Source organism: Solitalea koreensis (assembly GCF_900182575.1).
Taxonomy (GTDB): Bacteria; Bacteroidota; Bacteroidia; order Sphingobacteriales; family Sphingobacteriaceae; genus Solitalea; species Solitalea koreensis.
Window position 1 is genome coordinate 1 of sequence record NZ_FXSZ01000002.1, and the last position, 461,373, is coordinate 461,373.

General features: G+C 36.9%; 386 protein-coding genes, 5 tRNA genes, 1 other RNA gene and 1 riboswitch (1 of these 393 only partly in view). Of the genes, 184 read left to right on the forward strand and 208 right to left on the reverse strand.

Features of this window, described 5'->3' with window-relative positions:
• The first annotated feature begins 294 nt into the window (after positions 1-294).
• Positions 295-813 (forward strand): RNA polymerase sigma factor, encoded by a 519-nt coding sequence (locus tag FN756_RS03090; protein ID WP_142602163.1) that lies wholly within the window; start codon positions 295-297, stop codon positions 811-813.
• Between the two features lie 11 nt (positions 814-824).
• Entirely contained in the window at positions 825-1,943 is a 1,119-nt protein-coding gene (locus FN756_RS03095; protein ID WP_142601390.1) for a S1C family serine protease, read from the forward strand.
• A 62-nt stretch (positions 1,944-2,005) separates the two neighbouring features.
• On the opposite strand, the gene FN756_RS03100 is transcribed toward FN756_RS03095, so the two are convergent.
• From FN756_RS03100 to pdxH, 4 genes are all read right to left on the reverse strand, one after another.
• Positions 2,006-3,367 carry an NAD-dependent succinate-semialdehyde dehydrogenase gene (locus FN756_RS03100; RefSeq protein ID WP_142601392.1) on the reverse strand — a complete coding sequence of 454 codons (1,362 nt, stop codon included), beginning with the start codon at positions 3,365-3,367 and terminating at the stop codon, positions 2,006-2,008.
• Positions 3,368-3,409: 42 nt separating this feature from the next.
• Positions 3,410-4,534, reverse strand: coding sequence for an NADH-quinone oxidoreductase subunit D (locus FN756_RS03105; RefSeq protein ID WP_246085430.1), 1,125 nt, complete (start codon positions 4,532-4,534; stop codon positions 3,410-3,412).
• Positions 4,535-4,610: 76 nt separating this feature from the next.
• On the reverse strand, positions 4,611-5,111 hold the full coding sequence (locus FN756_RS03110) for an NADH-quinone oxidoreductase subunit C (protein ID WP_142601396.1): 501 nt from the start codon (positions 5,109-5,111) through the stop codon (positions 4,611-4,613).
• 102 nt (positions 5,112-5,213) lie between these two features.
• Positions 5,214-5,870 carry a pyridoxamine 5'-phosphate oxidase gene (gene pdxH / locus FN756_RS03115; RefSeq protein ID WP_221929005.1) on the reverse strand — a complete coding sequence of 219 codons (657 nt, stop codon included), beginning with the start codon at positions 5,868-5,870 and terminating at the stop codon, positions 5,214-5,216.
• A gap of 177 nt (positions 5,871-6,047) precedes the next feature.
• Here pdxH and FN756_RS03120 point away from each other — a divergent pair, with 177 nt between their 5' ends.
• The 6 genes from FN756_RS03120 to FN756_RS03145 all read left to right on the forward strand — a co-directional run bounded on the left by FN756_RS03120 (position 6,048) and on the right by FN756_RS03145 (position 11,013).
• Positions 6,048-6,608, forward strand: a complete 561-nt coding sequence (locus tag FN756_RS03120) for a YqgE/AlgH family protein (protein ID WP_142601398.1) — start codon at positions 6,048-6,050, stop codon at positions 6,606-6,608.
• Positions 6,609-6,654: 46 nt separating this feature from the next.
• Entirely contained in the window at positions 6,655-7,797 is a 1,143-nt protein-coding gene (locus tag FN756_RS03125; protein WP_246085412.1) for a 5-(carboxyamino)imidazole ribonucleotide synthase, read from the forward strand.
• Positions 7,794-8,330: a 5-(carboxyamino)imidazole ribonucleotide mutase gene (purE, locus tag FN756_RS03130; RefSeq protein WP_142601401.1), complete on the forward strand. Its 537-nt coding sequence runs from the start codon at positions 7,794-7,796 to the stop codon at positions 8,328-8,330. The genes FN756_RS03125 and purE overlap by 4 nt, the downstream gene beginning before the upstream one ends.
• A 197-nt stretch (positions 8,331-8,527) precedes the next feature.
• Complete coding sequence (locus FN756_RS03135) at positions 8,528-10,033, forward strand: sulfatase family protein (protein WP_142601403.1); 1,506 nt, start codon at positions 8,528-8,530, stop codon at positions 10,031-10,033.
• 276 nt (positions 10,034-10,309) lie between these two features.
• On the forward strand, positions 10,310-10,864 hold the full coding sequence (locus FN756_RS03140; RefSeq protein ID WP_142601405.1) for a hypothetical protein: 555 nt from the start codon (positions 10,310-10,312) through the stop codon (positions 10,862-10,864).
• Positions 10,865-10,940: 76 nt separating this feature from the next.
• A tRNA-Thr gene (locus FN756_RS03145) sits at positions 10,941-11,013 on the forward strand.
• Between the two features lie 14 nt (positions 11,014-11,027).
• On the opposite strand, the gene FN756_RS03150 is transcribed toward FN756_RS03145, so the two are convergent.
• From FN756_RS03150 to ndhC, 3 genes are read right to left on the reverse strand one after another with little or no spacing between them, the layout of a single operon-like run.
• Positions 11,028-11,210, reverse strand: a complete 183-nt coding sequence (locus tag FN756_RS03150) for a hypothetical protein (RefSeq protein WP_142601406.1) — start codon at positions 11,208-11,210, stop codon at positions 11,028-11,030.
• Between the two features lie 3 nt (positions 11,211-11,213).
• On the reverse strand, positions 11,214-11,702 hold the full coding sequence (locus tag FN756_RS03155) for an NADH-quinone oxidoreductase subunit B (protein WP_142601408.1): 489 nt from the start codon (positions 11,700-11,702) through the stop codon (positions 11,214-11,216).
• A 30-nt stretch (positions 11,703-11,732) separates the two neighbouring features.
• Positions 11,733-12,875: an NADH-quinone oxidoreductase subunit A gene (gene ndhC, locus FN756_RS03160; protein ID WP_142601410.1), complete on the reverse strand. Its 1,143-nt coding sequence runs from the start codon at positions 12,873-12,875 to the stop codon at positions 11,733-11,735.
• A gap of 124 nt (positions 12,876-12,999) precedes the next feature.
• Here ndhC and FN756_RS03165 point away from each other — a divergent pair, with 124 nt between their 5' ends.
• On the forward strand, positions 13,000-14,193 hold the full coding sequence (locus FN756_RS03165; protein ID WP_142601412.1) for a BaiN/RdsA family NAD(P)/FAD-dependent oxidoreductase: 1,194 nt from the start codon (positions 13,000-13,002) through the stop codon (positions 14,191-14,193).
• 56 nt (positions 14,194-14,249) lie between these two features.
• On the opposite strand, the gene FN756_RS03170 is transcribed toward FN756_RS03165, so the two are convergent.
• Positions 14,250-14,876 (reverse strand): hypothetical protein, encoded by a 627-nt coding sequence (locus tag FN756_RS03170; RefSeq protein ID WP_142601414.1) that lies wholly within the window; start codon positions 14,874-14,876, stop codon positions 14,250-14,252.
• 101 nt (positions 14,877-14,977) lie between these two features.
• Positions 14,978-15,481 carry an RNA polymerase sigma factor gene (locus tag FN756_RS03175; RefSeq protein WP_142601415.1) on the reverse strand — a complete coding sequence of 168 codons (504 nt, stop codon included), beginning with the start codon at positions 15,479-15,481 and terminating at the stop codon, positions 14,978-14,980.
• A 140-nt stretch (positions 15,482-15,621) separates the two neighbouring features.
• Between FN756_RS03175 and FN756_RS03180 the strand changes: the two genes are divergently transcribed.
• Complete coding sequence (locus FN756_RS03180) at positions 15,622-16,308, forward strand: TatD family hydrolase (protein ID WP_142601417.1); 687 nt, start codon at positions 15,622-15,624, stop codon at positions 16,306-16,308.
• 52 nt (positions 16,309-16,360) lie between these two features.
• Complete coding sequence (locus tag FN756_RS03185; RefSeq protein WP_142601418.1) at positions 16,361-17,086, forward strand: tRNA threonylcarbamoyladenosine dehydratase; 726 nt, start codon at positions 16,361-16,363, stop codon at positions 17,084-17,086.
• A gap of 166 nt (positions 17,087-17,252) precedes the next feature.
• On the opposite strand, the gene FN756_RS03190 is transcribed toward FN756_RS03185, so the two are convergent.
• From FN756_RS03190 to FN756_RS03205, 4 genes are read right to left on the reverse strand one after another with little or no spacing between them, the layout of a single operon-like run.
• Positions 17,253-17,807, reverse strand: a complete 555-nt coding sequence (locus tag FN756_RS03190) for a YceI family protein (protein WP_142601420.1) — start codon at positions 17,805-17,807, stop codon at positions 17,253-17,255.
• Positions 17,808-17,823: 16 nt separating this feature from the next.
• Entirely contained in the window at positions 17,824-18,711 is an 888-nt protein-coding gene (locus FN756_RS03195) for a DUF5777 family beta-barrel protein (RefSeq protein ID WP_142601421.1), read from the reverse strand.
• A gap of 7 nt (positions 18,712-18,718) precedes the next feature.
• The gene (locus FN756_RS03200; protein ID WP_142601423.1) at positions 18,719-19,108 is read right to left on the reverse strand and encodes a hypothetical protein; all 390 of its coding nucleotides are present in this window, start codon (positions 19,106-19,108) and stop codon (positions 18,719-18,721) included.
• Positions 19,109-19,126: 18 nt separating this feature from the next.
• A complete protein-coding gene (locus FN756_RS03205; RefSeq protein WP_142601425.1) occupies positions 19,127-19,522 on the reverse strand; it encodes a hypothetical protein in 396 nt (131 codons plus the stop codon).
• A 230-nt stretch (positions 19,523-19,752) separates the two neighbouring features.
• Between FN756_RS03205 and FN756_RS03210 the strand changes: the two genes are divergently transcribed.
• A complete protein-coding gene (locus FN756_RS03210) occupies positions 19,753-21,783 on the forward strand; it encodes a S9 family peptidase (RefSeq protein WP_142601427.1) in 2,031 nt (676 codons plus the stop codon).
• A gap of 76 nt (positions 21,784-21,859) precedes the next feature.
• On the opposite strand, the gene FN756_RS03215 is transcribed toward FN756_RS03210, so the two are convergent.
• Positions 21,860-22,210 carry a hypothetical protein gene (locus FN756_RS03215; protein WP_142601428.1) on the reverse strand — a complete coding sequence of 117 codons (351 nt, stop codon included), beginning with the start codon at positions 22,208-22,210 and terminating at the stop codon, positions 21,860-21,862.
• An 85-nt stretch (positions 22,211-22,295) separates the two neighbouring features.
• Here FN756_RS03215 and FN756_RS03220 point away from each other — a divergent pair, with 85 nt between their 5' ends.
• The 7 genes from FN756_RS03220 to FN756_RS03250 all read left to right on the forward strand — a co-directional run bounded on the left by FN756_RS03220 (position 22,296) and on the right by FN756_RS03250 (position 26,536).
• Positions 22,296-22,940, forward strand: coding sequence for a PliI family lysozyme inhibitor of I-type lysozyme (locus FN756_RS03220; RefSeq protein ID WP_142601430.1), 645 nt, complete (start codon positions 22,296-22,298; stop codon positions 22,938-22,940).
• A gap of 59 nt (positions 22,941-22,999) precedes the next feature.
• Positions 23,000-24,202, forward strand: a complete 1,203-nt coding sequence (locus tag FN756_RS03225) for a BaiN/RdsA family NAD(P)/FAD-dependent oxidoreductase (protein WP_142601431.1) — start codon at positions 23,000-23,002, stop codon at positions 24,200-24,202.
• Positions 24,203-24,327: 125 nt separating this feature from the next.
• Entirely contained in the window at positions 24,328-24,894 is a 567-nt protein-coding gene (locus tag FN756_RS03230) for an NADPH-dependent FMN reductase (RefSeq protein ID WP_142601433.1), read from the forward strand.
• A 34-nt stretch (positions 24,895-24,928) separates the two neighbouring features.
• Entirely contained in the window at positions 24,929-25,135 is a 207-nt protein-coding gene (locus FN756_RS03235) for an RNA-binding S4 domain-containing protein (protein ID WP_142601435.1), read from the forward strand.
• 277 nt (positions 25,136-25,412) lie between these two features.
• Positions 25,413-25,607 carry a cold-shock protein gene (locus tag FN756_RS03240; protein WP_142601437.1) on the forward strand — a complete coding sequence of 65 codons (195 nt, stop codon included), beginning with the start codon at positions 25,413-25,415 and terminating at the stop codon, positions 25,605-25,607.
• A gap of 90 nt (positions 25,608-25,697) precedes the next feature.
• Positions 25,698-25,889 carry a cold-shock protein gene (locus FN756_RS03245; RefSeq protein ID WP_142601438.1) on the forward strand — a complete coding sequence of 64 codons (192 nt, stop codon included), beginning with the start codon at positions 25,698-25,700 and terminating at the stop codon, positions 25,887-25,889.
• A gap of 80 nt (positions 25,890-25,969) precedes the next feature.
• The gene (locus FN756_RS03250) at positions 25,970-26,536 is read left to right on the forward strand and encodes a pentapeptide repeat-containing protein (RefSeq protein ID WP_142601440.1); all 567 of its coding nucleotides are present in this window, start codon (positions 25,970-25,972) and stop codon (positions 26,534-26,536) included.
• A 25-nt stretch (positions 26,537-26,561) separates the two neighbouring features.
• Here FN756_RS03250 and FN756_RS03255 read toward each other — a convergent pair whose 3' ends face one another.
• Together FN756_RS03255 and FN756_RS03260 are read right to left on the reverse strand one after the other, a co-directional pair.
• On the reverse strand, positions 26,562-27,314 hold the full coding sequence (locus FN756_RS03255) for a DUF3307 domain-containing protein (RefSeq protein WP_142601442.1): 753 nt from the start codon (positions 27,312-27,314) through the stop codon (positions 26,562-26,564).
• Entirely contained in the window at positions 27,307-27,942 is a 636-nt protein-coding gene (locus FN756_RS03260; protein ID WP_142601444.1) for a hypothetical protein, read from the reverse strand. The genes FN756_RS03255 and FN756_RS03260 overlap by 8 nt, the downstream gene beginning before the upstream one ends.
• Before the next feature lie 184 nt (positions 27,943-28,126).
• On the opposite strand from FN756_RS03260, the gene FN756_RS03265 reads away from it, so the two are divergent.
• Positions 28,127-30,160 (forward strand): M13 family metallopeptidase, encoded by a 2,034-nt coding sequence (locus FN756_RS03265; protein WP_142601446.1) that lies wholly within the window; start codon positions 28,127-28,129, stop codon positions 30,158-30,160.
• Between the two features lie 119 nt (positions 30,161-30,279).
• Here FN756_RS03265 and FN756_RS03270 read toward each other — a convergent pair whose 3' ends face one another.
• From FN756_RS03270 to FN756_RS03295, 6 genes are all read right to left on the reverse strand, one after another.
• Positions 30,280-31,332 (reverse strand): nucleoid-associated protein, encoded by a 1,053-nt coding sequence (locus FN756_RS03270; RefSeq protein ID WP_142601448.1) that lies wholly within the window; start codon positions 31,330-31,332, stop codon positions 30,280-30,282.
• 127 nt (positions 31,333-31,459) lie between these two features.
• The gene (locus FN756_RS03275; RefSeq protein WP_142601450.1) at positions 31,460-31,993 is read right to left on the reverse strand and encodes a DUF3347 domain-containing protein; all 534 of its coding nucleotides are present in this window, start codon (positions 31,991-31,993) and stop codon (positions 31,460-31,462) included.
• Between the two features lie 38 nt (positions 31,994-32,031).
• Positions 32,032-33,075, reverse strand: a complete 1,044-nt coding sequence (locus FN756_RS03280; RefSeq protein WP_142601451.1) for a methionyl-tRNA formyltransferase — start codon at positions 33,073-33,075, stop codon at positions 32,032-32,034.
• 495 nt (positions 33,076-33,570) lie between these two features.
• Complete coding sequence (locus FN756_RS03285; RefSeq protein ID WP_142601453.1) at positions 33,571-34,206, reverse strand: uridine kinase family protein; 636 nt, start codon at positions 34,204-34,206, stop codon at positions 33,571-33,573.
• 5 nt (positions 34,207-34,211) lie between these two features.
• Positions 34,212-35,078 carry a septal ring lytic transglycosylase RlpA family protein gene (locus FN756_RS03290; RefSeq protein WP_142601455.1) on the reverse strand — a complete coding sequence of 289 codons (867 nt, stop codon included), beginning with the start codon at positions 35,076-35,078 and terminating at the stop codon, positions 34,212-34,214.
• Between the two features lie 26 nt (positions 35,079-35,104).
• Positions 35,105-35,887, reverse strand: coding sequence for a DUF4905 domain-containing protein (locus FN756_RS03295; protein ID WP_142601457.1), 783 nt, complete (start codon positions 35,885-35,887; stop codon positions 35,105-35,107).
• 105 nt (positions 35,888-35,992) lie between these two features.
• On the opposite strand from FN756_RS03295, the gene FN756_RS03300 reads away from it, so the two are divergent.
• Positions 35,993-37,096, forward strand: a complete 1,104-nt coding sequence (locus FN756_RS03300; RefSeq protein ID WP_142601458.1) for a fatty acid desaturase family protein — start codon at positions 35,993-35,995, stop codon at positions 37,094-37,096.
• Between the two features lie 64 nt (positions 37,097-37,160).
• Here FN756_RS03300 and FN756_RS03305 read toward each other — a convergent pair whose 3' ends face one another.
• The 4 genes from FN756_RS03305 to FN756_RS03320 form a co-directional block, all read right to left on the reverse strand.
• Entirely contained in the window at positions 37,161-37,685 is a 525-nt protein-coding gene (locus FN756_RS03305) for an SRPBCC family protein (RefSeq protein WP_142601460.1), read from the reverse strand.
• A 67-nt stretch (positions 37,686-37,752) separates the two neighbouring features.
• Positions 37,753-39,660 (reverse strand): menaquinone biosynthesis decarboxylase, encoded by a 1,908-nt coding sequence (locus FN756_RS03310; protein WP_142601461.1) that lies wholly within the window; start codon positions 39,658-39,660, stop codon positions 37,753-37,755.
• 152 nt (positions 39,661-39,812) lie between these two features.
• Positions 39,813-41,318 carry an OmpP1/FadL family transporter gene (locus FN756_RS03315; RefSeq protein WP_142601463.1) on the reverse strand — a complete coding sequence of 502 codons (1,506 nt, stop codon included), beginning with the start codon at positions 41,316-41,318 and terminating at the stop codon, positions 39,813-39,815.
• 57 nt (positions 41,319-41,375) lie between these two features.
• Positions 41,376-42,263, reverse strand: a complete 888-nt coding sequence (locus FN756_RS03320) for a hypothetical protein (RefSeq protein WP_142601465.1) — start codon at positions 42,261-42,263, stop codon at positions 41,376-41,378.
• A 150-nt stretch (positions 42,264-42,413) separates the two neighbouring features.
• Here FN756_RS03320 and proS point away from each other — a divergent pair, with 150 nt between their 5' ends.
• Positions 42,414-43,889 carry a proline--tRNA ligase gene (gene proS / locus FN756_RS03325; protein ID WP_142601466.1) on the forward strand — a complete coding sequence of 492 codons (1,476 nt, stop codon included), beginning with the start codon at positions 42,414-42,416 and terminating at the stop codon, positions 43,887-43,889.
• Positions 43,890-43,957: 68 nt separating this feature from the next.
• Here the strand turns inward: proS and FN756_RS03330 are convergent, their stop codons facing one another.
• From FN756_RS03330 to FN756_RS03350, 5 genes are all read right to left on the reverse strand, one after another.
• Entirely contained in the window at positions 43,958-46,183 is a 2,226-nt protein-coding gene (locus FN756_RS03330; protein ID WP_142601468.1) for a bifunctional SulP family inorganic anion transporter/carbonic anhydrase, read from the reverse strand.
• 216 nt (positions 46,184-46,399) lie between these two features.
• A complete protein-coding gene (locus FN756_RS03335; protein WP_142601470.1) occupies positions 46,400-46,702 on the reverse strand; it encodes a hypothetical protein in 303 nt (100 codons plus the stop codon).
• Between the two features lie 72 nt (positions 46,703-46,774).
• The gene (locus tag FN756_RS03340; RefSeq protein WP_142601472.1) at positions 46,775-48,595 is read right to left on the reverse strand and encodes an ABC transporter ATP-binding protein; all 1,821 of its coding nucleotides are present in this window, start codon (positions 48,593-48,595) and stop codon (positions 46,775-46,777) included.
• Positions 48,596-48,744: 149 nt separating this feature from the next.
• On the reverse strand, positions 48,745-49,038 hold the full coding sequence (locus FN756_RS03345) for a putative quinol monooxygenase (protein WP_142601474.1): 294 nt from the start codon (positions 49,036-49,038) through the stop codon (positions 48,745-48,747).
• Positions 49,039-49,137: 99 nt separating this feature from the next.
• Positions 49,138-49,920 (reverse strand): SAM hydrolase/SAM-dependent halogenase family protein, encoded by a 783-nt coding sequence (locus tag FN756_RS03350; protein ID WP_142601475.1) that lies wholly within the window; start codon positions 49,918-49,920, stop codon positions 49,138-49,140.
• Between the two features lie 159 nt (positions 49,921-50,079).
• Here FN756_RS03350 and FN756_RS03355 point away from each other — a divergent pair, with 159 nt between their 5' ends.
• The 4 genes from FN756_RS03355 (at position 50,080) to FN756_RS03370 (ending at position 53,441) form a co-directional block, all read left to right on the forward strand.
• A complete protein-coding gene (locus tag FN756_RS03355; RefSeq protein WP_142601477.1) occupies positions 50,080-51,036 on the forward strand; it encodes a PhoH family protein in 957 nt (318 codons plus the stop codon).
• A gap of 64 nt (positions 51,037-51,100) precedes the next feature.
• Positions 51,101-52,051, forward strand: coding sequence for a phosphoribosylaminoimidazolesuccinocarboxamide synthase (locus FN756_RS03360; RefSeq protein ID WP_142601478.1), 951 nt, complete (start codon positions 51,101-51,103; stop codon positions 52,049-52,051).
• A gap of 61 nt (positions 52,052-52,112) precedes the next feature.
• On the forward strand, positions 52,113-52,508 hold the full coding sequence (locus tag FN756_RS03365; RefSeq protein ID WP_142601480.1) for an STAS domain-containing protein: 396 nt from the start codon (positions 52,113-52,115) through the stop codon (positions 52,506-52,508).
• Positions 52,509-52,520: 12 nt separating this feature from the next.
• Positions 52,521-53,441: a ribonuclease Z gene (locus FN756_RS03370; RefSeq protein ID WP_142601482.1), complete on the forward strand. Its 921-nt coding sequence runs from the start codon at positions 52,521-52,523 to the stop codon at positions 53,439-53,441.
• Between the two features lie 76 nt (positions 53,442-53,517).
• On the opposite strand, the gene FN756_RS03375 is transcribed toward FN756_RS03370, so the two are convergent.
• Positions 53,518-54,465, reverse strand: coding sequence for an MlaD family protein (locus FN756_RS03375; RefSeq protein WP_142601483.1), 948 nt, complete (start codon positions 54,463-54,465; stop codon positions 53,518-53,520).
• Positions 54,466-54,581: 116 nt separating this feature from the next.
• On the reverse strand, positions 54,582-55,382 hold the full coding sequence (locus tag FN756_RS03380) for an N-acetylmuramoyl-L-alanine amidase family protein (protein WP_246085413.1): 801 nt from the start codon (positions 55,380-55,382) through the stop codon (positions 54,582-54,584).
• 73 nt (positions 55,383-55,455) lie between these two features.
• On the opposite strand from FN756_RS03380, the gene FN756_RS03385 reads away from it, so the two are divergent.
• From FN756_RS03385 to FN756_RS03475, 19 genes are all read left to right on the forward strand, one after another.
• Positions 55,456-58,089 (forward strand): putative LPS assembly protein LptD, encoded by a 2,634-nt coding sequence (locus FN756_RS03385; protein WP_142601486.1) that lies wholly within the window; start codon positions 55,456-55,458, stop codon positions 58,087-58,089.
• Between the two features lie 338 nt (positions 58,090-58,427).
• A complete protein-coding gene (ilvA, locus tag FN756_RS03390) occupies positions 58,428-59,678 on the forward strand; it encodes a threonine ammonia-lyase IlvA (protein ID WP_142601488.1) in 1,251 nt (416 codons plus the stop codon).
• A gap of 45 nt (positions 59,679-59,723) precedes the next feature.
• Complete coding sequence (ilvE, locus tag FN756_RS03395; protein WP_142601489.1) at positions 59,724-60,611, forward strand: branched-chain-amino-acid transaminase; 888 nt, start codon at positions 59,724-59,726, stop codon at positions 60,609-60,611.
• Positions 60,612-60,689: 78 nt separating this feature from the next.
• Positions 60,690-62,369, forward strand: coding sequence for a dihydroxy-acid dehydratase (gene ilvD, locus FN756_RS03400; RefSeq protein WP_142601491.1), 1,680 nt, complete (start codon positions 60,690-60,692; stop codon positions 62,367-62,369).
• Positions 62,370-62,390: 21 nt separating this feature from the next.
• Positions 62,391-64,133 carry a biosynthetic-type acetolactate synthase large subunit gene (gene ilvB / locus FN756_RS03405; RefSeq protein ID WP_142601493.1) on the forward strand — a complete coding sequence of 581 codons (1,743 nt, stop codon included), beginning with the start codon at positions 62,391-62,393 and terminating at the stop codon, positions 64,131-64,133.
• A 102-nt stretch (positions 64,134-64,235) separates the two neighbouring features.
• A complete protein-coding gene (gene ilvN / locus FN756_RS03410; protein ID WP_142601495.1) occupies positions 64,236-64,778 on the forward strand; it encodes an acetolactate synthase small subunit in 543 nt (180 codons plus the stop codon).
• Positions 64,779-64,819: 41 nt separating this feature from the next.
• Positions 64,820-66,355 (forward strand): ketol-acid reductoisomerase, encoded by a 1,536-nt coding sequence (ilvC, locus tag FN756_RS03415; RefSeq protein WP_221929006.1) that lies wholly within the window; start codon positions 64,820-64,822, stop codon positions 66,353-66,355.
• 177 nt (positions 66,356-66,532) lie between these two features.
• Positions 66,533-67,774: a competence/damage-inducible protein A gene (locus FN756_RS03420; RefSeq protein ID WP_142601497.1), complete on the forward strand. Its 1,242-nt coding sequence runs from the start codon at positions 66,533-66,535 to the stop codon at positions 67,772-67,774.
• Positions 67,775-67,961: 187 nt separating this feature from the next.
• Positions 67,962-69,398: a C1 family peptidase gene (locus FN756_RS03425; RefSeq protein WP_142601498.1), complete on the forward strand. Its 1,437-nt coding sequence runs from the start codon at positions 67,962-67,964 to the stop codon at positions 69,396-69,398.
• Positions 69,399-69,596: 198 nt separating this feature from the next.
• The gene (locus FN756_RS03430; RefSeq protein ID WP_142601500.1) at positions 69,597-71,693 is read left to right on the forward strand and encodes a caspase family protein; all 2,097 of its coding nucleotides are present in this window, start codon (positions 69,597-69,599) and stop codon (positions 71,691-71,693) included.
• Positions 71,690-72,871, forward strand: coding sequence for a CHASE2 domain-containing protein (locus tag FN756_RS03435; RefSeq protein WP_142601502.1), 1,182 nt, complete (start codon positions 71,690-71,692; stop codon positions 72,869-72,871). Before FN756_RS03430 ends, FN756_RS03435 begins: the two co-directional genes overlap by 4 nt.
• A complete protein-coding gene (locus FN756_RS03440) occupies positions 72,872-73,684 on the forward strand; it encodes a hypothetical protein (RefSeq protein WP_142601503.1) in 813 nt (270 codons plus the stop codon). It begins immediately after the preceding gene.
• A gap of 197 nt (positions 73,685-73,881) precedes the next feature.
• Positions 73,882-75,219, forward strand: a complete 1,338-nt coding sequence (locus FN756_RS03445) for a dihydrolipoamide acetyltransferase family protein (RefSeq protein ID WP_142601505.1) — start codon at positions 73,882-73,884, stop codon at positions 75,217-75,219.
• Between the two features lie 72 nt (positions 75,220-75,291).
• The gene (can, locus tag FN756_RS03450; RefSeq protein WP_142601507.1) at positions 75,292-75,921 is read left to right on the forward strand and encodes a carbonate dehydratase; all 630 of its coding nucleotides are present in this window, start codon (positions 75,292-75,294) and stop codon (positions 75,919-75,921) included.
• Positions 75,922-76,028: 107 nt separating this feature from the next.
• Positions 76,029-76,835 (forward strand): CHAD domain-containing protein, encoded by an 807-nt coding sequence (locus FN756_RS03455; protein ID WP_142601509.1) that lies wholly within the window; start codon positions 76,029-76,031, stop codon positions 76,833-76,835.
• A 133-nt stretch (positions 76,836-76,968) separates the two neighbouring features.
• Positions 76,969-78,177 carry an aminofutalosine synthase MqnE gene (gene mqnE, locus FN756_RS03460; protein WP_142601510.1) on the forward strand — a complete coding sequence of 403 codons (1,209 nt, stop codon included), beginning with the start codon at positions 76,969-76,971 and terminating at the stop codon, positions 78,175-78,177.
• Between the two features lie 52 nt (positions 78,178-78,229).
• Complete coding sequence (locus FN756_RS03465; RefSeq protein WP_142601512.1) at positions 78,230-78,910, forward strand: histidine phosphatase family protein; 681 nt, start codon at positions 78,230-78,232, stop codon at positions 78,908-78,910.
• A 13-nt stretch (positions 78,911-78,923) separates the two neighbouring features.
• Entirely contained in the window at positions 78,924-79,682 is a 759-nt protein-coding gene (locus tag FN756_RS03470; protein ID WP_142601513.1) for a menaquinone biosynthetic enzyme MqnA/MqnD family protein, read from the forward strand.
• Between the two features lie 28 nt (positions 79,683-79,710).
• The gene (locus FN756_RS03475) at positions 79,711-80,478 is read left to right on the forward strand and encodes a DUF3050 domain-containing protein (RefSeq protein ID WP_142601515.1); all 768 of its coding nucleotides are present in this window, start codon (positions 79,711-79,713) and stop codon (positions 80,476-80,478) included.
• Positions 80,479-80,608: 130 nt separating this feature from the next.
• On the opposite strand, the gene FN756_RS03480 is transcribed toward FN756_RS03475, so the two are convergent.
• The gene (locus tag FN756_RS03480; protein ID WP_142601516.1) at positions 80,609-81,610 is read right to left on the reverse strand and encodes a zinc-binding dehydrogenase; all 1,002 of its coding nucleotides are present in this window, start codon (positions 81,608-81,610) and stop codon (positions 80,609-80,611) included.
• 349 nt (positions 81,611-81,959) lie between these two features.
• On the opposite strand from FN756_RS03480, the gene FN756_RS03485 reads away from it, so the two are divergent.
• On the forward strand, positions 81,960-82,730 hold the full coding sequence (locus tag FN756_RS03485; protein ID WP_142601518.1) for a pirin family protein: 771 nt from the start codon (positions 81,960-81,962) through the stop codon (positions 82,728-82,730).
• On the opposite strand, the gene FN756_RS03490 is transcribed toward FN756_RS03485, so the two are convergent.
• Together FN756_RS03490 and ribD are read right to left on the reverse strand one after the other, a co-directional pair.
• Positions 82,727-83,341, reverse strand: a complete 615-nt coding sequence (locus FN756_RS03490; RefSeq protein ID WP_142601519.1) for an IMPACT family protein — start codon at positions 83,339-83,341, stop codon at positions 82,727-82,729. The genes FN756_RS03485 and FN756_RS03490 overlap by 4 nt on opposite strands.
• A gap of 21 nt (positions 83,342-83,362) precedes the next feature.
• On the reverse strand, positions 83,363-84,412 hold the full coding sequence (gene ribD, locus FN756_RS03495; protein ID WP_142601521.1) for a bifunctional diaminohydroxyphosphoribosylaminopyrimidine deaminase/5-amino-6-(5-phosphoribosylamino)uracil reductase RibD: 1,050 nt from the start codon (positions 84,410-84,412) through the stop codon (positions 83,363-83,365).
• 61 nt (positions 84,413-84,473) lie between these two features.
• Here ribD and prmC point away from each other — a divergent pair, with 61 nt between their 5' ends.
• Entirely contained in the window at positions 84,474-85,379 is a 906-nt protein-coding gene (prmC, locus tag FN756_RS03500; RefSeq protein WP_142601523.1) for a peptide chain release factor N(5)-glutamine methyltransferase, read from the forward strand.
• 58 nt (positions 85,380-85,437) lie between these two features.
• A complete protein-coding gene (locus FN756_RS03505) occupies positions 85,438-86,151 on the forward strand; it encodes a TlpA family protein disulfide reductase (RefSeq protein ID WP_246085414.1) in 714 nt (237 codons plus the stop codon).
• A gap of 35 nt (positions 86,152-86,186) precedes the next feature.
• Here the strand turns inward: FN756_RS03505 and xerD are convergent, their stop codons facing one another.
• Positions 86,187-87,086: a site-specific tyrosine recombinase XerD gene (gene xerD / locus FN756_RS03510; protein ID WP_142601524.1), complete on the reverse strand. Its 900-nt coding sequence runs from the start codon at positions 87,084-87,086 to the stop codon at positions 86,187-86,189.
• A 141-nt stretch (positions 87,087-87,227) separates the two neighbouring features.
• Between xerD and aroQ the strand changes: the two genes are divergently transcribed.
• Positions 87,228-87,644: a type II 3-dehydroquinate dehydratase gene (aroQ, locus tag FN756_RS03515; RefSeq protein ID WP_142601526.1), complete on the forward strand. Its 417-nt coding sequence runs from the start codon at positions 87,228-87,230 to the stop codon at positions 87,642-87,644.
• Positions 87,645-87,651: 7 nt separating this feature from the next.
• On the opposite strand, the gene FN756_RS03520 is transcribed toward aroQ, so the two are convergent.
• The 3 genes from FN756_RS03520 to FN756_RS03530 all read right to left on the reverse strand — a co-directional run bounded on the left by FN756_RS03520 (position 87,652) and on the right by FN756_RS03530 (position 90,544).
• Positions 87,652-88,659: a glycosyltransferase family 2 protein gene (locus FN756_RS03520; RefSeq protein ID WP_142601528.1), complete on the reverse strand. Its 1,008-nt coding sequence runs from the start codon at positions 88,657-88,659 to the stop codon at positions 87,652-87,654.
• 103 nt (positions 88,660-88,762) lie between these two features.
• Positions 88,763-89,677, reverse strand: coding sequence for a lysophospholipid acyltransferase family protein (locus tag FN756_RS03525; RefSeq protein WP_142601530.1), 915 nt, complete (start codon positions 89,675-89,677; stop codon positions 88,763-88,765).
• A gap of 9 nt (positions 89,678-89,686) precedes the next feature.
• Positions 89,687-90,544 carry a lysophospholipid acyltransferase family protein gene (locus tag FN756_RS03530; RefSeq protein ID WP_185955167.1) on the reverse strand — a complete coding sequence of 286 codons (858 nt, stop codon included), beginning with the start codon at positions 90,542-90,544 and terminating at the stop codon, positions 89,687-89,689.
• A 131-nt stretch (positions 90,545-90,675) separates the two neighbouring features.
• Between FN756_RS03530 and FN756_RS03535 the strand changes: the two genes are divergently transcribed.
• The 5 genes from FN756_RS03535 (at position 90,676) to FN756_RS03555 (ending at position 97,267) form a co-directional block, all read left to right on the forward strand.
• Entirely contained in the window at positions 90,676-91,314 is a 639-nt protein-coding gene (locus FN756_RS03535) for a WbqC family protein (RefSeq protein ID WP_142601533.1), read from the forward strand.
• A gap of 108 nt (positions 91,315-91,422) precedes the next feature.
• Positions 91,423-92,415: a biotin synthase BioB gene (gene bioB, locus FN756_RS03540; protein ID WP_142601534.1), complete on the forward strand. Its 993-nt coding sequence runs from the start codon at positions 91,423-91,425 to the stop codon at positions 92,413-92,415.
• Between the two features lie 198 nt (positions 92,416-92,613).
• Positions 92,614-93,768 (forward strand): hypothetical protein, encoded by a 1,155-nt coding sequence (locus FN756_RS03545; RefSeq protein ID WP_142601536.1) that lies wholly within the window; start codon positions 92,614-92,616, stop codon positions 93,766-93,768.
• Between the two features lie 208 nt (positions 93,769-93,976).
• A complete protein-coding gene (locus tag FN756_RS03550; protein ID WP_142601538.1) occupies positions 93,977-96,358 on the forward strand; it encodes a TonB-dependent receptor in 2,382 nt (793 codons plus the stop codon).
• 78 nt (positions 96,359-96,436) lie between these two features.
• On the forward strand, positions 96,437-97,267 hold the full coding sequence (locus FN756_RS03555) for a DUF4249 domain-containing protein (RefSeq protein ID WP_142601540.1): 831 nt from the start codon (positions 96,437-96,439) through the stop codon (positions 97,265-97,267).
• A 26-nt stretch (positions 97,268-97,293) separates the two neighbouring features.
• Here FN756_RS03555 and FN756_RS03560 read toward each other — a convergent pair whose 3' ends face one another.
• The 3 genes from FN756_RS03560 to FN756_RS03570 all read right to left on the reverse strand — a co-directional run bounded on the left by FN756_RS03560 (position 97,294) and on the right by FN756_RS03570 (position 99,923).
• Positions 97,294-98,073 (reverse strand): amidohydrolase, encoded by a 780-nt coding sequence (locus FN756_RS03560; protein WP_142601541.1) that lies wholly within the window; start codon positions 98,071-98,073, stop codon positions 97,294-97,296.
• Positions 98,074-98,078: 5 nt separating this feature from the next.
• On the reverse strand, positions 98,079-99,227 hold the full coding sequence (locus tag FN756_RS03565) for a methionine aminotransferase (protein WP_142601543.1): 1,149 nt from the start codon (positions 99,225-99,227) through the stop codon (positions 98,079-98,081).
• A 246-nt stretch (positions 99,228-99,473) separates the two neighbouring features.
• On the reverse strand, positions 99,474-99,923 hold the full coding sequence (locus FN756_RS03570; RefSeq protein ID WP_142601545.1) for an SRPBCC family protein: 450 nt from the start codon (positions 99,921-99,923) through the stop codon (positions 99,474-99,476).
• Between the two features lie 325 nt (positions 99,924-100,248).
• Here FN756_RS03570 and FN756_RS03575 point away from each other — a divergent pair, with 325 nt between their 5' ends.
• From FN756_RS03575 to FN756_RS03600, 6 genes are all read left to right on the forward strand, one after another.
• Entirely contained in the window at positions 100,249-101,205 is a 957-nt protein-coding gene (locus FN756_RS03575; protein ID WP_142601547.1) for an ABC transporter substrate-binding protein, read from the forward strand.
• A gap of 40 nt (positions 101,206-101,245) precedes the next feature.
• Positions 101,246-102,112, forward strand: coding sequence for an ABC transporter permease (locus FN756_RS03580; protein ID WP_142601549.1), 867 nt, complete (start codon positions 101,246-101,248; stop codon positions 102,110-102,112).
• Positions 102,112-102,861 (forward strand): ABC transporter ATP-binding protein, encoded by a 750-nt coding sequence (locus tag FN756_RS03585; RefSeq protein WP_142601550.1) that lies wholly within the window; start codon positions 102,112-102,114, stop codon positions 102,859-102,861. Before FN756_RS03580 ends, FN756_RS03585 begins: the two co-directional genes overlap by 1 nt.
• Positions 102,862-102,945: 84 nt before the next feature.
• Positions 102,946-103,164, forward strand: a riboswitch (cobalamin riboswitch).
• 107 nt (positions 103,165-103,271) lie between these two features.
• A complete protein-coding gene (locus FN756_RS03590; protein WP_142601552.1) occupies positions 103,272-105,206 on the forward strand; it encodes a TonB-dependent receptor plug domain-containing protein in 1,935 nt (644 codons plus the stop codon).
• 2 nt (positions 105,207-105,208) lie between these two features.
• The gene (locus tag FN756_RS03595) at positions 105,209-105,919 is read left to right on the forward strand and encodes a Dph6-related ATP pyrophosphatase (RefSeq protein WP_142601553.1); all 711 of its coding nucleotides are present in this window, start codon (positions 105,209-105,211) and stop codon (positions 105,917-105,919) included.
• A 92-nt stretch (positions 105,920-106,011) separates the two neighbouring features.
• Positions 106,012-106,704, forward strand: coding sequence for an SIR2 family NAD-dependent protein deacylase (locus FN756_RS03600; RefSeq protein WP_142601555.1), 693 nt, complete (start codon positions 106,012-106,014; stop codon positions 106,702-106,704).
• 61 nt (positions 106,705-106,765) lie between these two features.
• Here FN756_RS03600 and FN756_RS03605 read toward each other — a convergent pair whose 3' ends face one another.
• From FN756_RS03605 to FN756_RS03615, 3 genes are all read right to left on the reverse strand, one after another.
• Entirely contained in the window at positions 106,766-107,287 is a 522-nt protein-coding gene (locus tag FN756_RS03605; protein ID WP_142601557.1) for a DUF6580 family putative transport protein, read from the reverse strand.
• Between the two features lie 55 nt (positions 107,288-107,342).
• The gene (locus FN756_RS03610) at positions 107,343-107,531 is read right to left on the reverse strand and encodes a hypothetical protein (RefSeq protein ID WP_246085415.1); all 189 of its coding nucleotides are present in this window, start codon (positions 107,529-107,531) and stop codon (positions 107,343-107,345) included.
• Between the two features lie 65 nt (positions 107,532-107,596).
• Positions 107,597-108,499 carry a nucleotidyltransferase family protein gene (locus FN756_RS03615; protein ID WP_142601560.1) on the reverse strand — a complete coding sequence of 301 codons (903 nt, stop codon included), beginning with the start codon at positions 108,497-108,499 and terminating at the stop codon, positions 107,597-107,599.
• A 276-nt stretch (positions 108,500-108,775) separates the two neighbouring features.
• Here FN756_RS03615 and FN756_RS03620 point away from each other — a divergent pair, with 276 nt between their 5' ends.
• Together FN756_RS03620 and FN756_RS03625 are read left to right on the forward strand one after the other, a co-directional pair.
• Positions 108,776-110,104 carry a sugar MFS transporter gene (locus FN756_RS03620; protein WP_142601562.1) on the forward strand — a complete coding sequence of 443 codons (1,329 nt, stop codon included), beginning with the start codon at positions 108,776-108,778 and terminating at the stop codon, positions 110,102-110,104.
• 229 nt (positions 110,105-110,333) lie between these two features.
• A complete protein-coding gene (locus FN756_RS03625) occupies positions 110,334-111,800 on the forward strand; it encodes an MFS transporter (RefSeq protein ID WP_142601564.1) in 1,467 nt (488 codons plus the stop codon).
• 77 nt (positions 111,801-111,877) lie between these two features.
• On the opposite strand, the gene FN756_RS03630 is transcribed toward FN756_RS03625, so the two are convergent.
• Together FN756_RS03630 and FN756_RS03635 are read right to left on the reverse strand one after the other, a co-directional pair.
• Positions 111,878-112,102 (reverse strand): DUF2905 domain-containing protein, encoded by a 225-nt coding sequence (locus FN756_RS03630; protein ID WP_142601566.1) that lies wholly within the window; start codon positions 112,100-112,102, stop codon positions 111,878-111,880.
• Positions 112,103-112,209: 107 nt separating this feature from the next.
• A complete protein-coding gene (locus FN756_RS03635; RefSeq protein WP_142601568.1) occupies positions 112,210-114,381 on the reverse strand; it encodes a S46 family peptidase in 2,172 nt (723 codons plus the stop codon).
• A gap of 277 nt (positions 114,382-114,658) precedes the next feature.
• On the opposite strand from FN756_RS03635, the gene FN756_RS03640 reads away from it, so the two are divergent.
• Both FN756_RS03640 and FN756_RS03645 read left to right on the forward strand, forming a co-directional pair.
• A complete protein-coding gene (locus FN756_RS03640; protein ID WP_142601570.1) occupies positions 114,659-115,135 on the forward strand; it encodes a GAF domain-containing protein in 477 nt (158 codons plus the stop codon).
• A 13-nt stretch (positions 115,136-115,148) separates the two neighbouring features.
• Positions 115,149-115,748: a DNA-3-methyladenine glycosylase gene (locus FN756_RS03645; RefSeq protein WP_142601571.1), complete on the forward strand. Its 600-nt coding sequence runs from the start codon at positions 115,149-115,151 to the stop codon at positions 115,746-115,748.
• Between the two features lie 67 nt (positions 115,749-115,815).
• Here FN756_RS03645 and FN756_RS03650 read toward each other — a convergent pair whose 3' ends face one another.
• Positions 115,816-116,892: a 3-oxoacyl-ACP synthase III family protein gene (locus tag FN756_RS03650; RefSeq protein WP_142601573.1), complete on the reverse strand. Its 1,077-nt coding sequence runs from the start codon at positions 116,890-116,892 to the stop codon at positions 115,816-115,818.
• Positions 116,893-117,171: 279 nt separating this feature from the next.
• On the opposite strand from FN756_RS03650, the gene FN756_RS03655 reads away from it, so the two are divergent.
• The 7 genes from FN756_RS03655 to FN756_RS03685 all read left to right on the forward strand — a co-directional run bounded on the left by FN756_RS03655 (position 117,172) and on the right by FN756_RS03685 (position 124,365).
• A complete protein-coding gene (locus FN756_RS03655; protein ID WP_142601575.1) occupies positions 117,172-117,960 on the forward strand; it encodes an SDR family oxidoreductase in 789 nt (262 codons plus the stop codon).
• 100 nt (positions 117,961-118,060) lie between these two features.
• Complete coding sequence (locus tag FN756_RS03660) at positions 118,061-119,503, forward strand: aldehyde dehydrogenase (protein ID WP_142601576.1); 1,443 nt, start codon at positions 118,061-118,063, stop codon at positions 119,501-119,503.
• A gap of 44 nt (positions 119,504-119,547) precedes the next feature.
• Entirely contained in the window at positions 119,548-119,973 is a 426-nt protein-coding gene (locus FN756_RS03665) for a RidA family protein (protein ID WP_142601578.1), read from the forward strand.
• 41 nt (positions 119,974-120,014) lie between these two features.
• Positions 120,015-120,548: a 3-hydroxyanthranilate 3,4-dioxygenase gene (locus FN756_RS03670; RefSeq protein ID WP_142601579.1), complete on the forward strand. Its 534-nt coding sequence runs from the start codon at positions 120,015-120,017 to the stop codon at positions 120,546-120,548.
• A gap of 48 nt (positions 120,549-120,596) precedes the next feature.
• Positions 120,597-121,640, forward strand: a complete 1,044-nt coding sequence (locus FN756_RS03675; protein WP_221929007.1) for an amidohydrolase family protein — start codon at positions 120,597-120,599, stop codon at positions 121,638-121,640.
• 59 nt (positions 121,641-121,699) lie between these two features.
• Positions 121,700-122,986 (forward strand): kynureninase, encoded by a 1,287-nt coding sequence (gene kynU / locus FN756_RS03680; RefSeq protein WP_185955168.1) that lies wholly within the window; start codon positions 121,700-121,702, stop codon positions 122,984-122,986.
• Positions 122,983-124,365: an FAD-dependent oxidoreductase gene (locus FN756_RS03685; protein WP_142601581.1), complete on the forward strand. Its 1,383-nt coding sequence runs from the start codon at positions 122,983-122,985 to the stop codon at positions 124,363-124,365. Before kynU ends, FN756_RS03685 begins: the two co-directional genes overlap by 4 nt.
• A 69-nt stretch (positions 124,366-124,434) precedes the next feature.
• On the opposite strand, the gene FN756_RS03690 is transcribed toward FN756_RS03685, so the two are convergent.
• Positions 124,435-124,884: a 6-pyruvoyl trahydropterin synthase family protein gene (locus tag FN756_RS03690; RefSeq protein WP_142601582.1), complete on the reverse strand. Its 450-nt coding sequence runs from the start codon at positions 124,882-124,884 to the stop codon at positions 124,435-124,437.
• Between the two features lie 299 nt (positions 124,885-125,183).
• Here FN756_RS03690 and FN756_RS03695 point away from each other — a divergent pair, with 299 nt between their 5' ends.
• Positions 125,184-125,486, forward strand: coding sequence for a phosphoribosylpyrophosphate synthetase (locus tag FN756_RS03695; protein ID WP_142601584.1), 303 nt, complete (start codon positions 125,184-125,186; stop codon positions 125,484-125,486).
• A gap of 45 nt (positions 125,487-125,531) precedes the next feature.
• Complete coding sequence (locus FN756_RS03700) at positions 125,532-126,434, forward strand: histone deacetylase family protein (protein WP_142601585.1); 903 nt, start codon at positions 125,532-125,534, stop codon at positions 126,432-126,434.
• Between the two features lie 61 nt (positions 126,435-126,495).
• On the opposite strand, the gene FN756_RS03705 is transcribed toward FN756_RS03700, so the two are convergent.
• The 4 genes from FN756_RS03705 to FN756_RS03720 form a co-directional block, all read right to left on the reverse strand.
• The gene (locus FN756_RS03705) at positions 126,496-127,296 is read right to left on the reverse strand and encodes a DUF4382 domain-containing protein (protein WP_142601587.1); all 801 of its coding nucleotides are present in this window, start codon (positions 127,294-127,296) and stop codon (positions 126,496-126,498) included.
• A 200-nt stretch (positions 127,297-127,496) separates the two neighbouring features.
• Positions 127,497-128,843, reverse strand: coding sequence for an MATE family efflux transporter (locus tag FN756_RS03710; RefSeq protein ID WP_142601589.1), 1,347 nt, complete (start codon positions 128,841-128,843; stop codon positions 127,497-127,499).
• Between the two features lie 64 nt (positions 128,844-128,907).
• Positions 128,908-129,531, reverse strand: coding sequence for an RNA-binding domain-containing protein (locus FN756_RS03715; RefSeq protein ID WP_142601590.1), 624 nt, complete (start codon positions 129,529-129,531; stop codon positions 128,908-128,910).
• A 17-nt stretch (positions 129,532-129,548) separates the two neighbouring features.
• A complete protein-coding gene (locus FN756_RS03720; RefSeq protein WP_142601592.1) occupies positions 129,549-130,037 on the reverse strand; it encodes a DUF4442 domain-containing protein in 489 nt (162 codons plus the stop codon).
• Positions 130,038-130,211: 174 nt separating this feature from the next.
• Between FN756_RS03720 and FN756_RS03725 the strand changes: the two genes are divergently transcribed.
• From FN756_RS03725 to FN756_RS03740, 4 genes are all read left to right on the forward strand, one after another.
• Positions 130,212-131,483 carry an MFS transporter gene (locus FN756_RS03725; RefSeq protein WP_142601594.1) on the forward strand — a complete coding sequence of 424 codons (1,272 nt, stop codon included), beginning with the start codon at positions 130,212-130,214 and terminating at the stop codon, positions 131,481-131,483.
• A 53-nt stretch (positions 131,484-131,536) separates the two neighbouring features.
• Positions 131,537-132,439, forward strand: a complete 903-nt coding sequence (hemF, locus tag FN756_RS03730; RefSeq protein ID WP_142601596.1) for an oxygen-dependent coproporphyrinogen oxidase — start codon at positions 131,537-131,539, stop codon at positions 132,437-132,439.
• A gap of 214 nt (positions 132,440-132,653) precedes the next feature.
• Positions 132,654-135,224, forward strand: a complete 2,571-nt coding sequence (gene gyrA, locus FN756_RS03735; RefSeq protein WP_142601598.1) for a DNA gyrase subunit A — start codon at positions 132,654-132,656, stop codon at positions 135,222-135,224.
• A 29-nt stretch (positions 135,225-135,253) separates the two neighbouring features.
• Entirely contained in the window at positions 135,254-136,390 is a 1,137-nt protein-coding gene (locus tag FN756_RS03740) for a tetratricopeptide repeat protein (RefSeq protein ID WP_142601600.1), read from the forward strand.
• A 137-nt stretch (positions 136,391-136,527) separates the two neighbouring features.
• Here the strand turns inward: FN756_RS03740 and FN756_RS03745 are convergent, their stop codons facing one another.
• Entirely contained in the window at positions 136,528-138,429 is a 1,902-nt protein-coding gene (locus FN756_RS03745) for an AAA domain-containing protein (RefSeq protein ID WP_246085416.1), read from the reverse strand.
• A gap of 188 nt (positions 138,430-138,617) precedes the next feature.
• Here FN756_RS03745 and galB point away from each other — a divergent pair, with 188 nt between their 5' ends.
• From galB to FN756_RS03765, 4 genes are all read left to right on the forward strand, one after another.
• Entirely contained in the window at positions 138,618-141,167 is a 2,550-nt protein-coding gene (galB, locus tag FN756_RS03750; protein WP_142601603.1) for a beta-galactosidase GalB, read from the forward strand.
• Between the two features lie 210 nt (positions 141,168-141,377).
• Positions 141,378-142,166, forward strand: coding sequence for an MlaE family ABC transporter permease (locus FN756_RS03755; RefSeq protein ID WP_142601604.1), 789 nt, complete (start codon positions 141,378-141,380; stop codon positions 142,164-142,166).
• A 20-nt stretch (positions 142,167-142,186) separates the two neighbouring features.
• On the forward strand, positions 142,187-142,990 hold the full coding sequence (locus FN756_RS03760; RefSeq protein ID WP_142601606.1) for an ABC transporter ATP-binding protein: 804 nt from the start codon (positions 142,187-142,189) through the stop codon (positions 142,988-142,990).
• Positions 142,987-143,943 carry an MlaD family protein gene (locus tag FN756_RS03765; protein ID WP_142601608.1) on the forward strand — a complete coding sequence of 319 codons (957 nt, stop codon included), beginning with the start codon at positions 142,987-142,989 and terminating at the stop codon, positions 143,941-143,943. Before FN756_RS03760 ends, FN756_RS03765 begins: the two co-directional genes overlap by 4 nt.
• A gap of 65 nt (positions 143,944-144,008) precedes the next feature.
• Here FN756_RS03765 and FN756_RS03770 read toward each other — a convergent pair whose 3' ends face one another.
• From FN756_RS03770 to FN756_RS03780, 3 genes are read right to left on the reverse strand one after another with little or no spacing between them, the layout of a single operon-like run.
• Positions 144,009-147,038, reverse strand: coding sequence for an efflux RND transporter permease subunit (locus FN756_RS03770; protein WP_142601609.1), 3,030 nt, complete (start codon positions 147,036-147,038; stop codon positions 144,009-144,011).
• 8 nt (positions 147,039-147,046) lie between these two features.
• Positions 147,047-147,964 (reverse strand): efflux RND transporter periplasmic adaptor subunit, encoded by a 918-nt coding sequence (locus FN756_RS03775; protein ID WP_142601611.1) that lies wholly within the window; start codon positions 147,962-147,964, stop codon positions 147,047-147,049.
• Position 147,965: 1 nt separating this feature from the next.
• Complete coding sequence (locus tag FN756_RS03780; protein ID WP_142601613.1) at positions 147,966-149,201, reverse strand: TolC family protein; 1,236 nt, start codon at positions 149,199-149,201, stop codon at positions 147,966-147,968.
• Between the two features lie 234 nt (positions 149,202-149,435).
• Between FN756_RS03780 and FN756_RS14745 the strand changes: the two genes are divergently transcribed.
• The 8 genes from FN756_RS14745 (at position 149,436) to FN756_RS03825 (ending at position 158,234) form a co-directional block, all read left to right on the forward strand.
• Positions 149,436-149,624, forward strand: a complete 189-nt coding sequence (locus tag FN756_RS14745) for an esterase-like activity of phytase family protein (RefSeq protein WP_142602174.1) — start codon at positions 149,436-149,438, stop codon at positions 149,622-149,624.
• A gap of 57 nt (positions 149,625-149,681) precedes the next feature.
• Positions 149,682-152,078: a heavy metal translocating P-type ATPase gene (locus FN756_RS03790; protein WP_142601615.1), complete on the forward strand. Its 2,397-nt coding sequence runs from the start codon at positions 149,682-149,684 to the stop codon at positions 152,076-152,078.
• A 40-nt stretch (positions 152,079-152,118) separates the two neighbouring features.
• Positions 152,119-152,316, forward strand: coding sequence for a cbb3-type cytochrome oxidase assembly protein (locus FN756_RS03795; RefSeq protein ID WP_142601617.1), 198 nt, complete (start codon positions 152,119-152,121; stop codon positions 152,314-152,316).
• Positions 152,317-152,327: 11 nt separating this feature from the next.
• Positions 152,328-154,478 (forward strand): cytochrome-c oxidase, cbb3-type subunit I, encoded by a 2,151-nt coding sequence (gene ccoN / locus FN756_RS03800; protein ID WP_142601618.1) that lies wholly within the window; start codon positions 152,328-152,330, stop codon positions 154,476-154,478.
• Positions 154,479-154,665: 187 nt separating this feature from the next.
• Positions 154,666-155,649 (forward strand): cbb3-type cytochrome c oxidase N-terminal domain-containing protein, encoded by a 984-nt coding sequence (locus FN756_RS03810; RefSeq protein WP_142601622.1) that lies wholly within the window; start codon positions 154,666-154,668, stop codon positions 155,647-155,649.
• Between the two features lie 12 nt (positions 155,650-155,661).
• The gene (gene ccoG / locus FN756_RS03815; RefSeq protein WP_142601623.1) at positions 155,662-157,065 is read left to right on the forward strand and encodes a cytochrome c oxidase accessory protein CcoG; all 1,404 of its coding nucleotides are present in this window, start codon (positions 155,662-155,664) and stop codon (positions 157,063-157,065) included.
• A gap of 16 nt (positions 157,066-157,081) precedes the next feature.
• Positions 157,082-157,525: a FixH family protein gene (locus FN756_RS03820; RefSeq protein WP_142601625.1), complete on the forward strand. Its 444-nt coding sequence runs from the start codon at positions 157,082-157,084 to the stop codon at positions 157,523-157,525.
• Between the two features lie 10 nt (positions 157,526-157,535).
• On the forward strand, positions 157,536-158,234 hold the full coding sequence (locus FN756_RS03825) for a sulfite exporter TauE/SafE family protein (protein WP_142601627.1): 699 nt from the start codon (positions 157,536-157,538) through the stop codon (positions 158,232-158,234).
• 81 nt (positions 158,235-158,315) lie between these two features.
• Here FN756_RS03825 and msrA read toward each other — a convergent pair whose 3' ends face one another.
• Positions 158,316-158,867 carry a peptide-methionine (S)-S-oxide reductase MsrA gene (gene msrA / locus FN756_RS03830; protein WP_246085417.1) on the reverse strand — a complete coding sequence of 184 codons (552 nt, stop codon included), beginning with the start codon at positions 158,865-158,867 and terminating at the stop codon, positions 158,316-158,318.
• Between the two features lie 464 nt (positions 158,868-159,331).
• Between msrA and FN756_RS03835 the strand changes: the two genes are divergently transcribed.
• The 4 genes from FN756_RS03835 (at position 159,332) to FN756_RS03850 (ending at position 167,291) form a co-directional block, all read left to right on the forward strand.
• The gene (locus FN756_RS03835; protein WP_142601630.1) at positions 159,332-161,668 is read left to right on the forward strand and encodes a penicillin-binding protein 1A; all 2,337 of its coding nucleotides are present in this window, start codon (positions 159,332-159,334) and stop codon (positions 161,666-161,668) included.
• A gap of 108 nt (positions 161,669-161,776) precedes the next feature.
• A complete protein-coding gene (locus FN756_RS03840) occupies positions 161,777-164,854 on the forward strand; it encodes a PD40 domain-containing protein (protein ID WP_142601632.1) in 3,078 nt (1,025 codons plus the stop codon).
• A gap of 80 nt (positions 164,855-164,934) precedes the next feature.
• The gene (gene pafA, locus FN756_RS03845; protein WP_142601634.1) at positions 164,935-166,557 is read left to right on the forward strand and encodes an alkaline phosphatase PafA; all 1,623 of its coding nucleotides are present in this window, start codon (positions 164,935-164,937) and stop codon (positions 166,555-166,557) included.
• Positions 166,558-166,733: 176 nt separating this feature from the next.
• Positions 166,734-167,291 carry a fasciclin domain-containing protein gene (locus tag FN756_RS03850; protein ID WP_142601636.1) on the forward strand — a complete coding sequence of 186 codons (558 nt, stop codon included), beginning with the start codon at positions 166,734-166,736 and terminating at the stop codon, positions 167,289-167,291.
• A 63-nt stretch (positions 167,292-167,354) separates the two neighbouring features.
• Here the strand turns inward: FN756_RS03850 and FN756_RS03855 are convergent, their stop codons facing one another.
• Positions 167,355-167,741 carry a GIY-YIG nuclease family protein gene (locus FN756_RS03855; RefSeq protein ID WP_142601638.1) on the reverse strand — a complete coding sequence of 129 codons (387 nt, stop codon included), beginning with the start codon at positions 167,739-167,741 and terminating at the stop codon, positions 167,355-167,357.
• A 107-nt stretch (positions 167,742-167,848) separates the two neighbouring features.
• On the opposite strand from FN756_RS03855, the gene FN756_RS03860 reads away from it, so the two are divergent.
• The 7 genes from FN756_RS03860 to FN756_RS03890 all read left to right on the forward strand — a co-directional run bounded on the left by FN756_RS03860 (position 167,849) and on the right by FN756_RS03890 (position 175,007).
• Entirely contained in the window at positions 167,849-168,649 is an 801-nt protein-coding gene (locus tag FN756_RS03860; protein ID WP_142601640.1) for an XRE family transcriptional regulator, read from the forward strand.
• Between the two features lie 73 nt (positions 168,650-168,722).
• Entirely contained in the window at positions 168,723-169,118 is a 396-nt protein-coding gene (locus FN756_RS03865) for a DUF4890 domain-containing protein (protein WP_142601641.1), read from the forward strand.
• Positions 169,119-169,201: 83 nt separating this feature from the next.
• Positions 169,202-170,332 carry an aminotransferase class I/II-fold pyridoxal phosphate-dependent enzyme gene (locus tag FN756_RS03870; protein WP_142601643.1) on the forward strand — a complete coding sequence of 377 codons (1,131 nt, stop codon included), beginning with the start codon at positions 169,202-169,204 and terminating at the stop codon, positions 170,330-170,332.
• Between the two features lie 69 nt (positions 170,333-170,401).
• Positions 170,402-171,529: an N-acetylglucosamine-6-phosphate deacetylase gene (gene nagA, locus FN756_RS03875; RefSeq protein ID WP_142601645.1), complete on the forward strand. Its 1,128-nt coding sequence runs from the start codon at positions 170,402-170,404 to the stop codon at positions 171,527-171,529.
• Positions 171,530-171,623: 94 nt separating this feature from the next.
• Positions 171,624-172,238 carry a dethiobiotin synthase gene (bioD, locus tag FN756_RS03880; protein ID WP_142601647.1) on the forward strand — a complete coding sequence of 205 codons (615 nt, stop codon included), beginning with the start codon at positions 171,624-171,626 and terminating at the stop codon, positions 172,236-172,238.
• Positions 172,239-172,352: 114 nt separating this feature from the next.
• Positions 172,353-174,524 (forward strand): S9 family peptidase, encoded by a 2,172-nt coding sequence (locus FN756_RS03885; protein WP_142601649.1) that lies wholly within the window; start codon positions 172,353-172,355, stop codon positions 174,522-174,524.
• Positions 174,525-174,626: 102 nt separating this feature from the next.
• A complete protein-coding gene (locus FN756_RS03890) occupies positions 174,627-175,007 on the forward strand; it encodes an integrase core domain-containing protein (RefSeq protein WP_246085418.1) in 381 nt (126 codons plus the stop codon).
• 52 nt (positions 175,008-175,059) lie between these two features.
• Here FN756_RS03890 and FN756_RS03895 read toward each other — a convergent pair whose 3' ends face one another.
• Entirely contained in the window at positions 175,060-175,578 is a 519-nt protein-coding gene (locus FN756_RS03895) for a ferritin (protein WP_142601651.1), read from the reverse strand.
• Positions 175,579-175,680: 102 nt separating this feature from the next.
• On the opposite strand from FN756_RS03895, the gene FN756_RS03900 reads away from it, so the two are divergent.
• From FN756_RS03900 to FN756_RS03910, 3 genes are all read left to right on the forward strand, one after another.
• The gene (locus FN756_RS03900) at positions 175,681-176,580 is read left to right on the forward strand and encodes a 3-hydroxybutyryl-CoA dehydrogenase (RefSeq protein WP_221929008.1); all 900 of its coding nucleotides are present in this window, start codon (positions 175,681-175,683) and stop codon (positions 176,578-176,580) included.
• A 266-nt stretch (positions 176,581-176,846) separates the two neighbouring features.
• Positions 176,847-181,427: a glutamate synthase large subunit gene (gltB, locus tag FN756_RS03905; protein WP_142601653.1), complete on the forward strand. Its 4,581-nt coding sequence runs from the start codon at positions 176,847-176,849 to the stop codon at positions 181,425-181,427.
• Positions 181,428-181,494: 67 nt separating this feature from the next.
• Positions 181,495-182,928 (forward strand): glutamate synthase subunit beta, encoded by a 1,434-nt coding sequence (locus FN756_RS03910; RefSeq protein WP_142601655.1) that lies wholly within the window; start codon positions 181,495-181,497, stop codon positions 182,926-182,928.
• 140 nt (positions 182,929-183,068) lie between these two features.
• On the opposite strand, the gene FN756_RS03915 is transcribed toward FN756_RS03910, so the two are convergent.
• From FN756_RS03915 to FN756_RS03935, 5 genes are all read right to left on the reverse strand, one after another.
• Positions 183,069-184,403 (reverse strand): sensor histidine kinase, encoded by a 1,335-nt coding sequence (locus FN756_RS03915; protein ID WP_142601656.1) that lies wholly within the window; start codon positions 184,401-184,403, stop codon positions 183,069-183,071.
• Complete coding sequence (locus FN756_RS03920) at positions 184,400-185,080, reverse strand: response regulator transcription factor (protein ID WP_142601658.1); 681 nt, start codon at positions 185,078-185,080, stop codon at positions 184,400-184,402. Before FN756_RS03920 ends, FN756_RS03915 begins: the two co-directional genes overlap by 4 nt.
• A gap of 42 nt (positions 185,081-185,122) precedes the next feature.
• On the reverse strand, positions 185,123-185,959 hold the full coding sequence (locus tag FN756_RS03925) for a hypothetical protein (RefSeq protein WP_246085419.1): 837 nt from the start codon (positions 185,957-185,959) through the stop codon (positions 185,123-185,125).
• 8 nt (positions 185,960-185,967) lie between these two features.
• A complete protein-coding gene (locus FN756_RS03930; protein ID WP_142601660.1) occupies positions 185,968-186,201 on the reverse strand; it encodes a hypothetical protein in 234 nt (77 codons plus the stop codon).
• A gap of 131 nt (positions 186,202-186,332) precedes the next feature.
• Positions 186,333-186,908 carry a hypothetical protein gene (locus FN756_RS03935; RefSeq protein ID WP_142601661.1) on the reverse strand — a complete coding sequence of 192 codons (576 nt, stop codon included), beginning with the start codon at positions 186,906-186,908 and terminating at the stop codon, positions 186,333-186,335.
• Positions 186,909-187,083: 175 nt separating this feature from the next.
• Here FN756_RS03935 and FN756_RS03940 point away from each other — a divergent pair, with 175 nt between their 5' ends.
• Positions 187,084-187,359 (forward strand): hypothetical protein, encoded by a 276-nt coding sequence (locus FN756_RS03940; protein ID WP_142601663.1) that lies wholly within the window; start codon positions 187,084-187,086, stop codon positions 187,357-187,359.
• Here FN756_RS03940 and FN756_RS03945 read toward each other — a convergent pair.
• From FN756_RS03945 to FN756_RS03960, 4 genes are all read right to left on the reverse strand, one after another.
• Positions 187,356-188,015, reverse strand: a complete 660-nt coding sequence (locus FN756_RS03945; protein ID WP_142601665.1) for a CoA transferase subunit B — start codon at positions 188,013-188,015, stop codon at positions 187,356-187,358. The genes FN756_RS03940 and FN756_RS03945 overlap by 4 nt on opposite strands.
• A gap of 34 nt (positions 188,016-188,049) precedes the next feature.
• Entirely contained in the window at positions 188,050-188,748 is a 699-nt protein-coding gene (locus FN756_RS03950; RefSeq protein ID WP_142601667.1) for a CoA transferase subunit A, read from the reverse strand.
• A gap of 404 nt (positions 188,749-189,152) precedes the next feature.
• Complete coding sequence (locus FN756_RS03955) at positions 189,153-191,513, reverse strand: endonuclease MutS2 (protein WP_142601669.1); 2,361 nt, start codon at positions 191,511-191,513, stop codon at positions 189,153-189,155.
• A gap of 13 nt (positions 191,514-191,526) precedes the next feature.
• A complete protein-coding gene (locus FN756_RS03960; protein ID WP_142601670.1) occupies positions 191,527-192,045 on the reverse strand; it encodes a DUF4296 domain-containing protein in 519 nt (172 codons plus the stop codon).
• 85 nt (positions 192,046-192,130) lie between these two features.
• On the opposite strand from FN756_RS03960, the gene FN756_RS03965 reads away from it, so the two are divergent.
• The 3 genes from FN756_RS03965 to FN756_RS03975 are packed head-to-tail and all read left to right on the forward strand — an operon-like array spanning position 192,131 to position 194,622.
• Positions 192,131-192,817 (forward strand): YggS family pyridoxal phosphate-dependent enzyme, encoded by a 687-nt coding sequence (locus FN756_RS03965; RefSeq protein WP_142601672.1) that lies wholly within the window; start codon positions 192,131-192,133, stop codon positions 192,815-192,817.
• 50 nt (positions 192,818-192,867) lie between these two features.
• The gene (locus FN756_RS03970; RefSeq protein ID WP_142601674.1) at positions 192,868-193,320 is read left to right on the forward strand and encodes a GNAT family N-acetyltransferase; all 453 of its coding nucleotides are present in this window, start codon (positions 192,868-192,870) and stop codon (positions 193,318-193,320) included.
• A gap of 39 nt (positions 193,321-193,359) precedes the next feature.
• Positions 193,360-194,622, forward strand: coding sequence for an aspartate kinase (locus FN756_RS03975; protein ID WP_142601675.1), 1,263 nt, complete (start codon positions 193,360-193,362; stop codon positions 194,620-194,622).
• Between the two features lie 45 nt (positions 194,623-194,667).
• Here FN756_RS03975 and FN756_RS03980 read toward each other — a convergent pair whose 3' ends face one another.
• From FN756_RS03980 to FN756_RS04035, 12 genes are all read right to left on the reverse strand, one after another.
• Positions 194,668-195,333 (reverse strand): DUF6048 family protein, encoded by a 666-nt coding sequence (locus tag FN756_RS03980; protein ID WP_142601677.1) that lies wholly within the window; start codon positions 195,331-195,333, stop codon positions 194,668-194,670.
• A 7-nt stretch (positions 195,334-195,340) separates the two neighbouring features.
• Entirely contained in the window at positions 195,341-195,847 is a 507-nt protein-coding gene (locus FN756_RS14405) for a DUF6452 family protein (protein WP_185955169.1), read from the reverse strand.
• Positions 195,848-196,026: 179 nt separating this feature from the next.
• Positions 196,027-196,371 carry a 50S ribosomal protein L20 gene (gene rplT / locus FN756_RS03990; protein WP_142601679.1) on the reverse strand — a complete coding sequence of 115 codons (345 nt, stop codon included), beginning with the start codon at positions 196,369-196,371 and terminating at the stop codon, positions 196,027-196,029.
• A 115-nt stretch (positions 196,372-196,486) separates the two neighbouring features.
• Positions 196,487-196,687, reverse strand: a complete 201-nt coding sequence (gene rpmI, locus FN756_RS03995; protein ID WP_142601680.1) for a 50S ribosomal protein L35 — start codon at positions 196,685-196,687, stop codon at positions 196,487-196,489.
• Between the two features lie 26 nt (positions 196,688-196,713).
• Positions 196,714-197,289, reverse strand: a complete 576-nt coding sequence (infC, locus tag FN756_RS04000) for a translation initiation factor IF-3 (RefSeq protein WP_142601682.1) — start codon at positions 197,287-197,289, stop codon at positions 196,714-196,716.
• Positions 197,290-197,301: 12 nt separating this feature from the next.
• Positions 197,302-199,227 carry a threonine--tRNA ligase gene (thrS, locus tag FN756_RS04005; RefSeq protein ID WP_142601684.1) on the reverse strand — a complete coding sequence of 642 codons (1,926 nt, stop codon included), beginning with the start codon at positions 199,225-199,227 and terminating at the stop codon, positions 197,302-197,304.
• A gap of 141 nt (positions 199,228-199,368) precedes the next feature.
• Positions 199,369-200,568, reverse strand: coding sequence for an MFS transporter (locus tag FN756_RS04010; RefSeq protein ID WP_142601686.1), 1,200 nt, complete (start codon positions 200,566-200,568; stop codon positions 199,369-199,371).
• 132 nt (positions 200,569-200,700) lie between these two features.
• Positions 200,701-201,105, reverse strand: a complete 405-nt coding sequence (locus FN756_RS04015; protein ID WP_142601687.1) for a DoxX family protein — start codon at positions 201,103-201,105, stop codon at positions 200,701-200,703.
• Between the two features lie 55 nt (positions 201,106-201,160).
• Positions 201,161-201,880 carry a (Fe-S)-binding protein gene (locus tag FN756_RS04020; protein WP_142601689.1) on the reverse strand — a complete coding sequence of 240 codons (720 nt, stop codon included), beginning with the start codon at positions 201,878-201,880 and terminating at the stop codon, positions 201,161-201,163.
• Positions 201,881-201,942: 62 nt separating this feature from the next.
• On the reverse strand, positions 201,943-202,149 hold the full coding sequence (locus FN756_RS14710) for an MFS transporter (protein WP_185955170.1): 207 nt from the start codon (positions 202,147-202,149) through the stop codon (positions 201,943-201,945).
• Between the two features lie 129 nt (positions 202,150-202,278).
• Positions 202,279-202,992: a head GIN domain-containing protein gene (locus tag FN756_RS04030; protein ID WP_142601691.1), complete on the reverse strand. Its 714-nt coding sequence runs from the start codon at positions 202,990-202,992 to the stop codon at positions 202,279-202,281.
• Between the two features lie 585 nt (positions 202,993-203,577).
• Positions 203,578-205,485, reverse strand: a complete 1,908-nt coding sequence (locus FN756_RS04035) for a RecQ family ATP-dependent DNA helicase (protein ID WP_142601692.1) — start codon at positions 205,483-205,485, stop codon at positions 203,578-203,580.
• A 192-nt stretch (positions 205,486-205,677) separates the two neighbouring features.
• Here FN756_RS04035 and FN756_RS04040 point away from each other — a divergent pair, with 192 nt between their 5' ends.
• Positions 205,678-207,894, forward strand: a complete 2,217-nt coding sequence (locus FN756_RS04040; protein ID WP_142601694.1) for a S41 family peptidase — start codon at positions 205,678-205,680, stop codon at positions 207,892-207,894.
• Between the two features lie 136 nt (positions 207,895-208,030).
• Positions 208,031-210,205, forward strand: coding sequence for a bifunctional alpha,alpha-trehalose-phosphate synthase (UDP-forming)/trehalose-phosphatase (locus FN756_RS04045; protein WP_142601696.1), 2,175 nt, complete (start codon positions 208,031-208,033; stop codon positions 210,203-210,205).
• Between the two features lie 33 nt (positions 210,206-210,238).
• On the opposite strand, the gene FN756_RS04050 is transcribed toward FN756_RS04045, so the two are convergent.
• The 3 genes from FN756_RS04050 to argS form a co-directional block, all read right to left on the reverse strand.
• Complete coding sequence (locus FN756_RS04050) at positions 210,239-212,017, reverse strand: glycoside hydrolase family 15 protein (RefSeq protein ID WP_142601698.1); 1,779 nt, start codon at positions 212,015-212,017, stop codon at positions 210,239-210,241.
• A 337-nt stretch (positions 212,018-212,354) separates the two neighbouring features.
• Positions 212,355-213,026 (reverse strand): FAD-binding oxidoreductase, encoded by a 672-nt coding sequence (locus FN756_RS04055; protein WP_142601700.1) that lies wholly within the window; start codon positions 213,024-213,026, stop codon positions 212,355-212,357.
• Positions 213,027-213,205: 179 nt separating this feature from the next.
• Positions 213,206-214,975, reverse strand: a complete 1,770-nt coding sequence (gene argS, locus FN756_RS04060) for an arginine--tRNA ligase (RefSeq protein ID WP_142601702.1) — start codon at positions 214,973-214,975, stop codon at positions 213,206-213,208.
• A 242-nt stretch (positions 214,976-215,217) separates the two neighbouring features.
• On the opposite strand from argS, the gene FN756_RS04065 reads away from it, so the two are divergent.
• The 3 genes from FN756_RS04065 (at position 215,218) to FN756_RS04075 (ending at position 219,086) form a co-directional block, all read left to right on the forward strand.
• Positions 215,218-216,675 (forward strand): arginine deiminase family protein, encoded by a 1,458-nt coding sequence (locus FN756_RS04065; RefSeq protein ID WP_142601704.1) that lies wholly within the window; start codon positions 215,218-215,220, stop codon positions 216,673-216,675.
• A 39-nt stretch (positions 216,676-216,714) separates the two neighbouring features.
• Entirely contained in the window at positions 216,715-217,611 is an 897-nt protein-coding gene (gene ctlX, locus FN756_RS04070) for a citrulline utilization hydrolase CtlX (RefSeq protein ID WP_246085420.1), read from the forward strand.
• A gap of 89 nt (positions 217,612-217,700) precedes the next feature.
• Positions 217,701-219,086 carry a type III PLP-dependent enzyme domain-containing protein gene (locus FN756_RS04075; RefSeq protein ID WP_142601707.1) on the forward strand — a complete coding sequence of 462 codons (1,386 nt, stop codon included), beginning with the start codon at positions 217,701-217,703 and terminating at the stop codon, positions 219,084-219,086.
• Positions 219,087-219,176: 90 nt separating this feature from the next.
• Here FN756_RS04075 and FN756_RS04080 read toward each other — a convergent pair whose 3' ends face one another.
• The 6 genes from FN756_RS04080 to gatB form a co-directional block, all read right to left on the reverse strand.
• A complete protein-coding gene (locus tag FN756_RS04080; RefSeq protein ID WP_142601709.1) occupies positions 219,177-219,896 on the reverse strand; it encodes an RluA family pseudouridine synthase in 720 nt (239 codons plus the stop codon).
• Positions 219,897-219,968: 72 nt separating this feature from the next.
• Entirely contained in the window at positions 219,969-220,898 is a 930-nt protein-coding gene (locus FN756_RS04085) for a glutaminyl-peptide cyclotransferase (RefSeq protein ID WP_185955171.1), read from the reverse strand.
• 298 nt (positions 220,899-221,196) lie between these two features.
• Complete coding sequence (locus FN756_RS04090; RefSeq protein WP_142601712.1) at positions 221,197-222,234, reverse strand: sensor histidine kinase; 1,038 nt, start codon at positions 222,232-222,234, stop codon at positions 221,197-221,199.
• Entirely contained in the window at positions 222,231-222,917 is a 687-nt protein-coding gene (locus FN756_RS04095; protein WP_142602182.1) for a response regulator transcription factor, read from the reverse strand. The genes FN756_RS04090 and FN756_RS04095 overlap by 4 nt, the downstream gene beginning before the upstream one ends.
• A gap of 98 nt (positions 222,918-223,015) precedes the next feature.
• Positions 223,016-223,483 (reverse strand): TlpA family protein disulfide reductase, encoded by a 468-nt coding sequence (locus FN756_RS04100; protein WP_221929009.1) that lies wholly within the window; start codon positions 223,481-223,483, stop codon positions 223,016-223,018.
• 99 nt (positions 223,484-223,582) lie between these two features.
• On the reverse strand, positions 223,583-225,046 hold the full coding sequence (gene gatB / locus FN756_RS04105) for an Asp-tRNA(Asn)/Glu-tRNA(Gln) amidotransferase subunit GatB (protein ID WP_142601715.1): 1,464 nt from the start codon (positions 225,044-225,046) through the stop codon (positions 223,583-223,585).
• 180 nt (positions 225,047-225,226) lie between these two features.
• Between gatB and FN756_RS04110 the strand changes: the two genes are divergently transcribed.
• The 4 genes from FN756_RS04110 to FN756_RS04125 all read left to right on the forward strand — a co-directional run bounded on the left by FN756_RS04110 (position 225,227) and on the right by FN756_RS04125 (position 229,483).
• The gene (locus tag FN756_RS04110) at positions 225,227-226,609 is read left to right on the forward strand and encodes a sensor histidine kinase (RefSeq protein ID WP_142601717.1); all 1,383 of its coding nucleotides are present in this window, start codon (positions 225,227-225,229) and stop codon (positions 226,607-226,609) included.
• Between the two features lie 232 nt (positions 226,610-226,841).
• A complete protein-coding gene (locus FN756_RS04115; protein ID WP_142601719.1) occupies positions 226,842-227,654 on the forward strand; it encodes a serine O-acetyltransferase in 813 nt (270 codons plus the stop codon).
• Positions 227,655-227,710: 56 nt separating this feature from the next.
• On the forward strand, positions 227,711-228,595 hold the full coding sequence (gene cysM / locus FN756_RS04120) for a cysteine synthase CysM (RefSeq protein ID WP_142602184.1): 885 nt from the start codon (positions 227,711-227,713) through the stop codon (positions 228,593-228,595).
• Positions 228,596-228,700: 105 nt separating this feature from the next.
• The gene (locus tag FN756_RS04125) at positions 228,701-229,483 is read left to right on the forward strand and encodes a cyclase family protein (RefSeq protein WP_142601720.1); all 783 of its coding nucleotides are present in this window, start codon (positions 228,701-228,703) and stop codon (positions 229,481-229,483) included.
• 62 nt (positions 229,484-229,545) lie between these two features.
• On the opposite strand, the gene alaS is transcribed toward FN756_RS04125, so the two are convergent.
• Positions 229,546-232,167 carry an alanine--tRNA ligase gene (alaS, locus tag FN756_RS04130; protein ID WP_142601722.1) on the reverse strand — a complete coding sequence of 874 codons (2,622 nt, stop codon included), beginning with the start codon at positions 232,165-232,167 and terminating at the stop codon, positions 229,546-229,548.
• A 293-nt stretch (positions 232,168-232,460) separates the two neighbouring features.
• On the opposite strand from alaS, the gene FN756_RS04135 reads away from it, so the two are divergent.
• The 6 genes from FN756_RS04135 (at position 232,461) to FN756_RS04160 (ending at position 239,965) form a co-directional block, all read left to right on the forward strand.
• Entirely contained in the window at positions 232,461-233,432 is a 972-nt protein-coding gene (locus tag FN756_RS04135) for a peptidoglycan DD-metalloendopeptidase family protein (protein ID WP_142601723.1), read from the forward strand.
• A gap of 4 nt (positions 233,433-233,436) precedes the next feature.
• A complete protein-coding gene (locus tag FN756_RS04140; RefSeq protein WP_142601725.1) occupies positions 233,437-233,772 on the forward strand; it encodes a MerR family transcriptional regulator in 336 nt (111 codons plus the stop codon).
• A 531-nt stretch (positions 233,773-234,303) separates the two neighbouring features.
• Complete coding sequence (locus tag FN756_RS04145; RefSeq protein WP_142601727.1) at positions 234,304-235,038, forward strand: PorV/PorQ family protein; 735 nt, start codon at positions 234,304-234,306, stop codon at positions 235,036-235,038.
• Entirely contained in the window at positions 235,028-237,070 is a 2,043-nt protein-coding gene (locus FN756_RS04150) for a helix-hairpin-helix domain-containing protein (RefSeq protein WP_142601729.1), read from the forward strand. The genes FN756_RS04145 and FN756_RS04150 overlap by 11 nt, the downstream gene beginning before the upstream one ends.
• Positions 237,071-237,109: 39 nt before the next feature.
• Positions 237,110-239,188 carry a ComEC/Rec2 family competence protein gene (locus FN756_RS04155; RefSeq protein WP_142601731.1) on the forward strand — a complete coding sequence of 693 codons (2,079 nt, stop codon included), beginning with the start codon at positions 237,110-237,112 and terminating at the stop codon, positions 239,186-239,188.
• Positions 239,189-239,965 carry an enoyl-CoA hydratase/isomerase family protein gene (locus tag FN756_RS04160; RefSeq protein WP_142601733.1) on the forward strand — a complete coding sequence of 259 codons (777 nt, stop codon included), beginning with the start codon at positions 239,189-239,191 and terminating at the stop codon, positions 239,963-239,965.
• A gap of 477 nt (positions 239,966-240,442) precedes the next feature.
• Here the strand turns inward: FN756_RS04160 and FN756_RS04165 are convergent, their stop codons facing one another.
• Both FN756_RS04165 and FN756_RS04170 read right to left on the reverse strand, forming a co-directional pair.
• A complete protein-coding gene (locus tag FN756_RS04165) occupies positions 240,443-242,632 on the reverse strand; it encodes an amylo-alpha-1,6-glucosidase (RefSeq protein ID WP_142601735.1) in 2,190 nt (729 codons plus the stop codon).
• 60 nt (positions 242,633-242,692) lie between these two features.
• Positions 242,693-243,799, reverse strand: a complete 1,107-nt coding sequence (locus FN756_RS04170; RefSeq protein ID WP_142601736.1) for a glycosyltransferase family 4 protein — start codon at positions 243,797-243,799, stop codon at positions 242,693-242,695.
• A 380-nt stretch (positions 243,800-244,179) separates the two neighbouring features.
• On the opposite strand from FN756_RS04170, the gene FN756_RS04175 reads away from it, so the two are divergent.
• Together FN756_RS04175 and FN756_RS04180 are read left to right on the forward strand one after the other, a co-directional pair.
• Complete coding sequence (locus FN756_RS04175) at positions 244,180-245,070, forward strand: MBL fold metallo-hydrolase (RefSeq protein ID WP_246085421.1); 891 nt, start codon at positions 244,180-244,182, stop codon at positions 245,068-245,070.
• Positions 245,071-245,208: 138 nt separating this feature from the next.
• Complete coding sequence (locus FN756_RS04180) at positions 245,209-245,409, forward strand: hypothetical protein (RefSeq protein ID WP_142601740.1); 201 nt, start codon at positions 245,209-245,211, stop codon at positions 245,407-245,409.
• A gap of 108 nt (positions 245,410-245,517) precedes the next feature.
• Here FN756_RS04180 and FN756_RS04185 read toward each other — a convergent pair whose 3' ends face one another.
• From FN756_RS04185 to FN756_RS04280, 20 genes are all read right to left on the reverse strand, one after another.
• Positions 245,518-247,032 carry a sulfatase family protein gene (locus FN756_RS04185; protein ID WP_142601742.1) on the reverse strand — a complete coding sequence of 505 codons (1,515 nt, stop codon included), beginning with the start codon at positions 247,030-247,032 and terminating at the stop codon, positions 245,518-245,520.
• A 193-nt stretch (positions 247,033-247,225) separates the two neighbouring features.
• Positions 247,226-249,727 carry a mechanosensitive ion channel domain-containing protein gene (locus tag FN756_RS04190; protein ID WP_142601744.1) on the reverse strand — a complete coding sequence of 834 codons (2,502 nt, stop codon included), beginning with the start codon at positions 249,725-249,727 and terminating at the stop codon, positions 247,226-247,228.
• Positions 249,728-250,079: 352 nt separating this feature from the next.
• Positions 250,080-250,655, reverse strand: a complete 576-nt coding sequence (locus tag FN756_RS04195; RefSeq protein ID WP_142601746.1) for a LutC/YkgG family protein — start codon at positions 250,653-250,655, stop codon at positions 250,080-250,082.
• Positions 250,655-252,016 carry a LutB/LldF family L-lactate oxidation iron-sulfur protein gene (locus FN756_RS04200; RefSeq protein ID WP_142601748.1) on the reverse strand — a complete coding sequence of 454 codons (1,362 nt, stop codon included), beginning with the start codon at positions 252,014-252,016 and terminating at the stop codon, positions 250,655-250,657. Before FN756_RS04200 ends, FN756_RS04195 begins: the two co-directional genes overlap by 1 nt.
• Positions 252,013-252,753 (reverse strand): (Fe-S)-binding protein, encoded by a 741-nt coding sequence (locus tag FN756_RS04205; RefSeq protein ID WP_142601749.1) that lies wholly within the window; start codon positions 252,751-252,753, stop codon positions 252,013-252,015. Before FN756_RS04205 ends, FN756_RS04200 begins: the two co-directional genes overlap by 4 nt.
• 104 nt (positions 252,754-252,857) lie before the next feature.
• The gene (locus FN756_RS04210; RefSeq protein WP_142601751.1) at positions 252,858-254,189 is read right to left on the reverse strand and encodes an alpha-L-fucosidase; all 1,332 of its coding nucleotides are present in this window, start codon (positions 254,187-254,189) and stop codon (positions 252,858-252,860) included.
• A gap of 148 nt (positions 254,190-254,337) precedes the next feature.
• A complete protein-coding gene (locus FN756_RS04215; RefSeq protein ID WP_142601752.1) occupies positions 254,338-255,120 on the reverse strand; it encodes an L-fucose dehydrogenase in 783 nt (260 codons plus the stop codon).
• Positions 255,121-255,144: 24 nt separating this feature from the next.
• Entirely contained in the window at positions 255,145-257,076 is a 1,932-nt protein-coding gene (locus FN756_RS04220; RefSeq protein WP_142601754.1) for a peptide-N-glycosidase F-related protein, read from the reverse strand.
• Between the two features lie 10 nt (positions 257,077-257,086).
• Entirely contained in the window at positions 257,087-258,565 is a 1,479-nt protein-coding gene (locus tag FN756_RS04225; RefSeq protein ID WP_142601756.1) for an alpha-L-fucosidase, read from the reverse strand.
• A 6-nt stretch (positions 258,566-258,571) separates the two neighbouring features.
• Positions 258,572-259,987: an alpha-L-fucosidase gene (locus FN756_RS04230; protein ID WP_142601758.1), complete on the reverse strand. Its 1,416-nt coding sequence runs from the start codon at positions 259,985-259,987 to the stop codon at positions 258,572-258,574.
• Positions 259,988-259,996: 9 nt separating this feature from the next.
• A complete protein-coding gene (locus FN756_RS04235; protein ID WP_142601760.1) occupies positions 259,997-260,863 on the reverse strand; it encodes an amidohydrolase family protein in 867 nt (288 codons plus the stop codon).
• Positions 260,864-260,868: 5 nt separating this feature from the next.
• On the reverse strand, positions 260,869-262,203 hold the full coding sequence (locus FN756_RS04240) for an alpha-L-fucosidase (protein ID WP_142601762.1): 1,335 nt from the start codon (positions 262,201-262,203) through the stop codon (positions 260,869-260,871).
• 19 nt (positions 262,204-262,222) lie between these two features.
• Positions 262,223-263,077 carry a fumarylacetoacetate hydrolase family protein gene (locus FN756_RS04245; RefSeq protein WP_142601764.1) on the reverse strand — a complete coding sequence of 285 codons (855 nt, stop codon included), beginning with the start codon at positions 263,075-263,077 and terminating at the stop codon, positions 262,223-262,225.
• 43 nt (positions 263,078-263,120) lie between these two features.
• Positions 263,121-265,457, reverse strand: coding sequence for a glycoside hydrolase family 20 protein (locus tag FN756_RS04250; protein WP_142601766.1), 2,337 nt, complete (start codon positions 265,455-265,457; stop codon positions 263,121-263,123).
• A gap of 38 nt (positions 265,458-265,495) precedes the next feature.
• Complete coding sequence (locus FN756_RS04255) at positions 265,496-266,260, reverse strand: SDR family NAD(P)-dependent oxidoreductase (RefSeq protein ID WP_142601768.1); 765 nt, start codon at positions 266,258-266,260, stop codon at positions 265,496-265,498.
• A 49-nt stretch (positions 266,261-266,309) separates the two neighbouring features.
• Positions 266,310-268,511 (reverse strand): alpha-galactosidase, encoded by a 2,202-nt coding sequence (locus FN756_RS04260; protein WP_221929010.1) that lies wholly within the window; start codon positions 268,509-268,511, stop codon positions 266,310-266,312.
• Between the two features lie 115 nt (positions 268,512-268,626).
• The gene (locus FN756_RS04265; RefSeq protein ID WP_142601769.1) at positions 268,627-270,279 is read right to left on the reverse strand and encodes a UxaA family hydrolase; all 1,653 of its coding nucleotides are present in this window, start codon (positions 270,277-270,279) and stop codon (positions 268,627-268,629) included.
• Positions 270,280-270,308: 29 nt separating this feature from the next.
• Complete coding sequence (gene fucP, locus FN756_RS04270) at positions 270,309-271,592, reverse strand: L-fucose:H+ symporter permease (protein ID WP_142601771.1); 1,284 nt, start codon at positions 271,590-271,592, stop codon at positions 270,309-270,311.
• Positions 271,593-271,605: 13 nt separating this feature from the next.
• Complete coding sequence (locus FN756_RS04275; protein ID WP_142601773.1) at positions 271,606-271,938, reverse strand: L-rhamnose mutarotase; 333 nt, start codon at positions 271,936-271,938, stop codon at positions 271,606-271,608.
• A 248-nt stretch (positions 271,939-272,186) separates the two neighbouring features.
• Positions 272,187-274,862 (reverse strand): glycoside hydrolase family 3 C-terminal domain-containing protein, encoded by a 2,676-nt coding sequence (locus FN756_RS04280; protein ID WP_142601775.1) that lies wholly within the window; start codon positions 274,860-274,862, stop codon positions 272,187-272,189.
• A gap of 176 nt (positions 274,863-275,038) precedes the next feature.
• On the opposite strand from FN756_RS04280, the gene FN756_RS04285 reads away from it, so the two are divergent.
• Entirely contained in the window at positions 275,039-275,911 is an 873-nt protein-coding gene (locus FN756_RS04285; protein ID WP_142601776.1) for an AraC family transcriptional regulator, read from the forward strand.
• Positions 275,912-276,483: 572 nt separating this feature from the next.
• Here the strand turns inward: FN756_RS04285 and FN756_RS04290 are convergent.
• The 7 genes from FN756_RS04290 to FN756_RS04320 form a co-directional block, all read right to left on the reverse strand.
• Positions 276,484-277,296 carry a hypothetical protein gene (locus FN756_RS04290; RefSeq protein ID WP_142601778.1) on the reverse strand — a complete coding sequence of 271 codons (813 nt, stop codon included), beginning with the start codon at positions 277,294-277,296 and terminating at the stop codon, positions 276,484-276,486.
• 146 nt (positions 277,297-277,442) lie between these two features.
• A complete protein-coding gene (locus FN756_RS04295) occupies positions 277,443-279,008 on the reverse strand; it encodes a hypothetical protein (RefSeq protein ID WP_142601780.1) in 1,566 nt (521 codons plus the stop codon).
• Positions 279,009-279,130: 122 nt separating this feature from the next.
• Positions 279,131-279,210: transfer RNA gene (locus FN756_RS04300), tRNA-Leu, on the reverse strand.
• 39 nt (positions 279,211-279,249) lie between these two features.
• Complete coding sequence (gene hscB / locus FN756_RS04305) at positions 279,250-279,780, reverse strand: Fe-S protein assembly co-chaperone HscB (RefSeq protein WP_142601782.1); 531 nt, start codon at positions 279,778-279,780, stop codon at positions 279,250-279,252.
• Positions 279,781-279,976: 196 nt separating this feature from the next.
• A complete protein-coding gene (rseP, locus tag FN756_RS04310; protein ID WP_142601784.1) occupies positions 279,977-281,296 on the reverse strand; it encodes an RIP metalloprotease RseP in 1,320 nt (439 codons plus the stop codon).
• A 104-nt stretch (positions 281,297-281,400) separates the two neighbouring features.
• Positions 281,401-282,552: a 1-deoxy-D-xylulose-5-phosphate reductoisomerase gene (locus tag FN756_RS04315; protein ID WP_142601786.1), complete on the reverse strand. Its 1,152-nt coding sequence runs from the start codon at positions 282,550-282,552 to the stop codon at positions 281,401-281,403.
• A 23-nt stretch (positions 282,553-282,575) separates the two neighbouring features.
• Positions 282,576-284,090 (reverse strand): GH3 auxin-responsive promoter family protein, encoded by a 1,515-nt coding sequence (locus FN756_RS04320; protein ID WP_142601787.1) that lies wholly within the window; start codon positions 284,088-284,090, stop codon positions 282,576-282,578.
• Between the two features lie 251 nt (positions 284,091-284,341).
• On the opposite strand from FN756_RS04320, the gene FN756_RS04325 reads away from it, so the two are divergent.
• Genes FN756_RS04325 through FN756_RS04335 form a run of 3 tightly spaced genes read left to right on the forward strand, consistent with a single transcriptional unit; the run spans position 284,342 to position 288,404 of the window.
• Entirely contained in the window at positions 284,342-285,586 is a 1,245-nt protein-coding gene (locus FN756_RS04325) for an efflux RND transporter periplasmic adaptor subunit (protein WP_142601789.1), read from the forward strand.
• Between the two features lie 15 nt (positions 285,587-285,601).
• Positions 285,602-286,945 (forward strand): ABC transporter permease, encoded by a 1,344-nt coding sequence (locus FN756_RS04330; RefSeq protein ID WP_142601791.1) that lies wholly within the window; start codon positions 285,602-285,604, stop codon positions 286,943-286,945.
• Positions 286,938-288,404, forward strand: a complete 1,467-nt coding sequence (locus FN756_RS04335; protein WP_142601793.1) for a TolC family protein — start codon at positions 286,938-286,940, stop codon at positions 288,402-288,404. Before FN756_RS04330 ends, FN756_RS04335 begins: the two co-directional genes overlap by 8 nt.
• A 76-nt stretch (positions 288,405-288,480) precedes the next feature.
• Here the strand turns inward: FN756_RS04335 and FN756_RS04340 are convergent, their stop codons facing one another.
• From FN756_RS04340 to FN756_RS04370, 7 genes are all read right to left on the reverse strand, one after another.
• Positions 288,481-289,626: a glycosyltransferase gene (locus tag FN756_RS04340; protein ID WP_142601794.1), complete on the reverse strand. Its 1,146-nt coding sequence runs from the start codon at positions 289,624-289,626 to the stop codon at positions 288,481-288,483.
• An 83-nt stretch (positions 289,627-289,709) separates the two neighbouring features.
• Positions 289,710-290,660: a glycosyltransferase family 2 protein gene (locus FN756_RS04345; protein WP_142601796.1), complete on the reverse strand. Its 951-nt coding sequence runs from the start codon at positions 290,658-290,660 to the stop codon at positions 289,710-289,712.
• A gap of 122 nt (positions 290,661-290,782) precedes the next feature.
• A complete protein-coding gene (locus tag FN756_RS04350) occupies positions 290,783-291,265 on the reverse strand; it encodes a DUF4199 domain-containing protein (protein ID WP_142601798.1) in 483 nt (160 codons plus the stop codon).
• 39 nt (positions 291,266-291,304) lie between these two features.
• Positions 291,305-291,841: a DUF4199 domain-containing protein gene (locus FN756_RS04355; protein ID WP_142601800.1), complete on the reverse strand. Its 537-nt coding sequence runs from the start codon at positions 291,839-291,841 to the stop codon at positions 291,305-291,307.
• A 29-nt stretch (positions 291,842-291,870) separates the two neighbouring features.
• On the reverse strand, positions 291,871-292,599 hold the full coding sequence (locus FN756_RS04360; RefSeq protein WP_142601801.1) for a hypothetical protein: 729 nt from the start codon (positions 292,597-292,599) through the stop codon (positions 291,871-291,873).
• 86 nt (positions 292,600-292,685) lie between these two features.
• Complete coding sequence (locus FN756_RS04365; RefSeq protein WP_142601803.1) at positions 292,686-293,957, reverse strand: dihydroorotase; 1,272 nt, start codon at positions 293,955-293,957, stop codon at positions 292,686-292,688.
• 44 nt (positions 293,958-294,001) lie between these two features.
• A complete protein-coding gene (locus tag FN756_RS04370) occupies positions 294,002-296,080 on the reverse strand; it encodes a BatA domain-containing protein (RefSeq protein ID WP_142601805.1) in 2,079 nt (692 codons plus the stop codon).
• A gap of 317 nt (positions 296,081-296,397) precedes the next feature.
• Here FN756_RS04370 and hisG point away from each other — a divergent pair, with 317 nt between their 5' ends.
• From hisG to FN756_RS04415, 9 genes are all read left to right on the forward strand, one after another.
• The gene (hisG, locus tag FN756_RS04375) at positions 296,398-297,252 is read left to right on the forward strand and encodes an ATP phosphoribosyltransferase (RefSeq protein WP_142601806.1); all 855 of its coding nucleotides are present in this window, start codon (positions 296,398-296,400) and stop codon (positions 297,250-297,252) included.
• 93 nt (positions 297,253-297,345) lie between these two features.
• Positions 297,346-298,635 (forward strand): histidinol dehydrogenase, encoded by a 1,290-nt coding sequence (gene hisD, locus FN756_RS04380; protein WP_142601808.1) that lies wholly within the window; start codon positions 297,346-297,348, stop codon positions 298,633-298,635.
• Positions 298,636-298,659: 24 nt separating this feature from the next.
• Positions 298,660-299,706 carry a histidinol-phosphate transaminase gene (gene hisC, locus FN756_RS04385; protein ID WP_142601809.1) on the forward strand — a complete coding sequence of 349 codons (1,047 nt, stop codon included), beginning with the start codon at positions 298,660-298,662 and terminating at the stop codon, positions 299,704-299,706.
• Positions 299,703-300,839 carry a bifunctional histidinol-phosphatase/imidazoleglycerol-phosphate dehydratase HisB gene (gene hisB / locus FN756_RS04390; protein ID WP_142601811.1) on the forward strand — a complete coding sequence of 379 codons (1,137 nt, stop codon included), beginning with the start codon at positions 299,703-299,705 and terminating at the stop codon, positions 300,837-300,839. Before hisC ends, hisB begins: the two co-directional genes overlap by 4 nt.
• Positions 300,840-301,427, forward strand: coding sequence for an imidazole glycerol phosphate synthase subunit HisH (gene hisH / locus FN756_RS04395; protein ID WP_142601813.1), 588 nt, complete (start codon positions 300,840-300,842; stop codon positions 301,425-301,427).
• A 25-nt stretch (positions 301,428-301,452) separates the two neighbouring features.
• Positions 301,453-302,202, forward strand: a complete 750-nt coding sequence (locus FN756_RS04400; protein WP_142601815.1) for a 1-(5-phosphoribosyl)-5-[(5-phosphoribosylamino)methylideneamino]imidazole-4-carboxamide isomerase — start codon at positions 301,453-301,455, stop codon at positions 302,200-302,202.
• Between the two features lie 11 nt (positions 302,203-302,213).
• Positions 302,214-302,969, forward strand: a complete 756-nt coding sequence (hisF, locus tag FN756_RS04405; RefSeq protein ID WP_142601817.1) for an imidazole glycerol phosphate synthase subunit HisF — start codon at positions 302,214-302,216, stop codon at positions 302,967-302,969.
• A gap of 2 nt (positions 302,970-302,971) precedes the next feature.
• Complete coding sequence (hisIE, locus tag FN756_RS04410) at positions 302,972-303,562, forward strand: bifunctional phosphoribosyl-AMP cyclohydrolase/phosphoribosyl-ATP diphosphatase HisIE (RefSeq protein WP_142601819.1); 591 nt, start codon at positions 302,972-302,974, stop codon at positions 303,560-303,562.
• Positions 303,563-303,582: 20 nt separating this feature from the next.
• Positions 303,583-304,488: a WD40 repeat domain-containing protein gene (locus FN756_RS04415; protein ID WP_142601821.1), complete on the forward strand. Its 906-nt coding sequence runs from the start codon at positions 303,583-303,585 to the stop codon at positions 304,486-304,488.
• Here the strand turns inward: FN756_RS04415 and FN756_RS04420 are convergent.
• Positions 304,485-305,312, reverse strand: a complete 828-nt coding sequence (locus FN756_RS04420) for a C40 family peptidase (RefSeq protein WP_142601823.1) — start codon at positions 305,310-305,312, stop codon at positions 304,485-304,487. The two genes, FN756_RS04415 and FN756_RS04420, sit on opposite strands and share 4 nt — an antisense overlap.
• A gap of 116 nt (positions 305,313-305,428) precedes the next feature.
• Between FN756_RS04420 and FN756_RS04425 the strand changes: the two genes are divergently transcribed.
• Positions 305,429-305,737: a hypothetical protein gene (locus FN756_RS04425; RefSeq protein ID WP_142601824.1), complete on the forward strand. Its 309-nt coding sequence runs from the start codon at positions 305,429-305,431 to the stop codon at positions 305,735-305,737.
• A gap of 57 nt (positions 305,738-305,794) precedes the next feature.
• On the opposite strand, the gene FN756_RS04430 is transcribed toward FN756_RS04425, so the two are convergent.
• From FN756_RS04430 to FN756_RS04440, 3 genes are all read right to left on the reverse strand, one after another.
• Entirely contained in the window at positions 305,795-306,709 is a 915-nt protein-coding gene (locus FN756_RS04430) for a Ppx/GppA phosphatase family protein (protein WP_142601826.1), read from the reverse strand.
• Between the two features lie 22 nt (positions 306,710-306,731).
• Positions 306,732-308,789 (reverse strand): polyphosphate kinase 1, encoded by a 2,058-nt coding sequence (gene ppk1 / locus FN756_RS04435; protein ID WP_142601828.1) that lies wholly within the window; start codon positions 308,787-308,789, stop codon positions 306,732-306,734.
• Between the two features lie 160 nt (positions 308,790-308,949).
• The gene (locus tag FN756_RS04440) at positions 308,950-309,438 is read right to left on the reverse strand and encodes a hypothetical protein (RefSeq protein ID WP_185955172.1); all 489 of its coding nucleotides are present in this window, start codon (positions 309,436-309,438) and stop codon (positions 308,950-308,952) included.
• 84 nt (positions 309,439-309,522) lie between these two features.
• Between FN756_RS04440 and FN756_RS04445 the strand changes: the two genes are divergently transcribed.
• Positions 309,523-310,014: a YajQ family cyclic di-GMP-binding protein gene (locus FN756_RS04445; protein WP_142601831.1), complete on the forward strand. Its 492-nt coding sequence runs from the start codon at positions 309,523-309,525 to the stop codon at positions 310,012-310,014.
• Between the two features lie 5 nt (positions 310,015-310,019).
• On the opposite strand, the gene FN756_RS04450 is transcribed toward FN756_RS04445, so the two are convergent.
• From FN756_RS04450 to folB, 4 genes are all read right to left on the reverse strand, one after another.
• Positions 310,020-310,556, reverse strand: coding sequence for a hypothetical protein (locus FN756_RS04450; protein WP_142601833.1), 537 nt, complete (start codon positions 310,554-310,556; stop codon positions 310,020-310,022).
• 76 nt (positions 310,557-310,632) lie between these two features.
• The gene (locus FN756_RS04455) at positions 310,633-311,079 is read right to left on the reverse strand and encodes an Hsp20/alpha crystallin family protein (protein WP_142601835.1); all 447 of its coding nucleotides are present in this window, start codon (positions 311,077-311,079) and stop codon (positions 310,633-310,635) included.
• Positions 311,080-311,253: 174 nt separating this feature from the next.
• On the reverse strand, positions 311,254-312,660 hold the full coding sequence (locus FN756_RS04460; protein ID WP_142601837.1) for an FAD-binding oxidoreductase: 1,407 nt from the start codon (positions 312,658-312,660) through the stop codon (positions 311,254-311,256).
• Positions 312,650-313,036: a dihydroneopterin aldolase gene (gene folB / locus FN756_RS04465; protein WP_142601839.1), complete on the reverse strand. Its 387-nt coding sequence runs from the start codon at positions 313,034-313,036 to the stop codon at positions 312,650-312,652. Before folB ends, FN756_RS04460 begins: the two co-directional genes overlap by 11 nt.
• Positions 313,037-313,306: 270 nt before the next feature.
• On the opposite strand from folB, the gene FN756_RS04470 reads away from it, so the two are divergent.
• Complete coding sequence (locus FN756_RS04470) at positions 313,307-314,563, forward strand: YaiO family outer membrane beta-barrel protein (RefSeq protein ID WP_142601841.1); 1,257 nt, start codon at positions 313,307-313,309, stop codon at positions 314,561-314,563.
• Here the strand turns inward: FN756_RS04470 and FN756_RS14555 are convergent.
• Genes FN756_RS14555 through FN756_RS04490 form a run of 4 tightly spaced genes read right to left on the reverse strand, consistent with a single transcriptional unit; the run spans position 314,560 to position 322,565 of the window.
• The gene (locus FN756_RS14555) at positions 314,560-317,988 is read right to left on the reverse strand and encodes a sulfatase-like hydrolase/transferase (protein ID WP_221929012.1); all 3,429 of its coding nucleotides are present in this window, start codon (positions 317,986-317,988) and stop codon (positions 314,560-314,562) included. The two genes, FN756_RS04470 and FN756_RS14555, sit on opposite strands and share 4 nt — an antisense overlap.
• Positions 317,985-319,127, reverse strand: a complete 1,143-nt coding sequence (locus tag FN756_RS04480) for a HEAT repeat domain-containing protein (protein WP_142601843.1) — start codon at positions 319,125-319,127, stop codon at positions 317,985-317,987. The genes FN756_RS14555 and FN756_RS04480 overlap by 4 nt, the downstream gene beginning before the upstream one ends.
• 46 nt (positions 319,128-319,173) lie before the next feature.
• The gene (locus tag FN756_RS04485) at positions 319,174-319,545 is read right to left on the reverse strand and encodes a response regulator transcription factor (RefSeq protein ID WP_142601844.1); all 372 of its coding nucleotides are present in this window, start codon (positions 319,543-319,545) and stop codon (positions 319,174-319,176) included.
• 38 nt (positions 319,546-319,583) lie between these two features.
• On the reverse strand, positions 319,584-322,565 hold the full coding sequence (locus FN756_RS04490; RefSeq protein ID WP_142601846.1) for a PAS domain S-box protein: 2,982 nt from the start codon (positions 322,563-322,565) through the stop codon (positions 319,584-319,586).
• Between the two features lie 248 nt (positions 322,566-322,813).
• Here FN756_RS04490 and FN756_RS04495 point away from each other — a divergent pair, with 248 nt between their 5' ends.
• A complete protein-coding gene (locus FN756_RS04495) occupies positions 322,814-324,031 on the forward strand; it encodes an acyl-CoA dehydrogenase family protein (RefSeq protein ID WP_142601848.1) in 1,218 nt (405 codons plus the stop codon).
• Between the two features lie 116 nt (positions 324,032-324,147).
• The gene (locus FN756_RS04500) at positions 324,148-324,615 is read left to right on the forward strand and encodes a GyrI-like domain-containing protein (protein ID WP_142601850.1); all 468 of its coding nucleotides are present in this window, start codon (positions 324,148-324,150) and stop codon (positions 324,613-324,615) included.
• A 38-nt stretch (positions 324,616-324,653) separates the two neighbouring features.
• Here the strand turns inward: FN756_RS04500 and FN756_RS04505 are convergent, their stop codons facing one another.
• Positions 324,654-325,118, reverse strand: a complete 465-nt coding sequence (locus tag FN756_RS04505; RefSeq protein WP_142601852.1) for an RDD family protein — start codon at positions 325,116-325,118, stop codon at positions 324,654-324,656.
• A 124-nt stretch (positions 325,119-325,242) separates the two neighbouring features.
• Between FN756_RS04505 and FN756_RS04510 the strand changes: the two genes are divergently transcribed.
• The 3 genes from FN756_RS04510 (at position 325,243) to FN756_RS04520 (ending at position 327,856) form a co-directional block, all read left to right on the forward strand.
• Positions 325,243-326,865, forward strand: a complete 1,623-nt coding sequence (locus tag FN756_RS04510) for an ABC-F family ATP-binding cassette domain-containing protein (RefSeq protein ID WP_142601853.1) — start codon at positions 325,243-325,245, stop codon at positions 326,863-326,865.
• Between the two features lie 115 nt (positions 326,866-326,980).
• Complete coding sequence (locus tag FN756_RS04515) at positions 326,981-327,361, forward strand: SRPBCC domain-containing protein (RefSeq protein WP_142601855.1); 381 nt, start codon at positions 326,981-326,983, stop codon at positions 327,359-327,361.
• Between the two features lie 45 nt (positions 327,362-327,406).
• Positions 327,407-327,856 carry a DUF1569 domain-containing protein gene (locus tag FN756_RS04520; protein ID WP_142601856.1) on the forward strand — a complete coding sequence of 150 codons (450 nt, stop codon included), beginning with the start codon at positions 327,407-327,409 and terminating at the stop codon, positions 327,854-327,856.
• Between the two features lie 44 nt (positions 327,857-327,900).
• Here FN756_RS04520 and lysA read toward each other — a convergent pair whose 3' ends face one another.
• On the reverse strand, positions 327,901-329,052 hold the full coding sequence (gene lysA / locus FN756_RS04525; protein ID WP_142602190.1) for a diaminopimelate decarboxylase: 1,152 nt from the start codon (positions 329,050-329,052) through the stop codon (positions 327,901-327,903).
• 55 nt (positions 329,053-329,107) lie between these two features.
• Positions 329,108-330,421, reverse strand: a complete 1,314-nt coding sequence (locus tag FN756_RS04530) for an aspartate kinase (RefSeq protein WP_142601858.1) — start codon at positions 330,419-330,421, stop codon at positions 329,108-329,110.
• 143 nt (positions 330,422-330,564) lie between these two features.
• Here FN756_RS04530 and FN756_RS04535 point away from each other — a divergent pair, with 143 nt between their 5' ends.
• From FN756_RS04535 to FN756_RS04600, 14 genes are all read left to right on the forward strand, one after another.
• Positions 330,565-331,977, forward strand: a complete 1,413-nt coding sequence (locus FN756_RS04535; RefSeq protein ID WP_142601860.1) for a phosphohexomutase domain-containing protein — start codon at positions 330,565-330,567, stop codon at positions 331,975-331,977.
• Positions 331,978-332,254: 277 nt separating this feature from the next.
• Positions 332,255-332,707 carry a hypothetical protein gene (locus FN756_RS04540; protein ID WP_142601861.1) on the forward strand — a complete coding sequence of 151 codons (453 nt, stop codon included), beginning with the start codon at positions 332,255-332,257 and terminating at the stop codon, positions 332,705-332,707.
• The gene (locus tag FN756_RS04545) at positions 332,688-333,344 is read left to right on the forward strand and encodes an SCO family protein (protein ID WP_221929013.1); all 657 of its coding nucleotides are present in this window, start codon (positions 332,688-332,690) and stop codon (positions 333,342-333,344) included. The genes FN756_RS04540 and FN756_RS04545 overlap by 20 nt, the downstream gene beginning before the upstream one ends.
• A gap of 2 nt (positions 333,345-333,346) precedes the next feature.
• Positions 333,347-333,775, forward strand: a complete 429-nt coding sequence (locus FN756_RS04550; protein ID WP_142601863.1) for a c-type cytochrome — start codon at positions 333,347-333,349, stop codon at positions 333,773-333,775.
• Positions 333,776-333,788: 13 nt separating this feature from the next.
• Positions 333,789-334,168: RNase P RNA component class A (rnpB, locus tag FN756_RS04555), an RNA gene on the forward strand.
• Between the two features lie 54 nt (positions 334,169-334,222).
• Entirely contained in the window at positions 334,223-335,593 is a 1,371-nt protein-coding gene (locus tag FN756_RS04560) for a sigma-54-dependent transcriptional regulator (protein WP_142601864.1), read from the forward strand.
• A gap of 420 nt (positions 335,594-336,013) precedes the next feature.
• Complete coding sequence (glmS, locus tag FN756_RS04565; RefSeq protein WP_142601866.1) at positions 336,014-337,849, forward strand: glutamine--fructose-6-phosphate transaminase (isomerizing); 1,836 nt, start codon at positions 336,014-336,016, stop codon at positions 337,847-337,849.
• A gap of 6 nt (positions 337,850-337,855) precedes the next feature.
• Positions 337,856-340,060 carry a DUF4954 family protein gene (locus FN756_RS04570; protein WP_142601868.1) on the forward strand — a complete coding sequence of 735 codons (2,205 nt, stop codon included), beginning with the start codon at positions 337,856-337,858 and terminating at the stop codon, positions 340,058-340,060.
• Positions 340,061-340,176: 116 nt separating this feature from the next.
• Positions 340,177-341,961 carry a translation elongation factor 4 gene (gene lepA / locus FN756_RS04575; protein ID WP_142601870.1) on the forward strand — a complete coding sequence of 595 codons (1,785 nt, stop codon included), beginning with the start codon at positions 340,177-340,179 and terminating at the stop codon, positions 341,959-341,961.
• A 79-nt stretch (positions 341,962-342,040) separates the two neighbouring features.
• Entirely contained in the window at positions 342,041-342,922 is an 882-nt protein-coding gene (locus FN756_RS04580) for a bifunctional 5,10-methylenetetrahydrofolate dehydrogenase/5,10-methenyltetrahydrofolate cyclohydrolase (protein WP_142601872.1), read from the forward strand.
• A gap of 79 nt (positions 342,923-343,001) precedes the next feature.
• Positions 343,002-343,634, forward strand: a complete 633-nt coding sequence (locus FN756_RS04585) for a 7-carboxy-7-deazaguanine synthase QueE (RefSeq protein WP_142601874.1) — start codon at positions 343,002-343,004, stop codon at positions 343,632-343,634.
• A 50-nt stretch (positions 343,635-343,684) separates the two neighbouring features.
• A complete protein-coding gene (locus FN756_RS04590; RefSeq protein WP_142601875.1) occupies positions 343,685-345,592 on the forward strand; it encodes an OmpA family protein in 1,908 nt (635 codons plus the stop codon).
• Between the two features lie 35 nt (positions 345,593-345,627).
• A complete protein-coding gene (locus FN756_RS04595) occupies positions 345,628-346,062 on the forward strand; it encodes a DUF6526 family protein (RefSeq protein WP_142601877.1) in 435 nt (144 codons plus the stop codon).
• Between the two features lie 4 nt (positions 346,063-346,066).
• The gene (locus FN756_RS04600; protein WP_142601879.1) at positions 346,067-346,474 is read left to right on the forward strand and encodes a thiol-disulfide oxidoreductase DCC family protein; all 408 of its coding nucleotides are present in this window, start codon (positions 346,067-346,069) and stop codon (positions 346,472-346,474) included.
• Here the strand turns inward: FN756_RS04600 and kdsA are convergent.
• Positions 346,471-347,283, reverse strand: coding sequence for a 3-deoxy-8-phosphooctulonate synthase (gene kdsA / locus FN756_RS04605; RefSeq protein WP_142601881.1), 813 nt, complete (start codon positions 347,281-347,283; stop codon positions 346,471-346,473). The genes FN756_RS04600 and kdsA overlap by 4 nt on opposite strands.
• Before the next feature lie 61 nt (positions 347,284-347,344).
• A complete protein-coding gene (gene recQ / locus FN756_RS04610) occupies positions 347,345-349,534 on the reverse strand; it encodes a DNA helicase RecQ (protein ID WP_142601882.1) in 2,190 nt (729 codons plus the stop codon).
• Between the two features lie 114 nt (positions 349,535-349,648).
• Between recQ and FN756_RS04615 the strand changes: the two genes are divergently transcribed.
• Positions 349,649-350,602 carry a KpsF/GutQ family sugar-phosphate isomerase gene (locus FN756_RS04615; RefSeq protein WP_221929014.1) on the forward strand — a complete coding sequence of 318 codons (954 nt, stop codon included), beginning with the start codon at positions 349,649-349,651 and terminating at the stop codon, positions 350,600-350,602.
• Positions 350,603-350,615: 13 nt separating this feature from the next.
• Positions 350,616-351,704 carry a mannose-1-phosphate guanylyltransferase gene (locus tag FN756_RS04620; RefSeq protein ID WP_142601886.1) on the forward strand — a complete coding sequence of 363 codons (1,089 nt, stop codon included), beginning with the start codon at positions 350,616-350,618 and terminating at the stop codon, positions 351,702-351,704.
• A gap of 71 nt (positions 351,705-351,775) precedes the next feature.
• Here the strand turns inward: FN756_RS04620 and rlmB are convergent, their stop codons facing one another.
• The 3 genes from rlmB to FN756_RS04635 all read right to left on the reverse strand — a co-directional run bounded on the left by rlmB (position 351,776) and on the right by FN756_RS04635 (position 353,941).
• The gene (rlmB, locus tag FN756_RS04625) at positions 351,776-352,534 is read right to left on the reverse strand and encodes a 23S rRNA (guanosine(2251)-2'-O)-methyltransferase RlmB (RefSeq protein ID WP_142601888.1); all 759 of its coding nucleotides are present in this window, start codon (positions 352,532-352,534) and stop codon (positions 351,776-351,778) included.
• Positions 352,535-352,704: 170 nt separating this feature from the next.
• Positions 352,705-353,025: a hypothetical protein gene (locus FN756_RS04630; protein ID WP_142601890.1), complete on the reverse strand. Its 321-nt coding sequence runs from the start codon at positions 353,023-353,025 to the stop codon at positions 352,705-352,707.
• Between the two features lie 85 nt (positions 353,026-353,110).
• Positions 353,111-353,941, reverse strand: coding sequence for a DNA adenine methylase (locus FN756_RS04635; RefSeq protein WP_142601891.1), 831 nt, complete (start codon positions 353,939-353,941; stop codon positions 353,111-353,113).
• 181 nt (positions 353,942-354,122) lie between these two features.
• Here FN756_RS04635 and FN756_RS04640 point away from each other — a divergent pair, with 181 nt between their 5' ends.
• Entirely contained in the window at positions 354,123-354,515 is a 393-nt protein-coding gene (locus FN756_RS04640) for a hypothetical protein (protein WP_142601893.1), read from the forward strand.
• Between the two features lie 34 nt (positions 354,516-354,549).
• On the opposite strand, the gene FN756_RS04645 is transcribed toward FN756_RS04640, so the two are convergent.
• The 12 genes from FN756_RS04645 to FN756_RS04695 all read right to left on the reverse strand — a co-directional run bounded on the left by FN756_RS04645 (position 354,550) and on the right by FN756_RS04695 (position 368,345).
• The gene (locus FN756_RS04645) at positions 354,550-359,496 is read right to left on the reverse strand and encodes a phage tail protein (RefSeq protein ID WP_142601895.1); all 4,947 of its coding nucleotides are present in this window, start codon (positions 359,494-359,496) and stop codon (positions 354,550-354,552) included.
• A complete protein-coding gene (locus tag FN756_RS04650; protein ID WP_142601897.1) occupies positions 359,493-359,918 on the reverse strand; it encodes a hypothetical protein in 426 nt (141 codons plus the stop codon). The genes FN756_RS04645 and FN756_RS04650 overlap by 4 nt, the downstream gene beginning before the upstream one ends.
• Positions 359,919-359,922: 4 nt before the next feature.
• On the reverse strand, positions 359,923-363,126 hold the full coding sequence (locus FN756_RS04655) for a coiled-coil domain-containing protein (RefSeq protein ID WP_142601899.1): 3,204 nt from the start codon (positions 363,124-363,126) through the stop codon (positions 359,923-359,925).
• Positions 363,123-363,287 (reverse strand): hypothetical protein, encoded by a 165-nt coding sequence (locus FN756_RS14420; protein ID WP_185955174.1) that lies wholly within the window; start codon positions 363,285-363,287, stop codon positions 363,123-363,125. Before FN756_RS14420 ends, FN756_RS04655 begins: the two co-directional genes overlap by 4 nt.
• A 35-nt stretch (positions 363,288-363,322) precedes the next feature.
• Positions 363,323-363,679 carry a hypothetical protein gene (locus FN756_RS04660; RefSeq protein WP_142601900.1) on the reverse strand — a complete coding sequence of 119 codons (357 nt, stop codon included), beginning with the start codon at positions 363,677-363,679 and terminating at the stop codon, positions 363,323-363,325.
• A 131-nt stretch (positions 363,680-363,810) separates the two neighbouring features.
• Positions 363,811-364,314, reverse strand: a complete 504-nt coding sequence (locus FN756_RS04665; RefSeq protein WP_142601902.1) for a hypothetical protein — start codon at positions 364,312-364,314, stop codon at positions 363,811-363,813.
• Between the two features lie 35 nt (positions 364,315-364,349).
• Positions 364,350-364,811, reverse strand: a complete 462-nt coding sequence (locus FN756_RS04670; protein ID WP_142601904.1) for a hypothetical protein — start codon at positions 364,809-364,811, stop codon at positions 364,350-364,352.
• Positions 364,808-365,311 carry a hypothetical protein gene (locus FN756_RS04675; protein WP_142601906.1) on the reverse strand — a complete coding sequence of 168 codons (504 nt, stop codon included), beginning with the start codon at positions 365,309-365,311 and terminating at the stop codon, positions 364,808-364,810. The genes FN756_RS04670 and FN756_RS04675 overlap by 4 nt, the downstream gene beginning before the upstream one ends.
• Entirely contained in the window at positions 365,308-365,823 is a 516-nt protein-coding gene (locus tag FN756_RS04680) for a CHAP domain-containing protein (RefSeq protein ID WP_142601908.1), read from the reverse strand. The genes FN756_RS04675 and FN756_RS04680 overlap by 4 nt, the downstream gene beginning before the upstream one ends.
• A 6-nt stretch (positions 365,824-365,829) precedes the next feature.
• Complete coding sequence (locus FN756_RS04685) at positions 365,830-366,078, reverse strand: hypothetical protein (RefSeq protein ID WP_142601910.1); 249 nt, start codon at positions 366,076-366,078, stop codon at positions 365,830-365,832.
• Positions 366,079-366,138: 60 nt separating this feature from the next.
• Entirely contained in the window at positions 366,139-367,227 is a 1,089-nt protein-coding gene (locus tag FN756_RS04690) for a hypothetical protein (protein WP_142601911.1), read from the reverse strand.
• Positions 367,228-367,292: 65 nt separating this feature from the next.
• Positions 367,293-368,345, reverse strand: a complete 1,053-nt coding sequence (locus FN756_RS04695; RefSeq protein WP_142601913.1) for a phage protease — start codon at positions 368,343-368,345, stop codon at positions 367,293-367,295.
• A gap of 164 nt (positions 368,346-368,509) precedes the next feature.
• Between FN756_RS04695 and FN756_RS04700 the strand changes: the two genes are divergently transcribed.
• The 6 genes from FN756_RS04700 to FN756_RS04725 all read left to right on the forward strand — a co-directional run bounded on the left by FN756_RS04700 (position 368,510) and on the right by FN756_RS04725 (position 374,658).
• Entirely contained in the window at positions 368,510-368,977 is a 468-nt protein-coding gene (locus FN756_RS04700) for a DDE transposase family protein (RefSeq protein ID WP_142601915.1), read from the forward strand.
• Positions 368,961-370,463 carry a hypothetical protein gene (locus tag FN756_RS04705; protein ID WP_142601917.1) on the forward strand — a complete coding sequence of 501 codons (1,503 nt, stop codon included), beginning with the start codon at positions 368,961-368,963 and terminating at the stop codon, positions 370,461-370,463. The genes FN756_RS04700 and FN756_RS04705 overlap by 17 nt, the downstream gene beginning before the upstream one ends.
• A gap of 2 nt (positions 370,464-370,465) precedes the next feature.
• Entirely contained in the window at positions 370,466-370,879 is a 414-nt protein-coding gene (locus FN756_RS04710) for a phage protein Gp36 family protein (RefSeq protein ID WP_142601919.1), read from the forward strand.
• Positions 370,880-370,897: 18 nt separating this feature from the next.
• On the forward strand, positions 370,898-373,585 hold the full coding sequence (locus FN756_RS04715) for a phage portal protein family protein (RefSeq protein ID WP_142601920.1): 2,688 nt from the start codon (positions 370,898-370,900) through the stop codon (positions 373,583-373,585).
• Between the two features lie 105 nt (positions 373,586-373,690).
• Positions 373,691-374,221, forward strand: coding sequence for a phage virion morphogenesis protein (locus FN756_RS04720; RefSeq protein ID WP_142601922.1), 531 nt, complete (start codon positions 373,691-373,693; stop codon positions 374,219-374,221).
• The gene (locus FN756_RS04725; RefSeq protein ID WP_142601924.1) at positions 374,218-374,658 is read left to right on the forward strand and encodes a hypothetical protein; all 441 of its coding nucleotides are present in this window, start codon (positions 374,218-374,220) and stop codon (positions 374,656-374,658) included. Before FN756_RS04720 ends, FN756_RS04725 begins: the two co-directional genes overlap by 4 nt.
• 2 nt (positions 374,659-374,660) lie before the next feature.
• Here the strand turns inward: FN756_RS04725 and FN756_RS04730 are convergent, their stop codons facing one another.
• The 15 genes from FN756_RS04730 to FN756_RS04795 form a co-directional block, all read right to left on the reverse strand.
• A complete protein-coding gene (locus tag FN756_RS04730; protein WP_142601926.1) occupies positions 374,661-374,969 on the reverse strand; it encodes a hypothetical protein in 309 nt (102 codons plus the stop codon).
• Positions 374,970-375,092: 123 nt separating this feature from the next.
• Positions 375,093-375,914 (reverse strand): BRO family protein, encoded by an 822-nt coding sequence (locus FN756_RS04735; RefSeq protein WP_142601927.1) that lies wholly within the window; start codon positions 375,912-375,914, stop codon positions 375,093-375,095.
• A gap of 130 nt (positions 375,915-376,044) precedes the next feature.
• Complete coding sequence (locus FN756_RS04740) at positions 376,045-376,230, reverse strand: hypothetical protein (RefSeq protein WP_142601929.1); 186 nt, start codon at positions 376,228-376,230, stop codon at positions 376,045-376,047.
• 14 nt (positions 376,231-376,244) lie between these two features.
• Positions 376,245-376,877 (reverse strand): hypothetical protein, encoded by a 633-nt coding sequence (locus tag FN756_RS04745; RefSeq protein WP_142601931.1) that lies wholly within the window; start codon positions 376,875-376,877, stop codon positions 376,245-376,247.
• 213 nt (positions 376,878-377,090) lie between these two features.
• The gene (locus tag FN756_RS04750; RefSeq protein ID WP_142601932.1) at positions 377,091-377,441 is read right to left on the reverse strand and encodes a DUF4406 domain-containing protein; all 351 of its coding nucleotides are present in this window, start codon (positions 377,439-377,441) and stop codon (positions 377,091-377,093) included.
• 1 nt (position 377,442) lies between these two features.
• Positions 377,443-377,871: a hypothetical protein gene (locus FN756_RS04755; protein ID WP_142601934.1), complete on the reverse strand. Its 429-nt coding sequence runs from the start codon at positions 377,869-377,871 to the stop codon at positions 377,443-377,445.
• A gap of 135 nt (positions 377,872-378,006) precedes the next feature.
• Positions 378,007-378,159 carry a hypothetical protein gene (locus tag FN756_RS14425; RefSeq protein WP_185955175.1) on the reverse strand — a complete coding sequence of 51 codons (153 nt, stop codon included), beginning with the start codon at positions 378,157-378,159 and terminating at the stop codon, positions 378,007-378,009.
• Between the two features lie 58 nt (positions 378,160-378,217).
• On the reverse strand, positions 378,218-378,931 hold the full coding sequence (locus tag FN756_RS04760) for a DUF3164 family protein (RefSeq protein WP_142601935.1): 714 nt from the start codon (positions 378,929-378,931) through the stop codon (positions 378,218-378,220).
• Between the two features lie 2 nt (positions 378,932-378,933).
• Positions 378,934-379,278 (reverse strand): hypothetical protein, encoded by a 345-nt coding sequence (locus FN756_RS04765; protein ID WP_142601936.1) that lies wholly within the window; start codon positions 379,276-379,278, stop codon positions 378,934-378,936.
• Positions 379,268-379,609, reverse strand: coding sequence for a helix-turn-helix domain-containing protein (locus FN756_RS04770; protein ID WP_185955176.1), 342 nt, complete (start codon positions 379,607-379,609; stop codon positions 379,268-379,270). The genes FN756_RS04765 and FN756_RS04770 overlap by 11 nt, the downstream gene beginning before the upstream one ends.
• Positions 379,610-379,613: 4 nt before the next feature.
• Positions 379,614-380,021, reverse strand: coding sequence for a hypothetical protein (locus FN756_RS04775; RefSeq protein ID WP_142601940.1), 408 nt, complete (start codon positions 380,019-380,021; stop codon positions 379,614-379,616).
• 24 nt (positions 380,022-380,045) lie between these two features.
• Positions 380,046-380,774 (reverse strand): DNA repair protein RadA, encoded by a 729-nt coding sequence (locus FN756_RS04780; RefSeq protein WP_246085422.1) that lies wholly within the window; start codon positions 380,772-380,774, stop codon positions 380,046-380,048.
• A gap of 1 nt (position 380,775) precedes the next feature.
• Complete coding sequence (locus FN756_RS04785; RefSeq protein WP_142601941.1) at positions 380,776-381,648, reverse strand: ATP-binding protein; 873 nt, start codon at positions 381,646-381,648, stop codon at positions 380,776-380,778.
• Positions 381,649-381,670: 22 nt separating this feature from the next.
• Positions 381,671-383,710 (reverse strand): hypothetical protein, encoded by a 2,040-nt coding sequence (locus FN756_RS04790; RefSeq protein WP_142601943.1) that lies wholly within the window; start codon positions 383,708-383,710, stop codon positions 381,671-381,673.
• A 14-nt stretch (positions 383,711-383,724) separates the two neighbouring features.
• Complete coding sequence (locus FN756_RS04795; protein WP_142601944.1) at positions 383,725-384,027, reverse strand: hypothetical protein; 303 nt, start codon at positions 384,025-384,027, stop codon at positions 383,725-383,727.
• A 119-nt stretch (positions 384,028-384,146) separates the two neighbouring features.
• On the opposite strand from FN756_RS04795, the gene FN756_RS04800 reads away from it, so the two are divergent.
• Both FN756_RS04800 and dnaB read left to right on the forward strand, forming a co-directional pair.
• Positions 384,147-384,821, forward strand: coding sequence for a S24 family peptidase (locus FN756_RS04800; protein WP_142601946.1), 675 nt, complete (start codon positions 384,147-384,149; stop codon positions 384,819-384,821).
• Between the two features lie 835 nt (positions 384,822-385,656).
• Positions 385,657-387,222: a replicative DNA helicase gene (dnaB, locus tag FN756_RS04805; protein ID WP_142601948.1), complete on the forward strand. Its 1,566-nt coding sequence runs from the start codon at positions 385,657-385,659 to the stop codon at positions 387,220-387,222.
• Positions 387,223-387,259: 37 nt separating this feature from the next.
• Here the strand turns inward: dnaB and chrA are convergent, their stop codons facing one another.
• Together chrA and FN756_RS04815 are read right to left on the reverse strand one after the other, a co-directional pair.
• Entirely contained in the window at positions 387,260-388,453 is a 1,194-nt protein-coding gene (gene chrA, locus FN756_RS04810) for a chromate efflux transporter (protein ID WP_142601950.1), read from the reverse strand.
• Positions 388,454-388,500: 47 nt separating this feature from the next.
• A complete protein-coding gene (locus tag FN756_RS04815; RefSeq protein WP_142601952.1) occupies positions 388,501-388,836 on the reverse strand; it encodes a tetratricopeptide repeat protein in 336 nt (111 codons plus the stop codon).
• Between the two features lie 196 nt (positions 388,837-389,032).
• Here FN756_RS04815 and FN756_RS04820 point away from each other — a divergent pair, with 196 nt between their 5' ends.
• From FN756_RS04820 to FN756_RS04830, 3 genes are all read left to right on the forward strand, one after another.
• Complete coding sequence (locus FN756_RS04820) at positions 389,033-389,770, forward strand: electron transfer flavoprotein subunit beta/FixA family protein (RefSeq protein WP_142601954.1); 738 nt, start codon at positions 389,033-389,035, stop codon at positions 389,768-389,770.
• Positions 389,771-389,830: 60 nt separating this feature from the next.
• Positions 389,831-390,808 (forward strand): electron transfer flavoprotein subunit alpha/FixB family protein, encoded by a 978-nt coding sequence (locus tag FN756_RS04825; RefSeq protein WP_142601956.1) that lies wholly within the window; start codon positions 389,831-389,833, stop codon positions 390,806-390,808.
• Between the two features lie 83 nt (positions 390,809-390,891).
• The gene (locus FN756_RS04830) at positions 390,892-391,485 is read left to right on the forward strand and encodes a bifunctional nuclease family protein (protein ID WP_142601958.1); all 594 of its coding nucleotides are present in this window, start codon (positions 390,892-390,894) and stop codon (positions 391,483-391,485) included.
• 285 nt (positions 391,486-391,770) lie between these two features.
• Here the strand turns inward: FN756_RS04830 and FN756_RS04840 are convergent, their stop codons facing one another.
• The 3 genes from FN756_RS04840 to FN756_RS04850 form a co-directional block, all read right to left on the reverse strand.
• Positions 391,771-393,057, reverse strand: a complete 1,287-nt coding sequence (locus FN756_RS04840; RefSeq protein WP_142601960.1) for a citrate synthase — start codon at positions 393,055-393,057, stop codon at positions 391,771-391,773.
• 94 nt (positions 393,058-393,151) lie between these two features.
• Positions 393,152-394,018, reverse strand: coding sequence for an aldose 1-epimerase family protein (locus FN756_RS04845; protein ID WP_185955177.1), 867 nt, complete (start codon positions 394,016-394,018; stop codon positions 393,152-393,154).
• Between the two features lie 108 nt (positions 394,019-394,126).
• Positions 394,127-394,912 (reverse strand): TIGR00266 family protein, encoded by a 786-nt coding sequence (locus FN756_RS04850; protein WP_142601963.1) that lies wholly within the window; start codon positions 394,910-394,912, stop codon positions 394,127-394,129.
• A gap of 158 nt (positions 394,913-395,070) precedes the next feature.
• Between FN756_RS04850 and FN756_RS04855 the strand changes: the two genes are divergently transcribed.
• The 3 genes from FN756_RS04855 (at position 395,071) to FN756_RS04865 (ending at position 399,107) form a co-directional block, all read left to right on the forward strand.
• A complete protein-coding gene (locus FN756_RS04855; RefSeq protein ID WP_142601965.1) occupies positions 395,071-395,415 on the forward strand; it encodes a Rieske (2Fe-2S) protein in 345 nt (114 codons plus the stop codon).
• 207 nt (positions 395,416-395,622) lie between these two features.
• Positions 395,623-398,871, forward strand: coding sequence for a polysaccharide deacetylase family protein (locus FN756_RS04860; protein ID WP_246085423.1), 3,249 nt, complete (start codon positions 395,623-395,625; stop codon positions 398,869-398,871).
• A 151-nt stretch (positions 398,872-399,022) separates the two neighbouring features.
• Positions 399,023-399,107, forward strand: a tRNA-Ser gene (locus tag FN756_RS04865).
• Positions 399,108-399,273: 166 nt separating this feature from the next.
• Here FN756_RS04865 and FN756_RS04870 read toward each other — a convergent pair.
• The 7 genes from FN756_RS04870 to FN756_RS04900 all read right to left on the reverse strand — a co-directional run bounded on the left by FN756_RS04870 (position 399,274) and on the right by FN756_RS04900 (position 415,891).
• Entirely contained in the window at positions 399,274-402,168 is a 2,895-nt protein-coding gene (locus tag FN756_RS04870) for a glycoside hydrolase family 2 TIM barrel-domain containing protein (RefSeq protein WP_185955178.1), read from the reverse strand.
• A gap of 82 nt (positions 402,169-402,250) precedes the next feature.
• The gene (locus tag FN756_RS04875; RefSeq protein WP_221929015.1) at positions 402,251-404,791 is read right to left on the reverse strand and encodes a glycoside hydrolase family 3 N-terminal domain-containing protein; all 2,541 of its coding nucleotides are present in this window, start codon (positions 404,789-404,791) and stop codon (positions 402,251-402,253) included.
• Between the two features lie 56 nt (positions 404,792-404,847).
• A complete protein-coding gene (locus FN756_RS04880) occupies positions 404,848-406,686 on the reverse strand; it encodes an alpha-1,3-galactosidase-related protein (RefSeq protein ID WP_246085424.1) in 1,839 nt (612 codons plus the stop codon).
• A 61-nt stretch (positions 406,687-406,747) separates the two neighbouring features.
• Positions 406,748-410,686: a beta-galactosidase gene (locus FN756_RS04885; RefSeq protein WP_142601970.1), complete on the reverse strand. Its 3,939-nt coding sequence runs from the start codon at positions 410,684-410,686 to the stop codon at positions 406,748-406,750.
• Positions 410,683-411,393, reverse strand: coding sequence for a hypothetical protein (locus tag FN756_RS04890; protein WP_142601972.1), 711 nt, complete (start codon positions 411,391-411,393; stop codon positions 410,683-410,685). The genes FN756_RS04885 and FN756_RS04890 overlap by 4 nt, the downstream gene beginning before the upstream one ends.
• Positions 411,394-411,403: 10 nt before the next feature.
• The gene (locus FN756_RS04895; protein ID WP_142601973.1) at positions 411,404-414,472 is read right to left on the reverse strand and encodes a glycoside hydrolase family 31 protein; all 3,069 of its coding nucleotides are present in this window, start codon (positions 414,470-414,472) and stop codon (positions 411,404-411,406) included.
• Positions 414,473-414,862: 390 nt separating this feature from the next.
• A complete protein-coding gene (locus FN756_RS04900) occupies positions 414,863-415,891 on the reverse strand; it encodes a LacI family DNA-binding transcriptional regulator (RefSeq protein WP_142601975.1) in 1,029 nt (342 codons plus the stop codon).
• 777 nt (positions 415,892-416,668) lie between these two features.
• Between FN756_RS04900 and FN756_RS04905 the strand changes: the two genes are divergently transcribed.
• The 4 genes from FN756_RS04905 (at position 416,669) to FN756_RS04920 (ending at position 419,798) form a co-directional block, all read left to right on the forward strand.
• Positions 416,669-416,905 carry a hypothetical protein gene (locus tag FN756_RS04905; protein WP_142601977.1) on the forward strand — a complete coding sequence of 79 codons (237 nt, stop codon included), beginning with the start codon at positions 416,669-416,671 and terminating at the stop codon, positions 416,903-416,905.
• Between the two features lie 71 nt (positions 416,906-416,976).
• Positions 416,977-417,819 (forward strand): 5-dehydro-4-deoxy-D-glucuronate isomerase, encoded by an 843-nt coding sequence (kduI, locus tag FN756_RS04910; protein WP_142601978.1) that lies wholly within the window; start codon positions 416,977-416,979, stop codon positions 417,817-417,819.
• A gap of 31 nt (positions 417,820-417,850) precedes the next feature.
• Positions 417,851-419,029 (forward strand): DUF4861 family protein, encoded by a 1,179-nt coding sequence (locus tag FN756_RS04915; RefSeq protein WP_142601980.1) that lies wholly within the window; start codon positions 417,851-417,853, stop codon positions 419,027-419,029.
• 7 nt (positions 419,030-419,036) lie between these two features.
• Positions 419,037-419,798, forward strand: coding sequence for an SDR family NAD(P)-dependent oxidoreductase (locus FN756_RS04920; protein ID WP_185955191.1), 762 nt, complete (start codon positions 419,037-419,039; stop codon positions 419,796-419,798).
• Positions 419,799-420,137: 339 nt separating this feature from the next.
• Here FN756_RS04920 and FN756_RS04925 read toward each other — a convergent pair whose 3' ends face one another.
• From FN756_RS04925 to FN756_RS05005, 17 genes are all read right to left on the reverse strand, one after another.
• The gene (locus tag FN756_RS04925) at positions 420,138-421,568 is read right to left on the reverse strand and encodes a hypothetical protein (protein ID WP_142601983.1); all 1,431 of its coding nucleotides are present in this window, start codon (positions 421,566-421,568) and stop codon (positions 420,138-420,140) included.
• An 84-nt stretch (positions 421,569-421,652) separates the two neighbouring features.
• Positions 421,653-424,013, reverse strand: coding sequence for a beta-galactosidase (locus FN756_RS04930; protein ID WP_142601984.1), 2,361 nt, complete (start codon positions 424,011-424,013; stop codon positions 421,653-421,655).
• 390 nt (positions 424,014-424,403) lie between these two features.
• The gene (locus FN756_RS04935) at positions 424,404-429,506 is read right to left on the reverse strand and encodes a M60 family metallopeptidase (protein ID WP_185955179.1); all 5,103 of its coding nucleotides are present in this window, start codon (positions 429,504-429,506) and stop codon (positions 424,404-424,406) included.
• Positions 429,507-429,688: 182 nt separating this feature from the next.
• A complete protein-coding gene (locus FN756_RS04940; RefSeq protein ID WP_246085425.1) occupies positions 429,689-430,822 on the reverse strand; it encodes a DUF4861 family protein in 1,134 nt (377 codons plus the stop codon).
• 145 nt (positions 430,823-430,967) lie between these two features.
• On the reverse strand, positions 430,968-433,292 hold the full coding sequence (locus FN756_RS04945) for a glycosyl hydrolase family 95 catalytic domain-containing protein (RefSeq protein WP_142601987.1): 2,325 nt from the start codon (positions 433,290-433,292) through the stop codon (positions 430,968-430,970).
• A 142-nt stretch (positions 433,293-433,434) separates the two neighbouring features.
• Positions 433,435-434,742, reverse strand: coding sequence for a DUF2264 domain-containing protein (locus tag FN756_RS04950; RefSeq protein WP_142601989.1), 1,308 nt, complete (start codon positions 434,740-434,742; stop codon positions 433,435-433,437).
• A gap of 71 nt (positions 434,743-434,813) precedes the next feature.
• Positions 434,814-435,995, reverse strand: a complete 1,182-nt coding sequence (locus FN756_RS04955) for a glycoside hydrolase family 88 protein (RefSeq protein WP_142601990.1) — start codon at positions 435,993-435,995, stop codon at positions 434,814-434,816.
• Between the two features lie 26 nt (positions 435,996-436,021).
• Positions 436,022-437,290, reverse strand: coding sequence for a DUF2264 domain-containing protein (locus FN756_RS04960; protein ID WP_221929016.1), 1,269 nt, complete (start codon positions 437,288-437,290; stop codon positions 436,022-436,024).
• A 26-nt stretch (positions 437,291-437,316) separates the two neighbouring features.
• Positions 437,317-438,690 carry a glycoside hydrolase family 88/105 protein gene (locus FN756_RS04965; RefSeq protein WP_185955180.1) on the reverse strand — a complete coding sequence of 458 codons (1,374 nt, stop codon included), beginning with the start codon at positions 438,688-438,690 and terminating at the stop codon, positions 437,317-437,319.
• 162 nt (positions 438,691-438,852) lie between these two features.
• Positions 438,853-440,070 (reverse strand): glycosyl hydrolase family 28-related protein, encoded by a 1,218-nt coding sequence (locus FN756_RS04970; RefSeq protein ID WP_142601994.1) that lies wholly within the window; start codon positions 440,068-440,070, stop codon positions 438,853-438,855.
• A 173-nt stretch (positions 440,071-440,243) separates the two neighbouring features.
• The gene (locus FN756_RS04975) at positions 440,244-441,986 is read right to left on the reverse strand and encodes a RagB/SusD family nutrient uptake outer membrane protein (protein ID WP_142601996.1); all 1,743 of its coding nucleotides are present in this window, start codon (positions 441,984-441,986) and stop codon (positions 440,244-440,246) included.
• Between the two features lie 19 nt (positions 441,987-442,005).
• Positions 442,006-445,017: a SusC/RagA family TonB-linked outer membrane protein gene (locus FN756_RS04980; protein ID WP_185955181.1), complete on the reverse strand. Its 3,012-nt coding sequence runs from the start codon at positions 445,015-445,017 to the stop codon at positions 442,006-442,008.
• Between the two features lie 32 nt (positions 445,018-445,049).
• Positions 445,050-446,693, reverse strand: a complete 1,644-nt coding sequence (locus tag FN756_RS04985) for a RagB/SusD family nutrient uptake outer membrane protein (RefSeq protein WP_142601999.1) — start codon at positions 446,691-446,693, stop codon at positions 445,050-445,052.
• 22 nt (positions 446,694-446,715) lie between these two features.
• On the reverse strand, positions 446,716-449,748 hold the full coding sequence (locus tag FN756_RS04990; RefSeq protein WP_142602001.1) for a SusC/RagA family TonB-linked outer membrane protein: 3,033 nt from the start codon (positions 449,746-449,748) through the stop codon (positions 446,716-446,718).
• A 305-nt stretch (positions 449,749-450,053) separates the two neighbouring features.
• Complete coding sequence (locus FN756_RS04995) at positions 450,054-451,079, reverse strand: LacI family DNA-binding transcriptional regulator (RefSeq protein ID WP_185955182.1); 1,026 nt, start codon at positions 451,077-451,079, stop codon at positions 450,054-450,056.
• Between the two features lie 1,260 nt (positions 451,080-452,339).
• Positions 452,340-452,415: transfer RNA gene (locus tag FN756_RS05000), tRNA-His, on the reverse strand.
• An 80-nt stretch (positions 452,416-452,495) separates the two neighbouring features.
• Positions 452,496-452,571 (reverse strand) — tRNA-His (locus FN756_RS05005).
• A gap of 123 nt (positions 452,572-452,694) precedes the next feature.
• On the opposite strand from FN756_RS05005, the gene rnhA reads away from it, so the two are divergent.
• The 4 genes from rnhA to lgt all read left to right on the forward strand — a co-directional run bounded on the left by rnhA (position 452,695) and on the right by lgt (position 457,747).
• A complete protein-coding gene (gene rnhA / locus FN756_RS05010) occupies positions 452,695-453,153 on the forward strand; it encodes a ribonuclease HI (RefSeq protein ID WP_142602005.1) in 459 nt (152 codons plus the stop codon).
• Positions 453,154-453,155: 2 nt separating this feature from the next.
• Positions 453,156-454,493 (forward strand): MATE family efflux transporter, encoded by a 1,338-nt coding sequence (locus FN756_RS05015; RefSeq protein WP_246085426.1) that lies wholly within the window; start codon positions 453,156-453,158, stop codon positions 454,491-454,493.
• Positions 454,494-454,612: 119 nt separating this feature from the next.
• Positions 454,613-456,838 (forward strand): TonB-dependent receptor, encoded by a 2,226-nt coding sequence (locus FN756_RS05020; RefSeq protein WP_142602008.1) that lies wholly within the window; start codon positions 454,613-454,615, stop codon positions 456,836-456,838.
• 72 nt (positions 456,839-456,910) lie between these two features.
• Positions 456,911-457,747, forward strand: coding sequence for a prolipoprotein diacylglyceryl transferase (lgt, locus tag FN756_RS05025; protein WP_142602010.1), 837 nt, complete (start codon positions 456,911-456,913; stop codon positions 457,745-457,747).
• An 83-nt stretch (positions 457,748-457,830) separates the two neighbouring features.
• Here lgt and fbp read toward each other — a convergent pair whose 3' ends face one another.
• From fbp to purL, 4 genes are all read right to left on the reverse strand, one after another.
• Positions 457,831-458,871: a class 1 fructose-bisphosphatase gene (gene fbp, locus FN756_RS05030; RefSeq protein WP_142602012.1), complete on the reverse strand. Its 1,041-nt coding sequence runs from the start codon at positions 458,869-458,871 to the stop codon at positions 457,831-457,833.
• Between the two features lie 228 nt (positions 458,872-459,099).
• Positions 459,100-459,594 carry a metallophosphoesterase family protein gene (locus tag FN756_RS05035; RefSeq protein ID WP_142602013.1) on the reverse strand — a complete coding sequence of 165 codons (495 nt, stop codon included), beginning with the start codon at positions 459,592-459,594 and terminating at the stop codon, positions 459,100-459,102.
• 98 nt (positions 459,595-459,692) lie between these two features.
• Positions 459,693-460,400 (reverse strand): tRNA1(Val) (adenine(37)-N6)-methyltransferase, encoded by a 708-nt coding sequence (locus FN756_RS05040; RefSeq protein WP_142602015.1) that lies wholly within the window; start codon positions 460,398-460,400, stop codon positions 459,693-459,695.
• 134 nt (positions 460,401-460,534) lie between these two features.
• A protein-coding gene (gene purL, locus FN756_RS05045) for a phosphoribosylformylglycinamidine synthase subunit PurL (RefSeq protein WP_142602017.1) crosses the window boundary here: on the reverse strand, positions 460,535-461,373 show its 3' end. Its footprint extends 1,384 nt past the window's final position; the window shows 839 of its 2,223 coding nt (coding positions 1,385-2,223); its start codon lies beyond the right edge, outside the window; it ends in the stop codon at positions 460,535-460,537.

Consider the following 461,373-nt stretch of genomic DNA (forward strand, 5'->3'; position numbering starts at 1 on the left):
TTAGATTTGTTCATACTTGAAAGTGTCGTAACTTAAAAGTAGAAACAAACGGGGTGACTTTGGTTGCCTCGTTTATTTTTTATCGGACACTACTGTTTAAAAATTATATTTTATTGACAATTAGATCTTGATAACGTGCTTATAAAATGGCTGTTTACCTCTTATTAATGCGTTTTTTTAATAATCAGCATTTTTTTTTTCTATTATTGGGTTACAATTTCATCTTATTTGTATTAAGAACGTAACAGAGTGACAACTAAATCATATACAACTGATAGTGAATTTATAGAGGGGATGTTAAATGGTTCTGATGAAGCCCTCAGGAGTCTTTATAAAATGTATTTTCCGATGGTTCTGCAGTTGGTGATGACAAATAGTGGTTCTGAAGATGATGCTAAAGATGTTTATCAAGAGTCGATTATTATACTTTATGATAAAGTTCGAAATGGCAACTTTCAGTTGAACAGTAAACTGAAAACGTTTATTTACTCTGTTTGCAGGCGTTTATGGCTTAAGAGGCTCAAGATTCAAAGTAAAAATGCTGGGAAAGTTACCGATTATCAGGATATTATTGCAGTAGATGAAGACTTGGCAGCGCATGAAGAAAAGGATTTGATGATTAATCAAATGCTAAGTTCACTTGTTAAATTAGGTGAACCATGTAAAACAATCATTGAAGATTATTACATGCACAATAGCTCCATGCAGGAGATTTGCGAGAAATTCGGTTATACCAATGCCGATAACGCCAAAACACAGAAGTACAAATGTATGATGCGTTTAAAGAAATTATTTTTTTCTGAACGCTGTTAGAGAAATTGATCATGAACGAAGAGCAAAAAATAATGAATGAAATTGAGCGTTACCTAAACGATGAAATGTCGGAAGTTGAACGTCGTGCGTTTGATTCGTTACGCAGAACTGATTCGGAATTAGATGGTAAAGTTGTTTTTCAACAACAATTTATATCAACTATTAAAGCGGTGGCTGAACGCAAATCTCTTTCAAATAAATTGGAAGCGTTTCATAGTGAGCTGGATATTGAAGCCATTAAAACTGAAATCTTACCTCAAACTCCAAAAGTGATTCAATTATGGAGAAGCTATAAAAACCAGATTGCTATCGCTGCAACCGTAGCGTTTTTTACAATTATGGGTACGCTAGTAGCATCAAATTTACTTCATAATGAGAAAAACGCTTCCTATAGGGCTTTACGTCGTGATATGGAATCAATTAAGCGCTCACAAAATGCTTTAATCAGAAATATTAATTCTAATCCTCAATCGAATACTAAATTACCTGTCAACCCAGGTAAATTTGGAGGTACAAGTTTTGTATTATCAAGTTCAGGTTATTTAATCACCAATTATCACGTTGTTAATGGCGCTGATTCTATTTATTTAGAAAATGATAAAGGTGAAGTATATAAAGCGAAGCCTGTTTATATGGATCAAACTTATGATTTAGCAGTTCTGCAAATTGATGATCCCAATTTTAAATCGTTTGGCCCATTACCTTATACCTTTAAAAAGAATAAATCAGATTTAGGCGAAGAGGTGTTTACCTTAGGTTTCCCTCGTGATGAAATGGTGTATGGTAAAGGTTATTTAAGTTCAGCAACCGGTTTCGGTGGCGATACAGTAGCATACCAGGTTTCAATTCCAGCAAATCCTGGCAACAGCGGCGGTCCGTTGATTGACAGCAAAGGAAATATAGTAGGAGTGGTGAGTGGTAAACAGAATGAAACAGAAGGCGCCACGTTTGCAATTCGTTCACAAAGTGTGCTTAAATTTCTGAATTCAATACCGCATGATTCCTTAGATAATAAGATCGCTTTTAATAAAATCACTTTTGCTAAGAAGAATTCAATAGCTGGATTGAGCAGAACCGAACAAATTAAAAAGATGAAGGATTATGTGTTCATGGTGAAAGTTTATAATTAAAGATCAGATCTCTTTTAAAATATCAATAAAAAACCGGCCTCAGCCGGTTTTTTATTGATATTTTAAAAGATGAATACCGTTTTAATATTCACGAACTCTTTGATGCCGTACAAACCCAATTCACGACCATAACCAGATTCTTTTATCCCACCGAAGGGTAATCGTGGATCAGATTTAACCAATGAGTTAACAAAGCATGCACCGGCTTCCAGGAGCTCTGACGCTATCTGTTCAGCTCTGATTTTATCTTCAGTAAATACAGCAGCCCCTAATCCGAAAGAATTATCGTTTGCTATGAAGATAGCTTCTTGTTCATCTTTAGCAGTAATGATAGATGCTACAGGTCCAAAGAATTCTTCTTCATAAGCAGGATTTCCTTTTTTAATATTGATGAGAATAGTTGGAGGGTAGTATGCTCCCGGTTGGTCGGGAATCTCTCCTCCTAAAAGACATTTCGCTCCTGCGGCTACACTGCGTTTAACCTGATCATGAAGTTCATCACGTAAGTCAACACGTGCCAATGGGCCAATATCAGTAAATGTCTCAAAGGGATTTCCTATCTTTTTAGCAGCCATCAAGGCTTTAAACTGCTCAATGAATTTGTCGGCTATACTTTGAACCACTATAAACCGTTTCGCTGAAATACAGCTTTGACCGCTGTTAATTAGTCGGCTAGCAACGCATATTTCAACTGCTTTCTGTAGATCGGCATCTTCAAGAATAATATAGGCGTCACTTCCTCCTAATTCTAATACTGTTTTCTTTATAAGAGAACCGGCCTTTGCCGCGACCTTTTTACCGGCTTGTGTACTACCCGTTAAGGTTACTGCCTTTATATGCTGATGTTCAATAACCGCATCAACCTCTTTTGAACCGATCAGTAATGTTTGGAATACGTTTTCTGGAAAACCTGATTCGCGAATTAGCGCGTCGATAGCCATGGCACAACCCGGAACATTAGAAGCGTGTTTTAATACTCCTGTATTACCGGCCATTAAAGCCGGAGCTAAAAAGCGAAATACTTGCCAGAAGGGGAAATTCCATGGCATTACGGCCAATACAACACCGATCGGATTAAATGTTACATAACTTTTAGAAGCCTCGGTTTTAACCTCTTCAGACTGAAGAAAAACGGCAGCATTTTCGGCATAATATTCGCAAACAGAAGCACATTTTTCTATTTCTGCAATTCCTTGCTTTAATGGCTTGCCCATTTCAAGGGCCATTAATTCGGCTAGCTCTTGTTTACGTTGAAGTAATACTTTGGCCGTTTTTTTTAATAGTTTAGAGCGTTCTTTAAATGAAACATCTTTCCAATTTAGAAATGCTTCATGAGTTGCATTGATCTTTTCATCAACTTCCTTAGAAGTATGCTCTATATAGTTTTTTACTATTTCGTTGGTAGCAGGATTGATTGCGTTCATTTCTTTTAGATAAAGATGTAAGATTTAAGTAGCAAGATTTTCTTACCGATCTACTTCTCCTAAAACGATATCAATTGAGCCCAAAATCGCAACGATGTCGGCAATCATTACTCCCCGTGATATCTCAGGAAGAACAGATAGATTATTAAAACTAGGACCGCGTGATTTTACCCTAAACGGAATTTCGGTTCTTCCATCGGCAATGAAATAGAAACCCAATTCACCTTTTGGATTTTCAGCTCTAACATAAAAATCTTGTGCTTTTGGAGTACATTTTCTAGGAAGCTTAGCTCTCGGATCAAAATCAGGACCTCGTTTTAGCTCTTTTTTCAACCGCTCCAAACATTGTTCTATGATACGGAGTGATTGCTCCACTTCATCAACGCGTACTTTATAACGATCCCAGCAGTCACCCACTTTACCCATTTGTCCGGTGCCACAAGGAATTTCAAAATCAATTTCCGGGTAAACTGAATAATTATCAACTCTACGTAAATCATACTTAATACCTGATCCTCGTAAAACCGGTCCCGAACATCCGTAGTTAATGGCTACGTCCAGTGGCAAAACACCTACGTTTGCAGTACGGTCAATAAAGATTCGGTTATTGGTAAGAAGTTCATTCAACTCTACCATTTTTGGTCTGAAGTACTCAACAAATTCTGTACAACGTTCTTCAAAGCCAACAGGCAGGTCATAAAATAAACCTCCAACCCAAATATAGTTGTAAAGCATTCTTGCTCCTGAAGCCCATTCAAGCATGTTCATAATATACTCCCGATCACGGAAACACCATAAAAATGGGGTAAAAGCGCCAATGTCAATTCCGTAGGTACCAATAGCAATTAAATGAGAGGCAATGCGGTTTAACTCACAAACCAGAACCCTTATGTATTCCACTCTTTTGGGAATATCATTATCAATTCCGAGCATATGTTCAACTCCCATTACAAAGGCATGGTTATTATTCATAGAGGCCATGTAATCCATACGATCGGTGTAAGGGATTATTTGCGGGTAACTGAGCGATTCACAATGTTTTTCAAAACAACGATGCAGGTAACCTATATGAGGGATTACATCTACAACTATTTCACCATCGGTAATCAATTCAAGGCGTAGTACTCCATGCGTTGATGGGTGCTGTGGACCCATATTGAGCACCATTTCTTCAGTTTTGAGGTTGCTAATGCGTTCTTTATAGCGTTCGTTTGCTCGGTTCAATTTATCTTCGGTTAGACAATTAGTAATCTATTTTAATGCCTTTATAGGTTTCTGCTGTTTTATAGTCCTTTCTTAAAGGATATCCTTCCCAATCATCAGGTAATAAGATTCTCCTTAAATCAGGATGTCCTTTAAAATCAATACCCAATAAATCATAGGCTTCGCGTTCGTGCCAATCGGCGGTGCGCCAAACGTCGGAAACTGTAGGAAAAGAGGGGAGTATTGCTGAGTTGCGATCAAACTCTTTTTCTACCTTTAAAGTTAGTTGAGTATTATATGGGATAGAGGAAAGGTGGTAAACAACTCCGATTTTATTTTTATCAATACCATAATCTATCCCGGATAAATTGGAAAGAAAGTCGAAGTACGTATTACTATTATCACGGAGTTCAAAACAAACTTTGTTTATGAATTCAGGATTAATAACAAGAGCAGGTTGTAAACCTTCATTTTGCTCAGCAATAAGCACTTCAGTTCCAAACTTCTCTATTAAAAGGTTTTTTATCTCTTGAAAGGTCATATTACCAAAAGTAAAAAAATAGTTGTCAGTTATTGGTTATCAGTTTTAGGATGAGAAGAATAAATCTCCCTGATCCCAATCCTCTTTTCTCAGAACCCTTTGCTAAGGCGCTACGCGTTGAATTTTCCATTCATTATTTGTTCCCTTAGTATATTGCAAACGGTCGTGCAGTCTGCTCGGGCGACCTTGCCAAAATTCAAAAAAGTTTGGGTTAACGAGAAAACCACCCCAATGATCAGGTTTTGGGAGAACATCGCTGTGCTCGTATTGTTTTTCTAATTCCGCCCATTTTTGTTCTAATACGCTTCGATTTGTGATGGCCTGACTTTGAGCTGACGCCCACGCTCCAATTTGACTACCTTTTGGCCTTGACTGAAAATAGCGGGTTGATTCTTCTTTATCTACTTTTTGAACCGTTCCTTCAATGATGATTTGACGTTGTAGTTCGATCCAAAAAAATGAGAGGCATACATTAGGGTTTTGCTCAATTTCAGCCCCTTTCCGACTTTGATAATTAGTGAAAAATGTAAATCCGTTTTCATCAAAACCTTTTAAAAGGACAACCCTAGCAGAAGGTTTTCCTGCAACAGTTGATGTGGAAATAGTCATTGCATTAGGTTCAATAATCCCTGATTGTAAGGCCTCGTTAAACCAAGTGTCAAATTGTATAAATGGATTTTTGTTTATATCGGTTTCTAAAAGCGATTGGGCACTATATTCTTGTCTTAAATTTTCGAGTGCTGTTTTTTCAATATTCATGATGTTGTTATTGTTATTAGGCAGTCTGTAAAATTACTCAGATTTTACAGTAAATATTGTTTAGTCAAAAAATAGTACTTTTTATTACACCTATTATTTATAAGTATATGACTTCTAATAAGTTATGATTATCTTAACAGTAAAATCTACTCCATCAATCTGCTAAATCAAGGAGCTATGTTAAACAACAAGCAACCGGCAGGAGGAAAGCTGTTAATCTCTGAGCCATTTATGTTCGATCCAAATTTTAAACGATCAGTAGTGTACTTAACTGAGCATAACGAAGAGGGATCTGTAGGGTTCGTTTTAAATCAAAAAACTGAACTTTTAATTTGTGATATTATTGAAGATCTGGAAGACTGCCAATTTCCGGTTTATATCGGAGGTCCGGTGGGGAATGATAGTCTGCATTATCTTCATTCAATAGGCGATAGCATAGAAGGCAGTGTACATATTAGAGACGGAATTTATTGGGGTGGAAATTTCGAAGTGATAAAAATTTTACTCGAAAATAATAAGCTTAGAGATGACGAAGTGAAGTTTTTTATCGGTTATTCAGGTTGGGGAGAAGGGCAATTAATTGGTGAGCTGAACGAGAATGCCTGGTTGGTAGCCGATGCTAATGCCGACTTGGTTTTTGGTGAATTTGACAAAAAATTATGGAGCGAAGCCATTAAATCCTTAGGATCAAAATATGCTCCGCTAGTTAATTTTCCTGAAAATCCACGATTAAATTGATGTTAGCTACAAAATGCATATTTTTGAGCTTATCAATTATTTGTGTGTGAAAACATTTAACTCTTCAAATTTTAAATTAGGCATACTTGGTGGTGGGCAATTAGGTAAAATGTTACTTCAGCCTGCGATGAACTATAGTGTCGATGTACACATTCTGGATCCTGATCCGACTTCTCCATGTAGCTATTTTTGTAAAAACTTTCATTTAGGAAGTTTTAATGATTTTAACACCGTTTACAATTTCGGTCGTAATCTTGATTTAATTACGATTGAAATTGAGAATGTGAATGTTGAAGCATTAAAAAAGTTGGAGTCAGAAGGCGTAACCGTTTTTCCTCAACCTCATATCATTGAGTTGATACAGGATAAAGGGCTTCAAAAAGATTTCTATATTCAGAACAATATCCCGACCTCTCCTTATCAAAAAATCGTTAACCGGGAAGAATTGGTGCACTACGCCGACAAGTTTCCTGCTATGCAAAAGCTGCGTAAGGCAGGTTATGATGGCCGTGGAGTTTGTAAAATAAACTCATTAAAAGACTTAGACAAAGCTTTTAATGAACCAAGTATTTTGGAGGAGTTAGTAGATTTTGATAAAGAAATTGCCGTATTGGTTGCTCGAAATGCTTCAGGACAGATTAAAACATTTGACGCAGTAGAAATGGAGTTTAATCCAGATATGAACCTGGTTGATTTTCTGTTTAGTCCTGCCAATATCAGTGATGAGCTCACTGAAATTGCTAAACAACTGGCAATGAATGTGGTGGAGAAACTTAATTTCGTTGGTTTACTTGCAGTTGAAATGTTTGTTACCAAAGACGGAAAGATTCTGGTAAATGAATTAGCTCCTCGTCCGCATAATAGTGGTCACCATACAATCGAAGCCTGTGTAACTTCTCAATACGAGCAGCATTTACGAGCCATTCTTAATCTTCCATTAGGTTGCACGGATCAACGCCAACCTGCTGTTATGGTTAATTTATTAGGCGAGGAAAACTTTATAGGAGAAGCTCGTTACGTTGGTGTAAATGAAATTTCATCACTTGGGGGCGTTTACTTGCATTTATATGGAAAGAAAATCACCAAACCATTTCGTAAAATGGGACACGTTACGATTATCGACAGCGATCTGAAAAAAGCATTTGAAAAGGCAAAATTTGTAAAAGATACATTTAAAATACAGGCATGAGTAATCCTTTAGTAGGTATAATTATGGGCAGCGATTCTGACTTAAAAGTAATGTCGGCTGCTGCAGAAATATTGGAAAAGTTTGAAATACCGTTCGAGGTAACTATAGTTTCGGCACATCGTACTCCTCATCGTATGGTTGAATATGCCGGACAAGCAGTTGGTCGTGGTATCAAAGTAATTATTGCCGGAGCCGGCGGAGCCGCCCATTTGCCTGGTATGGTAGCATCGTTAACCACCTTACCCGTTATCGGCGTTCCTGTAAAATCAAGCAACTCAATTGATGGTTGGGATTCGGTACTGTCTATTCTTCAAATGCCAAGTGGAATACCCGTAGCAACTGTTGCTTTAAATGGAGCTGCAAATGCAGGTATTCTTGCTGCCAATATCATTGGAGCATATGACGAGCATGTTTCGAATAAACTTTCAGAATATAAACAAGAGTTAAGCGATAAGGTACTTACCGCCGTTGATAAAATTGAACGGTTAGGCTATAAAAAAGTGTTAGAGCACAATATGAGTGTTCATAAATAATTATTTATTATTATAAACAGGTAAAGGCAGGAATTAATTTTTCTGCCTTTTGTCAATAAAATATATTTTTTGGCATTCGAATAAGATTATTTGCTGTAAAAACTAAAAGTTGACAAATATCTCCGCAATAACTTTAGATAGTTAGTGTTATACAACATGACAAAACGCTTATTATTTTTAAATTATACCTTCAATTTATGAGAAAGATTGGTTCGTATTTAAGACCGTTTATATTTTTAATTGCAATAATTGTATTGAGTAGTGCCGGAAGGAAAGAGCAAATAACTGTTCAGCCTCCCGTTAAAACACCCAATGTGATTCTTATTTTAATGGATGATATGGGTTATGGTGATCTTGAATGCTATGGAGGTTTTCCCTATCATACACCAAATATTAACAAGCTTGCTGCCGAAGGGATGCGTTTTACCAATTTTTATGTAGCTCAGGCAACTTGTAGTGCATCACGTTCTGCTATTTTAACAGGGTGTTATCCCAACCGAATTGGAATTGACGGAGCATTGAGTCCAATTTCTGAAATAGCTTTGAACCCGGATGAGCAAACAATTGCTTCTTTGTTAAAAGATAAGGGTTATAAAACGGGAATGTTAGGGAAATGGCACCTGGGCCAGAGACCTCCATTTCTTCCCCTGCATTATGGCTTTGACGAGTTTACGGGCTTACCTTATTCACATGATTATTGGCCGGTAAATTATGATGGTAACCCAAGCACTGATATGAAAGGAAAAGCGCGTTGGCCTGTGCTTCGTTTACTGGAGGGTGATACTCCCGGAAAGGAAATTAAAACCTTAGACGATGCTGCTACGTTAACTTCTCTCTATACGAATAAGGCGGTTGATTTCATTAATCGCAATAAAAAGAATCCATTTTTTCTTTACCTGGCACACGCTATGCCCCATGTACCATTAGCAGCATCTGCTAAATTTAAAGGGAAAAGTAATGAAGGGTTGTTTGGTGATGTGATGCAGGAAATCGATTGGTCAATAGGAGAAATTATGAAAGCTCTGGATGCAAATGGGCTTTCAAACAATACTATTGTAATTTTTACTAGTGATAATGGCCCTTGGCTTACCTTTGGCAATCATGCCGGTAGTACTGGTGGTTTTAGAGAGGGTAAAGGAACGGCTTGGGAAGGCGGTGTACGCGTACCTTTTATTATTCGTTGGCCATCTCAAATAAACTCGGGTACAATTTGTAACAATATGGTAGCAAGTATGGATTTGTTGCCAACTATCATTAATAGTTGTGGGGCCAAACAGCCTGTTAAAAAGATCGATGGAGTTGATATAACGCCACTGCTAAAACAAGTACCGGCTGCTAATCCCAGAGATGAATTTGTTTATTATTACGATCGCTGCAGTTTAAAAGGTATTCGTAAAGGACAATGGGTATTAACTTTCCCTTGTATGTCACAAACCTATAAAAAAGTAACAGCTATCGGCCATGACGGCTGGCCTGGAAAATATGCAAGTGATAGTGTGAGATTGGGTTTGTATGATTTACGGACTGACCCGGGAGAAACCCTTGATGTGAAAGATAAGTACCCGGAAATAGTAAAACAACTTTCAGTAATAGCAGATCGTTATCGAAATGAAATAGGAGATGATCTAACCAAAATAAAAGGAACAGAAATTAGACCTGCTGCTAAAGTAACTGAATTTCAAAAGTCTCCAAATAAGGAATAATTATCGTTGAATGCGTACAAAAAGATTCAGTTCTGTTAATTAGCATCTGGATATCACTAAAAAGGGGTTAGAGTTTTAAACTTTAACCCCTTTTTAGTGATATCTCTTTAGCATCAAATTCTTCAAAAAAAGATCTTTTCTGCAAGCTTCTGAGTAAATTTATATATGGTGAGGTATTTTTATCTGATCCTGGTGTTTGTTATGTTGTGTGAATCACAATGCAACGGACAATCTATCTCTGAAAAACAAATTCCTGGAATTTACTTTTTGGAGAGTATGCCGGAAATATCTGCCGGTTTCAAATTTAATGCTGACCATACTTTTGAATATACATTTACCTATGGTGTAGTCGATAAATGGGGGAAAGGCACCTGGAAACTGTATCGTAACCAGCTGGTATTAAAAAGCGAAAAGAGCCAACCCGACAAAGATTTTGTATTAGTTTATTCGGACAGTTCTCATCATGATGGTTTGATAGTAAAAATTATAGATTCTTTACAATTACCTATTCCAAATATTGATTGTCGTTTAGGAGGAGTAACAGGTGTGGTTGTTAGAACCAATGACAATGGAGAGGCCTTGTTTCCGGATCAAAATTCAGGTCTACTCGAAATGATGCACCCAATTTATGGTACGCGTATTTCTGCGTTCGATCTTGATTCAACATGTAATTTTTTTCTTTTTAGCCCTTCTTGTGATATTTCCGAAGTTTATTTTAAGAACTTTAAAATAGTAGTTTCTTCCGATATCCTGTTGGTGGTGATGTTACCCGGTATCCCCACAAACGATATGGTAAACATTAGAAGCTATAAGTTTAAAAAAATAAAATAAGTATGAATAGTACTTTTTTCTTTATAGGTATACTCTTGTTTTGTTATTTAAATTCTCTATTTTAGAAGAACATTATGCCTCTTTAGCTCAGTCGGTAGAGCAACTCATTCGTAATGAGTAGGTCGCAGGTTCGATTCCCGTAGGAGGCTCTATATTAAAGGATTTATAGCTTACCGGATGCTTTGGCAGTAATGTACAAACCAACTGCAACTAATAACATAGAAGTCACACCAAGCAAGCTGCTCACGATGCTTTCTCCTTTGTTCAAATGAATTACCACCATTACAGCTTGAATAACAAAGAATAGGCTTGCCGCAATTATTAATATTTTTCGGGTTTTATCCATAATCTACATCTGGGTTAATATACTTTCGGTTTTAATTTTATTTTGAAGCTCAATTATACCACCAATTAATGCTTCCGGGCGAGGTGGACAACCTTGTACGTAAATATCTACCGGAATAATTCGATCCACTCCTTTAACCACATGATAACCATGTTCCCAGTATGGGCCTCCACAATTTGAACAAGAACCCATTGAAATAACATATTTAGGTTCAGGCATTTGCTCATATAAGCGTTTAATTCGTTCAGCCATTTTAAAGGTTACCGTACCTGCAACGATCATTACATCAGATTGACGCGGTGACGGACGAGGAAATACCCCTAAACGATCCAAATCATAGTTAGCAGCCATGGAACCCATCATTTCAATTGCACAGCAAGCAAGGCCAAAACTTACCGGCCAAAGCGATGAAAGACGCGCCCAGTTTAACAGGTCATCAACCTTGGTAATTACAACTCCATTGCTTTCCACTTTTTTTATGAGTTCTTCCATTTATAGTATTAAATCTTAAAGAATTAAAGCCTAGTCTTCATTTTTAACATCCGATGCATCTTCCGTGTTTGATGCTTGTTCCGGCTTTTTTAATAGCTGCGGTCTAAACTTTGGTTTATAAGGAGTTGAGGTTTTCTTTTCGTCCTGAACTTCTTCCTTCGTTTCATTAGTCATTGGCGTTGATTCTTCATCCTTGGCCTCATCAGTTTTTTTTAACATCTGTGGTCTAAACTTAGGCTTGTAAGGTGCTGTTGCTGGTTTTGTTTCTTCCTTAATTTCTTCTTTTACCTCATTTACACTATGCGTTTTCTCCTTTGCCTCATCTGGTTTCTTCAGGATTTGAGGTTTGAACTTTGGTTTATAAGGAGCAACTGTTTTGTTTTCTGATGTTTTTTCTTCAGGTTTTAGTTCCGTACCCTCATTTACAGTCTGATTATTTTCAATTGTTGACTTATTTAGCTGTGGTTTAAACTTAGGCTTATATGGAGCCGATGCAGGTTTATCTGCCCCTGGTTTTTCACTCACAGGTTCGTTAGCTGGAGAACTCTCAGTAATTGTTTTTTCAACTTCATTAGTGCCTAATTTACCGGCCATAGCACTTTTGAATAAGGCTTTTCTAGGGGAAACAGTAATAGGTTCGACCGTTTCAATTTTAACTGCAGCTTCTTTTAATGTTTGCGGATCGAATGCTCGTAATTGATGTTTATGTGTATTCAATTCAGCATATAAATTCATCGGAACTTTTACGTCCACTACAGGAATAAGTGGTTGTGGTTTAATCCAATCGATATCGCCCTTTTTCCAAACATATAATAAGCCTATCAACAGAATAGCAATGAAGATACTCATCTCAATAAAACTCAACCATCCCCAAGCGGGTTCAGCTGCTATAAGTGCTTTTTGTCCGAATACGGTTGCCCATGGGAAAAGAAATACTAACTCAACATCAAACAGCAAAAATACCAATGCCACCACATAAAAACGCATATTAAACTGCATCCATGAATTTCCGGTTGGCTCTTCTCCACATTCATAAGAAGTTAGTTTCTCAGGATTGGGTTTGTGAGGACTGATCAAGGATGACATGAACAGCGTTATTAAAACAAAGCCTGTTCCCAGAACCAGGAATAGTAATATCGATCCAAATGCTGATATTTGTGTCGTTTCTTGCATTTGACAAATATAATCTTTCAATATTAGATATGAGAAAGACCTGTTGAGATATGCAATGCATGAATTAGGAAGGAATTTAAATTTTTTGGCCATTTCTATGGGTAGTGATAACAGTAAATCTCGAATGTCAGATTTAGATGCAATAATAATTGGTGCAGGAGCTTGTGGGTTAATGTGTGCGGTTCAAGCGGCTTATTTGGGTAAGAAGGTGGTGATTTTGGAAGGAAATGATAAACCCGGAGCTAAGATTTTAATATCAGGTGGAGGACGTTGTAATTACACCAATATGTATTCAACTCACCAGAATTTCATTTCTGATAATGAGCATTTCAGTAAATCCGCTTTTTCACAATGGACTGTTGATGATACCATTAGTTTTTTTGAAACCTATGGTATTGAGGGACAAGAGAAAACATTAGGTCAATTGTTTCCAACTACCAATAATGCTAAAGACATTGTGAGAGTGTTTACCCAAATTTGTAATGATTTCGGACAGGAGATTATTTGCAGTTCCATGGTAGATGCAGTTGAAAAGAACGATGATGGCTTTACTGTAAAATTTAAGCTGAATGGCCGGCAAGAACTATTAACCGCGCCCAAAGTTGTTATCGCTACCGGCGGTTTACCTATTCCAAAAATGGGAGCAACTGATTTTGCATTTAAAGTAGCCAAACAGTTTGGTATGAAAATTACCAAAACCGCTCCGGCTCTTGTTCCGTTAACCATCGGTGGTGAAGACCGCGAATGGTACGAAAAACTATCGGGAACCAGTATTTTTAGCCGCGTAAGCAATGATCGGATTAGTTTCGAAGAGAATATTTTGTTTACTCACTGGGGATTAAGTGGTCCGGCGATCTTGCAGATTTCATCTTACTGGAAACATGGTGAAGAATTTGAGATTGATCTTTATCCTGACGGAAATATATTAGATTTAATTGAGGAAGAACGACAAACCAATGGAAAGAAAATGCTTGCTACTTTTCTGGATAAACTGTTTTCACGGAAATTTGTAGAAGCATTAGAAGAATTCCTTCCTCTGAGCACTAATCTGGCTTCTCTCACTAAAAATGATTTGCAGGATATTGAAAATTTGATTCATCATTTCTATGTGAAACCAGCCGGTGATAAGGGGTATGAAAAAGCCGAGGTGATGCGCGGAGGCATTGATACCAATGAACTTTCATCGAAAACCTTAGAAGCTAAAAAAGTTTCAGGTTTGTTTTTCGGTGGTGAATGCGTGGATGTTACCGGTTGGTTAGGTGGTTACAATTTCCAATGGGCCTGGGCAAGTGGGTATGTGATAGCCCAAAATATTTAGGTTTGAGGTTTAAGGTTCTCTTTGTGATCCGACCATAAACCTAGCCTTAAACCTATTTAATCAATCATCTCCAATTCTTCTAAACTGGCTTTTAGTTTCTGCAGGTGCTGGCCATATATCTTTTGTGAATAGGATTTTATGAACCAATAAGTGCTGCCAACCATCGCTAGAACAATTAATATCATCCCGATCATAGCCCATGGATTGTCATTAATATATTGATTAATGTCTTCAGCTACGTATTTAGGTATTAAAATGAACACTACCGTAACAAATACAATAGGAGTGAGCAGTAAATTACTGAGGTAATATACATTGATGAATTTTTCCAGTTTTAACACTAAAGCGGTTAAGTTTTTCCGTACGGAGGCATCTTGTTTAAAGCTTTTTAAGTACTGCATCATATTACGATAGTATAGCAGGAAAAAGATGCACATAACATAAAATACCGCCATGAAAATTTTTCCACCCAAATTATTCAATAAACGATACATGGGGAGATAAAATAGCACCATGCAAATTGCATATACAATCATCTCCATGCGAATGTTCTTCATGATTTTATTGATAACATCGTTTGAATGGTTGTTCAGCATTTCAGCTATCTCCAAATCACTTTTCTGCTCATTGGTTTGCAATCCTTGAAGATCTTTCCAGGCATTTTTCAGGTTTTCTAATTCCATTCTAAAAGAGTTTTTTAGGCCGTAGTCCACGGTCTATAGTCCATAGAAATACTTTTATAATTATATTATTTATCCATGGGCTGTCGACTATCGACCATGGACTAAATGCTACATCTTGTTTTTACTATCTGTTTCAATTTTTCCCTTATCCGGTTCATTCTTACCCGCAAATTGTTTTGGGTGATACCCATTGTTTCTGCGATTTCTTCGTAAGATCGATCATCTAAATACATCAACGTAATTGCTTTTTCGATTTCTGAGAGATGAGCAATGGCATCGTTGAGCATTTGTAACTGTTCCGATTTTTCTTCGTAACTGCTATCATTCGGATAAGCAAGCACGTTCTCTGTTATACTTTCTTGTACAGGTTGGCGATAGCTTTTACGTAGGCCTGATAAAGCCACATTCAATGCCACCCGATAAATAAAAGTACTGATCTTAGCTTCGGCCCTAAACGAAGCAACTGAACGCCAAAGCTGCAATACAATCTCTTGAAACAGGTCTTTTTTATTATCCTTATCATTGCAATACATGCCACAAACTTTGTGGATGATGCCTTGATGAGTGTTCACCAGTTCAATAAATTGCTTTTCACTTAACTGCATTCAGGTGGATCGTATGATTAATTAGTAGCACAATTTGCATAGAATTACAGTTAGAGAAAAATAAATTTGTAATAGTTGAGTTCATAGTTAGTATCTACTTCATAACTTCGTAACCTTCTTCTTAGGTAACTTCATTATTCATGAAACCATCGTCCAACTATTACATCAATATTCATTCGCATCGCAAACCCATTTTGGATAATGAGTTTACAATTCGTAATGCATTTCATTTTTTGGAGAGGAAGGATCTTGATCAGTTAAATTATGCGGTTTCGGTTGGCATTCATCCCTGGCATGTAGCAAAGTCTGATCTCGAGAAATCAATGAAGCGATTGGAGCGCTGTTTGCAATCATCAAAGGTATTAGCAATAGGAGAGTGCGGACTTGATCGGTCAATTGCAATATCAATCGATTTACAGCGTAGTTATTTTGCAACACAGTTTGAACTGGCTCAGCGTTACCGCAAACCTATTATTATACATTCCGTGCGCAGTTATTATGATTTTGTTCCTTATTTGAAGGCATCAAATGTGCCGTTTATCTTTCATCGTTTTCAAGGAAATGCACAGGAATTAGCCCAGTTAATGAAGCATAAAGCGTATTTCTCATTTGGTAAATCATTGATTCAAAATCATGCTGTACAAATAGAGCTTTTCAAAAAGATTCCCTTGAATCGTTTATTTCTGGAAACTGATAACACAAACGTGAGCATTGACCAAGTGTATGAAAAAGCAGCTGATTTAAGAAATATTGAATCGGGTGAGGTTAAATTGTTGGTTTTTAATAATTTTGCGACCGTTTTTGAGGAAAGGGCCAATGAATACTGAATACCAATAGCTTAAACCCCAAATTCTTAACCTATAACCTGTTTTTAATAGAATGGAAGTGCCTTACTGGATGAGTCGTACCAACCTGTTGTTGGGCGAAGAAAAGATTGAAAAATTAGTTAATGCTCATGTGTTGGTTGTTGGATTAGGCGGAGTTGGTGGAATTTGTGCTGAAATGATTGCTCGCGCCGGCGTAGGTACCATGACCATTGTTGATGCCGATACTGTTGATCCAAGTAATAGAAACCGTCAGATACCAGCTACTAAAAGTTCTGAAGGAAAATTAAAAGCTGAAGTTTTAGCGGAACGTATCCGTGATATCAATCCTGAAATTAAGCTGAACGTCATGTGTGAATACTTGCGTGATGAGCGTACCTTCGAGGTGTTGGATCAGGGATCTTTCGATTACGCTGTTGATTGCATAGATACCCTATCTCCTAAGTTATTCTTTATTAAAGGTTGTAAAGACCGTGGAATTCCGATTGTAAGTTCAATGGGTGCAGGTGGAAAAGTAGACCCTACTCGTGTTCGTGTAGTTGATCTTTTCGAAACCTATAACTGCACGCTTTCTCGCCATGTACGTAAACGCTTGCGCCAAATGGGAGTGAAGGAGAATTTAACAGTGGTTTGGTCTCCGGAAGATATTGAAACCGACCGCGTATACACCGTTGAAGGCATGAATAATAAAAAATCAGTAATTGGAACCATTTCTTATATGCCAGCAGTTTTCGGTTGTACGGTGGCATCAGTAGTGATCCGTGATCTGTATTCAAATTAGACTGTCAAGTTGAGCGAGTCGAATATTATTGTAACAGAATGCCCTTTTTATAGGGAAAACGTGATTTTTTAGATATCAACCTCCGGACTGATTAATGCAAGAATAAATGAAATCAAACAAAATCGGTGCTTCATAGGTGAAGCACCGATTTTGTTTTTGAATGTTTTTAACTGCCTTTCTTTTGATAAGGGCTGAGTGCTCCCGACACATTTACATCAATCAATTCGGCAATCTTGGTAAAAACCAGTTTAGGAATTTCAATATTATGATCTTGGGGTTTTATTTTAAACGATGAGCTAAGGGTAATCTTACCATTTTTTACTTCCATTGTTCCATTAAAAGTACGGAGCTGCTCTACACCATGTAGATTTAATTTCCCGGTAACATTTACAGTATAAGTTCCGTCTTTTGAAAAATCGATTTTTTCATTGAGTTTTCCACGAAATGATGATATAGGATATTTTGAACTTTCCATGTAATTTTCATTGAAATGTTCTTGCATAAGAGCACGTTCAAAAGTAAAAGATGTGTTCTTTATCCTAACATACAACGAATCGGTTGTTGCATTCAATAATATTGAAGCGGTTGTATTTACTGCTGAAATATCTTCAACCGACGTTTTTGAAAAAAAAGAAACCTTTGATGAATTAGAAACATATACCTGAGCTTTAGCGCTAATTGCAATTGTACTTAACGCTATTATAATCAATAATTTTTTCATTCTTATTAATTTGAATCTAAAGTGTAAATACTCTTGAAATATTAAAACCTAAACGAATTCCGGCATTTGACCATTTAGTATTGGTATATGGAATAAACTGATTTTCCGTTATTCCTAATGAGTTTGTAAAAACTACCTGAAACACATGACCTCCGGTCTCAATCTCCCAGCCTAGTCCAAAACTGTTATAATATTGCTGTAATGAATAGTTGTTTATCCTTAAGCCGTATTCGGTAGTTAAAGCCATGCGTCGGGTTAGCTTATATCTACCTGCTAGGCCTAAAGCCATGATGTCGTTTTTATCGGTTATCTTATCAACTAAATTATAGTGGATAAGCATAGGACTTAGTTGCAACGATAAATTTTCATTGAACTTACGTGCAACAATGGCCTGTGCTACATATGAAAAACGACTGCTCGTATATTCATAACGATCAATACCAGGAACCACCTGATTATCATGTACGGTGGTATAATAAGCCCCTCCAAATAAAGTTAAACTAACCGGCATTTTACCTATCGACTGTCGGAGGACTCTGGATTTTACATAAGTATCGTACTGCTTATCAATTGAACTGCGGCCAATGCCAAATTCGAACTTTCCATTAAAACTGTAACTTAAACCTAGTCGAATAGTAGCTCCTTGGTCCAATCCAAAAAGATTATATCCTCCACTGTTAAACGGCCCAAACCGATGTTGAATTTGAAATTCCAATGTACGAGGTCCTACGGTTTCTACAGAATTAAAATTGATAACATGTGTCCCTTTGAAGGTTGCTGAAACTACTTCATTCTTTACAGAATCTCTCTGTTCAAGCAATTTCATAGGATCATCCTGGGCCATAGCAGAAAAAGGAAGTATTAAGGCACCGAATAGAAAATAGGTATAGAAAGAAAATTTCATTTGTTTGTTAATTATTAAGGTGCCCGTCTGTAACCCATTTTTTTATCTTAGCAATACTGCAGTCATTTAGCTGAGATGAACTTCCCTGAGGCATACGACTGGTTTTTCCATCCCAAGTAATGGAACTTACAAGTTTACCACTTGTCGCAACAGCGTTTACGCCGCTATAGGTTGATAAATTCACACCGCTGGTATTATTACCACCATGACAAGAATTTCCCGTGCCACAATAACTACTTAAAATGGGTGCCACATCTTTTGAGTATAACATTGTGCCCGTTGCATCACAAGTTGTTTCTCCTAACGATTGCTCAGGATGCAACTCACCCGATTTATCATAATAGCATGATGCCAGGCCTACCATCAATAGCAAGCTGATTAAAAAATTTTTTTTCATTATTTGCTTAATTTAATATCAGTTATTCTTTGCACCTTGTAAAATCCATAAATAAATGGTGGAAACTTCCTGATCATTTAAATGACGATTAGGAGGAGGGGGCATTTGCGTTTCAATATTGCCATAAGCCGTTATTACTTTATTTAATTGACTACCAGTAGCACTACCCGGTTTTATATGTCTTAACACATCATTATATGAAAGGAGTTTAAATCCTTCATTATAAACATTACCATGACAACCTGATTGTGTACAATTAGCTATAAGAATAGGCTGAACATCATTGGAATAGCTGATAGTAGGTGTATTACTTAAATCGGGGTCGTGTTTACATGAGGTAGCTCCTATCACTCCAGCTATTATGTGCAAAATACTACCTAAAACTAAACTGTACTTATTTTTTAATCTCATCATTAAAATTGTGTTAGACCAAACCTAATTACAGGAACATGAAGAAATGATGAATATTGATAAATCAGAATAGATCTAAATAAAAAACTCAGCACTCTAGGCAATGAATGCGCTTAATTCATTGGTATTGCGGATATGATTCATTGTGATGAATAGAAAACTAAGTTCAGCATTCAGCTTCTACTTTAGCTTGCATCATTTTCCTATCTTCGTTTAAACAATTTCAAAATCTTATGAGGAAAATATTTATTGCAGTAGCTTTTATTATAATGGCGTTGCAGACAATGGCTCAGGATCATCTTACACCTGAATTGTTGATGAAATTAGGCCGCGTGTCGGAACCTCGTGTTTCACCTGATGGCAAAAAAGTGTTATACAATGTACGCTATATGGATATTGCCGCTAATAAGGGTAATTCTGATTTGTACATGATGGATATTAACGGCCAAAATGTTAAGCCTGTTGCTGTTGGTCCCGAAAGTCCCTTTTCTGGTAAATGGCGTCCTGACGGTCGAAAAATTGGCTACATAGAAGGCGGGCAAGTGTGGGAGATGAATCCTGATGGCTCAGATAAAGTAAAGATTACAGATGTGAAAGAGGGGATTTCCGGATTTGGCTATTCTCCAAAAATGGGTTATCTATGGTATTTGTCTGATGTAAAACTGGATAAAAATCCTGCAGAAATTTATACAGATCTTCCCAAGGTTGACGGGGCACGTATCATTGATGGTTTGTTTTACCGACATTGGACCGAGTGGCATGATTATGCTTATAGTCATATTTTCCTTGCTAAATATAATAATGGTAAGGTTGATGCAGCAATCGATTTGATGGAAGGTGAACGATTTGATTGTTCATTGCAACCTGATGGTGGCGAAGAACAAATTGCCTTTAGTTATGACGATTCAAAGATTGCTTACACTAGCCGTAAGCTTAATGGTACAGATGAAGCCCTGAGTACCAACTCTGATATTTACGTGTACACTATTGCCAGTAAAAAAACTGAAGATGTTAGTCAGGGAATGAATGGTTATGATACCAATCCGCGTTTTTCTCCTGATGGTAAAAAAATGCTTTGGTTGAGCATGGAAACTCCTGGTTATGAGGCCGACAAAAACCGAATCCTCACCTATGATGTGGCCACTAAAGCAAAAACTGATATTACTAAAAACTTCGATTATTCATCATCGAAAGCTGAATGGGACGCAAACAGCCAGCGCATTTATTTCATTGCCGGTATGGAAGCAACAGAACAAATTTGCATGTTTGATCCACGCTTGCACTCGGTTTCTCGAATAATGCCAATTACCAAAGTTGTAGCAGATATTACCGACTTCGATTTTGTGATGCAAGGCAAGGAACCAGTGATGATCGCTTCAATGATGAGCATTTCATTGCCAACAGAGGTTTTTAAAGTTGATTTAGCTAAAGGTGATTTGAAACAACTTTCGCAGGTAAATACTGAAATGCTTTCGAAACTGAAAATGGGTAAAGTTGAGAAGCGTATGGTTAAAACTACCGACGGAAAAGAAATGTTGGTATGGATGATTTTACCTCCTGATTTCGATGCAACCAAAAAATACCCCACTTTATTATACTGCCAAGGTGGCCCTCAAAGTACGGTGAGTCAATTTTTCTCTTATCGTTGGAACTTCCAATTAATTGCCGCAAATGGTTATATCGTCGTTGCACCTAACCGTCGTGGCTTACCTTCATTCGGTCAACAATGGAATGCTGAAATTTCAGGTGATTGGGGAGGTCAGGCTATGCGTGATTATCTGAGTGCAATTGATGATGCTGCAAAAGAACCTTATGTGAATAAAGATCGTATGGGAGCTGTTGGTGCAAGTTATGGTGGTTATTCTGTGTATTGGCTGGCCGGTCATCATGAGAAACGCTTTAAAACCTTTATTGCCCATGATGGTGTGTTCGATTTAAAATCAATGTATGGTACAACAGAAGAACTATGGTTTGTGAATCATGATTTGGGTGGTCCGTATTGGAAAAATCTAAAATCGTACGAGCAGTTTTCGCCTGATAAATTTGTACAAAACTGGGATACCCCGATTTTGATTATTCATAATGAAAAGGATTTCAGAGTACCACTGGGCCAGGGTATGGAAGCATTTACCGCTGCTCAATTGCAGAAAATACCAAGTCGCTTTTTGTACTTCCCTGATGAAGGTCACTGGGTTTTAAAACCACAAAACAGTATTCTTTGGAACCGTATATTCTTTGATTGGTTGGCTCGAACCTTGAAGTAAGTAAGATTCAAGATATAGATCCAAGATATTAAAATACAACAGGCTGCTCAATTTGGGCAGCCTGTTGTATTTATGATTAAAAAAGCTTGTTCTCTGATTCGGTAACCTTGAAGAACTCTTTGGTAAATACAAGTGCTTTTGCTTCGTCAAACTCCTTACATGTATAAATAATAAGTGAGAAAAATTTCTTGTTCGACCATATTGCCAAATAAATTCCTGAATCGATTAAAGGAATAAAAGCATCGTATCCCTGATTTTCCTTTTTTCCTAATCCATCTGTTGTATGAACTATAGGATCTCCATACGTTTTAAGTTCAAGGCTATCGGTTAGATACTTAAAATAGTTAATTGGCGTCTGCTCGTTAACTTCAATTGTGAAGTAACCTTCTATCAAAAAACGTTTGCGGAAAATGTCGGGAGCAATCATGGTATTATATGGAATCTGTCTGCTTTTTATTAACTTGATGTATTTTAGTTAATTATCTTATTAATTTACCTAAAATTAATTAACAATGCTCAAACAAACCTTGAGTTATATTTTCCTGTTTGGTATTACTGCTTTACTTTCCTGCACCCATTCAGCTCCGAAACAACATATGATTGCTGATAGGGCTAATTCTGTTGCTGCTGACTCAATTGCTCAACAGTCTATTGATTCCGGCTTTTCGAAGACTCTGAGTATGGGTGCCATATCCTTTAAAGTTTCTTGTGCAAACACAAGTTCCTTAAATAGGCTCGTAATTTCCCCTTCCGGAATTGTACAAAAAAGTGTCATTTCAGAAGATATAGAAGGCACAATTACTGATGCTGTTGTCGCAGACCTAAACAGTGATGCTTTTCCTGAGTTATACTGTTTTGCCAATTCAGCTGGTAGCGGATCCTATGGAAAGGTTTATGCTTATTCTTCAAATAAAAACAAAAGTTTGACCTCTATTTATCTTCCAGAACTATCAGATAATAAAAAATTTTCAACAGGTTATATGGGGCATGATGTTTTCAAAATTAACCAAAATCGATTAATTCGATCTTTTCCGATTTATTTGAAAGATGATCCTAATGTTTCTCCCAGTGGAGGAACAAGAACAGTTACTTATAAATTGAAAGCAGGAGAAGCAGGATGGGTATTGGAGGTGGATAATGTTAAGGACTCAAAATGAGTATATACAGATCATTTTTTGAAAAGCCCCCCAATAATTGTTGTATATATTTGCAATGAATGAAAAAAATAATTGCAATAATTGGAGGAGGACCGGCAGCATTAATGCTAGCAGCCCAGCTCAATACAAATAAGTTTGATGTTACTATTTATGAACGTAATGCTGCAGTTGGTAGAAAGTTTTTAGTAGCAGGACAGGGTGGTTTTAATTTAACACATGGAGAATCCGTCGATCAACTGGTAACTCGATACAATCCTTCTTCATTCTTAAAAAATAAGATCTTCTCATTTTCCAACACCGATTTACGTGAATGGTTGTCAGCGATTGGCATTGAAACATTTGTAGGCTCCAGTAATAGAGTGTTCCCTGTTAAAGGGACTAAACCTATTGAAGTACTTAATGCTATTTTAAATAGCTTGTCATTAAAGAACGTTAAAGTCTTAACCCGGCACCTCTGGCAAGGATGGAACGAGAAAAAAGACCTTGTTTTTTCTACCGAAAAGGAAGATTCAAAAATTATAAAAGCTGATTACATAGTATTTGCTTTGGGAGGCGGAAGTTGGCAGAAAACCGGATCGGATGGAAGCTGGACTACTCTTTTTGCAGCTAAAGGGGTTAAATGTAATCCTTTTGAAGCGTCTAATTGTGCTTTTCAAATTAACTGGCCTCAAGAATTCATAAAGCAAACAGAAGGCAAGCCCATCAAAAACATAGCTGTAAAATGTTTGGATAAAGAGAAAAGAGGCGAAATTGTTGTTACTTCATTTGGTTTGGAAGGAGGGGCTGTGTATGCATTGAGTCCGGAGATTCGTCAGCAATTAGCTGCTAACAATAGCGCGATTATCTATATTGACCTAAAACCAGATTTGCCCATTGAAGAAATTAAGAGAAGACTTAATTACGAAAGGGGCAAAAAATCATGGTCGAAGCATCTGGAAGATCAGTTGAAATTTAGCAAAGTTCAACTAACTCTCCTTAAAAGTGAATTGACTAAAGAAGATTTCCTAAATATTGATACTCTTTCATCTAAAATAAAAAAAATACCCATACAAATTATAGCTACAGCTCCTGTTGATGAGGCGATTTCGACAGTAGGAGGTGTTTCTTTAGATGAGATTGATACTGACTTTCAGTTGAAGAAATTGCCTGGGCATTACGCCATTGGTGAAATGTTAGATTGGGATGCTCCTACAGGAGGTTATCTGCTTCAAGCCTGTTTTAGTATGGGCCACAGTTTAGCTATTCGGTTGAATGAACTGTAATTCCATCCGATAGCTTAGTTTTTATCTGTAACTTTAAAAAAGCTTCTTCTAGATCAGATTTCTTTATCATCTGTATCCATTCATTAAAATCGAGTTGTTAGAGGGTTTTATCTAAATATACAGTTATGCATATCGCTATTATCTCAGCAAGTGTTCGTGTAGGCCGTAACAGCCATCGGGTTGCATTGTTTTTCAAAAGATTTATTGAAGAAAATAACCTTGCATCTGTTGAATTACTTGATCTAAATGCATATCAATTCCCTCTTTTTGATGAACGTTTACGATTTCAAGCCAAGCCTTCTGAAAAGGTGCTAGCCTTTGCTGATAAAATCAAAAATGCCGATGGGGTAATCATGGTAACACCAGAGTATAATGGCGGTTATCCGGCAAGTATAAAAAACGTGATTGATTTACTTTATGATGAATGGTATAAAAAACCGATCGGCCTGGTAACTGTTTCGGATGGTCCTTTTGGCGGCACTCAGGTAATGACTTCTCTGCAGTTTTCTTTATGGAAGATAAAGGCATGGGTGGTTCCGGCAATGTTTGCTGTTCCTAAGGTAAGAGAAGCCTATGACGAAAACGGAAACGCAATAAATAAAGAGCTAAGTAATAAGCTGGCCGGTATATTTATGAAAGAGATGTTATGGTGCATGGAGGCAAAGAAACGTATGGAAGAAAATCCATATTGAAATGCGTATTTTCGCATCCTTAAATGATGATAAAATGACAACGTTTAAAATAAATGGAGAATACATCGAGCTGATTAAATTGCTAAAAGCTACACAAATGGCCGAAAGTGGGGCACAAGCGCAGATGCTCGTAGTTGATAAACAAATAAAAGTGAATGGTCAACTCGAGATGCGTAAACGTGCTAAGCTAAAAGCCGGTGACAAAGTTGAAACTCCATTTGGCAAGATTGAACTTACGTAGATTTGTTGTATTGCATTGATTGTAAGTAGATTAGTTTTTAAAATTATTTTAGAAATAAATAGGTTATTAAAAAAATAAACCTCACCTTTACAGCGTCGACGAAGAATAGTCGAGAAGAAAAACTACTTATTATCAAAAATATCTAATTTCCCTTCTACAGTATTCTCCCAAACAATTTTGAAATAATAATTAAAATCTATAAACATTTGATATAGGATATTAATTTTATTTTCAACTAATTAATTGAAACATTTTTTAAATATAATACAATAACAAAATGCAAACTGGAGTAGTAAAATTCTTTAATTACACAAAAGGCTTTGGCTTTATTCAACACAGTGATTCAAATACTGAAACATTTGTACACGTAAGCGGTCTTATTGACGAAATTAAAGAAAACGACCAAGTTGAGTTCGACTTGGAAAAAGGCAAAAAAGGAATGAACGCGGTTAACGTAAAAGTTATCCAATAATGATATTAATGTTTATCGATTAAAATTGATCCATAAACATTACTACAATTTTTTAAATACAACAACAACAACAACAACAACAACAACAAAATGCAAACTGGAACAGTAAAATTCTTTAATTACACAAAAGGTTTTGGCTTTATTCAACACAGTGATTCAAATACTGAAACATTTGTGCATGTAAGCGGTCTTATCGACGAAATTAAAGAAAACGACCAAGTTGAGTTCGACTTGGAAAGAGGTAAAAAAGGTATGAATGCAGTTAACGTAAAAGTTATCTAATTTTATAAAATATTTATTTCAAAGCCCACGATTTACTATTGTGGGCTTTTTTGTGTTTAAGATTTTTCAATACCATTATCATGATTCACGAATTCAAAACATTTAACCGCACTGATTTTTCTCAATTAGAAATTCTTAATGGTCAATTTGATAGTTGTAAATTCATTGGATATGATCTTTCGAATTTTAAATTGTCAGGTAATGAGTATTTGGATTGTCAGTTTGATGATTGTAATTTATCATTGATTAATCTGACCGGTACCGGATTGAAAAACGTTTTGTTTAAAAATTGTAAAATAACCGGGGTTGATTTTAGTAATTGTAAAGATTTGCTTTTTGGAGTGAATTTTGAAAATTGTAAACTTGACTTTTCCATCTTCTACAAAAAGAAAAATAAAGGAGCTTTATTTTTTAATTGTTCATTAATAGAAACTGATTTTGCGGAGTGTGATTTAACGGATGCTGTTTTCAATAATTGTAATTTAGAAAACTCCATCTTTGATCAAACCATTTTGAAAAATGCCGATTTGCGTACCTCGTACAATTTCATTATTGATCCAGAAAAAAATAATTTAAAAAAGGCCAGGTTTTCATCCGGTAGTCTTGGGGGGTTATTAGCTAAATATGATATCCGAATTGAGCTCTGATATTGAGCCGATTCGGTTCATTTTCTTATTTGATCAATTTATTAATACCCACGCCCAATAAAATACTCAGCGAGAAACTTATTAAAGTTCCAATAAGTACGTATTCAGTTTGTTTTCGTGCTTTGTTTTTGTCCTCATCCTGATCGCTATAACGAAGTATTGATTTTGCAGCTATCAAAAATCCGATTCCTTCATACTGCTGCATCAAAACAAAAGTTAATACCATTATACGTTCAAAAATACCTATCCATTTGCCTGCATTTTCTAAACTTGCCTGATCGTCGTTAATCTTCTCACGCCAGCTTTTCGTAGCCATATTTATTATCATACCCATTGGCCATATCACCACGATATAAGCAGATGTAATCAATAAAGTATTGAAGTCACTTAGGAGGGTCACTATGTTTTTGGTAAATACCTCCCAACCATTAATGAGCCGAAGCCAGACGATCAAAATTACAATCAGATGAAATAATTGATCGAACAGGAATACAGGTAAATTATTTTTCTTCTGATTAACTTTCCAATAATCAATGGCTGTGTGCGTTATGGCTATGGTTGTCCCGGCTGCTAATGCTCTTCCTCCAAGGTTAACCAAAAATAAGGTGGCCAAAACACCAGAAAGTACACCATGTAAATATAGAAGGCTTGTTTTTCCTTTAAGCTGCTGTTTGCTTACTACCCAACTTTTGGGCTGAAGTACAAAATCAATTAATAAATGAGCAATCAGTAATCGTATAAGTATGGATCCTTGTTCGTAGGTAAACAAATCAGGCATGAGTTTCAATTTTTGATTTAATAACGGAGGAATAATGGTTTAGTACAATTTGTAATGCATCGAAATGGGCTAATTTCAATCGGTTATTTACTGAAGCTTGAGAAATTCCTATTTTTTGAGCAATCGCCATTTGATTTAAACCTTGTAATCTTTCCCAAATTACTTCGGCCTGAGCTTTTGTCCAATTGTTAATGATTAAGTCGAGCATTGTGCAATGTACTTGCATTTCTCTATTTAGTTCATTCCACGGACTTTTAAAAAGAAGATATTGTGTTGATTTTTGGTCAAGCAATTGACCTGAGTTATGAAATGCTTCACCGTCTGATTCTTCAATGGTTGCAGCCTTCAAACTAATAGTTCCCAGACCTATAGCTATTCTTGCATCAAATTTTACTTTAGAAGAGGAGGTTGTTGTTTTTAAAAGGTAAGCTCTGATTTTTACACATTGCTCTAAAGCTAACCAAGGTTTTTCATTTACTCCTTGAAATGTATCGCCGCGATAGATCTTAAAATTTGTCTCGTTCATTTCAACGAACAGTGCATTCAATTTTTGAAGCAATAATAATCTATCCTCAGTATTCAAAAGAGTTGAATTTACAATATCGGCTGTTAGTACGGCGTATATCATTCAATAAATATAGACTTATCAATTTATAAATACAAATTATATAATAATTGATTGATAATATTTAAATATATATTAATTAATCTATATTTACTCGATTGGGTATAAAAGCAGGAATGTCAATTCATTTAATATTCATAAATATTTCTTTAATTTGACTAATACTAGTATGAAGAAATATAATCTTATGAAATTAATTAAACCATTTTTGCTGGGAGTTGCAGGTATAAGTGTTACAACATTAGCATTTAAACAACTTCCAACACGTAAATTTATTGATGCTTCCAATATGGATACATCAGTGAGTCCAGGCGATAATTTTTACTTGTATGCTAATGGAGGTTGGTTGAAAAAAAATCCAATTCCAGCGTCTGAAACTCGTTGGGGGAGTTTCAATGAACTCATCAAACATAATAACGATGAATTGCAAAATCTGCTACAACAAGCATCGAAATCAAAGGCCGCAATGGGTACCGATGAACAAAAAGTAGGTGATTTTTATACAAGTGGAATGGATTCATTATCGATTGAAAAAGCAGGTATGAAGCCTATCAGTGCGGATCTTGCGCGAATTGCTGCTATTAAAGATAGCAAAGGGATTTTGAATGAAGTGGCTTTTGAGCATAGTCAAGGAAATAGTCCTTTGTTTAATTTCTTTGTTTATCAAGATGATAAGAACAGTTCGGAAGTAATTTCTCAATTATCACAGGGAGGATTAGGGTTGCCGGATCGTGATTATTATTTTAAAGATGATGATCGTACCAAAAATATTCGTGCAGAGTACGTAAAGTACCTTTCAGCCATGTTTAGTTTAATTGGTGATGATGCAGCTAAAGCACAAGCTAACGCAAATGCAGTAATGAAGCTGGAAACAGCGCTTGCTTCAGCTTCAATGACTCGTGTTGAGCTGCGTGATCCAAATAAGGTTTACCATAAAATGACCATAGCAGAGTTAAACGCTATTACTCCTGCAATTAACTGGAATGATCTTCTTCCTCGTATGATGGTTAACGGTGTTAATAATGTATTGGTTCGTCAACCGAATTTTTATAAAGAGGTCAACAAACAACTTTCAGCTACCAGTTTGGCTGATTGGAAGGCTTACTTGCGATGGAATACAGCTAAAAATGCAGCTCCTTTTTTGAGTAGTTCATTTGTTAGCGAGAATTTTAACTTCTATGGTAAAGTACTTACCGGTCAGAAAATGATGAAACCGCGTAAAGAACGTGTAGCCACCGTTATAGATGGCTCAATGGGTGAAGTATTAGGTAAACTTTACGTTGATAAAAACTTTAAGCCAGAGGCTAAAGCGCGTATGATGCAGCTGATTGAAAACCTTTCTCAGACTTATGAGCAAAGAATTAAACGGTTGGATTGGATGAGCGAAACTACAAAAGATAAGGCGATCGCTAAACTGCATGCATTCATCCGTAAAATCGGCTATCCTGATAAGTGGAAGGATTATTCATCTGTTCAAACCAGCCGTTCTTCCTACTATAAAAATGTGCAGGAATGCAATCGTTTTGATTATAACTACATGATTCATAAACTGGGTAAACCTGTTGATAAAACCGAATGGGGAATGACTCCTCCTACTGTAAATGCTTATTACAACCCAGTAGTTAATGAAATTGTATTCCCAGCTGGTATTTTACAATTCCCGTTCTTTGATTTTGAGGCTGATGATGCTATTAATTACGGTGGTATTGGTGGAGTGATTGGTCACGAAATGACACATGGTTTTGATGATGAAGGTCGACAGTATGATGCACAAGGTAATTTGAAAGATTGGTGGACTGCTGAAGATGCAACTAATTTTAATGCTCGTGCTAAAATGGTAGTTGATCAATTTAATGGATACTCGGTCCTAAATGGAACAACACATGTAAATGGACAACTCACCTTAGGTGAAAATTTGGCGGATTTGGGTGGTATTAATATCGCGTATGAGGCCTTTAAGAAAACCAAGCAGGGACAAAGCAATGAGAAAATCGATGGATTTACTCCAGATCAGCGTTTCTTCCTATCATGGGCCCAAGTTTGGAGAGCTAACATTCGTGATGAAGCGCAGGCTCAACGTATTGTTACCGACCCGCATTCACCAGGAATGTATCGTTGCAACGGCCCGCTTTCAAACATGCCTGAATTCTATGCGGCTTTTGGAGTTAAAGAGGGTGATAAGATGTGGAAACCTGAAGCACAACGGGCTAAAGTTTGGTAGATTTTAGGCCATAGGTTTAAGCTTAGACCAAAGTGTAATATCAAATATGAGTAAAAATGCCTTGCTAGATATAGTAAGGCATTTTTATTATCCATAAACCTTTCTCCTTAAAACCTAAACTAAGCTTCTTCTTTAAAGAATAATTTATAGTAATTCATACCTGAAACTTCATCCGTTCCCTTTTCAATTAAATCGGTGTTGCCATGAATGTAAACATGGAAGTTCTTATCTAACTTTAAGATACTTTTGAATACTTTTGCTTGTTTTTTTACGGCAGGAGTGGAAATATCGAAAGAATCGGGTAGGGTAACTTCACGATTGTTTTCAAATTGTTGTTTAAATTCTTTAAATGACTCGATTACGGCCGGTTGAAGAATAATATCTTCAGTAAATTCATCCAAATCGAATTGCTCTTTCTCTTTAAAATAGCTGGCTGATTTATTTAATAAGTCAATTTGATCGGCACGGCTCACTTCAAAATTCTCAGAAAGTTTAGTGTTGATAAATGTACGGCAGAGATCCAGATAATTTTCAGTTTGATGGTAGTTATCTTCTCGGCGTTTTACCTGCAAGAAATCATCTTTCCAATACACTGCTTCGTTTTGTTTGCTTTGTGCATCAATGATACTAACCCGGTAACCTTCTTCCTTTTCAATGTTAAAAATAAGACAGCCTTTGTCAAGCTTATTGATATTGATACCGTCTTCATAATTCAATTCGTAGGTTTCGTTTTGCAGGTACACTTTCAAATAAGTTTCTTTATTTTCTGATTTGAAAATACCTATGGCCTCTGCCTCTTCTCCATCAACCAAACATTTGTCAAAATAGGCTATATAAAGCTCACCTCCTTTTATTTTAGGATGTGTTGAGTGATTGAAAAGATGCTTGGCGATATTTATTGATTGTTCCTGAAATTTTATTTTATCATCAAAAATTTGGGAAGCAAAGGAAAAGATCTCATTCAGATTGATATCTGCAGAATGATAAAGGTGATAATACTCTGCATTGTTGCTAAAAGGCTGAATGAAGTAATTGAGCAGCAGTGAGCCAATGGATTCATCAGTTAGATCCAAGGGGGTTTGTGATAATGCTAATGGTTCATCTTTACTTTGATTGCCAACTTTATGGATGGTAAGCAGTTGCAGGTCATTAACATCAGAAACGTGTATCATTGATCGAAATTTATTCCGCAATGATAGTAATTTTAAGTTGTAGCCAATTCTATTCTCTTGAGAAAAGAATGAAATCAGTGAATGGAAGTTTATTTTCCACCCTCTCTCTTTTTGATTTAAGTAATAACTACTTTATTGTTTCCTTAACAGATCCACAATGAAGCATTTGATTCCCATAATAAGGATTATTTATTTCTTTTTCGTTTGCTAACCAATATGCACCTTTTGACTTATTGGCCATTGGACAAAATTCAACATAAATTTCACCATTACTAAACTCTGAGTTTTTTGCAAGTTGGATTAACTCATTACTTAATTCAGAAAATAAATTACGCTGACTCTCTAAATCTTTCGTTTCAGAAAGAGCCGATGCGGATTTCATCATTTTTTCAGCATTTTTAATTTTAGTCAAGGATAATTGTAGGGCAGAGGCTGCTTTCTGTGCAGCGGAAGCATTGGATTCAACTAATGCATTTTTAACCAGAATATACTGCTGATAAGCTGAATTTAGATTAACATCTTTAAATAAAACGGAATTTATATTTACCTCGGTTGCTTTATTTGATTTGACTTCATCATTTTTTACGTTTTTATTAGTTTGATTGTCGTGTGATGTCAATACTGTTCCTAATAAAACTGGTAATATTAATTTGATATTCATATTTTGTATTAAAGTAATTTTTTCGTTCAACTATATCCTCAAAGAAACAATGATTTTATTACTAGCGAAAAAGATTTTTTTAATTCCATGATTATAGCACCGTCTTTACAGTATAATAAGTACTGTTTTCCATTATTTTTAATTGTTCCGGGCTTATTTTGACTCAACTCTTTTATAAAGGAAACCACCTTCCAATAGCTTCCACTTCCTGCATTTTTAGGTAAAGGGACTGATTTTACATAAGTCAATGTTCCTCTAAGAAAATGAAATACTCGCTCTGTAGACCATGTTTGCCAATCAATAAAAGATTGATGCTCTTCTTTTTTTATCCTTCGTGCTCTGGTTATCTCTGAAGTTTCGATTTGCTTTTTCAGCTGCATAGAATCTGTTTCAATATCCTTCAATGCTTTAAGTACTAGCTCAGCCCCTAATTCACAGTATTGGGCTTTATATTCATTATAGGAAGTTCCCAATTCAAGGGGAAAACTTTGGGCATAAATAATTTCTCCGGTATCTTCACCATCATTAATTAGATGCACTGTGCCGCCTGGATTAAGGTCCATATTGTAATATACCCAAAAATCAGGACTTGATCCCGGATAGTTAGGCAACAAAGAAGGATGATAATTAATTGCTCCATACTTAGGAATACTAAATACATCCTTTTTTAGTAATTGATACATACTATGTACCACAATAATATCAGGCTTTAATGATGAAACCCAATTGGCAAGTGTTTTTTGTTCCTCTGAAAAGACAAGATAAGGCACTTTCTGCTTTTTTGCTTGACTTGACAATTGTAAAACTGACTTCCCTTTAATAGATTGTAAAAGGTCATAAGCATTAAATAATAAAGATTTAAGTACTGAAGCTTTTTTATTTAATGTCGATTCAGCAATCCCTTTAATTTCATGAGATGAGTGTATAAGCGCCTCAAGTATGGGATGGTTGCGGGTGCCAATATATATAATTTTCATTGCTTGATTGGCATTAGAGTTAGCGTATGTTATCATTTTTTCTAGGTCATATTTGTTTATTTTTCGAAGCTTATACTTCAATTTTATTCCAAAAACACTATTCATTAGATAAGTTCTCAATACAACTATGTGCTTATTTTTTTCAATTTCTCAATAATCTTAGCTTCTCCCAATTTCACTTTCGCGGTTCAAGTTTTCGGCATCACTATTTTTGGAACCCCATTATTTTCAATTCGAATGTTTAATAAATTAATCTTTGAATTGTTTTCAATATGACGATTGTTATAAATTATTAAGTTTATCCAGGAAAAGATTTAAGTTCAACCTCTAATTTGAGCATGCATTTAGCGGTGCAACATTCATTTTCAAAAGCTTCAATTTTCGCTCCAATCTTTCAATAGTTGTAAAAAAGTCGAGATTGATAGGAATTGAAACTTTATTGATTAAAGGTGGTTTGTCAGCACAATAGTTTTATAAGCTTTGAGGGCTGTTTCAAAAAATTAATGCGTAAGATAAGACAAAATGTATGTGGAGAACAGGAAAGTTGGTACTAACTTCTTCCTTTTAGTTGGTTATAGTCGACTCATTTAAATATTCGATTTAAATGTCTGAATGATTGGAAATACGTTGCTCTACCATTGCCTTAAAACTTATAAAATCGATCTCTTTAACTTGATTGTTTTCAATTACGAAATCAACATGAGGTTTATAAGGAAGTAAAAACTCTTTGTAAGCCGGCAATACGTGTTTATGCCATTTGTATAAAATATCGTCTTCTGAATAACCTCTTTCTGCTTTATCGCGGTGTATCCTGCGTTTTAAAGCCAATTCTTCATGTGCTTCGATGAAGATGCGCAAATCAATTAGTTTATTAATTTCAGGAAAATGAAAAATGAATAAGCCTTCAATTACAATGATGGGCGCCGGCTTACACTCCAGCAGTCTTGGAATAGCCTGAGTATTATTAAATGTATACTCTTGCTTATAAACAATCTTTCCATTTGCCAAGTTCAATAAATCCTCATAGAATTTATCAGCATCAATTGTACCTGGCAAATCGAAATTGTATAGTTTATTTTCCTCAGCGCTTAATTCACCAACAGGTATGTAATAGTCATCTTGTGAAACAATACAAATCTGTTTGTGATTAAAATGTTTTAATAATGACTGTAGAAAATAAGTTTTACCAGAACCGCTTCCTCCTGCAACACCTATTATGAAGGGTTTATGATTCATTTTTATTAAAGCGGATATGAAAGTTCAATTCTAAACTTTTGATCACGAACGCCTAACAGGTTAGCTGCTGATTTGGAGATTACTATGAGCACATTTTTAGTGTCACTATTTTCAGGGAAATTACCAACCACTTTGACAAAAACACTTTTATTGCTCATAGGATTAGTAATTTTAATTATGGTGCCGGTTGGAGCGGAATGGTGCAATGCAACACTTTTCGCCTGATTTAGATCATTATCACTAATCCAGGTACCCATCCCCAATTCCTTAATTTCGCGACCAGTTCGAATCGGTATTGAACTTTCAACGGGTTCGTTTGCATCGGTTGTGTCTGAGTTTTTAGTAATCGGTGTTTCAACTGGACGTTCAGATGAAGTTACAACCTTTGCTGTTTGTTTTTGGGGTGCTTCAACAGCTTTCACTACCACAGGATGTTCATCAGGTTTAGCAGTTGCAGCACTTATTTTTAATTTCTCTCCAATCTTTATCCCACTTTCAGAAAGGTTGTTTTGTTGTTTAATACTTTCAACAGAAACGCCATATTTACGAGCTATAGAGAATAGTGTTTCACCTGAAGCAACCGAATGCTCGATGGTTTTTGCTCCCGGCGTTAACTTTTTAGCTGTAAGATTCTTCTTATTAACTTTTAATGTATCACCAATTCTAACAGGATTATTGTCATTGAACTCTATTAACTCAGTAGGACTAACGCCGTATTTACGGGCTATAGAATAGTAAGTTTCCTTTGACTCAACTTTATGTAAAATAACAGGCTTTCCTTTATATTCTCCTATTCCTAGGGAATCAATATTAGCTTTTGCAAGTGATGTAAACGAGATTATACTTACAATTACGAGGCAAATTCTCTTCATATATCTTAAACTTAATAGGGGCAAAATTATAATAAATATGATACAAATTCCGACCTGTTTTTAATGTAGATCAAAAAGTTCTTCCATACAAAAAACGATGAAGGTAATTTATTTTGTATACCAGCAATTATTTTATCCTGATATTCTACAATGTTATCGACACCATAAATAACTAGGTTACATTCAAGCATACTGCCAGTTTTTTGATACCAAGCTATAATTCGATTCCCATTTTTTTCAAGGTATTCAACTTCAATACCTTCTTCCAGATATACAGGCAATTGCAAATCATCGGTTTTAATCCTTTTGGGAAAAACTAATTCCTGATTGGAATTGACAAAATCAGCATTTTCCCCAATTAGTAAATCCAAGTGTGGCTTTTGTTCCCCAGTAGTGTGGTCGAGTAAAATATATCTCCTTGGTTCAATTTTCGGGTTATAGGCAATTATCCCTTCATATGAGTTTTGGTAATATGAAAGTTGATAATTCTCCCAAATCTTTGTTCCATTAGTATTAAGGGCTACTATCCCTTTATGTTCAGGTAAGGATTCATTGGTATATCCATGCAGACATAATATATCTTTATAAAAGGTTTCTATACCAAAATACCAAGGCTCTTCTGTTTGAATGTTTTCTGCTAAAACCATATTGGTGGCTAGGTCGATAATGGAAAAGCTTACTTGTCTTTGAGTAGGGTCACGCAATTCAATCGCCACCTTTAAACCTTTAAAATCAGGTACAATCTTCCAAATTAGTCCAGAAAAGATTTTTGAAAAAGGTTGATTTGAAGTATATTTAATATTAATCATTTACAATCATTTGTTTTTCTTAACACTTTAAACCATGCTCAATTAAACATTTTCAACATAAAATTGTTCAATTTTATCAAATCTTAAATATAACTCATATTGTCTATGACTACTCAATCTGTAAAGTTTAAGAAAGAAAGTGCCGATGATTTTTATCCAACTATAAAAAAACGTGTCAATGAATACTTTGAACAAAATAACCTGAGCAAATTAGCCCCTGCAAGTTATTTTATCAAAATTTCAAGTTTTATCCTGTTATATTTCTTTGTTTACTTCAATTTGATTTTTAATGTAACCTCGTTGAGAGGGTTATTCTTTTCCTTTATATTGCTTGGCTTCTTGGTATTTTTTATCTTTTTAAATGTGGTTCATGATGCGGCCCATGGGTCAATTTTTAAGAAGAAGCAGAGCAATCATGTTCTGTTATATTTTCTAGAAATGTTTGGTACTAGTAATTACATCTGGAGAATACGCCACCTTGAATCTCATCATATTTATCCTAACATATTTGGATTAGACACGGATATTAAACAATCTGATTTAGTGAGAATATCAAATCAGCATCCTTTTAAGATACATCATCAGTTCCAACACCTTTATATGCCGATATTGTATTTTATATACACATTAAACTGGACAATAGTTCGGGATTTTAGAGACATTACTTCCGACAATATCGGCCCCAAAGTTAATATTAAGCACCCATGGGAACAGGTAGTGTTACTACTGTTTTCAAAACTATTTTATTTTTTCTATACTTTAATATTACCGGTTTTACTGTTAAACTTTTCTTTTTGGGCCATATTTGGTGCATTCTTAGTGATGCATTTTACCACGAGCTTTTGTGCTGTCTTTATACTTGTTTCCTCTCATGTTGGAGAAGATGCAGTTTTTCCAAAAGCTGATGAAAACAGATATATCGATCATACATGGGCTGAACATCAACTAATCGTTACTGCCGACTTTGCTGCTGACAACCGATTAATTACAACATTAGTCGGAGGTTTTAATTTACACGTTGTTCATCATCTATTTCCTCATGTCTCTCATGCACATTACCCTGTGTTAACAAAAATACTTAAAGAAACTGCCGCTGAATTTGGGCTTTCTTATAACTCTTATACTTTAAAGGAGGCATTAATTTCGCATTGGAAACTATTGAAGAAAAATAGCTTTAAAGAACACTCGGCAATACTCAATGAGGCCTAATTTAAAAAGAGCATTCTAAGTTCGAAATTCTCTTTTAATTAGTATTGATGATTAAAATCTTCTCTTATTTCTCACAAATGCCTTTAACATTTAGAAAAGACTTCTCCATGTTTTTACCCATCATAGAGTCCATGAATAGGCCCATAATTTTATACATTGGATTATTACCCATATTACCTTCATCAGTCCAGGTAACTTTGGTGCCTTCCGGGACTTCATCAAATTGAACCTCTCCCAATAATGGATCGTTAAAACCTTCAAACAGGAGGGTAAGTTTTACCAATTTATTTGGAATACTTTCTGTTATGGTCATTGAACCATTCATTTTTTTACTTAACCAGCTTTGTGTTGCTCCTGCTCCGCTACTTGGGTTAGATGTTGTATACTTAATATCTTTAAAGTCATCATCAAATGCGTTCCACTTTAACCAGCTATTTAAATCATTAAACTGGGCGAATACCTGATCAACTGGTGCTTTAATAATTGTTGATCGCTGTACTTTGTATGCTGATGGTAAAAAGAATGAAATGATTACTAACAGAAAAAGTAATGCTATAAAAGCTAAAAGAGTCTTCTTTAATATTTTCATAATTGATAAGATATTTTTTATCGCATGAAGATAAAAAAATGCTTTTTCATGCCCAAGTAAAATAGTATTACTCTTCAACTACTGCGCCACCCTTATACAGTTGTTTAATGTATTTAATGGATGGAGAAGGGATAAATTCTCCTAAGCCTAGTTTACTCCAAATAGCATCAATACGTTCAATGGTTTCAGGTTTTGATGCTAAGATATTTGGCCAATCTCTTGAAAATCCATCAAACTCCTTTGTTTTACGGGTGCCATCCAAACCAATATGCGAAATTGACTGATCATCATTCGCTTTAATAACCAAACCATCACGTCGCGGATCAACATTGTTTGAAAAACGCCAAACTGCATCAGCTATATCACTAATATCGATTGTATGTTCAAGGTACAGTACAACTTTGATGTTCTTAAACTCCGGATGAGCAAATAACCTTTTGTTTAAATCTTCAATATGCTCCTTGCGATTTTTTTCTACTGCAACTAGCACCAGTGAAATTCCAAGATTTAGCAAGGAGTCGTTAATGTCTTTGATTTCAGGAAAAAGTTGCTCAATCTCATTTTTGTTTATAGCTGAAGACCTAATGCCAACAGCCGAACTGTCGTCTCTAAGTTCCTCAGCCAATTTTTTTGTACCATCAATTCCCATTTTGCCGCCAAAAGCCATTTTTGAACAGGAATGATCCAAAACATCCATCGGACCTTGGGTGAAAATAATATCATTTTCAAGATCAACATTTTCAGATATGTACTTGGCAACTTCGGCATTATCGTGAATATTTACATCCCCATCTACCACAATAATCATTTTGGTAAACATCATTTGACCGGCACCCCACATTGAATTCATTACTTTTAATGCCTGACCCGGATAGTCTTTTTTAATTTTCACAATAACAAGATTATGAAACACGCCTTCCATTGGTAAAACCATATCAACTACCTCCGGAATCATAGTCATTTTGATAGGAGCAAGGAAAATGCGCTCTGTAGCCTTTCCAATCCATGCATCCTCTTGAGGTGGAATACCCACGATCGTTGCCGGGAAAACCGCATTTTTACGATGTGTGATACAGGTAATATGAAAACGAGGATACCAATCGGCTAACGAATAATACCCGGTATGATCACCAAAAGGACCTTCCCAAATGAAATCTTCTTGCGGATCAACATAGCCTTCAATTACAATATCAGCATCAGCAGGAACCTGTATGTCTTGAGTTAAACATTGAACCAATTCCACTTTCTTTTTGCGTAAAAAACCAGCTAACATGTATTCATCAATACCGTCGGGAAGCGGTGCTGTAGCTGCATAGGTATATACTGGATCGCCACCAAGAGCAACGGCTACCGGCATTTTTTGACCCAGTTTTTTATATTCATTGAAGTGACGTGCGGAAACCTTATGTTTATGCCAATGCATGGCAGTGAGATCAGGGCCAAATACCTGCATGCGATACATACCCACATTGCGAACCCCATTATTGGGATCTTTTGTATGAATTACCGGTAAAGTAATAAAGGGGCCGCCATCTTCAGGCCAGCATGTTAAAACCGGAAATTTGGTAATATCTGGAGTACTCATTACCACTTCCTGGCATTCACCACGGCCGGAAACAACTTTTGGCATCCATGAAGCAATCTGGCCAAGTTTTGGAAGCAGTTTTAGCTTATCCATTATGCTTTCCTTTGGACCCGTCACCATTTTAAAAAGATCTTCAATCTCTTTGGTGATCTCATCCATATGTTTTACACCAAGGGCCATACACATACGTTCATAGTTACCCATCGAGTTTATCAACAAGGGAAACTCATAACCGGTATTTTCGAAAAGCAATGCAGGACCGTACTTTTTAGATACTCGATCAGTAATTTCTGTAATCTCCAATTTCGGATCAACGTATTCTTTGATACGAATCAATTGGTTGTTTTTTTCAAGAGTCTCGATGAAGTGCTGAAGGTTTTTGTAGGCCATTTTATATGGATATATTATTTGCAAGCAAAATTCACTTGCAAATTAATACAAGAAATGTGTGCTTAATGTTCTTTAATACTTGGCTCAAAATTAAAAAGGTTGCAGGGATAAGTTGCAACCTTTTTAATATTTATATTTTTTTTATTTTTCCATTAGAACCGAGTTCCGACAGTAAGCATTATATTAAAATGCTTGTTATTAATGTTTGCAGTTGGTGAAATATCAGCTCCCGAAGAAGTTATAGCAGTATAAGGTGAAACTGTTTGGTTCAAGGTTTTATAAACACCAGTCAAATCGACATAAAAATTATCCTGACGGTAACCAACTCCACCCGTAAAAAACTGATTATTTGACTTGTAATCCTGATAAGGAGTTCCATAATTAGCATAACCTGCTCGTAGGCTTATTTGATCCAATTTATATTCAGCACCGATTCTCATATTTACTGCCGATTTATAACGATCACTTATGGAAGTATTAATAACCTGATCAAAAGTAGCATCGTTTGAGCTATATTTTATAGTGCTATAATCTAAATAATCAATATCTGCAGAAATAAAACCATTTTTGCTAAAAAAAACAGCTGCGCCTCCGTTTAAACGTATTGGAGTTCTAAGATTATACTCATAACCTATTCCATTGATATTTGAAGAGTATAAAAGATTATTTTGATCATTAGAAGTGATGGCGCTATTGTATTCTTCGCGTATATTATACCAAATAGGAGAGTGGAAGCTAAAGCCAAAGCGAAGCATTTCATTGGCTCGCAAAATAGCTCCCAATTTCACATCGATTCCATTTCCATCGTTTAGCAAATAATCGTTATAATTCCAATTATTGACATTAACAGGGTTTCCATTTGCATCAATTGGATTAAACCCTGGATCGTTGATATCCGATTCATTATACAAGAAATCACGTTTGTAATGCAATGTATGAACCCCTAATGATGCTCCTAAAAACAAGCGATTGCCATAGTTCCCTGCAAAACTTATGTCGATTTGATTAGTTGCACCTGAAGTACGCTGATTTTTAAACTGCTTAACATTACCATTTTCACTCAATCCGGCATATGAAGGCCCTTGAGGTGTTGATATTGCATCAATTAAAAAAGTGTCGTAGGCCATATCTGCCAGAGTGGCCGTTGTCCCTTGATCACTTAATCCATTTCTGTAAGCCATGTCAGCAAAAGAAGTTGTCATTGAGCTTGTAGGATTCTGGCCTGAAAAGGTATAATTAGAATTAAAATCATTACTTCTATTCAACGCCACACCAAATGTGTATCCCAGCCAATTATTGGTAAAACCAGTATCGCCGGTTTTTGCGTGGGCAAAAGCAACTCCTACGCCGGGAAGTGAAAAAGTAGTTTTATTATTAGAATTATTGCTGCCAAAATACAAAGAAGATGTATTATCAAAACCTAATTGGGCTGATGCGGCAAAGTCATTTTTGCGATAAAAACCCAATCCGGCTGGGTTTATTCCAAATGCACCAATGTCTCCACCCAATGCCGTTTGAGCACCTCCTATGGCTTGAATTCTTGCTGTTCCCATAATATTATACTGGGAGTAACGCAACGCATCATCTACATAGCTTTGAGCTTTTACTTTAGAAATAATAACGGTAGTAAATACTAAAAAGGTAAGTGTTTTTTTCATATAAAAAATTACATATAAAACCACAAAGCCCATTCATTATGGGCTTTGATGCAATATCTATTGATTTCCTGGTCTCGGTCTCGAGCTACTTCCATTGCCTGTCGACTCACGACGCGGAGGTGGAGTTGGATAAGTATCGTTAGTACGCGGGCGACTCTCTGGAAGTGAGTAAGATCCATCATTTGATGGTCTTGGTCTGCTGGTTTCTGATCCTTGTGAAGGTGTATACCTTCCATCAGTAGAATTAGGACGTTGCCTGCTATTTTGACCCGAAGTTCCTGGGTAATAATAACCTGTTTCACCATTAGGGCGAGGTCGGTTTATAGTTCCGCTACCATTAGGACGAGGATGGTTGTAGGTGGCGGTGGATCCATTAGGGTAATAATAGCCTGGATAATAATTTGAATACCAAGGATTACCGTAGTAATAATTATACACCCCGTAAGGATATCCATAATATGAATAGGGAGCGTAAGGATAGTAGGAGTAAGGGTAATATGAGTAATAAGGGCTACCCCAGCCAAATGAAATTCCAAAAGAAGAGCCATAGTAAGGAGAATTCCATGCATTACCCCAACTGTAATTCATCCCGAGCCAACTTGAACCTGGATATCCGTAGAATGAATTACCATAGTTATTGGGTGAATAAAAGTAATTACTTCCATAACTCGGATAGTAGAACCTGTTTATTCTATTAGCATAGTAGTAATCAGGATCATACGGGTCATAATAATGGGTCAATGGGCCATCGAAAGCAGTGTTATTATTTTGATAGTAACTATCACTTGTAGAAGCCTGGTAAACCGAAGCTGGTTTAACATCTGTTTTAGTGAAATAGATATCATTATCAACAACTTCGGTGTTGGTATTTTGAGCCATTTTACTTGAAGAACATGCTCCTAACAACACAGTTGAAAGTAAAACAAGGTTATATAGTTTTTTCATGGCTATTTTAATGTAAATTAAAATTAATCATTCTATAGTAAGAACGCAAATTTCCTATTTTTGTTGGGATTCTGAGTAACAAAATTGTTCCTCCAGAAATTATTAATATCAATATTATTTACCCGTCTGGTACAGAACCTTTTATAAAACATGGCTAAAGATTTAACAAGCAGAGAACAAGATTATTCACAATGGTATAATGAAATAGTAACCAAGGCCGACCTTGCCGAACACTCATCAGTTAGAGGTTGTATGGTTATTAAACCCTATGGTTATTCAATTTGGGAAAAAATGCAAGCGGTTCTTGATAAAAAATTTAAGGATACCGGTCATTCCAATGCCTATTTCCCTTTATTCATTCCGAAATCATTTCTGTCTAAAGAAGCAGCCCATGTAGAAGGTTTTGCAAAAGAATGCGCTGTTGTAACCCATTATCGCCTTAAAGTTGATCCTGAAACCGGAGGTGTTATCGTTGATCCTGAAGCAAAGCTGGAAGAAGAACTAATCGTTCGTCCAACCTCTGAAACCATTATTTGGAATACTTACAAAGGTTGGATTCAATCGTACAGAGATCTTCCAATATTAGTAAATCAATGGGCCAATGTGGTTCGTTGGGAAATGCGTACACGTTTATTTTTAAGAACGGCGGAGTTTTTATGGCAAGAAGGTCACACGGCTCATGCTACAGCTGAAGAAGCAATTGCTGAAACCGAACAAATGCTGGAAGTGTATGCTGATTTTGCAGAAAACTGGATGGCTTTGCCTGTGGTGAAAGGACGTAAAACGCCAAACGAACGTTTCGCAGGAGCTCTAGATACCTATTGCATTGAAGCTTTGATGCAAGATGGAAAAGCGTTACAAGCTGGCACTTCACATTTCTTAGGCCAGAATTTTGCCAAAGCTTTTGATGTGAAATTTACAAGTAAAGAAGGTAAACTGGATCATGTTTGGGCTACATCATGGGGGGTTTCTACCCGTTTAATGGGAGCTCTTGTTATGGCTCATTCTGATGATGACGGATTAGTTCTTCCTCCAAAACTTGCGCCTATACAAGTGGTAATTGTTCCTATTTATAAAGGCGACGAAGAGTTTGATAAAATCAGTGAAACGGCGAATTCAATTAAAAAGAATTTAGAATCTAAAGGTATTTCTGTCAAATATGATAATAGAGATACGCAGCGCCCTGGCTTTAAGTTTGCTGAATGGGAATTGAAAGGTGTTCCGGTTCGTATTGCGATTGGTGCCCGTGATCTTGCTAATCAAACGGTTGAGGTTGCTCGTCGTGATACAAAAGAGAAAGCCGTGTATGAAATGTCAAACCTTGAATTAAAAGTTGAACAACTATTAGAAGATATTCAAAACAACATTTACAGTAAGGCTAAAGCGTTCCGTGATGAAAATATTACTAAAGTAGATTCATACGATGATTTTAAACGTGTTTTGGATGAGAAGCCTGGATTTGTTGCTGCTCATTGGGATGGAACAGCTGAAACTGAACAGGTGATAAAAGATGAAACTAAAGCAACAATTCGTTGTATTCCATTAAATAATTCATTAGAAGAAGGTCGGTGTATTTTAACCGGAAAACCTTCTACTCAGCGTGTTTTGTTTGCAAGAGCATACTAAGTTAAGAGTGTTGAATTATAAAAAAAGGCGAAGATTATCTTCGCCTTTTTTTATAATATCTATTAAACTTATGCTGTAAATTTTTCTTCAACTTTGGGCAGGAGAGCTTCTTCATAAAAAGTAACTTCTCCTGAATCAATATTGTAAATGCCTCCTACTAAGCCAATTTGTTTCTTTTCTAACATTTCGGCAAGAATAGGACTGGCCTCTTTGACTTTGTTCATTGCAGTAAAAACATTAAGGCGGGTTACATTATTTACAAAAACATAATTGGATGAATCTCGATTTTCCATTGTTGTAATCTCTGCATCTAATGCAGGCTTAAACTTCTCGAGTAATGTTGTAAGATTTCCCATTTTCACATGATCACATGCACCTTTTACGGCTCCACAGCCGGTATGCCCAAGTATTACGATCAATTTTGAGCCTGCTACTTTACAAGCAAATTCCATACTTCCTAAAATGTCGTCATTGACTACATTACCTGCAATACGTACACTAAAGATATCACCCAATCCTTGATCAAAAATAACTTCAGCTGAAGTCCGTGAATCAATGCAACTCAAAATAACAGCATGAGGATATTGCGCTTTTGCTGTTTCGTGCACTAGGTGAGAATTACTGCGATAAAGACTATTGCTCTTGACAAAGCGGCGGTTACCATCTTTTAAAATCTGTAGTACTTCCGTCGGAGTTAATTTCGACTGTGTTTGCTCAGTAGGCGCGCTTAAGAAACTAACATGGTTTTGTTGTACATAACGGTCTTTAAAGCCTAACAAGTTTAGTTCAATATTCCTACTTGGTGCCTTATTATTTTTAAACTCATTAATAATTTCCAAAATATCATGGTCGATATAAAAAGAGTACGTGGCATCAATAATAACCTTTGAGTTTTCAGGAATCTTTTCCAACGTTACTATTAAAGCCGCCTTGTTTAAAAAAGAGACTTCTTCTGATAGTTCAATACGAATTACTTCACCAATATGATATCGTTCCTTGGCAAAGAAATAAGAATTTTTAAGGTTGTTTTTAAGAATATAGAATACACTCATTGTCAACCCAATTCCGATACCCATTAACAGATCTGTAAATACGATTGCAATAACGGTTATAATAAAAGGAATAAATTGATTCCATCCTGCAGCGAAAACGTCTTTAAAAATTTTAACCTTAGCTAATTTATACCCCGTCATAATTAAAATTGCAGCTAAGGCTGCTAGAGGAATTAAATTCAACAAACGAGGTATGAACAAGGCTGAAAGCAAAAGCAAAGTACCATGAATGATGGCCGATAATTTAGTTTTTGCGCCCGATTGCACATTCGCCGAGCTTCGTACAATTACCGAAGTAATTGGTAAACCACCTATTAACCCGGAAACAATATTACCAATACCTTGAGCGGTTAATTCGCGACTAGTAGGTGAATGTCGTTTTTCGGGATCGATTTTATCAACAGCTTCCAAGCTCAACAATGATTCGAGTGATGCTACAATTGCCAATGTAATAGCAATCATATAAACTTGTTTATTTGCTATTCCTGAAAAATCAGGAAATGAAAATTGTCCTATGAAATCGTTGAGGCCGTTGTTAACCGGGATACTTACAAGATGAGAATCATTCAAAACCAAAGGTCCTCCATTGATCTTAAAGATATAATTTAGAAAAATACCCATAAGTACGACCGCTAGAGGTGCCGGGAAAAGTTTAAACTTTTTAAACATGGGCTTTTCCCAAAGAAGTAAAATACCAATTGAAACAGCCGCAATGATAGTTGCTCCCAAATGCAGTTGACCCATGGTTGCAAGTATCTCAGTAAACGTATTTTTTTGATCTGCCTGAAGAAATGCAAGGTCTCCTTCAGCATTCTTATCGTATCCTAAAGCATGAGGAACTTGTTTTAATATCAAGATGATACCAATAGCAGCCAACATTCCTTTAATTACATTTGAAGGAATATAATTAGCAACAGCACCGGCTTTTAACAACCCTAAAATCAGTTGAATAGCTCCAGCTATTGTTATAGCCAATAAAAACAATTGATATGATCCAAGAGAGGTGATCGCACTTAAAACAATAGCAGTTAAACCTGCTGCCGGTCCACTTACACTCAATTGTGATCCACTAAGCGTACCAACCACAATACCTCCAACCATTCCTGCTATTAATCCGGAAAATAAAGGAGCACCGGAGGCTAATGCAACACCCAAACACAAGGGTAGGGCTACCAAAAAAACGACAATACTTGCCGGAAAATCATTTTTTATATTAGATAATAGATTATCAGTTGTTTTCATTTGTTATAAGTTGTGATAATAGTTATGAACTAATTATCATAAAACAATAGTTAACAAGAAAGGAATTGCAATGCAGTTATAAAAACTTACTCATAAACAATGCATTAAGTAAATTTTATAATAATTTAAAGACCTTTCTCTTGAATTCGTAATAAATTTTCAGAAATAAATTCCAGTCGGAAATATCCAAGTGGAAGAATTTTAATAATGATTGAATTAGGAAAGGTCAGGGGGAGGGACGATTTTCTCAATTACAGGTTGAGTATACCATGAAGATTGATTTACATTTAGAGCAAGCGTTATTGAGGTAATTTTTCTGATTCTTGCATGAAGATGATCACTAAAGAACTTTTCTTCAAAAGCTTTTTTCTTTACGAGTTTATTGTCATGCTCATCTTGTAAATCTTCAACAAGCACTATACTTGCATTCAATACACCATGCACAATAGTAGTCACCTCATTACCAATAATGGTAAAAAGAGTGAATAGCATAATATATTGAACCCAGTTTCTTAACATTTAAGCGCGCAAAGTAATATATGTTTTTCATAAAAAAAAAGTCCTATGATAAATCACAGGACTTTTTTTGTTTTATGCTTCAAATTGTAGTTCGCTTAAGTAGCGATACAAGCCGTTATCCTTAAGCATCAAATCATTATGATTGCCTACTTCAATAACTTTACCTTTTTCTATGACAACAATTTTATCAGCTTCACGAATTGTTGAAAGTCGGTGAGCAATGATAATTGAAGTTCGGTTTTTCATTAATTCCTCTAAGGCTTCTTGAACCAAACGCTCTGATTCAGAATCTAATGAACTGGTTGCTTCGTCCAGAATTAAAATTACTGGATTCTTCAACAATGCACGGGCGATAGCAATACGCTGACGTTGACCTCCTGAAAGTTTTACACCGCGTTCACCAACTAATGTATCATATCCTTCAGGGAAAGTCATGATAAAGTTATGAGCATTTGCACCTTTAGCGGCTTCAATTATTTCTTCATCTGAAGCGCCTATCTTACCGTAAGCAATGTTCTCTTTAATACTTCCTCCGAATAATAAAACATCTTGCGGAACAATGGCTATCTGATTACGAATATCAGTTAAGGAATAATTGTTCGATGGTTTTCCATCATATAAAAGCTGACCTTTTTGAGGTTCGTAGAAGCGTAAAACCATTTGTGCGATGGTAGATTTACCGGCACCACTTGGGCCAACTATAGCAATACGTTCACCAGCATTGGCGGTAAATGAAACATCATTCAATACACCAATTTCAGGGCGCGAAGGGTAATTGAAATGAATATTATTGAAAGATATATCGCCTTTTAAGTGTTGTTTTACACTGTTTTCAGCCGAAACAATGCTAATTGGTTCATTGTGTTCCTTAAGCAATTCAACCACACGTTCTGTAGCACCTAAGGTTTTCTGTAATTGTGCATATAACTCTGCAAAGCCACCCATTGCGCCGCCAACAAACCCAGAATACAGAATAAACTGAGTAAGCTGACCAACTGTAATTTCACCGGATTGAACCATTCGTGAACCATACCAAATTACGGCTACAATTGATCCAAAAAGACCCATTGTAATAAATACCACAAATCCGCCACGGTATTTAGCGCCTCTCATGGCATATTTAACTACTTTATCGATGCTATTACTATAACGAACAGCTTCATACGCTTCGTTAACGAAAGCTTTAACGCTTGATATTCCTTGTAAGGTTTCTTCAACAATAATATTTGACTCTGCAAGCTTATCTTGTGCCTTACGTGATATTTTACGAATAAATCGACCGAAGAAAATAGCAGCCGCAATCAAAAACGGAAAGATGCTCAGCATCATCAAGGTAAGCTTTAACGAAACCAAACAAAGTGCGGTCACACCACCTGCTAATACAATGATTTGTCTTAAAAACTCTGAAAATGTAGTTGTGATGCTATCTTGAATTTGAGAAAGATCAGCTGAAATACGGCTATTTAATTCACCCACTCGGCGACGGGAAAAGAAATCCATCGAAAGTGTGATCAATTTAAAGTAAGTGTCTTTACGAATGCTTGCAAGTGTTTTCTCGGCTACTTCAACAAACCAAAGAATACGGAAAAAAGAAAAGAATGCTTGAACACATAAAATACCAACCAACAACAAAGCAATCTCATTGATATTGTTAAGGGTTTCACGTTTTATACTATTAGTAGCTGAATCAATCAGGCTACCCATTTCTTTAGGAATAAAAAGAAATGCAATTGTGGAAAGCAGCAGAAATAACAGCCCAAAACCGAATTTTAAACGGTAGGGCTTCATGTACTTTAAAAGAATTGCTGCATTTTTTAATGAATCCTTAGTAATCTTTGCTTTGGGTAATTCCTGTTCAGTAGGATTCCCACTATTTAACCGCGCACGCGCCATCTATCTGAAAATTTAGTATGCTGCAAAAATAATAAAATTGAGTAAGGGTGCCTTTTAAGACAAAAAAATGACAGGAAAATGATGAAGAAGCAGCAGAAAGTATAAAGTTGTCTCGGATTTTACTTTTATCTATAAGCTTTCTGCTTTCGCTATGCACTACTAGCCACTACTGTGCTCCAAGCTTCAGGTTTATCATTGAAAAGAATCTTAGTTGCGGCCCAGGTTGTTAAAAAAAGTTCTGAATGTCGATAAATTTCAAGATGATCTTCACTTTCCCATTTACTGAATGTAAAAAAACGGTTCGGTGATGTTGTATCGTTTAAAAGTTCAAGATGATAGCAACCTTCAAAATTTCTGATTTTACCTTTTGATGCTTCAAATATTTCCAAAAATGTTTCTACGTGTTCCGGTTGGAAACTCATTTTTACAATTCTATTGATCATGCTTATTAAGTTAAAAGATAAAGGCTTGAGGTTTTAGCATACAAGTTTGAATTTAAAACCTCAAGCCTCAAGCCCAAAGCCTGAAACCTACAACTTACTTTATTTATCGTAAAATTCAATCCTTATGATATCTCCGACGTGTAGTCCAAGTAAACCTGCGGCATTGCCTTTGTTGATGGCAATTTCCAGAAAATTAGAGATGCTAAAAATGCAAAGTTTTTCACCTTCGGGAACTTCATTGTAATGGATATTTATCTTATTAATGGATTCATTTCTTCGGAAATAAACCTCAAATCTACGCTTCATTCGAGCTGATTCAAACAGTTCTTTTGTAATATTGGTAATCACATTTTGAAATGAATCAATATAGATTACAGAACCTCTGATTATATTTTGTTCAACTACGGGCTGAATCAACGAGCGATGATTATAATCGGTGGTTTCTGCACCCAAACCCGTTAAAACACCTCCGTTCGCCAGATGACAGGCTGCTTTTACAAAAATATCCAGTAAAGGAAAATGTAAGAACTTCGCTTCAGCTTTAATATTAATTGCTACAATTTTGGTGGGTGGATGTTCAAATAGTAATGAAAAAATACCATTGTCAGGACCTACAAAATAATGACCATCACTCGCCATTGCTAAGTAGCGCGGATTGGATCCGTAGTTGGCATCAATACCTATAAGATGGACGGTTCCCTTCGGGAAAAATTTGTAACTATTTTTGAGAATGAAAGCTGCCTGCGGTATATTGTAAGATGATATTTGATGGGAAACATCTATAATGTTTGCATTAGGCAGTTGCGATAGAATGGCGCCTTTTAAAGCACTTTGATAAAAGTCTTTGTGCCCAAGGTCGGTTGTTAAAGTAATAATTGCCATTCGCTAATATTTGGTTATTTTTACGCTAAATTAATCGGTAGAAGTAGAATAAATGCTTATATTAATAACATTGAATTATTCAATCGACCATAAATATAAGGCTCTCCGGCTGAAAATCAGAACCACAAATATTAAAATTTTATCTAAAAAGTAACGATTTTGAGTGAAGCTATTTTAAACCTTGAAACCATTGACCCCAAAATTTTCTGGGGAACAACCAACGAACACTTTGAAATTCTGAAACGTAATTTCCCCAAACTGAAGCTTGTAGCCAGGGGAACTGAACTAAAAGCTTTAGGCGATGAAATGGAATTAATAAGTTTTACTGAAAAGTTTGACCGACTTGCTTCTCATTTCGAAAAATTCCACTCAATTACTTCGCGTGATTTCGAGCATATTCTTGGCATAACCAATGGTAACTCATCTGCCCAGGCTACGGTTCCTATTGAACCCAATAACAAGGATGTTCTTGTTTTCGGTCCTAACGGAATAATGGTTCGAGCTCGAAGTGAAAATCAGCGTAAAATGGTGGATAGAGCAGTAAATAATGATATTATTTTTGCTATTGGCCCAGCAGGAACGGGGAAAACCTATACAGCCGTTGCACTTGCCGTAAGAGCTTTAAAAAACAAGGAAGTAAAACGTATTATTTTAACGCGTCCAGCTGTTGAAGCAGGGGAGAACCTTGGTTTTTTACCTGGGGACCTGAAAGAAAAAGTAGATCCATATTTACGTCCTTTATATGATGCATTGGATGATATGATTCCCGCTGAAAAACTTAAAACATATCTTGAAAATCGCACCATTGAAATAGCGCCATTAGCATTCATGCGCGGACGTACACTTGATAATGCATTTGTAATATTGGATGAGGCTCAAAATGCTACGGATATGCAGCTTAAAATGTTTTTGACTCGTATGGGGCCTTCAGCTAAATTCATTGTAACAGGAGATATTACTCAAATCGATTTGCCGAAAAAGCAAATGTCAGGATTGTTCAAGGCACTTGAAATTTTACCTAACATACCCGGAATTGATATCATTTATTTAAATGGATCAGATGTAGTTCGACATAAACTTGTTCGTAAGATTTTAGAGGCCTACGGCGACATATAAACAAACGGAAAATAGGTGACGTTCGATCACCATAAGCACTAAATTATTAATATTTTAAAAAACAATGAACGCTTTACAGAATACCAATTATAATTTCCCAGGGCAGAAAAACTTTTATAAAGGCAAAGTACGTGATGTATATACTATAAATGATGACTATTTAGTGATGGTAGTATCTGATCGTATTTCTGCATTCGATGTAGTTTTGCCACGTGCTATTCCTTATAAAGGACAAGTTTTAAACCAAATTGCAGCACGCTTTTTAGCAGCTACAAGCGATATTGTTCCAAATTGGGTTATTGATGTTCCGGATGCAAACGTTACAATTGGTTTACAATGCGAAACATATCCGGTTGAAATGGTAGTTAGAGGCTATTTAGCTGGTCATGCTGCCCGTGAATATAAGGATGGAAAACGCATGCTATGTGGAGTTGCCTTACCAGAAGGTTTAAAAGAAAACGATAAACTACCTCAACCAATCATTACTCCAACTACCAAAGCGAAGGAAGGGCATGATATGGATATCTCCAGAGAAGAAATCATTGCGCAGGGAATCGTTTCAGAAGAGGAGTACACTCAGTTAGAGAATTACACCCTTGCCTTATATGCTAGAGGCACCGAAATGGCTGCCGACCGTGGATTAATTTTGGTGGATACAAAGTATGAATTCGGTAAAAAAGACGGTAAGATTTATTTAATAGATGAGATTCACACTCCTGATTCTTCCCGCTACTTTTATAAAGATACCTATCAAGAATTGCAAGAATCAAATCAACCACAGCGTCAACTTTCAAAAGAATTTGTTCGTCAATGGTTGATTGAAAATGGATTTCAAGGAAAAGATGGTCAGAGTGTACCAGAAATGACTGACAGCATAGTGAGTTCTATTTCAGATCGTTACATTGAATTGTATGAGAAGATTATTGGTGAAAATTTTGTAAAAAACAACACCGATAATATTGTAACAAGGGTTGAACGAAACGTTACAGAGTTTTTAAAAAATAAAAATCAATAGTAATTTTTTAAAAAAAATAACCTTAATTTGGTTTTAACAAAATTAAAATACGTTTTCTCTTATGAAATTTTCAGTTGATAAACACGAAAAGTATGTGGTATTTAAGCTTAATGAAGATAAGCTGAATTCCATTATTACGCCCATGTTGAAGTCGGAATTGATTTTATTGAATGCAGAGGGCTTTCGGAATATCATCCTCGATTTATCTGAAGTAAAATACTCAGACTCTTCGGGTTTGAGTGCTATATTATTAGGTCACCGCATTTGTAAAGGTAGCAGCGATAATGAAGGTACATTTGTATTAGCTACGCTCAATCCACCAGTACAAAAACTTATCAATATCTCTCAATTGGAAAATGTATTGAACATTGTCCCAACGGTTGATGAAGCAATTGATTACGTGTTTATGGAAGAGATTGAACGGGATTTGAATAATGAAGCTGAAAATTTAGGTTAATCATCTCCACAATTGACAAAATTTGAAGTAACGATACTGGGGAGTAGTTCCGCTACTCCCGCTTATCACCGTTTTCCATCATCGCAAATAGTTAATTACAATCAAAAATATTTCATGATCGACTGTGGTGAAGGCACACAGTTTCAATTGTTAAAATATGGATTCGGCTATAATAAAGTGGATCATATTTTTATAAGCCATCTTCATGGTGATCATTATTTAGGCTTGGTTGGATTGATTTCCAGCATGCACTTAAATGGACGCGGAAAAGAGCTTGTTTTAGTTGGCCCTCCAGCACTAAAAGAAATTATAGACATACAGCTATTTCATTCTCAGACAACCCTTCGTTTTCCAATTAAGTTTATTCCTACACAAACTGATCAGCCGGAAATAGTTTATCGGAATACTGAAATTGAAATAGAAACAATCATTCTGGATCATAGAATTCCTTGTACAGGATTCTTTTTCAAAGAAATAAAACGTCCGCGCAAAATTGTTAAGGAAATGTTAGAAATTTATAACATTACTCCCGATGAAATTCCGGCGTTAAAAGAAGGTCATGATTATGTAATAGAAGATGGAACAGTTGTTCCTAATTATGTTCTTACTACCGATTCTCCAGTGCCACGTAGTTATGCATATTGTTCTGATACCCTAATGATTACCAGTTTTATTGAGCAAATTAAAGGAGTGGATTTATTGTATCATGAAACCACTTTTTTAGAGGATATGCTTGAACGAGCAAGGGACACTCATCATACTACAGCAAAACAGGCTGGGGAAATAGCTACTATGGCAGAAGCAAAAAAACTAATTATTGGGCATTTTTCGGCACGTTACCGTGATTTATTATCACATCTGGAAGAATGTAAAACCACTTTCAAAAATGTTGAATTGGCTAAAGAAGGTATTACGTTTTCCATCGAAAACTAAATAACATCAAAAAAATATTGCATAAAAAAAGCATTCTGAAATACAGAATGCTTTTTTTATGCAGATAAATCTAAATTTATTCTGAAGGTTTTTTGTCTTTACCACCACCAAAAACAGAGAATCTTACATAACGTTTAGGATTTTCTTTTAAGTCAATCATTAGTTTATCAAGATCAGCTGCTGATTTATTCAGATTATCATATAGGCCTTTATCATTTAATAACAGGCCTAAGGTACCTTCACCATTTTGAATTTTAGCTAAAATTGAATTCACATTAGCTAAAGATTTACTAGCATTCAGTAAGGTTTCCTGTAAATTAGCCTTAGCAACTTGATCAGTAACCTTATCAAGGTTGGCCATTATATTATTAATGCGCTGGTTGTTATTCTTAAAGTTAGCAGTAATAGCCTCAATATTTTTCATAATAATCCCTAGTCGATCCATTTGTGAATTCAAATTTCCAGAGACCGCTTCCACATTTTTCAAAGAGTGAGCAATACTATTCATGCTTTTGTTAATATTTCTTTGAAATTCAGGATTCAGAATATTATTTATTGAGCTTAGCATGGAATCTACCTTAATCATTACGACTGCAGCTTTATCTTTTATCGGACTTAATGTTTCAGTTATAGATTGCTCCACATCAGGCACAAACTGATCACCTTCATGGGCCATTTCTTTTGAATCACCCAAAACAAAAACAACTGCTTTTCCGCCTAATAAATCAGTACTGGTAATACGGGCAATTGTATTTTTAGGAATTTGTAAATTACTGGTGATATCAAATATCGCTTTAACTTTATGATCAGGGGTTAACTCCATTTTCTTAACGCGACCTATTTGAAAACCATTAACCAAAACAGGTTTTGAGGCGGTAAGTCCTTCCACTCGATCGTAAATCGTATAAAAATCTCTTGAATTGCTAAACACGTCATTACCACGTAAAAAGTTATATCCAAGTATTAAACAAGTTATTGCAAAGGCGGTAAGAATACCGATTTTTGTTTCGTTAGCTATCTTCACTTATGTTTATTTGATGTTTTTTATTTTGTTGAATTGTTTAGAAACTATTTTTTCAAAATCGGTTTCTTTATTTTAACCAACTTTTTAATTGATTTAGTTGGAGGTTTAGGAGTAAGTCAGTTGGCTATTTCCAGCTCTGATTTATATTTTTTAAAAGCTCGATAGATAGACCCAGCCACCTCATCTTGTCCGCTATCAGTTGCTAAATATCTACCTTCTTCACGATTCGATACAAAGCCTGTTTCTATTAAAATGGCCGGCATATTGGTGTACCTTAATACCAGGAACCTTTCTTGTTTAACACCACGGCTGTAACGACTATCACTGTCCTCAAATTCTGATTCGATTTTTGAGGCAAGATTTAGGCTTTTAGCCAGATTTTTGTTTTGGTATAAGGAAAAAATAATATAAGCTTCGGCTGAGTTAGGGTCGAAACCATCGTATTTTTTTGCATAATTGTCTTCTAATAATATCACAGAGTTCTCACGTTTTGCAACTTCCATTTTTTCATTAGAAGTGCGGGAATCCACTCCAAACGCATAAGTTTCTGTTCCATAAGGGGCCCCGCTGTCATTTGAATTACAGTGAATAGAAATAAATAAATCAGCTTTATTACGATTAGCTATTTCTGCGCGTTCACTCAGATCAACAAATGTATCAGTTTTACGGGTGAAGATCACTTTTACATCCGGAAAGTTCTCTTCAATGTACTTGCCTAATTTTAAAGCAATTGCTAAGGTAATATTCTTCTCGATAGCCCATCCTCGATTAGCACCATTATCTTTACCACCATGACCAGCATCAATTACTATGGTTTTAAATTTATATCGAACTGTCTTATTATCAGTGCGAATAGTGAATGATGTAACTAAAATAAATAAAAATGCGAAAGCCAAAGTATTAAAAAATGTTTTCACTGCTCGATTTTTATTTAACTTTGGAGAGTTGTTGGTTTCCATATTCGCAAAAATAATATTCAATTAAATCATTTTGAAATTATTAAAAACGCTTTTTTTTCTTTTAATAACTCCTTTAGTAACTGCAATCTTATTTTTATCTGTTAATCAGGTAAATGGAGCTGCAAGTAATCATTATTTAACTCATTTTTCCTTTGATAAAAAAGATACCATTAAGAAAGATACTCTGAAAGTTTCCAGAAGCAAAGATACAGTAACATCTGTAACTGATACTATTCATAAGGTAACCTTAAAAAAGAAAGAAGGATCACTTTCTTCTAAGGTCAATTATACTGCTCAAGATTCTATTTTAGCTGATCTTGATGGTAAATACCTTTATTTATACAAGGACGCTTCGGTAACTTATGAAAATCTGACTTTAAAAGCTGATTTCATCCGCATTGATCAAAAAACAATGACTGTTTATGCAAAAGGATTGAAAGATAGCACAGGTGTTTATGCAGGCCGTCCATTTTTTACAGGAACAGGAAATGATGTTATTGCCGATAGTTTAGCCTATAATTTCAAATCAAAGAAAGCGAAAGTTTGGGCTGGAGTCAGTTCGGAAGGGGAAGGTTTTATTCGTGGCGGACAAATGAAACTGAACGAAGAAAAAGAGGGCTTTCTTAAAAATGGTATTTATACTACCTGTAATGATCCAAGTCATGTGCATTATGGAATTGAAATCAGCAAAGCAAAAGTTGCCCAAAACCGAATTATCACCGGACCTGCCCATTTATTTATAGAGGACATTCCAATTCCTATTATATTGCCCTTTGGTTTTTTTCCTAAAACCAGCAAACGATCAAATGGGATATTGTTTCCTAGCGTGGGTGAAGATGCTGAAAAGGGCTTTTTTATGCGTGGATTAGGCTATTACGTAGGTTTAGGCGATTATATGGATCTTGCATTTCAAAGTAGTCTTTTTACAAATGGAAGTTATGATTTAGATTTGTCATCACGATATAATGTTCGGTATGATTATAGTGGTAATTTTGCTTTACATTATTCAAATCAGAAATTTGGTGAACCAGGAACTGTAAGTTATTCTAATACAAGAGACTTTCATGTAAACTGGAGTCATACGCAATCCTCCACGGCAACTGGTTCTACTTTTTCAGCTTCTGTTAATGCTGGTACTAGTAAATACTATCAGAATACCGGAAATTACATACCGCTTAATCAACGATTTAACAACACCTTACAATCTTCAGTAAGTTATTCAAAGGCTTGGCTTGGTACTCCGTTTAATTTATCGACAGCATTTACACATAGTCAGGAAATAAACACCGGTGTAATTAATCTTGGATTTCCTTCTTTGGCTTTTACTGTTTCACGTATAAATCCATTTGATTCAAAACGTAGGGTAGGTCCCCAGAAATGGTATAATAAAATTGGATTAAGTTATAATTTGCAGTTTGACAATCAGCTTTCAACTTTTGATTCTTTACTATTTAAAAAGAATACGCTCGATACAGTTCGCTCCGGTATAAAACATACAATTCCTATATCAACATCTTTTACTATAGCGAAAAATTTTTTCTTAACCCCAAGTATCAATTATAATGAATATTGGTATTTTAAAACACTTACAAAGGCTTGGAATCCTCAAGCTAACCGGGTAGATAATATAAACAACTATGGATTTAGCACGGCACGTGATTATGGCTTCAGTACAGGGTTAAGTACCAAGTTATTTGGTATAAAAGAATTTAAGAAAACAAGTGGCATTAGAGCGATCCGGCATGTTTTAACCCCAACACTGGCTTATTTTTACCGACCAGACTTTGGAAGTGATAAATACGGGTATTATAAAACCGTTCAAAGTGATAGCTTGGGGCGTACTACAACTTATTCTATTTTTGAAAATTCTTTATATGGAGGTCCTGCCAGAGGTACTAATAATTCGTTAAGTTTTAGTCTTGATAATATTTTGGAGATGAAGGTGCGATCGAAAAAAGATACAATCAATGGAGAGCAAAAGATTAGTATTTTGGAAGGATTGTCTTTTAGTACAAATTACAATTTTGCAGCAGATTCATTTAAACTAGCCCCAATTAACTTTTCAGGCCGAACCACATTATTTAAAAAAGTGTACATCAACTTTGGAGGTATACTTGATCCGTATTACTATACAAGTACAGGAAGAAGAGTTAATGAATATTCAATAAACAGGAATGGAAAATTGGTTTCACTTACAAGTGGATTCTTTTCTTTAAGTTCTAGTTTTAATTCAAAAAGTAAGCGTACTGCCCCAATCTCTCCTCAACAATACAGAGATTTAACATTGATTGAACCCAATCCAAATAATTTTATTGATTTTGATATTCCTTGGAATTTTAGTGTCAATTATTTTTTAAACTATACCAAAACTTACTCGATCTCAAGCGCAAAATCCTTATCTCAAGCGATAAACTTTAATGGTCAGTTTAGTTTAACACCAAAGTGGGTAATAGGATTTACATCCGGTGTGGATATAACAAATGCTAAACTTAGTCCAACCAGTTTAAGTATTAACCGTGATTTACATTGTTGGGATCTTGCCATGTCTTGGACACCTTTTGGTTTTTATAAAAGTTATAGCATTGATTTACGGGTAAAATCATCAATACTTCAGGATTTAAAACTTAGCAAACGTAGTCCATATTATGCTGGAGATAATTTCTAGTTATATATAAATAGTAAAAAAGCTCAATTCGTTTTGGGCTTTTTTTTATTGCCAAGTCATTAAAAGTTTATTTTAATTATAAATTTGGTAGTAATTTGTTTGTTTGGATGAAATAATATAAATAATTATTGTATTTATTTGTAATTTAAAAAAATAAGTCATACTTTAGATTTATTGTAAAAAAAGGATGAAAACAATCAATACCATTATTACTGTCATTATTTTAATTATTGTGATTATTCACAATTGACAGGGAGTGGTATACTATAGAAACGCACACTAGTATAAATAAAAAAGCCGCTCCCAAAAAAGGAGCGGCTTTTTTTACGTCAGAAAATATGGAAACCTTAACCAATTACTCAGAACAAATTGACCAGGCTGCAAAAAAATTAAAAGATGTAGCTTTACATACACCATTACAGTTCATTCAGCGGCTCTCTGAGAAATACCAATGTAAGGTATATTTTAAACGGGAAGATATGCAGCCTGTTCGTTCTTATAAAATTCGTGGTGCTTACAATAACATTGTTAGTCTTACCCCGGAGCAACGTAATAGAGGAGTCGTTTGTGCTAGTGCGGGTAATCATGCTCAGGGTGTAGCGCTGAGTAGTAAGATGCTTAAAATCAAATCTCACATTTTTATGCCGCAGGTAACGCCAAGGCAAAAAATCGAAAAAGTTAAAAGCTTTGGAGGTGAATGGGTTAGTATCATTCTTATTGGTACTACTTATGATGAGGCGTATGCAGCATCCTGCAAGTTTGCTGAAGAAAACAATTTGGCAATCGTTCATCCATTTGATCAGTTGAACACAATTCTTGGCCAGGCAACTGTTACACGTGAGATTTTAAATGATTTGCCTGGTACCGAAATTCTTATATGCCCGGTTGGCGGAGGTGGATTACTTTCCGGAGCATGTTTGTACCTGTCTGAAAATAATTCAGATGTAAAAATCATTGGTGTGGATCCGGGAGGAGCTCCTAAAATGGAAAAAGCTTTAGAAGCTGGAAAACCCGTTCGATTGGAAAGCATAGATACCTTCATTGACGGAGCTGCGGTAAAACAAATTGGTTCTCTGGCTTATGAAATTTCATCGGCAGGAATAGGTGGATTTCACACAGTTTCTGAAGGCAAGGTTTGTACTACCATGATTGAACTTTATCAAAGCGAAGGAATCATAGCTGAACCTGCAGGAGCAATGTCCGTTGCTGTACTAGATCAATTAGCCGACGAGATCAAGGGCAAGAAAGTAGTTTGTGTAATAAGTGGAGGAAATAATGATATTGCCCGTTATCCTGAAGTAATTGAACGAAGCTTAATTTTTGAAGGTTTAAAGCATTATTTCATTGTTGAATTCGCACAAAAACCCGGTGAACTTCGTAATTTCTTAAATGACGCATTAGGCGTCAACGACGACATTGTGCATTTTCAGTATCTGAAGAAAACGAATAAAGAATTCGGACCTGCATTGGTCGGTATTGAACTCGCTAGTAAAGATGACCTCGAACCTTTACTCTTCCGATTTAGGCAAAATAATATCGTTTACATTAATGTTAATGAACACGAAATGTTGCGAAAATATTTAGTTTAAAAAATAATTAGCCGATTTATTTACAAACAATAAAAATATTTAGCTATGTATTACAATGAAAACTCTATTGTTTTTTACGACGGAAAATTTCTTCCGGCTAAAGACGTTTGTTTAAGCCCATATGGCCAATCATTTCATTACGGAAATGCTGTTTTTGAAGGTATTCGCGCCTACGAAACGGATGAAGGTACACGCATTTTCAAGCCGATTGAACATTTCAAAAGAATGTTGTACTCGTGTAATAAACTGCACATCAAACCAAGCTATTCTGTTAAAGACCTAACAGAGATTTCATACGAATTAATCAAGAAAAATTACCTTAAAAACGCTTATATACGGCCGTTGGTTTTCGTAGGAGAAAATATGTCTTTGGAACCTAGTCATAGTCACCATTTGTTCATAGGAGCCTGGAGCTGGGCAGTGTATTATGGTGATAAATTAACCCGTTTGATGACCTCTTCATACAAACGTTTTAGTCCTGAAGCATTTCATGTTGATACTAAAGTAACCGGTCAATACATAAATGCCATTCTTGCCACCAAAGAGGCAAAAGAAAAAGGATTTGATGAAGCCCTACTACTTGACCAAAACGGCTATATAGCCCAATGCGCCGCCTCAAATTTCTTTTATGAAAAAGATAACAAACTCTATACTCCGGAAGTTGGCAATATTTTCCCTGGCATAACGCGTTCTACAGTTATTGAACTTGCTAATGATTTAGGGTTTGAAATTGTTGAAACAAAAATTAAACCTGAAGATCTTCTTGATATTGACGGTGCTTTTTCAACCGGAACAGCCGCTGAAGTTGCCGGAATTGAAAGTATTGATGGAAGAGGGTTTCGTAAAAATTGGGAGGATACCATGGGTTTTGAAATCAGTGTAAAATACAGGAAAAGAGTTACTTTGAAAGAATACACTGGTTATATTATTTGATTTGAATATCGTAATACAAAAGCCAAATAGTTTATCAAATTTATAACAATAACCTATATTAGATTACAAATATCATAAATGAAAAAATTAAACAGATACAGCGCAACTCTTACTCAAGATACAACACAACCTGCTGCACAAGCAATGCTGTTCGGAATTGGACTTACGGAAGAGGATATGAACAAGGCCCAAATTGGCATTGCTAGTGCGGGTTATGAAGGTAATACCTGCAACATGCATCTTAATGATCTTGCTCGTACAATAAAACATAGTGTGAAAGAAAACGATATGGTTGGTCTCATTTTTAATACCATTGGTGTTAGTGATGGTATTTCAATGGGAACTGATGGAATGCGCTTTTCATTACAATCGCGTGAAATTATTGCCGACAGTATAGAAACAGTTGTATCTGCTCAGTGGTATGATGGCTTGATCACTGTAATGGGCTGTGACAAAAATATGCCGGGCGCTTTAATCGCCATGGGCAGATTGAATCGTCCTTCTGTAATGGTTTACGGCGGAACAATCCATGCCGGCCATCATGATGGTAAGGAACTTGACGTAGTTTCTGCTTTTGAAGCACTTGGTCAGAAAATGGCCGGAACGATTACCCCTGAAGAGTTCAAGGAAGTTATCAAAAAAGCGTGTCCTGGATCCGGAGCATGCGGCGGTATGTATACTGCCAATACCATGTCTTCGGCTATAGAAGCGTTAGGAATGAGCCTGCCTTACAGTTCATCAAATCCTGCCACCAGCAAGGAAAAACAAGAGGAATGTAAGAATGCCGGAAAAGCAGTTCGTCTTCTTCTTGAAAAAAATATTCTCCCTAGAGATATCATGACCTTTAAGGCATTTGAAAATGCCATGACCTTGGTAATGGCATTGGGAGGCTCAACAAATGCTGTTTTACATCTTATTGCCATGGCTAAAGCTGTGGATGTAAAGATTACGATCGACGATTTCCAACGCATTTCTGATAAAACTCCATTCATTGCCGACTTGAAACCAAGTGGCAAATACTTAATGGAAGATGTTCATAAAATCGGAGGAACACCAGCCGTAATGAAATATCTTTTAAAAGAAGGATTTTTACATGGCGACTGCTTAACCGTAACCGGTAAAACCGTTGCTGAAAACTTAGCTGAAATTCCTGATTTACCAATCGGCCAACAAGTTATTGTACCGATTGACACACCAATAAAAGCTACAGGCCACCTGCAAATTTTATATGGAAACCTGGCTCAACAAGGTTCTGTTGCAAAAATTACAGGAAAAGAAGGTTTGACTTTTACAGGTCCTGCGAAAGTATTTGATACTGAATTTTTATTTAATGATGCCGTGCTTGATGGCAAAATTGAAAAAGGTGACGTTATTGTAATCCGTTATCAAGGACCAAAAGGAGCACCAGGTATGCCGGAGATGTTAAAACCTACCTCATTAATCATGGGTGCCGGTTTGGGTAAAAACGTAGCCTTAATAACTGATGGACGTTTTTCAGGTGGAACTCATGGATTCGTTGTTGGACACGTAACTCCTGAAGCTCAGGCTGGTGGTTTAATTGGATTGTTGAAAGATGGAGATATGATCACTATTGATGCTGAAAAACGAGTTTTAAATGCTGAATTATCCGATGAAGAAATCGAAAAGCGTAAATCAGAATGGACTCAACCTGCTTGGAGAGCAACGAAAGGCACGTTAGCAAAATATATAAAAAATGTATCATCGGCATCTGAAGGATGTGTTACCGATGAATTATAAGACTATTTACCTATTAAAAATATGAGTTTAGCTAAAAATGATACAGTTTTGCAAGAATCTACGGTTGAGTACGATACTCAACTGTCAGGTTCAAGTGCTGTATTGGAAGCATTTCTTGCTGAAGGAGTAGATACTATTTTTGGTTACCCGGGTGGTGCTATTATGCCCATCTATGACGCTTTATATGATTATCAGGATAAATTGCAACATATCCTGGTTAGACATGAGCAAGGCGGAATACATGCAGCTCAGGGCTATGCAAGAACTTCCGGTAAAGTAGGGGTTGTATTTGCAACCAGCGGACCTGGGGCTACTAATTTGGTTACTGGCCTGGCTGATGCAATGATTGACAGTACTCCTTTGGTATGTATTACCGGTCAGGTTTTTTCACATTTACTAGGAACTGATGCATTTCAGGAAACTGATGTAATCAATATTACTACTCCGGTTACTAAATGGAACTATCAGGTTACTGATGCCAATGAAATTCCTGAAGTATTGGCCAAAGCATTTTACATTGCTGAGAGTGGCAGGCCGGGTCCTGTGTTAATTGATATCACAAAGAATGCTCAGCTTCAAAAATTTGATTACAAAAGGTACACCAAATGTAAGCACATTCGCAGCTATCGCCCAAAACCAATCGTTCGTAAGGAATATGTTGAGGCTGCTGCTCAGCTAATCAATGAGGCAAAAAAACCATTTGTTTTATTTGGGCAAGGGATTATTCTTGGTAAAGCCGAAAATGAGTTTAAGACCTTCATTGAAAAAGGAGGTTTGCCTGCTGCCTGCACACTTTTAGGGTTAAGCGCATTGCCAACTGAGCATCCTTTGCACGTTGGTATGTTGGGCATGCACGGAAATTACGGACCGAATGTATTAACCAATGAGTGTGATGTATTAATTGCAATAGGGATGCGTTTTGATGACCGGGTTACCGGACTTCTCTCCAAATACGCCAAACAAGCCAAAATCGTTCACCTTGATATTGATCCTTCTGAAATTAATAAGAATGTCAAAGCAGATGTTGGCGTTTGGGGCGACTGTAAAGACACATTGCCTTTGCTTACCAGTTTGATTAACGAAAATGTGCATACAGCTTGGATTCAAAAGTTTTATGATTATCGCCAGCAAGAAATTGATGCCGTAATTACCAACGAATTGCATCCTAAAGGAGATAAAATGACGATGGGAGAGGTGATTCATCAGTTGAATGAGCTTACCCATGGTAATGCAATTGTTGTTACCGATGTTGGTCAGCATCAAATGGTTACTTGTCGCTATGCAAAATTCAATGACACCAAGAGTAATATCACTTCGGGCGGTTTGGGAACGATGGGCTTTGCTTTACCTGCAGCTATTGGAGCAAAATTTGGCGCACTGCACAGAACTGTTGTTGCCGTAATAGGCGATGGTGGCTTTCAAATGACTTTGCAGGAATTGGGTACCATCATGCAAAACGATATTGACGTAAAAATATTAATTCTTAATAATCAGTTTTTGGGAATGGTGCGTCAGTGGCAGGAGCTATTTCATGAACGTAGGTATTCATTTACAGATATTAAGAGTCCTGATTATATCATGTTGGCAAAATCATATGGAATAGCCGCTCAAAAAGTGGAAGCTCGTGAAAATCTTGTAGCAGCTTTAGCTACTATGCTTCAACATAAAGGATCATTCTTATTGGAGGTAATGGTAGGCAGAGAAAACAATGTCTTCCCGATGGTTCCGCAAGGATGTAGTGTAAGTGAAATTAGATTGAGGTAAAAATCTGTTATTGGTTAATGGTTATTTTGTTATTAATTAACGTGTCAACCATCATGACCAGTAAATGGACCTAATAACTAGTCGAATCACTAATAACAAAACATGAAAGCAGAATATACAATAACCGTTTATACCGAAAATCATATTGGCTTACTTAACCGTATTGCAATTATGTTTTCGCGTAGAAAAATAAATATTGAAAGCCTTAATACTTCTCCTTCAGAAGTTAATGGTATTCACCGATTTACAATCGTGGTAAATGAAACGGAGGAAGTGGTACGCAAAATTGTAAGTCAGATCGAAAAACAAGTTGAAGTACTTAAAGCATTTTACAATACTGATAACGAAATTGTTTGGCAGGAACTAGCTTTGTACAAAGTTCCTACAGATGAGATTGCTGAAAAAGTAAAAGTAGAAAGACTTCTGAGGGAATATGGAGCAAGAGCGGTAGTAATTCGTAAAGACTATACTATTTTTGAAGCTACGGGCCACCGTGAAGAAACTGAAAAACTACTGGAAGTACTGGCTCCTTACGGATTAATTGAATTTGTACGGAGTGCCCGAGTAGCCATTCTAAAAGCGAGCAGCGGTTTTCACGATAAACTTATGGAGCTTGAAATGGAAGCAAATATTGAATCAATTTAAAAATCAACCAATTAAAAATATATAATTCTAAAATTAACAAAATGGCACAAAATAATTACGCTGAATTAATGGATGCAGCAATTGAACTGAAATCAACCAATTATTTCAATACGCTTTCATTAAGAGAGAAATTAAATCAGTTAGGTGTATGCGAGTTTTTAGACGGAAGCCATTTCTCGGATGGTGTTAATGCTTTAAAAGGCAAAAAAATAGTTATTGTGGGCTGCGGTGCCCAAGGTTTAAATCAAGGATTAAACTTAAGAGATTCGGGCCTTGATGTTTCGTATGCACTACGTGAAGAAGCCATTGCAGCTAAACGTCAATCATGGAAAAGTGCAACTGATCATGGTTTTGCAGTAGGTACCTATGAAGAATTAATTCCAACAGCTGATTTAGTAATCAACTTAACTCCTGATAAACAACACACAGCAGTAGTGTCAGCTGTAATGCCATTGATGAAACAAGGTGCTACCTTATCTTATTCACACGGTTTCAACATCGTTGAAGAAGGAATGCAGATCCGTAAAGATATTACTGTTATCATGGTGGCGCCTAAATGCCCTGGTACTGAAGTTCGCGAAGAGTTTAAAAGAGGTTTCGGTGTACCAACCTTAATCGCGGTACATCCTGAAAATGATCCTCAAGGAAAAGGATGGGCACAAGCAAAAGCATATGCTGTTGGTACAGGCGGACATAAAGCTGGTGTATTGAAATCATCTTTTGTGGCTGAAGTAAAATCAGATTTGATGGGTGAACAAACTATTCTTTGTGGTTTGTTGCAAACCGGTTCAATTTTATGTTTCGACAAAATGGTGGAAAAAGGAATTGACAAAGGTTATGCAGCTAAGTTGATTCAATACGGCTGGGAAGTTGTAACTGAAGCTTTAAAACAAGGTGGTATCACTGCAATGATGGATCGTCTTTCTAATCCTGCTAAAATCAAAGCCTTTGAAGTATCAGAAGAATTAAAAACCATTATGCGTCCATTGTTCCAAAAACATCAGGATGATATCATGAGCGGAGTTTTCTCTTCAACGATGATGACAGATTGGGCAAATGACGATAAAAATTTATTGACCTGGAGAGCTGCAACTGGCGAAACTGCTTTTGAAAAAACTGCAGCCGGTGATGTTAAAATTTCTGAACAAGAATTCTTTGACAATGGTTTGTTAATGGTTGCAATGGTAAGAGCCGGTGTTGAATTAGCTTTTGAAACCATGGTTGAGTCGGGAATTATTGCTGAATCAGCTTATTACGAGTCATTGCACGAAACTCCTTTGATCGCAAATACCATTGCACGTAAAAAATTGTTCGAAATGAACCGTGTAATTTCTGATACCGCAGAATACGGTTGTTATCTATTTGATCATGCTTGCAAACCGTTATTAGCTGACTTCATGAAAACAGTGGACACTGATATTATCGGAAAAAACTATAATGAAGGAAAAGATGCAGGGGTTGACAACAAGACTTTAATTGCTGTAAACAGCGCTATCCGTTCGCATCAGATTGAAGCGGTAGGTAATGTGTTAAGACAGGCAATGACTGCTATGAAATCAATCAGCACTGTTGCTTAACCCAACATTTTTTCTAATTAATCCTTAATAATAAATGCTGTCGTTGCAGAGTCCTCCTGATTTTCTCAGGGGGATTTTCTGTTTTTTAGAAAAACAGAATCCTTCTTTCAAAATAAAAATTCATTTCAAGTATTGAAAAATAAATACTCAATTTAGCTGAATAAAAATCCTGGAAACATGTTTGTAGAGATCATAACCATTGGTGATGAAATATTAATTGGACAAGTTGTTGACACCAATTCTGCCTGGATGGCCAAGAAGCTGAATGACATTGGTTTTGCTGTTAAACAAATCACTTCGATAAGCGATAATAAAGAAGAAATCTTAAAAACATTAAAGGAAGCTGCTTCAAGAGCCGATCTTATCCTGATAACGGGCGGATTGGGGCCTACCAAAGACGATATTACCAAGCACACGCTTTGTGAATATTTCGGGTCAAAGCTGGTTATGAACGAAGCTGCGCTCGAAAATGTAAAGCGAATCTTTGCCCGTTTCAATCGTCCGATGATTGATTTAAATGTTCGTCAGGCCGAAGTACCTGAGAATTGTACCGTGATCCAAAATGAAAATGGTACTGCTCCCGGGATGTGGTTTGAACATGAAAGTAAAATATATGTTTCCTTGCCTGGAGTTCCATTTGAGATGATGGCAATGATGCAAAATTACGTATTGCCTAAAGTTCAGGATAAATTCGGGCAGGGTGTAATTGTGCATAAAACCTTGATCACTGCCGGCTTGGGTGAGTCCTTCCTTGCTCAATCCATAGAAATGATTGAAGATAGTCTTCCGACGCATATCAAATTAGCCTATTTACCCAAATTGGGTTTAGTCCGTTTACGATTAAGCGCCTATGGAATTAACAAAAATGATTTACAGCAGGAGGTCGACACTTTTGCTACACAGATCATCGAAAAACTAAAAGACCATATAATTGCCGAGGACGATATTACCATTGAGCAAGCTATACTACAAAAACTAATGGCCGAAGGCAAAACATTAACTACTGCCGAAAGCTGCACAGGAGGGTATATCGCTCATTTGCTTACCATGAATCCCGGATCGTCAAAGGCATATATAGGAGGAGCGGTTACGTACTCCAATGAGCTTAAAATGCAACTATTAGGTGTTAAAGCCGATACAATAGCACAACATGGCGCCGTTAGTGAAGAAACGGTTAAAGAAATGGCCTTAGGTGCACAAAAAAACTACAATGCTGATTATGCTATTGCCTGCACAGGAATTGCCGGTCCTGATGGGGGAACGCCTGAAAAACCTGTGGGCACCGTTTGGATAGCAATAGCCGGACCCGAAAAAGTAATAGCAAAGAAGTTTCAATTCCAAAACAAACGCACACAAAACATTGAACGGACAGCCGTTAGTGCTTTTTATATGCTGTGGAATTTGATGAAGGATATTTAATAATTTCTTTTAAATATTGGATTTTAAAACATTTATTATCAGATATTTTAATTTCAATTATATAATCTTTTTTATTATTCAATAACAATTATTCTTTCAAAGATGATAGTTTACCCATGAGGAAAAAATACCTGATTAGGAGTATTTTTTTTCTCCATTTTTGTATGTATTTTCCTTAAAAAAAATTATGTCAAAATTTATACTACGGTTTTCCTACATAATTATCATCTGCTTATTTTCCAATGTCATACATGCACAAAACAATTTTCCAAAAGGTTTAGATTTTGATGATGAAAACTATTCACAAGTTCCCAAAAAAGCGAAACTTACACGAGGCTTGGAATCTGTTCCGTCTAAAGCCTCATTAAAATTATATGCCCCTACTCCTAAAAGCCAGGGAGATCATGGTACCTGTACTGCTTGGGCAACCGCATATTGTGCTAGAACCATTGTTGAGTCTATAAAAAATAATTTAACAGATAAAGAACAAATTACTGCAAATGCATATTCTCCCGCTTTTTTATTTCGATTATTAAAACCTAATGATGCTGTTTGTGAAGGGGGGGCAAGTATAAATATTGCTTTACTAAGACTAAAAGAAACTGGCATTCTTCCTTTTAAGGATGCATCAGATCAATGCATTCCAAGTATAACAGAAGATCAATTGTCTTTGGCCTCTAAAACTAAGATTAAAGACTTTATGAAGATTTTTGACACAAATTCTGCTATGGAAATTAAAATTCAGGCTACCAAAAAATCATTGTCTGAGCAAAAACCGGTTCTCATTGGTGCACTGTGTCCGCCTTCATTTAATTATGCAAAGAAACTTTGGACCCCTAATGAAGTTGCTGATCCAGTAAAATACGGTGGCCATGCTATGTGTGTAGTTGGTTATGATGATGAAATGTATGGTGGAGCTTTTGAAATTCAAAACAGTTGGGGTACTACCTGGGGTGATGGCGGGTATACATGGGTTACATATGCAGATTTTGCAAATTTCGTGCGATACGCATTTGAAATGGTTGATTTACCGGAACCTAAACCTGAAGTACCTGACCTTTCAGGTAGTTTAAAATTTGTGTTGGCCTCAGGGCAAGAAATGCCTGCTAATTTATTAATCTCAACCAGAGGCTTAAAAGTTGTACCTGTAAAAACAGCGCCCGGTCCATTAACCCTTTATCAAACAGCAGAACCGTATACTTCAGGAACACGTTTTCGGATGTATATTTCCAACAACGAGCCTGCATTTGTGTACGCCATTAGTACCGACCTGAGCAATGAAATAACGAAAATATTTCCTTATGAAGACGGTATTAGCGCTGCACTTACTGATAAAAAAAATGATGTGGCTATCCCTGATGAAGATCATTATATTGAATTTGATGAAAAACCTGGCAAAGACTTCCTGTGTGTGCTGTACAGCAAAGATGAATTGAAGATTAATGATTTGATTGAGAAAATCGGCAAACAGGAAGGTTCATTTAGTGAGCGAATATTTAAAGTTATAGGCGATAAAATGGTTGACCCCAAAAATATTCAATTTTCAAAAGATAAATTATCATTTCAGGGGTATAGCAGGGGAAAACAAGTGGTTGCCATGATGGTGGAGTTGGAGCATAAATAACCAATCAAAAACAGTGTCAAAGGGCAATTTCCTCAGTTTGGCTAAATAAAAGAAGCAGGTGAAGAGGGATATGATTTCAATTATTCAAAAATAATAGTCAAATGAACAAAATTAAATTATCCATTATACTATTGCTTTATATTAGCCAGACATGTAGGCAGTGATTATATTTTTATGAAGAAGTAAACTGCAAAAATTATGAGAAAAATACTACTTACTCTATTATTTTTAATTTTCGTTTCGATTGTCTATTCACAATCGATTCTCTCACCTTACGCAACTAATCAGGATTATAAATCCTATAATCAAGCTCAAAAACTCTGGAAAAATGGAGATTATGTTGAAGCTGAAAAGTTTTACAGAAAAGCTTATACCAATAGTGGAAATGTTTCATATTTATGGACATTAGCAAAAAATAAATTTGAAATAGGTGATGTAAAGGGTGCCAATTTGGTTTATGATATCATCATTAAAGATCAAACTGAATATGTACAGGGGAAACCTCAAGTTTTTCGAACGAATCATTTAAATCCGTTTTATTTTGAAAAGATAGATAACAACTTTAAAAAAGGTGATCCAGAGGTCGGACTGGCTTCATCCCTGGAGTTTGTTGAAACGATGGGGGATAAGATTGGATTTACAGAAAGTAATCTCTTTATAGCCGTGTATACCTCGGCAACTGAGACCGCCTTTGCACTGGACAATAAAGCTGCCCTCATTAAGCTGCATGAGAAGGCAGCAAGTGTAAAAAATGGCGAATACGGTGAGTTTTTAAGTTTCGTATATCTCAATATATTGAATAAAGATTACGAAAAGGCGCTCACAAGAATTGAAGAAGTGCAAAAGAATGGCGGAGGTTTCATGAACTCTAAATTAGTTGCCAATAGCTTATTGCCAACTCTTTATGCCCATATGGGAGAAAATGAAAAGGCTCTGGCTGCTATAGACAAGGCGAAAGGGAGTATTCTCCTAGGAGAGGATTACTTTCATTATGTTTATGGATTAATCGCGCTTAATAAAAAAGATTATAAGGAAGCGGTTGATCGTTTCACCAAGGCCATAAAGGGTTATAAGTTTATAGTTCGCATAGAGCCAGCAGCAAAATACAAGCATTATACCAAAAGAGCCGAAGCATATCTGGGCCTCGGCGATTTAATTCAGGCAAGAAAAGATTATGAATCGGCTCTGGTTTACAATCCTTCATTCGAACCTGCATTAAATGGAATTGCAAAACTGGAAGGAAGGATGATCAATAACCTGAAAACTGATAAAACTCCTCCGGTAATTGTGATCACAGAGCCAGCCGTAAGTAGAGGGTTAAAAGTCACTGCAAATGGAAACGATATTATGGTTAGGGGGAAAGCTACAGATGCCGCCGGTATTAAATCAGTTACTTTAAACGGTCAGCAAATTTATTCAAAGAATGATGGAGATTTTTGGGGCAATGTATCTCTAGCAGCGGGTGCTAACAAAATTGTGGTTAAAGCCACTGATTTAGCAGATAATTCTATTGAGGAAACCTTTGAAATAGAAAAACCAGTTAATCCTGTAAATTCTTCAACTGAAATTGTTCCTGTAACAGTTAAAGAAGGAAGAAACTTCGCAGTATTGATAGCAAGTCAAAATTATGAAGACTCATCCATTCCATCTTTAGAAAACCCCATTTCGGATGCAGTTAAATTAAAGATGGTTCTTAAAAATAGTTACAATTTTACTGAGGATAATGTTTTAACATTGTTTAATCCAGAGCGATCTGATTTTAAAAAGAAATTCTTACAAATTTCAGAGTTACTACAACCTGAGGACAACTTAATTATCTTCTATGCCGGCCATGGTATTTGGGTGGATAAAGAAAAGAAAGGATATTGGTTGCTAACAGATGCTAAACGCAACGATGTAAATACCTGGTTGCCCAACAAAGAAGTTTTAAATATGATTGCTGAGTTACCTGCGCGTCATACATTGTTAATCACCGATGCCTGCTTCTCTGGTTCGGTATTTAAAACCCGTGGTCTCGGAGCTAATGCACCTACTGTCATCAAGGAAATGGACAATAAAATCAGTCGTGTAGCGATCACTTCCGGTAATGATACAGAAGTTCCGGACGAATCGGTATTTATGAAATACTTAGTGAAAGCACTTTCTGAAAACAAGGAGAAATACCTGACCGCACAAAAAATGTTCATTACGCAAATTATTGAGGCGGTAATGAATGAAACGAAAACCGAACCTCGTTATGGAACTTTGGAACTGGCAGGACATGTGGGTGGTGATTTTATTTTTAGTAAAAAATGAGAAATTGGTTGAAATGGCTCATTAGTTTTGGACATGCCATTTTATTATTGGTGCTTACTGCTTTTTGGATAAATACCGATTTTAGTTATGGCGATGAGCAATTGCTGGTAAAATGGTCTTCTATTTTTAAAAGAGTTATACTTAATATCGATCAAGATCCTCCGAAATCAGACTTCTTGTTCATCAATCTTGCATTTGAAAAAGCCCTTATTCCACAAGAAGAAGGGTTGGGTAATGAAGTGATTACGGATCGGGCCAAACTTGCTCAATTCTTTGAAATGCTAAAACGAAATCAAAAATCAGTAAAATTTACGATTTGTGATGTTTTTCTGAAAGGACGATCAGAAAACGACAGCTTACTTCAAAGTAGTATTTCAGGGATAAAGAATATTGTTTTCCCAACGCACCATGATGAGAATGGAAAAATTGAAGAGCTTGATATTAACGTTCCTTGCGCTATTGCCGACTACCGCATGGCAAGCGGAGGTTTTCTGAAATTCAAACTTTTTCAAGATGAAAAGCTTAAAACACTACCAGTTTACCTCTTCGAAAAAACAGAAGGAAGAAAAATTTCAGGCAATCACGGAATATATCTTGATAAAGGAAAATTAAGCCTAAATTCCGTAATTATTGATTATCAGATAAGGAGTCATGAACTTTTTCAACAGGGAGAATATCCTGTGGTAAATCTTTCAGAACTTCTTATTCTACCCGAGGAAATAATTGTAAACGATTTTTTAAAGAATCGTATTGTATTAATGGGCGACTTCAATAATGATGTTCATGAAACTATTTTTGGTTCAACTCCGGGTACGTTAATACTGCTGAATGTTTACCTTACTCTAAAAGCTGGATATCATATTATTACATACTGGTGGCTTATTTTTATAGTGCTGGGCTATACTGTTTTTTCAAGGTTGATGCTTTTTCCTGATAATGATAATGAGAAGCTCAAGAAAATAAATTGGATTGGGCCCTTATTTGGAAGTGTTACTTATCTTTCAGTTCTATCTATGATATCATACTTGTTATTCAATATACACATTCAGGTTCTAATATTAACTTTATACGTTAGTTTGCTCAGATACTCAATTCGATTAAAAAAGATAGAATGGAATGCACAACAAGTGAAGGAATGGGCATTAGGTTTACGTGAAACATATTTTAATTTTAAATAGATGATAGGAAAATTACTTACAGTTTTTTTATTGATTTCTACCGTCATGATTACCCCGGGAGAAAAATATTATGTGACTTTTATTAAAGGCAATGTACTGTTAGAACGTACAAAAAAACAGGTAAAAATTGGTGATAGACTGAACCAGGAAGATAAACTTGTTTTTGGGGATAAAACAGCAAAGGTGTCTTGTATTAGTCCAGGAAAGGGAAGGTTCGACATTTCCGCCCAAACACTAAAGCCGGATGCTCAAGGAGAGTTATTGGCCGTGTTGCGTTCTACACTGGTTCCTGCAGCCGGAACATATCATTTAAGTACACGATCTTTATCAGACCAAAATGATGATCCTGAAAATTATTTTAAAATCGGTGACAATGATCATTTTTTAATTCTAGAAAATGAAATGATACCTATAGATCCAAAATATTTAATTGGAGGAGTTAATTTTTTCTTTGTGCAATATACTGTTAATGGTAAAACCATCCTAAAGAAGGTGTCTAGCCAAGGTAATTCAATCACTTTCAATAAAAATTTGTTTATTGATGAAAAGGGAAAGGCATTAGATCCAGATAAATATGTAAACACATTGCTTTGCTTTCAGGAAAGTGTTAATGGAAGTTCAAAATCTAAAATTATTGCCAAGTTTACTCCTGTTGTAGTAAGTAAAGAAGAATTACTTGCTGAAATTTCTGTTCTGAAAACTAATCTTATTAATCTTAAAAATGTACCAGCAGTTAAAAACGAAATATATGCGCATCTTACTGCTAATTACGGTACTGTAAATATTAGCCTTTTTGAAAGCTTAGTGAATTAATGAAGAAAAATATAAGTGTCATTAAGAAACTGCCAAAGGAGTTATTCTAGGGGTAGTATAATTAAATCTATATTGACCATAGGCTATCAATGGATTCTAATTTCCATTAACTATTTCCTTCATTCTTGTTCAATAAAATTTCTACCTTTACCCCACCAAATAATAACCTTAATTAAGTCGAAAAACACGAATAATCTATGGCACGTTACGAACTTATAATGCCTAAAATGGGTGAAAGTGTAGCAGAAGCTACTATCATCAAATGGGTAAAGAACATCGGGGATAAAATAGAAGCTGATGAAAGCGTATTGGAGATCGCAACCGATAAAGTTGACTCTGAAGTGCCATCACCTGTATCTGGAACGCTCGTTGAAATGCTCTTTCATGAAAATGATGTGGTACAGGTTGGAGCTACCATAGCTATATTGGAAACAGAAGTTGGAGCTTCGGGAACTCCTGGTAACGAACCGGCTCCGGTAAAGTTTGAAGAAGCAGCGGTGGAAGAATTACCTAATGAGAATTTGGTTAATGCAACGCTCGGACGTACAGAAGTCGCTCCTCGCACCAATGGAATTCGTTTTTACTCGCCACTTGTTCGTACCATTGCTGAAAGCGAAGGAGTAACCGCTTCTGAACTTGATTCAATAAATGGCACGGGTGCTGAAGGTCGTGTAACGAAACAAGATATTTTAGCATTCGTGCAAAGTCGCAAACAAGGAACTGCTGCTCCTGTTCCCGAAAAGCCAAAAGCAGAACCTGCTCCAATTCAAGCAGCTCCCAAGGTATCTGCAACCGAAATAAAAGCTCCGGTTGTATCAATAAGCGGCAATGACGAAGTGATTGAGATGGATCGTATGCGCAAATTAATTGCTGATCACATGGTGATGAGTAAGCATGTTGCACCTCATGTAACTTCATTTGTTGAGGCCGATGTTACCAATTTGGTACATTGGAGGGAGAAAATGAAGAAAACATTTGAAAAACGTGAAGGCGAAAAAATTACATTTACTCCAATATTCATTGAAGCAATTGCAAAAGCAATTAAAGACTTACCAATGGTGAATATTTCAGTTAATGGTACTCAAATCATCGTTCGTAAAAATATAAACATTGGGATGGCTACAGCCTTGCCATCAGGAAATCTGATTGTTCCGGTAATTAAAAACGCCGATCAAATGAATCTTGTAGGTTTAACTAAATCTGTCAATGATCTGGCTAACCGCGCCAGAAACAATAAGTTACAACCTGATGAAATCCAAGGAGGAACATTCACTTTAACGAATGTAGGTTCATTTGGTAATGTAATGGGTACACCGATCATTAACCAGCCACAGGTTGCCATTTTAGCCGTAGGTGCAATCAAGAAAAAGCCTGCGGTAATTGAAACTGAATTTGGTGATGTTATTGCCATTCGTCACATGATGTTCCTTTCATTATCGTACGATCACCGTGTGGTTGATGGTTCATTAGGAGGAATGTTTGTTCGAAAAGTGGCTGATTATTTAGAGTCCTTTGACCCGAATCGGGATATTTAATTATTTTTGTAAACCGATCGATTTTCGATCGGTTTTTTTATAAAATCTCAAATACTTCTGTCAAACAAAAAAATGAAAGATATTACTCAGCTTTTCGAAAACAACAAAAAATTTGTAGAACGCAGACTTGGCGCTGATGAAAATTACTTTAAAAACTTGGCCAAATTGCAAGCTCCTAAATATTTATGGATAGGTTGCGCTGATAGTCGGGTACCGGCAAATGAAATTACAGGATTGGAGCCGGGTGAAGTTTTTGTACACCGTAACATTGCAAACATGGTGGTACATACAGATATTAATTGCCTCTCCGTGATTCAGTATGCTGTTAAGGTGTTAAAAGTAGAGCATATTTTGGTAGTAGGACATTACGGTTGCGGAGGAGTAAAAGCGGCTATGGGAAATGCCAATATCGGATTGATTGATAATTGGTTGCGAAACATAAAAGATGTTTATCGTATGCATGAAACCGAATTGGATGCCGTTACTGATGAAGAAGCGCGTTTTAGATTACTTTGCGAATTAAATGTAAAGGAGCAGGTACTAAATGTTTGTAACACAAGTATTGTTCAAAAAGCATGGCAAGGCGGTCAGGACCTTACTGTACACGGTTGGATTTTTGATGTTGCAGATGGAATCCTTCAGGATTTGAATGTGTCAATTTCTGAAAAAAGTCAAATCAATAAGATCTATCATTTTCATTAATAAAAAGTTAATAGTTATTGGTTATTAGTTTAATTTTAGTTGATATAAATAATTGTATCCCAATTATTTACCATTAGCCTAGTTAATCTAATAACCAATATACATAGATGCTGGATCCGTATAAACTTTGTGAACCGTTAAATTACAATACACTACTCGCTTCATTTAGTAAGTTGGAATACTCGCGTGATCCAGAAGTTATACATGATCTACGCTTGCAGCTGAAAGGAATACGCACTGTCATTATTTTTTGTCATACCGCCAGGCCTTCCAAATTTCCCAATCAAAAACACATTCCTGAAATTAAATTGATCTTTAATCATTTAGGTGTTATTCGCGACTATTTCCAATCCGAAAAACTTGCACCTGAATTTTTCAATGAAGAGTCTTTTATATTAAAGGCTTTTCAAGGTGAGTTAAGAGCATCGCGGGCAAAGGCCGAATCAGAGCTTGTACTTCTACTCAATTTAACACCCATTGAATATTTGAAAAAACTGAATATCAGTTTAGAACATCAAATAAAAAAGTGGCATGACAATAGAAAACTGAATAGAATTTCGAAAAAGTTCGTGCATTTAACCCAAAAAAGAATTATAAAGTTAAAAAAGCGAAAACTTACCAACGATCACTTACATGAAATCCGAAAAGAACTAAAACGTATTTATTTAATTCAGGCAGCAATTCATTCTGAAGAATCACAAAAACCGGTAAAAGAACTGGCGAGACAACTTGGAGATTTGTGTGATTTGCTAATCCTTAAACGCTTCCTGAAAATATTCATAAAGGCTAACAAACATAATTTTAGTAAAGTTTCGAATGTTGCCTTGAATCAGGTGATTAAATGTATAAATCAAGAAATCAAAGCGGTTCGATTTGCGAGTATAGATAGTTTAAATCTGCCATTTGAATTCTGATATTTTAAATAGTTGATAAACAATAAGATATGAAACTTCTTTAAATAAATCAAAAACCAAAGTTCCCTTTTAGCGTTTTTCTCATTAAAGACAGATTTACTGTCTGAATTAGTATTTTTGTCAAAAAAACTTCATGAGATCCGCTGAGCAACTACATACCTTATTAGCCGATAAAAATCTTTCCAAAGACCTGCATGACATTGCCCAAAAAATAAAAAACGAAGAACGAATTACCTTTGATGAAGGCGTTTTACTCTATGAGAAGGCTGATGTAGGATATTTAGGGGTCTTAGCCAATTATATTCGCGAAAAAAAACATGGTGATACTACCTATTTCAATAGAAACTTCCATATAGAACCAACCAATCTATGCGTTTACGATTGTAAATTCTGCTCATATTCCAGGTTAATTAAAGAACGAGCTGAAGGATGGGAATACACCATGGACCAAATGTTTGAAATGGTGACCAAATACGATGGACAACCCGTTACTGAAGTCCATATTGTGGGAGGTGTACTTCCTCAATACGATATGAAGTTCTATTCTGAATTCTTCAGTCGTATCAAAGCCCACCGTCCGGAACTGCATGTTAAAGCACTAACACCGGTTGAATATCATTATATCTTCAAAAAGGCAAAAGTTAATTATGCTGATGGGATGCAAGCCATGAAAGAAGCCGGTTTGGATTCCATGCCAGGTGGTGGAGCTGAAATATTCCATCCTGAAATTCGTGAGCAAATTGCCGCTGATAAATGCACTGGAGATCAATGGTTGCAAATACATGAAGAATGGCATAAACTAGGAATGCGTTCTAATGCAACAATGCTGTATGGCCATATTGAGCAGTACTGGCATCGGGTACACCATATGGAGGAATTAAGAAAGCTTCAGGATAAAACCGGAGGCTTCCAAGCGTTTATTCCATTAAAATTCCGCAATAAAGACAATCAAATGTCGAATGTGTCAGAAGCATCAGTAATAGAAGATTTACGGAATTATGCCATCAGTCGGATTTACCTCGATAATTTTGATCACATTAAATCTTATTGGGCAATGATTGGCCGTTCAACTAGTCAGCTTTCACTAAATTTTGGTGTGGATGATATTGACGGTACAATTGATGATACTACTAAAATTTACTCAATGGCCGGTGCCGAAGAGCAGCATCCGGGTATGAGCACTAGAGAGTTAGTGGAACTTATTAAACATGTAGGCCGTTACCCTGTGGAACGTGATACGCTTTACAACATTGTTACCGATTTTAAGGATGTGGTTTTTGAAGAGGAAAGGCCAAATTATTTTGCCTTACCTGTCATTAATCCAACGGCAACAAAAAACTAATTTTTATACAGCGGTTGCATTAAACAAAATGCGATCGTTCTAATTTTTGATTATGAAGGAAATTCTAGGAGATCACCCGGCGTTTATGGATACGGAACACTCATCCCCCCGGAACTATAAAAAAGTACTCTATATTTTACGACATGGAGAAACGGATTATAATCAAAAAGGAATTGTGCAGGGAAGAGGAGTTAACACGGATTTGAATGACACCGGCCGGCAGCAGGCCCAAAAATTCTTTGAAGCTCATAAGCATATTCATTTCGATAAAATATATACTTCAACGTTAAAACGTACGCATCAAACTGTTGCTTATTTTTTAGATAAAGGCATTGCCTGGGAACAACATTCCGGTTTGGATGAGCTGGATTGGGGTGAAAATGAGGGTCGTCCGAATTCGCCAGATGTTCAAAATAGTTTTCATAGTATCACCGGAATGTGGACGGAAGGTAATTATGAAGTAAGATTTCCGGGTGGAGAAAGCCCTCTTGATGTAAGCGAACGTCAGCGGGAGGCCTTGCAGCATATTTTATCGAAAGAAGATGAACAACATGTGTTAGTATGTATGCACGGTAGAGCTATGCGAATTCTCCTTTGTCAACTCACAAACCTTGAATTACGTAATATGGATTCATTTATTCATCAAAATACCTCTTTGTATAAACTGGGTTTTGATGGTGAACGTTTTGAACTACTCGCTTTTAATTCAATTGATCATTTAGAAGATTTATAGTAAGAATTTATTAATGAGCCATTTAAATAAGATAAAAATATCAGCAGTATCCTATACTAATACCAAACCTTTTCTTTTTGGAATTGAACATTCAGGTATTCTAACTAAAAATATCATTGATCTTTCTTTGGATATTCCGGCTGATTGTGCTGAAAAAGTAATTGACGGGCGTGCCGATGTCGGATTAATTCCTGTCGCTGCATTAGTAAAACTCCCTTATTATGAAATCATTTCGGATTACTGCATAGGAGCAAACGGGGCAGTAAATTCAGTATTTCTATTCAGCTTAAAGCCAATTAATGAGGTAAAAACAGTTCGATTGGATACTGAATCAAGAACTTCAAATAATCTGGCTAAAATCCTAATATCCAACTACTGGAATATTGAAACAGAATATAATTCGGATACAAATTCGGATGCATTTATACTCATTGGCGACCGTACTTTCGGTAAAAAACACAATTATCCTTATGTTTATGATTTAGCAGAAGAATGGAAAAACTTCACAGGACTGCCTTTTGCCTTTGCTGTATGGGCTTCTAATAAACCAATACCAGAAGGTATAAAAAATGAATTCAATGAAGCATTGAAATTGGGTATTGATAATCGTGAAGAACTGTTAAAAAAAATAGACAAACGTTCTGATTTCGATCTTGATGATTATCTTCTGCATAAAATAGATTACGTATTTGATGATAAAAAAAAACAAGCCCTTCAGTTATATCTTTCTTACCTGAAACTGCTTAACGAAGAATCTATACTAGTTAAGTAAAATCATCGCACATAAGCAATTATTACATATGTCAGTTCGTATTGAACAATTAAAGAAAAACATTGAACCTATTCGCCAGCAGCTAATTGTCCATCCTGTTTATTCAAAAATAAAGAGCATTGAGCATCTGCGCATTTTTATGAAGCATCATGTTTATGCAGTATGGGATTTTATGTCGCTTTTAAAAAATCTGCAACATGGGTTAACCTGCACCACAGCTCCCTGGAAACCTATTGGCTCGGCTACAACAAGGTACTTGATAAATGAAATTGTAACCGGAGAAGAAAGTGACGTTACTCCAAACGGGGAACGGATGAGCCACTTCGAACTCTACCAAATGGCAATGAAACAAAGCGGTGCCGATAAAGCACAGCTTAAATTTTTCCTTGATTGTGTTACCGGTATTTATTCGGTGGAGAATGCTTTACGTGTTGCAGAAGTGCCTAATTCGGTGGCGCAGTTTGTTAACTTCACGTTCGATACAATTGCTAAAGGAAAACTGCATGCGCAGGCTGCTGTATTTACTTTTGGTAGAGAGGACCTGATTCCCGACATGTTTATTTCTTTACTGAAAGATATGGATAGGGAGTTTCCAGGAGAGATAAGCTTGTTTAAATACTACATTGAACGACACATTGAAGTTGATGGAGGTCATCACGGAGGGCTCGCTGTACAAATGACTGAAGAACTTTGTGGAAACGATGAGTTGAAATGGCAAGAAGCCGAAAATGCTGTTATAGAAGCATTAAAAACAAGAATAAAACTCTGGGACGGAATTGTAGCCAAACTTAATTAAGTTATAAGTAGTAAATGTAAAAAGCCGATATTTTAAACGGCTTTTTACTTTGAGAATGATTTCTTAAAACTACTTAGATTTCTAACTTTTATTTAAAAGTTTTCAGTTTTCAGTTTTCAGTTTTCAACTTTTATGATTCCTGACTCAGAATAATTTTTCCAAATTGTTCTGATTTACTTATGCGTTCCAATGCATCGTTTGCCTCGTTAAAACCAAAAACTTTGTCAACAACTGGTAATAATTGATGTTTTTGAACAAAGTCAATCATGCTTTCAAAATCAGCTTTTGTACCCATGGTTGACCCTAATATTGAAAGCTGTTTCCAGTAGATACGGCGAGGGTCCAACTCCGGAACATTTCCATTGGTTGCACCATAGAGAGCTATACGCCCTCCCGGATTGGCTAATTCAATTAATTGTTTAAACCCCGGACCGCCGGCGCTATCAATAATTACATCGAAACCACCTGCCTGTCCTTTCAAATCATCCACCCAATTGCTATTGCGATAATTTGCTCCTCCATATGCACCCAAGAATTTTGCCTTTTCAATCTTTTCCGGATTTCCTGAAGTTACGTATACTTCTGCACCTTCAGCTACCGCAAATTGCATGGCAAATAAGGCTACACCGCCACCCACACCTGATATTAATACCTTTTCACCTTTCATTGCGCCCGCGCGTTTAAAAAGCGCCCTAAAGGCAGTTACTCCTGCCAATGGTAATGATGCGGCTTCTGCATAACTTAAATGGCCCGGCAAAGGGTACAAGTTATCAACAGGTACCTTAACATATTCAGCAAAAGTTCCATTATCGGGCAATCCTAATATTCTGAAATCTTTACTTTGTGCCCGGTAATCATCACCCCAATGGCTGGAAGGGTTAATGATCACTTTCATGCCGTTCCATTTATTATCAACATCTTGACCAAGTTCTTCCACCAAACCAGCTCCATCAGAGCCTAAAATGATTGGATATTTAATACCAGCATACAAACCCTTTTGAATCCATAAATCACGACGGTTAAATGAGGATGCATTAATCTTGACCAATACTTCGCCACTGTTCAAAACGGGTTTTTCAACTTCTCTTTCTATTAAAGGTTTGTTTAAACCTTCTAAAACCAAAGCTTTCATATACTTGCTTTAAGTAATTATTTTTTAATTATTTATAACACTAATATTAAAGTTTTTCTTAAACTATTTTTATGACTTTGACGAGTCAAGCAAAATAGCTCATTGAAAATAAGCAGCCATAATTTCGAATAAGGTTGGGTACATCCTTCGTATAAATAAGAATAGGCAAAATACTGTTACTAAATTTACAACAATATCAGCTTTTTACAGTGTTTATACATGACACGAAGCAAAATTAAATTAGTTATGATGTCAATTGAAAAACTAACTACTCACGAATAATTATTATTAGAAAAACAATTCCTTAAAATAAAGGTTAAAATGTAGTGCAATGGCAATGGAGTAAAAGATGAAACTGGCGATTTATACACGTGATAAGCAGGTTGACGGCTCATTTAATGACGGAACTATTTTAGAAAAAAAACCAATTGGATTTCCACAGGAAGGTGGAAAACTAATGCCTTATTCAAATTTGTTTTATTGGGCACATGCTTGGGCCCGTAAAACCAGTACTATACCTGAACATCCTCATAAAGCCTTTGAAATACTATCTTTTGTGCTTGAGGGCGAAATTGATCATTACGACAATAAACTAAAGAGTTGGGTAAAATTGCATGCCGGTGATATTCAGATTATTCGTGCCGGAAAAGGTATTAGTCATGCCGAAAAATTATACCAAGGCACATCTATTTTTCAAATATGGTTTGATCCCAACTTTTTTAAGACCATTCAAACAGACCCAAGTTATAATGATTATCATTCGGATATCTTTCCAATTATCGATAAAAATGGATTTGTAAGAAAAATTCTGAAAGGACGAGGCTCTCCATTGCAAATGGAAAGCGAGGGTGTTGAGATTGAAGAAATTAAATTTAAAGCATCGGATGTAATGATGGATTTAAGTCCTGAATCTATCCATTCATTCTTTGTGCTTTCAGGATCATTATCCATTAGCGGAAAAAAGCTTTTAACTGAAGATTTCTTTATCGTTTCTAACACTTCACAGGTTGTAATACGAAATGCAATCGGGGCTACCTTGTTTTTAATTAGCACACCACTTCACTTAAGTTACCAAACCTATGCTGAACGTTATTTGTCAAATGAACAATCTTCTGCTTAAACAGTCCGAAGATAGGTCACTTTTACCTCTTTCAATGCCTCAAGTTTACTCACAATCTTGTTCACTGATGATTTTTTTAATTCAAACTCGATTGAACAGGCATTATCAAAAAACTGATTCATGATATTCACATCCTCATCTTTTAATACTTTCATTACATCATTCATTTGCAAGTATTCAAAATCTATTCGATAAATATCGTTCACCGTTCGGTTAACAATTTCTGCAGTCTGTAGTGTTTCAATGGTAGCTTGTTTGTATGCATTGATCAAACCGGGTACGCCTAACAAAGTTCCTCCAAAGTAGCGAACCACCACTACAAAAATATTTGTGACTTCTTTAGAAAATAAAACATTCAAAATCGGGCGGCCTGCAGAACCAGCAGGTTCCCCATCATCGTTCACTCTAAATACCGTTTTATCAAGTCCGAACCGATAGGCATAACAATAATGACGAGCGGTTGGATGATCTTTCTTAACCTTCATTAAGCATTCCTTGACCTGATCTTCCGTTTTTACCGGAAATGCATAGCCAATAAATTTGCTTCCACGGTCACGAAAAATTCCCTCAGCAGGCGATAAAATAGTTTGATATGTATCTTCAAAAAGCATTAGTAATTAGATCTGCATATTTTAACTGAGAGAGTTGTGAAAAACTTTCAATTCATCATCTTCAATCATTTCTTTTGAAACGATTTTTCCGGAGAGTAAAGGAGCGGGGATACCCGTTTTTAAAAATTTATTGCCGGTAAATATCCGTGCTTCATCCCATAGACCATAGCTAATGAATTGGTTTAGCAAGTGTGCCCCACCTTCAATAATAACCGATTGAATATCCTGTAAATACAATTGGTACATGATAAACTGCGGCAGGTATTCATTAAACTCTAATTGATTAAAATGGATATTGTTCTCGATATCCGTTTTAATCTCATTATAAACGATGGTTTTGGCTGAATGATCAAATATTTTTAAGTTTGAAGGAAGTTCTAATTTTCTATCAATAACCACACGAACCGGATTGCGGCCTTGCCATTCGCGAACGGTTAATGCTGGATCATCAGCTAAAGCCGTATTCTTTCCGATTAATATCGCATCTTCTTCAGTGCGCCATTTATGAACCAGCTCTTTTGAACGGTCTCCTGTAATCCAAAACTGTTTACCATTGGTTGGAGCAAAAAAGCCATCTTGTGTTTCAGCCCATTTTAAAATGATGTAAGGACGATGTTTCGTTTGCATGGTTATGAAACGTTTGTTCAATTCCAAACATTCCTTTTCCAAAATACCTGCGGTCACCTCTATTCCTGCTGCCTGAAGCTTTGCTATTCCTTTTCCACTCACTTTTTCAAATGGGTCAACACAGCCGATAACTACTTTAGATAGTTGATGGTGAATAATCAGATCGGAGCAGGGTGGAGTTTTACCAAAATGTGAACAGGGTTCAAGGCTTACATAAATAGTTGATCTGCGAAGCAGTGCTGCTGCATTCGGGTATTTTTCCAAAACAGCGTTGATGGCATTTACTTCTGCATGGTGCTGACCATATTTTTTGTGATACCCCTCACCAATAATTTTTCCATCACATACTACAACAGCCCCAACCATCGGATTCGGACTAACAGCGCCTTGGCCGTTTAGGGCAAGTTCAATACAACGTTTTATGAAGAGTTGATCGTTATTCATGAGATGTTCCAAAAGTAAGAAGTTCTGGGTTTAAGTTATAACTAATAACTATTTTTGCGCTATGCCTACCATACAAACCATCGAGCAGGAATTAGTAGAACAACTTAAAACCATTTATGATATCAATGAAGCTCGCAGTATTACATCCATTGTGCTTCAACATATCCTTCAACTTTCCAGAACCCAGTTATCAATTAGCAAAGAAAAAGAGTTGACTGATCAACAAGTGCGTTCTTTCGAAATGCTAACCGAAGAGTTGATGCTTGGAAAGCCGATTCAATACGTATTAGGAGAGACTGAGTTTTACAGTTGCAGAATTAAAGTGAATGAGAATGTATTGATTCCAAGACCAGAAACCGAGGAATTGGTGGATTGGATAATTAAGTCAGTCATCGGTCATCAGTCGACAGTAAAAGAGACTCAAGACTCTGGATTTAAGACTCTGGACTTAAAAATTCTGGATATTTGTACGGGAAGTGGTTGTGTTCCAATTGCCTTAAAAAAGAATATACCGGAAGCCGAAGTTTCCGCTTGTGATATTTCGCATGAAGCATTGGAGATGGCGATGAAAAATGCGGTGCTTAATAAAACGGAAATTCGATTTTTTAATAGTGATGTTTTAAGTTCCTCATTCTCCCATTCTATTACTTCAACGTTCAATGTTATTGTTAGCAATCCCCCTTATGTAAGAAACTTAGAAAAACAGTTGATGCATAAAAATGTGCTGGAGTTTGAACCGCATTTGGCTTTATTTGTAGAAGACCATGATGCCTTAATTTTCTATCGTAAGATCACCGAATTTGCTAAATCCAAACTACAACCTGGAGGCATGCTTTTCTTCGAAATAAATGAAGCCTACGGAAACGAAATAGCTGAATTACTTGGCCAAAATAATTTCACAGAAATTGAAATCAGGAAAGATATGTTTGGTAAAGATCGTATGGCAAAAGGAGTTTTAAAGTTATAAGTAATAAGTTTTAAGTCGATATTAGTCTTTATTCTTGAATTTTTGTTCTTTCCTCAATATGAGAAAACTGTTGTTATTCGTTTGTTTAATTCCGCTGTTGAGTTGTGCTCAGCCGAACAAAAAAACTGAAATGACTTATAAGAATGCTAATGGCAAATCGATTAGCTATGATGAAATGAGTTACTTGCTGCTAACAGGTGATTACAAAATGCAGCAATTGAAAAACGCTGAAGGCGATTATAATGAGATTCGTTTGTTAAAAACAACTCCCTCAGAAAAAGAAACCGCATTATTTGCCCTAGCTACTCCAAATTTATTCTTTGAAAAAGGAAAAGAAGTTCCAAATGAAGAGTTCACCACGCTGGATGGAAAAACACTTCGTTTTGAACAATTAAAAGGGAAGGTGGTCGTAGTGAATTTCTGGTTTACGACCTGTGCTCCCTGTTTAAAAGAAATACCCGAACTAAATGAATTGGTTGAAAAATATAAAGCCAATGATCAGGTAGTTTTTCTTGCTTTCTCAACAGATAAAAAGGACGTTTTAGAGAGATTTCTGAATACAAAGAAATTCAATTATCAACAAATTCCGGATGTCGGTAAAATGTTAGATAACTATGAAATCAGTTATTTTCCTTCCAACCTGATTATTACATCTGAAGGGAAATCATACTTTTTCACCAGCGGATATATTCCCACCATTAAATCGATTCTGGATTACATGATTGAAACCAATCTTAAATCATCAGTCGGTAAACCTCAGTCAATTCATTAATAATTTTTATTCTTTCACTTAAACTTTTAAGCTTATTACGCTCTGGGATGAAATTGGATGATCGTATCTCGCAGATAATCGCGATCGAGATGCGTGTAAATCTCAGTGGTGGTTATTGATTCATGGCCCAGCATTTCCTGTACCGCTCTCAAATCGGCACCACCTTCAATAAGATGAGTAGCAAAAGAATGCCTGAACGTATGTGGACTAATGCTTTTGTTTAAACCGATCTTCTCTGCTAAAGCTTTAATAATCATAAAAACCATCACTCGCGAAAGCTTTGTGCCGCGTCGGTTCAGAAAAAGATAATTTTCATTTCCAGGTTGTATTGAAATCAAGGATCGGATTTGCTCACGATAAATCGTTATTAGCTTTATAGCTTCTGTACTCATTGGCACCAAGCGCTCCTTATTTCCCTTTCCAACAATCTTCAAAAATTCTATATCGAAATAAAGATCCGATATCTTCAAATTAACCAACTCTGAAACCCGCAAACCGCTTCCGTAAAGGGTTTCAAGCATTGCTTTGTTTCGCTGCCCGTCGGGTTTTGATAAATCAATAGCTTCGATAAGATTATTGATATCATAGATGCTTAACGTGTCCGGAAGTTTTCGCGCTAATCTGGGACCTTCAATCAAAAAAGTAGGATCGGAGCTGATCAGATCTTCCATTAATAAATATTTATAAAAAGCTTTCAAACCTGATAGAACGCGGGCTTGTGTGGTAGCCATCATGCCTAATTCATTAATCCAAACGATAAAATCTTTTAGATGTTCAGTCGTGACCTTTGTTGGAGAAATACTTAAAGTTCTATATTCAAAAAACTGCATAAGTTTCTCAACATCATGAATATATGCATTCACCGAATTGCCTGACAACGACCGTTCAAGTCGGAGGTATGATTTAAATCCTTTTAATGTTGATTGCCACTCCATATTTAGTATTGAGCTATAAATTCTCACAAAGTAAAAGCAAATTTCGAGATGATAAACGGTTTGATTGTTTAATTTGTTGAATTAAACTTATTATTGTATAATTTGAATTTAGAACTAATAAGCATATACGCATATCTAAACATGAAAATACTCATACTTAACGGACCTAACCTTAATTTGCTTGGAAAACGTGAACCCGAAGTTTACGGAACGCAAACTTTTGAACACTATTTTGAAGAATTGAAAGCCAAATATTCAATTATTGATATGGAATATTTTCAAAGTAACTCAGAAGGTGCTCTGCTTGATAAATTACATGAGGTAGGTTTTACGTTTGACGGAATTATATTTAATGGAGGAGCTTATACGCATACTTCCATAGCCTTGGCTGATGCAATAGCCGCTATCAAAACTCCCGTTATTGAAGTACATATCTCTAATGTGCACGCCAGAGAGGAATTCCGCCATCATTCTCATTTTTCAAGAGTATGTAAAGGAGTAATAGTGGGTTTAGGCTTAGATGGATACCGTTTAGCGTTAGAGAGTTTTTTAGGATAAAGCTGAATTAGAATAGTTCAACAAACTTCTTTTTTCCTCTCACAAAATAATCCCAAACAATGCTTTTTGAATAGTTTCCATGGCTATTAGCGTGTGCTGGACTTTTTGATCGTTTCCATTTTTTTAAACCAAGCAGAAAGTGAGTATGCGCTTTATTAATGGAAAAAGCGTTTTTGAACTTTCCTGCAGCCATGAATTTAAACCATGCTAAGAGATCAAGCCAGAAACGAATAAAAAGTGTTGAAAATAACTTATTAGATGGCAGGTTTTTATACAGAATCACTAGATTGTTTCTAAAGTTCAAGTAGGACTTAAAAGGACTTTCTGCATTTAACGTTCCTCCGCCAACATGATAAACTTCTGAGTTTGGGCAATAAACAACCTTTAATCCTTGGTTTTTCAATCGCCAGCAAAGATCAATCTCTTCCATGTGAGCGAAGAGATCGGCGTCTAAGCCTTCAGCCAAATCAAAATACTTCTTCTTAACAAACAATGCTGCGCCTGATGCCCAGAATATTTCAGAAGCTGTATTGTATTGTCCTTCGTCTTTTTCTACCGTATTAAAAATTCTTCCCCTACAAAAAGGATAACCGAAGCGATCCATAAAGCCACCAGCAGCACCTGCATATTCGAAATATTCTTTACGGTTGTAATCTTTAAGTTTGGGTTGAGCAACTGCAATCAAATCATCGCTTTTCATTAATTCGATTACGGGTTCAATCCAACCAGAGGCGACTTCCACGTCTGAATTAAGCAAAACAAAATAATCAGCATTTACTCGTTCTAAAATTTTGTTATAGCCACCGGCATATCCGTAATTCTGATCGTTTTCAAGTACTGTTACTGTAGGATAGGTGTTCTGAACAAATTCCACAGAATCATCTGAGGATGCATTATCTCCAACAATAATTTCTAAATTTTGATAGGTTGAAGCTGTAACGGAAGGAAGAAATTTCTCCAGGTATTTTTTTCCGTTCCAATTAAGTATAACTACAGCTACTTTTGGGTGATGCATAAAAAGTATTGAGTGAGATATGTGTACTGAGCAAAGATTAGAAAAATGATAAGAGGTATTTTGACTTAATAACCGTTAACCTGTCACTAATACCTAAATCAAATTATTTCCATCTGCGATGGGACCAAAGCCAGGTATCTGGAGTTTCAAGAATCGCTTTTTCCAGGCAACGTACATGCAGCTCCGTAATTTCTCCATCCGAAGTGTTTTTAGCATCCTCGACAAGTGGAGTATATGTAATAGTGTAACAACCTCGTTTAACCCGGCGTAAATCAAAAAAGACTACAGCGTTATCAAATTTTTTGGATGTATTTTCTGCCCCTTTAAAAACGTAGGTTTCTTGATTCAAAAAAGTAGTTTTATAAATACCATCACCCTTACCCGGATATTGATCACCTGCCAGCACCAAAGTATAAGGCTTGCCATGATATTTCACTAGCGTACGAAGTGTACTTTTCATGGGAACCATCACCGTTCCAAAGCGACTACGCATATTCAACACCAATTTATCAAAATATTCGTTTGCTAATGTTTTATAGATAACGATCATATCTTTTGAAGAGGCCTTTGTACCTGCAAAAATAGCCAGTTCCCAATTAATCATGTGCCCTACAATACCAATTACGCCCTTATTTTTAGCGTAATAGTGCTCCAGTATTTCCGGGTTGGTAATTACAAAATGTTTATCAAGCTCATCAGTACTTATTGTTAGCATTTTTATGCATTCCAATAACATATCAGTGAAATTGTGATAGAATTTATTGGCAATAATTTTTATTTCAGTATCGCTTTTTTCAGGAAAACTAGCACGTAAATTTGATAGAATAACCTTTTTCCGATAACCTACAAGATCAAATAGAATGATTTTAACAAAATCAGATAAGAGATATAATAGGGGAAAAGGTAAAATTGCTACGAGATATAGCCAGGGAACTGATAAGTAGTAAGCCAGTTTTTTCAATTCATTTTTTTTCGCAAAGATAATAACATCATGCATGTAAAGAATGTGTATTAACATTCTTTATTTTTACTTCCAACGACGATGAGACCAAAGCCAGGTATCCGGTGATTCACGGATGATTTTTTCGAGATAACGAACATGAAGTTCGGTAATTTCACCGGGTGCTGTATTTTGGGGTTTATCAATTAAGGAAACATAAGTAACCTCATAAAAGCCACGACTTTTACGACGAATATCGCCAAAAACAACTGCACTATCTGTCATTTTAGCGGTTTTTTCCGTTCCAAGATGGACATAGGTCGTTTGATTTAAGAATGATGTTTTATACACACCTTCTCCTTTTCCTGGATATTGATCTCCGGCAAGTAATAAAATATAGGGTTTTCCTTTGTATTCAGTAAGCTTTCTTAAGGTACTTTTCATAGGAACTAAAACTGCTCCAAATTGTGTACGCATATTATACACCAACTGATTATAATACTTGTTTTTTAAGGGTTTATAAATAACTATTGAATCTTTTGATGAGGAAATACTCTGAACTAAACAACCCCATTCCCAATTAATTAAATGACCAACAATAGCTACAATACTTCTGCCTTGATCATGATAATTATTAATTAATTCTGGATTTTTTAAAGTAAACCGTTTTTCTATTTCAGATTTAGATATGCAAAGCATTTTTATGCTTTCTACAATCATATCAGTAAAATTTCGATAAAAATTCCGGGTTATTTTTTCAATCTCATCGACTGTTTTTTCAGGAAAGCTATTTTTTAAGTTAAGAAGAATAACCTGCTTTCGATAACCGACCACTCTGAATAAAATAAACGCAAGGAAGTCTGAAAATAAATATAACAATGGAAAGGGTAGCCAGGCTATTAAATACAATAATGGTAACGAAAGGTAATAAGCTATTTTTTTCAATTTCAATAGAGAAGAGGGTTTAAAACAAAAATATTACAATGAACCAATAATGGAAATAAAATATTCGTTCAAAACACCATAAACCCATAATTCATTGGTATTGAACCTTAAAAAATCATATTTTTGGCGCAATGGAATCAGGAATAATTTTACCCACCTGTTATTTACCTCCAATAAGTTGGTTTATTGCCATTGTAGGTAACAAACAAGGCGAAACATTAATTGAAAAGTTTGAGCATCTGCCAAAACAAACTTATCGCAACCGTACTTATATCTACTCGCCTAATGGAATACTAACCATGAGTATCCCTGTGATAAAAGGATCAAAAAATCATACCCAGGTCAAAGATGTACGCATTAGTTATGAATACAACTGGCAAAAAATTCATTGGAAGTCTTTAGAGAGCTGCTATCGCAGTTCAGCCTTTTTTGAATTTTACGAAGATGACTTCCGACCATTCTACGAGCAAAAATTCGAATACCTTATTGATCTTAATGAATCAATGAATGCAATAATTTTCAAAAGTTTAAAGTTGGAGAAGAATTATGGGTTTACTTCGGAGTATTTTTCTGAATATTCGAATGAAATTATTGACTATAGAGATACAATCCATCCTAAAAAAGAGAGTCCTTTTTTAACGGAATCTTATTACCAGGTTTTTGAAAACAAACATGGATTTATTCCCAATTTAAGCATTGTAGATTTACTTTTTAATCAAGGAAATAGAACAGCTGAGATCTTAAGGCGATCAGTTCAGCTGACTAAATAAATTATTTTTAGTAATATTGACGTCTGAAAAAGTCTGTCATTCCAAACCGGATGCGAAGAATCTCCATCCTTCTACGGATGACACTCAAAACTATTTATAATAATTAATATGGCAGAGATCCGACACGACTGGAGCAAAGAAGAAATTTCAGAAATATACCATACACCGTTGATGGATTTGATCTATCGCGCGGCAACAATTCATAGAGAAAATGAGGATTATGGCGAAGTTCAGATTAGTAGCTTAATCTCGATTAAAACCGGTGGTTGTCCTGAAGATTGTGGTTATTGCCCTCAAGCGGCACGCTACCATACCGATGTTCAAGTTCATGCAATGATGCAGGTAAATGAAGTGGTTTCGGCTGCTCAAAAGGCTAAAGAAGGTGGTGCTTCACGTTTATGCATGGGAGCTGCATGGAGAGAAGTGCGTGATAATCGCGACTTTGACCGCGTACTTGATATGGTTAAGGCTGTTAACGAGTTAGATATGGAAGTTTGCTGTACCCTTGGCATGCTAACCGAAACTCAGGCTCAGAAATTGGCCGATGCTGGTTTATATGCATACAATCATAACCTTGATACTTCTGAAGACGATTACAAACGTATTATCTCCACCCGTACCTATGATGACCGTTTAAATACGCTTCATAATGTACGTAAAGCAAAACTTTCGGTTTGTTCAGGTGGTATTGTTGGTTTGGGTGAAACCACTGCTGATCGTATTTCAATGCTGCAGACTTTGGTAAACCTACCTAAACACCCTGAATCAATTCCTATTAATGCATTGGTTCCGGTAAAAGGTACTCCATTGGAAGATCAGCCACGTGTTCCGATTCAGGATATGGTTCGTATGATTGCGACTGCTCGTATCATCATGCCTAAATCAGTAGTTCGTTTATCGGCCGGACGTACAGAAATGAGTCTTTCTGATCAGGCTTTATGCTTTATGGCAGGAGCTAACTCCATTTTTGCAGGAGATAAGTTACTTACTACTCCAAACCCGGGTTTTAATGAGGATATGGAAATGTTCGATATTTTAGGTTTAAAACCTCGTGAATCATTTAAAGAACGTAAAAAGGCAAAAACTACAGAAAGTGTTTAGTCAATAGTATAATATAAAAAAAACAGCCCGGAAAATTTTCCGGGCTGTTTTTTTTTAAATTATTATAGCTTTTAGCTATGAATAATTTAAATGTATGAATAATAACGTATCTATCTTTTTTGTTTAACTTTTTTACTAATTGTTTATTTTACACCTGCTTCAGCACAATCTAACTTAATACCTGGTTACATTGTTACGTTGAAAGGTGATACAATTCAAGGGCTGATTGATGATCGTGATTGGAGCAAAAATCCTAAATTAATAAAGTTTCATCTCAATGGAGAAATTAATGAGTATTCACCAATACAAATTCTTGCATTTGGAACCGATAAGGAATCATACAAATCGTTCATAACACGTATTGATTTTTCACCTTACAAGGTAAATGAAATGATTGAAAATGATCCTATTAAATATAGTATTGATACAGTTTTTGCCCGGTTAATTATAAAAAGTAAAAGTGATCTTTATTATGTAAAAGATCTAAATGCAAAAGAGCATTTCTTTATAAATACCCAATCTGAAATTGAAGAATTGGAACTTCAAAAAGGACTAATCAATAAAAATGGAAGATCGGGCCTAATAGTTAATGAATACTATAAGGTCCAACTAAAAAATTTTATGGCTGATCAACCTAAAATTGCGTCGACAATAGAGCAAACCAATTACAATATTCCATCGATGCTAATTCTTTTTAACAAGTACAATCAAATCTATGGAGGCGAAAGAAAAGAATTATCAAATAAAGATAAAACGAAAGTAGAGCTTGAAGCTATTGTTGGTATATCCATGAATTACGCCAGTTTTCAAGGAATTCACTACGAAGATGCATTTGCTGCCGCAAAACAAAAAAAATCAATTAAGCCTTTAATTGGAGCTGCTTTAATTGTTTATCTTCCAAGAAATAGAAAACAATGGTCTATTGATAATCAGATAAATTATACATCGTATAATGCTATTAAATCGGGTCGATATAAGTTAGATAATTATCATGATTTCTCTGATTTCAACTTTGGAGCGAGTTACATGAAATTGGTAAATATTTTAAAGTATCAATACCCTAAAGGAATGCTTCGTTCATATATAGGTATAGGTATATCGAATGGAATTGCGTTGGCTATTAAAAATGGATACTACAGTCATAATAATATTGATCCGCAGAACTCAGATGAACAAAAAGTATTAAACGAAATTCGGAAATACGAACAAGGATTGGTATTCAATGCTGGTGTATCATTTAATAAGTGGAAAATAGAATTACGTCACGATCGCACTAATGGAATGTCCCCTTATCCTGATGTAAATAATACAATTAAAGGAACTCAATTACTACTACATTATCGTTTGAAATAAAACTATTTTTGGATTCGTATTTATAAAGCATGCTGTATGTACAATGCAGTATGCTTTTTTTATGAATCTTACCTGCATTAAGGTTCTCATTCCTAACAATAATGTGACGTTAAAATGATATTATTCGAGTAAAACTATGCCTTCAGTATAATAGTTTTACGCTCGTTATTTTCACGTTTACAATTAACCCCAAACCCGTAAATATTGTATGAAACGAGTTTTACCAAAATTACTTCTTAACCTTACCTTAGCTATATTCATCCTTTCTTCAAGTGCTGCGCAGCATCAGAAAGGACAGGTCACAATTAGCGGTACCGTTAAGGATGCATCCAACGGAGAAAACTTAATTGGTGTTTCGGTATGCATTAAAGAAACCGGAAAAGGGGGCCAAACTAACGCTTATGGCTTTTATTCGTTAAGCCTACCCCCAGGCAAGTACACAATGGTGATAAAGTACCTTAGTTACCATAACTTTGAGCAGTCCATTTCACTTTCAGCGAATCAACAATTAAACATCGAACTACAACCTGAAGGTGTACAAATGACCGAAGTTGTTGTTTCAGCGGCAGGGGCAAAACAAAATGTACGTAGCATGGAAATGGGTGTTAATAAGCTGGAAATAAAATCGCTGAAAAATATCCCTGCATTAATGGGCGAAGTTGATATTGTGCGCAGTCTGCAGCTTTTACCCGGCGTTAGTACAGTAGGCGAAGGAGCTTCGGGGTTTAACGTTCGCGGCGGAGGGGTTGATCAAAATTTAATCCTTCTTGATGAATCACCGGTTTATAACAGTTCTCACTTATTCGGGTTCTTCTCTGTATTTGATCCAGATGCTGTAAAAGATGTAAAACTTATCAAAGGCGGTATCCCAGCCATGTATGGCGGACGATTATCGTCGATTTTGGATGTTCGAATGAAAGAAGGAAACGATAAAACGTTCAGTTCTTCAGGAGGAATAGGAACGGTTTCAACACGATTTATGGTTGAAGCTCCTATCGTAAAAGATAAAGGTTCCTTCGTAATTGCAGGACGACGCTCATATGCCGATTTATTTTTGAAGCTTTCTCCGGATAAAGATTTAAGAAATAATCAAGCTTACTTCTATGATTTAAGCGGAAAAATGAATTATACACTCAATGAAAACAATCGGATTTATTTATCAGGTTATTTCGGCAGGGATGTATTTAATTTCAATAAACAGTTCCAGATGAATTGGGGCAATGGAACCGGAACGCTGCGTTGGAATCACGTTTTTAACTCCCGTTTGTTTGCAAATATCACCGGAATTTATAGCCTTTATGATTATTCATTAGGAGTACCGGAGGGAGCAAATGCTTTTGACTGGCGTTCAAAAATTATTAATAACACGCTGAAAACTGATTTTTCTTACTATATCAATTCAAACAATAAACTTTCGTTCGGCAGCAATATCATTTTCCATTTGTTTAAACCCGGAGAAGCCGCACCATCAAATGATAGTTCACCACTAAATCCTATCAAAATTGATTATCAGCATGCAAGAGAGTCATCGGCATATTTAGATAATGAGCAAACCATTACAAGTAACTTTTCAGCGCAATACGGCTTAAGAGTTTCCATGTTCGATTATGTAAGTGGAAAAGATGGTTTTACAACCTATCAATATGAAGGCGTTACAGGTGAGAAAAAGAATGCTGTTAATCCTCAAACGTATAACAAAGGCGACCTTATAAAACGATATGTAAATCTGGAGCCACGATTATCGTTAAAATATGAGTTAAATAATGATGCTTCCATCAAAGCAAGCTATAACAGAACCACTCAATATCTGCATTTGATTTCAAATACTTCGGCAGCTTCTCCTCTGGATGTTTGGCAACCAACCACCAATAATATACAGCCTGAACTCGCCGATCAGGTAGCCTTAGGTTTTTTCAAGAACTTCAATAATGATGTTTTTGAAGCTTCTGTTGAGGGTTTCTATAAGAAAATGCAAAACCAGATTGATTACATCAACGGCGCTCAGCTGTTTCTGAATCAAAACCTGGAGGCTGAACTATTATACGGAGATGGCAGAGCTTTTGGTTTGGAATTCTTCCTGAAGAAAAACCAAGGAAAAATGACGGGGTGGATGAGTTATACACTTTCAAAATCAGAGCGTAAGGTCGACGGAATAAATAACAATCTCTATTACAATACCAAATATGATAAAACACATAACTTATCGTTAGTGGGTATGTATGATTTGAATAAACGCTGGAATTTATCGGCCACCTTTACTTACTCAACAGGAGTAAGTACCACCTTCCCGAATAGCCGTTATGAAATTGGTGATATTATAGTTCCGCACAACACTACCGATTCTCGAAACAATTATCGTGTTCCGGCATATAATCGTTTGGATGTATCAGCTACCTTATACTCACGCGTTAAATCAGGAAGAAAGTTCAATAGCAATTGGGTGTTTTCGGTGTATAATTTATACGGACGAAAAAATGCTTATACAGTTTACTTCCGTCAAAATAAAGACATTCCAACCCAAACTGAAGCTGTACGATTGGCTATTCTGGGTGGAGCAGTACCCTCTGTATCGTATAACTTCAATTTTTGATCAGAACTAAAGGAGTATATTGATTAACCATAGATTACACACAACACTCAATCTCAATACGCCAAACTATAATTTAAAATGAAAAAGATCATCAACATATATTTACCGGTTTTAATTGCCTTTGTATTTGCTGCTTGCGAAGATGTGGTGAATGTTAAATTAGAGCAGGGCCCTAAACAACTGGTAGTTGACGGTTGGATTACCGACCGCATCATACCTGATACCATTACGTTAAGCACAACAGCAGCCTATTTCGAAAATCAGTCTACTCCAAAAGTGAGTGGTGCTAAAGTGGTTTTGAGCAACAACGAGGGTGTAACTGAAAAATTAACCGAAGTAAAACCTGGTAAATACCTTGTTCAAACTATAAAAAGTAAAGTAGGAGGTAAGTACACTTTAACTATTGAATTTGAAGGTGAAAATTACGAGGCAAAAACGGAAGCGATGAGAAGTGGTTTGCGTTTAGATTCATTAACTTATGAATTCAAAAAGAAATCAGCTTTTATCGAAGAAGAAGGGTATGTGGTTAAAATGAGCGGACAAGAGTTGGAAGGAAAAGGGGATTCCTATCGCTTTAAAATCATGAAAAATGGTGTTTATTTAAAACAAGATCTGCGGTATTGGAATGATGATTATGTTGACGGTAAATACCTTAAAGATGTTGAATTTCGTGACCAAAAACCTTTCGCACTTGGAGATAAGGTTAGTGTTGAAACCTATTCAATAACCAAGGATGCTTATCATTTTTTTGATGAGATGGATAAGCAAATTCATAATGGGGGGTTATTCGCCAATCCGCCAGCCAATGTTCGAACTAATATCAAAAATGTAAATCCTAACTCAAGCAAGAAAGCTGTAGGATATTTTGGAGCATCGCTCGTGACTACGATAGAAGGTGTTGTGAAATAAATAGTCTATTGACCATTGATTATGGACTAAACTGTAAAGTCATCCTGATCCTTTAGAAAAGGGAATCCTCTTCTGATAAATTCAAGGTTTTCTTTTGATAATTCGATTGTAAAAATGTCCTCCACATGCGTTTTTGAATAAAGCAGCGTCCCGTCGGGGGCTAAAAGCATACTGTCGCCGGTATGCGGTATATCATTACCATCGTTGCCTACCCGATTTACTCCAACTACGAAACATTGATTTTCTACCGCCCGGGCAGGTAAAAGCGCTTTCCAATGTCCCGATCGACGTTCAGGCCAGTTGGCGACAAGGATAAACAGATCGTAAGGATTAGTATTTCGATTACGAATCCACACTGGGAAACGCAGGTCATAACAGATCATCGGACAGATTTTCCATCCTTTCAATTCAACCATCAACTTCTTGTGTCCAGCGGTGTAGGTTTTATCTTCTTTACCCAAACCAAAAAGATGGCGTTTGTCATAAGTTTCATAGCTGCCATCAGGTCGCATCCATACCAAGCGGTTATAAAATTTGCCATTTTCTGTAATGATCAAACTCCCGGTAAGTACAGCATTTAAACGTTTGGCCTGATTTGCCATCCAGGTCAACGTTTTACCCGACATGTTTTCAGCAAAAGCTACAGCATTCATGGTAAATCCTGTACTGAACATTTCCGGTAAAATTACCAAATCAGTCGGTTCAGAAATTGAAGCAAGCTTATCTGAAAACATTGCCAGATTAGCTTCTATGTTTTCCCAGTGAAGGTCACTTTGTACAAGCGTAATTTTCAGATCTTCTTTCATAGCTTCTAAATTGCAACTAATCGTTCTACGGCCTTTTGCAACGTTTCATCTTTCTTGGCGAAGCAAAAACGAATTACTTTATGATCCGTTCCGTGGCTATAAAACGCTGAAGTAGGAATGGTTGCAACGCCGAATTCTTTCGTAATGCGGACTGCGAAATCATAATCACCCTCATCAGAAATATCAGCAAAGCTTGCCGTTTGGAAATATGAACCAGAAACGGGTAATAATTTAAAACGGGTTTCGGTCATCAACTTTCTAAAATAATCACGCTTTTGCTGATAAAATGCAGAAAGTTCCATGATTTTATCGGGGTAATTTTCCATGTAAACAGCAACCGCATACTGCATTGGGGTGTTATTGGTATAAACAGAAAAGAGTTGCACTTTCATAAACTCTTTCATCAGTTCGGTAGGTCCGAGCGTATAACCCAATCTCCAGCCTGTTGTATGAAAGGTTTTACCGAAAGATGAAACAATTAAACTACGCTCAGCTAGTTCAGGGTATTTAGCCATACTTTGATGCTCAACGCCATCAAACAAAATATGTTCATATACCTCATCACTTAAAATAATAATATCAGTACCTCGTGTAATTTTGATCAATTCCTCTATATCACTTTTACTAATAGTGGTTCCAGTCGGATTATGAGGCGTGTTAATCATAATCATACGGGTTTTATTTGAGATGCACTTTTTCACCTCATCCCAAACAATACGATAATCAGGCGGAGTTAATTCAACCGCACGCGGAATTCCTCCATTTAGTTTAATTATAGGAGAATAGCAATCGTAGGCAGGTTCAAAAATAATTACCTCATCGCCTTCTCTGATAAAAGTCGTGATTGCTGTTCCTAATGCCTGAGTTCCTCCGGCAGCAACCACTACTTCTGTTTCCGGATTATATCTGCGCCCGGTACGATTAAATGTCAATTCCGAAATTTGCTCTCGTAAAGCCAATACACCAGCCGGAGGAGAATACTGATTGAATCCTTTTTTCATGTACTCATCAACCAAATGAATTAATTGAGGATCAGTCCCAAAATCAGGAAAACCCTGAGCTAGATTTACAGCGTTATATTGATTGGCTAACCCTGTCATTACAGGGAAAATAGAATTGCCCACATTGGGCATTTTTGATTTAATTGATAGCATGCTTAAGAAAGGATTATTTAACATAACCTGCAAAAACTGTATAACATTCAACTATTAAAGACGAGGTCTCTAAATGTTAAAAAAATCAAAGAGAATGATTTTTACTGCTACAAGTATAGCCAATATGTTTTTTATTCACATGAACTTAAAAAGAATCACTTAAAACGAGAGATAATACTTACTGAGATATATAATGTTCAGCATTCTTTAAACCTTTGCGAAGTAAAGAAGAGTTTTGCGATCCCATTAGGCATCGGGAATTTCTGGTTCGACTAGCTTAGCCAACTTTTCTAAAGATTCTTGCCAACCTAAGTAACACATTTCTGTGGGTATTACAGAAGGAATATTTTCCTGAAGAATTTTTATTTCAGTTCCAACCAAAACTTTCTTCAGCCAAACCGAAGTGATCATTTCACCTGGAAGGTTAGGGTCATCGAATTTATCTGTATACTTTAAAAACTCATTAGGTTTAAGCTCGATGTATTTACCTCCAAATGAATGGCCGTTGCCAGTTGAAAAATTATGAAATGACATTCTAAAAGTTCCTTCTACTTGCACATTCATTTCATGTACGGTACAAAGGAACCCATAGGGAGGTAGCCAGGCTGAAATGGCGTTGGCTTCAGTAAAAGCGCGATAGACCTTTTCAGGTGTAGTTTTAAGAACTCTGTGTAGAGAAACATTATTGTTTGACATAAATGGTTGTAATTGGTTATTATAAATTTAAATAAAATTCCACTATGAGCTTCAATAGAGACTCTTTTCCAATAGATGTATCTTCATTCTTTGGATTTGTTTTTTCTGCTTTTAATACTAGTTTTAGAGATGACGTCATCTTTATTTAGATATTAAAAACTAAAATAATTGAAATGCTTGGTAAAACAACGGGGTAAACATTTAGATGTTTTATTACTTAGATTACGTTATTTTTACCTAATAAATTATAAAACTACCTATTCAAGTTCATGCCAATACAGTAAATGCGAAAATCGGCGCGTATTCTTAAAACTATAAACTTCTGATGAAAAAAGTTATTTTTTTATTCTTCTGCATATTATCAACTTATGGCTGTAGCAGTCCAACTAAAAATTCTTCCGCTCATAAAATTGCTTTTGTTGATGCTTTTGAAGATGCTACCTTGGCCCAAGCTAAACAAGGATTCTTTGATGCTCTGAAAAAACATGGCTTCGAGGATAAAAAGAATCTGGAAATAATCTATAGTAATGCCCAGAACAGCATTCCGACTTTAATACAAGGAATTAATTATGCAATAAGCCAAAAGGTTGAATTAATAGCAACCAATGCAACTTTGCCTACAATTACTGCAGCCCAACGCGAAAAAACAATTCCCATATTTATGATGGTTTCATCGAGTCCGAAAATGGCAGGTTTGGAAGATGCTCAAGGAAATGCTCCTTCAAACCTTTACGGCATTTATGAAAACTTGAATTACATCGACACATCGGTTGCAATGATTAAAACGCTTAGACCAGCAGTAAAACGATTAGGAGCCATCTATAACCAATCCGAGCCACAATCAGTTGATGCTTATAATCGGATAGTAGCGCAGGCAAAGTCTTCTGGAATGGAACTTATTGCTCTACCTGTTAATAGTTCGGCCGACACTAAATTGGTTGTTGAATCATTACTAGCTAAAAAGATCGATGCATTTTTTGCGTTGCCTGATAATACCGTTTTTGCTTCATTTGAAACCATTGTTAAAAGTTGTGATAAAGCCGAAGTTCCTGTTTTTACCAGCGAAGCAGGATTAGTTAAACGTGGCGCAGTAGCAGCATTCGGTGCCGATTTATATCAATGGGGATTTCAAGCGGGCGAACAAGCAGCAGCTTTTCTAAAAGATCCCAATGATAAATCTTTAAAGCCGGAAGTGGTAGAAGTGCGTAAACGAGTATTCAACCCTCAAGTAGCTGCTAAATTTGGGATTAAACCACCAGCTGATTTTGAGATTGTAAAATAATCTTCGAGCGGAGTTAAGGCCTTTTCCAAAAAAAACTAAGATGAACTTCTACCTAACAGCCTTTCTTTTAGGTCTCAGTCTTTCGGTCATAGCGATGGGAATCTTTATTTCTATGAAGATTTTCAATATCCCTGACATCACAACCGATGGGAGTTATACCTTAGGAGCTGTTATCACCGCTATTTGTTTAAGTCATGGTTATCCACTTTGGTTAACCTATTTATTAGCTGTATTTGGTGGTGCATTGGCCGGCTCAATTACCGGATTTATACACACTAAATTAAAGATAAATGCATTATTAGCCGGTATTCTGGTAATGACTGCTTTATACTCCGTTAATTTAAGTTTGTTGGGAAGATCCAATTTGCCATTACTGAACGTCCGAAATATTTTCCAATCACTAAGTTTCATTTCTGATATCGACAGAAATACATTTTTTATTCTTTTAGTAATTACCACTTTACTTTGGGTTGGTCTATCCTTGATGTTAAAAACGGATTTCGGTTTAGCAATGCGAGCTACCGGAAATTCTGAAAGTATGATCAAAGCTCTGGGCGTTGATACAGACCGGATGAAAATCATTGGACTGGCCATTTCAAATGGATTAGTTGCCACCAGCGGTTTTTTGGTTGCTCAATATCAAGGCTTTGCTGACATCAATATGGGGATTGGAATTGTGATAGTTGGATTAGGGTCCGTTATGATAGGAGAGGCCATTAGTCATTGGTTCAACATAAGCAGTATTTGGATCAATATTTTATTGGTAATTGCAGGTTCAATTGCTTTTCAAGTGGTTTTAGCTTTCACGCTTTCCTTAGGTATTGATGCTAATTTACTCAAACTCATTACGGCACTCTTTGTATTGTTCATTGTAAGTTTACCTAACCTCAGCTTCCGCAAAAATTAATGATCGAACTAAAAAACGTTTCGAAAACTTTTAACAAAGGCAAGGCGAACGAAGTCAATGCGCTAAAAAATACGTCAATTAAGATTGAAAAAGGAGAATTTGTAGTTGTAATAGGAGAGAATGGTTCTGGAAAATCTACCTTTTTAAATCTGGTGGCGGGAAATATTTACCCGAGTGAAGGTAACATTTATTTACAAGGAGAAGACGTTACCAAACTACCAGAATTTGGCAGAAGTCGTTGGATAGCCCGGGTTTTCCAAAATCCATTAAGTGGAACCGCATCCGAGCTAAGTATCTTAACCAACTTTCGCTTAGCGTCATTGCGAACTCAACGCAAAAAAATGGTAATCGGAACGAATCGCAAATTTGTTGAAAAGGTAAAAGAACAAGTATCCAGCTTAAACATGGGCTTAGAAAATAAATTGGAGCAATCAATGGGAAGTTTATCAGGTGGGCAGCGACAAGCATTAACGCTCTTGATGAGTGTTATGGACGAAGCCAAGATATTACTATTGGATGAACCAACAGCAGCGCTTGATCCACGTTCTGCTCAACTTATTTTGAAAACGGCTGATCAACTCATAACTCAATATGGTTTAACCGCAGTTTTAGTTACACATAATTTAAAAGATGCTTACACCCATGGAAATCGTATTCTGCAATTTTCAGAAGGGGAAATTATACGAGACATTTCCTCTTCTGAAAAAGAAAAAATACAACAAACCGATTTGTACGCCTGGTTTGAATAACTGGAAATATATAAGACTAATTGTTCAAGAATTAAGTTTTTAAATCCACGCGAAATCTGTATTTGATAATTAGGATGCAAGTACTAATTTTGCACTGCTTTTGGTTCGCTCGTTATCAGTCTGAAACGCACGATTAAAAGGGAACTGGGTGTAAATCCCAGACAGGCCCGCTGCTGTAAGCTCTGGTGTTAAGAAAATCATTAACCCCAATCCGACAATTAGCCACTGTGAAATTAGACCATTCACGGGAAGGCGTCGGAAGAAAGAGTAAGTCAGAAGACCTGCCAATAGCACAATAATTAATTCATAGCTTTCGGGGACCAAAGCTGGAATGAAAATACTGCTAGCGTATTTCCATTTTAATTCCTTGTGGGCTTATGAGCATTTTTTAATCTCATAAACTTCAAAAATTGAAAAAGACATTTACTCTTCTTTCTTTAGTATCGCTGAGCCTGATTACTTATGCTCAAGACTCAAAATTAAGCCTCGACGAGGTAACGGTTACTGCAACCAAATTTGCCAAAAAATCTTCTGAAACCGGAAAAGTTGTTTCCGTTATCTCTAAAGAAGAAATTGAACGCAACCGAGGAAAAAGCCTTTCAGATTTATTGAATATTCAATCCGGATTATCGCTAAATGGTGCTAACAGTAATGCAGGTACAAACATATCCACTTATATGCGCGGAGCGGCTACCGGTTATACTTTAATTTTAATTGACGGCATTCCGGTAAATGATCCTTCACAAATTACCAATGATTATGATATCAATCTGATTAGCATATCTATGATTGATCATGTCGAAATTCTTAAAGGTGGAAATTCAACATTATACGGCTCTGATGCCGTAGCTGGTGTGATCAATATCATTAGCAAAAAAGGAGGAGATAAAAGGCTCGGTATAAACGCTTTGCTAACTGCAGGAAGTTATCAAAGCTATAAGCAAAACCTTGGGTTAAACGGAAAAACAGGAAATTTTGATTTCAACTTTTCTGCAACCAATGAAAATACTAACGGTTTTTCAAGTGCTAAAAATGGTTCTGATACAGGAGAGTTCGATAATGATGCTTTCCATTTAAAAGCTGCAAATTTAGGCTTAGGATGGCAATCCACTAATACTTTAATGATTAGACCTTTTATTCGTTATAGCCAGACTACCAACATGCTTGATTACGGAGCATTTACAGATGACAAGGATTATAATGGACGCTCATCCGATTTAAATACCGGTTTTACAAGCAGTCTTCAATTACCAAAATCGCTGTTCAACTTTTCATATGCTTACAATGATGTTAAGCGATACTTCAAAAACGATTCACTCACTGGTCCGCAAGAGTTTTCATTATCGGATACAAAAGGTCAAGTTCACAACGCTGAATTGTTTGGAAAATTTAATCTTTCATCCCATATAGAATTGCTTACCGGAGCTAATTATCGTTTTAATAATACTGATCAATTTAGTCAATACATTAGCCCATTCTATACGCCTCCTGTTTCAAAGATTAACCCTGATTCAGCTAAAAATAGTATCAGCAGTATCTATGCTTCTGTTTTTCTGAAAAACCTTAGCGGTTTTAATTTTGAACTCGGTGGACGATATAATCATCATTCTATTTACGGAAACAATTTCACTTACACCATCAATCCTTCCTTTTTGATTGAAGAAAATGTTAAAGTATTTGTGAATGTATCTTCAGCATTTAAAACGCCAAGTCTGTATCAGCTATTTTCAGTATATGGAAATACCGATTTGATACCTGAAAAATCAAGTAGTTATGAAGCCGGTTTCCAGGTAGTGGGTGATGCTACTAAAGCAAAATTTACATTCAATGCCTTTAAAAGAAACATTAAGGATGTAATAACATTTCAAACCGATCCAAACACGTTTAAATCGAAATATGTTAATTTAAATGAACAAAATGATCAAGGCTTTGAATCAGAAGCTGAATATCAACTTTTTAGCAAATTAAATATTAAAGCTTTTTATACTTTGGTTTATGGTAAGGTTACAAATAATTCAATCTCAATAAATAATTTGTACCGCCGCCCTAGAAATTCATTTGGAATAAATGCCGGATGGAATGCTGCCGAAAATCTTTTTGTTTCTGCTAATTTAAAATTAGTAGGCAAAAGAACTGATCCGTTTTTTGATCCGGTTACTTTTAAAAGTCAGATTTTAGTTCTGGATAACTATTCGTTGTTGAATTTTTATGCAGAGTATAGATTTGTGAAACGTTTCAAGGTATTTGTGGAATTGAACAACTTACTTGATGAACAATACACGGAGATTACAGGCTTCAATACACGCGGATTTAACATCAATACCGGTTTAAGTTTTAACCTTTAAGAATGGAAAAAGCTGCCATTTTTTGGAGTGGAGGTAAGGATTCTGCCTTTGCATTGTATAAAACGTTAAAAGGAGAGCCTTCGGGTTTTCCTTTTGAAGTCTGTTACCTGGTAACTACCATTAATGAGGAGTTTAAACGGATTTCTATGCATGGAGTTCGCGAAGAACTGTTGGATGCGCAATCCAACAGTATTGGCATTCCGCTGAAAAAGATGTTCGTACCGGATCATTGTACCAATGAAGACTATGAACAGCAGCTTTTATTGACTTTTGAAAAACTTAAAACGGAAGGTATTCGCACCATTATTTATGGAGATATTTTTCTGGAAGATTTAAAAATTTATCGTGAGAACTTACTTTCTAAAGCAGGTTTAAAAGGTTATTTTCCGCTTTGGAAAGGAGATACATCTCAACTAATTCATAGTTTTTTAGCTGAAGGATTTCAAACCATTATCTGCTGCGTAAAGTCTGATTTACTTGATAAAGAACAATCGGGATCTATCATTGACAAACAGTTTATTGAATCATTACCTGCTACTATTGATCCATGTGGCGAAAATGGGGAATTTCATACCTTTTGTTTCGATGGACCGATTTTCAAAAATAGGATCGCCTTTGAAATTGGTGAAACCGTTTTTAAACCCTATAGTTTTAAAACATCTGCAGATTTACTTCGAGATGGCTTTTGGTTTACCGACTTATTTATTGAATGAGCGGATGGTGGAGTAGGTTGATGTTTTTATTTTATTTTTAATTTTAAAGTATTTTTATCCTAAGGAAGACTCAACTCGCTATACTCAAAACAATGAAAAAGATTGTTATACTCACGGGAGCCGGAATAAGCGCTGAAAGTGGTTTAAAAACATTTCGGGACAGTGATGGATTATGGGAGGGCTACGACATTAACGAAGTAGCGACTCCTGACGGTTGGAGAAGAAACCCTGATTTGGTGCAGCAATTTTATAACCTGCGTCGAAAAGCTGTATTAGATGCACAACCAAATGCCGCTCATCGGGCATTAGCAAAACTTGATCAGTATTTCGAAACAGTAATTGTAACTCAAAATATAGATAACCTGCACGAACAAGCAGGCTCAAAAAACATTGTTCATCTACACGGCATCATCACTAAATCACAAAGCAGTTTAGATCCCAATCTTGTTTATGACATTAAAGGCTACGAAATAAAAATGGGGGAGAAGTGCGAGAAAGGTTCGCAGCTGAGACCGCATGTGGTTTGGTTTGGAGAACCCGTTCCGATGATTGAAGTAGCGATGCTACATTGTACAGAAGCCGATATTTTCATGATCATCGGAACCTCATTAGCCGTCTATCCGGCAGCCGGTCTAATTGATTTTGCTCCAATGGATATTCCAAAGTTTCTGGTAGATCCAAATGCACCCAGTGTTTCCTCGGTACGGAATCTCATTACTGTACGAGAAAAAGCTAGCATCGGTGTTCCATTGTTAGTTGACGAGCTTATTCAGCAAAAAGCTTAAACTAAAAATAGCCTTTCTGAATCTCAGAAAGGCTATTTTTTATTCTATTGAGTTACAAATATTACTTTACTGCCAGAACGGGGAATCTTTTTTCAAGTAAATAAAAACCTCCAAAAAATAAAGCACTGAAAAATGCAGTTCCTGCTAGCATATTCCAGAAGAAAGGAATGGCAGCAACATAACAAACCATTAAACCTGCATTAGTTTTGGGATACAACGTTCCGCTGTACCACATGAAAAAATTACTTACTACAAAAAATAATACAGCTGATGTTACGGTTGCTACAGCTACATTAGCAATGCCGACTTTATTGCGCATTAAAAAGCCGATTAATACTATGCATGCAAAACTAAAATATACCGAGGGCAGAAAACCAGAAGGAATAAACAGGTCAGAAATTGCCATGGCTAATAAAGGCATAATAATAGCCAAACGCTTATCACTGTACATTGCTCCACCAAATAAAGCCAATGAACCAATGGCTGTAAAATTTGGAGGATGTGGTATAAAACGGGTAATTGAGGCGGCAATTATAATTAAGGTAACTACTGCAAAACGTGGATTAATTAGTTTATTTTCCATAGTTCAAAAATAATATTTTTTGATAAAGTTAAGCTTAGATATTTTCTGTTTAAGTCTAAATGGATGAAAGTTCTTCGCTGAAATCCTGGTCCATTTGTTTGAAACGTTCCAAAACTTTGACTATAAAAGTCTCATTCACCATCTTTTTGACATCTTCCAAACCAAAAAACAAATCCATTTCTGAAACTTTATAGGTTTGTTCATAATTACCTTTTTCTATTTTGACAATGAACTTTTGATTCATTGTCAAAATGCTTATTCGGCACTGTGAATTAGGTATTTCAGCAATAACTCTCATCTTTTAACTCCTTATTTCCACAAGTTCTCAGGGTAAACTCCTTTAGCAATTAATGAAGTTAACTGACTGCTAACAAATTCTTTATCTTCAGTATAAGTTACTCCGAACCATGTACCATCATTACTAAATACTTTTACATGAGCGGTTTTGTCTTCGATCATCTGCTGAACAGGCAATGGAATAAAATACTCGGATTTAGGGTCATGACCATTTTCCTTTATGAAGTCCACGAATCGTTCTTTTAAACGGTCAAAAACGTCAGGAGTAAATCCCCAAAAATTCATGGATACTACTGTATCCTCTGACAGAATCCCTTTTCCACTTTTGTCATCATACTCGATATTGCCCTCAGCATTACGTTCAATCTTGGTTCGTTCAATAACCTCCACTAAATTGCCATCAGGTCCGACTTTGCAACATCCGCGTGAAACAGAACCAAAATCAGAAAGGGTATTTTTTAAAACATAGCCAACCATTGAATAGTCACCTGGATTTAAATCTTTAGAGAGGTATGCCGCTAAAACTTTATAAGCTTCAGGACCATAATAATCATCGGCATTAATAACAGCAAAAGGGGTTGAAATTTTATCCGCAGCAGCAATTATTGCATGTCCGGTACCCCAAGGTTTTGCACGTTCAACACCTGCCGGAATAATATCACTTGGTTCTTCTAACCGTTGAATGGCATATTCAACTTCTACTCTACCTTTCAATTTATGATCGAATAATTCGCGAACGTCTTTTTCAATTTCTTCACGAATTATAAATACAATTTTACCAAAGCCAGCATTAATCGCATCATATAAAGAATAGTCCATTAAGCACTCACCATTCGGACCAAATTTGTCGATCTGTTTAACTCCGCCATAACGACTGCCCATTCCAGCAGCTAAAACAAGTAATGTAGGTTTCATTCAAAAAATATTTAGATGTATGTGCCGTAAATATCAGTATTTAGAATTAAAAGTGTAGGGTTATATTCAGTTTTTATGCAAGTTATTATTGATCAAATACCTTAGGTTGAATAATAGTTCTAGTTAATTTTTTAACAATGAAGGACATCAAAGCATAAAATTGATAGAGATATATTAATTTATTTTTTCAATAATGTAACAATGGTATTTTATTTATGAAAAATGTTAATTACGTTAGCCGGCTATAAGAAAACTTTAACACACACTAAAAGATTTATGGCAATTTTAAACACAGCAACATTAGAATCCCCACCAGTACAGCAGAAGCAAAACTATACTTTTGCAATCTCCATTATTGGTGTATTATTTTTCATTTTTGGTTTTGTTACCTGGACAAATGGGTCATTGATTCCATTCTTGCAATTGGCTTGTGAATTAACGGTCTCTCAGGCTCTATTGGTAACGTTTGCTTTTTACATGGCTTACTTTTTTCTTGCGTTGCCATCATCATTTATCCTCGAAAAAACCGGTTTTAAAAATGGTATGTCATTAGGATTATTTGTCATGGCCATTGGTTCATTGATATTTATTCCAGCTGCAATGAATCGTACTTATTCTTTGTTCTTAATCGGTTTATTTGTACAAGGAACAGGATTAGCATTACTTCAAACAGCTTCAAACCCTTATATTTCGGTATTAGGTCCTATAGAAAGTGCAGCAAAACGTATCAGTATTATGGGAATTGCCAATAAAGCTGCCGGAGCAATTGCTCCGCTAATTGTTGGTGCATTAGTATTATCAGGAGCTCAAGCATTAAAAGATAAAATTGCTGCGGCCGATGCTACTGTAAAAGAGCAACTATTGAATGATCTTGCCAGCAAGGTTATTGTTCCATATGCATTATTAGCTGCCGTGCTAATTGTATTGGCTGTAATCTTACGCTATTTACACTTACCAGAAATTGAAGCAGCAGAAGATGACTCTGTTGCTACAGAGAAAGAAAAAACCAGCATTTTCCAATATCCTCATTTATGGTTAGGAGTAATATGTCTTTTCGTTTATGTAGGCGTTGAGGTGATGGCCGGTGATGTAATTGGTACGTATGGTAAAATGCTAGGCTTCTCATTAGATGATACAAAACATTTCACTTCTTATACCTTGATTTCAATGGTAGTAGGGTATGTAGTTGGAATTGTTTGCATTCCAAAATATATGAAGCAGGAAACAGCTCTAATTATATCATCAATTATTGGTGTTATTTTTACCGTTGGTGCTTATTTTACTACCGGATCTACTTCAGTAACTTTTATTGCCTTACTAGGTTTAGCAAACTCATTAATGTGGCCAGCTATTTTCCCGATGGCAATTAATAAGTTAGGTAAATACACTAAAATTGGTTCAGCTTTATTGATCATGGGTATTGCCGGTGGTGCTATTTTGCCTCAGATTTATGCTGGTATGTTTGATACTAAGAGCATGTTTAGTTTCTTATACTCTAGTTCAATAAACTTCCAATTAGCATTTATTATTTGCATGTTACCTTGTTATGCATATATTTTATATTATGCAATAGCGGGTCATAAAGTTGGATTAGCTAAAAAATAAATTAGATTAAATGAAATAATGAAAGGCCGTATTTAACTATACTGGCCTTTTTTATGAGTAAGCATGATTAAAAATCACTAGGAACCAATAGGGTAATTATTGCGTCTATAAATATTTTTTAATTTATTGAAATAGTAGTTAGCTTAGTCAATTAATATTTTAGCAATCACTCTTAACATAAATTTAAATACACTATTCAATTCAAAAACAATATAAGTTTGTTTACATTATGGCAAATTCGACCTTAAACTCAACTTTACCTACTTCCAAACAGTCTACTAATTGGGGGCAGTTTATTCCCTTAGTGATTGTTTTCTTCTTTTGGGGATTTGTAGCCGCAAGTAATGACATCTTAATACCCGTTTTCAAAAATGCATTTAATCTAACACAAGGAGAAAGTCAATTAGTTGCTTTTGCTTTCTATATCGCTTATACCATTGGTTCTCTTATTTATATGGGAATTTCAGTTTTAATAAAAGAAGATTTAGTAAACAAAATAGGATACAAAAATGGATTATCAATTGGATTATTTATTTCTGCCTTAGGAACACTTTTATTTTATCCGGCTGCCAATACAGGATCATTCGCTTTAATGTTGGCAGGACTTTTTATAGTAGGTCTCGGGTTTTCACTTCAGCAAACTGTAGCAAATCCATTGGCAATTGCCTTAGGCCCAATCAATACAGGCTCACAACGTTTAACACTGGCCGGTGGTATCAATAATTTCGGAACCACAATCGGTCCATTAATTGTAAGTTTTGCCATTTTTGGTACTAATGCCAATGAGAATACCACTGCAAGCATTGAAAGCGTAAAACACCCTTACCTGATTTTGGGATTAGCATTTTTGGTGGTTGGGATTTTATTAAGATTTTCATCATTACCAGAGAGACCGGAGCTAATCGAAGAAGATGATTCTCACGACAAAATAACCGTTAAAAAATCGGCCTTGCAATACCGTCAATTGGTTATGGGGATGGTTGCGATATTCTTATATGTTGGTGTTGAAGTATCTACAGCGAGTAATTTACCAGCCTATATGGAAAGTAAATTAGGTTTTTTAACTAAAGATGTAGCACCGTACATATCGCTGTATTGGGCAAGTTTAATGATTGGTCGTTGGACAGGTGCGGTGGAAGCATTTACCGATAATATGAGTTTGCAAAAGATATTACGATTTATTGCTCCTTACTTGGCTTTTGGTGTATTTTTGATCGTAAATTCTATTGCCAATCATGATTTAACTCCTTTTTACATCTATGGATTTGTAATTTTAGTTTTGATTGCTGCCGATATGGCTAGTAAAGGAAATCCAGCCAGGATGCTTCTGATTTTTTCTTTAATTGGTATTGTGGCCATCGCCATTGGTATGACAACTACCGGAATGATTAGTGTTTATGCACTAACCAGCGTTGGTCTGTTTTGCAGTACTCTTTGGCCGTGTATTTTTACTTTGGCTGTAAGTGGGTTAGGAAAACACACCAGTCAAGGAAGTAGTTTTTTAATTATGATGATTATGGGAGGTGGTTTTGTCAGCGTATTCCAAGGGAAAGTTTCCGAATTCATCGGAATACAAGGCAGCTATATTGTTGGTGTCATATGTTTTGCTTATCTGGCATTTTATGCATGGAGAGTAAAACAAATTTTGCAAGCACACGGTATCGATTTTGACAAAAAAATGTCCGGTGGGCATTAAATAGTCTAACTAATAAGAACAAAAAAGGATCTCATTGAGATCCTTTTTTGTTCTTATTAGTTAGAGAAATTCAGGTTTTAAAATAACCTTTTAATGATATTCACAATAAGCGTTAACACTAAGCTCAATAATATCATGGTGGTAAACGGAAAGTAAAAGCGAAAGTGTTTACGTTCTATTCGGATATCTCCTGGTAAATGTCCGATCCAATTCAATTTATCATGGAAGAAATAAATTAATACTCCTCCTAATAAAATCAATATACCTACCCCAATAAGAAGTTTTCCTGTTTCGCTGCTCATTTGTAGTGCATTGATATGAGATATGCGTAATGAGAATTGAAAAAAATGTATTTTAAATCTCAAAGCGCAAATCTCAATACTCAAATCTCAATACTCAAATCTCAAATCTAATTTACTTTAACCCCTAATTCTTTTAAAATAAAGTCAGCTTTATCAACTTTTTGAGCTACCCATAATACGTACCGAATATCAACACCAATTGACCGACTATACGATTCATTCCATGCGAAATCATTAATGGTGGCACTGAATGCTCGGTCATAATTAACTCCGATTAATTCACCATAGGCATTCATAATCGGACTACCCGAGTTTCCTCCTGTTGTATCCATATTATAAAGCAAGGCCACAGGTACATCGTTCATTTGAGCTTGTTTAAACTGTCCAAAGTCCTTCTTATTAAACAAATCCCTGATTATGGATGGATAAGAAAAATCAGGATCGCCGGAAGCACCTTTTTCAATAATACCTTTTATACCTGTAAACGGTTTATAATACGTGGCATCGACAGGAGAGTAGCCTCGAATGTAACCATAAGTCAAACGCAACGTGCTATTGGCATCAGGAATAAAATCCTTTTTCTTGTAAAGCTCCTTGACTGCAACGTAATCACCCATCAATTTATTAAGTGTACCTTCACGTTTCTGTTTAATCGGATCGAGTTGAGCAATTTGCTCATTCAACTGAACAACAAAAACGGTAATCGGCTCTTCATAAGCTAAAAGTTGTTGAGAAGAACTGTTAAGCAGCTGTGCAGTGAATTTCGGATCGATCAATTTGGTGGTTAAAATTCTGGCAGCAGCTTGATCACCACATATTTCTATATCAGCATCAGGAATGATTAATTTGGATACAGCATTAACTTGTTGATTTTTGGGTAATTTAAAACCATCAAGCATCATTCGCTTAAAGATCCTTTTATCAGTATCAAATACAAATGTTTCATAAGCTGATTTTACGGCTTGCTGAAAACGTTCTTTATTGCTTTGGTAGTAGCTTTCTTTATCGGGTGCAGCATTTACTTGCTTCTTGAATGTAGCTATAATATTGGCTACCGAAAGTAAGTTTGTACTATTATAAATCTGGGAGAGCCATAAATCACGCTGAGCATCTGAAAAAATGTCTGAATAGAGATGATCTATATCGCCCATTAAGGAGCCATATTTAGCTTTTAGATTAGCATTACCATTAATGAATTTATGAAGCTCTTCATCCTCCTTACGTTTTTCATCTACCAAACCAATTGAACGCATACCTTTTAATTTGCCGGAATAATTTTTCAAGGTATTGGCATTACGTTTTATCCGGGTAGCTTGTTTCAACTCTAATTCGGTGCTTTTAGCGCCGGTCTCGGTCATCGCCTGATTTTCATAAGTATAAAGATCAGCAGTATAAGGCAATAAAAATTTCTCTTGATATTCTAAATATTGAGCCGGGCGATGACGAAATGTACGGCCTGGATATCCAAGAATAAAAGCAAAATCATTTTCATTTACGCCGGCTGGATTTACCTTTAAAAAACGTTTAGGCTTGTAGGGAACATTATCCTTAGAATAAGATGCCGGGCTGCCATCTTTAGCAACATAAGCGCGGACAAAAGAAAAATCACCAGTATGGCGAGGCCAAACCCAGTTATCTGTTTCCCCGCCAAACTCACCAATGCCACGATGAGGGATGTAAACCAATCGGATATCCTTTATGGTTTTATATTTAAAAAGTACATAGCTTTTACCAATAAACATTTCTGAAACCTGAGCCTTAATGCTATTATCTTTTGTTTCAGCCTCTCGTTCTAACTCGGCACTCTTTGCCTTAATGATTCGAATCCGTTCAGCTGGATCTGTTGCTCCGGAAGTTGCATTAAGAATTTTATCTGAAACGTCCTCATATGAATCCGTAATCCTTACGGTTAGTCCTTTTGCTTCTATTTCTTGTCCACGTGTACGGGCAACAAAACCATTCTCCAAATAATTTTTCTCCGGTGTACTCGCTAATTGTACTGCGCTAAAAGCACAATGATGATTGGTAATGATAAGGCCATCATTTGACACAAAAGAACCGGTACATCCACTAATTTGCACTAAAGCATCAATTAAACTTATTCCATTCGGATTATAAATTTCAGACTGGTCGATTTTTAAGCCGGCTTTTTTTAAGTCTAATTTTTTGATTTCACTCAATGGATACATTCCTTCATCGGGAGGGGCAACTTTAATTGTAAATGCCGAAGAGACAATAAGAATAAAACCTATTGAAAGGCAACTGAGGTATTTTTTCATAATGAATATTGAGATAAATATCTGACTAAGGTAAGTAGAACTGTCATAAAATGAAAAAGTCCCACCGGGCGGCGGGTACTTTTCCAACAATTAAACCAAACCAAAAACCAAAATCTTTATATATTGCCCATAAATTATTTCAGAGCCATACTTTTCTGTTTACCTATCTGTAAAAACTATGCCAAGGCTGGAAAGCATGAAATAATTATTTATAACTTAGCCCAGTGTACATATTAGTGTACGGGAATGCAGTTCAAGAAAACATAACATAATCCTTATGGCAGAGAACCTTCAAATTATCCAAAAAAACAGTAAATCAGAGCAATACGAATCACTAATTCCACAAATTAAGTCACTGTTAGTAAGCGAAAGTGACACCATCGCTAACATGGCAAACGTTTCCGCTGCATTAAAGGAAGCATTTGATTTTCTATGGGTTGGATTCTATATGGTCAAAGAAAATCAGCTGGTTCTCGGACCATTTCAAGGCCCTATAGCCTGTACAAGAATAAATTTTGGTAAAGGAGTATGCGGAACTGCGTGGAAGCAAAAAGAGATCATTTTGGTAGACAATGTTGATGAGTTTCCAGGACACATAGCCTGCAGTTCACTATCGCAATCAGAGATTGTAGTTCCAATTTTAAAAGATGGAGTAGTAATAGGAGTATTGGATGTAGATAGTGAAAAGCTTAATGATTTTGACGAAAATGATGCAAAGTACCTTGAAGACATCGTTAGGCTGATTAAATTTTAACTTTTTTTCAGGTATGAAACTGAGTAAAGATTTTTACTTGCGGGAGGATGTGGTTCAAATTAGTAAAGATTTACTTGGTAAATTTCTGCTAACCAATATTGATGGAGTGATCAGCGGTGGAATGATCGTGGAAACGGAAGCCTACTGCGCACCTGATGATCGAGCCAGTCATGCATTTAATAACAAGAAAACCGACCGAACAAAAACCATGTTTATGGAAGGAGGGATTTCTTACGTGTATTTATGTTATGGTATACATCACCTTTTTAATGTAGTAACCAATATTGAAGAAATACCACATGCCATTCTGATTCGTGCCATTGAGCCCACCGATGGAATTGAAACATTATTAAGAAGAAGAAATATGGATAAACTCGAAAAACGAATCGCTGCCGGACCAGGAGCAATGTCAAAGGCATTAGGGATTGGGAAGCTGCATAACGCTTTGAGTTTAGAATCAGATCAAGTTTGGATAGAAGACAGGGGACTTCTTATCAATCGGAATCAAATTATGGCCAGTACCAGAGTAGGGGTGGATTATGCAGGAGAAGATGCCAAACTGCCCTGGAGATTCCGAATTAAAAACAACCCCTTTGTGAGTAAGGCAAAATAGTTTTTGGATGTCTACAGTAGGAGAAAGGTTTTCTGCATACTTCAGATAACAATCTTCTTCCTTTATATCAAATTCTGTAACAAACCGCATTAATGTTCATCCCGGCACCAACCGATGCGAAAAGAATCACATCACCAGCATGTAATTCTTGATCAGGTAATTCTCCTTTACGTACTAAATCAAATAGTGTAGGAATAGTTGCTACAGAACTATTACCTAATTTATGGATGCTCATCGGCATAATGTGAGGAGGAATAGTTTTATGACCATAAAGCTTAAATAACTCTCTGGTAAAACCTTCGTCCATTTTTTCATTGGCCTGATGCAAAAAGATTTTTTTTACCTCAGATATATCAATGCCGCATTTATCTAAACACGCTTTCATAGCGGAAGGCACGTGCTTCATTGCATATTCAAACACTTTCCTACCCTGCATTTTAAGATATCTAACACGAGTATCACTCCCCGGGAAATTACTTTTTCCCATGTACAGAAAGTAAGCTTCTTCGTTACTGTGGTTTAATACACTGCTTGCTAAAACGCCTTGATTACTCCCGTTCTTGGGTAGAGCTTCTACCACACAGGCACCTGCACCATCTGAAAAGATCATACTGTCCCGATCATAAGCGTCAATTACCCGGCTTAATGTTTCAGTTCCAATAACAAGGCATTTTTTTGCAACTCCTGCCTTTATAAAAGCATCGGCCTGAATTAAGCCTTGTAGCCAACCCGGGCAGCCAAATAATATATCATAAGGCACACAAGCCGAATTACGAATATCCAATCCATGTTTCACTCTGCTGGCTATAGATGGAACTAAATCAGTTTGAATGGTATGCTTTACAACATTACCAAAATTGTGCGCAACAATAATTTGATCGATTGTTTCAGGATCAACACCGGAATCACGAATAGCTTCCCGAGCTGCATTTAGAGCCAGATCGGATGAGTTTAATTCACAGGAAGCGTAACGACGCTCTTCTATACCTGTAATTTGCTGAAACTTTTGGGCTACTAATGCAGGTGGTTGATTAATATGATTCTGTTGCTCATCATAAAAATCATGCGCGGCGAAATCACGATTGGTTTTTACGAGTGAAGGGATAAACGACCCTGTACCCGTGATAACAGTATTATATTGCATGATTCTTAAATTAAAACGATTATTCAACCTGAAAAGCTAATTGCCAGCGTTAGTATTTTCTAAAAATTATAGGTGTTTAAAAAAAATAAAATTGATCAGCCTTTTGGTTGCAACCGTCAATATAGATTAATTATTGACATTTTCATATTCATATAGTTAAAAGAGTTATCTGACCATAAATGTTTTATTTTATCAGAAAAGCTTATTATTACGGAAATTTACTTTTTTGCAGATCATTATTTTGCATTTTTTTTACTCTCCAAACAATTTGTAAACTTTATGGATTTAAGTCTTATCGGGAAAAATGCCCTTGTCGGCGGTAGTAGTCAAGGAATTGGAAAAGCTGCAGCAATTGAACTTGCACTACTCGGCGCCAATGTAATTCTGTTAGCTCGAAACGAGCAAAAACTACAAGAGACATTAAAAGATCTGGATACTAGCAAAGGGCAATCACATTCTTATATTCAAGCTGATTTCTCTAATCCGGTTGAGTTAAAATCAACCATAGAGCGTTATTTTAAAAATCATTATCCTATCCATATTCTGGTGAATAATACAGGAGGGCCGGCAGCGGGACCCGTATCTTCAGCTAATATTGATGAGTTTTTAAGTGCATTTAATAATCACCTTGTTTGCAATCATATTTTGGCTCAAACTGTTATACCAAGTATGAAAGCTGAAAAATACGGTCGTATCATTAATGTGATTTCCACCTCAGTAAAGCAGCCTATTCCCGGCTTAGGCGTTTCCAATACAATTCGTGGAGCTGTAGCCAACTGGTCAAAAACGCTTGCCGGTGAATTAGCTTCGTTTGGTATCACTGTTAATAATGTTTTGCCTGGAAGTACAAACACCGTTCGTTTACAAGCCATATTTGAGAATAAAGCTCAGAAAACCGGTAAAAGTGTTGAAGAGATAAAAAATGAAATGATTGCTGAAGTTCCTGCAGGACGTATAGCTGAAGCGAACGAAATTGCCAATGCAATTGCTTTCTTAGCTTCACCCGCCGCTTCATACATTAACGGAATTAATGTCCCTGTAGATGGCGGACGAACAGCGTGCTTATAAATTCAGGAATTTAGAAAGATTTAAGATAAGGATTGAATGAGTATATGATAGAATATAAATCCATAGCAATTCTTTACTAATAATCGGTGTAATCTCAAATATGAAAGTCATTTCTAATTATATTAATGGTCAGCTAATTGCTCCGCAATCTGGGCAATACATTGATGTTTATGATCCATCTGTAGGAGAAGTCTATGCAAAACTTTCTGATTCTGATAATCGGGATGTTGGGCAGGCTGTTCAGGCTGCAAAAAAAGCATTTCCTGTTTGGTCGGGAATGACAACAGAAAAGCGCTCTGCCATTCTTTTAAAAATTGCTCAGGGGATCGAAGCAAATTTTGAAAAACTGGCCTTGGCTGAATCCATTGACAATGGCAAGCCATTAAAACTAGCCCAGGAAGTTGATATTCCCCGTGCTGCAAGCAATTTCCATTTTTTCGCAACCGGATTAATACATTTTGCCAGCGAATCACATTCAATGGAAGAAGGCGCAATCAATTACACTTTACGCACACCGATTGGTGTTGTAGGCTGTATCTCTCCCTGGAATTTACCTTTGTATTTATTCACTTGGAAGATAGCTCCCGCATTGGCAGCAGGTAATTGTGTGGTTGCCAAACCATCTGAAATTACTCCGATGACGGCTTTCTTATTATCAGAAATCTGTATAGAAGCTGGTTTACCTGCGGGCGTTTTAAACATTGTTCACGGTTACGGCAATAAAGTAGGACAAGCTATAGCTGAGCATCCTCAAATTACTGCCATATCATTTACGGGAGGAACGGTTACCGGAGCTCATATTGCAAAAATTGCTGCTCCTATGTTCAAAAAACTTTCGCTGGAACTGGGCGGAAAAAACCCGGCCATCATTTTTGCCGATTGCAATTATGAAAAAATGCTGGATACCGTAATGCGTTCGTCATTTGCCAACCAAGGACAAATTTGTCTTTGCGGTTCCCGAATTTTTGTAGAAAGACCTTTGTACGAAAAATTTAAACTTGATTTTGTTCAGAGAACAGCCCAACTAAAAGTTGGCGATCCTTTACTTGAAAATTCTAACCTGGGGGCAATCGTTTCTGAACCTCATATGAACAAAGTTCTCTCGTATATTGACCTGGCAAAACAGGAAGGAGGCACAATATTAACCGGAGGAAAACGAGTTAAATTAGAAGAACGTTGTAAAAACGGTTGGTTTTTGGAACCTACTGTAATTGAAGGATTAAGCTACGATTGTAGAACTAATCAGGAAGAAATATTTGGCCCTGTTGTAACCATCATGCCTTTTGATACGGAGGAAGAAGTATTGATGTATGCCAACAGTACGCAATACGGCCTGGCATCCAGCGTTTGGACTGAAAATCTCAGCCGCGCGCATCGTATTGCTGCTGAGCTAAAAACAGGCATCATTTGGACCAACTGTTGGTTGCTTCGTGATCTTCGTACGCCTTTCGGTGGAATGAAAAATTCAGGTGTTGGCAGGGAAGGAGGCTGGGAAGCCATGCGATTCTTTACCGAAGCTAAAAACGTTTGTATTAAATATTGAAAAAAGAATGATTGAGGTTTTTAAAAGCTATAACCTATAAAGAAATGTCTGAAAATAAAGAAATCATTAATTCATCAAAAGCTCCTGAACCGGTAGGCGCTTATCCTCATGCCCGTAAAGTGGGTAATTTATTATTCCTTTCCGGAGTTGGACCGCGTGAGCGTGGAACTAAAAAGATCCCAGGTGTTGAATTGGATGAAAACGGAAATATTACCTCCTACGATATCGAAACGCAATGTCATTCAGTCTTTAACAATATCAGGTATATTCTGGAAGATGCAGGATCAAGCTGGGACAAAATTGTAGATGTAACTGTATTTCTTACAAATATGAAAGAAGATTTTAAAACCTACAATCGGTTGTATGCATTGTATTTTAAAGAAAACCAACCTTGCAGAACAACCATTGAAATAAATTGCCTGCCCACTCCAATTGCTATTGAACTAAAAGTGATCGCGACAATTGATTGAGATTGAATTAATATACCAACATCAAGTAATAACCTAAAAACATGGAAACATTATCTGTCTTTAACTTTAAACAATGGATCGACGAAAACCGTCATCTCCTTAAACCTCCTGTGGGCAATAAAGTGGTTTGGAAGAATACGGAGTTTATCGTGATGGTGGTTGGTGGACCAAATGCTCGTAAAGATTATCATTTTAACGAGAGTGAAGAGTTTTTTTATCAGCTTGAGGGCGATATTACAGTAAAAGTTCAACAAGACGGGAAAGCTATTGACGTAAATATAAAAGAAGGTGACATTTTTCTACTTCCGCCGCGTGTTCCACATTCACCAATACGAGGTGCCAACACAATTGGGTTGGTAATGGAACGTAAACGCAGGGAGGGAGAGAAAGACGGGTTATTGTGGTTCTGCGAAAACTGTAATGAAAAACTGTACGAAGAATATTTCAAACTGGAAGATATTACCACGCAGTTTCAGGAAGTTTTCAAACGCTTTTATGACAATGTAGATCAACGTACTTGTAAAAAATGTGGAACGGTAATGCAACCACCGGTTGCTAAAACAGCAGAAAGCTGATTTTTTATATTAAGCCTTTGCTTCAAGCTTTATGCTAATTAATAAATTATGACCTTGAAAATCGATATACATACACATATTATCCCTGAACATTTACCGGATTTTAAAACGAAGTTTGGTTACGGTGGATTTATCAATCTTGATCATCATAAACCTTGTTGTGCAAGGATGATGGTGGATGACAAGTTTTTTAGAGAGATACAGGATAATTGCTGGTCGCCTGAAACAAGAATAAAAGAATGTGATCATCATCAAATCGATGTTCAGGTTTTATCGACAATTCCTGTAATGTTCAGTTATTGGGCAAAAGGAGAAGACGCTTTAGAACTTTCCAAATTCTTAAATGATCATATCGCTGGCATCGTACAACGTTATCCAACTCGTTTTGTAGGGTTGGGTACTGTTCCATTGCAATCACCCGATCTTGCTATTAAGGAACTGGAACGCTGTGTTAAAGAATTAGGTCTGGCAGGTATTCAAATTGGCTCTCATGTAAATGATTGGAATTTGGATAATGAAAACCTTTTTCCTGTTTTTCAGGCAGCTGAAGAATTAGGAGCTGCCGTGTTCGTGCATCCCTGGGATATGATGGCCAAAGAGAAAATGCAAAAATACTGGCTACCGTGGTTAGTGGGTATGCCGGCTGAAAGTTCATTGGCAATTTGTTCGATGATTTTCGGTGGAGTATTTGAACGTTTGCCAAAATTACGCGTAGCTTTTGCGCACGGTGGAGGATCTTTCCCTGCTACAATCGGCAGAATAGAGCATGGTTTTAATGTCCGACCTGATTTAGTAGCCATTGACAATAAGGTCAATCCAAGAGAATATCTGGGCAAATTCTACCTTGACTCATTGGTTCATGACCCTCTGATGCTTGATATGTTGGTGAAATTAGTGGGAGCAGATAAGGTTGCCTTAGGAACCGATTATCCATTTCCTTTGGGAGAATTAGAACCTGGAAAACTGATTGAATCAATGCCGTATGACGACAAGATTAAAGAACGCTTACTGAGCGGCACTGCACTGGAATGGTTAAACCTTGATAAAAGCATGTTTTTAACCGCTAAAGTTCAGCCACATTTGTCATGCTGAGGAACGAAGCATCGTACACCAGATGGCACTCAATAATTATTCAATAAATAAACATTTCAATGCAAACAATTACAAGCGATATAATTTTCAGAAACGACGAAGCTTTTCCAACAGAAATGGACGCTATTGATCCATTGGCAAAATTTGCTTACCGATTTCATAAACCCAAAAACGCAAAAGGAGAGGATCTCATATATTTCTGCGGAAATTCATTGGGGCTACAACCTAAAACTGTTCGTTCCTATATCGAACAGGAACTAAAAGATTGGGAAGATTTAGGAGTTGAAGGTCATTTTCATGCTAAAAATCCATGGATGCCTTACCATGAGTTTCTCACTCAACAAATGGCAAAGGTAGTAGGAGGAAAAGCGTTAGAAGTAGTGGTAATGAATACATTGACAGTGAACCTTCATTTAATGATGGTTTCATTCTATCGTCCAACTCAACAGCGTTACAAAATTGTTATTGAATACAGTGCGTTTCCTTCTGATCAATATGCGGTAAAATCACAAATCAAATTTCATGGCTTCAATCCAGATGATGCCTTGATCGAATTATATCCTCGTGAAGGAGAAAACACAATTCGTACTGAAGATATTGAAGCTTTGATTGAACAAGAGGGTGATTCGATCGCCCTCATCATGATTGGCGGAGTGAATTATTACACAGGTCAGGCTTTTGACATGAAACGTATTACCCAGGCCGGACACAAGAAAAATATCGTTGTTGGTTTTGATTTAGCGCATGCCGCCGGTAACCTAAAACTTCAACTACACGATTGGAATGTAGATTTTGCCGTTTGGTGTTCCTATAAATATTTAAATAGCGGCCCTGGAGGAATTGCTGGATGTTTCGTTCATGAACGTCATGCTAATAATTCAGATTTACCGCGATTCACCGGATGGTGGGGACATGATAAAGCAACCCGTTTTTTAATGGGACCTGATTTTGATCCAATTCCAGGTGCTGAAGGGTGGCAAATTAGTAATGCACCGGTTTTACCAATGGCAAGTCTTCGCGCATCACTGGCTATATTTGATGAAGCAGGAATGGATGCCATTACCACAAAAAGCCGTACCATAACCGCCTATCTTGAATATCTGCTGGAAAATATAGGAAACGAAAACATTTCGATCATCACACCAAAAGATCAATCACAACGTGGTGCCCAGCTTTCCATCCGAATTAAAAACAGTAACAAGGCTTTTTTCAATAAATTAATTGATAACGGGATAATTTGCGATTGGCGCGAACCGGATGTAATTCGGGTTGCACCTGCACCACTTTATAATTCATATTCAAATGTGTTTCAATTCGCTCAAATTTTAAAACAAATCTTAGCATGAGCCAGAAAGTCATTATTGTAGGAGCGGGCCTTACCGGTTCATTGTTAACCATTTATTTAGCTCGGCGTGGATTCAACGTGGAAGTTTACGAACGCAGAGCCGATATGCGTATTGTTAACATAAGTGCAGGTAAATCTATCAATCTTGCTTTATCCACCCGAGGAATCCATGCGTTGGATCAAGTTGGTTTAGCCGAGGAAGTATTGAAAACTGCAGTGGCAATGAAAGGCCGCATGATACATTCAAATAAAGGTGAACTTACCTTTCAACCTTATGGGAAGAATGAGAATGAGTACATTAATTCAATTTCTCGTAAAGACCTGAATGTGATATTAATGAACGAAGCTGAAAAATTTCCGAATGTACAAATATATTTTAATCAGCGTTGTACGGGAATGAGCCTGGAAACTGGCGAGGCTTATTTCGTCAATGAAACACATGGCGGAAGTAGTGTAGTTTCAGGTGATACCGTTATTGGAACAGATGGTTCTGCATCAGCAATTCGGATGGAATTTCTCCGATCAAAGCATTTCAATTTTTCGCAAAGCTATGAAAACTATGGCTATAAGGAATTAACCATACCTACAGCGGAAGGAGGTGGTTTTAGAATTGAAAAAAATGCGTTACATATATGGCCTAGGGGTTCGTACATGATGATTGCTCTTCCAAATGTTGAGGGCGATTTTACTTGTACTTTATTTATGAACTATGAAAATGGGGAATATAATCTTAACAAATTGGTTGCTCGCACGGATGTAACTCAATTCTTCCAAAAAGTAATGCCTGATGCACTTGAGCTTATGCCTGAGCTTGTAGATGATTTCTTTAACAATCCTACCGGAAGTTTACTTACCATAAAATGTTATCCTTGGAATATCAACGGTAAAGCTTTATTAATGGGAGATGCAGCTCATGCTATTCTTCCATTCTTTGGTCAGGGAATGAATTGCGGATTTGAAGATTGCTATTATTTTGATAAACTGATCGAAAAGCACGGAACTGATTGGCAAAAAATATTTGAAGAATTCGGAAAGCTGCGTAAAGAAAATGCTGATGCTATAGCTGAATTGGCGCTGGAGAACTTTGTAGAGATGCGCGACCTAGTAGCTCACAAAGATTTTCTTCTGAAAAAGAAAGCGGATGTATTATTGGAAGAACGCTACCCGGAAAGATTTATTTCTAAATACGCTATGGTAACCTTCCATAGAATTCCGTACGCAATTGCAATGAAACGCGGACAAATTCAAGACCGAATATTAATGGAAATGTGCAGTAAGATTGATTCAATTGATGAATTAAATCTGGAAGAAGCTTTTGATAGAATTAAAACTGAATTTGCAAAAGCTGGAATAGAGGAGAAGCTGAAACTTGAGGTTTAAAGTTTCAAGGATTTAGGTTTTAAAATCAATGATAGTGTTTTTTAAATCCTAAATCCTTCAACCTAAATCCTAATTATCTTCAGCAAACCATTCCGCAAAAGAAGTTGGAGTTTCATGCAGTTTCAAACTATGCAATTTAATTCCATCAGGTAATCTTCTTTGGATTTTTTGAGCGAAATCAGCTAACATATTTTCACACGTTGGCTGATAATCAGTTAAAAGTACCCGTTCCATATGCTCACGTAACTGCGCTGCTAACTTTATATGCGGACTGTTTTGGTTTAAAATGGTTGCATGGTCAAAAATATCAACAATCTCAGATTTTACAATTTCTTTTAAATCTCCAAAATCCATAACCATTCCATTTTTCACGTGATTAGGATCATTAATAATAGGTCCAACAATAGTTACATATAATTCGTAACTGTGTCCATGTACATTTCGGCATTTTCCATCGTAGCCAAACAAAGCGTGCGCAGCTTCAAAATTAAAATATTTAGTTAATCGGATATTTGCCATGAATATTTTTAAAAGGGCAAAGATACTATTTATTATTCTTACAGGTCTTTTTGAAGAATTTTACAAAACTATGCCTTTGTACTTCGGGCAGGAAGTATCAATTCGCTTTGCACATTATTCATTAGAGTATAGCATTTTTTTACAATAATCTTATTTACAGCTAATTAAAATATATTATTCGTTGTTTTTTGTCATAAAACTTAGTTTAACAAAATTGTTGGATTGTTCCTTTTTTGTGTAAATTAAAATTGCAATTAATTAAATCAGGATTAACAAATTATTAAAAGAACTAAACTTCAATGAAAATTTACGATACCCTCTACGAAGCTCTAAAAGATTTAAATAAACGTGGTTATACGTTAAATTTTAATATCAAAAATGACCATTTAGCATGTCAGGAAAAGGACATTTATTGGCATCCTGAAGAATATGAAATCACAGAAGTGTATCGGTTTGAAGGAATGACTGATCCGGATGAGCAATCAATTGTATACGCTATTGAATCAAAAGATGGTGATCGTGGTGTATTAATTAGTGCTTATGGTATTTATGCTGATCCTTTAAATGATGATCTCGTAAAGAAATTACACATTCATCGTTAGCCCGCAATTTACTACTTTCGTGTTTTGTAATTTGCTGCGAAAGAAATGTTAAAAATAGCCTTCGATTCGATTTATGCGCATCCTTTGCCTGAAGGCCACCGTTTTCCAATGATTAAATACGAGTTGATTCCTGAACAGCTTTTGCATGAAGGAAGTATAAACACATTAAACCTGTTCAATCCCACAGCGCTTGATGAATCAACTATTTTACTTACCCATGACCAAGAATACTGGAAGAAATTAAAAACGCTTTCGCTTACTCCGGCTGAGGTTCGAAGAACAGGTTTTCCGCTTTCTGAAGAATTGGTTAGGAGAGAAGTTGTCATTGCAAAAGGAACTATCGATTGTGCTTTATTCGCCATGAAATATGGCGTGGCAATGAATGTTGCCGGAGGAACTCACCATGCTTTCACCAATAAGGGAGAAGGTTTTTGCTTACTTAATGATATCGCTATTGCCGCTAATTATCTTTTAACAAAATATCTGGCTAAAAAAATTCTTGTAATTGATTTAGATGTACATCAAGGAAATGGTACTGCTGAAATCTTTCAAAACAATTCATCTGTTTTCACATTTTCAATGCATGGTAAAAGTAATTTCCCCTATAAAAAGGAACGTTCTGACCTTGATATTGAACTTCCCGACAAAACCAATGACACTCTTTATTTAGGGTTACTTAAAGAAACTTTACCTCGATTGATCCAACACCAAGAACCGGATTTTATTTTCTATTTATCAGGCGTAGATATTTTGGAAACCGACAAACTTGGAAAGTTAGCTGTAAGTAAATCAGGTTGTAAAGAACGTGACCGTTTTGTTTTTGAATACTGTAAAAAGAACAATATACCAGTTGCAGTAAGTATGGGTGGAGGATATTCTCCCAAAATTACTGACATTATTGATGCCCATTGCAATACCTTTAGATTGGCGAATGAGTTATATTTCTAAGACTAAAAATAAAAAAGGTTCTGCCGTTTTCCGACAGAACCTGCTATTGGGTTTATGAATCTTATTTTTTCCTTAATGCCATAGTATCTAGCTTAGTTGTTATACCAGCTTTAATATTAACGTTTGATAATATAGTATCTCTATAAGTAGTGTCTTGAGTGTCAAATGATACTTTGTATAAACCAGCTTTCAATCCTCCAATTGAGAATTTACCTGTGGTGATATCAGAAACAGTTCCGACTGTATCCTTATTTTCATTTATTGCATAAACTTTTGCTTGTACAGTAATTGGTTTAATCACTCCTGTTAGTATACCTGAGGTGGCCTGAACAATTCCTCTGACTATTGGTTTCAATAAATACTTATCACTTCCTGATCCAGTATGAACTATTGATTTAGCTGCATCAAAATCAAGTAATAACGAATAAGCAATGCCGTCAGTAAGTTGTATCGCTTCATTTAATTTAACTTTCCAACCTGAGCTATATCCACTTGGAATTTTTAAATCATACGTTTGACCGTCAACTTTAATGCTGTTTCCTGTTTCATTTAAAAGAAGACGAACTTCCTTAATAGATCCTGTCGGAACTTCTTCACTAGCGACCAAAATATCAGGGGTTGCAGATCCGGCTTTGAAATCTAAAATGTTAAAAGTTTTGCCCGATTCCATTCGATAAGTTGTATCTCCCACAGTAACTACGATTTCTTTAACACTTAAATTAATTTGTTCATAATTACCAGGGGCATCCGTCATACGGACATTTAACCTGGTGGTTCCGGTTGAAGTTTCTTTTTGGCAAGCAGTAAAGAATACCATCCCGGCAGCTAATGCAAAGGCAGATAATAATAGGTTTTTTTTCATGTGTATTGCTAACTATTGGTTAATTGTTATACTACAGTTGCTATTATTATACCAATACTTGAAAAATTATTAACTGACTGATAAGTAATAGAATATGAAGGAAATAATTGAGGGATTATTGAAAAAAAAAATAAAAGTACGAGTAAAAAATTGCTCATCCTGTGGAATTAACCATTTGAAAACAACAGCTAATAAAGTATTTAATTCTGCATTTTTCTCGTTAAATAATTGAATCTTAAAAACAACAAAAAAGCAGCTACCAATAGACCAAGTAAAAGTGACCACCAGACACCATACACGCCATAACCAAATGTAAAACCTAGTATATAACCCAAAGGTAACCCAATTACCCAATATGCAATTAGGGTAATTGCTGTAGGTATTTTCACATCACCCATTCCTCTGAGGATTCCTAAACCGACAACTTGCAAACCATCGAATAACTGAAAAAATCCAGCTATAATTAACAATCCGGAGGCTATATAGATTACTTGAGGATCACGGACGTAAAGCGTGGGCAGGAATTTATTCGCAATCATAAATAATAGAGCACAAACAGACATGAACACAATAACCATGTGATAGCTTGCTATTGAAGAAAGACGGAGTTCATTAAAGTTTTTTTGTCCGAAATTATTACCGGCTCGAATTGCAGCTGCTGACGAAATTCCACTAGCCATCATGTAGGTTAAAGCTGCTAAACTCAAAGCAATTTGATGTGCAGCCAGTTGTTTAGCGCCCATCCAGCCAATCATAATTGCGGCTCCACTAAAGGCCCCAACTTCAAAAATATATTGCATGGCAACCGGCACTCCAATTCCAAGAATAGATCCGCCTCTTTCAAAGTTTAAATTCTTTACCCGAAAGCCCGTTAGGTATTTTCTAAACCTTTTTGATCTAAAAACATAAAAACTCATGGTAATAGCCATGATTAGTCGGTCGACTAATGTAGCAATACCTACCCCCACTATCCCCATTGGCTTTATTCCCAATAAACCAAATACTAAAATTATTCCTAAAAAAATGTTGATGATATTACCCCAGATGCTGATTTTCATGGCCTGTTTGGTAAAACCCAAACCTTCAGCAAATTGCTTAAAGGTTAAAAAGATCATAAGGGGAATGGCCGACAACCCCAATAACCCTAAAAATGGTTTAGCCTGTTTAACAACTTCCACAGGTTGTCCCAGATGTTCAAGGGCAAACAAACCTCCGAAAATGAGTAAGAAAAGCAGGAAACCTGTAATCAAATTGATCAATAAGCTGTGTGAAAGCAATCGTCCGCATTCAGGATAATTTTTTCGTCCGTTTTCTTGTGCAATAAGTGGAGTTAATCCGTATGAAATACCAATACCTGTCACCAAAAACAGGGTAAAAATACTATTCCCTAGTGATACACCAGCCAAAGGAATTGTTCCTGTTTGTCCAATTATGATGCTGTCAGATAAGGCTACTAAAGTATGCCCCAACTGTGAAATAACCACCGGATAAGCTAAATAAAAATTGCTATTATAATGTTGTTTGTATTTTGAATAGATTTTTTTCAAGGATAATTTATTGAGATAGTGAACGTAGCTTAGTACTCGCTAAAGATAAAGAAAATGCAATTTCTCAGGACGCTGTATAGAATTCCGTCTTTTCAGTTGTATGAACCCTGATTACGCCCATAAGAACAAGGTTAACCAAAATACGGGAGGCAGCGCGTTTAGAAATGTTGAGTAAATGAGTGAATTCTGGAAGTGTAATTCGATCGTTAGTATTTAAATACTCCAATAATGCTTTTTCTTTCGATGAATATTCAAGGAAAATATTGTCGCCTTTGGTTTCTTTGCGAAGCACGTCAACAACGACTTTACTCGCTAATACGCTATGATCTTTAACACGAATATAAACCCACCATTTTTTATCTTCTCCTAATGCATAATGTGGTTTCGAATCACTTTCCTTTATTTCAACCACCACAACAATTTTATCATCCACCGTAATTTCATCAAAATAAGGCTCAAGTTGCGGCCTGCAATAGAAATGTGCCGCCTGCAGAATCATGTATTTTTCTTCATCTTCCGATTTTACTCCCTTTATTATCCCATCGTCGGCCACCCCAATCAATAAACGACCACCACGATTATTGGCAAAAGAAACCATTGTTTTAGCGATTTTCTCACAACTTGTAATAGTTTTCTTGAAATCGAGGGTAACGCTTTCCCCTGCAAGAATGAGTTTTCGGAGGTTCATTTTATGATTGAAACCAATTAAAAATTTGTACCTGCTTGTTTTTGATCTTTACTCAATTTGCGCATATACACTTCGGTTGATACAACTACACAAACCTCGCCGTTTTTGTTTATGGCTTCTACCGGATAAGCCTTAACAAATTTACCAATGGTATTTAAAGCATGCTCAGCCTCGGCAACATCTTCCTCCGTTAACGAAAATTTTAATGTTAATGAAGTTTTACTCGGTTTTTTATATTGAATATGAGCACTTTTTAACCAGCCAATGATCTTTATATCTTTTTTGGCAAAAATCTGCCAAAACATGATTGAATAAAATGGATCCGCAGCGCTAAAAATAGTCCCACCGAATATGGTACCATTATAATTACGATTCAAAAAACTCTTGGAAATCTTTACTTCTGCAGTTAAAAAATCTTTTCCAAAGTTTTTTACCCAAATGCGATTAAAAAATAAAGGGGGATAGAAACGCATTAACCATTTAACAGCATTTTCTGATAACTTCATACTATAAGGTAGATATGCTACTGTCTTAAAATAAACTATTAATTTAAAATCAATTTTGCTATTCAACTATTCAAAATGATGGGCTTTTGATTGAGCTAATTAAGTCAAAATATATTTCTTCATTCAAATTCATACATAATCATTTATATATTCGCAGTTCAACTTACCAAATTCATGAAAGAATTAGCGAAGAATAAAAATATTGTTTTTCTCATCATTGTCGCAGCCTTAGGTTATTTTGTTGATATCTATGATTTGATACTATTCTCGGTTATACGAGTAAAAAGCTTGAAAGGCTTGGGTATCACAAATCCAGACCAATTATTGAATAAAGGTGTTTTTTTGATCAACTGCCAAATGGTTGGTATGTTAATCGGAGGAATATTGTGGGGTATCCTTGGTGATAAAAAAGGCCGTTTGTGGGTGCTTTTTGGTTCTATACTTACTTATTCAATTGCCAATATAGCAAACGGTTTTGTGGTTAATGTAGAACAATATGCGATTCTACGTTTTATTGCCGGAGTTGGTTTAGCGGGAGAACTAGGAGCGGGAATTACTCTGATAACTGAAAGTATGAGCAAAGAAAACAGAGGCTATGGCACCATGCTCATTGCAGGAATCGGTTTATTAGGAGCAGTAGTTGCCGCCCAGGTAGGTGGCCATTTCGATTGGCAAACCGCTTATTTAGTTGGCGGTATTATGGGGCTTGTTTTACTTGTTATGCGTATCGGTGTTTTTGAATCGGGTATGTTCCATAAAGTTAAAACTGCCAATGTTGAAAAAGGCAACTTTCTTATGTTACTTTCCTCCGGAAACCGCTTTAAACGCTTTATCAATTCCATTCTCATCGCAGTTCCTGTGTGGTTTGTAATTGGTATTCTGGTAACCTTCGCCGATAACTTTGGAAAAGCAATGGGTGCTACTGAAGAGCTAAATCCGGGGAAAGGAATTATGTATGCGTACATTGGTATTGCCCTTGGTGATTTCCTTAGCGGAACCTTAAGTCAGGTATTCAAAACTCGTAAAAAAATAGTTTATGCCTTTTTAACAGCAACATTATTTTCTGTATTATACTTTTTGAATTCACGCGGATTTAATGCTCAGTTTTTCCATATTATGTGTTTTATAATGGGATTAGCTACCGGCTATTGGGTGGTGTTTGTAACCATGGGAGCTGAACAATTCGGAACAAATTTACGTGCTACCGTCGCTACAAGTGTTCCCAATTTTGTGCGTGGTTCGGTGGTGTTGGTAACATTGGCTTTTAAAGCATTGATATCTTCAGTTGGAGTTATTAATAGCGGATTAATTGTGGGGTGCACTACTATTTTCATCGCCTACATAGCGCTTTGGAATTTGGAGGAAACCTACGGTAAAGACCTTGACTATGTGGAGAGTGATTCACACTCAACAATAAAAAAACATAGTGCTGTAACAGATAATTAAGCATTAATTCAGACTTAAGACTAAGAAATAAACACCTTAGACTATATTTGCGCATGATTACTAAAGAAGAAATCACTGATTGGCTGCGTGCTTTACAAGATGATATTTGTACCACTCTTGAAAAAACAGACGGTAAAGGAATGTTTGAAGAAGAGGTTTGGGAAAGAGAAGGAGGCGGAGGGGGACGGACCCGGATTTTACAAAATGGAAATATTTTGGAAAAAGGCGGAGTGAATTTCTCTGCAGTCCATGGTGAATTACCGGAAGCGATACAACGTTCCTTTAAAGTGGATAAAACAGATTTCTTTGCTACCGGGGTATCTATTGTGATACATCCTAATCATCCTTTGGTACCCATTATTCATATGAATGTTCGATATTTCGAAATGGGGACAGGGCAGAAATGGTTTGGAGGAGGAATTGACCTTACTCCGCATTACGTGAATGAGGATGATGCCAGGTTCTTTCATCAAACTTTAAAAAACACCTGTGATCAACATCATGCCGATTATTATTCATCCTTTAAAAAATGGGCAGATGATTACTTCTTTATTAAACATAGAGAAGAAACCAGGGGTGTAGGTGGTATTTTCTTCGACCGATTAGGGGAAACTGAACAGTTTACACTTGCTGATCGCTGGGAGTTTGTAAAATCAGTGGGAGAGGCTTTTGCCAAGATTTACGTTCCGCTCATAGAAAAAAACAGAACCAAAGCGTTTACTCAGGAGCAAAAAAACTGGCAATATCTGCGTAGAAGCAGGTATGTGGAGTTTAATCTGGTGTATGACTCCGGTACAAAATTCGGGCTGGAAACTAACGGAAGGATAGAATCCATTCTTATGAGTCTTCCTCCGCAAGCTAACTGGGCCTATAATTATAAACCTAGAGCAGGAAGCCAAGAAGAAAAAACACTAAGTCTGCTGAAAAAGAACATCAACTGGGTTTTAGCACCGTAATCTCAAAAAGATTAAGCGGTTGGGAGCGAAGATTTAAAGAAACTGTGTTCGGCATGAACAAACTGATTTGAGAGACGCATTTTGGCTAAAAGGTCATAACACGTAGGCACCTCAACCTATAATTTATTTTTTTAACATCTTTATATAACCTTAACATTTCGGGCAAATTTGTTAAATTCGCGTGCGATTATAAGTTTTACACAGAACCATAAAAATGGCAGAAGAAGAAAACAACGAGAATAACAACAGTAAGATCATTCCAATTAATATAGAAGAGGAAATGAAATCGGCGTACATCGACTATTCGATGTCCGTAATCGTTTCCAGAGCTTTACCAGACGTACGTGATGGACTTAAACCGGTTCACCGTCGTGTTTTGTATGGTATGCTAGATTTGGGTCTTGCCAGCAATAAACCCCATAAAAAATCCGCACGTATTGTAGGAGAAGTATTGGGTAAATATCACCCGCACGGGGATAGCTCGGTTTATGATTCAATGGTACGTATGGCTCAGGATTGGTCGTTACGTTATCCTTTTGTCGATGGACAAGGAAATTTTGGATCGATTGATGGTGATAGCCCTGCGGCAATGCGTTATACGGAAGCACGTCTTCGTAAAATTGCAGAAGAAATGCTGGCAGATATCAATAAAGACACCATTGATTTCCAACTCAACTTTGACGATTCATTAGAGGAACCTACTGTTCTTCCTTCAAAAATCCCTAACCTTCTGGTTAACGGAGCATCAGGTATTGCCGTAGGGATGGCTACCAACATGGCTCCACACAATTTGAGCGAAGTTATTGATGCCACTGTTGCATACATAGATAATCGTGAGATTACGATTTCAGAAATGATGCAGCATATTAAGGGCCCCGATTTTCCAACAGGCGCTACTATTTACGGATTCGATGGTATTAAAGATGCGTTTGAAACTGGTCGCGGCCGAATAGTGATGCGTGCAAACGCTGAGATCGAAACGCTGGATAATGGTCGTGAGCGTATTATTGTTTCGGCAATCCCTTATCAAATTAATAAAGCATTAATGATTGAGCGTACGGCTGAGCTCATTAATGAAAAGAAATTAGAAGGCATTTCTGATTTAAGAGACGAATCGGATAGAGATGGTATGCGTATCGTTTATGAAGTTAAACGTGAGGCCAATGCCAGCATCGTACTTAATAACCTATTTAAATACACTGCTTTACAAACTTCATTTAGTATCAACAACATTGCATTGGTTAAAGGCCGTCCAATGATGCTGAACTTAAAAGACCTTATTCACCACTTTGTTGAACATCGTCATGAGGTCATTGTTCGCCGTACTAAGTTTGAATTATCAGAAGCAGAAAAAAGAGCGCATATTCTCGAAGGTTTATTAATAGCGCTTGATCATCTTGATGAAGTAATAAACCTGATTCGTAGTTCAGCAACTCCTGAGGATGCCCGAGAGGGCTTAATGAGTCAATTTGGTTTATCCGACATTCAGGCTCGTGCTATTCTTGATATGACACTCCGCCGTTTAACAGGTCTGGAACGTGATAAGATTAAAGAGGAATATGCTGAATTGATGAAAACCATTGAACGGTTAAGATCAATTTTGGCGGATGAAGGTTTGCGTATGCAAATCATTAAAGATGAGCTTGCTGAAATGAAAGAAAAGTACGGTGATGAGCGCAAAACCATGATCGTACATGCAGAAGGTGATATCAATATTGAAGATATGATTGAAAATGAGGACGTTGTTATTACAATTTCTCATTTAGGTTATATCAAAAGGACCAAACTTACTGAATACAGAAAACAAGGTAGAGGCGGCCGTGGTTCTATGGGTGGAAGCACTCGTGAGGAAGACTTTATTGAACACTTGTTTATTGCACAAATGCATAATTACATGTTGTTCTTTACTGAACAAGGTCGTTGTTTCTGGCTCAAAGTTTATAATATTCCGGAAGGAAGCCGAACCTCTAAAGGCAGGGCAATGCAAAATCTAATTCAAATTGAAGGTGGAGATAAGGTTAAAGCCTTTGTAACCATTAAAACCTTGAATGATCCTGCATATCTGGAAAATAACTTTATCATTATGTGTACCCAAAAAGGTACCATTAAGAAAACCTCATTAGAGGCCTATTCTCGAGTACGTGTAAGTGGTATTAATGCGATTACAATTAATGAGGGTGACCAGTTGTTAGAGGCGCGTTTAACTACCGGAACTTCAGAAATACTAATGGCGCTTAAATCAGGAAGAGCAATACGCTTTAATGAAAGTACTGTACGCCCAATGGGTCGCACTGCTGCCGGTGTTCGCGGAATTACGTTAAATGGTGTTTCGGATGAAGTAATTGGCATGATTGCTGTCGACGATCAAGAAACCAATGTATTAGTAGTTTCAGAAAAAGGGTATGGTAAACGTTCTGATATTGATGAATACAGAGTTACCAACCGTGGTGGAAAAGGTGTAAAAACGATCAACATCACTGAGAAAACGGGTAATCTGATCGCTATTAAAGATGTAAAAGAAGGCGATGATCTGATGATTATCAACAAATCGGGAATTACAATCCGCATTGGTGTTGATGAGCTTCGCGTAATGGGAAGAGCAACACAAGGTGTTCGACTTATCAAATTAAACGAAGAAGATGAAATTGCGTCAGTTGCTAAAATTGATGATGCCGGTGAAGATGAATTAGAAAATTTGGAAGGAGTTGAAGGTACAGAGGGAACAACTAATTCACCTGGTGAAGATGCAGCATCAACAGATGCACCCGAAACAACCGAAAATTAATATTCAGACACTAACCAAAGAATTATATAATGAAAAAAATCTTGTTATCAGGATTGTTGCTAGCAGCAGTAACAGTTGCTAAGGCACAAAATGCAGAAGTAGAAAATGCTGAGAAAATGGTAATGCTCAAACAACTCGATAAAGCAAAAGAATCTATCGACAAAGCTGTAGTGCATCCTAAAACGACTACTTTGCCACATACATACATGGTAAAGGTTCAAGTATATACAGCTATTGCAAATGATACTTCGCGCCACAATTTGGATTACGATCCAATTCAAATTGCCTCCGAATCCTTAAAAAAGGCAAAAGAACTGGATGTTAAAAAATCAATCTCTGAGGAAGACCTTAAAAATGCTTCTTTTAACCTCTATGCAGCTGGTTACAATAAAGGATTAGGTGCTTACAATAAGGAAGACTTTAAAACTGCATTGAAGTATTTCAAGTTTGCTTCTGAAATGAATCCTTCTGATACTTCATTGTATTTAAATACCGGAATTGTAGCGGAGAAAATAAATGACAAAGAATCAGAAGAGGCAGCCTTTACAAAACTTGCTGATATGAATTACGATAAGGAGCCTTATATCTATAAAGCTTTGTATGATATCAAAAAGAATAAAGGGGACAAAGAAGGAGCAAAGGCCATTCTTGAAAAAGGCCGCTCTATTTTCCCTACTGATAATTATTTGATGATTGAAGAATTGAATATGTACCTGGCAGAAGGTAAATCGGATGTTATTGTTGACAAATTAAATAAAGCCATTGCTGCTGATCCAAGTAATAAGACGCTTCAATTTACATTAGGAGTTACGTATGAAAACCTTAAAAAACCTGATGAAGCAGCTGCAGCATACAAAAAAGCATTAGAAATTGATCCAAACTATTTTGATGCAAATTACAATTTAGGTGCATTATACTTTAACCAGGCTGCTGACATTATTAAAAAAGCTAACATGTTACCTACTAATAAAGTTAAAGAATACGATGTTGAAAAACAGAAATTCTTAAAAAAAGCAGGTGAAGCAACTCCGTATTTGGAAAAAGCATACGCTATCAATCCTAAAGATCGTAACGTATTAATTTCTCTTAAAGAAATTTATTCACGCACAGGAGCTAAAGATAAATACGCTAAAATTGACGCCGAACTGAAAGCACTAGGCGAATAAGAATAAAGAACAAACACAAAACCTGTCTTTAGTTAATAAACAAAAAAAGAGTTCTGTTAAAAATTAACAGAACTCTTTTTTATGGGTGCAATCGTACTTCAACTATCAACCTGTTCTTTGATCTTGTATCTTTCTACTCAATTGTATTCTAATTCCCACGCACTTTGATAGGCATTATTGGAATGAACATGATCTAAAAAGCTGGCATAAAATGGATGAGAACCTAGTGTTGCACTGTCGCCAAATAATAGCAATTTCTTTTTAGCTCTTGTCATGGCCACATTCATTCTTCGTGTATCAGCTAAAAAGCCAATTTCATTTTTATCGTTGCTTCTTACCAAACTGATTGCAATTAAATCGCATTCTTGCCCTTGAAAACCATCTACAGTTTTAAGGCTTATCATGGAACGATACTTATTAAGTACCGGATAATTAGTAATTTCTTCTAACAAATAATTTACCTGTGCTTTATATGGTGAAATTATCCCTATTTGTTTCATTTTATCAAGCGGTAGATTAACATCCTGCTCCAATTCCAGTAAAAACCAATCCAAATAAGTTAATAGAAGAGAGCCTTCTTCCTTATTTATCAAGCTTCGACTTCCTTCAGTAATTTCATTAAAACCACATCCTGCTGTATCAATAAAAAGCATTGGTTTTTCATCAGCATCCGTTATTTTTCTTGATTTAACACTTTCATCGGCTAACAATTTGCCCTCATAAAATTGTTGATTCGAAAATTCCATGATTTGTTCATGCATACGGTATTGAGTAGCTAACAATGTATCAACTTGTTGCCGTTGGATCGTTTTTTCAAATAAGGTAAGGTGTAAGCCTTGCTTGCCAGCTTCAATTGATTTTACAGTAGGGGGGAGTTGGCAATGATCACCAGCCATAACTACTCTTTCTGCTTTCATAATGGGAATCCAACAGGCAGGTTCAAGTGCCTGTGCAGCTTCATCGATAAAAATGGTTTTGAACGTTTTATCCCGCAATAACGAATTATTAGCGCCAACCAAGGTACATGCTATCACTTGTGCTTGCGACAGAATATCACTAACAATATAATCTTCTAATTTAAGAGCTTCTGACTTTAAATTTCGGGCTTCATCAAGCAGTAATTTTCGTTGTTGGCTTTCCGTTTTGCCGAAACTACGCTTGTATTTAAAAGCAAGGCTCCTGAACTCTTCTGATTTCTTGCGAAGATTTTTAATATCTCCAAAATATTCATGCTGACTGATTTTATTATCGATTACCAATTCAGTTAATTCTTCATTAACCCGGGCAGGATGGCCGATGCGGATTACATTTAAACCTTCTTGATGCAACCGATCGCACAATAAATCAACAGCTGTATTACTGGGTGCAGTTATTAAAACCTGCTTTTCTTTTTCAACCACCAGTTTAATTGCTTGAATAAATGTGGTAGTTTTTCCCGTTCCCGGAGGACCGTGAACAATGGCAACATCTTTTGATGCTAAAATTGCTTCTACAGCTTGATTTTGAAAAGAATTTAAATGGGATATTTCAACTTTATGATCTGCTCTTTCTGCAGAAAATGAAGGTTGATGTCCTAATAGAATTTCACGGAGTTCGGCCAAACGATTTTTTTCTGCAAGAGAAACGAGCCGGAGCGTTTCGTCCATTTCGCGATAGGAAGTTTCATCAAACAACATATCAATACCGATTTTACCATCACGAATCCATTCAGGTAATTCATCCGTATTTAAATAAATGCGTAATCGATCTTTGGTTGATGTACCAATAACCCCTTCAACACGCATTTTATCGGCTTTATTATTTGCGTTACAAAATAAAGCCGCACGTCGGCCAGTTTGTAATTGGTGCTCAATATTTTTATTTGTAGTACGTTCAAGTTCGACAAAAACTTGCTCGCCGCGTCCAATTCCAGTTTGAGTTAGCATAACCGGATACCAGGAACTTCCGTTTTTCACTCGTTCCTTTACATCCGATTCTATAACAAAACGTTTGTATTGCTGCAGATCTTCTTCCTTTTCTATCTTAAGTAATTTTCGCAAGTGTTTTAATTCATCTGCAGCCGTCATATATCATTGAAATTTCAGGCAAAGATGAGCTTTTGATTTGAATTAGAGATAAATTGATTGATTAGATAGTTAAAAAAGCGTATCACTTACTTGTTGTTTTTTATAATATTGCGTGAGTTAACAATAAAGTAGTTAAATCTGTATCCACCGAACATACAAACATGATAAGAAAAACAAGAATTGTAACAGGAGTAATTGCAGCCATTGCATTACGAATCATTGTTCCACTTTCAGCTGCGGCCCAAGTAAATAAATCAATGGTACGAATGGGTTCTTCCGATGTACAGTCTTTTGATAAAGAATGGCTGTTCATGCGCTATGGTTTACAACCTGACGGATCACGTGTAGAAGAACCTAAAGACCTGGAAAGCATAACATATTCTGATGCTAATTGGCAGCGGCTTGATCTACCGCATGATTGGGCCATTACCGGACCGTTTCGGATAGATCTTGCCGGAGAGACGGGTAAATTACCATGGAAAGGCATTGGCTGGTACCGCAAACACTTTGTTGTACCGTCAGAGGATGCAGGGAAAAAAATATTTATTGATTTTGACGGGGCTATGGCGAATGCAGAAATATGGCTCAACGGAAAATACGTAGGCACTTGGCCATACGGTTACAGTTCTTTCCGTATGGATTTATCTCCTTTTGTTTTGATTGGAAAAGAAAATGTAATTGCTGTTAAATTAAATACTGAAAAATGGGATTCTCGCTGGTATCCCGGCGCCGGTATTTATCGCCATACCTGGTTGGTAAAAACAGACCCCGTGCATGTAGCGCATTGGGGCACAACGATTACAACACCTGAAGTAACTGATCATTCGGCAATTGTAAAAGTAAAAGTAAAGGTCGACAACCAACAAAACAACACGGTAAAAGCAGATGTGCAAACTGTCATCTATGAATTTGCTGAGAATAAAACGCTAGGATCAAAAGTGGCTGCTCTTAAACCTCTATCCATTACTTTAGAGGCAGGGGCCAGCGCTGAGCTAGAGGCACAGGTTAACCTTAATAATCCTAAGCGTTGGGACCTTGAAAAACCCAACCTTTATGTAGCACAAACTATAATCAGTGTTAACGGAAAATTAACCGATACTTATTCAACTTCTTTTGGAGTACGTACAATACAATTTACGGCAAGAGATGGCTTTTTATTAAACGGCAAAAGAGTTCAAATACAAGGCACTTGTAATCATCATGATTTAGGCGCTTTGGGTGCTGCTATTAATACGAGCGCTTTACGTCGTCAATTAGTGATACTTAAAAATATGGGCTGTAATTCGTTACGCACTTCGCACAACCCACCAGCTCCTGAATTATTGGAATTGGCCGATGAAATGGGATTTTTAGTTTGGGATGAAGCCTTTGATTGTTGGAAAAGAGGGAAAAAGAAAAATGATTATAACAAACTGTTTGATCAGTGGCACGAAAAAGATTTAAACGCATTGGTACAACGTGATCGTAATCATCCCAGCGTGTTTATTTGGAGTATTGGCAATGAAGTGATGGATCAACGAGACGTTGCTTTAACCAAGCATCTGGTTGATATTGTGCACCGTGAAGATCCAACTCGTCCTGTTTCAAATGGTTACAATGACCCTGACGGTGGGAGAGAGTCGGGGGCAGTAGTGGCCTTAGATATAATGGGAGTGAATTACTTTTTTAACCAGCAACCGAAGTGGGATGCCGATCTGCGTTATGCTAAAAAACCAACTATTGGCAGCGAAACTTCAAGTTGTGTAAGTTCCCGTGGTGAATACTTTTTTGGAAAAGAGTACAAAAACTGGCAAATAACATCGTATGATTCTGCCAAACCTGGTTGGGGATGCTCGCCTGATGAACAATTTCGTACCAATGCAAAATATCCTCATTTATTGGGTGAATACGTGTGGACAGGTTTTGATTATTTAGGAGAACCCACACCGTATGGATCAGATGAAACCAATTTGCTCAACTTTAGAAATGATCCTTCTAAAAAAGAAGAATTGAAAAAGAAGCTAGAGGAAATGCAAAAGAGTAATCCTCCATCACGCAGTAGCTATTTTGGTATTGTAGACCTTGCCGGTTTTCCTAAGGATCGTTATTACTTGTACCAATCTCATTGGCGCCCTGATTATCCAATGGCTCATATTCTTCCGCATTGGAATTGGAACGAAAGAATAGATTCAATCACGCCTGTACATGTTTATACTTCAGGTGATGAAGCCGAATTATTTTTGAATGGCAAAAGCCTTGGTCGTAAATCTAAAAAGGAAAACCAAGATTTTCGTTTGGTTTGGAATGATGTAAAATACAATCCAGGTGAATTAAAAGTAGTTACGTATAAAAATGGTAAAAAATGGGCGACGGACGTAGTAAAAACGACTGGTGAACCCGCAAAACTTGCTCTTAGCTCCAATCGTAAACAAATTGCTAACGATGGACAGGATTTGGCTTTCATAACCCTGCAGGTTCAGGATAAGAATGGATTAACAGTTCCGCGAACTCAACCGGAAATTCATTTCGAAATTGAAGGCCCTGGTGAAATTGTAGGAACGGATAATGGAGATGCAACCAGTTTTGAATCATTTCAAAGCCCAAATAAGCATGCGTTTAATGGAATGGCTCTGGTTATAGTTAAAGCTAAACCAGGACTTAAAGGAAATATTGTAGTAAAAGCCAGCAGTAACAATCTTACGAGTTCTCGTGCAAACGTAGTAGTTCAGTAATTCTCAATAAAAAAGTAGTATAGCAGGGCGCATAAAAGCGCCCTTTGTTTTTTTATAAGGGGAGCTAAGATCGCAGTATTATATAATTTACTTAACATAATATTAATTATAGGAAAAACCATTAGCGACTTATTGACTCACCCTTAACCAGTGTTGCCGTAAATTGTTTAGGTCATAAGTTATGGGTATAGATTTTGTACCCGATTATTAATGGAACCAAATTCGAAACAAAAATTTATCATTTCAAAAAAGATTGATGAGTTTTTCATTGATATTTATAAGGTTTTTAGTTTTATTTCGCGTTTCTTTAAAGAAGCTTTTTCTCCACCTTTCGAATTCCAGGAAATAATAAAACAATGCTACGAAGTTGGGTATAAATCTCTTGTTTTAATCTCTTTAACAGGCTTTATAACCGGCTTGGTATTTACAAAACAATCGCGACCCTCATTGTCTTCATTTGGAGCAAGTTCTTGGCTACCTTCACTTGTTTCTATTGCTATTGTAAGGGCCATGGCACCTTTAATTACTGCTTTAATTACCGCAGGAAAAGTTGGTTCTCATATGGGGGCTGAATTGGGTTCAATGAAAGTAACTGAACAAATTGATGCCATGGAAGTTTCAGCAACTAACCCATTTAAGTTTTTAGTAGTAACACGTGTTTTGGCCATAACTTTAATGCTGCCAATCCTTGTCATGTACTTTGGATTCATTGGTATGATGGGATCCTTTATGAATGTACATGCTAATGAATTAACCAGTTATACAGCTTTTTTTAAAGAGGCATTTAGTTCCATTTCTTTCTTAGATATATTTTCATCAGTCCTTAAATCCATTGTTTTTGGATTCACTGTTGGTATTGCAGGATGTTATCAAGGCTATAATGCTCAATATGGAACAGTTGGTGTAGGAAAAGCAGCTAATACTGCCGTTGTGGTTGCTATGTTTCTCATTTTTATTGAAGAGATGATTATTGTACAATTTGTTAATGCCATAAGGTAAATTCAATCGAAAACTATTAAATGAAGAACGGTGTAAAGATTGATCGGAATAATAGGGTGATTTTTGTTAAAGATCTTGAAAAATCTTTTGGCGAACTGAATGTACTCAGCGGTTTAAATATGGATCTTTTTAAAGGCGAAAATTTAGTTGTGATGGGGCGATCAGGAAGTGGAAAATCTGTATTAATCAAAGTTATTTCTGGATTGCTTAAACCCGATAAAGGGGTTGTTAATGTATTAGGACAAGAAGTTGACAAAATTAGTACAGAAGAATTGCAGGCTTTGCGATTAAAAATTGGCTTTTCTTTTCAAAGCAGTGCCTTGTATGATAGCATGACAGTTAGAGAAAATCTTGAATTTCCATTAGTAAGAAATTTGAAAAATATAAAAAGTAAGGAAGTAGATAAGGCTATTGAAGAAGTACTTGAGAATGTAGATTTACCTCAAACAATTAATCAATTGCCTTCAGAACTTTCCGGTGGTCAAAAAAAACGTATTGGCATCGCACGAACCTTAATTCTTAAGCCGGAGATAATGCTGTATGATGAGCCTACTGCTGGTCTGGATCCCATAACTAGTGTTGAAATAAATAATCTCATTAATGAAGTGCAGCAAAAATATAATACAAGTTCTTTAATTATAACACACGATCTGACCTGCGCAAAACTAACCGGCGACAGGGTTGCAATGATAGTGGATGGTAATTTTTTAACGCAAGGAAGTTTTGATGATGTATTTAATACAAATGATGAGCGTATTCGAGGATTTTATAATTATAATTTTATAAATGATAATACCAATAAGAAGTTAAATAACTTTAAATGAAAGTAGTACAAAACAAACGGGCAGTTATAGTAGGATTTTTCATATCGCTTGGAATACTCATTCTTATTGCTGCTGTTTATACATTAGGAGGACAGAAAAAAGCTTTTGTAAAATCCTTTACCATTAATGCTCTCTTTGATGATGTAAACGGATTACAAATAGGAAATAATGTATGGTTCTCTGGTGTAAAAATAGGTACGATTAAGTACATGGGTTTTGTTACAAATTCCAAAGTGCTTATTACAATGAAACTTGAACAAGATGCTCAAGCATACATTCATAAAGATGCAAAGGCTAAAATAAGTTCCGATGGTTTGATTGGAAACAAAATTGTGGTTATTTATGGAGGCTCACCTACTGCTCCACAGGTAGAAACTGACGACTATTTACTTGTAGAAAAAGCAATCTCCACAGATGATATGTTGGCAACATTACAATCGAATAATCAAAACTTACTCGATATATTGAACAATCTCAAAATAATAACAAAGAAAATAAATGATGGTAATGGAACGATAGGAACCTTATTAAATGATACATTATTAGCAGTTAACATACGAACTACCCTGTCAAATTTTAAAATGGCTTCTGTAAAGAGTGAAAAAGTAATCACAGATCTTACAAATTTTACCTCCCGGTTAAACCAAAAAGGGACACTTGCAAATGACTTAGTTTCGGACACAATTATTTTCAACAACTTAAAAAACATTGCTATTCAACTTCGACTAGCGGCTAATACAGCAAATAAGTTTACTGATAACATAAAAAGGGCAAGCGATAAATTAAACACCAATAAAAGCCCTATTGGCCTATTTTTTAATGATGATTCAATCGCAATATCGCTACGAAACACGATTAAAAATATGGAAAGCAGTAGCAAAAAATTAGATGAAGATCTGGAAGCGCTGCAACATAATTTTTTATTTAAAGGTTATTTTAAAAAGAAAGAATAAAATGAGCAATAGCAACCCAAAGTTTAAAAAAAATCAATCATACAACAACCCATTCATCAAATACATTAAATTGAACGTTTGTAAATAACCCTTAAAAAACTTGGATAAACAATAAGTAATAAAGGCAATGCAACAATAAATCCGCCAATTACTGCAATGGCTAAAGGTTGATGAAGTTGAGAACCAGTGCCAATGCCTAAGGCTAATGGCAATAAAGCGATAATTGCTCCTAAGGCAGTCATTAATTTTGGCCTTAATCGGGTTGAAATTGAATAGATAATGGCTTCATCTACACTTAGTGTGTGCAGGGTTTCTTTAAATTGCATAAAAGTAAATACGGCATTTTCACCTATAATACCCACAATCATGATCAAACCGGTATAACTTCCCACATTTAAAGGTGTATCTGTAATAAATAATCCCAAATAGCTGCCTGCAATACCCAAAACCGAAATGAGTAAAATGATCAATGCTATTTTAAAGTCTTTAAATAAAAACAAGATGACACCAAATACCAATAAGCTTGAACTGATTAAAATAATAAGTAGTTCTCTGAATGATTGCTGTTGACCCGCATAAGCACCACCATATTGAATGTGATAACCTTGTGGGAGATGAACTTGGGCTGCTACATTCCTCTTGACTTCTTGCATTACGGTTCCTAAATCTTTGCCCTCCAAACGAGACGTTACCACCCCCATTGCCTGCAAATTTTCTCGTTGAATTTCGGCTTCACCTGAGCTTAAACGGATGTTTGCCAGATCAGTAATTGGCTTTAATTTACCATTTGGAAGAAATACATTGAGGTTCTGAATTGATATTAAACTTTTTGAACGATTGTCGGGGTAAATCATTCGAATATTATTAATCTGTTCCTTTTCACGTATATCCCCTACTACATTTCCTTCTAATGAGGTTTGTAATTGATATTGAAGATTAGCTGGCGTAATTCCAAACTGTGCTAATGCTTTAAAATGTGGTTCAATATTAATGGATGGCCCAGCGATAACGATCCCATCAAACACATCAGCTGTTCCATTCAATTTATTCAAAACAGCAGCAACCTGTTTCGATAATTGTTGCAGCTTTTTCTGATCATTACCGAATATTTTTACTTCAATTGGCTGAATTGAGGTCATCAAATCGCCTAGCATATCGCCAATGACTTGTCCGAAATCAATTCGTAAGGCAGGTTGAGAGGCCTCAACCTTTGTTCTGATTTCACTGATCACTTCATCTGTACTACGCTTTCGATTCTTCTTTAGTTGAATCAAATAGTCACCCGTATTAGGCTCCGTAATAAAAAAGCCCATTTGAGTGCCTGTCCTTCTTGAGTATGCTGCTACTTCCGGCTCCTTAACGATGATCTTTTCTACTTCGCGCAACATTCGATCGGTTTCGTAAAGCGAGGTTCCGGGAGGAGAACTATAATCGAGCACAATACTTCCTTCATCCATTTCCGGCAAAAAACCAGTTTTTAATTGTGGAAGAATAAAAAATATAGTAGCTGCTAATAAAAGAACAATAGCAAAACTAATGTACGGCCGATGAATAAAAAACGTGATCCACTTTCGGGTTCTTAGGTTATGATTAGTGATTGTCTTTGAAGGAGTATTATTTTTTTTGCCTTTTGTTAGTAATAGATAAAGTACCGGCAAGATAATCCAAGTCACTAAAAATGAGCATATCAGTGTAATGATCATGGTATTGGTCATTACTTTAAAATAAGCTCCAGCAACATCGGTCATCAGTAAAAAAGGAATAAAAATAACGATGGTACTGATTGAGGAGCCTAACATGGCCGGAAATAAATATTGAACCGCCTTATGAACCAACGTATTACTAGATTCTTCAGGATGCTCCTCGTGAGTACGATGAATTTGCTCAACCACCACTATTGCATCATCAATAATAAGTCCGATAGCTGCAGCAATAGCACCAAGAGTCATTATATTAAAAGTTTGACCAATTGCATACAGTACAATTATCGTTAGGCTAATTGTTACAGGAATGGTGATTAGAATGGTTAAACTTGCTTTAGCTGACCGAAGAAAAACTATAGCGACAATAATCGCCAAAAACAATCCTATCCATAAACTGTCATTAACACTTTTTACACTTGCATTTACAAAATCAGACTGTTCATAATAGGGTTTAATGGTTACATCGGCAGGAAGAATGCTTTGCAACTCTGTTAGCTTTGCATTCATTTTGTCTGATATATCTATTAAATTGGCATCAGGCTGTTTGATGACAGCCAACAGCAATCCATCTTTCCCATTTGCATTAATCTTAACGTATTCTTTCGCCTCTTGAATTTGTACTTCAGCCAAATCTTGAAGCTGGACCACACGCTTACCATTGTTGCTGATAACAATACTTTCCAATTCTGCTTTTGTATGAACAGAAGCATCAGTTACCGTAAGATACAGCATGCGATAATCGGTCAAATAACCATTCGATTTAATGAAATTGGTTTGGCTGAGTGCAGTGCTGATAATATCAGGTGTGATTCCCAGCGTGCTCATCTTTTGGGTATTGAGCACAATCCAGTATTCTTTAGACTTTCCTCCGATAACCCTCACTTCTGAAACTCCTTCAACCTGAGATAAATAGGGTTTGATGGTGTAAGTCGCCAATAATTTTAATTCAATGGGCGATCTTGTTTTGCTTTCCAGGGTATAGCCAATTACAGGGAGAATAGAAGGATTCATCTTTTCAACTGTAATTTGAACGTCAACTGGCAACGAGTTTTTAATTTCGTTAATTTTTGATTCTATACGTTGTTGACTCAGATCAATATCAGCATCCCAGTCCATAAAAGCTGATATTTCACAATTTCCGCGACTGGTTGTACTTCTTATTCTTTTTAATTTAGGAACCTGCTTTATCGTATTTTCTAATGGCCGGGTAACAGATGTCATCATTTTGTTAACCGGTTGCGGACCTGCATCAGCGATTATTTTAATCTTGGGAAATGTAATTTCCGGAAACAATGAAGTTTGCATTTTTTCATACGCAAACACTCCCCCCATTAAAATGATGGCAATGACAATAGTTAGAGGGTTTTTATGGGAGATGAAAAAGTTACGCATGTGAACTATTATTGTGTAACAATTACTTTGGCGGTATCAGGCAAGCTGTAATTGCCGGATACTATAATTTTATCAGTCGGCGATAAAGCTGGTGATAGTATTTCTACGTTATTATCTGTTTCAATCCCCTTTTTAACAATCACCTTTACCGCAGTTTCCTTATCGATCATTTTCATAATCCAAAAAACGGTCTGAGTTTCATTGGTCAATATTGCATCTTTTGGTAAATAAATACCATTACTTTTGGCATTTTTCACTATCCTAACCTTTGCAATTAAATTTTCCGGGATCGAATGAGTTGGGTTAACCTTTAAAACAATGCTTTGAGTTTGAGAAGTGGCGTCAACGGTAGGCAAAGTATATGCAATGGTAGCATTAAGTCTTTCTCCATCGGGTAAAATAAGTTCAACCGTTTTTTTATTCAATACAAATGATCTCAATTCGTAAGGAAGATCCAGTACAAAAGCAAAACTATTCATATCGCTAATCGCAGCAAGTTGTTCACCATCTTGTACATAATCACCTGTTTGATGATTTAATTGAGTAAGATAACCTTGATCATTAGATTTAATATTGATTATACCCGAGAATTTGAAGGTTGAATCAAGTTTGGCAATGGTGTTTCCTATACTCTGAGCTTCTTTGGTTTTAAGTTTGAATAAAACTTGTCCCTTGTTTACATATTTACCCACTTCAGCACTTACTGAAACGATGTAACCATTCGTATTCGCTTTTACATAATGTTTTTGCATAAACGAAGACGTTGCATTCAATTCAATGAAATCACTCATTGATCCGTTCTTGATCGTTGTAATAGTCACCGGAGTTTTGACATTAACAGTTTCATCCTCTTGCTTTTTCTCGTTGTGATTTGTACAGGAGTAAATGCAAATGGTTAATCCTATAAGCGTAATAATCTTTCGCATGTTATCTGTTCCAGTAATTAATCTGGTTAATAATTTGTAAGCGGTTAATGGTATTTTGAGTTAGTAAATTTTTTGCGTTTAAATAATTGTTGATTGCAATTACAAAGTCGGCAACTCTTAAATCTCCGGTTTGTAACAGTTTTCTTTCAGCAATTATTAAGCTTTCAGAATATTTTATTTGTTTGTTGATTTCCAGAATAAGGCCCTCAGTAGACAATAATTGTTGTGTTAATTGAGCTATTTGCTGGTTGTATTGATTGATGAAGAAGTTTTTATAATCGGTAGTCGTTTTTTCTGCAAAAGTTAACTTATCGTATTGCATTTTGCGCTGCTTACCGTCATAAATCGGAACACTCACACTGATGCCGAAACTCGTTCCAAAATTTTTGTATGGTTGGTATGTTAATGTTGAATTATATCCAGCATCAATATACACACTGGCTTTAGGTCGGTAGATTAAATCAACAAGCGCTTTACTATTGGCTAATTTCAAACTTTGGATATCAAACTGTTTTAAAAATATAGAATTTGAAATTTGCGGCAATGGTTGTAATTCAATTGCAGGGGTCGGTAGGTTTACCTTCGACGTATCATTAATACCACACAAATAATTTAACGTGGCGTAATCATTTTGATACTGAATATTAACCTGTTTTAAAAGTAATTCTTGTTGTTGTAAGATCACTAAAAAAGTAAGATAATCAGTTTGACGATAGACATTTTTTTCAGTGAATGCTTTTAAAAGCTGCTCTTCTTCTTTTAAGAGTGTTAAAACTTCCTTATTAAAGTTGAGTTGTTGTATATCTCCAAACGTAATAATATACTGTGCAGTAATGGATTTTTTCAGGTCTTGTTCAGAAATAGTCGACGTGTTTTTAATTCCTTCGTTTTGCAATTGAATAGTTGCTAATTGAGCGGCAACCTTTTTACTGTCGGTAATACTTTTACTTACAGTTACCAAAGCATTATACCCTCCACCATTGGTAATTACCTGATCATACCCTATTCCATTTATAGTGGGTGCGTAAAAATTGGTGGAACTTGCATTGACCTGTGGCTTATACGTAGCTTTTAACAATAAACTATCTATCGAATTTGAAGCCATCTGATTTTGATAGTCTTTTAGCAAAGGGCTGTTCTTCAATGCATGACTAATATAAAAGTCAAGGTTGTTGCGTTGTGCTAAACAAGAAAGAGCACTTAGCAGAAAAATGAAGAACAGTAGTGTTTTTCTCATAATGATGCAAAATAAGCAAAGTAGCCGCAAGATTTCTTATGGCTTCAATATTTTGAAGAAGATTTTTATTCTTTTACTTCTTTTATAAATTTTCCTTCAAGAGTTAAAATGAATGGAGTGGAGTGTTTCAAAAGATAAATTATACATAATGAAACGTTCGTTTGCATTGGACAGATTCCCTCCTATTTCAGTGTTAAAATTTATGAGGTCGATTTAAAAACAAGTTAAACGTAAATTGATCGAGAGCATTACAAAAAACGCTATAAACCAGTTAGCAAAAAACTGCTTATTAACTTAAAGGATTTTTCCGTATTGATTGATAAACTTGAAGGCATCATTTTCGGTTCCAAATTAGCCATCGGACACCAAAGCTTAATTCTGGTTTCTGATAACAACTTTGTTTCTTTAAAAGAAATTTATTGAAAATTTTTAATTAAAAAATTAGTAAAATATATTATTGATTTTTAATTAAATTGCTAAATGGAAATAACAGAGCTAAAAACAAGTTGTTACCATTGCGGCCTAAACTGCGAAGAAGAAATCATTCATTTTGACAACAAGGTTTTTTGTTGCAATGGATGTAAAGTTGTTTATAGTATAGTTGCAGAAAATAATCTTTGCGAATATTATACAATCAGCAATAATCCCGGAGTAAGTCAACGGGTTCATCAAACATCCACCAAATTTTCAGTCTTAAATTCTCCCGAAGTCAAACAAAAGCTCATTTGCTTTACAGATAGAGAACAAACACATGTGGTATTTTCTTTGCCTCAAATACATTGTAGTTCATGCATTTGGTTACTCGAAAATCTACATAAAATCAACGATGGCATTATTAGTTCACGTGTTGACTTCACAGCAAAAAAAATCTATATAATTTATAAAGAAAAGGAATTAACTCTTGAGCAGCTTGCTTTTTTATGTAACAATATTGGATATGAACCTCATATTAACCTTAATGATATAACTGATACAAAAATCCAAAAGATTGATAAGGGGCTGATACTTAAGCTTGGTATTGCTGGTTTTTGTTTCGCCAACAGTATGATGCTGAGCTTTCCCGAATATTTTTCAAATGGTTCAATTGAGCTCCCTCTTCTGAAAAATGTTTTTAACGCTTTAAATTTCACATTAGGAACGTTAGCCTTTATTTATCCTGCCAGTGAATTTCATCTTTCTGCCTGTAAAAGTTTAAAAAAGAAAATTATAAATATTGATGCCCCCATTGTATTGGCATTGATCATTACTTACACCCGTAGTTTGTATGAAATTCTAAGCGGTTCTGGGGTTGGTTATATGGATGCATTAACCGGTATTATTTTTTTCATGCTGACAGGGCGGTACCTGCAAATGTATACGCATAAACGTTTATCGTTTGAACGAGATTACAAATCTTATTTTCCAATAGCTGTTACTGTAAAACGAGCCACAGCTGAGGAAAATATTCCGGTTTTGAACTTAAAACCGGGCGACAGAATGATCATCCGTAACAATGAACTGATTCCTGCAGATGCTATACTCTTTTATGGCGATGCCAATATTGACTACAGTTTTGTGACCGGCGAAGCGGCATTAGTAAAGAAAAGCATTGGTGAATTGGTATATGCTGGCGGAAAACAATATGGAGCAGCAATAGAGCTTGAAGTAATAAAAGAGGTATCAAACAGCGATCTTACCCAATTATGGAATAAAGAAGTCTTTAAGAATAACCAAGACAAAAAACTTTCATTTATTCATGGATTAAGTAAGTATTTCTCAATTGTATTATTGACTTTGGTTGGTACTGTTGCCATTTATTGGGCTTTTAATGATTCAACTCGGATATTAAACTCAATAACCGCTATGTTGATTATAGCTTGTCCATGTTCACTTTTGCTATCGGCAACTTTTACTAATGGTAGTATATTAAGAATACTCCGTAGGAATCATTTTTACCTTAAAAATGCAACTGTCCTTGAATCATTAGCAGAGGTGGATACGATCGTGTTTGACAAAACCGGAACCATAACTCACAATGGCGAAATGAAAATTTCGTTCGAGGATCACACCTTGGATGAAATCCAAATTCAATTAGTCAAATCGGTTGCATCGCAATCCACTCATCCTGTCAGTAAAGCTATTTTTAATCATTATAAAGGTATAAAATCATTAAGAGTTGAGCATTTTAATGAAATTATAGGCGCTGGTATTAGTGGTAAAGTAGCTGGAAACCACATTAAAATTGGTTCAGAAACATTCGTCGGTGCAACCCAACCCCAAAATTATGAATCGACAAGTGTTTTTGTTAGTATAAACAATCAAATAATAGGATACTATCATCTTTCCAATCAATACCGAAAAGGACTCAACTATTTGATTACCAATTTAAAAAATAAGAACTACCATCTTGCCTTAATTTCTGGTGATAATGATGCTGAGCAATTGCGTTTAGAAAACATTTTCGGCAAAAACGTACGCTTATTTTTTAATCAAACACCCGAAAACAAACTTGATTTCATCAAATCCTTGCAAGACGAAGGAAAAAAAGTTTTAATGCTGGGCGATGGTTTAAATGATGCGGGGGCATTAAAGCAAAGCAATGTGGGGATTGCTATTTCTGATGATATTAATAATTTTTCTCCTGCTTGCGATGTTATTTTGGATGGTAAGTATCTAGTTAAGCTGGGTGATTATATTCGTTTTGCGAAAATTGGCAAAAACATTATTTGGGGCAGTTTTATCATCTCCCTGATTTATAATCTAGTTGGCTTATTCTTTGCTGTTCAAGGGTTATTAGCACCTGTTATTGCAGCCATCCTTATGCCGAGCATGTCAATTTCCATCATCCTGTTTACGACCGGATTTAGCTTTCTTTTTGCCAAAATTTTCAGACTTTAAGATATAATCACTTTCATTCATACTATAAATTTAATAAAAAATGAGTGCCCTCATCCTTTTACTCGGAGTTAGTTTTATTGTTTCAGTCGGCTTTTTGATTGTATGTATCTCCGCAATTAAAAACGGACAATATGAAGATGATTACACCCCCTCTGTAAGAATATTATTCGAGGATAAACCTATGCCTAAGCAGCCACTTCAACAACAATCAGATAATTCAACTAATGAACACAAATAAGTTTGGAATTTATGCAACTAGAAAAATTTCAATACGATAACAAAATTGTAAGGCAGTTTGCCAATGCCACCGTTTTTTGGGGTATAATAGGAATGAGCGTAGGTCTTCTGGCAGCCTTACAATTAGTAATTCCTAATTTAAACTTTGGAATTGCCTACACCACCTTTGGTCGAATCAGGCCAATCCATACCAATGCAGTCATTTTTGCATTTGTAGGCAATGCTATTTTTATGGGGGTTTATTATTCCTTACAGCGGCTTTGCAAAGCCCGCATGTTTAGCGATACTCTAAGTAAACTACATTTCTGGGGCTGGCAAATAATTATTCTTGCTGCAGCCATAACGCTTTCCATGGGTTATACCACTGGTAAAGAATATGCTGAACTGGAATGGCCAATAGATATTGCCATCACACTGATTTGGGTAATATTTGGTATAAATTTTTTCGGCACAATTATTAAACGCCGTGAACGACATATTTATGTAGCTATATGGTTTTACATTTCTACACTAGTGACGATTGCTGTACTTCATATTGTAAATTCTTTTGAAATTCCGGTAGGGATCCTAAAAAGCTATTCATGGTATGCAGGGGTACAAGATGCTTTGGTTCAATGGTGGTACGGCCATAATGCAGTAGCATTCTTCCTTACAACGCCTTATTTAGGCTTAATGTATTACTTCCTGCCTAAGGCAGCTAATCGACCGATATATTCTTACCGGTTATCAATTGTTCACTTCTGGTCATTAATCTTTCTTTATATCTGGGCAGGACCTCATCATCTATTGTATACCGCCCTTCCTGATTGGGCTCAGTCTTTGGGAGTTGTATTTTCCGTTATGCTCATCGCACCATCTTGGGGAGGAATGCTTAATGGGTTACTGACCCTCCGAGGGGCCTGGGATAAAGTGCGGGAAGAACCTGTTTTGAAATTTATGGTAGTGGCCCTTACCGCTTACGGAATGGCTACATTTGAGGGTCCGTTACTCTCATTGAAAAATGTAAATACAATCAGCCATTATACCGATTGGACTGTTGCACATGTGCATGTAGGTGCATTAGGCTGGAATGGATTCTTATCTTTTGGAGTACTTTATTGGTTATGGCCACGCTTATTCCAAACACAACTTTACTCAAAACGGTTAGCTAATATCCATTTCTGGATAGGAACTTTTGGTATTCTATTCTACGTTGTACCGCTTTATTTTGCCGGTTTTACCCAAAGCTTAATGTGGAAAGAGTTTACAGAAGAAGGTACATTGAGGTACCCTAATTTTATTGAAACTGTCCAGCAAATCATTCCAATGTATGCCCTGCGTTCATTCGGTGGGATCTTATACTTATCTGGAGTAGTTTTAATGACCTATAACCTTGCTATAACTGCTAAATCAGGAGTATTTCTTGAAAATGAAGATGCTGAAGCTGCGGCTTTAACACCGATACTGCATGAAACCGGAGAAACTTGGCATCGAATGCTTGAACGAAAACCAGTTAAAATGATGATCATTAGTTTAATTGTTATACTTATTGGTGGTATTATTGAAATGGTTCCCACTTTTCTCATTAAATCAAATATCCCTTCCATTTCAAATGTTAAACCGTATTCGCCACTTGAATTACAAGGGCGGGACATTTACCTGCGTGAAGGTTGCTATAACTGCCATTCTCAAATGGTTCGTCCGTTTCGCGATGAAGTAGTGCGCTATGGAGATTATTCCAAAGCTGGTGAATATGTATATGATCATCCTTTCCAATGGGGCTCAAAACGTACCGGCCCTGACTTACAACGTGTAGGAGGAAAATATCCAGATTCATGGCATTATAATCACATGCTTGAACCGGTTTCAATGTCTCCCGGATCTATTATGCCAACATACTCATGGCTGTTTGATAATCAACTTGATACCAGTACCACCGAGGCTAAAATCCGGGCGATGCAAATCTTGGGAGTTCCCTATCCTGAGGGTTATGATAAAATAGCTAATAACGATTTAAGAAAACAAGCAGAGCAAATAACCACTAGCTTAAAAAAAGATGGTATCAAAGACGCAATAAGCGATACGGAGATTATTGCCCTTATTGCCTATCTGCAGCGCTTAGGTACAGATATTAAAGTTGAAAACAAACAAGTGACAATAACTAAACAAAACACTACGAAATGAACTTTATAAATTATTTGGAATCAATTACCGGAATAGGAATATACCCTTTACTATCATTTTTGATTTTCTTTATTTTTTTCATCCTATTAATTGTATATGTATTTAAATCAAATAAAAAACTATTGAATGAAATGAGTAATATTCCACTAAATGACAATGATTTATCAAGTAATTAATACATCATAATATGTTTACATCCAATAAAGCATACCCTGTTATAAGAGAAAAATTAAAATTTATTATTCTCTTCTGCTTTAGCATGCTGTTTGGAGCAAGCTCAATTGCTCAAGTAGCATCAAATGCTAATGAATCATCATCAACAGACATGATGCAAGTATACACTTACATATTAATGGGGTTTCTGATGGTTGAGTTTTTGATAATTATTGTAATGGTGTTAATGATTCAAAGGTTAATTAAAATCGCTTTTAAACCCGAACTAAAAACAATCGCTGAACAAGCAACGGCTGTTGAGCTTACAATAAAGAATAAATTTAAATTATTTTCATTTGAACGTATTAACCAAACTGTTCCTATTGAAAGTGAAAATGATTTGTTAATGGATCATGACTATGATGGTATTAAAGAATTGGATAATAAAATGCCTCCTTGGTTTCTTTGGTTGTTTAGAGTTACTATTGTTTTTGCTGTTGTGTATTTGGGTTATTATCATGTAATGGGTAGTGGAAAGCTACAAATTGCAGAATATAAAGAGGAAGTCGCCAAGGCCCAAAAACAAATTGAAGAATATCGAAAAAAAGCTGCCAATTTAGTCGATGAAACCAATGTTACGCAAATAACGGATGTTAATCAATTAAAAGAGGCCCAGGTGATTTTTAAAAGTACCTGTGCCGCTTGTCATGGACAATTGGGAGAAGGTAGCGTAGGCCCTAATCTTACTGATGATTATTGGTTACATGGTGGAAGCCTAAAGGATATTTTCAAAACTATTAAATACGGAGTTCCTGAAAAAGGAATGAAATCGTGGCAACAGGATTTTTCTCCGTCACAAATTCAGTTGTTGGCTAGTTACATCAAAACACTCCATAACTCTAACCCTCCGAATGCCAAAGAAAAACAAGGTGATTTATATACAGAGAAAAAAGAAACTCCTGGAGTTGATTCAACAAAAACAACTGTTCAGGATTCGACAAATAAAGCAATGAAATAAATTGAAGGTGTAATGACAGAACATAATCATGACAGGTCTGAAGAATTCAGAGATCATATAGCCACAGTTGATGAAAAAGGAAAACGTAATTGGATTTATGCGCAACAACCGGTTGGGAAGTACTATAACATTCGAACTATTTTGAGTGTTTTTTACCTCTTGATATTCTTTCTATTGCCCTTTATTAGGATCAATGGTAAAGCCTTATTTCTATTCAATATCCTTGAACGAAGATTCACGCTGTTCGGTGTAACTTTCTGGCCACAAGATTTTTTTATTCTAGGAGTGGCTATGCTGACGTTCATTGTATTTATAGTCTTTTTTACACTTGTTTTCGGAAGAGTTTTCTGCGGATGGGCCTGTCCGCAAACTATTTTCATGGAGATGGTTTTTCGTCGTATTGAATATTGGATTGAAGGCAACCAACATCAGCAAAGAGCATTAAACAATGGCCCTTTGACAAATACAAAAATAATAAAGAAAAGCTCTAAACACCTCATCTTTTTTACAATTTCTTTCCTGATTGCTAACACTTTTCTAGCCTACATAATTGGAATTGAAAATCTTTTTAAGATCATCAAAGAGCCCATTGGAAATCACTTGAGCGGGTTTATTTCCTTAATCATTTTCAGCTTTATTTTTTATGGAGTTTTTGCTTTTATGCGTGAACAAATTTGTGTTTCTATATGTCCTTACGGACGCTTACAAGGCGTTTTACTGGATAAAGACTCAATTGTGGTGGCTTATGATCGTATTAGAGGAGAAAAACGAGGGAAATTCAAGAAGAATGAAATACGAACCTTAGGCGATTGCATTGATTGTGATCAGTGTGTGAAGGTTTGTCCTACCGGAATTGATATTCGTAATGGAACTCAACTCGAATGCGTAAACTGCACAGCCTGTATTGACGCTTGCGATTTTATGATGACAAGTGTGGGCCTTCCCACAGGTTTAATACGATTAGCATCAGAAAACACTATCGCGAAAAGTGAAAAATACAAATTCACAGGTAAACTCATAGGTTATTCAGCAATACTGACGATTTTGTTATGCTTCATGAGTTTTCTCTTTATATCTCGTAAAGATGTACAGTCAACAATAACAAGAGTTGGAGGAATGCTATATCAGGAACAGGCAGATAATAGGGTATCTAATCTGTATAACATCAAGGTTTACAATAAAACTTCAAGTGAAGTTCCCATAGAAATCAGATTAGAAAATAAGAATGCAGAGGTTAAGCTAATTGGTAAAGCACTAAATGCAAAAAAGGAGGGTATTACGGAAGGAACATTTTTCATTTACTTGCCTAAAGAAATCATTAAAAATCGTTCAACTAAATTGAACGTTACACTTTGGTCGGAGGGTAAAAAACTAGAAACGATTAAAACATCATTTTTAGGTCCTGTATCAAGATAATTTAAAAGTTACAAATATGAAATTTAATTGGGGAGTCAAAATTACCATTTTGTACATCAGTTTTGTGTTGTTTATGGCTGGATTGGTTTATCTGGCTATGCAACAAAAAATTGAACTGATAGCCCCTGATTATTATGTTCAGGAGTTAAAATTTCAGCAAAGAATTGATGCTAACCGAAATGCAAATGCATTAAAACAAGCAATTGATATCACAACTGAAAGAAGATCAATTGTTCTTTCCTTCCCGAAAGAATTTAATCAGGAAAATACAAAAGGAATAGCATATTTATTTCGTGCTTCTGATGCAAGTAAAGATCTAAAATTGCCCATTCAAATAAATACAGAAGGTAAACAGGTAATTGCTTCTCCCAAATTAGTTAAGGGCATGTACAACCTTCAATTAAGCTGGCGTTCAGCAGGTAAAGAATATTTCATTACCAAGGATGTCTTTTTAAATTAAATAAAATAAAATGAGTATTGCTATCCAAGCCATAGTTTTTGGATTTGTTGGTAGTTTCCACTGCATTGGAATGTGCGGCCCGATTGCACTTGCCCTACCCTTTTCAAATCATGAAGGTTTGGCCAAAGTTGTGGCAATTTTCACGTATAATATTGGTCGTATTATTACCTATGCTATCATTGGAGCCTTATTCGGTTTGTTGGGTTTAGGTATCAGATTAGCGGGCTATCAACAGTTGCTTTCTATCAGTTTAGGCATATTCATCATTTTTAGTGTGTTGGCTCCGTATCTATATCAATCCAACGCTGGTTTATTGAAAAAGCCGATCTCTTTTATCTCAAATAAAATTGGAAATCTATTGAAGCAAAGTAATTATGCTTCTTTATTCTGTATTGGACTGTTAAATGGTTTATTGCCTTGCGGTTTTGTTTATTTGGGTATTGTTTGGACAACCTCTTTAGCAAATATTGGTCAGGGAATATTATTTATGGTGTTTTTCGGACTAGGAACTTTACCCGCCATGCTTGGGGTTTCATTTGCAACAAGTATGATCTCTATACAATGGCGTAACCGGATAAAAAGATTGGTACCCTCCTTTATTATTATTTTAGGAATGATTTTAATTATACGAGGATTGAATTTAGGGATTCCGTATTTAAGTCCTGAAATCAATCATCAGCAAAATACACCTTCGGCAATATGTCACTAAATACATGATTAAAAATTATGTTTTAGAAAAACTAAAAGAGTGGCAATTGCATTTAACGGGGCAATGCATCGCTATCCTTGATTATTGAGCCTTTAATTTATCGTGAAATACTTTTTTGAACTTTTCTAATTTAGGGGCAATTACAAATTGACAATAAGGAGCATCACCATTCGAATTAAAATAATTTTGATGATAATCTTCCGCTTTATAAAACTTGGCAAAAGGAGCTATTTCTGTAATAACCGGGTTCTTAAATGCACCGGATGCATTGAGTTCTTTTTTGTACTTTTCTGATAATTCTTTCTGTTCGGAGTTATGATAAAAAATAACTGAACGATACTGCGTTCCTATATCTGCTCCCTGACGATTCATAGTTGTAGGATCATGACTGCTCCAAAATGCTTCCAATAATTCAGGGAAACTAATCACCTTGGGATCATATACGATTTGAGCTACTTCCGCATGCCCGGTAGTTCCGGTACAAATCTCCTTATAAGTTGGATTTTGAATCGAGCCACCTGAGTAACCCGAAGTAACTGAAATTACTCCTTTTAATTGTTGGAAAATAGCCTCAACACACCAAAAACAACCAGCTCCAAAGGTTACTGTATCTGTGATTTTTTCTTTAATCATTATTTCTTTATTACTTTTCAAATTTGGAATTGACATTGGAGGTATCTTACTATTCTCATGCTGCGCACAAGCAGATAATATCCCAATAATCATACATATCAATGACAGTTGAATTGATTTAAGAACTCTTTTATTTAAAATCGAAATTACCATACTATTTATGTTTTAGGTATCTATTAACCTAACGAAATTAATTGTTCACTGGTTTAGTTTTAATTAAAGAATCGATAGTTAACGAACTTTCTTATTGACGTTCAATGGTAAAAATCGCCAATTATCTGTAAATTAACTTCTATTCCAAAATCGTAATATTCTGAAGGAATAGTCTTTTTAATATGCAATAATTCGATTTAATTTGAGTTGAATATTTAAAGCGTTTTAAACAAAAGGAACTAAAAATGATTTTAGTTAATAAAAATAAACGTTTACTTTGTACCAAACCATGATTAAACACAAATTTACTGATGTTCAATACTATAACTAATAACATTAGGCTTTTTTTAAAAAAAATTAATAGCTTTTTACCTCATAACAAATTCCTTAAGGGGCTAATTTATTTACTACTTTTCATAATTGTATTTTTAGGCGCACTTGACCTTAATTTTTTATGGTTATTTGGTTATTCACCAAGTATAAAAGAGCTTAAAAATCCTCCACTTGCTACTGCTTCTGAATTATATACGGCCGATAGTGTTTTAATTGGAAGATATTATAAAGAGGACCGTACTCCGGTTGAATTTAAAGAATTGCCTTCCAATTTAAAAAATGCGCTGATTGATACCGAAGATGCTCGCTTTTATAATCATGGCGGAATTGATATTCGATCGCTCTTTTCTAGTTTCTTTTCAACCCTGAGTGGCGACCGACGTGGAGCTAGTACAATTACTCAGCAGTTAGCAAAAAATTTATTTAAAACCCGACGCAAAAAATCATACGGCCTTTTAACTCATATTCCGGTACTAAATACAATTATTTATAAGGCAAAAGAGTGGATAACTGCTGTAAAACTTGAATATATTTATTCCAAAGATGAAATTTTAACTTTATACCTCAATACTGTGAGTTTTGGAAATAACGCATTTGGTGTAAAGGTAGCCTCAAACCGTTACTTCAACAAACAGGTTAATGATTTAACTACTGAAGAAGCTGCAGTGCTGGTAGGAATGCTTAAAGCGACTTCCACTTACAATCCTATTTCAAATCCTGATAAATCAAAAGATAGAAGAAATGTGGTTCTCTCTCAAATGCTTAAACACAAGCATTTGAATAAAAACGAATATAACCGTTTAATTAATCTTCCTATTAAACTAGACCTTAGTTACAGAGAAGATAATAAGGAACAAAAAGATTCCTACATACGCGCAGCGGCAGGAAACCTATTGAAAGACTGGGCGAAAGAAAATGATTATGATATTTATGCAGATGGTTTAAAAATCTATACCACCATCGACTCCCGTATGCAGCAATACGCAGAGGAAGCAGTTAATGATCGCATGGCTTCCTTGCAACGTCGTTTTTATAGCTACTGGCAAAAGAAAAATCCATGGACAAATGAAGATGGTGATGAAATCCCTAATTATTTAGAAAACCAGGTTCAAAAACTGCCAATTTACAAACAACTTGTTTTAAAGTTTAAAGGAAATGCTGATTCAGTCAGTGCTAATTTAAGTAGAAAAAAACACATGAAAGTATTCACTTGGAAAGGCGAACGAGATACAACCTTTTCAACAATGGATTCTTTAGGTTATTATGAAAAAATACTTCAAACCGGCATGATGACTTACGATCCATTTACCTCAGGTATTAAAGCATGGGTCGGAGGTATTAATTATGACTATTTCCAATTTGATCACGTGATCCAATCAAAACGACAGGCCGGGTCAACATTTAAACCTTTTGTTTACCTCACTGCTATTGATAACGGTTGGTCGCCTTGTGATAAAATTAAAGATCAACCAGTCACTATCAATTATGTAGAAAATGGTGAAAAGAAAACATGGTCTCCTAAGAATTCCGACTGGAATTTCACAGGTTATGATATGTCATTACGTTGGGCAATGGGTAAATCCTGCAATTCAGTAACCGCCCAATTAACTGAAAAAGTTGGATGGGACAATGTAGTTAAATATGCACACAAATTAGGAATTGAAAGTCCTTTAAAATCAGTCCCATCCGTTGGACTAGGTTCCAATGATGTATCCTTATTTGAAATGGTAGCAGCTTACGGAGTTTTCTTAAATAAAGGTATTAAAACTAAACCTTTATTAGTTACACGCGTCTATGACAAGGATGGAAATCTGATTAAAGAATTCAAACCAGAAGGTGTTCGGGTAATTAGCGAAGAAACGGCATGGTTGATGTTGTATATGTTCCAAGGAGGAATACAGGAACCAGGAGGAACATCTCAAGCCCTGTGGGAATATGATCTTTTTAAAAAAGGAAATGAAATTGGTGGGAAAACCGGTACAACTTCTAATTATTCTGACGGATGGTACATGGGTATTACCAAAGATTTAATTACTGGAATTTGGGTGGGTTGCGATGATCGAAATGTACACTTTATGAATAGCCAAACCGGAGAAGGCTCTAAAACGGCTCTTCCTATTTATGGTAAATTTATGGAAAAAGTATATTCCGATCCTAAAACAGGCATTACAATGGGGAAATTCCCAAAACCTGATGTTAAAATTACTCGTAATTATTATTGCCCAACATCATTACCGAAAAGAGAAACAGTTGCTGATAGTGTAATTTTTGATGAGCCGATAGACGATTCAACCGGGAACAACGTTTCTAATTAAGGAAAATAATATGTATATTAAGTTAAAACTTAACTTAGTATACATATTAAATATTTCCTTTCCGACCTAGATCGTAACATAATATTAATAATTATAACTTATACTAGCATGCATCTCTCGCCATATAGAAAACTCTTTCTTATTGTTATTACCGTAGTAATTTCAACACAAACTTCATATGCTCAGTACTTTGGAAGAAACAAAGTCCAGTATGAAAAATTTAAATTTACAATATTAAAAACCCCACATTTCGATATCTACAATTATCAAACAAATGATACTGTGATGCGTAAATTCGCTGATTTGGCAGAACGTTGGTATGGAAGGCACAAAAGTGTTTTATTGCATTCATTGGAGTCTAAAAATCCAATTATGATATACAATAATCATAGTGACTTTTCACAAACTTCCCTTTCAGAAGAAAATATTGGTGTAGGAACTGGTGGTGTAACTGAGGGGTATAGAAATCGAATTTTTATGCCATTTTTTGAATCTTATGCCCAAACAGACCATGTTCTTGGACACGAAATGGTGCATGCCTTTCAATACGATATTTTAAAATCAGATGATTCACTCAGCCTTAATAATATAAGAAATCTTCCACTCTGGATGGTTGAAGGGATGGCTGAATACATGTCATTAGGCCGTAAAGATTCCCATACCGCAATGTGGATGAGAGATGCGGTTGTAAATAAAGATATCCCGACCCTTAAAGATCTATCAACCACTAATAAATATTTTCCTTATCGTTACGGACAAGCATTTTGGGCATTTGTAGCAGGTGTTTGGGGAGACAATATCATTAAGCCACTCTATTTAAATACTGCAAAATTTGGGTATCAAATGGCAGTTGACAGCACACTTGGTTATGAAGAAAAGGTACTCTCTAACATGTGGAAAACACGCACAATGGAGAACTATGCCCCTTTTATGAAAGATACTATTGCATTGGTTGGCAATAGGATTATTAGAAAAGAGGATGCTGGTGATATGAATATTTCACCGGTGTTAAGTCCGGATGGTAAATACATTACATTCTTAAGCGAGCGTAACTTATTTTCAATTGATCTGTTTTTAGCTGAAGTTAGTACCGGACGTATTATACGTAAACTGTCGTCAGCCACTGAAAAATTACACGTTGATGATTATAACTACATTGAGGATGCTGGAACATGGTCTCCTGATGGCAAGTCATATGCATATATTGTAAGTGAAAAAGGAAAAAGCAATTTGGTTATTGTTGATATTAATACTGGTGCTAATAAACAACAAATAATCATTAAAGGACTACCCTATTTCTCCAACCCTACCTGGTCGCCGGATGGCAATACTATTTTAGTTACAGGTTTAAAAGATGGTCATTCAGATTTGTTTCTTTATAATCTTCAAACCAAAAAAGTTCGTCAACTAACCAATGATTATTATTCAGAAATACAGGGTGCATGGTCAAAAGATGGAAAAAAAATAGTTTTTGTATCTGATCGTGGAAATGATACCGATCTTCCTAAGTTAAAATTTGGTTCCTTCAAAATCTGTATACTGGATCTTGCATCAGGAAGAATAGATGTAAAAGATTTTTTCCCTGGCGCAAATAATCTAAATCCTCAATTTTCGGCGGATAGTAAAAGAATCTTTTTCCTGTCGAATGCAGATGGTATGCGAAATCTCTATGAATTTACTATTGAAACAGGAGAAATTAACAAGCTTACCAAATACTTTACAGGCATAAGTGGTATCACTGAATATGCACCAGCATTAAGCGTTAACGGACCTAATGATGAAATAGCTTATTGCTTATTCAAAAAGGGAGATTATAATTTATATAAAGCCCAAGCCAAAGATTTTCCACGTTTCAATGTTGATCCTGAAAAGGTTGACTTTACAGCTTCTCTTCTTCCACCGTTTGATCTTCCTCAGGAAAGCTTATTGACAAAAAACTTATCTAATTTTAGCCAATTCAATAAAGATACATCATATATTAAAACCCCTTACCGTCCTAAGTTTAGCTTGGTAAACGTAAGCAGCACTGGAGGAGTTGGCGTTGGCTATTCACAATATGGTACCGGTTTAGCAGGAGGTGTAGGTTTTCAATTTGGAGATATTCTTGATCGGAATCAATTATTTGCTGTTGCTCAGATAAACGGAGAAATTTATGATTTTGGAGGTCAAGTTCAATACATTAACCGAGCAGGTAGAGTAAATTATGGATTCGGTGTGAGCCACATACCTTACTTTAGCGCGAATCAGTTTGTAAGTGTGGATACTATACATCAAGGAAGCAATGTTATAGAAACAGATAGTTATAATTATGATAAAATTCGAACATTTGTAAACCAGTTTGCATTTTATACCTATTACCCGGTTTCGCAAACACTACGTTATGAAGCTAACCTTACTCTTTCACGATACAGTTATCGTGTTGACCGTATTTCAGATAATTATGTTTATGTAAACGGACAAGCCTATGACTATTATCAATCAAAAGGGAAAGTTGATGCAGAACAAACCTATGGAGTAAGGCCATTTAGTTTAGCGACAATGGAATTGGCGTATGTAGGTGATAATTCTCAATTTGGTGTTACTTCTCCAATGAAAGGACAGCGTTTTAGATTGGAAGGCGGTAGAACATTTGGCGATTACAATGTTTACTCTTTGTATGGGGATTATCGAAAATATTTCTATCATAAGCCATGGAGTATCGCATTAAGAGGTATTTATTACGGCCGCTATGGTGATAAACAAGATCTAAATCGTTTATATCCTCTATTTATTGGATATGATCAATTTGTAAGGGGATATAATCAAAATTCACTTTATGATAATCCGGGTACTAGTCCAGATGATCTTACTGTTGATCAGCTTATTGGTGATCACATGGCAGTTGCTAATGTTGAATTCAGATTGCCACTTACAGGGCCAGAAAAGTTGGCTCAAGTTAAATCAGGATTCCTCTTTTCCGATCTTGGAGTATTCTTCGATAGTGGAATGGCATGGAAGCAAGGTGCTCCTGTAGAATTATCGTGGAAGACTAAACAAGGTGTTTACTCTCCTATTTTCAGTACCGGTATTACACTAAGAGTAAATTTATTTGGTTTTGCTATTCTTGAACCCTATTATGCATTTCCTTTCCAACGTGGAAATGCTAAGCCGACCTTCGGATTGTTCTTGTCCGGTGGTGGTTGGTAAAAGATATTGTATAAATTATATAAAAAAGATCGCTTACATGAGCGATCTTTTTTATTTTTGGTTATACCATATTAACAACAATGAAAATATTTAAGCTAAGTCTATTATTCATTCTCCTCAATTCTACCCTTGCACTTGCTCAAAAAGCAAAAATAATTCCTGAAAAGCCTAAACTAATTGTAGGTATTGTCATTGATCAAATGCGCTACGATTTTCTTTATCGATATTTTGACAAATATTCAAATAACGGTTTTAAAAGATTAATGAGAGAAGGTTACAACTGTAAGAATAATCATTACCATTATGTACCAACTTATACCGGTCCTGGACATGCAGCCATTTATACAGGTAGTGCGCCTGTTATTAATGGAATAGCTGGAAATAATTGGTATGATCGCTCCGCTAAAAAAAGTGTTTATTGTACCGAAGATACAAGTGTAAGAACAGTAGGAAACAATTCGAAGGCAGGACTAATGTCGCCCCGGAATTTACTTACCACTACAATTACTGATCAATTGCGCTTATCGAATTTTTTTGAATCAAAAGTAATTGGTATTGCCATAAAAGACCGTGGATCTATTTTACCGGCAGGACATACTGCAAATGCAGCTTATTGGAATGATTCATCAACAGGCACTTGGATAACAAGTTCCTACTATATGAACGAATTACCAAAATGGGTTCAGGATTATAATGCTAAGAAGCCATCAGACTCTTACCTTGCTCAAACCTGGAATACCTTATTTCCAATTTCAGAATATACAGAAAGTACGATTGATGATCAGCCATATGAAGGTCAATTATCTGGTGAAGCAAAACCTGTTTTTCCACATAAGACCCCTAAATATGACTTACTCCTTACTAGTCCTTGGGGAAATACACTCACTAAAAATTTTGCAATTGCTGCTATACAAAATGAAAAACTAGGAAAAGGAAAAGTAACTGATTTTCTTGCAGTTAGTTTTTCTTCTACAGATTATGTTGGTCATTCATTTGGTCCTTATTCAATTGAAACAGAGGATACTTACCTACGATTAGATAAAGATTTAGCTGAATTACTTTCATTTTTAGATAACTGGATTGGCAAAGAAAATGTACTCGTTTTTCTAACTGCAGATCATGGCGTTGCCAATGTGGCTGCTTTTAACAATGATTTTAAAATTCCTGCCGGAACTTTTGATGGCGGCAAAACTATAAAAGCGTTGAATGCATACCTTATCGAACAATTGGGTGCAGGTAAATGGATTGAATCTGAAATTAATGATCAAATTTATATTAATCGTGAACAGTTAAAACAATCAGGTATTGTCTATGATAAAGTTTTTTCAACTATTCGCGAGTTCTTACTAAAACAAGAGGCAATTGCTGATGTAATCGATCTTCATAACCTTTCTTCTGCCTATGTTCCAGATTATTTTTCGACTATGATAAAAAATGGAATGAATGTAAAACGATCAGGCGACATATTAATTCAACTTCAGCCCAACTGGATGGGAGGCTCAAATAAAGGTACAACACATGGAAGTTCATATCGATACGACACTCATGTACCTCTATTATGGTATGGATGGAAAGTTCAAGCGAAATCGAGCTCTGAAAGAACTGAAATAAAAGACATCGCCCCTACCATAGCAGATTTCTTAAACATTCTGGAACCCAATGGTTCAATAGGAAATCCGATTCAAGGTATTATTAGCAATTGAACAAGAAGCCTTTGAATATGCAGTGCCCTCAAAAAGTTAGCCACTTATTGGGGGCTTTTTTTATATAAAGACATCTATTACTTATAGTTATTACTAAAAAATATTCTTAATAAAAATGTGATTTGTGAAAATCCGAACAGTCTTTGGTTTCGTTTATCTGAATAAAAAATGAAACCATGAAAAAAAATATTTTAACCTTAGTGATCGCAATAGCTTTTGCAGTATCAGCTTTTGCCCAAAAAATGTCTAACCCAGTAGTAGGTGGCGCAGAAATGTATCCAACAAAAGACATTGTTGACAATGCTGTGAATTCAAAGGATCATACTACTCTTATAACGGCTGTTCAAGCTGCAAACTTAGTTGATGTACTAAAGGGTAAAGGTCCTTTTACTGTTTTTGCTCCAACTAATGATGCTTTTAACAAACTTCCAGATGGTACATTTATGTCGTTATTAAGACCTGAAAACAAAACCATTTTAATTAAAATTTTAACCTACCATGTTGTCGCAAGTAAAATAGATGCGAAATCATTAATAAAAACAATAAAAAACGGCGGTGGATATGCCACATTAAAAACTGTAAGTGGCAGAATATTAACCGCAATAATGAGCGCCGATATGAAAAGTATCGAACTTGTGGATGAAAAAGGTGGAAAATCAATGATTACTCAATCTGACGTAATGCAGAAAAATGGCATAATTCACGTTATTAATTCCGTGATGCTTCCCAATTAATTATACCAAGCATTTACTTAAGAAGCTTCTTCATAAGAGAAGCTTTTTTATACCCATTACATATCATCTTAATGGCTCAATTAATTTTCCAGATTGAATATTCAAAATGCTAAGATCAATGATTTCATTGGAGGTGATTTTTATTGAAAGATCGTTCCAGTTTGGATTTACCGTACGAATTATTCGCTCCCTTTGAGCCTTAGTTAAGCGTTGTAATTCATCACAACGCTTTTTTAATAATACCTCATTATCATATTGTTCAAAATAAACTAATCTCATTGATTTCTTATTTTCATCAACAAATAACTCAGCAGTATTCCTGTATATGTTTACAGTCTTATAAAGGTTATCAGTATAACCAACTGTAATAATTGAACGGTTTCTATCAGTCATAAAATAAATGAAACCTTTTATTGAAAATGATACCGAAGAATTAAGATTTCTGAACATATATATGGCTTATTTAAATATCCTGTTGTTTTTGCAGAAATAATCACTAACTTTATTAGCAAATATATACTATTATTTTTAGTATAATAATTTTTTGCAAAATATTTATGGGAATTATTTCACAGAACCTCAAGTACCTGAGAAAAAGAATTAGCCTCACACAACAACAATTGGCTGATCAATTAGAAGTTAAACGTGCTGTTATAGGAGCGTATGAAGAAGACAGAGCGGAACCTAAAACAGAGCTCTTAATCAAAATAGCTAATTTATTTAGTATATCGGTTGATGAATTTATTTCGGAGCGTATCAGCGATAAATGGTTTCTGAAAAAAGAGAAACTAGCAGAAGAACAAAAAAGCGCCATTGGCAATGGGATGCGTGTATTAAGTATTACCGTTGATCAAAATAATAACGAGAATGTGGAATTGGTTCCTGCTAAAGCGAGTGCTGGTTATTTAAATGGATATGCCGATCCTCAATATGTAGCTGAGCTACCAAAGTTCCATCTTCCCTTTCTTCGTGGCGGTACTTTCAGAGCCTTTGAACTTAAAGGTGATTCCATGCTTCCATTGGAATCAGGAACAATAGTAGTTGGTGAATATATTCCAAATTTCAACGACGTTAAAACGGGAGAAACCTATGTTATCCTTAGTAAGGATGAAGGAATCGTTTACAAAAGAGTTATCAATAAGATAAAGGAGAACAAAACACTGCGTTTGCAATCAGATAACAAATCATACGAAACTTATTCGATAAATGCTGAGGATGTACTGGAAATATGGAAGGCTAAAGCTTATATCAGTACTGCATTTCCATCTCCTGTTGGGGAACCATCACTTGAGAAACTAACCGAAATGGTAGAACAATTGCAAAAATCAGTGACAAAACTTAAATCGAATGATGAATAAAAAATAATTCGTAAATTGATTAAACCTTTTATGTTTTATTTAATCAAAAAGGTTCAATAAAAAAATCAAGAATATGAAAAAATTAATCGCGCTAATTTTGCCGGTTGTATTTGCAACCGCTGTATTCGCTCAAGAGCGCACGCAAAGAACTCCTGAGGAACGTGCTACCATGCAAACTGAGCACATGACGAAAGAGCTTTCATTAAATGCCGATCAACAAAAAAAAGTACAGGATATCAACCTGGACGCCGCCAAAAAGATGGATGCTCTTCGTGCTTCCAGCAAAGGTGATCGTGACGCAATGATGACCGGAATGAAGCAAATTTCAGACGAAAAAGATGTAGCGTTAAAAGCTGTGCTTGATGAAAAACAATACAGCAGTTATTCAGCAATGAAACAAGAAAGAATGAACAAAATGAAAGAAAACCGGAAAGATTCAAAACCGGCTGAAAAACCTACGCAAAATTAATTAAAACTAATATTGTTATTTAAAACTAAAGGCACCTCCAAAAGGTGCCTTTAGTTTTTTAAATTGCAGGCAAATTGAACCAAATGTCTGCAGCTATTGAACATTTTCTTGAACAAAAATTAGAAACTCTTAAAGCTAACAGTGCTTTTAGGATATTAAAAAACAAAAAAGGTCTGATTGATTTTTCTTCTAACGACTACCTTGGACTTGCTCAAAACTCAGAGATCAAAAGAAACATTGAAACTGAACTGGAAAAATATCCTGATTATCGATTAGGAGCTACAGGTTCTCGTCTTATTTCAGGAAATTCACCTTATGCTGAAGAACTTGAACAATGGCTGGCTGATTTTCACAATGCGGAGTCCGGACTGTTATTTAATTCTGGATATGATGCCAATCTGGGTATATTCTCTTCGCTACCACAAAAAGGTGACACTATTATCCTTGATGAGAAAATTCATGCCTGTATAATTGACGGTTCCAGATTAAGTTATGCTCAACGTTATAAATTTAAACATAATGATCTCGAAAGTCTTGAAAGCAAATTAAAAATTGCTACAGGAAATATTTTCATTGGGATAGAAAGTATTTATTCAATGGATGGAGATATTTCTGATTTATTGAAAATAATAGAGCTGGCTGAAAGTTACAATGCGGCTATCATTATTGATGAAGCACATTCAAGTGGTATTTTAGGTCAAAATGGAAAAGGTTTAGTATCTAAATTGGGTATGGAAGATCGGATATTTGCCCGCATCCATACATTTGGAAAAGCAATAGGTTCACATGGTGCAGTGGTTTTAGGTTCAAAAAAATTACGTGAATACCTTATAAACAATGCCAGAAGCTTTATTTTTACCACTGCAGCGCCTTTTCATGAACTCGTATCCATCAAATCATCCTACAATTACCTTTCTAACCATCCCGAACTTCAGTTGCAGTTAAAAGAAAAGATCGACCTCTTCAGAAAAAGAATGAAAGATGTGACAAGATGGATTCCAAGCAGTACTTCGATTCAGTCCATTATCATACCTGGAAATGAAAATGTAATAGCTGCTGCAACCCAACTTAATGAACTTGGTTTTGATGTTGGTATGGTACGTTATCCAACGGTTGCAAGAGGAACAGAACGCTTAAGAATCTGCCTACATATTTATAATTCGGATGAACAAATAATTAGTTTGACTAACAGTATCAATATTTATAAAAAATAACTAATGGTAGTTGGTAATCAGAATACTATTTATTCTATTTAGGCGACGAATAATCAAACCAAAATTTATATGTATGCATTAAAGAATTCTACCATTTACACCGGCTGTAGCATTGAAACAAAAAAGGTCATTTTAATTGAGGAGGAAACCATTATTGACCTCATTGACGAGAAAGATCTTCCATCAGATATTAGAGCCATTGATCTAAAAGGGAATAATGTTGCTCCTGGATTTATTGATATCCAAGTTTATGGAGGTGGTGATAGTTTATTTTTTGCTGAGCCTACTAAAAAATCGTTAGAGAAAATTCATGCTGATTTTTTAAAGTCAGGCACTACACATTTTTTAATCACTATTCCGACAATTTCAGATGAGATGGTTAAAAAATGTATCAAAGCAGCTCAAGAGTACATTGATGAAGGTGGAAAAGGTCTTATTGGACTTCATCTTGAAGGACCGTTTATTAACTCATCTAAAAAAGGAGCACATATTGAAAAGTTCATCCAATCACCTTCTATTCAGCATTTGGAAGAACTTATAAAAGAAGGTGGAGATGTGATAAGGATGATAACCCTTGCTCCTGAACATTGCACGGATGAGTGTATTCAGTTGTTGCAAGACCACAACATTATTATTTCCGCAGGCCATAGTAATGCTACTTTCAATCAGGCTAAAGAAGCATTTTCAAAGGGTATTACCACTTGTACTCATCTTTTCAATGCCATGTCTACTTTTTCTCATCGTGAACCTGGACTTGTAGGTGCCATCTATGATTCACCCGATGTTTATGCCAGCATAATACCCGACGGTTATCATACTGATTTTGCAAGCGTTAGAATCAGTAAAAAGATCATGCAAAACCGATTGTTCATAATTACAGATGCTGTAGTCGAAAATCTTTCAGGTGATTATATCTATAAATTGGATTCAGAGCATTTCGTAACTGAAAATGGCACATTAGCAGGCTCATCACTTACTATGATGCGCGCTGTAAAAAACTGTATTGAAAAGGCTGATCTTGAAGTTGAAGAAGCTTTACGAATGGCCTCATTATATCCGTCCAAAGTGGTAAATATGGATCATTATTTAGGTAAAATTAAAGCGGGTTACGCTGCTGATTTTGTAATATTTGATGATGATTATAATGTTAAATACACCATTTATGAAGGAAAAATCACAGAATTTGATAATAATTAAGCAAGGCCTATCGATACATAAATACTTAAAAAAAAAATATTTAGTACATAGTTGAAATTTAGTAGTAATCTTTGGGGCAGATTATTAATTTATCATGACCCCAATTTTTATTACTGGAATCGGAACTGGTGTTGGTAAAACACTGATTTCGGCCATTGTTGTTGAAAAACTACAAGCTGATTATTGGAAACCTATTCAATCTGGTGATCTGAATAATTCCGACACAATGACTGTGCAGAAATTAGTGTGCAATGCTAAAACCTATTTTCATCCTGAATCCTATCGTTTAACCCAGCCATTTTCTCCTCATAAGTCTGCAGAAATTGATGGAATTACTATTGAATTGACAAAATGTAAACTTCCGAATACTTCAAATCAACTCGTAATTGAAGGAGCAGGAGGATTAATGGTTCCATTAAATTCTACAGAACTCATTATTGATTTGATCAAACATCTTAAATGTGAGGTGATTTTGGTTTCACAAAACTATTTGGGAAGCATTAATCATACTTTGCTTTCCATCGAAATGCTAAAACAAAATAGCATTCCAGTTAGAGGTCTAATTTTTAACGGAGAACCAAATTCTAACTCTGAAACTTTCATCCTAAATTATTCAGGTTTGCCGTGTTTGGGAAGAATACCACAGTTTGATGCCCTCCCTTCTAAAGCAGATATAATTTCGTTTGGTGAGCTGATAAATTTAGATTAAGCATCAATTATCTTATAATCTCTCTCTATCGTTGTTATAACCTGGAGACTTAAAAGTTATTTCTATTTTTCATTCTTAATAATATTTTTGAGGACACATTAAACCAACCTAGTAATGAATATTAAATCTAGAATTATTGCCATCGCCTTTTTGATCATTGGAGGCACATCAATTGTTTATGCCCAGAATAGGGTAATAAACTTAGATGATGCGATCCTTCGTCGTTATTCTGTCTTCGGCGAAGAACGCCTAAAGGGCCTACAATGGATCGGAAAAACGAATTCCTATGCCTACACGGATGGTCAAAATCTACTAATTGCATCAGTTGCTGATCAAAAACCAGTACCCGTTTTGAGCTTTGATGAACTAAATCAAGCAGTAGGTGGAGCATTAAAAGCCATGCCTGCAGTAAAATGGATTGACCCGGGTCACTTTACCGTTATTGTGGGAGGTAATCGTTATAAGTTCGATCTCGCCACCAAAAAAGCTGAAATCATTAATATTTTTATTGTAGAAGGCGAAAATATTGATATCGATCCGGTAACTGGAAATACAGCCTGCACCATTGGCGATAATTTATTTATCAGTAATGATGGCAAAACCACTCAGGTAACGAATGATACCGAATGGGGAATTAAAAGCGGAAAGAGCACGCACCGTGAAGAATTTGGTATCGACAAAGGAACTTTCTGGTCGCCACAAGGTAATCTACTTGCCTTTTATCGTGAAGATGCACGTCAAGTAACAGACTATCCTTTAGTAGATATTAACTCTATTCCAGCTAAAGAAGTAAAGATCAAATATCCAATGGCTGGAATGAAAAGTCATAAGGTGACAGTTGGTGTTTATAATATTAAGACTGGAAAAACTATTTACTTACAAACAGGAGAACCTTCAGATAAATACTTTACCAATATAAGCTGGAGCAGTGATGAAAAGTCAATTTTCATTGCAGAAATCAACCGCGATCAAAATGAATTGAGATATAATCAGTACGACGCTGCAAGTGGAGCTTTTTTAAGATCCTTATTCTCTGAATACAATGCAAAATACGTTCGTCCGGAGAAGGCTGCCATTAACTTAAAAGATAGCTTTTTATGGTTAAGTGCGGTAAATGGGTACAATCATTTCCTACAATATGATTATTCAGGCAAATTGATTAACCATATTAATACGGGTAAAATCATTGTAAGAAAATTCTTAGGAACTGACGAATCAGAAAACAAAGTGTTCTTTGTGGGTAATAATGCGGATAACATTGATCTGCAGGTTTACATGGTAGATTTAAAACAAAAACATAAAACTTCTGAATTTGAAGTTGTTCGTTTGACAAATGAAGAAGGTTACCATGATGGGGCGTTACTTTCAGCAGACGGAAAATACCTGTTAGATCAATTTAGCAGTTCAACCGTTCCTCATAAGGTGAACCTTTTATCGACTAATGGTAAAATTTCAGTAACCTTACTGAATTCTAAAAATCCTTTAGCCGGTTATCAATTCGGAAAAACCGAAATCGTACGTTTAAAAGCAGATGATGGTAAATTGTTATACGGACGTATTATTAAGCCTTATAACTTTGATCCTACAAAAAAATATCCGGTTGTATTATATGTTTACAATGGCCCTAATGTGCAACTTATTAATGATAGTTGGACAAATGGCGCATCATTCTGGATGTATTATTTAGCCAACAAGGGTTATGTGATTTTAACTGTTGATGGTCGTGGCAGTGCTAACCGTGGAATGGATTTCGAACAAGTAACTTTTAGAAAATTAGGTCAGGAAGAAATGAAAGACCAAATGGTTGGTATTAATTATATCAAATCATTACCATACATCAATGGTGATAAAATTGCGGTGCATGGATGGAGCTATGGTGGTTTTATGACTACAAGCTTAATGTTAAACTATCCTGAAGTATTTAAGGTAGGTGTTGCTGGCGGGCCGGTAATTGATTGGAGATATTATGAAGTAATGTACACCGAGCGTTATATGGACACTCCTCAAGCCAACCCTAAAGGTTATGCACAAACGTCTTTATTGGATAAAGCACAAAACCTTAAAGGTAGTTTAATGTTGATTCATGGGGCGGTGGATCCAGTGGTGGTTTGGCAGCATAGCCTTAAATTCATTAAAAGCTGCGTGGATAACAATATTCCAATTGATTATTTTGTTTACCCGGGTCATGAACATAATGTGATTGGTAAAGATCGTGTTCACTTATACAATAAAGTGATTGAATACATAGATGAAAAAATGAATAAAGAGCCTAATTCAAATTTTTAATCATAAGTCATAAAAAGAAAGCCCGAATTTTATTGTTCGGGCTTTCTTTTTATGACTTATTGTAGCGTCCTGAAATAAGTTGACACAAGAAGTGTTAACTATATGAAAGATCAGGAACTGACCTATAAACAGGCCTTTCAAATGGCCATTAAGAATCGTAAAACAAAAAACACCGAATTGATCCATCATTCTGACAGAGGATTACAATATTGCAGTGCAGAGTATGTAAGTATCGCTGACGCCCACGCCATTAGAATGAGCATGACCGAACAGTCAGATCCCTATGAAAATGCGCTGGCCGAACGGATGAATAGAACTTTAAAAGAAGAATTTGGCTTGGGGAGTGTGCTTAAATCAAAGCTACATGCAAAATTATTGGCAGAAGAAGCGGTAAACTTATACAACAATTACCGTCCTCATTTATCTTTGCAAATGAAAACACCAGAAAGTGTTTACCAACAAAAATCCCGGTCACTTGCATAACCGGGATTAGTATAAAATCTGTCAACCTATTTCAGGACGATTCATAAATTAATCAATTATTACTACCTGCACTTTTTTCTTTATACGTGCGTTGTCCTAATTCGGCATTCAATAAATACATTGCTGAACTGTTATCACCTATCATTTCGAGTTTTTTTAAGAGGTTAGAAATGGAGGCTTCTTCTTCTACTTGTTCAGCAATAAACCACTGCAAAAAATTATGAGTGGCGAAATCGCTTTCTGATAACGCTTGATTTACTAAATTATTGATGCTGGAGGTTACTGTTTTTTCGTGCTCCAAGGTGAGCTGAAACACATGTATAATTGATTTGAATTTCGTTTCAGGTGCGTCTACAGCCATCATCGTGACCTTTCCTCCTACGTCATGCATGTAATCAAACTGCTTACTCGCATGAAATAATTCTTCTTTAGATTGAATACGATAAAAATTGGCAAATCCATCTAATTCCAAATCCTTAAAATAGGAACACATTGATAAATATAAGTTTGCAGAATATAGCTCTTTGTTTATTTGCTCGTTGAGCAATTTCTCCATCGTTTTACTAATCATGGTGCTAAGTTTTTTAATCAAATTTAATCCTAGAAACTAACTATTCCTATCTTAGCAAAGAATTTATATTCTTCCAACTCAATATCACCAACCTTATATAATATGAGTATAATTAAAAATGTAGCAGTGATCGGATCCGGCACTATGGGCAACGGCATCGCGCATACTTTTGCTCAGTTCGGATTTCTTGTTTCTCTCATTGATGTATCAAAAGAAGCATTAGATCGTGGATTGGGTACAATCACTAAAAATTTGGATCGTCAAGTTGCAAAAGGAAGTATTTCTGAAGCAGATAAAACCACTACACTTTCCAATATTCAAATTTTCACCGATTTAAAGCAAGGGGTTCAGTTTGCTGATCTAGTTGTAGAGGCTGCTACAGAAAATGAAGATTTAAAACTTAAAATCTTTAAAGATCTGGATACATTCGCCAAACCAGAAGCTATTCTAGCTTCCAATACATCTTCTATTTCTATTACAAAAATTGGTTCAGTAACTAATCGTGCCGACAAAGTAATTGGTATGCATTTTATGAATCCGGTTCCAATTATGAAGTTGGTAGAGGTAATTCGAGGTTATGCTACCAGCGATGAGGTTGCAGCCATAACAATGGAATTATCGAAGAAATTAAACAAAATCCCAACAGAAGTGAACGATTATCCGGGCTTTGTTGCTAATCGTATTTTAATGCCGATGATCAATGAAGCTATTTATACATTATATGAAGGCGTTGCGGGTGTTGAAGAAATCGATACGGTAATGAAATTAGGTATGGCTCACCCAATGGGGCCACTTCAACTAGCCGATTTTATTGGATTGGATGTTTGTCTTTCAATTTTGAATGTACTACAAGATGGTTTTGGCAATCCTAAATATGCTCCATGTCCATTATTGGTAAATATGGTTACTGCAGGAAAAAAAGGTATTAAATCTGGGGAAGGATTTTATATTTATTCACAAGGAACGAAAGATTTAGTAGTTTCAACTAAGTTTAAAAAGTAAATAAAGTTCTTGGAAACGCAGTCATTAAAGGCTATTTCAATTATGAGATAGCCTTTTATTTTTTCTGAACCTAATTGAATTTTTCTTAAAAAAACATAGTAATAATCTTGTCTCATTTTCAAATTAATAGTTAAAAATAGGGCTCAGTTAAAATATTAATATAATTTTCAATTGTGTTTTGATAATATTGTAAACAATTGTATCTTTAAAAACCAATTTAATAAAACTTGTGTGGTTCGAACGTATAATAACTGAGGAGAACGCACATGATAACTAATGGACTGCCCCCGAAACAGGGCTTATATAATCCTGCTCATGAGAAAGACGCCTGTGGCGTAGGGAGCATCGTACACAAGAATGGAGAACGCTCACATGAAGTAGTCATAAATGGTTTGCAAATTTTAAAAAATCTGCAACATCGTGGTGCTACTGGTGAAGATCCATATGCTGGTGATGGAGCCGGAATCCTAACTCAAATTCCTCACTTATTTTTTAAGAAGGCTACGGTTAATTCTTTTTCTCTTCCAGATGAAGAAGAATACGCTGTTGGGATGACCTTTCTTCCAAGAAATGAATCTGAAGCGGCAATTTGCCGCAAATTAGTAGAAGAAGTAATTCTAGCGGAAAAGGAAATATTTTTGGGATGGAGAAAAGTTCCTTGTGTAAATACCTGTCTATCACGTAATCTTTTACACCTCGAACCATTAATCTATCAATTCTTTATACAGCGTACGGAAGCCGATACGGATGCCTTTGAAAGGAAGTTGTATCTTATTCGTCGTCAAATAGAGAAAAAAATTAAAGCTTCTTCCATCGAGCAAAAGAACTTCTTTTACATAACCAGTCTTTCTTCACGTGTTATTGTTTACAAGGGCATGTTCAATGCCTGGCAGCTGGAAGACTATTTTACTGATTTTCAGGATCCTGATTTCACGAGCTCACTTGCTTTAGTTCATCAGCGTTATTCAACCAATACCTTCCCTACCTGGAGCCTTGCCCAGCCGTTCCGATACATAGCGCACAATGGTGAAATTAATACTTTGGAAGGTAACCAAAACTGGGCAAAATCACGTGAAAAACAACTCGAGTCAAACCTTTTTGCAAATGATTTAGAACGATTATTCCCAACCATTCAGGAAGGCAACTCTGATTCTGCATCTTTCGACAATTATTTTGAATTGCTGATTCAAAGTGGCAGAAATATGGAACATGCCATGATGCTAATGATGCCACAAGCTTGGGAAAATGACGATCGATTATCACCGGAATTAAGAGGTTTTTACGAATATGGCAGCTCATTAATGGAACCTTGGGATGGCCCGGCAGCAATGATGTTTACTAATGGTTTACAAATTGGAGCTTGTCTTGACCGAAATGGATTACGTCCTGTTCGTTTTACAGAAACCTACGACGGGTATTTTATCATGGCATCTGAATCTGGAGTTTTACCAATTCCAGAAGAAAACATCAAACGCAAAGGAAATTTAGGATCGGGGAAAATGATCCTGATTGACACCACAACCGGTGATATATTTGACGACCAAGCAATCAAAAAAAGAGTAAGTGAACAAGCTCCATTTTCACAATGGGTAGACGAACACCGCATTCGTTTAAAAGATATTCCGGCTCCTGCTCAGGCTCATCAACCTACTCATGACAATCTTCGATTGAGTCAGCGTGTATTTGGTTACACTTACGAGGAGTTACACATGCTTATGAAACCAATGGCTGAAGACAGTCAGGAGGCAACGTACGCTATGGGAACCGACACGCCTCTTGCGGTATTATCTACCCGCCCAAAACTGCTTTACAATTATTTCAAACAACGTTTTGCGCAAGTAACTAATCCAGCAATTGATTCTATTCGTGAAGATTTAGTAATGTCGCTAAGAATCACAATCGGCGGAGCTTACAATATTCTTGAAGATAATCCGATTAACTGTAAAACGCTTGAAATTGCCCAACCTATCTTCAGTAACGATGAATTGGAGCAATTAAAGCAACTGAAAATGTCGGGTTTCCGCTCAAAAGTAGTCGATGTATGCTATCCATTATATGAACAATCACTTGAAGATGCTGTTGCAACACTTTGCAAACAAGTTGAAGAGTGTGTTGATCAAGGTTTCAGGTTAATTATCTTATCTGATCGAAATTATTCGCGTAAACGTGCCCCAATCCCTACCCTTTTGGCAGTTTCAGCAGTACATCATTATTTAATACGTGCCAACAAACGTGGCAAAACAGGTATTGTGGTGGAGAGTGGTGAAGTTCGTGAAGTGCATCATGCGGCTTTATTGCTTGCATACGGAGCCGGCGGTATCAACCCATACCTTGCCTTTGAATCATTAACTGACATGGAAATGACCGGTCAGTTGGAGAAGGGCATTAATGAAAGTAAAGCACACAAAAATTATATAAGCGCTCTAAAAAAAGGATTATTAAAGATTATGGCCAAAATGGGTATCTCTACCTTGGTAAGTTACCAGGGCGCTCAGATCTTTGAAGCAATTGGCTTAAATACAGATGTAATCGGTAAATTTTTTGAGGGCACCAGCTCGGTAATCGAGGGTATAGGGATGTCCGAATTAGAACAAGAACTTAAAACCCGTCACGAGAATGCATACAAAGTTGAAAAACACTACTTCGACAAGCTCTCTACCGGTGGTGAATATCACTGGCGCCAGCAAGGCGAATATCATGCTTACAACCCTGAAACTGTTCACTTACTGCAACAGGCTGCATGGAAGAACGACCCAGCTATCTATGAAAAATTTGCCAAGCTGGTAAATGAGCGCGATGAAGAACTTTGTTTCTTAAGAGGACTATTTGATTTTGATCTGGAAGAAAGAACGTCAATTCCTTTGAACGAAGTGGAACCTGCCAAAGAAATCGTTAAACGATTCGTAACGGGGGCTATGTCAATCGGTTCTATATCGCGTGAAGCGCATGAAACCATGGCCATTGCAATGAACCGTTTAGGTGGAAAAAGCAATACGGGCGAAGGTGGTGAAGATGAAATTCGTTTTAAACCCGATGCAAACGGGGACCTTCGCCGATCGGCAATCAAACAAGTTGCTTCCGGACGCTTTGGGGTAACATCCAACTATTTAATCAATGCAGACGAATTACAGATTAAAGTAGCTCAAGGTGCAAAACCTGGAGAAGGTGGACAATTACCAGGTTTTAAAGTAGACGAATACATTTCAAAGTTGCGTCATACCATTCCTGGAGTTTCATTGATTTCTCCTCCTCCTCACCATGACATCTATTCAATTGAAGACCTTTCACAATTGATCTTCGATTTAAAAAATGCGAACCGTTGGGCCGATATCAGTGTTAAACTGGTTTCATCAACAGGTGTCGGTACCGTAGCTGCCGGAGTAGCAAAAGCACTCGCTGATTCAATAACCATTTCTGGTTATGATGGCGGAACCGGTGCCTCCCCTGCTACTTCTATTAAACACGCTGGCATGCCATGGGAGCTCGGTTTAGCCGAAGCTCAGCAAACGCTGGTACTTAACAAACTGCGTGGTCAAATCCGTCTGCAAGTTGACGGACAATTAAAAACTGGTCGAGACGTAGTTATCGGGGCTTTATTAGGAGCTGAAGAATTTGGTTTCGCGACCTCCGTACTTATCGCCACAGGTTGTATTATGATGCGTAAATGCCATTTAAACACTTGTCCGGTAGGCATTGCAACGCAAGATAAGTATCTACGTAGTAAATACCATGGTAAACCTGAATACGTTCAAAACTACCTTCTTTTTGTTGCTGAAGAAGTTCGTCAGTATATGGCTCAATTAGGTTATCGCACATTCGAAGATATGATTGGCCAGGTTCAGCGTTTAAAAACGAATAAAGCCATAAGCCATTACAAAGCTCAAGGATTGGATTTCACTCCCTTATTCTACAAAGCAGAACCAACTGATGCGATTTATCGCAATGTAAAAAAACAAGTTCATGCTACAGGAGAAGCTATTGATCATGAACTTATCGATGAAGTTAAAGAAGCATTAGATGGTAAAATATCAGCTTCCATCGATAAAAAGATTTATAACGTGTACCGCACATTTGGTACTATGCTGGGCAGTGAGATTTCATTACGCCATGGAGCCAAAGGATTACCTGAAGATCATATCACCCTAAATCTAACCGGTACTGCCGGACAAAGCTTCGGAGCGTTTATCCCTAGCGGATTAACAATGAATTTAAGAGGTGATGCTAACGATTACGTTGGTAAAGGATTATCGGGAGGAAAAATTATTATTGCTCCACCTCAACGATCAAAACTTGAACCGCATAAAAACGTAATTGTAGGCAATACTTGCCTATATGGAGCAACTTCAGGAAAGGCTTTCTTTTCAGGAATAGCTGGCCAACGCTTTGCTGTTAGAAACTCAGGTGCTCAAGTGGTAGTTGAGGGAGTTGGTGATCATGCTTGTGAATACATGACTGGCGGGATTGTAGTTGTGTTGGGCCACACAGGTAAAAATTTTGCGGCAGGTATGAGTGGCGGTATTTCCTATGTTTTTGATCAGGATAAAAAGTTCAAAAAGAACTGCAATCTAAGTATGGTTGCTGTAGAGAAAGTAATTGATGAACAACGTCAGAATGAATTATTTGAGCTTATAAAACAGCATTACGAGTATACTGGTAGCCCAAAAGCCAAGGTGATTCTTAACAACTGGTCACGTAGAATTGAAGATTTCGTTATGGTAATACCGTTTGAATATCGTAAGATTCTGGTTCAGCTGGATAGGGATAAAAATAACGCAGGTCAATCACCAATAGAGCAACTGTATCAGTCAACGGTCACAACTCAACAAGTCGAAATTGAGCGATTGTAAAATAGTTATACATGGCTGAAAAAAATTAGGAAAAGAATTAGGTACAGAATATTAACAATCCAAGAAGATGGGAAAACCGACCGGATTTATAGAATACCCAAGAGAGGAAATGGAGAAAGCTCCGGTAGTTGAGCGTATTCAAAATTTTAATGAATTTGAAAAACCCCAGGCTGAAGCTCGTGTAAAAACTCAGGCAGCAAGATGCATGGGCTGCGGCATTCCCTTTTGTAACTGGGGATGTCCTGTTTCTAATCTTATTCCAGAATTCAATGATTTTGTATATAAAGGCCAGTGGAAGAGCGCATACGGGACATTGATGAGTACAAATAATTTTCCTGAATTTACTGGCCGGGTTTGTCCTGCTCCTTGCGAACCTGCATGTACAGCATCTTTAGTGGAAAAACCAATCAGCATTAAGCAAATTGAGCTTTCAATTATTGAAAAAGCGTTCCGCGAAGGTTGGGTAAAACCTAATAAAGTTCCTTACAGAACAGGGATGAAAATAGCGGTGGTTGGTTCTGGTCCGGCGGGTTTATCAGCTGCTCAACAGCTCAACCTGGTTGGTCATTCGGTAACAGTATTTGAAAAATCAGATCGTTTAGGAGGTTTACTTCGTTACGGAATTCCAGATTTTAAATTAGAAAAATGGGTAATTGATCGTAGGATCAGTTTAATGGAAGCAGAAGGCATTACTTTTAAAACCAATGCACATATTGGTGAAAATATTTCTATTGATGAGTTAAAGCAATCCTTCGATTTTATTTGCCTTTGTTGTGGTTCAGAAAAACCGCGTGGAATTAGCCACTTAGAGGGTAATGACAAAAAAGGTATTCACTTCGCAATGGAGTTTCTTACCCAACAAAACCAGGAAAACCACGGAGATCAAGTTCATCCGAAAGTCAAGATTAATGCAAAAGACAAACACGTTGTAGTTCTTGGTGGTGGAGATACCGGCTCTGACTGCATTGGAACTTCGATTCGACAAGGAGCAAAAAGTGTTACGCAGATACAGATTCATAAGGAATTACCAACTGAGCGATATGATAGTAACCCGTGGCCATTATGGCCAAAAGTTCAAACCACTTCATCATCACAGGCTGAAGGTTGCGAACGTATTTTCTCTGTATTAACTACAGGAATCAAAGGTACAGATAAAATTGAGGCATTGGAATTACAGAAAATTCAATGGCCCGATGGAGAAATTAAATCAGGTCAACGGAATTACGAAGTTATTAAAGATGGTAACTATGACATTCCATGTGATCTTCTCTTGATTTCCTTAGGATTTGAACATGCTATTCATGAAGGCTTGGTTGATCAATTGGGCTTAGAAAAAGATGCACGTGGTAATATCAAGGTAAATAACTTCCGTACTTCCGATCCTCAAATTTGGGCGGCAGGAGATATGGTGGAAGGTGCAAATTTGATTGTAACCGCCATAAACAGCGGCCGACAAATGGCCAGCACCATTAAAAAGTTTATCATTTCTCAACAGGGCTAATAACTAGTTGATGTTTTGCAGGTACTGGGAATATATGCAAGCATCAACCTTTTCTTCATAATAAATAGAACACCGGTCTGAACTGCCGGTGTTTTTTTCTTCCTATTAGCTTCTTAGCTTAAAAGAAGTACCAGTAAATTTTATCCTTTCAATTTTACCATGTCAATTGGAAAATGTATAGAAAACGTTGTTCCTTGGTTGACTTTTGATTCGACACTTATGGTAAGGTTATGATAATGAGCTATACTTTTTACAATTGACAAACCTAATCCATAACCTTCACTTTCTGATCGATTTGATTTTTTGAATCGGTTAAAAATGAGATCAAGATCAGCATCCGGAATACCAAATCCTGTATCTTTAACCATTATAATATATAATTCATTGGGAATATAAAGCTCGTCAACAGAAATACTTCCTTGAGGTTTATTATATCTTATGGAATTGTTTATGAGGTTATAAAATAACTGAAATAGCAGGTCGTGATTCAAATTTATTAAAGTAACATTCGAAGAGATGTTGCTTTTAAAGTGAAGATCCTTTTCTGCAAGACGATGCTCTAACTCTTCCATCACTTCATTTATTAATACATTCGGATGGATTACATCAGCTTTTGCAAATTGTTCATTTTCTATTCGGGAGATGAGAAGAAGAGAATGAACAATTTTTTTGAGCCGGTTTAGTGTTTTCATCATCTCGATCAACCGATGTTGCATATCGTCGGTTACTCCCTGATCCAACATTAAGTTTTCAATCTTATTTTGAAGAATGCTAATCGGCGTCATTAATTCGTGTGATGCATTAGCGGTAAACTCTCGCTCCTTCTCAAAGGCATCATTAATCTGATCCATCAATTGAATAAGGGACGTATCCAGATACTTAAAATCTTTCGTAGAAGTTTTTATTGGTGGAATATGTTCATTGAAGGGGAACTTTCGGTTATGTAATTTACTTTTAATAATGAGTCCGAGCGGTCTTAATAAATAGCGAGTAAAACTCAAATCAATAAGTAGTGTAACAATAACAAGACTAATCAATACATACAATGCCACACGTTGCAAAGCATTATTATATTGATTGATAGTAGCCGTTGTTTTGCCAATTTCCAGTAAATAGTTTTGATTGTGATACTTAAAAGTATAACTTAATATACGATAGGTTAAGGTATCCTGTTCAACAATACGTTTTGCCGTTCCAATTGTATCCAGTTTTTTAGTAGCGCTAGCTGGTTCTAGCGCTATGTATTCTTCCTTAAGCATGGTATAACTACCATAACTTTGCTCACCTCCTAAATAAAATTCAACTCCATTTCGTGCAACAACTTTAAGTACCTTTTTCTTTTGTTCCTGCAAATAATAATTAGTGTACTGAAATGCTATGCGTTCTACCAATGAAGGCAATAAGGTAACAAATAAGACAACGATTGCCAGTTTTGAGAGGGTAATAAAAAGGGTAAGCTTAGATAGTAACTTCACGATGCACACTTAATTTTATAACCTACTCCACGAATGGTTTCTAACCAATCAACCGAACCATAGGTACCTAATTTTTTGCGAATATTTTTAATTGTAGCATCAATATAGTTCGAATCATAATCATCATCGGCAAAATTTCCCCAAATGTGTTCGCTTAATTGCATACGATTAAGCGGCCGGTTTTTATGAAGAAGGAGATAACTGAACAGATCGAATTCTTTTCTGGATAACTCAATTCCAAAATCATTATGAAAAACCATTCGTTGCTGAAGATCTACATTAAATTCGCCTATTGAAATAAGTTGAGCATTAATCCCAAATTTTCTCCTGGAAATGGCTTGCATTCGAGATTGAAGTTCTAATAATGAAAAAGGCTTTGGCAGGTAATCATCCGCACCTAAATCAAGGCCTTTAATACGATCTTCTAAATTACCACGAGCGGTTAAAATAATAAAAGCAGCATTGGCATTGTATTTTTTACCTTCTTTCAATAATACTAAACCATCATTATCCGGTAAACCTAAATCTAGTAAAATAAAATCGTACTGATTAATTGCAATTTTCTCCACTCCATCTTTCGCCGTTCGGGCCAAGTCACATATATAAAATGCCTTTTTAAGAAATGTTTCTATTTCTTCGGCTAGTGTTCGTTCGTCCTCAACAATCAATACTTTCATTCTTTTAGGATTTTTAAGTGATCAGATAGGTAATTGTCACTATTAAAACTGGTAATAGAAGCTCATATTGAAGAATGAACTTGAGTGCTCAAAAGAAGGCTTTGCATTTTCAGCTAAAACAGATTGTTGAAAAGCTGCCTCAATCACATAGTTACTTCTATTATAGGCCAATGGAAGCTTTAAGTTATATGACATCAAATTGAAATCAGTATAGCTTCTTGTTGTGGTTTTATCACCACCAGAAGGTATAATAGGCGGAATAATTTTACCAAATAAGCCCTTTTCTTTTTTCGTCATATAAGTTTCGTAAAACTGCTGTGTACCACCAATTACATCAATTGCTGGACTCAACGTAATTTGGTCACTTTGAGTAATACTTCCTAAACCAATTTGTTTTGAAGTACTAAAGGTTACGAAAACGTCTTTGCTATTACTATCACCTCCAAAAATATAATCGGCATTTAAAGCAGTAGTAAGCCACCATGCATAATTTAAAGAAGCGCTTAGACTATTATTATTACCTGCTTTCAGCATTGGTGAATTCGTAGGAAAAAAAGCATGACTAAAACTAATAGTTGAAGTAACACTTTTGCTCATCGTAATATCCAATCCTGTACCCAGCTCACCCGCCGAAACTACAGATCCTCCCGTTGTGTTTAATAATCTATAAGCGCTACCTGAAAAATATAGCCCAAATGGTAAACGAAGTGTGGCATTTGTTAGCAAGTAAGGTAATTTTTCTTCGCTAACCTGACCATAATAATTAGCGTTGGTACTATAAATAGCCGCTAGCGTTAAGGTGGTCTTTGAGCTGTCTGCTTGTCCAAAACATTTTATTGAAGCTATGCAGAGCAAAATACTTAGGTATAAATATTTCATTTAATCTGTTAGTTTAAAACTTTAATTTTAGGCTTAATTATTTTAACCGGAACGTTAATTATTGGTTCAACAACAGCTGGTTTTAATTTTGGACGCGCTTTGGGCACTTCCTTGATCACAGGTTTATTTTCGTCGGGCTTTTCTATTGTTTTTTTTGTTTGTGGAATTGAGTCAGCCCTCGTTTCGATTACTATCCTATTAATCATAACTTCATCAGGGATATTTATTATTGTTTTTGCCATGCCAAATGTGGGCATAACTAGAATAAATAATCCGGTAAAGAGCGTTTTATGATTATGATAAAGAGTATTCGACATGTTGCAATATTAATAAAAGTTTGCCCCATTTGAGGCAAACTTTCTCATCATAAAATCTAATTAATACCTGCACCCAAGTGTGCTTTAGTCTTAATGGTTGGGGGTGTTACTTTAACTTTTGTAGCACTTTTAACTTGGGCATTAGTTTTAATGGCAGCTTTTAAAGTTTCATTATTTGCAGTTGTCTTAACTACTTTTAATTCTTCCTTAGAGGTTAGAGCAGATGCTTTTGCGGTAGATTTAACATCAGCTTTAAGTTCTTTTTCCGCTTCTATTCCAGCTTTAGCTTCAGTTTTAATATCAGCTTTTATCGTTGCTACATTTTCTTTTCTAGCTTCTGCTTCATCTTTCATTTCAGCTTTATGAGCAGCAATAGCCTCTTTATTCGCTGCTTTACGTTCTTGGCGTGTAGAACCTTGTTCAGATCGATTAATATCACCTTGAGCTTTTGATGAAGCAACAGCACTTACCGTTACACCTTTATTAGCGTCTGTGCTGGCAGTTGTTGAAGTTTTAGCAGCGGCACTCACCTCAACACCGTGAGTACTTTTAGTTTCTGCAGATGGTACATTTTGTGCAAAAGCAATAGAGGTAAAAAAAAGACTGGTAGTAATAAATCCTAAAGTTTTCATAATGTGTTAAATTAATAGTTAATATTTCTTGTTTTGTTTTACAAATTTCAATACCGAAGATGAAATGAACATGAAAAATTAAACCTTTATTAATTTTTTATTTTTAGTAGATCTAAACTCCAGCATTTGGGATAAATATGATGTATAAATATCCAACAGAGGGTGGGAAATAAAAGTGTCAAAACCAGAATTTGATTTTTTAGAAAACCGCTATGGCGGCAAAGAAGTTTGTGGAATGTATTTCTCCGAAAACGAAAGAGCGAACTTCTGTCTTGGTGTATTGACCGAACCGAGAGTGTTGTTGGGAAAGAATGAAGCTAGATTTGAACTAAAATTCCAGGAGAGGTTTGGGCTAGGTCAAACCTCTCCTGGGATGAATTCTGATACCGTTTTTACAGAACCGAAGTTTGAATATTTAATTACTGTTCATAAACTAGCGTATAACTATTAAGAGAGAACCATTTCAGGAATATCTCCTTCAATAATTAATTTGCCTAATGTTGCTTTTTTAATCTCTTCAACTGATACCCCTGGAGCTCGTTCTAATAATTTAAAACCACCTTCTGGCAATACCTCCATTACACATAATTCAGTGACAATCTTTTTCACACAGCCTACGCCGGTAAGAGGTAAAGTACACTTAGGTAATAATTTCGACTCTCCAGCTTTATTTACATGCTGCATCGCTACGATAATGTTTTTTGCTGAAGCAACTAAATCCATAGCGCCTCCCATTCCTTTTACCATTTTACCGGGTATTTTCCAGTTGGCAATATCTCCATTTTCTGAAACTTCCATGGCACCCAAAATTGTTAAATCAACCTTACCGGCACGAATCATTCCAAAGCTTAAAGCAGAATCAAATACCGCTGATCCGGGTAATGTAGTAATGGTTTGCTTACCGGCATTAATCAAATCAGGGTCTTCTTCTCCTTCATAAGGGAAAGGGCCCATTCCTAATAGTCCATTTTCAGATTGAAGAGTAACATTTATGCCTTCGGGTATATAATTAGCAACAAGGGTTGGTATACCAATACCTAAATTTACATAGTAACCATCTTTTAACTCTCGTGCAATGCATTTTGCTATTCCGTTCTTATCTAACATCTTTTTTAATGAAGATTAATAGTCAATAATAAATTTAAACTCTCGGTCTTACTGTACGCTGCTCAATTCTTTTCTCATAGTTTGATCCTTGGAAAATGCGATGAACATAAATTCCAGGAGTGTGAATCTGATCAGGATCAAGTTCACCAACCGGAACTAAATGTTCAACTTCAGCAATGGTGATTTTTCCACCCATTGCCATCAAAGGGTTAAAGTTTCGAGAAGTAGAGCGGAAAATTAGATTACCATGAGCATCTCCTTTCCAAGCTTTTACAAAGGCAAAATCTGCCTCAAAAGCATACTCTAATAAATAATCTTTTCCATTAAAATTACGTACTTCCTTTCCAATAGCTACTTCTGTTCCTACACCGGCAGGCGTAAAAATAGCAGGCATACCATAACCCGCAGCCATGCAGCGGGTAGCCAGTGTTCCTTGCGGAATCAGATCAACCTCTAATTCCCCGCTAAGTAGTTGGCGTTCAAATTCGGCATTTTCACCAACGTAAGAAGAAATCATCTTCTTAATTTGTTTGTGTTGAAGCAATAATCCTAATCCAAAATCATCCACACCCGCATTATTTGAAATACAGGTTAAACCTTTTACTCCTTTTTTAACAAGAGCTGAAATTGAATTTTCAGGAATACCACATAGACCGAACCCTCCTACCATCAGGGTTTGATTGTCTTGTACGTCTCTAACAGCCTCATCGGCATTAGCTATTATTTTATTCATAAAATTGATATTGATTTAGCTAAGATAACTGATTGACAGCAGTATGAATTATTTTTTTAAACTATTTTATTTGTAATTAATCTAATTAATGATTTATCTTTGTCCCGTAGATTTAAAGAAATGGAAGAGATCGTATTAATTAGCACAGAGAATTTTAAAACTACCCAAATTCCTACTGACCCAGAATTCTTTAAAGGCATTAACCCTTTTCAAGGAGGTTGTTGCGGATTTAAAAAATGCTGTAAGAAATATAAAAAAGGTAAAGCTTGTAGGAGCTGTCCTAAAAAATAGCATTACAATTTGCATATGGTGTATGAGCAGAATTTCAAGTTGTGAATTATTGATTACGAAAATTTAACTTCAAGTTCTCTCAATACATATATTACAATCCTCAAATCTGTTACTTATCTCAACGAAACTATTGTAATACCGTCACCTCCGCGATCTGGGTGTTCATCTTCTAATTGATCCACAGCATCGTATTTTTTCAGGTAATCACGGATTAGTTTTCGTAAAATACCATCTCCTTTTCCGTGAATGATGCGTAGTGAATTTAATCCCATCATTAAGGCTCTATCCAGAAATTTTTCAATATCGTATAAAGCTTCTTCGCCTCGTTTTCCACGAATATCGATCTCAGGATTAAAGGAGGTTCGTTCTTTAATCTGATAATCTGCATATTGAGAGCGGGCTACTTTTTCAATCTCTTTACGAGTGGTTTTGTGCAACCGGTTTAGCTTAACTACTGAAAGTAATTCGCCTATGGCTAAAACTGCATTGTTTTTATTTATCTCAACAACCTTTCCGGTAGTTTCACTATCATTTAGCTTTACCCAATCACCAACTTGTATGGGTTCTGCTTCATTTTTTGGTACAGGAGCGTGTTTGACCTGCATTTTTTGTTGTTGTTCATCTAATTTTTGACGAACTGCTTTCGTTTTCTCTTTATCAGCCTTTGATTCCTTAATTTGGGCGATGGTATTTTCAACAAGTTTGTTCGCATTTTTTAGAATCATTTGAGCTTCTTGTTTAGCATCATTGATCAATTTTTTGCGATTTTCTTCGTAGTATTCCTTTAGCTTATTGTTCTCGTTCAATAATTCAGTTAAGCGCTTCTCTCGTCTTTCAAACTCAACTTTCATATCATAGATCTGTTTTTTTTCACGCTCTAAATCAACCAGTAAAGTATCAACTTTTTTCTGTTGATTACCAATTTTAACTTTTGCCAGTTTTAGCACCTGCTCGGGTAACCCAATTTTTTGAGCGATTTCAAATGCATAAGAACTTCCGGGTTTGCCCATCTGCAACATGTATAAAGGCCTCATGTTTGTATTATCAAACAGCATCGAAGCATTGATTATACCTTCAGTATTATTGGCAAACATTTTAAGGTTTGAGTAGTGCGTGGTTAATACGCCTTTTACTTTTTTCTGATTCAATACCTGCATTACGGCTTCAGCAATCGGGCCGCCAAACTGCGGATCGGTACCGGTTCCGAACTCATCAATAAGCACCAGCGTATGAAAATTAGCCTGCTCAACAAAGTTTTTCATTTTGGTGAGATGCGCACTGTAAGTACTCAAATCACTCTCAATTGATTGATCATCACCAATGTCGACCAACATTTTTCTGAATACACCCAGTTCTGAAAAACTATCGGCTGGTATCAACATACCAGATTGCAGCATCAATTGCAGTAATCCAACAGTCTTCATACAAACCGATTTTCCGCCGGCATTAGGTCCTGAAACCAGCACGATGCGATTGGTATCTTCTATGTTGATGTTTAGCGGCACAACCTGTTCACCTGTGGTTTTATGATTAAGAAGAAGTAAGGGATGTCGGGCATTGAATAACTTTATTGAGGGTTCTTTTTTTAAAATGGGCAATGAGCCTTCGATTTTTATTCCGAACGCCGCTTTGGCTCGAATAAAATCAAGCTTCGTTAATAAACTATGATAAGCAAGTAATAACGGTGAATAAGGACGAACCTCATTGGTAAGCGAAGTAAGTATTTTAATGATCTCACGGCGCTTTGCAAATTCCAGGTCCCGAATTTTATTGTTCAGCTCAAAAACTTCAGAAGGCTCCATAAATACGGTTTGCCCGGTTGAAGATTCATCATGTATAAATCCCTTTACTTTGCGCTTATGTTCTGCCAAAATTGGAATTACTAAACGACCGTCTCGAATCGTTAAACTTCCGTCGGCGCTCCAGCCTTCACGTTGTGCATTTTTGAAAATATGATCAAGCCTGCGACGAGATTCGTTTTCGGCAGTGGAAATATCACGCATTAGACCTTGCAAGGCCACAGATGCGTTAGGTCTGATTTTTCCTTTCGGATCAATTACCTGTTCAATTTCTTTCAGGATTTTTTGTTCAATGACCAGGCCTTCAAACAGTCCACACAGATTTGGATAGCGTTCTTCCTTATCTTTAAAATAATTAATCGTTTGAAAAACTGTTTTTAGCGCAAGGGTGAGTGAAAAAAAATCTTCTTCTGTTAAAAAAGAACCCTCTACCTTCACTTTATTAATTAAATAGTGAATATCAATATAATTGGAAGAAGGGAACGGTGAATCGTTTAACAGTATTTCTTTGAATTCGGAAGTTTGTAGCAATAACTTGTTAAGCAGATCGAAATTAGTAATGAATTGCATACGGTCAACTAATTGACGACCCATGCTACTCAAGCATTCCTGTTTTAACAGTTCACGAATCTCACTAAAGCCTAATTTATCGGCAACATTTTCTGGGTAAAGCACTTCGTATTTAATTTTATAAAACCAACTTTTTAAAGTTGTCTTTCTTCTTTAAGCTGTCTTTTTTCTTCAAGCTATCCTTCTTCATTAATCTATTCTGAACTCTATTTTCCGTGAAGGATTTTCTTGCTAAAGAATCAACATGCTTCTTCATCAACGTATCAAGCTTTTTTTCGAGTTCTTTTTTTCTTAACAAATCAAGTTTGGTAAGTACCGTTTGTTTTTTAACGACACTATCAATCATTGCTTCGTATATATTGTCAAGAATTTCAGGATTTTCAGCATAGTAATCAAAGCTATGCTTAAACTGAACTGAATCAGTTTTATATTTCTTGAAGATAAATTTATAAAGAGCATTCGTTCTTGCCAGAGTACTGTCACTTTCAATTTCTCTATTAAAGTATGCATCAGCGTAATGCATATCAATCATCATTAATATCATTTTTTCTTTAGGAATAATATCGGCTGGTATTTTATTGTTTTTACAAGCCCAAAGAAAAAACATAGAAAAAAGTAAATATTTAAAATGCTTCATATTGTAAATTTGCAAATCTCGTAGCGAAAAATCCTGTTAGGCTTTTGCCATTTTTACGAGTAGAACCCTGTAAAATTATATATAAATGAGCATCTCTGCTAATATTACTGAATTTAAAAAGCAAATTGGACCTGTTGATGTTGAATTGATTGCAGTTTCCAAAACTCAATCAATTGAAAAAATACAAGAAGCCTATGACGCCGGACATCGGATTTTCGGTGAAAATCAGGTTCAAGAAATGGTTGACAAATACGAGCATCTTCCAAAAGATATTGAATGGCACCTGATTGGGCATCTTCAAAGTAACAAAGTTAAATACATTGCTCCATTTGTAAAGCTTATCCATTCTGTTGATAGTTTAAAGTTGCTTCATGAAATTAATAAGCAAGCCTTAAAAAATAACCGAGTAATTGATTGTTTACTTCAAATTTACATCGCCGATGAAGAAACCAAATATGGGTTAGATTATGAAGAAGCAATTGAATTATTACGTTCAGATGAATTTGCTGAATTAAAAAATGTGCGAATTGTTGGAATAATGGGAATTGCTACCAATACCAATAATCAGAAGCAAATTAAAGAAGAGTTTTATGAATTGGCTACTTTGTTCAAAGGATTAAAACTGGCCTACTTCCGAAAAGATGAAGCATTTAAAGAGATTTCAATGGGAATGTCGGCGGATTACAAAATAGCTATTGAGCAAGGAAGTACTATGATTCGCATTGGAAGTGCAATATTTGGTGAACGCACTTATTTTAAGATCAAAGACTAATCGATATTTAAAAACTATTACCATGGTCTAGGGACTATGGACAATGAACTATGAACATAACTATTCGTGAAGCCCGAAAAGAAGATTGTCTTCGCTTACTCGAACTTATCAAAGAACTTGCTGAATACGAGAAGGCCCCTAATGAAGTAACTGTTAGCCTTGAACATTTTCAAGAAACTGGTTTTAGTCTTCATCCGGTGTGGAAAGCGTTTGTGGCCGAACAAGATGGCATAATTCAAGGCTTTGCATTATATTATGTACGTTATTCTACCTGGAAAGGCGCTAGAATGTATTTGGAAGATATCATTGTTACTGAAGCGATGCGTGGTAAAGGTTTAGGAAAGCAACTCTTTGATCGTTTGATAGAAGAGGCCAAAGAAAAGAAATTCAATGGAATGACCTGGCAGGTACTTGAATGGAATACGCCTGCCATTAATTTCTATAAAAAATATAATGCTAATTTCGATTCCGAATGGATGAATTGCAGCATCGAGATTAAATAATAAATCCTTAAACAATAATAATCCAGTAACTTATAATTAATGCAAGTATTTAAATTTGGTGGCGCATCTGTAAAAGATGCCGATGGTGTAAAGAATCTGACTTCAGTTGTTGAACTTTATAAGGATAAACAACTATTAATTGTTATTTCGGCCATGGGTAAAACAACAAACGCCCTGGAAGATTTAGTTAAATCGTATTTCTACCATAAGGATGACACTCATCAAATCCTGGATTCCATTAAAGAGTACCATTTCAATATTATAAGTAACTTATTCAAAGAAAAACAGCAGCCTGTCATCGATGATATTTCAAATAGTTTTGTTGAAATTGATTGGATATTAGAAGATGAGCCGCATGATGATTTCGATTTCGTATATGACCAGATTGTGTCAATGGGCGAAGTTTTTTCCACTAAAATTGTAAGTGCCTATTTGAATTTAATTGGATTGAAGAATAAATGGATCGATGCGAGGAGTTATATTCAGACCGATAATACCTACAGAGAGGGAAAAGTGGATTGGGAACTTTCTGCCGGTTTAATTGCCAAGGACCTACCAAAAGTACTTCAAGACCAAATGATCGTTACCCAAGGCTTTATTGGAGGAACATCTGAGAATTTTACTACAACTCTAGGCCGTGAAGGTTCGGATTACACTGCTGCAATTTTTGCATACAGTTTAGATGCTGAAAATGTAACCATCTGGAAGGATGTTCCGGGAGTGTTAAATGCTGACCCTAAATGGTTCGACGAAACTCAAAAACTAGAACAGCTTTCTTATTTAGATGCGATTGAATTAGCCTATTATGGAGCTACGGTAATCCATCCAAAAACAATTAAACCCTTACAGAATAAAAACATTCCTTTATTGGTGCGTTCGTTCATTTCGCCACAAGAACAAGGTACCACAATAAGTGATACGAAGGCATTACTTGATATTCCGTCATTCATCTTTAAAATAAATCAGGTTTTAATTTCCATTTCACCGCTTGACTTTTCATTTATTGTAGAGGAAAATCTAAGTGATATTTTTGCATTATTTCACGATTTAGGTATAAAAATTAATACCATGCATAATTCGGCAATTAGTTTTTCTGTGAGCGTAGATTATGATGAGCGTAAAATTCCGATTTTAATTGAGGCGCTTAAATCTAATTTCAAAGTACGCTATAATGATAATCTTGAACTAATCACGATCCGTCATTATAATCAGGAAACTGTTGATCGTGTGCTGGAAAATAAAGAAATTCTACTGGAAGTAAAAAGCAGGCATACCATACAAATGGTAGTGAAAAAGGTTTGAAGGTTTAAGGATATAGGTTAAAAACGAACCTATATCCTTAAACCTTTATTTTTTACCACTGGAGGGAATAGTAAATAACAGTGTATAGTTAAATCCAAAAATCGGGTCATGTTGAAATCCCAATCCCGGAATAAATAAGTTATCGAAACTTTCCGGTTTATTATTTGAAATGGGAATTCCAATGAATGCAGTCCAACCCATAAAGAAATGCTTGAAAATTTCCACCTTCACTCCCATTAGACCTTCCAAACTATGTACAGAACCTGATTCTGAGGGTATACTTTCAGTTAGTGTTGGCCAATAAGAAGACCTTATTGTATAACTATTCACTGTTGTACTTGTTGAGCTATAACAGTATCGAGCTCCTATGTAGAAGATATTATTTGGACGCTTATTGGAACAACTTAAGATTCTGTCTGCTCCAACCTTAATATAAGGACCTTGTGTTGTATAATTAAGAACAGAGTCAATTTGTGTACCTGTTGCATAACCTCCTTCAGCAGCAATAAACCATTTATTAGGTTTCAACCTATAATCGGCAACAACTTCAAAACCTTTAATTTCATTAGTGAAAAGGTAGCGGACAGGGTAACTAATGTCAGCACCGATTCTTAATCGAGGCGAACTATTAAATATGGTTTTTTTACCTAATGAATCAATAATGACTTTTGTTGAGTCATACTGAGCATAAACGCCAGATGATAGCAGCAAAAAAAAACTAAAAAAAGATACGAATGTGCGTAGTTTTATCATCTAAAATTTCGTTCTGTAAAACTTGAATACTTTGGAATCTGTGTTGAGTACTGTGATAATCTACCGTAGGAAAAACATATTTAAAACCACATGCCTGTGATACAAATTCACGTTGCAGACTGTAATTCATTGTTAAAGTATCTTTAGTTAGGATACTTGGAATTCCTTTATTTTTTATATCAAATACGTACTGGGTTGAAGAAGAACTAAAGTTCAACGGCAATTTCGCAATTTGGATACTGGTATTTTTTTGAGTTAAACTATCCTTTGCACCCACACCATATATAGTTAGTGTATCCCGGAGTGTAAATTTTATAGTATCCATTTTGTTTGTATGTACATTTAATGAATCATAATAAAACTCGAATACAAAATCTGGAGTAAGTAGGGTTGAATCACAAGTGTCCTCCTTTTTACAAGCAAAAAATGATACGGTAAAACCGGAAATTAATAATAAGATTAATGCTCTCATTGATGTATGTCGATAGCCCAAACTTATGAAAATTTTTAAAGCTAAATAAAATCTGCATGTTTTAAATTAACGAAGCGGTTTGTACGTTAATTACCAATTCTTGATGGCAATAAAAATAAACAGTCCGAAAAAAAAAGGACCCGTTTATGGCGGGTCCTTTCCTACTAATTTTAAACTTTTTATTTTACAGCATCAATTACCGCTTTAAAAGCTTCAGGATTATTCATCGCTAAGTCAGCTAAAACCTTACGGTTTAACTCGATACCTTTTGCGTGAACTTTACCCATGAAAGCTGAGTACGATAATCCATGTTGACGAGTACCTGCATTGATACGTTGAATCCATAATGCTCTGAATTCACGTTTTTTAACTTTTCTGTCGCGGTAAGCATATTGCATACCTTTTTCAACAGTATTTTTAGCAATGGTAAACACCTTGCTTCTTGATCCCCAGTAGCCTCTAGCTAATTTCAGGACCTTTTTTCTTCTGCGGCGAGCCGCAACAACGTTAACCGATCTTGGCATTTCTTTACGTTTTTTAGTATTCAGCGTTCTTGCGAAACTTTGATCTGATCACTCGATCAGGCTGAATCCCTGGTTAAAAATTTACTTTAATTAATTTGTTTGATAAGATCTAGAATTACTTACCTAAACAAAGCATACGTTTAACATTACCCATATCAGCTTCAGAAACTAAGCTGGTAGTGGTTAAGTTACGTTTTTGTTTAGTAGTTTTCTTGGTCAAAATGTGACTTTTGAAAGCATTTTTTCTTTTGATCTTGCCGGTTCCAGTTAAGCTAAAGCGTTTTTTAGCGCTGGAATTGGTTTTCATCTTAGGCATTACTCTATTATTTATTTAGTTTAAAATTATTTCTTAGCTTTTGAGCCTAGAATGAGGAACATTCGTTTCCCTTCCAATTTAGGAAGTTGCTCAACTTTACCTACTTCTTCAAGTGCCTGTGCAAAGCGAAGCAATAAAATTTCTCCATGCTCTTTATATACAATTGCACGACCTTTAAAGTGTACGTATGCTCTTACTTTATCGCCAGCTTCAAGAAACTTTTTAGCATGTTTGAGTTTGAACTCAAAGTCATGATCATCAGTATTAGGCCCAAAACGAATTTCTTTAATTACCGTTTTTTGAGCATTAGCCTTGATTTCTTTCTGCTTTTTCTTTTGCTCGTAGATGAATTTGTTATAATCAACTACTCTACAAACAGGCGGTACAGCATTAGGGGAAATTTCAACCAAATCCAATCCCAACTCATCAGCAAGTTCCATCGCTTTAGCGAGCGGGAATACTCCTTGCTCAACATTTTCACCGACTAACCTTACTTCTGTAGCCCGAATAAATTCGTTGATTTTGTGCTCTGCCTGTTTTTTGTTAGGCAAAGGCCTAGGTCCCCGAGGACCTCTGCCAAAATTTGGACTCTGTAGTGCTATGATTACCTCCTATTAGATTGCTGTTTCTTTTTTAATTAGATCAATAAAATTATTGATAGTTATTGAGCCTAAATCACCAGCTCCATGTCGACGAACAGAAACTGAATTTTCTTCCTGCTCCTTCTCACCTACTATCAACATAAACGGGATTTTACTTACCTCGGCGTCACGTATTTTTCGGCCGATTTTTTCATCCCTATTATCAATCAAGCCGCGAATATCGGAATTTTTTAACTCTTCTGAAAGTTTTTTCGCATAATCAGTATATTTTTCGCTGATAGGCAAAATAATATATTGATCAGGTGTTAACCATAATGGGAAATTTCCTGCGCAATGTTCAATCAGCACAGCAACAAATCGTTCTAGGGAGCCAAAAGGTGCACGGTGTATCATTACCGGGCGATGTTTTTGATTATCACTTCCTGTATATTCCAGATCAAAACGCTCCGGCAAATTATAATCAACCTGTATAGTACCGAGCTGCCATTTACGTCCAAGTGCATCTTTTACCATAAAATCAAGCTTAGGGCCATAAAATGCCGCTTCTCCTAATTCTACAACGGTACGTAAACCTCTTTCTGCTGCAGCTTCTATGATTGCAGTTTCTGCACGTTCCCAGTTTTCATCAGATCCAATATACTTTTCTTTATTCTCCGGATCACGTAATGAAATCTGTGCAGTATAGTCTGAAAAACCTAAAGCGTTGAACACATATAAAACGAGATCAATAACCTTAATAAATTCTTCTTTCACCTGATCAGGACGACAGAATAAGTGCGCGTCATCCTGAGTAAATCCACGAACACGTGTTAACCCATGCAACTCTCCACTTTGCTCATACCGATAAACTGTACCAAATTCAGCATATCGAACCGGAAGGTCTTTATACGAACGTGGTTTTGATTTATAAATTTCGCAGTGATGCGGACAGTTCATTGGTTTAAGAAAGAACTCTTCATTCTCGGCAGGAGTTTTAATCGGCTGAAAAGAATCCTTACCATACTTTTCATAATGACCTGAGGTTACATATAGTTCTTTGCTGGCAATATGCGGGGTAATTACTTGTTCGTAGCCGGCCTTTACTTGAGCTTTTTGTAAGAAAGCTACTAAACGTTCGCGTAAAGCAGCACCTTTCGGTAACCATAATGGCAAACCGGCTCCTACTTTTTCAGAGAACATGAAAAGCTCTAATTCTTTGCCTAATTTTCTGTGATCGCGTTTCTTTGCTTCTTCAATTAAAGTTAAATACTCAGAAAGTTCACTTGCTTTTGGAAATGTTACCGCATAAATACGGGTAAGCTGTTTGTTTTTTTCATCTCCTCTCCAATAAGCACCGGCAACACTCATTAACTTAACCGCTTTTATAAAGCCTGTATTTGGAAGATGCGGGCCGCGACAAAGATCAGTGAAGTTTCCTTGCTGATAGAAAGTAATGCTTCCGTCATCCAGGCCTTCAATCAGTTCTAATTTATATTGATCTCCTTTTTCAGTAAAGTATTTAATAGCTTCAGGCTTAGCAATTTCCGTACGAACATATTCGGCTTTAGTTTTAGCTAATTCACCCATTTTCTTCTCCACTTTGTCAAAATCATCTGAAGAAAAAGCATGGTCACCAAAATCAATGTCGTAATAGAATCCGGTTTCAATAGACGGACCGATACCTAATTTTATACCCGGATATAAGGCCTCCAAGGCCTCAGCCATTAAGTGAGCTGAAGAATGCCAGAATGTAGATTTCCCCCCTTGGTCATTCCATGTAAGCAATTTAAGGTTAACATCTGCAGTTAAAGGACGTGTAGCATCCCATATTTCGCCATCAACCTCTGCAGCCAATACATTTCTAGCCAAGCCTTCGCTAATTGAAAGTGCTACCTGGTATGCTGTTGTACCTTTTTCGTACTCACGTACAGAACCATCCGGAAGTGTAATTTTAATCATTTATGAAGCTTATTTATCTCTTAAACGCATTTGAAAGAGTGGCAAATTTAACTTTTCCTTAATAGTTATAAAAGATAATATGTAAAAGATTCTGTTTAAAAGGAGAATATTTTTGCAAAGGTTTCTCAGTGTTTATAAGAGTTAAACGATTTGTTTAACTACTTTTAGTTTTGGAGCAATGAAAAGCGTTATACAACTAACGCCAACTGCTAAAAAACCAACGTAATTATATCCCAGTAGCGGTCCTGTAGTGGTGGATGTTACCATAAACCCACTCAGTAACGATGCCATGGCTGTTCCCAATTGCTGTACCGAGGCGCGGATGCTCATAAAACTACCTCTTTTTTGTGGAGGTACAACTGCTGTAGTAATCGTTTGAGCGGGTACCATTCTGCCGCTTCCAAAGATGAAAAATGCAGTAGTAACCATTAAGGCTGTAACAATACTCACTTTGGGTAAATTGGTAATTAATACAAACGGAATAATCGAAATAAGTAGAACAGTTATGAAGATTTTCATGGCACCCAAACGGTCGGTTAATTTACCAATTAATGGCATTGTAAAAATCGTAAATAAACCTCCCACCAGGTAAACCATTGGAATCTGTTCCTGATTTAAACCGACATTGCGAATTAGATATTGAGAAATAAAAGGAATTAATAGAAATTGCCCAACAACAATCGTGAAGTTGAGTGATAAAGCCAGACGTTGGTTACGATCGGTTACAATATCACGCATTAATAAAATCGGGTTGTCGAATTTTTTATCACTTTGAACAACATGTTCATTCATTGAGGGCATTACTTTCCATAAAACTAAACCTAAAATAATGCCCATTGAGCCAATTAAGATGAAAGGAAAATGCCAATCCATTTTTAAGGCTAAATATAATCCTGCCGGAACTCCTATTACGGCAGCCACTGAAAATCCTGCGGTAAGTACACCCATTGCAAAACCACGACGTTCGTAAGGAAACACATCACTAATAATTGCAATTATCATTGCGCCAATAACTCCTCCAAAAATACCGGTTATGGAACGGGCAATTAATAATACTTCAAAACTTTTTGCAAAAGCACAAGATAGCGTTCCGAGGCAAAAACCTGCATAATTAAGCAGTAAGGCAGTTTTTCTATCAAATTTATCAACATAAAAAGCTGAAAAGAATCCTGCAACTCCTGCAGATATTGTGTAAGAAGAAACTAAAAAACTAAACTGTTGAGGAGTAATCTTAAAAATTCGCATGAACAGATCGCCCAATGGCATCATAATCATGAAATCAAGCAAGTGTGTAAAGTTAATAAATGCAAATATGATAAGTAAAGTGTTCTCTTTCTTCATTAGATTTTATAGGTGCCAGAAAAAAATGGAAGGGCAAAGATAGAAGTTTGATACAAACATAAAAAAGAAGCTTTCTTTCCGATCTATAAATGAAATCTTAAAAAAGCTTCTTAAATCTTTATCAAAAGACCCTTACCTCATGTTTGCATCCACTGAAAACTTACCAGGCCCGGTAAAAAATAATGTTGTGAAAGCAATTAGATATAAAACGGCCAGCTCTTTGGTTGCCCAAGCACCGTTTTTGTTAATCATGAAAACGATAACCGCAAAATTGATAACGAGTGGTAGTAATGCAAAACGATTAGCCAAACCCAAAGTAAGCAGCATTGCGCAAAATACTTCAGCAAAAATTACGAGCAAAAGTGAAAACTTTGAACCAATTCCTAATGGATCAGGGAAGCTATTAGCCTTTTCAGCGAATTGCATAATTTTGGGTAGCCCATGCAGAAGTAATAAACTTAAGCCAAAACCAACTCTAAGTAGCAGAAGTCCAAAGTCAAGCGCAATATGTTTTGAGGAAAATAATAGTTTTTTCATGTAAGAGGTTTAATCGTGTGTTACGAAAATATAAAAAATATTACTTTCTCCTAGCCTACCAACCACTCGCCAAAACATCGGCTATGTGCATAATTTTGATAGGTAACTCATTACGAGAAATATAACCTTGTAAATGCATTAAACACGACATATCGGTAGAAATAATATAGTTTGCCCCTGCAGCTAGTGCGTTATTAACCTTCTGTTCAGCCATTGCAGTTGAAATAGCCTCGAATTTTATGGCAAATGTCCCCCCGAAACCACAGCATACTTCTTGATCTTGCATTTCAATCAATTCTAAACCTTCAACATTTGCCAGTAATCGGCGAGGTTCAGCTTTAATGCGGCATTCACGTAAAGCTCCACAAGAATCATGATATACTGCTTTTCCTTCTAATTTGGCTTCTATGTTTTCCACTTTTAAAACGTTAACTAAGAACTCTGAAAACTCATGAATACTGTTTTGTATAGAGCGGCATTTATTATGTGAAATTGCATTCGTAAATAAATCAGAATAATAGTTTTTTACCATGCCTGTACAAGAACCTGAAGGACTTACGATATAATCATGTCCGTTAAAATCATCCAGAAATTTTTGACCAACCGCTTTTGCTTCATCCCAAAAACCTGAATTAAATGCTGGTTGTCCACAACAAGTTTGATTAGGGTTATATTTTACTTTACAACCTAATTTTTCTAATACTTTTATTGTATTAAATGCGGTATCAGGGTAAACCTGGTCAATAAAACAAGGAATGAATAATTCTACTTTCATTTATCGGTAAACTGTAATGAGGTTATTTTTTAAAAGTCGCATGAGTAGTACTAATCCGATTGCTAGAATAGCTGTAAAAAATAATACGGAACCACGCATACGCCTGTAATTACTTCAATGTATCCATATAAGAATGTACCATTTGTAGAGGTAATATTTGCATAATAAACCGGAAAAATTGCAGATGTAATAGTTAAGGCATAAACAGAGTTTGCCCAATCATACATTGCCCATGCATTTATTACTTTTTTATTAGAGATTTGAAGCATATTGAAAGGCCTAAAATAATACATTTAGACTAAAAGGTGGTGAAAGTGACGATTTAATAAATAGGAGTAAATATCGTAATGAATAAAAAAATCCTGCTTTGGTCAGGATTTCTCAGTTACGGGCTTTCGTTAATCAGCAGACTTTATCGATGATGCACCGGAAGCTTTTTGGATAATTTGTGAAGGTTTGCCCTTGTAAAGAACTTTACTTGCGCCACTTGCTGAAACCTCCAGTTGGTTTAAAACATTTAATTCCGCCTCCCCTGCTCCACTTGAAGTTACATTACATTTACCAGCAATCATATCAAAGGCCGCTATTTTACCAGCTCCGGATATTTTAATATCTAAAACGCCGGTTTGACCTTTTAACATCAATTTGCCAGCACCTGAAATTGTTGTTGTTATACGTCGAGCTTCCATTTCCATTATTGACTCAGTAATTCCTGAAGAAGAAAATTTGAAATTATCCAGATGAAACTTATTCGTAGTAATAACATTATTTGCGCCATAAATATCAATTGCACTGATCTTTTTAGCATGAACCCAGATACTAATAGGTACTGTGGTACAAAAACTACGTTTGGATGAAATTTTAAGTTTTGTACCGCTGGTTACAGTTTTTACCTGCTCTAACAGATTGTCGTCACCTTTTATTTCCAACGACTCAACTGAATCTTGGGTAAGTTCAATATTATAAGCCCCACTTACTTCTAATTCTGAAAAGGAAGCTATTTGACGACTTTGAGTAATAACGTTTCCTGATCCTCGTATACAATTGAATTTACACGATTGACAGGTTAGCCCAACTGCTACTAATAAAATAAGAACTTTTCCTAATCTCATAATTTTGATTTAGTGTTTGTGACACTCGATGTTTCACTAAAATACAATTTTACAATAGATATAGGTTGAAAAGATTTTCCATTAAAAAGTCTGTCAAAATTAATTTGAAAGGCTTTTATTTAAACTATTAAACAACTAAAACTATGAAAGCTGAGTTTTTAACAAGTTTTATCGTTGCCAAATGGGGGTATTTTATGAGCGTCTTTCAATGTTATTAAAAGGGTTACACGTTTACTTACCTTGTCGGTGGAATATGTTTAACTCCGACCCTTCAACGAATGACCGTATCTCTCTTGATGATTCCGAATCGGTTGGGTTTTGTTATAAACTCAAATTTTGTTTTTAATCTTCTTTAGAAGCCTATAATTTTCGCTGTTGAAATAAAAAAACCTTGCCCAATATTTCGTGCCGTCAGAATGTTAATAGAGGGCCTTACCTTTGTTTTTTTTCAATAGAAACGCCCCTATGTTTGAAAAAGCGTTAATTGTCCTTTTTTACGATTATTTAATTCACTCCAATCTTCATCTGGTTTTTTCAGGAATTTGAACACCGCTCTTTTAAGATAACAACGGTTGACAATTTATTTTACAAACCATTAACCATTAACCTTTTCTCGTCGTTCATCATTAATGTTCCATCGTCGATCATTTCGCGAATAATCGGCAACAATTCTTCTTTACGGTAGTTGATTTTCTCCGGAACATCATTAAGAAAAGGTTGATCGTTTCGTGCTAATTCCATAATCAGCTTGCGAAGTTCAATATGACTAGCACTTTCTTCTTTTTTCCTTCTGTTAATACAAACATCGCAACTGCCGCATTCATTTATAACAGTTTCTCCAAAGTACTCGCGTAGCATCCGACTCCGACATGTATCTGGCGATGAAGCGTAACGGATTACAGCCTCTAATTTTTCTTCTAATAATTCCTTACGATCGCGCAAGTAAACAGCATTGATAAACATACTTTTAGCCTCGGCTCTTGGAGCTAAAAAAGTAATACGCGGTAAATCACTTTGAACTAAATAACTAATAATACCTAATTCTTCCAGCTGTTTTAAAAGCAATTGATATTGATCAATAGGCATGTTGCTGCGTTTTGCCAATAATCTTTCATCAATTACTACATAGCTGTCGAATAAATTTCCATACGACCTCAGAAGAATTTTAATGGGGATATCAAAACGAGCATTTGCAATCTGGAATTTATATAAGTCTTCATGATTTACAATTAATTTAATTCGCGATGGCATTAATACCCCATCACTCAATGCCAGATAATTGTCTTTTTCCAAAAACTTTAATGAATTAATTACCTTGATAGCCTGCAAGTTATAACGACTGCAAAGTGCATTGATATCGAAATCATAGGTAATCCCTAATCCGCCACCTACAGCCAATTGTAAATAGTTCCCTAAAGCTTGATAAGAATTCCTTATATCATTTACATCAGGTAAATTAAGTTCCAATTTTCGTTTTAATTCGTATTTATCAGTTTCACAATAAATTAATACGGCATATGACTTTTTACCATCGCGACCTGCCCGACCAGCTTCCTGATAGTATGCTTCTAGATGATCGGGTGGCTCCAAATGAATAACAACACGTACATCGGGTTTGTCAATACCCATACCAAAGGCATTGGTAGCCACCATCACTCTTATTTTGTTTTTGATCCAGGCATCCTGTTTTGTTGAACGAACCGGAGTGGTTAGTCCTGCATGATAAAAATCTGCTGAAATTTTATTTATCAACAGGAATTTAGCGACATCCTGAGTTTCTTTCCTGCTGCGTACATAAACTATTGCTGAACCATTAACTTTTCGTAACACATCTAACATTTTCTGATGCTTGTTTTCCTCATACCTAACTACATAAGCTAAATTTTTACGTTCAAAGCTTTGCTGAAAAATAAGAGGTTGCTTAAAAAGCAGCTTTTCACATATGTCGGATTTTACCGCGGGAGTAGCTGTAGCAGTTACAGCAAGAAAAGTAGTTTTGGGAAGATATTCGCGTAATTCTGCAATTTTTAAATAAGAAGGACGAAAATCATAACCCCACTGGGAGATACAATGGGCTTCATCAATAGCAACAAAGCTCACTTTCATTTTACTTAATCGAGCAAGAAAAAGAGCTGTACCTAAACGCTCAGGAGATACGTACAAAAATTTAATACCTCCATAAATACAAGTATCAAGTGCAATATCTATCTCCCGATAACTCATACCTGATATAATGGCAACCGCTTTAATTCCTTTGCGTTGCAAATTCTCCACCTGATCTTTCATAAGAGCAATAAGTGGAGAAATGACAATACATATTCCATCCATAACTAAAGCAGGAACTTGAAAACAAATGGATTTTCCTCCTCCGGTTGGCAATAATGCAAGCGTATCATTCCCGTTCAGAATAGATTTGATGATCTCTTCTTGCAAAGGTCGAAATGCATCGAAACCCCAGTATTGCTTTAACGTTTGATGAATGGCAGCTGTCATAATTATCAAGTCAAATGTAAATGAAAAAGCCAAAAGCAGAAAGACAAAAGGATCATAGAGAACATTTCTAAACAGTCAAAAAACTTTACCTTCTACTTTAAACTTTAAGCTCTCTACTTTTTTATTAAATTGCTTTTCATTTTTTAGCTTAACGAGTACATATAATCCCATTCATTTAAATCATACTCTCCAATGAAAAAATTGCTCTTTGCTGCATTTTTGATTCTTCAGTTTACCAGCCAACTTTCAGCTCAACATCTTCCCAATCTGAACTTTGAAAAATTGGATACTTTAAAAACCGGTGCACTTGGATGGGTTGCAACACTTGCAGGTGATATGAATCATGTGAGCATTGATTCCAGCACCGTTCAAAGTGGTATTAATAGTATAAAACTTGAAGGCAATCTTAAAGATGCAGTTGCCCTGTACTTATATAAACTTCCTGCTAATTTTTTAGGTGATTCAATAAAACTTACCGGATATATAAAAACTGAAAATTTAACTCAAGGTTGGGCTGGATTATACTTACAAATCAACGGACCCAATGGAACATTGGCGAAAGAAAATATGAGTACTATGGCGGTTTCAGGAACGAATGACTGGCAAGAATATAGTATTACGCTTCCACTGGATTTAAAAAGCACTGAAATTGTAATTGGTGGATTATTAAACGGAAAAGGTATAGCTTGGATCGATAATTTTAAACTATTCATTGATGGGATACCATTGGCTAAAATTACTAAAGTTCCTGTTTACAAGAAGTTTAAGCCTGTTCAACCTTTCAAGTCATTTTTAACTTTAAAAAATTTAAACACTCAGGAAGTATCCAATCTTGCTCTACTGGCTAAAGTATGGGGATTCTTAAAATATCATCACCCTGCTGTTGCTTCAGGCGAAAAGGATTGGGATAAGTCATTGTTTGTTCAGATAGACGCTATAAAATCAGCTAAAAATATACAAGAACGAAGTAATCTATTATTGGCTTGGATAAAATCATTGGGAGAAGTTAAGCCTTGCGATAGCTGCAAAGATGGAAATGCCTTTGTGAAAATGAATCCTGATTTTGCCTGGATGAATGATAAACGATCGGTTTCACCTGAACTTATTGATCAATTAAACCTTATTCAACGTAATCGTTATCGTGGAACCAATCATTATGTAACAATGGCTAGTGCCGGTAACCCTGACTTTAGCAATGAAAAAATATATACCAATGCTGATTTAAGCGACGATGGAGTGCGGATGCTTGGCTTATTTAGATATTGGAATATTATCCAGTATTATTATCCTTATCGATATGCTATTGGACAGGATTGGAATAAGGTTTTAACGGAGTTTATACCAAAAGTTTCCGGTTCAGTAGATTCGGTTTCATATCAGCTAACTATGCTTCAGCTCATTTCACGGATCAATGATAGCCAAGCAAACTTAATATCAGATAAAGTAATAAATAAGCAATTTGGAGAGCGAAATGTGTCTTTTGCTTCTCGGCTTATTGGTAATAAATTGGTTGTTTCAAAATTTTATATTGATTCACTTGCTCGAATTTGTCCATTACATATTGGGGATGTTATTACAAGGATTGATAGTTCAGAAGTAGATGATAAAATAAAAGTTTTAGCTCAATATTCATGTGCATCTACCAGATCTGCAGTTAATAGAAATATAGTAGCGGAAATTTTAACAGGGAATACAGCTAATGTTGACATTACTTATGAACGTGAAGGCATTACGGCTACCGCAACAATTCAAAGATATCCCTTAAAAACGATTGATTATGGTGTTAAGGAATTAAGTGATTCAAGAAACATCATGTTTGAATTAATGGGTCCAGAAGTTGGTTATATAAACCTCGAACAGATTGATAAGAATAAAGTACCAGAGATATTTGAAAAATTTAGAAATACCAAAGGCATAATAATTGACATAAGGAATCAACCCAAAGAATCCGTGGCCTTAACTCTAAGTAAGCATATAAAGCCCTATTCTACTCCATTTATTCGTTTTACAACTTTTTCGCTTCAAAAACCTGGAATGTTTGAAGAAGCGGCAACTATTAGCAGTGGTGAAAAAAATCCGGATTACTATAAGGGGAAGGTGGTAATTCTTGTAAATGAATTAACACAAGGCCAGGCAGAATATATTACCATGGCGTTGCAATCGGGTCCAAATACAACAGTAATTGGTAGTCAAACAGCAGGAGCGGATGGAAATGTATCTACTATTATTTTGCCTGGAAATTTAAAAACTTCCTTTTCTGGAATAGGGGTATATTATCCTGATGGTCGTGAAACACAACGTGTGGGAATCATTCCTGATATTGAGGCCAAACCAACAACGGAAGGATTACGTGCCCATAGAGACGAGGTACTTGAGAGAGCTATTCAGTTTATAAAAACCAATCAATAGGTATACATATTGAGTATATCTATTTGATTTATATGGTATTGAAAATAATTTTTATTAAAAAATAGAGTTTAATTGTGTGTGAGTTAAGATGAATTAGCTAACTTATATCTGTATTTTTTGATAGAAAAGAAGGAATATGGATACATCAAAAACCGTAATTGTCTCAAACCGATTACCTGTAAAAGTTAGTTTTATTGGCGAAAAGATAGTATACCATAATAGCGAAGGTGGATTAGCAACTGGTTTAGGAAGCATTTTCAAAGGCCACAAAGGCCTCTGGATTGGCTGGCCGGGCGCAATAATAGATGAAGGAATAAAAGATAAGATTATCGAGGATTTATGCTTACAAAGGTTAGTTCCGGTTTTTCTTACCGATGACGAGATTAACAAATTTTACGAAGGTTTCTCAAATGAAACATTGTGGCCTCTCTTCCATTATTTTTCTACTTATGCTAAATACAACAAAGAGTATTGGGAAAGTTATAAGAGCGTAAATCAGAAATATGCAGATGAAATTTTAAAAGTGCTCAATCCGGGTGACCGACTTTGGGTACATGATTACCAGTTGATGCTCGTTCCTCAATTAATTCAGGAGAAATTGCCTGATGTATCCATCGGTTTTTTTCTCCACATCCCCTTTCCTTCATATGAAATATTCAGACTTATTCCTTGGCGTGATGAAATACTAAATGGCCTTGTAGGCGCCGATTTAATTGGTTTTCATACGTATGATTATTCAAAACACTTTCTTAATTCATGCCAGCGAATTTTAGGATTTCAATCATTCTCCAATCAATTAATCGTTAATGACAGACCTGTTTTAGTAGATGCTTTTCCGATCAGTATTGACTATCAGAAATTTCATAACCTGGCCGCTAACAGGGTATTACGTCAACATGAAAAAACACTAATCGAACGCAAGGGTAAATCCAAATTGATGATTTCAGTTGACCGTTTGGATTATAGCAAAGGTATTTTGAATCGCTTGATGGCATTTGAACAATTACTAGAACAGCATCCAGAATACATAGAAAAAGTGATTTTTTTACAATTGGTAGTACCCTCTCGTGATACAGTAGAACATTATAAAGATCTGAAAGAGCAAATTGATCAAAAGGTTAGTAATATAAACGCTCGCTATTCTACCATGACCTGGCAACCTATTTATTATTTCTACAGATCATTCTCACAAGAAATGTTGTCGGCGATTTACAAAACAGCCGATATAGCATTAGTGACACCCATGCGAGATGGTATGAACTTGGTGAGTAAAGAATATGTAGCTAGTCGAATAAAACATAAAGGAGTTTTGGTTCTAAGTGAAATGGCCGGTGCATCTAAAGAGCTTTCGGACGCAATAATTATTAACCCTAACGATATTGACTGTTTTACAAAGGCTATCGTTACAGCTTTAAAAATGCCGGTTGATGAACAGATCCGCCGAATGACATCCATGCAGCAAATCGTCTCAAAGTTTAATGTGTATCATTGGGTTAGGATATTTATGAAGCGGTTGGAAGAAGTAAAAACATTACAGCGTCAACTTTCAACTCGTGAGGTAACTAATCAAATTATGGAAATGGTCGCTGATCGTTATAATCGCACCGAAAAACGTTTATTGTTTTTGGATTATGATGGAACCTTAGTTGAATTTAATTATAATCCTCTACTGGCAAAACCTGATTCCTCATTACTTCAATTAATAAGTGAGTTAGCCAAGGATAAAAAAAATACCGTTATTTTAATCAGTGGTAGAAAATATGAAACACTTGATGAATGGTTTGGCTTAATGCCTATTCATATTGTAGCTGAACATGGTGCATGGATCAAACAATTTGGCAAAGATTGGAAACACATTGAAGTAGATACTTCTTGGAAAAATGAATTGGCTAATATCATGCTATCTCTTGATGAGCGAACACCCGGCTCATTTATTGAAGAAAAAACGTATTCATTAGCTTGGCATTATCGTAAAGTAGAAGAAGGTTTGGGGGAATTAAGATCAAAGGAACTGGTTGAAAACTTAAAATACTTTGTTGCAGATAAAGGTTTGCAGGTTTTACAAGGAAATAAAGTAATTGAGGTAAAAAGCGTTGAAGTCAATAAAGGCAAAGCTGCCAAAAAATGGCTCGATCATGCTGATTATGATTTCATATTAGCAGTGGGTGATGATTATACTGATGAGGATACATTTAAAGCGATGCCTAAAAATGCAGTAAATATCAAGGTCGGCTCGAGTAGTTCAGCCGCAGACTTTTTCTTACATTCACCTTATCAGGTGCGCGTATTATTGAAACGCTTAATTGAATAAAAGTAGAATTGAAAAATGGCATGAACACTCAGCCTATATAAAATCGGGCCGGTCAATTTTTTTAGCAATGCGGTATGCCGCATTCATTAATCCAACATGACTATATGCCTGTGGAAAATTTCCCCACTGGCTACCATTTCCTGAATGTACATCTTCACTCAACAACCCAAGATGATTAGTATATTTCAGTAATTGTTCAAACTGCAACACTGCTTCGTCAACTCTACCTACGCAAGCCAAAGCTTCAACATGCCAAAATGCGGTTATTAGGAACGTAGTTTCCGGTTTTCCAAAATCATCAGTATGTAAATAGCGATAAAATAACCCTCCTGGAGCTTTCAGTTCGGCCTCAACTGCTTCCAAGTGAAGGCGAGCTTTCTCACTCCGTGGATCCAGGTAATTCATTACAATCAATTGCAAAGTACTTGCATCCAAATGAGAACTACCTACAGCCTGAGTGTACACTTTTCTTTCAGAATCATAACACGCTTCAATATGTTTTGAAGCTCGCTCACTAAGCGTTCTTGCCATTTCTTCAAGATGAAAATTTTTGATGTGTTTCGCAATTTTTATGGCGGCCTGACATCCTGCCCATTGAAATAGATTAGTGTAGCAATGTAGTTGTGTTAAATTTCTGAACTCCCATATTCCAGCATCGGGTTCATCAATTGTTTGTTCTATCCTTTTAAGAACGCGCTCCAACCAACCAGACGAATCCTGTCGTTCTGTATAAGTAAAACGTTTATCGGTATATAGGCGTAAAATTGATAACAATACCTGGCCGTACACATCGTTTTGCACATGTTCAGAAGCTTGATTTCCAATGCGAACCGGCCTGTTATTTAGATATCCCTTCAAGTCAATGATTTTTTCAGTTAGATCTGCATCGCCAGTGATACTGTATAAAGGCTGAAGACGCTCCTTTGCACTGGCCGCAATATTAGCGATGAAATGAAAATAATGTTCCATTTCTTCAAAGTGACCGATATTGTTAAAGGCCTGAAGTATATAATAAGCATCACGAAGCCAACAAAAACGATAATCCCAATTACGGCCACTTTGATCAAACTCAGGTAAACTGGTGGTGCTGGCGGCTATGATAGCACCTGTGTCTTCAAACTGGTGTATTTTCAAAGCTAGCGAGGAGCGAATTACCTGCTCTTGATACATATTCCCTATAGTGGTATTTTTTATCCATTGTTGCCAGTAATTAACCGTCTTATGCTGAAATTCTTCGCAAGTACTAACCAAAGGTGCTTCAAATGGGTTACCATAAGTTAGTACCAAATATTTAGTTTCATTCAATACCGTGTATTTACCTTCAATAATATGGCTCAAAGAAAAATTGGTGGTTAAACGAATAGGGTTTTCGAGTCCATAGTACTGCAAGTGGTTACTACCGCTGTAAAGATTTAGTTCGGCTTCACCGTAATCTTGGGTTGGGCGACAGGTTATTTTTACACGCGGATTACCAGACATTACTAACACCTTCCGTACCAGCATCAATGGTCTAAAATAACGGTCGTACTGATAAAAGCGAGGGGCAAAATCAATGATTCGATAAATGCCTTCCATACACTCCACTTCTGTGCAAAGAATATTGGTATTTTCTATATAAAATTGACGGGATGAGAACTCTCCTTCAGGCAATATGGTGAACTCTCCTCCTTTGTTTTCATCCAATAAACTACCAAATACAAAGCTGCTGTCGAAGCGAGGCCAGCAAAGCCAAGAAATATCTGTGTTTTTGTTTACATGGGCTATAAACGCACAATTACCAATTATACCTGATTCATAGATATGAGTTTGCATAGGCCAATTTGTTAAGAGTTATTGGTTAATAGAAAATAACTAATAATGGCAATCAAAAGCTCTTAAATCTAAAAAAACAGAAGCTTACTTAGATTGACAACTTATTGATAATAAGATATATAAATATACAGGAAAGTAAGTTTACATTATCATCTCAAATGGCTACTAAGCAATCATAGATTTTTTATTTCAACTTATTGATAAATAAATATGAATAACAACGTTTATTATAACTATAAATTGCCAACAATAATTTAAATCGAAGCCTGGTGTTGAATAATGAATTGTTCTTCAACAGGAAATTTCTGCAATGTCGGAAGCGGCAAAATTTTGAAACCTATTCTTTTTCAAAGGTAATGGTTTCCAGATTTGCTCCCAAACTTATCAAGGCCTCTGAAACATCATGCACAAAACTTGGAGGACCGCAGACATAAAAGTCCTGTCCGAAGTTTCTAATATTTTCGATTAAAAATCTCCTGTCAATTTTGTTTTCCATAAATCCAACTACATTTTCTCTTGTCAGCACATTATGATAGTTATCTCCTAGGAGTCTGGTTAATTCTTCATAAAGAAAAATATCATCAGCTGTTTTATTTGAAAAATAAAGTTGATTTCCTGATAGAGCCTGTTCTTTATAAAGTTCTCGGAAAATGGCGATAAACGGGGTAATTCCTGCACCTCCGGCCAAAAACACGCCTGGTTTTTTGTACTGAATAGTACCCCAGGGGTCTCTTATTATTAATTCATTACCTGAATTAAGTTTACCTAATTCTTTAGTAATACCGTCATGATCATTATAAATTTTTATAATAAATTGGAGAAAGGGCCATTCGTTTATACTGGTAAATGTAAAAGGTGCTTCTCTATCGCGCCAACCATCTAAATTAATAGAAACCATCGTGGCCTGTCCAGGAATAAATGAATAATTTTTAGGTTTCTCAACGATAAATCTTTTTACGTTATAATTGATGTAATCGGCTTCTAGGATTTTAACGATATGTTCTTCCATTTCAGCTTAATTTAAGATGTTCATGCTTTCTAAATTTAATTAATTGCAACATCAAATTACAGAATTTCAATAGTCATTTAAATATATAGTATATAAGCTGAAATTTTCTACCTGCCGTTTAAGCAAAAAGACCCTCACACAGTTAAGTATAAGGGTCTTTTTTGATTATTTAAACCGAATTACATTCGTTCAGGTACTTCAATGCCCATCAATCCCATGCCTCGTTTTATAACATCACCGGTAAGTTTTGATAACTGCAAACGGAAGTTACGATCGTGTTGAGAAATTTCAGGTTTGAGAATCGGGTTGTCATGATAAAATTTATTGTAAGCCTTTGCTAGCTCATAAAGGTAATTACCGATCACTGCCGGACTATAATTATCAGCGGCGTCAATTATTACTGACGGAAACTTATCTAATTGTTGAATCAATTCACGCTCATCTTTATTAAGAGGGAATACTTCACCATAAGTAAAATCACTAGAACCACTTTTACGCAGAACGGATTGAATACGCGCGTATGAATATTGAATAAATGGACCGGTATGCCCTTGAAAATCGATCGATTCACTTGGATCAAACATCATACGTTTTTTCGGGTCCACCTTTAAGATATGATATTTTAAAGCCCCCAATCCAATCTTTCTGAAAAGCTCAACCTTTTCCTGATCATTAAAGTCATCAACTTTGCCCAAGGCTTCAGTGTATTCACGCGAAGTATCAATCATTTCCTGAATCAAGTCATCAGCATCAACAACCGTTCCTTCACGTGATTTCATTTTACCGCTTGGCAAATCAACCATTCCGTACGAAAGATGATATGAACCTTTGGCAAACTCTTTACCTAATTTATTAAGAATCAAGAATAATACTTTAAAGTGATAATCTTGTTCGTTACCAACCACGTACACCGATTTATCCATTTTAAAATCACCGTACTTAAGCTGAGCAGTCCCCATATCCTGAGTCATGTAAACCGAAGTTCCATCAGAACGTAAAACCAGTTTTTGATCTAAGCCATCTTCAGTAAGATCGATCCACACAGAACTGTCAGGTTTTCTAAAGAAAACACCTTTTTGTAGGCCTTCTTCAATGATCTCTTTACCTAATAAATAGGTATTCGATTCATAGTAGTATTTATCAAAGTTAACACCTAGTTTTTTGTACGTTTCATCAAAACCCTCATAAACCCAGCCGTTCATCATTTTCCAAAGGTCGATTACCTCCTTGTCTCCTTCTTCCCATTTTTTCAGCATTAGCTGAGCTTCAATCATGAGCGGAGCTTGCTTTTTGGCATCATCTTCGGCTACGCCTGTTGCCTTTAATGCATCGATTTCCTTTTTATATTCTTTATCAAAAATCACATAATATTTACCTACAAGATGATCTCCCTTTAAACCACTCGAGGCAGGAGTTTCTCCGTTACCAAATTTTTTCCAAGCCAACATCGACTTGCAAATATGAATACCGCGGTCGTTAACCAAATTCACTTTGGCAACATCGTATCCTGCTCCTTTTAAAATTTCGGCAACAGAATACCCTAATAAATTATTACGTACATGGCCTAAATGCAAAGGCTTATTGGTATTGGGAGATGAATACTCCACCATAACTTTCTGGCCGTTTGGTTGAGCAAATCCAAAGTTTGGCGTATTGCATGCAATTTTAAAACGATTTACCCAATATGAATCGGCAATAACAAGATTTAAGAATCCCTTTATTACATTAAAATCAGCAACTTCAGTAACATGATTTATTAAATAGGCACCAATGGCTGTTGCAGTAGCATCAGGTGATGTTTTTGAAAAACGAGTAAAAGGAAAAACAACTATTGTGATATCACCTTCAAATTCTTTTCTAGTTTCCTGTAGCGTTACGGCAGATGCTTCGATATTTTGATCAAAGAGAACCTTTACAGCCTCAATGGTTTTTTGAACAATAAATTCCATGCCTCAAAATTATTAAATCTGCTGTAAAATCATCCATTTTAAATTACAACTCCCTGACTTTGTAAGAAAATAAAATGCTTTTTTAAAATTCCATAATTTTCAAAAACCTAGTTTAAATCATTTAAACACATCAAATAGCCCAATTACCGGTTCTACGGGCTTTTTTTTGAGGGAGGGTGTAAAAAGTTAATGATTTATTATATCGATATTTGATATAGATTTGTGCTCCAATTAGTGTTTTTATGAGTTCAATAAATGTAGAAAATAAAATAAATGTAACATCTGAAGTCGGCACCCTACGTCGTTTATTAGTACACAGTCCGGATAGCGGATTGGGGAAAGTAGTTCCTTCAAAAGCTCAAGATTGGCTATTTGAGGATATTGTTCATTTAGATACCATCCGAAAAAAGGAGTACGATTACTACGTTAAAATTTTGCTTTATTTTCTTGATCCTGAGAAAGTCAAAGGGAAGCTTAATCAAATAGATTCAGAGGAGTCAAAACGTGTTTTTTTTAAACCCGATAACGCAAATTTTCATCATTCAAGTAAAGTTGTCGAGCTTCAAGTACTATTATCTGATATTCTAAAAGAAAAGAACATCAAATTAAAAATGGTGGCTTCAGTTTGTGCTTTAGAAAATTGCACTTATGAGCTCCAATCAGAATTGATGGCTATGCCGCCGGTTGCGCTTGCAAAAACACTTATTTCAGGATCAATCGATGAGGAGCGCATGATCTTTGCTCCGATTCCGAATTTCATTTTCACACGCGACATCGGTATTACCATCAATAATTTTATTTTATTGAATAAACCGGCTAAACAAGCACGCTCACGCGAGTCTTTGTTGGCTAAATATATTTTCTTTAATCATGAAATCTTTGCTGATTACAAAGAAAACATCATAGAAATTCCGGAACATGTTCATCATTTCCTTCTCCCCAATGAAGAAAATCAAGATCGCCGGATTACGTTAGAAGGCGGTGATGTGATGGTAGTAAGCAAAGATCACGTACTCATTGGATGTAGTGAACGTACCTCACTTTATGCTTGTAACCAGGTTGTAAAAACACTATTCAAAAAAAATGTGGTGAAGAAAGTTACGGTCGTTAAGATTCCTAAAAAACGTGATTTTATGCATATTGACACCATCTTCACCCAGGTTAAACGCAATATGTGGGTTTTATTAGGATCATTAGGACGTAAATCAGATGCCATAAACGTTCGTGTTACTGAAATCATGGAAGAGTTGAAAGATGTGAAGAAAGATGATAAGATTCAGATTATGCAATTCAATATTGCTAATCCGCTTCAACCAACTTACTTCGAATATTTAGAAGATCTATTAGATGATATCAGCAGAAATGATCTTGGAAGTACAGAAGAAACCAGGTTTATTTATTCAGGAAACAACAAATTTCCGTATGATGCCCGTGAACAATGGACCGACTCTTGTAATCTTTTAGCTTTAAGGGAAGGTGTTGTTGTAGGTTACGATCGAAATGATAAAACTGAGGAGGCATTTAAAGAAAATGGCTTTTCATCTATTCATGCGCACGAGTTGCTTAAAAAATTAGAAAATGGTGAGCTAAATCCTGAAACGATGACTGACACTATTATTCTTATGCCATCTGCTGAATTATCTCGAGCAAGAGGAGGTTTTCATTGTATGAGTATGCCGCTGTTAAGAGATGAGGTCTAACTTTAAAGATTAAAAATGCAAACAACCAATCACATATTAATGATAAGGCCGGTAAGTTTTGGCTTTAATGAAGAAACTGCTCAAAGCAATGCTTTCCAAGTGCGTAACGATGAGCAAAATGAAACGGTACAACAAAAAGCACAAATAGAGTTTGATGGTTTTGTTGAAGTGTTGAGAGCAAATGGTGTGGATGTAACGGTGGTGAATGATACTCAAAATCCACATACGCCTGATTCTATTTTTCCCAATAATTGGGTTTCATTTCACAACGACGGAACGGTTATTCTGTATCCTATGCAGGCTGTAAATCGTCGTTTGGAACGTCGTACGGATATTTTGGATCAATTAAACACTCATTTTGATCTTAAAAAAACGATAGATTTCAGCCATTTTGAAACTGAAAGTCGTTTTTTGGAAGGAACCGGAAGCATGGTTTTAGATCGTGATAATAAAATCGCTTATGCATGTCTTTCACCTAGAACCGATGATAAAATACTGAATGAATTTTGTAAGGCCGCTGGTTATAAAAAAGTAGCATTCATTTCAGTTGATGATCAAGGAAAACAAATTTATCATACTAATGTAATGATGTGTATAGGCGATAAATTTGCGGTGGTTTGCTTTGATTCAATTCCGGATCCTGAAGAAAAAGAAAACGTTCTTGCCTCTCTTGTAAATTCAGGTAAAGAAGTGATTGAAATTAGCTTTGAACAGATGAACAAATTTGCCGGAAATATGTTACAAGTCCTGGGTAAAAATGGGGAAAGTTTACTAATTATGTCGGAACAAGCCTACAAGTCATTAATGCAAGAACAAATAGCAAAACTAGAGCAATTTAGTAAGCTGGTTTATGCACCAATTTATACGATTGAAACCAACGGAGGAGGCAGTGCACGCTGTATGATGGCCGAAATTCATCTGCCTTTTAAAAATTAATTGTAAATTACTATCTATTAGCTCTTTTAGTTTTTCTTTCTAAACTAATAATTTATTACTAAAACTTATATTTGCGCAAATTTTAAAGAATGCAGAGTTACCAGGAATTCCTTGACCTAAGCGTTGGCTTCCCTCAGGATGGTTTTGATATCATCGATGATGAATTATATTTTAATGATCTAAACCTTATGGAACTAATTGAAACGTATGGTACTCCCCTACGTTTTACTTATGTGCCATTGATTTCTAAAAAGATTCAACAGGCCAAATTGTTATTTCAAAAAGGTATAGTGAATAATAATTATCGTGGTAGATACATTTATACTTACTGTACAAAGAGTTCGCATTTCCGTCATGTCGTTGAGGAAGCGTTAAAAAATGACATTCACTTGGAAACCTCGTCAGCATTTGATATGCCGATGATTGATGCACTCGAGAAAAAAGGCGTTGTAAGTAAAGATGTTTATGTAATCTGTAACGGATTTAAAACCAGTCAGTACAAGCAATATATTGTCGATATGATCCATGATGGATTTACCAACATTATGCCTGTATTAGATAATAAGGAAGAGTTTTATTTCTATGATGATGAGCTCGATCAGGAGTGTAACCTTGGGATACGTATTGCATCAGAAGAGCAGCCCGATTCACAGTTCTATACCAGCCGTTTAGGCATTCGTGCGGAAGATATCATTGACTTCTATCATAATCGAATTGAAAAGAATCCGAATTTCAAGATTAAGATGCTGCATTTCTTTATCAATTCAGGTATTCAGGATTCTCCTTATTACTGGAATGAGTTGGAAAAATACGTAACTCTTTTCTGTAAGTTCAAAAAAATCAATCCAGACCTTACCATGCTCGACATTGGTGGAGGTTTTCCGTTTAAAGATTCGTTGGTTTTCGATTTTGATTACGAATACATGACCAATGAGATCATTAAACGTATCAAAGAAATCTGCTCGGAGCATGATGTTGAAGAACCGGATATCGTTACTGAGTTTGGTAAATATACCGTTGCTGAGGCTTCTGGAATTTTATATAAAGTATTAGGTCGCAAACAACAAAACGATCGTGAAAGATGGTTAATGTTAGATGGTAGTTTTATTACCAACTTACCTGATGTTTGGGCCTTAAATCAAAAATATATTCTTCTTCCAATAAATAATTGGGATGCAGAATACGAACGTGTAAATCTTGGAGGTATCACCTGCGATGGTCAGGATTACTATAACCAGGAAGCACATATGAACTCTGTGTATATGCCTAAAACACGTAAGGTTCAGTATTTAGGATTTTTTCACACCGGGGCTTATCAGGATGTATTGAGCGGCTATGGAGGCATTCATCATTGTTTAATGCCAACACCTAAACACATTCTTATTCGCCGTAACCGTGATGAAACATTTAACTATGAAGTATTTGGCGAAGAGCAGAATTCTAAGCAGGTAATGAAACTTCTCGGTTACGCTTAATCATAAGTTATCCGGAAAATAGTATAAGTTTTATAAAAAATGGCCTCGAAATATTCGAGGCCATTTTTTATAATGAGTTTTTTTAAATCTCTAACTATCGAATTTATCTAATAGTTTTATGAAGGTAGCAAAGTCTTTAGGGTACTCAGCTTCAATCGTAATATTTTCGTCATTCGGAAGAGCAAAAGTTACTTGCTTAGCATGTAGTGCAAAACGCTTAATAAGCGGTTGTTCCTCTTCATCTTTTGAAAACTTATATCCTTTTTTTATAGCTGACAATTTAGGATTGTGGCCACCATACATTTCATCAGCAACAATAGAAGCCCGCTGAGTAGCCAAGTGAATACGAATTTGGTGCATTCTACCCGTTAATGGTAAGCATTCAACCAGAGTAAAATGCTTATAATATTTTAAAGAGTTAAAATAGGTTTCAGCTCGCTTACCTTCATAACGATCAATGGTTACGTTTCCTTTTCCTAGGTTTGCGATAGGCAGATCCACTAATTTATTATCGAAAACATGAGTGCCTTCAATAACTGCATGGTATACTTTTTTAACTTGTCGGTGCTCAAACTGCATAGAGATGCAACGATAAGCTTCAGGATTTTTAGCAAAAATCAAAGCCCCTGAAGTTTCTTTGTCTAGACGATGACAAATTTGTGCTTCATCCCAATATCTTTTAGCCATTCGAAGCAAATTCAATTCACCACCATTGCGCTCATCAATCGATGCAAGAAATGGGGGTTTATTTACAACGATTACATCATCATTTTCAAAAATTATAAGATCTTTAAACTGCGGAAACTTCATGTCGCGAATTTAGGAAAATAATAGTAGATGATTACATAGATTATTCTTGTATAAATTCATCTATTCGAACAATCAATTCTGAGCAATTACTTTGTTTGAATTAGGAGAGTTAACTTCTATTTCAAACATTTTTGGCCAGTTTTTACCCGTTACAAAAAAATGTTTACTTGTTGGATCATAAGCTATTCCATTCAATACATCTATTTTCGGATGTTTGTCGGCCTCTGTTAGTAAAGAAGAGAGATCTAAAAAACCTAATACTTTGCCAGACTCTGCATCAATAGAAATGATGTAATTGGTTTGATAAACGTTCGCGTAGATTATTCCATTAACATACTCCAATTCATTAATATCTTTTATTGAAGTGCTATTCGAATACACCTGAATGTTTTTTACATCTTTCAATGTAATCGGATCCATGAATGTTATACATTCAGAACCATCTGTTTTGAGCAAGTATTTATCTGTGTGAGTCATCCCCCAACCTTCGCTAGTTTTTGGGTAATTAAAGGTTTTTTCGATGGCAAAGGTTGATAGATTGCGAACGTAACCCACGCCTTCACGGTAAGTAAGCTGATAAATTTTATTATTGAAAATGGTAATTCCTTCTCCAAATTTATCTTTATCCAAGGCACTGCATTTCTTAACCTTTCCATTTTTCAAATTCACCAATCGAATGTCTGAAATGCCATATTCTCCTGTACTTTCATATAATTTTCCATTATGAAATTCTAAACCTTCTGTATAGGCTTTAATATCATGAGGATAAGTTTGAACAACTTTATAGTTTAATTGAGCCGGAGCTTCATTCGAATAAATAGTAAAATTTGAAGTAATAACCTGTTTGTTTTGCTTTACAAAAATTTCAGCGGTTAACTGGTGTACTCCTAGTCCAACTATATTTGCATCTAGTCTAAAAGAAGAAGAGTCTGTTGTATTTTTTAATCTGTTACCATCTACTTTATAAACAATCGAGTCAGGAGCTGAGGTAGCAGTTTGCAACTGTATTATTAAAGGTGTTCCGGAAACTAATAGACTTCCATCATTTGGACTAACAAAGTGGTCAGCAGGATTTTCTGGATTCGAATTTTGAGAAGGAGTTTGTTTACACCCACTGATAAACAAACAAAAAGCAAGAACAAAAGATATTCTTGCAACATTTTTTTGAAAACCTAACATATGGAGGCAAAGAAAGTAAAAAAGGTTAAAGGTTAAAAGATTTAAGGTTATTAACTTATACGATTGCGAATCAATTACATTAGCATCTTGCCTTTAATCTTAGGATCTAAACCTTAATTAACTATGCTTTTTTTAATGTAAAACCAAAAGTGGTTCCAATGCCTGGACTACTGCGAACATTGATGGTTTGATTATGAGCCTCAATAATGTGTTTCACAATTGCTAATCCCAAACCAGTTCCTCCTCCACTTCGCGATCTACTTCTGTCGACTCTGAAGAATCGTTCAAATAATCGAGGAATGTGCTCTGCTTCAATTCCAATACCATTATCAGAAACTTCAATCAAAATATTTTCATCCATATCATACAAACCAAGCAGTGTGCGACCGCCAGTATTTCCATATTTAATGGAATTAGAAATTAGGTTTACCAAAACCTGACGAATACGTGATTTATCGGCCTCTACAATGAACGGGGCATCGGCCCCTGCTTTAAAGCCAAACTCGATTTGCTTTTCTCTGGCCATAAACTCCAATGAGTCGAAAATATCTTTGGTAAGGTCATGAATATCAAACGTTTCCATTTCCATGGTCAGGTATCCTGACTCCAATTGAGAAATTGATTCAAGATCTTCAACCAACGCAGCTATACGGTCGGTACTTTTGGCAGCTTTTGTAAGAAAATGTATGTTAATATCAGGATCATCCATTGCCCCTTCTAGCAAAGTATGTATATAGCCTTGAATATTAAAAATAGGTGTTTTAAGTTCATGCGAAACATTTCCCAAAAACTCTTTCCGAAATTCTTCGTTCTTTTTTAGTTGCTCAATTTCTACTGTTTGATCTTCGGCCCATTTCAAAACGTCTTTAGTGACTTCTGAAATAGGGTCTTCAATTATCCCAAAAAGAGGAGGCAACAATGGATCACTCTTTTTAGTTTTTAATTGATGTATACTTTTGTAGATGAGTTTTATCTTTCGGTAGATAAAAAATTCTAATGCATAGAGTGTAAGCAGGTACGAAATTGCAAATGTTAACGCACTGGAAATACTTACTTCAAGCCATTTTGATTGAAAAATAAGAGAAATAACGCTGACCACACAAGTTAAAATAGTAGCCGTAAGAAAAGCAATAATGCGTGGTGTAGGATTCTTTATCATAGTTCAAATTTATAGCCGACTCCCTTTACAGTAGTTACATAGCTATCGCCTAATTTTTCTCTCAATTTACGGATATGAACATCAATGGTACGGTTTGTAACTACTACAGAATCCTCCCAAATGTTCTTTAGAATTGTTTCTCTTGTATATACTTTGCCGGGTTTTGAAGCCAACAAATACAGTAATTCAAATTCTTTTTTAGCTAATACTATTTTGGTTCCACCTTGATACACCACAAACGCTTCACGATCAATTACCAAATCACCAATTTCTACTTTATTTTCAAAAGAATCTTCAGTAAAGGTATTTCTTCGAAGAATAGCATTAATACGGCTGATTAAAGCACGCGGTTTTATCGGTTTAGCAATATAATCATCAGCCCCAACATTAAAACCTGCAATTTCGGAGTATTCTTCGCTGCGGGCGGTTAAGAATACCATAAACGTATTTTTAAACTCAGGCATGCTACGCATTAATCGACAGGCTTCAATACCATCCATTTTGGGCATCATTATGTCCAAAATGATTAAATCAGGTATTACTTTCCTGGCTACGGTTACAGCTTCCTGACCATTACCAGCCAAAAAAACCTGATAGCCTTCCTTTTTGAGATTATACTCAATTAGTTCAAGAATATCTGGTTCATCATCGACAATCAGAATTTTCTGTTTCGGATTATTCATATCTAAATTTTCCATAAAGGTAAATTGCTAATTGAAGAAATGTGTTAACCAAATATTAAGATATTGTTAAGAGGTAAGGTCAATTTAATATACAATCTTTATTTATTAAACAATTTTTTCATGAATTGTTTTAATTCATCTCCATGAAGGTTTTTAGCTATAATCATCCCCTTGGGATCAATAATACAAGTGGCTGGAATGGCATCAATTCCATAATCTCTTACTGCCTGAGATTGCCAGCTTTTCAGTTCACTTACTTGAAGCCAGGTGATGTGATCATCCATTATGGCTTTTACCCAATTTTCCTTTTTTGTATCTAAAGAAACTCCAAAGATCTCAAAATTTTGATCTTTATAGTCGGCATACAATTTAACAACGCTTGGCATTTCATTGCGACATGGAGCACACCATGACGCCCAAAAGTCAATCAAAACATATTTACCTCGCAATGATGAAAGTGAGAGCATTTTCCCATTTACATCCTGGAGACTGATTTCCGGAGCCCGATAACCCTCCTCGTGACCAATAGGAAGTTTAACAGTATCAACGGTTGAAACAACTTTCATTGTATCTGTTTCCGCTTTAACGCTTTTGGCTTGTTTAGATTGCGAGCATGCGATACATAATAACAGTGCGATAACTAGCGCGGTGCTTTTCAACATTTCTTACTTTAATTTTTGAAGTTGATCAGTTAGTAATTTGTTTGCTGATTTAGGATCAATTTTACCTTTGCTTAATTTCATAACTTCACCCATAAACAAACCTGTAAGATTTTTCTTACCTAAGTGATATTCCTTTACTTTATCAGGATATTTGGTTAATACCTGATCAATAAAACCAATTAGTTCTGTATCATCTGAATTTATAAAAAGGCCAAGCTCTTGGGCGATTTGTTCAGGTGATTTTGAAGGATTAGCAATTAATGCAGGAAACAAGGTTTGATTTGCAACCGAATTATTAATTTTTCCAGAATCAATTAAATCAATTAAATCAGCAATTGCTTTTGATTTAATCGGAAATTCTGCTATCTCAATTGAATGTTCGTTTAAATACGATTTTACTGCACCCATCATCCAGTTAGCAGCGGCCTTATAGTTTTGAGTAAACTGAGTAATGCATTCGAAATAAGCTGCTATCTCTTTATTTTCGATTAAGTTGCCGGCATCATATTCTGTCAACCCGAGCACTTCTATGAATTTAGTAAATAACTGTTCAGGTAACATTGGCAGCTCAGCCTGAATTTTGGCTATATATTCATTCGTTAAGCTGATTGGAGTAAGATCTGGCTCCGGAAAATACCGATAATCATTAGCCATCTCTTTACTGCGGAGAACGGATGTTGTTCCGGTTGATGCATCAAAATTTAAAGTATTCTGATCGATAACTTCCCCTGCTTCAATCAATTCAACCTGACGCTTAAACTCATGTTCGATAGCTCGTTGAACATTGCGAATGGAATTCATATTTTTCACTTCACAACGATTACCGTATTTATCGGCACCTTTTAACCGAACCGAAATATTGGCATCACAGCGCATACTTCCTTCTTCCATATTTCCATCGCAAATTTCAAGATAACGTAGAAGCTTGCGAATTTCTGTAAGGTACAATGCAGCTTCTTCCGCACTACGAATATCGGGTTCCGATACAATTTCAACTAAAGGAACCCCTGCCCTATTTAAATCAATAAATGAATCATAGGGATCTTGGTCATGCATACTTTTACCAGCATCCTCTTCCATATGGATACGACCGATACGAATGGTTCTTTTTGTACCATCTTTTAGTTTCACAACTATGTGTCCGTCATAACATATTGGAGCCGTATCCTGAGAAATCTGATATCCTTTTGGCAAATCAGCATAAAAGTAATTCTTCCGAGCAAACCAGTTTTGCTGGCGAATAGTGCAGTTGGTTGCTAATCCCATTTTAACCGCATACTCTACCACTTTTTCATTTAATTTAGGAAGAGTACCAGGATGACCTAGGGATATAACATTGATATTTGTATTAGGAGCAATGCCAAATTGGGCAGAATCACTAGAAAATATCTTACTCTTTGTGGCTAATTGGGCATGAACTTCCAAACCAACAACCACTTCATATTTATCGTAGACGGTTGACAACATAACTTTCTACAAAAATAGTAGAATATGTGAATCTATAATGATCTGAAAAATGATATTTTAAAACACCATATATTGTTTATTATTCTTAATATTTTAAACACTCTTTTTTTTGATTAAAAATATGGATATTGAATAGGTGATCATATTCAAGAGTACTAGCATAAATACTGAAGTAATAAGATGAAGTTATTCAGAAATATCTTTAAAGAAATTAGTGGTAACTATAATAATTACACCCTTGAAAACAGAATATTTAATTTAGCATGCATTATCAGTATTGTTTTCATTTTAGGAACAATCGTAATTAATATAGTAACCAATCTATTTCCGTTAACCATTCTGATGGCAATAATTGGTGAAATTTTTCTTGTTTTTTTGTATTATCAATCAAGAGTTAAGCATCGATTTAAGCTTTCCACTATCTTATTTATTATTTTTGGTTATCTCCTGAGTATAATCACATGGTTTAACTCTGGAGGTAGTGAAGGGCCAATGATTATTGTAGTATTATATCACTCCATTGTAGCCCTTATTATTACTGATGAGAAGTATCATTTCGTAATTGGATTTGTTAGTATTTCAATCTGTATTGCGTTATATTCGGTTGAATATTTTTTCCCTTCTACTATTGATCCATATCCTTCAAGGCACATTCGTTATCTGGATTATTCCAGCACGTTTACACTGATTTACATTTGCATAGTATTCATTCTTTCCGCCGTTAAAAAAAATTACAAGTACGAACGCTACCGGGTTGAGAAACAACGGGAAGAGATTTCTTTGCAAAATAAATTAATAAGCAAACAGTATAAAAATCTTGAAAATCAAGATCTTATAAAAATCAAGATTTTTTCGATCATCGCTCATGACCTTCGCGGCCCTTTAACCTCATTACAAGGCTTACTTAATTTATTAAATGAGAAGCTTATTTCTCCCGAAGATTTTAATGCATTGTCTATTGAACTTACTGAACGTGTTGACCAGAATATGCAGTTGCTGGATAATTTACTGTATTGGTCTAATACTCAAATGCTTGGTCAGCGTATCAGTCCATTAAACATCAATATTTACCCGATGGTGGAAAGTTTTTTTCAATTGCTTAAACCTGAAGCTGATAATAAAAAAATATCCTTAATTAATAATGTTGCAAGTGATGCTTCAGCTTATGCTGATCCGAATATGATTAAAGTGGTAATTCGGAATCTGCTTTCTAATGCGATTAAGTTTACCCATAAAACAGGTCGAATTGTAGTAAATACACGACGAACCCCAGATAAATTAATTATTATTATTGAAGACAATGGCATTGGAATGAGTAAAGAACATCAGCAAAAATTGTTTAGCATGGATCATTTCTCAACCGTCGGAACTGCAAACGAAGTGGGTACCGGGTTGGGGCTTATTCTTGCCAAAGATTTTGTCGAAAGAAATGGTGGAAGAATATGGGTTGATAGTGTACTTGGTCAGGGTAGTCGTTTTAGTATATCAGTTCCTATAAACATGCAGTATAGCTTAAATTTAACTGAAAACATGAATAGTACAACTGAAAAAACGGATTCATAATCTGTTTTTGTCTATTAATTTCTTATTTCTATCCTATTTTTGGCATAACCATTCTTGATTTTATAGCTCAAAAAAAATTTCAGATCAGAAAAAACATGGACTAATGTTTGTGCTTAAAAATTGTATACACCACCTTTCGAATTACCAAATTCCTATTAATCAATTAAATATTTAAAAAAATAAAAAGTTAATTCACAACAATGTTTCCTAGATATTTGTAGTAATTATGAGCATGGATAAACAATTTTTGTATAAGATATTTGATAAGGGTCAAAACACTTACACCTTTCCTTCTAATAAGAAGGTTTGTAAACAAGCGGAGCAATTATTCAAATTGCTATTTCCTGAAAAGACAAATCAACGTATACAGTCATTTGAAGAATTACAAGAAAAGTTTACGGAGTGTGAATTGAAATGGACAGCTTTACTTTCAACCATGCAAAATCATCTTTCAGAAAATGCAGCAGATTTGTCGGCAGCATTAATGAATAGTTTGCCTGAAATATATGAAACCTTACTTACTGATATTGAGGCTATTCATACTGGTGATCCGGCTGCCAAAAGTGAGTTCGAAGTAATTCGGACCTACCCTGGAGTTTTTGCAATTTCTTATTACCGTTTGGCCCATAGCATGCATAAATTAGGTATTCCATTTTTACCACGCATTTTAACTGAATACGCGCATTCAAAGACAGGAATTGACATTCATCCAGGTGCTAGAATTGATAAGTATTTTTTCATAGATCATGGTACCGGAATTACAATTGGCGAAACCTGTATTATTGGCAAACATGTAAAGTTGTACCAAGGAATTACATTAGGAGCGTTAAGTGTAAGTAAAAATCTTGCTAGTACCAAACGTCATCCCACAATTGAAGATAATGTGGTTATTTATTCAGGAGCTACCATTTTGGGCGGTGAAACAATTGTTGGTCATGATTCAATTATTGGTGGTAATGTTTGGCTAACAAATAGCGTTGCTCCTTTCTCAAAAGTTTATCATCAAAGTAATAACAAGCATTTCACTCAAGACATAACCGAATAACCATTTGTTAGTAACAGCTAAATATTATGATGCAGACCGACACAGCTTCTCATAGCATGACCAAACTTATAGACCTAATAGGCAATACACCTCTTATTGAAATCACCCGCCTTCATGATAACCCGAAAGTGAAGATTTATTGTAAGTTAGAAGGAAATAATCCTGGCGGAAGCGTTAAAGACAGAGCTGCATACGGAATGATTAAAGGCGCGTTGGATAGAGGGGAAATTGGACCGGGTATGAAATTGATTGAGGCTACCAGTGGCAATACGGGCATTGCATTGGCAATGATAGCACGTTTATTTAATTTAGACATTGAACTGGTGATGCCAGAAAACTCAACACGTGAACGGGTTTTAACAATGGAAGCTTTTGGCGCCAAAGTTACCCTCACATCAGCTGAAGGTTCTATGGAAGAAGCTATTGATTATGCAACTGCTCAGGTTGAAAAAGGCACCCATGTAATGTTGAATCAGTTTGGAAATCCGGATAACTATGGCGCACACTATCAAGGTACTGGCCCCGAAATTTGGAGAGATACTGAAGGTACTATTACTCATTTTGTTTCATCAATGGGGACTACAGGTACAATAATGGGTGTGTCGAGATTTTTAAAGGAGAAAAATCCAACTATACAAATTATAGGCTGCCAACCAACTGACGGCTCCAGAATTCCGGGGATTCGTAGATGGCCAAAAGAATATTTACCAACAATTTTTGAGCCTGAACGTGTTGATAGAACAATGGATATTTCTGAAGAGGAAGCTACAGCCATGACGCGTAAAATGGCGAAAGTAGAAGGTCTCTTTGCAGGAATGAGTTCAGGGGGCGCAGTGGCCGCTTCTTTGCGGTTAGCCAACGAATTGGAAGAAGGCGTGATTGTTTGTATTATTTGTGATCGTGGTGATAGATACCTTTCATCTGATCTATTCGGTGTATAAATTTTTCGATCAGGATAAATTATGATCCTCACAGTGCTTATAACTTGTGGGGATTTTTTTCTAAACAGGAATACAGTCTTTTTATTTATAAAATCAAATATGACGATGAAAAAGCTGTTTTATTACTCAACTGCTATATTTTCCATTTTCATATCGACCAGTTATGCTCAATTGGAAAATAAGAAAATCATTGATCTCTCCTATCCATTTGATTCCCTTACAATTTTCTGGCCTACAGAAACGGGATTTCAGTTAAATACTGAGTTTAAAGGCACTACCGATAAAGGTTACCATTATGAGGCCAATACATTTTGTTCTCCTGAACATGGCGGCACACATATGGATGCTCCTGCACACTTTTATGCAAACAGACCAACAGTTGATAAAGTTCCTCTTGAATCATTAATAGGCAATGCTATTGTAATTGATGTTTCAAATAAATGTATGGACAATAGAGACTACTTGGTAAGCATTCAAGATTTTATGGATTGGGAGACTAAAAATGGGCAGATTAAAACAGGTACAATAATTTTGTTAAAAACAGGTTTAGGCAAGTATTGGCCAGACAGAATTAAATACATGGGTACAAATGAAAGAGGTAAAGAAGCTGTTAAAAAACTTCATTTCCCTGGTCTTGATCCCAAAGCGGCAACCTGGCTTGTAGACACTAGAAAAATTAAAGCCGTTGGAATTGATACGCCGAGCATTGATTTCGGACAGTCAACTCTTTTTGAAACTCATGTTATATTAACAGAACATATGGTGCCCATTTTTGAGAATGTTGCAAATATGAATCTTCTACCAACAAAAAGCTTCTCAATCATTGCTTTGCCAATGAAAATTGCCGGCGGTAGTGGAGCTCCGTTACGCATTATTGCCTTGCTGTAAACAAAAAAGCGGAGATACAACTTTGATATATCTCCGCCAAACTGAATATAAATCCGAAAATATTATTTAGAAACCAGTTCTTTTGCTTTATCCAATGCTTTTCTCAAACCACTTAGATTTTTACCTCCAGCGGTTGCATAGAAAGGCTGTCCTCCTCCTCCCCCTTGGATTTCTTTGCCTAACTCACGCACAATTTGAGAAGCATTAAGGCCTTTGTCGGCAACCAGGTTATCAGAAAGCATAACTGTTAAATTCGGTTTGCCGTCAATATCGGCTGCAATAACCAAAAAGAGATTATCGATTTTGGCTTTCATCTCAAATGCTAAATTTTTAATGGCTTCTGCTGAAGGAATATCCAATTGTTTAGCAATGAAATTAACTCCATTAATATTTTCAACTTGTTGAGCTAGTTCGTCTTTAATGTGTGATGCTTTCTGAAGAATCATTTGCTCAATATCCCTTTTCAACTTGGTATTTTCATCAAGAATGGCTTGTAAGCCTTTTAGCACGTCCTGATTCTTAACCAGGCTACGTACTTCATTTACAATTTCAAGCTGTTCATTCATAAAAGCTTCAGCTTTACTTGCTGTAATGGCCTCAATACGACGCACTCCGGCAGCAACAGCACTTTCAGAAACAATTTTAAATTGACCGATTTGTCCGGTTGCTGGTACGTGTATACCTCCGCACAATTCTTTAGAGTAACTTGGATCAAATGTAATCACACGAACAAAATCGCCATATTTTTCACCGAATAAAGCCGTAACACCTGCGTCAACTGCTTGCTGAAATGGAACGTTACGTTTTTCATTCAGAGCAATATTTTCACGGATCTTTTTGTTAACAATTTCTTCAATCTGCTTGATTTCCTCATCAGTAACTTTAGCAAAATGGGAGAAGTCGAAACGTAATTGCTCGGCATTTACCAATGAACCTTTTTGATTCACATGTGAACCTAGCACTTGTTTCAATGCTGCATGCAATAAGTGAGTTGCAGAATGATTATTAGCTGTTTCTTTTCGTTTATCTGAATCGACTTTAGCGATGAATGACTTTGTTAAATCTTCTGGCAATGCATCAGTAAAGTGGATAATCAGGTTATTTTCTTTCTTGGTATCGGTAATGAAAATGATCTCATTAGCATTTTCCAATACTCCTGTGTCTCCTACCTGACCACCGCCTTCAGCGTAAAAAGGCGTTTTCGTTAAAACAATCTGGAACTGTTCTTTACCTTTCGCTTTTACTTTACGATATTTAATGATAGTAACTTCAGCTTCAAGTTCGTCATACCCTATGAATTCCGTTTCTTTTTCAGCGCCAACCATTATCCAGTCACCGGTATCAATAGCGGTTGCAGCGCGTGAGCGGCTTTTTTGTTCTTGAAGATATTTGTTAAAGCCTTCCATGTCAACTGTCCAGCCCATTTCTCTTGCTAATAATTGGGTAAGGTCAATAGGAAATCCGAACGTGTCATAAAGTTTAAAAGAAAACTCGCCCGACACTTCTTTTTTAACAGATTTAACGGATTTAATATATTGTTCAAATTCTATAATCCCTTTTTCAAGAGTACGCAAGAATGAAGTCTCTTCTTCTTTTACAACCTTCTTAACAAAGTCTTTTTGCTCTTTTAGTTCATTGAATACCCCGTCGAATTGTTCGGCTAAAAGATCAACCAGTTTATATAAAAACGGCTCTTTTAAATTAAGGAATGTATAACCATAACGTACCGCTCGACGTAAAATGCGACGAATCACATAACCGGCTCCGGTATTTGAAGGCAGCTGCCCATCAGTAATTGTAAACGAAATGGCACGAATATGATCGGCCATTACGCGCATGGCAATATCCGTTTTTTCATCTTTTCCATAAGCAATACCACATTGACCAGCAATAAACTGAATCATCGGTTGGAAAACATCGGTATCGTAGTTTGAAGTTTTACCTTGTAAAGCCATGCACAAACGTTCAAAGCCCATTCCGGTATCAACGTGTTGAGCAGGAAGTTTTTCCAATGAACCATCCGCTTTACGATTAAACTCCATAAAAACGTTGTTCCATACTTCAACAACTTGTGGATGATCATTATTTACCAATACTTTTCCATCAAGTTTTGCGCGTTCTGCATCAGAACGTAAATCAATATGAATTTCGGAACAAGGACCGCAAGGACCCTGATCGCCCATCTCCCAAAAATTATCTTTTTTATTACCGTAAAGAATTCTGTCTTCGGCAATGTATTTCTTCCAAATATCTAATGCTTCATGATCAGGGGCAAGATTTTCTTTCGCATCACCTTCAAAAACGGTTACATATAAGCGATCTTTTGGCAAATTGTAAACTTCAGTAAGAAGTTCCCAAGCCCATTCAATAGCTTCTTTTTTGAAATAATCACCAAAACTCCAGTTGCCAAGCATCTCAAACATAGTATGGTGGTAGGTATCGATGCCTACTTCTTCCAAATCATTATGTTTACCAGAAACCCGCAAGCATTTTTGAGTGTCAGCTACGCGTGGAAATTTCACAGGAGAAACACCAAGAAAAATGTCTTTAAAAGGAGCCATACCCGAATTGATAAACATCAGAGTAGGATCATTTTTTACAACCAAAGGTGCTGAAGGAACAATTTTATGTTGTTTGCTTTCAAAATAATCGAGGAATGCCTTGCGTATGCTTCTAGAATCCATTTTTGTAATTTTGACCAAAAATAATGCTTTAGTTGAATAGTTTGTTAGTGAATTAGCGTTTTTAGAAGGATTTTGTAATCGCATCGAATTAACCATACAATTCTTAGCTTCATTATTCATTTTAATGTTTTTTATGCAACAATACTAACTCCTTTTCGTTCAAATAACCGTTGATGAATGTCTGAAGAAAATGTGTTTACCTGGTTTAGTTTAGTAGGAATCAGACATAAAATTTAGAACCTGAATGTTTTTCAGGAATTAGTTTTCTTATTTAGAGAAGTTTATCAGTTCGAATGGCCAAAAAAGTAAAGTATTTTTATAATTCAAATACTCTCAGTTACGAAAAAGTTGATTTAAATTGGAAGAAAAAAACAGGACGTGTCTTAGGTTATCTTGCTACTGCCAGTATTTTTTCAGCTATTTTATTGAGCATTGCCTATAATGTACTCGATTCACCCAACGAAAAAGAGTTAAAAAAACAAATTGAAGAGTTAACGGTTCAGTATGATATTTTGCAAAAACGTGCTAAACAAATGGACGTTGTACTGAATGATTTACAGGAACGAGATAATGATATTTACCGTATAATATTTGAAGCTGAGCCCATTTCAGCAAAAGAACGCTCTATTGGATTTAACGGCGTTGAACGATATAAAGCCTTGGAAAAATCGAATTACTCATCGTTAATGATTCAAAGCACTCGTAAACTTGATATGCTTGCTAAAAAGCTTTACATACAATCGAAATCTTATGATTTTTTAACTCGGGAAGTCAAAAACAAGGACAGACTTTTAGCATCAATTCCTGCAATTCAACCCATTTCCAATAAAGATTTAACCCGTATGGCTTCGGGTTTTGGATACCGTATTCATCCTATTTATAAAACTCGTAAGTTGCATGCCGGCATGGATTTTACTTCACCTGTGGGAACTGAAATTTATGCAACCGGCGATGGAATAGTATCAGAATCAGGAACAGAACGTGGTTATGGGAATAGGGTGGAAATCAACCATGGTTATGGTTATACAACATTGTATGGGCATATGAGTAAAATAAAGGTATGGACAGGGCAACGTATTAAGCGAGGAGAAGTAATAGGTTTTGTGGGCAGTACCGGAGCTTCTACTGGCCCGCATTGTCATTATGAAGTTCACAAAAACGGAAAGCCTATTAATCCGATTAACTTCTACTTTAATGACCTGAGTCCGGCAGAATATGCCAAAATGCTGGAGCTTTCATCAAGAATTAATCAATCATTTGACTAAAATTATGCCTTATAAAGAACGGGACATTAATAAATTGTATTATACCATTGGTGAAGTAGCTGAAATGTTCAATGTGAATACTTCATTAATTAGGTTTTGGGAGAAAGAATTTGATGTACTTCAGCCTAAGAAAAATAAGAAAGGTAATCGGCTTTTTACTCCAGAAGATGTGGAGAATTTAAAAATCATTTATTTCCTCGTAAAAGATAAAGGGTTTACCCTCCAAGGTGCAAAGGAACATATGAAAAACAACAAAAATATTGAAACTGATAGACAAAAAGTGATTGATTCATTGGTAAAAATTAAATCATTTCTAAATCAGCTTAAGAACGAATTATAATTCATAATATGAATTTACCTGAGCTCTAGGATTGATCTATTTGAATAAATAAATCTTTTTTGTATATTCAATATTAGATCATCTACCATTTCTATGATTCGAAAAATCATCTGGGTGTTTTGCCTATATGTCTCATTTGCGCAAAGACATGTAGGCAAAACTTTTTATAAACTGATGCACAATAATTTAACAATTAAATATTCCTTTTAACCTTTTCGACCGTTTTTTTTAAAGTACTGCTAGCTCTTCGAATCAAAAGCTTTTCTCCGACGTTGGTCTTATATAATAAATCAAAGCCATTGATGAGGTTTATTTCGTTTTCCGGCCATCCCACAATTCCCTCTTGCAATCAATTTAATAAAATTAACTTTTAATAATATTTTATTTCTTTTGAATACATTTTTTTTGTAAATTAATTCTACATCTTCTTAAAAACAACTACTGAAGCCCATTTTTATGATTCGAATAATCATACTTGGTATTTTGCTTATATGTCTTATTAGCACAAAGGCACATGGACAAATATTTTTTATGGGTGCACGGTTCAGTGCAATGGCTAATGCAGGATCAGCAATGTCAGATATATGGAATGTATCTTATAATCCAGCTGGTTTTACTGCAATAAAAAGCCCCACAGTTTCTTTCGGCTATGATAATCGATTTGTAACGAAAGAACTCAGTGTAAAATCTGTGGTTGCCGCTTTTCCTGTACAAACTAATTATTTCGGTTGTAGTTTCAGCTCTACCGGTTTTGAATCTTACAATGTAATGCTATCATCATTAAGTTATGGCAAAAAACTCAGTGAACGATTTAGCGCCGGACTTAAATTTAATTATCATTCCTTAAACATTGAATCTTATGGTTTAACGTATACATTTTCAGTTGATTTAGGCATTCAAGCTAAATTAACAGATCAATTAGTTTTAGCCACACAAATCGTTAATCCTACCCGAGCAAAATTTGGGAACGATTTAATTAATCCGATTGAAACCATCTTCTGTTTAGGTGCATTATATACCTTTTCCCCCAAAGCATTTATTACTACTGAAGTTGAAAAATCATTAGGCTTTCCTGTTAACACAAAAGTTGGCATGGAATATAAACCACTAGAAATGGTTGCCGTACGAGGTGGTATTTCAAGCTTTCCATTACGTCAATATTTTGGGATGGGAATCTTGTTGAAAAAAATTAAACTCGATGTTGCTGCTTCTACTCATGTCTCATTAGGATATTCACCTCAATTTAGTTTAGGATATGAGTTTTAAGTATTCATCAACACTATTTTTATTAGTTTATTTACTCTTTACCAAGTCGGCTATTGCCCAAAATGACATCGACCCTATTATTGAAAATATTGTCGAATCTATAGCGGATAAGGTAGCAACTGAAGATATTGACATCAATGATCTAACTGATAAGCTGTATTACTATAAAAAACATCCTCTTGACTTAAATTTTGCCAGTTCAGCAGAACTAAAATCACTTTATATTTTAAACGAACTCCAAATAAATGCATTACAAGATCACAAAAAAAAATATGGGGCGCTCATAAATTTAACAGAGTTACAAAGTATATCATCTTTTGATATTGAAACCATTCGCAGATTGGCATCCTTTACCAAAGTAGGATCTTCCTTCTCAGTGAGCAATAGAAAACCTGAAAGAGAATTTATATTCCGAACCCTCATGCCGCTGGAAATAAAGAAAGGTTTTCAAACTACAGCAGGAACAAGTGTATATAAAGGCAGCGCAATTGGATTATATACACGATACTCTTATAATCTACCTGATCGATTAAGCTTGACTGTTATCGGTGAAAAAGATCCAGGAGAAGTTTTCTTTAATGGAGGGCAAACAAAAGGTTTTGATTTTTATGCAGGTAATGTTACTCTTTTAAATAGAGGCGTTCTTAAACGCATAATACTAGGAGATTACCTCCTGCAATTTGGCCAAGGTTTGGCAATGTGGGGAGGCTATAGTTTTAATAAAAGTCCATTGGTATTATCAATGGCAAAAGTTGGGATTGGAAGCAAACCCTATCGATCGTCGGGTGAATATGGTTTTTTCAGAGGGGTGTCCGCAACTATTGCAATTAGTAAATCAAATACTATGACTCCGTTCGTTTCCTACCGTAAGCTAGATGGAAATATTGAGCTTGATTCTACCGAAAATAAACATGTAACATCTATTCTTGAAACGGGTTATCATCGCACATTGAACGAAATTTCAGATAAAAATACAGTTGATCAATTAGTGTACGGTTTTAATATTAATTCACATCCGGTCAAAAATCTAGGAATAGAGTTCACCGCTTTTCATCTTAGCTATACTATACCTTTACAGTCCACTATTAAATTTTATAATCAGTTTTTATTCAGAGGTAAAGAGCAAACTACTTTATCTGTTGCTTACAATTATTCAAACGCTAATTTTTATTTTTTTGGAGAAACCACAAAGCAAAACACCAGCGCAGTTGCAACTCTAAATGGTGTTTTAGTCAGTTTGTCAAAAAGCATTACGTTACTTTTGCAGCAAAGATGTTTCCCGAAAAACTTCGGTAACATTTTTGCTGATCCCATCTCAGAAAGTAGTACTCCAACAAATGAACAAGGATTTTATTCAGGCTTAACGATTCATTTTTCAAAAAAACTGGAATACTCTGCTTATGCTGATTTATTTCGCTTCCCGTGGTTAAAATATCGAATTGATGCCCCCTCCTATGGGCACGAATTATTCTCGCAGTTAGTTTATTCTCCATCTTCTTTGCTAAGCTTCAGTGCTCGCTACCGCAAACAGGAAAAGCAAGGCAATTTATCAAATGATGAATCGACCATTACTCCTGTAGAAACTATTAAACAAGAAAACATTCGCATACAAATTGAATACCGGATATCGGAGCGCTTATCAATAAAAAACAGAATGGATGTCTGTAAGTACCAAATTGGAGTGCATCCTTCAGAAAATGGCTTTGCTATTGGCCTTGAAGCCAACTATAGTTTATTTTCAGCTAAATGGCAATTAAATACTCGATACGTACTTTTTGATACAGAAACGTATAATTCACGTATTTATGCCAATGAGAAAGATGTTTTATACGGTTACTCCATGGCTAATTATTATGATACAGGATCCAGATTTTTTATTAATTCTTCATTTAAAATCAATAAAAAAATAACCTATTGGTTAAGATATGGGATTTATAGTTATAAAAACAAGAATACAATAGGATCAGGCTATGATGAAATTGATGGGAACCAACGATCGGATATTAAGATGCAGATTAGAGTTAATTTTTAATTGGAAGTGTAGTTTGGGTAAAAATTTAATCAGTATACAATGAGTAGCCTCCGCCTTGAAACTCGTCAAATAGTATTTATACGAATTTTAATACCATTCATTATAGGAATTGTAGTTGAATCATATATTCAACTAAGTAACACCATAGCTTTGATTATAATAGGTTTATCAGTTATTTATTTAACTACCGTTACCTTTCTAAATCGAAAAATTAATACATCTAAATTTCGTAGTTATAAAGGCTTTACACTGACAATTGCCTTCTTTTTATCAGGAATGGCCATAATGCATTTTCATAATGAATTAAGTAGAGCGGATCATTTTAGTAGTTCGAAAGCAAAGTATTTACTTATTGAAGTAAATGACGATCCGATTATTAAAAATGGTCACATAAGGTTTAAGGCTAAAGTTATAGCGATGGTGGATAGTACTAATTTTGAAAATTGTTCAGGCAATCTTTTAGTAACCTTCAGGGATTCAAAAAAGATCATTTCTTATGGAGACCAGTTTTTAGTTTCAGCAGATTACAAAGAAATAAATGCCCCAAGAAATCCTGCAGAGTTCAATTATAAACGTTATTTAGCACATCAAAATATTCATTATCGTTTATTTGCTAATGAACATTTATGTATTGCGGATAATAACGGGAATATACTAATTAAGTGGTCGATACTTATCAGGAAAGTATGTGTTCAAACGTTCAATACTTATATACCCGGCAAAGAACATGCAGCGATGTTAAGTGCTTTTTTATTGGGTTATCGAGCTGATTTAGGTCCTGATATTGTGCAAGCATTTACAAATACAGGAACTGTCCATATTCTTTCGGTATCTGGTTTACATGTGGCATTAATTTACCTGGTTATTAATTTTTTTTTAAAATGGATGGAGCGTTACCGAAATGGTAAAATAATAAAGGCAGTATTGGTATTAGCTTTAATCTGGTTTTATGCTATGATTACCGGTTTGTCGCCAGCTGTGTGTCGATCTGCATTTATGATTAGTATGGTCGTGATAGCCGATGGCTTTAATCGATACACAAATATTTACAATACGATTGCTGTTTCCATTTTTTTCCTTACACTTTTCAATCCGTATTTATTGTTTGATGTAGGATTTGAACTCTCCTATGTAGCTGTTCTTGGAATAGTATACCTGCAGCCTCAACTCTATGGATTAATTGTCATTAAAAATAAAATACTTGATTATTTCTGGATAATGACTTCGGTTTCCATAGCGGCACAGGTAGCAACCTTTCCCCTCTCTATCTATTATTTTCATCAGTTCCCTAATTATTTTTTAATTGCCAACCTTATTATCGTTCCACTTGCAACTATAATATTATATGCCGGAATATTTTTACTCGTCATTTCTCCTTTCCAATCGTTAGCTTCTTTTGCGGGCAAAATCATTGCTTGGCTAATTAATGGTATGGACCATATTTTATTAAAAATAAGTCATTTGCCGTTTTCAATATTTGATGGTATCTGGATAAACTTTGGGGAATTTGTTATTACAAGTTTATTATTGTTATTTATCATTTTAGTATTTACATATAAGCAAAAAATATTAATAATAGTTAGCTTAGCTTTGATACCAGTTCTGATTATATCGTATGGAATCAAAGAATTCAATTCATTGCAACAGCGAAAAATCATAATTTATGCTGGCGGAAAAAACACTTCCATTGGTTTTGTTGATGGACAAAGTGTTATGTTGTTTTCAAATGCTACACAATCAATCTTTAACTATTCAATAAAACCGGGTTTGGATAGTAGCCGGGTTAAGCATATTATTCGCTTGCCAAACAACTACCAAGGGTCACATTTTAATAAACAGAAAAATTATATAGCGTTTTATACTCAACGGATTGTTGTTATTGATTCAACGTTTACATGCTTTAAACCGTCAAAAAAACTTACTGCCGATTATATATTTATCGACGGAAAACCAAAAGTAAAGTTTGCTCAATTACAAGAAATGTTCAATTTTAAGCAATTGATAATTGGCGAATCCGTACCGAATTATTTAGCTCAATCGATGATTGACGGAAGTAATAACACTGGAGTTAAGTATCATTCAATGCATAATTCAAACGCTTTAGTAATTTCATTATAGATGGAAAAATTAATTAAGTATACCGTAGAAAACCGTATTGCCAGGATAACTATCAATCGTCCTGAAAAGCGTAACGCCTTGAGTCCTGTATTAATTGCCGAATTAATGAACGCTTTTTCCCAGGCTAATGGTGATAATTCGGTAAAGGTTATTGTCTTGGCAGCCGAAGGGGAGGTTTTTAGTGCCGGCGCTGATCTTAACTATTTACAACAACTACAAACCAACTCTTACCAAGAAAACCTGGAAGATACAACCAAACTAAAGGATTTATTTGTTTGTGTGTATAATTCATCAAAGATTGTAATTGCTGAAGTTCAAGGCCATGCAATTGCAGGTGGTTGCGGTTTAGTATCAGTCTGTGATTTTGTTTTTGCTGTACCTGATGCTCAATTTGGATATACTGAAGTAAAAATCGGATTTGTGCCTGCAATCGTTTCATTATTTGCAATTAAACGATTAGGAGAACGTATAGCACGTGATCTACTACTTACAGGCCGCTTAATTAAGTCAGAAGAGGCTAAAGAGTTTGGTTTAGTAAACTTTATAATAGAACATACAAAACTTTCGAATAAGGTAAATGAGTTCGCAACTCAATTGATTGTAGAGACATCTTCAACATCCATAGCTTTTACCAAAGAGTTAATAAGAACTATTCAGGAAATGCCTTTTGATGATGCATTGAATTGGGCTACTGAAATGAATGCAAAAATTAGAGAAACTGAAGATTTTAAAAAAGGAATAACTTCATTTCTTACCAAAACCAAAATTGGTTGGTAGACCTCCATTATCAAGCTGATATCTGAATTCGATTTGGTGATATTGTTCATCAAAAATGGGTAAATATTGCATCATTATTCCACATAATTTTATTCTCATTAACTTTAAAATCAGTTTATTAGCTTGCAAAGCGTTTAATTTCAATCCTCCATGAAACTGGCATGGAAATCTCATGATATATATTCTCTTAGGATATTACCCAACACTGACATACCAACCTTATCCAACAACATATCGGTAGTGGTAAGTAAGAGAAAAGATAAACCCCTTTTAAAAGGGGTTTATCTAATTAAAATAAGGATTGAGTAAACCAGTTTCCTGCCCTGCGGACTTCAGGAATTGAGCAAGCTGAGCTACCAGCATCAACTTCTCTTGGTTATTCTCAACTCGAAATATCTAAATATTACTACTTCTTGGAAAATCGTTAAAAAATAAAGCTCCAAATTAAAAGGAGCTTTATTTTTAGTCAATTATAACTTATTTAATGGTGAAAATTTTCCAATTAACCGGTTTATCTTTTACATTGATAACGGTATGACCTTTATAACGATGTATTTCAAAAGAAGTATGTTCGTTATCACCCAATATTAAATCGTCAATAACAATGCTATCTAAATAATTGGGGAGTATAGGACTCTTAAATGTCATCATTTTGTGCACGGCATCAATCTCCATATGCAGACAAGCTTCAAGCAGCAAGAATACCGCGCCTACCGACCAAGCTTGGGGAGAACACGCCACCGGATAGGCCGTCGGACCCTCACCTTTTCTTTTTTCGAAACCACAAAATAGTTCAGGTAAACGTTGTAAATCGATGAATAATGAGGCGTCGAATAATGCGCCTGTTAGTTGCATGGCTTCTTCTCGAAAACCATATTTTGAAAAACCACTTGCAATTATAGCTACATCATGTGGCCAAACAGAACCATTATGATATGACATTGGGTTATAACGCACTTCATTAGAGGCCAATGTACGTATTCCCCATCCACTAAACATATTTTCACCCAACAACGTTTTTACAAGTTTTGCTGCCTTATCGCTATCGGCTATACCGCTAAAAAGACAATGACCTGCATTTGATGATAAAACCCTGCATGAATTTTTATTACCGTCGATCGCTAATACATAACTATTTAGTTTCTCATCCCAGAAAAGTTTATTGAATTTGATTTTTAATTGTTCTGCTTCTGTGTGCAGTCGTTCAGCTAGCTCTTTTTTCCCAAGCACTTCCGCTAGTTGACTAATCTTATTTTTTGCGTCATAGATGTAACCTTGTACCTCGCAAAGGGCGATAGGCGGCTCCGCTATGTTTCCAATTTCATCAGAAATAGAATCATGTGAATCTTTCCAGCCTTGATTAAATAATCCATTTACACTTTTATGTTGGTATTCAACAAAACCATCTTTATTAATGTCACCATATTTATCCATCCACTCCAACGCTAATTCAATATATGGCCATAGTTGTTTAATAAATTTCAAGTCTGCAGTACGTTGATAATAGGCTCCGCACAGTACAAGGAAAAGCGGAGTGGAATCAACAGAACCATAATATTGTTTAAATGGTATTTCATTGCACTCTACTAGTTCCCCTCCCCTGGTTTCGTGAAGAATTTTTCCTGGTTCAGCATCCTGAAAGGCATTCAATTTTACTGCTTGGTTTTTTGCCAGAAATTGAAGCACATCTTTGGCAATAGTTGGCGCTATCCATAGTGTTTCGAGAGCGGTAATAATCCCATCTCTTCCAAAAGCTGTATTATACCAAGGCACACCGGCATAAGGATACAATCCATGCGGTGTTTTGGCCAAAAGGGATAATAAATCTGCTTGTGATCGGTTTATCCAATGATTAAATTGTTCATTTGCTGTATAAACCCTAGCAAATAGTCCATTGGATTGAGTTAACTCTTTAACAATTTGATTTTTTGCACCAGCAAAAGTCATATTTTTACTTGAATGATTACCGATTTTAAAATGAAGTGAATATTCAAGAACAAAACCGGCATGAGGTTCAAGAGAAAGATGAAAAACTCCTTTAGTTTGATGTTCCCAATCATCAGGTTTTTGATCCAAAATTATTTCGGTTTCCCGAACGATATTATCCAAGCCTTTATATTTAATACTTATGCTCTTATCAGTTAAATGTTTAATTTCAAAAATTTCGCCTCTTCTTGCCCTTTTGATACCGCGAACTTCAAAAATATCCTTAAAATCAGCTTGGAAATAAATAGATGCATCAAAATCATACTTTTCTGTTCCATAATTTTCAAATTCAATCAATCCATAACATGCTCCGTTGCGAACAAACTTTCGCCTACGGATATGCAATATTCCTTTTGGTATTAATGGCTTGTTTTCTTTTTCGGAAAATTCTATTAGTTGATTGGTTAAGTCGACAGAAAGTATTTCGTTCTGTTCTTTAATTGCTGAACTTAATAAAAGAGGCCTGGAATTATTAATTCTGAATTCAATATCACTTATATAACGAGTGCCTTCGTGATAAATTCCTTGTATCTCTTCGCCTAACTGTTTAATATCACCCCAACGATCAAAAATTCCGAATGTATCAATATGGTTTAGTACTCTTGTTCGGTCGTCTGCATATGTAGAATTTGCAGAAACATAGAACTTATTTTCAACTTGAATAATTGCATCCGCGCTCATAATCCAATTAAATTAGTTCCTATTAAAGTTAGAAGTTTCTACTGATTTTAAAAGTTTAAATTATACTAAATCACCATTTAGTTCGTCTGGTGGCCCCGAAATCCAAACTCTGTCGGGATTTGGTATGTATCGTAATTTTGGAGCGTTATGTTCAATAATTTGTTCATAATTACGAACATAATTCTTGGCCATAATCTCTGAACTAAACCGAATATCGAAAACTTCCCTGCATTTTTTTCTATTAATTAGATGGAGCTTATTCAGCGCTTTAAGGGCTTCATTAACATCCCTTACAATAAATCCGTTAATGCCATGATCAACCACCTCTTGAACAGCACCTCTATTAAACGCAATAACCGGAGTACCATTTGCCATAGCTTCAATCATAACTAAACCAAAAGGTTCGGGCCAATCAATAGGAAATAATAAAGCAAGAGCATTTGCTAAAAATGCTCTCTTTTCAAATTCATTTATTTCACCAATGTATTCAACTAGTGGATCGTCAAACAAATGCTTAATCTTTTCGTCGAAATATAATTGATCAACTTTATCAATTTTTGCTGCAATTTTAATTTTAATACCGGCTTTCTTTGCTATTTCAATTGCGGTATCAACTCTTTTTTCGGGAGAAATTCTTCCAAGAAATGCAAAGTATTTCCCTTCATTGTTATTTAATGAATAAAAATCTTTAGGAATTCCATGATAAACAGTGTTGCGCCAATTTACAAACGGTAAAGGAAGACGTTGATGATTAGAAATGGATATTAACGGGATATCGCTAAACTTTTTATATAAAAATTGTAAATCAGGAAGGTCAAGTCGACCGTGTAAAGTTGTTATACATGGGTATTTTAACAACTTTGATATTGGAAAATGCAAATAATCGGTGTGAAAATGTAAAACATCAAAGCGCTGAGCTTGTTCAATTACTTCTTGCATTTGCACAAAGTGATACGAAAGATGGTCTACACAATCACTTAATCTTAAAGACTTATCACATATAGAAATTAACTCTGCGTTAGTTATAGAATCACCAGATGCGAATAAGGTTACTTCATGGCCTTGCCTCACAAGTTCTTCCGTTAGGTAAGAAACTACTCGTTCAGTTCCTCCGTAGAATTTTGGTGGAATCGATTCATACAAAGGAGCAATTTGTGCTATTTTCATCGTAAAACAAATTAATAGGCCTCATATGAAACTCCAAATATATGTCAATTTAAATGGTATTTATTTGATAATTAAATAAATGCAAAATCATTTCTTTACTAATAAAAATCCACGCGAATAGAAAGATTGCCTGATGATCCTTTCCCATTTACTTTATTGGCATGAATAAATAGAAAATCAATTTATTCTAAATAATTGCCAAAGTTTTTGCAACGTATAATTAGTTTTGATGGCAACGAATAAACACTAGGATGAATAAGCAAACTCTATTGAATAAGAAATGGGAAAAAATAAATCAATCTCCGAATTATAAGAACGGCTCATTTCAAAATTTATCTCATACATCAGTTATGTCGAGTGATGTTTCGTTCATTGAAACGATGAAATTTTTTTTTAACAGGCCTAAGTCAGTCTCTCCTCCAAAGCCACTTCCAAATGTAAAAACAGATTTAAAATCGATCTGTTCTGAAAAACCGGTAATTATATGGTTTGGGCATTCATCTTATCTTATGCATATAAAGGGAGTAAATATTTTGGTCGATCCTGTATTCAGTGGAAGTGCTTCTCCGATGCCCTTTTTGATTAAAGCTTTTCCCGGATCAAATGCTTATTCTGTAGAAGATTTACCACAAATTGATCTGTTAATTATTACACACAACCACTATGATCATCTTGATAAAAAAACAGTTAAAGAATTAAAGCATAAAGTCAATGCTATTTATACACCACTCGGAGTAGGAAATGATCTGGAAAGGTGCATAATTAAAGAGGAAAAAATTACAGAATTAGATTGGTGGAATAGCTCTAAGATGAATAATGAAATTGAAATCATAGCTACTCCGGCACGCCATTTTTCTGGTAGAGGATTAAAACGTGGAGAATCACTTTGGGCTTCATTCGTTCTCAATATTTTTGGTTATAACATTTACCTGGGCGGTGATTCAGGTTATGATACACATTTCAAAAAAATCGGACAACAATACGGTCCATTTGATTTAGCTGTTCTTGAATGTGGTCAGTATAATACTGCATGGCCCTTTATTCATATGGCACCAGAAGAAACAGTACAAGCAAGTATTGATTTGAATGCGAAAGTATTACTTCCTGTACATTGGGCTAAGTTTGCATTGGCCTATCACGATTGGGATGAGCCCATTAAAAGAATCACAAAAATTGCTGCAGAAAAGAATGTCGACATTATAACTCCTATGATTGGAGAGCCTGTTACAATTACGGAACATTATACCAATAGTACCTGGTGGGAAATTTAAAGAGCACAAACGCTTAACAATAAATTAGGCTGTAACGCTTTCTACCTCAGGACAACCCAACACAACAGGCATGATTTTTTCAAGGCGTAATTGAGCTTAGCGCTAGTGAATATTTTTATAACCTTAAATTTTACAAAAATGCTAACGAATTCAATATTGCCCGCCCAATTTACCTTTGAAATTAAACAGACGATATATCATGCTGGAACAAATTTATACGATATTGTATTTTACGACTTGTTAGGTATTCAGTTAACTACAAAGAACATGTATATACCCGATCAAGCAGAAGAAAGTTGGATCCAGGAGAAGGTTAAAGAATTATATTTCGAAAGCTAAAGTATCACACAGCTTTTTTAAATTAAACCGTGTAATGGTTGTATTACGAAATAACAAAAGCCTGTACAATATTTTACAGGCTTTCATTCTAACCACCAGTTCATTCATTTAAAATCGTGTTCTCTCGACTTCTCGGTTTGTTTTAAGCAATGTTGCTAGTTCTTTCACAATGTCTGGATATTGGAGAGCTAGATTTTTAGTTTCACCAATATCATTACTCAGATCATATAATTGAGCGAATGAATCATTGCCATATTCAATATTGACTACGTCACTATAGCGTGGTCCTTTTGAAGGTTCAATATATTTCCATTTTCCTTTGATGATTGATAAAGGACCACCTTGCTCTAACAGGTATGATCGGTTTTCTTTGGATTTCCCCAATAGCTGCGCAAGCATATCAAAACTGTCGGGAGCAGCTATATCACCTAAAGGCTGTCCTGTTAATTTGGCCAACGAAGCAAATAAATCAATTTGGCTTATTAAAACATCAGTAGTTTTATTTGCCTTTACTTTTTCAGGCCATTTAACAATAAAAGGGACCCTTGTACCTGCGTCAAAAATGCTATACTTTCCTCCCCTTAAAGGACCAGCAGGCTTATGGTCACCAAGCAGTTCAACTGATTGATCAAAGTAGCCGTCATTTACAACCGGACCATTGTCGCTGCTAAAAATGATCATGGTATTTTGAGCGAGATGTAGGCTATCTAGAGCATTGATCAATTTACCAACTGTCCAGTCCAACTGAAGTATAGCATCGCCCCTTAACCCCATACCACTTTTACCTCTAAACATGCTATTCGGATAACGAGGCACATGTATATCGCCACTGGCGAAATAGAGAAAAAAGGGTTTGGTAGTATTATTTGAAATAAAAGTGATTGCCTTGTTGGTAATTTCACTTGCAATATTTTCATCTTTCCAATAGGCACTATGACCACCACTCATCCATCCAATTCGGCTAATACTATCTATTATTGTTTGATTATGCCCCTGTCTTACATCAGGTTTCATTCGTAATAGTTCAGGATTTTCTTTACCTGTTGGGTCATTTCCAATTTTTTTTTTGTAGTTAACAGCAATGGGATCGGTGGGGTCTAAATTTAACACTCGACCATTTTCTACATACACACAAGGTACCCTATCCAGTGTAGCTGGCATGATAAAAGAATAATTAAACCCAACTTCTTTAGGTCCGGGTTTTATTTCCGAATTCCAATCAATACCATTTGTACCTAATCCTAAATGCCATTTTCCTATTACAGCAGTAGTATAACCCGCGTTTTGAAGCATGGAAGGTAAGGTTGGTTTATCAGTAGGTATAATCAGCGATGCATCACCGGGGGCAATGCCTGTACCATTTTGTTTCCATGGAGATTTGCCGGTCAATAACCCAAATCGTGAAGGTGTACAAGTAGCTGAAGTGCTATGTGCATTAGTAAACCGAATGCCCTGTTTAGCAAGTTTGTCAATATTTGGAGTTTTAATTTTTGACATGCCATAACAACTTAAGTCACCATATCCCAAATCATCTGCATAAATAATGATAATGTTAGGCTTTTGTTGCGCATGTACTATAAGATTAACACCAAGGCAGATTAATACTAGTAATTTTTTTTTCATAATATAGTTTTAACTAATGGCTTCTCTACACAATTGGCGCTTGTATAAACGAAAGTCACCTTATAATAACAGGCTTGCTAACCCGACAAGCAAGGCCGGAATCTAAAATAGCAAAATGAATGGAGGAAGTTCATTTAGCCCAATAGATTGCAGTATAAAAAATGGTTAAGTGTAATATATCTATTTGATTAACTTATTGCAGATTTTCGTCTTCATTTTCCCCTTTTTGTTCATCTTCATTAAACACGTTATCGTCCTCCTGTTCTGGTGTCGTATAGGAGATGACTATTTCATTTTCTCGCAGTACCTTATCAATAGCCATCAGCATATCGCTCTTCAAAATTATTCCGTCATTGAAATTCCCCACCCAAAAATGCACTTGAATGCTAATTGAACTTTCACCAAAATCCTGAAACAATACAGTTGGTTCTGGCAGTTTCAAAATCCGTTCATCAGCATTAATGGAATCAAGTAGTAATTGTTTGGTCTTTTCTAAATCGGTCCCATAGAGCACACCCAACATTATTTCCATCCTTTTTTTTAAATCCGATAATGTCCAGTTTATTAAATGAGCATTCAACAAATCACCATTGGGCATTATCACTTCTCCTCCGTTCCATGTGTCAATTATACTGCTGCGAAAGCCTATTGACTTCATCGTTCCTAGCTGCCCGGCTATTTCTATAACATCTCCCACATTAAAAGGCTTCTCAAAAGCTACGATCAACCCGCTTATCAGGTTATTAACCAGCGTTTGCAACCCAAAGCCAACACCCACACCTAGTGCACCCAATATAATAGAAACCTTATCCATTGGAATTCCGGCAGCAGCTATAGCCAGAAACATTCCGATACTGATAATTCCGATACGAATGAGGAGCAACCAGCTGCCTAATCCGACTTTGATCTCACGTTCTTCGTCATCAATACTAGGGTTCGGTTCTGAAGCAAAAAATGAAACAACCCTTGAAACGATTACCGAAATGCTTAAAATAAGAACAAATGAGAGCAAATTATTAATGGTGAAAGTGTAATCACCAACTTTTCTTTCCAGAATCAAAAAATACAGTAAAGGTTCGGTAATTAATTTAAATGCATAGAAATTGCGACCGAATAATATAAACCAACCGATTATTAAACCTATGTAAAATAAGGCCGGTGCCTTTGCTCTAATTCGCTTATAATCAAGGTGAAGTATATTGTCTTGTTGGGTATAAATGTTTGACGCCAGGGAAAGCCCTTCATTAATTAGTCTTATCGTTCCAAAAAACAAAATGGCGATAACAAAGCTGAAATAACCGCTGGTAACTAAAGTTTTGGAAAAATTATATCTTCCATAAATGTTGAAAATGATGGAGGCGGTTTCCAGTATAATCACAAATACTATAAAATAGATAACCCAACGCTCCCTTAACTCTTTCCTTCGGTTTCTGAGCAGGGCAAACAAACCTGCCAATACCCCTATGCCGGCAAGCACCAGCATGCCCCAACGTTCTGTCCGTGATTCCTGCAATATTAAATTATTGACGCAGGCAAACAAGAACAACATAAACATCAGGAGCCATACCTGCATCCAGTGTTTTGTTATGAACTTATGGAAGATTATGGTGATAGCAATGGCCGAAAAAATCCAAAACAACGCATTAAAAACAAATGGCGGAGTTGGAAAAATAAACTGAAAGAGATTTAGCACAATCACCACAGCCGAAAGAAAGGGATATCGCAATACCAATTGACCATTATAATTGGCATGTAATAACTGTCTTTGAATATATTTTTTCTTCAGAGAGATTAAATATAAAGTTGAAGCCAGAATCAATAAGAATAGAATGATGATTTCATCTAAATGATCCTGCGTATAGAACAAAAGGTTCAGTTTGTTTTTGGAATTAGAAAAATCTACGATCTCTTTAAACGGACGATTTAACTTTACAGGCGCCCAGATATCAGGATATTCACGGTCTATAGCTTTATCTGAAATCTCCTTTTGATACATCTCAATCTGATCCAGACCCGAATTCAAGTTAACCATTTCTAGGTTCAATTGCGTTTGTAAGACTTGAACATTTAACATGGCTTGTCTTAAAAGTGAATCGGTAGGACCAATCTCCTTAGCAGCAACGCCGAGCCTTTGCAAATACTTGATCAATAATGCAGAATCAGCAGGAAATACATATAAGGCCGAATTACTGTTAAGTGAATCCAACTGATATCTGAAATCAATCAAGTCTTTTAGGTAGTTATCTACCTTTTTTTTGTTGCTATTTATTTTGTTTTGCAAAACCTGCAGTATATTGGAGGTGCTTGCTAAGTTTCTGTAAGTTTGCGATGTTCCTTTATTCGTAAAAACCCCTTCACCTGCTAGTTTAGACCACTTTTTAACTCTAGTTAATTCGGTATCTATTTCAAGTGTATCAATACCTAATGCTAAATAATCCTTTGCCTTTTGGGTAGTTTTCTTAATGCTTTCCATTAATTCATCCTGTTTAAGCTCAGTTTTGCGAGCCCTATACAATGAATCATTTCTTTTAGCCTCTGCTTTTCCAATTTTATTCATGCGTACAACAAAATCTTCTTTGGCCGTATCAATTTTGTGGGTTTTATAAATTATGACCTTCTGTTGAGCAGATACACTTAGGCTGATAAATACAGCGCAGAATGTTAAAAAAAAATGGGATACAATCAAGCTTTTCATACTACTCAATTGATTTTTAATTTTAAAAATATGTTGCACTTTGAGGTAAAGTTGCTTGAGTATAATATAGTTAAATTAAATATCTTATTATTCTTATAGTAGTGGAATTTTTACGAGTATCATCGTAGAAGACTATGTTTTTGGAAAGGGTTCAAGCAGATTCTACTTTAAATTTCCAAGAGGTATTTTAGCTCAGTTTTCTCCTCATCTGGCTTAAAATTGTGAAATAATATTTTTAATTTAAGATCTATTAGATAGTTTTAGTTTAATTCAAGTTGAATAATTACTCTATCGACTTTCCAAAAGTCTATATGGAATAATTCCCTAACCTTACGCTTTCTAGAATTCTAAGTTAACAGGCTCTTTTTAACAACACAACTGTTAAGCTTCTGGCGCCGTGCGCGCCAATCACCAAAGATTGTTCAATGTCGGCTGTTTTTGATGGGCCGGCGATAAATACACCATAAGCACCCGATGAAATATTTTCATAGGCCACATGCATGTTGGTTACAATATTTTCAATGTTCAACACTAACATCAAATGTTGGGTAATAAATGGTAATGCTCTGTTCAACATGTTTTGTTCAGGCAACCATATAGCTCCATTTTCAGCAACGCCCCATTCACCTTGTAAAATTGCTACATCTGTCTTTTCCAATAGTTCTGTTGAACTGGATTCACTAATCGTAACCGAGGAAGAAACAATTGCTGAAACTATATTTTCGGCTGTAGAGAACTTTTTTTCTAGCCATACATCAATTTCTGCCAGCGAAGCTAATTCTATTACCTCCCCACCTATCGTTTTCACCGATTGCTTAAACGTTTCTATTGTATTCTCTTCAGCATTAAATACCGGAATCACCGGAAGTTCTTTTGCACCCGGTTTATTTTGTTTTATAGCTGATATAATTTTTTCTTTAGCACTCATTATTTGTTTTGTTTATACCATTCACGAAAACTGTGTTCAGGCACTTCTGGTAACTCCCTTGCCTTTGCCCATGGATTAACACTCTTGTTATGAGTCATAGAGTAGGGTAACCATTTTATCATCGTTCTTCCCATTTTTCCGCTGAAAGAGAAAAGTTTGCTGGAGGCCAGGACTTTTGACATCACTTTCATGCTTAATTTTTTCGACATTGGAAGTGCATTACTTTCACCAATTTGTTGCCGCCATTTATACAACTGAACATGAATATCAATTTTCACAGGACAAACTTCTGTGCAACTACCACATAATGTAGAGGCAAATGGTAATGAACTGTGTTTTTTTAAATCAAGATTTGGTGATAGTATGGAACCTATTGGCCCAGGAACGGTAAAATTATAGCTGTGCCCCCCACTGCGTCGATACACAGGACAGGTATTCATACAGGCTCCGCAACGAATACACTTAAGAGAGTTGTAAAAATCTTCCCTTCCTAACTGTTGAGTACGCCCATTATCTACAATTACAACATGCATCTCTGCACCCGGTCGAGGTTTTGTAAAATGAGAAGTATAAGTGGTAATGGGTTGTCCAGTGGCGCTTCTTGCCAGTAGTCTGGTAAAGACTGATAAATCATTAAACCTTGGAATGATTTTTTCAAAACCCATGCAGGCAATATGCACTTTTGCCAAATTCACGCCCAGGTCAGCATTCCCTTCGTTGGTACAAACTACAACACTTCCTGTTTCAGCAATGGCGAAGTTTACCCCGGTAAGTGCCGCATCAGCTTGCACAAATTTTTCGCGCAAATGCTGTCTGGCAGCTTCGGTTAACCGCTGAGGATCTTTTTCTCCTTTGGGTGTATTTAAATGTTGGTGAAACGTTTCGCCTACATCTTCTTTCTTTAAATGAATTGCAGGTAATACAATATGACTTGGAGCTTCATCGCGTAATTGAATAATGCGTTCCCCCAGGTCTGTATCCACTACTTTAATAGCATGCTGTTGCAAAAATGGATTGAGATGACATTCCTCCGTCAGCATGGATTTACTCTTCACAATTTTCTTTGCCTTGTGTTTTTTTAAAATTTTCAACACAATTTCATTATGCTCCTTTGCATCAGCCGCCCAATGAACATGCACGCCATTCTTAAGAGCATTACGTTCAAATTCTAAAAGATATTCATCCAGTTGACTAAGTGTATGCTCTTTTATTTGTGAAGCCAAGTCTCGCAATTGCTGAAACTCAGGAATGACATATGCCATTTTATCTCTTTTCTGTCTTACAAACCAAAGAGTTTCATCATGCCAGGTAGTACGCTCTATATCTTTGTTAAAAATTGAGGCTTTTTTTGAGTGGCTCATACTTTGTTCCCATTTAAAATTTCAGCGATGTGCATCACTTTCATTGCCAATTTCTCTCTTCTTACTATACCTTCCAGATGCATGAGGCAACTCATATCAGCACCTGTTAAAACCTGGGTTCCATTTTTCACATGATCGTTCACGCGGTCTATTCCCATTTTTGCCGATACGGCTTCTTCGCTTACACAAAACGACCCGCCAAAACCACAGCACTCATCATTTCTGTTTAATACTGTTAAATCGATACCTTTTATATTTTTCAATAAGCTTAAAACAAGTCCATCATGATCTGGGGTTATTTCAGAAGCCGTTGCATTTTTCAATCCTCTTTGTCCATGGCAACTTACATGCAATCCAACTTTATAAGGAAAGGTTACCGGAAGTTCTTTTACCTTCAACACATCTGTAATAAAAGAAACCAGCTCAATGGTTTTGCTTCTCACCTCTTTTACAGCCGTTGTTTGCTCTATAATATTATAATGTTTTTTCACATGATATGCACAACTTCCGGATGGAGTAACAATGTAATCGTAACCGGTAAATGTTTTTACAAAGTGGTTGTAAACCGGTATAGAATCTTTTTCGAAACCTGTATTAGCCATCGGTTGGCCACAGCAGGTTTGTTCCATTGGGAAATCCACCTCAACGCCCAGTTTTTCCAATAACTGTAATGTAGCAATGCCCACATTCGGATAAAACTGGTCAACGTAACAAGGAACAAATAAGGCTATTTTCATTTTAAAAAAATCATCGCGAATATCAAATTTTTAAACAACTTGAAACTCTTATAAAAAATAACTGCAAGCCATTCAATATAATAACTTGCAGTTCAATAAATTAATTAACTCAAACCACCACGACCACGGTATAATTTTACTGGCTTATCTAATTTCAGCTTCACAACCGTCATGTATGGATCTTTTGCTTTTTCAGGTACATTTATAAATACCAAGCCGGGAATAGGACTCCAAGATACTTTACCAACAATTTTGTGTTGTAAGTGCTCGTTTGTTCCAACTACCTGTATGTCTTTGATGGTATTATCAAGCCCTTTTAACATAATATTACCTACAGTTTGACCTGGCAGAAAAAGATAAATAGTAGTGGAATCTTTTGATATAGTAGAAGGACCGTAAAAATGGCCTTGTGGCAATCCTGCTAGAGTGCCGAAGATGGCTTCTTCGTGTTTTTTATTCCACTTTCCTAACTCTTTCAGTATATGCACTTGTTCGGCAGGAATAGTACCATCTTCTTTTGGTCCGATATCCAATAAAAGATTACCTCCATTGCTAATTGCATCCGCAAAAATGGTAATTACTTCGAAAGGTGTTTTATAATTGGTATCATCAGGATGATAACCCCAATTATTATTAGTGGTCATGCATAATTCCCACCAGTTAAACTTTGGTTTCGTAACCGGGAAATTTTGTTCTGGTGTTTCATAATCACCGTAACCTTGTAAACGGCCGTTAATGATGGCACCAGGTTTCAAATTCAAAATATTGGCTCTTACCGTTTTGCTCTGCCATTCGTCAGCACTGTGTTCCCAATCACCATCGAACCACCATAAGTCAGGTTTATATGCCTTATTGATTTCATTAATTTGATTTTGGAAGAAACGCTGAAAACGTTGCCATTTTTGAGGATTGTCAGCAACTTTATAGCGGCTGCTGTCTTTTAAAAATCCCGGGTAATCAGGATGACTCCAGTCAATCAAAGAAAAATAAGCTCCACGTTTAATCCCATTTTTATCTAAGGCTTCATAAAAAGGCTTTAATAGGTCTCTTTGGGCAGGAGTATTTTTTACAACACTAAAATGGTTTTCTTTAGTAGGCCACAACGCTACACCATCATGGTGTTTTGTTGTAATAACCGAATACCTCGCACCACTTTCTTTTATTAAATCGGCCCATTGTTGTGGGTTATAATTTTTGGCAGTAAACCCCTTCATTTGATTCATATAGTCAGCATAACTGATTTTTTTGTTATGAAAACTCCAGCTTTCATCAACACCATTTACTGAATAAATACCCCAATGAATAAATATACCCAACTTAGCATCGGCAAACCATTGCATCTTTTGACGGATGGAATCCTGATTAATTTTTTGTTGAGCCATACCTTGCGTACTTGCAAAACTCAGCCCACACAGTATCAACATTATTCTTTTCATAGAATTATATTTCATATTGTTATTTCTTAGAATGTATTCACTTAACTTGTTGTTCGATTTAATAGAAGTATGTCACACTGTGCAGAGTAGAAGCATTTTTGTAATAAGTTTTCGACTCCGTTCAAACTGACCACCAATTATTTTATCGCTACCCAATCGCTCTATCCAAATGCACATATCCCCCGTCTACATGAATCAATTGACCTGTGGTGTGACTTGATTTTTCAGATAAAAGGAAAGCTACCATATTAGCAATTTCTTCTGCCGTGGTCATTCTATGCTCGAAAGGGATTTTTGCAGTAACCTGTAATAACGTTTCTTCAGGGTTTGGTAAAGTTTGAATCCATTTTTCATATAAGGGTGTATAACATTCAGCAACTATTACTGCATTGACCCGAATTCCATATTTCAATAATTCAACAGCCCATTCTCTGGTTAGCGCATTACGTCCACCATTAGCGGCAGCATAAGCTGATGTTCCTCCCTGACCGGTTTCTGCTGTTTTGGAACCGATGTTTACGATTGATCCTTTTGATTTAATCAATTCAGGCAATGCATACTGGGCAATCAAATAATAATGCACTAAGTTTTTATGCAGTGAAGCCATGAAGGCTTTGTAAGAACCGTTTTCTAAATTCACACCGTCATTCACACCAGCATTGTTTACTACCCCATCAATCCGTCCAAATTTTCCAATCACTTCTTTTACAGCGCGTTCGCATTCATTAGGTATAGTTAATTCAGCAGTTACCTGAAAAGCGTTTCCGCCGGATGTTATAATTTGATTAACTGTGTGCTGGTTATCGCTTTCATTCCGGCCAATAATTACGGCAGTAGCACCCTCTTTTCCTAATACTTTTGCTATACCTTCGCCAATGCCTTTAGCTCCACCGCTAACTATTATCACTTTATTTTCTAAGTGTAAATCCATATTAAATACTTTTTATAATGATCCTTATTCTTTAAGACGAATACGTTTGTTGAATTTTTCCTGTCCGTTTATAAGAACCTTTAAATAAAATCTGCCTTTAGGAAATCGGCTTAAATCATAGGTAAATATTCCTTCTTTCAACTGCCCATATTTATGCTCTTCAACTACCCTAGCATCCGGATCAGTTACGATTTGAACTGAAACATCCTGAGTTTTATTGGCAAAATAATCAAGAGTGGTTTTATCCTTTGTTCGAGTCGGATATAAACTAATTGAATACTGTTCCGGATTAACCTTGTCAGGTTTCGGCCCAACCTTAAAATTATACACCCAGCCAAGTCCGCAATCCGATTCAAATGCCTTAACCATTTCACCATTAGCATTCATCAGTCGAGCTGATCCTCTACCGCCCTTGCCATTATACCAAAACTCCAATCCATTACCAGCCGTGTCAATTAATTCCAAGGAGTAGGCTCCTGAGGCTAAATTTAAAGTATCCCGATAAGTGGTATTGGCTTTTAAAGTGCCTAATTTTCTTTCCTGAATAATCTTACCTTCTTTGTTTTTCAAAACATAGGCATTTTGCTCAGGCTGGTTATTGGTTAGCAGGTAAAATACCAAGGTATTACTAAGTACAGGTGCTGAATAAAAAGAAACGTTCAAGCTGTTGTCTTGCGTAAATTTGTCAATCTTCCCGTTGACTTTTGGAATTTCAACATGAAACTGATTTCCTCCGGGTTTCGCATCTATTATAGAAGGCAATAAAATAGTTGCCTTTTTACCGGATGCCAATTTCCCTCTCCATTGAAATTGTTTTTTCTCAAAACCAAGAGTTCCATAGTGAATTAACAAGCTATTTATTTCATTATTTCCTACATTCTTTAGGATAATCTGAGGATTAGCCGCTGCCGGATTTTGTCGCTTGTAGATAGATTTTGAAGATGGCGCAATTATATCTTCAATGGCAATATCATTTTGAGCTGATGTCTTTTTGTATTGAATCAGGTAAGCACTTATCGTTTCATTAGCACTCGGTTTTGATGAAACATAGTTTTGCATCTTGGTATGAATAGTGTGCATTGTACCCGATTGAACATTAAGATCAAACAGATCGGGCTGCATAAGGGTACCCGGACACCAATTGGCACGATCAATCACCCATGTACCTGCCTGGGGATATAAAGGATTGTCGCCGCACTTCTTCCAAATTGGTCTGGAGTCAATTAATTTACCGTCATACCATATTTCCCTGTATTTACTGCAAAATTCACCACAACCATCAGGATCATCCATTCCATGACCGGTTTGTACAATGCGTAATCGAGCCAATGTAGTATTAGTGTTAGCAGTAAAAGAAGTCGGTTTCAATGCCTCTTCGATTGATTTAGTACTATCACCATAACTAAAATTACCATCGTAAATTTTTTGAATAGATATTGGTTCTAAAGCAGGCTTTCCTTTTATAATTTCAAAATCAATGGTGATGGCCCAGCCTCTGTCTGTATTTGGTTCGTAGCCTGTGTGATTATATACCACTTCAACGCTATCACGTAACAATAGACTAAAATCGGTTACGTCTACTTCCCAGTTAAATTTCCAATCTTTTCCAAACGCACCACCATAAGGCGTAAGCATACGACCAATTTCATAGTCTTGGGTAGCTCCTTTCACTCCTCCTTTACGGGCAATACTGATCCGATCACAATAATCCCAATCGGCACAACGCATACTATCAGGACATGCAAATTTCACATGCATGGTAATTTTCCGAATTGGCAAGTCCGCAGAAGGAAACACACCCCACTTTTTATATAATTTAAATCCCTGCGTCGGATCTGTAACTATAGTGGTTTTATTGTGTGTCACCACATGCAGCGTATCATTTGTTTTTGCAATAAGCCTGGATTCAGTACAGAAAAATAAAGCAATTAATGCAACAATTCTACTAATTTTCATTCAACAAACTTTATTTAATAGTAGCTGTAATACTATCTGCTAATCTTTCTATTTTAAAAGTCCATGCTGGTTGCCCTTTCAATTTTTCAGAGGCTTGGGCAGGTATATTAATTTGAATACCTTGTTTTCCGTTTTTCCAACTCAAAGGTTTGGTATAGCCTAAGAGGTAAATTTTTGCCGATTTTTCAGGTTGTAGGGCAGGTAAAACTACTTCAGTCGGTACATTTTCTTTCTCTTCTGCTAAATAAAAAGCATATACCTGACTTCCCTTGGTACTTTTGGTAAATCTCCATTTTGCCGATTGATAAGGTTTTAACGGTGCAGAGGCGTAAATACCTTCACTATTTACATCCATCCAGACTCCAATTCCTTTTAATCTATCGTAAACTTCAGGAGCCAGATTTCCGGTTTTATCAGGGCCGATTCCCATCAGGAAATTTCCGCCTTTAGCCACAATCTCAATGAGTGTATGAATAGCCCAGTTCACTGATTTGTATTGCTCATTAGGACCTGTATGGTACCAGCTATTGCCGAGGGTAATACAGCTTTCCCATGGATAATCAGGTACCGTTGTTGGGATTTGCTGTTCAGGCGTACGGTAGTTTTCGAAATCACCATGTACAGTTCTGTCAACCATTAATATTCCAGGTTGATTTTTTCTTGCCATTTCAGCAATCCGTGGCATATTAATATCTTGGATCCAACGTTTTTTCCCAAGCCATCCTTTTGTTTCCTCAGTTAAAGACGAAGCTGGACGAACTTGACCTCCATCTAACCAAAGTATATCTAAACTACCATATTCTTGGGTCAACTCTTCAATCTGGTTGTAGGTATATTGCTGAAAATTCTTCCAACGCTCAGGATATTTAGCCGGATCATAATTCACATTACGATCCAATGGTGGGAAGTATGGCCACCAGTAATTTTCACTATGCCAGTCGGGTTTTGAAAAATACGCTCCTATACCCAATCCTTGATTTCTAAAAGCACTGAATACTTCCTTAGCTACATTATTTTTGGGATTTTTGCTAAATACGCTGCCTTTATCCGTGATCTTATAATCTGTATACTTAGAGTCGTACATACAGAAACCATCATGATGTTTGGTGGTAAATACCACGTATTTCACCCCGGCATTTTTGGCTGCAACCGCCCATTTCTGAGGATCAAATTGTACCGGATTAAACTCGGAGCGAATGTTTTCATAAGCCTTTTTATATTGATCATAATTTTGGGCATATGGACCATGACGCTCACACCATCCTTCATCTTCAGGACAAAGACTCCAGCTTTCCACTACCCCCCATTGACTGTATGGCCCCCAGTGGATAATAACACCAAATTTCCAGTCTTGCCATTGTTTCAATTTTTGACTTACAAGATTATCCGTAGGCCAGTGGTAAGGAAACTCTTTTTCCTGTGCACGCAATCCGCTGAACTGAAAAACCAGCAGCACAGCTAGGAAAAGTCTGAATAAAATATTCTTCATGATTAATTATTGTTTAGATTGATTACTGGTTAGGTTTTCGGTCAGTTTTGTCTCTATTAAATAAGCCCCTACTTCACTAATCAATGGAGTTGCTTTTGCATCTTCGACCACCAACCGAATGGCAGTCACTTCTGTTGTAGGGAAAGTAAGTATCCTTTTATGGCCAATGGTAGTTAAAGGAATTTCATTCACAACCTCGGTACCTTTCAACAAAAGTACTTTTGCTTTTTTAACACGTTGTCCATAGGCAATAGGTTCCTGTAATACCACACAGTTAATCTTTTGTGTCGCCTTCAAATCAATTTGAAAAAGGGATTGCTTTTCATCCGAATGACTTGCAAATGTTTTGCTATTTCCATCAGCAATTAACGACTTGGCGTTTAATGCCAAATTCTGCTTAAAGCTATCTTCTCTTAATTTTTTAAAGCCCAACAATGCAATAGAGTCATTTTCGTGGATTAATCCTCTGCGATCCGGTGCAATATTCAATAATAAAGAAGAACCACGACCAACTGATTTAAAATATAAATCAAACAACTGTTCAGGAGTTTTAACTTTATTATCCTCCTCTTTATGATAAAACCAGCCCGGGCGTATGCTAACGTCACATTCGGCCGGAATCCATACTTTTCCATTTTCATTGCCGGCATTCAAAACAGCAGTTGAGGGAGATCCTGCGCCTGGAGTATAGCCAGCCGTATCCAATAAGTTCCAGTTAGTTGTACCGGCGATTCCTTTTTCATTACCAACCCAACGCAGGTGTGGACCAATATCACTAAATACTACCGTATTGGGAGCTGCTTTTTGCATTGTTTTTTTAAACTGATCCCAGTTGTAAACTTGTTTCTTACCGTTCGGACCTTCACCATTAGCTCCATCCCACCAAAATTCAAAGAAAGGTCCGTAATTGGAAATAAGCTCCTTCATCATGTTTACATACACCTGGTTGTATTCTGATGTTCCGTATTGCGGGTGATTGCGATCCCAGGGAGAAAGGTATACGCCGAATTTTAAGCCATATTCTTTACAAGCTTTCGATAAATCCTTTACCACATCCCCTTTGCCGTTTTTCCATTTACTTTCCCTTACAGTATGTTTAGAATACTTACTAGGCCACAAGCAAAAACCGTCATGATGTTTAGCGGTGAGGATAATGCCTTTTGCTCCGGCTTGTTTGGCTAATCTTGCCCATTGTTTGCAATCCAGCTGGGTGGGATTGAATGCATCTTCGGGTTCATCGCCATGACCCCATTCTTTATCGGTAAAGGTGTTAGGCCCAAAATGAATGAACCAATAGTACTCCATGTCATGCCATACCAATTGTTGTTTTGTCGGTATAGGGCCAAAAGACTTAATGTTTTTCTTTTGTGCCTTTACAGAGAAGGATAACACTAAGAAAATTAGTAATAATTTTTTTTTCATGGATTTTTATTAGACATTGGTACCAGTTACTGTTAACACTTTTTCATGTTCGAGTGAATAGAAGTTATTAGCGTTTATGCCCCATAATTTATCCTTTTCATTTTGCGAAAGCGCTGCTGTGTTCAGTTCCAAAATTTCACAACACTCCTTATAGGATGCTGCTAATAAGCTCACTGGCCAATCACTACCAAACATAACTCTTTCTACACCGAAACATTCAATAACTGTATCTATATAGGGTTTAAATATAGGTGCATTCCAATTGTTCCAATCGGCCTCGGTAACCATTCCAGATAGTTTGCAATATAGATTCGGATACTGTGCAAGAATCTGTATGTCTTTTTTCCATTCTTCAATTTTGCCATCCTTAATATATGGTTTTGCTAAATGGTCCAACACAAACGGCTGATCAGGAAACCGTTTTACAAACTCAATAACATAAGGTAAATGTTTAGGTGCAACCAATAGATCATAAGTAAAACCAAATTCCTTAAGTTTTGAAATTCCTTTACAAAAATCAGGTTTTAACAAAAAATCATCCTGCACTTCGGCTTGTAAAATATGCCTGAAACCTTTAAGTTTCTTGTAACTAGAAAAATAAATCAAACGCTCTTCAAGGTTATCAGCCCTTAAATCCACCCATCCTACAACTCCCTTAATAAACTCATTTTTGATTGCTAAATCCAATAAGAAATATGTTTCTTCTTCTGACTGGTCGGCTTGTACGGCTACACAACCATCAATATAATTTTCTTTAAATACAGGAGCAAGATCTTCTGGTAAAAAGTCACGCTGAATAACCTTCATATCATCGGTTATCCAGGCATCTCTTACCTGGTTATATTTCCAAAAATGCTGGTGGCTATCGATTCTCATAGAACTTATTTGCGTTTTATATCCAGTTTTAGAACAGTATCATAATCATCTCGATTTAGGCCTGCTAAATCAATTTTCAGTTGGCCTTTGCTCAAGCTGTATTTTACATTCTTATTATCAACCAAAGAACAAAGTTTAGCTACTTTATAGGGAAAATTATCAATGGTGATCGATGTTGCTTTAGCATCGAAAACATGCAAATAGACTTCTTTATCTGTTTCGGTAACAGCTCCCCATGGTTTTGCTTTAATAGCACTACCGTTAGTGTTGTAAACTGTATGACCATATTTCGCCATCCATTTTCCAACGCTATCCAATCTGGTTACAAACTCTGACTGAATAGTTCCATTAGGCATTGGGCCAATATTGAGTAAAAGGTTAGCATTTAAGCTTGCTGCATTTACCAATAGGTGAATTATCTGTTGCGACGACTTATACTTTGTATCCTTAATATTATAGCCCCATGAGCCATTTAAGGTTTCACAGGTTTCTAATGGTAATTGATCAGAGGCTTTTTGAAAACTCAAACCTGACTTATTTTCGCCTGGAAGATCCCGTTCAAACATTTGAAAATCTTCTCCTTGTAACGGGGAAAGATGATGATTATTGCCAACCATACATTGTGGTTGTAAACGGTGAATCAGACTGTAAATCTCATCATAGTGCCAATTCAGTCGCGAACTTCTGTCCTTTTCCCCTTCAGGTGCAGTTTGATCCCAATGACCGTCGAACCAAATACCAGAAATTTCACCATAATTGGTCAATAATTCGGTGAGTTGGTTTTTCATAAACTTAATGTAATTATTCCAATCACCCATTTCAGTTCTTCCTGTTCCTTTTCCTGTTCTACCGGTCCAATACTGATAATCGGAACGATACCAGTCTAGCAGCGAATAATAAAGCACTAATTTTATTCCTTCTTTATGACATTCATCGGCCAATTGCTTTAAAACATCTTTTCCGTATGGGGTATTGGTAATTTTCCAATCAGACTCTTTGGTGTCCCAGTTACTAAAGCTATCATGATGCCTGGTAATAAATGTAATGTATTTCATACCTGCACCTTTGGCAGTAGCCACCCATTTTTTAGCATCAAATTGCTGAGGGTTAAAAAAGTCTTTTAAATGTGTGTAATCGTCAACATGAATATTTCGGTTATTCATTACCCATTCTCCATCACCTAATACACTGGATGCTCCCCAATGAATAAACATGCCGAATTTGGCATCATGAAACCATTTCCTGGCTTCTAAATTTGCGGCAGAAGGTTGATAATTTTCTTGTGCCTGAACATTTAAAGAACCTAATATTAAGCTTATGAGAATGAGTTTTTTTTTCATAGATCTACTTGAACAATTATTATTTAGAAAAAGCTACTACCTGTTGTTTAGCTGTGCCTAAGCTATCTATGCCTAATTCTACAACATCACCTGGATTCAGGTAAATAGGTGGGTTAAAACCTAAGCCAACACCAGCAGGCGTACCTGTAGAAATCACATCACCAGGAAGCAAGGTCATAAACTGGCTTACATAAGAAATAATGAAAGGAATACGGAAAATAAAATTGGCTGTTGTTCCAGCTTGCATCTTTTTACCGTTTACAGTTAACCATAAGTTTAAATTATCTGAATCGGCAATTTCATCTTTGGTAACTAACCAAGGGCCTAATGGAGCAAAAGTGTCACATCCTTTTCCTTTATCCCAGGTACCGCCTTTTTCAATCTGAAATTCTCTTTCACTCACATCATTATGTAAACAATAACCAGCTACATAATCCATAGCTTCGGTCTCTTCAATGTAACTCGCTTTTTTACCGATTACCACCGCCAGCTCTACTTCCCAATCTGTTTTAACCGAGTTTTTAGGAATCATAATATCATCAAAAGGGCCACATAAAGCCGTTGTTGATTTCATGAAAACTACAGGCTCCGAAGGGATGGTTGCACCTGTTTCTTTAGCATGGTCGGCATAATTCAATCCAATACAAACAATCTTTGAAGGACGGGCAATAGGAGAACCTAAGCGCACATCATCACTAACCATAGGCAGTTTTCCTTCATTTTGCTTAACAAAGTCTGCTAATCGTTTTAATCCGTCGGTTTCAAAGAATTGTTCATTGTAATCTTCACCAAAAGCAGAGGTATCATATTTTACGTCGTTAATGCATACTCCGGTTTTTTCATTACCGTATTCGCCAAATCGTATAAGTTTCATTGTTGTGTGTTATTGTATTATCGAATATTAATCTATCTAATTTTTAATCTACTGTTACCTCATCTACAAACAGCCAAGCCGGAGTTCCAGCACCAGGGTTATTTTGAGGGATGTTGCCATAATAGTTGGCTATGACTTTAATATATCTTGCCATAACGCCTTTAGTATTGAACACAATTTTTTGCGCTCCATCATTTGCAATGCTAAAGTTTTTTTGCTCTTCAATTTTTCTAAAATCATTACCATTATCGGAAACAAGTATACTTACGCTTGATGGCATATAGATCCAGCTGGAAGGCTTATTGAAACAACGGATACTGACATGGTTAACCGTTTCTTTTTTACCTAAATCCACGCTTCCTTCGAAGTCCTCTCCACACCAGCCCAACCATTCCTGATCGTTATATCTGTTTTCACTACCAAAAATGCCGTTATTCCAGGCATGTTCGCCTCCGGCATTGTAATTCTTGTTAGCCAATGTTTTTAACTTTGAAGCCCTTCCTGTAGCCGCATTAATCGTGAAGGTTTTCTGCACTTTATCAACCACAACATTGTTATAAATAACCCCTACTGTAAGTTTGGCGTTGGCAGTGATGTCGACAGGACCAGTATAGGCTTTGGCATCCTTGGTTGGTAAGGAACCATCGGTAGTATAAAATACCTGAAAGCCATTTGGAATTCCTACAACCTTCGCCATTAATTTGTTGCTCACAGAATCAACGAAGCTGTTTATTTTGATATCGAATAAGTGTTTCGAATAATTCACCTGATGCTTATCAAGTCTTTTCAAATAAGGTAACAATCTACTTAAAAACTGCTCATAAGTTTGTTTTTTCGCAGACCAGGTAGCTTCAGACAAAGCCACAGAACGAGGAAAAAACATATATTCAGCTTGTTGAACTGAAGGAACAAATTCAGTCCACAGATTACCTTGCGCGCCTGCTACTAATTTTCCCTCTTCTGCCGTAAGCTCTTTCGGAATGGGTTGATAGCTGTAAACTTTGGCTAGTTTGGTGAGCCCTCCGAAAGCGGCAGGTTCATTAGGATCATCCGACTGAAAATGGTCGAAATAACAATATTCGCCAGGTGTCATTATTACGTTGTGACCTTGTTTAGCCGCTTCAATTCCTCCTTTTTCACCACGCCAGCTCATTACCGTAGCATTGGGTGCTAATCCGCCTTCTAAAATTTCATCCCAACCAATTATTTGTCTTCCCTTTTGGTTAACAAAACGTTCTATACGTTTAATAAAGTAGCTTTGTAATTCTTCTACCGATTTTAAATGTTCGTCTTTAATGCGTTGCTGACAAATACGGCATTTGCGCCAATTAACTTTCGACGCTTCATCACCCGCTACATGAATATATTTACTTGGAAATACATTCATCACCTCAGTTAAAATATCTGTAAGGAAAGTAAACGTAGCATCTTTGGTACAAAATTCATCCTGAACTTGCGAAGGATAAGGGAATGCTTTACCAGTACTGTCTAAACAAGCCAATTCAGGATAAGCCGCCAATGCCGATTTAGAATGCGCGGGCATTTCAATTTCGGGAATGATAGTTATAAACTTTGATTGTGCATAGGCCACCAATTTCCTCAACTGTGCTTGCGTATAATAACCACCATACAGGGAATCATCAGGTCTGGATGCGTAATCATAAGTAGTATTTAACGGCGTACCTTTACGATAAGCCCCGATATTAGTAAGTTTTGGATACTTTTTGCTTTCGAAACGCCATCCTTGACTATCGGTTAAATGCAAATGCAGTTTGTTCATTTTTTGCATTGCCATCAAATCGATCAACTTCTCAAGAAATGAATAAGGCATATAATGGCGAGCCACATCCATCATTAATCCTCGGTAAGAAAAGCTTGGCGCATCTTCTATCGTTACCGCCGGCACTTTCCAGGTTACATTATTTGCCAGAGTGCTGCTTTCTATATCATCAGGCAAAAGCTGCAACAGTGATTGAACAGCATAAAAAACACCAATAGGAGTTTTTGCCTTGATATTTATTTGTTTAGGCGATACAACCAATTGATAACCTTCAGCCTCAGTAATTGAGTTATTAAGTTCAACTACAATTACATTGGTTTTATTGGCTTTTTTCCCTTTTGTTAAAACGATGCCGGATGCGGTTTTCAATTTTGAAACCAAAGGCTCAATTGCAGTGGCAAGCTCCTTATTATGGCTTTTATTAACAATTTTTGTAGTTCCTGAAAAAATAAATTCTCCATCTCCCCTTTCAACTTTATTTGGATAAGGAATAATATTAAAGGACTGACTAAAACCCTTAAAAGGAAAAAAAGAAATCATGCTCAGCATGACTATTGCTGAAACATAGGTGGTTATTTTATTTTTTATAAACTGATTCATAATAGCTTTACTTTCAGGAATCTTCAAAACTGATTCAATTAATTATTTAGTTTGATAAAACCACCATCTATAGGGTAGTCACAGCCGGTTATAAAACCGGATTCATCAGAGCAGAGATACAAGGCCAGAGAAGCAACCTCCTCTGGTTTACCCATTCGTCCCATAGGTTGACTTTTTGATAGTTTTTCAAAAATCTCCTCTTCTTTTCCAGCGTAATTTTTAGCGATAAAGCCATCCACAAATGGAGTATGAACGCGTGCCGGAGAAATACTATTACATCGAATATTATCTTGCAAATAATCTTTAGCAACTGACAAAGTCATAGCGAACACAGCACCTTTACTCATTGAATAAGCAAAGCGATCAGGTATGCCTACCAAGGTTGCAATAGAAGCCATGTTAAGGATTGCACCTCCACCGTTATTTCTCATTAGTGGAATTACGGCAAACAAACAATTATAGGCACCTTTTACATTCACATCAAACACTTTGGTAAAATCTGCTTCACTCGTTGTATCGGCCTTTCCAATATGCGCGATACCTGCATTATTCACCAGAATATCTACTTTACCTATTTTATTGAATACTTCGACAACTTCTTGCTGATTGGCTACATTACAGGAATGACCAAACACTTTACCACCTGTTGCTTCAATTGCAGCAATAGTAGCAGCTGTATTTTCTTTACTTAATTCTAAAATATGAACCGTTGCACCTTGCTTGGCAAATAATTCGCTGATTGCGCGACCTATACCGCTTCCGCCACCTGTTATAACTGCTGTTTTATTTTGTAATGAAAACATGACTTTTATTTATATTTTTTAATAACTCAATGAATAAATAGGTGAAAAACTATTCGATAGTAAACCAGGTATAACTTTCCGGTTCAATACTACAGGTTAATTCAACTTCGTAGTTCCGGTTAAGTTTATAGGATTTATAGTCACCGTCCTTCTCTTTTAATTTGGCAGATGTTGCTAATCCGGTATAATACAACGGAACTTTAATGGTTCTTGTAATTTTTTCCTTTAATGGATTGTATAGCATCACCAATCCTTTTGTTTTTAGATTAGGATTAACGTGCAATAGGCCATCCCAATCTCTTCCATCAGCTCTGCGTAAATGAATAATGTCGGAATTGAGAATATCACGATACTTTTTATACCAGCTGATAACATTTATTACCGTTTGTTTAGTGGTTTCGGTATCGTATAGTCTTGGACCACGATAACACGCTTGTACTCCGGCACCATAATACTGCATCATTAGTTGATCATAATCTTTCAAATGTTCAGAAAGTGGTTCCAAGACAGATTCGGGTCCACCACCATGATAACGGGTAAGCGGTACAAAACCCCAACCCATGGATGCTGTTTTTTCCCAGGTGCCATCAAAAATATTCTGGCGGTTTAAAATTTTCTGATTCTCTCTGGGTAATGAAAAGTTTACTTCCCGATAACCGATGGCTATTTTATGTGTACCATCCAAAAAGTACCAATCAGGAGCGTTCACATATACTCCTTTTTCATTAAGCCAGTGGTATAACTCTTTTTGAATCTCCATTTGTCGCCATTGCGAATCATCCAAACCTATATGCCCCGGATGGGTGGTTGATGCACATACATCACCAGGGTATGGCCCATCATTTTCCCAAATATCAAAACCAGTTTGGGTATAGAATTTTTTTATCTTATCACGGTAGCCCAAGCCCCATTTACTACCATAACAAGGAGCATGACCGAAAAATGCGCCACCAGGTTTACCTGTTTTTGGATCGACAACATCATCTTCATCACTAATTCTACGGCTACTGAACAAGGAGTAACCTCCTATCATTATTCCTTTACTATGGGCATAATCAGCAAGAACCTTCCATTTTTGTAAATTGGTTGCTGTTGTGTCTTCCATATTTACATGACTACCAAAACTAAGTATCAATGCTTCATAACCGGTAGCAGCACATTGATCAACAGCTGTACGAACCTGTTCATCATTTTTACTAACCAAGTGCATGAAAATTGGGTTAGCAGTTGTCCATGGTGCAACTGTAGCGTACATTTTACGAATAGCTAATCCTCGTCTTTCTCTGTCGTAACTATCGATTAGCAACTCATGTGTACGCACTGATTTGAAATTTTCACCAGGCTGTAATTCAATGTCAGGATCTTTTACCGGATACACCTCCAATAAACAAGGGGTGTGATAATCGTAGTTTACCTGAGAAGTATAAGTTGAATCAACTTTCCAATGGGTAGTTTGGTCGCTGATATCGTACCGCATGGCATTATTGAACGCATAATTGGTTTCTATATAAATACCATGAGGTTTTTTCATCACTTCAGGTTTTCCCACCACAGCACTTTCTTCTTCTACGGTTCCTAAAATTTCATTGACAACACGATCTATCTTAAATACTTTATTGCCTTTATTTTCGATGCTGAGGGATTTTACAATTAAAGGTAGTCCATCATACAATTCATAATTCACTCTCACTTGCAAACCTGATAGGCGTGCAACACTAGGCTCGTATAGAAATGAAATCATTTTACCAGTGGCCTGACTATTATTGGTAGCCCAAAACTTATTTTTCCATTGTAAGTAAGGCGTAAGTGGTTTTATTTCAAATGAAACAAACTGAAAATCGTTTTCTCCCTTTGTAAACTTATTTACCCATTCCGGTCTGAGATACGCATTTTCTTTTTGTCCACTCAATCCTCCAACATTATAATCTATTCCATTAATAGTTAAACGGGCTTCAGCTTTTACCGACCTAAGCAATTGTTCATCATTGATAAGGTTTGAATAATCAATACAAGCAACATTGGGCGTAATAGTAAAAACTCTTCTTACTAAACCATTGCTAAGAATGATCTCTTTATTGTTTTCACTTTTATAAATGGTTGCAATATATGGTTGAGCGTTTAACAGCCAATCAACTTTTTTTATATTTTGAATTTTAGCATTCAAAACCGGCAACTGTTGGATGCTTGTTTGAGCCTGAACATGAATTGCGGCACCTGACAGAAGTAAAAACAGTATTTTATTGAAACCCATAATCATTTTAATTTTTCAGTGAAATACTTCTATAAAATTAGACTAGCATGTGACACTCCTTCTCCCCGCCGATACTTACAACGACTCCCTGTTAAACAAAAAACGCTAGGATACATTATAATGAAACGCCTCGTTTCCATGGAATAAAATCATCCTGACCTAATTCTACAGACTTAGGAATAATTTCTCCGCTAGCCGCTTTAATACAATATTCCAAAATCTCCTCTCCCATTTGTTCGAGTGTTTTTTCGCCGGTAATTACACCACCGCAATCAATATCAATAATATCACTCATTCTGGTAGCCAAGGCCGTATTAGATGAGAGCTTAATAGTTGGGCAAACAACATTGCCGGTTGGTGTTCCTAAACCGGTGGTAAACAAAATCAGAGTAGCACCACTGGCTGCTTTTCCGGTAGTAGCCTCCACATCATTACCTGGTGTACAAACCAAATGCAGACCCGGCTTAACAACTGGTTCCGTATAATCTAAAACATCAGTAATTGGGGCTGTACCTCCTTTTTTAGCCGCTCCAACAGATTTTATCGCATCGGTAATTAATCCATCCTTAATATTACCCGGTGAAGGATTCATATAAAAACCACTACCTACAGCTTTTGCCTGAGCGTCATAAGCCTTCATGAGATGAGTGAATTTATCAGCAGCTTGGTGGGTAACACAGCGGTCAACTAAGTTTTGTTCAGCGCCAAACAGTTCAGGAAACTCCGCCAATAAAACTTGTCCACCTAGTGCTACTAATAAATCAGAAGTATATCCAACTGCCGGATTTGCCGAAATACCTGAGAACCCATCAGAACCTCCACATTTTACGCCAATGCAAAGTTTACTTAGTGGTTGAGGAGTTCTCTCGACTTTGTTTACTTCAATTAAGCCCTCAAATGTTTTTTGAATAGCTTCTGCAATCATTAATTCTTCTGATACAGCCGATTGTTGTTCGAAAATATACATCGGCTTATTAAAGTTAGGATTGCGTTTTTTGATGTCTTGCAGTAATAAATCAACTTGCAAGTGCTGACAGCCTAAACTCAGAATAGTGATACCGGCAACATTGGCGTGGTCGGCATATGAAGCTAATAATTTGCTAAGCATTTCACTATCTTGCCTTGTGCCACCACAACCGCCTTCATGATTTAAAAATTTAATACCATCAATGTTTGGAAACAAACGATCATTAATAATAATATCTTCTTCCTGTAACAAAAATTGTGGGGTCAGCGTCGCCGTATCGGTTTGTTGTTTATGAGCTGAAATTAATTTACTAACTGCTTTCCGGTATTTATGAGATGGCGCATACCCCAATTGTTGAAGCAGCGCATCTTTGATATAATCCAGATTTCTATTTTCGCAAAAAACCGTTGGAATAAATAACCAATAATTAGCTGTTCCTACTCTTCCATCGTTACGTAAATAACCGTTAAAAGTTCTTTCTTCCCATTTGTTCACATCCGGTGCTGTCCAATGATAATCATTTTGCTTTTTATAATTTTCATTAGAAGCATGCTTGATATTATGAGTATGAATTAACTCTCCTTTTTGAATAGATTGAGTGGCTTTGCCAACCAAAACACCATACATAATAATCTCATCACCCACGACAAAATGCTTCATGGCAAACTTGTGCTTGGCTGCAATATCATTTTGCAAAGTATAACATTCATTCTTAAATTCGATAATATCGTTTTTGGACAAATCGGTTAAAGCAACTAGTACGTTATCTGTAGAATGAATTTGTAATATTTTTTGAAACATAAAAGTGATTGTTATTGCACCTGAACTAATTAATTGCTTTCTGTTTTAATTTTATGACCCTTCCAACCGAACCAGGCCACAACTATAAAGCAAACCAATGGTACTGTATAGCCATACTGAATGTTATCAATTGATTCGCCAACCATTGCAAAAACGCGCGGCAATATAGCACCTCCAACAATTGACATTACGATTAAGCTACTTCCGAATTCTGTATCGCCACCCAAATCTTTAATGCCTAAAGAAAAAATAGTAGGGAACATAATAGACATAAAGAAGCATATACCTATTACTGTATACACGGTAATCATTCCATGCGCAAATATGGCAACTAAGCATAATGCTATATTTATTACGGCATAAGAAGCAAGTAAATACTGAGGTTTGATGAAAACATTTAAACCTGTTCCTACAAATCGGCCTATTAAAAAGGCAATACCGCATATTCCAAGATAGTCAGCTGCCTGTACATCTGTTATACCTGCTGATTTTGTTGCATATAAAATAAACAAACTAAAAACACAAACCTGAGCGCCTACATAGAAAAATTGAGCCGCTACCCCCCACGATAAATGCTTGTGTTTAAAGGCATGTAAAATGTTTTTACCAGCAACATGTTCGCCGGTTGTTTGAATTTTTGGAAGCTTAACTAATGAGAATAAGATTGCTATCAAAACCAGAATACCACCTAAAACAAGATAAGGTGTTTTTACTGAAGAGGCCTCTGCTGCTAGTGCAAGTTTTTTGGCACCTTCGGTCATTGCATTTAATTCATTATCTGTATGCCCTTTTGTTAGTATAAGTCTTGCTCCGATAACAGGAGCTAAAGCAGCAGCCAGCCCATTAAACGATTGTGCAAAATTCAGTCTTAACACCGATGTTTTAGCATCACCAAGAGAAGATATATAGGGATTTGCTGCGGTTTCTAAAATAGTTAAGCCACAAGCTATAATAAACAATGCTACCAAGAAGAAGCCGTAAAGCTGAGTGTTTGCGGCAGGAATAAACAGGAACGAACCCGTAGCAAAAATCAATAATCCTATAATGATACTCGATTTATAACCATATTTCTTCATGATAATGCCCGCAGGTATAGCCATTATAAAATAAGCTATAAATACAGCAGAATCAACCAATGTGGCCTGAACGGCGGTAAGTGTAAATGAGCGTTTTAAATGCGGTATTAGTATTGGATCCAAGTTATGTGCAAACCCCCACAGGAAGAATAAGCTTGTTACCAAAATAAGTGGTACTAAATAGTTTTTGGTTCTGCTAGGACTTTTAACAGCTACGGTTTGAGTTGATAATTCCATGAAAGAGTTTAGGTTAAAGTTGAAAGATTTTATTCATTTCTACCCATTTCTGACCAGGTAAGGCAGATGGTAAGGCTTGTTGATAGTTCCACATCAGCGTTTCCCATTCCTGTACTTTTGGATTATTATCATCCATAGTACTCTTTTTTTCAAAAGAAAATTGTTCATTGGCTTCCAGTATCATGAACAACCTGTTTTCAATGCGATAAATTTCAAGACGTTCAATTCCTGCAGCAGTTATGCTCTCTAAAATTTCCGGCCAAACTTGTTGATGATACTTTTCGTATTCTGTAATTAGCGCTGCATCAGGTATTAAATCAAGTGCAAGGCAGTGTCTTTTTAACATTATTTAAATAGTAAGGTTGTTAATAATTTTTCGAATTCAATATCTATATGCAATAGCTTTAGCTTAACAAGTGTAAATCCTCGCAATTTTAAACATTGTATTTCACAAAGAAAGTGTTATTGTTCAAAATTAATTTTATCTAATTGTCGAATTAATAAACGATATTAACATACAATGCTACAAATTGACTCAAATAAATGAATATAGCATTGAAGTCTTCTTACTGAAAATCGCATAAAGCAAATAGCTTATTTATCAACTGTAACAATATCCCTAACCCGAATATCTTTTGAAGATGCCCCAATCATAATTCTAAATTCACCGGGTTCAACTACCCACTGCATCTGCTCATTTAGCATTTTTAACAGGTCGGGGGTAATCGTAAATGTAACTTCTTTTGTTTCTCCTGGTTTTAAATGAATACGTTGAAAACCTTTCAACTCTTTAAGAGGACGAGCCACTGATGACACCAAGTCGCGAATGTACAGCTGTACCACTTCGTCGCCTTCTCGTGTTCCGATATTTTTTATCGTGCAATAAACTACAGTTGATTCATTTTTAGAAAAATGCTGTTTATCAAAACGCAGATTACTGTATGCAAATTTAGTATAGCTTAATCCGAAGCCAAACGGAAATAAGGGTTGACCGGTAAGGTTGACATAATCATCGGTGCGTCCGGTGGGTTTATGATTGTACACTAAAGGTAACTGCCCCTCGGCTATAGGAAAAGTAATTGGCAAGCGGCCGGCAGGATTGTAATCACCAAATAACACATCGGCTAAGGCATTTCCTCCTTCTTCTCCCGGATACCATGCATCTACAACTGAAGAAACATTATTGATCCATTTGGTCATGGTAATGGCACTACCACCAATTAGAACCACCACCACAGGTTTGCCGGTCGCGGCAATTCTATTAATCATTTCTTCCTGATAACCGGGTAAATTTAAATAAGCCCTGTCGAGTGATTCTCCTTCTTCAATACCGGTTACAACAACAGCTACATCCGATTTTTGAGCCGTTGCCACTGCATCATCAATTTTCTGTTGCCAATCATTAGGCACACCGATATTCCAAATAAGCTTAAACCACGCTGAACCCGAAGACTCAAAAAATTCTACACGGATATCATATTCCTTGTCTTTTTCAAAATAATAGTCGGTTAATAAGGTACTGTATGTTTGGCTTTTCCAATTATCAATTATTAGTTTTCCATTCAAATAAAGCCGATAACCATCGTTACCATCCAGTCCAATCTTAAATTTACCTGTTGCCGGTGCTTTTAATTTACCTGTCCATTTAACCGAATAGAAATCATAATTAATGTCTGGGTGAGGAGAATACAGGGTCCAGCGAAAATTCATTTTTTTATCCACCCTGGTCACTACCGGTTTACCATTTAAGGCAATATTGTTGAAATATTCACCCAATAAACCATTCTCTGTTTTTCCGTTTGCGCTTACAGATAAATTTGCTGATGGCACCGTAACCCATTCATCCGATTGGCGGCCGCAACCAGGGGAATACAGTACATTGCTTGTTTTATTTAACTTATTTTTAATACCATCGAGAATACTAATTTTTCCATTGCCAGGTCCGCTGTAACCGCCCAACCTTGCTTCAACGGCATCGGTGCCGATAAGCGCCAATGAATGTATTGATTTCTGAAGTGGTAAAACGTTATTATCATTCTTTAATAACACTATGGATTTTAATGCTGCTTCTTTTGCTAATGTTTTGTGAGCCGGATTCCCATTCCATTTATTCACTTCATTTTCATTTACATACGGATGTTCGAAAAGCCCCAATTGGAATTTAATTGTCAGAACCCGTTTTACGGCTTCATCCATAGTTTTTTGATCAATTCTGCCATCCAAAAATGGTGGGATAAATAGCTTGTAATGCTCATAATCCGTCTGAAATATGACATCCAATCCATTGTTGATGGCTTTAGCCGAAGCATCGGGATAATCGTTTGCTGTAAAATGCAAAACATTGGCACCTCCAACAGCCGAAGCGTCTGAAATTACGAATCCCTTAAAGTTCAATTCTTGTTTCAGTTTTTTGTTTAACAACCAATCATTTGCAGTACATGGACTTCCATTTAAAGAATTGTAAGAAGTCATTACACTGCGGGATCCTCCTCTTTCGAAACAAGCCTTAAAAGGTGGAAGATAAATTTCTTCCAGCAAGCGTTCATCGAAATCAATGGGATAACTATCACGGCCGCCATCTCCACTATTAGCTAAAAAATGCTTAGGTGTAGTAACCACATCCATTTTTTCAAATGGAGAAACGAAAGCTACTCCCATTTCCGATGATAAATAAGGATCCTCCCCATAGGTTTCCTCCACCCTTCCCCAACGAACATCACTGGCAATATTGACAACAGGGGACAAAATTTGACGAATCCCCCTGCTTTTTGTTTCACGGGCAATGGCTTCGGCTACGCGTCTCATCAACGACGTGTCCCACATGGCAGAAAGACCTATGGATTGAGGAAATGCAGTAGCTCCATCCCTGACCAAACCATGCAATGTTTCATCAAAGGCAATTATGGGGATGCCTAAGCGTGTTTCTTCTACAAAATAGTTTTGAATAGCGTTAATCTTCCTGGCTGTTTCCAATGCCGTTGCAGAAGAGCTGTAACTAAGCAACTGTCCGGCGGCATCCGTATTACCCTTGGTACTTACCTGAAATCCAAATATGCCCTTCTGGTATTTTTCCTTTCCTTCTTCCAAATCGCCCGGAATCATGAATAATTGCCAAAACTTTTCCTCAGTATTCATTCGTGATAATAAATCCTTTACTCTTTCATCTATGGAAAGCTTAGGGTTTTTATAAGGCAACTTGGCTTGTGAAAAAGCAGAAAAAGATAAAAATGTGAATAGTATTAAAATGAAGAACCTTTTCTTTTCTATCATAATTATTTATAAATAGCTATCAATAACAAAGAAAAGCTATTTACTGAGAATAAATTTTACCAAACTGTCGAATTAGTAAACGATATTAACATGGTCTTCTATGAAATAATTCACACGAAGTATATAGAATTGAATTACAATTTTTTATTTTCATCGGTTCAACCGATAAACCCAAAATGAAACCTCAATTATTAAAAGTAGCCGTTAACCCTACAAATTCATTCAATGCCCGACAGGATACGGTTCCATATATGAATAACCGCTGGCATTATCACAAGGAAGTAGAACTTATATATTTTAAGCAAGGTAATGGAACACAGTTTATTGGCGACAGTATTAAACGTTTTCAATCTGGCGATGTGGTATTAGTAGGGGCTTATTTGCCCCATTACTGGCGATTCGACGATGTTTACTTTGAGGAAAATACGGACGTTACCGCAGATGTAAGGGTTATACATTTTTGCGAGAATTTTTGGGGTGACCATTTTCTAAATTTACCAGAAAACAACTTAATTAGAACAACACTCGACAAAGCCAAACGTGGCATCCAGCTGAGTGGAGAAACGCAGATTGATGTTGGTGAATTACTTAATCAAATTCTTAGTACCGAAGGGCCAAAAAAAATAATTTTACTGATGGAAGCGCTCATGGCCATTGGCAGCTGCAGCCAGCAAACCTTATTGTCATCTATTGGTTTCCGTCATGATTTTGAACAGTCTGAAAATGACCGGATACATGCAATTTATGACTTTTCACTCGCCAACTATAAACGTAAAATACAATTGGAAGAAGTAGCTAATATTGCTAATGTGAGTCCTAATTCTTTTTGCAGGTATTTCAAATCAAGAACCAGAAAAACCTATTCGCAATTCATTAATGAAATAAGGGTGGGCACAGCATGCAAACTTTTGATAGACAATAAAATAAATATTAAACAGATTTGTTTTGAAAGCGGCTTCCAGAATTTTGCCAGCTTCCATAAATATTTTAAAATGATAACCGGCAAAAGCCCCTTAAATTATCAGAAAGAATTTTTACCTAAAGTATAATTAAGTGAATGCAACCACCATAATCATTAAAATAAATGAAAGAGCTTACCATTATCTTTTTATTATTCCTTAGCATTGGTTGTAATCAACTTAATGGAAATTTCACTTGAAAGATTGCCTATTACAAACAACTACATGCTCAACCCTGGATTAGCGAAGCATCAGATCTGGACGCCAATGGAATCAGTCTTTCATACCAACTAACAGTAAACTAATGTTACACTGTTAAAAAACTTTCAGTCAACAGTCTCGTATAACTTTGAGTAGTTGGTATAATAAACACATAGGTAAACTTATTTAATTTATAAATATATTGTTGATAGTGATAATGGCTACATAAACTTTCTTGTCAGGTCCGAAGATGATGGTACGAAGTAAGGATATAAACCTCAATTTACTAATGATTATATGGGAAAAGGATTGGATATGGTTCATAACGCTTGTTGTGAAATCGTATTCGCCATTATTAAAAAAGAATAGTTTGTTATGGATAGCAACCATTCAATTGTTGAACATCAAATTGAATATTTTAAACTATAATCAAAAAAGGGAGCAAAAGGCTCCCTTTAATATTAACTTAAATCAAGAATTAAGAAACACTCTCGACACTTAACTTCTATATTCGCTTTTACGTATGTATCCACCGTAAGACTTAATAATAAACTTCCGATTGCATCTCCTTTAGTTTTTTCCCTGAATCTTTCTGAATTTTTATACTTATTTTCATATAATTCTTCCGCTTTTCCCGCATCAATCTCTGAAATTGTTAAAGCAAATTCCAAATTCTGATCGGCTGATTCCAATAGAACTTTCAGACCTGATGAAATATTACAAATAATAACTTTCTCATCTATGATTTGATTTGCGAAAATCATAATCGGAATCTCTTTAAAAGTTCCAACTACATGAAAAGGATAAGGTGAAAAATTTTCATTTCGAAATGCAATAAAATCTTTATTATTTACTAATTCACCTTGAATACCAAAATAAAATTGATTGGACATAATTATCAATTCTGGTAAGTTATTCTTGAAATTCTTGAGATATAGTTCAAGGTTTTCTAAAATACTTTTTCTTGTTTTCTTAACAAAAACACCGTTTTTGATGATATTATCAAAAACGTCTTTTTCAAATAATCTACTAACTTGACTACCTATATTAGAAGGTATGTAGATTTCTTGAGCATCATCAATAAAGAATTTTCTAGACTCAAAAAGAGTACTCCCCAGCCTCCCTAGACCGTTAACGTCATCAATTGCACTATAGGAAATATTATCTTTCGAGAAGTATCTAATTGCTTTTAAAAGTTTATCACTCCTTTTCCATAGCTCCAAATTGGTATTTATGAACCTATTGATTTTTTGAGCAGATAAGGCTTTTTCCAAGGCATCTTTTTCAATTATGGCTTCTTTACGTTTATCTAATTTATTTATTATCTCGTTTACTCTTAATATTGCTTCATCAATATTATCAATTTTGAGAAATTCTGCCCATTTAATTTTATTCTCATTATTCTCATTTATTGTAGATACTAAACTCTTTGATATATATATATTACATCTTGTGATTTAGATTCTGTTAAAAGTTTATCTAATGCCTTATCTCCATATTTAGAAGACACAATCTGATTTTTCAAAATGGAAATTACAAAACCCAAAATGATGAAGTGATCAGTATAAAGCATACTATACGCTTGACCATTTAATCTCTTCTCAGAATTCCAAATCCAATCATTCCAATTAAAGTAACTATCTTTTTTCTCTAAATAATAAAGTGTTTTTTCGAAAAGGTAGTTTAGGCGAGTTTCACTTAAACTATTATCAAATTCTAGTAATGTAATAATATTATCAGGAACCTTTTCAAACTCAATATTCTGATAAATTTTAAAGCATAACCAATAGTAATTATAAGAAGCAATGGCGTTAAAATCGAAATAAATTGACTGCCATAACTTATATTCCGATTCTTCCGATTCGCTTAATTCATCGAATATTATTTTACTCTCAAATGAATCATATCTTCTAAAAACTTCCGCTTTAGTCATAGAAATTTCATTCAGAATATTTTCTAAACTGTTGAAATCACCTTTTTCGATTAAAATTTTTATTGTTTCACTAAAATCAATCAATAATGGCTGGATTAACTCTTGGTGTTGAGTAGAAATCTTAACATCATCTTTATAAATAATATTAAAATCTATAATTTCTCTAATTCTCAAAAAAAAGTCATCAACAACTTCATACCCCAATTTTTGATCATCTAGTTTTAAATATATTCTTCTCGGAAGACCGGATAAAATATATAAAATAAGCGGTCTATTATGATTTAATGCATATACAATGCATTTGTAGTAAAATGTCAATAATACGGAAAGAATATCTGATCTATTATTTTTATAGGTATCCACAAAAAACAAGGGGTGCTTATCAAATAATCTTAAGGAGAAAGATGGTTCATTAGGCTCTTCTAATATTCTTAAATAAGCATTTAAATTTTTATCAAGTAATCCTTGGTCATTTTGAAATAATGAATTACTTGTTTTTAGTAGAAACTCTTCTGATAATCTAGTTTTTATTCTCTCATTATGTTTATTACCAGTGGCAACAGACACTACATATGATACATATAAATCATTTAAATAATCAGCATCTAAGAACTTAAATACTCTTTGAAAAATTATAATTAAAAAAACTAGAAATAATACAAATGCATAAACTCCAGCATTAATTAACTTAATAAAAAATATGTCAGAAATAAATGAATTATCATTTCCAACTAAAATGAAAATAGATAAAGGGATAACGTTTAGGATTACGAAATAAAATAAGGAGAAAAAATATGATTCCTTAAATACTAAAAGAAGAATGCTTTGATCATTCTTCAATTGTACAATTGAAAATATTATTGCAGAAATAGCAAGAGATATTGTCAAAATTGTAATGAAATTAGTGTTAAGATCCTTAGCAAGATCATATGCTTCAGATCGAGTCAGGTGAAAAACTTCTATCCATTCAATGGATATACAGGATATTAAGTAAAAGCAAACAATAAAAAGAAGAATTGAAAAAATAGATTTTTCAGATTTAAGAAATTCCATAGAAAATATAGATATTCAAGCAATATAGGAAATAATAGAAAAAGAATGTCCCCTATTCCGTCCCCTGAAAATACAAAACCCCTGCAAATACTTGATTTACAGGGGTTTTAATGATTTTATTGTACCCGGAGCCGGAGTCGAACCGGCACGGTTTCCCATCGGTGTTTGAGACCGACGCGTCTACCAATTCCGCCATCCGGGCATATTTTGCTGATGTTTGGTAGTGACTACCGTTTCATCGTTAGCGGGCTGCAAACATAAGAAGAGAATCTTTAATTCGCAACAAATATTTTCTTCTATAATAGTTATCCTTGATTATCAGCAACTTTTTTTTCTGATCAGCTGTATTCAGTCCTTCATAATCGGTTATTAAATAAGTTAATTCCTCCGAAAGGTCTGTTTCAAAAGCTTTCACCTGCCCTTGCACCCTCTTCAAACTTTCCTCATCACCATCCATCTGCAAGTCCATTAACTCTTCATTAATATCCATCATCTCCATTAAAAAGGCTTGCGGCAATTGATACTTTTCACCGTCTTGAATTAAGCCATTTATTTCAAGGATGTATTCCAAACGCTTATCGGGGTTAGATAGCACCTTATAGGCATTGTTATTTAATGTAGAGAGCTCCAGTATTTCATCCTGCTTTTCCTGGGATTCATTCACATAAAAATCCGGGTGATATTCTTTACTGAATGCATAAAACTTCTTTTTCAGTACAGATTCATCAATAAAAAAAGAAACAGGAAGATCGTAAAATTGGAAATAGTTCATTGTTCGTATTGAGAGAGGAGTATTGTATATTGAGATCTAAGTAAGTAATGAGTGTCATTCCGATAACCTTCGGAACAAAGTTGATTGCAATTCACCAAGAGCAGCATCGTTTCATCACTTGACAAAAAGGACTAATGAAAATGTGAGATTCGGTTTCTCAAATCTCACATTTTCATTAGATACGTAACTAAAAAATCTATTTTATCAATTTAAGAATATCATTACCAAATGCAAAAATCATTAAACCGATAAGAATTACAAAGCCTACCATTTGTGCACGTTCCATAAACTTATCACTTAATGGCTTGCCCTTTATCATTTCAACAACAAGAAACACGGCATGTCCACCATCAAGAGCCGGTATCGGCAATAGATTCATAAAAGCAAGCACCAATGAAATTAAACCCGTCAAGGTCCAGAATTTAGCCCAATCAAAGGTCGAGCCGTACAGCTTAGCCATACCAATTGGACCTTGTAAGGCTTTTGTCGGCTTAACTTCACCTTTAAGAATCTTACCAAAACCTTTAGTTTGGTCAACCAGTGTTTGTTTCGCTTTTTCAGCACCAATTGGCAATGCTTCCAGAAGACTATAGTTCTGCGTTTTATAGTTAACATCAATAATCTTTGGCATAAAACCAATTGTTCCGTCTTCAGTCACTTGCACTTTAAGCTTATTCGGCTGACCGTTACGAACAATGGTTAATTCAACCATTTGATTTTTATAAGCAGCTAAGGCCGCTTGCAAATCATCAAAAAAATCAATTTTGGTTACGTTAACAGCAGTTATGTTATCATCTGGTAATAAACCGGCTTTTTCGGCATTGCTACCAAGCACCAACTCTCCTACTCTAAACTGAACCCGAGGCGCTATAAAACTTCCTTTAGGAGCATCGGTTACCTTTTCAATAAAATCAGCCGGTACCTTAATGATTAAGCGCTCAGAATCACGTTCAACCGTAAGATCCACATTGCCTAAAAGCACTTTAGCACCTAGAAGATCTTCAAAACGATCAACTGGTGTTCCGTTAACAGCTGTGATCTTATCGCCGGTTTTCAATCCGATTTCCTGGGCTAAGGGATAAGCTACAATACCGTTTTTAACTTCAGAATTAGGTGTATAGGTTTCGCCGTATTTAAAGGCAAGCATCCAAAAGATGAAAACACCTACAATTACGTTCACGATAATACCACCTAACATTACGATTAAACGTTGCCAAGCTGGTTTTGAACGAAATTCCCAAGGTTGTGCGGGCTCCTTCATGGCGTCAACATCCATTGACTCATCAATCATCCCTGCAATTTTTACATAACCACCCAATGGTAACCAACCCACTCCATATTCAGTATCACCTTTTTTAAAGCTGAATAATTTTACACCCCAAGCGTCAAAAAACAAATAGAATTTTTCGACTTTAATTCCAAAAGCACGAGCTGCCAAATAATGACCCAACTCGTGTAAAACAACCAAAATTGACAACCCGGCCAACAATTGGGCCGCCATGATTAATCCACTCATTATTTGCTATGCGTTATATTTAATTTAATAAGTATTGATTTACACTAACCAACAAGTAATTAGTGTTGAAATTTCCGAAATGTTACAATCGAATTTTATTATTTCTACAAAGTAATTAATTCTCCAGCCATTTTGCGCGCTTCCCTATCTGTTTGAACGTAATCCTCGTAACAAGGTTTCGACACATAGGTAACTTTCTCCATACAGGCTTCAATTACATCCGACATTTGTAAAAAACCGATTCTGTCCTTCAAAAATGCATCCACAACCACTTCGTTGGCAGCATTTATGACACAAGGACAGTTTCCGCCACGATTCATGGCCTCAAAAGCAAGGGCAAGATTACGGAACGTTTTAGTATCAGGAGATTTAAACGTTAGATTATTGAAATTATCAAAACTGAAACGCGGAAAATCATTTTTTATTCTCTGAGGATAAGCTAAAGCATATTGAATAGGCAGTTTCATGTCAGGAAGTCCGAGTTGAGCTTTTATAGAGCCATCCTGAAACTGTACCAATGAATGTATAATTGACTGAGGATGAACCACCACCTCGATTTGATTAATATCTAAATTGAACAACCATTTTGCCTCAATTACTTCTAATCCTTTATTCATCAAGCTGGCTGAATCAATGGTAATCTTTGCGCCCATTGTCCAGTTTGGGTGTTTTAATGCCTGCGTTTTGGTTACAGCTAAAAGATCTTCACGTTCTTTTCCAAGAAATGGCCCTCCGGAAGCCGTTAAAATAATTTTTTCAATCGGATTATGCTCCTCTCCTACCAAACATTGAAAAATAGCGGAATGTTCAGAATCAACGGGTAAAATATCGACCTTATGCAATTTAGCAAGTTCGGTGATCAAATCGCCGCCAACCACTAAGGTTTCTTTGTTAGCGAGTGCAATATTTTTATGAGCCTTTATGGCAGCAATGGTGGGTTTTAATCCCGCATAACCAACCAGAGCCGTTAACACGATGTCAACGGAATCCAATTGCACAATTTCAACTAATGCATCTTCTCCGGCTAATACTTCAATCGATGTATTTGCTAAAACCTGCTTTACCTGATTATATTTTTCTTGATCAGAAATGACCACTGCACGTGGTATAAACTCAAGCGCTTGCTCAATAAGTACATCAGCACTACCATTAACGGTCAATACCTCTGCCCTAAATTTATCAGGATTCGCCCTAATTACCTCCAACGCCTGCGTGCCAATCGACCCGCTTGAACCTAAAATTGCTACTCTTTTCATCTCCCCTTCAGGATACTTCTATACTAATTAATTTTATATAAGATTGTCAACGAAACTAACTCATCTGCTATTTTCCTGTCGTTTGACAATCTCGGCACTTTATTTTGGCCACCTAATTTGCCTTGAGAACGCATGTAATCAATAAAGGCTCCTTTTTTTAACATACGAATCTTTAATGGCTGCAAGATTTTACCATCTATTAAATCGAAATAGTAAACGTTCTTTTCCTGAAGCAGTTTATCCACCTTTTCCATAAACAGATCTGGATTTTCAGGCTGATGTTCACCAAACTCAACAAACCATTCATGGAAAGGCAAACCTCCATCCGGATCATTTACCTGAGGAGCTACTGTGAACTCAACCACATCGACACCTTCCTCCTCCGCAGCTTTCATCAATGCATACTCTACTTCTTCACCGATAACATGTTCTCCAAAAGCAGAAATATAATGTTTTATTCGACCCGAAACCACAATGCGATAAGGCTCTTTGGAAACAAATTTCACAGTATCTCCTATACTGTATCCCCAAAGACCTGCGTTGGTGTTTAAGATAATCGCATAATTTTTATCGAGTTCAACATCTTTCAAGGAAAGTCGGGTTGGATTTTCATTGAAATATTCTTCAGTTGGAATAAATTCGAAGAATATACCTGCATCAACATTTAATAACAATCCTTTTTCCTTTTGAGAATCCTGAAAAGCAATAAAACCTTCAGAAGCCGGATAAGTTTCAATAGAATCTACTTTGCGACCAATAACAGCTTCAAGTTTAGCACGGTAAGGTTCAAAGTTTACGCCACCATGTATAAAGAGGTTAAAATTTGGAAAAATGTCTTTAATCTTCTTTCCAGTTTTAGCGGCCAGCCGATCAAAATACATTTGAACCCAAGGAGGAATCCCGGAAATCAGAGACATATTTTCATTTATCGTTTCATCAACAATGGCGTTTACCTTTTGTTCCCAATCGTCCATACAATTGGTTTCATAACTCGGCATACGGTTCTTCTGCAAATAAGCAGGTACGTGATGAGCTGAAATGCCCGATAGACGACCCACTTTAATACCGTTCTTCTCTTCCATTTCAGGACTGCCTTGAAGGAAAATCATCTTACCATCTACAAAATCAGCATTACCTGTTTCAGCAATGTATAACAGCAAAGCATTACGAGCAGCATTAATATGCTCAGGCATTGATTCTTTACTTATCGGAATATATTTTACACCCGAAGTTGTTCCTGAAGTTTTGGCAAAATAAAGTGGTTTTCCAGGCCAAAGAACATCCTTTTCTCCTTCAACAACGCGATCAATGTATGGACGCAAATCCTCATAATCAACAATGGGAACCTGCTTTATAAAGTCTTCGTAGGAATGAATTTTTGAAAAATGATGATCACGACCATAAGCCGTTTGTTTGGCCTGACTAAGCAATTTATGCATCCATTTATCCTGTAAAGCAACAGCATTATTCTTCCACTTATTTACACGAGCAGAAACGAGATTAGCATAAGGTTTACTCAGAGCAGCTTTAATTCCCATAAGGGGCAAATATAGGCTTTGAAAGGAAGATTAAAGATCTAAAAAAGTGAAAATTAGTAATACAACAATGATGAGGTAGATAAATTCATTTCCAGAAAGAGAATTATTGAATTAAAAAATCATAAAACTGAACCTATATGAACTATTTTAATTGACTATAAGTTTGAGCTCCAATAGACCACAAATACAATTATTAATTATTGGAAATAAAAAATAACTTGCAATTTAATTTATGACATTCAACCTAAACTATGAAAAAAAAGATAACTATACTGATTTTCGCCTTTTTATCATTGATTTTAGTTTATTTGATTTTCTTCAATAAGAAAAAAGAGCAATTACCAATTACAGCGGAAGCCCAAAAAACTGACTTTAAAGATCAAGTGCTGTGTAGCGGAGAATTACTAGCAGAATTCTCAGAAGACATTAATGGACCTACGAGTTTGGCAAGGTTTAATATTTATGAGGTAAAGCTGCAAGACATTATTGCTGAAGGTACAGAAGTTAAAAAAGGTGATTATATCTGTTCTCTAGACAAATCGGCTATTAGTCCAAAAATAAATGAAGCCAATGAGAGCTTGGTAAAAGCAAAATCAGAACTTACTAAAACCTCACTTGATACAGCTTTAACCTTACGAGAAGCCCGAGTTGAAATTAACAATCAATTTTACGAAATCGAGCAAAAAAGCCTCGTCTTACAACAGAGTAAGTACGAACCACCTGCCACGATAAGGCAAGCAGAACTGGAACTTGAAAAGACCAAGCGTGAGTTAAAAATAAAAAAGGAAGATTATCGATTAAAACAAGAAAAGCAAATTGCTCTTATGAAGGCTGCTAATTCCGACGTGCAAGTATTTCAGAATAGAGTAAACGAATTAATGGCCCTACAAAACAGCTTTGTTATTAATGCTCCTAAAAATGGTTTAGTAATCTACAAAACCGACTGGAACGGTAGGAAAATAAAATCAGGATCGACTATTAGCCCATGGAACCCGGTTGTAGCTTCCCTTCCTAACTTATCAAGTATGTTAACCAAAACGTTTATCAATGAAGTTGATATTCGTAAGATCAAAAAAAACCAATTAGTACAAGTTGGTTTTGATGCCTTTCCAAACATCAAGTTACCTGGAAAAGTGATCTCTGTTGCCAATATGGGAGAAGCTCAACATGGCTCAGACAACAAAGTATTTGAGGTAATGATAAAACTAGAAAAATTAAATCCCGCTATAAAACCGGGTATGAGTACCTCAAATGCTATTCTTATTAGTGAGATAAAAAATCAATTAACTATTCCGCTTGAGGCTGTTTACTCCGATCATAACCTAAGTTATGCCTATGTAAAAAACGGATCGACGATTGATAAAAAGGAAATAAAGCTAGGAGCAGTAAACGAAAATGAAGCAATTATTTTAAAAGGGTTGAACGAAAAAGAAACCGTGTTGCTCACTGAACCTGAATCAGCAAAAAAACTATCAATTATTCGATTAACGAAATAATCAGACTAAACATCTATGATAAGTATTTTTAATGATCGCAATCTCAACAGTCTTGAGATTGCCTTTTCTTCGATCATGGCAAACAAGGTCAGAGGGGTTCTTACTGCGCTGGGAATTATTTTTGGCGTGGCTGCCATTATTACAATGCTAGCTATTGGCAAAGGTGCCGAGGCCGAAATTTTAGAACAACTTAAAACAACAGGAGTAAACAATATTATTATTAACGCCATTGATCTGAATAATAATGAATCAGCGACTAAAAAAGAAGAAACAGAAAATGAGGCTGTGAAACCAATAGCTCAAACTAAACTTTTTTCAAAAGGCTTAAGCTTAGAGGATGTAAAAAGTATTAAATCTATCGCCAATACGGTAGAAGATATTAGTCCTGAAGCACAATTTGAAACTAGCCTCATGTGCGCTGGGCGGAAGCAACAAATAAAGTTAATTGGCATCACCTCTTCTTTTATAAATACCAATGCTTTGGAAATTTCGCAAGGAAATCACTTCAATAAAACTCAAGAAGAAGAGGGACTGGCTGTTTGTATTATCGGAAACGATATAAAAAAGCGTTTTTTTACTACCGAAGATGCAATTGGTAAATACATTAAATGTGGTAATCAATGGCTAAAAGTTGTGGGGGGGATCAAAGAAAAAAAAAACAATAAAACCGCGCAAAAAAACTTCGGTATTCGTGATCAAAACAGTGATATTTATGTACCTATTCAAACGTTATTAATTCGTTATCAAAACCCCGCAATAATAAAACCACAATCATCCAATGCTGAAGAAGAAAATCAAAAACAAACAAACCACCAAATAAAACGCCTTACTGTTAAAGTAAAATCAAGTGATGATTTAGAAGCTACAGCTGAGCTGATTACCAAACTTCTAAAACGACGTCATAACCAGGTTATGGATTTTGAGGTAATAATTCCTGAAATACTGCTCAAACAAGAGAAAAAAACCAAGGAAATCTTCAGTTTTGTTTTAAGTGCTATAGCTGGCATTTCATTATTGGTTGGAGGTATTGGTATTATGAATATTATGCTGGCCTCGGTACTTGAGCGTACCAAAGAAATTGGTACTCGTTTAGCCATTGGTGCTCAGAAACGTGATATTATCAAACAATTTTTGTTCGAAGCAATTTTAATCAGCCTTTCGGGTGGCATTATAGGTATCGTATTGGGTGTTAGCGGTGCTTTATTAGTTGCCAAAATTGCTAAAATTAACACTCTCATTTCGGGCTTCTCAATTATCATCTCATTTGCGGTAGCATCAGGAGTGGGTATTATTTTTGGCTATACTCCTGCAAAAAAAGCAGCCAACCAAAATCCTATTGAATCATTACGCTATGAATAAAAATTTCCTAAGCTTGGTTTCTTTATTGATAACTTTTACCACCGTAAAAGCACAATCTGATTTATTGCTGCTAAAAGATGTTGTCAGAAAAGCCCAGGTTCAATCACCTGCTTACTTCAGAGCCCGGAATATGGCTTTAAACCATATGTATTCATATAATGTTTACAAAGCCGGCTTATTGCCACGTTTTCAACTAGAAGGCGTCGTTACCGACTATTCAAAAGCAATTTCAAAAGTACAACAGCCAGACGGAACCAATGATTTTAGGAATAGTGAGCAAAATTCCAGCTCAGTGGGTTTGTCTGCTACACAAAACATAGGTTTAACAGGCGGGACATTAACACTTAACTCCAGTTGGCTACGTAACGATGTTTTTAATCCTGAATCCAGATTGAATTATTATTCTGTTCCTTTTTCCGTTCGCTATAACCAACCTGTATTGCTATATAATCGATATAAATGGGAAAATAAAATCCAGCCGCTTCTCTATGAAGAATCAAGGCGACAGTACGTAGAAGATATGGAGAGTGTAGCTCTCCAAACGAACAGTTTATATTTCAATGCACTTACTGCTCAAATTGAATTAGGTATTGCTAAAATAAACGTAGCTAATACAGACACACTTTATAAAATTGCACGTGGTCGCTATGAAATTGGTAAGATTGCCGAAAATGATCTGCTACAAATGGAATTGGGATATTTAAATGCACAAAACTCATTGGAGCAGTTAAAACTAAAGCTTGAAATTACTTATCAGGAATTAAAGCGATTTCTTGACTTACCTGTGAGTAAAGAGATTGAATTAAATATTCCTGATAAGGTTCCACAAATACAGGTTCCGGTAGAGAAAGCCCTTAGTGAAGCGAAAGAAAATCGGCAGTCTGTACTTTCATTTAGGCGAAAACGCTTGGAAGCAGAACGTGATATTGCAGAAGCCCGCAGTGAAAATGGGTTTAATATAAATTTGGCCGCAAACATTGGTAAATCCCAACAAAGTACAGATTTAAATAATTTGTACCGTAACAGTTTACCTCAACAAAATTTGCAGATTGGCATATCTGTTCCATTGCTTGACTGGGGACAAACAAAATCACGCATTAAACAGGCAAAAGCAAATAAAGAATTAATTGAGGTAGATGTTAAACAAGAAGAAACCAATTTTGACCAAGAGATTTATTTGCAAGTAATGCAGTTTAACATGCAAAATAAACAACTGTTAATTGCTGCCAAAGCCGATACCATTGCCGAAAAACGGTATGAAGTAACCAAACAACGTTATTATATTGGCAAAATCAGTATTACTGAACTCAATTTGGCTCAAACAGAAAAAGACCAAGCCAAACAGTTATTCATAAATGCTTTACGGGTGTATTGGAACTCTTACTTTACCATTCGTCGGCTTACCTTGTATGATTTCGAAGAGAATAAAAAGATTAATTTTCAGCTGAAAGAAAATTAAAAAAAATTGCCAATTGAGTATAAATAGTCTTTAATTATGCTCAATTGACAATAAATTTTACAAAAAACCAGTAATTCTAAAACAATTCTTCCAACTTGCCTGTAAAATATTCCCAAGAGTATTTTTCTTTTTCCTGGTCAATGTTTTTAGCAAAAGCTTCTTCAAGGTCTTCTTGATAGAAGCGAACAATCGCTTTTGCTAATGAGGTGCTATCTTCAGCTGGAACAATGAAACCTGTTTTTCCATCAATAACCACTTCACTTAGAGCCCCTACATCCGTGCTAATCATGGGTTTATTATAAAAATAGGCAATTTGAGAAATACCACTTTGCGTAGCTGAAACATAAGGTTGCACCACCAAATCACTTGCGCAGAAAAAATAGCGAATATGTTCACTCGGCACGTATTTGGAGACTTGTATAACATCAACCGAAATCCCTAGTTTGTTAATTTGATCGTCATAAGGCTTTTCATCATCGTAATACTCTCCCACAACCAAAAGTTTTAACCTTTCGTGTTTTAGAACTTCCGGCATCGCCTCCAATAAATATTGTAAACCTTTATATTTTCTGATAAAACCAAAGAATAGAATAACTTTTTCATTATCAAGATCAACATTGTAAAGTCTTTTTAACGCTAAGCGAGCGTCCGTTTTCAACACCGGTTCACCGAAAGAATTATAAATAGGATGTGGTGAATTTCTGAATGGTTTTACTTGATTGAATTTCTTCAAATCTTCTTCTACGCTATCGCTCAACACCATAAAAGCGTCGGCATTAGCAAAAACAACCTTGGTAAGTAGATTTTGTCCGGGTTGAGCCTCGTGTGGTAAAATGTTATGGCAAATAAAAATGATCCGAGTTTTACTAAACAGTTTTATGAAGAAAGAAATAACTGCAAAACAGGGAGCAAAAAATGGCATCCAATAGGAAAAAATAACCAAATCAGGTTTCATTTTCGCAATTCGCCGGCTGGTATTGATCCAACTTAACGGATTTATGGTATCAATTAAACGAAGATTTTTTGCTTTAGGAATGCCAAATACATCTTCACCATCTTCAAACTGACTTTTACCCGGAAATAACAGATCGGGATACTGACGCTTAAAATTCACGATTGCTACATCGTGTTTGGTTGACAGATACTGAAATAATATGGCTTCGCTCTGTGCAATTCCTCCCCGATACGGGTAAGCTGGGCCAACTAATATAATGTTACTCAATGCTTATTTATTAAAAATCTTTCAGTCATAAGTCTATAGTCCCTTATCTAAAAGACTAGGACTATAGCCTATGAACAGAAAAACTAAACTTCTTTTTCTATTTGGTAAACATTACGTTCAGGTGAATTTCTGGCAATTAATTCGGCCAAAAATCCGGTTAGAAACAATTGAAAACCTATTACGATTGCAATCAATGAAATGTAAAACAACGGATTATTGGTTACATCACGATACGTTTCATGTCGGGCAATTGCAACCAGCTTATCGATCAATAACCATAAAGTCATGACAAAGCCGATCATAAAACTCAAAACACCCATTGCTCCAAAAAAGTGCATCGGACGTTTCGAAAATTTGCCCACAAAGAAAATAGAAAGCAAATCGAGGAAACCGTTCATGAAACGGCTCATTCCAAACTTTGTGGTTCCATATTGACGGGCGCGGTGTTCAACTACCTGCTCGCCAATCTTTTTAAAGCCTGCCCATTTTGCTATTACAGGCACGTAACGATGCATTTCACCGTACACTTCAATGCTTTTGACCACATCACTACGGTAGGCTTTTAATCCGCAGTTAAAATCATTTAACTGAATACCCGACATCCTACGAGTAGCAGCATTGAAAAATTTAGTAGGTATGGTTTTAGTAATCGGATCGTAACGTTTCTTTTTCCAACCTGAAACTAAATCATATCCTTCTTTTACAATCTTATTATACAAACCAGGAATTTCATCAGGACTATCCTGTAAATCGGCATCCATGGTAATTACAACTCTTCCTTGAGCAGCTTCAAAGCCTACATTTAAGGCAGCTGATTTACCATAATTACGACGGAATTTTACACCCCGTACATTTTCATTCTTTGCCTCTAACTCTTCAATGACCTTCCAGGTACGATCCGTACTTCCATCATCAATAAAAAGAACTTCATAAGAAAAGTTGTTTTCCTGCATCACGCGTGCGATCCAAGCTTCTAATTCAGGCAATGATTCATCTTCGTTATAAGAAGGTACTACTATTGAAATGTCTTTCATTAAATTCTGTTAGTAAAATATTCCTTGTAGGATTCATTAGGAGAAAACATCTCCTTTAAACCTTAAATAAAAAATCCTGCCTCTTTTTAAGGCAGGACAAAAATATCAATATTTCTGTTACTTTACTTTTGTTGTTTATTAAGAATTACCGCAACGATAATTGAAAAAATAAAACCGACAATTAAAGTAAATAGAATTATAAAAACAACAGCTGAATTTGGATTTCTATCACCTAAATTAATCCACTCAGCCATCATTACTTTCGTATTCGAAAGATGAACAGAGGTAGCATAAATGTAATAATTCAGGCCCAGCAAGAAACCGGCAATACCACAACTTAATACCCCTAATGCCATTGCTTTTGAAAAAGCAATGGTTCCATCTAATTTATGATCTCTAAAAATCTTAACTCCGAAATACACTAAAGCAAAAAACACCAAATAGTTAATATGGAATTTTCCTATTGTTAACCTGATATGGGTTATGTATTCCATCATGTGAACAAATCCGATAACCATAGCAATGTAAAACCCTATTAATATAGCACGGGGTAAAATCGGATTATAGGATTTTGGAGAGTCATCCATAACAAAAAAGTCCTGCATTTATGCTTGCAGGACTTAAATATAAGAGTTCTTGGTGAGTTAATGACTATCAAACATTGGTTTTTCTTTTTTCAAAACTGAAGCAAGAAGTAATGAAATAATAAAACCAGAAAAGATTGCAACAGGAACAATAGTTGTGGCCATCATAGCCGGAGTCATGAATGATGCGCTCATTTTAATTGCCTGTTCAACTTGATCTGGAGCCATACCTTTATCCAGCATTTTTTTCTCCTGCATTGCCATGATTTTGCTAATCATTTCAGGATCAATAAATTTAAGTTGAATAAAAGTATAAATGGCTGATAGTATACCACCCACCGCTGAAATAAGTGTACCACAACCCAAAGCCCGACTGTAACTTATAAAACCAGCCAAGTCATTTTCACGATGATGCTGGATGCCAAACCATATAGCAGCAATGTAAATTGCATATTGAATGTAATGCACTTTTGAATCAAGTGGCATTCCAAGCATATACATTATTAATGAAAAAATAATAACCCCCAATCCCATATACAGACCATAAGTTATGGCTGTTTTCATTGGAGATACATTCGGTTGAATATCTTGTTCCATAGATTGTACTTGTCCCCTTAATTTTCTACCTATTTGATATTTACCGGTAATTCATCAATACCGTAATTATAAGCAAGTATGGCAAAGAGTACTGAGGTGTCAAAAGGTTTGTTATTGGCACTTTGAATGTATTCCTGCAATTCTTCAAGCGTAGGATCAGTTTCATTAAAGAAACTCATTAAAGGATAAAACTCATCTTTCAAAGCAGCATTATCGTTTAAACTTGCAGCTACTCGAGCAATTTCCGGATAAGTGCTTTCCATCAGCATTTGGTTCGCAATTACGTCTTCATAGATCTCTAATTCTTCCTGAAACTCCTCTTCTTCGATCAATAAAAACTCTTTTAAATAATCGGTAAGTTCTGGTTCGATTTCTTCATCCTCACATTCCTGCAGGTATAAAAATAAATTAAGTAATTCTGTCCCGCGATCAATCGTTTCATCTTCAATTTTCATCCACTCAGGTGATTCCAGGTAATCTTCCTGCAGTTTTTTGGCATCGGAATTAAAGAAATTGATGAGCAGTAAGTCGAACGTCACCTCACGCAGATTTGCAAATTCAGGATGACCATCAAACACTTCATCCATCGCATTCATTTTGGCTTTGAAACCAACTTCGGCATTAAATACATTTTCCAACTGTTGGTAAAACACTTTGCCTGTACCATCAAGAGTAAACTCATTTTCCAATTTACCTGATTTTCCAATGCTGTAACCTGCTACCGCAGCCTCCAACGCCTGTTGAACTTGTTGATCCATTTTACTTTTTAGATATAAGATGTGCGTATTGAGAAATGAGATTTAAAAATTTGATAAATATAGCCTATCTCTATTTGTGATACACATTACGCTATACTCTTTATGAATTGATTATTATTAATAACTGCAAAGGCTTTACCTTTTAGCTGTTTACCAATGAAAGGTGTATTTTTTGACCTTGACTTTATATTCGATTCGGATAAAGTCCATTCATGATCGGTATCAAAGATGGTTAAATTAGCTTTGGATTGTTCAGAAATGGCAGGAACCTCTAATCCTAAAATTTCTCTCGGACTTATTGCCAGCGTATACACCATTTTTTCCAAAGACAATACTTTTTCACAGCTCATGTTTAATAGTGGAAAAACCGTTTCCAATCCGGTTATACCATAAGAAGCTACTTCAAACTCTACTTCTTTAAATTCAATTTCATGAGGAGTATGCTGAGAAACGACCGCATCGATGGTTCCATCTTTCAACCCGTCTTTCAGCGCTTTAATATCCTTTTTATCACGTAACGGAGGTTTAACCTTAAAATTACTATCGAAACCTTCCAAAACGCTATCATCAAGTAATAAATGATGTGCGGCTACGTCGGCTGTAATTTGTAATCCTTTTTTACGCGCGGCCTTAATCTGACTCACTGCGCCTGCCGTTGAAACGGTAGTAAAATGAAGTTTGGATCCGGTGTATTCTGCTAAATAAATATCACGGGCTACCATCAACTCTTCTGCAAGATTTGGAATACCTTTCATGCCTAATAAAGTTGAAGTAGGCCCCTCGTTCATTTTTGCTTTATCGGCAATTGCCGCATCTTCAGCATATGAAATAATTAGTCCGCCAAAAGCGCTCGCGTATTGCAATGAACGCATCATTAAGCCGGCATCTTGAATTGGCTTATTACCATCCGAAAAAGCCACGGCACCTGATTGTGTCATGTCAAACATTTCAGAAATATCTTTTCCTTCACGTTTTTGGCTTATAGTACCAATTGGCAATACATCGACAAGCTTTCCTTTTGCCCGGTTTTTCACGTATTCAATTTCTGATTTAGAATGTAAAGGCGGATTGGTGTTTGGCATCAGAGCTACGGCAGTAAAACCACCTGCAGCTGCAGCTGCGCAGCCAGTATCAACATCTTCCTTGGTTTCTAAACCTGGATCACCGAAGGTTACATTCATATCCATCCATCCCGGAGAAATATACTGGCCCGCTGCATCATATACTTCTACACCACTTTTCTCAATTCCTTTCCCAATTTTTACAACCACGCCTTTTTCGATGAGTAAATCGAGTACTTGTCCATTAAATGTGGAATTAGGATCAACGATAGTAGCAGATTTTATTAATAAGTTCATTAAATGGTCAGTAATTAATATGTTAAAAGTTAAAGATCATAGCATTAGACCTTGTCCATTACATTTTGTTCTTTTATAGAGAATTCAGCAATACTTGATTTCCAAAAGCGAATTAAAAGTATTTCCAGCGCTAAAAAAATCAAACACAAAATAACGCAATATTTCCATAGCCTTATACCTGAATTTTCTTCTTGAATTACTTTTCCAACCGCTTCGGTTGGTGTGTTTAAAAGCGATATCTTTTTTTGAGAAAGAATTTTGTCAAGATCACCATCCGAATAATAACTTAAATCAGATTCTGAACGGTCAAAGTTAAAACCAAATACTGCTAATTCTTGATTTCCATTCAAAAATTGATAAATACCCTCCTTTTTCACCTGATCATCGATATACAAATTCGTACTCGATTCATTATTTCGAACATCCGGAATGAATTCCAACTGCTTATTTTTAAACTTATAATTATTGCTTACAGAAGGTGGAAGCTTTGCTGTTTCAATGGTAGAAGTTTGACCAATAACATAATATAAAGGGTGTCGACTGCTGCTTAACATCGCTACCTTATACATCATCGGAACAAAAACCGCATGTCGGGGAAGGTTGGTTAAACTATCATCAAGCGGAACAGAAGAAAGGTATAATTTCCCACTAGCAATTCTGTACTTACTGATAAGACTTTGATTTCCTTGCAAACGCATAAGTGTTTCACGGTTGGTGCGAACCACATTATCCATTGTATAATATCGCTTTACTTTAGGCCAATCCGGATTGTGAGGGATATTTTCAAATACTCCGTTAAAAACATCAGCCTGTAAATTCACTAGATCAACTTTATTTTCAATGTAATTTAGCTTCCCATAACGGTCAACACCTACTGATAGTAGAAAATCGTTATAGCTTTTTAAATCAGAGCCTAAACCCGGAAAAATCATTACGCTTCCACCGGCTTCAAGATATTTTTTTAGTTGTTGCGCTAAACCACCTGAAAGCGTTTTTAGTTGATCGAGTACAATCAATTTTTGTTGTGGTATTAGGGAATAATCAATCTTGTTTTCTTCATTATTACTCAGTGAAAAGTAATCATCACTACGGTAAACAGCATTGATATATGGATTTGTTGCATTTCCGCTAATGGTTAGCACATTTACTTTGTCATCAATTTTATAACTGAAATAAAGCTTATCATCAAATGTTATAGGGTAGTCTGAAATCTGAACTTCCCCCTTTTGCCAACCGCTTGATGAAGTTTTGTATGAAAGCGTGTCAATGGCTGATGCTCTCGCCTTTACTTTTACATTTCCGATTGCTTTTTGCTCCCCGTTTAGCAATAATTTAACAGGAACACTTTCTGCATCCTGATCTGTAAAGTTTCTGAGTTGCACTACCAAGGTTTCTGTTTCGCCTGGTTTATGAATGGGTGAGATGAACCAAACACTATCAACAGAAACATTAACTGTATGAGCACCTGTCACTGGTAAGGCGGTAATACGGATCGTTGAATCAGAACGTAACTTTTCAGAATCAATTGTATTTAATTGAAAATCAGAAATTAAATAAACTGACTTTAAACCATTACCTGAAGTACTTAATAAATCTTTCTGACGGGCAATAATTTCATCCATCCGATGCTTATTAGGGCTAATCATCACTTCATCCAGAAAATTATTAAAGGTTTCCTTATCTACTAAACGCTGATGTTTTCCTTCAAAGTCGTTCGTTAGTAATTGAAATCGATCATTTAAACCCGCTGAAGTTGCTATACTTTTGGCTTTTCGTTTAGCTTCATCCAATAAACAACCTTCAGCATTCCGGGCATCCATACTGTACGAATTATCAACATAAATGCTATATATATGATTCTTCCCAGCCTGTGAAGTTTGATTTTTAGGAATAAAGGGTTGAGCAAAAGCAAGTACAAGAAATAATACCGAGAGTATGCGGGATGCTAAAATGAGTAAATGTTTAAGCTTTGACCGGGAATTCGTTTGATGTTTAATTTCCTTAAGAAAACGCACATTGGTGAATTCAACACGTTTAAATTTTCTGAAATTAAACAAATGAACTATGATCGGAATCGCGATTCCGGCGAGTGCATAAAGAAATGAAGGATAGAGGAAATTCATTGAAAACCAAAAATAAGTTTTATAAGCACTAACACAAAACTGAATTGAGAAGATACAACTTTAAACTATTACTTTTTTTTTCAGATAAATTAGAAATAATATTTGTTTTATTAAAATTGAAGTTATTTCTTTGCATCAATGACCTCATTAAAACATATCGCGTTGCATCATCGTCCCCATCATCATGGGCACCATCATCATTGTGCCTAAGCGCAACGCTAGTTTTAGTATCAATCTACACTAAATAATCATACAAAAAACATTTTCCGGCGTCTGCAAGGTTTTACTAAGCAGGCAAAACTATTTTTAATTTTCTAATGAAAACATTAAAGATTGCAATCCAGAAATCTGGAAGACTTAACGAAAAATCGGTTGAACTTTTAAAGAAAAGCGGCTTAACCTTTGAAAATTATAAAAGTTCACTCATTACCACGGTGAATAATTTCCCTCTTGAAATTCTTTTTCTACGAGATGATGATATTCCGGAATACGTACAAGATGGCATTGCCGATTTAGGCATTGTTGGTGAAAATGTAATCATGGAAAAGAACGTAAAAGAGATCACGTACCTGCAAAAACTGGGTTTTGGAAAATGTTCATTGAAACTAGCTATAGCCAATAATAGTGATATTAAAGAACTAAGTGATTTAAACGGCAAATCAATTGCCACCTCCTACCCGGTTATTCTCGATAAGTTTCTGAAAGAAAGTAAAATTAATGCGGAAATTCGTGAAATCAGCGGCTCTGTTGAGATCTCTACCAACTTAGGTTTAAGCGACGCTATTTTTGATATTGTGTCAACCGGTGGAACATTGAAAAGCAATGGTTTAAAGCCTTTTGCCGATGTAATGAAATCAGAAGCTGTACTGATTGGCAAAAACGGAATCGCCGAGCATCAGCACGTTATCGACCTGCTTCAGCGCATACAAAGTGTGCTTCGCGCTGAACAAACAAAGTACGTCGTGATGAATGTTTCAAAAGCAAACTTACCTGAAGTTTTAAATCTTTTACCAGGTATTAAAAGCCCTACAGTAGTTCCATTGGCTGATTCAGAATGGGTGGCTATACATACAGTCATTCCTGAAAAAGATTTTTGGGATAAAATTAATCGCCTAAAAACTGCAGGAGCTCAGGGAATTGTAGTAATGCCAATTGAGAAAATAATATTATAAATAATGATGGAATGTTGAATGATAGAATGAGTGATTAAATCACACAAACATTCAGTCATTCGCTCATTCTCAAATTCAATCATTGGAGTAAAAATGCTTAAAAAATACAATTATAAAGACCTTGGTAGCGAACAGATTAGGTTACTGGTAACTCGTAATGCTGATAATGCTAACGAGATTGGAGCAAGGGTTGAATCAATCATTGAACGTGTTAAATCAGAAGGTGATAAAGCACTATTTTCTTACTCTGAACAATTTGATAAAGTATCTCTGAATAAGTTATTTATTGAATTTGATGAGATTGAAAAACTGGCCTCAAAAATCGATGAGTCTGAACAAAAAGCCTTAGAAAAGGCCTATTATAATATTCATAAGTTTCACTTGGCTCAAATTAGTGAAGAAGCGAAGGTAGAAACAACACCCGGAGTTACCTGCTGGCGTGAAACCAGAGCGATTGAAAAAGTGGGCTTATATGTTCCCGGAGGTTCAGCCGTGTTGCCAAGTACCTTTTTAATGCTCGGGATTCCGGCAAAAATCGCCGGTTGCAAAGAAATCGTGGTTTGTTCTCCGCCTCAAAAAAATGGAAGTATCAATGGCTATATTGCCTATTGTGCACTGATGCTTGGCATTAAACGGATTTATTTAATAGGTGGTGCGCAGGCTGTAGCAGCCATGGCGCTCGGAACTGAAAGCATTCCGAAAGTGGATAAAATATTCGGACCGGGTAATCAATATGTCACCAAAGCTAAAACCATAATTCAAAGCACAACCGATACAGCTATTGATATGCCTGCAGGACCCTCGGAGGTGTTGGTAATTGCTGATGAAACTACAAATCCTGCCTTTATTGCGGCCGACCTTTTAGCCCAAGCTGAACACGGCACTGATAGTCAGGCAATTTTGGTTTCTACCAGCAATAAAATCGTTGAAGAAACAATTATAGAATTAGAAAAGCAGTTAACACTTCTTCCTCGCGCTGAAATTGCGGCCAAAGCGATTGCAAATTCGTATGCTATTATCACTGAAAATGTAGACGAAGCCATGCAATTCAGCAATGAATATGCCCCGGAACACCTCATCATACAAACAAAAGACTGGGAACAGCTGGTTAAAAAAATTACAAATGCAGGTTCTGTTTTCCTGGGAGAATATACGCCTGAATCAGCCGGTGATTATGCATCAGGAACCAACCACACCCTGCCAACTTCAGGATTTGCCCGCTCCTATTCAGGAGTTTCCTTGGAATCGTTTCTAAAGAAAATCACTTTTCAGCATATCAGCAAAGCCGGAATCAAAAACCTGGGACCAACTGTTGAGACTTTAGCAGAACTCGAAGGATTGAAGGCACACGCAAACGCAGTAGCAATTAGAATGAGGGATTAACTTATGACCATTGAACCAACAAAAATGAACATACAAGATCTTTTAAGAGAAAATATAAAAAACTTAACTCCGTATTCATCGGCTCGTGATGAGTTTCAGGGGGAAGCAAGTATTTATCTGGATGCCAATGAAAACAGTTTCGGTTCTCCTTTGGAAACCGCTTTTAACCGTTACCCAGATCCACTTCAACTAGAATTAAAGAAGAAGCTAACTACCATAAAAGGTGTTCCAGCTCAAAACATTTTTATTGGAAATGGTTCTGATGAGGCCATTGATATTTTGTTTCGTGCCTTTTGCAGGCCAGGAATTGACAATGTAGTTACCGTACCTCCAACCTATGGCATGTACGAGGTTTCAGCCAATATTAATGATGTTGAGATTCGGAAAGTAAATCTTTTGCCAAACTATCAGTTGAACCTCGAAGGTATCGCTGAGGCTATCGATAAAAATACGAAACTAATTTTCATTTGTTCACCGAATAACCCTACCGGTAATTCCATCAACCGTGAAGACATTGAAACCATATTGGCCAATTTTCATGGAATCGTCGTGATTGATGAAGCTTATATCAATTTCTCCAGACAAAAAACATTCATTCAGGAACTTACTGAATACTCGAACCTGGTGGTATTACAAACCATGAGCAAAGCCTGGGGTTTAGCCGCTTTACGTGTGGGTATGGCTTACGCTTGCGAAGAAATCATCGAGATCTTCAATAAAGTAAAACCTCCATACAACATCAACAGAGCGTCACAAGAACTTGCTTTAAAAGCCCTTGATAATATCGATCAGGTAAATCAATGGATTCGTGAAACAGTAGCGGAACGCAATAAGCTGGCAAAATCACTAACCGAAATAACAATTGTTGAACAAGTTTATCCCTCTGATGCCAACTTCTTACTTGTTAAGATCAAGTATGCCGATTATCTATATAACTTTTTGGTTGATAAAGGAATAATTGTTCGTAATCGTTCAAAAGTGACACTTTGCGAGAGTTGCCTACGCATAACAGTAGGAACTCCTGATGAAAACAAAATATTGATTAATGCTATTAAAGAGTTTGTAATATGAAACGCGTCCTTTTTATTGACCGAGACGGAACTTTAGTCACTGAACCCGCCGATGAACAAGTCGATAGTTTTGAGAAACTGGAATTTTATCCAAAGGCTTTTGAGTTCATGGGCAAAATTGCTCGTGAATTAGATTTTGAACTTGTAATGGTTACCAATCAAGATGGATTAGGCACCGCTTCTCTTCCTGAAGAAATATTCTGGCCGATACAAAATTTCATTATTAAAGCGTTCGAAAACGAAGGCGTAAAATTCGATAGTGTATTCATCGATAAAACCTTTGCAAAAGACAATGCGCCGACCCGTAAACCCAATACAGGATTACTAACCCAGTTTTTTGATGCGGATAAATATGATCTGGCTGGTTCGTTCGTTTTAGGCGATCGTATTACGGATGTTATGCTTGCTAAAAACTTAGGCAGCAAAGCAATCTGGATGAATGAAGACAGAGGCTTAGGTGATTCGGAAATCAGCCATAAAGCCGAAGAACTTCGCGAGTATATTTCATTAGAAACTACCGATTGGGCCCAAATTTACGAGTTTCTAAAGTTAGGGCAGCGTTCGGTAAAGCATGAACGCAAAACCAAAGAAACCGACATTACAATCGAAATTAACCTTGATGGAACCGGAAACGCTGACATTTCAACTGGAATTCATTTTTTCGATCATATGCTTGAGCAAATTGCCCGTCACGGCAGTTTAGACCTGAAGATTAAAACGATCGGTGATCTTCACATCGACGAACATCATACGATTGAAGACACCGGGATTGCTTTAGGCGAAGCTTTTGCTAAAGTACTTACTGATAAGCGTGGAATGGAACGTTATGGTTTTTGCCTTCCGATGGATGATTGCCTAGCTCAGGTAGCAATTGATTTCGGCGGTCGTAACTGGATAATCTGGAATGCAGAGTTTAATCGTGAAAAAGTCGGTGAAATGCCAACTGAAATGTTTTTTCATTTCTTTAAATCATTTTCTGATGCATCACACAGCAATCTGAATATTAAAGCCGAAGGTCAAAATGAACATCATAAAATCGAGGCCATTTTCAAAGCCTTTGCAAAAGCCATTAAAATGGCGGTAAAACGTGATGCAAGTAATTTAGCACTTCCAAGTACTAAAGGAGTTTTATAAATGATTGGAATAATTAATTACGGTGCAGGAAATATTTTTTCATTACAAAGTGCACTAGATCGCTTAGGTCTGAGTTATAAAATTATTGAAAGTGTATCCGATTTTGATAGCTGTGACCGTTATATAATACCGGGAGTAGGACATGCTGCTCCTGCTATGAAAAAGCTAAACAGTACCGGATTAGTACCACTCATAAAGCAAACCAACAAGCCAGTTTTAGGAATTTGCTTGGGCATGCAATTGCTAGCTTCGTTTTCTGAAGAAGGAAATACCGACCTATTAAACTTAATTTCTATGAAAGTATTAAAGTTTAATGATAGTAAACTTAAAATACCTCACATAGGATGGAATAAAGTCAATCCGACTGAAAAAGAAACCATTTTTAAAAACATTCCTGACGAAAGTTATTTCTACTTTGTTCACTCCTATTATCTGCAGCATATACCTGCTTATACACTGGCTAGAACTGAATATGGTTTGACTTATGCTTCATCCATAAAAAAAAATAACTACTTTGGAGTACAATTTCATCCTGAAAAATCAGGTAAAGTAGGAGAATTGCTCTTAAAAAACTTTTCAGAGTTATAATTATTTAACCTTAAAAAAGAAAAACATGTACGTTATACCAGCTATTGACATTTTAGACAAAAAAGTAGTCCGCTTACGTGAAGGAAAGTACGACGATAAAACTGTTTATAATGTTAGTTTGGAAGAAATGTTAGAAAAATACATTTCTTATGGTACCAATTTCATTCATATTATTGATTTAAATGGTGCAAAAGGTGACTTTAGTAATCAGCAATATGTACTTGAAGCTGTTAAAAAATTGGATATTAAAGTACAGTACGGTGGTGGAATCCGGAGCATTAACAAAGTTAAAGAACTCTTAGCCCTAGGTTTTCATCGGGTAATTGTAGGAACCCAGGCTATTACAGATCCAACTTTTTTAGAAAAATTGAGTAAAGAAGTTTGTGGACAAATTCAGTGTTCCGATCAGGTTGTAATCGCAATTGATGTGTTGGACGAAGTAATCAAATACTCCGGTTGGATGGAGTCTTCTCCTGTTAAATTAATGGATTACATCGATCGCTGTACAAACCTTGGATTCTTCCGCTTCTTATGTACTGATATTGATAAAGATGGAAAACTCGCTGGTAGTGGCGTTGAACTTTATAAAAAACTGTTAGATCACAAACCTTTCATTAAACTAATTGCTTCTGGAGGAGTAAGTTCGATCAAGGATCTGGAAGATTTAAAACAGATTAAGTGTGAATCAGCGGTGGTAGGTAAAGCAATTTACGAAGGAAAAGTTACCGTTGAAGAAATTAAACAGTGGAACCTTCAATCTCTGGCGGCTCTATAACAAACCATTAAATGCTTGCAAAAAGAATTATCCCCTGTCTGGATGTTAAAGACGGCAGAACAGTAAAAGGAGTAAATTTTGTTGAATTGAGAGATGCCGGTGATCCGGTGGAATTAGCCATTCAATATTCAGAACAAGGCGCCGACGAACTCGTTTTTCTAGATATCACGGCTACTCACGAACGGAGAAAGACACTGGTCGAATTGGTGAAAAATATTGCCAGAAACATAAACATTCCGTTTACCATTGGTGGTGGAATTAATGAACTTTCTGATGCTGATCTATTACTGAATGCAGGAGCTGACAAAGTTTCCATCAACTCAGCCGCAATTCGTAATCCCGATTTAATTGACGAATTTGCCAACGGCTTCGGCAATCAGTTTATTGTAGTTGCAATCGACACAAAGCATATATCAAATAAGAACATTGTTCACCTTAACGGTGGCCGAGTAGCTACTGATCTTCACACCGAAGATTGGGTTAAAGAAGTCGAAGGGCGTGGCGCCGGAGAAATCCTTTTAACTAGTATGGATCATGACGGCACGAAAGCTGGTTTTGACTGTAATTTATTAAGCAAGATAAACTCCCAACTAAGTATTCCTTTGATTGCATCGGGCGGTGCCGGCAATATGCATCATTTTTCTGAAGTATTTGAACGCACAAATGTAGATGCTGCATTAGCAGCTTCTGTTTTTCATTATGGTGAAATTCTTATACCCGATTTAAAACAAGAATTAAAAAATAAAGGAATAGAGGTTAGAATTTAGTTATGACGATTGACTTTAAAAAAGACATAAACGGACTAGTTCCGGTAGTGATACAAGATAACCAAACACTTGAAGTATTGATGTTGGGTTACATGAATGCTGAGGCATACGAAAAAACTAAAGCGGAAAAACGAGTTACTTTTTTCTCCCGTTCAAAAAATCGCTTATGGACTAAAGGTGAAGAAAGCGGTAATTTTCTGAATGTAATCAGTATTGCTGAAGATTGTGATAATGATACCATCTTGATTAAAGCCTTTCCGGTTGGCCCAACATGTCACACTGGCTCACGTTCTTGTTTCAATACCGAATACAATCAAAACTTCATTTTTGAGTTAGAGAATATTATAAAGGACCGATTCGAAAATCCTGCTGAAAACTCATATGTAAACAAATTGCGTCAAAAAGGCTTAAATAAAATCGCGCAGAAAGTTGGTGAAGAAGGTGTTGAAACAGTGATTGCTGCCTTAAATGAAACGCAGGAAGATTTAATCAATGAAGCCTCCGATCTTGTTTTTCACCTCATCGTTTTATTACGTGAAAAGGGGTTAACCTTAAATGACATTGCAAAGAATTTAGAATCAAGACATAAATAGTCTTCTTGATATAGATACCAATGGAAGTTAAACGTTTAGCCGTACTGCCCGGCCACCAGAATCCAATTTTCACGATCGAAACCTCTCAAAAACCTCATCTTTTTTTTACAGGTGGCAATGATCTGGGCGTTGTGGAATGGAGCCTGAAAACAATGAACGTTGTTAAAGTACTTATTCCTGTTAAAAGCTCGGTTTATGCGCTTCATGCACCTTCAGGTAAGAATATAATCGTAGTGGGTGAACGCAGCGGAAAGTTATCAGTTTTCGATTTCAACGAACAAAAAGTTGTTGCAATTCTCACTAAACATGAAAAACCCATTTTTGACATCAAATCGTCAAATGTCTTAAACCAAATATATGCTGCATCAGAAGATGGAATCCTTTCTATCTGGTCGATGAAGGATTATTCCTTGATTTACTCCTTTAAAGTTTCCGATCAACCGCTCAGAACAATTGCCATAAGTCCTGACGAAAAACACATGGCTTTAGGTGGCAAAGATAATATCATCCGGATTTATGACATGGATGATTTTAGTCTGATTCAGGAGATGGAAGGTCATACGTTACCTGTTTTTTCATTGCAATTTTCTCCGGATGGTAAACTGTTGTTTTCAGGTTCGCGAGATGCTCAGTTGAAAATCTGGGAAACTGATAATTACCAATTAAAGCAGAACATTCCAGCACATATGTATGCTATCAATGATATAGCTTTTCATCCTACCCTACCATTTTTTGCAACGGCAAGTATGGACAAAAGCATTAAAATCTGGGGTACTGATGACCTTAAGCTATATAAGAAGATTGATCTTACCAAAACTGAAAGTCATTCTAAATCAGTAAATAAGCTGGCATGGAGCACGTTCAATGATAGCTTAATTTCTGTTAGTGATGATAAAATGGTGATGGTATGGGCAGTTACTTTCTAAAGCACTCTCTTTATTACTCTTAGTTGGTGAGTATATTCCTGGAGCACAGAATTAAAAATACCATTATGATCAATCTGATCAATCCGAACTTTACCGGAAGCATGAATAATTTGATGATTATTCAGCATGATACCAACATGGGTAATTCGTCCTTCAGCATTATCAAAAAATGCCAAATCGCCGAGTTTTGCTTCGTGAACAAAGTTTACCAACTCACCCTGTTCAGCTTGTTGATAAGCGTCACGCTTCAATTTAACGCCTAATACCTTAAAGCAAATTTGAGTATATCCAGAGCAATCAATACCTAGAATTGATCTTCCACCCCATAAATAAGGTGCATTCAAAAACATTTTAAAAAGACTTTCCGAGCTTTCAGTAGCAGGATCCTCTGCTATATGAGCTTTTCCTTTTAGGTAATACTTCTCATCGTGTACAAATACCGAATCACCATTAAAAAAAGGAAGATTTGAGCCTGGTGATAAGTAATGTGAATGCCCTAAGGCATTGGTAAGGAAGTCAAAAGGTGAGGTAGAAAGATAAACGGGTTCTTTTTTTAATACCTCAAACTCCTGCCGATTCATCGGTTGAAATTGTTTATTATCAATCCAACCTTCATAATCATCATAGCTAATCTTAATCCTTGACCACTTTTCAGTTTGTTCTAAAATCCGAAAATGCTCGCCAAACAGCAATTGGCTAATCATCTCACTTTTATCACTGGCTTCTGCCCGAACCGGTACACAACTCAGATTGCAAATCCCGTACAAATCTGTTAGTTGATCCTGCAGAATCAGCTCATGTTCCATGATTTTTTGGTCAATCATCAATTTATACTTAAAAACAAAATATGGAGAGTAAAAATAAAAGATTTCTTTTTCATTTGAATAAAAAATTTGCTTCCATTTATTATTAAATTTAGATACTTAAAAACCTATAAATCATGATCCTAATTAGAAATATTTTCCAACTTAAGTTTGGAAAAGCTCGGGAAGCCAAGGAAATTTGGAATGAAGGTAAAAACACTGTGGAAGGATTTACTAAAATGAATTATCGTGTTTTATTCGATTTGGTGGGCGATTCCTACACGATGGTGCTGGAGGTTACAGCTGACAATTTAAGCGCGTTTGAACAACAAATGCAATCAAATGTCGGTACTGACGCCTGGAGAAACTGGTATCAGAAATTCATACCTCTTTGCGAATCCGGACGAAGAGAAATATTCACTATTGTTGAAGAAAATAAACTTTAAGATAAGCATTAACCAGTATACAACAAACGACTGATAATTAATCAGTCGTTTGTTGTATTAAAGCGATTCTGTTCGTTCACTTATTGAAACCACTTTGGGGTAGTTTTTCTCAATAAGTAAATGGATAAGTCCATCCACTAAACCAACTTTGGGCACAAACATTTGTTTAATCCCCGCCCAACGCATTATCGTAAGGTATATTTCTGAAGCAGGAATGATTACATCCGCTCTATCTTCTTTTAAACCCAATACATTTATACGGTCTTTTAAAGAGAAAGAGTTTAAATAATCATACAAGGCTTTAAGCTTTGCAAAGGTTAAAGCCACTCCTTCCTTTTCCCCGGAGATTTTAAATAATTTATTGATATTTCCTCCGGTACCAATTCCTTGTATGTTTTTATAATTTTTGGTAAGAGTTTTAATAAAAGATTTTAATTCATTCCAGGTTTCTTCGGTATCCTGATTATCGAGCATGCGGATAGTTCCTATATTAAACGAATTGGAATCGATCAGCAAACCGTTAGCAAAAACTGAAACTTCGGTGCTGCCTCCACCAACATCAATATACAAATAAACGCGCCGTGAGTCGAGGTGCTTTTCGATATGGCTTGAATATATGATGTTAGCTTCACGTTTTCCATCGACTATTTCCAAATCAATATTTGCTTCATTTTTTATGCGCATAACGATGTCACTTCCATTTTGAGCTTCCCGCATGGCAGAAGTTGCACAAGCCGTGTAATCCCGTACCTTATACACATCCATCAAGTTTCTGAAGGCCGACATAGATTTGACCAAATCATTTGCTTTTCGTTCAGAAATGTATTTGTCAAGAAATGCATCATCGCCTAAACGAATCGGAACCCGAACCAACGAGTTTTTCTTAAATGAAATTTCTTCATTAATTTCCACCATATCTGCTATAAGCAATCTTACAGCGTTGGAACCAATATCAATAGCAGCGTATCTCACAATTTATTATGTTTTTAATTGTTTAATTCATTTTCTTCAAATAATTATAGATATCTACCTGAGACCTAACATTTTGATCGCCTGCAATCTCTTTATAGTGATTATCCTGTAAATCATTTATGACGCGAGCTTTAGTGTTATCTTTTAGCTGTATGTTAATTATATCTTTAATAATCTTTTTACTTTCCCTATCAATTACCGGAAATGCAACTTCCACCCTGTTATCAAGGTTTCGATTCATTAAATCTCCGGAGGATAAATAAATAAGTTCTTTGCCATTATTACCAAAAATATACACCCTGGCATGTTCCAAAAACTTGTCAATAATACTGATTACCGATATATTTTCACTGTACCCTTTAAGTCCTGGAACTAAACAACATATACCCCTAATGATCAATTTTATCTTCACTCCGGCCTGACTCGCTTCATACAGTTTAGTAATCATTTTTTCATCTACCAAACTATTCATCTTAAGAATCATATAAGCCTTTGTTCCTTTCTTGGCATTGGATATTTCTTTATCTATAAGTCGTGTTAATTTCTTTCTTAGTTCAAGAGGAGCAACCAATAACATTTTATGGGAAGTTGCCACATAACCATGCTCTAAATCATTGAATAAATTTTCGAGGTCTTGAGTAATTTTAACATTAGCTGTAAAATAACTGTGATCTGCATAAACATTAGCCGTTTTTTCATTAAAATTTCCAGTTGCAAGATTTGCATAGTGAACAATCTTATTCTTTTCCTTTCGACTGACCAGACAAATTTTAGAATGAACCTTTAATTGAGCAATTCCATATAACACCCGTATGCCTTCTTCTTCCAACTTTTGAGTCCAAAAAATATTATTTTCTTCATCAAACCTGGCTTTTAATTCCAGTAAAACCAACACATTTTTACCGTTTCTAGCCGCATTTATTAAAGCATTTATTATGCGCGAGTTTTGTGCCAATCGGTACAATGTAATTTTAATCGAAGTTACCATAGGATCAATGGCCGCTTCTCTTAAAAAATGAATTACATAATCGAATGACTGATAAGGAAAACTTAGTAAGTAATTCTTTTTTGCGATAGCATTGAGCATACTCTCATGAAGGTTAATTCCCTTCATACCCAATGGTGCAATTCGCGAATATTCAAGCTCTCTACCTCCTACATTAGGAAAATCCATAAAATCTTTGAAGCTTTTATACTTCCCTCCCGGAATCAGATAACTTGTTTTCAAACCCATTTTACGAACGAAATAGGTTAATAAATTATCAGGCATTGATGCATCGTATACGAAACGAACAGGAACACCTTTTTTTCGCTGTTTTAAACTTTTGGAAATGTTATCAACGAGATTACCTGAATCATCAATTTCTATATCCATCTCTGAATCACGCGTGAGCTTAATTGTATACGAATCATATTGATCGTATTTAAAAATTGAAAAAATATCATCCAAACAATAACGAACTACGTCATCAAGCAGAATAATATATTTTAAATTTCCCGTTTCAGGCAATACAATAAATCGAGTATGCACATTGGTTGGTAATTCAATCAAGGCCTTTTGTGACTTCAAGCTTCCATCGCTCTTTGAAAGAATAACAAACAAATAGATTGATTCCTCTTTTAGTTCAGGAAATCCATTGGGGCCATCTAAAATAATAGGTACCAACGTTGAAAGGATTTTATCTTGAAAATACTTACGGACAAACTGGCCTCTGGACACATTCAGTTGTTTATCAGTTAGCATAAATATCCTTTCTTCTGCTAACTCGGGAATGATCCGATTATTGAATATATCCTCAAAACGTTCCTGCTGTTTTTTTACAATTTCATGTATTTCAATTAGTGTTTTTCGAATGTTAAAATTAGGATATAATTTTGAACCTCCTTTCAATTTCAACAACCTGTTTAAGGTTGCTACCCTTACTCTAAAAAACTCCTCTAGATTTGACGAAAAAATAGCTAAAAATCGAATTCGTTCAATAAGAGGCACAGTCGGATCACAGGCTTCTTGAAGAACTCTATCATTGAAGGAGAGCCAACTTATTTCACGATTTTTTAGTGGTATTTTCTTTTTAAACATTAATATAATTTACTCAAAAAACGGTAGTAATGAGCTTCTCATCCCAACGTTAAAAAAAAATAAAAATAGTTCCATTTATACTATTCGGAACTATTTTACAGATTAGGTTATTGTTAATTTATGGTTAATACGGGTGAAATTTAAAACAAAAAAGATACAGTTATTTTGTTCCTTCAGTTGGCTTGTCGCCTTTAGAAGTACTATTCTTTTTTTTAGAAGTAATTGGAGAGGCCTTTATTGAAGTCCCTGTTGTTTTTTTATTAGTTGAAATAGGTTTAGGTGTTACGTTATCTGATACATTTTTAACCACAGCAGGTAAAACTCCGGCTTTAATAATAGATTTCTCCTCTTTTTTCTCTTGCGTTCCGGTAATTTCTTTAACCCGTGCAACAACTTTTGTAGCCTTCATTTTAGAAATTTCAGGCTTAGGGGCTGCAATGGATTGCTGAACACTCGATTCTTTCTCAGTCGCTTTAGAAGCTTTTATGACACTTTTGGCAATCTTTTTACTTGCATCCCGTATCGTTTCAGAGACTTTTTTTGCATCAACATTACTAAGGTCCTTAAGCGCCTCTTTGATTTTTAACGCTATATTTGTTTCCAAAATTTTCTTTGAAGACTTTTTTACTTCTTTTTTTGAGGGAGTCATATCAGTAGTAAAATTAAAAATGCATCTACATTTACTTATTATCAGGTAATTTAATATTAAATAATCTTTATTAAAAACATAATTATGCCATCATTTGATATTGTAAGCAAAGTCGACGGACAAACACTCGATAATGCCATCAACAACGCCAAAAAAGAAATTATAAATCGTTATGATTTTCATGATTCAAAAACTGAAATCGATCTCGATAAAAAAACAAATACAATTAATATTCTTACAGAGAATGACATGCGCGTGAAAGCCATTCAGGATGTAATTATTTCAAGAATGATCAAACAACATTTGGATGCCAATTGCCTTGATTTTGGTAAAGATGAGTACGCCTCAGGCAATATGGTTCGTAAAGAGATAAAGGTAAAGGAAGGTATAGATAAAGAAGTTGCGAAGAAAATTGTAAAAAAGATTAAAGATAGCGGTGAAAAAGTTCAAGCCTCTATTATGGATGAACAAGTTCGGGTACAAGGCAAAAAGATTGATGATTTACAGTCAGTAATTTCATTGCTGAGAGCTGAAGATTTTGGACAGCCCTTACAATTTATTAATATGCGTTCGTAGTGAGGCTATAACCCCACTACGAAACCTACCCGAAGTAAAGGATTTTGGTAAGGAGAATTTGAAACTTCGTTAACATTATATAATAACAAAATATCAAGAGCTGAACGTGGCCCGACGCGCTGACGAAGTCCTCCCCCTAAATAAACGTTGTTTAAAGCTCTTCTACTTGAAACTGTAACTTTGTTAGCAAATGCTGACGATTGAACACTTAAGTACTCATACTCAGCCTGTAGAATAATTGGTTTCCACACATTGTAATTAGCAAAAGTACGAGCTCCGTAATTGCTATACCCATAACCTCTATTGCTCAAATACTGGTAAGTGATACCGACACCTATACCTAAATGAGGCACAACCTTATAACCAACCATTGGTGAAAGATCAATAAAAGTATAAGTACCAAATTGAAGCCCAATATTACCTCCATAAAATATCTTACTTTCACGTGGAGGTTTATCTTCATTTACCAGCGTTGAATCTTCTTGAGCCAGTGAAGAAAGACTGGAAAACACGGCGATAATGATTACAAATAATTTTTTCATAGACTCAAATGTAAATAAAAAAAACGATGACAAAAGCCATCGTTTTTAACTGCAAAAAGTCCCACTAACTCCCTACTTATGAAATCTTTATTTGTTTAGGCTTTCCTTGAGCCTCTGCTTTTTTAGGAATATTCAGATGAAGTACACCATCAATGTATTCAGCCGAAATAGCATCATGATCTACCGATTCAGGTAGATTAAATGAACGCATAAATGAAGAAAAACTAAATTCGCGACGGTGATAATTTTTAGTCTCTTCGGTAATTTCATTTTCCTTATCTGCAGAGATGGTCAATGTGTTCTTTTCAAGATCGATTTTAAAATCATCCTTTTTGAGTCCGGGTGCAGCTAATTCAACAGTAAAACCATTAGCTGATTCAATTACGTTTACGGCCGGTGAAATATTCTTCGGCTGAATCAAGCCTCCATTAAATAGACTATCGAAAATATCATTAAACATTGGAGCAAATGGGCTTACTCGTTCAATTTGTTTCGCTGGTGCATTCCATTTAATAACTGTCATTTTTATATCCTCCTATTTTTTTATTTTATTATGATGACAGCTATATATCAATGGTTATACCATGAGAAAAAATTAAGTTTTAAAACGTAATAAATAAGCCAAAATGGCATTTGTACTTGTTTTTAAATGCCATTATTTCCGAATGCATCTCATTTTAAGCTTGAGTATAAACTCCTATGGCGTAATTTTTCCGGGATTAAGAATATTTAAAGGATCGAAAAGGTGCTTAATTCCTCTCATTAGTTCAAGATGAACAGGTTTAAATTTAATATCCATGAATTGTTTTTGTATGTAACCAATACCATGTTCACCAGAGAGCGTTCCACCTAAGGCAATGGTTGTTTCAAATATTTCACGAATGGCTAAAGGAAGCTGATTATGCCAATCGTCATCACTCAATGATGCCTTTATAATGTTGACATGTAAGTTACCATCGCCTGCATGTCCATAACAAATAGACTGAAATCCGTATCTATCTCCCACCTCTTTAATTTTTTGCAATAAAACAGGCAGTTCGGCGCGTGGAACCACGGTATCTTCTTCCCGATAAACGGAATTCGCTTTCACTGATAAAGGAAGTTTACGACGAATGCTCCATAACTCTTCTTTTTCACGGCTAGATTCACCCAACAGTAGATCAGAACAACCAAACCGCTCAAGCACCTCGCTGATTTGCATGCATTCACTGTGCAATTGAATCAAATCATTTCCATCCACCTCAATTAGCAAATAAGCTTCTATTCCATCTTTAACTTCGAACTTAATATTATCAAATTTCGTCACCCATTCCACCCCCGATCGTTCCATAAATTCAAGTGCTGACGGTGTTATTCCAGCTCTAAAAATTGCGGATACGGCTCCGCACGCTTTGCTTGCAGAAGGAAAAGAGGCCATCATTACCAAGTCATGCTTGGGTTGGGGTATAAGTTTAACCACTATTTGCGTAATTATACCCAGCGTACCCTCGCTTCCAATCATTAATTGAGTAAGATTATAACCTGATGCATATTTTAGCGTGTTTGCCCCTGTCCAAATAATTTCCCCATTAGGTAATACTACTTGTAGATTTAAAATATATTCCCGGATAGTACCATATTTTACAACTCTTGGACCTCCTGAACCATGTGCAACATTTCCCCCAATAAAACATGAGCCTTTGCTACCCGGGTCAACCGGATAACGCAAGCCTAGTTGCTCAACAACATTTATTAAAACTTCGGTTATAACGCCAGGTTCAACCGTTGCCTGCAAACTATTTACGTCTATATCAATGATGTGGTTCATGCGTTCCAGAGACAAACTCACCCCTCCAAAAATCGGAAGAGCACCTCCACTAAGTCCTGTTCCGGCTCCTCGAGGTGTTACTGGTATACTTTCAGAGGTACATATTTTTAAAACAGATGAAACCTGAATAGCATTAATAGGCTTTAAAACTGCTTCCGGCATAAAATATAGATCTTCCGTTTGATCTTTAGCGTAATGACTAAGCGTTTCCTGATCTACAAAAACGTTCTCTTCACCAAGTAGAATTTTAAATTTTTCAAGAACCGCAGTCGTAATCTTATTATACTTATAATACATGTCCGGGCTTGGTATATTCAATTGTTATGGAAGAATTAGCAATTTTTGCAGCAAAGGGTGGGTTTATTTTTTTAATAATAAGACTAACTTTGTTGATCTTTACAGTTAATGCAATAACACGATCAATGATCCGCTGCGCTACATGTTCGAGTAATTTTGAAGGCACACGCATTTCTGTAGTCACAATTTCGAACAGGTGCTCATAATTAACAGTTCCAGTAATTTGGTCTGTTTTTGCAGCATCAGCAAAATCGGTTTCAACTTCAATATCAATAACAAACTTACCACCAATCAGTTGTTCTTCAACATAAAAGCCGTGTTGAGCAAAAACTTCCAATCCATTTAGTGAAATTTTATTAATCTTTTGGTATGACATATGTAAACGGCTTTGGGAATATTAATCTATTAATATGAAAATGAAAATAAGAAACATGAGAATCATACCAAAGATACCCCAAATCCATTAATGCAGTATTATTTACTCTCGTATCTAGGTTTATTAACGGAGGGTACATGCAAAAAAAGGTTTAAAAAAAGCCCATGCCTAATACCAAAAAAATGTTTACAATGTACAAAACTCTCTATGAGCATGTTGCATCATTTATTGCCGAATTATCTTTATTTTAGCGCCTTACAATTTATTTGCATGATCAAAAATTCCTTATCTCCTTTTTTTATCCGCTCCATTTTTTGTATTTCTATCTTCATTTCACCTGTTTTTCTTTATGCACAAGATCTTTCATCTGATGAACTCTTTTCTAAAGCCAGACAAACGGCTTTTGAACAGAAGAACTACCCTAAAGCAATAACGATCTGTAAACAAGCTTTAATAAAGAGTCCGGATTATTCCGATATTCGGATTTTCATGGGACGATTATACACATGGACGGATAAACTGGATAGTGCACGAATGGTTTTTGATTATGTATTGAAAAATGAAGCAGGTAATGAAGATGCATTATTAGCCAGGGCAAGCCTGGAGTACTGGAATGACCATGTAGATAAAGCATTAAATTATTGCGACACAGGCTTAAGTTATCACCCGGAATCAACTGACCTGTTATTATTAAAATCTAAAATCCTTAACAGTTTAAAAAGGTATCAAGATGCGCACTCAACGGTTGAAAAATTAGCAAAATTAGCGCCCCAAAATCCGGATGTACGCGCAATGAGTCAAATTATTAAAGACAACAGCAGTAAAAACAAAATAGGTGTAAGTTATGATTATGTAAAATTTGACAAACAATTTGACCTTCCCTGGAATATGCTGAGCTTAAATTATAGTCGCCAAACAGACATGGGATCAGTTGTGGCCCGCGTAAATTATGCAAATCGATTCAGCAGCAATGGCATTCAGTTCGAAACCGATTTATACCCACACTTGTCAAAAACCTTTTATTGCTATGTAAATGCTGGTTATTCAAGTAATGTTGGTGTGTTTCCACACTATCGTACCGGCTTTTCATTATATGCCAATTTACCTAAAAGCTTTGAAGCAGAAGCAGGTTTCCGCTTCTTGTATTTCAAGGATGCCACTTGGATATATACCTTATCAGCAGGAAAATACTACAAGAATTATTTATTCACGGCTCGAACCTATTTAATCCCGGACCTGAATAAGGTTTCAGTATCTTATTCAGCGAATATCAGATATTACTATGGTGGTGCCGATGACTATGTAAGTTTTGGCGCTGGAGCAGGTTTATCCCCTGATGAAAGCAACAATGTTTTAATCAATTCAAACAAGGTACTCAAAGCCTATAGTTTATCATCCGGTTACAATCAATCTTTTAACCGTATGAATATATTATCAATTAACTTTAACTGGCAACAACAAGAATACCAGCTAAACACTAAAGGCAACCAATACAACTTAAGCCTAGGTTACCAAAGAAGATTTTAATTAACCGGAAAATATTTTTTATATAAAGAATCAGGGAGATTTTTTGCGCCCTTAATCATTTTCTCATTTCGCACTTTAAACTGACCAAAAGTGGCTTTTATTCGATTAGCTTCTTCCTGATCTTCGATTAGTTCTTCATCCATTGTTGGATAAACCTTAAACAAGGAATTTCCATTTAAGTGGTATTCACCCATTACAAAATCCTCAATACTATTTTTGGTTTGCATCAAAGGATAGGTATGAATATTTCTGAATTCACGAGCAGTATCCAACCCATTCCCTATCCAAGTAACTAATGAAGGTTTTTTCAAACCATAATGTTGATGCAGAAAAGCAAGCAAACTTGGAGCAATATCAAAATGTGTTGATACAGAATTAAACGTTGCAGTACGTTTTAGCAACGGGGAATAAATAATTAATGGCACATGATAACGATCTAATTTTGTATTCATCGGAATCTCAGGCATACGATGGTCGCCGGTTATCAAAAAGATAGTATTCTTAAAATCTGCTCTTTTCGAATAACGATTAAAGAATCCCCTGAGGGCATCATCAGCATAGAGAATACTTGCATACTGATCTTTATAATTCCGTGAAATGTTCTTTTTAGCATCATCAAACCTAAGTTCGTTCATGCGTTGTTCAAATCGTTTAAGATACTTTTCCTGCTCATTAGTCATGAAAGGACTATGGGTAGCTACAGTCAATAAAACGCTTAACTGCGGCTGACTATCCATTTGATTTCTCGTATCTAGATAACATCTGAACAATTCTTTATCGTTATAGCCCCATGAATAACCATTTTTCTTCGGCAGCTTCGTATATCCTACCGGAAATGTTCCTTCATCGTTAATTTCATCAATGGCATTTTTCTTCAAAAAGATATTCATGTTATCGAATTTGGAATCACCGCCATAGTAGAAGGAAGTTCTGTATCCATTTAACTTCAGCAGACTCAATAATGACAAATGTGAAGGCATTTGTTCTCCCATTTCTAGAAAACCATTTTTTAAAAACGGCAACGATCCCATCATAGATGGAAGCACGGCAAAGGTTCTACCGCCACTACTTAAAAAGTTCTTCCAATACAAGCTTTTTACCGCCAGTGAATCAACAAACGGAGTGAAATTACCTAAGTAGGCACCTTCATTAGTAAAAGCACGACCTAATCCTTCAACTAACACAATAACAACATTTGGTTTTTCAGCCATTAATGAAAAGAAAGGCGTCAAAACATCTGAAGTATTTTCTTTATGTAAAAAGGGATATTGTGGATCAACAGCCGCGAATAAGTCCCCCTCACTAGGCGTAACCTTTTGAGCCGGCTCATTCGGAAAAAAGTATAAAAACGATTCCTTAAAGAAGAAATCAGATTTATTCAATACCAGATTATTTACATATTCAGATTTAAACAGCATTTTATCAGGCGTAAAACTTGAGAAAAGAGCTCCAAAAGAAAGCAGTGGTAATACAACAGCAACTAAAGGATGTAGCTTTATTTTTGATGGTAACAATTTAAATGCAAGCCATAGCATAATTATTCCCAACAATATACCTGCTAATATTATATTGTTTACGCCTCCGGAAGCCCCGAGTGTTTGCTTTATATCTTTTATAGAATAGCCGTATAGATCGGCACCCAAAGGAACCAGTGCGGTACTAAAATAATTGATCAATGCTATTTGAGTAACAGTAAGCACAATAGCAGTAACCACATATATCCTTTTTGCTATATGAGAAGAGAAAAAACTGATTGCTGTAAAAAGCACATACAAACCACTACTGATTTTCAACCAATAAAGAACATCATTACCCAAAACCTGCAAAAGCGTTATCTGAATTTGCTCAGGAAACTGATGCTCTAGTCCATTAAAAATAAATTCATAGGTACTTAATGCAAATAGTATGAATAACCATACTAATGAAAAACTGGCGAAAACAACAGTTGCATGATTAAGTTTATACAGAATTTCTTTCGGTAAATTATTCTCAATTTTAACTTCAGCGTCACCGGCAAAACCAGTACGGGTCATTTCTCCCCAGGTATTCTTTCTCCTGACTAAATCGATATTGCCTTGAATTGATGACCAAACTACAAAAGGGTGAAAAAGAAAAGGCTCAAGAAAGGCTGTAATTACCAACCTTAAAATATCAGAATACCTTTTATACTGATTATACGTCATCACTTCCATCAGTATAGCAAATACCGAATATGTGAACCCAAAAAGCAAGATAAACCCCAGTATTAAAAAGAAGAAGGGCCAATTAATAATCCCTAAATAGGCGAACACCAAAAAAACAATGAAGCCTATGGCCTCTATAATTGGTGCAAGATATTCAAAAAAGAACCAATATGGGTAACTAAGCATACCTAATAACCCATATTTAGGATTAAAAAAAATGGCACGATGAAGCCATAATGTTTCAATTGTTCCTCTTGCCCAACGGTTACGTTGCCGTCCCAATATTTTATAAGTATCGGGAGCTTCCGTCCAACATAAAGGATCTGGAATATAGGTTATCTTATAAGGAAGTTTGCGCATTTCCATATAACGACGCATACGGACAACAAGCTCCATATCCTCACCGACTGTATTATGATTGTAACCTCCACTCTTAATAACAATTTCTTTATCAAACGCACCAAAAGCTCCCGAAATCAATAACAAGCCATTTAAACGACTCCAGGCCATACGGCCCAACAAAAAAGCACGAATATACTCTAAGGTTTGTACGCGCGGTAGGAATTTCTTGGGCAAATGAGCCTTCACTAACCGTCCACTTTCTATTATACAGCTGTTGGCAATACGCACCACTCCCCCTGTAGCTATTACACGTTTATTGTCATTATCTTCCAAGAATGGCTTGGCCATTTTTAACAAAGCATCTTGTTCCAAAATACAATCTACATCTATGCAGACTATATAATCGTGATTAGCTATATTGAGACCTACATTTAATGCATCGGCCTTTCCTCCGTTTTCCTTATCAACAACTACTAATTTTCGATATATAGGGTTCCGGCTCTTATAAACGCCCCTCACCCTTTTGGTGGCTATCTGTTCGTGAACAAAATACTCCGTTTTATAAAGGTCATATGCCTTGATCAGTTTTTCAAGACTATCATCTTTGCTACCATCATTAATTATTATTACTTCCAGATTATTATAATGAATAGATAAAAGTGAACGTACATTATCGACCACAGTAACACCTTCATTATAGGCAGGTGCTAAAATACTAATACTAGGAGCCTGTGATGATACGGCTAAAAGACGATAATCAGTATTCTTGTTTTTTCTAATGTATTTCCGCGTTTCACCAATTGAATATAAACCGATGAAAAGGTAAAATGATATTAGTAGAATTGAATAAATTAAAATACCGTAAGTGAAAAAGTAGAATATAATTTCTCTCCAACTCATGTAGTCTGTTCACTTTTAATTTGTTGAATTATATCATACCATGGATATACGTCAGAATGTGTTTGAGATTCTTTTGGGCTAAGCCATTCGCAAAAAGGGCGACGATTGTTTGTCAGGCCTGAATTTACGAAGGCTTCCAGTAAGGAGAATCCATGGTATTTAGCTAATATTCGAGCTGCTGCCAATTTAATGGAATGATCTTCTGCCTTGAATTGGCTTAAAAGAAAAGGAACATCTGTTGTTCCACCTATTGCAAATAAAACATGAAGAGAGGTTAATTGATATTGTTTATTTCCTTGATGATATTTTTGAATGAGTAAAGCCGCCGTAGTTTCATCGTATATATGTTGAAAACATTTAACAGCCTCCATCCTTACCTGCATGCTAGGATGAACAAGGCATTGCGCCACAGTCTGACGTAACTCTAACCGCTGATACATTCCTGACAACTTTAAGGCAAAAACCACAACCGACTCATTTGAAGACTGAAGCCATTTTTCAATGCCGGTAAAATTCATAGCTGGTACTCCCGACAATTGCGCAATTAAATTGATTTGCTGCCAGTTGGATAAAGAATAAGGAATAGCATCCAAAAAACGTAAACCTTCAAAACCACTTAATTTCACTACCGCAATTTGGGCCTCTTTTCTTACAAATTCATTTCTGTCAGTAGTAAGCAGATGTATTTGCTCCAGTTCTGTTCCTTGTTCCATTATGGCTAATTCATGAATCCCTTGAACTTTATAATGCCATAAAAAACTGTTGAGTTTATCAACCGAATCTTCATTCAAGGCTAACTGTTCATATAAATGCCGCAAATTATCACCGGTAATGCCTGAAAGGTCCCTTTTTGCCCTTAATAATTCATCGGTAATAAATTGGCGAAAATATGAATATCGCAGCATTTTACTAACCTTGGCAGGAATTGCAATTTCACCCCCTTCCCAAAAAACAATTGTGCTTATAAATTGCTCAATATATTCTTTTTGTAGGCTTTTACGATGCTCTTGAAAATTAACAAATAGTAGATAAAGCAGCATGAAACATACCCCAGCAACAAGCAATAATGCAAAAATTATAATTGCTAGTTCAATGCTCCCTACATTAATAGAAAATGGCGTATTTTTTCCAATTATCATTTACATCAATTACATCAATAAGCAGTTCGTAATTAGCTGTATTGTATTATTGATGTACAAGATTACCTATTAACCTCTTCACCCTTACTGACAATTCACCTAAACTAAACGGTTTAGTAATGTAATCATCAGCACCAAGTTGAAAAGCCTCTATCACTACATTCTCCTGGCCCATAGCAGATAACATTATAATAGGAATTTTCTCAGCATAAAGTTCTTTTACCTTTCCAATAACCTCAAGACCAGAGGCGTAAGGCATCATCATGTCAGTAATCACCAAATCGGGCTGAATCTCATTCAGTTTATTAAGTGCTTCCCGTCCATCTTGCGCTGTAACAACGGTATATCCATCTTTTTTAAGACAAAACTCAATCGTTTTCAACATTATTGGCTCATCATCTGCCACCAGAATAATCATAAATCTTTATCAATAAAATGCAATAATTAAATAAAACTTTAAACGGAATTCTCAATTCTTGTTAAATCAACATACAAAAGATCTTTCATTATTGCATGTATTTGAATTGCTTCTTCAATCCATTGATTACACTTATCTCTGTCGGCTCCATTACGAGCGTTTATTTCAATTTGATGTAGTTTATCAAGTAGAGTATTTGCCTGAAACAAACCTACCGGACTTTTAGCTTTATGAGAAGTTTGATAAACGATCTCCCAGTTTGATTGCTGAATGCCATCTTTAATTTGTATGAGCAACACAGGAATGCTTTGCAAATAGTGATTTATCACCCCTATTAAATATTCCTTATCATCCAACTCCTCTAAGCGACTTAAACTGTAAATTCTTTCATCAGGTTGCGTTTTTTTTGCATTCTCTACATAAATACCATCACCACCTATTCTTTTGGCCATTTTATTATAAAAAACATTAAAATCAAATGGCTTGGAAAGGTAATCATCCATACCAAATTGTAAGCATTTTTCTTTTTCACCCTTCAGGGCCGATGCTGTCATGGCGATTATTGGAGTATTTAACTTCAACACTTTCCGTATATACAATGCTGTACTAAAGCCATCCATTTCAGGCATTTGCAAATCCATAAGGATCAGATCGTAATGATCATCGGAGGATTGTATAAAATGGATAGCTTCTTTACCTGTTTGAGCTAAGACTACCAGAGCACCTACCCGTTGTAATAAGGTGATAACCAATTTTTGATTAATATCATTATCTTCTACCAGCAAGAACCTTTTACCTTCAAAAATACCGGCACTATTAACAGTTTCTTCATTCTGTAATGTTTCAACCGTTTCTCTACCAATGTCCAAGGGAAGTGCGAAGCTAAATACTGAACCTTTTCCTTCTTTACTTGATACAAAAATTTCCCCACCTTGCATTTCAAGTAATTGTTTACAAATCGTCAATCCAAGCCCTGAGCCGCCATATTTACGAGAGATATCATTCTTAGCCTGGATAAATGGATCAAAAATGTGAATTATTTCTTTTTCAGGAATACCTATACCAGTATCCGAAACGGCAATCAACAGTATTATCGTGAAATCATCGCTATTTTTCAAGGTCACATCTACTTCAACTCTTCCTTCTTTAGTAAACTTAATTGCATTACCTATCAAATTTATTAATACCTGATTTAAACGAAAGGGGTCGCCTACTAAAACCCTGGGAATTGTTTTATCGATGTTAAACTTCAGATCAACTGTTGAATTCTTCAGATTGTGGCCAAAACTAATCTGCACATTTTTCAGTAATTCAAACAGGTCAAAATCCATTCTTTCAAAGACTAGCTTACCTGCATTTATTTTACTAAAATCCAAAAGGTCATTAATTATCGCCAATAAATTATTGGAAGATTTTTCAATCGTCGAGGCGAATTCATGCTGCTCTTCAGTCAATGAAGTTTCAAGCAGCAAGCGATCCATACCCAAAATACCATTCAAAGGGGTGCGCATTTCATGACTTACATTGGCCAGAAACTGTTCCTGCATTTTACTGGCATTTTCGGCAATCTTCCTAGCTTCAATCAACTCTCCCCGATTTTGGATAATCTCTGTAATATCGGTGGCAATACCGCCAACACCAAATATATCTCCCTCCAAATTTCGTAAGGGTGCTTTTACTATTAGGAAATGAATGGTCTGATCACGTACAATATCGCGCTCAAATGTTAAGGTCTGTTCAGTACTAAACACCATTTTGTCTTCTTTCTGAATTCGGACTGCTTCCTCAATCGGAAAAAAATCAAAATCAGTTTTACCCAAAATATCATGCTTAATACCTAATGTATCAAATAACTTTCTAAAGCTTTTATTAATCAAAAGGTATCGACCTTCTAAATCCTTTACGTACACAAGTGAGGGTGAATGGTCAATTATAGCCTGCAAAAGATATTGGTTTTCTTTTAACTTTTGTTCTGATTCTTCAAGATTTAGTTGAATATTTTTTTTCTCAGTTATATCTTTCACTACATTCAGGAAACCATCCCCTGGTTTGCTAGCTGATAAGAATACGGAAACCTGTTCTACCCATTTACGCTCCCCACTTTTAGTAATAATTGGAAACTCTACTACAGTCTCATGCAACATATTTTCGACCTGATTGATGTAGTTGCAGGCTACCTTTTCAATCCATTCGGGATCCACCAGCTCTTTATAATTCATGCCAAGCAACTCCTGCTGCGTATAACCCACTAACGAAGTCGCTTTTCCGCTTGTAAAAGTAAAATTACCTTCCCGATCTGTAGTGTGAAAAACAGATCCTACGTTTTCAATCAGAGAACGATATTTATATTCACTTTCAAGCAATTGTTCTTCTATGCGTCTTTTATGAATTATTGAATAGTTAATCCGTACAACAAGTCCAATTATTAAAAGAAAAAAAACACACGCAGCGGCAAATGTTCCAAAAGTATCCTGTTTTCTTTCATTCTTATTTGCAATTTGAGATTGCAATAACAAAGTATTTTGTTGCTTTATAATCGTTTTAAATGAATCATTGATTTGCGATTTAGTTAACGCCGACTCATCGAAAAAATGCTTAATGCTTTCTTGGCTCCTATAACTCTCGAACAATTGTAATTGAGCTTTTTCCCTTTTTGTTACTAAAAACAATATTGTATTAATCGCCTTTAATTGTACCGAATCATAATGTACCCGAACTTGTAATTGTTTAATCTTATTATTAAGCTGCTGGTGAACAAGTAACAACCGTTGTTTATATGAACCATCCCCCAACAGTAAATATTCTCTTGTAATATTTTTGCTGTCAGCAATCAATGAGTTGATTTCATTTACCTGCTTAATGCTTTCATAATTATATTCAACCCAATAAGCACTCTTATCGATTTTTTTTGTTCCCGAATAAATTATTGTCAAACGAATAATAAAGCCCAGCACTAAAAACACCAGCACTCCGGCTATCTTCCGTTCTATATTAAAAGAGAATAATTTAAATGTCTTCATTATTGAAACAATATCAGGAAACTAGAATTATTTTTTTTGGTGCAAAATACATTAAAAAATCATGTTAGTGACCATCACTTAAAATAAGGAATAACCATTATGGTTCATTTGCTCATCGTTAAAACTGATTTAACAGCTAAAATCTGTTCATCAAGAACTTAATAATACTTAATGAAAAAACTTTCCTCCTACAACATTCAATAAAAGTTGACTCAATTTTATACTTTTGATAAAAATACTCTTCAACTATGTCGAATATTACAGCTGAGCATCAAGTAAAAAAATCAGGCAGACAGGATTTATACGAATCGCCTGACTATTACCTTTTAGATGAACTATTAACAGAAGAGCATAAGCTGGTTCGAAGCGCTGTACGTGACTTTGTTAAAAAAGAAATTTCTCCAATCATTGAAGACTATGCTCAAAGAGCAGAATTTCCAAAACAAATTATAAATGGATTGGGTGCAATAGGTGCATTTGGTCCAACGATTCCTGTTGAATATGGTGGTGGTGGCATGGATTATATTTCCTACGGAATCATTATGCAAGAACTTGAACGTGGTGATTCAGGAATTCGTTCAACAGCTTCGGTTCAAGGATCATTGGTAATGTATCCCATTTATGCATATGGTTCAGAAGAACAACGTAAAAAGTATCTTCCCAAATTAGCAAGTGGCGAGTTTATGGGCTGCTTTGGGTTAACTGAGCCGGATTATGGTTCAAATCCAAGTGGAATGGTTACCAATATCAAAGATAATGGAGAACATTACTTGCTTAATGGTGCCAAAATGTGGATTTCCAATGCCCCTTTCGCAGACATTGCCGTTGTATGGGCAAAGGATGAAGAAGGTGTAATTAGAGGCATGGTTGTTGAGCGAGGAATGGAAGGTTTTACAACTCCTGAAACACACAATAAATGGTCACTCCGTGCTTCAGCTACCGGTGAATTAGTGTTTGATAACGTTAAAGTTCCTAAAGAAAATATCTTTCCTAATGTAAAAGGAATCAAAGGTCCATTGGGATGTTTGAACCAGGCTCGTTATGGAATTGCATGGGGAGCTTTAGGTGCAGCAATGGATTGCTATGATACGGCTTTACGCTATTCGAAACAACGTATTCAGTTCGACAGACCAATTGCAGGCTTCCAATTACAACAGAAAAAATTGGCCGAAATGATTACGGAAATAACAAAGGGTCAGTTATTAAACTGGCGTTTAGGCACATTGAAAAATGAAAACCGCGCAAGTGCGGCACAAATTTCGATGGCTAAACGTAACAACGTTGAAACAGCTTTGAATATTTCACGGGAGGCACGTCAAATGCTCGGTGGAATGGGAATTACAGGTGAATATCCGATCATGCGTCACATGATGAATCTTGAATCTGTAGTAACCTATGAAGGCACACACGATATTCACTTGCTAATTACAGGAATGGATATTACCGGAGAAAATGCTTTCAAATAAAGTTTTTTGAGATCTCTGCGTCTGCTGTTTATATTTAGTTTGCCGTGAACTAATAACGAAGATGCAGAGAACACATTTATATTTCTACCTGTTTACCCTATGAATCTCATCGTTATATGAGCAGTCACTATGAATATATCTTAACAAATTTTCCCGCGTTCAATTTTGTGGGATTAAGCATTCGTACTTCAAACACTACAGCGGACGTTGATATTGCTGCACTTTGGGATAAGTTTTTTAAAGAAAACTGGATTGATAAAATAAAGGGCCGAATGGACGATGACGTTTTAGGTCTTTATTTTAATTACGAAGGTGACTTTACCAAACCGTATCATTTCGCTATTGGTTGTCGTGTAGAAAATTTAATCAAAGTTTCTGAAGATTTAATTGCGTTAAACATTCCTGCAGCAAACTATGCTGAATTTGTTGCGCATGGAAAGATGCCTGATTGCATTATTGATACCTGGATTAAAATCTGGAATTCTGACGTAGTTCGTTCTTATTGTTTTGATTTTGAAGTGTACCCTCAATCCAGTTTTGACCCTAAAAATGCATTAGTCCCTGTTTTTATTGGAATTAAATAGGCTTTAGGTGATGGTTCCGTCCTTCTAAAGCCTCTCACCTAACTCTTATTTTTCACAACGTAAGTTTTCGAAATTGAATCATGCCAGCCAATTGGACTGAATAAAAATGAAATAGCCTCCAAAGGAATAAAACGACACAAAGTGCGAATCAAAACTCTAAAAGGGGTTGGTTTATGACCGTAATCATCTACAACTCTTGTTTTAGTTATTACTTTACCAAATGTTTGACCAGTTAATGATTCAGTAACCATATAATAAATGAACATTATCCCCATGCCTAATAAATCAAACTTTATTAAAGGCATCATATCCTGGTAATTGTTTATTGGTCCGTCTAATTTAAAATCAAGATGAAATAATTTCATTACAATATTGATTAGCAAACCACCTACTAATGAATCAACTATATGATTAAGCAATCGTGTAGAGGAAGGTACCAGATGTAATTCGTTTTCAGGAATATTATTTATTTGTTGAGGTAAATCAGCGCCAATCTCTGTCATTTTAATAAGTTTTTTTTTAATGCAATGATACCTAATGTACCGCAATTATTAAAAAATCAATAAACTGCTTTTTATCAAAAATAAATTCAAAGGTTTTCTCACTGAAAATTAGCATCTTTGCGCCATGATTACAGTCTCTAATTTGTCCCTCAAATACGGTAAAAGAGTATTATTTGAAGAGGTTAACGTTAAATTTACGCAAGGAAATTGCTATGGAGTGATCGGTGCAAACGGTGCCGGCAAATCCACGTTTTTAAAAATTCTCTCTGGCGAGATCGAATCGACTACAGGATCAGTGCATATTACACCAGGTGAGCGTATGTCTGTGCTGAAACAGAATCACTTTGAATTTGATGAAGTTCAAGTGTTGCAAACGGTGTTGATGGGCAACAAAAGGTTGTTCGATATCATCAATGAAAAAGATATTATTTACGCAAAAGAAGACTTCACCGAAGAAGACGGCATCCGTGCTTCAGAACTGGAAGCTGAATTTGCTGAAATGCAAGGTTGGAATGCTGAAAGTGATGCAGCCTCATTACTAGGCTCTTTAGGCATTTCTGAAGACCTTCATTTTAAATTAATGAGCGAACTAAACGGTACTCAGAAAGTTCGTGTATTGTTAGCTCAAGCTTTATTTGGTAATCCAGATATTCTTTTACTGGATGAGCCTACCAACGACTTGGACGTTGAAACTATTAATTGGCTAGAAAACTTTCTGGCTGATTTCCCAAATATTGTAATTGTTGTTTCTCACGATCGCCACTTCCTTGATACGGTTTGTACTCATATTGCTGATATCGATTTCAGTAAATTGAAGGTATACTCCGGCAACTACTCTTTCTGGTACGAATCAAGTCAATTGGCTTTACGTCAGCGTTCTGATCAAAACAAGAAAACCGAAGATAAACGTAAGGAATTACAAGAGTTTATTGAACGTTTTAGCGCCAATGCTTCTAAATCAAAACAAGCTACAAGTCGTAAAAAACTTTTAGAAAAATTAACATTGGATGATATTCAGCCTTCCACCCGTAAGTATCCTGCTATCATTTTCAAACCTGAACGTGAAGTTGGTGATCAAATTTTACAAGTGGAGCATCTTACAGCTTCTGTTGAAGGGAACACATTATTCTCTGACATTAGCTTCATGGTAAACAAGGGTGATAAGGTTGCTGTACTTTCAAAAGACAGTTTGGCCATCAGCACTTTCTTTGAAGTATTAATGGGCAATAAAAAAGCTGATTCAGGCGAGTTTAAATGGGGGGTAACAACTACACAAGCTTATTTGCCTTTGGATAATTCACACGAATTTCAATCGGATTATAACTTAATCGATTGGTTGCGTCAATATTCAAAAGAAAAAGACGAAACTTACATCCGTGGTTTCCTGGGTAAAATGTTATTTACCGGCGAGGAAACTTTTAAAAGCTGTAAAGTGCTTTCTGGAGGAGAAAAAGTGCGTTGTATGGTTTCTAAAATGATGTTACAAAGTGCCAACGTACTTGTAATGGACGAACCAACTAATCACCTTGATTTGGAATCAATTACTGCATTCAATAATTCATTGAAAGATTTCAAAGGAAATATTTTGTTCCACTCGCATGACCATGAGTTTATGCAAACCGTAGCAAATCGCATCATCGAGATTACTCCTAACGGTGTTATCGATAAATTGATGACTTACGATGAATACATTAGTGATGCCAACATTAAAGCACTTCGTGAAGAAATGTACATGGTAAATGCATAATTATTAACTATTTTTTTGTTAGCAAAAGGTCCATTTTGGGCCTTTTTGCAATTAAAGGCTGTGATAAATATCCTACCTTTGTTAAATCCTTACATCGCGCAACTTCATATCAATCATGGAAAATATTAAGAAATACTACGTAATTAACGCTACGCCTGAAGAATTATACGTCGCACTCACTAACCCAATTACAATTCAATTATGGAGTGGTGAACCAGCAGAAATGAGCACTGAACCTGGATCCGAATTTTCTTTATGGGATGGAAGCATTTGTGGCCAAAACCTTGAGTTTGAAGAAAACCGTAAAATTATTCAGAAATGGTATTTTGGAGATCAGGAAGAAGATTCAATCGTTACCATCATTTTACACCCTGATAAACATGGTACTTCTGTAGAATTGCGTCATACCAATATTCCCGACGGGGAATTAGATGATATGCTTTATGGCTGGGACAACTATTACTTTGGGGCGATCGAAGATTTCTACGGAGAATAATAATCAACTCATAGACCATCTAAAACATCCTATACTTTACTATTTATGAAAAGTTTATTTAAACAAACAGATAATAAGGAACTGATTGATCGTATTAATCAGCTTACAGGTACATCTAATTCCCAATGGGGAAAAATGAATGTTTCGCAAATGATAGCACACGTTCAAGTTCCGATGAAAGTGGCCATTGGAGAAGTAAAGTTAAAAAGAGGAATTTTAGGAATTTTGTTTGGAGGAATCGTAAAAAAGCAACTAACAGGACCTGAGCCATTTAAGAAAAAATTACCTACAGATAAAAGGTTCATTGTAAAAGCGCAGCCTAATTTTGAAGAAGAAAAGCAAAAATTAATTAGCCTGGTTCAAAGTTTTGGAAAATCAGGGGAAACAGGATTAACTAAAGCACTTCACCCATTTTTTGGCAAACTAACCTCACAAGAATGGGATACATTGATGTGGAAGCATCTTGATCACCATTTGAGACAGTTTGGCGTCTAATAAAAACAAAAGCTCCTGATATCCGGAGCTTTTGTTTTTAGTTATTACTTTGAATAAACAACATTAACACGATCACGTAAGTTGTAATTGGAAGCCATTACTTCACCATAGGCACCTGCTGTACGAATCGCAATTAAATCACCACGTTTGGTTTCAGGTAATTCAACCGCTTTACCAAAACAATCTGTCGATTCGCAGATAGGGCCCACTACATCATAACGAGCACTATTTTGATCTTGAGAAGAAATATTTTCAATCTTATGATAAGCTTGGTATAATGCCGGACGCATCAACTCGGTCATACCTGCATCCAGGATGGCAAAATTGGTAACCTGTCCGTGCTTAACATACAATACTCTTGAAATCAATGTTCCCGATTGAGCCACTAATGCGCGGCCTAATTCAAAATGAACTTCTTGTTGTGCTGTACGTTCCAGAAATAGATCGAATATTTTAAAGTAGGTTTCGAAATCAGCAACCTTATTCGTGTCAGGATTATAATAATCAACTCCTAACCCACCTCCAACATTAATCACTTTGATAGTTAAATGACGTTCTTGAAACCAATTAACAATTTCATTTACTTTAATACAAAGGCTTTTGAAAACGTTTAAATCAGTAATTTGAGAACCAATATGAAAATGTAAACCAATACAATTCACATTTTGCAATGATTTCAGTGCTACTAATACTTTCTCAAACTCCCATTGATTAATACCGAATTTATTCTCTTCTAAACCAGTAGTAATGTATTTATGCGTATAAGCATTTACGTTCGGGTTGATACGCAAAGCAACACTTGCTTTTTTACCTTTTAAGCCAGCTAATTTGTTAATCACTTCCAGTTCCTGAATCGACTCTACATTGAAGCATAATATCTCATGATCAAGTGCAAAATTGATTTCAGCATCCGATTTTCCAACACCAGCAAATACAATTTTCTTATTTTCAAAACCAACTTCAACAGCTCTACGCACCTCTCCTCCGCTTACACAATCAGCACCAATACCAAAAGATCGGATAGTTTCGAGTACTTTTTGATCAAAATTAGCCTTCAATGCATAATGCACATGAAAGCCGTATTTATTAGCTTCAGTTGTACACGCGGTAAGTGTATTGCTTAATAATGAAATATCGTAATAATAGAAGGGAGTATTTAAAGTATTAAATTTTTCAATTTGTTCCCTATTAAACATTTGAGATAAAGTCATAGGTGAAACATCTTCACTTATCATAAAACAATTAAATTAATTAGTTAAAAAGTCCCTCGTGGAGGTCTAATAACGCTGAGTGTTTAAAATTTGAATCAACAAGAATAGAAATGTTATTATTGCTTCCTCCGTAAGCGATCATACGCAATGGAATTTCTTTCAATGAATTAATAACTTTTGCGGCATATCCTGCCTTTGATGACACAAAATCACCTACAATACAGATGATTGTTAATTCTTTATCGATTTCCACCGAACCAAAATCAGTTAGTTCTTCAATAATTTCTTTAAGAAAATCTGTTTTATCAATAGTCAATGATACGGCTACTTCAGAAGTGGTAATCATGTCAATTGGAGTTTTATAACGCTCAAATATTTCAAATACTTTACGTAAAAAACCGTAAGCCATCAACATCCGACTTGATTGGATTTTAATAGCAGTGATGCCATCTTTTGCTGCAACAGCTTTAATTTCACCTTCACTACGCTCTGCACTAATTAATGTGCCATGCGCTTCAGGTTCCATTGTATTGAGCAAACGAACCGGAATTCTATATTTCTGAGCAGGCAAAACACTTTGAGGGTGCAGAATTTTAGCTCCGAAATACGCTAATTCTGCTGCTTCTTCAAATGAAAGTTTGGCAATAGGGCTTGTATTTTTAACGATACGAGGATCGTTGTTATGCATGCCATCAATATCCGTCCAAATTTGAACCTCTTCAGCAGTGATTCCGGCACCAATTAAAGATGCGGTGTAATCACTACCTCCGCGTTTCAGATTATCAACTTCACCAAAAGTATTGCGGCAAATAAACCCTTGGGTTATGAAAATGTTTACCTCAGGATGTGCATCTAACATCGGCATCAGTTTTTCTGTAATGTAAGATACAATGGGCTCTGCATCCTCATCGATCTTCATAAATTCTAATGCTGGCAATAGTACAGATGGAACACCAATTTGCATTAAATAAAGATGAAACAAATTGGTAGAAATTAATTCACCTTGAGCCAAAATTATACGCTCATGAGCAGCGGCAAACCCTTGTTCATTTGAGAATGAAATAAGCGTACCGAAATATGAATCAACAACAGCATGAGCTTTATCAAAAAACTCAGGAACTGTAAATAAATCCTGAATAAAAACAATGTATTTAGACTTCAGATTATCAATAAGTTGAATAGCCTTAGATGAATCATTCTTGTATGCTTCATTTATCTCAACCAAACTATTTGTTGTACCCGATACTGCTGATAAAACTACAATTTGACGCTCATTTTTGTTAATGATATCCATCAACTTACGCATGCGTTCCGGACTACCTACAGATGTGCCTCCGAATTTTAATACTTTCATTATTTTTTTAAATTTTTTAATAATCTAAATATATCATCCATCCTTTAAAAAAGATTAGATACTCTTACTACCAAGTTAAAATTTCGCTAAAATAATTATATTTTATTCACTATTTCACTAATTTCGGGACTTAATTCTAAAATATGATAAACATTAAGTTTGGTACCGATGGATGGCGTGCACTAATTGCCAAAGAGTTTACAGTTGAGAATGTTACACGAGTTGCCTATGCTACGTCTCTTTGGTTAAAAGAACAGAAAACTCAAGCTTCTGTGGTAGTTGGAAACGATCCTCGTTTTGCCGGGAAAATGTTCTCCGAAACTGTTGCTCAGATTTTTGCGAATGCAGGTATAAAAGTTTATTTGGCTTCTAATGATTTCGTTTCAACTCCGATGGTTTCTTTAGGAACTGTTTTGTTAAAAGCTGACCTGGGTGTCATCATTACCGCGAGTCACAACCCTCCTGAATACAGCGGGTATAAAATTAAAGCCAGTTACGGCGGACCTGCTACTCCTGATCTGATTGATCAGGTAGAAAACATGATTCCTGATCGTATTACACTCGATCTTAAATCAATCGAAGAATATAAACAAGCGGGGTTAATTGAATTCGTGAACCTTGAAGATATGTATGTTAAACATGTTGAAGAAAAATTCGATATGGAAGCAATACGTAATTCAGGGATGAACTTTGCTTATGATGCCATGTATGGTGCAGGTCAAAACGCAATGCGCCGATTATTTCCAGATATTTCCTTCTTGCATGCAGAGTATAATCCAGGTTTTGATGGACAAGCTCCTGAACCTATTCATAAAAACCTCACTGAACTTTCAGATTTAATTAAACTCAGTGATGGCGAAATTGATTCAGGTCTTGCAACCGATGGCGATGCTGACAGAATTGGCTTATATAACTCTGAAGGTGAATTCATTGATTCACACCATATCATCCTTTTGTTGATCCATTATTTGGTAAAATATAAAAATATAAAAGGTGATGTAATTACAACTTTCTCTTGTACTCAAAAGATTGCCGATCTCTGCAAACTTTACGAATTACCTCACACCATTACCAAAATTGGTTTTAAATACATTTGTGATTTGATGGTTAATTCAGGTCGAGAGTTTATTGCTGGTGGAGAGGAATCGGGTGGAATTGCTATCACGGGCTACATTCCCGAACGTGACGGTATATGGATTGGTTTAACCATTTGGGAATTCATGGCAAAAACCGGAAAATCATTAAATGAACTTATTTATGAAGTTTATGATGAGGTAGGTTCATTTGCCGTTGAACGATACGACTTACACTTAACTGAAAACAAGAAGCAAGAGATTATTAAATCCTGCAAATCAAATACTTATTCAAAATTTGACTCTTATGCGGTTGAGCGTATCGAAGACATGGATGGATATAAGTTTCATTTAGGGGATGACCGTTGGGTTATGATCCGTCCTTCAGGAACAGAACCTGTACTACGAGTTTATGCTGAAGCGGCAACTTCTGTTGATGCTTTTAAAATACTTGATGCAGCAAAAGCTACTTTATTAGCATAGTAATCATAAAGTATAATTTTGGGCTTCTGAATATTGCAAAGCATATTTTTGCAGAGCAATACTCAGAAGCTTTATTATTTGCAGATATTTTGTATCTACCAAACGTTTTTTCAAAACTTTATATCTTCAAAACTGACAAGCACTTGTCACCAGGCAAATTTAATTCCCCCTCTTGTTTTATTTCTAATTAATTGATGTATACCTTTGTTCATAAACTATAATTGAGGTATTCAATATTTGAACAATTTAAATCGCTGTAATATTTAATCAAATAACCATGAAAAAGATTCTGTTAATTACCTTTTCCGTGCTTTTTGCTCTTTCATGTTCCAATTCAAAAATGGAAGAACAAAAACAGGAAAAAGCTCTGTTTATTGAAATGATGGGGGTGCATGATAATTTAATGCCTAAATCGGAAGAACTTGTTAAATCCAAAAGACAATTGCTTCAGCTTGCTTCCAAAATGGATAGTTTGAAAAAAGTAAATACTGATTTAGATACTGCTGCGTTAAGAGAAAAAATTCAAACTGGAGTTGCTCAATTAGATTCTGCTGATAATGCAATGTCTGATTGGATGCATAATTTCGATCCTACATTTGAAGGAAAATCACATGAACAAATCATGAAATATTTAGAAGATAATAAAATGACCATTAAAAAGGTCGAAGATCAATTTACTAGCAGTTTGAATAATGCAAATCAAGTTTTAAATGATGTTAAAAAACAATAATAAACTCTTCATTTTTCTGGCAATATTAACACTCAGTTCTTCTTGCAGTACCAAAAAAGATAAATTACCTATCCTGGGTAGTCGTGAAGCCATTACAAAAACTATTAATGGAGAACAAGTAATTGATTCGGTTTACCACACAATTGAACCTTTCCGTTTTATTAACCAGGATAGTATGGTTGTTACTAACGATACTTTTAAAGGCAAAATATACGTTGCCGATTTCTTCTTTACCTCCTGCCCTACCATTTGCCCCATCATGAAAAGGAATATGCTAACGGTATACAAGCAATTCAAGGGAAATCCGGAAGTAGGTATCCTTTCTCATAGCATTGACCCGCGTCACGATTCTGTTTCTGTACTTAAAAAATATGCACATAAGTTAGGAGTTGATGATACGCAATGGGATTTTGTAACAGGTACCAAGGATTCACTTTATGAAATTGCTGAGCACAGTTATATGGTTTCAGCTATTGAAGATAAAAATCAGCCAGGAGGTATTGTTCACAGCGGAGCATTCCTTTTAGTTGATAAGGATCGTCACATTCGTGGAGTTTATGATGGCACCAATGAGGATGCCGTGAAACAAATGATAGACGATATGAACAAACTATTAGCTGAATACAAAAAGCAATAGCTATGAAAAACCGCATTATATTTTCAATATTTACTATTTCGGCATTCATTATTCTAATCACTTCTTGCTCCAATCCTAATGAGATTAAAGAAAAGCAGTACTATACAGAGGGCATGTATCTCTACAAAAAGCATTGCCAAAGTTGTCATATGGAAGATGGTAGAGGTCTTGGAGAACTTATACCACCTCTTGCTAAAGCAGATTTTCTTGTAAAAAACAAAGATCTACTTTCATGTATCATTAAAAAGGGTATAAATAACGTAAAAGTAACGGTTAATGGTAAAGATTATCAATCAATAATGCCTGCCAATGAAGGCCTGGGAACCATTGAAATAGCTGAAATCATAACTTACATTACCAATTCTTGGGGCAATAAAACTGCTGCTTATACAATAGAAGAAGTAGAAATGAATCTGAAAAAGTGTCTATAATTAGTATTTTTGCATTGCAAACTGGTCTGTCGCTCTGAGCAATCAGGGAGGAAAGTCCGGGCAACATAGAGCATCCTGCTTCCTAACAGGAAGGACCCGAATACTCGGGGACAGCAAGTGCCACAGAAAATAAACCGCCTAATCCTGATAGTTATCAGGATTAGGTAAGGGTGAAAACGTGAGGTAAGAGCTCACGGCTTTGTCGCGTAATCGGCATCGCGGTAAACCTCAGGAGTTGAAAAACCAAATAAACCGGAGCTATAGGGCTGCTCGCCTAATCCGGAGGGTAGGTTGATAGAGGTGAATGGTGACATTCATCCCAGAGAAATGACAGATAGTCCCTAAACTTGTTTCGGGAGGAAACAGAACCCGGCTTACACGTTTGCATTTTTTATAAAAAGCTTGTAATAATTTTGAATTGTTGCAGGCTTTTTTTTATTTTTCATTATGGCTAAAATTCTAATAGTTGATGATGAGCGGAGCATACGTAATACGCTGCGCGAAATTCTCGAATACGAGAACTACGATGTGGAAGATACCGACAATGGTATCGATGCATTGGAACTGATCGCAAAGCGGAACTATGATCTGGTTCTATGCGACATCAAAATGAATAAGATGGATGGATTGGAGGTGTTAACGCGCTCCCAGCAAAGCAATCCCGATCTTCCTTTTATTATGATCTCAGGTCATGGCACAGTAGAAACCGCCGTTGAAGCTAGCCGAAAAGGTGCATTCGACTTTATTTCTAAACCACCTGATCTGAATAGGCTCCTTATTACTGTTCGAAATGCTTTAGATCGAGGAGCATTAGCTATTGAAACCAGAGTTTTAAAGAAAAAAGTTTCAAAAATCAGAGAAATTTTAGGTCAATCTCCTGCAATTCAAAAAATTAAAGAAACCGTTGAGCGTGTAGCGACTACTGAAGCTCGTGTTTTAGTTACGGGCCCTAATGGTAGCGGTAAGGAATTAGTTGCTCGTTGGTTGCACGAGAAAAGTCATAGAGCCAATGGCCCCATCATAGAAGTTAACTGTGCTGCCATTCCATCCGAATTGATTGAAAGCGAGTTATTCGGTCATGAAAAAGGATCGTTTACATCTGCTATCAAACAACGCATTGGAAAGTTCGAACAAGCTAATGGAGGCACCATATTTCTTGATGAGATAGGCGATATGAGTCTTTCTGCTCAAGCAAAAGTATTACGTGCCTTACAAGAAAGTAAAATCACCAGAGTTGGGGGAGAACGTGAACTGGATGTTGATGTACGAGTAGTTGCTGCAACGAATAAAGATCTGCTAAAAGAAATTGATAAAGGTAATTTCCGTTTGGATCTTTATCATCGATTAAGCGTAATCATTATTAATGTTCCACCTCTTAAGGATCGTAAATCGGATATAAATATTCTTGCCAATAGTTTCTTGGAAGAAATTTGTTCTGATTATGGAATACCATTGAAACGTATTACTCCGGAAGCTGTAAAAGCTCTTGAACAATTGGAGTGGACAGGTAATATCCGAGAGTTACACAACATGATTGAACGCTTAATTATTATGAGCGATAAAATGATTACCGATAGTGATGTATATATGTATTCACATCCATCTCAATCAGTTGTTATTGGTGATACAATGTTTGAGTTTGAACGTTTCAATAAATTTCAAGAGTTTAAGGATCATATGGAAAAAGAGTTCATTAAACATAAGCTTGAGAAAAACAATTGGAATGTATCGAAAACGGCTGATGAAATCGATATTCAGCGCAGCCATCTTTACAGTAAAATCGAGAAATTTGGTTTAAAGCGAGAAGAAGTTAGTTAAGCCGATCTGACTTTAATAATTAAAAAAGCGAGGAAATAATTCTTCGCTTTTTTATTGTAGTAATTCGAACAAATATGACTTTAATACTAATCAACAGTATTGGCTTTCATTATTTTCCTTTACTCCATTTCATAAATAGACTTCAATATTATCAATTCTAATATAATATTCCACAAGTCAAATTTTTATGATTTTCACAACCTCTGAATCCAAACAATAGTAATAATAATTAGTATAGATATTGACCTTTTAAAAAAAGCAAAAAAAACTTCATTTTTTCAAAAAAATGAATCCAAGTTACTGGCATAGAACTTGTAAAATCATACTATACGTTGCAAAAAACAGGTAATATTTAACATTTTTGTTTTTACTAAAATCGATTTTTTGCATTTACTAACCAATCAATAAACTTTACTTATCATGTGTGGAATCATTGCTTACGTTGGACGCCAACAGGCTTTACCTATCTTATTAAATGGCTTAAAACGCCTTGAATACCGTGGTTATGATAGTGCGGGTATTGCTGTTATGAATCCTGATCTTACAATTCTAAAGAAAAAAGGAAAGGTCATTAATCTGGAAGAATTAACTCAAAATGTAACAATAGTAAGCTCAATCGGTATGGGCCACACACGTTGGGCCACACATGGTGAACCCAGCGACCGGAATTCTCACCCTCACCCATCACATGACAAGCGATTAGCTATTATCCACAATGGGATTATTGAAAACTATTCCATTTTAAAGCAAGAGCTACTAAGCAAGGGTCATATTTTTGAAAGTGATACAGATAGCGAGGTATTAATTCATTTTATTGAGGATATAAAAGAAAACCTAAACTGTTCATTAGAGCATGCGGTTCGAGTTGCATTAACCAGAGCCGTTGGCGCATACGCAATTGTGGTAATGTCCCAAGATGATCCCAATACCCTAATTGCAGCGCGCAAAAGTAGTCCATTGATTGTTGGAGTTGGTAAAGACGAGTATTTCCTAGCATCTGATGCAACTCCAATTGTCGAATATACAAATCAGGTTATCTACCTGAAAGATTATGAAATGGCAGTTATCCGAGACAACAAACTGACCATTACAGATCTTGAAAACAACATCCATGAACCGTACATCAAAGAGCTTGATATTGAGTTAGCCGCAATTGAAAAAGGCAACTTTGAGCATTACATGCTTAAAGAAATTTTTGAACAACCAACTACCATTTTTGATTGTATGCGCGGTAGATTAATGGCAAATAAAGGCCTGGTGAAGGTAGGTGGCATCCGCGAATATGTCGATCAGCTAGCAAATGCCAAACGGATAATCATTATTGCTTGTGGCACTTCATTACATGCTGGGATGGTTGCAAAATATCTTTTCGAAGAAGTTTGTCGTGTTACTGTTGAAGTTGAATATGCTTCAGAATTTCGCTACCGCAATCCCGTAATTCGCGACGGTGATGTAGTGATCGCTATTTCGCAATCGGGTGAAACCGCTGATACACTTGTTGCTATTGAAAAAGCAAAAGAAATGGGCGCTATCATTTTAGGCATTTGTAATGTTGTTGGATCTTCAATCCCTCGCACATCTCATGCAGGAGCCTATACACATGCAGGTGCTGAAATTGGAGTAGCAAGCACAAAAGCATTCACTGCTCAGTTAACCGTTTTATACCTGATAGCGCTACAAATTGCAAAAGAAAAAGGAACGATGGAAAATGAACGCTTCCGTCGTATCTTAAATGAATTAGATAGTATTCCTAAAAAAGTTCAAAAAATATTGGACAATAGCTATATCGCACAATCTTTAGCTAGTTTGTATTTGGATGCCAAAAGCATGATTTATTTAGGACGCGGCTATAACTTTCCAATTGCTCTTGAAGGGGCGTTGAAAATGAAAGAGATTTCATATATCCATGCAGAAGGTTATCCAGCAGCGGAAATGAAACATGGCCCTATAGCTTTAATTGATGATGAAATGCCGGTTATGTTCATTGCTACCAAAGACGCCACCTACGAAAAGATTGTATCAAATATCCAGGAAGTAAAAGCACGAAAAGGAAAAGTAATAGCTATTGTAACTGAAGGAGATGATGCAGTTAAAAACTTGGCAGATCATGTAATTGAAATCCCTGAAGTTGATGAAATTCTTACCCCCCTACTTTCTGTAATTCCACTGCAATTGTTTGCCTATTACACTGGCGTGCTTCGTGGTTGTAACGTTGATCAACCTAGAAATCTTGCTAAATCAGTGACAGTAGAATAATTAAACATGAGGCCAATCCGAAAAGATTCAATGACTGCTCTTGGTTATAATTTTATAACCAGTGAATATATTCCCGAAGGAAAAGATGAATACTATTGCAGAAATGAACAAAATGGCAATAAAACTTATCGTCAGTTAAAGCCGAACGAAATTCAACTTTTAATTGCCAATCACAATCTTTCAGATAATTGGAAAAACGTGATGGTAACCGATACGTTCAATCCAAGTTTTGTTCGTAATTGTAATTTTTATGGCTTAGTCAGAATTGGTGACCTGGAAGAGTTTTTTCTAGAATATCATGACATGCGTTTTCCGGTTGGATTGTATAATTCAACAATTGTCTCTTGCGACCTGGGTAATAATGTTTCACTGAATAATGTTAATTACATCTCTCACTATATTGTTGGCAACGAATCTATCTTATTCAATATAAGTGAACTTCAAGTTTCTAACCATGCTAAGTTTGGGAACGGAATATTGATTAAAGGGGAAGCCGAATCACTCCGAATCTGGATGGAGGTTAGTAATGAAAATGGCGGACGACGAATTCTTCCATTTGACGGCATGCTTACTAGCGATGCTTTTTTATGGTCGAAATATCGAAATGATGCAGAATTGATGGAAAGGTTCGTTGAACTTACCGAAAGTAAATTTCAACGACAAAGGGGCATCTATGGAACCATTGGTGAGCAATGTGTTCTCAAGAACTGTCAAATTATTAAAGATGTGAAAATTGGGGACGCAGCCTATATAAAAGGGGCCAATAAGCTTAAAAATCTTACTATCAATAGTAATTTTGAAAGCCCTACCCAAATTGGCGAAGGTGTAGAATTGGTAAATGGAATAATTGGATACGGTTGTAAAATTTTTTATGGTGTTAAGGCTGTCCGGTTTTCATTAGGTAATAATTCATCTTTGAAATATGGTGCGCGATTGATTAATTCAATTCTTGGAGAAAACTCAACCATTTCATGTTGTGAAGTATTAAATTGCTTAATATACCCTGGACACGAACAGCATCACAATAATTCCTTCCTGATTGCTGCAACCATATTTGGACAAAGTAATATTGCAGCAGGAGCTACAATTGGCTCCAACCATAACTCACGGGCTAATGATGGTGAAATTGTAGCCGGACGCGGTTTTTGGCCTGGCCTCTGCGTAAGTTTAAAACACAACAGTAAATTTGCTGCTTTTACTTTGCTTGCTAAAGGTTCTTACCCCGCTGAACTAAATATATCCCTTCCATTTTCATTAGTCTCAATTAACGAACGCGACGATGTACTGCAAATTATACCTGCTTATTGGTGGATGTATAATATGTATGCTTTAGCACGTAATTCATGGAAGTATAGCGTTCGTGATACACGAGTAATTCGATATCAGGAATATGAATATGATTACTTAGCACCTGATACCGTTGAAGAAATATTTGAAGCATTGCATATGCTTGAAAAATGGATACTGGATGATCAGTTACGCAAAAACGAGATTGAATCTGCTGCAAATAATGGGAATAAAACAGGTAAGGAAATTCTGCTAAATAAAAAGATTAAACAGATTGAAATACTGGGCGGTGTTATTGAAGCAAGTAGCCGTAAATCAATCATCTTAAAACCATCAGCCGCATATGAATCTTATCATGAAATGATTCATTACTTTGCGATGAAAACAATTATTGATCACGCAAAAACTCACAAATTAGCTGATCTTCAACAAATTTATTCCCGTTTACACCATGGTAAACGTTCTAAATGGATTAATATAGGTGGTCAAATTATTACTGAAAATCATATTCAGGAATTGAAAAATAATATCAAAAGCGGTTTGATAAAAAATTGGGATCAAGTACATGAATACTATCAATATCAGCGAAGATTTTATGAACAACAAAAAGCCGAATATGCATTTGCAGCCTTATTGGATTTACACAATATTGTCAACTTTGATGGATTATCAATTCACTGGAATCAACTTATTGAAAGATCTGTTGAAATTGCAAAGAAGATCCGATCACGTACATTCGACTCTAGAAATAAAGATTACATGAACGAATTCAGAAAGCTTCCTTATGATAATCAAGAGGAAATGGAAGCTGTTCTAGGTAAAATAAATGACAATGAATTCATTAAGACCATTGAGTCTGATTATGAGAAATTTGTAGTCGGAGTTGAAAAATATCGAATAGTCCCCAAAATAATTTCTTTATAAAACGATATTAAAAATAGCCGAACGTTTCGGCTATTTTTAGTTTTGACAACTCTATTAATTTCCAAATGTCACTTTCAGAAAAAAAATAGGAGACAAAAACGTATTTTTGCAGCCGAATGAAGAATATACGTAACTTTTGTATTATAGCTCACATTGACCATGGTAAAAGTACCCTGGCAGACAGATTGTTAGAGTTTACAAAAACCATCTCAGCTCGTGACGCTCAAGCGCAGTTGTTAGACAACATGGATCTTGAACGTGAGCGTGGTATTACCATTAAAAGTCACGCCATCCAGATGAAATATCTGCAAGGTGGCGAAAACTATATTTTAAACCTTATCGATACTCCGGGCCACGTAGATTTTTCTTACGAAGTTTCTCGATCGATCGCTGCTTGTGAAGGCGCCTTATTGATCGTAGATGCCTCCCAAGGAATTCAGGCACAAACCATTTCCAATCTGTATTTGGCCTTGGAACACGATCTTCACATCATTCCTATTCTTAACAAAATGGATCTTCCCGGCGCTATGCCTGAAGAAGTGAAAGACCAAATTATTGAATTGATTGGTTGTGACCGCGATGAAATCATTCCTGCATCAGGTAAAACCGGGTTGGGAGTTGACAAAATTCTTGAGGCAATTGTTGAACGCGTACCAGCTCCTGTTGGTGATCCAAACGCCCCGCTTCAGGCATTGATCTTCGATTCAGTGTTTAACTCTTTCCGTGGTATTATTGCGTACTTTAAAGTATTAAACGGTGAAATCCGTAAAAACGACAAAGTGAAATTCGTAGCTACCGGCAAGGAGTATATTGCTGATGAGGTTGGAGTATTGAAATTAAACCAAGAACCTCGAGATGTTATTAAAACCGGTGATGTAGGTTATATCATTTCAGGAATTAAAGAAGCTCGGGAAGTTAAAGTTGGTGACACAATTACCAAAGTTGATAACCCAGGTGAATCTATTAAAGGTTTTGAAGAAGTAAAGCCTATGGTATTTGCCGGCATTTATCCGGTTGATACTGAAGATTTCGAAGAACTTCGCGAAGCAATGCATAAACTACAGTTGAATGACGCTTCAATTGTATTCGAACCTGAGTCATCAGCTGCCCTAGGATTTGGATTCCGTTGCGGATTCTTGGGAATGCTACACATGGAAATTATTCAGGAGCGCTTGGAAAGAGAGTTCGGCATGACCGTTATTACTACGGTTCCCAATGTATCCTACAAAGCGTATACAAGCAAAGGTGATGAAATCATTGTAAACAACCCTTCTGATCTTCCTGATCCAAGCAAAATCGATTTTGTTGAAGAACCTTACATCAAAGCAAATATCATTACGAAGTCTGAGTTTGTAGGACCAGTAATGTCATTGTGTATCCAAAAACGTGGTACCATTGTAAATCAATCGTATTTAACGTCTGATCGCGTTGAATTGGTTTTTGAAATGCCAATGGGTGAAATTGTATTTGATTTTTATGATAAATTAAAAACCATTTCAAAAGGATATGCTTCATTTGATTACCATCAGATAGGTTATCGTCAATCTGATTTGGTAAAAATGGATATTCGTTTGAATTCAGAACCAGTTGATGCACTTTCATCATTAATTCACCGTAGTAATGCTTATAACTTTGGTAAGAAAATCTGCGAAAAATTAAAAGAACTATTACCTCGTCAACAATTCGAAATTGCAATTCAAGCGTCTTTAGGCGCAAAAGTTATTGCACGTGAAACCGTAAAAGCAATGCGTAAAGATGTTACCGCTAAATGTTATGGTGGTGATATTTCTCGTAAACGTAAATTGTTAGAAAAACAAAAAGAAGGTAAAAAACGTATGCGTCAGGTAGGTTCAGTTGAGATTCCTCAATCTGCGTTTATGGCGGTACTGAAACTTGATTAATTATAAATTTTAGAATTATGAATTATGAATGTAACTGATCATTTCACAATTCATAATTTATAATTCACATTTTTTTAATATGCAATTACTCGACGGAAAGTTTGTATCTGAAAAGCTTAAAAATGATATTGCGGCGCAAGCTGCTGACTTTTTAAAGGAAACCGGCCGTAAACCTCATTTAGTAGCAATATTAGTAGGCAATGATGGTGCAAGTGAAACCTATGTAGCAAGCAAAATGAAGAATTGCGAAAAAGTAGGTTTTCAATCTGGTCTTATTCGCTATGATTCAAGTATTACTGAAGCTGAATTATTAAACAAAATAGAAGAACTCAATAAAAATCCTCAAGTTGATGGTTTTATAGTTCAACTTCCTTTGCCTAAACACATTGATGCTGAAAAGGTAACAGAAGCAATCGATTACCGTAAGGATGTTGATGGCTTCCACCCTATCAATTTAGGACGTATGCAGCGCAATTTACCTTGTTTTATCCCAGCAACTCCTTATGGTATCATGTTGATGCTTGAGGAGTACGGAATTGACACTACAGGCAAATATTGCGTTGTTATTGGCAGAAGTAATATTGTTGGTTCACCAATGAGCATTTTAATGGCTCGTAACAACAATCCGGGTAATTGCACGGTTACTATTGTACACAGCAAAACTCCTGACATTAAAGAGTACACTCGTAAAGCCGATATCCTCATCGCGGCTATCGGTAAAGCTGATTTTGTAACTGCCGATATGGTTAAAGAAGGTGCCATTATAATTGACGTTGGTATCAATCGTGTTGAATCAGCTGAAACCAAATCAGGATTTAAGCTGAAAGGAGATGTTAAATTTGATGAGGTAGCCCCAAAAAGTTCATACATCACTCCTGTTCCAGGCGGCGTTGGCTTAATGACCATTGTGAGTTTACTAAAAAACACATTAGCTGCTGCTAAAAGAGAAGTTTATAAATAGTAGCATTGTCAGTTGCAGTATGCAGTAAGACTTTAGACTGAATACTGCTGACTACTAAATTAATTATATTGAAATTAAAATGAGCAGCGTTCTTAACAAAATACCGACAGACGGCACCCTTTTACCTCTTATGGAAGAATTTTATACCATCCAGGGAGAAGGATTTAATACCGGTAAGGCTGCATATTTCATTCGTTTAGGCGGATGTGATGTCGGTTGCCACTGGTGTGATGTGAAAGAATCATGGGATGCAGAATTACATCCACTTACCAATTCAGATATTATTGTTGAGAACGCCGGCAAATTCCCTTCTAAAGCCGTAGTTGTTACCGGCGGCGAACCATTGTTATACAATTTGGATTACCTTACCTCCGAGCTTCAGAAAAAAGGTATTAAAACCTTTATTGAAACTTCAGGAGCCTATCCCCTTTCAGGTTCTTGGGATTGGATTTGCCTTTCTCCCAAAAAATTCAAATCACCCCGTCCGGATATCCTTCCCCTTGCGAATGAATTGAAAGTGATTGTTTTTAACAAAAGTGACTTTGATTGGGCTGAGCAACATGCGGCTCATGTTTCAGATAAATGTAAATTATACCTTCAACCAGAATGGAGCAAGCATTCTGAAATGACTCCATTAATCGTTGATTATGTGATGAATAACCCGCGTTGGGAAATTTCTCTACAAACGCACAAATACCTTAATATTCCTTAAGAGCTCAAAGGTTTGTTTAATTGCTTTTCTGTATTTAAATTGACCTCATCATGCAAAGATTCTGCTTAGTCTTATTATTTTGTTTATACAGTACTTTATCTGTCTTTGGACAAGTTAAGCTTTCATCGCAATCAAAAAAAGCAATAGAATATTATAACAAATCTGATGAATATCTATCAGTAAAAAATTACAAAGAAGGTTCTGCAATACTTGAAAAAGCTGTTAAAGAAGACCCCAACTTCATTGATGCTTTCCAACGATTAGGTGACATCTATCGGATAACAAAAGATACTGCCAATGCAAAAAAGAATTATCAGCGCGTAATTTTATTGAATCCGGATTTTCAAAAACAAGATTATTTCTTTTTAGGTGATATTGAAATTTCCAACGGCAACTATATTTCCGCTCGTCAATACCTGGAAAAATTCATGTCATACGAAGACAAAGCCCAAAAATATATACCTGATGCCAAACGGCTACTTGCTGATTGTAAGTTTGCTGATACTGCACTTAAAACCCCTGTTGCTTTCAATCCTAAAAACCTTGGTGACAAAATAAATACTTCGGCCGATGAGTATTTTCCAACCATTACAGCTGATGGCGCTACCTTGATTTTTACCAGAAGAACCGTAAATAATGAGGATTTTTATTTCAGTAATCTGGTAGACGGCAAATGGTCATTAACTACTCCTCTGAAAGGTAATATTAATACACCGAACTGCAATGAAGGTGCCTGTAATGTATATGCTGATGGTCAGCTTTTATTGTTTACCATTTGTAATAGCCCCAATGGTTTGGGCAGATGCGATATCTATTTTGCAAAACTGGAAGGATCTAAATGGTCGAAACCTTTCAATTTGGGTCCTCCAATAAATACCACTAACTGGGAATCACAAGCTTGTTTAGCACCCAACGGCCGAACGTTATATTTTGTGAGTGAAAGAAAAGGAGGTTTGGGTAAAAACGACATCTGGAAAGCCGAATTACAAGACGACGGAAGCTGGACGGCCCCCGAAAACCTAGGGCCCAATATTAATACGCCATTTAATGATGAATCTCCCTTTTTGCATGCTGATGATCAAACCTTGTATTTTAGTTCAGAGGGTTGGCCAGGAATGGGAGCTCATGATATTTTTATTTCAAGAAAGGATAATGCCGGCAATTGGGGCAAACCTCAAAACATTGGATATCCAATTAACACGTTTAGAGAAGAAATAAGCTTGGTAACGGATGGTTCTGGTAACAAAGGATATTTCTCCTCCAATACACTTAGCGGACATGGCGGCTATGATCTTTACAATTTTGACCTTCCTGAAAGCATAAAACCGGCAAAACTAACTTTTGTTAAAGGCATTGTGTTTGACAAAAACGATAAATTAAAACTGGATGCGCGTGTTGAAGTCATCAATTTGAAAACGGGTACCAGTATTTATAAATCGCTTTCAAATGCTGAAACAGGTAACTTTTTTGCAAGCCTGCCCTTGGGCAATGAATACGTTTTAAATGTTTCAAAAAAAGGCTATTTGTTCTATTCGGATCATTTCACTATTCCAGGCAATGATACTTCCCGCGTTTTTACCATTGAAGCCCCATTAAGTCCGATTGCCGTTGGTGAAAAAGTTGTTTTAAAGAATATCTTTTTCGAAACAAATTCTTTTCAATTGAATCCTTCATCGAAAATTGAATTGAATAAGTTAATTGATTTCATGAAATCCAATCCAACAGTAAATATTGAAATATCCGGCCATACTGATAATATTGGAGGAATTCAGCCTAATCAACTCTTGTCAGAAAATCGAGCTAAAACGGTTTATGGATATATTATTAAAGCCTTTCCTTATCCCAACCGACTTAGTTATAAGGGTTACGGAGAAACACAACCTATTGATAATAACGGCACAGAAAAAGGAAGAGCCAATAATCGTCGAACCGAATTTAAAGTCACTAAAATTGAATAATTTCATCCCTCATAAATTAAACTTTAAGTAGAAAAATGAAGAATCAAAATTATGCTAATCACAGCCGGATGGTTCCGGGATTTCATTATGTATTATTGTTTTTATTAATTGCGGGCTTAATTGGTTCGATTATTAATCTTTTTAATTCTGTTCAAGATCACAGTAACTTATATAGCGCTTCATTAATAGCCTTATTATTCATTTGCGCTGGATTATCGTATTATTATACACGTTCTTTTCCATTAAGAGCGCAAGACAGAGCCATCCGCGCTGAAGAAAATCTCAGACATTATATACTCGCGGGAAAGCCACTTGATAGCCGTTTACGAATGGGGCAAATTATTGCGTTACGCTTTGCTGGTGACGAGGAATTTGTTGCTCTTGCTAGCCGTGCTGCTGAACAAGGTTTAAATAGCGACGAGATTAAAAAAGAAATTAAAAACTGGAAGATCGATCACAACAGAGTTTAAGAAAGTGAATAAAGAAGAAAATTTGATCGTTTTATTTGACGGCGTATGTAATTTATGTAACTCCACGGTTCAATTTATCATAAAAAATGATCCTTCCGGAAAGTTTAAATTTGCTGCGTTACAATCAGAAACAGGTCAACAATTTTCAAGAAGATTAAACTTACCAACCGACCAATTCGGCACGTTTATTCTTATAAAAAACAACAAGCCCCATTTGAGGTCAAGTGGGGCTTTGCTTGTATTAAAAGAACTTGGAGGCATTTATCTCCTGCTCTATATTTTCATTATTATTCCTAGACCAATCAGAGATTACTTCTACACTATTATTGCACGTAATCGATATAAATGGTTCGGAAGGCGAAATGAATGCATGGTTCCAAGCCCTGAGCTTCGTTCCAGATTTCTATCTTAAATAACCGCCTGACGTACACGAACCAGTTTCTCTAATAAGCCTTCCAATAAATCTAATTGCAACATATTAGCGCCATCAGATTTGGCATTTTTAGGATCAGGATGCGTTTCGATGAATAAACCATCGGCTCCAACTGCGATTGCGGCTTTTGCTATAGTTTCAATCAATTCCGGCTTTCCACCCGTAACTCCACTTTCCTGGTTCGGCTGTTGTAAAGAGTGAGTACAATCCATCACCACAGGCACTCCAAACCCTTTCATTTCAACTAAATTACGATAGTCAACTATAAGATCCTGATATCCGAATGAATTACCCCGATCAGTTAAAATAACATTCGAATTACCGGCCTCCATTACTTTAGTAACAGCATGTTTCATTGAACCGCCTGAAAGGAATTGACCTTTTTTAACATTAACAACTTTTCCGGTTTTCGCTGCAGCTACTAATAATTCAGTTTGACGACATAAAAATGCCGGAATCTGTAGAACATCAACATACTCAGCAGCCATAGCAGCTTCGTGACTTTCATGAATATCAGTAACTGTAGGGATGCCGAATTCTTTACCAACTTTAGCTAGTATTTTCAAGGCTTTTTCATCTCCAATACCTGTAAATGAATCAAGACGCGAACGATTCGCTTTACGATACGAACCTTTAAAAACGTAAGGAATATTAAACTTATCAGTAATGGTAACAATACGTTCAGCAATTCTCATGGCAATTTCTTCACCTTCAATTGCACATGGGCCTGCTAAAAGGAAGAAATTGGTAGAATCATTATGTTTAATTTTGGGAATATTAGTAATCATTATTTTAATTATAAATGAAGAATGTTGAATTATAAATAAGAAGATATCTCAATACACAAATCTAATTACCTAATTCAGAGATAAACTTTATACGCATCAACTGAATCTCCTCACGTGTATAATCCTCTTCACCGAGTTCAGCTAAAGCTAATTCAACTGAATCTTCTTCTGAAGCTCTGAAATAGTCAAAAATTTCATCCTGTCGGTCTTCATCCAATATGTCATCAATATAATAATTGATATTTAGCTTAGTTCCAGAAGATACTATACTTTCAATTTCATGAATCAATAAAGGCATGTCCAACCCCTTTGAGGAAGCAATATCATTTAAAGGAATCTGTCTATCAATATTTTGAATAATAGATACCTTAAGACTCGATTTATTTACGGTTGACTTGACAACCATATCTTGAGGGCGATCAATGTCATTCTCCTCAACGTACTTCTTAATCATTTCGATAAAAGGTGCCCCGAAGCGAATAGCTTTTCCATGACCTACTCCTGAAATTTGCTTTAATTCGTCAATTGAAATTGGATATTGACTGGCCATTTCTTCAAGGGAAGGATCCTGGAAAATAACAAATGGAGGAATGTTTTTTTGCTTTGCAATTTTCTTGCGCAAATCTTTAAACATACCCAACAAAACATCATCCAAAGCACCTCCACCGGCTTTAATGTCATCGTTATCGGAAGCTACAATCGAGTCAAAATCACGGTTTAATACAAATTTTATGGAATATGGAGATTCAAGGTATGATTTTCCAAACTTAGACAGCTTAAGTATACCATAGCTATCGATATCTTTTACCAAGAAATTATTTAGAACAGCCTGACGCAAAACTGATTTCCATACAATTTCACCTCTTTCCTTACCCGAACCAAACTCTGGTAATTTATTATGCTCAAATGTCACCATTTCAGCATCTTGAGTACCGCTTAAGATATTAACGATATGTTCATCATCAAAGTTCTCGTCTAATTTTTTAACGAGTTGCAATACTGAAAGTAAATCTTTTTCGGCTTCAAATTTCTCTTGCGGATGGCGACAATTATCGCACATGCTGTTGCAACTGCTTTCATTAAAGCTTTCACCGAAATAATGAAGAATTTGCTTTCGCCGACAAACTGACGATTCAGCATAGTCAATCACTTCTTTTAATATCTGGGTACCGATTTCACGTTCTGAAACAGGCTTATCTTTCATGAATTTGGCAAGTTTCTCAATATCCTTCTCATCATAGAAAGCGATACATGTTCCCTCACCTCCATCACGACCAGCTCTACCAGTTTCCTGATAATAACCTTCCATGCTTTTGGGCATATCATAATGGATCACAAAACGAACATCTGGTTTATCGATACCCATACCGAAAGCTATTGTTGCCACAATTACGTCAACATCTTCCTTCAGGAAACGATCCTGAGTGGTAGCACGAGTATTGGCATCCAAACCTGCATGGTAAGGAAGTGCTTTAATACCATTCACATTTAACGTTTCAGCAACCTCTTCTACTTTCTTCCGACTCAAACAATAAATGATACCCGTTTTACCATTTTTAGCTTTAATGAACTTAATAATTTCCTTTAAAGAATCCTTTTTTGGGCGAATTTCATAATAGAGATTAGGTCTGTTAAACGAAGATTTATAGGTTACCGCTTTGCTCATTTGCAGGTTCTTCTGTATATCATGTTGAACCTTTGGTGTAGCAGTAGCTGTTAGCGCAATGATTGGTACATTCTCTCCTAACTGACTAATTACATTTCTGATTTTACGATATTCAGGCCGGAAGTCGTGCCCCCATTCTGAAATACAATGCGCCTCATCAACGGCAACAAAAGAAACGCCAACAGCCTTAAGAAAATCTATATTTTCTTGTTTAGCCAGCGATTCGGGAGCTACATAAAGTAGTTTTGTTAACCCTTCAAGCGCATCTTTTTTTACTTGAGCGGTTTCCGTTTTATTAAGGGAAGAATTGAGAAAATGGGCAATACTGTCAGTACTACCAAATGCCCTAAGTTGATCAACTTGATTTTTCATCAAAGCGATCAGTGGTGAAATCACTATTGCCGTGCCCTCGCTCATCAGAGCCGGTAACTGATAGCACATTGATTTGCCCCCGCCAGTTGGCATAATTACGAATGTATCGTCACCTGAAAGAATACTTGTGATAATTGCCTCTTGCTCACCTTTAAATTTATCAAAACCGAAAAAACTCTGCAAGTTATCAAACAGCGACTTTTTAACCTCCATTATCCCTGAAATATTTATTGACTTTTTTACTTACTGAAATAGTTTGCTAAATTAAAAATAACATAATTTTGCACATAATTAAAATTTCCCTTTTTACTAAAAAAACATATACTCTTGCAAGCAATAGAATCAGCTAAAAGGACGCTTCAAATTGAAGCAGAATCACTTTTAAAGCTCCAAAATTATATCAATAACGACTTTGAAGCATCAGTTAGCACAATTCTTTCTTCAAAAGGAAGAGTTATTATTACCGGAATTGGAAAAAGTGCAATCATAGCCCAAAAAATCGTAGCTACACTTAACTCAACCGGAACACCATCTATTTTTATGCATGCAGCAGATGCCATTCATGGCGACCTGGGCATGATTCAAAGTAATGATGTGATCATCTGTATTTCAAAAAGCGGAAATACTCCTGAGATAAAAGTTTTGCTGCCTTTATTAAAACAGACTAACAATATCCTTATTGGGATAGTTGGTGACATGAAATCGTATCTGGCCACACATTCTGATTATGTATTAAATACAACTGTTGATGTAGAAGCTTGTCCAAACAATCTTGCCCCAACAAGCAGTACTACCGCACAACTTGCTATGGGCGACGCTCTGGCCGTATGCTTACTTGAACAACGAAACTTTACCAGTGAAGATTTTGCAAAATATCATCCAGGAGGTGCTTTAGGAAAAAAACTATACCTAAAGGTTAGTGATCTTGCCAAAAATAACGAAAAACCACAAGTTTTACTAACAGATTCTATTCAAAAGGTAATTTTAGAAATATCATCCAAACGATTAGGAACGTCAGCAGTAATTGAAAACGGAAAACTTGTGGGAATAATTACGGATGGTGACCTTAGAAGGATGATGGAAAAAAATGAAAACTTTTCTACCTTGCAAGCCAAAGATATTATGAATGCCACTCCAAAAACTATAGAGGCTGGTGAAATGGCTGTAAATGCATTGGCAATGCTTAAAGAACATAATATCACGCAACTTATTGTAACGCATAAAGACACTTATTTTGGGGTAATTCATCTTCATGATTTAATCAAAGAAGGAATTATTTAACCCTGGATCAAATATAATGGAAAACAATTTTGTAGTAATTATGGCCGGCGGGGTTGGGAGTCGTTTTTGGCCGGTCAGCAGAACCAACTATCCTAAACAATTCATTGATATATTAGGAGTTGGAAAAACACTTATTCAACAAACTTTTGAAAGGTTTGCGAAAATATGTCCTAAAGAAAACATTTTAGTTGTCACCAATGAGATTTACCGCGACATAGTTCTTGAACAGCTTCCTGATATTAAACCAAGCAATGTTTTGGGTGAACCTATAATGCGAAATACGGCTCCCTGTATAGCATATGCCAGTCATAAAATATCCAGAAAAAACCCTGATGCTACTATAGTTGTTGCTCCGTCTGATCATTTGATTTTAGAAGAAGAAAATTTTTGTTCGATTATTAAAGAATCGATAAGTTTTGCTTCAAAAAATGATTGCTTAATTACACTTGGAATCGTTCCTTCCCGACCGGATACTGGCTATGGGTACATTCAACGTACCGATAAAAGTACCGAATCAAATTTCTACAAAGTCAAAACATTTACTGAAAAACCCGATCTAGAATTGGCTAAAACATTCTTAAAAAGTGGGGATTTTCTATGGAATGCCGGAATATTTGTTTGGAATGCAAAAGCCATTAAAACAGCTTTTGAAAAATACATGCCCGAAATGAATGATATTTTTAAAGAAGGCAGGGTGTTATACAATACTCCCAAAGAAACGGAATTCATCAAAAATGCATATACACGCTGTAAAAATATCTCGATTGATTACGGAATTATGGAGAAAGCTGATAACGTATATGTTCGTCCAAGCAGCTTTGGCTGGAGCGATTTGGGCACTTGGGCTTCAGTTTATGATGTTAAAACCGATAAAGATTATGTGGGAAATGTAGTTATAGGCTCAAAAAATGTAATCATGTATGATTCTGCAAATTGCATGGTTCGAGTACCTAAAAATAAACTAGTGATATTGCAAGGCTTGGATGACTACATCGTAGTAGAAACTGGCGACGTTTTGATGGTTTGTAAAAAATCAGAAGAGCAAATGGTAAAACAAATCGTAGCAGATGTAAAACAAAATACAGGAGAGAAATATATCTAAAGAAATGTTGAATTATGAATTAAACAACCAATATTTAAAATTCATAATTCAACATTTATAATTTATTTAGGCTAGCTTCTTTGTCTAACTGCCTCATACAGAATCATTCCTGCAGCAACAGAAACATTTAAGGAAGCAATCTCCCCCGACATTGGAATTTTTGCTCGCGCATCACACATCTTTAAATACTCTGGAGAAATACCATCTTCCTCTGAACCCATAATAATAGCGGTTGGAACCGTAAAATCAGCTTTATAAAGCACTTCATCTGTTTTCTCAGTGCAGGCAACTAATTGCAGTCCTGAATCTTTCAAAAAAGTTAATGTGTCTTTTAAACGCATTTCCCTGCAAATTGGCACTCTGAACAATGCACCGGCAGAAGTTTTTACAGCATCAGGATTAGCTTGGGCTGATCCACGGGAAGGAACAATAACGGCTTGTACTCCCATGCACTCTGCAGTACGAACTATTGCTCCAAAATTCCGAACATCGGTAATTCTATCTAAAACCAATAACAACGGTACTTCACCTCGTTCATAAATATCCTGAACTAAATTTTCAGTATTTTGATAGGTGATTGGTGAGATAAATGCAACAACCCCTTGATGGTTCTTTGGGGTGAGCCTGTTCAACTTTTCAGTTGGAACGTATTGAAATGGTAAATTATATTCCGCAATTACCAAACGCAATTCTGCAAATAAAGGGCCTCCCAATCCCTTTTGGATAAAAAGACTTTCTATTTCTTTTCCAGCGCTAATTGCCTCAATTACAGCGCGGATACCAAAAACCATTTGATTACTTTCACGCTTAGGTGTGCCAAAATCTCTCATAAGTCGACAAAAATACAATTCCAGAATCTTATTCTCTGAAATTAAGCTACTTAAATTTCAAACAAAATTTATTTCCATTTCAATGCCCAAAAAGGGTTTTTTATAAGCCACAAAACCAAAAGTACACTTCCTAAAAACGAAATGTCCAAAAAAAAGATATCTGAAATGCTTTATACGCTGCCAAGGTTTCCATTCACTTCGCTGTTGCCATGAGATTCACCACTTATTGATACAATAATTGCTGTAACACCATCTTGTTCATCTCTTTTATAATCAGTGTCAAAGCCTTTTTTATGCAAATCCTGCACCGTTAAACCAATATTTACTAGCTCATTAGTCCTATGTAGGAGCTCAGTAATACGACCTTCTGTTTTCTTTAAATCTGCGGATGCTATACAATAAAATATTATAGCAAAAAGTAGTGAAATGAACCCGCCTAAAATATTTGAGACAATCATTTCTGAATTTATAAGATCAATAAGTCTATCCATACTTTAAATATACACAAACGCCTGCCGATAATCACTCAACAGGCGTTTTCATTTACTTTAAACCTCATTTAAATACTCTTTAACCCTACGTTGTACTCGAATACTTATAATACATTATATCAGTATAAGTTGAATTGTAGTTCATTGTAACGTTAACAGACTTCTTGCAAGCACCTTTAAACGGGTTACTGTTGGGCGTTTTCAACTCTATCCATTCACACAACTCAATAATGTTTGATTTATTGGAAGTAAAATAAACGTAAGGGTGACTATCCAATACCTGCAATACATCTAAATAATCCTTTAGCTTCCAGTATGACTTATACGTTCCTGCTTCGGTGCTCAAATATGGAGGATCAACCATGAAAACAACATTAGGCTCATTCTTATATTGATTGTAAAGGGTTAAATAATCCACAGACACGCGCTCCAAGCCATCCAAATAACCATCGGAGCTATAATCACTCACTCGCACAACATTATATAGAGTAGACGCTTTAAAATCGGCAAAATTGGTTACATAATTCATACTAAACAAAAGCGAGGAGGATAACGTAATGTAGTCGACAAAGCCCGCCATTTCGGCTTGCTTTATGCGTTGAATAACCTGCTCTTTTGCCTCTCCGGTAATTTGTTTATCCTTTGGCCATCCGGCTAAGATCAATCGTAAATCAGCCAGTATTTTATTGGTGTTTGCAATGTTTTGCAGGCGTTCATTGTAATTGTCAAAATCATTGTAAACCACCTTTGACAAAGGGAGGTATTGCTTTACCGTATGCGAAAGCAATCCGCTGCCGCCAAACAGATCCACATAAATTGCATCCTGGGGGTAATCCTGTAAAACATCTTTCAATGTTTTTAAAAACCGTCTTTTCTGCCCCATAAAAGGCAATGGAGCATTTGTATAATTTTTCATTTTTTCACTCATCTGTATTATTGTTTGCTAATTTTTGTTTCCCGCCGTAATAGCTAATCGGCGTTTTTAAGTTCACTTTACTCATGATTAAATTAATAAATGGTCAGTTGCTTTTCTTACCGTTATTAACCTTTTGTTTATTGGCATACTTTTTACTTATTTTGTTCTAAATCTTACACTAATGAAAAATCTTTTATTATTAATTAGCATTTCAATTTCTATACTTTTCACTTCTTGTGAGAAAAAGAGTGATGACATTGAAAACATTGAACCTGAAAATAAATCGGAGTTTAACGGTGACTACAAAACAAGAATTAGTTATTACACCGCTTCCGATTACACGCTTTTTATTATGTATTTAAACCCTTTTGATGTTGATTCTGCAAAAGTTAATATCAAGAATAGTTCAGGCGTTATTGAAGTCTCTAAGGCCGTTAAAAAGGCTGATTTTTTCAATGATTCCTTTTGGATTGAAAACCATGCTTCTGTATTCGGAAGCTTTAAGGTTGAATTGACTGTTTTTAAGAACAAGGAAGAAACAAAGATTGAAAGAACTATTGAGGTGATTAAATAAATGAAATGGGGCTTATTGCCCCATTTTTTTATTCTTATAACACTATCCAGTCTAAATACCCACTGTAAAAATCATCCACCGTTAATATTTTTGAACGCTCTGCCCCTGAAATGGTTGTTATGGCTTGACCGTATGAATCCTGAATGGTGATTGTGCCGGAACTTTGAGAAATCGCACTGCTTCCGTCTATTTTGCCGTTGTATCTGCATATAAAATAAACCTTACCAATTGGTGCATCATCGGGAAGCATTATGTACACGTTATTTGAACCGTTTCTAACGTTTATGATAGTCTGGTGCTTGGTAGCTTGATAGTTTCCAAATGTATTCACCTTACTAAAAGCCGTTCCAAGTATGCGCTTGTCATTCAAATGCAACCCACGTTCCCCAATAGAAACCCCACCAATATCAGCCCCGTAGCCAGTGGAGCCATCGTAAAAGTCAATGTTATCATCAAAATTTATCCGTTTGGCGCCTGAAGAATCGTAAAAGGAAAGCGTGTTATTAGTGGAATCAATTACAATACGCTTCCCGGTGGCAGCACTTTTCAGGGTGGCTTTTGTCATTACTACCTGACCGTCATTGGTCACAACGAAAGGTGCAATTGCCCTGTTAGCATAGGTGTCACCCGCCCAAAATCGCACATCAGAAGAACCGCCCCCGTTTCCGGTGATACCTGCATTTACTCCGGCATCATTACCCAACTTAATGGTTCCGGTCGTCACCATTCCACCGTCAATGGTCGTCTTTGTGCTGTCAGCTATTTGTTGGTTAACATCCTCCGGCGCAGGTGTCCAGTCGGTTGGCTTGTTGCCTTTAAAAACTCCAACGGCATGAAATTGCCATGTTCCAGAAACAGAATTAATACCAAAGGTTATAAACCTTACAATGCCTGAAGCATCTGTGGAAAATGTATTCCAATACATTTTCCACCCATCCCCTAAGTCAATAGCAGGGCTACTGTCATCCAGCCTGTAAAAAGTATTATCCCAACCACCAAATGCGAAATATCCACCTGTACCTATTCGCTTGGCAATAACCATAAAAACCACTTCGGAATTAATAAGCAGGTCAGATACATTGAATTCATATTGAAACTCGCCAACGCCTGAAGGCCTTGAATACTCCACTACAGTTCCGAATTTAGCATCAGAAACTAATGTACTTGTAGCATCTCCACGATAACCTCGTATTGCATCTTTTACTCTTGATTTAAGTACATAGTTCCTGCTTCCTACCCTCACATTATCAACCGCAGCCTTCGCCGCATCACTTACATTCTTCAATAACTCCGTTTTCGCATCATAATACGCCTTAAACTTTGCCCTGAAGGTGCTGCCTACAATTACGCTATTAGCGTTCAAGTCGGCGAAATAAGGCACAAGGTAGGATTCCAATGAGCCGTATGCTGTGGTATAATCGGATGAAGAAACGCCGTAAGTACCCGCTTGACTTTCAATAATTGGCTTTTCGCCAACAATAACACCCCATTCTTTTGCCATTTCCGATTTTTCAATCGGGGTTAACATGTTGTCATTCGACAAGTCAGCAAGTAAGCTGTTTGCTGTATTGGCTGAAGTTTGTGCGTCATTAGCTGCTGTTTGCGCTGTATTTATCCCCGCTTGTACGTCCTCCGGTGCAGGTGTCCAGTCGGTGTCCTTATTGCCGTATTCCAGTTTAATGTTTCTGATCTGAAGCGTAGCATTTAAGCCGTCTGTACTTCCATTGTGATCAAAACGCATTTGGGCTGAAGTAACAATTGAGGCGGGAACCGTAAACTTAATAACAATTTTATTCCATACGCCTACGCCTGCTGTATAACCTGTGTACATTACGAATCCTTCAGTTGGGTAGTTTCCACTTAATATAATTAGTTCGGTTGAATTAACATTAGATGAGGATTTTGCCTCAAAACTAACAACCATTTCCTTGCCTGCAACATACTGGAAGGAAGGGCTGAAAATAAAATCTTCGCCAGAAATTGCTATTGTTTTTGAAAACTCATTGCCTGTACGGCTCGTAAAACCGGACCATCCATTGCCATTGCTTGACCCTATCGCTAAATTCCTGCCCCCCACCTTCAAATTATTCACCGCCGTATTTGCATAAGCTTTAGCCGCATCACTTACAAGCTTTAACAGAGCTACCTTCGCATCATAATACGCCTTAAAATTTGCCCTGAAGGTGCTGCCTACAATTACGCTATTAGCGTTCAAGTCGGCGAAATAAGGCACAAGGTAGGATTCCAATGAGCCGTATGCTGTGGTATAATCGGATGAAGAAACGCCGTAAGTACCCGCTTGACTTTCAATAATTGGCTTTTCGCCAACAATAACCCCCCATTCTTTTGCCATTTCCGATTTTTCAATCGGGGTTAACAGGTTGTCATTCGACAAGTCAGCAAGTAAGCTGTTAGCTGTGTTTGCTGAAGCCTGTGCGTTATTCGCTGCTGTTTGTGCTGTTGCTGCGTTGGTTAAAGCCGTGTTTGCAGTCGTATCATCCGTGTACTTACTCGCCTTCACCCAATCGGCAGAATTGTAGGATTGTACAGCGGTTTTAGCCGTTTGGCAGCGCATAATATCGCCCGAAGTGCCTTGCACCCACAAATCTCCCACATCATATGGCACAACAGGCGTAGTAGCAAACACCCTGCGTTTGCCGTCTGCTGTGTCTTGCGCTTGCTGCGCGTTGGCTAAAGCTGCCGTTATATCTGCATCACTTATCTTTTGCCATGAATAAACGCCCGTTACCACCTGAAAACGGTAGGCGTAACCGGTATTCGTATCATAAAACAAATCCCCCAAATGCTGATCTTTAACGGCATTGGTTGCCCAATCAGAGGCAGGAACATTCCCCAATGTAGGTACATAACCATAAAACCATGTCGTCACGTTCCCGTCAATTTGACTTTGAAGGTCATTTTTTATAGAATTTACAAAGCCATTGGTGGCGTAAACTGATAAATCCGGCTTATCGGTAAGGTTGTTGTAACCACTGGAATTGTTGCCAAAGGTGATTTTTCCGCTGATTTCGCCCGTGTCCAAGTCAAACCAAGTCAATCCGTCAGCACTTGAAATTTTGCCGGTGGTAATGGATTTGCCACTGATCAATGTTGAGCCGTACAATAAAGAAATTTCACGGTAGTTATTGACAACGGAATGCAGAATGCCGATTAGGAAATGGTAATAACCCGTATCCTGCTCTACCGTTATTTGGGAAGCACTCAAAACAAAGGTGGCGGCGGTGGTGGTTTTATTACATCGGGCATACACATAGTAAGCCGTACCGTTCACCAGCCCGGCAAAGGTTTGTCCGGAAAAGTTCCAGGTCTTTATCGAATCGGCAATGGCATAATGTTCAAGCACCCCACCACCTGCGCTCAGCTGTGAAACATTGCCCTGGTAATTGGGCGCAAACAAAACTCCTTTTAACAGGAAATTGCCCGATTTGGCCCCTACAGATAACAATGAGGTTTCAATTGAAAGCGGCCTGATCTTGTCGGTAAAATAGCCGTCGGTGTCAAACACCATGCCCTGCAATTCCTGCGTAGTCCGCCAGCTCCTTCTTGCTCGGTTCACGTTGGAAAGGCTGTTCAGGTCAATTACTCTTTTGGCTTGTTCCTGGGCAGCCAGCACGCGATTAAGAATCGTTGGCTGAACCACCTCAGCCAGTTCAATTTGATAATCAAACCCGTTGGTCAGCGAACGGTTGAGCGCCACAATCCGGATCAGCTTGTTAATGCCCAAAGGCGCATCCACAATGGTTACGTTATCCCCAACATTCAGCGATATGCTGTTCGCTTGGGCATGAATAGGATCAAGCACTACCGAGTAACTTACTCGTGGAGAACTGTTTTGGCTTAAATATTCGTTGGCCTTAGTTACCAGTTCCGCCTCTGCTGCATCAATGTACGACTGAGGCATTTTAATATCCGTCAGCACGTATTTGTCGCCAATGGCAGGCTTTAACAAAGTGGAAGGTAATTCCAACGCCTTTTCATCTTTATTCTGAATGATGGTAAACTCTTTAGTGGTATTATTGAAGCTGGCAATCTCAAATTCATACCCGGCCAATTGCCCGGTATTGAACGTGAGCTTTGCCGTTATGCCTGGCAACAATTGAGCATTCACATCAAAGTCGATAGCAGCATCGCTAAACTTGTAGATGCTTGATCCGTTCACCGCAGAAACGGTTCCCACGCGTTGCGGATAAACATCTTCAAATAGTTGAGTAGCCTCTATGGTGCCGTATTGCGAGGTATTCTGCTCTACATACAAGGCTCCCGCCGTCATACGCAGGCGTTTGGCATAATTGCGATAATCGCCCGGCAGATTGGTTGAGGAACCGAAAGCGTACAACCGGGTAATAATGTTTGTACTATCCTTGGTGGTACGGCTAATTTCATACAGCCCATTGCCTTGCCCGTAACTAAACGTTAACGGGTTTGTTTGCTCTTTTTTGGAGAGGTTGATCGATTTTCCATCGAACCAAAACTCCGTGTTAAATTCCGAAGCCAAACGAGCCAAAGCCGCCAAACAGTTTTCACCGGAAAAAGTCAGGTTCTTGTATTCCGAGTTGACCACTTCGCCCGCCGACCAGCCGGAGCTAACCCGGTTCGCATTGGCCACAATCAGGTTTAAAAAATCCTGCAGATTGCCCATTAAGGAGAAATCGGCTTCTTTCAGCGCATTCAGCGCATCCAAAAAGAAGAATTGAATTTTCCCCAATTCATAAGCCACACTTTCAAAGGTGGCGGTATAGCGGTACTCCAAACTTGACACCTTTTGCACCGCAGGCATTTGGTTCAGGTAATACGTCTCTCCATACACCAACACCGTATCACCAATGGTAAAATCTACAGCCTCGGCCAATGTGAAACTCATTTGCACCACGTTTTCACCCATTATGCGTTGCCTCAACAGTCCACCTTCAGGGCGAACCGTTGCAATAGTGGTTGATCCTCGTTTTATATCGTAATTCATAATGTAGAGCCTTTCACTTTTAATGTTAATTCAAAACTTACCACTACTACCGATACGCCTTTAAGTGTTTGGCTTTCCTTTTTCCAGTTGCTGCTTTTGAGATAAAAAACCTGATAGGTTTTGCCGTGATCAACTACCTGAAAGTTTTGCCAGCTGGGTAATTGAAGCTGGGCAAGCAGCGCATTGCGCCGTGTCCAGTATTGCGTATCGGAAGTAGCTGCGATCACGCACTGAAGTGTCACTTCAGCATCGTTAAACATGGGTGCACTCAAATCATATTCAATTCCGTTTTGCTCCGGCCAATTGTGCGACAATGACTCTTTTCGCTCAGGCATAATTAAAAAGCCTGACGTATCCTGAATGATGAGCCCGTAGGCACTGCCTACATCGTTGCCGTTTAAAAAATAATTGCCTGTTACCATCGTTTTATCTTCCTAATGACCTCAAATCAGCGTTGCTGTCCATTTTCTTATCTATTGATTTCAGCGAAGTATCAACCGATTTAATAGTATCGGCAGTGATTCGCGTATTCACCTCAATCATTCGCATGGTTTCGTGCTGGGCTTTTATTTCCGCCATTTGGCTTTGCATACTCAAGCCGTGCTCCTTCAAAATACTGTTGGTATCGAGCTGCGTAATGCGCAAGCCTCCGAATTGACCCGCCAATAAATCAGCCTGCTCGGCGCTGATGCCATTAATTGCTCCGGCTAAACCTTTTTGATCAGGCGCATTTTTATCTCCAGTGAAATCAACATCGAATGCAGAGGTCATGGCATCCCATTGCCCTTTCAAACTTTCTGCAATGGCGACTGACTTAGTTCTTAATTCATCAATTTCACCTTGACTGTACTTCCCATCAGAGCCAGCCTTAGCCAAATCGTCATAAAGCGGCTTCATTGCTTCCTCAATAGCTTTGTATTTAAAAGTATTGACAATGGCTTTTTTCAGAATGCTTTCAAAAGAATCCGCAAAGTCTGCAGCTGCGAGCTTCCCATTCTCAAACAATCCTGAAAAGGCATCACTCAGCCTTTCTACAGAAGTACCCGTTAGCATCTCATTCAATTGAGCTGTCACCTCCTCAATATCAACTCCTGTTTTCTGAAGCTCTTCTCTTAACTTTTTAAGCTGGTCGAAATCTTCTTTTGATGCGCCTTTCAATTTGCCCTGCAAATCCAGCTGTTCCATGGCTGCGAAGTCTTTGCCTCCAAGGCTGGCCATGATATCCCAGGTTTTTGCTTTGCGCAACCAAGTGCCATGCTTGTAACCAACCCCATCAACAAACTGCTCTCCCTGTAATGAAGCAAATATTTTATCGTAGGCCTTTTGCAGCTCAGGACTTTGTTTTTTCATGAGCTCCAGCTGATCCACCAACCCTTTGTAGCTGGTTTTACCACGACGAACCTCATCACGCTCACGTTGGCGCAATAACGCCTGGTAATCTCGCTCTCCTTTCACGGCCGAAGCTTGATAGTCGTTCATGTATTTAAAAGCAGCTTCCTTAGCAGCTTTTAACCCTTTGAAATATCCGGCAATGCCATTGATCACCGATAAAGCGGCTCCGGCAATACCTGCTCCAGCCATTACTTTACCAAACGCATCACCTTTTTCATCGGCTTTTTTGTAAGCTTCCTTTTGTCGCTGTATCTCTGCGAAACCAGTAATTACATTTGAAACTGTTCCCAATATGTTGGCAAAATTCCCGTCAATATCCTGCAAGGCATCCGCGATATTTCGCATTGAGTCGGCAGCGGCCTCAAGCCGTTCAGGCAACCGCGCGTTTAATGAACTTTTAGCCTCTTTTAGCTTATCCGCAATTTCTTTGGCGAACTCTGCACTAATTCTCCCTGCATTTACAGCTGCCGCAAGCATGTCTTCAGCATTGGCAATAACCACCTTTGCCGAAGCATCACTCATACTATCAATGCCTTTATATAATTTTTTGTAGGCGTCAAGCTTTTGAATGTTGGCATCATCGAGGGCATTTAATTCATCTTTATGATTGCCTGTTAACTGGGCAATATGATTGGCTTTATCTTTCGCCGAAAGAACAGGGTCCGCTTCGAGTATTTTTTTGTCAGCCTCGTATTGCGCTGATAAACTCTTTCGCTTTTGAAGATAATTCTGAGTGTCTTCAAGCAATTTTTTTAGATATGCCTGGTAATCCTGCGCAGCCTTTTGTCTTTTTTCGTACTCCGCTTTCAGTCCATCCTGCTCATCATCAAAAGCTTCTTTATCCGCTTTTTCTTTCGCTTCTCGTGCTTTTTTTGCTGCGGTTGCTGCTTTTTTAGCCGCCTCCTCAGCTGCTTTCGCCGCCGCCTCACGACTTTTAACGGTAACCGTTTCAACCAATTTCGATTGCCCGGCGAATTTTACCAAAAAGGCAGATTGACCATTCAATATTTTTTCTTGATCATCCAGATCTTTCAGCGCAGCTTGGGCTCGTACATCACTTGAACGCTTACGCTCTGCAACGGTAATCGTACCTCCAGCAATACCTAAACTACTACTGCCTGAGAATGAAGTATCTCCTTCTTTTTCTGCCCGCCGTTTTTCATTTATGTTAGCATTTCGAATTTTTTGCCTTTGAAAATCAATGTCAAGCCTCTTCGCCTCAACCTCATCTAGTTTATCCTTAGCCGCTTTGGCTCTCGACGTTGCTAAAATGGAAGCAGTCAACTCCTCATAGGTTTTCTTTTCTTCCCCGTTTAAAATGGCTTGAATTTGAGCGTTGGCAAACGCTTTAGGGTATTCAGCCCTTAACGCCTTGGCGGCTGCAACCCGCTGTTCCATTGATGAGGATACATCGGTAGCCGCTTTATATAATATTTTAAGTGTCGAAATTTCTTGCCCGGCTTGCTTACTGGCCTTTCCCATTACTTCATTTAACGCCTTGAAATTTGCAACCGATTGACTTATGGCATCCTTTCCTTTAAATAAAGAGCCAATGAAATTGCCAATTTCCTTACCGTAAACAGTAAGCAAAGTAACGACCACCGATAGCGCCGTCCCCCAGCTAAACAAACCACTCACTAATTGCTTCCAAACAGGCACAGCAGTGCCGCCACTTGCTACTAGCTGAGTATTTGCTACCCTTAACCTCCCAATTTCATCTATAAGTATGGGCAAGTTGTTAGATACCGCCATAAACCCTGTTTGAGCCGAATACGTAAAGGCGGGAAGCTCTCTTGATATTTGGTTAATGGAGCTTTGCAAACCATTGGCCGACCGTGCTGCTTTTGGCATTGTTGAGCTTTCCAGTTTTTGCAACTCTGAATTAACAAGCTTCATTTCACTGCGCAGCTCCCGCTCTTTTACAATCAAATCTTGATGCGACTTAAGGAGGGAATTTTTGTCAATGGCTCCACTTCTATATTGTGCACTTAATGCTTTCTCTTCCGCCGCAATCCCTTTGATCTCTAAATTTATTGCAGCAAGGCGCCCCGTAAAAGCATCAGCTTGTATTAAATTACTGGCAATAGAAGCTGCTGTTGCGCGAAATGCATCTGCAGTTTTCTTTGCCGCCTCTTGAGCAGTTGTATTTACCCCTCTTAAATTGGCCTTAATCGCGTCCGTCTCCGATTTAACTTCGGGGTCGTTCAGGTTAAAATTTACGTCCAGTTCTAAGCTCATAAGTTCAATAGTTTGGCAAGCTCGCTGCCGCTTACTTTTTTGGGTTGTTTCTTTTGGCGTTTAAAGCCCGGTGCATCGGCCAGCATCATTCGTATATTGATCCAGCTAATGCCCCACATGATATAGTGATAAGTCCAGCCTGTTTTTTCAGTTACAGCCATGATCACTCCCCAGAGGCTATGAAGGCCTGTTGCCTTTAACTCCTCTCGGTCTCCTGACTCAGATTCGGTTCGGTCATCTTCAGATGACGTGTCAATCTGATAGTATTCAAAAAATCCGCTGTGCCTCCATGCAATACCACCATTTGCATAATGGTATAAAGTGACCTGATAGGCATTCTCCATTTTAGCCAGGCTGCAAGTGGTCGGGCCAAGATTTTCCCGCTCCAATAGCCGTTCAAAATCACGTGGGCAACCAACAAGGCTATCTTACTTCCATGCATGGCCTGCAATTTCAGCAGATCATTCATGTCGAGGTCGTCTAGTTTTTTGTCTTCTATACCCATGCTTAGGTAAATGCGGCTAATACGTAGCGAAGTGCCAAGCTTTGGCATCGGTACAGGCAGCGTCATCGTTTTTTTACCGAATACTCTTAAAAAAAGAGGCGTTTGAACTTTCACCCGAACGCCTCTTTCTAATAATGTATCAGCGGCCTTTTGCTCTATGCTGATGTTATCCATTCTTACTAAACTGGTTTACCATAAGAAATAGGAGAAGTGGCTGTTTTAGTTGGCTGCAACACCACGCCTTTTACTTTAATTACGTTCACCTCATCGCGGGTAAACACGCCTTGTATACGTGCCATTACCTGAACACGGGGAAATTGCCATACTGAGTCCTGAAGGTCAGTGATCTCAAAAGATTTTTCGATAATCGGAGTAAGCTCTGGAGCGTTCCAAATCTTATTGGGATCTGTACCGGTAACCGTACCGCCCATCAAATCCATCATTACATCAGGATCATGGGTTAACAAATCGAACTCAAGTGTGGTTTCACCATTCTTTTGGGTAACATACACAGGCGAGCTTTTGCCCTCAGCCATGATGTTGTTTACCGAGAAGTCGCCCTGCGTTACACGGATTGTGTTTTCGCGAACATCTCCCGGCGAAGTAAGCACGGTGCCCATGCCGCCATCCACAGCAATTGCACCTAGCTTAAATGTTTTGGTTCCTATTGAAAAAGTTGCCATTTAATAACTATTTAAAGGGTTTTAAAATCTGTTAATTATTCAGCTGATTGTTTTTTAGCAACCGCAGCCTTTAGTTTTTCATGGCCGATGTTGTGAGCTGGAGCCTTCCCAAATAATTCAGTGTATTGAGCAACTAACTCAGCGCGTTCAGCTCCGGTATCCACACCTGATTCGTCTTCAGTAGATCCAGCCTTGGTTAGGTCGGATCCGGTGTCCAAACTCGGCTCACCTTCGGCCATACCAGACTTGATTAGGTTAGCTACTGTGTTAGCATCCGCAACAGTAAACTTATCCGAAGCTACTTGCTCAATCTTGTCAATAACATCTAATGTTGCCCGGTGAATTGGCTTTACCTCATTGTTGCCTAAATCCTTGGCCCAGCTTTGGGCGTAGGTTTCAGCGACAAAGGCGTTCCCGTCTGTGGTGAAATAAAACGTGTTTACGTTCGGGTGTGACTCAAAAAGCTCTTTAGCTCTTTCGATATTTTGGTTTTTCATTTTAAGAATTTTAGATATCCCCATCGTAAGGCAATAATTAAAGTGATTCCTAACGACAACCCCGCACAGATACTCATCCATACAGATGGTCGGTTAACTGATTTGTTTGTTTTGTCGGCAATTACAGCCGACTGGGTTGTACTAACCCTGGTTTGTTGGGTATTATCATGGGTTAAGGTGGAGCGGGCTACGGGCTTTGCCTCGGCTAAAAACTCAACTTTTGCACCTGGTTTAGCTCCTTTTATTTTAAGCTTCAACTTAATGCCATTACTTTCAAAAACTGAACTATCCGTTCCGCTTGTGTCAGATAACACTGTTGAGCCTTTTAAGAAATCACCATATTGGTTGATCACCAGTTGCGTATGTTCCTGAATTATGGAAGCGCTGTCAACAGCTTTAACGACATGAACAACATGCTCAGTAGTTTTTTTTCGCACACTGCAGGCATCAAGTAAACCCGCCATGCCAGAGCCAATGATAAGGATGACTACTTTTTTCATACCGTTTCAGGATAAATGAACCCGACCACATTCAACCCCTTTTCGCTGTAAGGCGCTTTTACCAAACGGCGCTTCTCAGCTACTATGTAGCCCTCGCGGCCGCCTTTATCGTTGGTGTTGCCCTCAATGCTGATGAAAGTATTTGCATCCACTACTGATTTGACAATACCCGCATGGCCTTGCCAGCCATTGCCATAGCGCCAAATCGCTATGGCGCCCGGCTTTGGCTTTTGACCAACTTCAAACACGTTGGCTACATCAAACTGGCGGAAGGTTGCCGTTGCTGATCCTGACGCCGCTTTGTTAATGGCCTCCACCAAATCAGGACGAGCTTCAAACGCTTCTTTCCAAATCAGCTCTACCAAATAGCTGCACCAGGCTTCGCCTTCGCGCCAGCCAACAGCTTTCATTTTTTTCTCAAAAGTGGCATCGTTAAAGCCGCTGTTATTGGGCTTTTCGGTTTTGCCTAAGTATTGTGTTGCAATTGCTACTATTAAATCTGATGCTTTCATTGAATTTTATTTTAAACGGCTACCGATCAAATCATCTAATCGCTCAAAGGCTTTCGTATTTTTCTCAATCACATCAAGCATCTGCTTTCGATCCTCTTCAATGTATTTCTCCATCTTTTCCGAAAGCTTGCCCTGCTGCTTCCAGAACAGGTAAGCCACTACCAATAAAATGCTAATCGAAAAGAACTGATCGCCCAATCGCTCCACTATGCCCGTAGGGACAACTTCGGTTATCTGCAATAAGATCCTGTTCATTACTATGGTTTTTGGATTGTTAAAGGATGGGGTGAACCTTCACCCCAAACCGCTATAACTCTATGCAGATGCATCCTGATTGATCATGATAATACCTGCATCATCTGAACGTCTGCGGCGACCACCCATACGTACCAATGCCGAGTATACATCGCCATAATATTGAGGATCATTAGGATTCTCGAAGAACTTCACCTGACCCAAGGCACGGGTAACTGTATCTTTTTGGTAGATCACCGCCACCTCGTTATCGGTAGCCGCAGCCGCAGCACCTAAAGGCTTCACCACATTGGCAGCATCGGAAACGGCTACAGCACTGCGCTCCAAAATATTGAAGCCGTACAGCTTGCCGATGATGCCATTTTTTGCATCCATATACTGCGAAAAGTCGCGATATTGGGTATTCGACAAGCTTTGAATCAACTGATCCAGCATGTTGGAAGGAAGCAATGCATTGCGATCCATTTTGCTAATACCTTGCACATTCAGTTTGGTCATGGCACGGCGCAAGTCGTCATGCACAAACAACTTACGATTACCGGTTGCTGAAGGGGCTGTTCCGGCAGTAGCGCCACCGGTTGTCAATAACTTTGAGTCGGCTGCAATACTGGTTAACCATTTTACAATGATGTCATCGCCAATGGTTTCTGCCAATGCTCCGGCATGGTCGCCAAACACACTGTCAATTTTATTGTACGACAACTCAATTTTTTCAGCATCCTGAATATGCGTAGGAGTAGTCGTATATACGTCCAATGAATAGTTAACATCGGTATCCGTTCGGCCTACCGCAGTGGCAGGGAATGAAGTCCTATTTTTAACAACCGCAGGCGCTGATCCGGGTTGAGGAATATGTACTACTTTACCAGCTAACACATAGTCATCATCGCTATACACGGTTTTTAGAAAGGCATTGTCTTTCCATAACCGCTCAATGATGTAATTGGCCCAGATTTCTACCTCTACACCACATTTAGCATACCTGCTGTTTTGTGGTGCATATTTAATGGCCACTACCGTTGAGGCGATAATAGCCAAACCAACAACTGCAAGCGGCAATCCGGTTGCATCCGCTAAACCCATCGCTACAGGCGACATGATCAGCGTGAATACTAAGAAGGCTATCAGTGCCCTAACATGATTTTTCATTTTTACGTGTATTAAAGGTTATTTAATAAGAATTGATTTGGATGTTTAAATTCAAGCTAACGGCACTACTTGCGGCTAGGGAATTTCTCTTTCATTTTCACCTCGTATTCGTCGGGGCTTAAGGTTTTCAACTTCGATAAACCTCCGTTTTCAAACAGTTCATCGTAGGAGAGTTTTACCAACTCCGCCAACTCGTCTTTTTTACCACCATTATCCGCCGCCAATTGACTTTGCACAGTAGGTGCTGCCTGCATTCCGGTAAACATGGCTTCAACCGTTTCCTTATCAGCTTTGGCCAGTTTGATAAAGTGATCGCGTTGCCCGGCAACAATCTTGCGATCAGTTACCGCTTTATCCACCAAAGCAATCACTTCGTTTTCGGTCTGCTTATTTTGCAACTCGGTTACTTTGGCATCGGCCTGCTCTTTAGCCGTTTTTAAGGTTTGAATTTCGGTGTCCTTCTGCGCTGATAGATTCACGAGGTTGTCAATCTTTGCCAACACTTCAGTAGCACCGGCAGTATCAGCCAAGCCCAGCTTGGTGAGTACATCAGGGGCATTCAATTGAATTGTTTTCATACTATCGTTTGAAATTTGTTTTAGTTGGGGAATTTGGGCGTTTTCGCCGTTGGAGCTGAGTGTGATGAGTTCCTTATTATCATCGTACAAGGCAATGGATAAAGCATCATCGTTGCCGCCAATATCAACTATACTCACTTCTTGCAACACTGATTTAACAAGGGTGTAACCTGTTTGACCCGGCATCAACAGCGATTCATCATCACTCCATGTTTTAGGGTTTAACCCCGCTGAAGCCATGCGTAATGTGCCGTTCTCAAACTTGTTATAGATTGATTTTGCGAACTCGTCGGTATCATCAAACATTGGCTGCCCAGTGATCACTTTGCCGACTCCATCCAACTCTTCGCGCTTCAGTTCAATCACATTACCAATCGGGAGAAACACGTTGTCTTTAGTTCCGAAGGCTCGATTGTGCATCCATAGCATGATGGGATTTTTATCATACTGATCTATGTCAATGCCGTCGGTAAGCACTCGGAAACCGTAAAGGTTTACAGATTCGCTGCTGATGATAATTCGTTTGATTGCTCTTAACATGATGCGTTTTTGCCTTTGTTGAGCACAAACGTACAGTCGAATTAAAGCCTAAAAAAACCGGGTATTTCTATGATGGTAGTAGCTGTAAGCTATCATAGCAATTATTGCTATGATAGCAATTCGCGATTTCTGCAAGGCTTATATATAGCGCATTTTTGGCCTATATGGCAGCACAACCACTATCAAATAAGCAAAAAAAGGAATGGGCAAAACTGCTCTTCGTTCGCGAAAATGTAACCGTTCAAAAGGAATTGGCTCTTCGCGTTGGCGTTTCTGAAAAGACCATCGGCAAATGGATTGAAGAGGAGAACTGGAAGCGGCTTCGAGCTTCCAATGTCATTTCCAAGGATGAACAATTGAGCCGCTTGTACATGCAGCTCACCGAATTGAATGACCATATTTTTCAAAAGCCTGAAGGGTTCCGTTTCGCCGATTCAAAACAGGCCGATACTATTGTTAAGCTGACCGCTGCCATTAAGCAACTCGAAACAGACTGCTCGGTTGCTGAAGCAATGGAAGTTGGTCGTCGTTACCTTCAGTTTATTCGTGTGGTCGATTTTGACAGCCTCAAAACATCGGCCTCTCTGTATGATGCATTTATTAAAAAATTGATCAATGAAAGCCGTAGATAAAAAAGCCGAACAGTTTTGGGACGACTTTATCAGCTCGATGATCAATGCCTCGTCCGTGGATACTTCAGAAACCGAGGAGGCGAAGCGTAAACGCATAGCCGACCTCGAAGCCGATCCGTTTAAATGGATGCCATACTATTTTCCACAATTTTGCTCTGCGCCGTTTTCCCGTTTTCAGCGCCGTGCCTTAAAACGTCTGATTGAAAACAAGCGATGGTTTCAATTACTGATGTGGAGTAGAGAGTTGGCAAAGTCAACCTTTACCATGATGACGGTAATGTATTTGGCGGTAGTTAAAAAGGAGCTGAAAAACATCTTAATGGTGAGTAACAGCTTTGATAATGCAGTGAGATTACTATTGCCTTATAAACTCACATTAGAAAAAAGCCCTCGTTTAATTAATGACTATGGGACGTTTGAGAAATTAGGAGCATGGACAGATAGTGAGTTCACTACCCGCATGGGTTTTAGCTTTCGCGCTTTGGGTGCTGGCCAGTCGCCTCGTGGTACTCGTAACGAGAACTTTCGTGTTGACTGCATCCTGATCGACGATATTGATACGGATGAGGAATGCCGTAATCCTCGTCGTATAACTGAAAAGTTCAAATGGATACAAGAAGCTCTTATTCCTACGGTTTCAGTTTCGGGCAATTATCGAATTATTGTTTGTGGCAATAAGATCGCCAAGGTTTCTATTGTTGCCCTTTGTGAAAAACTGGCCGACCATGTTGACCAAGTAAACATCCGCGATAAAGACGGTAAAAGTTCATGGCCTGAGAAAAACAGCGAAGCCGATATTGATAAAATTCTTTCCTTGATAAGCTATTCATCGGCTCAGAAAGAATACTACAATAATCCTATTTCTGAAGGAACGGTATTCAAAGAAATGAGCTATAAAAAACTACCACCGCTCAAAGAGTATAAGTTTTTGGTATGCTACACTGACCCATCATTTAAGGAAAGTAAGAAGAACGACTTTAAGGCAACCGTGTTGGTTGGCAGATATAAGGATGAATATCACGTGGTCAAAGCCTATGTGGAACAAACAAACACGGCAAATATGATTGATTGGCATTATCAAATAGCTGAGCAATGCGGCGACAAGGTTCCGGTATATTATTTCATGGAGGCCAATTTTATTCAAGACACCTTATTACAGGAATTTTATAAAGCATCTGTTGGTCGAAACAAAACCGTTCCGATCAGAGGTGACGAACGTAAGAAGCCTGATAAATTTACCCGTATCGAATCACTGTTAGAGCCATTAAATCGACACAATAAATTATGGCTCAACTTAGATGAACAAACTAACGCTCACATGCAACGATTGGAAGAGCAGTTTCTTGCTCTAGAGCCGGGCAGTTCTGCACATGATGATGCACCGGACGCTGTTGAAGGTGCAGTGTTCATTATTAATAGCAAAGTAATCCACAGTTCCGCTGCTACAAGCATCGGCAAACGTCAACCTAATTCTAAACGAGTTTAACCATGGCCTTTTTAACCAAAGATGAACTATTAACGCACCTATACGGCGAGGTGATTGATAATATAAGCCAAAACGATGATGACATTGTCATTGCCGCAATTGACGCAGCCATTGCTGAAGCGAAAGGATACCTGAGCCGCTACGATTTGGAGGCATTATTTAGTGCTGATCCAAAAGATGCAATTCTGTTGGTACGTGTCAAAGATATTGCCGTATGGCACTTCCTTGTTTTGGGCAATCAAAGCATTGAACTGGAGTTTCGAGAAGCTCGCTATACCGAGGCGGTAAAATGGCTGGAGAAAATACAGTCGGGCAAATCAGTGCCGCAAGGCTGGCCGTTGCCAACACCTTCCGAAAGTGATCCTGCTGGCGTGTTCAAATACGGCAGCAATCCAAAGCGTAACAACCATTATTAATCCTTAACGATCTTACCCATGTCAAAGAATAATAAAACAGGCTTCAAAGCCCAAAAAGAGGCCGCTCAAGAAACGCCAAGTTTCATAGTGCAAAATCTTACGGTTCGCCCTGCGGCACGCGACTCACAAGATATAAGCAAATGGCGTACAGCTTTAAAATCGGCAGAGGCGACTAATCCTCGCCGTACCTTATTATATGATCTGTATGATGACATTATGCTCGATGGTCGATTAAGTTCGGTTGTTGAAAAACGCATCATGGCAATCACAAATGCAGATTGGGAGTTTGTGAAGGACGGGAAAGTTATTCCGCTGATTAACGACCTAATTGATACACCTGCCTTTGAAGATTTGCTCAAAGAATTGATGTTAACTCGCTTTTGGGGTTACTCGGTATTGGAGTTGCAATTTCAAAAAGATGGATTCAGTTGTTATAGCATCCCTCGAAAACACTTGCGCCCTGAGAAGGGATTAATTGCCAAAGATCAGAGTGGAGAAGGCGACATCAATATCCGTGAAGGGATTTATCTAAACAATATACTGGAAGCTGGTAAGGAGAAGGATTTAGGCATTCTGCTAAGGGCAGCACAATATGTTATTTATAAGCGTGGCGGCTTTGGTGACTGGGCGCAGTTTGCCGAACTATTCGGCATGCCATTCAGAAAAGGCACTTACAATGGCTTTGATGATAGCCAACGTCAAGAGCTCGAAAACTCTTTAGAGCAAATGGGTGGGGCTGCTTATGTTGTATTACCCGACGGTTCAAACGTAGAGTTCATCGAAAACAAAACAAATAGCGACGGATCATTATATGACAAGTTGCGCAATGCCTGTAATGAAGAAATAGCAGTATTGATATTAGGCCAATCGCTCACTACCGGTCAAGGCAGTAACCGAAGTTTAGGCGAGGTGCACAAAGAAGTGGAGGAAAGTATTAACAAAGCCGACCGCCGTTGGGCTAGGCGTTGGCTAAATACCCGTTTTACTAAATGTTTGGAGGCCAATGGACACGCTACACAAGGAGGCTACTTTCAAATAAAAGGCGAGGATGAGGAAAAGATCAGCAAAAAGGACAAACTTGACATGCAACTTAAGTTGGTGAAAGACTTGGATTTGCCTTATGATCCCGATCATTTTTACGAAGAGTATGGACTACCAAAGCCGGCCGATTATGACAAACAAATGGCGGAAAAAACTGCACATACCCCCCAAGCTTCGGAGGGTGATGATGTGCAAAAACCTGCATCTACCCCCCAAGCTTCGGGCAATAAAAATGACAAAAAGCCCAAGGTTCAGAAGAACAATGACAACACAAACCTCTATGCTTTGGATGAGGACTTAAACACAAAGCCCTTATCTTGGTTTGTAAAACTGGCAAACTCATTTGGTTTTTTCGTAGACGCCCCGGCACAAACCGGGGCGACAATGACGGCATGTTGTGGCAGTCACCACACGGCAATTGATACCATTACCCTTGCCGCTATCGATGGTTTTGATACTGATTCGTTGATAAAACGAGCATGGGAGGCAGGCGGTTCAATGGGTTTTGATACTGATTTATTCAATCATACGGCATCAACCCTTTGTGATGGTTTCCTAAAAGGTTGGCGCAGCCGTCCAACAGAGCTAGTGAATATTGGCATTGACTACGGCTTTGATGATCCGTCAATGCTAACCGCATTTGAAACAAATCTCTTCCGTTTTGCAGGGGTGAAAACGTTGTATGAGGCGCAGCAATTGAACACCTTATTCCGCAAAAGCAAAAGCTTTGAAGACTTCTACCATGAGGCGTCTCAACTGGTCAAGGTTCATAATAAGGATTGGTTGCGCACCGAATATGATACAGCCTATGCCGTTGGGGAAAGCACAGCAACCTATAACCGTTTGATGAAGCAAAGGACCTTGTTTCCATACTGGCAATACAAAACAGTTAAAGACAACCGCGTAAGAGAAACTCACCGCTGGCTACATGATGCAGTGTTTCATGTTGATCATAAGGCTTGGCAAACGATTTATCCACCTAATGGATGGAACTGCCGCTGTTACGTGGTACCAAGAACCGAAACCGAAGTAACGCCTGAACTGTTGAAGAATAGCAAACAGCAGCTGGCCGATTACGAAGCTTCACAGGATTGGGACAAAACAAAGAAAAGCGGCTTTGGGATTAACCGGGCAAAGCTTGGCGCGGTGTTTACCGAAAATCAGCAGTATATCAACAGCATGGAAGAGGGCAATAAACTATTGTCTGAATTACGCCCTTCAGACTTTGGATTGCCAAATGTTGAACAGCAATTAGAAGCCAAGGCAAAAGCGGAAATAGACAAAGCCTCTGTTGATACGGATGCTTATTACAAAAAACGTTTAGTAGATGGTGTTTTTCAGGTGAAAGATTATGCCGGTCGTATATTGACGATGAACGAAAAGGATTACGCCAACCATACTACAAACGAGGTTAAAAAACGTCAATACCGGATTGATTACCTAAATGAACTGGAGACTATTTTGAGTACACCTGACGAGGTATGGTTTAACGCCGAACGCAAACAGGATTCCTTGAATCAATTGATGTACATCAAGTATTACAAAGACAAACCATTGGTTGCAGTGGGCGCGATAACGCCAAATGGTGATTTTAAACTAAAGACTTGGTATGATTTAGCCCATGCAGAAATACGCTGGGGTTTATTAGTCAGGAGTTCCAATTAGTGAGCACTCGGCTCATCACCACCAGCCCCTTGCCTCCTGAGATACGAAGTTGCTGTTAAGGGCGCTCACTAATTGTAATTGTAAAAGTAACAAAACTTATTCCAAATGAGCAAGTTCGACGATGAGTTAAATGCATTCTTCAACAAGTTTCAGCATGCCGTACAGGAACATGTACCCAATGTAATTGCCGAAACCGCTACTGAATACTACAAGGAGCGTTTCTTAGAAAAGGAATGGAATGGCCAGCCTTGGGCTAAGTATAAAGGCAAAGAACCCTCACGAGGCTCGTTGATGCTACGCAGTAATAACCTGATGCAAAGCATACGCCCTAAACTCGTGAGCGCCCAGCGAGTAATTATTAGCGCTGGCAGCAGCAAAGTGCCCTATGCTCAGGTACATAATGAAGGTGGTATCATTACTCGTTCTGCTCGCTCCGAAACGTTTGTTCGCAACCGAATAGCCACAGGCAAAAAGAAAGGAAGGTTTAAGCGAGGAACTTCAGAAGGGCAAGGATTTACGTTCAAGGCTTCGACGTATAATATGCCGCAACGCCAGTTTATGGGGCACAACCAAGAACTCAACGACCGAATTAAAACCCGTTTTAATAATTTATTTAAAAGCTTTTTAAAGCCATGAAAACAATCTACTTAAAGTTATTGGCAAGGCTCAAAGAGCTGCCGCAGATCAAATACATTGACCGCGACAAAGGGCAGTTGGAACAATATGAAGGCGACCGACCTCCTGTCGCGTTTCCGTGCATTTTGATAAAACAAAGCCTGCCGCAATGCAAAAACCTTACTCCAAAAGAGCAGCTATGCAGCGCACAAATAACCGTGCGTGTTGCTTTTGATTATACAGGTGACGCCAGCAGCATCAGTGGTGAAGCGAGACTTCAAAGCGCTTTATCTTATTTCGATACCGTCGATGCGGTACTCGCCAAATTGCAAGGCTGGGGTGATGCTGAAATGAATGCTTGGGAAAGAACCAGCCAATTAGAAGAAGATCGACGCGATAATTTCAGCGTGTTAAGAATTACGCTTAAAACTGGGTATCGGGAAACGATTAGCAGTTAAAGCTACCAGCTAAAAGAAGGATATAACTTTTTCAAGTCTGATGTTCCTGGCTTTTGAGCGATGATCTCTTTTAGCCTGGCATTGTTGCGAGTTAGGTAGTTCGTAATGGTGCTGCCTGATAGCCAAAACTCATGCTCCATATTGGCAATGGCATCATCAAAACGGCAGCGCTGTAAATGGTAGTGGTAGTAAAAGCGATAAGCCATGCATTCGTCACGTTTAACGGCGTACATATTGCGTTTGCCTTTGTTAGAAACAACAGGCTCAAAAGCGGCAGGAAAGATAGATGTTAGGGCTAACTGGTTGCGCATTATTACAAATATGCCTAACTGGTTAGTCTTTTTAAAATTGAGTTATGAACAGAAAAAAAACAAAAAGCCGCTCCATTGCTGGTAGCGGCTATGTTTATTTATTACGTCTCATCCGAGTATTTATTATCCCTTCCGCTCCTTCGCAGGTTTATCTTCTTTTGCCATTAATTTTGCGCCTTTTTTCAACTCTTTTTGAACCTCTGGCAACTTTCTTTCAACAGGTAATGACTCTGGGCTTTTTCCTGTGTTTTGGATCACAATCTTCCTAACTTCACTTCCAACATTATAATGAGTCTGCTCTAAATTTACTTGACCTGATATATTGAAATTTTTGATTCGCTCTTCAGTTTGGGTTATCCTAAAGAGATTTGCCGCTAGCTCGGTACGTCCCATGTGCTCCATCAAATCTTTCGTTTCAACATTTCTCTTTTGGGCCAGTTTATAATTATGCATATTGTATAAGCCCATGTAGCCAGCATTATTAAACTTTGCGAAATCTTGAACGCCTGCAGCATTAGCTGCACTCATCAATGATTTGTTGCCCTCTTTAATTTCATCTCTAATAAGAAGCCGTTCAATTTGATCAGTGCTTTGAATGTATACTTCAAATTTTCTTGTCTGTTCTGCAAAATATACTTGAGCAGCTGCTACAGCCTCCTTTTTAGGGTCGGCATTCATTACCGTTAGATAGCAAGCAAATCTTGTTAACTTATAATCATTGATTTGTTCACCATTCACCTCATGTTGCTGAGCAATGAAGTTTTCATAATGCGGTATATTGAGGGTTAGACAGGCCTTTAAAGCTCTTTCGATTGGCTTGTTAAACGACACCATATCTTTATAACCCAACATTGTCATTAAATCAGAAGCCCACCAGTAAGTAATACCGTTTTGGTTTTTGAAATCTTCGAAAGAAACATGATCGTTAAGTATAATATCAGACATAAAAGAAAGGTATAAGATTTTATGATAGGCGCAAAGATACATTTAAACTAATTGTTTTTTTGTTAATTGACAATTCAAAAAACAAAAAAGCCTGAGAAGTTATCTCAGGCTTAACTTTTTAAGGAAAATATTAATACATTTCTTGGACTTCATAAACCACCAATATTGAAACATAATTAGCAAGTTCACTAGCTAAATTCTGATGGCTAATACTCACAATTTTAATATCGGAGTTTTTTGTTAACCACCTGTTAGTATTGTTTTCTACGTCAGGGAAATTATCCGCTGAAAAAAGCTTTACTTGTGTTTTTCTCATATTTATAAATGTATTTAGTTTTTCACCCAACATGTGATCATACCAACCTGTTTGCGTTCCCAACCCATTTTATGTAAATGTTGCCAATAAGCCTGCAGCTCAACAGGACTTGTACACTCCTTTTCAAAGGCTTTACTATAACCATCAGGAAAATTCATTTTCGGGCCGTTTTCGGTAGCATTGCCTTTTACCAAAAGTAAAACTATTTCATTAATGTGCTTCACTAAATTCGCTATACTTTTTGTTTTACACCACCATTCTGTACACAGGAGATAGACTTCAACCAAATCTTTAAAATCAATCTCATTCGGAACAGACAATGCTTTCATTTTTCCTGCATCAGAACCACAAACCTTATATTTAACACCGTATAACTCTTCGTATCGTTTGCAAAAGGCAGCTATGCGGTCATTAGGCTTTGGAGTGGTGTCGCTGATCAGTTCTAGCTTGAGGTTAACACTTACAAATTTCATCCCGTCGAGATAGATTGATTTAAAAGGGATCATCGGTTTAATCAGCTCCCAACCTTTTGTATTTATAGGCTGTTTAAATTCATTTAAAATGCTCTTTAAATGACCGTCTTCATAGACCAGACATAGGCTGCCATCCAGCTTTTTGGAGGTTATTTTGAATTTTTGAAGTTGCATTTATTTTTTAATTAAGTCTTATGGTTTATGTTTGCAGAATGGTATCATTTTTTATGATGGTAAATACTGTATGTGCAGTTGCTAACCTTACCATCAACATCCTAAAGATGTTTGGCGAAAAAAAGTAGAAAAGACATATTTCTACGTCAAAAGATAAACCGTAAAAAAAGAGATCGAATAAGAAGGGGGAGGCTAGCATCCCCCTTACTTATTTTAATTCATACTTATTTTTCTAACAATCGATTTAATATCTGAACCGAGGATGATATACGGCATTTTTAAATCCTGTGCTAGTCGAAATTCAATTATAGCTCCTTTGCTGTCGTGCCAATCGTCAATTAAGGCAATGGCATCGCATTTTAACAACTCCGCTAAGTCGACACGCATAAACTCTTCCCAGCTTTCGTTCACGTTGGCTGAGTGATCAAGCTTGTGCGGATTCACCGGCTCAAAGCCTTCATTTTTCAATAGCTGCTCGGCTTGATCAAATTTTGATCGGTTCAAATCGGCTACTCCGGTCATTTTACCAGAGATGTACACTTTTAGTTTAGGTTGACTTTCCATATTAAATTGATTTAATAAATGATTCGTATACTTTTTCGAACTGATATACCAGCTTAGGCAGTTCAGTTAAGGTATAGCTGTTTAAGTTTTTTTTGCCGTATCCTTTTTCTTCGCACCAACGGTTGATCCGGTGCATGTCTGCTTTTCGCTCGGCAGGTGCGCCCGTTTCCCAACCCATTTTGCGAGCCATGGCAATGATCTTTTTACGCATTTTATCGGCTTTGGCCAGATCCGGATTGTTGCCCTGTTCGGCGGTTTGCATGAGCTCCAAATGCCGAATGAGGTTGGTAGCTTCATTATACAGCAGTTCACTACTGCTTTCGGTTCGGCCATTGCTAAAATCATACACAAAGGCGTGTTTTCGGCCTAGCTTACCAGTAGCATTGAGCAACTGATGGAGTCTTCGAAGTTGAGGAGGTTGTATGTACATCTTTTTACTTTAAATACTAAAAGCTAATGGCTTATGAGCTGGAACTCCCGATCTCGATAACTATCGGGATCGGGCCGGGTTTTTCGGGGTTACTCTGCGCCATTACTACTGTTAACCCTTATTCGTTTAATGCTTTTAATTCGGTTGCTTCTGTTTGAAATAGTTGCTCAATACCGTTGATACTTTAAATTGTGTAACTTTCATTTCTTTGGCTATTTGCCTTTGTTCTTTATCAGGATTCTTTAAAAAGTAATCAATGATTCTGAGCTCTATGGTTTCTGTTTTCATGATTGTTTCATATTTGAACCCTACCACTGAAACGATCAGCGGCATGCTCCAAGTAGGGTTATACACTAGCAAAATTGAGGTTGATTAATTGAAATACACCGTGCTCATCGCGAATGTGGAAGGTGATGTAATCCTTCGATTTATCGAGCTGCCAGCTTTCTTTAAGAAGTTTAATGCCTTCCTTCCAGTTGTCATTGTCAAATCGATTTTCCATTGCATAAAGACGCTGAACCAGCTGAATGTCCAAGGAGCCGCGCTTACGTTCCAATAAGCTCATGATGATGTCTTTTGTATCCACATCACCTGAATAGCGGCTGGAAAGGAAGTCTTTAATGTGCGCTTCAGCCTGAATGCTTCGCTCGTCAAAGTATCCGTTTTTTTGATTTTTAAAACGAATCCGAAACAGACCATCGGCACTGTCTAGCTGAAAGTTTCCCTTGCCGTCAGTATGGCGATTAGAATATTCTTTCAACAAATCGTACAGCGTATTCATTTCTTCAAATGCTAATTCTTTAAACGTTTTTAAAGCATGGTTTAAAGCATTGGCTTTGCGAGATAATTCAACCACCGTAGTTTCTTTCAGTGCTTCGTATTCGCTACGCAGCTTGTTTGCTTGTTCAATCTGCTCTGCTTTTTTCTTGGCAAGAATAGCCTCCAATTGTTCGGTGCTTAAAGCAGCTATCGCTGCGTCATTAAGTACTGCATCAGCAGCTAGTTCTTTAGTTGCATTTTGAGCAACTTCAATGTTTTTTGTTGATTCTTTCGTTTGCATTTTTAAGCGTTTAAAAGGTTATTAAAATTTGTTTTTTGCGTTTTAGGCCACACCATGTTTTTGTCGAGCTGGTTAATAATTATGCGGATCAGGTTTTGTTCGTAAGGGAATCCGCTCAAGTCGCATGTATCAAAGTAGCTTACAAAAGCTGCCGATTGAGCGGGTGAAAACCCTAATGCGGTTGAACCATTTATTTGGTAGGCTTTTTTGTATATTTTCTCATGCAACTCAAGTAGGGTGTACCACCGGCACAATTCATCGTAATCAATGGGCTGTTCTAGCTGCCATGTTTGCTCCAACAAATTCTTGAGCTGGAGCAATTGTTCGGAACTAAGCTTAATTTTCATGTCCGTGCATTCCTATTTGGTTGTTTAAATACTCGTTTAGTTCATTGGTTCTACTGGCAAAATCCTTATTGTAAATCACGAGTGCATTTGCCTCTTTTAAGGCGAAGATTACCGAAGCATGGTGTCGGTTCATTAATTTGCCTATTCGTTTATAGGGCATATTGCAGCGGTTTCGCAGGGTTAAATAAATCAGCTTGCGAATGTCACACAGCTCTCGGTGACGATCAGGAGCTTGAAGCTGTTCTAGTCGTACTCCAAAAAAGAGCAGCATGTGAACCAGTGTCAATTCTGCCGAATTTTTTGTTTGCGTTTCACTCAGGGTTGTATTCATAGTTTTAGTTTTGGTTAAATTTTCCTTCAGTTCTCCATAATGCCTCATGTATGCTGCTGTCTATTCTTAGCAATGCCGCCTTGGCTATCACATTGTGAGCCATTCGGTATTGTATGCGTAAGGATTCAATGCAGGAATAGGCTTTTTCTTGCTCAAGAACCGATAGTGCATATTCATCGATGCGCATAAATTCATTTTGCCACCATTGGCCGAAGTATTCACTTTTAGTTAAGGCATTGCGTTGCGCCAAAGCATACTTTTGAAAACGCAGGTTAATGAAGGCTGTTTTTTGTTTCTGATAGAAATCGAGCCACTCTTCTTCCTGACGCCAGCATAATAATTCACAAATCCGGTTCGCAGTTGTACCATGTTGTCTTTTTACTTTTTCTACTTGGGTAGTTTGGTTTTCCATTCCTTTTGTATTTCGGGGTATTAGTTAGTTTAATGACACTTCTTTTTTTGCTAATTGTTTAATTGCAGTAGGCAGTTGCTTTTCAAGTTCTTTGTCGAGGTTGATGTTTTGAGCGTTTTTGATCTTTTCAGGGATGACTGACTCTCCATGATACAAAGCTGCCCCTTCATGCCAAATGGTATAAGATCCACCGTTTGGACCGATGTAGCGCCCCTTGGAAAATGCTTTGTAGCCTTCAACCCAAATTTTCAAGGAGGCATCATACATCACGCTCTTGGCGGCACGGCCTGAAGGTTGTTTGCCATCTGCTTGGCTGATAAAAATCAGCAGCTTGTTTTTGTGCTTTTTCTTAAACTCCAAGTATTTAGCAAAGCTCAATCCTGCATATTGCCAGCTATCAATAACAACGAAAGAAGGTGATTTTGGCTTATCCAGCCGCACGCTTAACTCATCAATTGGCTCACACAATAGAAGTAGTTTCTTCTTTACGGATGCCATGCCTGTCTTTCTGAAAGCGTTCTGCATGGTTTTGGCATCTCCTTCTTCTAAGCTGTTGTATGCTACTCTGCCGAAACGCGTCAGTTCTTTGCAAAGCTGTAAGGTGAAGCTCGTTTTACCGTTTCCGGAGTTACCCCAAATGAACCACACGCCTGTAGTTTCAGGGTTTTCAAATGCATCATACCAATCGCCTTGGAAATCGAATGATTTGTACTTCTTATTTAATAGATCGCTTACCGATAATGCTCTTGCCATGTTATGCGCTTATTTTCTTACGTACTTCCTTTAAGTTTCTCAGTGTGAAATCAGCCTGAGCAATGGTTTTGTTTACATCTACATCTGCGGGAAAATTGGCTCGGATGATTAATCCAGATTGTATCATTTTGAATTGCTTCAGGTCCTCATTTCCATCCGGACTGGCTTTTTGGTAACGATTGCCGTAGCGGCTAAAAATTTCGGTGTAGCCCACTTTGCGGTATTCTATGCGGGTATCTATTTTCTTTCTTAAGCCGTCAGCACCCATCATGTACCATCCGCAGAACCCTTCAGTAGCATTCCACAGGGCTTTAAGTTCTAAAAATGCTCCGTAATCAAGGTCACCCGCCTCGTCCAGTATGATTAAGGGATTATCCAATTGACGGAGGTAAAAAACAAGGTCAGCATATACGTCCAAATACTTGCCTGTATAACCTACTCCAAACTCTTTAGCGATGTGTTTAACTAATCGCTGCTTTGATTTATACTGAGAGCAGTCAACATACACTGCATTTTTGTTGCTCGTTGCGTAATGTTTGGCGGTGTGTGTTTTGCCAATGTCAGCTATGTCACAGAGTAAGCGGCTAGCTGATTTTTGCTGACAAAAAGCCAATTGAGAAGTGATGAACTCAAATACAGGGGTTTTAGCAGTGTTCCAAAGCAAAGAGTTTCCAACTTGAACATTACACTGTCGTGCAAGACTAATCCAAACAGCATCGCTCAACACCCTTTCGGTTTCACCATTTTTAATACGGCTATACTGAGCAGTGTTAATGCCTAAGAACACTGCAAATTTTGCATCGCTGCCACTAAATAGCGCTCTGCGTTCCTGCAGAACTGTGATTACTCGTTTTTTTAACTCGGTAGTGATCATTTTTTATTGGTTTAAATAGTTTTTAAAGGTCATTTATAGCTCGTTCACTGTACCACTCTCCATTGTATTGTTGCATTGCTTCATCAAGATTAAACTCGGCAGATGGCTCTAGAGCGGCTGGAACTATCTCAACTTTGGATTTGTTGACAGCTGCTATTGTTTCTATCGGTATCAATTCAGGCTTAAAGAGTTTGCCAGCTCTGCCATCTTTGATCATTTTATCGTATTGAGCTGTATAGGCCGATTGAGCTTCATAGGTTATTGAGTCCGTGTCGGTCCATTCAGCCTTGGCAGTATTGAAAGTTGCCGATTTTTCACATTTGCAGATATAATCACCATGCTGATAGATGTACACCTCAGTGATTTCTCCAAATTCATTTGGCAGCCAGTACGCATCAACCGTGTAATTGTTAGGTTTTAAGCGACTGATCATGGCAGGACTTGGCAATTCGTATTCGTTGTATTTGACAGTAAGGTATTTACTGCGCTTAATACTGGTTTGCGTATGATTGCCGATACATTTCAGCCAAGCTGAACGATTTGGCTGTCTTAGCTCAGGATTGATATTGTAACACAGCACTTGCCAGCGGCTCATGCCCGGATATTTCTTTTGTTTAGGATGCAGCTCATTGTTATAAGCTACAATAGCCGCTAAATCATCCGCCATCAAGCGGTCATATTGGTAATTGGTTTCGGTATACTCATCATTTACCTTGTTACTTTTGGTGCGATACGCTTCGCTTTTAGCCCACCAGCGACCAATGCCTGATTGTTTCCCTTTTTCTGCACCATACTTCTTGGCCTTATTGAAATGCTCGGCGTGTTTTTCTTGCGAGTTACCAGGAGCGCAGATGCGTAGAATAGGGAACATTGCTTCTAAATCATCAAAAAATTTATTGACAAGGTGATTCTCTACCTCAACCTCCATGGGTACGCCCCATTTTTGAGCATCCATCAACCTGAACATATCGCGCAAGCAATCAATGAACAACGCTTCATCTTTATTGCGACTATAAGCCTTTCCGACTACTGCACCGCTGGTAACATCATAAGCGTAGTATGCTTTAACACGACCTCCTCCAATCAGCTTGCGAGGCAAATCACGGTCGTCCATTGAAACCTTGCTAAAAGAATAATTCGGAGCATGACGGCGTGCATGAGGGCGGTGCGTGTTGTTGTAGTCGAGTGAATCCAAGCGGCTTTTGTCAACCAATGCACGGTTCAATGGGTTGTTGATATAGGCCCATACAGTCGCCTCGCTGATTTCAATGCTTTCGCCGTTTCTCGTAAAGTCAGCACGGTTAAAGAATTCACCGGTTTGTTTATCCACTACATCAAACTTTCCGGCTAAAAAGAGCTTATACAGTTCATGCACAGAAACCGCAAAAGGTTTGTTTTCCATGGAATACAAACTAAGGAGCATGCTTTCAACCAATGCATTCACCTTGCGGCTGTTATCGTTGCCAAACTTACCACTGATTAAGGTTTTGTAGCCATCACGCTTGTAGTTGGCAAGCGTACGGCGCAAGCTTGGCGATTTTAAAGTATGGCCACTCTTAGCTTGGAACTTTTCAACGTTTTCAAGCACGATTTCCCATGTATAGCCGGTTGATCCTCCTAATTTTTTGCGATTCGATTTTACCAAAGCCTGTACTTTGATAATGGCGTTTAACACTGAGGCGTTTGTAGTGTATTCTTTGATGTATTCGGCCTTTAAATTTCTGCCGTCTGGACGCTCATAGTTAGCATAGTAATCGGATGCCTGTTGATCACGCACATAATATTGTTCAATCAAATTCGGTACTGCTGACTTTGGATCACCAAATTTTTCAATGCAGAGGTGTTGCCATTCGGTAGGTAGATAGTCCCAGTTTAATAAAACCTCATTGCCTAAGCCTTTGCCTGGCCGTAATCTAAACCCTTCATTTCTTCTTGCTCTCTTTTCATACGCACTATAACTCAATACGGCAATGCTGCTCTCGTTTCTTCTATCGACATCCGATAGAACGAAGCTTAGCCGTACGCCAATTTGGTTGTTATATGTTTCGTAAGCAGATAGCATGTTTTTAATTCTTATTATTTGGTTTTTCTATTTCGCAATAAGTGTTTGCGGCTTTCAATTATTTCCTCCAGTGCATCTACTACTTCATTATGATAGGCTGAGCCTCCACGATCAAAAGCTTTTTGAGCATAATCAGCACTAATGCCCACGATTTCTCCAACCAAGGTCCAATCACCTTTACGTATTGACTGGTAAAGCTCAAACAAGCAACATCTGTACAGCTCCATTCCTTTAACTTCTTTCTCGGTTGGCTTTTCCTTCATTTTATATGGGCCAAAGTTGAGCGGGTACTTTTCCCTAATTTCTTTCGCTTTCATTTCTGTCTTGTTTTTAATAACTATATTCGAACTATCAACACGACAAACATCGAAACTTATTTCGAAATATCAAAGTATATTTCGAAAATACTTTCGAATAATCATGCATTCGGTAAAATATGAATGATATAACTAAGAAAATCAACGAGATAGCGATCAAGTATTTTGACGACAATAACTCAAAATTTGCAAAAGAGATGGATACGAGTGAGGCCAATATTAGAAACTACCGAACGAGGATTGTTCCCAAATTAGAATTTTTAAAAGCACTTCACTCTAAACTCGATATAAGTTTCGAGTGGCTGCTTGGAGATAATGAGGAAAGCCCGATAAAATCAGACATCCCGGCAGCTATATTATCAACAAATGAACATGGAAAGATAAAAACCAAAGGGATTCCGCTCATTCCAATAGAAGCAATGGCCGGTTATGGCAAAGGGGATGTGCAGATATTGGAGAATGACTTATCGGAAAAATATCATGTGCCTGATTTCGCTCAAAAAGGTGCTAAATATTTGATTAGAGTAAGCGGGAACAGCATGTATCCTAAGTACAGCAATGGGGATCTGTTAGCCTGCCGCCCGGTTACAGATTTAACCTTTTTTCAATGGGGCAAAGTGTATGTACTTGATACCGATCAGGGACCTCTAGTTAAACGCCTTTTTGAAAGCAACAAAAGCGATGATCATTTAGAATGCAGATCAGATAACAAAGAGTATTACCCTCCATTTATGCTTCCTAAAACATCAATACGGCAAGTCGCTATTGTTGTCGGTGTTATTAGATTGGATTAGTTTACAATTCGTTATTTACACAAAATCACACACACACTTACATTAGTATTAAAAATCGTAATGAACTAGTATTCAGTAAACTACTGCTGTTTTGCTATAAAACACTAATGTCATAAGAGGTACTATATATATTGTATTTAATACAATTAATGACCATATACACCCACTAAGTGCATATACCAATCATATTTTTAACTCACAAAATGTCCGTCTAAGTGTCCGCCTAAGTGTCCGCCTAATTCAGTTTTTATACATTTTATAGAACATAAAAAAGCCCTAAACATATCCAATGTTTAGGGCTTTTAAAGGTCATTTAAGCTGTTCTTAAAAGGCCCTTAAACTTCGTTTTTATAGCTGAAATGGTGTATTTACAGGGTTTTATACAGGCAAGTGGTAGTTATTGAAACAGGAGGCATCATTACAGCCGTTCAAATGGGAGCCTAATAGAAGTAAATGGTAGTTTTTTTACATTTCGTTTCAAAGCGCCATTTTTAAAAAACAGTTCAAAATCGGCGCTAATAATACCAAAAAGCCATTTTTTGCCGTTTTACCGTTTTATATTATTTAACATTTTGTTTTAACCCCCATATTTTCACATTTAAAGAGTTATCAACACACCCTCAAACAAATTACTAAACAAGTGATTATCTGCAAATTAATTACACTACCAACAGTTTATCAACAATTCATGTTAATAAGTACACCAAATTTAATTACCCTTGAGAGCAGGATCTTATGTGTGTTTTTCCGGTGTTTATAATAAAAAAGGTCTCCTGCCAATTGAATTAAATATATTTGCACACTCAAAACATAAGAAACAAGGAACCCAAATTGTATGACTGATAACTTCGACCCTAAAGGAACTCAACGCCAAAAAAATGATAGAAGAACAGCCCGACAATTCTCCACTACCCTTCCAGGAGGTAAATTACAGCCCCAAGCAATTGAATTAGAAGAAGCCGTATTAGGTTCTGTTATGATCGAAAAAAACGCATTAACTTCTGTTATTGAGTTTTTACGGCCAGAAATATTTTATAAAGATGCTCATCAAAAAATTTATCAGGCCATTATCGATCTTTATAATAATTCCCAACCTATTGACATACTTACCGTAACGAATCAGTTACGTCAAAAAGCTGAATTAGAATTAGTTGGAGGGGCATATTATATTACTGAACTTACCAATCGAATTGCCTCAGCTGCCAATATCGAATTTCATGCAAGGATCATAACACAAAAATATCTTCAGCGCGAGCTCATCCGTATCTCAACAGATACAGTAAATATGGCTTATGAAGATACAACCGATATCTTTGAACTACTTGATAAAGCAGAAGGCGATCTTTTTAAAATTACTGAAGGTAACTTGCGTAGAAACGCGGAAAGCATGTCTGATTTGATTAAAAAATCAATCACGGAGATTGAAAGTTTAAAAGACAGACCTGATGGGCTAACAGGCGTTCCTTCCGGGTTTACTGCTTTAGATCGCGTTACTTCCGGTTGGCAGAGATCCGACTTAGTAATTGTTGCTGCTCGTCCTGCAATGGGTAAAACAGCATTTATTTTAAGTGCACTCAGAAACGCAGCTGTTGGTTTTAACAAACCTGTAGCCGTATTCTCACTCGAAATGTCGTCGGTTCAATTGGTTAATCGTTTGATTTCTGGTGAAGCTGAACTTGAATCTGAAAAGCTTAAAAAAGGGAATTTGGCACAACATGAATGGCAACAACTCCATTCAAAAATTGGAAAATTAGCCACCGCTCCTATTTATATAGATGACACGCCTGCCCTGAATATTTTTGAACTTCGTGCAAAAGTTCGCCGTATGAAACAGCATTATGGCATCGAAATGATCGTAATCGACTATTTACAGCTGATGCATGGTTCAAGTGAAAAAGGTGGCAATCGTGAACAAGAAATTAGTGCTATTTCACGTTCCTTAAAAGGAATTGCCAAAGAATTGAACGTTCCGGTAATTGCACTTTCGCAGCTAAGCCGGGCTGTTGAAACGCGTGGTGGCGATAAAAAGCCAATGCTATCCGATTTACGTGAGTCTGGATCTATTGAGCAGGATGCCGATATGGTAATATTCCTTTATCGTCCGGAGTACTATGGCTTCACGCAAGATGAAAGTGGACGATCAACCGCAGGCGTTGCCGAAGTAATTATCGCTAAACACCGTAATGGTTCATTGGATACCGTTCCTCTTCGATTCCAAGGAAAATACATTAAATTCTCCGATCTTGAAGAGGATAATTTTGGATTCAGCAATGACTCAGGATTGTCTCCTTTATCTCCATCTTCCAACTTTAATAACCTTGAAAGTGCAGGATCCGGCACAATCACACTTGCTTCCAAAAACTGGGACAAGCATGATGATGACGACAATGTACCGTTTTAATTCCCACATGGATTATAGTATAAAACCATTATTGGTTTTAAATAAAAAACCCTATTACAAGCCCGCAGATCACGATAAGTGCTGCGGGTATTTTTGTAAACTTAAGTAGTCCAAACGTACACACCATTACGGCTACTGAAAGATAATTAATTCCAATAGGCTTAAGAAGTAAAAAAAAGGCAGCTGTTACAAACCCTACTGATACAGCATTAACCCCTGCCAACGAGTTTTTTACATGTGTAATCTTCTTCAAAACATTCCAATACGGAATTATAAACAAGATCAATATTAACCCTGGCAGATTAATACCTAAAACCGCAGCAAAACTTCCTAATATCTTCCCACTTATACCTGAATTTTTAACTGCCATCCCACCTAAAAATGAACTAAATGAAAAAACAGGTCCTGGCACTATTTGCTGTAAGGCGTAGCCGGAAAGAAATTCCTGCGTGGTAAGGTAATGCTTCATTTGTACAAATTCGGTGTACATATATGGAATCAGTACTTGTCCACCGCCAAAAATCAGTGAGCCGTTTCTATAGAAGTTCTCAAACAAACGTACTGGTAAACTGAAAAAAGATGTTCGGTTAATAAAGGCTCCCAAGAGTGCAAAGAAGATGAGGATACCAAAGAAATATGCTACTTTCTTTTTATTTACATTTACGACTAAACGTTCACTTAATTTACGTTCGTCCTTATCATTATTAAGCAAGGCCGAACAAGCTGCTCCAACAAAAATCAATAAAGGAAACAAATACGGGCTGTGAAACAGTAGAGTTAGGATTAAAGCCGCAATTGAAATTACAATTGCGAAACCAGATTTTAATACTTTTTCAGCCAAAACATATGCCGCGTAAGCCACAAAGCCAACCGCCATTGGCTCAACAATTTTCAGTAACGGAGAAACTTCTATGGTTGAAGAAAAATAACTCAATGCAATTGCTGCAAAACCCATCATTACAGCAGCCGGTAGCAACCAGATGAGAAAAGTAATTATGGCTATTTTCATACCTCCAAACTTATAACCAATGGCTGTTACCGTTTGCGTAGAAGCAGGCCCTGGAAGCATCTGGCAAAGTGCATACAGTTCGACGAGCTCATTTTCACTTAGGTAATTTCTTTTTTGAACAAAGGTTCTTAACATCATTGCAAAATGAGCTTGTGGCCCACCAAATGCCGTCAATGTGTATTTTAAGATATCTTTCAGAAATATTAATTGGCGCTTGGTCAATATTTTAGTAGTCTGTAGGTTTAATACTATTCAAGGTTGAATTTAGTTTAATCATCTTCATAATCCAAGCCCAACAAAGAGTTCAATGCTTGTTGCAATTCAGAAGCCGCGTGCATTTTACTAGCTTTACGTGCTACCAGTAAACCTTTTCGATAAGTAGTTTCAGCATTTTCTCTTTGTTCTAATTTTTCATATAACTTACCTAAATGATAATAAGTTCCAACGTAACTCTCATCCGATTTAACTAAATCGGTAAAATACTTCAACGCTTCATCAAGATCATTAAGCTTAAGATACTCTGTTGCAATGGCATATTTTAAGAATGAATCATTGGGCTCATTTTCTAAAAATGTCTGTAATTGTGTTAATCTGCTCGGCTGCATTACATTAATTTATTTTATTTCTATTTAAATTATCAAGATCATAACTAAAGTTCAAGATCGACCGGGTTTTAATTTACTAGGTTTTTAGGTATTTTTGGAGAATAGCACTAAATCAAAAAATATTATTTCGATTTGCTTTGTATATTTATACGCATGCCTAAAAAATCAAAATCCCAAAAGTTATCAATAAACAATTATGAAAGTATTAGTCTGTATTAGTAACGTACCTGACACAACAACAAAAATAACCTTTACCGACAACAATACCCAATTCAACACTGCGGGCGTTCAGTACATTATTAATCCTTATGATGAAATTGCACTGGCTCGAGCAATTGAACTTTGTGAAGGAGGAAATGGAACAGTTACTGTTGTGAATGTTGGAGAAGCCACAACAGAGCCTACTATACGTAAAGCGCTAGCCATTGGTGCTGATGACGCTATCCGTATAAATGCAGCCCCTAGAGATGCTTATTTTGTTGCCAAACAAATCGCCAAAATTGCTCAAGAAGGTTCATATGATATGATACTTACCGGTCGTGAATCGATTGATTACAATGGTTCTCAAGTAGCAGCAATGGTAGGAGAATTTTTAAACATCCCATCCATTTCAATTGTTAAAAAAATTACCGTTGATGGTGAAACTGTTGTTATAGAACGTGAAATTGAAGGTGGAAAAGAAGTTATTTCTACCCCAATGCCATTTATATCAAGTTGTGCTGAAGGCGTTGCTGAACCTAAAATTCCAAATATGCGTGGTATTATGTCGGCAAGGACAAAGCCGCTTTCTGTAGTTGAACCTATTGAGATTGCAAAACTTGCACAGGTAACAGCTTATGAAACACCAGCTGCTCGTGGTAATGTAAAAATGATTGATGCTGCTGATCCAGCTAAATTAGTTGAAGCCCTTCACTCAGAAGCTAAAGTGATCTAATTTAAGCCGATAACTTTAACGTTAATGTTTCTAATAACACAAAATTTTAAAAAATAAAATATGTCAGTTTTAGTATATGTTGAAAATGCCGAAGGAAAGTTTAAAAAATCAACTTTTGAAGCAGTTTCATATGCAAAAGAAGTAGCAGACAAATTAAATACAAACCTGGTAGCCATCTCAATTGGAAATGTTGCAGATGCAACTTTAGCTGATTTAGGTAAATATGGTGCAAACAAAGTATTATTTGTGAGCAACGAAAAATTGAAGACATTCGTAAATCAAGCATATGCATCAATTATTGCAAGTGCAGCGAAAACGGAAGATGCAAAAGTAGTGGTACTTTCAGCTAGTTTTTCAGGTAAAGGCCTAGCTCCTCGCATTGCGGTGAAATTAGAAGCCGGTCTTGTTGATGGTGCCGTTGAACTTCCTGAAATGACTGATGGTAAATTCAATGTAAAGAAAAATGCCTTCTCCGGTAAAGCATTTGCTCATGTTGAATTAACTTCTGACCGTAAAATCATTTCATTGGTACCCAACTCTTATAAAGTAGTTGAAAAACCGGTCACTGCTGAAATAACAGCATTTGAATCAACAGCTGCTGAAAGTGATTTTCAGGTAATGGTTCGTGAAATTGTACGTGCATCCGATAAAGTATCCTTACCTGATGCTGAGTTGGTAGTATCCGCTGGTCGTGGATTGAAAGGTCCTGAAAACTGGGGAATGATTGAAGAGTTAGCAAATCTGTTAGGTGCTGCAACAGCTTGCTCAAAACCAGTTTCGGATGCAGGCTGGCGCCCTCATGAAGAACACGTGGGACAAACAGGCATTGCAGTGAGCCCTAATTTGTATATTGCAATTGGTATTTCAGGTGCTATTCAGCATTTAGCAGGTGTTAGTTCATCAAAAGTTATTGTTGTAATTAATAAGGATGCTGAAGCCCCGTTCTTTAAAGTTGCCGATTACGGTATTGTCGGAGACGCTTTTGAAGTGGTTCCAAAACTGATTGAAGCAATCAGAAAATTCAAAGAAGCTGCGTAATTTTTTAACCTATAAGAAATTTCTAAAGCTTATATTTGACCTGTCGTTTGGTATTTAGTACCGAACGACATTTTTTACTTTAAATGAAAAAGATCAAACTTGATATTGTAGGTTTATCATACAGCCCAACTCAATCTGGAGCTTATGCTTTAGTAATGGGTGAGGTAAATGGACGCCGTAGATTACCAATTATAATTGGTAGCACTGAAGCTCAGGCAATCGCCATAGAAATTGAAAAGATTACCCCTACCCGACCATTAACTCATGATCTTTTTAAAACCTTTGCCGGCGCGTTTAAAATCACTGTAGAAGAAGTAATTATTTACAACCTTATTGAAGGTATTTTCTATGCTAAGTTGATTTGTACAGACGGTAAAAAAGTTGAAGAAGTTGATGCGCGTACCTCAGATGCAGTAGCATTAGCCGTTCGTTTTAACTGCCCTATCTATACATACGAATTTATTTTGGCTCAGGCCGGAGTAACCATTGAAGGTGATCAATTCATCTTTCTCGATAATGCAGATACCAAAGAAGAAAAAGTTTCATCGCAAGCAAGTAGTTACGCCTCCTTATCGGACGAAGAACTAAAAAACCAACTCAAATTTGCTCTCGATGAAGAAGCTTATGAAAAAGCTGCAAAAATTCGTGATGAACTTTCAAGAAGAAAATCATCATAGATGAATTTGAATAATAGTTTATAAAGCCGATCAAATTGAATCGGCTTTTTTTTATAACATAAACTGTTGATTCAATCCACAATCCTTGCGCAACAACCGGGGGAAACTCAGCACCTACTTCAGTACCAGGAATCGATCCGCAAGCTGATCTATAGCACCAACACCATCGAAGGATTTCACCGACAGGTGCGAAAGATTACCAAAACCAAGGGCGCCTTTAATAGTTAAAAACAAAGAACCTCCCGGAAATCCGGGAGGTTCTTTGTTTTTATTAAAAGTAATTAACTAGCGGTTTTCCATTGAAACATATTCGCGAGCAATTTCTCCTGTATAAACCTGACGAGGACGACCAATTGGTTCATTGTTTTCACGCATTTCTTTCCATTGAGCAATCCAACCAGGCAGACGACCCAAAGCAAATAATACAGTAAACATATCCGTTGGGAAGCCCATTGCACGATAAATGATACCCGAATAAAAATCAACGTTTGGATATAATTTACGTGAGATGAAATACTCATCATTCAAGGCAACTTCTTCGAGTCGTTTCGCAATCCCTAATACCGGATCATTAATACCCAATTTAGCCAATACATCATCGCAAGTTTTTTTGATGATCTTAGCACGCGGATCGAAATTTTTGTAAACCCTGTGTCCAAATCCCATCAAACGGAATGGATCGTTTTTATCTTTTGCTTTAGCCACCCATTTATCAACGTCGCCGCCATCGTTTTTAATGGTTTCAAGCATCTCAATTACAGCCTGATTTGCGCCACCATGAAGAGGGCCCCACAATGCTGTAATACCTGCAGCTACTGAAGCATATAAATTACAATCTGATGAACCCACCATACGTACTGTAGAAGTAGAACAGTTTTGTTCGTGATCAGCATGAAGGATCAATAATTTATTCATTGCATCCACCAAAACCGGATCCATCTTATATTCCTCGGTCCGATGCCCAAAAGTCATATATAAGAAATTCGATACATAATCGAATTTATTTTGAGGATACATCAATGGATGACCGATAGCCTTTTTAAAAATCCATGAAACAATTGTTGGCATTTTAGCCACCAATTTCAGCATGGTTAATTCGGTTTCTTCCTTGGTAGGGTTTGGGTTTAAAGATTCAGGGTAGAAAGATGATAATGAACAAACCAATGAAGCTAATTGACCCATTGGATGGGTTTTTGATGGATAACCATCAAAAAACTTTTTCATATCTTCATGAATAAGCGTATGACGACTAATCGCATAAGCCACATCTTCTAATTGTTTCTTGGTAGGCAGTTCCCCGTAAATCAACAAATATGCAACTTCAAGAAAAGTTGATTTTTCTGCAAGTTGCTCAATCGGATAACCACGATATCTTAAAATACCTTCTTCACCATCCAAAAACGTAATGGCACTTTTAGTGGCACCTGTGTTTTTGTATCCTGAGTCGAGTGTAATATAACCACTCATATCTCTCAGCTTAGTAATATCGATGGCTTTTTCGTTTTCAGTTCCTGTAATTACCGGAAGTTGATATACTTTACCTCCTAATTTTAATTCTGCTACTTCTGACATAGTTTTATTCTGGGAGCCCAAATTTAAATAAATACAATAGATTTAAAAATAAAATGGGCTGTGTTAAGCTTTTTTGAGATTTTAAACCGCTTTATCAAAAAACAAGAACGGAGTATCCACATTGAAACTGCTCGTTTGCGAAGAGTTTAATTATCCCCTCCTTTTCTGTTAAGTTTTGATTGGTATCAACCTTATCTGCAATCCCTTGCCATGGTTCGAGGCATACAAAATCAGCCCCCGTCTTAGACCAAATTCCGAAGTACGGAAAATCTTTGAACCTGAAAGTTACGCCGTGATTTCCTATTGAACTTTTTATATTAATTTCATCTGAAGCAAGCCTTTTTAACACGATGGCATCTTGTTCAAACAATTTTCGCGTTAACGGAATTTTTTGTTCTTGATTAAGAATCTGCGATCCTTCATTACCAATTAAACCACCCTCAACATTCCATCTCTTCAGGTTTTCTACTTCATTAAATTCAAGGGAATAATCATCATATGACTCTTGTTCTGACAGTGGAATTTTAAAAGCCGGATGATAGCCTATTGAAAAATACATTTCATCAGCTCCGGTATTAGTAACGCAGCTTGTTACCGAAAGTATATATTGATTAAGAGTAAATACTACATCTAATTTAAAATCAAACGGATAGATTTTTTTAGTTTCAGCAGAACTTTTTAAAGTAAACTGCAAAGAACTTGAAGTGGATACTGAAAGTTCAAAATCAAGATCACGGGCAAGACCGTGTTGAGTCATTTTATATTCATTTCCATTAAAGAAATAAGTATCGTTTTTTAGCTTGCCAACTATAGGAAAAAGAATGGGAGCATGTTTGCCCCAAAATGCAGGATCGCCCTCCCATATGTATTCTAACCCTGTTTTGTTATCAATAATGCTGCAAAGTTCAGCACCTCTAGTTTTTACTTTTATAGTGAGGTTTTCGTTTTGTAGGAAGTTCACTGTTAATGGTTTAATAATGGAAAAAATTGTAAAATGAGAGATTTATTGAATGATTGAATGGATTAATGATAAAACATCCAATGGAATTCACTCCTTCTATTTTCTATCCTAATCCCCATCCAATAAATTACCAAATCCCCCTAAAATACTTCCTTCCTCTTTTCTAGGCCCGGTTGCTAACGATAAAATTCTTCCGGCAAGTCGAGAAATTGGCAATGATTGTACCCAAACTCTTCCAGGGCCGCGAAGTGTGGCAAAAAACAAACCTTCTCCTCCAAAAACGGTATTTCTGATACCACCGATAACTTGAATATCGTACTGAACTTCATGCGTAAAGGCCACGATACAACCTGTATCGATTTTAATCATTTCACCAGGCTGTAACTCTTTTTCGATTATCATACCACCTGCATGAACGAATGCCATACCATCGCCTTCCAGCTTTTCCATTATAAAGCCTTCGCCTCCAAACAGACCAGTACCCAATTTACGCTGAAACTCAATACCGATAGAAACCCCTTTTGCTGCACACAAAAAGGCATCTTTCTGACATATTAAGGTACCTCCCAGTCGATTAAGATCCATCGGAATAATTTTACCGGGATAGGGCGCTGCAAAAGTAACACGCTTTTTAGCTGATCCAATATTTGTAAATGCAGTCATAAATAAGCTTTCTCCAGTTAACAGCCGTTTACCTGCAGAAAAAAGCTTATCCATGAAACTGTTTTGCTTAGCACTTCCATCTCCAAAAATGGTTTCCATTTGTACTTCCTGATCCATCATCATAAAACTACCCGATTCAGCAATTACAGTTTCCCGAGGGTCAAGTTCAATTTCTACACATTGAAGTTCTTCACCAAAAATCCGGTAGTCAATCTCATGGTTATTTTTCATATGAATATTATTTGTTTAGAGAGAATTAATCACGCAAAAAAAGCGCGCGGAGATATTTTCTCTGAGAGTTCAGCATCTCAACGTGAAAATATTACTTTAAAAATAATCACGCAGTTAAAAATAACATAAATTAATAACTCGTAAATTATAAATCCAATATGTCGTTAAACTGGTATCCCATATATATTTTTGAAAAAGATGGCTACGAGCCTCAACCTATCAATTCAATCAGAGGTGTAAAGGTTGCAGGAAAAGAGATTTGCGTAATAAGAACAACCAACGACTATTTTGCCGTAAAAGATAAATGCCCGCATGCCGGCGGAAGAATAAGTAATGGTTGGTGCGAACAGCAACAAATTGTTTGCCCTGTACACCGCCATAAATTTGATATTCACACTGGAAAAGGATTACCGGAACATGGCGATTACCTCGAACATTATGAAGTTTTAACTAATACACAAGGTGTTTTCGTAGGATTTAAAAAACATTGGTGGAATAAATAGAAAGAACCCAAATTTCGATGGCAACCCAAAGGTTAAACTCCTCAACTCTTCATCAATTCTTCATTGACTAGTTGTTAATTTGATAGTATTCATTCAATCTGATTTAGCATGGTCGCTCATAAATCTCAAGTATTTCACACCTCCAACCCTAAAAGGTGGAACCGTTTCTTATGGATGGTCCGCATGCTCCTATTCACCCTAGTATGTATGGCTATCGTTTTCACAATTGCATTACTTCGAAACTCGAGTACCGAGGTGCCAAAACTTGCTAATAAAAACTTAATCTATAAGAAGATTTTAAATCCTGATGATCCAATCATTTTTAAAAATGATCAAAATATCTCCTATAAAAACATGAAAAATGTTTTGTTGGACAGTAAACCGAAATCCGTAAAAGCCCAGGGACACAAAAAAACTTCAGTGAAAAAAAAGCCTGCTATCAGAGCCGGATTTTATGTAAACTGGGACGCTCAATCATTCACTTCATTACGAAATCATATTGACCAAATGAATATGATTTTACCAGAATGGTTTTTTGTTACCGATACATCCGATATTGTACAATCAAAAATTGATCAAAAAGCTCTTAAGCTGATTCAGCAACATAAGGTTCCAATTGTTGCAATGTTATCTAACTTCACCAATGAACAATGGAATGGTAAAAACGTACACCGAATCATTGCAACGCCTCAAAGTCGAGCACGTTTTATTAATAGCGTAATTGGCGTACTTAGCAAAAACAAACTTCAGGGAATTAATGTAGACTTTGAAGAATTGACCGAAACTACGGACGAAAAGCTAATTCAATTTCAACGTGAGTTATATAATGCTTTGCACAGCCATGGCTATATAGTTTCTCAAGATATCGCACCTAATAACGAAGATTATAACTTACAAGTAGCTTCCATTTATAATGATTACTTGTTCATCATGGCCTATGACCAACATTTCGCCACCAGTCGACCCGGCCCAATTGCTGAACAAAAATGGGTTGAAAACATAATAGATCAATTCGGACAAGTAGTACCCCAAGAAAAAATGGTGCTATGTCTGGCTGCTTATGGTTACGATTGGCCTAAAGACGGAGAAGCTGCTGATGTTACTTATCAGGAAGCGTTAACAACTGCTGCCGAATCAGAAGGAAAAATAAAATTCGACAACAATAATTATAACCTTAGTTATACATATTTCGACGATGCGGATGTGCCTCATTCTGTATTCTTCACCGATGCTGCCACGAACTATAATACCATGAAAGTGGCCGATCAATCAGGACTTGCAGGAGTTTCATTGTGGAGGTTAGGCTCGGAAGATCCACGAATTTGGAGTTTTTATAAAAAAGATATTTCTTCTGATAGTACCAAAAGTGGTCTGAATATGACTGCAATGCAACATGTTCATGCAGTTAGCGACATTGACTATATTGGAGAAGGTGAAGTTTTGGATATTTTAAGCTATCCAACAGAAGGTCAAATTAATTTAACATATAATATTAAAGATCAATTAATTACAGAACAACAATACATCACTTTACCAACATCCTATGTGGTAAAAAAATTCGGAAAAGGTGAAAAAGAAATAATTCTCTCATTCGACGATGGTCCTGATGAGCGTTATACCCCACAAATTCTTGATATCCTAAAAAAAGAACATATCCCGGCCACGTTCTTTGTTATCGGACAAAATGCCGAAAACAACATTCCTCTTTTAAAAACCATTTATAAAGATGGTTATGAAATAGGCAATCATTCATTTACCCATCCCAATATGGCTGAAATTAGTCCTGAACGCCAACGTTTGGAAATGAATTCAACACGCCGTTTAATAGAATGCATTACGGGCCACTCGACCGTGTTATTCCGTCCTCCTTTCAACGCTGATGCCGAACCCCAAACCTACGCGGAGATTGAGCCGGTAGCAATGAGTAAAAAGGATAATTATTTAACCATTGGAGAATCAATAGATCCACGCGACTGGGAAGCTGGCGTAACAGCTGATACCATTTTTAAACGCGTGGTTGAACAACAAAACCTCGGAAGTATTATTCTTCTGCATGATTCAGGTGGAAATCGGAATGCAACCATTGAGGCTTTGCCGAAAATTATTCATTACTTTAAGAATAAAGGCTATAAATTCATCACTGTATCCCAATTAGTTGGAAAGAAACGCGATGATTTAATGCCGGTAATTAGCAATTCGAAAGACTTATTACTTTCAAAGGTAAATTACGTTGTAGCAATGGTCATGTTCTATTTTGAACATACTGTTGAGGCAGTGTTTATTTTGGGGATTATTTTTTCGGTTGTTCGCATGCTATTAATAGGAATATTAGCCTATATACAGAAACGAAAAAGAAAATCAGAAGTATTGTCTTCAGCAACTCCAAAGGTGAGCATTATTGTTCCTGCTTATAATGAAGAAGTCAATGCTGTTAATACCATTAACAATCTACTAAAAAGTACCTATCCGGACTTTGAAGTCATTTTCGTTGATGACGGTTCAAAAGACAACACCTACAACAAAGTTTGGGAAGCTTTCGCGAATAATAATGTGGTGAAAGTGCTCACAAAACATAATGGCGGAAAAGCTTCGGCATTAAACTATGGAATCACCCAGGCAAGATCCGAATATGTCATCTGTATAGACGCTGATACACAATTGCAATACAACGCTATTGGTGAGTTGATGAAAAAATTTGTAAACGAAACAATAATTGCTGTGGCCGGAAACGTTAAAGTAGGTAATCAGATAAATATTCTTACCGCATGGCAATCGATTGAATACATTACCGCTCAAAATTTTGATCGAAGGGCATTTGATTTACTAAATGGAATTACCGTAATTCCGGGAGCTATCGGGGCCTTCAGAAAAGATTCAATTAATAAAGCCGGAATGTTTACTACCGATACCATGGCCGAAGATTGCGACCTTACCATTCGTTTATTGAAAAATGGTGGAAAAGTTGTGTATACACCCGATGCTATTGCTGTTACGGAGGCCCCGGAATCAATCAAAATGTTCATACAACAACGTTTCCGTTGGACATACGGGATTATGCAGTCATTTTGGAAACATCGTAACCTGTGTTTTAATCCTCGCTATCGTTCATTAGGAATGATTGCGCTTCCAAATGTATTGATCTTCCAATTGCTGTTACCAATTGCTTCACCTTTGGCCGATTTATTAATGCTTTATGCATTATTGAGTGGAGGAGTATCATTTGTATTAGGGTATTACCTGATGTTTATTTTTGTTGATGCTATTGGAGCCGCAATTGCCTTTTCATTTGAAAAAGAAAATATAGCTAAACTTTGGTTGTTAATTCCTCAGCGCTTTTTCTATCGCCAGCTCATGTATTACATCTTATTTAAAGCTATACTTCAAGCCATCAGAGGCGAAATGATAAACTGGGGCGTATTAAAACGTACGGGAAATGTAGAACTAAAGCAAGTTTAGAGCTCATTTTGAATAACTAATTCACTCAAAAAATAGTTAATTAAAAAAAGTTTGAAATTTAATAGTCTGTCAATGAATAGTCTAGTCATTTATAGTTCATACCGACCTCAAAATAATTTGGAGGTATGGTCCGAATTTGTACTTTTGTGACGGAAAGTTGGCAGAGTGGTCGAATGCGGCGGTCTTGAAAACCGTTGACTGTAACAGGTCCGGGGGTTCGAATCCCTCACTTTCCGCGGAATTAAAATATCAAAAAACCAAAAATGCCTGTAAAATGTATGTTTACAGGCATTTTTGGCTTAGCAACCTACCCAATTAACTCCAGTCATCCTTAAGAGTATTTTTATTAATCAACAACCCTCATTTAGTATGAACACGGCTTTTTCTATTCGTTAATGGTTATTAATTCGGTAAAGAAAGAGGCAAACCGTACAACTCAATGTCGCCAATTGCAGCTTTGCTCCTTTCCGGCAGCACCTCAGGTAGTTTCATTTTGATGTAACGGACCTGTGTTGCTTCATAAAATACAGGCTTATAGTCTTGACCTGATACTCTCCTTTCGCTAATCAGATCCACCCAATTGATACCGTCAGAAGATCCTTGAAGGGAATAGGTGTACCAGTCACTGTCCTTACCCCATATGATCCGACTTCCCAATAAACCGAAAGGTTTGCCTAAATCTATTTTCAATTCAATAGGTAGCTTATCGCTAAATGTTCTCCAAATAGTGCGGGGATTGCCATCTGCTAATTTCTCGAGTCCATCCCGGCCTCCGTCCAACAGTGAAAACATGTCAGCAGAAAGTTTAATAACAGGCTGCTTGACAGCTATTTCATTAACACTCACAGAATCGTTTGTTCCACTCTCTTGCTGCCATTTTACGTGTTCGCCATCTGCTAAACAAATACCATTAAACGGCAATGATTGAAAACTGATATTTGCTGATTTAAGTCCAGGACTTGTAGCGTTTACTGTTATCTTTCCGGACTTGTCAGTAGTACGAATAATTCCATAACCTATACCTCCCTCAGCTTGTTGGTTAGCGACATTAACTCGAGGATCATGAGCTCCAATTAGAGTCCCTTCTCCCGATACTGACAAATTCAGTTCATAGGATTGCAAAGGGGCAACATTACTAACTACCGTTCCATTTTTATCACAAACTTTGATATAAACCGGAATCATATCCGAACCATTGGCAACTGTCTGAATACCGCGATCGGCTATTTCAATTTCAAGATGATCAGGCGTTTCCGGAGTTTTAACACTATAGGAGCATACCACTTTTCCATCAATTATTCCCTCTGCCTTTAATTCGCCCGGCTCATAATTGCCTGCACTAAATCGATAATAAGGACTGCCGTCTTTGGCTGCTACAAAAGAGGCCGTAGGGCTATTGCCAGCTCTAGTTTGTTCTCCTATTAATTTGCTATTCCTGTAAAGCTTTACCTTATCGCAATTAGAAAATACTACCAATGCAGAGTCTAAATCGGGCCGATTATTATAGCTGGCAATAAAAACCATGGGGCCATATACCGGATTACGGGCATCTTGCATAGCCTGCAGCTGATAGTAGCCAAACTTTTCGTAGCGATCGATATCCACCACTCCACTAAACGCCGTAACCGCATCTGAGCCACGTGTATAATCGTTATAGGTCCATAAGAAATAGCCACCAATACGCTCATTAGCATCCAGGCGGGCATGATCCCAATATCCACCTTCATCTTCGAGCATAGTACCATTCAGAGCCTTTTGTCGCAACACACACTGGTTAAGTAGCCCTTTAGATGTGTACATACGGGAGGCACGCAAGCCATTTTCCTTTTGAGGATCCGCAATCCAAGTATCACCCCATTCTCGCGTCAATGAGGGCATCGTTGGCATGGGGTCTGTTCCGTCTTCGTTAATTACTTTATAACTTACGTCGTAATATTTTCTTCCTTTGGCAAAGAAATCATCGGCAGTAAACATTTGGTCATTAGGCATTTCCTCATGAGCAATGCGAACAGCTTCTTTCGCCCAATAATCAGGCGTTGGAGATTCATTTAAAGATGTTTCCCATAAGAATACAGAAGGATGATTTCGATCGCGTCGAACCATTTCACGAATTTGCTGAAATGACCGGGCAACAAAAACCGAATCTTTACTGAAAAACTGCCAACCTGGCTCGCATTCGATCACCAGCAATCCCAATTGATCACAAGCATCCAAAAAAGACGGCGATTGGGGATAATGCGAAGCCCTTACGGCATTGAAACCGCCCTTTTTTATTTGCAAGGCATCGCGCCATTGCATAGAATTGGAAGCCGCATCACCAATATTCTGATAACTCTGATGACGGTTGGCTCCACGCAAATAGAGCTTCTCACCGTTAATATAAAATCCATCAGCTTTTCCAGCCGGCGATTTAAACGAAATAGTTCTGATCCCTATGGGTGTAGTTTTAAGGTCGACCAAATCCTTTCCGTTATAAACTCTTGATTCAAGTTGATATAAATAAGGGTGATCAGGATGCCATAAGGAAGGTTTTTTCACCACTAAATCTTGAACATACTCTTGATCAGAATTGGCAGTCAGGGTTCCTTTTGAATTGACAGAAGCCACTTCCTGCCCCGATTTATCCTTAATGGCCGTAATGAGGGTAAGGCTTGCATTATCATTGCAGCGATTAACAATATGTGTTTTAATGTTAACCTCTGCCCTTTGCTTTTCAACTTTTGGGAAGGTAACAAATACACCCCCACCCGCAATTTTATCGGTTTCAAGTGGATCTGAAATATACAATTTATTGCTAATGACTAAAGTTACATCACGGTAAATGCCCCCATAGTAATTAAAATCCAATTTTGCCTGAGCTTTGCCAGGCGGCGTGAAAGGATCATCCATGTTAGAGACCCGAACAGCAAGTACATTGTTTTTCTCAAACTTTACCTTTTCCGTTATATCCACCACGAACCCTAAATAGCCGCCGAAATGTTCGTTAACTTTTTCACCATTCAGAAACACCTCACAGTTTTTTTGCACGCCCTCAAAGTTCACAGTGATACGTTTGCCTTGATCAGACTTTTTAAGCTTAAAATAGCGGCGATACCAAGCAATACCCTGATAATTGCGATTTCCGCCATTGTGTTTTTTCTCAAGCCGCATGGTATGCGGTATGCTCACCTCTGTCCAGTTTTTATCATCATAATTTATTGCTTCGGCACCTATTGCATCTCCTCTGTAAAAGGCCCAATTGGTATTAAAGTTAAAAACACGTCTTACGGATTCACTCTGACATAGAGCACTTTGCACTATGCAAAAGCAAAAAGTTAGTATAAAAAACAAACGAATCATTTTCAATTATTTTATTACAATCAAGCCAACGCAACACTACTTATATCCCAGCATCCGTATCTCGCATCATTTTCGATTTTTTTTCCGGAACCTTCTTTGCTTCAATTTGTTTTTGAGAAAGCTGGCCGGTAACAAAAAAGCTTTTTTGCAATCTGATATCATCATACGATGCACCAATCATTAACCTGAACTCTCCCGGTTCCACCACAATTTTATTATCAGCATTGATCAGTACCAGGTCATCGGAAACAATTTTAAACTGTACCCATTTCGATTCACCCGACTTCAAATGAATTCGGTCAAACCCTCGCAATTGTTTTTCATAAGTTGTAGTAGAGCTGATTACATCGTTAATGTATAACTGCACAATTTCATCGCCTTCCACAGCACCGGTATTCGTTATTTTACAGCTAACAGTAATATTACCCGTTTTACTTTTTATACTGTCAACTGCAATGCTGTCGTATGCAAATTTTGTATATGACAACCCGTATCCAAAGCAATACAAAAGACCTTTATTAGCAACCGAATAATTATCCATGGGTTCCCAATTGGCATGCGGTTTTGCTGGAACATTGAATGGCAACTGACCAACAGATTTTACCCATGTTCCATTTAGTTTACCACCGGGATTATATTCACCTTTCAACGCTTCTGCAATGGCTAATCCCCCTTGGGCTCCGGGATACGGGGCACTCAAAATTGCTTTACAATATTTGTTTGCAAAATTGATGGTAGAAGGTCTTCCCCACACTAAAACTAAAATGACAGGCTTATTGGTTTTTACAAGGGCTTCCAGCAATTGTTCCTGATGCCCGGGTAAATCTAAACTGCTTCGGGTACGGCTTTCTCCTGATGTGCTTGTTCCATCGCCCAGTACAACCACAACAGCATCACTTTGCGAGGCGATGTCTACAGCTTCCTGTATGGATTTTTTTTCTTTGGTTGATAAAGTGTCTGGCATTAATTCATTTTCAGGCCATCCTTTTGAAACAAGATCAATTCCTTTTGCATATTTAATTTCAACATGATCGTTTTTATATACGTTTTTTAACCCATCATACACACTGGTAAATGTATAATCCATTGGTCCGTAATGCGTTGGCACATAATTATTACTATTTGCATTCGGGCCAATTAAAGCAATTTTTTTGAAGTTATTTTTTAACGGCAGAATGCTGTTATCATTTTTCATCAACACTAAACATTCTCTTGATGCACGCAATGCAATATCCAAATGCTCCTTCCCGGCAACGGTCTTTTCTGCTTCGGCTGGATTGCCCGAGTAAGGCTCATCAAACAATCCTATCCAAAATTTAACGTACAACACATTGCGCACCAGCTCATCGATTCGCTGAACAGGAATTCTTCCTTCCTTCACCAGGCTTCTGATGTTATTAATATATTCATCCGGTATATCGAAATCGGTTCTTACATTTAATCCCGCCTTAAGCGCAAGCAAACAGGCTTCTTTATGATCAGCTGCAACTTTGTGAATATCAGAAAGGCGTTCGATAGAATAACTGTCGGAAACAACATATCCTTTAAAACCCATTTCCTTTCTAAGCTTTGTAGTCAGATAAAAATAATTACCTGCCATAGGCACACCATTGTAATCGTTATAGGAACTCATTACCCCCAAAGCACCTGCTTCCTGAAACACTTTTCGAAAAGGGTACTCATGAATGTAATACATTTCTGATGGAGTGATATGTGGATCGGTACGTGCATCCCACTGGCGGGCACCTTTAGTGTCGCCATAGCCAACATAATGCTTGGGTGTAGAAACAACACGCTCTGACTGGATTCCCTTTGCCATTGCCACTCCCATAAGTGCAACCAGGAAAGGATCTTCACCAAGAACACCTTCCCATCTTCCCCAGCGCTGATCTCTAACTACATCCAGGATGGGTGCGTAAATATTAGTATAGCCCAGTGCGCGGGCTTCTTTGCCCTCTACTTTTCCCTGCTCAAATGCAAGCTCTTTATCCCAGGTGCAACCTAAGGCATTCATGGACGGAAAACTGGTAGCATGTCGAGCGCATAATCCACGGATCCCTTCATTAGTGAAATCTACCGGAATGCCAAGCCGCGTATATTCAACAAAAAAACGTTGGGTTTCCTTCAATGCCACTGCATTATTAAAAGGCGTTTCATTTTCCTTTATTCGTGGCGTGTTGTTGATATGCTCATCGATATTGGCAATCCCATCTTTCAAAATCAGCTGTTTCCAGGCAGCCGTGGGCAAACTGTCTTTGAGAACCTTTCCATGCCCATAATAGGTAGCCAACTGACAGGTTTTTTCTTCCAGTGTCATTTGTGCAAGCAAATTCTCGATACGCTTTTCTATCGGCTGCGCCGGATCTTCATAAATATCTTTCTTGTTATTCTTATTGAAGTCAATCCAACCTTGTTTATAAATGTTATTTTTAGGAGGATATGGATTGGACTGTTGTGAAAACGCATTAACACCATAAAGCATCAGTATAAATACTGAAAACGATTTTGAAAGCATCCTAAAGATGAATGAATCGATTTTACTTTGATTAGCGGTTTGGATATTGCTAACTTTTTTAAACATTAGGTTACGGGTTAATTCTTTTTAGATTGATATTGGTGTTATGATATAATGAAAGGTTAATTAGCTAGCAAATCCGTTAATTTTCCATCAACTTTGTTATTACCGATTTCTGTTCCTATTAATCGATTAAAACTAATTGGCTTCTTATTGAAGTGAAATGCCGGATATTCTTTGTTCGTTGTGATTTTATTATCCTTAAACATTAGTCCATTAACCGATTTCGCATAAAGAATTGGACGATCAAAGGTTTCAAACTTGTTATATTGTATCCGTATGCCAGAGTGAAAGTATTTCTTTTGGTTTTTCAAGTCTGGTATTTCTGGATAGATAGATATTACTGCATTGGTAAATTGGTACATGCTGGTTAATGCATTCACAAACCTATTATCTCTAATTTCGACATCTCTACAAGCGCCCGTTTCGTACCAACCATTGCTATCTCCACATAATAAAATGGCACATCCAGAAGTGTGATCAAATAAATTACGAGCTACCAATACTGGTTTTGGCGTACTAAAAAGTGCACCTCTTGCTCTATTATTTCGAATTGTATTTCCCGTAAAAACCACCGAAGGTGTCCATGTTAAATTTTCGATTCCGATATCCAGTTTCGAGGGATCTATTTCAGCACTGAGTTCCTTTGTAAATTCAATCCTGAATTCTTTAATTGGATCATTTTCATTTGCTTGTATCGGAACAATGGAGGAAATTCTATTTTTAGCATCCCACAACTCCATTGTCTTTGATTGAATAAACTGTACACTATCATTTTCATACCCCCAATCAAATCCATAACTCTGACTATGCATATATCTGCCGATCACTGTTTTGCTGTCAATTTTTTTTACCAATTTAAGATAAGTGCCATGTATGTTGATGGCATCATCCATCATCCCTTCATATAGTCCATTTTTAGAAATGATTTCCCCTTTACAACCAGAAAAGTGTGTAGCATCGGCTTGGGTGGTAAAATACCGTGGATCATTTTTTCCTCTTAAACACACCCCAAAACCATCCATATAAATGTTTTCTGTTAACTGAGCCAATAATCCCATACCCTCGGCATAATGTACCTTTACATTTTTTAAGCTTATGTTTTTCCCTTTATGTGCAAATATGCCAGGAGCAGGGCGTGACCAGCTTCTCATGGCTATCACTGTACCTGGAATTAGATTATTGTTTTTCCAATGATACGATTTTATTTTACCCGGCGATATTTCTGTAACTCCTTTGGTTCCCACCCTAATATCTCCGCTGTTAAAAATGATATGTTTCGTTGCACTTTCAAATGCTATACCCGATGTGGGTTGCATTTGCCAGCCTTCTCCCGTATTATAAAATACGCTATCTTTAATCATGTATTTAACCCAAGGAGCTGTTTCAAAAACAATATGTCCATTAATGGTATCATTTTCAATAACTTTTATCTGTGCAATTTGTGGACTTTCAAAATCGATACTTAAATTTTTTAGCTTTACGTTATTGCCCTCTACAAGTGCTATTGGAAGCATCCGTCCATGAAACATTAAATCAGCACCATTACCTTCGACAGTTAAGTTTTTAAACTTTTCTAAAGCTATTCCAACAATTTTGGGATTATCTTGATCATGATTAGAAATATAATACGTTCTAACTGCTGCACCAACGGGATAGAAATCGTACCTGCCTTTTTGAAATTTAATTACTACACTTTCATTATTAGCAGTTTGTGCTTTAATTTTTTTAAGTAGATCCCATAGTATCGGTGTACTGTTTTTTCCACTATTGGGTATAATGCCATAAGTGGCCAAGTTATATACTTTTGTTTGTGCCTTTAATGAAAAACTTAAACTAACACTTAATAAAGTGGTTAAGATTATTGCTTTGGAAAAATTGTATATGGTTGATAAATTCATTATAACAGCTATTCGATAATACTTAAATCAATGGAGCCACTTTGGCAATACAATTACCTTTTCAATACTCTTTTATTTCTAACCCTTTAACTACGGCTCCATTCATTGCTTGACGCAGCCCTAGTGTGATAACATTCTTTTCATTTTTTCCAAAACGCAACCAACACTCGGGCAAATAAAATTCGCGCTGCGGACCAACTTCCCAATGTCTGCCAATATTATGACCATTTAAATACATGTAACCATTACCCGAAGCATTGATTAAAAGTTTCCAAGTGCTTGCTGGGTTTACATTTGCGGGTAACTCAAATTCTGCTCTGTACCAGGTTAATAAAGCGGTTTGTTTTTCTTTGGGTTGTATATTGTTTCCTTTTCGATCAATAGTGGAAGTGGTGTCCAATTCTACTTCATTCCATTTACTGGCATTAAAATCAGGTTTAGTAAAACCATGCTCAATACCGGCCAAATTGGTTGCCAACTTCCAGGTAAGTGTTTTTTGTATTGATAAGATTGTATCTGAAAGACCTGCAGTTTTAATACCACACAATTCTTCCATTGGATAATAACCGTGTTCATGGCCAATGTTTTCATACACCACAATAATTTCATTTTCGCCAGCATGCAATAATCCGGCGACATCGAAAATATTATCGTATTCATTGTCGTTTATTTTAGCAGCTGATTTTTTAAAATCCCGAGTTACCTCTGCCGCATATTTACCTGTTGGATACAAACGGGTTCCCAATTTTCCGTTTACCTGCACATTGATGATATCGCGTGAAAATGTATTGAATAATAATTTAGAAAACTGACCGGCTTCTTTTGCTGTCAATGAATCTTGCGAACGATAAAGCACATAACGAATGTCATTTATGCCTAACTCAGGTAAAGAAACCATTGGTTTTATTGTTTTCCAATTTGCATCGAAGTTTTCGTTAAAAGCCAATACTTTTTTAATACGAACAGCTGTTGAAGGTGCTGTTTTTTCCTTTTTCTCATCTTCCTGTCTGCTCCACCATAAACCTTTATCAGCTTTAGCTTTTGCCGGAATAATCAACACCTTGGTTTCCATAGAATCCAATTCATAATTTAATTCAAAAGATGGTTGCCCGGCCAATTCATTATTGTCCTTAGCATCAGCAGTTATCAAAACCTTCTTTTCGTTTTGATCAACATTGTACATCGGCTTTGCCAGAGCAGCATCCACACCCGGTTTAACGAGTGTAATTCCTCCAATTTTCTTTTTCGCTGAACTGTTATGAATAAAAACAAATTTGGTTCCATCATCTGCAATTCGCACACCGCCTACCAATTCGGCAGGAGCATTTTCGAAAGTACAAATACCGCCCTTAGAATGAATTAATTGTTGCTGGTATTTCTTAATAAATTCTCCAATGTTACGAGCGGCAAAATATTTTTTGGATAACGAACCATCTTCTCGGATAGCCGCATTATAGTCGTAAGATGTTGTTTGGCCTCTTGCGCCCCAACCGTCGAAATGAGTTCCGCCGTAAAACATATAATAATTGATACCTGTGGCTCCACCTAAAATAGACATCAAGCCAATGGCATAAAAGTGCTTATCGTCAGAATAATTATCTTCGGCTAAGCGTCCGGCTTGGGTAGAAAACCAGCCGCCCTGCAACTCCGTAACAAAGCCTGGTGCGTTGGGTTGCTTACGCTTTAAGTTGCTCATCCGTTTGGCGCAGCTAATGGCATCATTTAAGCCCACATAATAATTATCGCAATCGAAAACCTGCGAGAGTACACTATCCTTGCTCCCTCTAGTCTGCGAAGTAAGGCAAGTAAATATAGGTACGTTTACACCCACGTTTTTAAGAGCACTATATAAGGATTTTAAAATCCCAGGCTTGTCTTTACTGTCATGGCTGTCGAATTCATTTTCTATTTGAACCATAATAACCCCTTTTTCGCCTTTGGTTTTTTGGGTAATTTGTTCTTCGGCAATAAAAGTTCCAAAGGCTTTGTACCAATGCGCAGCCCATTTTAAATAGTCTGGATTATTGCTTCTCAGCCAAAATTCATCACGATTATTGGGTTTAAATTTTGCCAACCAACGCGGAAAGCCGCCGCCTGCCCATTCAGCACAAATAAACGGCCCCGGACGAACAATGGTGTAAAATCCAAATTCGGTTTGTGCCATTTGTAACCATTCCTGCAATTCAGAAAAATCTACTTGAGTATAGTCGTTAATATTTTTTGGCATATTGCGTTCGTGCCAATTCCAAGGTGCATAGGTTTCTACTGTGTTGAAACCAGCGGCTTTTATTTTCTTAAACCGGTCTCGCCATAACTCTTTTGGGCATCTGAAATAATGAAAAGCCGCACTATACACAAAGGTTTCTTTGCCATCAATATTAAGGCTGTTGCCATTGTACGTTATCTTTTGATTGTTCGGGATACTGTTTTCTCCTTTGTACCGGAACCAGTTAAAATCGGCATAGCCGCCAAGGCCTTCTTTTTTAGTGCTGAAATTCAATAAGGCAAACCGGTTGGCTGTCCAGTTATAACCATTAGCCATGGCAAGTTGATTGCCCAATGGGATAAATTTATTTCCGTCTACACTATACGAAAACCAAGCTTTAAAATTGATATGTGTGGTGTTTGCCTTTATCCAAATTTTATTAGGCGTAAAATTCTTTATACTGTCGATTACCTTGCCATCGTTTACCATCAGTAAGGTTTTTTTATCTCCCTCTTTCCGTACACCGATATACGCATGAGGCAATTGAAAAATGCCGAAACCAGCAATATCACCATCTTTTAGTCCCGATGTTTCCATCTCCACCATTCCTTCTGAGGCTGGCCCTTGTACCCGTTGGGTAAGCGTATTGCGTGCCATTGTTAAATCAGTAGCTAACGAAGCATGCAAACGCATATATCCTTTCCGTTCTGTTAACGACCATTTTTCATTATCCGGATTATGATTCCATTGCCATTGCAAACCCAATGTCGAAGCCTTAAACTCATCGGATGTTGCAGGAACTTTTATCGGATATGTTTTACCCACGTTTGGTTTTTTGTGGGCTACTACTCCTTTACCATCTACACCCAACATCGGCCAGCCATCTACCCAAGTAACGGGTTGCAAAGTTGGCGTACGACCTATTGGCCCACGATCCTGCATAATGATAAACCACCATGAGCCATCTTTGAGCTGTACCATTCCTCCTTGGTGTAAGAAATTACCGGGATAATTACTGTCATCATGGATAACTATCTTCGATTCGTAAGGTCCATAAACATTATCCGACCGCAAACAAACCTGCCGGCCTTTTGTACCACCGGTAGTACTTAAAATATAATATTTTCCATTGAATTTGTACATGTGAGATCCTTCCAAATAAGGGTAATCACGATTATTATAGATTTCCTTCTCAGGTGTTTTTACCGATAAAGCATCCCCATTTAATTCGGTTATAAATAGCTTTGTTTGCCCATGCGCCACATATACTTTTCCGTTATCATCGAAAAACAATCCCGGATCATACATATACTCAGGAAAAATAGTTCTCTTCCAAGGGCCTTTGATATCTTTTGCGGTACAAATAGAAAAATGGCCCTCTTTAGTCCCCTGCCCGTAAGGTGTACAAAAGCCTACATAAAACAATCCGTTATGGTGCCTGATGGTTGATGCCCAAGAACCATTACGATACAATGAGCCCCCTTCCAGGTTATAGCGTGGGTCTTCATCGTATTTATCTACTGCGTAACCAGCCATTTGCCAATTCACCAAATCTTTAGAATGTAAAATGGGACAGCCGGGAACATATTGCATACTGGTGGAAACGAAATAAAAATCATCGCCAACCCTTATAAAATCCGGATCAGCCCAATCGCCCCAGAGTAGGGGATTTTTATAGGTTCCGTCGCTATTATCGGATGTCCATATTTTTGTTGTTGTTTGTGTTTGTGCTGTAAGCAAGGTACTTTGCGCACAAAAAGCAAAGAGCAATAAGAAAATCGTTTTTTTAATCATACATTTTTAGTAAAAGGAGTATTCGAAATAATTTCTTCCTGATGGCTTTTGATGGTTTTGCATCCATCAAGTTCACATTGCCTTCCATTTGCACGGCTAATAATGATTTGTTGTAGGAGACAAGTCTGTTCGTCCCAAAAGAATAGTGTTGTAAAAGCGTCGCCAGAAGGGTTAATGTGAAAACCTGCAATAGCCGTTGAGTGCGGTTTCAGAAAAGGTGTTGGGCGTGGATCAGCATCATTTGTTTCCCAAAGTTTCCATGCAATAAGATTGTGTAGAAACGCTACCTGCGACAACCTCACCTGAGAAAGAAAAAGATTATTGCCAACCATAACAGGCCCGTGGTTCACTTCCAAAGAAAAATCCTGCACCCTATTATCGTGCAAAAAGTTTTTTGTTACAGAGCCCTTCACTTCAAATTTTTCACCCTTGGCCGCCCCGTACCAAATTCGTTCTTTCTCGGAGTTGCCACAACGAAGCGGAGCAACCTGCCCTCTATAAACACCGGCATGCACAATGATAACATCTCGCATGGCCTTTTTTGCTGCAGCCGAAATTGTTTTAAATGGTTTTGAGATGCTGCCGTTATTGTTATTGCTACCATTAACTGCAACATGATATTCTTTTGAAACTAGCTTTCCTTTCTGTGCAAAGAGAGTTAGAATTAAAAGGACACATTGTAGAGAGAGAAAGATTCTCTTTAGCATAATATGTTTTTTATACTTTAATCATTTGAATTACAATTCTGGTATCACTTTTCACAGGCAATGATTGCGTGTTGATCGTTATCACACCTGATTTATCCTTTGCATCAAAAGTCCAGCTAGAACAGATTTTGCCATTTACCAACACCGCTACCGGTTTTTTATTACTGTGAACAAACAAAGAGTAAGCCCTTTGTTGTAACATGCCCTTGTAATTTCCTTTTATGGCAGCAATGTTCACGGTAAGTCCAGTTGCCTTTTGCTCTGCGGAAATAGGTGTAGTTGCATATATGCCTTTACGATGCTCTCTAGTTACCCCGTCGTCTTCATATAATTCGTAAGAACTTGCTCCATCGGAATAAATATCGAGAGATAAAGTATCCAATGGTTTTTCGCCATCATAATTCATTTGAGGATACATTGGAATGATGGAGCCCGATTTTACAAATAAGGGAAGTTTCTCCAAGGGGGCATGATAGCCATTCAGCCATTGTTTTCCTTGATATAGTTTTCCATCCCAGTAATCGATCCATTTCCCTTCGGGCAAGTAAATGCTGTCGCGGATGGAGGTGTCTTTATACACCGGAGCCACCAAGAAGGATTTACCCAATAAATATTCATACTGTGTTGCTTTCCCCATAGTCACCGGGTCATTTGGATACTCGAGCATCAATCCTCTTACTGCAGGCGTTCCCGTTTGATAGGATTCATGCATAAGTGTATACATATAGGGAGTAAGACGCATTTTCAGTTGCAGGTATTTTCTATTGATAGAAGTGTAAGGTTCGCCATAGACCCACGGTTGCTTATCTTTTTTAGCCCAACCACTCATAACCATAAACACCGGTGTAAAACATTTCCATTGCAGGTCTCTTACATACGTTTTTGCACTGCCACCGAAAATACCATCTACATCGCCGGTTGCACAGTTCTGTGCAGATAACCCTGAACCAATCAGTGTGGGAATATGAAAGCGGATATATTCCCAGTTACCCTTTTGATCGCCGGACCAAACCACACTGTAACGATGGGTACCTGCCCAACCCATCACACTCCATACAAAACCACGGGCATCACTATTTTTTTCTATGCCTTCGTAGGCAGCCCTGCACCCGTCGAGCGCATATTTATACCCAGGGCCCACCCATGCCACATCGAGCTTGCATATTCTTGTTCCATAGGTTCCCACTTCGGTTGCTATTTTTTCAACACCGTTTTCAGTCCACAAACCAGTATAGAAACCACGTTTATGTAATTCTGTAACTGTGGAATCCAACTTAGTATAACCGCAACCGTAACCATCGTTAGGAAGAATCCAACCTCTTGGCATATCATGTTTGATGTACTCATCTGCTATTTTGGAGATGACATCAGGTGTGGTTCCTTTTTTATTGTAACAGTTCGCGTCGCCCATACTCAGTTGCCATCTTGCCGGCATAAACGGGCGTCCTGTTACAGAAGTGTATTCATCCAATATCTTTTTCAGATTGTCACCTACAAAATAATAACAGTCAAAACGGTTTTCATTGTGAGTTAGGGTCATGTATTTGGTAAAATCATACACCCCGGCATCGAATGTGTTGCGTAGAGCGCCATATCCACGGCTACTCATATAAAAAGGAGCCGGGTTGGCTCGACCGCCATTATCCCATCCACCGCCTTTTTCGATCAGTATCAATGAGTCTTTATGAGAAAAATATCCATTCTGCATTCCTCCTCCATAAAAATATTCATCCTGATGATAATTTAGCTGCTGAACAGTTTTTGCTCCGAAGGTGAGTGGTGATTTTTCTGTCCATATATTTTTCCCTTTGTTGTCGGATAAGGAAAACAGAATGGGCGATTTTTGGATCTGCAGTTTACAAGCGGTCGAACTGATGAAAATGTTTTTTGCATCCTCCGTTATTTTCAGAGAAGGATTGTACACTTTCTGGTCGATTATTATATCTGATCCTGCAGGATCACTGAATTCACCATCGGGTGTAAGCCAGATGCGGAAAATATCATTTTTATAAAATAACACTTTCAATTTGGTGGAACCGCTCTGCAATTCAATACCGTTGGTTAATTTACTCCATCGCTCCAATTTTCCTAATACGGATGCTTTTGAGCTGACGGTTTGCCGGATTGTATTGTTAGACGGATTTTCATCACCGGACAATTTCACATCGAAGGATAATTTGTGTACCGGTGATTTTGAAAGATCAATATCAGTAAAGGCAATATCTCTTTCTTCACCACTTGCCATTATTTTTGCAGCAGCATCTATTTCTTTTGTTGCAATCAATTTATCGCTATTCCATGCCGTTACAATAAACTTCTCCGCAACAGCATCCGTTCCATTATTGCGGATTCGGATTTGCAATTCATCATGACGGGAGAATTGATTTCCTGACTCAGAAGGAGAAATCAAACGGACCACCCCAATATCTTTTTTATCGGCTTCACACAATTCAATATCATCAACCATCCAATACCAGGCTTGCAGCCCTTTCCAGTAAAAACGAAGAAAAACTTTTGGCTGACCGGCTGCCCACCTGCTGATATTGATCTCCTCTTTTAACGGAGTGAACATATCAGTGGCGCTTTTTACTTCGTGCCGCATATCCCACTGCTGCCAGTGAATACTGTCTGTACTCACACCCAGCATCAATCCAGCCGTATTGTTTGGATGATAATCCCACCAGCGGAAGGTGTGTTGAAAGCGCAGTATGACGGATGATTTATCAGAACAATTAATAGGAGCAGATACCACGTATCCATCTGGGTATTTGTTTTTTTTCACCCAACCTTTATCAACATCTTCATCGGTAAAATAACCAGCCTGATATTGTAAATGATACCCGCGGCTTTTAGAGGCAATGGGTGGCGCCTGTTGCTGATATTGGTAAGACCCAGGATAAGGCTGGTTGGTAACGACCCATTGCGGATCCCAGTTACCCACTTTGGGTATGTACCAGCCCGCCGGCAATACCCCATCATTAAAACTCTCTTTATAAAATGGTTTCTTTTGATTTTGCTGCGCAAAAACTGAAACAGTAATAAACAAAAAGAAAATGGATTTGAAAACTATACGAAACATGGAATGAAGTTTAATCATAAAATTCTGCACGGGGCATGGATAATTAAATTGTCTTAATTAATTTAGGAAGTCTACAATATTTAAAAACACCATTTAACAATCAGAATTCATCCATTTGACCATTATTACTGTCCATTTTTTCTGACTGAATATAGATGTTACCGGGTTTATTGTTGTTCGTTTTTATTATAAATGACTTGCCCTGATAATAACGTTCGTCTAACTGAACCAGAAACAAACAAAAAAAAGGAGTATCACAGAAACCTCTTTTCTGAAATTTACTTTCTTCATACTATAATCTTCTAATACAGCCTAAGATGTTTCAATAAGCTTTAAGCTTTTGATTTCTTGCCCATGAGTTTATCCCTGTTTCATTTGACATGGTCTTGATTACAACACTTTTGATGATTCCCTTATTGTTAATGTAATTGGAGTTATAGTTGGTTCCGTTATCAGTTCAACTTTAGTTTCAGTTCCTCTAATTAAATCAAGTATAGTTATAGCCAATTGTTGACCAACAATTTCAGGATGTTGATCAATCGTAGTAATTCCAGGTGATATGATGGACGATCTGGGATCATTAGAATAACCTACAATCTTAAATTCTTTGGGAACTTCAATTCCTAGTTCACGAGCAACCATTAGCGCCCCAATTGCAGAGGTATCATTTGCGGTAAAAATTCCATCTGGTTTTGTTTCCATTTTGAATATTTTCTGTATTGATTCTACAGCATTGTCCATCGATAATTCGTGAAAGAAAACCATTTCTTGCCTATATGGTATTTTGTATTTTTTTAAAGCGTCTATGTATCCAGCATAACGATCTTTGTAAAGATTACATGTTAAAGGGCCGGAAATGTGAGCTATACTTTTACACCCTAACTTGATAAGATGTTCTGCTGCCTCGAAGCCGCCTTTGTAATCGTCCCCTTTAACAATTTGAGCCGGATAATAGTTAACTGGAACCCGATCATAGAACACCAATGGTATTTGTTTTCGAGTTAATATGTCATAGTGTGAAAAATCCGTAGTATACAAAGTAGTCGCTGCTATTACTCCATCCACTCTGGAGGCGTACAATGTATTGACCAATTCTTTTTCCACTTCAGGTGAATCATTTGATTGGCAAATAATAAGCTGATATCCTTCCTTCCAAAGTAAATTTTGAACTACAGTTAAAACAGTCGCATGAAAATAAAAGGAAATTCGAGGGACAATTATTCCAATGGTTTGAGTTTTATTGCTTCTAAAACTTGAAGCCATTGGATTTAATGTAAAATCTAATTCTAAAGCAAGTTTCTTTACCTTCTGTTTTGTTTCATTACTAATCCTTGGATGATCATTCAATGCCCTTGAGACGGTTGAGGGTGAAATCCCCAAGGCTTTAGCTATTTCAATAAAAGTTTTGTTTTTACTCATTAATTATATGTTCGCTAATTAGTGCGTGTTTGATGAATAAAGGTACATCTTCGATCAAGCAAATCACTCAATAAGGTAACCTTCTCTATCATTAGTAGAAGTGACTTTAGATTGATTTTTAAGTGTAATTGTAAATCCAAGGAGAAGTAGAACTTCCGAGTCTTTAACGGTACTTTTATTTTTTTTAGCTGTTGTGCCATACCGCAGAGAATAGCATTAGGATTAAAAATAATGTAAAATTTTTTAGTCTCATAAAATAGGTTTTAAGGTTTTCCGAAATACATAATCCAAGCTAAATAGATTTCGAAGGGTGAAAGTAGAAAAAAAAATATTTTATGCAAATGTTTGCGCATTTTTTTTTAAAAAACATGCTTTGAGCAAACATATTTTACTTTTATCAAAGAATAGTGCGCAACCAGTTGCTCAATGTGATTGAAAAAAGGAATGTTTATAGGGATACAAAATTCTGCATACAGTAAATATTGCAACGGTATTCTTTATTCATTTGAAATGACGACTATTCCATTTTATTATTATATTCAACGCTGGTTTGCAATTGCATAGCGATTACAAACATCTCACTTAGGGGAAAATATTTGCTGAAAATATTTATCACGTTATTTATTTAAGTATGTGCAGATTTAATTTAAAAATAAATTTGTGCAACTGTTTGCACAATGTATACATTAGCCTTGAAAATTAGTACTGAGACTATACAGCTCACAACTAAGTACAAGAAAATAATTGGATTTTAATAATGGTCAAAACATGGCAGTTATGAAAAGAATACTTCCGGGTGTGTTTGCAAACGGTGATTGGTTGCAATTAGGCTTTACCGGGCACCGGCCTAGTATTGTCGATTATTTTTCAAACTCGGTCAGTATGTACGTCACTTCGCATGGCTTTTATCATTGGGATTACCTGCCGATCACCAATTCTGGACAGATCCATTTACCGACTAGAGCTCAAGAAAAGCCTGGAATGGACAGCCGTTCAAAAAGGATTATGCGGTAAACTATTAATTGATGATGATATTTGTTCCAATAACAACACAACTCAAAACAACTAACAACTATATAGATAAAATGAAAAACCATTTTGAGAGCAGACATGCACTAGGCCCTGAAGAGGTGAAAGAAATGAATACAAGCCAATTGAGAAACAAATTCCTTATTGAGGATCTGTTTAAAGAGGATTCGGTGAGAATGACACTAAGTCATTATGATCGGTACATTGCAGGAGGAGTGATGCCTGTTACCAAATCACTGACTATTTCAAATCCTGAAAATCTCAAAGCCGGTTATTTCCTGGAAAGACGAGAACTGGGTATTATTAATGTAGCGGGTAAAGGAACCGTAATTGCTGATGGTATAGCCTACGAACTGGAATACAAAGAAGCTTTATATATTGGTCAAGGAACAAAAGAAATTGTTTTTTCATCGATTGATTCTAAACAACCCGCGAAATTCTATCTTAATTCTGCTCCTGCCCATCGATCATTTCCTACTCGTAAAGTTTCCAGAACTGATGCTGAAGTAGTTGAACTAGGCAGTGCTTCAAGCTCCAACCATCGGATTATTAATAAACTGATTGTAAACAGTATTTTGCCTACTTGTCAGTTGCAAATGGGCATGACTGAGCTAAAATCAGGAAGTGTTTGGAACACGATGCCAGCTCACGTTCATGACCGACGCATGGAGGTATATTTTTATTTTGAAGTACCCGAAGATCAATCTGTTTGTCATTTTATGGGTGAACCAGAAGAGACCCGACACATCTGGATTCAGAATGAGCAAGCAGTGATCTCTCCTAATTGGTCGATTCATTCTGGAGCAGGTACGACGAATTACACCTTTATCTGGGGAATGGCCGGAGAAAACCTTGATTATGGCGACATGGATCATTGCGCCATCACTGAACTGAGATAGTTTATAGGGAATGACATCAAATTAAAAAAGAATGAAAAAAATATATCAAAACCTGCTTCTTCTTCCTTTTCTGCTTTTTTCACTGAGCGGAATAGCTCAATCCTCAAAAGGAACTGAAATAAAAATTTCCAATAAAAGCAACCTTCCATTTGAAGAAACAGTGGTCGAAATTCCATGGAAGCAGGTGCTTCAATCGTGGTCAAATATTGATACCGCCAACTTCAAAGTCATCGATGTTAAAACACAAAAAGAAATTAATTTTCAGTTAGAGCATCGGGGAGAAAAAGAAATAAAAAACCTATTGGTACAATTATCAATACCCTCCCAAGCAGCTGTTACAATAGCGTTAAAACTCGGCAAGCCCGACCCTTTTGCTGTTAAAACCTATTGCAGGTACGTTCCCGAACGTAAAGATGATTTTGCCTGGGAAAATGACCGGATTGCTTTTCGTGCTTATGGAAAAGCATTGGAAGGTACTAAAGATGATGCTTATGGCTTGGACATTTGGGCAAAACGAACCGACCGAATGATACTGAATGAACGCTATAAGCGCGGAGATTACCACGTTGATCATGGCGATGGGTTGGATTATTATCACGTCGGCTTTTCATTGGGGGCAGGTACTATGTCGCCATTCGTTAATGATACAATCTGGTTTTCAAAAAATTATCACCGTTATGAGATATTGGATAACGGGCCATTGCGTAGCACATTCCGCTTGTATTATGATGAATGGAAAGCTGGTGGTATACCGGTAAAGGCTACAAAAACAATCAGTTTGGATGCCGGTTCACAATTAAACCGGATAGATGTTCAGTATGATTTCCCAGGAACTAACCTGCCTGTTACAATAGGAATAACAAAACGCACGGAGCCAGGTGTTATCTCCCTTAATGAACAAAAAGGCATCATGGCCTATTGGGAACCAACTCATGGAGTTGATGGAACAACAGGAGTTGGTTGCATAATGCCAAATTCTGTAAAAGAAATGAAAGTTTATAAGCAGCACTTGCTTTCAATTACTGAGGTAATTCCAAATCAAATTTATACATACTTCCAAGGTGCAGCATGGGACAAAGCAGGTAAAGTAACCAATGAATCAGAATGGTTTAAATATTTGAATCAGTTTGAGAACAAACTTAAATACCCTCTACAGGTGAATTTTACAGAAGCAAAACCTGTTAGAACATTGACAACCATTAACAGATAATATGGGCATATTAAAACAATTTAATTTGGAGGGAAAGATTGCCTTGGTAACCGGTTGTAAACGCGGAATTGGTAAAGCTATGGCTGAAGGATTAGCAGAAGCCGGAGCTGATGTTATCGGCGTTTCAGCTTCATTGGGATCAGGCAGTGAGGTTCAGAAATCAGTAGAAGCTTTGGGTAGAAAATTTCATCCTTATCAATGCGATTTTTCTAAACGCGAAGCTTTATACATGTTCATTGAACAAGTAAAAAAGGACTTTCCTTCCATCGACATCCTTATTAATAATGCAGGAACCATTTTACGGAAATCAGCTGTGGAACATCCAGATGAATATTGGGACGAAGTGATCGCGATTAATCAAACTGCTCAGTTCATCTTAACGCGTGAAATTGGTAAAGAAATGATTGCAAGAGGTAGTGGAAAAATCATTTTCACAGCTTCATTATTAACTTTTCAAGGTGGAATCAATGTTCCGGGTTATGCAGCCAGCAAGGGTGCCGTTGGCTCACTGGTAAAAGCATTTGCCAATGAGTGGGCAAGCAAAGGCGTGAACGTCAATGCTATTGCACCTGGTTACATTTCAACCGATAACACAACGGCTTTACGCGCTGATGAAAGCCGTAGCCGATCAATATTGGATCGCATTCCGGCCAATCGTTGGGGTGAACCTAAAGATTTCAAAGGTCCGGTTGTGTTTTTAAGTTCCGAAGCATCTAGCTACATACACGGAACAATCCTGACAGTAGATGGAGGCTGGATGGGACGATAGATTGATACAGCAAAAGGAGCGATTTTCATAAGAAAATTGCTCCTTTTTGCTTTAAAAGTTTCTCTATTTATGCAACTACAAATACATTTACAAATACTAAGGACTTAAAAAAACAAAAGAATAGATATTGAGCCGATTCCTTTATTTAACACATCACCTTTTTTAAGGTAATTGTAAATCCGCCATCCGGAGAGCGATACACAATACCTTCACCTGCTGACGTATTACGACTACTCCTGTTAAACCCGAATTTGTTTCAGACTTCCTCAACTGAAAACTTCGGCATCTTTGATTGTGTGAGCACATCATATACAATTGAATATTGCAGTAAAATAACATTTACTGCAGCATATCCAACTGCAAGCTATTTTGAAATGGGTTATTATCATAAACTGCAGGTATCTGGTGCTGTAACCAAATAGTCATCCATGCCGATCCCATCCGAGTGGCAATAGCTTCTTCTTTGCCCGGATAACTGTTTTCATTGTCATTGGCATAGGTATGCCTGTCGGCAAAACGTTTCTGTTGATCCAGCACTTTAGCTGCATGCAGTTTTGCCCAATAATTCCCTTTATGTTTTTTCGCCCGATTATCCCATCCATAGGTAAAAGCAGCAATATCCAGATTAGCGTATGTATCATAAACGCCCATACCCCAATCTGAACCTTCAGGATAATAAACCTCAGCTGTACCCGCCCGGTACATCGTACCGCCTGGTGCTTTATATGGAGGATCTAAAAACTGATGAGAGGTTATTGAATAGTAAATTTTATCAAGATTAAAACGTGCTGCTTCCGGTGTTGCTTTTCCAGCCAGGGAGAAAACGATGGGGGCATTGATCATCGAAGCAAGGGCATTGTACATCGGATGAATGATACCATGGTTGATTACAAAACCTGGTTCTTCCAAATTGTAGCCATTCACCCAACTGCTCACAGGGCGGCCATGTATCATTCTGGCATTGTTTAAATCAGATGGCAATGATGTTGCTGCAATTAAATACTCAACGGCCTTATATGACCAATTATTTGCATGGGGATGATTAGGTAACATAACCGCTGCCAGGTACAATAATTCCGCATTCCAGGCATCTTCTTCAATTTTAGAATCGCCGGGAAAAAGCACCTTCCCTTTGCTGTCTTTGTAATATGGAGGAGCTAATGAAAGAAAACGATCAGCTTCTGCAACTATCATTTTTACTAAATAAGCCTGATCTTTTGCAGAAATATCATTCCAAAAAAGCCAGCCTGCATATCCTGCATAGTAGGCCCAATGGGCTGCCTGCCAATCCCCACCCCAAACCTTGCGGGTATCATTGACTTTATGATCATAAGCTACAGAACGAAGCATCAGAATCGCCTTATCTTTGGCCTCCTTCAACGATATCCCAGTTATGGAAGGGTTATATATTCCTGTTTTAATGGCAATCGCTATCCCGAATGACATTGCCGCCGGAAAACGGTACCGGTATTCATTAATTTTGGATTTGCTTTTCAAGTCGAGATAGCCGGTGGAATCTACCTGGTATTTTTTTACATTATGATACCACGTAGTTAGTGCAAATTTATTGGCATTCAGCAATATTGTCTTTACCGTATTTGCGAGTTTACCACGAGGTGCATTTTTTTTTAAGTGATTCCAATTAATGGGTGTAACCATGAATGGAGCAGTTGATGTCTTAACAACTGAATCAACCTGACTCTTTGCTGAATTGACTAACATGACGCAAACGATGGCGCTTATAAATACCTTTATCCTAATATTCAACATGATTTTCTTTTTTAAACGGTTGATTGTTCCTGACCCGAGCTCCCTATACAACAGTTCATTGAAGCTCATAACCTGATTGTAGCTTTAGAAATTATAATTGTCGGTTTTTAAATAGATCCGGTAATCTTTGATCATTCCGGCCTTGCTTTTATCCGAACGGGGTAAATACTTAAATCCTTTAAGTTGAACCTCTTCGCCCAGATCAATTATTAACTGGTGTGGATGCTGAGGTTTATCACCAACCGACTGGCTTTGCCAAAAGGTAGATTCCTGCTTATCATAGACTCTGTCGGCAGCGTGATTGGCAGCCGTAATTTCCTCACTATCGGCATAGATTACTTTCCATTTTAAAGAGGAGAGTAACTTACCGTCTATTCCGGTTAATTCCAGCTCTGCTATGGTAGTTAACGGATCATTTGCAGTTTGAGCATTGAGCGCTTCTAAGCAAAAATACCTGCCTTTTTTTACCTTGTCGAAACGTATTTCCTGCCAACCATTTCCTTCCGCAAAGGAACCTTGCAAAACTGGTTTTTCTGCTGATAAATTAAGGTTTTGATCTTTGGACCTGCTAAGTAAGGACTGATCCGGATTGATTTTGTCTAAAATTGGCTCCTTCAAACCTGCGATTACTGTTTCTAATGGTTTATCAACATCCAACACTATTATTTCGTTTCTCCCTTTTTTCAGCCAAACACCTGGAACGAATAGCGTTTGCTGCGGACCGATTTTCCAGAAACGACCCATATTATGACCATTAACCCAAACCATACCCTTACCCCAAGTACTCATATCTAAAAAGGTATCACCTGTTTGCGCAAGCTCGAAATTACCCCTGTACCAGGCCGGGCCATCTTTTGATTTAGGGCCGAATTTTGCTCGTTTTTGAAAGGCATAATCTACAGGAAAGCTATAAACTGTCCAGTTTTTGAGCTCGGTCACCGTATTCCCATCCGAAAGCTCTACTACATCTGTAATTCCTTTTCTATCGATAATGGCCTCCCCAAAATTTACCCTACCGGTGGCCTCTACCAGAATGTCTAACCTGAGGCTGGATGCTGAAGAAGGAATTTCCAGACTATTATCACCTCTGCGCCGGTCCATTTTTCCGATTGGTTTTCCATCAATAAAAACAGTGGCCCAGTCATGAACTTCCTTGATCAGTAACTTACGTTTTACCTTGCCAGGTGCTAATTCTGTTCTGTAAATAATGCGTCCCCAACCCTGATCAAACATCTCCATGGATTGAATTTTCTCTGACTTTTTACCTCGGGGAAGATTTTCAAAAATCGGAGCCTGTTCTATTAATTCAAATTTTGGAATAGCAATGGTGGATATAGGAGCCGGGATTTCCCCTAATTTTTCTCCGGGCAATAAATAATTTTTCAACAAATTCCTTACTGCAAAGAACTTGTCAGTCGTATTTCCCTGCTCACCAATGGGAGCATTGTAATCGTAAGAAGTAACCATGGCCGAATAAGGCGGAGCGTTGGCGCCTCCCCACTGACCAAAGGTAGTGCCTCCGTGAGCCATGTATAAGCTGAACGATATTTTTCGATCCAACATATCTTTCAAGCTGCCAATAAAGCTGCTGATTGACCGTGTTTCATGCTGCCTTCCCCAATTATCAAACCATCCGGTCCAGTATTCGCTGCACATCTGGGGAGCCTCAGGATGCATCTTCTTGAATGCCTTAAACTGTTTCTCCACATCTGATCCTGCCCCAAAATTTAAGGTCGTGGCCACATCGGCATTTACTTTATATTCATTGAAAGTAGAAGACCAATCACAACGGAATAATTGCACCTTATCAAAACCTGAACCCCGTACAGCTTTACGAATGGCCTCCATGTATTCACTGCTATTGCCAAAAGCTGCATATTCGTTCTCCACTTGCACCATGATAATGTTACCACCATTCTGAATTTGGAGTGGTGCTAGCTGTTTTCCAACTTCTTTCAAATATTTAGCAGCCCGTTCCATAAAATATGGATCCTCCAACGTTCTAACCTTTAAGTCCGGCTTTTTTAATAACCACCAAGGCAAACCTCCCATGTCCCACTCTGCACATGCGTATGGCCCGGGGCGAACGATACAATACATCCCATTTTGCTGAACAAGTTGTACGAATTCGGCCACATCCTTACTTCCGCTGAAATCAAACTTATTTTCCTGCTCTTCATGATAATTCCAAAACAAGTAAATACAAATCGTATTCATACCCATGGCTTTGCATAGTTTGATCCGGTGATCCCAATATTCTTTAGGAATTCGGGGAAAATGAAGTTCACCTGCTCTTATCACAAATGGTTTTCCATTGAGCAGGAATTCATTTTTCCCCACTGTGAAATCACCTTTAAAGCCTGAACGATTTTTTTCAGCATCTTGTTGACCAAAACAATGAAACGTAAGCAGCAGAAAAAGGATAGATAGTAATTTTTTAAACATAAAAACTCTTTGGTTGATGTTAAATATAAAGCCAGGGAGATTGCGATTGGCGCAAATTGACCATCGAAGCAAGTACACAATACCTAAGAAAGATTAGGAATGTCTCGCTCCTTTCTCAATAATAAAGTATTCTGATCTATCTTCAATTGCTTCAAGCCAATTTCCGAATGTGTGGCAGTCACTTATTGCTCCTAAGATCAAATGATCATGCATCTTAACATGCTTCCTAATTTTCAATAAAAAAATCTTTTAAGTCTTTGAGTGCTCGAGGACTTTTAAAGTCCAATCCGTAGGCGGGTTTAGTTCCAAATTTAAATTCTCAACCGGCAAGCCTAAGCATCGGCTGCCTCACTAGAGACAGCCGTTATTTTTATCACACTTTACAATCTACTATTTCATTATTCTGATCGCAATGATTTGTTGGCCCACACTGATTTTGATCATATATTGACCTGAAGCCAGACTGGCTGCCTGCGCAATGTTAATTTGTCCCGAGGAAGCGGTTGCCTGTGATTTCATTACCAATCTATTATAAATCACATCATAAATCTCATAATTCACCGTTTGGCCTTCTGTTGCCATTGGAAGTTTAATGCTCAACACCTTGTCAAATGGATTCGGATAGGCTACGACTGTACTTTCAGCTGCAGGCAACGATTCCTTAGAATTGGCGTATAAATTCAGGCCGCATTCGCCCAGCTTATCTCCATGATTCAGGTGAGCCTGAACCGCACTCACCGAGATAGACGAGGTTGTTCCATTATGACAGATAAACACTTTATCTACTGCTGAACGAATATCCCGCACAATCACTTGCTTGGTGAATGTTGTAACACACCCCTTTGCATCTGTTACCGTTACCGTAAAGTCATGAACTCCTACAGCTGTTGGATTTACGACGGCACTCGCCGAAGTAGCCCCATTGGACCAGGCATAAGTATAAGGAGCGGATCCACCAGAGGCCTGAGCTGTAAGTGTTAATGACGACGGGCCATAACCTAGGTAAATCGTATTGGCATCACCTCCCGGATTCACCGCGTATACGTCGGCTACCGATGTAGTTATTGGGCTATTAACCGTTATTGAAATTTGAGCCGTAGAAGTATTTCCTGCCAGGTCGGTAACTGTCCAGGTAATAGTTGATATGCCCAAATTATAGCTACCACTTGCATTAACACCAGTACCTGTTCTGTTGGTAGCCCCGCTTATTTGATAACTGACCTTCTTCACGCCAACATTATCAGATGCAACAATATTGTCGACAGTGTAGCTTCCGTTTGGATTATAACATAAAACCTGATTGCTTTCAGCAATAGCAATCAATGGAGCCTGCGTATCGGTTACTGTTACCGTAAATGCACAAGTGCTGGTATTTCCTGCACCATCTGTTACCACGAAGGTATTGGTAGTGGTTCCTACGGGGAAAAAACTGCCGCTTGGCAAACCTGCCGTTTGGGTAGTAACTGCTCCAGTACAATTATCTGTTCCAACCGGTGCTGTAAACGTTACTACAGCTCCATTCTGACCATCATCGTTATCGGCTATAATAGCTTCAGGTGCAGTGATCACAGGAGCAGTAACATCCTTCACCGTCACAGGGAACGAACAAGTTGAACGATTGTCAGCTTCATCTGTGGCTGTTACGGTAACAATAGTGGTTCCTACGGGGAAAATGGTTCCCGGATTCTGGCTGTATGTAATTGTAGCCTGGCCGAAATCGTCTATAGCTGTCACCGCAAAATTTACGATGGCAACACATTGGTCAGCATCATTATGTACCACAATGCTATCCAAACATGTAATAACCGGAGCAGTAGCATCTTTTACGGTTACGACAACAGAATCAGATAAAATACTTAAGCCGCTATAATCAGTAGCCTTCAATTGGATACCATATTTACCAGGAGCGATATTTGTCCAATCCCATTGATATGGCGACTGAAATACAGTCGCTTTTTCCTCGCCATTAATATAAAACTTCACATTGGAGACATTGCCTTCCACCTTTGCTTTAATGGTCGTGGCGTTTTTTTCAATGGTACCAGCTTTCGGTTCAACTATGGCGACTGAAACCCCATAAACAAGGGTCCTGGTGCCGTCCCATCCAACAGCATAAATGGAGGTAGCTCCAGTAGGATAGTATACACGGGTTTTTGAGTTATCAGCAAATCCGGAACCCACCATGGTAAGACGTTTGAGTGCAGGTCCCGCATAGGTTTCATAAACTGCCACATTTTTCCAAACCGAATGATCAACGGTTACATAATTCTTATACCCGTTCAATTCATTGCTCACAAAGGTATATGCACAGCCCTCGCCGGGAACCGTACCTTGCACAGCCAATTTGTTTTTGTAAGCATTAAGGCTGTTTATAGATAAATATTGCAAAACAGGGCTTTCAGGCTTCGGATAGTTTTTTGACCTGATATAATTGCTTAAGGCAATACTATCTTCCACAGTAATTGTAATATGATAGGAGCCATAGTCTGTCATATCCCTATCCACGGCTCTGAGCATGCCTGTTTTTGTAAAGAATTCGGTTAAATCTTCCTTAACGGCGTCACAGGTGTTTTTCATGAAATTCAGAATCAATTGCCCGTCGCTAAAACCGCTTTGATCTTCCGTTCTCATTTTTTCCGCAATGTCTTTAAACCAGTCCTTTTTCTCCGGATGTACGTACTGATAGTAAATCACCAGCTGCCACAGGGGAATCAGTTTTACAAAATGGTCGGCGGGAGTACCGGTTGTCTGCCAGGTAGTGCCATTACCGCAATCCGGGCCATATTGATACAACCAGACTTGCTTTTTCAGTAAAGCATTGTTCAGAAAAGCATTGTACCGGCCACCTGGCATGCTATTTCCTGCCACACTACCTGATCCGCTTTCCTCAATGTTGTAGTAGCCGTCGCTAACTGTTTTGGTTTCCAGATAAGAACTTTGAGGGGCCATTTGATAGTTAACCACTGCCGAATAAATGTTATTGGTTACTTCGGCAGTGCCAGCCCATCTTAAACCAGGACGTATTTGGTTTACGTGCCCAAATTCATGTGCAACACCCCAAGGGTTGGCTAAAATCCCTGCAGGATCGCATGTAGCATTGGTACTGCCACTGAAATGAGCGCCTAGGCTTCCGGCAAACCATGAGAATGATTTTGTATCGGCTTCTCCAAACATACGGTTTCCGTAAAGTCGGTTATATTTATACAAGCCCATTTGCTCCCATTCTATATTCACGAGGCTATCATATAGTGCAACCAATGGCTTCACGTCATTTGGATTGTATTTGACTAATTCGCTGATCGGGTACAACAAATTCACATGCTTGCCCTTCAGATCAATCATTTCAGAAACAGGGCGGGCGGCAATTTCCCTCCACTCTTCCGCCGTAGTCGTGGCGATATCGTAATACCCATTCACCAATCCTGAAGCAATATGAACCTTCACTTTGGGCAATGTGACATAATCATCAGAATAGTAGCTAACATAACTGTTGCCGCCATTTGACAATGCCAATATATTGATACCATTCTTTAAAGGATAGGACTTAATTGCACCCGTTTGATAATTACGGACTTTTAACTGAACCGGTACAGTCGTCAGCCCTTCTGCAAAAACAATGGCTGTATCCTTCTCAGCGAAATAAATTCCGGTGGGGTTTTCAAATGGTGAATAGGATCCCGTTTTTAATTCATTTTGTAAAGTCGTGAGATTTTTAAAAGCCCCGTAGGATTGTATCCGGAATTTGGTATCGTAGGTTTTGTTAAGCATACATTGCGCTACCGATTTATAAAATCCGGTCGGCAAGCCATTGATATCCGCCTGGGTAACTGTTGCGTTCAAACCGCTCAAAAGATCGTCTTTAAATACCGTCGGATATGGGTTGGGAGTATTAATTGCGTCTTTATAAAACGCCATTTCACTGAATGCAACACTCCGTCCCGCATTGGCCGTTTTCACAATCATACGAATGACGGCGGGGTTCAACAGGGGCTGAGCAAAAACAACTTTTAAATCTGCAGCGGGTGCATTGAAATTAAAATCCATGATTTTGGTAAACTGACTGGGGTTATCCGCACTCGAGTACCAAATTTCTGTTTCCTGCACAGCGCCAACCATATCGCCATTGGGGCGTGGTGAATAAATGAGATAATCAATCTTGTCGGTACCTGGCGCCAGTGTATAATTAATGGTAACAGGAAAAGGATTAGTACTATACTGTGTATTGTAGTATGTGGAAGGATTACCATCAAAAGATTTTGAAATTTCAAAACCCGGCTGAAAGCTGGAAGAAGTAGCGGAAATAATCGTTTTTTTCTCCTCCATGTGCAAATCAGCCGAATATTTTGGATTGCAGCCGTATTCAGTAGCATCAGAAGGTTGAATTGCTGAAAGAAATTCCATCTCTCCACAACCAACCGGATTTAGGTTGCTTGAATTTACCACAATACGTACTGTGGCGGGGTTGATTAACCCATCTGGCCCGTTCAATGCAATACAACCACGCAGAGCAGATTGGTTGAAATCATAATCCAGCAACTTTATAAAACTTGAAGGGTCTGCTGTAGTTGAATAGTAGACAGATACACTACCGAAACGTTTCACCGTGGAGCTTCCAAGATAGGGCCAGTAAGCCAGTGAATCAATACGCCCCACCCCGCTAAAGTTATAATCAAGTGTAACGGGCAATACATTTTGTGCAACCGGCGAACTGTAGTAGTTGAATAAGCTGCCATCCACTGTGTTGGATAATGGTTTTCCTGTTTCAAATTGTGATGCCGAGGAACTTAAAACTGGAACGGGATAACCTTGTTGAACGATAGCTTGCCCTGGATTGGTTGGAGTTTCTGTAGTTTGAGTTAAACTTAGCTGTGCCAAACCAAGCAATGTACCCAAAGTAGAACTTCCGCCATTTACATTGGTTTGCTTTACCTGGATATAGTAATTACCAGTTTGCGGACATTTAAAATTAAAATTAAAAGGATACAGCACTTTTTGCTTGGTTGACAGGATGGCAGGAACGTCGAACGAGGCGATGATTTTACCTCCATATGGCGCATCCGAAATGCTGAAACGATAGGGAATGGATGAACCATTGGACCACCATTCATACAAACCAGAAAACTTATAAGTTTGGTCCTTTGTTAAACCAATGGGGGAAATTTTGGTTGAAGTTCCATCGCCTTTACCCAGACTTAGACTACCTCCCCAATAAGCAGCGTCCCATCGGTAACGGAATATGCTGCCGTTGAAATTGGTCCCATCGGATTTAGGATGTGTAACGGCTGTATATAAAACCACCCCGGAGGCTGAGCTATTGGCAGTAGCCCAGACTGCCCCTGTGTAGTTAGAGGTCCAGCCCCATTTATTAGGTTCTGAACCGGAGCCGGTTTTACCATTGGCGTCCCATCCGGCAATAAGATTAACCTGTGCCTGAGCCAGATAGCAAGTTACGGACAAACCAAATGCAATAAAAAGTGTAAAAAACTTTTTCATAGATAGATTTCTGACTATTGTTAAAAATAATGGAAAAAAAACCATTGTAATCTTTAGACATAAGTTCCCGAAATTTAAATTCAGGAGCTTATGTCTAAAGGTATGCGTATTCGCTGTTGCCGGGATTAACCATACTTAAGCCCGCAACACTACCAACAAAGCCTTAAGAACTACACTTTGTTTCATTGCACAAATGATACAGCAAGCGGATTTTTAAGTGTTTCTGCTTTTTGATTCAGATAGTTCATCCATGCCTCTGCTGATGTAATCTTTCCTGCTCTATCCCAAGCGGCTCCATTATAATACACTATCGAAGAGGGCTTATTCAAAATGGTCTCCGTTAGCAAATGCCCCTGTTTCACCATCATTTGTTTTACCGGAGTAGTAAAAATACATCCGACCCCGGTAGTGCCATTTTTAGACTCAACCGGCTCCCAATAAGTCATAATACCGCCCTTTTCATCCAATGAAATCAGTCCGTTTTCGGGTCTTTTTATAATCCCGATTACCAGGGGCAGCGGTTTAGCGTCGTTCCATGAATACTCAGCTTCTGTACGGCTCACTTGCGAGCCGGCATCTAAGGAAACAGTTTTAACAACATTCACTTTTCTACCTGAAGCCAGCCATTCGTCATAGCTCAGCTGAAAACTTGAACGTAAAGGGCCATTATCCAATACCTTCCATTTGGTATAATTTCTTGGGAACCAAATGGTATCATTAATATAAGGAGCCACATTGCCAGCACCCAACGTGTACCCGACATGGTAATGATCCATCCCCTCACCTTTGTCAATATGATAGGTCCCTGACTTATACCATTTATTCAGGATAAGAGAATCCGTTCGTTTAGTCCAAACGTCAACACCATAGGACATCTCGTTAGGAAATTTCTCCAATTCTCTACCATATGTACGAAAAGCGATTCGATCATTTTCCCAAGCAAAGTCATCCTTACGTTCAGGTACATACCGGGCAAACGTTTTAGCGCGGAAAACCTGATGTTTTCCTTTCACAAGTTTTAAGCTAAGAGTACCCTTAGCCGGCACACTTACCTGCACCAAGAGATTTTGCACGTGTGAAGTCCCCTTATATTCCAGCTGATAAAGAAGTTCTGCTTTGCTAACTACATTTATAACTTTAAAATTAGCGGTATCTACATCGGGGGACGCTTTTAATATATCGGACCATGAGATTGAAACAATCTCTTCTGAACGTTGAACGCCTAATGCGTTACTAATTTGTATCGTTTTCTGTTGAGCCTGTAATTGCAGTGCGCTATTTACAAGTAGAAGAGCAAATATTAACTTCTTTATCATAATTAATTTATCAGTTTATTTTAAGTTGTAACTTTTACCTGCTATGGTAGATAATTTAAGTTGTTTGATGGTACAGGCTTGTCCTGCTTTTGAACGCAGCGCTGCTCTTTCCAGTTCATATCAATCTCAAACCATCCCAGGCAATTTAAAAAAGAGCTTTAAGCTTTTGTCCCTTGATTAAATGCACTTCGTAAATATCTCCTGTCTTATTTACGTTTTTAACATTCCATTTCGGCGTTCTTCCATCAAAGTTGTCTTTTATCCGAACCGTTCCGGTTTTGCCTGGTATTATACTGAACCCTGTAGTTTTATTGTTTTTTCGAACCGCGGAGACTTTATATCCACCTTCGGCTCTTAGATTCGTGAAGGAAGCATTAGCCCATTTTTGAGGCATTGCTGGAAAAATATGGATGATACCAGTATTGACCTTGCCAGGCGTCGGGCTCCAGCTTTGCATCAGCATTTCCTGGACTGCCTGTGAGGCCAGAAAATTGCCTTCTAAAGTAAAAGGGCGATAAGTAAAATTCGAAAAACCACTTTTAGTCTGATCACCGTTGGCATGAAATCCGTTACGAAGAACAAAGGCTTTAAGAAAAAAATCAAGGTTTTTAATTGCGGCTTCTCCATCTCCTACCCTGGCCTTCAAGCAACTCATCCAAGAAAAAGTATACCCGCACCACAGACTTGTACCCAAGCTGTCCCAGTGGCTCAAACTCGCATCAATTATTTGTTTATCTTTTTCACCGCCTTCATCTGTAATTAAATTAAAGGGATACATTCCAATGATATTAGATAGATGGCGATGACTGCTTGTCAATTCATATTTAGCATCCAGCAGTAATGTCCCGTCTGCTTTAGTATGAAAATCTCCTAAAGCTGAAGCAGCCTCCGCCCATTTTTTCGCTTCCTTGCTTTTACCACAACTTTCAGCCATTTCCTGTAAAGAAAGGAATAGCATTTTTAAACTCATCAAGTCATAATTACTATTAGGTTCCAACCAGGCTTTTGGACTGTTATCGAATATTTCAGGCGATGAAGAAAGCGGCAATTTCAAAATGCCCTTATTATCTTTTTTCAATAAACCCAGCATGCATTCCCCTACCTCTGAACACCAGGGATAAGCTTTTTGCTGTAGAAACTCATCATCTGCGATATATAGCCAATGAAGATAAAACAAATGAGCGCTCCAGGCACTCATTGATGGCGACATACTGTATTGCCCCCATCCGCCCAAAGGTTGTCCCGAGTAAGACATCACACCTGGACAAGCTAGGCCAGTGGTACCATAAAAATCTTTGGCAAAAGCACGAAACAGATCACGGCGGTCCCAAAGAAAATTCAGATAAGAAGCCCCCTCATTAAAACGACCGGATTCCTGATAGGCCATATAAGTCATCTGTGTATTCAGATCATTATGATAATCTCCTTTCCAAGGTGGCAATGCGCCATTATCGGCAGTCCATACTCCCTGGAGTGGCATTGGTGGCGCATTTAAACGAGAAGCTGCACCATAAAAGTATTGGACCAGGTTATATTGCTTTTGAATTGCCGCATCAGGAACAGTAACGCTGGATTTCTGCCAAAAAGCATCCCACCATTTTACATGGGGCTTGCGCACAGCATTATATCCTTTGTTCAAAGCCAATGAACAACGTTTAGCCGCCAGGGATAGAAAATCATCGGCGTCTTTTGTGGAGGTAATAGTAAAGGCAAGTAAAGTTTCGTTACCGTTTTTCTTTGTTTCAATATATACACAATATTTCAATCCTTCGGCAGCTTCTTGTATGTACCATTGCGTATTCTCCGACTTCCCCTTTACCGCTTCCGGATAACCGAGTTTGCTGACAGATCCCCCGCTACTGGGCCCGCCTTGCCCTTTCGTGTTTTTATGATATACATCCATGGGACTTAAAAGCTTAATTTCATCAGGGACAGTTCCTTTTATAGAGAGGAGGGCAATCGGATCATGGGCGCTATATAAAGCGTTTATAGCTGCACCCGAAATAAAACGGGCAACTCCTTCTGCAGTCGCCTCCCTCAATTCAAACTCCTTTACAACTTCAGCATCCGGCAATTTTATTTCAATTCGGCCAGCAGGCAGTTTAGTTGGGCTTACTCCTCTGTAAGCAGCATCCCACCAAGAAGTTACGGTACTGAATTCCTTTTGGGCGATCATTTCCGCCCCTTTCTGATAGGTATATTTTTTCCACCATTCCTGTTCACCTGAGGTACGCTCATCCCATAAGTCGCCTCTATCCAAAGACAACCTGATGATATTATTTTCTCCCCATAACAAGCCACCCATTAAGCCATTACCCAGTGGAATAGCTTCATCCCAGGTGCTTATAGGAGCATTAAGAATCAGATTATAGCGGGCATCAGGTAGGTCAGGTGTTTGTGCACTTACTGCCAGACCGCAGCAGAGGTTAAAAAAAAGGAAGATGATGCTGAAGAATCTAGGTATATACATGGTTATATTATCTCAAATTTTACATCTGATTTGATGCGTTTAGTTTTCATCCTTCGCAAAACAGTTATTTTTAATTCATGGCCGATCATTTGGCCGGCCTCATGAATTAAACGATTTAGTTATGTAAATGAAGTAATTGTATCTAATATTCCACTTTATAATCTTTTTTAAACGGTTGGCTGTTCCATGCTTTTTTTGAAGTCCAATCAGCAGCCGGATCAGCCCAGAATTTATTATCAGCAGGTAAACCAAGCGACAAGAAACCAATAGTACAGATGTATAAACTGCCTGTTGAAGTATAAATATCAGCAACCATAGGTTGATGTCCATTAAAACCTAACACCAGCCAGCCATTGCTGTCAAAATTCTGATTGCCATCGAACATATTATGCATTACTTTTGTTAATGCGCATCGTACCTGTGCAGGCTGAATGTGTTCGGGTAGCTTTTCCATTAATGACACTTGGGCTAAAGCTTGGAAAGCGCCCGTGCGGTAAGTCATTGATCTGCCAAAAGCAGGAAAAGTTCCTTCGGGTGAGATGAACCGTTCCAAAAATTCCGAATAACGAACCATGCGTTTTAAAGCTAAATCATACTCTTCTTTACGCGCCAGTTTTTTATCGCTCATCACTTTGAGCATGTCTACCATCATTGGATGCATTACAAAAGAGTTGTAATAATCTAATGAAAATTTGGGACCATCACTATACCAGCCATCCCCTACATACCATTCCTTTACTTTGTGAAAAGCATATTCAAGACGCTGAGGGTCGCACTCCTCACCGATGGAAAGCAAAAAGCTTTCGGTCATTCCAAAAAACAATAACCAGTTATTATAAGAAGTTTTATGTTTTCGTAGCGATTTAAATTCATCAATAAATCTTTTCTTAGTTAATGAATCTAGAGGTTCCCAAAGCTGTTTGGGGGCATGTATAAAGGCTTGGGCAATATAAGCTGCGTCGACAATGGGTTGAAAGTGGCCAATAGAAATTGCATGCTCAATACTCTTAGCATCTGCCATGATATTCAAGTAGTCCGGACTTTCAGGATTGACCGCATTAGCAAGACCTTTCAGTAATTCCTCACGCAATTGCTTTCGCATCTTGCCTTCTTTTGTATTGTCATCAGGCAATGTCAACCAGGGGGCTATACCCGCCACTGTGCGACCAACGGCTTCAAGGTGAGTTACCTTAGAGGCTTCCAGGTAATAACCAGGTCCTTGTTCGATAGGCATATTTTTTCGCAGTGTTCCTTCAGCCAAATTATGTACTACCGGATAAGCAATTTTATAGAGCGTGTTACACCAGTACTCGCGGTCTTGGGCGCCGGTAGTTATGGTTTTTACATTTTGACTTTTTTTGCTTTGTGCAGTTGCATTTTGCTGCAAAGAAGTTGCAATGAAAGCGAAGAGCAACAGGCCACCTAATTTTATTGAAAATGTATGTTTCATTATGATAATAATAAGCCGATAGACCCTAGTTCATTTTGTTAGTAAGTCTATCGACCATATGAATTTATATTTTACAAATACCATTGCTTATAACGATGTAGCGCTTCCACAAAGTAATAATCGGCATAGGTTAATGGCACGTCTACTTCCGATTTGTGAGGCACAGCTCCTGCGCTATGCATAAGCAAAAAGCCTCCATTTTCGCCCAACTTTGCGCGGTAAGCATCTGAAGAAAGCGAACGGATGATTTTTTCGGCCGCGGATACATATTTTTTCCGCTCTTTCTTGGCTACGTATTGGCCAAGTTCTAATAATCCGGATGCAAACACAGCCGCAGCCGAAGCATCACGGTAAGTATTCGGGATGCCTGGTGCATTAAAATCCCAATAAGGAATTCCATCAGCTGGCAGATTAGGATGCTTTAACCAAAAAGCTGCAATTTTTTTTGCCTGATCTAAATATTTTTTGTCCTTAGAAAAACGATACATCATCGTGTATCCATAAAAACCCCAAGCTTGGCCACGTGCCCATGCCGATTCATCGGCAGCTCCCTGATCGGTCATTTTTTTAATTACAACTCCGGTATTCAGGTCGTAATTAAGCACATGGTATGAACTATTGTCGACGCGAAAATGATTTTTCAAAGTAGTATTGGCGTGAGTAATGGCTATGTCCTTGTATTTAGAATCTCCACCATTAGCTGAAACCCAATACAATAACTCAAGGTTCATCATGTTATCGATGATTACCGGACAACTCATAGTTTTACTAGAATTCCACGATTGTATGACTTTGATAGAAGGACGGTAACGCGTGGCTAAAGAAGTTGCCGATGTATCAATTGTGGTTTTATACGACGGATTCTTGGTAATACGATAAGCATTGCCGAAACTGCAAAACATCATAAAACCCAGATCATGGTTACCTGTAAAGTGTTTTTCTTTTTCCAGAATTTGCAAGCGGCGCTCAGCTTCGGCTTTAATCACTTCATCATTTGTATGCTCGTAAACAAACCATAGGGTACCGGGATAAAAACCGCTGCACCACCACTTGGTATCACTGGTTACAAGCTTGTTATTGTTAGCAAAATAGGTCTTCGGCATCACATCTGCGGGAGTGTTTTTCATAAGCACCTTGTACTGTTGAGCTGCAAAGTCAAAATTTTCCTTAATCAACTGCGTCATGTCCGATTGTCCGAAAACGCTTGCCGATAAGCAAATTGCCGATAAAGTACTCAATAATCGCTTTTTCATGTTGTAACCAAATAATATAAATTCAATTAATATTCTACTTTATAATCTTTCTTAAATGGTTGGCTGTTCCATGCCTTCTTTGAAGTCCAATCAGTCGCTGGGTCTGTCCAGAATTTATTGTCAGCAGGTAAGCCCAGTGGTAAAAATCCTAAAGTAGCCATGTATAAGCTTCCTGTAGAAGTGTAGCCGTCGGCAATCATAGGTTGTGAACCGCAAAAGCCCAACACCAACCAGCCATTGCTGTCAAAATTATTGCACTGATCATACATGCGGTGCATTACCGCACTTAAAGCGCAGCGCACCTGTGAAGGCTGGACATGTTCCGGTAATTTCTCCATCAATGCCACTTGCGCTAAAGCCTGAAACGCTGCAGTACGATAAGTAATAGAACGGCCAAATGCAGGATAAGTACCATCCGGAGCGATAAAGCGTTCTGAAAATTCTGAATAACGAACCATACGTTTTAAAGCCCTATCATACTCCTCTGATTTAAGTCTTTTTTTATCCACCAATACTTTATAAAAATCAACTAGCATCGGGTGAATTACGTATGCATTATAGTAATCGAAACTAAAATGCTCACCATCGCTGTACCAGCCATCGCCTTTATACCATTCTTCAATTTTATGTTTAGCAATTTCAATACGCGCTGGGTCAGCCTGCTCACCAATACTCATTAAAAAAGCTTCGTTGATCCCTGCAAACAGTAGCCAATTGTTATAGGCTCCGGTTCGGGTACGTAGGGCTTTAAATTCTTCTGCAACTCTTTTCTTGGTGAGGTCATCCAATGGCTCCCATAATGCTTTCGGCGCTCTTAAAAATGCCTGTGCCATATAAGCCGCATCCACGATCGGTTGGGCTTCCGTTCTAAAATTCAAATAATCAGGACTTGTAGGATTAACGGCATTGGCGATACCTTTTAATAAAGCCGTACGTAATTCCTTACGCATCTTTCCTTCTTTAGTATCGTCATCAGGTAAAGCTAGCCAGGGAGCCACTCCCGCCATGGTACGCCCAACAGCTTCCAGATGGGTCACTTTTTGGTAAGAATCCGGTTTTGCTCCAGGAGGAACTTCCACCGGCATATTTTTTCTCAACGCTCCATTGGCCAGGTTGAATATAACAGGTGAAGCCATTTTATATAATAAATTGCTCCAGTATTCGCGATCCTGAAGACCGGTGGTTAGAACAGTTTTTTCGCTTTTTTTCTTTTGAGCATATACCGAAGTATTGCTAAAGCCAAGCAAAACAATCAAAACAAGCATCATTCCACCTGTTCTTTTAAATGTTGTCATACTATTTATGATTATAGGAGTTTATGTTAATTACTGATCCTTTTAATTTTAAAAAGCTTGTTTCCACCCGGAGTTAAAGATGTTTGAAAAACAATTGATTCAGGCTTACTCTCTTTATTATAAACATATTCAAATGGAACAGACTGCCCGGTTATAGCATCTTCAACAACAAGAGCTTTTACTTTCGCCTTCTTAATTTGTGATACTACTGAAGACCATTCCACTGTTACTTTTTCATTCTTTTCCGATGCAGTAGAGTTAATGGCTACCACCAAGGCTGTGTTTTTTTCCTGATCAATGGTCATGCGCAACATTTCAGAACCTGCTAATAAAAATGCTCCAACACCATACACATCGGTATCATCGTAAGTCACTTTATCAGGAGCTGCACCCTGTGCCTGTACAAAACCTAGTTTACCATTAGGATGTATAGACGTTGTGAGGGCATCCCAGGCTTTAGCAACCACAGATGAGTATTTTTTATACGGTAAAAGACCTTGATTAATTCCCCAGGCTAAAGCATAACAGAAGAAACCTGTCCCACTGGTTTCCTTTGCCGAATATGAGGTTGGATCTAGTAAACTAGCATGCCAACTACCATCAGGTTGTTGTATGCTTGCAACTTTAGCCGACATATCTTTGAATAATTGGACAAATTTCTCTCTATCAGGATGATTTTTAGGCATTACGGAAAGAACTCTTACCAATCCGCCCATTACCCAACCATTACCACGACTCCAAAACACTTTTGCTCCGTTCTTCTCTTTTTTATTGAAGTAACGGCTATCTCTGTAATAAAGGTGTTCATCTTTATCGTACAAGTACTCCGTTGATTTCCACCATAACTTTGCGGTACAATCCAAATATTTTAAATCTCCTGTGGCTTCAGCCAAATAAGCTAATGCCGGAGGTCCCATAAACAAGGCATCACACCAGGCCCATTCACGCATATGAATTCCATTTTTCCATTCCAGACCTTCTGTATGTGGCAACATAGCAATGGTATCTGCTAGGGTCTTGAAGTCTTCAATATACCTTGGATCTTTATAAATGGTGTAAAGTTGTGAGTAGAGCTGCCCAACGCAATAATCATCGGCAAAGTGTCGGTACTTACCCACTTTCCATTTATTGTCTTCTCCAACCTGTATCAATTTTTTAAAATAAGTTTCGTCATTGGCCACCTTAGCCCAAGCCACCATGCCAGCATACATCGCCCCACTGGTCCAATCCTTTTTAGGATTTTTCCAGCCTTCTGTATCTAAGGTTTTCCATTGCCAATCAGCCACCCTTTTCATTTGATGGAAAATACTATCGGCTCGCAATGCATTTAATTCGCTTTGTGCATTGACTGTATTATTGAAAACAAGTACAAGAAATAACAAAAATGTTGATTTACGCATTCTTAGATTTATATATAGCATTTAATTTAATTACGTTGCACAGTCCTTTTAAACGGTTTACTGTATTACTCCTTTTGCTTATTTTATTTTACTGTATATAGTACAGACAACTGTATCATAATACTATCGGCATATTATGTGGGTCATTAATATTTAACATTCTTAGTAACGTTTAAGCTTTAATCGTTTCCGCTGTTCCAGATACAAGTCCTTTGGATAAAGATCAGTAGGGCTTATCGTTTCGAACCAATTATTATGCACATCATTTAACGAAGAAGGAAGATTAGTCTTTATACCCACAGCAACATTGTTCACTGATTGCTTGGAAGCATCATCATGAACGTTACAATAAGGCATATTTCTTTGAGCTGTTATGTTCCAATAAGTTTCATTAACGCTCAGCCCCCATGGTCCTTCATTGCCACCTGAAAGATAAAGTCGACTACCTATACCAGCATCTAAATTAGTAAAGAGATTGTTCCGCTGGTCGTGATTATGGTGATCAATACACAAATCGGTTGCTTTTCCGTTTCTAAAAACGTTAAATACACTTAAAGAACTTTCAACAGACAGGTCATGAGAGTATTTCCCTTTGATTTGGAAGTTCTGAATCAAGTTATATCCCCCATAAATGGTTATACCATGGTGCCCTTGTAGTTTTTGAGCATTTCGGTTGGCACCAAAATCCAATACCAAGTTTTCAATAGTAATATGGTGTGCACTTCTCTCCACCCATACACCAATATCAGTATTAGTTAACCTCACCGAGCGCATCCAAGCATTATGAACATTCCTGCCGAAAGCAATGCCATTGTAGCCTCGTTCGTGAAAATTGTGTCCGGCCCAGGCGCTATCGGGAAACTTAATATTACAATTTTGGATTCCGACATTTTCTATATTACCTTCAAAACGAATCATACCGCCCTCCCACGACCAATCTGATTGCTTTGGCCATTCCTGATTATAATGAGGATATAATTGTTCAAGTCCTTTCTCAAAATAAATTGTAGGAGGATGTGTTTTATCTCCTCTCAGGCAGATATTGCTTTTGCTGAATTGAATAGTATCTTTCAAGAGGTAAACACCAGCAGGAATAAACACCGCTTTATTGCGGCCACAGCTGGCAATTGCTTTTCTAAAAGCATTTGTATTATCAGAAACTCCATCGCCAACCGCACCAAAATCACAAACGTTTACACCAGTTGGAAAATTAGGTATTCCTGCATTACCACTTTTATATCCTGCTTTTGTAAAATCAGGAATCTTTGTTTTATCCCATTTCTCACCTTTTCTGCCCCATAATTGTGAATGTACCTGAGCATAAGAAAAACTTTTAACAAAAAACAAAAAAAATAAAATAACGATTCGATTCAGCTTCATGTTATTACAATGCTTATCCAAGTGTTAATTCTCCTTTATACAAGACACAATATGGTTTAGAACAAGAGGTACCGAACTCTAAAGATTTTTTGTCATTCTGATATTAGAAATGATTCTATTCATTTCTTTTTTATTCAGAATGACAAAAATCAATGAGAAAATTCGGGTTTATTTTACCAGCCTGGGTTTTGTTTTAAATTTGAAGAAATATTAATTTGTGACTGAGGAATCGGTAACAAATACATATTATCATTATACGGACAAGGAGGCTTAACAAAATCTCTTTCCTCGTAGGTATAATTAGTACCTAATGGGGTAATAGTTCCACTTTTTGGCGTAATTACCATCATACGTAATGGTTTACAATATGTGTCAGGAAGAATTTTCCAACGTCTGATATCATAAAAACGATGTTCCTCGAATGCCAATTCAATACGACGCTCATCGCGAATATAAGTTCGCATTTGATCTTGTGTCAAACCTGTAGGAAGATTAAACGGATTTAAACCAGCTCTTTTACGAATTTCGGCCATAGGAGCATAAGCTTCAGCAGTTTGTCCATTCTCATTCAGGGCTTCTGCATAGTTTAAGAGCACCTCTGCATATCTTAAGAATGGGAATAAATGCTCTGCGCCACCGGTAGAACCGGTAACATCTTCACTCATCATTTTACGGTTAAAGTAACCACTTTGAGTGCCAACACTTGTAAACGGAATGGTTAGTCCATCTGTTGGAGCATTTAAATACGTATATACCGGACCGAAAGTGCCAGAAGTAGTTTTCCAAGTAGCTCCATTATAAATAACAGAACGGTAAAAACGAGGATCACGACCTACATAAGGATTTTGCGGATCATAGCCCGAGGTTGGATCTGCAATCGGCTTACCATTAGCCATAGGGAAGGTATTTACATAATTGCCGTTAGGGGAAGTATGAAGAGATCCACCGCGGCTTTTAGGCAAATGTGAACTTTCATAACTACGATTACTACCTGAAAGACGCATGAAAATCATTTCCGGATTATTACGCGTTAAAAACACTTTATAAAAACCTTCGGCAGTGCTGTTATCATTGTTTGTTCCTAGCATTAGTGAGTACACACCCATATCAATTACGGCTTTTGCCGCATCTCGAGCTAAAACCCAACGATTTGGTGAATACTCTTTGTAACCGTATATCGCATCTTTATTTGCGGCCAATTGACCTCCATTAAATAAAGGGCTTGCTGCAAATAGTAAAACTCTGGCCTTCAAGGCTAGGCAAGCACCCTTAGTGGCGCGCCCATAATCCTGTCCAACATAACTAATCGGAAGATCAGCAGCTGCTGCATCCAGATCTTTGGTCACAAAATTCACACATTCTTCGTAAGTATTACGCGGTAAATTAAGATCCTCATTGACAGCCAAAACTCTATCAATAATAGGAACCCCTCCATAGGTTTTTGTTAAAATATGATAAAACCATGCACGTAAAAAACGAGCTTCAGCTTTCATTCTTTTTTTTCCTTTCGCGGATAATGGAGACTCATCTACACGTGTAATAAATAAATTAATAATACGAATAGCTTTATAAGTGTCGCCCCAAAGAGTATTAAATGGTGCCGGGATTGAGCTAGCCGTGTATGTACCATTTTGAAAAGTATTTGTAAAAGTACTCGGAACGGTAGTAGACCAGCGCTCGTCTGATTCGTCAGAATACTCCGACAAGGTATTCGAGGTGTTGATACGAGTCATATAACTTTCCGGTCCCAAACCACTATAAGCACTTGTTAATACCTGAACAGTTTTGATACTATCAGACCAAACATCTTCATCAAATATATCTGTTTGCGTATCATTGGTTAACACACCCTCTTTCTGACAAGCTAATAAAGCGAAAGCAAAAGCTGGTAAGATTAAATATTTAGAGATTTTCATGTTTTAATAATTTGTTGGATTAAAAATTAGCATTTAAACCAAAGCTAAATACTCGTTGTTGTGGATAATTTTCACCGCGACCGGATGGAGACTCAGGATCAACAATTTTTACCTTATCCCAGGTAAAGATGTTAGAAGCATTAGTATATAGACGTAAACTTTGAATACCAACACGTTTAATAACAGCAGGAGTAAGAGTGTATCCTATCTCAACATTTTTTAGGCGAAGATAATCACCTGAATATTGCCAAAATGATGATGCAACTCTATTAACTCCATTTGAGAAGTGTAATGTAGGATAAGTAGCAGTAGCTGCCGTTTCTGGTGTCCAACGACCTAAATGAAATTCCTGAAATTTACCCAAGTTGTCATAAACAAGTTCACTGTTTAATGTTAGGCTACTGTTCCTTGATCCTTGCAGCAAGAAGCTAAAATCAAATCCGTTATAATTAGCTCCAGCAGAGAAACCAAAAGTGGTATTAGGAATTATCGGATTTCCAATTGGGCCTTTATCGTTATCGTTAATAACACCGTCATTATTTAAATCTTTATATCTAATATCACCCGGCGATAAAACTCCTGTCTGCCTTGCGTTATTAGCATTTGCAAGTTCTTCTGCTGTCCAAAATCCTATAGCTGTCCATCCAAATGGTTGGTTAACAGATTGACCAGTAGCCATTAAATAATCATAGGCTTTTTGAGGTTCATCACGCTCCAACACCTTATTTTTAGCATAAGCCACATTTGCTTTCAGAAAATAGCCAACCTTTCCAATGTTATTGTTGTGGCCAATCTCTAATTCAAAACCTTTATTACTTACTTTACCCATGTTCATTTCAGGCAAGGTAACCCCAACAATTTGGCCTACGGTAGCCCGAGTAGTAATAATATCGTAACGGTAGTTATCAAAGTAATCTGCCGTAATGTTCAACTTTGATTTAAACAATTGAGTTTCAAAACCGATGTTTGATTTTCTCTCTTTTTCCCAGTTAAGGTTTGGATTACCAATTTTACCTTCTGCCAAACCAGTGTAAGTTGCATTACTTTCGCCAAAACTATAAGACCCCGAGTTAACGTAAGTGCTTAAATAAGCATAAGTGTCTAAAGCAATACCAATATCATCATTACCTACTAAACCATAAGAACCACGAATTTTCATGAAATCAATAAACTTCGCGTGGTTTTTAATGAATGGCTCTTCACTTAAGACCCAACCTGCTGAAACTGCAGGGAAAAACCCGAAATGATTTTGGTTATTAAAAGAGTTTGAACCATTGTACCCAGCATTCAACTCTAATAAATAGCGATGGTTATAATTATAAGTCATACGACCAACATATCCTAAATAACTAATAGGCCTATTAGATCCTACAAGCTTTGTATTTTGATTGTATAATGCTAATACACTAAGATTATGTTTACCAAACGTATTTGTATAATTTAATGATGTTTGAATATCAGTAATTGTTTTTGGAGCCTGATTGCCTGTAGATAATATATAAGGTCTCAATACTGGAGCAGCCGGGTTCCATAGTAAATAAGAAGCGTTAGTTGCATTATAACGATAAGTAGGATAATCATCTCTGTATAAATTCTTTAACGAATACTGATTATTTGAAAAAGCCATTTGTGCTTTAGCCGACAATCCTTTTAACAGAAAATCTAACTTATGAGTGGCGCTAACAGTAGTAGAAAGATCAGTTTGATAACTTCTGTCATAACCGGCTAAGGTTAATTGCGCTACCATATTCGGGTGCATATTAGTTTCAACCGGGGCACCATAAGAACCATCAGGATTGTAAATTGGGAACGAATAAGGAGCAGCACCAAGACGCATCAACTGGTTAAATACAGAGCGACCAGCCTCTCTAGGATGCGGTTGATTTACATTTTGTAGCTGAGAAGAAAGGTCAAGTGTTAAATCAAGATTCTTATTAACATTAATATCAACGTTGGAACGGAAATTATAGCGTTTAAAATAATAACCATTATCCGTTTCACTTTCTTTAAAGTTTTTAAAAATTCCACCTTGGTCTAAATAGCCCGCAGATACGAAATACTTAACACTCTCTGTACCTCCTGATATATTGGCATTATACTGAGTTTGCACCGAAGCTTTGTTCATCAACTCCTTATACCAATCTACATTTGGGTATACCTCAGGCATGTCTCCACTTCTAAAATGTTCCATATCCGTTTCAGAATATGGGAAATTAGCGCCTATTTTGTCATTTACATAACTCTCCTTTAATAAGGTAAGAGCATTATAAGAATCTAAAAACTTAGGCATCCGATTAACCATATTTACTCCAGATTGAGCACTAAAGCTCACTTGAGGTTCACCAGTTTTTCCGCGACGGGTAGTAATAATAATAACCCCGTTGGCACCTTTCACCCCATACACAGCGGTAGCAGAAGCATCTTTTAAGATAGAGATATTTTCTACCTCATTCATATCAATTTGACCGATACTTTCTTGTTGTATTCCATCCACAATAAATAAGGGACTCGTTCCTCCTCTAAAAGAACTAACCCCCCTGATTTGAAGATTAGCTGCATCTTTACCAGGCTGTCCGCTATTTTGTTGAGAGAAAAGACCTGGTAAACGACCAGCCAAAGCATTGGTTAAGTTAGCGGCAGGGCTTTGTCTAAGCTCCTTTCCACTTACAGAGGCAATAGCTCCGGTTACTGTAGGTTTCTTTTGCACACCAAAAGCAACTACAACAACTTCTCCTAAATCTTGAGCCTCCTCCTCAAGTGTTACATTATAAACTATTTTTTTATCCAATACTAATTCTCTAGTATTAAAACCGATTAATGTGAAAATTAATTTTCCGGTAGCAGGAGCATTTTTAATAGAGAACTTACCATCAGCATCAGTTGCAGCTCCATTAGTTGTACCTGCAATGATCACACTTACCCCTGGCAAAGGACCAATTTTATCATAAACAGTACCACTAACTGTTCGATTCTGTGCCATTACCTGTATTACAGCTAATAAACACACCATTAATAAATATATCTTCTTCATTGGAATTCTGTCTAAAAAATCATTCATTTTCGCTAGTTCCATCCTTGATTTTGGTCTAATTGATTATTTCTCATTAACTCCGAAAAAGGAACTGGATAGAGATTCATTTTTTGATCATATGTAACATTTTGCACATTCACGATCTGATACGTTAAAGCTGAGGTCACAGGGTCTTTGGTGATTTTCAAACCTCTCAAACTACCGTTTAACACATCTTTGGCAATATTCCAGCGGCGTATATCCCAAAATCTGTGCTCCTCAAAGGCAAACTCACAACGGCGCTCATTACGGATAATATCGCGCATCTGTGCTTGCGTTAAGCTTCCTGCAGCTAGTGGAGTTGTAAAACCTGCACGAGTACGAATGAGATTGATGGCTGTATAAACAGAAGCATCAGGGCTTGCTAAAGCTTCATTTTGCGCTTCAGCATAGTTTAATAAAACTTCAGCATATCTAAAGAGCGGGAAGTTATGTGTAGCACTTGTGAAAGAAGCTGCAGATCCTGTGGTAGTCATAAACTTACGCATATAATACCCAGTCTTTGTTCCGCTACCTACGCCTGGTTTCGAATTATTTTTACCTCCTTCGAACAATTCTAGAGGGGTATTTAACCAGCTCATCCCGTTATAAAAAATAGTAAGGGCAAAACGAATATCCCTATTTGTAGCAGGAGCTGCCTGATTATATCCTGAAGTAGGGTCAGTAATACTTTTACCGTTCTTCATCTTGAAAGCTTCCACTAAATCCTGGGTAGGATTGGTATAACCCTTACCGGCACGCTGAAAGCCCGGCGGCTCATTTAACGATTCCACTGAAGTATTATCAGCTTGTTGATATGCTAAAATAAATTCGGTGTTATTACGGGTTGTGAACATAGTTCCAAAGCTGCCTGACGCTACAAGCTGGTAAACACCCATGTCCATAAGTTCCTTAGCCGCAGCTGCTGCCGCTTGCCATTTAGTTATGTCATTGGTTGGATTGTATAATGGGCTCGCATCATATAACAATAAACGGGCTTTTAAGGCTAAGACAGCACCCTTGCTAACGCGACCAGTCTCATAGGAAGCATCAGTAGTGAGCAGCACCTTACCTTTAATTGCATCACACTCGCTCACGATATAGTTTACACACTCTTGGCGGGTATTGCGTGCTAATGATAAGTTATCATCTACGGCAAAAACCTTATCACCCACCAATGGAACATTTCCCCAACGTTTTACCAACTCAAAATAAAACATAGCTCGTAAAAAACGTACTTCAGCTTTAATAGCATCTTTACGAACCAGAGGTATTCCTGAGTTGTCTATATTAGCAAGTAATACATTAACACGTCTAATTGCAGCATAGTTACTTGCCCATGGGTTTTCAGGTAAATCCGTAGGACTCACTTGACCTATTTTAAACTTATCTACTTCAACAGTTGTTGAGCTTGCACTAACCGCATCATCAGTAGCCGCATCTAAAACATTACTACCAATACGGTTAAAACCACGAGGCAACTGTGCGTAAATACTTGATACATACTCATTTATCATATTACCCTCTTTGTCTTTCGGGCTAAAAATGTCGGTAATATCCGTACGATCTACAGGTAGCTGCGTCATTACATCTTTCTCACAAGAAGAAAGTAACAACGAAAAAAACAAACAGCCAATTAATATAAAGTTTCTTTTCATATTGATATCCTTCTAACTATTGTTAAAACTTAACACTAAGCCCTACTGTATAACTTTTGTACAGAGGATAGAAATTGAATAATGCTTCCGGATCCATATCCTTAAGCTTGGTAATGGTTAATGGATTATATGCATTAACAAATACTCTGAAATTTGAAAGGTGGATTTTATTTGAGGCAGAAGATGGTAACGTGTAACCTAACTCTACATTCTTCACACGTAGATAATCCCCATCTTTGATCCAATAAGTAGAAGTACGATGATTGTTAACATTGGTTCCATACGTTAAACGCGGATAAGTAGCAGTAGCAGCAGTTTCCGGCGTCCAACGGTTTAAGTGTAAATTTTGTACGGTACCAGCTGATACTCCATTATTCTGAAACTCCCATGCATTGATTCCGGTAAAGAAGAAATCTTTATTGGCAACACCCTGCACCACCGCAGAGAAATCAAAACCTTGGTATTTCAAGCCTAATGAACCCGAGTAGTAAATTGGAGCCGATTTTTTTCCGATTGCAGTGACATCATTATCATCAATTACCTTATCACCGTTCAAATCTTTATACTTAATATCACCAGGCTGAAGAGCTACACCAAACTGAGTTGGACTAACATCGATTTCTGCTTGTGATTGGAATAAACCCAAAGCAACTAAGCCAAACGGCTGGCCAACACGCTCACCGGTTCTATATTGATAATCATACGGACGGTTTACCTCATCCTGGAAAATCACTTTACTATCAAACAACTGAGCATTGGCCGCTAAACTTAGGTCAACTTTACCTAAACGAACGCTATAATCAGAACCTAACTCAATACCTGCATGACGATATTTACCCAAGTTTTCATCAGGATAGCTTAATCCTAAAAGTGTGTTTGAAGTGCCTGGTGTTTGCAATACATCATATCTGTATTTGTTAAAGTATTCAACCGTTACTCCCAATTTATTATTAAGCATACGGGCGTCGATACCGGCATTAAACACTTTAGATTTCTCCCAAGTAATATTAGGATTTGCAATAGCGGCTTCGTTCCATCCTCCCATAGCTGTTCCAGAGTTACCAAAATAATAAGCATTGCTACTAGAAGTATAATACGGTTGGTAGGCATAATTTGATGCGCGGTCAAAACCTAACAAACCACCAGATACCTTAAATTTCAACTGATTAATACCAGAGGTTTTTAAGAAATCTTCTTTAGCAAGGTCATAACCAACAGACATAGCAGGGAAGAATCCATATCGGCTTCCTTTTACGTACTGTTCTGTACCTTGGTAGCTGAATGCCGCATCAGCAAAAAGCTTTTCATTAAAATCATAACTTACGCGACCCATAATACCATTATAAGCATGAGTTAGCGACGTGCCTATATCATACTGATCCCATGTATAGCGTACAGTTGCATCAATGCCATGTTTATCAAAAGAATGATTATAAGCCAAGCCTCCATCAAAACTCAAACGTCTCGAAAAACTATTTCCATAACTATTAGAACTTGAGTAATTTGCATTCGTTCCAAACTGCTGGTAAGTTTTATTTTTAGTAGCAGGGTCAACCGTTAATTGGTAAACAGCAAAGTTAGAACGACTTCTAAAAACTGTATTGCTATAATAAGAAGTGTAATGAACTGAACCTGTAGCGGAAAGGCCTTCTGTAATAAAATTAAGTTTACGGTTAATGTCTGCATCTACAAATGCTGTTCTTCTGTTTTCACGATTATAGCCGGTTTTGTTAATTAATCCATAGATATTACCATTATAAAATGAATTACCGCCTAATAATGTAGTATCCGAAATAAATACCGGGTAGGCATTTGCAGGAGTACTTTTTAACGCACTCATGATAGAACTGATACCAGCACCAGGAGAATTGGCTTTTTCAAATTTACCGGCGAGGCGTAATCCTACACTTGTGTTCTTATCAATATCAACATCTACATTCGAACGAAATGAATATCTGTTGTAATCGTTATTGGTATTATAATCTTGTGAGCCAACATTAAACATCCCTCCCTGATTCATGTTTTCAAGAGATACGAAATAACGAGCAGAAGCATTTCCTCCTGTTGCATTAAAATTATATCGGGTAAAGTTATAGGTAGGTTTTAAGGCCAATTTCAACCAATCTACATTTGGATGCCCATTAGGATCAGTCCCATTTTTATATGCATCCAAATCAGCTTGTGTATAAGGCGCTGTGCTACCATCATTCCTTGCTGCTTCGTTTGACAGAACAGCATAATTATAAGAATCAAGGTACTTAGGCAAGTACGTAGGTTTTTGAAGCGCCCCTTGAGCAGAAAAACTGATCGTTTGCTTTTGCGCAGATCCGCTCTTGGTTTTCACAACAATTATCCCGTCTGAGCTACGCATACCAAATGGAGCCAGGGAAGCCGGATCTTTTAAAACACTGATCTCAGCAATTTCATTGGTGTTGATTTGATCAATATCACGTACTTGACCATCAACAATAATTACCGGAGAAAAATTTCTAAGCGAGAAATTGGACGCATCATTTCCAAAAGAAATGGATTGGGAAGAAATTAAGCCTAACAATCTACCTGCAAGAGCATTACTCGACGACGGTGAACCTACTGTATTAATGTCATCACCCTTAATAGTTGCAACTGCTCCTGAAAAGGTTTTAGTCTTATGGGTTCCGTAAAGAAACTGAACGGTTTCTGATGTAAAATCACTTGCCTCCAACCTAACATCAAAACTTGTTTTGTTATTTACCGTTAGCTCAGTAGTGACTTTTCCAAACATAGAAAACTGAAGAACATCCGTTTTTTGGGCAGCAATTTTAAAATGTCCATCTCCATCAGTTTGAGTACTTCGTGTGGTACCTTTCACGACGACAGCTACTCCCGGTAGTGGCAGTTTAGCATCGTCCACTACGGTTCCTGTTACTTGAGTTGTCTGGGCTTTCAGCATGCTGCACGGAAACAAAATCAATAAGATCAAAAAAAGTGAGAACCACGATTTACAGCGGTCAGTTTTTTGGGTGTCTTTGGATTTCCACAAAACACCTCCTGGGTTTACGTAAACTTTAATCATATAAATTGAATATTGGTTGCATCTTATCTGATTTGTTCTGAGCCTCTTAAAACAAGTGACTTCAAACCATCCAAGAGCGAATATAATTTTCTAAAAACGTAATCGATTACATTTTTTTCATGCAAACGTTTGCGTAAATTTTCACACAAGGTATAAATTTGAATTTATGAACTGGGTGGCGATTTTAAGGGCTATTAAAGAAGTGTAAATGCCTTGCCTGGATGTACATTCTCAATGTGCCAAAAAAAGATGAAGGTAGGCTACGTTAACTGAATCCTTCGGTAAAGAACGAAGAACAAAAACAATTATTTATGCCGTTTGCTCGACTCCCTTTCAATCAGGTGAACACCAACCACCTGTTTTCTAGGTAAAATAAGTGATTCCTCGGAATTCATTTGTTGATACAACGTTTGAAACACCAAATGCCCCATTTCATAGGCTGCCTGATCAACCGAAGTAATAGCAGGTACAAAAATCTCTGTTCTTGGATCATTCGAATAACCTACCACAGCAAAATCATCCGGAATAGCCAAGCCTTTAGCTTTTGCAGTTTGAGCAGCAACAATTGCGGATAAATCATTGGATGCAAAAAGAGCGTCAGGCACCTTTTTTAATCCAAACATTTGCTCGCTTGCACTTAATGAGGAATCTTTGGTGAGAATGTGTTCAAATATTATCTCCTCATCAACAGGTAGATTATGTTTTATCAGCGCATCTTTATAACCAGCCAATCTGTTTTTATAAATATTTGACCCCATTGGCCCTGAGAAATGGGCTATTCTTTTGCAACCGTTCAATATCAAATGTTCTGTGGCCATATAACCGCCAAGGTAGTCGTCACCTTCAATTACCGGACCCATATAATTTTGTGGCACCCGGTCAAAAAACACGAACGGATTTTTTTGTTTATTGAAAGATTCAATTACGGCGATTTCACTTGTAAACATCGTCGTCGACAACATTAAGCCATCCACTCTACTTGAAAACATGGTACTCACCAGTTCCGCCTCTATATTTACATCTTCATTTGATTGGGAAATAAGCAAATTGTATCCATACTCACGCGCCTTGTCCTGCACCCCGCTGATGACCATTGAATGAAAGTGCATGTCGATACGAGGAACTATTAAACCAACTGTTTTGGTTTCTTTTTTTCGAAGGCTTGATGCAATTGTATTAGGTCGATACCCCATCTTACGGGCAGTTTCTATTACAAGATCGACAGTTGCTTTTTTATTTCCTTTGCCTCCGTTTAAGGCTCTGGAAACCGTTGCAGAAGAAAGCCCCAACTTCTCCGCTATATCATAAATCGTTATTTCTTTATCATTCATTTTATAGAAACAAATATTATTCATATGAATTAACTAACTATCTGTGGAAATGTAAATTATAAATAACGCACTGTGCGATCTAAGTGCCCTCAACAATGACTATCATTTGCAGGTTTTTATCTAAATGATTCCTGTCGAAAAACCCAAAGTACTTATTGAATAAAATCGCCCAACAAATTTATAGACTTCAATCCATCAGGTCTTCCCAAACCCTTTAAATTACAAATTTACCGCAATCGATTACATTATTTTTGTAAACAATAACTGGCTGGTAGCCCAATAGTTCTTACTATCTGGATTAATGCAAATACTCAACTGTATAATGATCGCACCTTGTTTGAATTAAAAAATGTGTAAGCACAATTAATCTGGCTGATTACAATTTCAAAGGTGTTGAAATATTTGGAAATCTAATGAATGTGAAGTAATGAATTATACGCTAACAATGAATGTTTAGGGAGCATTTGGTAAATGTTTTACGCCAGCATCTCCAATAGCATTATCGACAGGGTTAACCTATCAATTTAAGGGTAAAAAGGTCTATAATTCATGATATTAGGAAATTAAAGACGATGCTGTTCAAAAGTGACTTGAAACAGACAAACGTCAATGCTTAGGTAGGAACCGATGCTATCCTCAAAAAGAATCCACTCTTCGGCATGCTCCCGTTGATCACAAGAGAAGAGGTTGCTTAAGTGATCTCTGTATGTTCTTCTAATAGCTTACCATCAACGTGAAAATAAGCTCAAAGGCTTTTGCAACTTACCGGCTTAGTATTGAGCAATAGCTTTTGAAAAAGTTGCGAATTCCTTTGTCATTCGCGTTCCTTTTGCCACATGCTCCCAATTCCGAAACACGGTATCACCGGTGGTTTCATTCACCCAATACGTTGTTTTATCAATAAATAAACGGCTTTACCATGGATCGGAAAATCCCGAACCTCTATCTCATCAAAAAAACTTTGGATATCAAGCTAGTTTAAAAACTCTGCCGGCTTCTCATTCTTCTCCTGTAAGTAAATGTGAATGGCTGCTTCGGTTTGAGAAACCTTGGTAATTGAAAAAAAATCTAAAATCCCAATCGGGTGTACCAACTGAACTAAATTGAAGTTTTCACTTTGAATAAGTACTGTAAAGAAAAGATTTTATTCATCTCCCCCAACTTTTCCGATTGATCCCAAAAATCATCTTTTTATCGCAAACTCCACAACTTTTGTCCCGTTCCTAAAAAAGCAGCCTCTAGGGCTGCTTTCAATTTTAAGGGTGGAATATGGGGCTCGAACCCACGACCTCCTGAACCACAATCAGGCGCTCTAACCAACTGAGCTAAAACCACCATATCTCTTCCATTTGGAAATTAAACCTTGGTTTGAAACAAAAACCCCTTTAAATCTAATTAAAGGGGCTAAACTTAAAAGGGTGGAATATGGGGCTCGAACCCACGACCTCCTGAACCACAATCAGGCGCTCTAACCAACTGAGCTAAAACCACCGTATCTCTACCGTTTTGGGATTGCAAAAGTAACAATCAAACACATATCCTGCAACAAAAAAATGAAAAAAAACTTTAATTTTGCCCTCCAAATTAGTTTTTAAGCAGGTAATCAATCAGATACATGATAGAAATTTTTACAGATGGTGCGTCAAGCGGCAATCCTGGCCCAGGCGGATATGGAGTTATCCTCCGTTCGGGCAAACATTACAAGGAATTATCTGCTGGTTTCAGGAGAACAACCAATAATCGTATGGAGTTATTAGCTGTAATCGTAGGCCTTGAAGCTATCAAGACCGAAAATCAGCAAGTAGTTGTTACCTCCGATTCAAAATATGTGGTTGATGCTGTAGAAAAAGGTTGGGTATTTGGCTGGCAAAAGAAAGGGTTTAAAGACAAAAAGAACCCTGATTTATGGGAACGCTTCCTCAAAGTATATCGAAAACATCAGGTAAAATTCAAGTGGATACGAGGTCATGCCGGTCATCTTGAAAACGAGCGTTGTGATGTACTGGCTGTTGCTGCCGGCAAGAATCATGAATTGGTCGACACCTTTTTCGAACGCGAAGAACAATTATCCTAATCTTGACAACGATTACACTTCCAACCAAAATATCATTCAAAGAAATCAACCGTTTAGCTATTCCTGCTCTTCTAGCAGGTGTGATTGAACCGGTTATTTCTCTAACCGACCTTGCTATCGTTGGCAAAATCAAGTTTGATACGATTGAAATATTGGCTGCAGTAGGTATTGCCAGCTCGCTTATTGCAGCCATGACCTGGATTCTAGCTCAAACATCATCGGCCATTTCTGCTATAGTTTCACAATACTATGGCGCAAAGAAACTCGACAAAGTTGAAAGTTTAGTCGCGCAAACTATTACCTTCAGCTTAATGATGAGCATCATTATCACATTACTAAGTCGCTATTATTCAGTAGAACTATTTAAGCTCTATAATGCCAACGGCAAAATACTACAATACGCTGTCGATTATTTTAATATACGGGTTTGGGGATTCCCGCTTACACTTATCACTTTTACACTCTACGGAGTTTTCAGAGGCATGCAAAACACGGTTTGGTCAATGTACATTGGACTTACTGGTGGTTTAATTCATATTGCGCTTGACTTGATATTGGTTTTTGGAGTACAGGGTGTGATTGACCCGATGTATATTAAGGGTGCGGCGTATGCGAGTTTAACAACTCAAATTATGATGTTGGCAGTGGCTTTTTATTTCCTGTACACCAAAACACCTTTCCGCCTGAAGCTTTCTGATAAATTTCACCCCGAACTTTCGCGCTTAATCAATTTAAGCATTAACCTCTTTTTACGAACCGCAGCCCTCAACTTTGCTTTTTATATTGCTAATCGTTATGCAACCGGTTACGGGAAAGAACAAATAGCAGCCCATTCCATCATGGTGAATATATTTCTGTTTACAGCTTTTATTATCGATGGCTATGGTAATGCGGGGAACGCCTTATCAGGGAAATTACTAGGCTCTCGCGACTTTAAAACACTTTGGCTATTAGGGCTGGACTTAGGCAAAATATGCTGTATAGTAGCTATAATTATAAGTGCATTAGGAGCTGTTTTATATATTCCAATAGGAAAATTATTTATAAGCGAACCTCAAACCCTGAATGTCTTTTTCAGAACCTTTTGGATGCTACTCATCATGATGCCTATTAATGCTGTTGCATTCATATTTGATGGGATTTATAAGGGCTTGGGTGAAGCTACTTTTCTTCGCAATCTTTTACTTTCGGCTACATTTTTAGGATTTATACCCACTCTTTGGATTGGTGATCATTTTCATTTTCAACTTTATGGTATATGGATCGCCTTTATTGTATTTATGTTGGTAAGAGCATTAGGCTCTATATGGAAATTCAGAACTAAGTATTTGACCGAATAACAATCACCTCTTTTCTTTTAGGCCAATTAATTCTTTATTTATTTTTTAGACCTATCTAAATTTTAATTTTAGTAAATGAAAATATTGATTTAAATTTGTTTAAATACTTATATCAATCCATGAAAAACATTCTACTTCTGCTAATCTGTATATTTCCTTTGAAGGGTTTTACTCAAACAGGTCAACTAAAGGGGCAAATCCATACTGATGGCCTCCCTCTTGGTTATGTTCATATTAAATTATCAGGAACTAGCATTGAGACTCTAGCGGATGAAGGAGGCCTATTTAGTCTGAAAAATATAAAAGTCGGTAAATACAAAATCGTACTTAGCAGACTGGGTTATACTACCGTTCAAAAAACGGTCGAAATAAAAAATGAAGAAACGGTTACTCTTAACATTACCATGGAACTTCAGAGCAACGCACTAGAGGAAGTGGTAGTAAGTGGCACCATGAAAGAAATCTCGAAACTAAGTTCACCCATACCGGTGGAAGTTTATACCCCTCAACTCTTTAAAAAAAATCCTTCACCTAATATTTTTGAATCATTGGGTATGGTTAACGGCGTACAACCGCAGCTAAATTGTAATGTATGCAATACGGGCGATATTCACATCAATGGTATGGAAGGCCCCTATACCATGATCCTTATTGATGGTATGCCCATAGTGAGTAGCCTTGCAACTGTTTATGGTTTAGCTGGTATACCTAACAGTATGGTTAAGCGTATAGAAATAGTAAAGGGTCCTGCTTCCACGCTGTATGGTTCAGAAGCTGTAGGCGGCTTGGTTAATATCATCACCAAAGACCCAGCCACCTCTCCTACTTTAAATGCCGATGTTTCCACAACTTCTTATAGCGAATACAACGCTGATATTGCGGGTCGTTTTAATTTAAAAGGAACAAACTCATTGGTTGGCATAAATATTTACAATTATGGAACTAAACACGATATCAACCATGATAATTTTACAGATGTAACTCAGCAACAACGCGCTTCTGTTTTTAATAAATGGAACTTTACAAGAAAATCGAATCTTTCTGCCGGATTAGCCCTCCGTTATGTTTATGAAAATCGTTGGGGTGGGGAATTACAGTGGCAACCAAAATTTCGTGGCACAGATAGTATTTACGGGGAATCCATTAAAACCAATCGCTTTGAAATAATTGGGAATTATGGAATAAAATTAGGCCAGGAGAAACTGCTGGCTGAGTACTCATACAATTTCCATCATCAGGATTCATATTATGGTACAACCAAGTTTTTAGCTGAACAGCAAATAGCATTTGCACAAATTAGATGGAATAAAACCTTCGGCAAACATGATTTATTAGCAGGAATACCTCTTCGTTATACTTTTTACGATGATAACACTGCAGGTACTGCTCAAAAAGGTATGAACAATCCTATGAAAAATTTTCTTCCAGGAATATTTGTGCAGAATGAATACAGACCAACCGAAAAACTTACCGTTTTAACCGGACTTCGGTACGATTACCATCATGACCATGGAAGTATTTTTACACCTCGCTTAAGCTTTAAATTCTCACCAAATCGAACCAATACCTTTCGCTTGAGTGGCGGAAACGGTTATCGAGTAGTCAATCTATTTACAGAGGATCATGCGGCATTAACCGGAGCCCGAACAGTGATTATTAAAAACGAACTAAAACCTGAACAATCATGGAATGCAAACCTTAATTACTCAAGTTCAATCCAACACAAATCAGGTTTTATTAATCTTGACGCCAGTGTATTCTACACTTATTTCACCAACAAAATAATTGGAGACTTTAGTACTGATCCACAAAGCATAGTTTATGATAATTTATCAGGACATGCTATTTCAAAAGGAATTACCCTCAATACTGATTTTAGCTTCAATAGCTTAAAAATAATGGCTGGAGTAACAATCATGGACGTTTACCAGGTTGACAGTTCAAAAGTTACCTCTCAGCAATTTGCCCCAAAATTCTCCGGAACGTATTCTGTGAGTTATTCGCTTAATAAAATTGGCTTAAGCATTGATTACACAGGACGACTAAACGGATCAATGTATTTGCCGGTCCAAAAACCGTATGATATAAGATCAGAAAAATCGCCTACTTACACCATTATGAATCTTCAGGTCACCAAAAAATTCTCAAATGGTTTAGAGGTGTATACCGGGGTAAAAAATTTATTGAACTTCATTCCTAAAAATCCAATTCTGCGGCCGGAAGATCCATTTGGTAATCGACCATATGTACCCAATCCAAACAATGAAGTATTTGATCCTTCTTACAGCTATTCGCAAATGCAGGGAATTAAAGGATTTCTTGGTATTCGCTATAACATCAAATAAACATATTATTTTTCAACCTCTGCTAAATGTTAAAACTTAAAAGTTTATTTTTAACGGCACTAAAAAAATAACATGTTAACATTCATTAATTGGGACGTGCATAGAGAAATTTTCGCATTAGGTCCTATTGTTTTACGTTGGTACGGTTTGCTTTTCGCTTCAGGTTTTGCGGTAGGGTACTATATTATGCAGGGAATTTTTCGTAAAGAAGGAATTAAGGAAGAAGTCTTAGATAAATTAACATTGTACATGGTCATAGCCACTGTTCTTGGAGCTCGTTTAGGACATTGCTTTTTTTATGAACCGGGTTATTATCTGAGTCATCCTTTAAAGATTTTAAAGATCTGGGAAGGTGGATTAGCAAGTCATGGAGCAGCAATCGGGATTTTCATTGGACTTTACTTATTCTCTAAAAAAGTAAGCAAGCTCCCCTATTTATGGATTTTGGATCGTATAGCTATTGTGGTAGCATTAGCTGGTGCATTTATCCGCACAGGCAACCTGTTTAACTCGGAAATTTATGGCAAACCAACTAATTTACCTTGGGGCTTTACCTTTCCAAATGCGATGGAAGGCCCAATTTTAACCCCCGTACACCCAACGCAGATTTATGAGGCCTTGTTCTGTATTTCGCTGTTTGCTTTCTTATATCAATATTACAAGCGCAATGCAACCCATTTAAAGGACGGAATTATCTTTTCCTATTTCCTTGTATTTCTATTTGGCTTCCGCTTTTTGGTAGAGTTTTTAAAAGCAGAGCAAGTTGATTTTGAAAGAGGGATGGCATTAAACATGGGTCAATGGTTAAGCATACCGCTTATTATCGCTGGTTGCATTATCTACTTTAAACAGAGAAAAACAACACCTCACAATTATATCGTTGCTAAAAAGGCAACCTCACATTCATAAAAAAAGGCCAATAAATAAAAAGATCCGAATAGCATTTAGCTATCCGGATCTTTTTATTTATACCCATTAAATCATTAACTCTTTTAAACTTCAGCCAGCTGCAATACTTCTTCCAATTCAGGAGAATATTGACGCATAAATTCTTCTGCTTTTTCTACCATATCAGTAGAACCAATAAAGATTGGGGTACGCTGATGAATCTCTTTCACATTTACATCCAAGATGCGTTTAAATCCATTCGTAGCTCTTCCTCCAGCTTGTTCAACTATAAAAGCCAATGGATTACATTCATAAACTAACCGCAGTTTTCCTTTTGGCGAACTTGCTGTTGTTGGATAAATAAAAATCCCACCCTTAATCATATTACGGTGAATATCAGCCACCATTGAACCGATGTAACGTGAAGTGTATGGACGACTTGTTTCATCGTCTTCTACTTGGCAATACTTTAAATATTTCTTTACTCCTTCAGGAAAATGAACATAGTTACCCTCGTTCAATGAATAAATTTTACCTGAACTTGGGAATTTCATATTGGGATGCGAGAAACAAAATTCGCCAATGGAAGGATCAAGTGTAAAACCATTTACCCCATGGCCTGTAGTGTACACCAACATTGTTGACGAACCATAAATAATATACCCTGCGGCAACTTGCTCTGTACCTTTTTGCAAAACATCTTCCATAGTACACATGCCCTTTTCTGTTTTACGACGATAAATGGAAAAAATGGTTCCTATTGGTACGTTTACATCAATATTTGAAGAACCGTCCAATGGATCCATTGCAACAATATACTTTGCATTCTTTGAAACAGCTGAATTCACATGAATTACGTCTTCATTTTCTTCAGAAGCGATCATGCTACATTCACCTCCGCTTTTTAGAGCAGAGATAAATTGCTCATTAGCATAGATGTCAAGCTTTTTAACGTGCTCACCTTGTACGTTCATCGTACCGGCTTCACCTAAAATGTCAACAAGCCCTGCTTTATTTACTTCTCGGTTTACAATTTTGGCAGCAATTCCGATATCCCGTAACAGTCGTGACAACTCCCCTTTGGCATAAGGGAACTCTGACTGACGTTCAATAATGAACTGCCCCAAGGTTACAACTTTTGTCATAAATGGTAATTTATTGATTGGTGAGACGAATTTACGGCAATTTTTATGCTTGAAGAAATAAGAGAATCATGCTGAAATAACCTTGGTGTTATTTCAACACATATAATCCTCTGGAATTGTTAAGGGATTGTTATAGTATAGCCATATACTTTTCAATACGAAACAAGAAATACGGCTATATCTGTAAAATTGATAATTACTAAATAAGAAGATTATTTTTTATAAAATTCACCACCTTTTCATTTCAATAACCTCTAAATCGTGTATCCGCTTACCAGTAATTGAAAATCGTAATAATGTCCTCACTTGATGAAATCCTTCTTTCCCGGCCGCCCCAGGATTCATGTGCAATAGCTTTAATTCCTGGTCATAAATAACCTTAAGAATGTGCGAATGTCCACAAATAAATAAGTCAGTTGAGGTGGCTTGCAACTCCTTTTTAATACCCGGTTTATAGCGTTTCGGGTAACCACCTATGTGAGTAATCATCACATTTACCTCTTCACATTTAAATCGCATCATTTCAGGATAAAGCACTCTTATTTCATGACCATCAATATTTCCATAGACCCCGCGCAAAGGTTTAAATGCTGAAAGCTTTTCATGAACCTCAACAGAACCCCAATCACCAGCATGCCATATCTCATCACAGTCTTTGAAATGCTCGAAAACCTGTTCATCTAAAAAACTATGCGTGTCAGAAATGAGTCCGATTCTTTTCATAATTGGTATGTATATCGTGATTTGAGTAGTAAGCATTCGTTTTGTCGGGCCAACCACTTGGAGATCCCTCGTGCCACGGGATGACAACTTAAAGAAAACTAAAAAATAGTTAAAAAATCCTTTACGGTACTCCTATATTGAGCGGAGTGTTTTCCTGGTGAATCGTATATAACAAACTTATTTTCAGCAACCGTTTTACAATTCTTACCAAATGCAACAATTTTTCTTTTTGCTTCAGCATGATCGAAAGAATGCACATTGAAAATAATTTCAGGAAAAAGGCCAACATGTAATGCTTCTTTAGCAAACTGATCCGATTCTATTAAAGGTAAAATCAACCAGAATTTTCCATCGCTTTCAAGCAGATCATTTACTTTGACAGCTAATTTGGCAAAGAATTGTTCATCTATGTGCCGTGCTGCCTCTTTTTTCTTGCCGTTAGATTTTAACGAATTGATAAAGTACGGAGGATTGGAAACTATAAGATCGTATTTTTTTTTAGGACGAAAATCGAAAATAGATGTATGAAAAATCTTTAATCGATCACTCCAAACGGAGATCACGAAATTACTTCTAGCCTGCTCATAAGCATCCGATTCAATTTCAACTGCATCAATCAACGCATTAGGTGAACGTTGCGCTAGAATCAATGCTATTAAACCGGTTCCTGAACCAATATCAAGAATATTCTTTGAGTTTATGCTATTAGTCAAAGTTCCCAATAAAAGTCCATCGGTACCAACTTTCATAGCACATTTATCATGATACACCTTAAACTGCTTGAATTGGAAATAATCTTTTGACATATTTTTTAGCTATGCGTATTTAGATCTGATAAAATCAAAAATGAAATAATTACAGTCTTGATTCTTGGATCCTGATACAGAAAACAAAAGGCCCAACAAACGCTGAGCCTTTCGATACTATATATAAATTGAATCTATTCACCTAAATAGCTATGCAATACATTATCGTATACATTTTTAGCAGCAGGAACCTTACCGAAAGATTGTCCGTCGATAATCATTTCATCGTTTGTTGTTACCGTACCCAACAAAGTAAAGTCTACGCCGCTAGTCGACATGAATTCAACAAAAGCTTCCTGGTTTTCAGGTTTTACTGATACCACTACCCTGCCCTGTGCTTCACCGAACAAGTAAGCATCCTTACGGAAACCTTCTTCAGTTTCAACATTGAAACCAAATCCATTAGGCATAGCTGATTCTAACAAGGCGATAAACAAACCACCATCAGCCACATCATGAGCAGAATCAATTAAGCCTTCAACGATAAGTCCTTTAATTGACTGTTGCATATCAAACTCTTTATCCAAATTAAAATAAGGAGCAGGATATTTCTCAACTTTATGGTAAGAAGCCAGGTATTGAGAAGCCGCAATATCATTTTGCGCCTCACCAATCATGTAAATAAGATTGTCTTCAGCTTTGAAATCAAGCGTTGTTAACGTTTTCTTGTTATCAAGAATACCCAACATACCGATTGTTGGAGTCGGGAATACCGGCCCTTCATCTGATGATTGATTATAGAAACTCACGTTACCACCGGTAACAGGAGTATCAAACTTGGTACAAGCTGCACCCATACCTTTAATTGCACTTACAAACTGCCAGTAGATTTCAGGAATGTAAGGATTTCCGAAATTCAGACAGTTAGTTACTGCTACAGCTTCACCACCTGCACAAACAATGTTACGAGCAGCTTCGGCAACCGCAATACTACATCCAATTTCAGGATCAGCATATACATAACGAGAGTTAC

Excerpts from the sequence above, each read along its gene's own strand:
- FN756_RS04195 (WP_142601746.1), bottom strand. The coding sequence starts at position 250,655 with ATGAGTGCTAAAGAAAAAATTATATCAGCTATAAAACAAAATAAACCG.
- FN756_RS04850 (WP_142601963.1), bottom strand. The coding sequence starts at position 394,912 with ATGAAAAATAACCATGAGATTGACTACCGGATTTTTGGTGAAGAACTT.
- FN756_RS03635 (WP_142601568.1), bottom strand. The coding sequence starts at position 114,381 with ATGAAAAAATACCTCAGTTGCCTTTCAATAGGTTTTATTCTTATTGTC.
- FN756_RS04365 (WP_142601803.1), bottom strand. The coding sequence starts at position 293,957 with ATGAACTTATTAATAAAATCTGCTACTATCGTTGATCCTAATTCCACA.
- FN756_RS03330 (WP_142601468.1), bottom strand. The coding sequence starts at position 46,183 with ATGAAAACAACTGATAATCTATTATCTAATATAAAAAATGATTTTCCG.
- FN756_RS04325 (WP_142601789.1), top strand. The coding sequence starts at position 284,342 with ATGAAAAAAAAGATAACTATACTGATTTTCGCCTTTTTATCATTGATT.
- FN756_RS14420 (WP_185955174.1), bottom strand. The coding sequence starts at position 363,287 with ATGGCTGTAACTGAAAAAACAGGCTGGACTTATCACTATATCATGTGG.
- FN756_RS04175 (WP_246085421.1), top strand. The coding sequence starts at position 244,180 with ATGAAATTTTTTTTTAACAGGCCTAAGTCAGTCTCTCCTCCAAAGCCA.
- FN756_RS04240 (WP_142601762.1), bottom strand. The coding sequence starts at position 262,203 with ATGAAAAAAAAACTCATTCTCATAAGCTTAATATTAGGTTCTTTAAAT.
- FN756_RS03200 (WP_142601423.1), bottom strand. The coding sequence starts at position 19,108 with ATGAAAAAAAATTTTTTAATCAGCTTGCTATTGATGGTAGGCCTGGCA.
- FN756_RS04350 (WP_142601798.1), bottom strand. The coding sequence starts at position 291,265 with ATGCAGGACTTTTTTGTTATGGATGACTCTCCAAAATCCTATAATCCG.
- FN756_RS04515 (WP_142601855.1), top strand. The coding sequence starts at position 326,981 with ATGGAAAATATTAAGAAATACTACGTAATTAACGCTACGCCTGAAGAA.
- FN756_RS04495 (WP_142601848.1), top strand. The coding sequence starts at position 322,814 with ATGTCGAATATTACAGCTGAGCATCAAGTAAAAAAATCAGGCAGACAG.
- ccoG (WP_142601623.1), top strand. The coding sequence starts at position 155,662 with ATGACAGAACATAATCATGACAGGTCTGAAGAATTCAGAGATCATATA.
- FN756_RS03570 (WP_142601545.1), bottom strand. The coding sequence starts at position 99,923 with ATGTCAAACAATAATGTTTCTCTACACAGAGTTCTTAAAACTACACCT.
- FN756_RS04520 (WP_142601856.1), top strand. The coding sequence starts at position 327,407 with ATGAAAAGTTTATTTAAACAAACAGATAATAAGGAACTGATTGATCGT.
- FN756_RS03960 (WP_142601670.1), bottom strand. The coding sequence starts at position 192,045 with ATGAAGCATTTTAAATATTTACTTTTTTCTATGTTTTTTCTTTGGGCT.
- FN756_RS03975 (WP_142601675.1), top strand. The coding sequence starts at position 193,360 with ATGCAAGTATTTAAATTTGGTGGCGCATCTGTAAAAGATGCCGATGGT.
- mqnE (WP_142601510.1), top strand. The coding sequence starts at position 76,969 with ATGAGATCCGCTGAGCAACTACATACCTTATTAGCCGATAAAAATCTT.
- FN756_RS03870 (WP_142601643.1), top strand. The coding sequence starts at position 169,202 with ATGTCTGCAGCTATTGAACATTTTCTTGAACAAAAATTAGAAACTCTT.
- FN756_RS03170 (WP_142601414.1), bottom strand. The coding sequence starts at position 14,876 with ATGGAATTAGAAAACCTGAAAAATGCCTGGAAAGATCTTCAAGGATTG.
- FN756_RS04930 (WP_142601984.1), bottom strand. The coding sequence starts at position 424,013 with ATGTTTAAAAAATTACTATCTATCCTTTTTCTGCTGCTTACGTTTCAT.
- FN756_RS03295 (WP_142601457.1), bottom strand. The coding sequence starts at position 35,887 with ATGATTAATATTAAATATACTTCAAATCAACCTTTTTCAAAAATCTTT.
- FN756_RS03440 (WP_142601503.1), top strand. The coding sequence starts at position 72,872 with ATGATAGGAAAATTACTTACAGTTTTTTTATTGATTTCTACCGTCATG.
- FN756_RS03300 (WP_142601458.1), top strand. The coding sequence starts at position 35,993 with ATGACTACTCAATCTGTAAAGTTTAAGAAAGAAAGTGCCGATGATTTT.
- pdxH (WP_221929005.1), bottom strand. The coding sequence starts at position 5,870 with ATGAATATTGAAAAAACAGCACTCGAAAATTTAAGACAAGAATATAGT.
- FN756_RS03340 (WP_142601472.1), bottom strand. The coding sequence starts at position 48,595 with ATGGCGCGTGCGCGGTTAAATAGTGGGAATCCTACTGAACAGGAATTA.
- folB (WP_142601839.1), bottom strand. The coding sequence starts at position 313,036 with ATGTCATACCAAAAGATTAATAAAATTTCACTAAATGGATTGGAAGTT.
- glmS (WP_142601866.1), top strand. The coding sequence starts at position 336,014 with ATGTGTGGAATCATTGCTTACGTTGGACGCCAACAGGCTTTACCTATC.
- pafA (WP_142601634.1), top strand. The coding sequence starts at position 164,935 with ATGAAAATATTTAAGCTAAGTCTATTATTCATTCTCCTCAATTCTACC.
- FN756_RS04825 (WP_142601956.1), top strand. The coding sequence starts at position 389,831 with ATGTCAGTTTTAGTATATGTTGAAAATGCCGAAGGAAAGTTTAAAAAA.
- FN756_RS03685 (WP_142601581.1), top strand. The coding sequence starts at position 122,983 with ATGAGCCAGAAAGTCATTATTGTAGGAGCGGGCCTTACCGGTTCATTG.
- FN756_RS04880 (WP_246085424.1), bottom strand. The coding sequence starts at position 406,686 with ATGAATTTATCAACCATATACAATTTTTCCAAAGCAATAATCTTAACC.
- FN756_RS03605 (WP_142601557.1), bottom strand. The coding sequence starts at position 107,287 with ATGGAAAATAAACTAATTAATCCACGTTTTGCAGTAGTTACCTTAATT.
- ndhC (WP_142601410.1), bottom strand. The coding sequence starts at position 12,875 with ATGCAAGAAACGACACAAATATCAGCATTTGGATCGATATTACTATTC.
- FN756_RS04705 (WP_142601917.1), top strand. The coding sequence starts at position 368,961 with ATGAAAGCCGTAGATAAAAAAGCCGAACAGTTTTGGGACGACTTTATC.
- FN756_RS03485 (WP_142601518.1), top strand. The coding sequence starts at position 81,960 with ATGAAACTGGCGATTTATACACGTGATAAGCAGGTTGACGGCTCATTT.
- FN756_RS04090 (WP_142601712.1), bottom strand. The coding sequence starts at position 222,234 with ATGATAAAGAATCCTACACCACGCATTATTGCTTTTCTTACGGCTACT.
- FN756_RS03190 (WP_142601420.1), bottom strand. The coding sequence starts at position 17,807 with ATGAAAAAATTATTGATTATAATAGCGTTAAGTACAATTGCAATTAGC.
- hisD (WP_142601808.1), top strand. The coding sequence starts at position 297,346 with ATGCTTAAAAAATACAATTATAAAGACCTTGGTAGCGAACAGATTAGG.
- FN756_RS03765 (WP_142601608.1), top strand. The coding sequence starts at position 142,987 with ATGAAAGTAGTACAAAACAAACGGGCAGTTATAGTAGGATTTTTCATA.
- FN756_RS03600 (WP_142601555.1), top strand. The coding sequence starts at position 106,012 with ATGAAAAAGATTGTTATACTCACGGGAGCCGGAATAAGCGCTGAAAGT.
- FN756_RS03665 (WP_142601578.1), top strand. The coding sequence starts at position 119,548 with ATGTCTGAAAATAAAGAAATCATTAATTCATCAAAAGCTCCTGAACCG.
- kynU (WP_185955168.1), top strand. The coding sequence starts at position 121,700 with ATGCAAACAATTACAAGCGATATAATTTTCAGAAACGACGAAGCTTTT.
- FN756_RS04295 (WP_142601780.1), bottom strand. The coding sequence starts at position 279,008 with ATGGAATTTCTTAAATCTGAAAAATCTATTTTTTCAATTCTTCTTTTT.
- FN756_RS03105 (WP_246085430.1), bottom strand. The coding sequence starts at position 4,534 with ATGGTGCTCAATATGGGTCCACAGCACCCATCAACGCATGGAGTACTA.
- FN756_RS04965 (WP_185955180.1), bottom strand. The coding sequence starts at position 438,690 with ATGCGTAAATCAACATTTTTGTTATTTCTTGTACTTGTTTTCAATAAT.
- FN756_RS04215 (WP_142601752.1), bottom strand. The coding sequence starts at position 255,120 with ATGGATTTACACTTAGAAAATAAAGTGATAATAGTTAGCGGTGGAGCT.
- FN756_RS03755 (WP_142601604.1), top strand. The coding sequence starts at position 141,378 with ATGGAACCAAATTCGAAACAAAAATTTATCATTTCAAAAAAGATTGAT.
- FN756_RS03490 (WP_142601519.1), bottom strand. The coding sequence starts at position 83,341 with ATGCTTTTTGAAGATACATATCAAACTATTTTATCGCCTGCTGAGGGA.
- FN756_RS03675 (WP_221929007.1), top strand. The coding sequence starts at position 120,597 with ATGACCTTGAAAATCGATATACATACACATATTATCCCTGAACATTTA.
- FN756_RS04550 (WP_142601863.1), top strand. The coding sequence starts at position 333,347 with ATGAAAAACCGCATTATATTTTCAATATTTACTATTTCGGCATTCATT.
- FN756_RS04260 (WP_221929010.1), bottom strand. The coding sequence starts at position 268,511 with ATGGGTTTCAATAAAATACTGTTTTTACTTCTGTCAGGTGCCGCAATT.
- FN756_RS03860 (WP_142601640.1), top strand. The coding sequence starts at position 167,849 with ATGGGAATTATTTCACAGAACCTCAAGTACCTGAGAAAAAGAATTAGC.
- FN756_RS03740 (WP_142601600.1), top strand. The coding sequence starts at position 135,254 with ATGAAAAAAATCTTGTTATCAGGATTGTTGCTAGCAGCAGTAACAGTT.
- argS (WP_142601702.1), bottom strand. The coding sequence starts at position 214,975 with ATGGAATTTATTGTTCAAAAAACCATTGAGGCTGTAAAGGTTCTCTTT.
- FN756_RS04315 (WP_142601786.1), bottom strand. The coding sequence starts at position 282,552 with ATGAAAAGAGTAGCAATTTTAGGTTCAAGCGGGTCGATTGGCACGCAG.
- FN756_RS03835 (WP_142601630.1), top strand. The coding sequence starts at position 159,332 with ATGTTCAATACTATAACTAATAACATTAGGCTTTTTTTAAAAAAAATT.
- thrS (WP_142601684.1), bottom strand. The coding sequence starts at position 199,227 with ATGATTAAAATTACACTTCCGGATGGTTCTGTACGTGAGTACGAAAAA.
- FN756_RS03180 (WP_142601417.1), top strand. The coding sequence starts at position 15,622 with ATGAAACCATCGTCCAACTATTACATCAATATTCATTCGCATCGCAAA.
- gyrA (WP_142601598.1), top strand. The coding sequence starts at position 132,654 with ATGGCAGAAGAAGAAAACAACGAGAATAACAACAGTAAGATCATTCCA.
- FN756_RS04650 (WP_142601897.1), bottom strand. The coding sequence starts at position 359,918 with ATGGTAACAGGCAATTATTTTTTAAACGGCAACGATGTAGGCAGTGCC.
- FN756_RS04945 (WP_142601987.1), bottom strand. The coding sequence starts at position 433,292 with ATGTATATACCTAGATTCTTCAGCATCATCTTCCTTTTTTTTAACCTC.
- FN756_RS04510 (WP_142601853.1), top strand. The coding sequence starts at position 325,243 with ATGATTACAGTCTCTAATTTGTCCCTCAAATACGGTAAAAGAGTATTA.
- FN756_RS03645 (WP_142601571.1), top strand. The coding sequence starts at position 115,149 with ATGAAACTGAGTAAAGATTTTTACTTGCGGGAGGATGTGGTTCAAATT.
- FN756_RS04725 (WP_142601924.1), top strand. The coding sequence starts at position 374,218 with ATGAAAACAATCTACTTAAAGTTATTGGCAAGGCTCAAAGAGCTGCCG.
- FN756_RS03780 (WP_142601613.1), bottom strand. The coding sequence starts at position 149,201 with ATGAGAAAAACACTACTGTTCTTCATTTTTCTGCTAAGTGCTCTTTCT.
- FN756_RS04765 (WP_142601936.1), bottom strand. The coding sequence starts at position 379,278 with ATGAAAATTAAGCTTAGTTCCGAACAATTGCTCCAGCTCAAGAATTTG.
- FN756_RS03120 (WP_142601398.1), top strand. The coding sequence starts at position 6,048 with ATGTTAAACAACAAGCAACCGGCAGGAGGAAAGCTGTTAATCTCTGAG.
- FN756_RS03520 (WP_142601528.1), bottom strand. The coding sequence starts at position 88,659 with ATGCATCACCCAAAAGTAGCTGTAGTTATACTTAATTGGAACGGAAAA.
- FN756_RS03275 (WP_142601450.1), bottom strand. The coding sequence starts at position 31,993 with ATGAATATCAAATTAATATTACCAGTTTTATTAGGAACAGTATTGACA.
- FN756_RS04450 (WP_142601833.1), bottom strand. The coding sequence starts at position 310,556 with ATGAAAAAATTATTTGTAATCATTATCGCCGTGTTTTCCAGTCTTTCT.
- FN756_RS04125 (WP_142601720.1), top strand. The coding sequence starts at position 228,701 with ATGAAAAAGCTGTTTTATTACTCAACTGCTATATTTTCCATTTTCATA.
- FN756_RS04180 (WP_142601740.1), top strand. The coding sequence starts at position 245,209 with ATGCTAACGAATTCAATATTGCCCGCCCAATTTACCTTTGAAATTAAA.
- FN756_RS03910 (WP_142601655.1), top strand. The coding sequence starts at position 181,495 with ATGGGAAAACCGACCGGATTTATAGAATACCCAAGAGAGGAAATGGAG.
- FN756_RS04720 (WP_142601922.1), top strand. The coding sequence starts at position 373,691 with ATGAGCAAGTTCGACGATGAGTTAAATGCATTCTTCAACAAGTTTCAG.
- FN756_RS03890 (WP_246085418.1), top strand. The coding sequence starts at position 174,627 with ATGAAAGATCAGGAACTGACCTATAAACAGGCCTTTCAAATGGCCATT.
- ilvB (WP_142601493.1), top strand. The coding sequence starts at position 62,391 with ATGAGTTTAGCTAAAAATGATACAGTTTTGCAAGAATCTACGGTTGAG.
- msrA (WP_246085417.1), bottom strand. The coding sequence starts at position 158,867 with ATGATTAAAGAAAAAATCACAGATACAGTAACCTTTGGAGCTGGTTGT.
- FN756_RS03095 (WP_142601390.1), top strand. The coding sequence starts at position 825 with ATGAACGAAGAGCAAAAAATAATGAATGAAATTGAGCGTTACCTAAAC.
- FN756_RS04030 (WP_142601691.1), bottom strand. The coding sequence starts at position 202,992 with ATGAGATTAGGAAAAGTTCTTATTTTATTAGTAGCAGTTGGGCTAACC.
- FN756_RS03230 (WP_142601433.1), top strand. The coding sequence starts at position 24,328 with ATGCATATCGCTATTATCTCAGCAAGTGTTCGTGTAGGCCGTAACAGC.
- FN756_RS03900 (WP_221929008.1), top strand. The coding sequence starts at position 175,681 with ATGAGTATAATTAAAAATGTAGCAGTGATCGGATCCGGCACTATGGGC.
- hisIE (WP_142601819.1), top strand. The coding sequence starts at position 302,972 with ATGACGATTGACTTTAAAAAAGACATAAACGGACTAGTTCCGGTAGTG.
- ctlX (WP_246085420.1), top strand. The coding sequence starts at position 216,715 with ATGATAAGGCCGGTAAGTTTTGGCTTTAATGAAGAAACTGCTCAAAGC.
- FN756_RS03250 (WP_142601440.1), top strand. The coding sequence starts at position 25,970 with ATGATTCACGAATTCAAAACATTTAACCGCACTGATTTTTCTCAATTA.
- FN756_RS04715 (WP_142601920.1), top strand. The coding sequence starts at position 370,898 with ATGTCAAAGAATAATAAAACAGGCTTCAAAGCCCAAAAAGAGGCCGCT.
- gatB (WP_142601715.1), bottom strand. The coding sequence starts at position 225,046 with ATGTTGTCAACCGTCTACGATAAATATGAAGTGGTTGTTGGTTTGGAA.
- rnhA (WP_142602005.1), top strand. The coding sequence starts at position 452,695 with ATGATAGAAATTTTTACAGATGGTGCGTCAAGCGGCAATCCTGGCCCA.
- FN756_RS04940 (WP_246085425.1), bottom strand. The coding sequence starts at position 430,822 with ATGATAAAGAAGTTAATATTTGCTCTTCTACTTGTAAATAGCGCACTG.
- FN756_RS04730 (WP_142601926.1), bottom strand. The coding sequence starts at position 374,969 with ATGCGCAACCAGTTAGCCCTAACATCTATCTTTCCTGCCGCTTTTGAG.
- FN756_RS03920 (WP_142601658.1), bottom strand. The coding sequence starts at position 185,080 with ATGAAAGTATTGATTGTTGAGGACGAACGAACACTAGCCGAAGAAATA.
- FN756_RS04155 (WP_142601731.1), top strand. The coding sequence starts at position 237,110 with ATGAGTAGCCTCCGCCTTGAAACTCGTCAAATAGTATTTATACGAATT.
- FN756_RS04635 (WP_142601891.1), bottom strand. The coding sequence starts at position 353,941 with ATGAAAAATTATACAAATGCTCCATTGCCTTTTATGGGGCAGAAAAGA.
- FN756_RS04985 (WP_142601999.1), bottom strand. The coding sequence starts at position 446,693 with ATGAAAAGAAACTTTATATTAATTGGCTGTTTGTTTTTTTCGTTGTTA.
- FN756_RS03505 (WP_246085414.1), top strand. The coding sequence starts at position 85,438 with ATGAGAAAACTGTTGTTATTCGTTTGTTTAATTCCGCTGTTGAGTTGT.
- FN756_RS04110 (WP_142601717.1), top strand. The coding sequence starts at position 225,227 with ATGAAGTTATTCAGAAATATCTTTAAAGAAATTAGTGGTAACTATAAT.
- purE (WP_142601401.1), top strand. The coding sequence starts at position 7,794 with ATGAGTAATCCTTTAGTAGGTATAATTATGGGCAGCGATTCTGACTTA.
- ilvE (WP_142601489.1), top strand. The coding sequence starts at position 59,724 with ATGTATTACAATGAAAACTCTATTGTTTTTTACGACGGAAAATTTCTT.
- FN756_RS04035 (WP_142601692.1), bottom strand. The coding sequence starts at position 205,485 with ATGACAGCTGCCATTCATCAAACGTTAAAGCAATACTGGGGTTTCGAT.
- FN756_RS04185 (WP_142601742.1), bottom strand. The coding sequence starts at position 247,032 with ATGAAAAAAAAATTACTAGTATTAATCTGCCTTGGTGTTAATCTTATA.
- kdsA (WP_142601881.1), bottom strand. The coding sequence starts at position 347,283 with ATGATTACTAATATTCCCAAAATTAAACATAATGATTCTACCAATTTC.
- FN756_RS04760 (WP_142601935.1), bottom strand. The coding sequence starts at position 378,931 with ATGCAAACGAAAGAATCAACAAAAAACATTGAAGTTGCTCAAAATGCA.
- FN756_RS03720 (WP_142601592.1), bottom strand. The coding sequence starts at position 130,037 with ATGAAGTTATCAGAAAATGCTGTTAAATGGTTAATGCGTTTCTATCCC.
- FN756_RS04505 (WP_142601852.1), bottom strand. The coding sequence starts at position 325,118 with ATGACAGAGATTGGCGCTGATTTACCTCAACAAATAAATAATATTCCT.
- FN756_RS04590 (WP_142601875.1), top strand. The coding sequence starts at position 343,685 with ATGCAAAGATTCTGCTTAGTCTTATTATTTTGTTTATACAGTACTTTA.
- FN756_RS03100 (WP_142601392.1), bottom strand. The coding sequence starts at position 3,367 with ATGAACGCAATCAATCCTGCTACCAACGAAATAGTAAAAAACTATATA.
- hscB (WP_142601782.1), bottom strand. The coding sequence starts at position 279,780 with ATGAACTATTTCCAATTTTACGATCTTCCTGTTTCTTTTTTTATTGAT.
- FN756_RS03935 (WP_142601661.1), bottom strand. The coding sequence starts at position 186,908 with ATGAAAACTTTAGGATTTATTACTACCAGTCTTTTTTTTACCTCTATT.
- FN756_RS04645 (WP_142601895.1), bottom strand. The coding sequence starts at position 359,496 with ATGAATTACGATATAAAACGAGGATCAACCACTATTGCAACGGTTCGC.
- FN756_RS03480 (WP_142601516.1), bottom strand. The coding sequence starts at position 81,610 with ATGAAAGCTTTGGTTTTAGAAGGTTTAAACAAACCTTTAATAGAAAGA.
- FN756_RS04855 (WP_142601965.1), top strand. The coding sequence starts at position 395,071 with ATGTCGTTAAACTGGTATCCCATATATATTTTTGAAAAAGATGGCTAC.
- FN756_RS03700 (WP_142601585.1), top strand. The coding sequence starts at position 125,532 with ATGTTAAAAATAGCCTTCGATTCGATTTATGCGCATCCTTTGCCTGAA.
- FN756_RS04040 (WP_142601694.1), top strand. The coding sequence starts at position 205,678 with ATGAAAAAATTGCTCTTTGCTGCATTTTTGATTCTTCAGTTTACCAGC.
- FN756_RS03965 (WP_142601672.1), top strand. The coding sequence starts at position 192,131 with ATGAGCATCTCTGCTAATATTACTGAATTTAAAAAGCAAATTGGACCT.
- FN756_RS04370 (WP_142601805.1), bottom strand. The coding sequence starts at position 296,080 with ATGAATTTCCTCTATCCTTCATTTCTTTATGCACTCGCCGGAATCGCG.
- FN756_RS04960 (WP_221929016.1), bottom strand. The coding sequence starts at position 437,290 with ATGACAACATTTAAAAGAACAGGTGGAATGATGCTTGTTTTGATTGTT.
- FN756_RS04425 (WP_142601824.1), top strand. The coding sequence starts at position 305,429 with ATGATCCTAATTAGAAATATTTTCCAACTTAAGTTTGGAAAAGCTCGG.
- FN756_RS03855 (WP_142601638.1), bottom strand. The coding sequence starts at position 167,741 with ATGTTCAGAAATCTTAATTCTTCGGTATCATTTTCAATAAAAGGTTTC.
- FN756_RS03135 (WP_142601403.1), top strand. The coding sequence starts at position 8,528 with ATGAGAAAGATTGGTTCGTATTTAAGACCGTTTATATTTTTAATTGCA.
- FN756_RS04190 (WP_142601744.1), bottom strand. The coding sequence starts at position 249,727 with ATGAAAAGCTTGATTGTATCCCATTTTTTTTTAACATTCTGCGCTGTA.
- FN756_RS03215 (WP_142601428.1), bottom strand. The coding sequence starts at position 22,210 with ATGATTGCTCCCGACATTTTCCGCAAACGTTTTTTGATAGAAGGTTAC.
- ppk1 (WP_142601828.1), bottom strand. The coding sequence starts at position 308,789 with ATGTTTAAAAAGAAAATACCACTAAAAAATCGTGAAATAAGTTGGCTC.
- FN756_RS04685 (WP_142601910.1), bottom strand. The coding sequence starts at position 366,078 with ATGAACAGGATCTTATTGCAGATAACCGAAGTTGTCCCTACGGGCATA.
- FN756_RS04420 (WP_142601823.1), bottom strand. The coding sequence starts at position 305,312 with ATGATTGACCAAAAAATCATGGAACATGAGCTGATTCTGCAGGATCAA.
- FN756_RS03225 (WP_142601431.1), top strand. The coding sequence starts at position 23,000 with ATGAAAAAAATAATTGCAATAATTGGAGGAGGACCGGCAGCATTAATG.
- FN756_RS03840 (WP_142601632.1), top strand. The coding sequence starts at position 161,777 with ATGCATCTCTCGCCATATAGAAAACTCTTTCTTATTGTTATTACCGTA.
- FN756_RS03345 (WP_142601474.1), bottom strand. The coding sequence starts at position 49,038 with ATGATCAATAGAATTGTAAAAATGAGTTTCCAACCGGAACACGTAGAA.
- alaS (WP_142601722.1), bottom strand. The coding sequence starts at position 232,167 with ATGGATTCTAGAAGCATACGCAAGGCATTCCTCGATTATTTTGAAAGC.
- FN756_RS03350 (WP_142601475.1), bottom strand. The coding sequence starts at position 49,920 with ATGGCAATTATTACTTTAACAACCGACCTTGGGCACAAAGACTTTTAT.
- hisB (WP_142601811.1), top strand. The coding sequence starts at position 299,703 with ATGAAACGCGTCCTTTTTATTGACCGAGACGGAACTTTAGTCACTGAA.
- FN756_RS04815 (WP_142601952.1), bottom strand. The coding sequence starts at position 388,836 with ATGCAGCCGAGCAGATTAACACAATTACAGACATTTTTAGAAAATGAG.
- FN756_RS03360 (WP_142601478.1), top strand. The coding sequence starts at position 51,101 with ATGAACGCTTTACAGAATACCAATTATAATTTCCCAGGGCAGAAAAAC.
- FN756_RS04360 (WP_142601801.1), bottom strand. The coding sequence starts at position 292,599 with ATGGATCAACAAGTTCAACAGGCGTTGGAGGCTGCGGTAGCAGGTTAC.
- FN756_RS04045 (WP_142601696.1), top strand. The coding sequence starts at position 208,031 with ATGGATACATCAAAAACCGTAATTGTCTCAAACCGATTACCTGTAAAA.
- bioB (WP_142601534.1), top strand. The coding sequence starts at position 91,423 with ATGGCAGAGATCCGACACGACTGGAGCAAAGAAGAAATTTCAGAAATA.
- FN756_RS04770 (WP_185955176.1), bottom strand. The coding sequence starts at position 379,609 with ATGAATACAACCCTGAGTGAAACGCAAACAAAAAATTCGGCAGAATTG.
- FN756_RS03655 (WP_142601575.1), top strand. The coding sequence starts at position 117,172 with ATGGATTTAAGTCTTATCGGGAAAAATGCCCTTGTCGGCGGTAGTAGT.
- FN756_RS04250 (WP_142601766.1), bottom strand. The coding sequence starts at position 265,457 with ATGAATCAGTTTATAAAAAATAAAATAACCACCTATGTTTCAGCAATA.
- FN756_RS04095 (WP_142602182.1), bottom strand. The coding sequence starts at position 222,917 with ATGAATAATCCGAAACAGAAAATTCTGATTGTCGATGATGAACCAGAT.
- FN756_RS04440 (WP_185955172.1), bottom strand. The coding sequence starts at position 309,438 with ATGACTCCCTCAAAAAAAGAAGTAAAAAAGTCTTCAAAGAAAATTTTG.
- FN756_RS03265 (WP_142601446.1), top strand. The coding sequence starts at position 28,127 with ATGAAATTAATTAAACCATTTTTGCTGGGAGTTGCAGGTATAAGTGTT.
- FN756_RS04015 (WP_142601687.1), bottom strand. The coding sequence starts at position 201,105 with ATGAAAAAACTATTATTTTCCTCAAAACATATTGCGCTTGACTTTGGA.
- FN756_RS04150 (WP_142601729.1), top strand. The coding sequence starts at position 235,028 with ATGAGTTTTAAGTATTCATCAACACTATTTTTATTAGTTTATTTACTC.
- FN756_RS03585 (WP_142601550.1), top strand. The coding sequence starts at position 102,112 with ATGATCGAACTAAAAAACGTTTCGAAAACTTTTAACAAAGGCAAGGCG.
- FN756_RS04580 (WP_142601872.1), top strand. The coding sequence starts at position 342,041 with ATGCAATTACTCGACGGAAAGTTTGTATCTGAAAAGCTTAAAAATGAT.
- FN756_RS04055 (WP_142601700.1), bottom strand. The coding sequence starts at position 213,026 with ATGGAAGAACATATCGTTAAAATCCTAGAAGCCGATTACATCAATTAT.
- FN756_RS03195 (WP_142601421.1), bottom strand. The coding sequence starts at position 18,711 with ATGAAATTTTCTTTCTATACCTATTTTCTATTCGGTGCCTTAATACTT.
- hemF (WP_142601596.1), top strand. The coding sequence starts at position 131,537 with ATGATTACTAAAGAAGAAATCACTGATTGGCTGCGTGCTTTACAAGAT.
- FN756_RS04460 (WP_142601837.1), bottom strand. The coding sequence starts at position 312,660 with ATGTATTATAAGTATAATAAGATTACGACTGCGGTTCTTGAAAAATTT.
- FN756_RS04755 (WP_142601934.1), bottom strand. The coding sequence starts at position 377,871 with ATGTACATACAACCTCCTCAACTTCGAAGACTCCATCAGTTGCTCAAT.
- FN756_RS05020 (WP_142602008.1), top strand. The coding sequence starts at position 454,613 with ATGAAAAACATTCTACTTCTGCTAATCTGTATATTTCCTTTGAAGGGT.
- FN756_RS03470 (WP_142601513.1), top strand. The coding sequence starts at position 78,924 with ATGAGCCATTTAAATAAGATAAAAATATCAGCAGTATCCTATACTAAT.
- FN756_RS04780 (WP_246085422.1), bottom strand. The coding sequence starts at position 380,774 with ATGGCAAGAGCATTATCGGTAAGCGATCTATTAAATAAGAAGTACAAA.
- FN756_RS04445 (WP_142601831.1), top strand. The coding sequence starts at position 309,523 with ATGCCATCATTTGATATTGTAAGCAAAGTCGACGGACAAACACTCGAT.
- FN756_RS04500 (WP_142601850.1), top strand. The coding sequence starts at position 324,148 with ATGAGCAGTCACTATGAATATATCTTAACAAATTTTCCCGCGTTCAAT.
- FN756_RS14710 (WP_185955170.1), bottom strand. The coding sequence starts at position 202,149 with ATGCTTCAAATCTCTAATAAAAAAGTAATAAATGCATGGGCAATGTAT.
- rpmI (WP_142601680.1), bottom strand. The coding sequence starts at position 196,687 with ATGCCTAAGATGAAAACCAATTCCAGCGCTAAAAAACGCTTTAGCTTA.
- FN756_RS03565 (WP_142601543.1), bottom strand. The coding sequence starts at position 99,227 with ATGCTATCAATTAAATCAAAAATGCCCAATGTGGGCAATTCTATTTTC.
- prmC (WP_142601523.1), top strand. The coding sequence starts at position 84,474 with ATGCCTACCATACAAACCATCGAGCAGGAATTAGTAGAACAACTTAAA.
- FN756_RS03290 (WP_142601455.1), bottom strand. The coding sequence starts at position 35,078 with ATGAAGAGAATTTGCCTCGTAATTGTAAGTATAATCTCGTTTACATCA.
- FN756_RS03305 (WP_142601460.1), bottom strand. The coding sequence starts at position 37,685 with ATGAAAATATTAAAGAAGACTCTTTTAGCTTTTATAGCATTACTTTTT.
- kduI (WP_142601978.1), top strand. The coding sequence starts at position 416,977 with ATGAAAAACCATTTTGAGAGCAGACATGCACTAGGCCCTGAAGAGGTG.
- FN756_RS04470 (WP_142601841.1), top strand. The coding sequence starts at position 313,307 with ATGATCAAAAATTCCTTATCTCCTTTTTTTATCCGCTCCATTTTTTGT.
- galB (WP_142601603.1), top strand. The coding sequence starts at position 138,618 with ATGATAAGAAAAACAAGAATTGTAACAGGAGTAATTGCAGCCATTGCA.
- FN756_RS04740 (WP_142601929.1), bottom strand. The coding sequence starts at position 376,230 with ATGAGAAAAACACAAGTAAAGCTTTTTTCAGCGGATAATTTCCCTGAC.
- FN756_RS03235 (WP_142601435.1), top strand. The coding sequence starts at position 24,929 with ATGACAACGTTTAAAATAAATGGAGAATACATCGAGCTGATTAAATTG.
- FN756_RS04980 (WP_185955181.1), bottom strand. The coding sequence starts at position 445,017 with ATGAAGAAGATATATTTATTAATGGTGTGTTTATTAGCTGTAATACAG.
- FN756_RS04225 (WP_142601756.1), bottom strand. The coding sequence starts at position 258,565 with ATGAAGAATATTTTATTCAGACTTTTCCTAGCTGTGCTGCTGGTTTTT.
- FN756_RS03610 (WP_246085415.1), bottom strand. The coding sequence starts at position 107,531 with ATGAATCAAAAGTTCATTGTCAAAATAGAAAAAGGTAATTATGAACAA.
- FN756_RS04020 (WP_142601689.1), bottom strand. The coding sequence starts at position 201,880 with ATGAAAGTAGAATTATTCATTCCTTGTTTTATTGACCAGGTTTACCCT.
- hisG (WP_142601806.1), top strand. The coding sequence starts at position 296,398 with ATGAAAACATTAAAGATTGCAATCCAGAAATCTGGAAGACTTAACGAA.
- FN756_RS03925 (WP_246085419.1), bottom strand. The coding sequence starts at position 185,959 with ATGAAATATTTATACCTAAGTATTTTGCTCTGCATAGCTTCAATAAAA.
- FN756_RS04330 (WP_142601791.1), top strand. The coding sequence starts at position 285,602 with ATGATAAGTATTTTTAATGATCGCAATCTCAACAGTCTTGAGATTGCC.
- FN756_RS04075 (WP_142601707.1), top strand. The coding sequence starts at position 217,701 with ATGCAGAGTTACCAGGAATTCCTTGACCTAAGCGTTGGCTTCCCTCAG.
- fbp (WP_142602012.1), bottom strand. The coding sequence starts at position 458,871 with ATGACAAAAGTTGTAACCTTGGGGCAGTTCATTATTGAACGTCAGTCA.
- FN756_RS03525 (WP_142601530.1), bottom strand. The coding sequence starts at position 89,677 with ATGTTAATACACATTCTTTACATGCATGATGTTATTATCTTTGCGAAA.
- FN756_RS04735 (WP_142601927.1), bottom strand. The coding sequence starts at position 375,914 with ATGTCTGATATTATACTTAACGATCATGTTTCTTTCGAAGATTTCAAA.
- FN756_RS04255 (WP_142601768.1), bottom strand. The coding sequence starts at position 266,260 with ATGTTTTCATTACAAAATAAAACAGCAGTTATAACAGGTGGCGGAAGC.
- FN756_RS04660 (WP_142601900.1), bottom strand. The coding sequence starts at position 363,679 with ATGCCAAAGCTTGGCACTTCGCTACGTATTAGCCGCATTTACCTAAGC.
- FN756_RS03620 (WP_142601562.1), top strand. The coding sequence starts at position 108,776 with ATGGCAATTTTAAACACAGCAACATTAGAATCCCCACCAGTACAGCAG.
- FN756_RS04830 (WP_142601958.1), top strand. The coding sequence starts at position 390,892 with ATGAAAAAGATCAAACTTGATATTGTAGGTTTATCATACAGCCCAACT.
- FN756_RS03950 (WP_142601667.1), bottom strand. The coding sequence starts at position 188,748 with ATGAATAAAATAATAGCTAATGCCGATGAGGCTGTTAGAGACGTACAA.
- FN756_RS04955 (WP_142601990.1), bottom strand. The coding sequence starts at position 435,995 with ATGAAAAAGCGATTATTGAGTACTTTATCGGCAATTTGCTTATCGGCA.
- FN756_RS03475 (WP_142601515.1), top strand. The coding sequence starts at position 79,711 with ATGTCAGTTCGTATTGAACAATTAAAGAAAAACATTGAACCTATTCGC.
- FN756_RS04050 (WP_142601698.1), bottom strand. The coding sequence starts at position 212,017 with ATGCAAACTCATATCTATGAATCAGGTATAATTGGTAATTGTGCGTTT.
- FN756_RS03315 (WP_142601463.1), bottom strand. The coding sequence starts at position 41,318 with ATGAAAAAAACACTTACCTTTTTAGTATTTACTACCGTTATTATTTCT.
- FN756_RS04165 (WP_142601735.1), bottom strand. The coding sequence starts at position 242,632 with ATGAGCGCGGATGCAATTATTCAAGTTGAAAATAAGTTCTATGTTTCT.
- FN756_RS04230 (WP_142601758.1), bottom strand. The coding sequence starts at position 259,987 with ATGAAAAAAAAATTATTACTAATTTTCTTAGTGTTATCCTTCTCTGTA.
- FN756_RS04990 (WP_142602001.1), bottom strand. The coding sequence starts at position 449,748 with ATGATTAAAGTTTACGTAAACCCAGGAGGTGTTTTGTGGAAATCCAAA.
- cysM (WP_142602184.1), top strand. The coding sequence starts at position 227,711 with ATGACCAAACTTATAGACCTAATAGGCAATACACCTCTTATTGAAATC.
- FN756_RS04700 (WP_142601915.1), top strand. The coding sequence starts at position 368,510 with ATGGCAGCACAACCACTATCAAATAAGCAAAAAAAGGAATGGGCAAAA.
- ribD (WP_142601521.1), bottom strand. The coding sequence starts at position 84,412 with ATGAATAACGATCAACTCTTCATAAAACGTTGTATTGAACTTGCCCTA.
- FN756_RS04220 (WP_142601754.1), bottom strand. The coding sequence starts at position 257,076 with ATGAAAATTAGTAGAATTGTTGCATTAATTGCTTTATTTTTCTGTACT.
- recQ (WP_142601882.1), bottom strand. The coding sequence starts at position 349,534 with ATGGAGGTTAAAAAGTCGCTGTTTGATAACTTGCAGAGTTTTTTCGGT.
- FN756_RS03430 (WP_142601500.1), top strand. The coding sequence starts at position 69,597 with ATGAGAAAAATACTACTTACTCTATTATTTTTAATTTTCGTTTCGATT.
- FN756_RS04900 (WP_142601975.1), bottom strand. The coding sequence starts at position 415,891 with ATGAGTAAAAACAAAACTTTTATTGAAATAGCTAAAGCCTTGGGGATT.
- FN756_RS04065 (WP_142601704.1), top strand. The coding sequence starts at position 215,218 with ATGAGTTCAATAAATGTAGAAAATAAAATAAATGTAACATCTGAAGTC.
- FN756_RS03140 (WP_142601405.1), top strand. The coding sequence starts at position 10,310 with ATGCCGGAAATATCTGCCGGTTTCAAATTTAATGCTGACCATACTTTT.
- FN756_RS03255 (WP_142601442.1), bottom strand. The coding sequence starts at position 27,314 with ATGCCTGATTTGTTTACCTACGAACAAGGATCCATACTTATACGATTA.
- FN756_RS03575 (WP_142601547.1), top strand. The coding sequence starts at position 100,249 with ATGAAAAAAGTTATTTTTTTATTCTTCTGCATATTATCAACTTATGGC.
- FN756_RS04280 (WP_142601775.1), bottom strand. The coding sequence starts at position 274,862 with ATGATAGAAAAGAAAAGGTTCTTCATTTTAATACTATTCACATTTTTA.
- FN756_RS04905 (WP_142601977.1), top strand. The coding sequence starts at position 416,669 with ATGAAAAGAATACTTCCGGGTGTGTTTGCAAACGGTGATTGGTTGCAA.
- FN756_RS03865 (WP_142601641.1), top strand. The coding sequence starts at position 168,723 with ATGAAAAAATTAATCGCGCTAATTTTGCCGGTTGTATTTGCAACCGCT.
- FN756_RS04135 (WP_142601723.1), top strand. The coding sequence starts at position 232,461 with ATGGCCAAAAAAGTAAAGTATTTTTATAATTCAAATACTCTCAGTTAC.
- rlmB (WP_142601888.1), bottom strand. The coding sequence starts at position 352,534 with ATGAGAGATTTTGGCACACCTAAGCGTGAAAGTAATCAAATGGTTTTT.
- FN756_RS04570 (WP_142601868.1), top strand. The coding sequence starts at position 337,856 with ATGAGGCCAATCCGAAAAGATTCAATGACTGCTCTTGGTTATAATTTT.
- FN756_RS04915 (WP_142601980.1), top strand. The coding sequence starts at position 417,851 with ATGAAAAAAATATATCAAAACCTGCTTCTTCTTCCTTTTCTGCTTTTT.
- FN756_RS04485 (WP_142601844.1), bottom strand. The coding sequence starts at position 319,545 with ATGATTATTCTGGTGGCAGATGATGAGCCAATAATGTTGAAAACGATT.
- FN756_RS04245 (WP_142601764.1), bottom strand. The coding sequence starts at position 263,077 with ATGAAACTTATACGATTTGGCGAATACGGTAATGAAAAAACCGGAGTA.
- FN756_RS03455 (WP_142601509.1), top strand. The coding sequence starts at position 76,029 with ATGCTGGATCCGTATAAACTTTGTGAACCGTTAAATTACAATACACTA.
- FN756_RS04975 (WP_142601996.1), bottom strand. The coding sequence starts at position 441,986 with ATGAAAATCTCTAAATATTTAATCTTACCAGCTTTTGCTTTCGCTTTA.
- FN756_RS04670 (WP_142601904.1), bottom strand. The coding sequence starts at position 364,811 with ATGAAAAACCAAAATATCGAAAGAGCTAAAGAGCTTTTTGAGTCACAC.
- fucP (WP_142601771.1), bottom strand. The coding sequence starts at position 271,592 with ATGGAATTATCAACTCAAACCGTAGCTGTTAAAAGTCCTAGCAGAACC.
- FN756_RS03895 (WP_142601651.1), bottom strand. The coding sequence starts at position 175,578 with ATGATTAGTAAAACGATGGAGAAATTGCTCAACGAGCAAATAAACAAA.
- FN756_RS03260 (WP_142601444.1), bottom strand. The coding sequence starts at position 27,942 with ATGATATACGCCGTACTAACAGCCGATATTGTAAATTCAACTCTTTTG.
- FN756_RS03435 (WP_142601502.1), top strand. The coding sequence starts at position 71,690 with ATGAGAAATTGGTTGAAATGGCTCATTAGTTTTGGACATGCCATTTTA.
- FN756_RS03280 (WP_142601451.1), bottom strand. The coding sequence starts at position 33,075 with ATGAATAGTGTTTTTGGAATAAAATTGAAGTATAAGCTTCGAAAAATA.
- FN756_RS04890 (WP_142601972.1), bottom strand. The coding sequence starts at position 411,393 with ATGCTAAAGAGAATCTTTCTCTCTCTACAATGTGTCCTTTTAATTCTA.
- gltB (WP_142601653.1), top strand. The coding sequence starts at position 176,847 with ATGATAACTAATGGACTGCCCCCGAAACAGGGCTTATATAATCCTGCT.
- FN756_RS03790 (WP_142601615.1), top strand. The coding sequence starts at position 149,682 with ATGGAAATAACAGAGCTAAAAACAAGTTGTTACCATTGCGGCCTAAAC.
- FN756_RS03695 (WP_142601584.1), top strand. The coding sequence starts at position 125,184 with ATGAAAATTTACGATACCCTCTACGAAGCTCTAAAAGATTTAAATAAA.
- FN756_RS04860 (WP_246085423.1), top strand. The coding sequence starts at position 395,623 with ATGGCTATCGTTTTCACAATTGCATTACTTCGAAACTCGAGTACCGAG.
- FN756_RS04320 (WP_142601787.1), bottom strand. The coding sequence starts at position 284,090 with ATGGGAATTAAAGCTGCTCTGAGTAAACCTTATGCTAATCTCGTTTCT.
- ilvA (WP_142601488.1), top strand. The coding sequence starts at position 58,428 with ATGGAAACCTTAACCAATTACTCAGAACAAATTGACCAGGCTGCAAAA.
- FN756_RS04170 (WP_142601736.1), bottom strand. The coding sequence starts at position 243,799 with ATGAAAATAGCACAAATTGCTCCTTTGTATGAATCGATTCCACCAAAA.
- FN756_RS04790 (WP_142601943.1), bottom strand. The coding sequence starts at position 383,710 with ATGCTATCTGCTTACGAAACATATAACAACCAAATTGGCGTACGGCTA.
- FN756_RS03205 (WP_142601425.1), bottom strand. The coding sequence starts at position 19,522 with ATGATGAGATTAAAAAATAAGTACAGTTTAGTTTTAGGTAGTATTTTG.
- FN756_RS03725 (WP_142601594.1), top strand. The coding sequence starts at position 130,212 with ATGAAAGAATTAGCGAAGAATAAAAATATTGTTTTTCTCATCATTGTC.
- ccoN (WP_142601618.1), top strand. The coding sequence starts at position 152,328 with ATGCAACTAGAAAAATTTCAATACGATAACAAAATTGTAAGGCAGTTT.
- FN756_RS04010 (WP_142601686.1), bottom strand. The coding sequence starts at position 200,568 with ATGAAGAAAGAGAACACTTTACTTATCATATTTGCATTTATTAACTTT.
- FN756_RS03690 (WP_142601582.1), bottom strand. The coding sequence starts at position 124,884 with ATGGCAAATATCCGATTAACTAAATATTTTAATTTTGAAGCTGCGCAC.
- FN756_RS04895 (WP_142601973.1), bottom strand. The coding sequence starts at position 414,472 with ATGTTTCGTATAGTTTTCAAATCCATTTTCTTTTTGTTTATTACTGTT.
- FN756_RS04680 (WP_142601908.1), bottom strand. The coding sequence starts at position 365,823 with ATGAAAGCATCAGATTTAATAGTAGCAATTGCAACACAATACTTAGGC.
- hisH (WP_142601813.1), top strand. The coding sequence starts at position 300,840 with ATGATTGGAATAATTAATTACGGTGCAGGAAATATTTTTTCATTACAA.
- FN756_RS04210 (WP_142601751.1), bottom strand. The coding sequence starts at position 254,189 with ATGAAAAGAATAATGTTGATACTGTGTGGGCTGAGTTTTGCAAGTACG.
- FN756_RS03425 (WP_142601498.1), top strand. The coding sequence starts at position 67,962 with ATGTCAAAATTTATACTACGGTTTTCCTACATAATTATCATCTGCTTA.
- lgt (WP_142602010.1), top strand. The coding sequence starts at position 456,911 with ATGTTAACATTCATTAATTGGGACGTGCATAGAGAAATTTTCGCATTA.
- FN756_RS04455 (WP_142601835.1), bottom strand. The coding sequence starts at position 311,079 with ATGACAGTTATTAAATGGAATGCACCAGCGAAACAAATTGAACGAGTA.
- rseP (WP_142601784.1), bottom strand. The coding sequence starts at position 281,296 with ATGAGTGGATTAATCATGGCGGCCCAATTGTTGGCCGGGTTGTCAATT.
- FN756_RS04335 (WP_142601793.1), top strand. The coding sequence starts at position 286,938 with ATGAATAAAAATTTCCTAAGCTTGGTTTCTTTATTGATAACTTTTACC.
- FN756_RS04710 (WP_142601919.1), top strand. The coding sequence starts at position 370,466 with ATGGCCTTTTTAACCAAAGATGAACTATTAACGCACCTATACGGCGAG.
- FN756_RS04630 (WP_142601890.1), bottom strand. The coding sequence starts at position 353,025 with ATGGATAGACTTATTGATCTTATAAATTCAGAAATGATTGTCTCAAAT.
- FN756_RS03560 (WP_142601541.1), bottom strand. The coding sequence starts at position 98,073 with ATGAAAGAAGATCTGAAAATTACGCTTGTACAAAGTGACCTTCACTGG.
- FN756_RS04795 (WP_142601944.1), bottom strand. The coding sequence starts at position 384,027 with ATGAAAGCGAAAGAAATTAGGGAAAAGTACCCGCTCAACTTTGGCCCA.
- FN756_RS04970 (WP_142601994.1), bottom strand. The coding sequence starts at position 440,070 with ATGAAGCTGAATCGAATCGTTATTTTATTTTTTTTGTTTTTTGTTAAA.
- xerD (WP_142601524.1), bottom strand. The coding sequence starts at position 87,086 with ATGGAGTGGCAATCAACATTAAAAGGATTTAAATCATACCTCCGACTT.
- FN756_RS04935 (WP_185955179.1), bottom strand. The coding sequence starts at position 429,506 with ATGAAAAAGTTTTTTACACTTTTTATTGCATTTGGTTTGTCCGTAACT.
- FN756_RS04285 (WP_142601776.1), top strand. The coding sequence starts at position 275,039 with ATGAAACCTCAATTATTAAAAGTAGCCGTTAACCCTACAAATTCATTC.
- FN756_RS04585 (WP_142601874.1), top strand. The coding sequence starts at position 343,002 with ATGAGCAGCGTTCTTAACAAAATACCGACAGACGGCACCCTTTTACCT.
- FN756_RS04080 (WP_142601709.1), bottom strand. The coding sequence starts at position 219,896 with ATGAAGTTTCCGCAGTTTAAAGATCTTATAATTTTTGAAAATGATGAT.
- FN756_RS03220 (WP_142601430.1), top strand. The coding sequence starts at position 22,296 with ATGCTCAAACAAACCTTGAGTTATATTTTCCTGTTTGGTATTACTGCT.
- FN756_RS04745 (WP_142601931.1), bottom strand. The coding sequence starts at position 376,877 with ATGCAACTTCAAAAATTCAAAATAACCTCCAAAAAGCTGGATGGCAGC.
- FN756_RS03240 (WP_142601437.1), top strand. The coding sequence starts at position 25,413 with ATGCAAACTGGAGTAGTAAAATTCTTTAATTACACAAAAGGCTTTGGC.
- FN756_RS03625 (WP_142601564.1), top strand. The coding sequence starts at position 110,334 with ATGGCAAATTCGACCTTAAACTCAACTTTACCTACTTCCAAACAGTCT.
- FN756_RS05040 (WP_142602015.1), bottom strand. The coding sequence starts at position 460,400 with ATGTCAAAAGATTATTTCCAATTCAAGCAGTTTAAGGTGTATCATGAT.
- FN756_RS04540 (WP_142601861.1), top strand. The coding sequence starts at position 332,255 with ATGAAAAAGATTCTGTTAATTACCTTTTCCGTGCTTTTTGCTCTTTCA.
- FN756_RS04995 (WP_185955182.1), bottom strand. The coding sequence starts at position 451,079 with ATGAATGATAAAGAAATAACGATTTATGATATAGCGGAGAAGTTGGGG.
- FN756_RS14425 (WP_185955175.1), bottom strand. The coding sequence starts at position 378,159 with ATGAAAACAGAAACCATAGAGCTCAGAATCATTGATTACTTTTTAAAG.
- FN756_RS03310 (WP_142601461.1), bottom strand. The coding sequence starts at position 39,660 with ATGGCCTACAAAAACCTTCAGCACTTCATCGAGACTCTTGAAAAAAAC.
- FN756_RS03320 (WP_142601465.1), bottom strand. The coding sequence starts at position 42,263 with ATGAAAAAACTATATAACCTTGTTTTACTTTCAACTGTGTTGTTAGGA.
- FN756_RS04545 (WP_221929013.1), top strand. The coding sequence starts at position 332,688 with ATGATGTTAAAAAACAATAATAAACTCTTCATTTTTCTGGCAATATTA.
- FN756_RS03580 (WP_142601549.1), top strand. The coding sequence starts at position 101,246 with ATGAACTTCTACCTAACAGCCTTTCTTTTAGGTCTCAGTCTTTCGGTC.
- FN756_RS03175 (WP_142601415.1), bottom strand. The coding sequence starts at position 15,481 with ATGCAGTTAAGTGAAAAGCAATTTATTGAACTGGTGAACACTCATCAA.
- FN756_RS04690 (WP_142601911.1), bottom strand. The coding sequence starts at position 367,227 with ATGAAAAATCATGTTAGGGCACTGATAGCCTTCTTAGTATTCACGCTG.
- FN756_RS04595 (WP_142601877.1), top strand. The coding sequence starts at position 345,628 with ATGAAGAATCAAAATTATGCTAATCACAGCCGGATGGTTCCGGGATTT.
- lysA (WP_142602190.1), bottom strand. The coding sequence starts at position 329,052 with ATGTTTAATAGGGAACAAATTGAAAAATTTAATACTTTAAATACTCCC.
- FN756_RS04640 (WP_142601893.1), top strand. The coding sequence starts at position 354,123 with ATGAAAAATCTTTTATTATTAATTAGCATTTCAATTTCTATACTTTTC.
- FN756_RS04145 (WP_142601727.1), top strand. The coding sequence starts at position 234,304 with ATGGGTGCACGGTTCAGTGCAATGGCTAATGCAGGATCAGCAATGTCA.
- FN756_RS03820 (WP_142601625.1), top strand. The coding sequence starts at position 157,082 with ATGAAATTTAATTGGGGAGTCAAAATTACCATTTTGTACATCAGTTTT.
- FN756_RS04200 (WP_142601748.1), bottom strand. The coding sequence starts at position 252,016 with ATGAGCCACTCAAAAAAAGCCTCAATTTTTAACAAAGATATAGAGCGT.
- FN756_RS03795 (WP_142601617.1), top strand. The coding sequence starts at position 152,119 with ATGAGTGCCCTCATCCTTTTACTCGGAGTTAGTTTTATTGTTTCAGTC.
- FN756_RS03150 (WP_142601406.1), bottom strand. The coding sequence starts at position 11,210 with ATGGATAAAACCCGAAAAATATTAATAATTGCGGCAAGCCTATTCTTT.
- FN756_RS03420 (WP_142601497.1), top strand. The coding sequence starts at position 66,533 with ATGTTTGTAGAGATCATAACCATTGGTGATGAAATATTAATTGGACAA.
- ilvN (WP_142601495.1), top strand. The coding sequence starts at position 64,236 with ATGAAAGCAGAATATACAATAACCGTTTATACCGAAAATCATATTGGC.
- FN756_RS03165 (WP_142601412.1), top strand. The coding sequence starts at position 13,000 with ATGTCAGATTTAGATGCAATAATAATTGGTGCAGGAGCTTGTGGGTTA.
- FN756_RS04665 (WP_142601902.1), bottom strand. The coding sequence starts at position 364,314 with ATGGCAACTTTTTCAATAGGAACCAAAACATTTAAGCTAGGTGCAATT.
- ilvD (WP_142601491.1), top strand. The coding sequence starts at position 60,690 with ATGAAAAAATTAAACAGATACAGCGCAACTCTTACTCAAGATACAACA.
- FN756_RS04675 (WP_142601906.1), bottom strand. The coding sequence starts at position 365,311 with ATGAAAAAAGTAGTCATCCTTATCATTGGCTCTGGCATGGCGGGTTTA.
- FN756_RS04345 (WP_142601796.1), bottom strand. The coding sequence starts at position 290,660 with ATGAAAGACATTTCAATAGTAGTACCTTCTTATAACGAAGATGAATCA.
- FN756_RS03550 (WP_142601538.1), top strand. The coding sequence starts at position 93,977 with ATGAAACGAGTTTTACCAAAATTACTTCTTAACCTTACCTTAGCTATA.
- FN756_RS04265 (WP_142601769.1), bottom strand. The coding sequence starts at position 270,279 with ATGTTTCAAAAAATATTACAAATTCATTCTACAGATAACGTACTAGTT.
- FN756_RS04415 (WP_142601821.1), top strand. The coding sequence starts at position 303,583 with ATGGAAGTTAAACGTTTAGCCGTACTGCCCGGCCACCAGAATCCAATT.
- FN756_RS03555 (WP_142601540.1), top strand. The coding sequence starts at position 96,437 with ATGAAAAAGATCATCAACATATATTTACCGGTTTTAATTGCCTTTGTA.
- FN756_RS04275 (WP_142601773.1), bottom strand. The coding sequence starts at position 271,938 with ATGTTAAAAAGACACTGCCTTGCACTTGATTTAATACCTGATGCAGCG.
- FN756_RS03670 (WP_142601579.1), top strand. The coding sequence starts at position 120,015 with ATGGAAACATTATCTGTCTTTAACTTTAAACAATGGATCGACGAAAAC.
- FN756_RS03615 (WP_142601560.1), bottom strand. The coding sequence starts at position 108,499 with ATGAAACCTACATTACTTGTTTTAGCTGCTGGAATGGGCAGTCGTTAT.
- FN756_RS03270 (WP_142601448.1), bottom strand. The coding sequence starts at position 31,332 with ATGATACACGTTTCTGATGTTAATGACCTGCAACTGCTTACCATCCAT.
- FN756_RS04875 (WP_221929015.1), bottom strand. The coding sequence starts at position 404,791 with ATGTTTAAAAAAGTTAGCAATATCCAAACCGCTAATCAAAGTAAAATC.
- FN756_RS04925 (WP_142601983.1), bottom strand. The coding sequence starts at position 421,568 with ATGTTGAATATTAGGATAAAGGTATTTATAAGCGCCATCGTTTGCGTC.
- bioD (WP_142601647.1), top strand. The coding sequence starts at position 171,624 with ATGACCCCAATTTTTATTACTGGAATCGGAACTGGTGTTGGTAAAACA.
- FN756_RS04530 (WP_142601858.1), bottom strand. The coding sequence starts at position 330,421 with ATGAAAGTATTAAAATTCGGAGGCACATCTGTAGGTAGTCCGGAACGC.
- FN756_RS03595 (WP_142601553.1), top strand. The coding sequence starts at position 105,209 with ATGGAAAAAGCTGCCATTTTTTGGAGTGGAGGTAAGGATTCTGCCTTT.
- FN756_RS04800 (WP_142601946.1), top strand. The coding sequence starts at position 384,147 with ATGAATGATATAACTAAGAAAATCAACGAGATAGCGATCAAGTATTTT.
- nagA (WP_142601645.1), top strand. The coding sequence starts at position 170,402 with ATGTATGCATTAAAGAATTCTACCATTTACACCGGCTGTAGCATTGAA.
- FN756_RS03825 (WP_142601627.1), top strand. The coding sequence starts at position 157,536 with ATGAGTATTGCTATCCAAGCCATAGTTTTTGGATTTGTTGGTAGTTTC.
- hisC (WP_142601809.1), top strand. The coding sequence starts at position 298,660 with ATGAACATACAAGATCTTTTAAGAGAAAATATAAAAAACTTAACTCCG.
- hisF (WP_142601817.1), top strand. The coding sequence starts at position 302,214 with ATGCTTGCAAAAAGAATTATCCCCTGTCTGGATGTTAAAGACGGCAGA.
- FN756_RS04750 (WP_142601932.1), bottom strand. The coding sequence starts at position 377,441 with ATGGAAAGTCAACCTAAACTAAAAGTGTACATCTCTGGTAAAATGACC.
- FN756_RS03365 (WP_142601480.1), top strand. The coding sequence starts at position 52,113 with ATGAAATTTTCAGTTGATAAACACGAAAAGTATGTGGTATTTAAGCTT.
- FN756_RS03810 (WP_142601622.1), top strand. The coding sequence starts at position 154,666 with ATGTTTACATCCAATAAAGCATACCCTGTTATAAGAGAAAAATTAAAA.
- can (WP_142601507.1), top strand. The coding sequence starts at position 75,292 with ATGAAAGATATTACTCAGCTTTTCGAAAACAACAAAAAATTTGTAGAA.
- FN756_RS04560 (WP_142601864.1), top strand. The coding sequence starts at position 334,223 with ATGGCTAAAATTCTAATAGTTGATGATGAGCGGAGCATACGTAATACG.
- FN756_RS14405 (WP_185955169.1), bottom strand. The coding sequence starts at position 195,847 with ATGAGAGCATTAATCTTATTATTAATTTCCGGTTTTACCGTATCATTT.
- FN756_RS04885 (WP_142601970.1), bottom strand. The coding sequence starts at position 410,686 with ATGATTAAAAAAACGATTTTCTTATTGCTCTTTGCTTTTTGTGCGCAA.
- FN756_RS03705 (WP_142601587.1), bottom strand. The coding sequence starts at position 127,296 with ATGAAAAAAAACCTATTATTATCTGCCTTTGCATTAGCTGCCGGGATG.
- FN756_RS03185 (WP_142601418.1), top strand. The coding sequence starts at position 16,361 with ATGGAAGTGCCTTACTGGATGAGTCGTACCAACCTGTTGTTGGGCGAA.
- dnaB (WP_142601948.1), top strand. The coding sequence starts at position 385,657 with ATGACTGATAACTTCGACCCTAAAGGAACTCAACGCCAAAAAAATGAT.
- FN756_RS03465 (WP_142601512.1), top strand. The coding sequence starts at position 78,230 with ATGAAGGAAATTCTAGGAGATCACCCGGCGTTTATGGATACGGAACAC.
- FN756_RS04235 (WP_142601760.1), bottom strand. The coding sequence starts at position 260,863 with ATGAGAATCGATAGCCACCAGCATTTTTGGAAATATAACCAGGTAAGA.
- lepA (WP_142601870.1), top strand. The coding sequence starts at position 340,177 with ATGAAGAATATACGTAACTTTTGTATTATAGCTCACATTGACCATGGT.
- FN756_RS04695 (WP_142601913.1), bottom strand. The coding sequence starts at position 368,345 with ATGTTAAGAGCAATCAAACGAATTATCATCAGCAGCGAATCTGTAAAC.
- proS (WP_142601466.1), top strand. The coding sequence starts at position 42,414 with ATGGCTAAAGATTTAACAAGCAGAGAACAAGATTATTCACAATGGTAT.
- FN756_RS05035 (WP_142602013.1), bottom strand. The coding sequence starts at position 459,594 with ATGAAAAGAATCGGACTCATTTCTGACACGCATAGTTTTTTAGATGAA.
- rplT (WP_142601679.1), bottom strand. The coding sequence starts at position 196,371 with ATGCCAAGATCGGTTAACGTTGTTGCGGCTCGCCGCAGAAGAAAAAAG.
- FN756_RS03210 (WP_142601427.1), top strand. The coding sequence starts at position 19,753 with ATGAGGAAAATATTTATTGCAGTAGCTTTTATTATAATGGCGTTGCAG.
- FN756_RS03850 (WP_142601636.1), top strand. The coding sequence starts at position 166,734 with ATGAAAAAAAATATTTTAACCTTAGTGATCGCAATAGCTTTTGCAGTA.
- FN756_RS03090 (WP_142602163.1), top strand. The coding sequence starts at position 295 with ATGTTAAATGGTTCTGATGAAGCCCTCAGGAGTCTTTATAAAATGTAT.
- FN756_RS04140 (WP_142601725.1), top strand. The coding sequence starts at position 233,437 with ATGCCTTATAAAGAACGGGACATTAATAAATTGTATTATACCATTGGT.
- FN756_RS03535 (WP_142601533.1), top strand. The coding sequence starts at position 90,676 with ATGGAATCAGGAATAATTTTACCCACCTGTTATTTACCTCCAATAAGT.
- FN756_RS03285 (WP_142601453.1), bottom strand. The coding sequence starts at position 34,206 with ATGAATCATAAACCCTTCATAATAGGTGTTGCAGGAGGAAGCGGTTCT.
- FN756_RS03445 (WP_142601505.1), top strand. The coding sequence starts at position 73,882 with ATGGCACGTTACGAACTTATAATGCCTAAAATGGGTGAAAGTGTAGCA.
- FN756_RS14555 (WP_221929012.1), bottom strand. The coding sequence starts at position 317,988 with ATGAGTTGGAGAGAAATTATATTCTACTTTTTCACTTACGGTATTTTA.
- FN756_RS04355 (WP_142601800.1), bottom strand. The coding sequence starts at position 291,841 with ATGGAACAAGATATTCAACCGAATGTATCTCCAATGAAAACAGCCATA.
- FN756_RS03110 (WP_142601396.1), bottom strand. The coding sequence starts at position 5,111 with ATGACCTTTCAAGAGATAAAAAACCTTTTAATAGAGAAGTTTGGAACT.
- FN756_RS03245 (WP_142601438.1), top strand. The coding sequence starts at position 25,698 with ATGCAAACTGGAACAGTAAAATTCTTTAATTACACAAAAGGTTTTGGC.
- FN756_RS03715 (WP_142601590.1), bottom strand. The coding sequence starts at position 129,531 with ATGAACCTCCGAAAACTCATTCTTGCAGGGGAAAGCGTTACCCTCGAT.
- FN756_RS03660 (WP_142601576.1), top strand. The coding sequence starts at position 118,061 with ATGAAAGTCATTTCTAATTATATTAATGGTCAGCTAATTGCTCCGCAA.
- FN756_RS03155 (WP_142601408.1), bottom strand. The coding sequence starts at position 11,702 with ATGGAAGAACTCATAAAAAAAGTGGAAAGCAATGGAGTTGTAATTACC.
- FN756_RS04115 (WP_142601719.1), top strand. The coding sequence starts at position 226,842 with ATGGATAAACAATTTTTGTATAAGATATTTGATAAGGGTCAAAACACT.
- FN756_RS03760 (WP_142601606.1), top strand. The coding sequence starts at position 142,187 with ATGAAGAACGGTGTAAAGATTGATCGGAATAATAGGGTGATTTTTGTT.
- FN756_RS04840 (WP_142601960.1), bottom strand. The coding sequence starts at position 393,057 with ATGTCAGAAGTAGCAGAATTAAAATTAGGAGGTAAAGTATATCAACTT.
- FN756_RS04490 (WP_142601846.1), bottom strand. The coding sequence starts at position 322,565 with ATGAAGACATTTAAATTATTCTCTTTTAATATAGAACGGAAGATAGCC.
- FN756_RS03930 (WP_142601660.1), bottom strand. The coding sequence starts at position 186,201 with ATGGCAAAAACAATAATAAATATCCCTGATGAAGTTATGATTAATAGG.
- FN756_RS04655 (WP_142601899.1), bottom strand. The coding sequence starts at position 363,126 with ATGAGCTTAGAACTGGACGTAAATTTTAACCTGAACGACCCCGAAGTT.
- aroQ (WP_142601526.1), top strand. The coding sequence starts at position 87,228 with ATGAAAATACTCATACTTAACGGACCTAACCTTAATTTGCTTGGAAAA.
- FN756_RS04400 (WP_142601815.1), top strand. The coding sequence starts at position 301,453 with ATGTACGTTATACCAGCTATTGACATTTTAGACAAAAAAGTAGTCCGC.
- FN756_RS04950 (WP_142601989.1), bottom strand. The coding sequence starts at position 434,742 with ATGAAACATACATTTTCAATAAAATTAGGTGGCCTGTTGCTCTTCGCT.
- FN756_RS03630 (WP_142601566.1), bottom strand. The coding sequence starts at position 112,102 with ATGAGCAGCGAAACAGGAAAACTTCTTATTGGGGTAGGTATATTGATT.
- FN756_RS04535 (WP_142601860.1), top strand. The coding sequence starts at position 330,565 with ATGATAAACATTAAGTTTGGTACCGATGGATGGCGTGCACTAATTGCC.
- FN756_RS03945 (WP_142601665.1), bottom strand. The coding sequence starts at position 188,015 with ATGTTAGATAAGAACGGAATAGCAAAATGCATTGCACGAGAGTTAAAA.
- FN756_RS04160 (WP_142601733.1), top strand. The coding sequence starts at position 239,189 with ATGGAAAAATTAATTAAGTATACCGTAGAAAACCGTATTGCCAGGATA.
- FN756_RS04205 (WP_142601749.1), bottom strand. The coding sequence starts at position 252,753 with ATGAAAATAGCCTTATTTGTTCCTTGTTACGTTGACCAGTTTTATCCG.
- FN756_RS04100 (WP_221929009.1), bottom strand. The coding sequence starts at position 223,483 with ATGAAAGTTGTTTCAACCGTTGATACTGTTAAACTTCCTATTGGTCAC.
- FN756_RS04820 (WP_142601954.1), top strand. The coding sequence starts at position 389,033 with ATGAAAGTATTAGTCTGTATTAGTAACGTACCTGACACAACAACAAAA.
- FN756_RS04480 (WP_142601843.1), bottom strand. The coding sequence starts at position 319,127 with ATGATAATTGGAAAAAATACGCCATTTTCTATTAATGTAGGGAGCATT.
- FN756_RS03650 (WP_142601573.1), bottom strand. The coding sequence starts at position 116,892 with ATGCAATATAATACTGTTATCACGGGTACAGGGTCGTTTATCCCTTCA.
- FN756_RS03970 (WP_142601674.1), top strand. The coding sequence starts at position 192,868 with ATGAACATAACTATTCGTGAAGCCCGAAAAGAAGATTGTCTTCGCTTA.
- FN756_RS04775 (WP_142601940.1), bottom strand. The coding sequence starts at position 380,021 with ATGGAAAACCAAACTACCCAAGTAGAAAAAGTAAAAAGACAACATGGT.
- FN756_RS03770 (WP_142601609.1), bottom strand. The coding sequence starts at position 147,038 with ATGCGTAACTTTTTCATCTCCCATAAAAACCCTCTAACTATTGTCATT.
- FN756_RS03335 (WP_142601470.1), bottom strand. The coding sequence starts at position 46,702 with ATGTTAAGAAACTGGGTTCAATATATTATGCTATTCACTCTTTTTACC.
- FN756_RS03775 (WP_142601611.1), bottom strand. The coding sequence starts at position 147,964 with ATGCGAAAGATTATTACGCTTATAGGATTAACCATTTGCATTTACTCC.
- FN756_RS03885 (WP_142601649.1), top strand. The coding sequence starts at position 172,353 with ATGAATATTAAATCTAGAATTATTGCCATCGCCTTTTTGATCATTGGA.
- FN756_RS03640 (WP_142601570.1), top strand. The coding sequence starts at position 114,659 with ATGGCAGAGAACCTTCAAATTATCCAAAAAAACAGTAAATCAGAGCAA.
- ilvC (WP_221929006.1), top strand. The coding sequence starts at position 64,820 with ATGGCACAAAATAATTACGCTGAATTAATGGATGCAGCAATTGAACTG.
- FN756_RS04785 (WP_142601941.1), bottom strand. The coding sequence starts at position 381,648 with ATGATCACTACCGAGTTAAAAAAACGAGTAATCACAGTTCTGCAGGAA.